The organism is Pseudonocardia yuanmonensis, assembly GCF_039542425.1.
Taxonomy (GTDB): domain Bacteria; phylum Actinomycetota; class Actinomycetes; order Mycobacteriales; family Pseudonocardiaceae; genus Pseudonocardia; species Pseudonocardia yuanmonensis.
Genome location: NZ_BAABIC010000006.1, coordinates 1 through 372,182, shown reverse-complemented (window position 1 = coordinate 372,182; position 372,182 = coordinate 1). Strand labels below are relative to the sequence as shown.

At 74.7% G+C, this 372,182-nt stretch carries 341 protein-coding genes, 1 tRNA gene and 4 pseudogenes; 201 read left to right on the top strand and 145 right to left on the bottom strand.

What is annotated here, in order from left to right; genetic code table 11:
• The 3 genes from ABD990_RS11915 to ABD990_RS11905 form a co-directional block, all read right to left on the bottom strand.
• The coding region (locus tag ABD990_RS11915) for a hybrid sensor histidine kinase/response regulator (RefSeq protein ID WP_345380475.1) at window positions 1-3,068 on the bottom strand (3,068 nt) is incomplete at its 3' end.
• Window positions 3,065-4,366 carry a BTAD domain-containing putative transcriptional regulator gene (locus tag ABD990_RS11910; RefSeq protein ID WP_345380474.1) on the bottom strand — a complete coding sequence of 434 codons (1,302 nt, stop codon included), beginning with the start codon at window positions 4,364-4,366 and terminating at the stop codon, window positions 3,065-3,067. The genes ABD990_RS11910 and ABD990_RS11915, both read right to left, overlap by 4 nt.
• Window positions 4,367-4,431: 65 nt before the next feature.
• On the bottom strand, window positions 4,432-4,845 hold the full coding sequence (locus tag ABD990_RS11905) for a hypothetical protein (protein WP_345380473.1): 414 nt from the start codon (window positions 4,843-4,845) through the stop codon (window positions 4,432-4,434).
• Between the two features lie 106 nt (window positions 4,846-4,951).
• On the opposite strand from ABD990_RS11905, the gene ABD990_RS11900 reads away from it, so the two are divergent.
• A complete protein-coding gene (locus ABD990_RS11900; protein ID WP_345380472.1) occupies window positions 4,952-5,512 on the top strand; it encodes a DUF6069 family protein in 561 nt (186 codons plus the stop codon).
• A 119-nt stretch (window positions 5,513-5,631) separates the two neighbouring features.
• Window positions 5,632-6,834 carry an MFS transporter gene (locus tag ABD990_RS11895; protein WP_345380471.1) on the top strand — a complete coding sequence of 401 codons (1,203 nt, stop codon included), beginning with the start codon at window positions 5,632-5,634 and terminating at the stop codon, window positions 6,832-6,834.
• Window positions 6,835-6,856: 22 nt separating this feature from the next.
• Here ABD990_RS11895 and ABD990_RS11890 read toward each other — a convergent pair whose 3' ends face one another.
• Genes ABD990_RS11890 through ABD990_RS11880 form a run of 3 tightly spaced genes read right to left on the bottom strand, consistent with a single transcriptional unit; the run spans window position 6,857 to window position 9,690 of the window.
• Complete coding sequence (locus ABD990_RS11890) at window positions 6,857-7,726, bottom strand: TIM barrel protein (RefSeq protein WP_345380470.1); 870 nt, start codon at window positions 7,724-7,726, stop codon at window positions 6,857-6,859.
• 20 nt (window positions 7,727-7,746) lie between these two features.
• Window positions 7,747-8,517: an SDR family oxidoreductase gene (locus tag ABD990_RS11885; protein ID WP_345380469.1), complete on the bottom strand. Its 771-nt coding sequence runs from the start codon at window positions 8,515-8,517 to the stop codon at window positions 7,747-7,749.
• The gene (locus tag ABD990_RS11880) at window positions 8,518-9,690 is read right to left on the bottom strand and encodes a phytanoyl-CoA dioxygenase family protein (protein ID WP_345380468.1); all 1,173 of its coding nucleotides are present in this window, start codon (window positions 9,688-9,690) and stop codon (window positions 8,518-8,520) included.
• Window positions 9,691-9,953: 263 nt separating this feature from the next.
• Between ABD990_RS11880 and ABD990_RS11875 the strand changes: the two genes are divergently transcribed.
• Entirely contained in the window at window positions 9,954-10,997 is a 1,044-nt protein-coding gene (locus ABD990_RS11875; protein ID WP_345380467.1) for a LacI family DNA-binding transcriptional regulator, read from the top strand.
• A gap of 76 nt (window positions 10,998-11,073) precedes the next feature.
• On the opposite strand, the gene ABD990_RS11870 is transcribed toward ABD990_RS11875, so the two are convergent.
• The 6 genes from ABD990_RS11870 to ABD990_RS11845 form a co-directional block, all read right to left on the bottom strand.
• Entirely contained in the window at window positions 11,074-12,081 is a 1,008-nt protein-coding gene (locus tag ABD990_RS11870) for a Gfo/Idh/MocA family protein (protein WP_345380466.1), read from the bottom strand.
• Window positions 12,078-13,118, bottom strand: coding sequence for a Gfo/Idh/MocA family protein (locus ABD990_RS11865; RefSeq protein ID WP_345380465.1), 1,041 nt, complete (start codon window positions 13,116-13,118; stop codon window positions 12,078-12,080). The genes ABD990_RS11870 and ABD990_RS11865 overlap by 4 nt, the downstream gene beginning before the upstream one ends.
• Window positions 13,119-13,194: 76 nt before the next feature.
• Window positions 13,195-14,010 carry an ATP-binding cassette domain-containing protein gene (locus ABD990_RS11860; protein WP_345380464.1) on the bottom strand — a complete coding sequence of 272 codons (816 nt, stop codon included), beginning with the start codon at window positions 14,008-14,010 and terminating at the stop codon, window positions 13,195-13,197.
• Window positions 14,011-14,023: 13 nt separating this feature from the next.
• Window positions 14,024-15,094, bottom strand: coding sequence for an ABC transporter permease (locus ABD990_RS11855; RefSeq protein ID WP_345380463.1), 1,071 nt, complete (start codon window positions 15,092-15,094; stop codon window positions 14,024-14,026).
• Window positions 15,095-15,164: 70 nt separating this feature from the next.
• Window positions 15,165-16,142, bottom strand: a complete 978-nt coding sequence (locus ABD990_RS11850; RefSeq protein ID WP_345380462.1) for a substrate-binding domain-containing protein — start codon at window positions 16,140-16,142, stop codon at window positions 15,165-15,167.
• 49 nt (window positions 16,143-16,191) lie between these two features.
• Window positions 16,192-17,079 carry a Cgl0159 family (beta/alpha)8-fold protein gene (locus tag ABD990_RS11845; protein ID WP_345380461.1) on the bottom strand — a complete coding sequence of 296 codons (888 nt, stop codon included), beginning with the start codon at window positions 17,077-17,079 and terminating at the stop codon, window positions 16,192-16,194.
• A 181-nt stretch (window positions 17,080-17,260) separates the two neighbouring features.
• Between ABD990_RS11845 and ABD990_RS11840 the strand changes: the two genes are divergently transcribed.
• The 4 genes from ABD990_RS11840 (at window position 17,261) to ABD990_RS11825 (ending at window position 20,297) form a co-directional block, all read left to right on the top strand.
• Window positions 17,261-18,016 carry a GntR family transcriptional regulator gene (locus ABD990_RS11840; RefSeq protein WP_345380460.1) on the top strand — a complete coding sequence of 252 codons (756 nt, stop codon included), beginning with the start codon at window positions 17,261-17,263 and terminating at the stop codon, window positions 18,014-18,016.
• Between the two features lie 39 nt (window positions 18,017-18,055).
• Window positions 18,056-19,105, top strand: coding sequence for an LLM class flavin-dependent oxidoreductase (locus tag ABD990_RS11835; protein ID WP_345380459.1), 1,050 nt, complete (start codon window positions 18,056-18,058; stop codon window positions 19,103-19,105).
• A 79-nt stretch (window positions 19,106-19,184) separates the two neighbouring features.
• Window positions 19,185-19,358: a hypothetical protein gene (locus tag ABD990_RS11830; RefSeq protein ID WP_345380458.1), complete on the top strand. Its 174-nt coding sequence runs from the start codon at window positions 19,185-19,187 to the stop codon at window positions 19,356-19,358.
• Between the two features lie 96 nt (window positions 19,359-19,454).
• Window positions 19,455-20,297, top strand: coding sequence for a DUF3152 domain-containing protein (locus ABD990_RS11825; protein ID WP_345380457.1), 843 nt, complete (start codon window positions 19,455-19,457; stop codon window positions 20,295-20,297).
• Between the two features lie 60 nt (window positions 20,298-20,357).
• Here the strand turns inward: ABD990_RS11825 and ABD990_RS11820 are convergent, their stop codons facing one another.
• Genes ABD990_RS11820 through ABD990_RS11800 form a run of 5 tightly spaced genes read right to left on the bottom strand, consistent with a single transcriptional unit; the run spans window position 20,358 to window position 25,295 of the window.
• Window positions 20,358-21,692, bottom strand: coding sequence for an ABC transporter substrate-binding protein (locus ABD990_RS11820; protein WP_345380456.1), 1,335 nt, complete (start codon window positions 21,690-21,692; stop codon window positions 20,358-20,360).
• Complete coding sequence (locus tag ABD990_RS11815; protein WP_345380455.1) at window positions 21,692-22,831, bottom strand: branched-chain amino acid ABC transporter permease; 1,140 nt, start codon at window positions 22,829-22,831, stop codon at window positions 21,692-21,694. Before ABD990_RS11815 ends, ABD990_RS11820 begins: the two co-directional genes overlap by 1 nt.
• Entirely contained in the window at window positions 22,831-23,709 is an 879-nt protein-coding gene (locus ABD990_RS11810; protein WP_345380454.1) for a branched-chain amino acid ABC transporter permease, read from the bottom strand. The genes ABD990_RS11815 and ABD990_RS11810 overlap by 1 nt, the downstream gene beginning before the upstream one ends.
• Before the next feature lie 36 nt (window positions 23,710-23,745).
• Window positions 23,746-24,477: an ABC transporter ATP-binding protein gene (locus ABD990_RS11805; protein WP_345380453.1), complete on the bottom strand. Its 732-nt coding sequence runs from the start codon at window positions 24,475-24,477 to the stop codon at window positions 23,746-23,748.
• On the bottom strand, window positions 24,474-25,295 hold the full coding sequence (locus ABD990_RS11800; protein WP_425569579.1) for an ABC transporter ATP-binding protein: 822 nt from the start codon (window positions 25,293-25,295) through the stop codon (window positions 24,474-24,476). The genes ABD990_RS11805 and ABD990_RS11800 overlap by 4 nt, the downstream gene beginning before the upstream one ends.
• Before the next feature lie 228 nt (window positions 25,296-25,523).
• Here ABD990_RS11800 and ABD990_RS11795 point away from each other — a divergent pair, with 228 nt between their 5' ends.
• Both ABD990_RS11795 and ABD990_RS11790 read left to right on the top strand, forming a co-directional pair.
• Window positions 25,524-26,843: a PucR family transcriptional regulator gene (locus ABD990_RS11795; protein WP_345380452.1), complete on the top strand. Its 1,320-nt coding sequence runs from the start codon at window positions 25,524-25,526 to the stop codon at window positions 26,841-26,843.
• A 64-nt stretch (window positions 26,844-26,907) separates the two neighbouring features.
• Window positions 26,908-27,654 (top strand): HAD family hydrolase, encoded by a 747-nt coding sequence (locus ABD990_RS11790; RefSeq protein ID WP_345380450.1) that lies wholly within the window; start codon window positions 26,908-26,910, stop codon window positions 27,652-27,654.
• Here ABD990_RS11790 and ABD990_RS11785 read toward each other — a convergent pair.
• The 3 genes from ABD990_RS11785 to ABD990_RS11775 form a co-directional block, all read right to left on the bottom strand.
• Complete coding sequence (locus ABD990_RS11785; RefSeq protein WP_345380449.1) at window positions 27,606-28,133, bottom strand: flavin reductase family protein; 528 nt, start codon at window positions 28,131-28,133, stop codon at window positions 27,606-27,608. The two genes, ABD990_RS11790 and ABD990_RS11785, sit on opposite strands and share 49 nt — an antisense overlap.
• Window positions 28,134-28,400: 267 nt before the next feature.
• Window positions 28,401-29,387 carry a sigma-70 family RNA polymerase sigma factor gene (locus ABD990_RS11780; RefSeq protein ID WP_345380489.1) on the bottom strand — a complete coding sequence of 329 codons (987 nt, stop codon included), beginning with the start codon at window positions 29,385-29,387 and terminating at the stop codon, window positions 28,401-28,403.
• A 411-nt stretch (window positions 29,388-29,798) separates the two neighbouring features.
• Window positions 29,799-31,064, bottom strand: coding sequence for an alpha/beta fold hydrolase (locus ABD990_RS11775; protein ID WP_345380448.1), 1,266 nt, complete (start codon window positions 31,062-31,064; stop codon window positions 29,799-29,801).
• 259 nt (window positions 31,065-31,323) lie between these two features.
• Here ABD990_RS11775 and ABD990_RS11770 point away from each other — a divergent pair, with 259 nt between their 5' ends.
• The 3 genes from ABD990_RS11770 (at window position 31,324) to ABD990_RS11760 (ending at window position 34,093) form a co-directional block, all read left to right on the top strand.
• A complete protein-coding gene (locus ABD990_RS11770; RefSeq protein WP_345380447.1) occupies window positions 31,324-33,129 on the top strand; it encodes a PHA/PHB synthase family protein in 1,806 nt (601 codons plus the stop codon).
• Window positions 33,130-33,214: 85 nt separating this feature from the next.
• Window positions 33,215-33,646 (top strand): helix-turn-helix domain-containing protein, encoded by a 432-nt coding sequence (locus ABD990_RS11765; protein ID WP_345380446.1) that lies wholly within the window; start codon window positions 33,215-33,217, stop codon window positions 33,644-33,646.
• 144 nt (window positions 33,647-33,790) lie between these two features.
• Window positions 33,791-34,093: a hypothetical protein gene (locus ABD990_RS11760; protein WP_345380445.1), complete on the top strand. Its 303-nt coding sequence runs from the start codon at window positions 33,791-33,793 to the stop codon at window positions 34,091-34,093.
• A gap of 11 nt (window positions 34,094-34,104) precedes the next feature.
• Here ABD990_RS11760 and dtd read toward each other — a convergent pair whose 3' ends face one another.
• Window positions 34,105-34,530 carry a D-aminoacyl-tRNA deacylase gene (dtd, locus tag ABD990_RS11755; protein ID WP_345380444.1) on the bottom strand — a complete coding sequence of 142 codons (426 nt, stop codon included), beginning with the start codon at window positions 34,528-34,530 and terminating at the stop codon, window positions 34,105-34,107.
• Window positions 34,527-36,059 (bottom strand): DUF7782 domain-containing protein, encoded by a 1,533-nt coding sequence (locus tag ABD990_RS11750; protein WP_345380443.1) that lies wholly within the window; start codon window positions 36,057-36,059, stop codon window positions 34,527-34,529. The genes dtd and ABD990_RS11750 overlap by 4 nt, the downstream gene beginning before the upstream one ends.
• Before the next feature lie 53 nt (window positions 36,060-36,112).
• Here ABD990_RS11750 and ABD990_RS11745 point away from each other — a divergent pair, with 53 nt between their 5' ends.
• From ABD990_RS11745 to ABD990_RS11735, 3 genes are all read left to right on the top strand, one after another.
• Window positions 36,113-36,685, top strand: a complete 573-nt coding sequence (locus ABD990_RS11745) for an HhH-GPD-type base excision DNA repair protein (protein ID WP_345380442.1) — start codon at window positions 36,113-36,115, stop codon at window positions 36,683-36,685.
• A 77-nt stretch (window positions 36,686-36,762) separates the two neighbouring features.
• Entirely contained in the window at window positions 36,763-37,197 is a 435-nt protein-coding gene (locus tag ABD990_RS11740; protein WP_345380441.1) for an ArsR/SmtB family transcription factor, read from the top strand.
• A gap of 110 nt (window positions 37,198-37,307) precedes the next feature.
• Window positions 37,308-37,649 carry a DUF3099 domain-containing protein gene (locus tag ABD990_RS11735; protein WP_345380440.1) on the top strand — a complete coding sequence of 114 codons (342 nt, stop codon included), beginning with the start codon at window positions 37,308-37,310 and terminating at the stop codon, window positions 37,647-37,649.
• Between the two features lie 136 nt (window positions 37,650-37,785).
• On the opposite strand, the gene ABD990_RS11730 is transcribed toward ABD990_RS11735, so the two are convergent.
• The gene (locus ABD990_RS11730; protein ID WP_345380488.1) at window positions 37,786-38,697 is read right to left on the bottom strand and encodes a pseudouridine-5'-phosphate glycosidase; all 912 of its coding nucleotides are present in this window, start codon (window positions 38,695-38,697) and stop codon (window positions 37,786-37,788) included.
• A gap of 10 nt (window positions 38,698-38,707) precedes the next feature.
• Here ABD990_RS11730 and ABD990_RS11725 point away from each other — a divergent pair, with 10 nt between their 5' ends.
• Window positions 38,708-38,962, top strand: coding sequence for a DUF3039 domain-containing protein (locus tag ABD990_RS11725; protein ID WP_345380439.1), 255 nt, complete (start codon window positions 38,708-38,710; stop codon window positions 38,960-38,962).
• Between the two features lie 15 nt (window positions 38,963-38,977).
• On the opposite strand, the gene hrpB is transcribed toward ABD990_RS11725, so the two are convergent.
• Window positions 38,978-41,461 (bottom strand): ATP-dependent helicase HrpB, encoded by a 2,484-nt coding sequence (gene hrpB / locus ABD990_RS11720; RefSeq protein WP_345380438.1) that lies wholly within the window; start codon window positions 41,459-41,461, stop codon window positions 38,978-38,980.
• A 160-nt stretch (window positions 41,462-41,621) separates the two neighbouring features.
• The gene (locus ABD990_RS11715; protein WP_345380437.1) at window positions 41,622-41,984 is read right to left on the bottom strand and encodes a DUF3040 domain-containing protein; all 363 of its coding nucleotides are present in this window, start codon (window positions 41,982-41,984) and stop codon (window positions 41,622-41,624) included.
• A gap of 151 nt (window positions 41,985-42,135) precedes the next feature.
• Between ABD990_RS11715 and ABD990_RS11710 the strand changes: the two genes are divergently transcribed.
• Together ABD990_RS11710 and ABD990_RS11705 are read left to right on the top strand one after the other, a co-directional pair.
• Window positions 42,136-43,329, top strand: a complete 1,194-nt coding sequence (locus ABD990_RS11710; RefSeq protein ID WP_345380436.1) for an acyl-CoA dehydrogenase family protein — start codon at window positions 42,136-42,138, stop codon at window positions 43,327-43,329.
• Window positions 43,322-44,497, top strand: a complete 1,176-nt coding sequence (locus ABD990_RS11705; RefSeq protein ID WP_345380435.1) for an acyl-CoA dehydrogenase family protein — start codon at window positions 43,322-43,324, stop codon at window positions 44,495-44,497. Before ABD990_RS11710 ends, ABD990_RS11705 begins: the two co-directional genes overlap by 8 nt.
• A 73-nt stretch (window positions 44,498-44,570) precedes the next feature.
• On the opposite strand, the gene ABD990_RS11700 is transcribed toward ABD990_RS11705, so the two are convergent.
• Together ABD990_RS11700 and ABD990_RS11695 are read right to left on the bottom strand one after the other, a co-directional pair.
• The gene (locus ABD990_RS11700) at window positions 44,571-44,801 is read right to left on the bottom strand and encodes a hypothetical protein (protein WP_345380434.1); all 231 of its coding nucleotides are present in this window, start codon (window positions 44,799-44,801) and stop codon (window positions 44,571-44,573) included.
• A gap of 11 nt (window positions 44,802-44,812) precedes the next feature.
• Entirely contained in the window at window positions 44,813-45,952 is a 1,140-nt protein-coding gene (locus ABD990_RS11695) for an inorganic phosphate transporter (RefSeq protein ID WP_345380433.1), read from the bottom strand.
• A 281-nt stretch (window positions 45,953-46,233) separates the two neighbouring features.
• Between ABD990_RS11695 and ABD990_RS11690 the strand changes: the two genes are divergently transcribed.
• Both ABD990_RS11690 and ABD990_RS11685 read left to right on the top strand, forming a co-directional pair.
• Entirely contained in the window at window positions 46,234-46,701 is a 468-nt protein-coding gene (locus ABD990_RS11690; protein ID WP_345380432.1) for a DUF1059 domain-containing protein, read from the top strand.
• Window positions 46,702-46,793: 92 nt separating this feature from the next.
• On the top strand, window positions 46,794-47,402 hold the full coding sequence (locus tag ABD990_RS11685) for a TetR/AcrR family transcriptional regulator (RefSeq protein WP_345380431.1): 609 nt from the start codon (window positions 46,794-46,796) through the stop codon (window positions 47,400-47,402).
• Here the strand turns inward: ABD990_RS11685 and ABD990_RS11680 are convergent.
• The 4 genes from ABD990_RS11680 to ABD990_RS11665 are packed head-to-tail and all read right to left on the bottom strand — an operon-like array spanning window position 47,372 to window position 51,910.
• Window positions 47,372-48,373, bottom strand: coding sequence for a TIGR03842 family LLM class F420-dependent oxidoreductase (locus tag ABD990_RS11680; RefSeq protein WP_345380487.1), 1,002 nt, complete (start codon window positions 48,371-48,373; stop codon window positions 47,372-47,374). The two genes, ABD990_RS11685 and ABD990_RS11680, sit on opposite strands and share 31 nt — an antisense overlap.
• Before the next feature lie 14 nt (window positions 48,374-48,387).
• Window positions 48,388-49,779: a dihydropyrimidinase gene (hydA, locus tag ABD990_RS11675; protein ID WP_345380429.1), complete on the bottom strand. Its 1,392-nt coding sequence runs from the start codon at window positions 49,777-49,779 to the stop codon at window positions 48,388-48,390.
• Window positions 49,776-51,071 (bottom strand): aspartate aminotransferase family protein, encoded by a 1,296-nt coding sequence (locus ABD990_RS11670; protein WP_345380427.1) that lies wholly within the window; start codon window positions 51,069-51,071, stop codon window positions 49,776-49,778. The genes hydA and ABD990_RS11670 overlap by 4 nt, the downstream gene beginning before the upstream one ends.
• A complete protein-coding gene (locus ABD990_RS11665; RefSeq protein WP_345380426.1) occupies window positions 51,068-51,910 on the bottom strand; it encodes a nitrilase-related carbon-nitrogen hydrolase in 843 nt (280 codons plus the stop codon). The genes ABD990_RS11670 and ABD990_RS11665 overlap by 4 nt, the downstream gene beginning before the upstream one ends.
• A gap of 255 nt (window positions 51,911-52,165) precedes the next feature.
• Here ABD990_RS11665 and ABD990_RS11660 point away from each other — a divergent pair, with 255 nt between their 5' ends.
• The 10 genes and pseudogenes from ABD990_RS11660 to ABD990_RS11615 form a co-directional block, all read left to right on the top strand.
• A complete protein-coding gene (locus tag ABD990_RS11660; protein WP_345380424.1) occupies window positions 52,166-53,041 on the top strand; it encodes an ABC transporter permease in 876 nt (291 codons plus the stop codon).
• A complete protein-coding gene (locus ABD990_RS11655) occupies window positions 53,038-53,877 on the top strand; it encodes an ABC transporter ATP-binding protein (protein WP_345380423.1) in 840 nt (279 codons plus the stop codon). Before ABD990_RS11660 ends, ABD990_RS11655 begins: the two co-directional genes overlap by 4 nt.
• Window positions 53,874-54,734, top strand: a complete 861-nt coding sequence (locus tag ABD990_RS11650; RefSeq protein ID WP_345380422.1) for an ABC transporter permease — start codon at window positions 53,874-53,876, stop codon at window positions 54,732-54,734. The genes ABD990_RS11655 and ABD990_RS11650 overlap by 4 nt, the downstream gene beginning before the upstream one ends.
• Window positions 54,731-55,891 (top strand): ABC transporter substrate-binding protein, encoded by a 1,161-nt coding sequence (locus tag ABD990_RS11645; protein ID WP_345380420.1) that lies wholly within the window; start codon window positions 54,731-54,733, stop codon window positions 55,889-55,891. The genes ABD990_RS11650 and ABD990_RS11645 overlap by 4 nt, the downstream gene beginning before the upstream one ends.
• Before the next feature lie 810 nt (window positions 55,892-56,701).
• The gene (locus tag ABD990_RS11640) at window positions 56,702-57,847 is read left to right on the top strand and encodes a thiolase family protein (RefSeq protein WP_345380417.1); all 1,146 of its coding nucleotides are present in this window, start codon (window positions 56,702-56,704) and stop codon (window positions 57,845-57,847) included.
• 80 nt (window positions 57,848-57,927) lie between these two features.
• Window positions 57,928-58,689, top strand: coding sequence for a 3-hydroxyacyl-CoA dehydrogenase (locus tag ABD990_RS11635; protein WP_345380416.1), 762 nt, complete (start codon window positions 57,928-57,930; stop codon window positions 58,687-58,689).
• Between the two features lie 12 nt (window positions 58,690-58,701).
• Window positions 58,702-59,853 carry an acyl-CoA dehydrogenase family protein gene (locus tag ABD990_RS11630; RefSeq protein WP_345380414.1) on the top strand — a complete coding sequence of 384 codons (1,152 nt, stop codon included), beginning with the start codon at window positions 58,702-58,704 and terminating at the stop codon, window positions 59,851-59,853.
• A gap of 7 nt (window positions 59,854-59,860) precedes the next feature.
• Window positions 59,861-60,484, top strand: a complete 624-nt coding sequence (locus ABD990_RS11625) for a TetR/AcrR family transcriptional regulator (RefSeq protein ID WP_345380413.1) — start codon at window positions 59,861-59,863, stop codon at window positions 60,482-60,484.
• Window positions 60,485-60,546: 62 nt separating this feature from the next.
• The gene (locus ABD990_RS11620; RefSeq protein WP_345380411.1) at window positions 60,547-61,125 is read left to right on the top strand and encodes a hypothetical protein; all 579 of its coding nucleotides are present in this window, start codon (window positions 60,547-60,549) and stop codon (window positions 61,123-61,125) included.
• A gap of 203 nt (window positions 61,126-61,328) precedes the next feature.
• Window positions 61,329-62,483, top strand: a pseudogene (locus ABD990_RS11615) (lysine N(6)-hydroxylase/L-ornithine N(5)-oxygenase family protein); the annotation flags it as partial.
• Window positions 62,484-62,498: 15 nt separating this feature from the next.
• Here the strand turns inward: ABD990_RS11615 and ABD990_RS11610 are convergent.
• The 3 genes from ABD990_RS11610 to ABD990_RS11600 all read right to left on the bottom strand — a co-directional run bounded on the left by ABD990_RS11610 (window position 62,499) and on the right by ABD990_RS11600 (window position 67,005).
• Window positions 62,499-63,491, bottom strand: a complete 993-nt coding sequence (locus tag ABD990_RS11610) for an ABC transporter substrate-binding protein (protein ID WP_345380410.1) — start codon at window positions 63,489-63,491, stop codon at window positions 62,499-62,501.
• Between the two features lie 62 nt (window positions 63,492-63,553).
• Window positions 63,554-65,323 carry an ABC transporter ATP-binding protein gene (locus tag ABD990_RS11605; RefSeq protein ID WP_345380409.1) on the bottom strand — a complete coding sequence of 590 codons (1,770 nt, stop codon included), beginning with the start codon at window positions 65,321-65,323 and terminating at the stop codon, window positions 63,554-63,556.
• Window positions 65,320-67,005 carry an ABC transporter ATP-binding protein gene (locus ABD990_RS11600; protein WP_345380407.1) on the bottom strand — a complete coding sequence of 562 codons (1,686 nt, stop codon included), beginning with the start codon at window positions 67,003-67,005 and terminating at the stop codon, window positions 65,320-65,322. Before ABD990_RS11600 ends, ABD990_RS11605 begins: the two co-directional genes overlap by 4 nt.
• A gap of 158 nt (window positions 67,006-67,163) precedes the next feature.
• Here ABD990_RS11600 and ABD990_RS11595 point away from each other — a divergent pair, with 158 nt between their 5' ends.
• Window positions 67,164-67,766: a cysteine hydrolase family protein gene (locus ABD990_RS11595; RefSeq protein WP_345380405.1), complete on the top strand. Its 603-nt coding sequence runs from the start codon at window positions 67,164-67,166 to the stop codon at window positions 67,764-67,766.
• Window positions 67,767-67,990: 224 nt separating this feature from the next.
• Entirely contained in the window at window positions 67,991-68,920 is a 930-nt protein-coding gene (locus tag ABD990_RS11590) for a M28 family peptidase (RefSeq protein ID WP_345380402.1), read from the top strand.
• Window positions 68,921-68,990: 70 nt separating this feature from the next.
• Here the strand turns inward: ABD990_RS11590 and ABD990_RS11585 are convergent, their stop codons facing one another.
• From ABD990_RS11585 to ABD990_RS11555, 7 genes are all read right to left on the bottom strand, one after another.
• On the bottom strand, window positions 68,991-70,409 hold the full coding sequence (locus tag ABD990_RS11585; RefSeq protein WP_345380400.1) for a pyridoxal phosphate-dependent decarboxylase family protein: 1,419 nt from the start codon (window positions 70,407-70,409) through the stop codon (window positions 68,991-68,993).
• A gap of 61 nt (window positions 70,410-70,470) precedes the next feature.
• Entirely contained in the window at window positions 70,471-72,048 is a 1,578-nt protein-coding gene (locus ABD990_RS11580; RefSeq protein WP_345380399.1) for a long-chain-fatty-acid--CoA ligase, read from the bottom strand.
• Between the two features lie 116 nt (window positions 72,049-72,164).
• The gene (locus ABD990_RS11575) at window positions 72,165-73,703 is read right to left on the bottom strand and encodes an acyl-CoA synthetase (RefSeq protein WP_345380397.1); all 1,539 of its coding nucleotides are present in this window, start codon (window positions 73,701-73,703) and stop codon (window positions 72,165-72,167) included.
• Window positions 73,704-73,866: 163 nt separating this feature from the next.
• Entirely contained in the window at window positions 73,867-74,058 is a 192-nt protein-coding gene (locus ABD990_RS11570; RefSeq protein ID WP_345380396.1) for a hypothetical protein, read from the bottom strand.
• A gap of 269 nt (window positions 74,059-74,327) precedes the next feature.
• Entirely contained in the window at window positions 74,328-74,666 is a 339-nt protein-coding gene (locus tag ABD990_RS11565) for a histone-like nucleoid-structuring protein Lsr2 (RefSeq protein WP_345380394.1), read from the bottom strand.
• A gap of 297 nt (window positions 74,667-74,963) precedes the next feature.
• Window positions 74,964-76,115, bottom strand: a complete 1,152-nt coding sequence (locus ABD990_RS11560) for an MBL fold metallo-hydrolase (protein WP_345380393.1) — start codon at window positions 76,113-76,115, stop codon at window positions 74,964-74,966.
• 231 nt (window positions 76,116-76,346) lie between these two features.
• The gene (locus ABD990_RS11555) at window positions 76,347-77,240 is read right to left on the bottom strand and encodes a TIGR03620 family F420-dependent LLM class oxidoreductase (RefSeq protein ID WP_345380391.1); all 894 of its coding nucleotides are present in this window, start codon (window positions 77,238-77,240) and stop codon (window positions 76,347-76,349) included.
• Window positions 77,241-77,293: 53 nt separating this feature from the next.
• On the opposite strand from ABD990_RS11555, the gene ABD990_RS11550 reads away from it, so the two are divergent.
• The 3 genes from ABD990_RS11550 to ABD990_RS11540 all read left to right on the top strand — a co-directional run bounded on the left by ABD990_RS11550 (window position 77,294) and on the right by ABD990_RS11540 (window position 80,218).
• Window positions 77,294-78,067 (top strand): enoyl-CoA hydratase-related protein, encoded by a 774-nt coding sequence (locus ABD990_RS11550; protein WP_345380389.1) that lies wholly within the window; start codon window positions 77,294-77,296, stop codon window positions 78,065-78,067.
• Between the two features lie 10 nt (window positions 78,068-78,077).
• Window positions 78,078-78,554 (top strand): MarR family transcriptional regulator, encoded by a 477-nt coding sequence (locus ABD990_RS11545; RefSeq protein WP_345380388.1) that lies wholly within the window; start codon window positions 78,078-78,080, stop codon window positions 78,552-78,554.
• Window positions 78,555-78,658: 104 nt separating this feature from the next.
• Window positions 78,659-80,218 (top strand): acyl--CoA ligase family protein, encoded by a 1,560-nt coding sequence (locus ABD990_RS11540; RefSeq protein WP_345380486.1) that lies wholly within the window; start codon window positions 78,659-78,661, stop codon window positions 80,216-80,218.
• Between the two features lie 57 nt (window positions 80,219-80,275).
• On the opposite strand, the gene ABD990_RS11535 is transcribed toward ABD990_RS11540, so the two are convergent.
• Window positions 80,276-81,496, bottom strand: coding sequence for a L,D-transpeptidase (locus tag ABD990_RS11535; protein WP_345380387.1), 1,221 nt, complete (start codon window positions 81,494-81,496; stop codon window positions 80,276-80,278).
• A 294-nt stretch (window positions 81,497-81,790) separates the two neighbouring features.
• Entirely contained in the window at window positions 81,791-83,290 is a 1,500-nt protein-coding gene (locus tag ABD990_RS11530) for a carboxyl transferase domain-containing protein (protein WP_345380385.1), read from the bottom strand.
• Between the two features lie 422 nt (window positions 83,291-83,712).
• Here ABD990_RS11530 and ABD990_RS11525 point away from each other — a divergent pair, with 422 nt between their 5' ends.
• Together ABD990_RS11525 and ABD990_RS11520 are read left to right on the top strand one after the other, a co-directional pair.
• Window positions 83,713-84,993, top strand: coding sequence for an MFS transporter (locus ABD990_RS11525; protein WP_345380384.1), 1,281 nt, complete (start codon window positions 83,713-83,715; stop codon window positions 84,991-84,993).
• A 50-nt stretch (window positions 84,994-85,043) separates the two neighbouring features.
• Complete coding sequence (locus ABD990_RS11520; RefSeq protein WP_345380382.1) at window positions 85,044-86,258, top strand: cysteine desulfurase-like protein; 1,215 nt, start codon at window positions 85,044-85,046, stop codon at window positions 86,256-86,258.
• 116 nt (window positions 86,259-86,374) lie between these two features.
• Here ABD990_RS11520 and ABD990_RS11515 read toward each other — a convergent pair whose 3' ends face one another.
• A complete protein-coding gene (locus tag ABD990_RS11515; protein WP_345380380.1) occupies window positions 86,375-87,040 on the bottom strand; it encodes a response regulator transcription factor in 666 nt (221 codons plus the stop codon).
• Window positions 87,037-88,221: a sensor histidine kinase gene (locus tag ABD990_RS11510; protein ID WP_345380378.1), complete on the bottom strand. Its 1,185-nt coding sequence runs from the start codon at window positions 88,219-88,221 to the stop codon at window positions 87,037-87,039. Before ABD990_RS11510 ends, ABD990_RS11515 begins: the two co-directional genes overlap by 4 nt.
• 192 nt (window positions 88,222-88,413) lie before the next feature.
• On the opposite strand from ABD990_RS11510, the gene ABD990_RS11505 reads away from it, so the two are divergent.
• Window positions 88,414-88,839: a DUF1707 SHOCT-like domain-containing protein gene (locus ABD990_RS11505; protein WP_345380377.1), complete on the top strand. Its 426-nt coding sequence runs from the start codon at window positions 88,414-88,416 to the stop codon at window positions 88,837-88,839.
• 39 nt (window positions 88,840-88,878) lie between these two features.
• Here the strand turns inward: ABD990_RS11505 and ABD990_RS11500 are convergent, their stop codons facing one another.
• Complete coding sequence (locus tag ABD990_RS11500; RefSeq protein ID WP_345380375.1) at window positions 88,879-89,514, bottom strand: class II aldolase/adducin family protein; 636 nt, start codon at window positions 89,512-89,514, stop codon at window positions 88,879-88,881.
• A 269-nt stretch (window positions 89,515-89,783) separates the two neighbouring features.
• Here ABD990_RS11500 and ABD990_RS11495 point away from each other — a divergent pair, with 269 nt between their 5' ends.
• A complete protein-coding gene (locus tag ABD990_RS11495; RefSeq protein WP_345380373.1) occupies window positions 89,784-90,650 on the top strand; it encodes a L,D-transpeptidase in 867 nt (288 codons plus the stop codon).
• Between the two features lie 20 nt (window positions 90,651-90,670).
• A complete protein-coding gene (locus ABD990_RS11490) occupies window positions 90,671-91,513 on the top strand; it encodes a choice-of-anchor P family protein (RefSeq protein ID WP_345380371.1) in 843 nt (280 codons plus the stop codon).
• A gap of 98 nt (window positions 91,514-91,611) precedes the next feature.
• On the opposite strand, the gene ABD990_RS11485 is transcribed toward ABD990_RS11490, so the two are convergent.
• On the bottom strand, window positions 91,612-92,556 hold the full coding sequence (locus ABD990_RS11485) for a DNA polymerase domain-containing protein (protein WP_345380370.1): 945 nt from the start codon (window positions 92,554-92,556) through the stop codon (window positions 91,612-91,614).
• 59 nt (window positions 92,557-92,615) lie between these two features.
• Window positions 92,616-93,191: a type 1 glutamine amidotransferase domain-containing protein gene (locus ABD990_RS11480; RefSeq protein WP_345380368.1), complete on the bottom strand. Its 576-nt coding sequence runs from the start codon at window positions 93,189-93,191 to the stop codon at window positions 92,616-92,618.
• 149 nt (window positions 93,192-93,340) lie between these two features.
• Between ABD990_RS11480 and ABD990_RS11475 the strand changes: the two genes are divergently transcribed.
• A complete protein-coding gene (locus ABD990_RS11475; RefSeq protein ID WP_345380367.1) occupies window positions 93,341-93,769 on the top strand; it encodes a hypothetical protein in 429 nt (142 codons plus the stop codon).
• Between the two features lie 51 nt (window positions 93,770-93,820).
• Here the strand turns inward: ABD990_RS11475 and ABD990_RS11470 are convergent, their stop codons facing one another.
• From ABD990_RS11470 to ABD990_RS11450, 5 genes are all read right to left on the bottom strand, one after another.
• On the bottom strand, window positions 93,821-95,173 hold the full coding sequence (locus ABD990_RS11470; protein ID WP_345380366.1) for a sodium/calcium exchanger protein: 1,353 nt from the start codon (window positions 95,171-95,173) through the stop codon (window positions 93,821-93,823).
• Between the two features lie 3 nt (window positions 95,174-95,176).
• Window positions 95,177-95,689: a universal stress protein gene (locus ABD990_RS11465; protein ID WP_345380365.1), complete on the bottom strand. Its 513-nt coding sequence runs from the start codon at window positions 95,687-95,689 to the stop codon at window positions 95,177-95,179.
• A gap of 163 nt (window positions 95,690-95,852) precedes the next feature.
• Window positions 95,853-96,050 carry a hypothetical protein gene (locus ABD990_RS11460; protein WP_345380364.1) on the bottom strand — a complete coding sequence of 66 codons (198 nt, stop codon included), beginning with the start codon at window positions 96,048-96,050 and terminating at the stop codon, window positions 95,853-95,855.
• Entirely contained in the window at window positions 96,047-96,553 is a 507-nt protein-coding gene (locus ABD990_RS11455) for a DUF5313 family protein (protein ID WP_345380363.1), read from the bottom strand. Before ABD990_RS11455 ends, ABD990_RS11460 begins: the two co-directional genes overlap by 4 nt.
• Window positions 96,554-96,595: 42 nt before the next feature.
• Complete coding sequence (locus tag ABD990_RS11450) at window positions 96,596-97,021, bottom strand: ATP-binding protein (RefSeq protein ID WP_345380361.1); 426 nt, start codon at window positions 97,019-97,021, stop codon at window positions 96,596-96,598.
• A gap of 591 nt (window positions 97,022-97,612) precedes the next feature.
• On the opposite strand from ABD990_RS11450, the gene ABD990_RS11445 reads away from it, so the two are divergent.
• The 3 genes from ABD990_RS11445 (at window position 97,613) to ABD990_RS11435 (ending at window position 99,134) form a co-directional block, all read left to right on the top strand.
• Entirely contained in the window at window positions 97,613-98,149 is a 537-nt protein-coding gene (locus ABD990_RS11445) for a DUF6328 family protein (protein WP_345380360.1), read from the top strand.
• Between the two features lie 64 nt (window positions 98,150-98,213).
• The gene (locus ABD990_RS11440; RefSeq protein ID WP_345380359.1) at window positions 98,214-98,705 is read left to right on the top strand and encodes an SRPBCC family protein; all 492 of its coding nucleotides are present in this window, start codon (window positions 98,214-98,216) and stop codon (window positions 98,703-98,705) included.
• Window positions 98,706-98,804: 99 nt separating this feature from the next.
• Window positions 98,805-99,134: a DUF4235 domain-containing protein gene (locus ABD990_RS11435; protein ID WP_345380358.1), complete on the top strand. Its 330-nt coding sequence runs from the start codon at window positions 98,805-98,807 to the stop codon at window positions 99,132-99,134.
• Window positions 99,135-99,168: 34 nt separating this feature from the next.
• On the opposite strand, the gene ABD990_RS11430 is transcribed toward ABD990_RS11435, so the two are convergent.
• Window positions 99,169-100,446 carry a cation:proton antiporter domain-containing protein gene (locus ABD990_RS11430; RefSeq protein ID WP_345380357.1) on the bottom strand — a complete coding sequence of 426 codons (1,278 nt, stop codon included), beginning with the start codon at window positions 100,444-100,446 and terminating at the stop codon, window positions 99,169-99,171.
• A gap of 196 nt (window positions 100,447-100,642) precedes the next feature.
• Here ABD990_RS11430 and ABD990_RS11425 point away from each other — a divergent pair, with 196 nt between their 5' ends.
• From ABD990_RS11425 to ABD990_RS11410, 4 genes are read left to right on the top strand one after another with little or no spacing between them, the layout of a single operon-like run.
• Window positions 100,643-100,954: a hypothetical protein gene (locus tag ABD990_RS11425; RefSeq protein ID WP_345380356.1), complete on the top strand. Its 312-nt coding sequence runs from the start codon at window positions 100,643-100,645 to the stop codon at window positions 100,952-100,954.
• A gap of 7 nt (window positions 100,955-100,961) precedes the next feature.
• Window positions 100,962-102,473, top strand: a complete 1,512-nt coding sequence (locus ABD990_RS11420; protein WP_345380354.1) for a class I adenylate-forming enzyme family protein — start codon at window positions 100,962-100,964, stop codon at window positions 102,471-102,473.
• Between the two features lie 22 nt (window positions 102,474-102,495).
• The gene (locus tag ABD990_RS11415) at window positions 102,496-103,524 is read left to right on the top strand and encodes a TIGR03617 family F420-dependent LLM class oxidoreductase (RefSeq protein ID WP_345380353.1); all 1,029 of its coding nucleotides are present in this window, start codon (window positions 102,496-102,498) and stop codon (window positions 103,522-103,524) included.
• Window positions 103,521-104,303 carry an enoyl-CoA hydratase gene (locus ABD990_RS11410; RefSeq protein ID WP_345380352.1) on the top strand — a complete coding sequence of 261 codons (783 nt, stop codon included), beginning with the start codon at window positions 103,521-103,523 and terminating at the stop codon, window positions 104,301-104,303. The genes ABD990_RS11415 and ABD990_RS11410 overlap by 4 nt, the downstream gene beginning before the upstream one ends.
• Window positions 104,304-104,310: 7 nt before the next feature.
• Here the strand turns inward: ABD990_RS11410 and ABD990_RS11405 are convergent, their stop codons facing one another.
• Complete coding sequence (locus tag ABD990_RS11405; protein ID WP_345380351.1) at window positions 104,311-104,688, bottom strand: VOC family protein; 378 nt, start codon at window positions 104,686-104,688, stop codon at window positions 104,311-104,313.
• Window positions 104,689-104,758: 70 nt separating this feature from the next.
• On the opposite strand from ABD990_RS11405, the gene ABD990_RS11400 reads away from it, so the two are divergent.
• The 5 genes from ABD990_RS11400 to ABD990_RS11380 all read left to right on the top strand — a co-directional run bounded on the left by ABD990_RS11400 (window position 104,759) and on the right by ABD990_RS11380 (window position 110,776).
• A complete protein-coding gene (locus ABD990_RS11400; RefSeq protein ID WP_345380349.1) occupies window positions 104,759-106,069 on the top strand; it encodes an alpha-amylase family glycosyl hydrolase in 1,311 nt (436 codons plus the stop codon).
• An 82-nt stretch (window positions 106,070-106,151) separates the two neighbouring features.
• Window positions 106,152-107,012 (top strand): NAD(P)-dependent oxidoreductase, encoded by an 861-nt coding sequence (locus ABD990_RS11395; protein WP_345380348.1) that lies wholly within the window; start codon window positions 106,152-106,154, stop codon window positions 107,010-107,012.
• Window positions 107,013-107,452: 440 nt separating this feature from the next.
• Entirely contained in the window at window positions 107,453-108,964 is a 1,512-nt protein-coding gene (locus tag ABD990_RS11390) for an ammonium transporter (RefSeq protein ID WP_345380347.1), read from the top strand.
• 412 nt (window positions 108,965-109,376) lie between these two features.
• Window positions 109,377-109,961, top strand: coding sequence for a MarR family winged helix-turn-helix transcriptional regulator (locus tag ABD990_RS11385; RefSeq protein WP_345380346.1), 585 nt, complete (start codon window positions 109,377-109,379; stop codon window positions 109,959-109,961).
• A 74-nt stretch (window positions 109,962-110,035) separates the two neighbouring features.
• Window positions 110,036-110,776: a dienelactone hydrolase family protein gene (locus ABD990_RS11380; protein WP_345380345.1), complete on the top strand. Its 741-nt coding sequence runs from the start codon at window positions 110,036-110,038 to the stop codon at window positions 110,774-110,776.
• A 46-nt stretch (window positions 110,777-110,822) separates the two neighbouring features.
• On the opposite strand, the gene ABD990_RS11375 is transcribed toward ABD990_RS11380, so the two are convergent.
• From ABD990_RS11375 to ABD990_RS11355, 5 genes are all read right to left on the bottom strand, one after another.
• The gene (locus tag ABD990_RS11375; protein ID WP_345380344.1) at window positions 110,823-112,094 is read right to left on the bottom strand and encodes a geranylgeranyl reductase family protein; all 1,272 of its coding nucleotides are present in this window, start codon (window positions 112,092-112,094) and stop codon (window positions 110,823-110,825) included.
• A gap of 118 nt (window positions 112,095-112,212) precedes the next feature.
• A complete protein-coding gene (locus tag ABD990_RS11370) occupies window positions 112,213-112,761 on the bottom strand; it encodes a DUF6069 family protein (protein ID WP_345380342.1) in 549 nt (182 codons plus the stop codon).
• Window positions 112,762-112,913: 152 nt separating this feature from the next.
• A complete protein-coding gene (locus tag ABD990_RS11365) occupies window positions 112,914-113,168 on the bottom strand; it encodes a hypothetical protein (RefSeq protein WP_345380341.1) in 255 nt (84 codons plus the stop codon).
• A gap of 296 nt (window positions 113,169-113,464) precedes the next feature.
• Entirely contained in the window at window positions 113,465-113,842 is a 378-nt protein-coding gene (locus ABD990_RS11360) for a hypothetical protein (RefSeq protein WP_345380339.1), read from the bottom strand.
• 140 nt (window positions 113,843-113,982) lie between these two features.
• On the bottom strand, window positions 113,983-115,395 hold the full coding sequence (locus tag ABD990_RS11355) for an FAD-binding oxidoreductase (RefSeq protein ID WP_345380336.1): 1,413 nt from the start codon (window positions 115,393-115,395) through the stop codon (window positions 113,983-113,985).
• A 157-nt stretch (window positions 115,396-115,552) separates the two neighbouring features.
• On the opposite strand from ABD990_RS11355, the gene ABD990_RS11350 reads away from it, so the two are divergent.
• On the top strand, window positions 115,553-117,001 hold the full coding sequence (locus tag ABD990_RS11350; RefSeq protein ID WP_345380335.1) for a chloride channel protein: 1,449 nt from the start codon (window positions 115,553-115,555) through the stop codon (window positions 116,999-117,001).
• Here the strand turns inward: ABD990_RS11350 and ABD990_RS11345 are convergent.
• Entirely contained in the window at window positions 116,954-117,544 is a 591-nt protein-coding gene (locus ABD990_RS11345; RefSeq protein WP_345380334.1) for a TetR/AcrR family transcriptional regulator, read from the bottom strand. The two genes, ABD990_RS11350 and ABD990_RS11345, sit on opposite strands and share 48 nt — an antisense overlap.
• 113 nt (window positions 117,545-117,657) lie before the next feature.
• Between ABD990_RS11345 and ABD990_RS11340 the strand changes: the two genes are divergently transcribed.
• The 7 genes from ABD990_RS11340 to ABD990_RS11310 all read left to right on the top strand — a co-directional run bounded on the left by ABD990_RS11340 (window position 117,658) and on the right by ABD990_RS11310 (window position 126,309).
• A complete protein-coding gene (locus tag ABD990_RS11340) occupies window positions 117,658-118,968 on the top strand; it encodes an MFS transporter (protein WP_345380333.1) in 1,311 nt (436 codons plus the stop codon).
• A 110-nt stretch (window positions 118,969-119,078) separates the two neighbouring features.
• Window positions 119,079-119,483 (top strand): VOC family protein, encoded by a 405-nt coding sequence (locus ABD990_RS11335; protein WP_345380331.1) that lies wholly within the window; start codon window positions 119,079-119,081, stop codon window positions 119,481-119,483.
• 71 nt (window positions 119,484-119,554) lie between these two features.
• On the top strand, window positions 119,555-120,043 hold the full coding sequence (locus tag ABD990_RS11330; RefSeq protein ID WP_345380330.1) for a MarR family winged helix-turn-helix transcriptional regulator: 489 nt from the start codon (window positions 119,555-119,557) through the stop codon (window positions 120,041-120,043).
• Entirely contained in the window at window positions 120,040-121,287 is a 1,248-nt protein-coding gene (locus ABD990_RS11325) for an MFS transporter (RefSeq protein ID WP_345380329.1), read from the top strand. Before ABD990_RS11330 ends, ABD990_RS11325 begins: the two co-directional genes overlap by 4 nt.
• 62 nt (window positions 121,288-121,349) lie before the next feature.
• Entirely contained in the window at window positions 121,350-123,383 is a 2,034-nt protein-coding gene (locus ABD990_RS11320) for an alpha-amylase family protein (RefSeq protein ID WP_345380327.1), read from the top strand.
• 175 nt (window positions 123,384-123,558) lie between these two features.
• A complete protein-coding gene (locus tag ABD990_RS11315) occupies window positions 123,559-124,827 on the top strand; it encodes a hypothetical protein (RefSeq protein WP_345380326.1) in 1,269 nt (422 codons plus the stop codon).
• A 78-nt stretch (window positions 124,828-124,905) separates the two neighbouring features.
• Window positions 124,906-126,309, top strand: a complete 1,404-nt coding sequence (locus ABD990_RS11310) for an alanine--tRNA ligase-related protein (RefSeq protein WP_345380323.1) — start codon at window positions 124,906-124,908, stop codon at window positions 126,307-126,309.
• 87 nt (window positions 126,310-126,396) lie between these two features.
• Here ABD990_RS11310 and ABD990_RS11305 read toward each other — a convergent pair whose 3' ends face one another.
• The 3 genes from ABD990_RS11305 to ABD990_RS11295 all read right to left on the bottom strand — a co-directional run bounded on the left by ABD990_RS11305 (window position 126,397) and on the right by ABD990_RS11295 (window position 131,781).
• Complete coding sequence (locus tag ABD990_RS11305) at window positions 126,397-127,959, bottom strand: bifunctional aspartate transaminase/aspartate 4-decarboxylase (RefSeq protein ID WP_345380321.1); 1,563 nt, start codon at window positions 127,957-127,959, stop codon at window positions 126,397-126,399.
• 217 nt (window positions 127,960-128,176) lie between these two features.
• A complete protein-coding gene (locus ABD990_RS11300) occupies window positions 128,177-130,495 on the bottom strand; it encodes a bifunctional lysylphosphatidylglycerol flippase/synthetase MprF (RefSeq protein ID WP_345380319.1) in 2,319 nt (772 codons plus the stop codon).
• Window positions 130,492-131,781: an alpha/beta hydrolase gene (locus tag ABD990_RS11295; protein WP_345380318.1), complete on the bottom strand. Its 1,290-nt coding sequence runs from the start codon at window positions 131,779-131,781 to the stop codon at window positions 130,492-130,494. The genes ABD990_RS11300 and ABD990_RS11295 overlap by 4 nt, the downstream gene beginning before the upstream one ends.
• A gap of 317 nt (window positions 131,782-132,098) precedes the next feature.
• On the opposite strand from ABD990_RS11295, the gene ABD990_RS11290 reads away from it, so the two are divergent.
• Entirely contained in the window at window positions 132,099-133,298 is a 1,200-nt protein-coding gene (locus ABD990_RS11290; RefSeq protein ID WP_345380317.1) for a baeRF2 domain-containing protein, read from the top strand.
• A 76-nt stretch (window positions 133,299-133,374) separates the two neighbouring features.
• Here ABD990_RS11290 and ABD990_RS11285 read toward each other — a convergent pair whose 3' ends face one another.
• Complete coding sequence (locus ABD990_RS11285; protein ID WP_345380316.1) at window positions 133,375-133,707, bottom strand: GYD domain-containing protein; 333 nt, start codon at window positions 133,705-133,707, stop codon at window positions 133,375-133,377.
• A gap of 225 nt (window positions 133,708-133,932) precedes the next feature.
• Between ABD990_RS11285 and ABD990_RS11280 the strand changes: the two genes are divergently transcribed.
• On the top strand, window positions 133,933-134,325 hold the full coding sequence (locus ABD990_RS11280) for a hypothetical protein (RefSeq protein ID WP_345380315.1): 393 nt from the start codon (window positions 133,933-133,935) through the stop codon (window positions 134,323-134,325).
• 17 nt (window positions 134,326-134,342) lie between these two features.
• On the opposite strand, the gene nrfD is transcribed toward ABD990_RS11280, so the two are convergent.
• Genes nrfD through fdh form a run of 3 tightly spaced genes read right to left on the bottom strand, consistent with a single transcriptional unit; the run spans window position 134,343 to window position 139,492 of the window.
• Window positions 134,343-135,356: an NrfD/PsrC family molybdoenzyme membrane anchor subunit gene (nrfD, locus tag ABD990_RS11275; RefSeq protein ID WP_345380313.1), complete on the bottom strand. Its 1,014-nt coding sequence runs from the start codon at window positions 135,354-135,356 to the stop codon at window positions 134,343-134,345.
• The gene (locus ABD990_RS11270; RefSeq protein WP_345380312.1) at window positions 135,353-136,291 is read right to left on the bottom strand and encodes a 4Fe-4S dicluster domain-containing protein; all 939 of its coding nucleotides are present in this window, start codon (window positions 136,289-136,291) and stop codon (window positions 135,353-135,355) included. The genes nrfD and ABD990_RS11270 overlap by 4 nt, the downstream gene beginning before the upstream one ends.
• Window positions 136,292-139,492 (bottom strand): formate dehydrogenase, encoded by a 3,201-nt coding sequence (gene fdh, locus ABD990_RS11265; protein WP_345380311.1) that lies wholly within the window; start codon window positions 139,490-139,492, stop codon window positions 136,292-136,294.
• A 141-nt stretch (window positions 139,493-139,633) separates the two neighbouring features.
• On the opposite strand from fdh, the gene ABD990_RS11260 reads away from it, so the two are divergent.
• Window positions 139,634-140,173 carry a PRC-barrel domain-containing protein gene (locus ABD990_RS11260; RefSeq protein WP_345380309.1) on the top strand — a complete coding sequence of 180 codons (540 nt, stop codon included), beginning with the start codon at window positions 139,634-139,636 and terminating at the stop codon, window positions 140,171-140,173.
• Window positions 140,174-140,326: 153 nt separating this feature from the next.
• Entirely contained in the window at window positions 140,327-141,586 is a 1,260-nt protein-coding gene (locus ABD990_RS11255) for a glycosyltransferase (RefSeq protein ID WP_345380307.1), read from the top strand.
• A 43-nt stretch (window positions 141,587-141,629) separates the two neighbouring features.
• Here the strand turns inward: ABD990_RS11255 and ABD990_RS11250 are convergent, their stop codons facing one another.
• A complete protein-coding gene (locus ABD990_RS11250) occupies window positions 141,630-143,117 on the bottom strand; it encodes an ATP-binding protein (RefSeq protein WP_345380305.1) in 1,488 nt (495 codons plus the stop codon).
• A gap of 119 nt (window positions 143,118-143,236) precedes the next feature.
• Window positions 143,237-143,566 carry a hypothetical protein gene (locus ABD990_RS11245; protein WP_345380304.1) on the bottom strand — a complete coding sequence of 110 codons (330 nt, stop codon included), beginning with the start codon at window positions 143,564-143,566 and terminating at the stop codon, window positions 143,237-143,239.
• Window positions 143,567-143,812: 246 nt separating this feature from the next.
• On the opposite strand from ABD990_RS11245, the gene ABD990_RS11240 reads away from it, so the two are divergent.
• Together ABD990_RS11240 and ABD990_RS11235 are read left to right on the top strand one after the other, a co-directional pair.
• On the top strand, window positions 143,813-144,673 hold the full coding sequence (locus ABD990_RS11240; RefSeq protein ID WP_345380303.1) for a SigB/SigF/SigG family RNA polymerase sigma factor: 861 nt from the start codon (window positions 143,813-143,815) through the stop codon (window positions 144,671-144,673).
• Window positions 144,670-145,731 carry an NAD-dependent epimerase/dehydratase family protein gene (locus ABD990_RS11235; RefSeq protein ID WP_345380302.1) on the top strand — a complete coding sequence of 354 codons (1,062 nt, stop codon included), beginning with the start codon at window positions 144,670-144,672 and terminating at the stop codon, window positions 145,729-145,731. The genes ABD990_RS11240 and ABD990_RS11235 overlap by 4 nt, the downstream gene beginning before the upstream one ends.
• Here ABD990_RS11235 and ABD990_RS11230 read toward each other — a convergent pair.
• The 3 genes from ABD990_RS11230 to ABD990_RS11220 are packed head-to-tail and all read right to left on the bottom strand — an operon-like array spanning window position 145,700 to window position 149,360.
• Entirely contained in the window at window positions 145,700-147,805 is a 2,106-nt protein-coding gene (locus tag ABD990_RS11230) for a xanthine dehydrogenase family protein molybdopterin-binding subunit (RefSeq protein ID WP_345380301.1), read from the bottom strand. The two genes, ABD990_RS11235 and ABD990_RS11230, sit on opposite strands and share 32 nt — an antisense overlap.
• Window positions 147,802-148,809, bottom strand: a complete 1,008-nt coding sequence (locus tag ABD990_RS11225) for an FAD binding domain-containing protein (RefSeq protein ID WP_345380300.1) — start codon at window positions 148,807-148,809, stop codon at window positions 147,802-147,804. Before ABD990_RS11225 ends, ABD990_RS11230 begins: the two co-directional genes overlap by 4 nt.
• Window positions 148,806-149,360: a 2Fe-2S iron-sulfur cluster-binding protein gene (locus ABD990_RS11220; protein WP_345380299.1), complete on the bottom strand. Its 555-nt coding sequence runs from the start codon at window positions 149,358-149,360 to the stop codon at window positions 148,806-148,808. The genes ABD990_RS11225 and ABD990_RS11220 overlap by 4 nt, the downstream gene beginning before the upstream one ends.
• A gap of 68 nt (window positions 149,361-149,428) precedes the next feature.
• Between ABD990_RS11220 and ABD990_RS11215 the strand changes: the two genes are divergently transcribed.
• The 8 genes from ABD990_RS11215 to ABD990_RS11180 all read left to right on the top strand — a co-directional run bounded on the left by ABD990_RS11215 (window position 149,429) and on the right by ABD990_RS11180 (window position 154,124).
• Entirely contained in the window at window positions 149,429-149,695 is a 267-nt protein-coding gene (locus ABD990_RS11215; RefSeq protein WP_345380485.1) for an aldehyde dehydrogenase family protein, read from the top strand.
• Window positions 149,696-149,779: 84 nt separating this feature from the next.
• Window positions 149,780-149,935 carry a hypothetical protein gene (locus ABD990_RS11210; RefSeq protein WP_345380297.1) on the top strand — a complete coding sequence of 52 codons (156 nt, stop codon included), beginning with the start codon at window positions 149,780-149,782 and terminating at the stop codon, window positions 149,933-149,935.
• 80 nt (window positions 149,936-150,015) lie between these two features.
• Window positions 150,016-150,609, top strand: coding sequence for a hypothetical protein (locus ABD990_RS11205; protein WP_345380294.1), 594 nt, complete (start codon window positions 150,016-150,018; stop codon window positions 150,607-150,609).
• The gene (locus ABD990_RS11200; RefSeq protein ID WP_345380293.1) at window positions 150,606-151,355 is read left to right on the top strand and encodes a metallophosphoesterase family protein; all 750 of its coding nucleotides are present in this window, start codon (window positions 150,606-150,608) and stop codon (window positions 151,353-151,355) included. Before ABD990_RS11205 ends, ABD990_RS11200 begins: the two co-directional genes overlap by 4 nt.
• The gene (locus ABD990_RS11195) at window positions 151,352-152,683 is read left to right on the top strand and encodes an erythromycin esterase family protein (protein WP_345380290.1); all 1,332 of its coding nucleotides are present in this window, start codon (window positions 151,352-151,354) and stop codon (window positions 152,681-152,683) included. Before ABD990_RS11200 ends, ABD990_RS11195 begins: the two co-directional genes overlap by 4 nt.
• A 52-nt stretch (window positions 152,684-152,735) precedes the next feature.
• Window positions 152,736-153,083 carry a DUF8129 domain-containing protein gene (locus ABD990_RS11190; RefSeq protein ID WP_345380289.1) on the top strand — a complete coding sequence of 116 codons (348 nt, stop codon included), beginning with the start codon at window positions 152,736-152,738 and terminating at the stop codon, window positions 153,081-153,083.
• A 65-nt stretch (window positions 153,084-153,148) separates the two neighbouring features.
• Window positions 153,149-153,682, top strand: coding sequence for a DUF1360 domain-containing protein (locus tag ABD990_RS11185; RefSeq protein WP_345380288.1), 534 nt, complete (start codon window positions 153,149-153,151; stop codon window positions 153,680-153,682).
• A 10-nt stretch (window positions 153,683-153,692) separates the two neighbouring features.
• Window positions 153,693-154,124, top strand: a complete 432-nt coding sequence (locus ABD990_RS11180; RefSeq protein ID WP_345380286.1) for an SRPBCC family protein — start codon at window positions 153,693-153,695, stop codon at window positions 154,122-154,124.
• On the opposite strand, the gene ABD990_RS11175 is transcribed toward ABD990_RS11180, so the two are convergent.
• The 4 genes from ABD990_RS11175 to ABD990_RS11160 form a co-directional block, all read right to left on the bottom strand.
• Window positions 154,070-154,747, bottom strand: coding sequence for a hypothetical protein (locus ABD990_RS11175; protein WP_345380285.1), 678 nt, complete (start codon window positions 154,745-154,747; stop codon window positions 154,070-154,072). The genes ABD990_RS11180 and ABD990_RS11175 overlap by 55 nt on opposite strands.
• 13 nt (window positions 154,748-154,760) lie before the next feature.
• Complete coding sequence (locus ABD990_RS11170; RefSeq protein WP_345380283.1) at window positions 154,761-155,909, bottom strand: zinc-dependent alcohol dehydrogenase; 1,149 nt, start codon at window positions 155,907-155,909, stop codon at window positions 154,761-154,763.
• Window positions 155,910-156,075: 166 nt separating this feature from the next.
• Window positions 156,076-156,855 carry an isocitrate lyase/PEP mutase family protein gene (locus ABD990_RS11165; protein WP_345380281.1) on the bottom strand — a complete coding sequence of 260 codons (780 nt, stop codon included), beginning with the start codon at window positions 156,853-156,855 and terminating at the stop codon, window positions 156,076-156,078.
• A gap of 213 nt (window positions 156,856-157,068) precedes the next feature.
• Window positions 157,069-160,089 carry an ATP-binding protein gene (locus tag ABD990_RS11160; protein WP_345380280.1) on the bottom strand — a complete coding sequence of 1,007 codons (3,021 nt, stop codon included), beginning with the start codon at window positions 160,087-160,089 and terminating at the stop codon, window positions 157,069-157,071.
• Between the two features lie 145 nt (window positions 160,090-160,234).
• Here ABD990_RS11160 and ABD990_RS11155 point away from each other — a divergent pair, with 145 nt between their 5' ends.
• Complete coding sequence (locus tag ABD990_RS11155; protein WP_345380279.1) at window positions 160,235-161,332, top strand: class I SAM-dependent methyltransferase; 1,098 nt, start codon at window positions 160,235-160,237, stop codon at window positions 161,330-161,332.
• Window positions 161,333-161,383: 51 nt separating this feature from the next.
• Here the strand turns inward: ABD990_RS11155 and ABD990_RS11150 are convergent, their stop codons facing one another.
• Window positions 161,384-163,642 carry a DEAD/DEAH box helicase gene (locus tag ABD990_RS11150; RefSeq protein WP_345380277.1) on the bottom strand — a complete coding sequence of 753 codons (2,259 nt, stop codon included), beginning with the start codon at window positions 163,640-163,642 and terminating at the stop codon, window positions 161,384-161,386.
• A 250-nt stretch (window positions 163,643-163,892) separates the two neighbouring features.
• A tRNA-Leu gene (locus ABD990_RS11145) sits at window positions 163,893-163,966 on the bottom strand.
• Between the two features lie 151 nt (window positions 163,967-164,117).
• Here ABD990_RS11145 and ABD990_RS11140 point away from each other — a divergent pair.
• The 6 genes from ABD990_RS11140 to ABD990_RS11115 all read left to right on the top strand — a co-directional run bounded on the left by ABD990_RS11140 (window position 164,118) and on the right by ABD990_RS11115 (window position 170,985).
• A complete protein-coding gene (locus ABD990_RS11140) occupies window positions 164,118-164,747 on the top strand; it encodes an ANTAR domain-containing response regulator (protein ID WP_345380276.1) in 630 nt (209 codons plus the stop codon).
• Window positions 164,748-165,184: 437 nt separating this feature from the next.
• A complete protein-coding gene (locus tag ABD990_RS11135) occupies window positions 165,185-166,417 on the top strand; it encodes a branched-chain amino acid ABC transporter substrate-binding protein (RefSeq protein ID WP_345380275.1) in 1,233 nt (410 codons plus the stop codon).
• Between the two features lie 101 nt (window positions 166,418-166,518).
• On the top strand, window positions 166,519-167,445 hold the full coding sequence (locus ABD990_RS11130; protein ID WP_345380273.1) for a branched-chain amino acid ABC transporter permease: 927 nt from the start codon (window positions 166,519-166,521) through the stop codon (window positions 167,443-167,445).
• A complete protein-coding gene (locus tag ABD990_RS11125) occupies window positions 167,442-169,223 on the top strand; it encodes a branched-chain amino acid ABC transporter permease (protein ID WP_345380271.1) in 1,782 nt (593 codons plus the stop codon). The genes ABD990_RS11130 and ABD990_RS11125 overlap by 4 nt, the downstream gene beginning before the upstream one ends.
• A complete protein-coding gene (locus ABD990_RS11120) occupies window positions 169,220-170,263 on the top strand; it encodes an ABC transporter ATP-binding protein (protein ID WP_345380270.1) in 1,044 nt (347 codons plus the stop codon). Before ABD990_RS11125 ends, ABD990_RS11120 begins: the two co-directional genes overlap by 4 nt.
• Window positions 170,263-170,985: an ABC transporter ATP-binding protein gene (locus tag ABD990_RS11115; RefSeq protein ID WP_345380269.1), complete on the top strand. Its 723-nt coding sequence runs from the start codon at window positions 170,263-170,265 to the stop codon at window positions 170,983-170,985. Before ABD990_RS11120 ends, ABD990_RS11115 begins: the two co-directional genes overlap by 1 nt.
• A 71-nt stretch (window positions 170,986-171,056) precedes the next feature.
• On the opposite strand, the gene ABD990_RS11110 is transcribed toward ABD990_RS11115, so the two are convergent.
• The 3 genes from ABD990_RS11110 to ABD990_RS11100 all read right to left on the bottom strand — a co-directional run bounded on the left by ABD990_RS11110 (window position 171,057) and on the right by ABD990_RS11100 (window position 173,716).
• Window positions 171,057-171,482 carry a hotdog fold thioesterase gene (locus ABD990_RS11110; protein WP_345380267.1) on the bottom strand — a complete coding sequence of 142 codons (426 nt, stop codon included), beginning with the start codon at window positions 171,480-171,482 and terminating at the stop codon, window positions 171,057-171,059.
• Between the two features lie 327 nt (window positions 171,483-171,809).
• A complete protein-coding gene (locus tag ABD990_RS11105) occupies window positions 171,810-172,901 on the bottom strand; it encodes a DNA glycosylase AlkZ-like family protein (protein ID WP_345380266.1) in 1,092 nt (363 codons plus the stop codon).
• Window positions 172,898-173,716, bottom strand: a complete 819-nt coding sequence (locus tag ABD990_RS11100; RefSeq protein WP_345380265.1) for a class I SAM-dependent methyltransferase — start codon at window positions 173,714-173,716, stop codon at window positions 172,898-172,900. The genes ABD990_RS11105 and ABD990_RS11100 overlap by 4 nt, the downstream gene beginning before the upstream one ends.
• Before the next feature lie 319 nt (window positions 173,717-174,035).
• Here ABD990_RS11100 and rpsA point away from each other — a divergent pair, with 319 nt between their 5' ends.
• The 5 genes from rpsA to ABD990_RS11075 all read left to right on the top strand — a co-directional run bounded on the left by rpsA (window position 174,036) and on the right by ABD990_RS11075 (window position 179,377).
• Window positions 174,036-175,505: a 30S ribosomal protein S1 gene (rpsA, locus tag ABD990_RS11095; protein ID WP_345380264.1), complete on the top strand. Its 1,470-nt coding sequence runs from the start codon at window positions 174,036-174,038 to the stop codon at window positions 175,503-175,505.
• A gap of 177 nt (window positions 175,506-175,682) precedes the next feature.
• Entirely contained in the window at window positions 175,683-176,420 is a 738-nt protein-coding gene (locus ABD990_RS11090) for a hypothetical protein (protein WP_345380263.1), read from the top strand.
• A complete protein-coding gene (gene coaE, locus ABD990_RS11085; protein WP_345380262.1) occupies window positions 176,402-177,601 on the top strand; it encodes a dephospho-CoA kinase in 1,200 nt (399 codons plus the stop codon). Before ABD990_RS11090 ends, coaE begins: the two co-directional genes overlap by 19 nt.
• A 148-nt stretch (window positions 177,602-177,749) precedes the next feature.
• The gene (locus tag ABD990_RS11080) at window positions 177,750-178,724 is read left to right on the top strand and encodes an RNA polymerase sigma factor (protein ID WP_345380261.1); all 975 of its coding nucleotides are present in this window, start codon (window positions 177,750-177,752) and stop codon (window positions 178,722-178,724) included.
• Window positions 178,721-179,377, top strand: coding sequence for a hypothetical protein (locus ABD990_RS11075; protein WP_345380260.1), 657 nt, complete (start codon window positions 178,721-178,723; stop codon window positions 179,375-179,377). The genes ABD990_RS11080 and ABD990_RS11075 overlap by 4 nt, the downstream gene beginning before the upstream one ends.
• Before the next feature lie 87 nt (window positions 179,378-179,464).
• On the opposite strand, the gene ABD990_RS11070 is transcribed toward ABD990_RS11075, so the two are convergent.
• Window positions 179,465-179,995, bottom strand: coding sequence for a ribonuclease FAU-1 family protein (locus ABD990_RS11070; protein WP_425569578.1), 531 nt, complete (start codon window positions 179,993-179,995; stop codon window positions 179,465-179,467).
• Window positions 179,996-180,077: 82 nt separating this feature from the next.
• Between ABD990_RS11070 and uvrB the strand changes: the two genes are divergently transcribed.
• From uvrB to ABD990_RS11055, 3 genes are all read left to right on the top strand, one after another.
• On the top strand, window positions 180,078-182,273 hold the full coding sequence (gene uvrB, locus ABD990_RS11065) for an excinuclease ABC subunit UvrB (RefSeq protein WP_345380258.1): 2,196 nt from the start codon (window positions 180,078-180,080) through the stop codon (window positions 182,271-182,273).
• Window positions 182,274-182,406: 133 nt separating this feature from the next.
• Window positions 182,407-183,639 carry a glycosyltransferase 87 family protein gene (locus ABD990_RS11060; RefSeq protein ID WP_345380256.1) on the top strand — a complete coding sequence of 411 codons (1,233 nt, stop codon included), beginning with the start codon at window positions 182,407-182,409 and terminating at the stop codon, window positions 183,637-183,639.
• A complete protein-coding gene (locus tag ABD990_RS11055; RefSeq protein WP_345380255.1) occupies window positions 183,636-183,971 on the top strand; it encodes an MmcQ/YjbR family DNA-binding protein in 336 nt (111 codons plus the stop codon). Before ABD990_RS11060 ends, ABD990_RS11055 begins: the two co-directional genes overlap by 4 nt.
• Here the strand turns inward: ABD990_RS11055 and ABD990_RS11050 are convergent.
• The gene (locus tag ABD990_RS11050; RefSeq protein ID WP_345380253.1) at window positions 183,968-184,882 is read right to left on the bottom strand and encodes a LysR family transcriptional regulator; all 915 of its coding nucleotides are present in this window, start codon (window positions 184,880-184,882) and stop codon (window positions 183,968-183,970) included. The two genes, ABD990_RS11055 and ABD990_RS11050, sit on opposite strands and share 4 nt — an antisense overlap.
• 72 nt (window positions 184,883-184,954) lie before the next feature.
• On the opposite strand from ABD990_RS11050, the gene ABD990_RS11045 reads away from it, so the two are divergent.
• Window positions 184,955-185,890 carry an EamA family transporter gene (locus ABD990_RS11045; RefSeq protein WP_345380251.1) on the top strand — a complete coding sequence of 312 codons (936 nt, stop codon included), beginning with the start codon at window positions 184,955-184,957 and terminating at the stop codon, window positions 185,888-185,890.
• Between the two features lie 117 nt (window positions 185,891-186,007).
• On the top strand, window positions 186,008-187,312 hold the full coding sequence (locus ABD990_RS11040) for a GAF domain-containing protein (RefSeq protein ID WP_345380249.1): 1,305 nt from the start codon (window positions 186,008-186,010) through the stop codon (window positions 187,310-187,312).
• Window position 187,313: 1 nt separating this feature from the next.
• On the opposite strand, the gene ABD990_RS11035 is transcribed toward ABD990_RS11040, so the two are convergent.
• On the bottom strand, window positions 187,314-188,261 hold the full coding sequence (locus tag ABD990_RS11035; protein WP_345380248.1) for an ABC transporter permease: 948 nt from the start codon (window positions 188,259-188,261) through the stop codon (window positions 187,314-187,316).
• On the bottom strand, window positions 188,258-191,479 hold the full coding sequence (locus ABD990_RS11030) for an alpha/beta fold hydrolase (RefSeq protein ID WP_345380247.1): 3,222 nt from the start codon (window positions 191,477-191,479) through the stop codon (window positions 188,258-188,260). The genes ABD990_RS11035 and ABD990_RS11030 overlap by 4 nt, the downstream gene beginning before the upstream one ends.
• 435 nt (window positions 191,480-191,914) lie before the next feature.
• Between ABD990_RS11030 and ABD990_RS11025 the strand changes: the two genes are divergently transcribed.
• Both ABD990_RS11025 and ABD990_RS11020 read left to right on the top strand, forming a co-directional pair.
• Entirely contained in the window at window positions 191,915-193,660 is a 1,746-nt protein-coding gene (locus tag ABD990_RS11025) for a metallophosphoesterase (protein ID WP_345380246.1), read from the top strand.
• Window positions 193,661-193,892: 232 nt separating this feature from the next.
• Complete coding sequence (locus ABD990_RS11020; RefSeq protein ID WP_345380244.1) at window positions 193,893-194,993, top strand: TerC family protein; 1,101 nt, start codon at window positions 193,893-193,895, stop codon at window positions 194,991-194,993.
• 75 nt (window positions 194,994-195,068) lie between these two features.
• Here the strand turns inward: ABD990_RS11020 and ABD990_RS11015 are convergent, their stop codons facing one another.
• The gene (locus ABD990_RS11015; protein WP_345380243.1) at window positions 195,069-195,581 is read right to left on the bottom strand and encodes a metallophosphoesterase family protein; all 513 of its coding nucleotides are present in this window, start codon (window positions 195,579-195,581) and stop codon (window positions 195,069-195,071) included.
• Between the two features lie 8 nt (window positions 195,582-195,589).
• A complete protein-coding gene (locus ABD990_RS11010) occupies window positions 195,590-195,964 on the bottom strand; it encodes an FKBP-type peptidyl-prolyl cis-trans isomerase (RefSeq protein ID WP_345380241.1) in 375 nt (124 codons plus the stop codon).
• 112 nt (window positions 195,965-196,076) lie between these two features.
• On the opposite strand from ABD990_RS11010, the gene ABD990_RS11005 reads away from it, so the two are divergent.
• A complete protein-coding gene (locus tag ABD990_RS11005) occupies window positions 196,077-196,973 on the top strand; it encodes an MOSC domain-containing protein (RefSeq protein ID WP_345380239.1) in 897 nt (298 codons plus the stop codon).
• Window positions 196,974-197,111: 138 nt separating this feature from the next.
• The gene (locus ABD990_RS11000) at window positions 197,112-198,647 is read left to right on the top strand and encodes an MFS transporter (protein ID WP_345380238.1); all 1,536 of its coding nucleotides are present in this window, start codon (window positions 197,112-197,114) and stop codon (window positions 198,645-198,647) included.
• 51 nt (window positions 198,648-198,698) lie between these two features.
• Here the strand turns inward: ABD990_RS11000 and ABD990_RS10995 are convergent, their stop codons facing one another.
• Entirely contained in the window at window positions 198,699-200,816 is a 2,118-nt protein-coding gene (locus tag ABD990_RS10995) for a S9 family peptidase (protein ID WP_345380237.1), read from the bottom strand.
• Between the two features lie 169 nt (window positions 200,817-200,985).
• Here ABD990_RS10995 and ABD990_RS10990 point away from each other — a divergent pair, with 169 nt between their 5' ends.
• Complete coding sequence (locus ABD990_RS10990) at window positions 200,986-201,174, top strand: hypothetical protein (protein WP_345380236.1); 189 nt, start codon at window positions 200,986-200,988, stop codon at window positions 201,172-201,174.
• A 41-nt stretch (window positions 201,175-201,215) separates the two neighbouring features.
• Here the strand turns inward: ABD990_RS10990 and ABD990_RS10985 are convergent, their stop codons facing one another.
• A complete protein-coding gene (locus tag ABD990_RS10985) occupies window positions 201,216-202,598 on the bottom strand; it encodes an LCP family protein (protein ID WP_345380234.1) in 1,383 nt (460 codons plus the stop codon).
• Window positions 202,599-202,848: 250 nt separating this feature from the next.
• Here ABD990_RS10985 and ABD990_RS10980 point away from each other — a divergent pair, with 250 nt between their 5' ends.
• The 10 genes from ABD990_RS10980 (at window position 202,849) to ABD990_RS10935 (ending at window position 214,599) form a co-directional block, all read left to right on the top strand.
• Window positions 202,849-203,133, top strand: coding sequence for a hypothetical protein (locus tag ABD990_RS10980; RefSeq protein ID WP_345380232.1), 285 nt, complete (start codon window positions 202,849-202,851; stop codon window positions 203,131-203,133).
• An 83-nt stretch (window positions 203,134-203,216) separates the two neighbouring features.
• Window positions 203,217-204,506: an AI-2E family transporter gene (locus tag ABD990_RS10975; protein ID WP_425569577.1), complete on the top strand. Its 1,290-nt coding sequence runs from the start codon at window positions 203,217-203,219 to the stop codon at window positions 204,504-204,506.
• A 198-nt stretch (window positions 204,507-204,704) separates the two neighbouring features.
• A complete protein-coding gene (locus ABD990_RS10970; RefSeq protein ID WP_345380231.1) occupies window positions 204,705-205,385 on the top strand; it encodes a GAP family protein in 681 nt (226 codons plus the stop codon).
• Window positions 205,386-205,536: 151 nt separating this feature from the next.
• Window positions 205,537-205,905, top strand: coding sequence for a hypothetical protein (locus ABD990_RS10965; RefSeq protein ID WP_345380229.1), 369 nt, complete (start codon window positions 205,537-205,539; stop codon window positions 205,903-205,905).
• Between the two features lie 50 nt (window positions 205,906-205,955).
• Window positions 205,956-206,630, top strand: a complete 675-nt coding sequence (locus ABD990_RS10960) for an MBL fold metallo-hydrolase (RefSeq protein ID WP_345380227.1) — start codon at window positions 205,956-205,958, stop codon at window positions 206,628-206,630.
• A 966-nt stretch (window positions 206,631-207,596) separates the two neighbouring features.
• Window positions 207,597-210,527: an excinuclease ABC subunit UvrA gene (gene uvrA, locus ABD990_RS10955; protein WP_345380226.1), complete on the top strand. Its 2,931-nt coding sequence runs from the start codon at window positions 207,597-207,599 to the stop codon at window positions 210,525-210,527.
• 293 nt (window positions 210,528-210,820) lie between these two features.
• Window positions 210,821-211,942, top strand: a complete 1,122-nt coding sequence (locus tag ABD990_RS10950) for an ABC transporter substrate-binding protein (RefSeq protein WP_345380225.1) — start codon at window positions 210,821-210,823, stop codon at window positions 211,940-211,942.
• Between the two features lie 37 nt (window positions 211,943-211,979).
• On the top strand, window positions 211,980-212,831 hold the full coding sequence (locus tag ABD990_RS10945; protein WP_345380223.1) for an ABC transporter ATP-binding protein: 852 nt from the start codon (window positions 211,980-211,982) through the stop codon (window positions 212,829-212,831).
• A complete protein-coding gene (locus ABD990_RS10940; RefSeq protein ID WP_345380221.1) occupies window positions 212,831-213,691 on the top strand; it encodes an ABC transporter permease in 861 nt (286 codons plus the stop codon). The genes ABD990_RS10945 and ABD990_RS10940 overlap by 1 nt, the downstream gene beginning before the upstream one ends.
• Window positions 213,688-214,599 carry an ABC transporter permease gene (locus ABD990_RS10935; protein WP_345380219.1) on the top strand — a complete coding sequence of 304 codons (912 nt, stop codon included), beginning with the start codon at window positions 213,688-213,690 and terminating at the stop codon, window positions 214,597-214,599. Before ABD990_RS10940 ends, ABD990_RS10935 begins: the two co-directional genes overlap by 4 nt.
• Here the strand turns inward: ABD990_RS10935 and ABD990_RS10930 are convergent, their stop codons facing one another.
• From ABD990_RS10930 to ABD990_RS10915, 4 genes are read right to left on the bottom strand one after another with little or no spacing between them, the layout of a single operon-like run.
• Window positions 214,600-215,424, bottom strand: a complete 825-nt coding sequence (locus ABD990_RS10930) for an SWIM zinc finger family protein (protein WP_345380218.1) — start codon at window positions 215,422-215,424, stop codon at window positions 214,600-214,602.
• Window positions 215,421-218,510, bottom strand: coding sequence for an SNF2-related protein (locus ABD990_RS10925; RefSeq protein ID WP_345380217.1), 3,090 nt, complete (start codon window positions 218,508-218,510; stop codon window positions 215,421-215,423). Before ABD990_RS10925 ends, ABD990_RS10930 begins: the two co-directional genes overlap by 4 nt.
• A gap of 9 nt (window positions 218,511-218,519) precedes the next feature.
• Window positions 218,520-218,852: a GNAT family N-acetyltransferase gene (locus tag ABD990_RS10920; RefSeq protein ID WP_345380216.1), complete on the bottom strand. Its 333-nt coding sequence runs from the start codon at window positions 218,850-218,852 to the stop codon at window positions 218,520-218,522.
• Window positions 218,849-219,835, bottom strand: a complete 987-nt coding sequence (locus tag ABD990_RS10915; RefSeq protein ID WP_345380215.1) for a pirin family protein — start codon at window positions 219,833-219,835, stop codon at window positions 218,849-218,851. Before ABD990_RS10915 ends, ABD990_RS10920 begins: the two co-directional genes overlap by 4 nt.
• A 108-nt stretch (window positions 219,836-219,943) precedes the next feature.
• On the opposite strand from ABD990_RS10915, the gene ABD990_RS10910 reads away from it, so the two are divergent.
• The 3 genes from ABD990_RS10910 (at window position 219,944) to ABD990_RS10900 (ending at window position 221,868) form a co-directional block, all read left to right on the top strand.
• Window positions 219,944-220,459 carry a GNAT family N-acetyltransferase gene (locus ABD990_RS10910; RefSeq protein ID WP_345380214.1) on the top strand — a complete coding sequence of 172 codons (516 nt, stop codon included), beginning with the start codon at window positions 219,944-219,946 and terminating at the stop codon, window positions 220,457-220,459.
• Between the two features lie 89 nt (window positions 220,460-220,548).
• The gene (locus ABD990_RS10905) at window positions 220,549-221,436 is read left to right on the top strand and encodes an SMP-30/gluconolactonase/LRE family protein (RefSeq protein ID WP_345380212.1); all 888 of its coding nucleotides are present in this window, start codon (window positions 220,549-220,551) and stop codon (window positions 221,434-221,436) included.
• Between the two features lie 9 nt (window positions 221,437-221,445).
• Window positions 221,446-221,868, top strand: coding sequence for a TIGR03668 family PPOX class F420-dependent oxidoreductase (locus tag ABD990_RS10900; protein ID WP_345380211.1), 423 nt, complete (start codon window positions 221,446-221,448; stop codon window positions 221,866-221,868).
• On the opposite strand, the gene ABD990_RS10895 is transcribed toward ABD990_RS10900, so the two are convergent.
• Entirely contained in the window at window positions 221,846-222,358 is a 513-nt protein-coding gene (locus ABD990_RS10895) for an ester cyclase (RefSeq protein ID WP_345380210.1), read from the bottom strand. The genes ABD990_RS10900 and ABD990_RS10895 overlap by 23 nt on opposite strands.
• An 86-nt stretch (window positions 222,359-222,444) precedes the next feature.
• On the opposite strand from ABD990_RS10895, the gene ABD990_RS10890 reads away from it, so the two are divergent.
• Window positions 222,445-223,494: a LuxR C-terminal-related transcriptional regulator gene (locus ABD990_RS10890; RefSeq protein ID WP_345380209.1), complete on the top strand. Its 1,050-nt coding sequence runs from the start codon at window positions 222,445-222,447 to the stop codon at window positions 223,492-223,494.
• 7 nt (window positions 223,495-223,501) lie between these two features.
• On the opposite strand, the gene ABD990_RS10885 is transcribed toward ABD990_RS10890, so the two are convergent.
• Genes ABD990_RS10885 through ABD990_RS10870 form a run of 4 tightly spaced genes read right to left on the bottom strand, consistent with a single transcriptional unit; the run spans window position 223,502 to window position 225,837 of the window.
• Window positions 223,502-224,260 carry an alpha/beta fold hydrolase gene (locus ABD990_RS10885; protein WP_345380207.1) on the bottom strand — a complete coding sequence of 253 codons (759 nt, stop codon included), beginning with the start codon at window positions 224,258-224,260 and terminating at the stop codon, window positions 223,502-223,504.
• Entirely contained in the window at window positions 224,257-224,616 is a 360-nt protein-coding gene (locus ABD990_RS10880; protein ID WP_345380206.1) for an MmcQ/YjbR family DNA-binding protein, read from the bottom strand. Before ABD990_RS10880 ends, ABD990_RS10885 begins: the two co-directional genes overlap by 4 nt.
• Window positions 224,613-224,990: a VOC family protein gene (locus ABD990_RS10875; protein ID WP_345380205.1), complete on the bottom strand. Its 378-nt coding sequence runs from the start codon at window positions 224,988-224,990 to the stop codon at window positions 224,613-224,615. Before ABD990_RS10875 ends, ABD990_RS10880 begins: the two co-directional genes overlap by 4 nt.
• 10 nt (window positions 224,991-225,000) lie before the next feature.
• A complete protein-coding gene (locus ABD990_RS10870; protein ID WP_345380204.1) occupies window positions 225,001-225,837 on the bottom strand; it encodes a helix-turn-helix domain-containing protein in 837 nt (278 codons plus the stop codon).
• A 53-nt stretch (window positions 225,838-225,890) separates the two neighbouring features.
• On the opposite strand from ABD990_RS10870, the gene ABD990_RS10865 reads away from it, so the two are divergent.
• Together ABD990_RS10865 and ABD990_RS10860 are read left to right on the top strand one after the other, a co-directional pair.
• On the top strand, window positions 225,891-228,305 hold the full coding sequence (locus tag ABD990_RS10865) for a SpoIIE family protein phosphatase (protein WP_345380203.1): 2,415 nt from the start codon (window positions 225,891-225,893) through the stop codon (window positions 228,303-228,305).
• A 35-nt stretch (window positions 228,306-228,340) separates the two neighbouring features.
• Window positions 228,341-228,964: a nucleoside/nucleotide kinase family protein gene (locus ABD990_RS10860; RefSeq protein WP_345380202.1), complete on the top strand. Its 624-nt coding sequence runs from the start codon at window positions 228,341-228,343 to the stop codon at window positions 228,962-228,964.
• An 85-nt stretch (window positions 228,965-229,049) separates the two neighbouring features.
• Here ABD990_RS10860 and ABD990_RS10855 read toward each other — a convergent pair whose 3' ends face one another.
• Together ABD990_RS10855 and ABD990_RS10850 are read right to left on the bottom strand one after the other, a co-directional pair.
• On the bottom strand, window positions 229,050-229,268 hold the full coding sequence (locus ABD990_RS10855) for a hypothetical protein (RefSeq protein WP_345380200.1): 219 nt from the start codon (window positions 229,266-229,268) through the stop codon (window positions 229,050-229,052).
• A gap of 161 nt (window positions 229,269-229,429) precedes the next feature.
• A complete protein-coding gene (locus ABD990_RS10850; protein ID WP_345380199.1) occupies window positions 229,430-232,138 on the bottom strand; it encodes a transglycosylase domain-containing protein in 2,709 nt (902 codons plus the stop codon).
• A 354-nt stretch (window positions 232,139-232,492) separates the two neighbouring features.
• On the opposite strand from ABD990_RS10850, the gene ABD990_RS10845 reads away from it, so the two are divergent.
• Entirely contained in the window at window positions 232,493-233,719 is a 1,227-nt protein-coding gene (locus ABD990_RS10845) for an alpha/beta hydrolase fold domain-containing protein (protein ID WP_345380197.1), read from the top strand.
• A 9-nt stretch (window positions 233,720-233,728) separates the two neighbouring features.
• On the opposite strand, the gene ABD990_RS10840 is transcribed toward ABD990_RS10845, so the two are convergent.
• Window positions 233,729-234,094 carry a nuclear transport factor 2 family protein gene (locus ABD990_RS10840; protein WP_345380196.1) on the bottom strand — a complete coding sequence of 122 codons (366 nt, stop codon included), beginning with the start codon at window positions 234,092-234,094 and terminating at the stop codon, window positions 233,729-233,731.
• A 1,103-nt stretch (window positions 234,095-235,197) separates the two neighbouring features.
• Here ABD990_RS10840 and ABD990_RS10835 point away from each other — a divergent pair.
• The 10 genes from ABD990_RS10835 to pdxS all read left to right on the top strand — a co-directional run bounded on the left by ABD990_RS10835 (window position 235,198) and on the right by pdxS (window position 245,121).
• A complete protein-coding gene (locus ABD990_RS10835) occupies window positions 235,198-235,905 on the top strand; it encodes a hypothetical protein (protein ID WP_345380194.1) in 708 nt (235 codons plus the stop codon).
• A gap of 179 nt (window positions 235,906-236,084) precedes the next feature.
• Window positions 236,085-236,525, top strand: a complete 441-nt coding sequence (locus tag ABD990_RS10830) for a hypothetical protein (protein WP_345380193.1) — start codon at window positions 236,085-236,087, stop codon at window positions 236,523-236,525.
• 35 nt (window positions 236,526-236,560) lie between these two features.
• On the top strand, window positions 236,561-237,898 hold the full coding sequence (locus tag ABD990_RS10825; RefSeq protein WP_345380192.1) for a hypothetical protein: 1,338 nt from the start codon (window positions 236,561-236,563) through the stop codon (window positions 237,896-237,898).
• Between the two features lie 130 nt (window positions 237,899-238,028).
• Window positions 238,029-240,083 (top strand): threonine--tRNA ligase, encoded by a 2,055-nt coding sequence (thrS, locus tag ABD990_RS10820; RefSeq protein ID WP_345380191.1) that lies wholly within the window; start codon window positions 238,029-238,031, stop codon window positions 240,081-240,083.
• Between the two features lie 85 nt (window positions 240,084-240,168).
• The gene (locus ABD990_RS10815) at window positions 240,169-240,750 is read left to right on the top strand and encodes an HIT family protein (RefSeq protein ID WP_345380482.1); all 582 of its coding nucleotides are present in this window, start codon (window positions 240,169-240,171) and stop codon (window positions 240,748-240,750) included.
• Window positions 240,751-240,817: 67 nt separating this feature from the next.
• The gene (gene pgsA, locus ABD990_RS10810) at window positions 240,818-241,450 is read left to right on the top strand and encodes a phosphatidylinositol phosphate synthase (protein WP_345380190.1); all 633 of its coding nucleotides are present in this window, start codon (window positions 240,818-240,820) and stop codon (window positions 241,448-241,450) included.
• Complete coding sequence (locus ABD990_RS10805) at window positions 241,447-242,331, top strand: phosphatidylinositol mannoside acyltransferase (protein WP_345380189.1); 885 nt, start codon at window positions 241,447-241,449, stop codon at window positions 242,329-242,331. Before pgsA ends, ABD990_RS10805 begins: the two co-directional genes overlap by 4 nt.
• Complete coding sequence (locus ABD990_RS10800) at window positions 242,328-243,464, top strand: glycosyltransferase family 4 protein (protein ID WP_345380187.1); 1,137 nt, start codon at window positions 242,328-242,330, stop codon at window positions 243,462-243,464. The genes ABD990_RS10805 and ABD990_RS10800 overlap by 4 nt, the downstream gene beginning before the upstream one ends.
• Entirely contained in the window at window positions 243,461-244,057 is a 597-nt protein-coding gene (locus ABD990_RS10795; protein WP_345380185.1) for a LemA family protein, read from the top strand. Before ABD990_RS10800 ends, ABD990_RS10795 begins: the two co-directional genes overlap by 4 nt.
• A 134-nt stretch (window positions 244,058-244,191) precedes the next feature.
• Window positions 244,192-245,121 (top strand): pyridoxal 5'-phosphate synthase lyase subunit PdxS, encoded by a 930-nt coding sequence (gene pdxS / locus ABD990_RS10790; RefSeq protein WP_345380183.1) that lies wholly within the window; start codon window positions 244,192-244,194, stop codon window positions 245,119-245,121.
• A 216-nt stretch (window positions 245,122-245,337) separates the two neighbouring features.
• On the opposite strand, the gene ABD990_RS10785 is transcribed toward pdxS, so the two are convergent.
• Complete coding sequence (locus ABD990_RS10785) at window positions 245,338-245,898, bottom strand: helix-turn-helix domain-containing protein (protein ID WP_345380182.1); 561 nt, start codon at window positions 245,896-245,898, stop codon at window positions 245,338-245,340.
• Window positions 245,899-245,951: 53 nt separating this feature from the next.
• Here ABD990_RS10785 and ABD990_RS10780 point away from each other — a divergent pair, with 53 nt between their 5' ends.
• The 4 genes from ABD990_RS10780 to ABD990_RS10765 are packed head-to-tail and all read left to right on the top strand — an operon-like array spanning window position 245,952 to window position 249,164.
• The gene (locus ABD990_RS10780) at window positions 245,952-246,632 is read left to right on the top strand and encodes an AzlC family ABC transporter permease (protein ID WP_345380181.1); all 681 of its coding nucleotides are present in this window, start codon (window positions 245,952-245,954) and stop codon (window positions 246,630-246,632) included.
• Complete coding sequence (locus tag ABD990_RS10775; RefSeq protein WP_345380180.1) at window positions 246,629-246,937, top strand: AzlD domain-containing protein; 309 nt, start codon at window positions 246,629-246,631, stop codon at window positions 246,935-246,937. The genes ABD990_RS10780 and ABD990_RS10775 overlap by 4 nt, the downstream gene beginning before the upstream one ends.
• 17 nt (window positions 246,938-246,954) lie before the next feature.
• Window positions 246,955-249,003 (top strand): M20/M25/M40 family metallo-hydrolase, encoded by a 2,049-nt coding sequence (locus ABD990_RS10770; RefSeq protein ID WP_345380179.1) that lies wholly within the window; start codon window positions 246,955-246,957, stop codon window positions 249,001-249,003.
• Window positions 248,931-249,164, top strand: coding sequence for a hypothetical protein (locus ABD990_RS10765; protein ID WP_345380178.1), 234 nt, complete (start codon window positions 248,931-248,933; stop codon window positions 249,162-249,164). The genes ABD990_RS10770 and ABD990_RS10765 overlap by 73 nt, the downstream gene beginning before the upstream one ends.
• Before the next feature lie 15 nt (window positions 249,165-249,179).
• Here the strand turns inward: ABD990_RS10765 and ABD990_RS10760 are convergent, their stop codons facing one another.
• Window positions 249,180-249,827, bottom strand: coding sequence for a superoxide dismutase family protein (locus ABD990_RS10760; protein ID WP_345380176.1), 648 nt, complete (start codon window positions 249,825-249,827; stop codon window positions 249,180-249,182).
• 125 nt (window positions 249,828-249,952) lie between these two features.
• On the opposite strand from ABD990_RS10760, the gene ABD990_RS10755 reads away from it, so the two are divergent.
• A complete protein-coding gene (locus tag ABD990_RS10755) occupies window positions 249,953-251,428 on the top strand; it encodes an SDR family oxidoreductase (protein ID WP_345380175.1) in 1,476 nt (491 codons plus the stop codon).
• Window positions 251,429-251,647: 219 nt separating this feature from the next.
• Here ABD990_RS10755 and ABD990_RS10750 read toward each other — a convergent pair whose 3' ends face one another.
• Window positions 251,648-253,771: an elongation factor G-like protein EF-G2 gene (locus ABD990_RS10750; protein ID WP_345380173.1), complete on the bottom strand. Its 2,124-nt coding sequence runs from the start codon at window positions 253,769-253,771 to the stop codon at window positions 251,648-251,650.
• Window positions 253,772-253,939: 168 nt separating this feature from the next.
• On the opposite strand from ABD990_RS10750, the gene ABD990_RS10745 reads away from it, so the two are divergent.
• Together ABD990_RS10745 and pdxT are read left to right on the top strand one after the other, a co-directional pair.
• Window positions 253,940-255,349 (top strand): NAD-dependent malic enzyme, encoded by a 1,410-nt coding sequence (locus tag ABD990_RS10745; RefSeq protein ID WP_345380172.1) that lies wholly within the window; start codon window positions 253,940-253,942, stop codon window positions 255,347-255,349.
• A gap of 178 nt (window positions 255,350-255,527) precedes the next feature.
• Window positions 255,528-256,160 carry a pyridoxal 5'-phosphate synthase glutaminase subunit PdxT gene (pdxT, locus tag ABD990_RS10740; protein ID WP_345380171.1) on the top strand — a complete coding sequence of 211 codons (633 nt, stop codon included), beginning with the start codon at window positions 255,528-255,530 and terminating at the stop codon, window positions 256,158-256,160.
• Between the two features lie 3 nt (window positions 256,161-256,163).
• Here pdxT and ABD990_RS10735 read toward each other — a convergent pair whose 3' ends face one another.
• Complete coding sequence (locus tag ABD990_RS10735; RefSeq protein WP_345380169.1) at window positions 256,164-256,772, bottom strand: hypothetical protein; 609 nt, start codon at window positions 256,770-256,772, stop codon at window positions 256,164-256,166.
• Between the two features lie 130 nt (window positions 256,773-256,902).
• Here ABD990_RS10735 and ABD990_RS10730 point away from each other — a divergent pair, with 130 nt between their 5' ends.
• From ABD990_RS10730 to ABD990_RS10710, 5 genes are read left to right on the top strand one after another with little or no spacing between them, the layout of a single operon-like run.
• Window positions 256,903-258,570, top strand: a complete 1,668-nt coding sequence (locus tag ABD990_RS10730; protein ID WP_345380168.1) for a glutamate synthase-related protein — start codon at window positions 256,903-256,905, stop codon at window positions 258,568-258,570.
• Window positions 258,567-260,486: a thiamine pyrophosphate-binding protein gene (locus ABD990_RS10725; RefSeq protein ID WP_345380166.1), complete on the top strand. Its 1,920-nt coding sequence runs from the start codon at window positions 258,567-258,569 to the stop codon at window positions 260,484-260,486. Before ABD990_RS10730 ends, ABD990_RS10725 begins: the two co-directional genes overlap by 4 nt.
• A gap of 10 nt (window positions 260,487-260,496) precedes the next feature.
• A complete protein-coding gene (locus ABD990_RS10720) occupies window positions 260,497-261,672 on the top strand; it encodes a cation:proton antiporter (protein ID WP_345380165.1) in 1,176 nt (391 codons plus the stop codon).
• 18 nt (window positions 261,673-261,690) lie between these two features.
• Window positions 261,691-262,290 carry an RNA polymerase sigma factor gene (locus tag ABD990_RS10715; protein WP_345380163.1) on the top strand — a complete coding sequence of 200 codons (600 nt, stop codon included), beginning with the start codon at window positions 261,691-261,693 and terminating at the stop codon, window positions 262,288-262,290.
• A complete protein-coding gene (locus ABD990_RS10710; RefSeq protein ID WP_345380162.1) occupies window positions 262,287-262,574 on the top strand; it encodes a zf-HC2 domain-containing protein in 288 nt (95 codons plus the stop codon). The genes ABD990_RS10715 and ABD990_RS10710 overlap by 4 nt, the downstream gene beginning before the upstream one ends.
• Here the strand turns inward: ABD990_RS10710 and ABD990_RS10705 are convergent.
• Complete coding sequence (locus ABD990_RS10705) at window positions 262,571-262,900, bottom strand: hypothetical protein (protein ID WP_345380161.1); 330 nt, start codon at window positions 262,898-262,900, stop codon at window positions 262,571-262,573. The genes ABD990_RS10710 and ABD990_RS10705 overlap by 4 nt on opposite strands.
• A 279-nt stretch (window positions 262,901-263,179) precedes the next feature.
• On the opposite strand from ABD990_RS10705, the gene ABD990_RS10700 reads away from it, so the two are divergent.
• The 5 genes from ABD990_RS10700 (at window position 263,180) to ABD990_RS10680 (ending at window position 270,500) form a co-directional block, all read left to right on the top strand.
• Entirely contained in the window at window positions 263,180-263,932 is a 753-nt protein-coding gene (locus tag ABD990_RS10700; RefSeq protein ID WP_345380159.1) for a YebC/PmpR family DNA-binding transcriptional regulator, read from the top strand.
• A gap of 259 nt (window positions 263,933-264,191) precedes the next feature.
• Window positions 264,192-264,425, top strand: coding sequence for a hypothetical protein (locus ABD990_RS10695; RefSeq protein WP_345380157.1), 234 nt, complete (start codon window positions 264,192-264,194; stop codon window positions 264,423-264,425).
• A gap of 153 nt (window positions 264,426-264,578) precedes the next feature.
• Window positions 264,579-266,954, top strand: coding sequence for a galactose oxidase-like domain-containing protein (locus ABD990_RS10690; protein ID WP_345380155.1), 2,376 nt, complete (start codon window positions 264,579-264,581; stop codon window positions 266,952-266,954).
• Window positions 266,955-267,036: 82 nt separating this feature from the next.
• On the top strand, window positions 267,037-269,850 hold the full coding sequence (gene polA, locus ABD990_RS10685) for a DNA polymerase I (protein WP_345380154.1): 2,814 nt from the start codon (window positions 267,037-267,039) through the stop codon (window positions 269,848-269,850).
• A 47-nt stretch (window positions 269,851-269,897) separates the two neighbouring features.
• Window positions 269,898-270,500, top strand: a complete 603-nt coding sequence (locus tag ABD990_RS10680) for a P-loop NTPase family protein (protein WP_345380153.1) — start codon at window positions 269,898-269,900, stop codon at window positions 270,498-270,500.
• An 84-nt stretch (window positions 270,501-270,584) separates the two neighbouring features.
• Here ABD990_RS10680 and ABD990_RS10675 read toward each other — a convergent pair whose 3' ends face one another.
• Window positions 270,585-271,613, bottom strand: a complete 1,029-nt coding sequence (locus tag ABD990_RS10675; protein ID WP_345380152.1) for an NAD(P)-dependent alcohol dehydrogenase — start codon at window positions 271,611-271,613, stop codon at window positions 270,585-270,587.
• 85 nt (window positions 271,614-271,698) lie between these two features.
• Window positions 271,699-272,274, bottom strand: coding sequence for a molybdenum cofactor biosysynthesis protein (locus ABD990_RS10670; RefSeq protein WP_345380150.1), 576 nt, complete (start codon window positions 272,272-272,274; stop codon window positions 271,699-271,701).
• Between the two features lie 47 nt (window positions 272,275-272,321).
• On the opposite strand from ABD990_RS10670, the gene ABD990_RS10665 reads away from it, so the two are divergent.
• The 10 genes from ABD990_RS10665 to ABD990_RS10620 all read left to right on the top strand — a co-directional run bounded on the left by ABD990_RS10665 (window position 272,322) and on the right by ABD990_RS10620 (window position 282,645).
• Complete coding sequence (locus ABD990_RS10665) at window positions 272,322-272,822, top strand: helix-turn-helix transcriptional regulator (RefSeq protein ID WP_345380149.1); 501 nt, start codon at window positions 272,322-272,324, stop codon at window positions 272,820-272,822.
• Window positions 272,819-273,241, top strand: coding sequence for a VOC family protein (locus tag ABD990_RS10660; RefSeq protein WP_345380148.1), 423 nt, complete (start codon window positions 272,819-272,821; stop codon window positions 273,239-273,241). The genes ABD990_RS10665 and ABD990_RS10660 overlap by 4 nt, the downstream gene beginning before the upstream one ends.
• A 139-nt stretch (window positions 273,242-273,380) precedes the next feature.
• Entirely contained in the window at window positions 273,381-273,983 is a 603-nt protein-coding gene (gene ruvC, locus ABD990_RS10655; RefSeq protein ID WP_345380147.1) for a crossover junction endodeoxyribonuclease RuvC, read from the top strand.
• A 243-nt stretch (window positions 273,984-274,226) separates the two neighbouring features.
• Entirely contained in the window at window positions 274,227-274,844 is a 618-nt protein-coding gene (gene ruvA, locus ABD990_RS10650; RefSeq protein ID WP_345380146.1) for a Holliday junction branch migration protein RuvA, read from the top strand.
• A 35-nt stretch (window positions 274,845-274,879) separates the two neighbouring features.
• Window positions 274,880-275,896 carry a Holliday junction branch migration DNA helicase RuvB gene (gene ruvB / locus ABD990_RS10645; RefSeq protein ID WP_345380481.1) on the top strand — a complete coding sequence of 339 codons (1,017 nt, stop codon included), beginning with the start codon at window positions 274,880-274,882 and terminating at the stop codon, window positions 275,894-275,896.
• A 169-nt stretch (window positions 275,897-276,065) separates the two neighbouring features.
• A complete protein-coding gene (gene yajC / locus ABD990_RS10640) occupies window positions 276,066-276,506 on the top strand; it encodes a preprotein translocase subunit YajC (RefSeq protein WP_345380144.1) in 441 nt (146 codons plus the stop codon).
• 151 nt (window positions 276,507-276,657) lie between these two features.
• Window positions 276,658-278,406 (top strand): protein translocase subunit SecD, encoded by a 1,749-nt coding sequence (secD, locus tag ABD990_RS10635; protein ID WP_345380142.1) that lies wholly within the window; start codon window positions 276,658-276,660, stop codon window positions 278,404-278,406.
• 3 nt (window positions 278,407-278,409) lie between these two features.
• A complete protein-coding gene (gene secF / locus ABD990_RS10630; RefSeq protein ID WP_345380140.1) occupies window positions 278,410-279,645 on the top strand; it encodes a protein translocase subunit SecF in 1,236 nt (411 codons plus the stop codon).
• A 56-nt stretch (window positions 279,646-279,701) separates the two neighbouring features.
• The gene (locus ABD990_RS10625; RefSeq protein WP_345380480.1) at window positions 279,702-280,217 is read left to right on the top strand and encodes an adenine phosphoribosyltransferase; all 516 of its coding nucleotides are present in this window, start codon (window positions 279,702-279,704) and stop codon (window positions 280,215-280,217) included.
• 70 nt (window positions 280,218-280,287) lie between these two features.
• Window positions 280,288-282,645: a RelA/SpoT family protein gene (locus tag ABD990_RS10620; RefSeq protein ID WP_345380139.1), complete on the top strand. Its 2,358-nt coding sequence runs from the start codon at window positions 280,288-280,290 to the stop codon at window positions 282,643-282,645.
• Between the two features lie 57 nt (window positions 282,646-282,702).
• Here ABD990_RS10620 and ABD990_RS10615 read toward each other — a convergent pair whose 3' ends face one another.
• Window positions 282,703-283,515, bottom strand: a complete 813-nt coding sequence (locus ABD990_RS10615) for a peptidylprolyl isomerase (RefSeq protein ID WP_345380138.1) — start codon at window positions 283,513-283,515, stop codon at window positions 282,703-282,705.
• Between the two features lie 92 nt (window positions 283,516-283,607).
• Here ABD990_RS10615 and ABD990_RS10610 point away from each other — a divergent pair, with 92 nt between their 5' ends.
• The 3 genes from ABD990_RS10610 (at window position 283,608) to ABD990_RS10600 (ending at window position 286,355) form a co-directional block, all read left to right on the top strand.
• Entirely contained in the window at window positions 283,608-284,330 is a 723-nt protein-coding gene (locus tag ABD990_RS10610; RefSeq protein WP_345380137.1) for an MBL fold metallo-hydrolase, read from the top strand.
• A 5-nt stretch (window positions 284,331-284,335) separates the two neighbouring features.
• The gene (hisS, locus tag ABD990_RS10605; protein ID WP_345380479.1) at window positions 284,336-285,616 is read left to right on the top strand and encodes a histidine--tRNA ligase; all 1,281 of its coding nucleotides are present in this window, start codon (window positions 284,336-284,338) and stop codon (window positions 285,614-285,616) included.
• Window positions 285,617-285,785: 169 nt separating this feature from the next.
• Window positions 285,786-286,355, top strand: coding sequence for a class I SAM-dependent methyltransferase (locus ABD990_RS10600; RefSeq protein ID WP_345380136.1), 570 nt, complete (start codon window positions 285,786-285,788; stop codon window positions 286,353-286,355).
• A gap of 37 nt (window positions 286,356-286,392) precedes the next feature.
• Here the strand turns inward: ABD990_RS10600 and ABD990_RS10595 are convergent, their stop codons facing one another.
• The 3 genes and pseudogenes from ABD990_RS10595 to ABD990_RS10585 form a co-directional block, all read right to left on the bottom strand.
• A complete protein-coding gene (locus tag ABD990_RS10595) occupies window positions 286,393-287,781 on the bottom strand; it encodes a YibE/F family protein (protein WP_345380135.1) in 1,389 nt (462 codons plus the stop codon).
• Between the two features lie 215 nt (window positions 287,782-287,996).
• Window positions 287,997-288,137 (bottom strand): annotated as a pseudogene (locus tag ABD990_RS10590) (GntT/GntP/DsdX family permease); the annotation flags it as partial.
• A gap of 76 nt (window positions 288,138-288,213) precedes the next feature.
• A complete protein-coding gene (locus tag ABD990_RS10585; protein ID WP_345380133.1) occupies window positions 288,214-288,738 on the bottom strand; it encodes a gluconokinase in 525 nt (174 codons plus the stop codon).
• A 336-nt stretch (window positions 288,739-289,074) separates the two neighbouring features.
• Between ABD990_RS10585 and ABD990_RS10580 the strand changes: the two genes are divergently transcribed.
• A complete protein-coding gene (locus ABD990_RS10580) occupies window positions 289,075-290,532 on the top strand; it encodes a recombinase family protein (RefSeq protein ID WP_345380131.1) in 1,458 nt (485 codons plus the stop codon).
• Window positions 290,533-290,645: 113 nt separating this feature from the next.
• Here the strand turns inward: ABD990_RS10580 and ABD990_RS10575 are convergent, their stop codons facing one another.
• Together ABD990_RS10575 and ABD990_RS10570 are read right to left on the bottom strand one after the other, a co-directional pair.
• Window positions 290,646-291,656: a collagen-like domain-containing protein gene (locus ABD990_RS10575; RefSeq protein WP_345380130.1), complete on the bottom strand. Its 1,011-nt coding sequence runs from the start codon at window positions 291,654-291,656 to the stop codon at window positions 290,646-290,648.
• 153 nt (window positions 291,657-291,809) lie between these two features.
• Entirely contained in the window at window positions 291,810-292,100 is a 291-nt protein-coding gene (locus ABD990_RS10570; protein WP_345380129.1) for a hypothetical protein, read from the bottom strand.
• A gap of 137 nt (window positions 292,101-292,237) precedes the next feature.
• Between ABD990_RS10570 and ABD990_RS10565 the strand changes: the two genes are divergently transcribed.
• Both ABD990_RS10565 and dcd read left to right on the top strand, forming a co-directional pair.
• A complete protein-coding gene (locus tag ABD990_RS10565; RefSeq protein ID WP_345380127.1) occupies window positions 292,238-292,966 on the top strand; it encodes a TetR/AcrR family transcriptional regulator in 729 nt (242 codons plus the stop codon).
• 102 nt (window positions 292,967-293,068) lie between these two features.
• Window positions 293,069-293,422 (top strand): annotated as a pseudogene (gene dcd, locus ABD990_RS10560) (dCTP deaminase); the annotation flags it as partial.
• Between the two features lie 49 nt (window positions 293,423-293,471).
• Here the strand turns inward: dcd and ABD990_RS10555 are convergent.
• Window positions 293,472-293,918 (bottom strand): hypothetical protein, encoded by a 447-nt coding sequence (locus tag ABD990_RS10555; RefSeq protein ID WP_345380126.1) that lies wholly within the window; start codon window positions 293,916-293,918, stop codon window positions 293,472-293,474.
• A gap of 768 nt (window positions 293,919-294,686) precedes the next feature.
• Between ABD990_RS10555 and ABD990_RS10550 the strand changes: the two genes are divergently transcribed.
• The 3 genes from ABD990_RS10550 to ABD990_RS10540 are packed head-to-tail and all read left to right on the top strand — an operon-like array spanning window position 294,687 to window position 295,610.
• Window positions 294,687-295,118 (top strand): hypothetical protein, encoded by a 432-nt coding sequence (locus ABD990_RS10550; protein WP_345380125.1) that lies wholly within the window; start codon window positions 294,687-294,689, stop codon window positions 295,116-295,118.
• A 25-nt stretch (window positions 295,119-295,143) separates the two neighbouring features.
• Window positions 295,144-295,371, top strand: coding sequence for a hypothetical protein (locus ABD990_RS10545; protein WP_345380124.1), 228 nt, complete (start codon window positions 295,144-295,146; stop codon window positions 295,369-295,371).
• Entirely contained in the window at window positions 295,368-295,610 is a 243-nt protein-coding gene (locus tag ABD990_RS10540) for a MerR family transcriptional regulator (protein ID WP_345380123.1), read from the top strand. Before ABD990_RS10545 ends, ABD990_RS10540 begins: the two co-directional genes overlap by 4 nt.
• 57 nt (window positions 295,611-295,667) lie before the next feature.
• Here the strand turns inward: ABD990_RS10540 and ABD990_RS10535 are convergent, their stop codons facing one another.
• Together ABD990_RS10535 and ABD990_RS10530 are read right to left on the bottom strand one after the other, a co-directional pair.
• Window positions 295,668-295,973 carry a muconolactone Delta-isomerase family protein gene (locus ABD990_RS10535; protein ID WP_345380121.1) on the bottom strand — a complete coding sequence of 102 codons (306 nt, stop codon included), beginning with the start codon at window positions 295,971-295,973 and terminating at the stop codon, window positions 295,668-295,670.
• A gap of 121 nt (window positions 295,974-296,094) precedes the next feature.
• Entirely contained in the window at window positions 296,095-296,394 is a 300-nt protein-coding gene (locus ABD990_RS10530; protein WP_345380120.1) for a hypothetical protein, read from the bottom strand.
• A 253-nt stretch (window positions 296,395-296,647) separates the two neighbouring features.
• Here ABD990_RS10530 and ABD990_RS10525 point away from each other — a divergent pair, with 253 nt between their 5' ends.
• The 6 genes and pseudogenes from ABD990_RS10525 to ABD990_RS10505 all read left to right on the top strand — a co-directional run bounded on the left by ABD990_RS10525 (window position 296,648) and on the right by ABD990_RS10505 (window position 301,751).
• Window positions 296,648-297,232, top strand: a complete 585-nt coding sequence (locus ABD990_RS10525) for a CAP domain-containing protein (RefSeq protein ID WP_345380118.1) — start codon at window positions 296,648-296,650, stop codon at window positions 297,230-297,232.
• Between the two features lie 197 nt (window positions 297,233-297,429).
• Window positions 297,430-297,729 carry an HNH endonuclease gene (locus ABD990_RS10520; protein ID WP_345380117.1) on the top strand — a complete coding sequence of 100 codons (300 nt, stop codon included), beginning with the start codon at window positions 297,430-297,432 and terminating at the stop codon, window positions 297,727-297,729.
• A 38-nt stretch (window positions 297,730-297,767) separates the two neighbouring features.
• Window positions 297,768-297,893: pseudogene (locus tag ABD990_RS34365) on the top strand (DUF7302 family protein); the annotation flags it as partial.
• Between the two features lie 496 nt (window positions 297,894-298,389).
• Window positions 298,390-299,244: an MBL fold metallo-hydrolase gene (locus ABD990_RS10515; protein WP_345380115.1), complete on the top strand. Its 855-nt coding sequence runs from the start codon at window positions 298,390-298,392 to the stop codon at window positions 299,242-299,244.
• 362 nt (window positions 299,245-299,606) lie between these two features.
• Window positions 299,607-300,026: a phage terminase small subunit gene (locus tag ABD990_RS10510; RefSeq protein ID WP_345380114.1), complete on the top strand. Its 420-nt coding sequence runs from the start codon at window positions 299,607-299,609 to the stop codon at window positions 300,024-300,026.
• 237 nt (window positions 300,027-300,263) lie between these two features.
• The gene (locus ABD990_RS10505) at window positions 300,264-301,751 is read left to right on the top strand and encodes a hypothetical protein (protein ID WP_345380113.1); all 1,488 of its coding nucleotides are present in this window, start codon (window positions 300,264-300,266) and stop codon (window positions 301,749-301,751) included.
• Between the two features lie 13 nt (window positions 301,752-301,764).
• Here the strand turns inward: ABD990_RS10505 and ABD990_RS10500 are convergent, their stop codons facing one another.
• A complete protein-coding gene (locus ABD990_RS10500) occupies window positions 301,765-302,100 on the bottom strand; it encodes a hypothetical protein (protein ID WP_345380112.1) in 336 nt (111 codons plus the stop codon).
• 587 nt (window positions 302,101-302,687) lie between these two features.
• Between ABD990_RS10500 and ABD990_RS10495 the strand changes: the two genes are divergently transcribed.
• The 7 genes from ABD990_RS10495 to ABD990_RS10465 all read left to right on the top strand — a co-directional run bounded on the left by ABD990_RS10495 (window position 302,688) and on the right by ABD990_RS10465 (window position 311,294).
• Window positions 302,688-303,446: a phage portal protein gene (locus ABD990_RS10495; RefSeq protein WP_345380111.1), complete on the top strand. Its 759-nt coding sequence runs from the start codon at window positions 302,688-302,690 to the stop codon at window positions 303,444-303,446.
• Window positions 303,447-303,572: 126 nt separating this feature from the next.
• Window positions 303,573-304,238, top strand: coding sequence for a hypothetical protein (locus tag ABD990_RS10490; RefSeq protein WP_345380110.1), 666 nt, complete (start codon window positions 303,573-303,575; stop codon window positions 304,236-304,238).
• Window positions 304,239-304,784: 546 nt separating this feature from the next.
• Window positions 304,785-305,498, top strand: coding sequence for a radical SAM family protein (locus ABD990_RS10485; protein WP_345380109.1), 714 nt, complete (start codon window positions 304,785-304,787; stop codon window positions 305,496-305,498).
• 79 nt (window positions 305,499-305,577) lie between these two features.
• Entirely contained in the window at window positions 305,578-307,410 is a 1,833-nt protein-coding gene (gene aspS, locus ABD990_RS10480; protein ID WP_345380108.1) for an aspartate--tRNA ligase, read from the top strand.
• A gap of 13 nt (window positions 307,411-307,423) precedes the next feature.
• Window positions 307,424-308,365, top strand: a complete 942-nt coding sequence (locus ABD990_RS10475) for a DUF389 domain-containing protein (protein ID WP_345380107.1) — start codon at window positions 307,424-307,426, stop codon at window positions 308,363-308,365.
• A gap of 11 nt (window positions 308,366-308,376) precedes the next feature.
• Window positions 308,377-309,582, top strand: a complete 1,206-nt coding sequence (locus ABD990_RS10470) for a hypothetical protein (protein ID WP_345380105.1) — start codon at window positions 308,377-308,379, stop codon at window positions 309,580-309,582.
• A 572-nt stretch (window positions 309,583-310,154) separates the two neighbouring features.
• Window positions 310,155-311,294, top strand: a complete 1,140-nt coding sequence (locus ABD990_RS10465; RefSeq protein WP_345380104.1) for a GDSL-type esterase/lipase family protein — start codon at window positions 310,155-310,157, stop codon at window positions 311,292-311,294.
• 52 nt (window positions 311,295-311,346) lie between these two features.
• On the opposite strand, the gene ABD990_RS10460 is transcribed toward ABD990_RS10465, so the two are convergent.
• The 3 genes from ABD990_RS10460 to ABD990_RS10450 are packed head-to-tail and all read right to left on the bottom strand — an operon-like array spanning window position 311,347 to window position 314,246.
• A complete protein-coding gene (locus tag ABD990_RS10460) occupies window positions 311,347-312,504 on the bottom strand; it encodes an aminotransferase class I/II-fold pyridoxal phosphate-dependent enzyme (RefSeq protein WP_345380103.1) in 1,158 nt (385 codons plus the stop codon).
• A 10-nt stretch (window positions 312,505-312,514) separates the two neighbouring features.
• Window positions 312,515-313,003: an Lrp/AsnC family transcriptional regulator gene (locus tag ABD990_RS10455; RefSeq protein ID WP_345380102.1), complete on the bottom strand. Its 489-nt coding sequence runs from the start codon at window positions 313,001-313,003 to the stop codon at window positions 312,515-312,517.
• A gap of 13 nt (window positions 313,004-313,016) precedes the next feature.
• A complete protein-coding gene (locus ABD990_RS10450) occupies window positions 313,017-314,246 on the bottom strand; it encodes an aminotransferase-like domain-containing protein (protein ID WP_345380100.1) in 1,230 nt (409 codons plus the stop codon).
• A gap of 259 nt (window positions 314,247-314,505) precedes the next feature.
• Here ABD990_RS10450 and ABD990_RS10445 point away from each other — a divergent pair, with 259 nt between their 5' ends.
• Window positions 314,506-315,747 (top strand): hypothetical protein, encoded by a 1,242-nt coding sequence (locus ABD990_RS10445; RefSeq protein WP_345380099.1) that lies wholly within the window; start codon window positions 314,506-314,508, stop codon window positions 315,745-315,747.
• Window positions 315,748-315,802: 55 nt separating this feature from the next.
• Window positions 315,803-317,167: a replication-associated recombination protein A gene (locus tag ABD990_RS10440; protein ID WP_345380097.1), complete on the top strand. Its 1,365-nt coding sequence runs from the start codon at window positions 315,803-315,805 to the stop codon at window positions 317,165-317,167.
• A 22-nt stretch (window positions 317,168-317,189) separates the two neighbouring features.
• On the opposite strand, the gene ABD990_RS10435 is transcribed toward ABD990_RS10440, so the two are convergent.
• Both ABD990_RS10435 and ABD990_RS10430 read right to left on the bottom strand, forming a co-directional pair.
• Window positions 317,190-318,092, bottom strand: a complete 903-nt coding sequence (locus ABD990_RS10435) for a S1 family peptidase (RefSeq protein ID WP_345380096.1) — start codon at window positions 318,090-318,092, stop codon at window positions 317,190-317,192.
• Window positions 318,093-318,183: 91 nt separating this feature from the next.
• Window positions 318,184-319,455 carry an arginine deiminase gene (locus ABD990_RS10430; RefSeq protein ID WP_345380094.1) on the bottom strand — a complete coding sequence of 424 codons (1,272 nt, stop codon included), beginning with the start codon at window positions 319,453-319,455 and terminating at the stop codon, window positions 318,184-318,186.
• 10 nt (window positions 319,456-319,465) lie between these two features.
• Between ABD990_RS10430 and ABD990_RS10425 the strand changes: the two genes are divergently transcribed.
• The 3 genes from ABD990_RS10425 (at window position 319,466) to rocD (ending at window position 322,139) form a co-directional block, all read left to right on the top strand.
• On the top strand, window positions 319,466-319,936 hold the full coding sequence (locus tag ABD990_RS10425; RefSeq protein WP_345380092.1) for an Lrp/AsnC family transcriptional regulator: 471 nt from the start codon (window positions 319,466-319,468) through the stop codon (window positions 319,934-319,936).
• A 137-nt stretch (window positions 319,937-320,073) separates the two neighbouring features.
• Window positions 320,074-320,910, top strand: a complete 837-nt coding sequence (gene ddaH / locus ABD990_RS10420) for a dimethylargininase (protein ID WP_345380091.1) — start codon at window positions 320,074-320,076, stop codon at window positions 320,908-320,910.
• Window positions 320,907-322,139: an ornithine--oxo-acid transaminase gene (gene rocD, locus ABD990_RS10415; protein WP_425569573.1), complete on the top strand. Its 1,233-nt coding sequence runs from the start codon at window positions 320,907-320,909 to the stop codon at window positions 322,137-322,139. The genes ddaH and rocD overlap by 4 nt, the downstream gene beginning before the upstream one ends.
• On the opposite strand, the gene ABD990_RS10410 is transcribed toward rocD, so the two are convergent.
• The gene (locus tag ABD990_RS10410) at window positions 322,126-323,238 is read right to left on the bottom strand and encodes a DNRLRE domain-containing protein (protein WP_345380090.1); all 1,113 of its coding nucleotides are present in this window, start codon (window positions 323,236-323,238) and stop codon (window positions 322,126-322,128) included. The genes rocD and ABD990_RS10410 overlap by 14 nt on opposite strands.
• Window positions 323,239-323,374: 136 nt before the next feature.
• Window positions 323,375-324,070, bottom strand: a complete 696-nt coding sequence (locus tag ABD990_RS10405; RefSeq protein ID WP_345380088.1) for a TetR/AcrR family transcriptional regulator — start codon at window positions 324,068-324,070, stop codon at window positions 323,375-323,377.
• A 379-nt stretch (window positions 324,071-324,449) separates the two neighbouring features.
• Here ABD990_RS10405 and shbA point away from each other — a divergent pair, with 379 nt between their 5' ends.
• The 6 genes from shbA to ABD990_RS10375 all read left to right on the top strand — a co-directional run bounded on the left by shbA (window position 324,450) and on the right by ABD990_RS10375 (window position 330,528).
• Entirely contained in the window at window positions 324,450-325,253 is an 804-nt protein-coding gene (gene shbA, locus ABD990_RS10400; RefSeq protein WP_425569572.1) for an RNA polymerase sigma factor ShbA, read from the top strand.
• 102 nt (window positions 325,254-325,355) lie between these two features.
• The gene (locus ABD990_RS10395; RefSeq protein WP_037044369.1) at window positions 325,356-325,757 is read left to right on the top strand and encodes a DUF948 domain-containing protein; all 402 of its coding nucleotides are present in this window, start codon (window positions 325,356-325,358) and stop codon (window positions 325,755-325,757) included.
• Window positions 325,754-326,062 carry a hypothetical protein gene (locus tag ABD990_RS10390; RefSeq protein ID WP_345380087.1) on the top strand — a complete coding sequence of 103 codons (309 nt, stop codon included), beginning with the start codon at window positions 325,754-325,756 and terminating at the stop codon, window positions 326,060-326,062. Before ABD990_RS10395 ends, ABD990_RS10390 begins: the two co-directional genes overlap by 4 nt.
• A gap of 56 nt (window positions 326,063-326,118) precedes the next feature.
• Window positions 326,119-328,779: an alanine--tRNA ligase gene (gene alaS, locus ABD990_RS10385; RefSeq protein ID WP_345380086.1), complete on the top strand. Its 2,661-nt coding sequence runs from the start codon at window positions 326,119-326,121 to the stop codon at window positions 328,777-328,779.
• Window positions 328,780-328,795: 16 nt separating this feature from the next.
• Window positions 328,796-329,209, top strand: coding sequence for a Holliday junction resolvase RuvX (ruvX, locus tag ABD990_RS10380; protein ID WP_345380084.1), 414 nt, complete (start codon window positions 328,796-328,798; stop codon window positions 329,207-329,209).
• 119 nt (window positions 329,210-329,328) lie between these two features.
• Window positions 329,329-330,528 carry an endolytic transglycosylase MltG gene (locus ABD990_RS10375; RefSeq protein ID WP_345380082.1) on the top strand — a complete coding sequence of 400 codons (1,200 nt, stop codon included), beginning with the start codon at window positions 329,329-329,331 and terminating at the stop codon, window positions 330,526-330,528.
• Between the two features lie 11 nt (window positions 330,529-330,539).
• Here the strand turns inward: ABD990_RS10375 and ABD990_RS10370 are convergent, their stop codons facing one another.
• Window positions 330,540-331,406 carry a spermidine synthase gene (locus ABD990_RS10370; RefSeq protein ID WP_345380080.1) on the bottom strand — a complete coding sequence of 289 codons (867 nt, stop codon included), beginning with the start codon at window positions 331,404-331,406 and terminating at the stop codon, window positions 330,540-330,542.
• Between the two features lie 188 nt (window positions 331,407-331,594).
• On the opposite strand from ABD990_RS10370, the gene ABD990_RS10365 reads away from it, so the two are divergent.
• From ABD990_RS10365 to aroQ, 5 genes are all read left to right on the top strand, one after another.
• Entirely contained in the window at window positions 331,595-332,596 is a 1,002-nt protein-coding gene (locus tag ABD990_RS10365) for a prepilin peptidase (protein WP_345380079.1), read from the top strand.
• Window positions 332,597-332,608: 12 nt separating this feature from the next.
• Window positions 332,609-333,796, top strand: a complete 1,188-nt coding sequence (gene aroC / locus ABD990_RS10360) for a chorismate synthase (RefSeq protein ID WP_345380077.1) — start codon at window positions 332,609-332,611, stop codon at window positions 333,794-333,796.
• Window positions 333,797-333,937: 141 nt separating this feature from the next.
• On the top strand, window positions 333,938-334,561 hold the full coding sequence (locus ABD990_RS10355; RefSeq protein WP_345380076.1) for a shikimate kinase: 624 nt from the start codon (window positions 333,938-333,940) through the stop codon (window positions 334,559-334,561).
• A gap of 69 nt (window positions 334,562-334,630) precedes the next feature.
• A complete protein-coding gene (aroB, locus tag ABD990_RS10350) occupies window positions 334,631-335,785 on the top strand; it encodes a 3-dehydroquinate synthase (RefSeq protein WP_345380074.1) in 1,155 nt (384 codons plus the stop codon).
• A 23-nt stretch (window positions 335,786-335,808) separates the two neighbouring features.
• Window positions 335,809-336,258, top strand: coding sequence for a type II 3-dehydroquinate dehydratase (aroQ, locus tag ABD990_RS10345; protein WP_345380477.1), 450 nt, complete (start codon window positions 335,809-335,811; stop codon window positions 336,256-336,258).
• A gap of 27 nt (window positions 336,259-336,285) precedes the next feature.
• Here aroQ and ABD990_RS10340 read toward each other — a convergent pair whose 3' ends face one another.
• Window positions 336,286-336,996: an MBL fold metallo-hydrolase gene (locus ABD990_RS10340; RefSeq protein ID WP_345380073.1), complete on the bottom strand. Its 711-nt coding sequence runs from the start codon at window positions 336,994-336,996 to the stop codon at window positions 336,286-336,288.
• A gap of 24 nt (window positions 336,997-337,020) precedes the next feature.
• On the opposite strand from ABD990_RS10340, the gene ABD990_RS10335 reads away from it, so the two are divergent.
• From ABD990_RS10335 to nusB, 3 genes are all read left to right on the top strand, one after another.
• Window positions 337,021-338,157: a M24 family metallopeptidase gene (locus ABD990_RS10335; RefSeq protein WP_345380072.1), complete on the top strand. Its 1,137-nt coding sequence runs from the start codon at window positions 337,021-337,023 to the stop codon at window positions 338,155-338,157.
• A 302-nt stretch (window positions 338,158-338,459) separates the two neighbouring features.
• Window positions 338,460-339,023, top strand: coding sequence for an elongation factor P (efp, locus tag ABD990_RS10330; protein WP_345380070.1), 564 nt, complete (start codon window positions 338,460-338,462; stop codon window positions 339,021-339,023).
• 1 nt (window position 339,024) lies between these two features.
• Entirely contained in the window at window positions 339,025-339,444 is a 420-nt protein-coding gene (gene nusB, locus ABD990_RS10325; RefSeq protein WP_345380069.1) for a transcription antitermination factor NusB, read from the top strand.
• Window positions 339,445-339,503: 59 nt separating this feature from the next.
• On the opposite strand, the gene ABD990_RS10320 is transcribed toward nusB, so the two are convergent.
• The 3 genes from ABD990_RS10320 to ABD990_RS10310 form a co-directional block, all read right to left on the bottom strand.
• On the bottom strand, window positions 339,504-340,229 hold the full coding sequence (locus tag ABD990_RS10320; RefSeq protein WP_345380068.1) for an SDR family NAD(P)-dependent oxidoreductase: 726 nt from the start codon (window positions 340,227-340,229) through the stop codon (window positions 339,504-339,506).
• Window positions 340,230-340,344: 115 nt separating this feature from the next.
• Complete coding sequence (locus tag ABD990_RS10315) at window positions 340,345-341,256, bottom strand: DMT family transporter (RefSeq protein WP_345380067.1); 912 nt, start codon at window positions 341,254-341,256, stop codon at window positions 340,345-340,347.
• Window positions 341,257-341,335: 79 nt separating this feature from the next.
• The gene (locus ABD990_RS10310; protein WP_345380065.1) at window positions 341,336-343,699 is read right to left on the bottom strand and encodes a wax ester/triacylglycerol synthase domain-containing protein; all 2,364 of its coding nucleotides are present in this window, start codon (window positions 343,697-343,699) and stop codon (window positions 341,336-341,338) included.
• A 59-nt stretch (window positions 343,700-343,758) separates the two neighbouring features.
• Between ABD990_RS10310 and ABD990_RS10305 the strand changes: the two genes are divergently transcribed.
• Entirely contained in the window at window positions 343,759-344,889 is a 1,131-nt protein-coding gene (locus ABD990_RS10305; protein WP_345380064.1) for an MGDG synthase family glycosyltransferase, read from the top strand.
• 59 nt (window positions 344,890-344,948) lie between these two features.
• Here ABD990_RS10305 and ABD990_RS10300 read toward each other — a convergent pair whose 3' ends face one another.
• The 8 genes from ABD990_RS10300 to hpnC all read right to left on the bottom strand — a co-directional run bounded on the left by ABD990_RS10300 (window position 344,949) and on the right by hpnC (window position 355,009).
• Entirely contained in the window at window positions 344,949-345,608 is a 660-nt protein-coding gene (locus ABD990_RS10300) for a VC0807 family protein (protein WP_345380062.1), read from the bottom strand.
• 201 nt (window positions 345,609-345,809) lie between these two features.
• Window positions 345,810-346,814: an adenosyl-hopene transferase HpnH gene (gene hpnH / locus ABD990_RS10295; protein ID WP_345380060.1), complete on the bottom strand. Its 1,005-nt coding sequence runs from the start codon at window positions 346,812-346,814 to the stop codon at window positions 345,810-345,812.
• Between the two features lie 80 nt (window positions 346,815-346,894).
• Window positions 346,895-348,433, bottom strand: coding sequence for a 4-hydroxy-3-methylbut-2-enyl diphosphate reductase (gene ispH, locus ABD990_RS10290; protein ID WP_345380059.1), 1,539 nt, complete (start codon window positions 348,431-348,433; stop codon window positions 346,895-346,897).
• Window positions 348,430-350,340 (bottom strand): squalene--hopene cyclase, encoded by a 1,911-nt coding sequence (gene shc, locus ABD990_RS10285; RefSeq protein ID WP_345380058.1) that lies wholly within the window; start codon window positions 350,338-350,340, stop codon window positions 348,430-348,432. The genes ispH and shc overlap by 4 nt, the downstream gene beginning before the upstream one ends.
• 28 nt (window positions 350,341-350,368) lie before the next feature.
• Window positions 350,369-351,418 carry a polyprenyl synthetase family protein gene (locus ABD990_RS10280; protein WP_345380056.1) on the bottom strand — a complete coding sequence of 350 codons (1,050 nt, stop codon included), beginning with the start codon at window positions 351,416-351,418 and terminating at the stop codon, window positions 350,369-350,371.
• Entirely contained in the window at window positions 351,415-352,830 is a 1,416-nt protein-coding gene (hpnE, locus tag ABD990_RS10275) for a hydroxysqualene dehydroxylase HpnE (protein WP_345380055.1), read from the bottom strand. The genes ABD990_RS10280 and hpnE overlap by 4 nt, the downstream gene beginning before the upstream one ends.
• The gene (locus ABD990_RS10270; RefSeq protein ID WP_345380054.1) at window positions 352,827-353,849 is read right to left on the bottom strand and encodes a squalene/phytoene synthase family protein; all 1,023 of its coding nucleotides are present in this window, start codon (window positions 353,847-353,849) and stop codon (window positions 352,827-352,829) included. Before ABD990_RS10270 ends, hpnE begins: the two co-directional genes overlap by 4 nt.
• The gene (gene hpnC / locus ABD990_RS10265) at window positions 353,846-355,009 is read right to left on the bottom strand and encodes a squalene synthase HpnC (protein WP_345380053.1); all 1,164 of its coding nucleotides are present in this window, start codon (window positions 355,007-355,009) and stop codon (window positions 353,846-353,848) included. Before hpnC ends, ABD990_RS10270 begins: the two co-directional genes overlap by 4 nt.
• Window positions 355,010-355,135: 126 nt before the next feature.
• On the opposite strand from hpnC, the gene ABD990_RS10260 reads away from it, so the two are divergent.
• Both ABD990_RS10260 and ABD990_RS10255 read left to right on the top strand, forming a co-directional pair.
• Window positions 355,136-356,347 carry a PucR family transcriptional regulator gene (locus ABD990_RS10260; protein WP_345380052.1) on the top strand — a complete coding sequence of 404 codons (1,212 nt, stop codon included), beginning with the start codon at window positions 355,136-355,138 and terminating at the stop codon, window positions 356,345-356,347.
• Window positions 356,348-356,557: 210 nt separating this feature from the next.
• Window positions 356,558-357,085 (top strand): Rv1733c family protein, encoded by a 528-nt coding sequence (locus ABD990_RS10255; RefSeq protein WP_345380051.1) that lies wholly within the window; start codon window positions 356,558-356,560, stop codon window positions 357,083-357,085.
• A gap of 21 nt (window positions 357,086-357,106) precedes the next feature.
• Here the strand turns inward: ABD990_RS10255 and ABD990_RS10250 are convergent, their stop codons facing one another.
• The 3 genes from ABD990_RS10250 to galT are packed head-to-tail and all read right to left on the bottom strand — an operon-like array spanning window position 357,107 to window position 359,669.
• Window positions 357,107-357,475 carry a YchJ family protein gene (locus ABD990_RS10250; RefSeq protein WP_345380050.1) on the bottom strand — a complete coding sequence of 123 codons (369 nt, stop codon included), beginning with the start codon at window positions 357,473-357,475 and terminating at the stop codon, window positions 357,107-357,109.
• A complete protein-coding gene (gene galK / locus ABD990_RS10245) occupies window positions 357,472-358,596 on the bottom strand; it encodes a galactokinase (protein ID WP_345380048.1) in 1,125 nt (374 codons plus the stop codon). Before galK ends, ABD990_RS10250 begins: the two co-directional genes overlap by 4 nt.
• Window positions 358,593-359,669, bottom strand: a complete 1,077-nt coding sequence (galT, locus tag ABD990_RS10240; protein WP_345380476.1) for a galactose-1-phosphate uridylyltransferase — start codon at window positions 359,667-359,669, stop codon at window positions 358,593-358,595. Before galT ends, galK begins: the two co-directional genes overlap by 4 nt.
• Before the next feature lie 133 nt (window positions 359,670-359,802).
• Between galT and ABD990_RS10235 the strand changes: the two genes are divergently transcribed.
• Complete coding sequence (locus tag ABD990_RS10235) at window positions 359,803-360,519, top strand: GNAT family N-acetyltransferase (RefSeq protein WP_345380047.1); 717 nt, start codon at window positions 359,803-359,805, stop codon at window positions 360,517-360,519.
• Here the strand turns inward: ABD990_RS10235 and ABD990_RS10230 are convergent.
• On the bottom strand, window positions 360,503-361,726 hold the full coding sequence (locus ABD990_RS10230) for an ROK family transcriptional regulator (protein WP_345380045.1): 1,224 nt from the start codon (window positions 361,724-361,726) through the stop codon (window positions 360,503-360,505). The genes ABD990_RS10235 and ABD990_RS10230 overlap by 17 nt on opposite strands.
• A gap of 142 nt (window positions 361,727-361,868) precedes the next feature.
• On the opposite strand from ABD990_RS10230, the gene nhaA reads away from it, so the two are divergent.
• The 3 genes from nhaA (at window position 361,869) to ABD990_RS10215 (ending at window position 367,768) form a co-directional block, all read left to right on the top strand.
• Entirely contained in the window at window positions 361,869-363,152 is a 1,284-nt protein-coding gene (gene nhaA / locus ABD990_RS10225; protein ID WP_345380044.1) for a Na+/H+ antiporter NhaA, read from the top strand.
• A gap of 122 nt (window positions 363,153-363,274) precedes the next feature.
• Window positions 363,275-364,495 (top strand): MFS transporter, encoded by a 1,221-nt coding sequence (locus tag ABD990_RS10220; RefSeq protein ID WP_345380043.1) that lies wholly within the window; start codon window positions 363,275-363,277, stop codon window positions 364,493-364,495.
• 219 nt (window positions 364,496-364,714) lie between these two features.
• Window positions 364,715-367,768, top strand: coding sequence for a helix-turn-helix transcriptional regulator (locus ABD990_RS10215; protein ID WP_345380042.1), 3,054 nt, complete (start codon window positions 364,715-364,717; stop codon window positions 367,766-367,768).
• A gap of 184 nt (window positions 367,769-367,952) precedes the next feature.
• On the opposite strand, the gene ABD990_RS10210 is transcribed toward ABD990_RS10215, so the two are convergent.
• Together ABD990_RS10210 and ABD990_RS10205 are read right to left on the bottom strand one after the other, a co-directional pair.
• On the bottom strand, window positions 367,953-368,618 hold the full coding sequence (locus ABD990_RS10210) for an RNA polymerase sigma factor (protein WP_345380041.1): 666 nt from the start codon (window positions 368,616-368,618) through the stop codon (window positions 367,953-367,955).
• Window positions 368,619-368,830: 212 nt separating this feature from the next.
• Window positions 368,831-369,112 carry a hypothetical protein gene (locus ABD990_RS10205; RefSeq protein WP_345380040.1) on the bottom strand — a complete coding sequence of 94 codons (282 nt, stop codon included), beginning with the start codon at window positions 369,110-369,112 and terminating at the stop codon, window positions 368,831-368,833.
• A 212-nt stretch (window positions 369,113-369,324) separates the two neighbouring features.
• On the opposite strand from ABD990_RS10205, the gene ABD990_RS10200 reads away from it, so the two are divergent.
• Both ABD990_RS10200 and ABD990_RS10195 read left to right on the top strand, forming a co-directional pair.
• The gene (locus ABD990_RS10200) at window positions 369,325-370,593 is read left to right on the top strand and encodes a metallophosphoesterase (protein WP_345380038.1); all 1,269 of its coding nucleotides are present in this window, start codon (window positions 369,325-369,327) and stop codon (window positions 370,591-370,593) included.
• 3 nt (window positions 370,594-370,596) lie between these two features.
• Window positions 370,597-372,182: AAA family ATPase (locus tag ABD990_RS10195; RefSeq protein ID WP_345380037.1), on the top strand; the 1,586-nt coding region annotated here is incomplete at its 3' end.

The window sequence follows — 372,182 nt, the reverse complement described above, 5'->3', positions numbered from 1 at the left end:
TCGAGCGCCGCCGGGTCGAGCGCCGCCGGGTCGAGCGCCGCCGGGTCGAGCGCCGCCGGGTCGAGCGCCGCCGGGTCGAGCGCCGCCGGGTCGAGCGCCGCCGGGTCGAGCGCCGCCGGGTCGAGCGGGGCGCGGTCGAGCGGGGCGCGGTCGAGCGGGGCGCGGTCGAGCGGGGCGCGGTCGGACGGGGCGGGTTCGAGCGGGGTGGGTGCCGCCGCGTCGGGAGCGTCGGCCGCCGGAGCGAGCGCCGGTGTGCAGGGCGCGCACGCCCGGGCCAGCGCCTCGGCGAGCTCCACCGCGACCAGCGGCTTCGTCAGGTGGTCGTCCATCCCGGCGGCCAGGCACGCCGCCCGGCCGCCGGGCTCCGCGGTCACCGCGACGATCCACGGCTGCCGGACCCCGGGTTCGGCGCGGATCCGGCGGGTGGCGCCCAGCCCGTCGAGCTCGGGCATCCGGACGTCCATCAGCACGACGTCGTAGTGCCGGTCCCGGACCGCCGCCACCGCCTCGAGCCCGTTGCTGACCACGTCCGCGCGGTGGCCGAGCCGGGTGAGCAGCAGGGACACGAGCCGTTGGTTGACCGGGTGGTCCTCGGCGACCAGGATCCGCGGCGCGACGCCACCCGGTGCGGCGGCGACCGGGTCCGCGGGTGCGTCGGCGAGGGCCCGGAACAGCGCGGCGGGCCGTACCGGCTTGGTCACGACGGCGGCGACGCCCGTGCCGTCGACCTGCGGTAGCCGGCCGAGCGAGGTCAGCAGGACCAGCGGCAGGCCCGCCCCGGCGGGCCGGGCGTGGATCGCGGCGGCGAGGCCGAGACCGTCGAGCCCGGGCATGCACTCGTCGAGCACGGCGACGTCGAACCGCTGCCCCTCGTCGAGCCAGTGCAGCGCGGTCGCCGGCGACGTCGTGTCCCTGACCTGCATGCCCCACCCGCCGAGCCGCCGGCGCACCAGCCGGAGGCTGCCCGGGTGGTCGTCGACGACGAGGGCGCGCAGGCCGGACAGCGCGCGGCCGCCGTCCGGCACGGGGTCGCGGCGCACCCCCCGCGTGGCCTCGGCGTGGACCCTGACGGTGACCGAGGTCCCGGCACCCGGGGTGCTCTCCGCGGTGACCGACCCGCCCATCAGCTCGGCCAGGCGCCGGCAGATGGCCAGGCCGAGGCCGGTGCCGCCGTAGCGCCGGGCGGTCGAGGCGTCGACCTGGGTGAAGGCCTCGAAGATCGAGTCGAGCCGGTCGGGCGGGATGCCGACGCCGGTGTCCCGCACCGTGAAGCGCCACTCGTGCCGGCCGTCGTCGTGCGGACGGGCGGCCACGGTGACGGTGACCTCGCCGTGGTCGGTGAACTTCACGGCGTTGGTCAGCAGGTTCAGCAGCACCTGCCGCACCCGCGTCACGTCGCCGACCAGCCCCGACGGCGTCCCGGGCTCGACGACGCAGAGCAGCTCGAGGTCCTTCGCGGCGGCGTCCGCGGCCACCAGCTCCAGGGCGCCCTCGATGCACTCGGCGACGTGGAAGGGCCGGCGCTCCAGCTCGAGCCGGTCCGCCTCGATCTTCGAGTAGTCCAGGATGTCGTTGATCATCAGCAGCAACGCGTGGGCGCTGTCGCGGACGATCTCGGCGAACCGCCGCTGCTCGGGGGCGAGGTCGGTGTCCAGCAGCAGCCCGGACATGCCGATCACGGCGTTCATCGGGGTGCGGATCTCGTGGCTCATGGTCGCCAGGAACGCGCTCTTCGCCCGGTTCGCGCTCTCCGCGGCGGTGGCCGCCGCGCGCAGCGCGTCGGCGGTACGGACCCGGTCCACGACCTGGCCGAGCTGGGCGGCGACGTCCGACAGCAGGGCGAGCAGCGCGGCATCGCGCTCGGCGGGCGCCGCAGCGACGAACTCCAGCACCGCGACGATCTCGTCCCCGGCCCGGACCGGGAGGGCGACGGCGACGCCCCCGGGCCCCGGCACCCAGACCGGCTCGCCCGTGGCGAGCACCCGCTCGCGCGGGACGGGATCGGTGGGCGGGTCGCCGTGCCGGGCCAGCGGAATGCCGTCGGCGGACGAGGCCCGGGCCCGCGACCAGCCGGTGTGTGCGCAGACCAGGGCGAGGACCTCGCGTGTCGCCGTCGGGAGGTCGGTGGCGCGATGCGCGGTGGCCGCCACGCGGTGCAGCAGCCGCAGCTCGGCGGTTCGGGCGCGGACGTGCTCGGCCATCCCGTTGAAGCGGCGGGCCAGCGCGCTGACCTCGCCGACCCCGGCCACCCGGGCGCGCACGTCCGCGTCGCCCGCGGCGATCCGGGCCGTGGCGGCGTCGAGCTCCGCGACCGGTCGCAGCACGTCGCGCCGGGTCACCACGACGAGCACCGCCATGCCCGCCAACAGCAGGACGGCCGTCGTGATCGCCATCGCGGACCAGCCGCGGGCCCGGGCCGCGGCCTGTGCGGTCTCCTGGGCCGTCCGGGTGTCGACGAGCGTGAGCACCTGACCGATCGGTCCCATGATCTCGGCCTTGGCGTGCAGGTACGTCGGGTCGTGGAGCATCGCCGTGGCCCGCGCGCGGTCGGCGTCGGTGGTCGCCGCCCCCGCCGAGACCAGCGTGAACGCCTGCTCCTCGATCCGGGCCAGCGCGTCGGAGCGGGCCTGGGCGGTGGCGAGGAGCTCCTGCTCCTGCGCGCTGAAGCCGGCCCGGGCGGCGAGGGTGGCGAAGGCCGCCGGGTGTGCGGAGGGCGTCGGCCGCGTCCCGGTGTCGCTGACGACGTCCCAGTAGATGCCGTCGTAGTCCACGGGCCGCGGCGCGGTGCCGGCCCTGATGGCCAGGATCTCGCGGAACCAGTCGAGGTAGCGCGGCTCGCCGGTGGCCACGTAGGAGCGGGCCATCCGCGTCAGGTCGTCGGAGGTCTGGCGCAGCTCGTAGGCCAGCCGCAGCGACTCCGAGCGTCGGGCCTCCGCCGCGGTGGCCGCCTGCATGCTCTGCTCGGCGGCCAGGCTGACCAGCAGCAGCACCGCGAGGAGCGCCCCGCCGATCCCGAGACCGACGGTCAGCAGCCGGGTCAGCGTCCGCCGCCCGCCCCGGCGCCTCACCGCCGCTCGGCCAGGGCCCGGGCGCGGTCGACCTCGCTGCGCAGGGCCGCGATCTCCGCCCGCTCGCCGTCCCGCATCCGCTTGAGCGCCAGCGACGACCGCATCCGGGCCCGCAGCATCGCGGCGCTGAACGGCTTCGGCAGGTAGTCCGTGGCCCCCAGCTCGATGCAGCGCACCACGCTCGCCAGGTCCGCCACCGCGGAGACCATGATCACCGGGAGGTGGTCGAGCGCGGGGTCGGCCTTGATCGCGGCGAGTGTGGTGCAGCCGTCGAGCACCGGCATCAGCAGGTCGAGCAGCACGACGTCGAACCCGCCGTCCCGGGTCAGCAGCTCGAGCGCCCGCCGGCCGTTCTCGACGGCGTGCACCTCGTGGCCGAGCTCGGTCAGCGCGGCGACCAGGACCCGGCGGTTGACCGCGCTGTCGTCGACGACGAGGACGCGGCCCGGCTCGTCGGCGGCGGGCCGGCCGGACGGCTCGGGCAAGATCACCGGCGGCGGGGGCGCCCATGCCAGCTCCGGGTCGTGCCGCAGCACGGCCTGCTCCAGCCGGCGCAGCCCGGTACCGGGGTCGAGGCCCAGCTCCTCGCGCAGGACCGCGCGGCCCTGCCGGTAGGTCTCCAGGGCGTCGGCCTGCCGCCCGCAGCGGTAGAGCGCGAGCATCAGCTGGGCCCGCGAGCGCTCCCGTAGCGGATGGGTGCGCACCCGGCGGTCCAGCTCGGCCACCAGCCCGGCGTGCCGGCCCAGCGCCAGTTCGGCGTCCGCCCGGTCCTCGGCGGCGCCGAGCCGCAGCTCCTCCAGGCGGGCGGCCTCGGTGCGGACGAAGGGGGCGTCGGGCAGGTCGGCGAGCGCGGGGCCGCGCCACAGCTCCGCGGCCCGGTCCAGCAGCTCGGCCGCGCGCTCGGGGTCGTCGCCCGCGAGGGCGGAGCGGCCCTGCTCGACGAGCCGGGCGAACGCGTGCGCGTCGACCGCGCCCGGGTCGACGGCCAACCGGTACCCGGGTGAGGCCGTGACCAGCACCCGGGCGGGTGCGCCCCGCGGCCGGTCGGGCTCCAGTGCGCGGCGCAGGTTCGACACGAACACCTGCACCGTGGCCGCGGCGCGGGCCGGCGGGTCCGCCGGCCACAGGTCGTCGATCAGCTGCTCGAGCGGGACGACCCGGTCCGCGCGCAGCAGGAGGGAGGCCAGCGCCGCCCGTTGCTTGGGGCCGCCGAGCTCCACCCGCCGCCCCGCGATCCGGGCCTCCACGCCGCCGAGCACCCGGAACTCGATCAGCGGACCCTCCGCAGCGCCGACCATGGATCGAGGATGCGCAGCCGGTGTGCTCGCCGGGTAACCGACGTGTGACGTTCGGGTCGCAGGTGTCAGCGCGTCCTGCGGGCCGCGTTCTCCGAGCGGCGCAGCACCGCGGCGGCGATCCGCACCACGGAGGAGTCCGCGATCACCGCGGCGATGCCCCACGGCCCGATCCAGCCGGACACCGGCGGCCCGCCGGTGGCGAGGGCCGCACCGAGCACGCCGAGGAAACTGGCGACGCCGAGCATGCCCAGGACCGCCGTGCCGAGCACGACGTGCGGCACCGGCCGCGCGACGAGGAACGCGACGGCGACCAGCCCGGCCGCGCAGAGGACCGCGGAGAGCACCTGCGCCCACACCGCGCCGCCGACCACGGCGAGCCCGCCGTGCGCGACGGCCGCCGCGGCGACCAGCCCGAGGAGGAGCTTCGGCGGCTGCAGGGTGTCGCCGGGGAGAGCGGGGTCGGGCGGGGTGGCGGGCACCGGCCCAGGGTAGGCCCACCCGGTCGTGACGCCGTGGCGGCTTGGCCGCCGGAGCCCCCGCCGACACACTCACCCCGACGACGTGCGGCGCGGCGAGGGGAACGGGATGTCCGGCGGGTACGGATCGGGCGGCGGGTACGGCACCTGGGACCGCGGGGACGAGACCCGCCGGTTGCCCGGGTACGACGAGCAGCAGCAGTACGAGCACCAGCAGTACGGGGAGGGGTACGAGCCGCCGCGGGAGCCGCGGCCCTCGGTCGACGCGGGCCGGCTCTGGGCGGCGGGCGTGGCGACGGCGATCGTCGCGGCGCTGATCGCGCTGGTCGGAACGCTGATCGTGCGCGCGGTCCTGCGCATCGCCTTCAACGGCCCGGCCAGCTCGGGCGCGCTCGGCGACTCCCGCACGATCCTGCTCTGCGTCCTCTCCGCGGTGGCCGCGCTGGCCGCGACGGGCCTGGCGCACCTGCTGCTCCTGTCCACGCCGCGGCCGATGACCTACCTGTCGTGGATCGTCGGCCTGGTGACGGTGGTCGCGGCCCTGCTCCCGCTGCTCGGCTCGGCGCCGATCGGCGAGCGGGTGGCCAACTCCGTGATCCACCTGGTGATCGGCCTGGTGATCAGCAGCCTGGTGGCGGGCGCCGGAGCCTCGGCGCGCCGGATCCGCTGACGGCACGGGGAGCACGGGGAGCACGAGGAGCACCGGGCGGACTGACGCCCCGCTGACGGTCGCGGTCGCCCACGACCCGGCTCCTGCGCATCCGGGCCGGACGCGGCAGGGTGGCGAGGGTGGACAGGGCGGCGGAGCTCGGGCACGGGGGACTGCGCCGGGTGCTCGCCGTGTTGTGCGTGACCGAGGTGACCAGCTGGGGCGTCCTCTACTACGCCTTTCCCGTCCTCGCACCGACGCTCTCCCGGGACACCGGCTGGTCCACCGGCGCGGTCACCGGGGCCTTCTCGGCCGGGCTGGTCACCTCGGCGCTGGTCGGGATCCCGGTGGGCCGTGCCCTCGACCGGTGGGGACCGCGGTGGATCATGACGGCGGCGTCCGTGGTCGGCGTGCCCGCGGTCGCCGGGATCGCGCTCGCCCGCTCCTACCCGGCCTTCCTCGGTGCCTGGCTGCTGGCCGGGGTCGCGATGGCCGGCACGCTCTACCCGCCCGCCTTCGCCGCCCTCACGCGCTGGTGGGGGCCGCGGCGGGTCACCGCACTCACGGCGCTCACGCTGCTCGCGGGGCTGTCCAGCACCGTGTTCGCCCCGCTCACCGCGACGCTGCTCGGGCACCTCGGCTGGCGGGACACCTATCTCGTGCTGGCCGGGGTGCTGCTGGTCGTGACCGTGCCGGCCCACCTGATCGGGCTGCGCGGCCCGTGGCCCGACGCGCCCGCGCCCGCCGACGGGGTGCAGGCGGACCCCGGGCCCATCGCCCGCAGCCGCCCCTTCGTGCTGGTCACGATCGCGATCGGGCTCGGCGCCTTCACGGCCTTCGCGGTCGTGGTCAACCAGGTGCCGCTGCTGCTGGAGCGCGGGCTCTCCACCGGCACCGCCGCCTGGGCACTGGGGCTCGGCGGCCTCGGCCAGGTGCTCGGCCGGCTGGGCTACGGCCGGCTCACCGCGCTGCCCGCACGCGGCCGGTCGGTGCTGGTGCTGGGCGCGCTCGGCGCGACCACCCTGCTCCTCGGCGTGCTGCCGGGCCCGGTCCCGCTGCTCGTCGCGCTGGCGATGCTGACGGGGGCGGCGCGCGGGATCTTCACCCTGCTCCAGGCGACCGCGGTGAGCGACCGCTGGGGCGCGGCGCACTACGGGCGGTTGAGCGGGATCCTGTCCGCCCCGGCCATGACGGCGACCGCGATCTCCCCGTGGGCGGGCGCCGCGCTGGCCGGCCCGCTCGGCGGCTATCCCGAGCTGTTCGTCCTGCTCGCGGCGGCCGGCGGGGTCGCCGCCCTCCTCGCCGTCGGGACCCGGGTCGCGTCCGGCACCTTCGCACGGTGAGGGGCCCCGGACGCGGCGCCCGTCAGCCGAGGAGGGCGCGCAGCGCCTCCACGCTGGTGTGCACGTCGCCCGCGGGGCCGACCCCGGTGGGGGCCTCGGTGAGGATCGTGTCCTGCTCCAGCACGTACCAGCCCTGGTAGTCGCGCCCGCGCAGGCTCGCGACGATCGTGCCGAAGTCGACGTCGCCGGTGCCGAGCGGGCGGTACATGCCCTCCCGGACGGCCTCGGTGTAGGTCCGGCGGCCGTCCTGCACCTGGCGGGCCAGGCCGAGGTCGACGTCCTTGAAGTGGGTGTGCGCCACCCGCTCCGGGGCCTGGCGGGTCAGCTCGGCCGGGTCGGTGCCGCCGATGAGCAGGTGCCCCGTGTCCAGGCACAGGGCGATCGACGAGCCCTCGAGCACGCGCCGGACGTCGTCGCCGGTCTCGACCATGGTCCCGACGTGCGGGTGCAGCACGGTCTCGACGCCCGCCGCGGCGGCGACCGCGGTGATCCGGTCGAGGTTGACCAGGAGGGTCTTCCACCCGGCGTCGTCGAGCTCGGGCCGGGAGTCGTACCCGGTCAGCCCGGTGTCGGCGGAGAGCACGAGCGTGCCCGCGTCGGCGGCCGCGTAGCTGGGCAGCAGCGCCTCGACGCCGGGGACCGGGTCGTGGTCGGGCCGGTGCAGCAGGGTCGGGGTGAACCCGCCGACCGCGGTCAGGTGGTGCGCGGCCAGCGTCGCGGCCTTCGCGGCCGGGTCGTCGGGCAGGAAGCCGTCCGGGCCGAACTCGGTGGCGACGAGCCCCACCTCGGCCATCTCGGCGAGCACGCGCTCGGGCGCGAGCTGGAAACCCCAGCCCGGGACCTCGCACACGCCCCAGGAGATGGGAGCGCCGGCGATCTTGGGTGCGGACATGGTGTGCCTCTCGGGTGGGGTCAGTCGTGGGCGCCGACGACGGCCTGGTCCCAGTCCAGGACGGACCCGGTCACCACGCCGCTGCGGTCGGAGAGCAGGAGGACGACCATCTCGGCGATCTCGTCCGGGTCGGCGAGCCGGCCGGCGGGCAGCCGCTCGGCGGCGCGCTCGCGCCAGTCGTCGCCGGCCCCGTGGAACCGGCGCTGGGTGAGGTCCTCGCCCTCGGTGTCCGTCCAGCCGATGTCCAGCTGGTTGATCCGGATCCGGTCGAACCGGTGGGCGTGCGCGGCGTTCTTCGTCAGGCCGGCGAGACCCGCCTTCGCCGCGGCGTAGGCGGCGAGGACGGGCGCGCCGCCGTGGGCCTGCTCCGACCCGATGTTGACGATCGAGCCGGGCGCGCCGCGCCGCAGCATGTCCTGGACGACGGCCTGCATCGCGAAGAACGGGCCCCTGAGGGTGATCGCGATCTGCCGGTCGAACAGCTCGGGCGTGGTGTCGACCAGGGTGCCGCGGTCGGTGAGGCCGGCGGCGTTGACCAGCCCGTCCACCCGGCCGAACTCGGCGACGACGGAGTCGACGGCGGCGCGGATCTGCGCGGGGTCGGCCACGTCGCACTGCCGGTAGAGGGCGGCCGCGCCCAGCTCGCGCAGCTCGGCGGCCACCTTCTCGCCCGGTTCCCGGCGTCGCCCGGTGACGGCGACCGCGGCGCCGGTCCGCGCGGCGGCCCGGGCGACGGCGGCGCCGACCCCCGACGTCCCGCCGCTGACCAGCACCACCTTGCCGTCCAGCATCTAGGAGCCCCGCTTCGCGGAGTGCGCCGTGAGGGTCGCGGCGAAGGTGTCGTCGTCGTGGCCGAGCAGGACCGCCTCGGTGAGCAGGTCGGCCTGCGACGGCGGGGCCAGCCCGTCGACCGGCGGGTCGCGGTCCAGGTCGGTGGGGAACGCGTAGCCCTCGGCGGAGGCCGCGATGACCCGGCGGAGCTGTGCCTCGTCCGCGCCCGCGGCCCGCATGCGGCGCAGCGCGGGAAGCACCGCCCGGCACACCCGGGCCCGGTCGACGTACTCCATGGCCCGCCCGAAGGCCGACGAGACCTGCAGCAGGTTGGCGATCCGCCGGACGTCGGCCGAGCGGTTGGTGCCGGCCCCGTGCAGCAGCGCCGGGTTGAAGAAGGCGGCGTCGCCGGTCGCGAGCGGCAGCTGCACGTGGTGCTCGGCGAAGTAGGCCCGGAACTCCTCGTGCTCGGCCACCAGGTAGCCGTGCGCGTACTTCTGCGAGTGCGGCAGATAGAGCGTCGGGCCCGTCTCGACCGGCATGTCGCAGTGCGCGACGGCGCCCTGCAGCGTCAGCGCGGGGGTGAGTGCGTGCTGGTGGGCGGGGTAGCGCGCCGCGCCGGCGGGGCTCATGAAGCCGAGGTGGTAGTCGCGGTGCGGGCTCTGCGCGGCACCGCCGGGGTTCACGACGTTGACCTGGGAGGTGACCTGGTAGGCCGGGCCGAGCCAGGCCTCGGAGACCAGGGCGAGGAGGTCGTTGGCGTAGTAGGCGGCGAAGGTGTCCGGGTCGGCGACCGCGAGCTTCTCCAGCGCGTTCCAGATCCGGTCGTTGCTGCCCGGTCTGGCGAAGTGGTCGCCGACCGAGGCGCCGGCGGCCTTCTGCTGCTCGATCAGGGCGAAGAACGCGTCCGTGGCGCGGTCGACGACGGCGCGGTCCGGGTAGGCGCCGGTGACCACGACGATCCCGGGGCCGTCGAGGAGCGCGCGCACCAGCTCGGCCTGGACCGCGCGGCGGTCGTCCGCGGCCTCGCGGCGCAGCCGCTCGCCGTCGAAGACGGCGACGCCCGAGACGATCTCGGCGCGGGGGAAGGCCGCCGGATCGGTGCCCTGCTCGACGACCGCGCGGAGGTCGTCGAGCCGGGCCTCGGCGGGGTCAGACCACACGGGTGCGTGCGGGCGGACGGAGCTCGTCATCGAAGGTCCTCCGGGATCGGGGCGGCCTGTCGTGCTCGCCGGGAGCGCGGGGTTTTAAAGCGCTTCAACCAGGAGTATCGTCCAGGCCACCGCGGGGCCCTGTCAAGCCCCACCGCGTCGTCCCCGATGAGCGAGCGGCACCCTCGCTCAGTAGGTGTGAGCGAGCGCGCCGTTCGCTCATCCGGGGAGCCGGCGGGACGGCGTGATTCGATACGGGCACACGGGCCTGCGCGGGGTCGCGTGCGGTCCTTCGAGGAGGTGGGATGGCGGGCAACGGCGGTCGCCGGGTCCGGCTGGACGACGTCGCCGCGGCGGTCGGCGTCTCGCCCGCCTCGGTGTCCCTCGTGCTGCGCGGCGCGCCCGGCCCCAGCGCGGAGACCCGCGCCCGGGTCCTCGAGGCGGCGCAGAGGCTCGGCTACCGCCCCGACCGCGCCGCCAGCCTGCTCGCCCGCCGACGCAGCCGGCTGATCGGCCTGCTGATCGACGTCCGCAGCCCCTTCCATGCCGACGTCGCCGAGCACCTCCAGGACGCCGCCGAGGCCCGGGGCTACGACCTCGTGCTCTCCACCATCACCCGCAGCCGCGGCGAGGACCGGGCGGTCGAGACGCTGCTCGACTCCCGCTGCGAGGCACTCGTCCTCATCGGTCCGGACGCGCCGGTCGCCCGGCTGAGCGAGCTCGCCGCGACGGTCCCGCTGGTCCTGCTGTGCCGGCGCCTGGACCCGCCGCCCGCCCCGGACCGTCCCCGGCCCGACGTCGTCCGGACCGCGGACGAGTCCGGCACCGCGCTGGCGGTCGACCACCTGCACGGCCTGGGCCACACCGCGATCGCGTACGTCGACGGCGGCCCGGGCACGGTCGCCCAGGACCGCCGGGACGGTTACCTGCGGGCCATGACGGCGCGCGGCCTGGAGCCGCGGGTGCTGCCCGGGCACGGCACGCCGCCGGGCACCGAGATCATCGGCATCCGCGCCGCCGAGGCCCTGCTCGCGGAGGGCGAGCTGCCCACCGCCGTCGTGGCGTTCAACGACCGGGTCGCCGTCGGCCTGCTCGACGCGCTGGCCCGCAACGGGGTCGACGTCCCCGGCCGGGTCTCCGTGGTCGGCTACGACGACGACCCGCTCGCCCGCATGGCCCACGTCGGCCTGACGACGGTCGGGCAGGACACCGCGGGCCTCGCCGGTCGCGCCGTGGAGGCCGTGGTCGCGCGGTTGGACGGCGATCGCGCCGGGGCGGGACCCGAGCAGGTGCTCGAGCCCTACCTCACGGTGCGCCGCACCACCGCTCCGCCCCGCCCTTCCGGCTGAACGCAGCACGGACCCATAACGCGATCTCGGCCTCGGTCTCGGCGCTTCGTGGTCCCGTACTGCGGCGGACGACCGCTCAGCGGGCCGGTACCGCCGCGGGGCGCAGGGGCAGGCCGGTGGCGAGGTAGATCGCGTCGAGCTGCTCCGCGATCTCCACGCTGAGGTCCGCGTCCGCGCCGCGGGAGAGGGGCGCGCTGCCGCCGAGGTACGCCCGGAGCGCGGCGAGCTGGAAGTCGTAGGTGGGTGTGGTGCCGAGCCGCTCCACCCGCTCGACGCCCCCGACCCGGACGATCAGCCGGTCGTCGCGATGCGGCAGCGCGTACATCGGCGCCACGACCTCGCCGCGGGTCCCGACGATCCGGTGCGCCATCTCCCAGCCGGGCGCGGCGATGTGGCAGTGGATCCGGCCCTCCGCGCCGCCGGGGAAGCGGTACGTGGCCTCGGCCCACTCGTCGACGCCGGGTGAGCGCTCGCCGGCCCGCGCGTCCACCAGCCACGGCGAGCCGCCCAGCGCCGGCGCGAGCATCAGCAGCGTGTGCACCGCGTAGCAGCCGAGGTCCATCAGGGCGCCGCCGGCGAGCGCGAGGGACCACCGGACGTCGTCCGGCGGGGGAGCGGGCATCCGCATCCGCGTCCCGACGGTCGTGACCTCGCCGATCTCGCCGGCCGCCACCACGTCAACCAGCCGCCGGTAGAGCGGGTGGTGGAAGTAGTGGTAGCCGACGAACACCGGCACCCCCGCCGCCGCGGCCGCGTCCCGCACCTCGCGACACTCGGCCGCCGTCCCGGCGAAGGGCTTCTCGGCGAACAGCGCCTTGCCCGCGCCGATCACCGCGAGGTTCCACGGCGCGTGCAGGGCGTTGGGGAGCGCGTTGTAGACGACGTCGACCTCGGGATCGGCGAGCAGGGCCGCGTAGTCCTCGACGACCCGCTCCACGCCGGAGCGGCGCGCGAACTCCTCGGCCCGCGCCCGGTCCCGCGCCGCGACGGCGACGAGCCGGTCGTCCGTGCCCGCGGCGGGCCGGACGACGGCCTCGTCGGCGATCCGGGACGCGCCGAGCAGCCCGATCCGCAGCCCGCTCACGCGCTCACCTCGGAGGCCCGCGCGTAGCCGGTGCCGGTGTAGCGGACGGCGACGGTGCGCCCGGTCCGCCAGGACTCGTCGGCGGCCTCGGCGAGGTCGAAGGCGGCGAGGGCGTCCTCGCCGGACACGCGCACGGGGGAGCGGTCCAGCACGGCGCGGGCGAACGCGTCGAGCTCGGCGGCGTAGGCCAGCGGGTAGCGCTCCTGGAAGTCGGCGACGAGGTCGCGGCTGGTCAGGCCCGGGGTGCGCCACTCGTAGCCGCGGCGGTACGGATTGTCGATCCGCGCGGTGGCCCGGCTGCCCATCACCTCGGTGGAGCACTCGTAGCCGTAGCCGGAGGCCCGGCTGTTGTCGATCACGCCGAGCGCGCCCGAGGCGAACCGCAGCACCACGACGGCGGTGTCGACGTCCCCGACGGCGGCGAAGCCCTCGGGATCGGAGACCGCGGCGCCGTGCGCGGTCACCTCGACGACCTCGCCGACGAGCCAGCGCGCGACGTCGAGGTCGTGCACCGTGACGTCCCGGAAGAACCCGCCCGACCCGGCCAGGAAGGACGCGGGCGGCGAGGCCATGTCCCGCAGCGAGCTGCGGAAGAGCGCGACCTCGCCCAGCTCGCCCGCCCGGATCCGCTCCGCCACGGCTGCCCAGTCCGGGTCGAAGCGCCGGTGGAAGCCGACCTGGAGCAGCATCCCGGCCCGGCGCACCTCCTCGACGGTCTCCACGGTCGTCGCCCGGTCCAGGGCGATCGGCTTCTCGCAGAACACGTCCCGGCCCGCCCGCGCCGCGGCGACGGTCATCGGGGCGTGCGCGCCGGTCGGTGTCGCGACGGCGACGGCCTCGGTCGCGGGGTGGGCGAGCAGCTCCTCGTAGCTCACCGTCCACGGCACGCCGTAGCGCTCGCCGGCCTCCCGGGCGACGGCGGGATCGGCGTCGAACACCACGCCGAGGCGTGCGGTGGAGCACCGCCCGGCGAGGTTGTCGGCGTGGATGCGGCCCATGCGGCCGAGACCGGCGAGGCCGATGCGGAGCGTGCTCATGAAGTCCTTCCGGGGCGGGGGGTGGGCACGCGCGTGCGGCCGGTCCCCTCTCGGGGACCGGCCGCGGACGCGCGGGTCAGCGCTTGAGCTCGTGGGCGAGCTCGGCGAGCTCCTGGCCGCCGGCCATCTCGGCGGTCAGCTCCTCGAGGGAGACCTCGGAGCGCTTCTTGTCCAGCACCCGGCGGCCGAGCTTCAGGATGATGAAGTGGTCGCCGACCATGTAGGCGTGGTGCGGGTTGTGGGTGATGAACACGACGCCCAGGCCCGCGTCCCGGGCGGCGGCGGTGTACTTGAGCACCACGCCGGACTGCTTGACGCCGAGGGCGGCGGTGGGCTCGTCGAGGATCAGCACCCGGGCGCCGAAGTACACGGCGCGGGCGATCGCCACGCACTGGCGCTGGCCGCCGGACAGGGTGCCGATGGGCTGGTTGATGTCCTTGACGAAGATGCCCATCTTCTTCAGCTCGGTGTCGGCGATCTCGCGCATCGCCGCGATGTCGAGCGGGGCGCCCGGGAACTTGCCCTTGCGGATCTCGGAGCCGAGGAAGAAGTTGCGCCACACCTCCATCAGCCCGACCACGGCGAGGTCCTGGTAGACGGTGGCGATGCCGTGGTCGAGCGACTCGCGCGGGCTGCCGAAGTGCACCTCGGCGCCGTCGACCTTGACCGTGCCCTCGGTGTGCGGGTGCAGCCCGGAGATGATCTTGATGAGGGTGGACTTGCCAGCGCCGTTGTCGCCGAGGACGCAGGTGACCTCGCCGGCGTTGACGGTCAGGTTGACGCCCTCGAGCGCGCGGATGGCGCCGTAGGTCTTGCCGACGCCCTCCATCTCGACCAGGGGGGTGCCGACCTCGAGATCACGGGCGGCGTGTTCGGCGATGGTGTCGGTCATCGGGGTCACATCCCTACTTGCGCCGCGAGGCGGAGTTCTTGACGTACAGGTTGAGGAGGACGGCCAGCAGGAGCATGACGCCGAGGAAGGTCTTGAACCAGTTGGGGTCCCAGCCGGCGTAGACGATGCCCTGGGTGGTCATGCCGAAGATGAACGCGCCGATCGCGGCGCCGATCGCCGAGCCGTAGCCGCCGGTGAGCAGCGCGCCGCCGACGACCGCGGCGACGATGTAGATCAGCTCGTTGCCGACGCCGAGGCCGGCCTGCACGGTCGAGAAGTTGAACAGCAGGTGCTGGCCGAGGAACCAGGCGCAGAAGGCCACGCCCATGAACAGGCCGATCTTGACCCGGGCGACCGGGACACCGACGGCGCGGGCGGAGTCCTGGTTGCCGCCCACCGCGAAGATCCAGTTGCCGGTCTTGGTGCGCAGCAGGATCCAGGTGGCGACCAGGGTGAACAGGATCCACCAGAACACGGAGATCTTGACGTTGGCGAACCCGAGGTTGACGTCCGAGGCGAAGATGGCCTTGGCGGAGGCGAAGCCGTCGAGGTCGGAGATGTTCTGGGTGGCCACGGCGCCGGTCAGCAGCTTGGTGACGCCGAGGTTGATGCCCTGGAGCATGAAGAAGGTCGACAGGGTGATCAGGAAGCTGGGGAGCTTCGTCTTGATCAGCAGCCAGCCGTTGGCGAAGCCGATGGCCAGGGCGATGAGCAGCGAGACGAGCGTGCCCACCCAGGCGTTGAGCGAGAACTGGTAGCTGATCATCGACGAGGCCAGCGCGGCCGTGGTGACCTGGACGCCGGACGACAGGTCGAACTCGCCGCCGATCATCAGCAGCGCCACGCCGAGGGCGACGATGCCGATGGTCGAGGCGGAGTACAGGACGGTGGAGAGGGCCTCCGCGGTGCGGAAGGGCGGGGCGATCGCGAAGAAGAACACGAAGATCGCGATCGCCGCGGCGAGGGAGCCGACCTCGGGCCGGGAGAGGATGCGCGCGCCGAGGGAACGCTGCACGCGCACGGGCTCGGTGCCGGTGGAGGGCGTGGACGGGGGCGACGGCGGGGTCGCGACTGGTGAGCTCATCGCTGGACGCTCCTGGGTCGGGTCCCGTCCGTGGGGGCCACCGGGCGGCGGCCCCCACGGACGGGTCGGGTCAGCGGGTGTTCTTCGCCGCGTACTCGGCGATCTGGTTGATGTTGGTGTTGTCGACGAAGGACGGGCCGGTGAGCACCGGCTTGCCGCCGCCGAGGTCGTTGCCGTTGGTCAGGTTGAGCCACAGCGACTGCACGGCCATGTAGCCCTGGACGTAGGGCTGCTGGTCGATGGAGAACTGGATCTGGCCGCCCTGGATGGCCTTGGCCACGTCGGCGTTGAGGTCGAAGGTCACGACCTTGGCCTGGCTGCCGGCGTCGGTCTTGGCCTGCAGCGCGGCGAGCGCGATCGGCGCGCCGAGGGTGACGACGTCGGTGATCGACGGGTCCTGCTGCAGCTTCGCCCCGATGGTCTGCTGCACCGACGGCAGGTCGGCGCCGTTGACCTGCAGGTTCTCGGTGCTCGGGAAGCTCTTCTTCACGCCGGCGCAGCGCGCCTCCAGAGCCACCGAGCCCTGCTCCTGGACCACGCAGAGGGCCTTGCCGCCGCCGGCCTGGGCGATGCGCTGGCCGGCGGACTGGCCGGCGAGGTCCTCGTCGGAGCCGAAGTACATCGGGATGTCGTACTTCTGGTACTCGTTGATGCCCGAGTTGAACGCGACGGTCGGGATGCCGGCCTGCACGGCCTTCTCGGCCGCCGGGCCGACCTGGTCGGCGTACGCGAGGGTCACGGCGATGCCGTTGACCTTGGAGTCGATCGCGTTCTGGACGAGGGTGGCCTGCTGGCCGGCGTCCTGGTTGTTCGAGTACTTCAGGTCGACGTTGAGCTCGTTGGCGGCCTGCTGCGCACCCGCCCGGATCTTGTCCCAGAACGAGTCGCCCGGCTGCTCGTGCGTGATCATCGCGATCGTGTAGCGCTGCGCCGTCGCGTCCGTGTTGGTCTGCTGCGCGCCGCCCTGGCTGCTGCAGCCCGCCGCGACGAGCGCCGCTCCCGCGATGGCCGCCACGAGGGCGACGGCCCGCTTCCCTGATCGGAACATCCTTGTCCTTCCCGAACTGCTCGACGGTGAGTGGTGTGGTGCGGTGCTTCTACAGCAGCCGGACCGCGGCGTCGACGGCCCCCGAGACGTCGTCATCCGGTGGGTACAGCAGGGACCGGCCGACGACCAGCCCCTGCACGGTGGGCAGGGCGAGCGCCTTGCTCCAGGTGGCGAAGGTGGCCTCCTGGTCGGCGGCCACCTCCCCGCCGAGGATCACGGCCGGGAGGGTGGTCGCGGCCATCGCCCGCGCCATGTCCGCCCCGCCGTCCCCGAGGATCGGCACCTTCAGCCAGGTGTAGGCCGAGGTGGTGCCCAGACCCGCGGCGACGGTCATCGCCCGGGTCATCGCCGCCACGGTGAGCTCGTTGCGGACCCGGCCGTCGACGCGGCGGGACAGAAACGGCTCGACCATGGCCATCAGGCGGTGTGCGGCGAGACCCGACACCGCTCGCCCGCAGGACTCGAGCGTGGCGACGCTGGCCGCGTCGTCGGCGTCGATCCGCAGGAGCATCTTGCCGCCCTCGAACCCGGCGGCGGCGAGGCTCGCGGGGTCGTAGGCGGTGAACCGGTCGTCGAGCTCGAAGGCGGTGCCGGCGAGGCCCCCGCGGTTCATCGAGCCGACGACCACCTTGTCGTCGAGGGCGCCGAGCAGGAGCAGGTCCTCCAGCACGTCCGGCGTGCCGAGCACGCCGTTGACGCCGGGCCGGGACAGCGCGAGCGCCAGCCGGTCGAGCAGGTCGGCGCGGTCGGCCATCGCCATCGGGCGGTCGCCCGCGGCCAGCGCACCCCGCGCGGGGTGGTCGGCGGCGACCATCATCAGCCGGCCGTGCTCGCCGAACGGGGAGGCGGGCCTGCGGCGCGCGGCGGCGGCCTCGGCCACGGCGTCGGGTCGGTGCGCGCGGGTGCGCACGAGGTCCGTCAGCACGGCCTCACGCACCGAGACTCACGAGCGGCATCGCCACGCGTTCCCTCCACCAGGCAGGGCCCGGCAACCGTTGCCGGGCGGTGATCGGTTCGTTGTGACTCCGAACACCGCACTAGGTGTACGCTCGTCAGCGCTGCACGTCAATGGTTTGTCCTGACATAATTTGTCAGGACATAGAAAGGAGCAGTGGCGCGTGGACCGACAGGCGAGCGATGCGTTGGTCCCGGACGTCACCCTCGACCGCACGAGTCCGGTCCCGCTCTACTACCAGGTCGCGACGCGGCTGCAGCAGCAGATCGAGGAGGGCGACATCCCCGTCGGCTCCCGCCTGGAGAACGAGGTCGAGCTCGCCGACCGGCTCGGGGTCTCGCGGCCGACGATGCGTCGCGCCATCTCCTACCTGGTCGAGCGCGGAATGCTCGTGCGCAAGCGCGGCGTCGGCACGCAGGTCGTGCACCCCAAGGTCCGCCGCCCCGTCGAGCTGTCGAGCCTGTACGACGATCTGCTCAAGAGCGGGCAGGCGCCGCGCACCGAGATCCGGGAGTTCGAGGTCCGGCCGGCGCCGGACCAGATCGCCGAGGCCCTGGGGATCCCCTTCGGCGCCGAGGTCACCTGGATCGAGCGGCTGCGCTTCGCCGGCGACGAGCCGCTGGCGCTCATGCACAACGCCGTCCCCGTCGACGTGCTCCGGCTGCGCCGGGAGGACCTGGAGCGCAGCGGGCTCTACGACCTGCTCCGCGCGGCCGGGCACGTCCCGCGGATGGCGAACCAGGTCGTCGGCGCGCGGACGGCGAGCGCCGCGGAGGCGCGGATCCTCGACGAGGCCCGCGGCGCCCCGCTGCTCACCATGACCCGCACCGCGTGGGACGCCGCGGGCAAGGCCGTCGAGTACGGCTCGCACCTCTACCGCGCCAGCCGCTACTCGTTCGAGCTCAACCTCACCAGCTGACGCGGGAAGGTTGAACGCGCAACGAGCGTTGCCCGGGGCATGAGGAAGAAGATCGGGTTCCTGTCCTTCGGGCACTGGCAGGACGCGCCGGGGTCACGGACGCGGTCGGCCGCCGACGCCCTGTTGCAGACGGTCGAGCTGGCCGAGGCGGCCGAGGAGCTCGGCGTCGACGGCGCCTACGTCCGGGTGCACCACTTCGAGCGGCAGCTGGCCTCGCCGTTCCCGCTGCTGTCCGCGATCGCCGCGCGCACGGACCGCATCGAGATCGGCACCGGTGTGATCGACATGCGCTACGAGAACCCGCTGTACATGGCGGAGGAGGCCGCGGCCACGGACCTGATCGCCGGCGGACGGCTGCAGCTCGGCGTCAGCCGGGGCTCGCCCGAGACCGCGCTGAACGGCGCGGAGTCCTTCGGCTACCGGGCCGGCGAGGGGCAGACCGCCGCCGACCTCGCCCGCGCGAAGACGGAGCTGTTCCTCGCGGCGATCGACGGCGCGGCCGTCGCCACCATGGACCCGCAGCGGGCGGGCGTGCGCGCCGGGCTCGCGGTCCAGCCCCAGTCGCCGGGCCTGCGCGACCGCATCTGGTGGGGCTCGGGCACCCGGGCCACCGCGGTCTGGGCGGCGGAGCAGGGCATGAACCTGCAGAGCTCCACGCTCCTCTCCGAGGACACCGGTGAGCCGTTCGACCGGCTCCAGGCCGAGCAGATCCGCGCCTACCGCGCCGCGTGGGCCGAGCACGGGCACGGGCGCATGCCGCGGATCTCCGTGTCCCGCAGCGTGCTGCCGGTGACCACCGAGCTGGACCGCCGGTACTTCGGGACCCGGGGCGAGGGCGACCAGGTCGGCCTGCTCGAGGGCGTCCGCGCCCGCTTCGGGCGGACCTACGTCGGCGAACCCGATGTGATCGCCGCCGAGCTGGCGGCCGACGAGGCCGTCCGCGAGGCCGACACCGTGCTGTTCACGGTGCCGAACCAGCTGGGCGTGGAGTACAACGCACGGATCCTCGAGACGATCACACGGCACATCGCGCCGGCCGTCGGCTGGGAGCCGGGGGTCGTGGCCGCATCGTCAGAACTGACGATGTGAGCTGCGCCGGATCCGGAAACAGCCCGTGCACCTCGCCCGTTATGAGAACTGGAACGTTCAAGAAGCGCGAGGAGAGACGATGAGCGAGCAGGTGCGCACGCGGCTGCGGCTGCTGCACGACGAGTACGTGGCGGCGGTGAACTCCGCCGTCGAGGAGGGTCGCGAGGACCTGGTGGAGCGGCTGGCGGCCGACTACCCGGACGCCGCACTGCGGGTGATGACCGAGTACGAGGGCGTCCGCGGCGCTGCCTGAGCGGCACCGTCCCCGGGACCGCCCGCCGGTCACGATCACGTGTCCGCGCGGCGGTGCGTGCGGCGCCGCGGGCCTCCTGGTGGCAGGCTCGCCGCCGTGCCCTCACCCCAGGCGGCGCCGCCCCCCGCCGGCCGCCGCGCACGGACCGGACGGGTGCTCGCCGGCCTGTGCCTCCCGCTCTGCCTGCTCCTGGCCTGTGCCCGGCCGGGCGTGAACCAGCTGGCCCCGGACCCCGCGGACCGGACCCCGACCCCCTCGGCCGCACCGCCGCCGGCCTCGGCGCCGCCTCCCTCGGCCGCCCTGGCCGCGCAGAGCTCGCCGCTGCCGAGCGCCCCGAGCTCGACCCCGAGCCCCACCCCCAGCCCCACCCCGACGCTCCCGCCGGAGGACGTCCTGGCCGGCCTGACCCGGCGTGAGGTGCCCCCGGACGGCGCCGGGGCCCTCGCCGTGGTCCCCGGCTCGACGCCCGCGCCGGGCCCGGGGCCGGTCCGCGCGCTGAGCGTGGCGGTCGAGGCGGGCCTGCCCGTGGACGCCGAGGAGTTCGCGAGCTTCGTGATGACCACGCTGAACGACCCGCGGGGCTGGGGCGCGGGGGGCGCGATGTCCTTCGCCCGCACGGACGGCGAGGCCGCCATCCACCTGGTCCTCGCCACTCCGGGCACCACGAACCGGCTGTGCGCGCCGCTGGACACGGCGGGCGAGGTGTCCTGCCGCAACCAGGAGATGGTCGTGCTGAACTTCCGGCGGTGGGTCGAGGCCACCCCCGAGTACACCGGCAACCCGACGGGCTACCGGCAGTACCTGGTCAACCACGAGGTGGGGCACGCGCTGGGCCACGGTCACGAGGCCTGCCCGGGGCCGGGCCGGCCCGCGCCCGTGATGCAGCAGCAGACCCTCGGCCTGCACGGCTGCACGCAGAACAGCTGGCCGCACCCGTGAGGGCCGGCCGGGGGACGCGCCCCGGCCGGCCCTCACGTTCCCGCGGTCACGGTGCTGTCGTCAGGCTCCCGGGTTCGTCGGGATCCCGTTCGGCGGCACCGGTGTCTCGCCGCCGGTCTCGTCCTGGATCGGGGCGTCGCCGTTGCTCGTCGTGCGCACCGGCGTGAGCGCCTTGGTGGTCTGGCCGGTGACCTGCACGACCTTCACCCCGGACATCCCGCTGTGCTTGTCGGCGGTGAACCGGTAGGGCGCGGCCCACGGGCCCTGGAACTGCGTGCCGCCCTTCTCGACCGCGTCGACCAGGCCCTGCCGGGTCGGGTTCGGCCCGGCCGCGAGCAGCGCCTGCACGAACGCGTAACCCTGCGACATGCCGAAGATCCGGAAGTTGGTCAGCGGGCCGCCGTCCCCGTGGGCCTTCCAGATCGCGTCGAACTGCGCGGTCCACGGGTCGGCCGGGTTGTCCGCGCGCGGCAGGTACTCGTCCGTGATGATCCCGTTCAGCAGCGAGCTGTCGGTGATCTGGCCCTGCGAGAACCGGCCCAGCAGCGACCCGACCAGCACCGGGTCGGCGCCGATGTTGCTGTAGACCCACTGCGGCTTGTAGTTCAGCTTCAGGCCCTGCAGCTGGGTCAGCGCGGTGTAGGAGGGCACGTTGAAGCCGATCACGAGGTCGGCGTTCGCGGCCTGCAGCGCCGACATCTGCGGGCCGATGTCGGTGTTGCCCGGGGTGTAGCGCTGCACCGACACGATCTGCTTGTCCAGGTAGCGGCGGATGCCCCGCTCCGCGTCCGTGCCGACGTCGTCGTTCTGCAGGAAGAGGCCGACCCGCGCCTGCGGGAAGGTCTTGGCGACGTGGTCGGCGAGGATCTTCGCCTCGACCTCGTAGTCCGGCTGCCAGCCGAAGGTCATGGGGTGCTTCTGCGGCTGGTCCCACAGCAGCGAGCCGGAGGAGACGAAGAGGTCGGGCACGCCCTCGGTGTTGAGGAAGTCCACCACGGCGCCGTGGGTCGGGGTGCCGAGGCCGCCGAGGATCGCGAAGACCTGGTCCTGCAGCACCAGCTCGTTGACGACCTGGCTGGTCTGGGTGGGGTTGTAGGCGTCGTCGCGGAAGACGTAGTCGATCTTCCGGCCGTTGACGCCGCCGTTCGCGTTGACCCAGTCGAAGTAGGCCTTGGTGCCGGTCGGGATCTCGCTGTAGCCCGGCGCGGCGACGCCGGTGAGCGGGAAGTGCGAGCCCACCTTGATCGAGTCGGCGGTGATGCCGACGGTCGAGCCCTCGCTCTGTCCGCCACCCGACCCGGAGTCGGGTCGCCCGCCCGCCCCGCACCCCGCGAGCGCCAGGACGGCGCCGAGGGCGAGGGCCGCCAGCGCCCGCACCCGCCTTGACCTGCGCATCAGGACCTCCCTGTCCTCTCCTCCGGCGCCTCGGCCGGAGCGGTCGTGCGTGCGTGCCACCGGGCGCGCACGGTCCCCACCACGCCGCCGGGCGCGAGCAGGATGACGAGGATGAGCACCGCGCCGTAGACGAAGGGCGCCAGCTGCGCGGACTGCACGTCGGTGAGTCCGGCCGAGGCGCCGAGGTTGGTCACCGCGGGCGGCAGGAACACCAGCAGCGCGCTGCCCAGCACGGCGCCGAACAGGCTGCCGAGCCCGCCGAGGACCACCGCCGTGAGCAGCGAGATCGACAGCACGATCGTGAAGCCGGTCGGCGCCGCCAACCGGACCACGACGCCGAGCACGCCGCCCGCGAGCCCCGCGCACGCCGCGCTCACCGTGAACGCCAGCACCCGCACCCGGCTGAGCCGGATGCCGGCCAGCTCGGCCGCGACCTCGTCGTCGCGCACCGCGCGCCAGATCCGGCCGATCCGGCTCGCCGCCAGGTTGGCCAGCAGCAGGAACGCCACGATCGCGACGGTCCAGCCCACGTAGGCCAGGAACTTGGCGCTGCTGGTCTCGTTGGCGGACAGGAAGTAGACGGCGTCGGCGAACCACCCCGGGGCGCGCGGCGACGGGACCGCCAGGCCCTGCTCGCCGCCGAGCGCCTCGTCGAAGTGGATCGCCAGGCCGGGCAGCGCCACCGCGAACGCCAGGGTGGCACCGGCCAGGTAGGGGCCCTTGAGCCGGGACGCGGCCGCCCCGACGATCACGCCGACGACCGCCGTGATGCCCGCGGCGATCACCAGCATCACCAGCAGCGGGATCCCGGCCGGCAGCAGCAGGCCGGCCGTGTACGCCCCGACGGCCATCAGGGCGCCGTGCCCGAGCGAGATCTGCCCGTTGAGCCCGGTCAGGACGGTCAGGCCCGCGGCGGCGATCGCGTAGTACGACATGGTCGCGAACTGGGAGTTGCGGAACGGACCGGTGAGCTCCAGCAGGAGCACCACGACGACCAGCGCGACGAGGGCGAGCAGGGCGTGCCGGGCGAAGGTGGCCCGGGGCCGCAGGCGGGCGGCGAGCGCCGCCCAGCGTCCCGGCTCCCGGCCGGAGCGGGGTGCCGAGCCGGCCTTCTCCGTCGGCCGCACCGGGGTGGCCATCAGACCCTCCGCGCCGCGGTGCGGGCGAACAGGCCCTGCGGCCGGACCAGCAGCACCGCCACCAGCACCGCCAGTGCGGCCAGCGGCACGAGGTCGGCGCCCACGTAGCCCGTCACCAGCGCGAGGATCACGCCCATCGCCAGCCCGCCGACGACGGCGCCGCCGGGGGAGTCCAGGCCGCCCAGCACCGCCGCGACGAAGCCGTTGACGATCACGGTGTCCATGTAGGCCGGCCAGACGAGGCTGCCGCTCGCGATCAGCACGCCCGCCAGCGAGCCGACCAGGGCCGCCAGCGCCCAGCCCAGGGTCAACATCCGGCCGACCGGGACGCCGAGCAGCCGGGCCACCTCGCCGTCGAACGCCGAGGCGCGCATCCGCAGGCCCACGTCCGTGAAGCGGAAGAGGGCGACCAGGCCCAGCAGCACCACGGCCACGGCGCCGATCGTGATGAGCATGCTGGGGGTGAGCGCGATCGTCACGTCCCCGATCGGGAAGCCCTCCAGCCCGGCGGGCGCCGGGAAGGACCGGAACTGGGCGCTGAAGAGGATCGACGCGAGGGCCTGCAGGGCGACGAACAGGCCGAGGGTCACGATCACCGCGCCCAGCTCGTTGTGCGGGCCGACCCGGCGCACCACCACGCGCTCGACGCCCGCGCCGAGCACCAGGCCGGAGGCGAGCGCGACGAGCAGCCCGACCCACCAGCTCCCGGTCGACTCGACGACCAGCAGCGCCAGGTAGGTGGTGAAGGCGGCCATCGCGCCCTGGGCGAAGTTCACCACCCGCGTGGAGCGCCAGATCAGCACCAGGGCCAGGGCGAACGCGGCGTACACCGCGCCCTGGCCGAGGCCGGTGAGCAGGGTGTTCACGAACTGCAGCACGGGTCTCCTCCCGTCGTGCGGGTCTCGCGGGATGGGTCAGAAGCCCAGGTAGGCGTGCCGGAGGGCGTCGTCGGCGGCGAGCTCCGCGGCCGGGGCGCTCGCCACCACCCGGCCCACGTTCAGCACCACGCCCTCGTCGGCCACGGACAGCGCGCTGCGCGCGTTCTGCTCGACGAGCAGCACCGCGAGGCGCGACCCCTCGACCCGTTCCCGGAGCAGCTCGAAGATCTGCGCGACGACCCGCGGGGCGAGGCCGAGGGAGGGCTCGTCGAGCAGCAGGACGTCCGGTCCGCACGCCAGCGCCCGGCCGATCACCAGCATCTGCCGCTCGCCGCCGGAGAGGGTGTGCGCGTCCCGGCGGCGGCGCTCGGCCAGCGGCGGGAACATCTCGTACACGTCGTCGATCGCGGTGTCGGTGCGCCCGCGCGCCTTCCCGAGCAGCGCGCCGAGCCGCAGGTTCTCCTCCACGGTGAGCTCCGTGATCACCCCACGGCCTTCGGGGACGTGCGCGATCCCGGCGCGAGCGATCTTCTCCGGCGCCGCCCCGGTGAGGTCGACGTCGCCGGCGTGCACGCTCCCGGCGCGCGCGGGCACCAGGCCGGAGACGGTGCGCAGCAACGTGGTCTTGCCGGCCCCGTTGGCGCCCAGCACGGCGGTGATCCGCCCGGGCTCGGCGTGGACGTCGACGCCGTCGAGGGCGGTGACCGGGCCGTAGCCCGCGGTCAGCCCGGTGACCCGCAGGGCGGTGGTGGTGGCGGGCGCGCTCACCGGTGGGCCTCCTCGCCGAGGTAGGCCGCGACGACGGCGGGATCGTCGCGGACGGCGTCGGGCGGGCCCTCCGCGACCACCTTCCCGAAGTCCAGCACGGTGATCCGGTCGCAGACGCTCATCACCAGGTCCATGTGGTGCTCGACCAGCACGACCGCCATCCGGTCGGCCAGGCCGCGCAGCAGCGCGCCCAGCTCGTCCATCTCGTCGCCGCCCAGGCCGCTCGCCGGCTCGTCGAGCAGTAGCATCTCGGGCTCGGCGACCAGCGCGCGGGCCAGCGCGACCCGCTTCTGCACGGGGTACGGCAGGCTGCCCGGCAGCTGGTCGGCGTGGTGCGCGGCGCCCAGCTCGTCGAGCGCGGCGAGGGCACGTTCGCGCAGCGCCCGCTCGTCGCGGTCGGAGCGGCGCAGGGCCAGCAGCCCGGACAGGAAGCCGGCGCGACGGTGCCGGTCGGCCCCGACCATGACGTTCTCGGCGACGGTGAGGCCGCGGAAGAGGCCGACACCCTGCAGCGTGCGCGCGATCCCCATGCCCGCCAGCTGGTGCGGGTGCAGCCGGCGCAGGGGCGTGCCGTGCCAGCGCAGGTTCCCGGAGTCGGGCCGGACGAAGCCGCAGCAGACGTTGAACAGGGTGGTCTTGCCCGCGCCGTTGGGGCCGATCACGCCGTGCACGCCCCGCGGCGGCACCGCGAGCGAGACCTGGTCCAGCGCGACCAGGCCGCCGAACCGCACCGAGACCTCGTCGACGGCGAAGAGGACGTCCCCACCGGTGGCGGGGGAGCCGGAGGCAGGGGCGGGATCGGCGGGGGGTGCGGTCACGGGCGGGCCTCCCGGGCTGCGACGGCGGTGTCGGGCGGGGTGCGTACGGCATGCGGCTGCGGCGGGAATCCGGTACCCGCCGGTGAGCGAGATCACTCGGACGGGGAACAGATTGGGCGCAGCGACCAGCGAAGGCCATGGGCGCAGCGCCCAGGAATCGTGCCCGGATCCTGGGCGGAACGCCCGAATGAGTGGACGGCTCGTTGTGACCTGCTGCACAGTGACCGGGTGCGTCCCGTCGACGAGGAGAGGCGCGCCCCGGAGCCGGGCCGGACCGACCGCAAGCTGGACGCGGCTGCGGACGAGGCGCTGCGGGTGCTGGGCGCCGCGCTCTTCGACGAGCTCGACGCCCTGGCGGACCGCCTGGCCCTGAGCGTCCTGCGGCACGAGCGCTGCTACCTGGAGCTGGACCTGGTCGACGAGCTGCGCCAGGCCTGCCGGGTGAACCTGCTGCGCGGCATCGAGGTGCTGGCCGACGTGGTGCCGGAGGGGATCGACCCGGGGGACACCACCCGGGAGACCGGGCGCCGGCGGGCGCGGCAGGGCGTCCCGCTCGAGGCCGTGCTGCACGCCTACCGGCTCGGGTGCCGGATCCTGTGGGACGCGCTGCGCACCGCCTCGCGGACCCGCTTCAACGGCGCCCACGACGCCGGGCTGCTCGACGCCGCCGGATACGTCCTGCGCACCAACGACGGCAGCTCCGCCGCGCTCGTCGACGCCTACCGGCACGAGGAGCAGCGGATGCGGGGCCAGGACCTCGGCCGCCGGCGGGCGACGCTCGACGCGCTGCTGGCCGGGCGCGGCCGCGATCCCGGCTTCGCGCGGGACGCCGCCGCGGTCCTGGGCCTGCCGTCCGGCGGCCCGGTCCTGTGCGTGGTCGGCGGGATCGAGCGGGCCGGGCAGGACCCGCTGCGGGACCCGCACGAGACCCTGGCGGCGCACCGGATCGCCTCGTTCTGGATGCTGCGCGAGGACGAGCTGGTGGGCCTCGTCGCGCCGACGCCGCGGCGCGCGGCGGAGGTGCCCGGGATCCTGGAGCCGCAGGTCGTGGGGCGGGTGGGGCTGTCCGCGGCGGTGGCGGACCTCGGCGCGGCCGACGCGGCGTACCGGATGGCCCGCACCGCACTGCGCACCCTGGTCGGGCCGGGGCTGGCGGTGCTCGACGACCGATTGCCCGAGGCCCTGCTCGCCGACAGCCCCGAGCTGCTCCCGCGGGTCCTGGACGCGGGGCTCGGCGGGCTCCCCGCCCTGCCCGAGGCGGACCGCGCCGTCCTGCTCGAGACGCTGGAGGCGCTGCTCGCGCACGGTGGCTCGCCCACGCACGCGGCACAGGCGCTGTTCTGCCACCGCAACACCGTGATCTACCGGATGCGGCGGATCGAGGCGGTGACCGGGCGGCGGATCTCCGAGCCGCGCGACCGGCTGCTGCTGAGCCTGGGCGTGATGGCCGCGCGCACCGCCGCGGGCGGCGGGACGGGTGCGAAGGTCGTCTCGGAGTCGAGCGGGGCGGGCCGGCCCGACCGGGACGGGGACACCCGGGAGCGGTGAGCCGTTCACCCGGACGCCGCCCGCCGGCCGCCCGCCGCTCACCCGGGCGCGATGGAGTGCTCCGATGCGCCTGGCGGTCCTCGACCTCGTCGGCACCACGGTCGCCGACGGCGGCCTGGTCCTCGACGCGGTGCGCCGCGGCCTGACGTCGGTCGGCGTGCCGGTGGCCGGGCCGCGGTTCCCGGCGTTGCAGCGGCAGGCCCGGGCGACCACCGACCGGCCGGTGCTGCGGGTCTTCGCGGACCTGCTCGACGGCGACCTGCGCCGGGCGCGGCTCGCGGCCGAGGCCTACGAGGCCCACCTGCGGCAGGCGGCGGAGCGGGGCCGGGTGCGGGGGGTGCCCGGGGCGGGCGCGGCGATCGCCGCGCTGCGCGAGGCCGGGACGGCGGTGGCGCTCGTCGGCGGGGTCGGCGCGGAGACGCGGGACGTGCTGGTCACCCGTGCGGGACTGGCGGCGGACCTCCTGCTCGCGCCCGCGGACGTCGGCGGGCGCGGCTGGCCGGAGCCGGACCTGGTGCTGGCCGCGGCACGGGCGGTCGACGCCGAGCCCGCCGACTGCGTGGTCGTGGCGGACTCGACCGCCGGGATGGCCGCCGCGGCGCGCTCGGGCGCCGGGCTGGCGCTGGGGGTGCAGAGCGGGGCGCACTCAGCCGCGCGGCTGCGGGCGGCGGGCGCCCACGACGTGCTGGAGTCGGTCGTGGAGCTGCCGGCGCGGCTGGGCCTGCCCCAGCCGCCGGTGGTCCCGCGGCCGGCGGCGCAGGGTCAGCTGGTCTCCTCGGACTCGCTGGCCACCGGCGGGGTCAGCCCGTAGTTGCCCCGATAGAACAGCAGGGGCAGCCGGCTGGGGTCGGCGCCGAGGTCGGAGACCCGGCCGAGCACGACGGTGTGGTCGCCGCCGTCGTACTCGTTCCAGAGTGTGCAGTCGATCCAGGCGCTGACACCCTCGAGCACCGGCGAGCCCGACGGCGCGGGCTGCCAGGTGACCCCGGCGAACTTGTCCGTGCCCGAGCGCGCGAACCCGTTGCTGTACTCCTGGTGGTCCTCGGCGAGCACGTTCACGCAGAAGGAGCCCACCTCCCGGATCCGGGGCCAGGTGGAGGAGGTGCGTGCGGGGGAGAAGGAGATCAGCGGTGGGTCCAGCGACAGCGAGGCGAACGACTGGCAGGTGAAGCCCAGCGGCCCGTCCGGTCCCTTCGCGGTGATCACGACGACGCCCGACACGAAGTGACCCAGGACGTCCCGCATCGCCTCGGGGGTCACCGGCTGGGGAGTCTCCGTCGTACTCGGCATGTCCCGAGCCTAGGCAGCGGGCGGCCGGATCACCATGCCCCGCGTGCGGTGTGACACACCCGGCCCGGCGCCCGGCGGGACATCCACCGATCGGGCCCGCCTGTCGCTCCGGCCCGACGGCGGCCCGCCCCGAGAATGATCACCGGCCGACGGCGCCCCCGTCTCGTGGGGAGCCCGGTGGGGCGGCGTCGGCCCCGCGACGCGCGAGAACGCCGCGGCCCCGCACCCGGGTGGGGTGCGGGGCCGCGGCGCTCGGATCGTGAACGCTCAGCTCGCGTAGGCGCGCAGGCGATCCGCCCGCTCGCCGACCCGCAGCTTCGCCATGACCTCGCGCTCGATCTGGCGCACCCGCTCGCGGGAGAGCCCGAAGCGGCGGCCGATCTGGTCCAGCGTGCGCGGCTGGCCGTCGTCGAGGCCGTAGCGCATCCGGATCACCGCCTGCTCGCGCTCCTCCAGCGTGCCGAGCACGCGGCGCAGGTCGTCGTGCAGCAGGTGCGAGATCACCGTGTTCTCGGCGTCCGCCGCCTGGTCGTCCTCGATGAAGTCCCCGAGCGGGGCCTCCTCGTCGCTGCCGACCGGCATGTCGAGGCTCACCGGGTCCCGCGCGTGGTCGAGCAGGTCGGCGATCTTCTCCTCGGGCAGGCCGGACTCGGCGGCCAGCTCCTCGTGGGTGGCCTCGCGGCCGAGGCGCTGGTGCATGTCCCGCTTGATCCGGGCCAGCTTGTTGACCTGCTCCACCAGGTGCACGGGCAGCCGGATGGTGCGGGCCTGGTCGGCCATGCCGCGGGTGATCGCCTGCCGGATCCACCAGGTGGCGTAGGTCGAGAACTTGAAGCCCTTCGCGTAGTCGAACTTCTCGACCGCGCGGATCAGGCCCAGGTTGCCCTCCTGGATGAGGTCGAGCAGCGGCATGCCGCGGCCCGTGTAGCGCTTGGCCAGCGAGACGACCAGGCGCAGGTTTGCCTCGAGCAGGTGGTTGCGCGCCCGCTCGCCGTCCCGCACCACGGCCCGCAGGTCCCGGGCGTAGGCGGGGTCGAGCTCGCGGCCCTCGACGCGCGCGCTGTCGAGCACGTGCGAGGCGAAGACGCCGGCCTCGATCCGCTTGGCGAGGTCGACCTCCTCCGCCGCGGTGAGCAGCGCGGTCTTGCCGATGCCGTTCAGGTAGACCCGGACCAGGTCGGCGGCCGGGCTCTGCGCGTCGAGATCCTCGGCGGTCAGCTCCGGCCGGCCGGTCTCCTGCACCTCGTCGGTCACCTCGTCGGTCGTCTCGTCAGTCACCGTCGCCCCGGTGACCTCCTCGGGCGCCTCGGGGGACGCCGTGGCGGACGTGCCCTGCGCGCGGGCCGACTTCTTCACGGCGCCGGAGCGCGAGGACGAGGTACGCTGTCCGGGAACGCGAGCCGGCGCGCGGCGCCGGGTGGGCGCGGGCGCGGTGTCGCTACCGGTGCTCCGGCGTGCGGATCCGGCGTGTGCAGGGTCCAGTGCGGGATCCACCGTCGGTGCCACTGTCATGGACGTTCCTCCCCTAACGCGACCCGGGCGGTTCGCCAGTGGGACCAGGCCCTCCGCCGGGGTTCTACAGGGTTGAACGCACAGGTGCGGATAAACGTTCCCGGCTCCGCGCATCCGCCGTGCGGGTGACGGAGCCGGGAACGTGTCCGCCCGTCAGGCGACGCCGGAGATGCCGCTCGTGGAGAGCGACCGGACCTCCGCCATGAGCGCCGGCCAGTCCCTGTGCAGGGCGTTTCGCCCGGTGAACAGGCCCAGGTGCCCGCCGGCGGCGATCCGCTTCGTGATCAGTTCCGCCGGCGTGGACACGTGGTCGGCGATCGCGAACAGCTGCGCCGGCGGCGTGATGTGATCCGTGGCACCCGCGAGCAGGAACAGCGGGCAGGAGATCGCGTCGAGCCGGGCCGGGCGGCCCTCGACCTCGAGCTCGCCGCGCACCAGACGGTTGCGCCAGAACAGGTTCTCCACCAGCCAGAGGTAGAACGCCCCCGGGACGTCCTGGGTGTGCTTGAACCAGTCCTCGAACACCCGGTAGCGCTCGACGTGCGCCGGGTCGTCGACGTCGGCCAGCAGGCGCAGCTGGCGGCCGACCTCCGCCTGCGGCTGGATCATCACGAAGTTCGCCAGCACCGCGGCGCCGGCCATGTTCCCGCCGTTGGCCGCGACCAGGGCGCGGTAGGGCGCGAGGCCGAACCGGCCGGCGAGGGCCTGCGTCGACGCCGTGATGACCGAGTCGCCCGCGTGGAAGTCGATCGGGGCGCCCGCGAGGGTCAGGGTGTGGACCCGCTCGGGGTGCAGCGTCGCGTAGATGGTGGCGAGCCAGCCGCCCTGGCAGTCGCCGACGAGGTTGGCCCGCCCGCCCATGCGGCGGATCGAGCGGTCGATCACGTCGATGTAGTCGGTGATGGTGACCCGCGTGGTGGCGGGCGTGGCCGGCCGCCAGTCCAGCGAGTACAGCCGGGTCAGGCCGGACTCGCGCAGCGCCGTGAGCTGGCTCTGCCCCGGCGCGAAGTCGACGACGGTCGAGCTGTGCCCGGCCTGCGGCGGCAGCAGCAGCGTCGGGACGACCGGATCGGCGCGGTGCCCGTCCGCGGTGAAGTCGCGCAGCACCGCGAAGTCCGTCTCGAGCGTGATCCGGTGCGGGAGGTGCCAGCGCGGCTCGGCCCGGTCGAGCACCGTGGTCCACCACGACGCGGCGCGCGCGGGCGCGGCCCACGGGCGGCGGGCGAGCGACCACCAGGCGGCGCCGGCGGCCCGGCCGGCCTCGGCCAGCGTGCGCGCGGTCGTCTCGGTGCCGTAGCGGAGGAGGAAGCGGTAGGGGTGGTCGGCGGCGGGGCCGCCGACCGGGGTGCCCGCGAGATCCTCGGTGGCGTCCCGCTCGAGCGTGCTCTCGCCGGGGTCGCCCGTCAGCGCGGTGGTCATGGTCGTCTCCCATCGCCGGTGATGCTCGACCTTCGTGTGTGCTACTCGACGGTAGGTCGTGGTGTGTATCCCGAGCAACCGGAGACCTACCCGGCAGTAGTGCTTGCTATGCCAAGCGCAGGTGACGGGGCTTACGGAGTGACCTGGATCCTCCGCCACCACCTACCGTCGAGTACCCCCCACCATGGGGCGGCCGCCCGCCGGAGAGCCCGATCGGCCCGGGGCGGGCACACGTCGCACATGGGGGAGGCCACGGCCGATGACGTCCAGGAACACACTCGCTGCAGTCCCGCCGACTGCGGGCGACGCCCGGGGAGAGGGCGCGTCCGAGCAGGTGCGGGCCGAGGAGCGTGCCCGCCGGCTGGTCGGCTCGGTTGCCGACGCGGTGAAGGACCGGCTCGACCCGCGCACCGTCGCCGCGCGCGTGGACCCGATCGGCTTCGTGCCCGCGCTCGCCGGTGCCGCCAAGGCGGTCGCCACCCACCCGGCCACCGCCGCGAAGGTCGGCCTGGGCTGGGGTCTCGACGCGTCCCGCGCGGGCGCCGTCTCCGCGCTGCGGGCGCTCGGCGCCACGACCGAGGGTCCGGCCGTGCTGGCCGAGCGCGACCCGCGCTACAAGGACCCGGTCTGGGAGGAGAACGCCTGGTACTGGCTCTGCCGTCAGGAGTACGGCCTCTTCGCGGCCCGGCTGCGCGAGCTGGCCGCGTCCGTCGAGCTCGAGCCGATCACCCGCCGCAAGATCGACTTCCTGGTCGACCAGCTCATCGAGGCCGCGGCGCCGCCGAACTGGCCGGCCGGCAGCCCCGGCATGGTCCAGAGGGCCTTCGAGACCGGCGGGCGCAGCCTGGTCCGCGGCGCCCGCAACGCGCTGCGCGACCTCGTGCAGAACCGCGGGCTGCCGCAGCAGCACACGCCGGGCGAGTTCGTGGTGGGGGAGCACCTCGCCACCACTCCCGGCAAGGTGGTCTACCGCAACCGGCTGATCGAGCTGATCCAGTACGCCCCGCAGACCCCGCAGGTCCACGAGATCCCGCTGCTCATGAGCCCGCCGTGGATCAACAAGTTCTACATCATGGACCTCGCCCCGGGGCGCAGCCTCGTGGAGTGGGCGGTGCAGCACGGGCACACCGTGTTCATGATCAGCTACCGGGACCCGGACTCGTCGTTGCGCGACCTGACGGTGAGCGACTACCTCCTCGAGGGCCCGCTGGCCGCGCTCGACGTCGTCCAGGAGATCACCGGGGCGCCCAAGGTCAACGTGGCCGGGCTGTGCCTCGGCGGCACGATCGCGGCCTCGATGCTGGCCTGGCTCGCGGCCCGTGGCGACGACCGGGTCAACAGCCTCACCCTGATGAACACCCTGCTGGACTTCACGGGGCCGGGCATCCTCGGCGTGTTCACCGACGAGGCGACCGTCAAGCGGCTCGAGCACACCATGCGCAAGGACGGGTACCTGCCGGCGTCGAGCATGAAGATGACCTTCGACCTGCTCCGCGCCACGGACCTGCTGTGGCGCTACGTCGAGGCCAACTGGCTGCAGGGCCGCGACCCCGAGCCGTTCGACATGCTCACCTGGAACGCCGACTCCACCCGGATGCCGGCCGAGATGCAGGCCGAGTACCTGCGCACCTGCTACATCCGAAACGAGCTGGCCGAGGGCAAGCTCGAGCTCGCCGGGGAGCGGCTGGACCTGCAGAACGTCCGCCAGGACGCGTACGTCATCACCGCCGAGCGGGACCACATCGCGCCGTGGGAGTCGGTGTATCTCGGTGCCCGGCGGCTCGGCGGCACCGTGCGGTTCGTGCTGTCGAACTCCGGCCACATCGCCGGCGTCGTCAACCCGCCCTCACCGAAGTCGCGGCACTGGTTCACCGAGTCGTCCGAGCTGCCGGAGAGCTCGCAGGAGTGGCGCGACGACGCCACCGAGCAGCGGGCGAGCTGGTGGGAGGACTGGGCGAACTGGGCCGAGGAGCACGGGGGCGACAAGATCACGCCGCCGTCGCTGGGCTCGGACGCCCACCCGCCGCTCGGCGACGCGCCGGGCACCTACGTGCTGCGGAGCTGAGCCCGTCGACACCGCCCGACCCCCCTTCGGTACGTCCCGATCCGGGGCCGCGACACCGCGGCCCCGGATCGGGGAGACTGGGGGCATGACGACGGGTGGTGGTGCCGGTCCGACGGAGGGTCGGGTCCGGGACGGGGGCTGGTCCGATCAGGTCAACGCGCTGGGCGGGTTCATCCGTGCCCAGCGGCAGATGGCCAAGCTGTCGCTGCGCGAGATGGCCTCGATGACCCGCGTCTCCAACGCCTACCTGAGCCAGGTCGAGCGCGGGCTGCACCAGCCGTCGCTCAAGGTCCTGCACTCCATCGCCGACGCGCTGCACCTCAACGCCGAGCAGTTGCTGCAGCAGGCGGGCTGGAGCGCCGGCGCCGCCGGGGCGAACGGCCGCACGGAGCCGGCCGCGGAGGAGCCCGCGGCCGGCCCGTGCTCGGTCGAGGAGGCCGTGCGGGCGGAGTCGCGGCTGACCGAGGAGCAGAAGACGGCGCTGCTCGGGGTCTACCGGAGCTTCCTCGACTCCTGACGGGGCGGGGGCGTGCCGTGACGGGGCCCACGAGCAGCGCTGATTGACATACTTAACGCTGGTGCGTAGTTTAGGTAGCGCGCCGCCGATCGGCGTGCGCCACCGACATCGGGCCCCGACCGGGGTCGAGGAAAGGAGGCCGTCATGGCCGGCACCAGCGAGAAGCTCACCGACTTCGCCAAGCGCGGCCAGGAGGCCGTCAGCTCCGCGTTCGACGCCTGGACGGACGCCGTCGGCTCGCTCGCCTCGTTCCGCCCGTCCGCGGCGGAGGCGCAGAGCCTGCTCGACAGCTCCTACGGCGCCGCGGAGAAGGTCCTCGCCAGCCAGCGCGACTTCGCCAAGAGCGTGCTCGAGGCGGGCGTGCAGGTCGTCGAGACCGTGGGCGAGCAGGCGGACAAGGTCTCCGCGAAGGCCCGCACCACCGCGACCCGCACGCCGTCGGTCTGACCCCGGCCGGGTCAGGTCTCGACCAGCACCGTGAAGGGGCCGTCGTTCACCGAGGCGACGGCCATCTCGGCGCCGAACACCCCCGTCTCGACGTGCGCGCCCCGCGCGCGCAGGGCGGCCACCACGGCGTCGATCACCGGCTCGGCCACCTCGGGCCGGGCCGCGGCGGACCACGAGGGCCTGCGGCCCTTGCGGGTGTCGCCGTAGAGGGTGAACTGGCTGATCACCAGGAGCGGGGCGCCCGCGTCGGCGCACGACCGCTCACCCCCGAGCAGCCGCAGCTCCCAGAGCTTGCGTGCCATCCGCTCGACGTCCTCGGCGCCGTCGGCGTGGGTCACGCCCAGCAGCACGAGCAGGCCCTCGCCCTCGAACGCGCCGACGGTCCGGCCGTCGACGGCGACCGAGGCGCCGCGGACCCGGGAGGCGACCGCCCTCATGCGGCGCTCCTGGTCGGCCCGGCCGCGGGCAGCAGCACGCCGTGCCGCACGAACTCCCGCACGGCGGGCAGCGCGGCCCGCACCAGGGCGTCGACCGGCCGGTCGTGGGCGAAGGACAGCAGGGCGAACAGCTCCGCCAGGGGCAGCGCGCCCGAGCAGCCCGCGAGCAGCGCGGCGGCGGGCTCGTCGACCTCGTGCCGCCACTGCGGCCCGTCGGCGAGCACGACCGCCGCGCCCGCGTCGGACCAGCCCTCGTCGCCGGCCACGGCATAACGCTCCAGGGTCGCGCTCGGGGAGAGCATGAGCCGGGCGCCCAGCAGCGCCTCGTCGTCCGCGTGGTCCCGCAGCCAGTCGACGCGATCCAGCCAGCCCGCCATCTCGGCGTTCAGCGGGTCGGCGAGCTCGCCGGGCAGGTCCTCGACGACGATCTCGGGGGCCCGCCCGTCGGGCACCGTGCGCAGCAGCAGGAACCCGAAGCCGACGGCCTCGACGCGCTCGGCCTCCAGCCAGTCCAGCCACGCCGCCGCCTGCGCGCGGGTGGCGGGCGCGGACAGGTCCAGCCCGGCGTCGCGCTGCCAGGTGCCCACGTGCAGCGCCGGATCGGTCACCTCGCGCTGCACGATCCACGCGTCGCAGCCCTCGGGGACCCACGACCGCACCCGGTCCGGCCAGTCCTCGCCGCGCACGTGCAGCCAGGACCCGAGCAGCTGGGCCCGTCCGCCGGGCCGCAGCCGGTCGGGGAGGTCGCGCAGCAGCCCGGCCAGCGCCGCGTCGCCGGCCTTCCCGGAGTCGCGGTAGACGTACTCGACCCGCGCGGGACCGGGCACGAACGGCGGGTTGGACACGACGGCGTCGAACCGCCGGTCGGCGACGGGCTCCAGCCACGGCCCCTCGACGAGGTCGACGTTGTGCACGCCGGACAGCGCGAGCGTGGCCCGGGCCGTCGCGAGGGCGCGCGGCGCCACGTCCGTGGCGGTGACCCGTCCGGAGAACCGGCTGGCGTGCAGGGCCTGGACCCCGCACCCGGTGCCGAGATCGAGAGTGTCCCGCACCGGCGTGCGCACCAGCGACGACGCGAGCGTCAGCGACGCCCCGCCGACGCCGGTCACGTGGTCGCGGTCCTGCCGGGCGGCCGGGGTGTCGAGGTCGGAGAGGACGTACCAGAGCGCCTCGCCCCCGGCGTCCTCCTCGCCGTAGGGGCGCAGGTCCATGGCCGCACGCACGCCGTCCGCGGTCCGGCTGAGCAGGCCGCCCTCGACGAGCGCGTCGACCTCGGGCAGCGGCGGCGCGGCCTCGGTGCCCCCCAGCAGGAACAGGCGGACGAGCGCGCCCAGGCCGCCGGCCTCGCGGGTGGCCCGGGCGGCAGCCTCGGGCTCGCCACGGGTCAGGGCCGCGTGGGCGCCCGCACCGAGCAGGTCGCGCACCCCGGTCGTGGTGAACCCCTGCTCCAGCAGGCTGTCCCGGAGCCGGGCGCAGAGATCGTCGGACAGGGTCGGGTCGGGGGCCGGGGTGGGCGCGGGGGCGTTCACCGGCCCATCCTCACCGATGCCGGTTCGCGCAGGTCACCGGGTACCGTGGGCCCGTGCTGAGCCTCTCCCAGGACGCCGCCGCCGACGCGCTGCTCGACCGCGACCCGCTCGCCCTGCTCACCGGCATGCTGCTCGACCAGCAGATCCCGATGGAGCGCGCGTTCGCCGCGCCCGCGGAGCTGGCCCGGCGCCTGGGCACGGAGACCCTCGACGCCCGGCAGATCGCCGGCTACGACCCGGAGAAGCTGGTCGAGGTCTTCGCGGAGAAGCCCGCTCTGCACCGCTACCCGCGCTCGATGGCGGGCCGCGTGCAGGCGCTGCACCAGGCGATCGTGGAGCGGTACGACGGCGACGTCACCGGCCTCTGGTCGGACGCGGCGGACGGCAGGGAGCTGTTCCGTCGCCTCTCGGCGCTGCCCGGGTTCGGCACCCAGAAGGCGCAGATCTTCGTGGCGCTCCTCGGCAAGCAGCGCGGGGTCACGCCCGAGGGCTGGCGCGAGGCCGCCGGGAACTACGGCGAGGAGGGCTCGTTCCGGTCGGTGGCCGACGTGGTCGACCCCGGGTCGCTGGAGAAGGTCCGCGAGTTCAAGCAGGCTGCCAAGGCGGCGAAGAAGGCGGCGACGTAGGGAGCGGCCGGGTCGGCGGCGTGACGCGGTGCGGGACGTGCCCCGCGCCGTGATCGCCCCGCAGTAGCATCGGCGACGTGCACAAGGTCCCGACCGACCGCCGCGAGATGCGGGTCATCGACCCGGATCAGGTGTGCGACGCGACCGCCGTGCTCGCCGACACCGAACAGGTCCAGCACGCGGCCACCGTCCTCGACGCGCTCGGCGAGGTGAACCGGCTGTCGATCCTGCTGGCGCTGCAGCACGCCGGCGATCTCTGCGTGTCCGATCTCGCGGTCGCCGTCGGGATGAGCGACAGCGCCGTGTCGCACGCGCTGCGGCTGCTGCGGGCGCACGGCATGGTCACCGCGCACCGCGAGGGCAGACTGGTGCGCTACCGCATCTCCGGGGGCCTGGCGAAGCGGCTGCTCGAGGTCGTCTCGGAGGAGGCCGTCGGGCCGGTGCGGCTGCACGCGCACGGCGCGCACGACGAGTCCGAGGGCGGCGCCCCGGAGCCCGGACGGGCGGGCTGATCACCGCTCCTGCGCAGGTGCTTCCCGGACGTGTGGCGGGACGCAGACCGTTCTCGGGTCGACGCGCGTACCGTCGAGGCGAGTGACACGATGGGGAAGGAGGTGGTCCGGTGACGACCGAACCCAGTCGCTCGACGGGACGGGGCGCCGATCCCGTTCTCATCACGGACGCGCAGCGCTCCTACGAGGAGGAGCTCGCCACCCGGAAGCGACGCTACAAGATCATGATGGGGATGCGCATCCCCTTCATGATCCTCGCCGCCGTCTTCTACCAGATCCCGTGGCTCGCGGTCACGCTCCTGGTCATCTCGATCCCGCTCCCGTGGATCGCGGTGCTCATCGCCAACGACCGCCTGCCGCTGAAGACGGAGAAGGTCAACCGGTACCGGGGCGAGCGGCTCGAGCTGGAGTCGAAGGAACACCCGGTCATCGAGAGCGGCAACAACCCCTGAGCGCCGGCCCGCGAGTCGGGGTGTGGGCTTCCGCGAGTCGGGCTCTGCGCTTCCGCGAGTCGGGCTCTGCGCTTCCGCGAGTCGGGGTCTGGGCTTCCGCGAGTCGGGCTCTGTGCTTCTGCGGGGTGGTGACCGGTCACGACGCGAGCTCCACCGCGACCCGGGCGGCGAGGCGGGCGTTGGCCCGGACCAGGGCGACGTTGGTGGCGAGGCTGGCCCCGTCGCTGGCGGAGTGGAAGTGCTCGAGCAGCGCGGGCGTGACGTCCTTGCCCGTGATCCCGCGGTCGGCGACGAGCCGCAGCCCCTCGGTGAGCAGGCGCTCGTGGAGGGCCGCGTCGAGCTCGTCGGCCTCGGGCACGGGCCGGGCCAGCACCATCCCGGACCCCGGCCCCAGCACGGCGTGCGCCCGCCAGGCCGCCGCGGCGTCCTCGGGCGAGTCGACCCGCCAGGGCACGGGGAAGCCGGCGTCGCGCCGGTAGAAGCCGGGGAAGCGGTCGGTGCGGTAGCCGAGCACCGGCACGGACGAGGTCTCGAGGACCTCCAGGGTCGCGCCGACGTCGAGGATCGACTTCACGCCCGCGCACACGACCAGCACCGGTGTCGCGGCGAGGGCGGGCAGGTCGGCGGAGACGTCCCAGGTCTCTCGGGCGTCGCGGTGCACGCCCCCGAGCCCGCCGGTGGCGAAGACCCGGATCCCCGCGAGGGCGGCGAGCCGGGCGGTGGCGGCGACCGTCGTCGCGCCGGAGCGCCCCAGCCCGGCGGCGGCGCCCAGGTCCCGCACCGACAGCTTCTCCAGCCCGGCCGCGCACACCCGGTCGAGCTCGGCGGCCGCGAGTCCGACGTGCGGACGCCCGTCGAGCACCGCGATCGTGGCGGGCACCGCGCCCGCCGCACGGACCTCCTCCTCCAGCTCGTCGGCCACCTCACGGTTGCGCGGCGCGGGCAGCCCGTGCGCGAGCAGCGTGCTCTCCAGCGCGACGACGGCACCCCCGGACCCGAGTGCGGCGCGGACGGCGGGTGAGAGCACGAGATCGGGCACGTGGGGCATCATGGAGCACATGCCGACCCAGACGCTGCCCGACGTCGACACCCGGCCCCAGGGGACCGACTCGACCGGCTCGGACGAGCCGAAGATGTTCCACTACGTGAAGAAGTCCAAGATCGCCGAGAGCGCGGTCCTGGGCAACATGGTGGAGGCGCTGTGCGGGGAGCGGTTCCCGGTCACCCGCTCGCCCAAGCCCGGCTCGCCGGTGTGCCCGGACTGCAAGAAGATCTACGAGGGCCTGCCCTCCGGCGGGGACGGGGGCGAGTGACCTCCTGCTGAGCTCCTAGTCCTGGGGCCGGTGGCGCCCGGTCCGCCGCGTCGGCGTGGCGGACCGCGGGTCCTCCGGCCAGTGGTGCTTCGGGTAGCGGCCGCGCAGCTCCGCGCGGACCTGCGGGTACCCGGTGTCCCAGAAGGACTCCAGGTCGTCCGTCACGGCGGCGGGCCTGCCCGCGGGTGAGAGCAGGTGCAGCAGGACCGGGACCCCGGCGATCCGCGGCGTGGCCGTCCACCCGAACGCCTCCTGCACACGGACCGGCAGCACCGGCCGGTCGCCGGAGTAGTCCACCGCGACCCGTGAACCGCTCGGCACCGTGATCCGCTCCGGGGCGAGCCCGTCGATCCGGCCCGCGAGCGGCCAGCCGACCAGCCCGCGCAGCGCGGCCCCGGCGTCGACGGCGGCGAGGTCGGCCCGGCGCCGCGCGGAGGCGAGCGGGGCGGCGAGCCAGCCCGCCGGGTCGGCGGCCCCCGCCACCAGGTCCTCCTCGTCGACCGGCGGCCACTCCCCGCCGAGCGTGCGGTGCAGGAAGGCGAGCCGCGCGCGCAACGCCCGGTCCGCGGCCGACCAGCGCAGCAGGCCGGTGCCCTCGGCACGCAGCCCGGCGACCAGCGCCTCCCGCACGAGTGCGGGGTCGGGATCGCGCAGCGGCCGCTCCTCCAGCACGATCGCGCCGAGCCGGCGCACCCGCCGCGCGCGGACGTCACCGTCGGCCCAGGCGACCTCCTCGGCGTCGCCGACCAGCGCGGCGGCCACCTCCTCGGCCAGCGCCCGGTCGGCCGCCGCCGCCAGCCGCACCCGACCGTGCGCCGCCCCGGGCGCGCGGTCGGCGACCGCGACGGCGAGCCACTCCTGGGCCCCGAGCGCGGGATCGGGCACCTCGACGGCCGTGCCACCGGCCATCAGGAACACCGGCGCCTCCCCGGACCGCCGCCGCGCCAGGCGCTCCGGGTGGGCCAGCCCCGCCACCAGCGCGGCCGGTGCGCGCCCGTCGTCGTCCCGGGTGCCGCGCGCCTCGGGAACGAGCCGCGCGAGCCGGGTCACCTCCGCCCGCCAGCGCCCGGTGGCGGGATGGGCGCCGCCGCGGAGCCGCCCCAGCTCGGCGGCGAGGTCCGGGCCGGCGGCGAGGGTGTCGTCGTCGAGCAGGGCGACGATCTCGGCGGCCGTGCGCGAGCCGACGGCCGCGGCGCCGTCGAGCAGGGCGCGGGCCAGCCGCGGGTGCAGCCCGAGACCGGCCATCCGCTCGCCGCGCGGCGTGACGGCGCCGTCGGCGTCGACCGCCCCGAGCGCCCGCAGCACCTCGCGCCCGGCCGCCAGCGGGCCCTCCGGCGGGGCGTCCCACCAGCGCAGACCCGAGCCGTCCGGCGTGCCCCAGACGGCGAGGTCGAGGGCGAGCCGGGTGAGATCGGCGGTGCGGATCTCCGGCTCGGGGAACGGGGCCAGCACCTGCCCCTCCGCCCAGCAGCGGTACGCCTCGCCCGGCGCCTCCCGCCCCGCCCGTCCCGCCCGCTGGTCGGCGACGGCCGCGGACTCCGGGATCGTGACCAGCCCGGCGAGCCCGCGGCGGTGGTCGACCCGGGGCACCCGCGCGAGCCCCGAGTCGACGACGGCGCGCACCCCCGGGACGGTCAGGCTCGACTCGGCGATCGAGGTCGCCAGCACCACCCGACGCCCGTCACCGCGCAGGGCGGCGTCCTGCTCGGCGGGCCGCAGCCGACCGTGCAGCGGCAGCACCGGCACCCCGAGCCCGTCGAGCTGCCCGGCCAGTGCGGACCCGGTCCGGCGGATCTCGGGCACGCCGGGCAGGAACGCGAGCACCGCCCCGTCCGTCCGGTCGAGCGCCACGCGGATCGCGCGCGCCACGCACGCCTCGATCCGCTCGCCCCGCTGCGGCGGCAGGTGCCGGACGGCGACCGGGTGGGTCCGCGCCTCGACCTCCACCACCGGCGCGGGCGACGCGCCGCCGAGCAGTGCCGCGAGCCGGCCGGCCGCGACGGTGGCCGACGCGGCCAGCACCGGCAGGTCCGGCCGGAGCCCCTCCCGCGCGTCGAGCAGCAGGGTGAGCAGCAGGTCCGCGTCGAGGTGCCGCTCGTGGCACTCGTCGAGCACGACCGCCCCGACGGCCGGGAGCTCGGGGTCGCGCGCCAGCCTGCGCAGCAGCAGCCCGGAGGTCACCACCTCGATGCGTGTGCCGGCCGAGGTGCGGGAGTCGCCGCGGACCGAGTAGCCGACGCGGCCGCCGACCTCCTCGCCCAGCAGTGCGGCCATCCGCCGGGCGGCTGCCCGGGTCGCGACACGCCGGGGTTCCGCGACCACGACCCGTCCGTCGACGGCGTCGGCCAGGGCCAGCGGGACGAGCGTGGTCTTGCCGGTGCCCGGCGGCGCGACGAGGACGGCGGTGCCGTGTGCGGTGAGCGTGCCGGTGACCGCGGCGAGCGCCGCCCGGACGGGCAGGTCGGGGAGCGCGCCGGGATCGGCGACGAGGGCGGGCACGTCCGCAGTGTGCCCGCCGGACCGGTGAGCGACGGCGGTGGGCACAGCAGGGGACACGAGCGGAAGGTCCGGCCGGGGGCGCGCACCGCGGGGCAGGGGCGGGCGCGGGCGCCGGGTGGTGCAGCGGCGGGCCGGGGCCCGCCGGTCCGGGTGGGTCTTGTCAGACCTCGGTGCCGCTGTCGGCGCGGCGCCGCGTCGTGGCATCGACCGCGGCGCGGGCGCGCGCGAGGTTGCGGCCGACCAGGGCGAGGATGCCGACGGTGCCGCCGACGCTCAGCAGCACGGCGAGCGCTCCGCCCGCACCGCCGACGGCGGCCGCCACGATCACCATGACCAGGGCGATCACGGCGAAGACGGCGCGGGCGGTGCGGACCTCGGCGGGGGCGGCGCGACCGGCGCCGGCGGTGTTGCGGAAGCGGTGGTCGAGATCGGGGAACTGACCCACCAGGCGGCGCTCGAGCTCCTCGAGCTGCTGGCGTTCGGCATCGGTCAGGCGCGGGGGGCGGGACTCCGGGACGCTCACCCCTCCTGCATACCCCTGACGTGCGGATCCCGACACTCTTGGGGCCTCGGGACCGTCACCCGGTCGGTGAACAGCCCTCCGTGCGGGGCGAGCGGCCACACCCTGGGGGAGGGCCCTATCTTAACGAGCGTTCATCACATATCGTCGCGGCATGAGCACCGCTGCCGACTCGTCCCGGGTCGCGGACGCCGCGCGGAAGGTCGTGCAGGAGCACGACCCGACGAGCGTCCCGACGCGGGAGTTCCTCGCCGCCTGTTTCGACGCCGGCCTCTCCTGGGTCCACTTCCCCGAGGGCCTCGGCGGCCTCGGCGTCTCCCGCGGCCTGCAGGCCGTGGCCGACGGGATCCTGCAGGACGCCGGCGGTCCCGTCCCGTTCGCCCTGAACCCCATCGGCTACGGCATGGCCGCGCCGACCCTGCGTGAGCACGCCCAGACGGACGAGCTCAAGCGCGAGTGGCTGCGCCCGCTCGCGACCACCGAGCACATCTGGTGCCAGCTGTTCTCCGAGCCCGGTGCCGGCTCCGACCTGGCCGGGCTGGCCACCTCCGCCGTCCGCGACGGCGACGACTGGGTGGTCAACGGGCAGAAGGTGTGGACCTCGCTGGCACACCGGGCCCGGTGGGCGCTGCTGCTGGCCCGCACCGACCCGGACGCGCCCAAGCACAAGGGCCTGAGCTACTTCGTCGTCGACATGAAGGGGCCGGGTGTGGAGACCCGGCCGCTGCGGCAGATGACCGGCCAGGCCGAGTTCAACGAGGTCTACCTGAACGACGCCCGCATCCCGGACGCCCACCGGCTCGGCGCGGTCGGCGACGGCTGGCGGGTCGCCATGACCACGCTGATGAACGAGCGCAGCTCCATCGGGGCCAGCGGCAGCCGCCGCGGCACCGGCACGATCGCCGATGCGGTCGCGCTCTGGGCCTCCCGGCCCGACCTGCACACCCCGGTGCTCGAGGACCGGCTGACGAAGCTGTGGCTGCGGGCCGAGGCCCAGCGGCTGACCTCCGAGCGCTCCCGCGCGACGGCGACGGTCGGCGGCCCGGGCCCCGAGGGCTCGGTGGGCAAGCTCGTCGGCGCCGAGCTGAACCAGCAGGTCTACGAGTTCTGCATGGACCTCCTCGGACCCGAGGGCATCCTGTACGACGACTACACGATGCGGGACATGGAGCGCACGGACGACTGGCGCGGGCCGCTGCAGCAGCGCTTCCTGCGCAGCCGCGCCAACACCATCGAGGGCGGCACCTCCGAGGTGCTGCGCAACATCCTCGGCGAGCGGGTGCTGGGCCTGCCCGGTGACCTGCGCGCCGACGCCGGCAAGCCCTGGAAGGAGATCCCCCGTGGCTGACCAGCAGGAGGCCCGCCCCTTCGTGTTCTCGGAGGAGCAGCGGGAGCTGCGCGCCGCGGTCCGCCGGTTCGCGGCCGACAACGCCGACGAGCAGACGGTCCGGCGGCTGATGGAGTCCGAGCCCGGGTTCGACCCCAAGGCGTGGACCCGGCTGGGCTCCGAGCTCGGCGTGCTGGGGCTGTCGGTGCCGGAGGAGCAGGGCGGGGTCGGCGGCACGCTCGTCGACCAGGCCGTCGCCGTGGAGGAGCTGGGCGCCGCGCTGTACCCGGGGCCGGTGTTCGGCACCGTCTTCCTGGCGATCCCCGCGCTCGTCGCGGTCTCGGACGGCCCGGTGCGGTCCGAGCTGCTCGGCCCGCTCGTGGAGGGCGCCCGGACCGCCGCGGTGGCCGTGGCCGACCGGGCGGGCGCGTTCGACCCGGCCGCGGTGACGGTGCAGGCCACCCGCGCCGGCGACGACTGGACGCTCTCGGGCACCGTCGAGCGCGTGGTCGACGCGGCCGCGGCGGACGACCTGCTGGTCGCCGCCACCGGTCCGGAGGGCGTGGCCCTGTTCGCCGTCGACGCGGCGGCGGGCGGGGTGGAGCGCACCGCGCTCACCACCCTGGACCTGACCCGCCGCCAGGCCACCGTGCGCCTCACGGACGCCCCGGCCCGGCTGCTCGCCGGCCCGGACGAGGCGGAGCGGGTGATCGGGCACGCACTCGTCGTGGGCTCGGCGCTGCTCGCCGTGGAGCAGGTCGGCGCGTCGCAGCACCTGCTCGACCTCACCGTGGAGTACGCGAAGGGGCGGCTGCAGTTCGGCCGGCCGATCGGCTCGTTCCAGGCCGTGAAGCACCGCCTGGCGGACATGCTCGTCGACCTCGAGCACGCCCGGTCGGCGGCCTACCACGCGGTGTGGGCGCTCGGCGACGGCTCGGACGACCCGGCGCTGGCGGCCAGCATCGCGCAGGGCACCGCGTCGGAGGCCTTCGCGCGGATCGCCGCAGACACCATCCAGCTGCACGGCGGCATCGGCTTCACCTGGGAGTACCAGGCGCAGCTGTACTACAAGCGGGCGATCACCGACGCCGCCCTGCTGGGCAGCGCGGAGCAGCACCGGGCGCGGATCGCGCGGCTCGTGCTGGACACCGCCTCGGGCGAGGGCGCCCCGTCCATCGCCACCGGCTGACCCCGCACGCACGAACGGCGCTCTCGCTCACTTGATGTGAGCGAGAGCGCCGTTCGTCTGTTCCGGGCGCGGGTCAGGACACGATGACGTACAGCCCGTATCCCACGATCAGGGCGCCGGCGGCCAGGCACAGCCCGGCGACGGCGGTGCCCGCGGCGGGGCTCAGCCCGCGCTTCCCGGCCGTGGCCGGCTGGCTCCGGGCCGACAGCCCGACCAGGGCGAACGAGACCAGCGCGATCAGCGCGACCCCGATGACCAGCGACGCGATCACGACGGTGCCGAGGGCACCCCAGGCGATGCTCATGCGTTCCTCCCTCAGGCCGCGATCCGGACCGGCGGCTCGGCCGGCTGCGGGGCGGGGACGTCGTTGACGTTCTCGGCGGTGACCGGCTTGCGCTTCGACGCCGCGTAGATCCCGGCGGCCACGGCGACGCCGGCGACCGCCACGACGATCGTGCCGACGGTGCCGCTCGACGCGACCCACGCCGCGGCGGCGCCGACGATGCCGGCCGCCGGCAGGGTCAGGATCCAGGCGATCGCCATCTGCCCGGCGACGCCCCAGCGCACCCCGGCGAGCCGCCGGCCGGCGCCGGCCCCGAAGATCGCGCCGGTGGCGACCTGCGTGGTGGACAGCGCGAAGCCCAGGTGCGACGAGCTGAGGATGACCGCCGTCGCCGCCGTCTCGGCCGCGAAGCCCTGCGGCGACTCGATGTGGCTGACCCGCTTGCCCAGCGTCCGGATGATCCGCCAGCCGCCCAGGTAGGTGCCGAGCGCGATCGCGATCCCGGCCGAGGCGATCACCCAGAACGGCGGGCCCGAGTTCGGGGCCAGCACGCCGGCGGTGATCAGCGTCAGCGTGATCACGCCCATGGTCTTCTGCGCGTCGTTGGTGCCGTGCGCCAGCGCGACCATGGACGCGGACACGATCTGCCCGGCGCGGAAGCCCTTCGTCACCGTGCCGCGGTCGGCGCGGGCGGTGGCGCGGTAGCCGATGTAGGTCCCGATCAGCGCGACGAGCCCCGCGAGGACGGGGGAGATCAGCGCGGGGATGACGACCTTGGTGACGACGGTGCCGAAGTGCACGGCGCCGACGCCGGCGGCCACCAGCGACGCGCCGATCAGCCCGCCGAACAGCGCGTGCGAGGAGCTCGACGGCATCCCCAGCAGCCAGGTCAGCAGGTTCCACACGATCGCGCCGACGAGCCCGGCGAAGATGACCACGGGCGTGATCCGGGACTCGTCGATCATGCCGCTGGAGATGGTCTTCGCGACCTCCACCGAGAGGAAGGCGCCGATCAGGTTGAGCACGCCCGCCACGGCGACGGCGACCTTGGGCCGCAGGGCCCCGGTGGCGATGGACGTGGCCATCGCGTTCGCGGTGTCGTGGAAGCCGTTGGTGAAGTCGAAGATCAACGCGGTCACCACGACCACGATGACGATGAGGGTCAGATCCATGACGCCGCCGCTTCTCCCGAGGTATTGCCGGATGAAACGGTAGGTTCACGCAGTGAACGGAAGGTGAACACACGGCGAAACCGAGATGCGGCGCGTGCGCCGTGCATCACGCGGGGCGCTCGGCCGGCCCGCCGTCCGGCTCACTGCCGTTGGCCCGGACGGTCGTGTCCTGAACTACGTATGGACGGCTCCGGATGGCGGGTGTGCAGTGAGGCCCCCGCGCGTCGCGCGGCCCGGACCCGGAGGTCCCCATGGCGAGGATGATGGTCGACTGTCGCACCATGCCGAGCGAGTCGAACTGCAGCCTGACGATCGCCGGCGAGCCCGACGAGGTGCTCCGCGCCGCCGTCGCGCACGCGGTGGACGTGCACGGTCACACGGACGACGAGGAGCTGCGGGACGGCATCCGCGCGGGGATGACCCCGGCCGCCGAGCAGCTGGAGGTCGCCGAGGGTGGGTTCGTGCAGGTCATCGAGTTCGAGGCGGACGATCTCGGGCGCTTCCGCGAGATCGAGGCGGAGTGGCTGGAGGGGATCGGCGACGCGCGGACGGCGATGTGGTCCGTCATGACCGTGGACCGGGAGCGGCCGGGCCACTACGTCCAGTTCGTCGGCTTCCCGGACTACGAGGCCGCGATGCGCAACTCGAAGCACCCCGCCACCCAGCGGATCGCCGAGCAGCTGGCGGGCCTGACCCGCGGCGGCCCGACCTTCCGCAACCTCGACGTCAGCCAGGTCATGGCGCCCTGAGCGCACGACCGGTGGCACCGGCCGGACAGCCGTGACCGTACCGCGATCAAGCCGGTGATCCGTCCCGGCGACTGAGCTGCGAGAATGCGATCGTGGACGTGCGCACGCGGATCCTCGACGCCGCGGTGGAGTGCCTCGCCGCCACGGGGTTCGACGGCACGTCGCTGAGCGCCGTGGCCGGGCGGGCCGGGGTGTCCCGGCCCACGGTGTACCGGCACTTCGGCTCCCGCGAGCAGCTCGTGGAGTCGGCCCTGCTGCGGCTCTCCGAGCAGATCGTGGAGCGGATCTGGGACAGCGCGCGCGGGGCGGGCTCGGCGGCCGAGCTCGTCGTCGAGACCACGCTGCGCGCCCGCTACGAGTTCCGCACGCAGCCGGCGCTCGCCCCGGTCGCCTTCCCGGACCGCTCGACGTTCGCGCTGGCCAGGGCCAGTCTCTCGGCCGAGGCGCTGACCATGACGAAGCGGTTCCTCAGCCCGGTGCTCCGGTTCCAGCCCGAGCTGGAGGCCGAGCTCGACGAGATCGCCGAGACCGTCATCCGGTTCCTGCTGTCCCTGGTGTGGTTCGACGGCGACGCGGCGGACGAGGACGCGTTGCGCGGCTACCTGCACCGCCGGCTGGTCCCGGCGCTCGGCATCCGGCCGGCCCCGGCGGCCCGGGCGGGACGCCGCGCTCACACCCGGCCGATGACCTCCGCCCCGTAGGCCTCGATCGTCGCCTCCCGGTCGTCGTGCATCGCGTAGATCGCGAACTGGTCCACGCCGAGCGCGGCCAGCTCGGCGAGCCGCTCCCGCTGCGCCGCGGGCGGCCCGAGCAGGCAGAACCGGTCGACGACCTCGTCGGGCACGAAGTCGGTGGAGCGGTTCCCGGCCCGGCCGTGGTGGCTGTAGTCGTAGCCGGCACGGCCCTTGATGTAGCCGGTCAGCTCGGCCGGGACCGCCGCGGAGGTCTCGCCGTAGCGGGTCACCAGGTCGGCCACGTGGTTACCGACCATGCCACCGAACCAGCGCGTCTGGTCCCGGGCGTGGGCGAGATCGTCGGTCACGTACGCGGGCGCGGCGACGCACATGGTGATCGCGTCGGGGTCGCGGCCCGCGTCCGCGGCGGCGGCGCGCACGGTCTTGATCGTCCACTCCACCAGGTAGGGGTCGGCGAGCTGGAGCACGAACCCGTCCGCACACCGCCCGGCCAGCGCGAGCGCCTTGGGCCCGTACCCGGCGACCCAGACCGGGACGGCCTGCGCGCCCTCACGGACCCACGGGATCCGGACCTCGGTGCCGCCGAGGTCCACGGCCCGCCCGGCCGTCAGCCCGCGGATCACCTCGATCGACGCCTCGAGCCGGGCCAGGGTGGTCGGCGGGCGGCCCTGCACCCGCATCGCCGAGTCGCCGCGCCCGATCCCGCAGATCGTGCGCGGGCCGAACATGTCGTCGAGCGTGGCGAAGAGCGAGGCGAGCACGGTCCAGTCCCGGGTGCCCGGGTTGGTCACCATCGGCCCGACGACGAGCCGCGAGGTCCGCTCGAGGATCCGGCTGTAGATCACGAACGGCTCCTGCCAGAGCACGTGCGAGTCGAAGGTCCAGCCGTACCCGAACCCGAGCCCCTCCGCCCGCACCATGAGGTCGACGACCGTCGACGCCGGCGGGTCCGTCTGCAGCACCAGGCCGATGTCCATCGCCCTCACTCCGATCAGCGCAGGTACTGGCAGGTGTCGCGGGGCAGGAAGGTGCCGTGCCCGGGCGAGCCGAGGTACTCGCCGCCGGCGATGATCACCTTGCCGCGGGAGAGCACCGTCTCGACCTTCCCCGTCGTGGTCCGGCCCTCGTAGCAGGAGTAGTCGACGGCCATGTGGTGTGTGGCCGCCGAGTGCGTGTGCTCCGCGGTGGGGTCGTAGATCACGATGTCCGCGTCGGACCCGGGCGCGATCGTGCCCTTGCGCGGGTACAGGCCGAACATCCGCGCCGGGGTGGCGCACGCGAGCTCGATCCACCGCCGCCGCGAGATGTGCCCGTCGACGACGCCCTGGTGCAGCAGGTCCATCCGGGTCTCGACGCCCGGCAGCCCGTTCGGGATCTTCGTGAAGTCCCCGCGCCCCAGCTCCTTCTGTCCCTTGAAGCAGAAGGGGCAGTGGTCGGTGGAGACCACGGAGAGGTCGTCGTTGCGCAGCCCCCGCCACAGCGCGGCCTGGTGCTCGACCGGGCGCAGCGGCGTCGAGCAGACGTACTTGGCGCCCTCGAAGTCCGGCCGGGCCAGGTCGTCCGTGGACAGGAACAGGTACTGCGGGCAGGTCTCGGCGAAGGCGTTGACGCCGCTCTCGCGGGCGTGCGCGATCTCCGCGAGCGCCTGCTGGGCGGACAGGTGCACGACGTACAGCGGCGCCCCGGCGACCCGGGCGAGCTGGATCGCGCGGTAGGTCGCCTCGGCCTCGAGCAGCGCGTGCCGGACGTCGCCGTGGTAGCGCGGGTCGGTCTGCCCGCGGGCCAGCGCCTGCTCGGCGAGCACGTCGATGGCGATGCCGTTCTCCGCGTGCATCATGATCAGGCCGCCGGTCTCGCCGGCCTTCTGCATGGCGCGCAGGATCCTCCCGTCGTCGGAGTAGAAGACGCCGGGATAGGCCATGAACAGCTTGAAGCTGGTCACGCCCTCGCCGACGAGCACCTCCATCTCCTTGAGCGAGGACTCGGTGACGTCGGCCAGGATCATGTGGAAGCCGTAGTCGATCGCGCACTTCCCGGCCGCCTTCTCGTGCCAGGCGTCCAGGCCCTCGCGCAGCGAGCGGCCGACCGACTGGATCGGGAAGTCGATGATCGTGGTCGTGCCGCCCCAGGCCGCCGCGCGGGTGCCGGTCTCGAAGGTGTCCGCGGCGAAGGTCCCGCCGAAGGGCATCTCCATGTGCGTGTGCGCGTCGACGCCGCCCGGGATCACGTACCGGCCGCTCGCGTCGAGCTCGGTGTCGGCGCGGAAGTCCAGCGCACCGGGCGCGGCCAGCGCGACGACCTTCTCGCCGTCGACCAGGACGTCGGCGACCACCTCGTCGGCGGCGGTGAGCACGGTGCCGCCGCGGATCGCCAGGGTGCTCACGGCGCCTCCTCCGGGGTCGCGGCCGACAGGGCGTCGACCAGGATCGCCAGCCCCTCCTCGGCCTCCTCGGCCGTGAGCGACAGCGGGGGAGCGATGCGCAGGACGTTGCCGTGCAGGCCGCCCTTGCCGACCAGCAGCCCGCGCTCCCGGCAGCCCTCCAGCACCGCGACGGCGAGCGCGGGCGCGGGCCGGCCCGGTGTGCCGGAGCCCGGCTCGACCAGCTCGACGCCGACCATCAGGCCCTTGCCCCGGACGTCGCCGACGATCGGCGACGGCTGCGCCCTCAGCCCGTCGAGCAGGATCGGGCCGACCTTGGCCGCGTTGGCCTGCAGGTCGTGCTCCCGCAGGTGCCGCAGGTTCGCGAGCGCGCCCGCGGAGGTGATCGGGCTGCCGCCGAAGGTGGAGATCGAGTTCGCGGGCAGACCGTCCATGATCGACGCGGGCGCGATCACCCCGCCCATCGACAGCCCGTTCCCCACCCCCTTGGCGAAGGTGACGATGTCGGGGGTGCCCCCGTGGGCCTGCCAGCCCCAGAAGTGCTCGCCGGTCCGGCCCCAGCCGGTCTGCACCTCGTCGGAGATCCAGAGGATGTCCCGGGCCCGCAGCACCTCGGCGAAGGCGCCGAGCACGCCGTCGGGCCCGGAGGTGAAGCCGCCGACGCCCTGGATCGGCTCGGCGATCAGCGCGGCCACCCGCCCGTCCGTCTGGTCGAGCACGTCCTCGAGGTCGGCCACGCACGCCCTCACGAAGTCCTCGTCGGACAGATGTGCGAAGGGCGACCGGTACCGCTGTCCACCGTGGACGTAGTAGACCTGGAAGGGGGAGAGCGAGGTCGGCGACCAGGCGCTGTTGCCGGTGATCCCGATCGTCGAGAAGGACCGGCCGTGGTAGCTGTTGCGCAGCGCCAGGATCTGGTTGGCGCCGTTGCGGGCGCTGGCCAGCAGCAACGCGGCGTCGTTGGCCTCGGTGCCGCTGGTGGTGAGGAAGACCTTCGCGTCGGGGATGCCGGAGAGCTCGGCGATCTCCTCGCAGAGCTCCACCATCGGCCGGTTCAGGTAGAGCGTCGACGAATGGACGATCTTCGCGGCCTGCGCGGCGACGGCCTCGGTGACCGCCGGCAGCGCGTGCTCGGTCATCGTGGTGAGGATGCCGCCGAAGAAGTCCAGGTAGCGGTTCCCGTCGGCGTCCCAGACGTGCCGGCCGGAACCGTGGTCGAGCTCGATCGGGTCGGCGTAGTAGAGCGCCAGCCAACTGGGCAGGACCGCGCGGGTCCGGTCGTACAGCTCGCTCATGACTCGACCAGCGGGCCGTACGCGTCGGGCCGGCGGTCGCGGTAGAAGGCCCAGAGCTGCCGGACCTCCTCGATCATGTCCAGGTCCAGGTCACGCACGATCAGCTCCTCGTCCGTGCCGGAGCCGACGTCGCCGACGAACTGCCCGCGCGGGTCGACGAAGTAGCTGGTGCCGTAGAAGTCGTTGTCCCCGTACTCCTCCACGCCGACCCGGTTGATCGCCGCGACGAAGTACTCGTTGGCCACCGCGGCCGCCGGCTGCTCGAGCTGCCAGAGGTAGGCCGAGAGCCCGCGGCTGGTCGCGCTGGGGTTGAACACGATCTCCGCGCCGGCCAGGCCGAGCGCCCGCCAGCCCTCGGGGAAGTGCCGGTCGTAGCAGATGTACACGCCGACCCGGCCGACTGCGGTGTCGAACACCGGCCAGCCGAGGTTGCCCGGCTTGAAGTAGTACTTCTCCCAGAAGCCCTTGACCTGCGGGATGTGGTGCTTGCGGTACTTGCCCAGCACGGTGCCGTCGGCGTCGATCACCGCGGCGGTGTTGTAGTAGTTGCCGGCGCTCTCGACCTCGAAGACCGGCACCACCAGCACCATGCCGGTCTCCCGCGCCAGCGCCTGCATGCGCTGCACGGTCGGCCCGTCGGGCACCGGCTCGGCCCAGCGGTAGTGCTCGGCCTCCTGGACCTGGCAGAAGTACGGGGCGTTGAAGACCTCCTGGAAGCCCATGACCTGGGCGCCCTGCTCGGCGGCGGCGCGGGCGTAGGACTCGTGCACGTCGATCATGGACGCGGTGTCGCCGGTCCACTTGGCCTGCAGGATCGCGGCCCGGACAGTACGTGCCATCGAAGCCCCCCTTCGCACGGAACGTGAGGCGGTCACCTTGCTGCCGGGACGGCCCGCCGCGCAAGGGGCATCGGCACCGCGACCCGTGATCGTCACGTGCGGTGCGCGGCCCGTGCCCGTCCCGTGATCCCGTTGCCGAGTCGTGACCGCACCGGGCCGGATGGGGGCACTGGGAACCTGTCGGTAACGCCGCCGTCATGCCAACCTCTCAGGATTCGCCTTCGTCCGGATCACCGGGGCGAGCGAGGGGGTGCGATGCGGAGCAGGGGTTGGCTGCGCAGCGGGGCGTGGGCCGTGGCCGCCTTCGTCCTGCTCGTCGCGCTGTGGGAGCTGGCCAAGCTCGTGCTCCCGGCCGACGGGGTCACGGTCGGCGGCACCCGGGTCCTGCCCCGGACGGACGACGCCGCGATGCCGCACGTGTGGACCGTGCTCGCGAGGCTCGGCGCCCCGGAGGTCGCGGGGGCCGCGGACCCGCGGTCGGTCGGGGCGGCGATCGCCTCGGGCGCGCTGTTCACGCTCGGGCTGGCGCTGGGCGGGCTGGTGCTCGGCGGGATCGCCGGGGTGCTGCTCGCCCTGCTCATGCAGCGTTTCGCCGTGGCCGAGAAGGCGGTGCTGCCCTACGTGATCGCCTCGCAGACCGTCCCGCTCATCGCGATCGCGCCGCTGGTCGTCGGGTGGGGCGGCAAGATCGCCATCGCCGGCTGGGCCTGGGAACCCTGGGCCAGCGTCATGGTGATCTCCTCCTACCTGGCCTTCTTCCCGATCTCGGTCGGCATGCTGCGCGGGCTCACCTCGCCGCGGAAGGCGGACGTCGAGATGTTCCGCAGCCTGGCCGCGGGCTGGTGGACCACGCTGCTGCGGCTGCGGCTGCCGGCGTCCGTGCCCCACGTCGTCCCGGCCGTGCGCCTGGCGGCGGCCGCCGCGGTCGTCGGCGCGATCGTCGCGGAGATCTCCACCGGCACCCGCGGCGGGATCGGACGGTTGATCATCGAGTACGCCCAGTCCGCCACCGGCGACCCCTCGCAGATGTACGCCGCCATCCTCGGCGCGGCCGTCCTGGGCCTGGTGGCCGCCGGCGCGGTCGGGCTGCTGGAGCTGGGGCTGCGCCGCTACCGGGGGAGTGTCGCGTGAGCACGGAGGCCACCGCGGAGACGAACGGGACACACGGGACGCAGGCCGTCGAGCTGCAGGGCGTCGACAAGAGCTTCGGCTCCGTGCGGGCGCTCTCGGGCGTCGACCTGACCGTCGGCGCGGGCGAGTTCGTCTCGCTGATCGGCCCGTCCGGCTGCGGGAAGTCGACGCTCCTGCGGGTTGTCGCGGACCTCGAGGAACCGACGACCGGGACGGTCGCGGTCACCGGTCTCACGGCTCGGCAGGCGCGGCTCGCCCAGCGCTACGGCATCGCGTTCCAGCAGGCCGGCCTGCTGGACTGGCGGACGGTCGCCGAGAACGTCGAGCTGCCGCTGCAGGTCCACGGGGTCGGGAAGGCGGAGCGCCGGCGCCGGGCGGTGGAGCTGCTCGAGCTCGTCGGGCTCGCCGAGTTCGCCGGGTCCCGGCCGGCCGAACTCTCGGGCGGCATGCAGCAGCGGGTGGCGATCGCCCGCGCGCTCGCGCCGAGCCCCCGGCTGCTGCTGATGGACGAGCCGTTCGGCGCCCTCGACGAGATGACGCGCGAGCGGATGCAGGCCGAGCTGCTGCGGATCGCGGGGGAGACCGGCGCCGCGGTGCTGTTCGTGACGCACTCGATCCCCGAGGCGGTCGTGCTGTCGGACCGGGTCGTGGTGATGTCGCCGCGGCCGGGCCGGATCACCGAGATCGTGTCCGGCAGGCGCCCGCCGGTGGCCGGCGACGACCTCGTGCCCGACGCCGTCGAGGACGTCCGCGAGACGGGCGCGTTCTTCGAGGCCGTCACCGCGGTGCGGGAGGCGCTGCGCAAGGGCGCGGCAACGGAGGGGCACGCGGGATGAGCGCGCCGGTCGAGGGGACGACCGCCGCGACCGCCGCGCCGGCCGCGACCGCCGCGGGCGGGGTCGGTGCGGTCGCGGGGCCGGGTCGCCGGTTCCGCGGCGCCTCGGTCGTGATCGCGCCGGTGGTCTTCGGCATCGCGGTCCTGGTGGTGTGGCAGCTGGTCGTGACGGTCGGCGGGCTGCCGGCCTTCCTCCTCCCGGCACCGACGGCGATCGCCGCGCAGATCGGCGCGCAGCTCCCGGTGATCCTCGAGACCGCGGCGGTCACCGGGGGGAACGCCCTGGTCGGGCTGGTCCTCGGGTTCGTCCTCGGGGTGCTGCTCGCGATCCTCGCGGCGGGTGTGCGGGTGGTGTCGGACCTGCTCACCCCGGTGGTGCTGGCCGCGAGCGCGATCCCGATCGTCGCGCTGGCGCCGGTGTTCACCACCATGTTCGGCTCCACCACGGAGATCCCGCGCCGGCTCGTCGTGATGGTCGTGGTCGTGGTGCCCGTCTACGTCTCGACGGCCCGCGGGCTCCGCCAGGTCCGCCCGGTGCACGACGAGCTGATGGTCGCCCTGGCCGCCACCCGCCGTCAGTACACCCGGTTCGTCCGGCTGCCCGGCGCGATCCCGTACGTGATGACCGGGCTGCGGCTCGCCGCGCCCGCCGCGGTGATCGCCGCGATCGTCGCCGAGTACTTCGGCGGGCTGCAGAACGGGCTCGGCAGCCGGATCTCCTCGGCCGCCGCCAACACCGCCTACGCCCGCGCGTGGGCCTTCGTCGCCGCCTCGATCGTCCTGGGGCTGCTGTTCTTCCTCGCCGGGCTGCTCGCCGAGCGGCTCGTGACACGCAACCGCCCCGGAGGTGGCTCGTGAGAACGTCCCGATCCCTTCGGACGGCCCTGGCGGCGGTCGGCGCCGCCGCTGCCGTCGTGCTCGCCGCCTGCTCCACCACACCCGCGGGACAGCAGGCCTCGGGTGGTGCCACGACCGCGGCCGGCGGCCTGCAGCCGGTGACCCTGCAGTTGCAGTGGTTCACCCAGGGCCAGTTCGCCGGCTACCTCGCCGCGATCGACCAGGGCTACTACCGGGAGAAGGGGCTCGACGTCCGGATCAAGGAGGGCGGCGTCGACATCGTCCCGCAGACGGTGCTGGCGCAGGGCCAGGCGGACTACGCGATCGCCTGGGTGCCCAAGGCCCTGGCCTCGCGCGAGCAGGGCGCCGCGATCACCGACGTCGCGCAGATCTTCCAGCGCTCCGGCACCCGGCAGGTGGCGTTCGCCGAGAAGGGGATCACCCAGCCCGCGCAGTTCGCCGGCAAGAAGATCGGCAACTGGGGCTTCGGCAACGAGTTCGAGCTGTTCGCCGGCATGACCAAGGCCGGGCTCAAGCCCTCCGACGTCACGCTCGTGCAGCAGCAGTTCGACATGCAGGCGCTGCTCTCCGGCGAGATCGACGCGGCGCAGGCCATGTCGTACAACGAGTACGCGCAGGTCCTGGAGGCGCAGAACCCGGCGACGGGGCAGCTCTACCAGCCGTCGGACTTCACCGTCGTCGACTGGAACACCGACGGCACCGCGATGCTGCAGGACGCGATCTGGGCGAGCACCGACAAGCTCTCCGACCCCGCCTACCAGGACCAGACGGTGCGGTTCATCGCCGCGTCGATCAAGGGCTGGGCGTACTGCCGGGACAACGTCACCGCCTGCCGCGACATCGTGGTCAAGGCCGGCTCCAAGCTCGGGGCCAGCCACCAGCTGTGGCAGGTCAACGAGGTCAACAAGCTGATCTGGCCGTCGCCCGCCGCGGGCGCCGGCACGATCGACCCGGCGGCCTGGGCGCAGACGGTGAACGTCGCCCGGACCGCGGTCAACGCCGACGGCCAGACGGTCCTGACCAAGGACCCCGACCCCGAGGCCTACACCAACGACTACGTCACCAGGGCGATCGACCTGCTCAAGAGCGAGGGGGTGGACGTGGTGGGTGCGAACTACCAGCCCGAGACCGTCACCCTGAACCCCGGCGGGAACTAGACCGCCACCCTGACGGGACGAGGCGCCCGGGCCAGCGCCCGGGCGCCTCGTCGTCCTCCGGGCGTCCCGCGAGTCGTGCCGTGGGCTTCCGCGAGTCGCGCCCTGGGCTTCCGGCGAGTCGCGCGCTGGGCTTCCGCGAGTCGCGCCGCTCGCGAGCCGGGCCCTGGGTTCCTGTGAGTCGCGAGTTCCGGCAGCGGGGGCGGGGAGTTCGAGTTCGTCATCGGGCTAGGGCGTGGCCCAGGGCGGGCAGACCGCGGCGCTGATCGCGCAGCAGCCGGCGACACCGGCTCCGTCGCTTCGAAGCATGATCGCTGTCTCGGACCGCTTCACCGCCAGATTCACGGTCAGAAATGGCGATCATGCTCGGGGGCAGGCGGCCGAGGGGAGAGCGCGACCGAGCGAGCCCGAGTCACCGCAGCCCAGGGCGCGACTCGCGGAAGCCCAGGGCGCGACTCGCGGAAGCCCACGGCGCGACTCGCGGAAGCCCACGGCGCGACTCGCGGAAGCCCACAGCGCGACTCGCGGAAGCTCACAGCGCGACTCGCGGAAGCTCAGAGCGCGACTCGCGGGAGCCCACAGCGCGACTCGCGGAGATGGGGACCGTGATGTGGGATCTCACGGCGGGCTCGATGCCTTCGGCGGACGGTGTCTGACCAGGTGATCTGAACGAGTGTTCTGTACGCCACACCCTCGGGACGGTCAGAACTGACTGTTTCGCTGCTACCGTTCCCTCAAGGCGACGGCGCTCCCGCGCGGGCACCGTCGGCAGCAGTCCGCTGCGACCACACCCGCGAGAGAAGGAGCTCGACCGTGCGTGATGCAGTCATCGTCGAAGCCGTGCGCACCCCCGTCGGCAAGCGCAACGGAGGCCTGTCCGGGGTCCACCCGGCGGACCTGTCGGCGCACGTCCTCACGTCGCTCGTCGAGCGGGCGGGCGTCGACCCGGCCGTCCTCGAGGACGTGATCTGGGGCTGCGTGTCGCAGGTCGGCGAGCAGACCCTGGACATCGCCCGCACCGCGGCGCTGGCGGCGGGCTTCCCGGAGACCGTCACCGGCGTGACCGTCGACCGGCAGTGCGGCTCCTCGCAGCAGTCCGTGCACTTCGCCGCCGCCGGCCTGATCGCGGGCCAGTACGACGTCGTCGTCGCCGGCGGCGTCGAGTCGATGTCCCGCGTCCCGATGGGCTCCTCGTCCAACGGCCAGAACCCGTTCGGCGAGAAGTTCCTGGCCCGCTACAACGGGGTGTTCCCCAACCAGGGCATCGGCGCCGAGATGATCGCCGAGCAGTGGGGCTTCTCCCGCACCGAGCTCGACGAGTTCTCCATCGCCAGCCACGAGAAGGCCGCGGCGGCGCAGAACGAGGGCCGCTTCGACGCCCAGATCGCCCCGGTCACGCTGCCGGACGGCACCGTCGTCAGCAAGGACGAGGGCATCCGCCCCGGCGGCACCGTCGAGGGCCTGGCCAAGCTGAAGACCGTCTTCAAGGAGGACGGCGTCATCCACGCGGGCAACGCCTCGCAGATCTCGGACGGCTCGGCCGCGCTGCTGATGACCACCTCGGAGAAGGCCGCCGAGCTGGGCCTGGCCCCGATCGCCCGCGTGCACACGGCGGTCCTGGCCGGCGCCGACCCGGTGATCATGCTGACCGCGCCCATCCCGGCCACCCGGAAGGCCCTGCAGAAGTCCGGCCTGAAGCTGGACGAGATCGGCACCTTCGAGGTCAACGAGGCCTTCGCCCCGGTGCCCCTGGCGTGGCTGAAGGACATCGGCGCCGACGTCAAGGCGCTCAACCCCAACGGCGGCGCGATCGCCCTCGGCCACCCGCTGGGCGGCTCCGGCGCGCGGATCATGACCACGATGGTCCACCACATGCGCGACAACGGGATCCGCTACGGCCTGCAGACGATGTGCGAGGGCGGCGGCCAGGCCAACGCCACCATCCTCGAGCTGCTCTGACCCCATCCGAACGAGGGCGCGGCGCCCGACCGGCGCCGCGCCCTCGGCACTTCCCCCACCGAGCTGGAGGTTCCTCCCCCATGGACATCACCGGACAGGTCGCGCTCGTCACCGGCGGCGCCTCCGGTCTCGGCCTGGCCACCGCCGAGACCCTGCTCGACGCCGGCGCGTCGGTCGTGATCGTCGACCTGCCGTCGTCGCAGGGCGCCGAGATCGCCGAGAAGCTGGGCGACAAGGCGCGCTTCGCCGCCGCCGACGTGACCGACGAGGCCCAGGTCACCGCGGCGCTCGACGTCGCCGCCGAGCTGGGCACGCTTCGCGTCGCGGTCAACTGCGCCGGCATCGGCAACGCGATCAAGACCGTCGGCAAGCAGGGCGCGTTCCCGCTCCACGCGTTCACCAAGGTCGTCACGGTCAACCTGATCGGCACGTTCAACGTGATCCGGCTGGCCGCTGAGCGGATGGTGCAGAACGAGCCGGTCGACGGCGAGCGCGGCGTCATCATCAACACGGCGTCCGTCGCGGCCTTCGAGGGCCAGATCGGGCAGGCGGCCTACTCGGCGTCGAAGGGCGGTGTCGTCGGCATGACCCTGCCGATCGCGCGCGACCTGGCGAGCGCGCAGATCCGGGTCAACACCATCGCGCCCGGCCTGTTCGAGACCCCGCTGCTGGGCGGCCTGCCCGAGGAGGCCAAGGAGTCGCTGGGCAAGCAGGTTCCGCACCCGGCCCGACTGGGCAAGCCGAGCGAGTACGGTCTGCTCGCCGCCCACATCGTCGCCAACCCGATGCTGAACGGCGAGGTCATCCGCCTCGACGGCGCCATCCGCATGGCGCCCCGCTAGGAGATCCGCATCATGAAGCGCACCCTCTACGAGAGCGACCACGAGGCCTTCCGGGAGTCGTTCCGGAAGTTCGTCGAGGTCGAGATCGCCCCGCACGACGAGCAGTGGAACCGGGACAGCATCGTCCCGCGCGAGGTGTTCGCGAAGGCCGGCAAGAACGGCTTCCTCGGTATGGACGTGCCCGAGGAGTACGGCGGCGGCGGGGTCAAGGACTTCCGCTTCAACGCCGTGATCATCGAGGAGCTCATGCGCGCCGGGTGCGGCGGCTCGGGCCTCGGCCTGACGCTGCACAACGACATCTGCATGCCCTACTTCCTCACCTACGCGAACGAGGAGCAGAAGAAGCGCTGGCTGCCCGGCATCGTCTCGGGCGACCTGATCACCGCGATCGCGATGACCGAGCCGGGCATCGGCTCGGACCTGGCCTCCATGTCGACGACGGCGCGTCGCGAGGGCGACCACTACGTCGTCAACGGGGCGAAGACCTTCATCACCAACGGGATCAACGCGGACGTCGTGATCACCGCGGTGAAGACCGACCCCACGCAGAAGCACAAGGGCATGTCCCTGCTCGTGCTCGAACGGGGCATGGAGGGCTTCGAGCGCGGCCGCAACCTCGACAAGCTCGGCCAGCACGCACAGGACACCGCCGAGCTGTCGTTCACCGACGTCCGGGTGCCGGTCGCGAACCGGCTGGGGGAGTCGGAGGGCCAGGGCTTCACCCAGCTGGTCACCAAGCTCCCGCAGGAGCGGCTCTCGATCGCCGTCGCCGGTGTCGCGGCCGCGGAGGCCGCGCTGACCTGGACGCTGGAGTACGTCAAGGAGCGCAAGGCCTTCGGCCAGCCGATCGGCTCGTTCCAGAACTCCAAGTTCGTGCTCGCCGAGATCGCCACCGAGATCGACCTGGCCTGGCACTACGTCGACGACTGCATCCGCGCGCTCAACGCGGACGAGCTCACCGCCGTCGACGCGAGCAAGGCCAAGTACTGGTGCACCGAGCTGCAGGGCCGGGTCGTCGACCGCTGCCTGCAGCTGCACGGCGGGTACGGGTACATGAACGAGTACCCGATCGCGAAGGCCTACGCCGACGCCCGGATCACCCGCATCTACGGCGGGACCACCGAGATCATGAAGGAGGTCATCGGCCGCTCGCTCGGCCTGTGACCCCTCCATGACCGGAACCGAACCCAGGACCCGGGCGCAGCGGACCAGCGACAGCCGCGCCCGGATCCTGGACGCCGCGGTGGCCGCCCTCGTCGAGGGCGGCTACTCCGGCGCCACCACCCTCACCATCCAGGCCGGCGCGAACGTGTCCCGCGGCCGCCTGCTGCACCACTTCCCCTCGCGCGACCTCCTGCTGGTCGCCGCCGCCGGGCACCTCGCCGCCAAGCGCGTGCAGGACACCGAGGACCGGCTCACCCGGCTGCTCGACGGGGAGGGCACCCGCGACGTCCGCGCGCGGGCCGACCGCGTCGTCGAGCTGTTGTGGGAGAGCTTCTCCGAGCCCCACTTCTGGGCCGCGATCGAGCTCTGGACGGCCGCGCGGTCCAATCCGGACATCGCCGAGGCGCTGCGCCCCACCGAGCGCGGTCTGGGCGCGGCCATCCGGGAGTCCATGGCGCGCATGTTCGGCGACGAGCTCGCCGGCCACCCGCGCTTCCGCCAGCTCCGCGACGTCCTGCTCACCAGCATGCGCGGGGCGGCCCTGACCTACGCCTTCGACCCGCGCGACCACGCCACCGATCCGCTGGTGGCACAGTGGAAGGACCTGGTCAGGACGCTGTTGGCGCTCTGACCGGATCCGGCGCCGAACACGGCGACGCCTCGTCACCCGTCCGGGTTCGAGGGGAGACATCCATGCAGATGCGCACTGCCGCACGCAGGGCCGCGACGGTCGGGGCCCTCGCCGTCCCGCTCGCCCTGGCGGCGTCCGGGATGGCGTTCGCGGGCGGGTCGGGCGGGCACGGACACGGTCACGGCCACGACTGCGACGGCGCCGGCCCGGTCGCGACCCAGGACGGCGGCCTGCTCGGGCTCGACGCCGACTTCAGCCCGGGGCTGAACGTCGGCGGCGTGCTCGGCAACGGGCCGACCGTCCAGCCGGTCCTGCAGGCGGACCTGTCCAACTCGGGGATCGTGCAGTCAGGCGGTGGCTGCACGGAGCCCGGTGTGGCGCTCCAGAGCCAGGACCTCGTGAACACGCCGCTCGACGTCAGCCCGGGCGTCAACGTCGGCGGTATCGGCGGCGGCCCGGTGAGCCAGTCGATCAGCCAGGTCGACCGGTCCGACTCCGGGACCCTGCAGGACGGCCCCGGGGCGGGCGGGTTCGCCTCGCAGCAGGGCGGCCTGCTCGGGCTCGACCTGGACGTGAGCCCGGCGATCAACCTCGGCGGCATCCTGTCCGGCCCGACGCAGCAGTCGATCACGCAGGCGTAAGGCGCGATCCGGATCACCCACCCGGAGCCGTGAGTCCGGAGGGAGGAAGGTTAGCCTGCCCTCAGTATAGAGCCTCGCCGACCGTGCCCGACGCCCGGGCACCGAGAGGACACGATGACCGTCGCGCCCACGCACTCCCCCGACCACCGGCGCGCCGAGCGGGCGGCCGATGGTGTGGAGGTGGTTAGGAGCGGTTCGGCTGTCACCGCGGGATGCTCCTCGAGGACGCGACGATGCAGATCTCCTACCTCAAGGACCTGGTCACGTTGCGGAACCCGACCAGCCCCTTCACCTTCCTCGCCTACCTGCACGACAAGGAACGGCTGGTCGACTTCATCAACTACGGCAGCGCCTTCCCGACCCGGCTGGAGTTCCACGACTACCTGGAGTGGGCCGCGGAGCGTTTCGCGGGTGTGGTCGAGTACGGCGCCGAGGTCACCGAGGTCGTCCCGGTCGAGGGTGACGGGACCGTCGGGCTCGCCGAGGTGGTCGGCTTCCACGGCGACTCCGGCCCGGTGCGGATCCGGGCGCGCAACGTCGTACTGGCCACCGGGCTCACCCCGAACGTGCCGCGCGGGGTCACGCTGGGCCCGCGGGTCTGGCGCAACCGCGACCTGCTGCACCGGGCGCCCCAGCTGCGGACCGCCGCGCGCTGCGCCGTGATCGGCGCCGGGCAGAGCGCCGCCGAGACCGTGGACTACCTGCACCGGACCTACCCGGACGCGGAGGTCCATGCGGTGTTCGCCCGCTACGGCTACAGCCCGGCGGACGACAGCTCCTTCGCCAACCGGATCTTCGACCCGGCCGTCGACGACTTCTACGCCGCGCCGGACCCCGTGAAGAAGATGATCACGGGGTACCACGCGAACACCAACTACTCCGTGGTCGACCCGGACCTGATCACCGAGCTCTACCGGCGGCACTACCACGAGCGGGTCGCCGGGCGGGAGCGGCTGCGCTTCCACAACGTCTCCCGGGTGGCCGACGTCGTCGACGTCGGCGACCGGGTCGAGCTGGCCGTGGAGTCGCTGATCGACGCCGCGCGGGACGTGCTGACCGCGGACGTCGTCGTCTACGCGACGGGCTACCGGCCGACGGACCCGCTCTGGCTGCTCGACCCGGCGTGCACCCGTGACGACGCCGGGCGCCCCGAGGTCCGCCGCGACTACCGGCTGTCGACGGGCGCGACCCCGCAGGGCCGGCCCGTCGAGGTCGGGTTGTTCGTGCAGGGCGCGACCGAGCACACCCACGGCATCACCTCGACCCTGCTTTCCACGGTCGCGGTACGGGCGGGGGAGATCGCCGCGGCGCTGGCCGGCACGACCGCCCCCGCCCCCACGCGGGTGCTCACGGCCTGATCGGCACGGCTCGGCCTAGCCGAGCGCCTCGGCGAGCTTCGGGGAGACCTCCTCCGCCGCGTACGGCAGGCTCAGCGGGCTGGAGTAGCCCAGCGCGCCGGCGAACGGCGTCGTGTAGCCGCCCATGTTCACGACCCGACCCTGCTCCACGGCCGTGAGGTTCTGGAACACGGGGGAGTCGTACTGCTCCTGCGTGCGGCCCATCGACACGATCACGTCCTGGTCGAGCGGGGCCAGCGTCTCGGGGCTGAGCGTCTCGGTGGCGGCCGGGACGTCGAAGCCGAGCCCGGTGAACAGCTGGGCCCGCAGGTCGTCCGTGCCGAGCTTGTACGGGGTGCCGTCGACCATGAAGTCCATCGCCAGGGTCCTGCCGGCGAACGACGCCGCCGCCGTGTCCCTGAGCTTCTGCTCGGTCTCGGCGATCACCTGCTCGGCCCGGTCGCTGCGGCCCAGCGCCTGCCCGGTGATCCGGGTCTGCTCCTGCCAGGTCGCGGCGGCACCCTCGCCGGCGGGTGTCGGCGGGGCGATGGTCGGGGCGATCGAGGACAGCCGCTCGTAGGTCGGCTGGTCGATGTAGGAGTACACGCCGAGGATCAGGTCCGGTCTCAGCCCGGCGATCGTCTCCAGCGGCAGCTCGCTCGACGCCAGCGGGACCGGCTGCGCGCCGTTCTTGGCCGCGGCGGCCCACGGCCGGTTCTGCCAGTCGAACCCGCCGAAGAACTCGCGCTCGGCCAGCGGCACCACACCGAGAGCCAGCGCGAAGTCGCCCTCGTTGAAGCCGATGGTGACGACGCGGGTCGGCTCGGCCGGGATCGTCGTCTCGCCGTAGGCGTGGCGGATCGTCACCGGGAAGGCGTTCTGCGCGGCCGGGGACCCGGGCGCCGCGGTCGAGGGGGCCTGGGAGGGGCTGGAACACGCGGCGGCCACGAGCGCGGTCAGGGCGGCCGCGGCGAGCGCCCGCAGAGCGGTACGCCCGGCACGGCGGCCGGGACGGGGGACGTGCGACATGCGGGGTCCTTCCGGGACGACGATCACGATCCCGGTGAGGTTTGCCTAACCAATGGATGGTGTCAATTCGGCCCCCGCTCCGCCCAGGCCGCCCACAGCCGCGCGTACACCCCGTCCGTCGCGACGAGGGCCTCGTGCGTGCCCTGCTCGACGATCCGCCCCGCGTCGAGCACCACGACGTGGTCCGCGGCGGCGGCCTGGGTCAGCCGGTGCGCCACGGTGATCGCCGTGCGCCCCGCCAGCGCCCGCTCGGCCGCGGCCTCGAGCACCCGCGACCCGGCGCTGCCGGCCTCGGCGGTGGCCTCGTCGAGGATCGCGACCGGCGGATCGGCCAGCACGAGCCGGGCCAGGGCGAGCTGCTGCGCCTGCACCGCGGTGAGCGGGTGCGCCCCGGCCCCGACGACGGTGTCGAGGCCCTCGGGCAGCGCCTCCGCCCAGACCAGCGCGTCGACCGTGGCCAGCGCGGCGCGCAGGTCGGCGTCCGTGGCCGCCGGCCGGGCGAGCCGGAGGTCCTCGGCGAGCGACCCGGCGAACACGTGCACCTCCTGCGTGATCAGCGCGACCGTGCGCCGGATCCCGGCCGGGCCCAGCTCGGCCAGCGGGACCCCGCCCAGGTCGACGGCGCCGCGGGTCGGCTCGTGCACCCCGGCGAGGATGGAGGCCAGCGTGGTCTTGCCCGCGCCCGAGGCCCCGACGAGCGCGACCCGGGTGCCGGCCGGGACGTCGAGGTCCAGGCCGTGCAGCACCGGATGGCCCTCGACGTACGCGTGCTCGAGCTCCTTGGCGCGCACCCCGCCGTCGACCGGGACGCCCGGTTGTCCGGGCTCGGCCTCCGGGGGCAGCGACGCGACGCCGACGACCCGGGCCAGGCTCGCCGCCGCGGACTGGGCGACGTCGAGCAGGAAGAGCACCTGGTTGACCGGGCCGAACAGGTTGATGAAGTAGAGCGCGGCCGCACTCGCCGCGCCGACCGTCGCCCCGCCGGAGCGGACCAGCAGGAAGCCGGCCCCCAGCACGCCCGCGACCCCGACGAACTCGGCGGCGTTGAGCCGGCCGAAGAACCGGGTCTGGAGGACGACCACCTGCCGGTTGAGCTCGACGACCTCGCCCGCGCGCTCCCGGATCCGCTCGGCCCGCCGGGTGTGCAGCCGGAAGGCGCGCACGGTCCCGATCCCGCCCACGGTGTCCAGCAGCTCCTGCTGCTGCGCGCCGGCGGCGATCCGCTCGGCCGCGTAGACCGCCTGCGAGCGGCCGAGGTACCAGCGTGCGGTCCACGCCTGGACGGGCACGGCGAGCAGCGCGCCGACCAGGAACCGCCAGTCCAGCGCGGCCAGGCCGACCAGGGTCAGCAGGATGACCAGGGCCGCCCGCGCGAACTCCGGCACGGCCTCGCGGACCGCCTCGCCGACCGTCGTCACGTCCGTGGTGACCCGGGCGGTGAGGTCGCCGGAACCCGCCTCCTCGAGCCGCGCGAGCGGCAGCTCCAGGGCCCGCGCGACGAACCGCTCGCGCAGGGTGGCCAGCACGGTCTCGCCGACCCGGGCGAGCAGCCGCAGCCCGAGCACGGCCAGCACGCCCTGCGCGACCGCGACGGCGACCAGCAGCAGCACCGGGGCGGTGAGCGCCTCCGCGGAGCCGCCGGTCGAGTCCCGGCCCACCACGAGGTCGACGATCCGGCCCAGCAGGGGAGCGGTGACCAGGCTCGCCGCCGCCCCGCCCACCAGCGCGAACACCGCGGCGACCGCGCGCCCCCGGTGCGGCCGGACCAGCTCCGCCAGGGCGGCCCGGACGGCGGGGGCGTCGGCGACCGGGAGCAGCCGGCGCGCGCTCACGCGAGCACCAGGGCGCGGTAGTCGGCGTCGGCGGCGAGGAGGTCGGCGTGCGTGCCCTCGGTGCGCACCCGCCCCGCCTCCGCGACGACGACCCGGTCGGCCACCGCGAGCAGTGTCGGGCTGGTGGTGAGCAGCAGGGTGGTGCGGCCGGCGCGCAGCAGCCGCAGCCCCTCGGCGATCCGCGCCTCGGTGACGGTGTCGACGGCGGTCGTCGGGTCGTGCAGGACGAGCACCGGGGCGTCGGCGACCAGCGCGCGGGCGAGCGCGACCCGCTGGCGCTGCCCGCCGGACAGCGACCGGCCCTGTTCGGTGACGGCGGTGGCCTCGCCCTCCGGCAGGCTCGCGACGACCTGGTCGGCGCCCGCGGCCACGAGCGCGGCGGCGGGGTCCCCCGGCCCACCGGCCCGGACGTTCTCGGCGACGGTCCCGGCGAACAGGGCCGCCTCGTGCGCGGCGACGAGCACCGCGGCCCGGGCCTGCTCGGGCGGGTAGGCGGTGAGCGGGACCCGGTCGAGCTCGACCGTGCCCTCGTCCGGATCGGTCTCGCGCGCCAGCGCCGCGAGCAGGGCGGTCGCGGTGGCGGGCTCGGCCACGACGCCGACCAGCTCGCCCGCCCGGACCTCGAGGTCCAGCCCGGTCACCGGGCCGGTCCGCAGGCCGCGGACGGTCAGCGCGCCTGGGGAGTGCGCGGGCGGCTCGCGATCGCCCGCACCCACCGCGGGCGGGGCGGACAGCACGTCGGCGATCCGCTCCGACGAGGCGCGGGCCTGCGCCAGCCGGGCGTTGACGAAGCCGATCGCCCGCAGCGGGCCGATCAGGAACTGCGCGAGCCCGACGGCCGCGACGAGCCCGCCCACGCTGAGCTCGCCGGCCAGCGCCAGGCGCCCGCCGACGAGCGCGACCAGGGCGAGGAACAGGCCGTCGAGCAGCAGGACCGCGCCCTGGTACCAGGCCTGGGAGCCGCTGGCCCGCAGCGTCGCGCGCAGGGCCGCCCGGCTGGTGCCGGTGTAGCGGTCCACGGCGGCCGGGCTCGCGCCGATGCCCTTGAGCACCCGCACGCCCGTGACCAGGTCCGCGGCGATCCCCGACGCCTGGGCCGCGCGCTCCTGCTCCGGCCCGCTGCGGCGCTCCAGCGGCCGGCCGAGCAGGTGCAGCAGGAGGAGCAGGGGCGGAGTGCCCAGCACTATCAGCAGCCCGAGCGGCAGCGAGATCCGCAGCAGGGCGACGGCGGCGACCAGGAGGGCGGTGCCCTGGGCGAGCAGCAGCGGCAGGCCGAAGCCCAGGCCGGCGACCCGCTGGGTGTCCGCGGTGGCGATGCTGGCCAGCGCGCCCGGCAGCCGCCCGGCCTCGGCACCGCCGCGCGGGTCCAGCACCCGGTCGGCGATCCGCAGCCGGAGCGCGCGGTCGACTTGCCGCTCCGCGTGCCGGGCGCGGCGCGCCCCGAACCGGTAGCAGTGGGACAGGAACAGGAGGTCCACGCCGAGGACGAGGAGCCACAGCAGCATCGTCCGCAGGTCGCCGGACGCGACCCCCTCGTCGATCACCACGCCGACCAGCACGGGGACCAGCGCCTCCCCGGCCTGGTGCCCGCAGAGCAGCAGCACGGCGGCGAGGACGTGTCCCCGCTGGGGCCGCAACGACCCCCACCGGACGGACCGTCCGGTGATCTCCCCCCTCGACATGTGGGGAAGGCTAACCTCACCCCCTGACGGTCCCGGGTGCGGTTCCGCGCCGCGGCCGGCGACCTCCGGCGACGGGTCCTTCTCCGTTCGGGTCTTCTGCGGCTGCGCCCGCCGTCGGTAGCGTCGGTGCTCCTGCCCGTCGACGTGCGAGGAGTGCCATGTCCGACCTCACGACCCTGCGTGCGGTGAGCGGCCTGCCCGCCGAGCCGCCGGCGCTGTCCGCGTCCACGCTGGTCCTCATTGACTGCCAGAACACCTACACGCGCGGGCTGATGGAGCTCGAGGGCGTGCAGGCGGCCCTCGACCAGGCCGAGGAGCTGCTCGACCGGGCGCGCGGCGCCGGTATCCCGATCGTGCACGTCCAGCACGACGCCGGTCCCGGCTCGCCCTACGACGTCCGGGAGGAGATCGGCGCGATCGTCGACCGGGTCGCCCCGCGGGCCGGCGAGGCGACCGTCGTGAAGCACTACCCGAACTCGTTCACGGGCACGGAGCTGGACACGCTGCTCAGGCAGCACCCGGGGCGCCCGCTGCTGCTCGCCGGCTTCATGACCCACATGTGCGTCAACTCCACCGCCCGCGGCGCGTTCAGCCTGGGCTACGCGCCGACGGTGGTCGGGGGCGCCACCGCCACCCGCGCGCTGCCGGGCACCGGGGGCGGGCCCGAGGTCCCGGCGGCGGCGCTGCAGGCCGCGAGCCTCGCCTCCCTCGCCGACCTGTTCGGCGTGGTCGTGGCGGACCAGCGGGAGATCCCGGAGTGATCCGGACCGGACCGGGGGAACGATCCCGGGACCGGCGCCGAGTCCCTGCACGCAGGCACCTCCGCTCCCGGAGCGGGCCTGTCGGACGCCCTCGGCGAGGAGGATTCCTGCCGGCTCGGTCCCGCACCCGGACGCGCCTGCGGTGGGCGTTCCTGGCCGTCGCCCTGGTGGCGCTGTCCGCGTGCGGCTCCGGCTCCCCGGCGCCGACCCCCACGGCCCCGGCCGTGGACGGTCAGCTGGGACGGCAGCTCAAGGACGCCGTGACGGACGCCGGGGCCCTCGTGCACCTCCAGGAGCTGCAGACCATCGCGGACTCGAACGGGGGGAACCGCGCCTCGCCGAGCCCCGGGTACCTGGCGAGCGTGGAGTACGTCAGCGGCGTCCTGCGCGCCGCGGGCTTCGAGGTCGAGACCCCGGAGTACCAGCTGTCCCGGCGGCACGTCGGCGCCGACGGCCGGACGACCCTGCCGAACGTCGTCACGCAGACCCGCACGGGCGATCCCGCCCACGTCGTGGTGATCGGCGCCCACCTGGACTCCGTGGAGGAGGGGCCCGGCATCGTCGACGACGGTTCGGGCGTGGCGACGCTGCTGGAGATCGCGACGCGCCTCGGCCCGTCGCCGGCGGTGCGCAACGCCGTCCGCTTCGGGTTCTGGGGTTCCGAGGAGACCGGCGCGCAGGGCTCCACGGGCTACGTGACGAGCCTGTCGGACGAGGCCCGCGGGGCGATCATGCTCTACCTGAACGTCGACATGGTCGCCTCGCCCGGCGGCGGCTACTTCGTGCAGGGAGGCACGGGGGACGACGCGTCGTCGGCCGGTCCGCCCGGCTCGGCGGCGGTGGGTGACGTCCTCGCCGCCCAGCTCGCCGGCACGGGGGTGACCCCGGAGCGCATCAAGTTCGTCGGGGACGACGAGACGCCGTTCGTGGAGGCGGGCATCCCGTCGGCCGGCGCGGAGAACGGGGACAGCGGGAGGCGGACCGAGGAACAGGCGCAGGCCTGGGGCGGGCACGCCGGGGAGGTCTACGACCCCTGCTACCACTCGGCGTGCGACACGATCCGGAACGTCAACCCGGTGGTGCTCGACCGCTACCTGCACGCCATCGCCGGCACCGTCGCCCACTTCGCCACGACCACGGAGCCGCTTCCCTGATCGTCGGTCGTGGACGGGAGGGGGCGGAGATCACCGTCCCGGTCCACGACCCGACGATCACGCCGCCCGCTCAGCGGGTCAGCTCGGCCCACAGCACGTCGAGGTGCTCCGGGCCGGTGCCGAGGGCGCCGACGGCCACCCGGATCGCGTGGCGGCCGTCGACCGTGGTGTGGGTGAGGTAGGCCCGCCCGCCGGCGTTGACCCGCTCGAGCAGGGCGCGCCCGGCGGCGTCGTCCGGCTCGCCGTCCGGGCCGAGGACGTGCAGGCAGACCAGCGCGAGCGAGGGCGGCGCGGCCAGGGCGAACCGCGGGTGGGCCGCGACCCGGTCCGCGAGGTCGCGGGCCAGGGCCACGTGCCCGCGGATCCCGTCGCGCAGTCCCTCGAGCCCCGCGCCCTGCACGACCGACCACAGCTTGAGCGCGCGGAACCGGCGGCCGAGCGGGACCTGCCAGTCCCGGTAGTCGACGACCTCGCCGGACTCGGACGCGGCGTTGCGCAGGTACTCCGGCGTGATCGACAGCGCGGCGGGCAGGGCGGTGCCGTCCCGGACCCAGAGGAAGGACGCGTCGAACGCCGTGGCCAGCCACTTGTGCGCGTCCGTGCAGACCGAGTCGGCGAGCTCGGCGCCGTCGAGCACGTGCCGGAACTCCGGGCAGAGCGCCGCCACGCCGGCCCAGGCGGCGTCGACGTGCACCCACGCGTCCCCGGACACCTCGCAGACCTGGCGGACGGGGTCGATCGCCCCGGTGCCGGTGGTCCCGACCGTCGGACACACGAGCACCGGCCGCAGCCCGGCGGCCCGGTCGTCGGCGAGCATCGCGGCCAGCGCCTCGGCGGACATCGCCCGGGTGCCGGGGGCGAACGGCACGGTGCGCAGGGCCCGCGCGCCGAGCCCGGCGACCCGCACCGCCTTGGCCAGCGACGAGTGCGTCTCGGCGGTGACGTAGACGCGCTCGGTGCCCTCGACGCCCGTCTCCCGCCACTCCGGCGACGCGCGGTGCAGCGCGGCGAGCAGCGCCACCAGCGCCGCCGACGAGGCGGAGTCCTGCAGCGACCCGCCCCCGCCGCCGGCGAAGGTGAACCCCTCGCCGAGGCCGAGCGCGCGGGCGAACCCGTCGACGAGCACCTGCTCGACCTCGGTGCCGGCGGGCGAGGTGGACCAGAGCATCCCCTGCGCGCCGAGCCCGCCCGAGGCGAGGTCGCCGAGCAGCGAGAGCAGCGAGGCCTGGGCGGGGAAGTAGCCGTAGAACCCCGGGTGCTGCCAGTGCAGCGAGCCGGGGACGACGACGTCGTCGAGCAGGCCGGTCAGGGCGGCGCCGAGGTCGTCGGCGGGCTTGTCGGGCAGGTCCGCGGGCAGGGCCGCGCGGACCTCGCCGGGCTGCACGGCGGGCCGGACGGGCAGCTCCGCCAGCCCGGCGCGGTGCGCGGCGACCCAGTCGACCAGGGCATGGCCGAGCCGGCGGAACTCCTCGGGATCGAGATCGGGCACCCCGGCAACCTAGGTCGTGGGTGGCGATCGCCGCCACGGCGACGATCGCCACCCACGCTCGTCACACGGCGGGCTGCGAGACCAGCGAGCCGGCCTGGTTCTGCTCGCGCAGCGCGGTCTTGAGCACCTTGCCCGACGGGTTGCGGGGCAGGGCCTCGACGATCGCGACGCGGCGGGGCCGCTTGTAGCCGGCGAGGTGCTCCTTGCAGTACGCCTCGATCGACTCGATGGTCGGCGGGTCCGCCGGGTCCGCGGGCACGACGACCGCGAGCGGGGTCTCGCCCCACTTGGTGTCCGGCACCCCGATCAGGGCGACGTCGCCGATGCCCGGGTGCGCGGCCAGCACGTTCTCCACCTCGGCGCAGTAGATGTTCTCGCCACCCGAGATGATCATGTCCTTCTTGCGGTCGACCACGTAGTAGTAGCCGTCCTCGTCCTGCCGGACGAGGTCGCCGGAGTGGAACCAGCCGCCGCGGAAGGCCTCGGCGGTCTCCTCGGGCTTGTTCCAGTAGCCGCTCATGATCAGCGGGCCGCGGTAGACGATCTCGCCGATCTCGCCCGGCGCGACGTCGTTCATCTCGTCGTCGACGACCCGGACCTCGACGTTCGCCATCGGGGTGCCGACCGAGCCGATCTTGCGGATCGAGTCCTCGCCGCGCAGCAGGGTGGTGACCGGGCTGCACTCGGTCTGCCCGAAGGAGGTGGTGACCTGGGCCTGCGGGAAGGTGTCGATCATCGTCTGCAGCAGGGTGGTGGACGCGGGCGCCGCGCCCCAGGAGATCCGGGTCAGCGCCGAGAGGTCGCGCTCGGCGATCCCCGGCACCGCGCAGATCGCCGCCCACTGCGCCGGGACGCAGAAGCACGAGGTGACCTTCTCGCGTTCGAGGATGTCCAGGGTCTCGACCGGGTCGAAGTTCCCGGACCGCGGGATGACGACCGTGCCGCCCGCCGTGATCGCGATGTGCGCCCCCGCGACCCCGGCGATGTGGAACAGCGGCGCGGCGGACATCGACACGCCGTGCCCGCTCGTGCCGCCCAGCGTGGCGATGTTCGAGTAGGAGTGCAGGTAGAGGTTGCGGTGGCTGAGCATCGCGCCCTTGGGTCGCCCGGTGGTGCCGGACGTGTACATGATGAACGCGGTGTCGTCGTCCGAGTTCGGCAGCTCGACGTAGTCCGGCGACGCCGCCGCGAGCACCTCCTCCAGGTCCCCGCCGATCGTGATCACCTGCCGGACGCCCGGCGCCTTCTCCAGCGCCTTCTCCAGGGTGGGGGCCAGGCCCGCGTCGACGATCACGGAGACGGCGCCGGAGTCCGTGAGGGCGTAGGCGACCTCGTCGGCGACGAGCCGGAAGTTGATCGGCACGCAGATCGCGCCCGCGCGGACCGGCGCGATGTAGGCCTCGAGCAGGTCCGCGCTGTTCAGGCCCAGCACCGCGACCCGGTCGCCCGGGGTCACGCCACCGGCCGTGAGGGCGTTCGCGAGCCGGGTGATCCGGGCGTCCGACTCGGCGTAGGTCCGTCGGACGCCGGACCCGGCGTCGACGAACAGCAGGGTCTCGGGGGTCACGCGCGCCCAGCGCGCGACGATGTCGCTGAAGCTCATGCCACGGCCGACGATGGCGCCTGACTGCGTCGTCATGGCGCACAGCCTGCCCACTTGAGCGAACGTTCGGCAAGGTCCGTTCGGGCCGGAGCCGGACCGTTCAGGTCAGCGGCGCGCGGGCTGCAGGACCTGGGCGCCGCCGACCGGAGCGATCAGTGTGCGTAGCGGTCCCGCAGCTCCTGCTTGACGAGCTTGCCGGTGGGCGTCCGGGGCAGGAAGTCGGTGAAGTCGACGCTGCGCGGCGCCTTGTAGTGCGCGATCCGCTCGCGCACGAAGGCGATCAGCTCGCGCTCGAGCCCGGGGCCGGCGTCGACGCCCGGCGAGGGCTGCACGACCGCCTTCACCGACTCGCCCATCTCCGGGTCCGGCACGCCGATCACCGCGGCGTCGAGCACGGCGGGGTGGGTGACCAGGACGTCCTCGACCTCGCGCGGGTAGATGTTCACGCCACCCGAGATGATCATGAACGCCTTGCGGTCGGTGAGGAACAGGTAGCCGTCCTCGTCGAGGTAGCCCAGGTCGCCGGTGGTGGTCCAGGTCGGGTGGTCGGGGTGCGTGGCACCGGCCGTCTTCTCCGGGTCGTTGTGGTACTCGAACGGCCGGTCGTCCCGCTCGAAGTAGATGGTGCCGACCTCGTGGGGTGCGAGGACCTTGCCGTCGTCGGCGCAGATCCGCACCACGCCCAGGCCCGCCCGGCCGACCGTGCCCGGCCGCTCCAGCCACTCCTGGGAGTTGACGAAGGTGATGCCGTTGGCCTCGGTGGCGGCGTAGTACTCGTAGAGCACCGGGCCCCACCAGTCGATCATCGCCTGCTTGACCTCGGGCGGGCACGGCGCGGCGGCGTGGATCGCCACCCGAAGCGAGGAGTGGTCGTACTCGCGGCGGGTCTCCTCGGGCAGCTTGAGCAGGCGCACGAACATCGTCGGCACCCACTGGCTGTGCGTGACGCGGAAGCGCTCGATCGCGGCGAGCGCGGCCTCGGGGTCGAACCGCTCCATGACGACGACCGTGCCGCCGATCGCCTGGACCGTGGCGCAGAAGCGCAGCGGGGCGGCGTGGTAGAGCGGCGCGGGGGAGAGGTAGACGGTTTCGGTGTCGAAGCCGTACATCGGGCCGAACAGGTCGATGTAGGTGTCGCCCGGCTCGTCGACCGCCGAGTCCGGCAGCGTCGGCTTGATGCCCTTGGGCCGGCCGGTGGTGCCGGAGGAGTAGAGCATGTCCGCGCCGCGGGGCTGCTCGGGCAGCGGCTCGGCGGGCACGCCCGCGAGCGCCTCGTCGTAGCCGGCGTAGGCGTCCGAACCCGGGATCGGCCCGCCGAACGCGAGGCGGATGCCGACCTCGACGTGCTCGCCCACGGCCGCGGCGAGCCCGGCCACGCCCGCCGACACGATCAGGGCCTTGGCGCCGCAGTCCGTGACGATGTAGGCCGCCTCCGGCGCGGACAGATGGTGGTTGACCATCGTGATGTAGAGGCCGGAGCGGCGGGCCGCCCAGTAGATCTCGAAGACCCGCGGCGTGTTCTCGGTGACGACGGCGATCACGTCGCCGCGGCGCAGGCCCGCCTCGTGCAGGAACCGGGCCAGGCGTGCGGAGCCCTCCTCGAGCTGGCGGAAGGTCAGCGTCTCGCCGCTGCCCGCCATCACCACCGCGGGCTTGTCGGGGGTCGTGGCGGCGTGCGTGCCCGGGTACATGTCCGTCCTCTTCCTCGATCGACGTCCGGATGTCGGAGGGTCCGATCCTGGCAGACGATCGGCGGCGGCGGACGCAGGTGAGGCGGATCTCGCGGTCGGGCGGCGGGGGGAACGAGGGGGAGCGCCGGGGTGCCGCCCGGACGCGGTGGAGGGCCTCGCGGTGCTAGGCGGACGCGGCCGACCGCGCGCCGCTCTCGACGGACGGTGCTCCGGAACCGGCGCAGCGCTGCGCGGACACCACGGTGCCGCGTGCGGAGAACCGGTTGTGCAGGCGCAGGGTGGACTCGGGGGTGACGTGCTTCAACCGTGCGCAGACGGGACAGGTCCCGTAGCCGTCGGTGACCTTCGCGTTCACGTCTCGTGCCTCTCGTCGGGGCCGCTCACCGGATCGGGGTACCGGGGCGGGTCGGACGAGTCTACCGGTCGACGGAGCGTGGCGGGATCACCGCGACGAGTGGAATGCGCCGAACGGGCGGACGAGATGCGTCGGCGAGCGCAACGGACGAGCGTTCCGGGCCGGGCGGGAACGGGCCCGTGGTGCGCGGAAAATGGCGGCGCCGTCACGGTTCGGTGACGAAAGGCGCCGCCTTGTCACCGAACCGTGACGCGTGTTCCGCCGTGGGGTCAGTGTGCCGCGTGGTACGCCTCGAGAACATTGGACGGGATCCGCCCGCGCTCCGAGATCTTCATCCCCTGGGCAGCCGCCCATTCGCGAATCGCCTGGTTCTGCTGACGATCGGAAACGGGTCGGGAGGCGGGCGCGGACGAGCCCCCGGAGGCCCGCCGGCCGGAGCCACGGCGGGCCGCCGCAATGTACGGCGCCAGCGCCTCGCGCAGCTTCTCGGAATTCTTCGCCGACAGATCGATCTCGTAGGACTTACCGTCGACGGAGAACTCGACCTGCTCGTCCGCCTCGCTGCCGTCCAGGTCGTCGATCAGCGTGACCGTGGTCTGCTTCGCCACGTCCCCTCAGCCCTTCTGCTCTCCGGACTCCTGCCCTGGACCGGGCTCCACGCGGGCAGGAAGCATCGCCCGGCGGGTGTCCGGGTGCTTTCCGGGAGCGGAGTGGATCGGCGTGCGGAACAGGAGAATGCGTCGGTACAGACGATAAAGGAAGGCGCCGTGGAAAGTCGATTCGGGTCCCGTGTTCCGCGGCCGCGCGTCGCGCGGATCACTCCTTCGGAGGCATCCGCCGGATAGCACCGCCGCGCGCCGGGAACCGAAGGCGCCGGCGACGCGGAACGGCCCGAATGGCGTGGCTCAGGCCACCGGCGTCCACCAGTCCGCGGTCGGCGGCGGGCCCGTCAGATCGATTCGGCGGCCCGGAACGGGGAGGGCGAGCGGGATTCCGGCCGTTTTCGCGGCGGCCCGCAACCGGGTCACGGGCTCCGACCAGGGATGGAGGCCGAGATTGAAGGTCGCCCAGTGCACGGGCAGCAGCACCCCGCCGCGGAGGTCGCGGTGGGCGGCCACGCATTCCTCGGGATTCATGTGGATGTCCGGCCACAGATCCGCGTAGGCGCCGATCGGCAGCATCGTGAGGGCGAACGGCCCCCAGCGCTCGCCCGCCCGGGCGAACGCGGTGGTGTAGCCGGTGTCGCCCCCGAAGTAGGCCCGGTGCCGCGGGCCGGCGACGGCCCACGAGGACCAGAGGGTGGTGTCGCGCTGCAGCCCGCGACCCGAGAAGTGCCGTGCCTCCGCGCAGGTGAGGGTCAGCCCGGCGACCTCGACGGTGCCGTCCCAGTCCAGCTCGACGATCCGGTCCTCCGGCACGCCCCAGGCCCGCAGGTGCGCCCCGATGCCGAGGGGCACCACGAACGGGGCGGCGCGGTGCCGCGGGTCGGCGACCAGCGCCCGGACGGTGGGCAGGTCGAGGTGGTCGTAGTGGTCGTGCGAGATCAGCACCGCGTCGACCGGCGGCAGCGCGGTGAGCGGGACGGGGGCCGGGTGCAGCCGCCGCGGCCCCACCAGCCGGGAGGGCGAGACGCGCTCACCCCACACCGGGTCGGCGAGCACCCGCCGCCCGTCGATCTCGAGCAGGACGCTGGAGTGCCCGAACCAGGTCACGGCCAGCTCGCCGGCCTCCGTGGCCCCGGCGGCGGCCGGACCCTCCTCCGGGCCCGCGAGCGGGACGGGCCGGCTCGGCCGCCCCGCCCGCCTCCCGACGACGGCGCGCAGGGCGGCCGGCACGGTGCCCGACGGCAGCCCGGTGCCGGGCTCGGTGTTGCGGAAACGGCCCTCGCGGGCGTGCGGCGACCCGTCGGCGGCCCGGCGCAGCTCCTCCGGTGGTGCCCCCATCGCGTGCGGGATGCCCCATGCAGCCGCGCCGGCCGCGGCGAGGCCACCGGTGGCGGCGAGGGCGAGAGCGGTCAGCACCCCGGTGCGGAGGGGGAGCGGCGTAGGGCGGGCCACGCACTCCAGGTTACGAGTGCGGCGGACGGGAGATCGCCGGACGGTCTCAGCCGCCTCCCAGCCGGGCGCCGGGTACGGCCCGGCCGTCCGACGCCGAGATAGCGACCGTTCCGCCGGAACACCGCCGCAGCCCCGATCAGCACGCCGACGCCGCCGGCAGCCGCACCGGCCGCCGGGCTCCGCGGGCCGACCTGCTCACCGGCCCTGCTCACCGAGGCGGCCGGGAGGCCGTCAGCCCGCCCGCAGCGCGGTGAGCGGGGCCGCCAGCTCGCGCCACTGGTCCTCCGGCACGCCGCGCTTCTCGCTCGGCAGCGCCTGCACGGCGACGTGGTCGGCGCCGGCGTCGAGGTGCGCCTGCACCCGGCGCACCACGGTCTCGACGTCGCCCCAGGCCACCAGGGCGTCGACGAAGGCGTCGGACCCACCGTCGGCGAGGTCGGACTCGTCGAAGCCGAGGGTCTTGATGTTGTTGACGTAGTTCGGCTGGGCCAGGTAGGTGGCGGTGTAGCGGCGGCCGATCTCGCGGGCCCTGCCCGGGTCCGTCTCCAGCAGGACGGCCTGCTCGGGGCAGAGCAGCGGCTCCGCGCCGAGGGTCTTCCGCGCCCGGGCGGTGTGTTCCGGGGTGACGAAGTAGGGGTGGGCGCCGTCCGTCCGCTCGCCGGAGAGCTCGAGCATCCGCGGGCGCAGCGCGGCGAGGACGTACCGAACGGGGGTCGTCGGGCGCTCCGCGGTGTACGGGGCCTTCTCGATGCCGTCGAGGTACTCGCGCATCGCCGTGAGCGGCTTGTCGTAGTTGTGCCCGCGCAGGCCGCTCACCAGGTTCTGGTGGCTGACCCCGAGCCCGATCAGCACACGCTCGGGATGGGCCTCGGTGAGCGCCTTCGTCGCGCACGAGGTGGCCACCGCGTCCCGGGCCCAGATGTTCGCGATGCCGGTCGCCCCGATCAGCCGGTCGGTGGCCGACAGCAGCATCGCCAGGTGGACGAAGGGATCCCGGCCGGCGACCTCCGGGATCCACAGGGCGCCGTAGCCGAGGGACTCCAGCTCGGCCGCGAGCTCCCGGGCGCGGGCCGCGGGGACGACGTCGAGGGCGCCGGTCCAGAGGCCGACGGCGGGGAGCGCCAAACGTGATCTCGTGTCCGTCACCCTCCGGACTCTAGGTCTCCTAAGGTCGGGGTGTGAGCACCTCCACCGCGACGGAGCACCGGGTCTCGACCGAGCGGCACGGCCGCGTCCTGCTGATCAGGATGGAGCGGGCGGCCAAGCGCAACGCCGTCGACGCGGCGATGACCGCCGCGCTCGACGCCGCGCTCAACGAGCTCGAGGACGACCCGGACCTGTGGTGCGGCGTGCTCACCGGCGGTCCGACGGTGTTCTGCGCCGGCACGGACCTGGCCGGCGGGGCGGGCGAGCCGACCCCGCGCGGCGGCAACTACGGGGTGGTGAAGCGCGAGCGGTCCACCCCTGTGATCGCCGCCGTCGAGGGCGTCGCGTACGGCGGCGGGTTCGAGATCGTGCTGGCCTGCGACCTGGTGGTGGCGGGCCGGTCGGCGCGGTTCGGGCTGCCGGAGGTGGCCCGCGGGCTGGTCGCGAACTGCGGGGCGCTGTTCCGGGCACCGCGGCCGCTGCCGCTCAACGTCGCCAAGCAGATGCTGCTCACCGGCCGGCCCCTGGGCGCGGACCGGGCGTACGAGCTGGGCCTGGTCGCCGACGTCGTCGACGACGGGGGCGCCGAGGCCGCGGCGCTCGCCCTCGCCCAGCAGGTGTGCGCCAACGCCCCGGTCGCGGTGCGGGCCACGCTGCGGGCGGTGGAGACGGTGGCCGGCGAGTCCGACGAGCGCGGCTGGGCGGCCACCCGGGAGGCGACCGAGGCCGTGCTCGCCTCGGCGGACCGGCAGGAGGGCGTGGCCGCGTTCCTGGAGAAGCGCGAGCCGCGGTGGAGCGGTCGGTAACCTGGCGATCATGACGGACGGGGCGCGGCGGGACGAGCTGGTCCGGCTGCTCCAGGGCTACGCGACCGAGTCCGCACGGCTCGCGCAGGCCTTCTCCGAGCAGCACGGGCTGCACACCACCGACCTGCACGCGCTCATCGCCGTGCTCAACGCCGACCGGGTCGGCGAGCCGCTCACCGCGGGCCGGCTCGGCGCCCACCTCGGCCTGTCCTCCGGGGCGACGACCGCGCTCGTGGACCGGCTGGAGCGGCACGACTACGTCCGCCGGGACCGGGACGCGCGCGACCGCCGCCGGGTCGTGCTGCGCTACGGCGCCGCCGCCGCCGGGATCGGCCAGGCCTTCTTCGGGCCGCTGGGCACCGGCATGGACGCGATGCTGGAGGGCTACACGGAGGCCGAGCTGGCCGCCGTCGCCCGGTTCCTGTCCGGCGTGACGGAGCTGGTGGCGCAGCGGCGCCGGGAGGTCCGTCCGCTCGCCCCCTCCTGACGGATCGGCTGTGTGCGCCTTCCCGTTGCGCACGGGCGGCACGCCGGGTGAGGCTCACCGTCGTGAGCAACGCCGCCGACACCGCCGCCCCCGATCCCGCCCTCCTGGACGCCCTGTCGTTCGAGCCGCTGACCCCCACCGCCTACCTGGACCGCGCCGCCGCCGCGCACGGCGACCGGATCGGGGTCGTCGACGGGGACCGGCGGTGGACCTACGCCGAGCTGCACGAGCGGTGCACCCGGCTGGCGGGTGGGCTGGCGCCCCTGACGGACGGACGGCCGGTGGCGGTGCTGGCGCCGAACACCCACGTGCTGCTGGAGGCGAACTTCGGGGTGCCGTGGGCGGGGGTGCCGCTGGTCGCGGTGAACACCCGCCTCTCGGCCGGCGAGGTGGCGTACATCCTGCAGCACTCGAAGTCCGCCGTGCTGATCCACGATCCCTCGTTCGAGACCCTGGTCGACGACGTGTTCGCGCAGCTCGACGACCCGCCACGGCGGATCCGGGCCGGGCAGGAGTACGAGGACCTGCTGGCGGGGGCGGAGCCGCTGCACCGCACGCCCGCGGACGAGCGGTCGCTGTTGTCGATCAACTACACGTCCGGGACGACGGGCCGGCCCAAGGGCGTGATGTACCACCACCGGGGCGCCTACCTGCAGGCCGTGTCGATGGTGGGGCACACCGGGCTGTCGCCGAGCGCGGTGCACCTGTGGACGTTGCCGATGTTCCACTGCAACGGCTGGTGCTTCCCGTGGGCGGTGACCGCGGCGGCGGCCACCCACGTGTGCCTGCCGAAGGTGGACCCGGCCGAGGTGTGGCGGCTGATCCGCGAGGAGGGCGTGACGCACCTCAACGGGGCGCCGACGGTGCTGTCGATGATCGCGTACGCGAAGGACGCGGCGCCGCTGCCGGAGGGGCACACGGTGCGGATCGCGACGGGCGGGGCGCCGCCGTCGCCGGCGATCCTGCGGCGGATGGGGGAGCTGGGCTTCGAGGTCACCCACCTGTACGGGCTGACCGAGACCTACGGCCCGGCGATGCTCTGCGACTGGCGCCCGGAGTGGAACTCCCTCGACGCCGAGGCGCAGGCGCGGCTCAAGGCACGCCAGGGCGTCGGGAACATGATCTCGTGCGCGGTCCGGGTGATCGGCGAGAACGGGGCCGACGTCCCGGCCGACGGCACGACCACGGGGCAGATCGCGTTGCGCGGCAACAACCTGATGCTCGGCTACCTCGACGACCCCGAGGCGACGGCCGCGGCCGCGCCGGACGGCTGGTTCCGGACCGGCGACATCGGCGTGGTGCACCCCGACGGCTACGTGGAGCTGCGGGACCGGTCGAAGGACGTGATCATCTCGGGCGGGGAGAACATCGCGTCCGTCGAGGTCGAGCAGGCGATCATGGACCACCCTGCGGTGCTGGAGGTGGCGGTGATCGCGGTGCCGGACGAGCGGTGGGGCGAGGTGCCGGCGGCGTACGTGACCCTGCAGGAGGGCGCGTCCGCCACCGAGGAGGAGATCGTCGAGCACGTGCGGGGCCGGCTGGCGCGGTTCAAGGCGCCCAAGTCCGTGATCTTCGGCGAGCTTCCCAAGACCTCCACCGGGAAGATCCAGAAGTTCGTGCTGCGCGAGAAGGCGTGGGCGGGGGTGGAACGCCGCATCCAGTGAGCGAACGGCGCTCTCGCTCACACCTACTGAGCGAGAGCGCCGCTCGTCCGGGCACGGTCAGGCGCTGAGCTTGCTCATCGCCTTCCACTCGTCCCACGGCACGGCCCAGTCGTAGATGTCCCCGTCCTGCGCCGAGAGCGGGACGCTGCTGCCCGTGACCTCGACCGGGTCGCCGTAGATGGCGGTGTCGAAGTAGGCCTTGGCGTTGACCATCGACAGGTTGATGCAGCCGTGCGAGATGTTCCGCCTGCCCTGGGCGGACTGCGAGGCCGGGTTGGCGTGGATGAACTCGCCGTTGTTGGAGATCCGCACCGCCCAGTACTCCGGCATGTTGACGTAGCCGTAGTCCGGGTTGGACATGAGGACCTTCTCCGACTTCGCCATCACGATGTGGATGCCGCTGCGGGTGACGCGGCGCGGGTCGCTCTCCAGGCCGTAGCTGGCCGGCAGGTCCAGGACCTGCTGCCCGTCCCGGATGACGACGATGCGATGGCTGTCCTCGTCCGCCTTCACGATCTGACTCCGGCCGATGGTGAAGTGGGTGGTGAGGTCGGCGGAGCCGTAGCCGGCGGTGCCGAGGTCCTTGCCGTACAGCGGGACGACGACCGACACCTGCGTGCCGACCGGCCAGTACTCCCTGGGCCGCCAGTGCACCCGCGAGCCGCCCCAGTCGTCGGGCAGCCAGGCCCAGGCGCCCTCGACCGGGGTCGACGTCGTGACCTTGAGTCCGCGCTCGACCTCGGCCTTCGCCTCGTCGGACAGGTTCCGGTCGAAGCGGATCGCGATCGGCGCCGCGATGCCGACCGTCGCGCCGTCGCCGATGTTGGTCGAGGCCTTGACCAGGCGCTTCGGCGCGACCGTGGTGAAGGAGCCGGCGAGCGGGGTGACGGTGCCGTCGACGGCGACCATCGAGCCGCTCCAGGTGTAGGTCTCGTGGTAGGCCAGCGGGGCGGTGGCGGTCCACTGCGCCTGGTCGCCCGAGTACGAGCCGGGCAGGGCCTCGCCGTCCGAGTCGGTGAGCGCGACGTCCCGGAGGGTGCCGGCGGTGGCGGAGGCGCGGGCGGCGCCGAGGGGGTGAACATCGGTGGTGCCGGCCGCGGGCTGCAGAGCGAGCGTCGGGACGATCGTCGCCGGGGCCCGGGGCGCCGCCGCGACCTGGCCGGTGTGCCGGGCGTCGGCGTTGGCGCTGGCGCAGGCCGCCACGAGCCCGGCGGAGACCCCGAGCGCGACCGCTCCGGCCAGGATCCGCCGCACGGCCCGCCATCGCACGGACTTCACGCTTCCCCCTCCCGTCACACCCACCCCACGATCATCATGCCGACCGACGGTGAGGATTCGGAGCGCAGAGTGATTGCGATTCGATTGCGGGACACGAATCACCCGAATGGCCCACGGAATGGCGAGGCGCCATTTCGTCCGGCCCGTCCGGATCGGAATCACCCGCCGGCGGCGGCCGTGACCAGCACTCGAGCCCGGAGGGGTGGGGCCGGCCGGCGTCGTCGCCGGGAGTGAGGTCGCCTTCCCGCAGGCGCGGCCTGCGCGATCACGGGCGAGCGGGGCGGGAGCGGCGGGTCAGCGGAGGCCGAGGGTGCGGTAGCGGCGGCGCCGCCGCACGAGGCGGTCGACGGGGGAGAGGGGGAGCAGCGCCCGCAGCTCGGACTCCACGGCGTCGGCGACCCGGCGGGCGAAGGCCTCGGGCTCGTCGGCCGCGTCGGGCCGCTCGTCGACGATCGTGTCGACCGCACCGGCCCGCAGCAGGTCCACCGCGCGGACGTGCTGCTGCGCCGCCACTTCCGCCGCCTTCTCCGGGGTGCCGTGCACGATCGTGCTGGCGCCCTCGGGCGGCAGCGGGGTGAGCCAGCCGTGCCGCGCGGCCAGCACCCGGTCCGTGGGCAGGAGGGCGAGCGCGGCGCCGCCCGTGCCCTGCCCGAGCAACACCGAGACCGTCGGCACCGGCAGCTCGGTCAGCTCGCCCAGGCACCGCGCGATCTCCCCGGCCAACCCGCCCTCCTCGGCCTCCACCGACAGCGCGGCCCCGGTGGTGTCGATCACCGAGACCACCGGCAGCCCCAGCTCGGCGGCCAGCCGCATCCCGCGCCGCGCGGTCCGCAGCGCCCCCGGCCCGAGCGGTTCCGCCGCCTGCGCCCGACGGTCCTGCCCGAGCAGCACGCACGCCACGCTGCCGAACCGCACCAGCGCCAGCAGCAGACCGCGCCCGGCCTCGCCCTCCCCGGTCCCCGCCAGCGGGACGACGTCCGTGGCCGCCAGCCGCAGCACGTCCCGCACCCCGGGCCGCTCCGGCCGCCGGGACCGCCGGATGGAGGTCCAGGCGTCCTCGTCCTGGCCCGCGGGCTCGCCCCGTGCGGGAGCCGCGGGCGGCAGGTGCATCGGGTCGACGGGATCGAGCATCGCCAGCACCCGGGCCGCGACCCCGGCCAGCCGCTCCGGCGGCAGCACCGCGTCGACGATCCCGTGCCGGTGCAGGTTCTCGGCCTTCTGCACCCCGTCGGGGAACTGGTCGCCGTACAGCGCCGAGTACACCTTCGGCCCCAGGAACCCGACGAGCGCGCCGGGCTCGGCCACGGTCACGTTGCCCAACGAGCCCCACGAGGCGAACACCCCGCCCGTCGTCGGATGCCGCAGGTAGACGAGGTACGGCAGGCCCGCCGCCTTGTGCGCGGTGACCGCCGCGGAGATCGCCGCCATGCGCAGGAACGCGATGGCGCCCTCCTGCATCCGGGTCCCGCCCGACGCCGTGGCGGCCAGCAGCGGCAGGCGCTCGTCCGTCGCCCGCTCGATCGCGCGGATCAGCCGTTCGGCCGTGGCCACGCCGATCGACCCGGCGAGGAACGCGAACTCGCTGCACACCACCGCGACCCGGCGCCCCGCGATCCGGCCCTCCCCGGTGACCACGGCCTCGTCGACGCCGCTGCGCTCGTGCGCCGCCGCGAGCTCCCCCCGGTACTCCGGGGTGTCGGCGACCTCGGGCACGGGGGCGGGGGTGGTGTCCCAGGACCGGAAGGTCCCGTCGTCGAGCACGGTCTCGAGCAGCTGGCGCGAACGGGGCGTCACGCGCCGAGCGTGCCATCCCGGACCGGCGCGGGCGGGCCGATCGCCACCCTCGGGTGACGGCTGACAGCGGTGCACAGGAAGTGCCCACGGACGGCACACGCCGCGACCGGACAGTGGGCGCATGGCTCGCCAACGCCGCCCGTGCGCACACCCCGGCCGGCACGGAGGTGACGGTGGGCCTGCGGACGCCGGCGGACGCCACCGCCCCGGTCGAGGGGGCCGTGCTGCTCACGGTCACCGACACCGGCCCGGGGATCCCGCCCGACCTCCCCGTCTCGACGGGCCGACGATCCCGCTGCCCGCCCTCGCCGGCTCCTGAGCGTGACGCCAGACCCTGCAGGGGTCACCCGGCCGACGTACCCTTCGCGCACATCGTGCCCGGCTGTACTGATCACCTGCGGCGGATCACAGGAGTAGCAGCGATGACCGAGACCGGCCAGCAGACCACCACCGGCACCCGCCATCGACTGCCGGTCAGAACACTCGTCGCGGCGTCCATAGGCAACGCGATCGAGTGGTACGACTGGACGATCTACGCAACGTTCTCGATCTACTTCGCGACCCAGATCTTCCCGCCCGGCAACGAGGCGCTGGCCCTGGTCAGCACGCTCGCCACCTACGCGCTGGCCTTCTTCTTCCGGCCGCTCGGCGGGTTCCTGCTCGGCCGTTTCGCGGACGTCCACGGCCGCCGCACGGCGATGATGCTGACCATCCTGCTGATGGCGGGCGGCTCGCTGGTGATCGCGATCCTGCCGACCTTCGCGATGGTCGGCTGGCTCGCCCCGGCCCTACTGCTGCTCGCCCGCATCGCCCAGGGCATGTCGCTGGGCGGCGAGGTGTCCAACGCGTCGGCGTACCTCGGCGAGATCGCCCCGGTGCGCCACCGCGGGCGCTACTCGTCCTTCTTCTACATCTCCACGGGCGGGGCGGTCCTGATCGCCAGCGTGCTGGGCGTGATCCTCTCCGGCACGCTCGCCGAGGACCAGATCGCCTCGTGGGGCTGGCGCATCCCGTTCCTGATCGGCGGCGTGCTCGGGTTCGTCGGCCTCTGGCTGCGCCGGGCGATGCCGGAGACCGAGCAGTACGAGACGAACAAGTCGAAGGCCCGGACGATCAAGAACCCGCTGCTGCTGACGCTGCGCGAGCACCCGAAGGCCGTCGGCCAGCTCGTCGGCTTCACCCTGCTCTCGACGCTCTGCTACTACACCTTCTTCTCCGCGCTGACCCCGTACGCCACGAAGTCCCGCGGCGCCGACCCGTTCGACGTCTTCCTCGCGCTGTCGATCGCGACGCTGCTGTTCTGCCTGCTGCAGTACCCGATGGGCGCGCTGTCGGACCGGTTCGGGCGCAAGCCGCAGCTGCTGACCTGGTCGGCGGCCATCGCGATCCTCATCGTGCCGCTGTCCGCCCTGGTGGGGCCGGGGTTCTGGGGCCTGCTCGTGGTGTTCTGCGTCGGCCTCGGCTTCTACACGATGATGACCTCCATCGCGCCGGCGGTCATGAGCGAGCTGTTCCCGACGGAGGTGCGCGGGCTGGGCATCGGCGCCTGGTACAACCTCACGGTCGCGCTCTTCGGCGGCACCGCCCCGCTGATGATCCAGTGGCTGGGCGGGGCGTTCTTCTGGTACGTCGCCGCCGGCGCGGTGATCGCGTTCCTGACGATCCTGACGCTGCCCGAGACCAGGGGCACTGTCCTGCGTTAGCCGTCCCGCGCCAGCCGTCGAGCGGCACCGGCCGTGCCAGGGTGGGAGCCGTGAGCCAACCCGCGAGATACGACGTCGCCGCACTCCGCAGCCAGTTCCCGGCACTCAAGGCGGGGGCGGCCCACTTCGACGGGCCGGGCGGCTCGCAGACGCCGGAGCCGGTGGCCCGGGCGGTGTACGACGCGCTGACGTGCCCGATCGCGAACCGCGGCACCGTCACCAAGGCCGAGCGGCACGCGGACGGGATCGTGCTGCGGGCCCGGGCGGCGATGGGGGACCTGCTCGACGCCGATCCGCGCGGGATCGTGTTCGGGCGCAGCATGACCCAGCTGACCTTCGACCTCGCCCGCACACTGTCGGCGACCTGGCGGCCGGGGGACGAGGTCGTCGTCACGCGCCTGGACCACGACGCCAACATCCGGCCGTGGGTGCTCGCCGCCGAGGCGGCCGGTGCCGTCGTGCGCTGGGCGGACTTCGACCCGGAGACCGCCGAGCTCACCGCCGCCGACGTGGCGGCCGTGCTCTCCCGGCGCACCCGGCTCGTCGCGGTGACGGGGGCGTCGAACCTGGTCGGCACGATCCCGCCGGTCCACGAGATCGCCGCGCTGGCCCACGAGGCCGGGGCGCTGACGATGGTCGACGGCGTGCACCTCACCGCGCACGCCGCCGTCGACGTCTCCGAGCTCGGCGCGGACTTCTTCGCCTGCTCGCCCTACAAGTTCCTCGGGCCGCACTGCGGCGTGCTCGCCGCCCGGCCCGAGCTGCTCGAGGAGCTGCGCCCGGCCAAGCTCGACCCGTCCACGGACGTCGTCCCCGAGCGGTTCGAGCTCGGCACCCTGCCCTACGAGCTGCTCGCCGGCACCACCGCGGCCGTCGACTTCCTCGCCGGGCTGACGGGCTCGCCCGCGGACCGGCGCACCGCGCTGCTCGACGCGATGGCGGCGATCCGGGCGCACGAGGAGCCGCTGCGGGTGCGGATCGAGCAGGCCCTCGCCGAGCTGCCCGGGGTGCGCGTGCGGTCGCGGGCGGCGCACCGCACACCGACCCTGCTCGTCGAGTTCACCGACAAGAAGCCGGCGGACGCCTACCGCTACCTCGCCCAGCGCAAGATCAACGCCCCGGCCAGCTCCTTCTACGCGCTCGAGGCCAGCCGCCGGCTCGGGCTGGGCGACACGGGGTCGCTGCGCATCGGGCTGTCGCCCTACACGGACGACACGGACGTCGACCGCCTCCTCGACGGCCTGACCTCGTTCGTGGCGCTCTGACGCGTGCCGTGGCGCTCTGACGCGTGCCGTGGGCCGGACGTGAGGCGGCACGCCAGGGCCGAGGGTGCACGAGCGGCACCCTCGCTCAGTAGGTGTGAGCGAGAGGGCCGTTCACCTCAGGCGAGCCAGCCCGGTCGCACCAGGCCGGTCTCGTAGCCGAGGACGACGAGCTGGGCGCGGTCCCGCACGCCCAGCTTGACCATGGACCGGCTGACGTGGGTCTTCGCCGTGGCCGGGCTGACCACGAGCTTCTCGGCGATCTCGTCGTTGGACAGCCCGGCGGCGACCAGCGCGAGCACCTCGCGCTCGCGCCCGGTCAGCGCGTCGAGCCGGCGGTCGGGAGCGGGCGGTCGGGACCGCGCCGCGAACTCCTCGACGAGCCGACGGGTCACGCCGGGGGAGAGCAGCGCCTCCCCGGCGTGCACCACCCGCACCGCGTGGAGCAGCTCGGCCGGCTCGGTGTCCTTGACCAGGAACCCGCTGGCCCCGGACCGCAGCGCCTCGAAGATGTAGGCGTCCTCGGCGAAGGTCGTCAGCACGACGACCCGGACGCCGGACAGGCGCGGATCGGCCACGATGTCGCGGGTCGCGGCCAGCCCGTCCCGCCCCGGCATCCGGATGTCCATGAGCACGACGTCCGGCGCGGTGTCGCGGCAGACCCGCAGCGCCGCCTCCCCGTCCTCGGCCTCGCCGACGACCTCGAGGTCGGGCGCCGAGTCCAGGAGCGCCCGGAACCCGGCCCGGACCAGCGCCTGGTCGTCCGCCAGCACGACCCTGATCACCCTGCCTCCTCCGTCCCCGCGCCGCCGACCGCGGCGCGGCCGCCCGTCAGCGGCAGCCGCGCCTCCACCCGGAACCCGCCGCGGGGCGCGCGCCCGTGGGTCAGCGTGCCGCCCAGCGCGGCGGCGCGCTCGCGCATCCCGACCAGCCCGGTGCCGCCCGCCCCGGGCCGCGCCGGCGGGCCCGTGCCGTCGTCGTCGACGACGATCCGCAGGGCGCCCTCCTCCTCGCTCACCCGGACGAGCGCGCGGCCGGCCCCGGCGTGCTTGCGCACGTTGGTCAGCGCCTCCTGCACGATCCGGTAGGCGGCGAGGTCGACGCTCGGCGGCAGGTCCGGCGCCGACACCGCCGTCTCGACGGCCAGCCCGGCGGCCTCGTTGTCCGCGACGAGCCGGTCGAGCATCCCGAGCCCGGCGGTCGGCGCGCGCGGCGGTTCCTCGTCGATCCCGCGCAGGACGCCGAGGGTCGAGCGCATCTCGCGGAGCAGGTCCCGGCTGGCGTCCTTGATCGTGGCCAGTGCGCGCCGGGCCTGCTCGGGATCGTCGTCGAGCAGGTAGAGGGCGACGCCGGCCTGCACGTTGATCAGCGAGACGTGGTGGCCGAGCACGTCGTGCAGCTCGCGGGCGATCCGCAGCCGCTCCTCGCCGGCCTGCCGCCGCGCCGTCTCCTCGCGGGCCGCGCGGGCCTGGGCGCGGCGCTCGGCCCGGGCCCGCCAGAGCTCGCACCCGGCGACGAACGCGGCCAACCACGCGAGCCAGCCGAGCCGGCCCTCGAGCCCGGCGAACCCGCCGCGGAACGCGATCTGGATCCCGAGCCCGGCCAGCACGGCGACGACGGTGGTGACGTAGGCGATCCACCGGTGGCCCCGCAGGATCGCCTCGGCCAGCGCGACCAGCGACGGCACCACGACCGGCCCGAACGGGTAGCCGAGGCCGAGGTAGACGAGCAGCACGACCACACAGCCGACCAGCACCGCGGGCGGATGGGCCCGGCGCACCACGAGCAGCAGCGGACCGAGCACGAGCAGGGCGACGCCGAGGGCGTCGACCGGGCGGGCGGTCGGCACGAAGCGGGACGCGTTGAACGCGGCGACCAGGCCGACGACCAGCCACGCGGCCGGGGTCAGCACGGTGTGCGGCACGCTCTGCCACGAGCGCCGCACCAGCCCGCCCACCCAGGACACACCCGAACCCTAGAACGGGCCCGGTCCGGGGCGCGTCGGTCCACGGGGGACGCGCGGCGTACTCCCCGGGGCGTACGTCCCCGTCCCGCCGCCCGCCCGCCGGCGCAGCGCAGGTCCCGCCCGCGGTGCGACGCGCGCGGTGCACCGTCCCGGCACGGTGGTGGCACACCACGAGAGACGTTGGGGGAGATCATGAGCGAGCACACCGTGCCCACCCGGTCCGCGTCGCCGGGCCTGCGGCTGTCGGATGCCGACCGCGAGGCCGTCGCCGACCGGATCCGCGCAGCCGCGGCCGAGGGCCGGCTGACCCTCGAGGAGGCCGACGAGCGCCAGCAGGCGGCCTACGCGGCGAAGGTCGAGGCCGACCTGGTCCCGCTGACCGCCGACCTGCCGGCGCCGCCGCCCGCCCCGCCGGGCCCGCGCACCCTGTCGCCGGACGCCCGTCGCCGGCTGATGATCCACGCCGGCCTCGGGCTCGCCCTGGTCCTGGTGGTCCTGGTCCGTTGGGTGGTCGGTCCGGTGTCCTTCTTCTGGCCGGGCGGGCCGATCTTCTGGATCGCGGTCAGCGTCGCGGCCCACTACTGGTACGCGACCCGCCGCCGGTCCCGCACCACCTGACCGCGCCAACGGCGATCGTCGTCCGGCGACGATCGCCGCTCACGGGCGTTGCCCGTAGGTCCGCAGCTGCTCCCCGACGGCGGCGAGCTCGTCGTCGGGGAGGAGCGCGGGCTCCCCGAGCAGCCGGGCCTGGTGGTAGAGCCGGCACAGCCACTCCAGCGTGACGGCCCGGTCATAGGCCCGCGGGAGCGTGTCGCCGCACGTCGTGGCGCCGTGGTTGCGCAGCAGGACCGCGCTGCGCCCCGCCATGGCCCGCACGCTCGCCTCGGCCAGCTCGGCCGACCCGTACCGCGCGTACGGCGCGACCCGCACCGGCCCGCCCAGCTGCATGACCAGGTAGTGGATGCCGGGCAGCTCGTCGACCAGCGTGGACAGCGCCGTCGCGTAGAGCGGGTGCGTGTGCACGACGGCCCGCGCCCCGGTCCCGGCGTAGACGGCCAGGTGCATGGGCAGCTCGGAGGAGGGGAGCGGGCCCTCCTCGACCGCGCGGCCCTGGAGGTCGACCACGCACACCCCCGCCGGCGTGAGCTCGCCGTAGTCGACGCCGGTCGGCGTGATCGCGACGAGGTCGCCGCGCCGCTCGCTCACGTTGCCCGAGGTGCCCACCGTCAGCCCCGCGGCGGCCATCCGCCGGCAGCACTCCACGATCCGCACCCGCTCGTCCGCCAGCAGCACACCGTCTCCTCGTCACGCTCCGTCATTCCGGCCGGAGCGATCGTAACCGTGAGTGGTACGGTGGGTGGACCGTTCGGCGCGGCGGGTACCGGGCGAACGGCGGGTCACGACCGTCCGCCGCGTGATCGACTCCGTCCGTCCGAACGCGAGCAATCACGAGGAGGCGCGGCGTCACCTGATCGTGGAGCCGTCGTTCATCCGAACGTGCACAGCGCGTCGGACGTCTCCCCGGTCCCCGCCCCCGCCCGCAACCGGTCGTGGGGCGCGTGATGGCCAACCACACCCTCCCCCCACGGGCCCGGCGGCGCGCGGAGCGCGGCCCCTCGCGGTCCGGGCTCGTCCTCCGGGCCGGCTTCGGCGTCGTCGCCGTGCTGGCGATCGTGCTCGTCGTCGGGCTGCTGGTCGGCGGTGCGCCGTCGCCGGCCGCGCAGCAGGGCGGTTCCGGCGCGGGCTCCGCCCCCGTCGCCACGGCCGTCGACCCGGCCTCGCTGCAGGAGAGCACCACCTACACCACGCTGCAGGGCACCGTGCCCGACCCGGCGCCGCAGGGGATCACGGACGGCCGGGTCGCCCACCCGGTCCGCGAGACGCTGGTCCACGACGCCCCCGACGGCACCCCGATCGCCCGCATGCCCGTGACGCAGATCGGCGACACGTGGCTCCCGGTGATCGGCCAGCAGGGCGAGTGGGCGCAGGTCCTGCTGCCCTCGCGGCCCAGCTCGTCGACGGGCTGGCTGCCGCTGGCCGACCTCGACGTGAAGACCACGCCGTACCGCATCGCCGTGCACCTGGGCTCCAGGACGCTCGCCCTGTACGAGGGCGGCGCGAAGCTCGCGGAGTGGACGGTCGGCATCGGCAAGCCCTCCGCGCCGACCCCGACCGGCCGCACCTTCCTGCTCGGCGCGTTCAGCGACGACCAGCAGCAGTACTCGCCGGTGATCCTGCCGCTGGGCACGCACAGCCCCACGCACGACACCTTCGGCGGCGGCCCGGGGACCGTCGCCATCCACACCTGGCCGACCGACGACGTGCTCGGCACCGCCACCAGCGACGGTTGCATCCGCGTCCCCGCGGACGCGTTGCGCCAGCTCACCGAGGTGCCGCTCGGCACGCTCGTGACGATCGACGAAGCATGATCACGAAAGGGACCCGACGCGTGAAGACCTCCACGTTCGCCGGTGCCGGTGCGGCCGCCGTGGGTGCGGCCACCGCCGCGGCGGTGCTGCTGCTGGGCTCCACCGCCGCCTCCGCCGCGCCCCGCCCGGACTCGTCCGCCTACGTGTTCGAGACGGACGGCCTGCTGGCGATCAGCCCCACCCCGTACGCCGAGTCCCGGGACGGTGAACACGACCGGCAGAGCGTCGCGGACGTCTCCGCCCTCCCCCTGGACGGCAAGCCCGGGATCGGGCTGTCCGCGCTCGTCGCCGAGGCCGAGGGCCACCGGGCCGAGGCCACCGTGGCCGAGGTGAACCTGCTGGGGATCCTCCGCGCCGACACGATGCGGACCTGGTGCGACGGTGCGGACGGCGGCTCGGCCGGCGTCGACCTGCTCGACGCCGACATCCTCGGCACCCCGGTGAACGTGCCGCTGGAGGACCAGAAGTTCCCGCTCTCCCCGCTGCTGGAGATCACGCTCAACCAGCAGGACCGCGACGACGACTCCGTCACGGTCACCGGGTTCACCCTGACCCTGCTGCCCGGCCAGGACCGGGGACGGGAGCTGAACGACAAGGAGAAGCAGGTCGCGCCCGACCTGATCGGCCTGGTCCGGGGCCAGCTGCCGGACCTGCGGCAGACCCCGCTGCGGACCGTCGACGACCTGCTCAAGGCGCTGTCGCCGAAGGGTGACCTCCTGAGGATCACCGTCGGGTCGGCGACCTGCGCCCTCGAGGACGAGGAGGAGCAGGACGCCGAGCCCGTGGTGAAGAGGCACGAGCCGGAGGCGGGCGAGGCGCCGCGGCCCGAGGTCGTGCGGAAGAACCTGCCCGTGACCGGCTGACGGGGGCCGGACGGGAGGTCGGGGGCCCGGACGGGGGGTCGGGGCCCGCGCGTGGGGGACGCGCGGCCCCGGCCCTGTCCCGTCTCCGTCGGCCGGGGTCAGCCCTCGCGCGCCGCGCGCTTGCGCCGCTTGCCCTCGTGCATCGCCTGCACCCGCGCGACCGGGATCGCGTGGCCCTCCTCCAGGAGGTCGGCCGGCAGCTCCTGCGGGGCGGGCAGCGCCTCGGTCCAGCCGACCCGGTCCGCCAGCAGGCCCGGCGCGGTGAACAGGGTGAAGTCGGTGGGGGAGACGGTGTCGAGCTCCGCCCAGTCGAGGGGGAACGACACCGGAAGGCCGGGGCGGATGCGCGGGCTGTAGGCGGCGACGACGGTCGCGCCCCCCGCGCGGGTGGAGTCGACGAAGACCTTGCCCTCGCGCTCCTCGCGCAGGAACGCGGTGGTCGCGAGGCCGGGGTCGAGCTTCTCGGTCCGCGCGGCCAGGGCGCGGGTGGCGGCCGCGGCGTCGTCGAACGGGGTGGGGGCGAGCGGGACGACGATGTGGACGCCCTTGGACCCGCTGGTCTTGACCGCCCCGGTCAGCCCGGCCCCCGCGAGCGCCTCGCGCACCAGGTGGGCGACCGCGACGACGGCGGGGAAACCGGCGCCCTCGGGCGGGTCGAGGTCCAGCACGAGCTGGGAGGCCTGCGCCGCACCCACGGTGAACAGGGCCGGGTGGTACTCCACGGCCCGCTGGTTGGCCAGCCACAGCAGGGTGCGCCGGTCGTCGCAGAGCGCGTACCGGACCTCACGGCCGGTCTGCGAGCGCATGACCGTGCTGTGCACCCAGTCGGGGGTGTAGCGGGGGAGGTTCTTCTGCATGAAGGGTTCCTGGCCCGGCCGCACCCGGATCACCGAGAGCGGCCGGTCGGCCAGGACGGGGACCATCCGGTCGGCGACGGCGTCGAGGTAGTCGACGAGGTCCCGTTTGGTCGCGGGTTCCCCGTCGACGAGCGGGGAGTCCAGGCTCGAGAGCGCGACGCCCGCCCGTTCCTCGCCCGCCGTCACGTCGGCCCCCTCATGTGCCCACCGTCATGCAGGCATCATGGCCCGGCGCGCGGCCGGGGTCACGCGGTGGCGCCCTCCGGGTGGACGGAGTGCTCGCCCTCGGCGAACTCCTCGACGATCTTCGCGCAGAAGGCTTCGAGGTCCCCCGGGTTGCGGCTGCTGACCAGGCCCTGGTCGGTCACGACCTCCTCGTCGACCACGGTCCCGCCGGCGTTGCGGATGTCCGTCCGCAGGCTCGGGAACGACGTCAGCGTGCGGCCCTTCACCAGGTCCGCCTCGACCAGGGTCCACGGCCCGTGACAGATCACGCCCACCGGCTTGCCGGCGGCGAAGACGTCCTTCACGAACGTCAGGACGTCCTGGTCCATGCGCAGCCGGTCGGCGTTGACGGTGCCGCCCGGCATGATCACCGCGTCGTAGTCCGACGCCGAGACCTGCGAGGCCAGCTTGTCCACCGGGTAGGTCGCGCTCGGCGTGATGTCGGAGTTCATCGACTGGATGGCGCCCTCGGAGACCGACACGATCTCGGTGGTGGCCCCGGCGTCCTCGACCGCCTTGCGCGGTTGGGTCAGCTCGACCTCCTCGACGCCGTCGGTCGCGAGGATCGCGACGCGCTTGCCGTCCAGTGCACCCATCGTGGCTCTCCTCTCCCGGGCCGCGGGGTCGGCACGGCCCGTGATCGGCGATACCCGTGCGGTCCCCGGCTACACCCCGCACGGAGTGCCCCGATGTGCCATGGTGGGCGTCAGGCACGTTGAGCAGGCAGCGTCGCAGCCTCCCGCGCATGCGCGGGGCCACCGACGACGAAGGGGTCGACGTGCGCACGTCCACCGAACCCGTGATGGCGCTGCTGCGCGTGAAGGCGCCGGCCGACGTGGATCCGCACGTCCTCGAGGCCGCGCTCACCCGCGCGATCTGCACGAACGCCGAGCGTCCGCTCAGCGCGGAGCTGGAGTGGGTCCCGGCGTGGCGCGAACCCGCGGCCTCGGCCGCGAAGCGCCGGTTCGTGTTCGTCGCCGTGCTGCGCGGGCCGGCGCAGGCGGGGGCGGAGGAGCTGGCCGCGGCGGCCGAGCGCGCGGCGAAGCGCGCGTTGAAGCGGATGTTCGGCAAGGCCACCGCGGCGAAGGCGAAGGCACGCCCCGCGGAGGACCCGGAGGTCGCCACCTTCTGGTGCGCCTTCCGCGGCACCCCGCACAAGGTCGGTCACGCCTGACGTCACCGCCTGACCGTGACGGCCTGACCTGCCGGCGCCCGCTCCCGGGTCTCAGGCCGGCTCGTCGGCGAGCCGGTGCGGGTCGGTCCGCACGCCGTCGCGCAGGAGCTGCGGCAGCCGTCGCCGGTGCCGGACCAACTGCGCGACACCGAGCACCGCGTACACCCCGGACAGCACCAGCGAGACGCTGTGCACGATCTCGGTCGGCAGGGAGATCGACGTCGCGAACTGGACGGCGAACAGCACCACGAGCGCGAGCGCACCGCGCCAGCTCAACCCGAGCGTCACCAGGATGCTCACGGCGAAGAAGGACTGCGTGCCGGTCAGCAGCAGCTCGACCCGCTGCTGGTCGTCGAGCGGCAGGCCGTGCATCGAGCCGGACGCCAGCGCGAACACCAGCGGCAGCGTCCCGACCAGCAGCGTCCACTGGTTGACCTTGCTGGAGAGCAGCGTGCCCAGCGAGTCGCCGGCGCGCAGGCGCTTGGCGTAGAGGCAGGCGACGATCAGCTCGGGGGCCTCGCTCGCCAGCGGCGCCACCCACTGGACCAGCACGAACCGGTCGATGCCGAACTCGGAGCCGGTCTGCACCAGGCCGTCGGCGAAATGCTCGGCGGTGGCCAGGATGATCAGCGCGGCGACCGCGAAGAGCACCCCGTAGAGCCAGCGGCGCGAGGTCGCCGGCCGCTCGGCGACCCACTTCGCGCTGCCGTGCAGGTCGGGTTCCTCCGCCGGGCCCTGGGCGAGGCGGATCGCGTAGGCGACGAAGATCGCGACCAGGACCAGGGTGTCGACGAGGGTCAGCGTGCTGCGCAGGGGCAGGGTCAGCGAGTAGGCGGTCGCGGCGCCGAGGAACACCACCTCGGCGGAGAGGGTGCGGGGCAGCCGGACGCCGGCCCGGTCGCCCTCCCGGCCGCCGTCGCCGCCGGAGCGGTTGCGGCGGGCGGCGAGCACGGCCACCAGCACGACCAGCGGCCAGCCGACACCCACGAGCACCCGGTTCGCCCCGGTCATGTTGGCCAGGGCCAGTGAGCAGGGATTGGTGCCGCCGGGGTCCGGCACGCAGGCGCCCTGCTCGGCGAAGACCTCGCCGGCGCGCATCGTGAACACGAAGTCCACCGCGTACTCGGGCAGCACCGCGAGCAGGGCCAGGATCGCGAGTGCGAGGCCCGCGCTCATGTCGACCTGCGCGGCCTCGCCGGCCCAGGACAGCACGAACGCCGCCCCGACGATCGCCAGCCCGTACATGAGGACGGCGACGGGGGGCGGGAGCTCGGGGTGCGGGAGCCCGAGGAGGGTCGCGGCGCCCAGGTAGAGGCCGGGCAGGGCCACGACGATCGCGGCGGCCAGGGGGACCGGCGGTCGCCGGGAGGCGGTGCGGGTGGGGGCGTCGTCGGTGCGGGTCACGGATCAGCGCCCGGCCACCGGGACGAGCACGACCGGGCAGCGCGCGTGTTCGATGCACCGGCGCGCGACGTCGTCGAGCCGGCCGCCGACGTGCCCCAGCACCAGCAGCTGGGCCGCCGTGGCGTGCGCGAGCATCACCGTGGCGGGATCGCCGCGCTCGGCCACGGTCCGGATCTCGACGTCCGTGCCGGTGGCGCGCACGGCCTCGTCGAGCCAGCCGTCGCGGTCCTCGGCGAGCGGGACGACGTCGACGACGGCCCCGCGCGTCCGGGCCTCGCCCACCGCCCAGCGCACGGCGGCCCGGGACTGCGGCGACCCGTCCAACCCGACGACCAGGGCCGCGAAGGGCGTGTCCGGTGCGGGGGCCGCCAGGGTCTCCGGCGACGCGTCCAGGGTTTCCGGCGGCGCGTCGGGGCGCAGGGCGTCGTGCCGATCGCGGGGGTGCAGCCCGGTGTGGGGGTCGTGCTCCTCCCGGCGCCCCGGGACGTTGCCCGGGTCCGACAGGGTCGGGATCATCGCGCTCTCCTTAGGGACCGGACGGGCCGGGGGGTTCGGGCAGTCCTCGATCCGACGGACCCGAGCGGGCTCGGGCGGCTCGGTCGGGTCCGGGCTGCTCGGTCGGGCTCGGGCTGCCCGGGCGGGCTCGGGTCCGAGCTCGCCCGGGCGAGGACGGGTGCGCTCAGTCGGACGGCTCGGAGCCGGGTCCGTCCGTCGCCCCCGTCGACTCGGAGTCGGGCAGGAGGTCCTGGCCGTCGGCCGGGCGGGAGGCGTCGTCGCGGCCCTGGTCGACGCGGTGCCCGACCACCTTCTCCTCGAGCCGGTCGACGGCCTCCTCGGTCTGCGTGGGGTGGGTGTCGTTCCCGGGACGCTCCGTCATCGCGTGCCTCCGTTCGTCGTGGTGGGGATGCGTGAGGGGCCGGCCGGCCCGCCGTGACCGGTGCGGTGGTCGCTGCGGTGGTCGGCGTGGTGGTCGGCGCGGTGGTCGATGCGGGGGTCGCTGCCGTGGACGGTGCCGGGCCCGGGGCCGGGGCGGCCCCGGCGACGCCGCTCGCGCCGGGTCGCGGCCGCGGTGCCCTCGGGGTACCCGGCCTTGATCGCCCGGTGCTCCGCGGCGGGCTCGACGAACGCCAGCGAGTAGACGAGGCCGATCGCCGCGCCCATGACGACGGCGGTGACCCGGATCCCGGGCGAGCCCGGGACGAGCAGGTAGAGGGCGACGCCCACGGGCGCGATCTGCACGACGGCGCGGACCAGGTGCCGGAGCACCCAGGTGGGGACGGTGACGTCGTGCAGCACCCACTCCCGGTGCCGGGCGGGCAGACCCGCGCCGAAGGCGTAGGCCAGCCAGCGCAGCGGTCCGGGGCGCACGATTCCGGTCATCGCCCCGGGTACCCGGTGGGGCCGCCGCGAACCGCGACGGGCTCAGGCCGCGAGCTCGGCACGGACGGTCTTCCCAGGGGTGTCCGCATCGCCGTGCACCTCGTAGCCCCAGTCCCGGCACACCGCCTGCACGACGAGCAGGCCGCGGCCCCGGGAGGAACGCGGGTCCATGCCGCGCGGCTCGGGTGGCCTGGGGCACTCGTCCCGGACGAACACGCGCAGCACCCCGGGCTCCCGGTGCAGCGTGATCTCGAAGGGCGTGCCGGCGTGGTCGACCACGTTCGCCACCAGCTCGGTCACCACCAGCAGGACGTCCTCGGCGTTCTCGCCCTCCACGTGCCAGGCCTCGAGCACCGGTGCGAGCCTGCGGCGCACGCCCGCGGGCACGTCGGGAGCGGGCCGGTAACTCCAGCACACGTGACCGTCGGCGGTTCCGTCCTCGGACGTCGCCGTCCCGGTCGAGGTCATCCCGCACCCCCCTTCCGCCGTCCTCGTCGATCCGGGCGTACCCCCTCGGTCCCCGGCGCATACGCACCCGACGGGATCGACTCGTGACATTCCGTCGAGGTCGCCGGCGACGGCGTGCAACCGGGGGAGCGGGTTACTCGCGGGGCGAGGAACGTCGACCGTGTCCGCGGCACATCCGGTCAGACGCGGCCTCACACCAGACCGGTCCGCGGCACACCCGGTCGACGGCCCGCGTCGCGCGTCGTCGGGTGTGAGCGCCTTATGGACGGGCCCGCGGTGGCCCGGACCGCCACGCGACGGATCGCGAAGGCGGCGGAGCGCGTGCCGATCGCCGTCGGCGCGAGGTACCCGGGCGGTCGCACAACCCGTTGCGCGTCGGACATCCCGTCGACGGGGTGTGCGGCGCTCCGTGCGGGTGTGAGGCCGGGTCGGAGCGGGTGTGGGCGGCATCGCCGGGGTGGTGAGGCCGGGTGCTGCCACCGGCCCGCATGCTCCGCTGCACCCCCTTCCCGCTCACCCGATCGTGTGAAGCAGGAGAAATCGGGTACAGCAGTGCGGTCCGGGACGTGACGGGGGCGGAAGGAGCGGCGCATGTCCACCGCGACGACGGTCACCGACGAGACCGAGGACTGGAACACCCGGCATCGGGCCGAGGGGCCCCTGAACCGCGCGGACCGGAACTTCGCCGAGCTCCTGCAGGAGCTGCGCGTGGTGTTCACCGGCGTGCAGATCCTCTTCGGTTTCCTGCTCACCATGTCGGTCAGCGAGCGCTTCAAGGAGCTCGACGGGGTGCAGCACGGCCTGTTCGTCGCGACGCTCGCCGGCGCCGCGGCGACCTCCACGCTGCTGGTGGCGCCCGTCGCCGCGCACCGGGTCCTCTTCCAGCGCAACCGCAAGCGGGAGCTGGTGCGGGCCGGGCACCGGCTGGCGATGGCGGGGCTGGGCTTCCTGGCCCTGACGCTGGCGGCGGGCCTGATGCTGGTGCTGGACATCGCGGTCGGGCGGATCGGCGGGATCGTCGGGGTGGCGGTGCTGCTGAGCGCCACGCTGGTGCTGTGGGTACTGGTGCCGCTCCACCTGCGGCGCGACTCCCGCGCCGCCCCCGCACTGCCCGACCCGGAGACCTGATCCGCGCCGGAATCCCCCGATCGACGCACGTTTCGCGGTCGGCCGCAGGTGCAACCCGACAGACATGACCACCAACGTTCAGGACAGCATCGACGTCGAGGTCCCGGTCAGCACCGCCTACAACCAGTGGACGCAGTTCGAGTCGTTCCCGCGGTTCATGAGCGCGGTCGAGCGGATCGAGCAGATCGACGCGACCCGGACGCACTGGGTCACGAAGATCGCGGGCGTGCAGCGCGAGTTCGACGCCGAGATCACCGAGCAGCACCCGGACGAGCGGGTCGCCTGGAAGTCGGTGAGCGGCCCGAACCAGGGCGGCGTCGTCACCTTCCACCGGCTCGACGACACACACACCCGGGTGACCCTGCAGCTCGACTTCGAGCCCGAGGGCATCGTCGAGAAGGCCGGTGACGCGCTGGGCATCGTCAGCAAGCAGGCCAAGGGCGACCTCGGCCGGTTCAAGGAGTTCATCGAGTCGCGCGGCGTCGAGGAGGGCGGCTGGCGCGGCGACGTCGACCGCACGCCGCAGCCCGGGGAGGGCGCCACGCCGCCCGCGTGACCCGGCACCACCGCACCGACGTCGACGGCCCGTCCCCAGTGGACGGGCCGTCGGTGTGTCCGGCGTGTGGGCGGACGCGGCCCCGGGTACGTGCCGGGCATGAGCGGCACGAAGAACGAGAACCGCAAGCCCGCCGAGCTCGGTGACGACCTGCCCGGCCCGCTGAAGCTGGCGTACAAGCCGGTCGGCCTGCTGTCGGGCGTGCTCGGCGGGCTCATCGCGGGGCAGGTGTTCGCCCAGGTGTGGAAGCGGGTCTCGAACGAGCCGGAGACCCCGCAGCCGCTGTCGCGTGACTACGGCACCAAGGAGGTGCTCCTCGCCGCCACGCTGCAGGGCGCGATCTTCGGGCTGATCAAGACGGCGGTCGACCGGTACGGCATGAAGGCCTACCACCGGTTCGTCGACAAGCCGCGCCCGGCCACGCGCTGACCCGCGGCGGGGCGGGGGCCGGAGCGGCGTCGGCTCATCGGCGCCGCCACCGGCCCCGCCGCCCGGCCGGCGCGACCGCCGGGCCGGGCCCGCCGGGGGAGGCCGGCTCGGGGACGTCGCCGGTCACGCCCGCCCGGCCGTAGCGGCGCGCCACCAGCCCGGTCGACAGCCCGTGGACGACGATGCTCGCGACGACCGTGACCACGGTGACCGCGAGCGCGAGGTCCTTCTGCGGGCTCGCCAGGTCGATGAACGCGAGCATGCCGAACACCAGGGTCGCGACGCCCCGGGGCCCGGCCCAGCCGAGGACGAGCCGGTCCCGGGCGGGGACGTCCGTGCGGATCAGCGACACGGCGACGGGCAGCATCCGGGCGATCGTCAGCGCGACCAGGGCGAACACCACGACCTGCCACGTGATCGCCCCACCGGCCAGGGTCTGGTTGACGATCGCGCCGAAGATGAACCACAGCGCCAGCGAGAGCAGCGTGCCGACGTCCTCGACCAGGTGCAGCGTGCCCGCGGGCAGCCGGCGCGCCTCCGGCTCGAAGAACACCCCGGCGACGAACGCCGCCACGAACCCGTTCGCGCCGAACACGGCCGCCCCGCCGTAGGCCAGCAGGGGCAGGGCGAGCACGCCGATCCGCAGCGCCGACGGCTGGGTCCACCCGGCGTCGAGCACCAGGCGGAGCAGGCGGGCGGCCACCGCGCCGACGAGTGCGCCGACGGCGATCGCGATCACCAGGGCCGGGACGGCGTTGAGGGCGGCCTCGGTCAGCCCCTCGCCGCCGGCCGCGGTCGCGCCGGCCAGGGCGATCAGGAAGACCGGGGCGACCAGGCCGTCGTTGAGCCCGCTCTCCGCGTTGACGACCTGCCGCAGCCGTTCGGGGATCCGGCGGTCGCGGACGAAGGCGATCGCGGGTGCGAGGTCGACCGGCATCACGACCGTGGCGAGCACCAGGAGCAGCCAGGCCCCGATGCCGCCGAACAGGAGGGCGCCCGCGAGCCAGGCGACCGCGAGGGACAGCGGGAGGGCGACGAGGAGGAGCCGGAGGGTGAGGCGCGGCTCGCGGCCGAGCATCCCGCCCGGCACCTCGGTCGCGTCGGTGAACAGCAGGATCGCCAGGATGCCCTCGACGACGTGCTCCGCGGACTCGAACTCGATGTCGAAGACGAACACCGGATCGGGTCCCGCGGTGAGCAGCATCCCCGCCGCGAGCATCGCGAGCGGCATCGTGACGCTGAACCGCGCGAGCCGGCCGGCCACCAGGCCCCACGCGAGCAGGATCAGCATGATGACGACGAGCGCGAGCATCCGTACCCCCTCCCGTCGGATCCGCCGGCGTTCGCCGCACCCTTGCACTCGGCGCGTGGCACTTCCACGTTTCGGCCGGGCGATCCGCGGCGGTCTTCCGCGCGCGGGCTCCGGATGGCATTGTGACGCTGACGTCACACTCTCATTCGGGGCCGTCCGCTCGGCCGGCCCGCTCGTCGACACGGAGGGCGCCGCGATGAAGCCGCGCATCGGCACGACCCTGGCCAGCACCACCGACGCCACGACCGTGGTCGTGGTGCGGTGGGGGGACGCGGACGTGGAGGTGACCTGCGGGGGCGTGCCGATGGTGGACGCGAAGGGCCCGGAGGCGGGCTCCACCCACCCGGCCGACCCGGACCAGCAGGCCGGGACGCAGATCGGCAAGCGCTACGCCGACCCCGACCTCGGCATCGAGCTGCTCTGCACGAAGGCGGGCACCGGCACGCTCGCGGCGGGTGGGGTGGCGCTGCCGCTCAAGGACGCCAAGCCGCTGCCGGCGTCGGACTGAGGCCGCCGTGAACCTGTCGGTGCTGCTGGACATGGCGGCCGAGGGCTTCGGCGACCGGGTGGTCGTCGGGACCCGGGCGGAGGGGCTGACGGCCGCCCGGCTCCGCGGGCTGGCGGCCGGCGGCGCGTCCCTGGTCGCCGACGCCGGCGCGGACGCGGTGCTGTACCTGGCGGTGAACGGGCCGGCGTTCCCGGTCGCGCTGTTCGGGGCCGCGCGGGCGGGGGTGCCGCTGGTGCCGGTGAACTACCGCCTGGGGGCCGCGCAGCTCGACCACCTGCTCGCTCAGCATCCCAAGGCGCTCGTGGTGGCCGACGCCGCGCAGGCCGGCGCCGCGGAGCGGGTCGGGCTCGGCGTCCGCACCCCGGCGGAGTTCCTCCGCGACGCGGCGGCGGCCGCCGGCACGGTCTCTACGGAGGAGGGGTTCGTCGACCCGGACTCGGCGGCGGTGGTCATCTACACCTCGGGCACGACCTCGGCGCCCAAGGGCGTGGTGCTGCGCCACGCCAACCTGGTCTCCTACGTGCTGGGCACGGTGGAGTTCGCTTCCGCCGAGGAGGCCGAGGCGGCGGTGATGAGCGTGCCGCCGTACCACGTCGCGGCGGTGTCCAACGCGTTGACGAACCTCTACGCGGGCCGCCGGGTGCTGGTCCTGGAGGCGTTCACCCCGGCCGGCTGGATCGAGCTGGTGCGTGGCGAGGAGGTCACGCACGCGATGGTCGTGCCCACGATGCTGGCCCGGATCATGGACGAGCCGGGGCTGGACCGGGCGGTGCCGTCGCTGCGGTCGCTGGCCTACGGCGGGGCGGCGATGCCGCGCCGGATCGTCGAGCAGGCGTTGCGCGAGTGGCCGCACGTCGGGTTCGTCAACGCCTACGGGCTCACCGAGACCTCCTCGACGATCACCGTGCTCGGCCCGGACGAGCACCGGGCCGCGCTCTCGTCCTCGGACGAGGCGGTGCGGGCCCGGTTGTCCTCGGCCGGCCGCGCGGTGCCCGGGATCGAGATCGAGGTCCGCGACGACGCCGGCGCCCCGGTGCCGGCGGGCACCTCGGGACAGATCTGGGTGCGCGGCGAGCAGGTGTCCACCGAGTACGCCGGGCGCGGCTCGTCCGTCGACGGCGCGGGCTGGTTCCACACCCGCGACCAGGGCCGGCTCGACGACGAGGGGTACCTGTTCGTCGAGGGCCGGGTCGACGACACGATCATCCGCGGGGCGGAGAACATCGCCCCGGCCGAGATCGAGGACGTGCTGCTGCGCCACCCGGACGTCGCCGACGCCGTGGTCGTGGGGGTGCCGGACGAGGAGTGGGGGCAGCGGATCGAGGCCGTCGTGGTCGCCCGCCCCGGCACCGAGCTCGACGAGGCGGCCCTCGACGGACTGCGCGAGTCCGTGCGGGCCACCCTGCGCAGCTCCAAGACCCCCGACCGGATCCAGGCCTGGCCCGAGATCCCCCGCACCCCGACCGGCAAACTGCTCCGCAGGGACGTCGTCGCCGGGCTCGCGCCGGCGACCGGCTGAGCCCCCGACCCGGAGGTCAGAAGTGAAGATCGACACCAGCCTGCCCCTGGCCGGGTCGGCCGACCCGCGCGAGGCCGCCCGCCGCGCGGAGGAGGCCGGGTACGACGGCCTGTGGGCCGCCGAGGTCACGCACGACCCGTTCGTCGCGCTGACCCTGGCCGCCGCCGTGACCGAGCGGGCCGAGCTCGGCACGTCCATCGCGGTCGCCTTCGCGCGCAACCCGATGACGCTCGCCGGCACCGCGAACGACCTGCAGGTCCTCAGCGGCGGACGGCTGCTGCTCGGGCTCGGTACCCAGGTCCGGGCGCACATGACCCGGCGCTTCTCCATGCCCTGGTCGCAGCCCGCCGCGCGGATGCGCGAGTTCGTGCTGGCCATGCGCGCGATCTGGGACTGCTGGGCCGACGGCACCCGGCTCGACTTCCGGGGCGAGTTCTACTCCCACACCCTGATGACGCCGATGTTCGTGCCCGAGCCGCACGGGTTCGGCGCGCCGAAGGTGCTGCTCGCCGGGGTCGGCCCGGCGATGACGGAGACCGCCGGCGAGGTCGCCGACGGCTTCCTGTGCCACGGCTTCACCACCCAGCGGTACGTCCGCGAGGTCACCCTGCCCGCCCTGCAGCGGGCCCGCGGGGGCGAGCTGGGCGACTTCCAGCTCGTCGGGCTGCCGATGATCGCGACCGGGCGGACGGAGGAGGAGCTGGCGAAGGCCGTCGAGGGCGTGCGCGCGCAGATCGCCTTCTACGGCTCCACCCCGGCCTACCGCGGGGTGCTCGAGCTGCACGGCTGGGGCGCGCTCGGCGAGGAGCTGCACGCGCTGTCGACACAGGGGGAGTGGGAACGGATGGGTACCTTGATCGACGACGACGTGCTGAGCGCGGTCGCCGTCGTCGGCGAGCCCGACGCGATCCCCCCGGAGCTGGTCCGCCGCTACGGCGACCTGTTCTCCCGCTGCTCGCTCTACACCCCCTGGGACGCCGACCCCGGGCTCGTCGCGGAGATCGCGGCCGGGGTGCGCAAGGGCGCGGCGGAGGCGGGGCGGTCGGCGTGAGCGCGGCGAACGGGACCGTCGTCCGCACCGAGGACCGGGGTGCGGTCCGCGTCGTCACGATCGACCGGCCGGAGGCGCGCAACGCCTTCAGCGGCGAGGTGATCTCGCAGCTGTACCGGGCGCTGGTGGAGGCCGACGAGGATCCCGGCGTGCTCGCCGTCGTGCTGACCGGCGCGGACCCGGCGTTCTGCGCCGGCGTCGACCTCAAGCAGGCCGCGGCCGAGGGTGAGGCCTACTTCCGGCGGCACCGCGACGAGCCGGTGATCGCGCAGGCCGGCCTGATGCGCACGCCGATCGTCGGGGCGGTCAACGGCGCCTGCTTCACCGGCGGGCTGGAGCTCGCGCTGGGCTGCGACTTCCTCGTCGCCTCCGAGCGGGCCGTCTTCGCCGACACCCACGCCCGGGTCGGGGTCCGCCCCGGCGGCGGGATGACCGCCCGGCTCCCGAGCGTGGTCGGGATGGCGTGGGCGCGGCGGATGTCGTTCACCGGCGAGGTGGTCGACGCCGACCTGGCCCTGCGGATCGGGCTGGTCACCGAGGTCGTCCCGCACGAGCGGCTGCTCGACCGGGCCGTCGAGCTCGCGACGGCGGCCACCGAGCCGCCCGCGGACGTGCTGCAGGCGGTCAAGCGGATGTACGTCGAGGGCTCGGGGGCGCCGGTGCAGGCGGCCCTGGAGACCGAGCGGGCGATCGCGGCGGCCGGGACCACGGACATGGCGGCGCTGGAGGAGCGGCGCCGGGCGGTGACGGCGCGGAACCGGGCGCAGCTGGCGCGGTGAACCCCCGTCAGTGCTCCAGGACCAGGCAGAAGGGGTGCCCGGCGGGGTCGAGGTAGACCCGGAAGTCCGTGCCGGGCTGCACCTCGTGCTTGCGCGCGCCGATCGCGAGGACCCGGGTCTCGCCCTCGTCGAGATCCGGGACGTCGAAGTCGAGGTGGGCCTGCTGGGGGTGCGCGTCGCCCGGCCAGTCCGGCGGGGTGTGCCCGGGCGCGAGCTGGAAGGCGAGCGTGGCCCCGCGGCCGGAGACGAGCTCCACCCAGTCGGTGCCGGGCGCCTCGTCGCCGGCGCGGATCGGCCAGCCGGTGAGCGCGGAGTAGAAGCGGGCGAGACCCAGCGGGTCCCGGGTGTCGAGGGCCGCCACGGAGAAGGTCGCGAAGCCGGTCATGGTCGAGAACCTAGGCCGCCGCGGCCGCCCGGCCCAGCGGATTCCGCCTCCGTGGGGAAGGGTGGCCCGCATGCACGACCGGTGGACCGACCACGCGATCTGGTGGCACGCCTACCCCCTCGGGTTCGTCGGCGCCGAGCGCGAGGCGCTGGCGCCCCCCAGCCCGCCCGCGCACCGGCTCGGCCGGTTCGAACCGTGGCTCGACCATCTCCTCGAGCTCGGCTGCTCCGGGCTGGCGCTGGGGCCGGTCTTCGCCTCGGAGACCCACGGCTACGACACCGTCGACCCCTTCCGGATCGACCCCCGGCTCGGCGACGACGCGGACTTCGACGCCCTCGTCGCCGCGGCGCGCTCGCGCGGGACCCGGCTGCTGCTCGACGGCGTGTTCAACCACGTCGGACGGGGGTTCGAGAGGTTCCGGGCCGCCGAGGCCGGCGACGCCGGGGCCCGCCGCTGGTTCCGGTGGGAGGGCGAGCGGCCCGCGACCTTCGAGGGGCACGGCCGGCTGGTCGCGCTGAACCACGACGAGCCCGCCGTCCAGGAGCACGTCGCCGAGGTGATGCGGCACTGGCTGGACCGCGGGGCGGACGGCTGGCGCCTCGACGCCGCCTACCAGGTGCCGACGACCTTCTGGCGGGCCGTGCTGCCGGGCGTGCGCAAGGAGTTCCCCGACGCCTGGTTCGTCGGCGAGGTGATCCACGGCGACTACGCCGCGATCGTCGAGGAGTCCGGGATGGACTCGGTCACCCAGTACGAGCTGTGGAAGGCGGTGTGGAGCGCACTGAACGACCGGAACCTCTTCGAGCTCGCCCACGCCCTGGACCGGCACTCGGCGATGGTGGGGTCCTTCGCGCCGCTGACCTTCCTCGGGAACCACGACGTCACCCGGCTGGCCAGCCGGCTGGACCGCACCGACCACATCGGGCACGCGGTGGCCGTGCTCATGACGGTCGGCGGGGTGCCGTCGATCTACGCGGGGGACGAGCAGGCCTTCACCGGCGTGAAGGAGGAGCGCGAGTTCGGCGACGACGCCGTGCGCCCACCGTTCCCGGACACCCCGGCCGAGCTCGCCCCGTTCGGTGCCCCGGTGCAGGAGCTGCACCAGCGGCTGATCGGGCTGCGGCGCCGCCACCCGTGGCTCGTCCGCGCCCGCACGACCGTCGAACACCTCACGAACACCACCCTCGCGCTGCGCTCGACCGGCTCCCCGGCCGGCTCCGGGGACGAGCTGGTGACGCTCCTCTCGGTCGACGACGAGCCCCGGCGTTTCCCGGCGGAGCTGGCGGGGGAGACACTGGCGGACGCGCAGGGCGGCACGCCCGGGGACGCGCTCCTGCTCCCGCCGCACTCGTGGCGCGTGCTCGCCCCGCAGCGCCGCTGAGCCGACCCGATCGGACCCGTCGGGACCCGCGGCGACCCGTGAGGGCGCGTCGGGACACCCGCCGACCCCTGCTGGAGGAACGATGACCGCCGTGACCGTGCTCGGCACCGGGATCATGGGCGCCGGGATGGCCGCCAACCTGGCGAAGGCCGGGCTGGACACCACGGTGTGGAACCGCACCCCGGAGAAGGCCCGCCCGCTCGCCGACGCGGGGGCCCGGGTGGCGGAGGACGCCGCGGACGCGGTGTCCGGCGCGGACGTGGTCGTCACGATGCTGTTCGACGCGGACTCGGTCGCCGAGGTGATGGAGCGCGCGCTGCCGGCGGCGAAGGAGGGCGTGCTCTGGGTGCAGACCGCCACCGTCGGACTCGAGGGCACCGACCGGCTGGCCGCGCTGGCCGGCGAGCACGGCGTCGCGTTCGTCGACGCGCCCGTGCTCGGCACCCGCCAGCCCGCCGAGGCCGGACAGCTGGTGGTCCTGGCCAGCGGCCCGGAGGAGGTGCGCGAGGCGGTCGCGCCGGTCTTCGACGCGATCGGCTCCCGCACCGTCTGGGTCGGCGACCGGCCGGGCGAGGGGCACCGGCTCAAGCTGGTCGCCAACTCGTGGGTGCTGTCGATCGTCACGGCGACCGCGCAGGCCGTCGCGCTCGCGCAGGCGCTGGGCGTGGACCCGCAGCAGTGGCTCGACTCGATCTCGGGCGGCCCGCTGGACTGCGGGTACGCGCAGGTCAAGGGCAAGACGATGCTGGCCGGCGACTTCCCGCCCGCCTTCGCACTCGACGGTGCCGTCAAGGACTCCGGACTGATCGCGGACGCGCTCGCCTCCGCCGGGGTCGCCGACTCCGTCATGCGCGCCTTCCACGACCGGTTCGCCGCGGCCGCCGCGCAGGGGCACGCCGAGGAGGACATGGCGGCCGTCGTCCACGGCTTCCGGGAGACGTAACCCGAGACCCCTGCCCCCTGACCCCTGAGCGAACGGCGCTCTCGCTCACACCTACTGAGCGAGAGCGCCGCTCGTTCACGTCCCGACCGGGTGTGCCGCTGCCGAGGCCGACCCGGCCGCCGCGCCGTCCCGGCGGGGAACGGCCGTCGGAAGGCGCGCGGAAGGGCCGGAACGGCGTGTCGTGATCGGCCGGACACGGAGCGTGGAAATCGCGCCCGGAATCGTGTGATCGATCATTCCCGAGGGGGTTACCGGTTCGTTAACATCCCTGCGGCCGTCCGGAACCCGGAGGCGCGGGTCCTAGGCTGGCCGCGCCGGCGCGGGTGCCGGAGTGGACGGAAGGGCACGGGGAAAGCGGTGGTGGACAGCATGATCGGTGACCGGCCTGGTCCGCGGCGCCGTCCACTCCGGGATCCCGTGGTCGCGCGCGGTGCGGCCGCGTGAGCGCGAATACCGGCGACACCGCATGGGTTCTCGCGAGCGCCGCGCTGGTCATGCTGATGACCCCGGGGCTCGCATTCTTCTACGCCGGAATGGTGCGGGCGAAGAGCGTCCTGACCATGCTGATGGCCAACGTCGTCTGCCTGGTGGTGGTCGGCCCGGTCTGGGCCGTCGTCGGCTTCGACCTCACCTTCGGCGACGACGGGATCGGCGGGCTCATCGGCTCGATCGGCTCCGCGGGTGACCACTGGTCGGTCATGCAGCTGGCCGGGTTCGCCGGCGACGGGGCGCCCTGGCCCGGCGAGCACGCGGTCCCGGTGCTCGCCTTCGCGATGTTCCAGCTGATGTTCGCCGTGATCACGCCCGCGCTCATCTCCGGTGCGGTCGCGGAGCGGACCCGGTTCTGGTCGTGGGTCGTGTTCGTGGCGCTGTGGAGCGTGCTGGTCTACGCCCCGGTCGGGCACTGGGTGTTCGCGTTCGACGGCTTCCTCGCCCCCGACGCGGTCGGCGGGTGGATCGCCAACCGGCTGCAGGCCGTCGACTTCGCCGGGGGCACCGTCGTCCACATGAACGCCGGGGCCGCGGCGCTCGCGCTCGCGATCGTGCTGGGCCGGCGCCGGGGCTGGCCCGAGGTCGTCGCGCGGCCGCACAACCTGCCCTTCACCGTGCTCGGCGCCGCGCTGTTGTGGTTCGGCTGGTACGGGTTCAACGCCGGGTCGGCGCTGTCCGCGAACGGCCTGGCCGCGATGGCCTTCGCCAACACCACCGTGGCGACCTGTGCCGCCGTGCTGGCCTGGCTGCTCGTCGAGCAGCTGCGGACCGGGCGTCCGACGACCCTGGGCGCCGCGTCCGGGGCGGTCGCCGGGCTCGTCGCAATCACTCCGGCCTGCGGGTTCGTCGACCTGTGGGGCGCGATCGCGATCGGGCTCGCCGCCGGTGTGATCTGCCCGCTGGCCTGCGCGCTCAAGTGGCGGCTGCGGCTGGACGACTCGCTCGACGTCGTCGCGATCCACCTGGTCGGCGGGCTCGTCGGCACCCTGCTCGTCGGGGTGTTCGGGACGACCGCGGTCAACGCCGCCCTGCCCGCCGAGGGCCTGGTGCACGGCGGCGGGTTCACCCAGCTCGGCCGGCAGGCCGTCGCGGCCGGGGTGGTCGCCGGGTACTCCTTCCTCGCCACGCTCGTGCTCGGCTACCTGATCCGGTTCACCATCGGCTTCCGCGCGTCGGCCGAGGCCGAGACGGGCGGGCTGGACCTGCACGAGCACGCCGAGACCGGCTACGACGTCACCGCCACCCGCAGCGGCATCGGGCCCGAGGGCCCGGGGCAGGGCGGCGGGACCGTCGGCCCGCCCGTGACACCGATGCCCGCCCCGCGGCACGCCTCCGACCCCACCCGCATCCCGGTGCAGACCCGGCCGCCGATCCGCTTCGAGCGGGGCCGCGATCCGCGCCACCTGCGGGAGGTCGACGCCCCGTACGACGTGCCCGCGCCACGCCGCGAGCAGCACTGACCGCACCGATCCGGAGCGTTTCGCCGTCGACCGTGACCACTGTCACGTCCTGTGAATTCGCGGTGGGGCGCCATTGTCGTGCGGCGGGGAATTGTGCGATGCGCCTTCGCGGTACGCCGAGCGCGATCGCCCTGGTACACGGCGGGAATTGCGCCCGGGACCGCCGGGGGGCCGCGTCGGCGACCTGCGCGGATCGTGCCCGACCGGCTGCGCTGGGCGCACGACCTGGCTCACCAGTCGTGATCACCCTGCTCCGTATCGTGGCGAAACGATGTGGTCACGGATTCGCGGAAAGCGTGGGCGCGCTCTTCTCCGGAGGCTGTGTGAGGATGCCCTAAGACGGCCGGACGCAGCCGCGAGGAGGACAGGAAATGCGAGACGACGCCGGTTCGCGGGTGGACGGCGGAGGCCCGTGAGCGACACGTCCTGTGCCCACCTCGCCCGGGAGGCCCCGGACGGCGCCGGTGAGAACCGGGCGGCGCGGATGGTGCATGCCCACGACCATGCGTCGGCGCTCCCGGTGCCCGACGACGCGGTCGCCGCCCTCGGCACCCGGGTGCACCTGCTCGGCGCCGGCGTGGAGCGGGTGGTCGAGGTGATCGCGCGGCGGCGGGGGATGCGCGCCACCGAGGTCCACGCGCTCGTCGTCATCGCGGCCGCCGAGCCCGGCGGCGTCCCCGCCACCCCCGGCGACCTCGCGCAGACCCTGCGGCTGACCACCGGCGCCATCACCGGCATCGTCGACCGGCTCGTCGGCTCGGGGCACGTCCGCCGCGACCCCGACCGTGCCGACCGGCGCCGCATCCGCCTGGGCTGCCGCGAGGCCGGTCGCACCGTCGCCGCCGAGCTCCTGTCCACCCTCGGCGACCGTGCGTCGGGCGTGGTGGGCGCCCTGACCCCCGCCGAGTTGGCGGTGGTCGACCGGGTCCTCGGCGAGCTCGCCACCGCCCTCACCGCCTACCTGCTCTCGCCCGAGGCCCGCGCCGACCGGTCCTGAACGACGGACGCACGATCGAGGAGCACGGGGGCGTCCTAGGCTCGGCCCCCCCACCGCCGACCCACGGAGGCCGCATGCCCCGCACCGCGCTGACCATCGAGGCCCCGGACGGCACGTGCGCGGCCACGCTGCACACCCCGGCGGGGGAGGGGCCGTGGCGCGGGGTGCTGATGTACCCCGACGCGGGCGGGGTGCGGGAGACGTTCCTCGGAATGGCGGACCACCTCGCCGATCTCGGCTACGCGGTGCTGCTGCCGGACGTCTACTACCGCGCCGGCGGGTTCGCGCCGTTCGACGTCGCGACACTGTTCGGCGACCCGGCCGAGCTCGCGCGGATGGGGGAGCTGGCCCGGCCGCTGACCGCGGAGGCGATCGGGGCCGACGCCGCCGCGTACGTCGACTCCCTGCTCGCCCGGCCCGAGGTGCGCGGCGACGCCGTCGGGACCACGGGGTACTGCATGGGCGGCCGGGCCTCGCTGATCGCGGCGGCGGCGCTGGGCGGCCGGGTGGCGGCCGCGGCGTCGTTCCACGGCGGGCGGCTGGCCGTGGGCGACGACCCGGACAGCCCGCACCACCGCGCCGCGGACCTCCGGGCCACGGTGTACGTCGCCGCCGGGCAGGACGACGCGTCGTTCGGGCCGGACCAGTACGCGCTGCTCGAGGAGGTCCTCACCGCCGCCGACGTCCGGCACACCCTGGAGACCTATCCCGCCGGGCACGGCTTCGCGGTCCCGGACAACCCGACGCACGACGCCGACGCCGAGAAGCGGCACTGGGCCGCCCTCGCCGACCTCTACGCCGCGACGCTCCCCTGAGCCGACGGATCCCGGAGACCCCGGACGCCTCCGCGGCGTCGCCGGACTAGCCCCGGAGATCGGCGGCGGGGAACGGCCGGCGCTCGTCCAACCGCAGGGACAGCCGGCCCGCCGCGCGCCAGGCCCGGGCGACCAGGTCCGTGTCCTCGTCGGTCACCAGGTTGCCCATGACCCGCAGCGCGACCCGCATCAGCGGCGTCGACCGCATGCCGACGGGCCCGGCGAGCGGTAGCAGCCGGGGGATCGTCAGCAGCCCGGCGAGCCGGCGCGCGATGGAGAAGGCCCGGCCGTAGTGCCCGCGCAGGGTGGCGGGCCAGGCCCGGTCCAGGTCCTTCTCGGTGGCCATCAGCTCGGCGACGAGCCGGCCGGTCTCCAGGCCGTAGTCGATGCCTTCGCCGTTGAGCGGGTTGACGCAGCCCGCGGCGTCACCGACCAGCGCCCAGTTCGGCCCGGCCACGCCGGACACCGCCCCGCCCATCGGCAGCAGCGCGGAGCGGACCAGCCGCACCGGTCCGTCGAGCTGCCAGTCCTCCCGGCGCAGCGTCGCGTAGTGCTCGATCAGCGACCTCAGCTGGACGCCCGCGGGCCGCTTGTCCGTCGCGAGCGTGCCGACGCCGATGTTGACCTCGCCGGTGTGCAGCGGGAAGACCCACCCGTACCCGGCCAGGACCTCGTTCCCGGTGCCCCGCAGCTCCAGGTGCGAGGAGATCCACGGGTCGTCGTGCCGGCCCGACCGGATGTAGCCGCGGGCGGCGACGCCGTAGGCGGTGTCCTTGTGCCACTCCCGCCCGAGGACCCGCCCGAGCGTCGAGCGGGCGCCGTCGGCCACGACCAGCCGCTCGCAGCGGATCGTGGCGCTCCCGCCCTCGGCCAGCGCGAACGTGACACCGGAGATCCGTTCGCCGTCGCGCTCCACGCCGACCGCCTTCGCCCCCTGCACCGGCACGGCACCCGCCTCGAGGGCGACCTCACGGATCCGGGCGTCGAGCTCGGTGCGGGCGACCGCGCTGCCCTCGGACGGCAGGGACCCGCCCGGCCACTCCAGCAGCAGCTCCTGCCCGAAGCCCGCCGCCCGCAGGCCGCGGTTCGCCCCGTGCCCCCGCACCCACTCGCCCAGCCCGAGGCGGTCCAGCTCCGCGATCGCGCGCGGGGTGAGCCCGTCGCCGCAGGTCTTGTCCCGGGGGAAGACGGCGGCGTCGGCCAGGACGACGTCCAGTCCCTGCCGGGCGGCCCAGGCGGCGGCCGCGGACCCCGCCGGCCCGGCCCCGACGACGAGCAGGTCGGTGGACCCGGGGACGGGGCTGGGATCAGGCGCCATGCCTCCAGTGTGACAAGGCGAGATCGCCGACCGGGGCGAGGGCGGCCGCGGTCACACCCGCGCACGGGACGACGCCCGGGCACCCCACCGGCCCGGGCGTCGCCCCCGACTCGCGCGCTCACACCTCCCGGGCGCGGGCGGCGACCCGCATCGAGGCCGCGGCCGCGTTCCCGGTGAGGGTGGCGACGGCGAGTCCGATCACCAGGTGCACCGCGGCGAGGGCGAGGGCCCCGCCGAGCGACGCCGTGGTGACGAAGGGCAGGACGACCGCGGTCGCGGTGCCCAGCCCCACGATCCAGCCCAGGTACTCCAGCGGCCGCGGGGTCGAGAGCAGCAGGAGGTGGGCGATGCCGGTCGCGACGAGGGCGGCAGTCGCGGCGAGGGTGCACAGCACGACCACCCCGGCCGTCCCGAAGGTGCTGGTGCCGAGGGCGTGCGTCGCCGGCACGAGCCCGGTCACGACGCGCACGACGAGCGCGCCGACCAGGCCGGCGAGCGCCGCGACCAGCGCGGTGGCCAGGCCGCCCGACCACAGCCGGCCCGCGTCGACGACGCGGCGCGGCTGCTGCGGCAGCGGCCCCGAAATCGGCGCGGGGATCTGCGCCGGGATCGGCGCGGGGATCCGCACGGTCGGGTCGGTGAGCGGGGGGACGGGGGCGGTGGTCATGGCGAGCCTTCTTCCGGCCTTGCGCGGGTGGCTCCCGCGGCATGGGAGAAGGGTCGCGCCCGGGAGGCACCGGCACCGTCGGGCGGCCGGCGGGTGCGACGGGGGATCCGGACGTCGGGCGATCGGGGGACGACCGGATCGGCCGGTCCGGCTCAGGCCCGCGCCGGTACCGCCGGGGCCGCGGGCAGCAGGGAGCGCATGGCCAGCGCCCCGAGCACCGGGCCCGGGAGCAGGACGAGCAGCGCGACGGCCCACCCGCCGACGGCCGCGACCAGCGGGACCACCTGGATGCTCACCGCGGTGAGCAGGAAGCCGAGCGCGGTCTGGGTGGTCAACGCGGTGCCGACGTACCGGCGATCGGCGACGTCGCTCAGCGCGCCCGTGAACACCGCGGAGTCCGCGACCACGGACGCCCCCACACGGCGCAGAACGCGACCAGCCCGGGTACCCCCGCTCCGACCACCACCGGCGAGAGCAGGCAGCACGTGCCACTCACGGCCAGCGCCGCGATCGCCGTGGCCTCGCCGATGCCCCACTCGGCGCGCAGCCGCGGTACCACCGCCGAGGCCGAGAACCACACCGCCAGCCCGAGGACCTGGACGAGCGCGATCGCGGTGCGTGGTCCGTCCGTGCGGGCGCGCGGTGGCGGGCGACCCGCATCGGTCCTCCCCGGGGCGTCGACGACGTCGACGGGGAGTATCGGTCAGGTCACGTAGGGTTCCCGACCCGGGTCGTGGGTGCCCGTGGCCCGGCGCAGCTGCACGCTGGTCCAGCCGAAGATGCCGACGCAGGCCAACGCCACCACGGCGAAGACGATCGCCCAGACGACCGCGTGGTCCATCAGGAACACCACGGTGACCAGCACGCAGAGCAGGAACGCGAGCACCGAGATGCCGCGGTGCAGCTTGAGGGCGCTCTGCCCGTCGTGCGAGCCGGTCCCGGAGTTCGGGCCGCCGATGCCGAGGACCGGCCGGCCCTTGATGGGGGTCGCCGCGGCGCGGACGTCCGGCGGGGATGCCGACTCGGGGTCGCCGCCGTGGGTCCGGTGACCGGCGGCGCGTTCGTCGCTCGGAGTGGCCATGCGCCACTGTACCCACTTCCGGGGTGGTTGATTCACGTCTCGCCGCAGCTCACGCGCCGTCCACATGATCCGCGTCCACCTGCGCGACACGCCGTCGGGCCGGAGGGACGACGCGTCCCTCCGGCCCGTGATCGACGTGCTCAGCCGATCACGACGTTGGTGGCGAAGACCCCGGCGGGATCGAACCGGCGGGCGATGGCGAGGAGCCGGGCGCGGTCGTCGTCGGACCACAGGGCGCCGACACGGGCCGGGCCGGCCTGGCCCAGGAAGTTGACGAGCGAGCCGCAGGACCACGGCCCGACGCACCCGACGACGGCGGCGGCGGATGCGGCGACCACCTCGGCGGGCGGCCCGGCGAGCACCCCGACGGTGAAGACGCTGAAGGCGGCGTCGCGGCCGGCGACGGCGTTGGGCACCTCGGGCCGGCGGGCGACGGCGCCGCCGAGCAGCCGCACCTCGACCATCGCCAGCGGTACCTCGGCCTGCGGCCCGGCGACCGCGAGCAGCGCGTCGACGGCCTCGGCGGGCAGCGCGCCGAGCGCGGTGCCGCGGTCCCACACCGGCATCGGCTCGGTCGGGTCCATGTGCACCGCGTCGATCGCCGGGTAGGGCAGGTCGGCGATCGTGTCGAGCACCGGCCCGGCCACGGCCCGCAGCGGCGCGAGCAGCGCGGTGCCCTCCTCGGCCGGGCCGAGGTGGGTGAACCGCACGGCGACGACGAACCGCCCGCGCACCGGCTCGGGCAGGGCCGGGTCCGGCGGGGTGCGCAGCAGGGCGACGGAGGTGGTGGCGTCCTCGGGCAGGCCGGGCGCCCACTCCCGCCACGCATGCAGGACGGCCGCGGCGTCGTCGGCGGCGAAGAACAGGGCGCCGCCGAAGAACCGGCTGACCGGGACCAGGTCGAACTCCATCTCGGTGACGATCCCGAAGTTGCCCTTGCCGCCGCGGACGGCCCAGAACAGGTCCGCGTCGGCGCCCTGGCTGTTCTCCGACACCTCGCGGACGGACCCGTCCGCGGTGACGAGCGTGAACCGCCGGACGTGGTCGGCGGCGAAGCCGTAGCGGCGGGCGAGCGGGCCGAGGCCGCCGCCCGTGGTGTAGCCGACCACTCCGACCGCCGACGACGAGCCGTTGAGCGGGGCGAGGCCGTGCGGCGCGGCGGCGTCGATCACCGCGCGCCAGCGCACCCCGGCGCCGACGACCGCGCGGCGGTTGAGCGGGTCGATCCGTACCGCGTCCATCCGCCGCGTGGTGACCAGGACCGTGCCGAACAGCTCGCCCGTGAGGCCGTGGCCGGTGGCCTGCACGGCGACCCGCAGCCCCGCTGCGGCGGCGAAGCGGACGGCCGCCGCGACGTCGGCCGTGCTCGTCGCACCCACGACCACCGCGGCGGCCGGGGTGTAGGCCACGTTGTAGCCGGCGACCTCCTCCGCGAACCCGGGGTCGCCGGGCTGCAGGACGGGTCCGGCGACGGCGGCGGCGAGGGCCGCGACGTCGGCGGGGCGCAGGGCGTCGACCAGGGCCGTCGGGGTGGTCGGGGTCGAGATGGTCATCGGGGTCTCCCGGGGATCGGGCCGCGGGGAGCGGCGTCGGTGATCGAAGACTCCCGTCCGGCGAGGGTCCGCCACGACCGCGCCACCGGGCCTCCCCGGGGTGTGGGCAGCACCCCGTCTCGCGGTGCGGCTGCCCGTCCGGGCAGGATCGTCCGCCGTGGGGATCCGCAGGTCCGGGCGCGGCGCGGGGCGGCCCAGCGAGCGCCTCCGCCAGCCGCAGCCGCTGCTGCGCCGCCGGATCGCCTCCGGGCGGGGGGCGACGGACCAGCCCAACGTCACCGGGGACGGCGACGTCCCGCTCACGGCCCGCTTCTGGCTGACGGTGGTGCTGACCGGGGTGGGCGCGGGTCTGTTCGGGATCGTGCTGATGCTGCTCCTCGGCGCGGTCGCCCGCCTCGCGTTCGGGCCCGGGGCGGTCGAGGACTTCCAGGGCGCCGTCGAGCGGGCGTCCTGGCCCGGCCGGGTGATCCCCTTGCTGGTCGCCGCGGTGGTCGCCGGGGTGGGTTGGTTCCTGCTGCGCCGGTACGTCTCCGGCCGCTCGGACGCCGACGACGCCGTGTGGACCGGCGACGGCCGGCTCGGCTTCCGCCGCAGCGCGGGGACGTCGGTGCTCTCGGTGACCGTGGTCGGGCTCGGCGCGTCGCTGGGCCGCGAGGCCGCGCCGAAGCTGATGGGCGCGGTGTGCGGGTCGGTGCTCGCCGGCCGGGCCGGGCTGACGACGCCGCAGCGCCGCCTGCTCGTGGCCTGCGGGGCGGGCGCGGGGCTGGCCTGCGTGTACAACGTGCCGCTCGGCGGCGCGCTCTTCACCGCCGAGGTGCTGATCGGGGCGGTGCGGCTGCCCGTGATGCTGCCCGCGCTCGCCTGCTCGGCGGTCGCCACGCTCACCGCCTGGATCGGGCTGCCCTCCGGCCCGGTCTACGCCGATCTCCCGGACTTCGCGTTCTCCGCGTCGGCGCTGGTGTGGGCGGTTCCCGCCGGGGTGCTGACGGGCCTGGTCGCCGTGGTGTTCGTCCGCCTGATCGCCTGGGCCTCGCACCGCGTGCCACGGGGCCGGGGGATGCTGGTCGCCCCGCTCGCCGCGTTCGCGGTGCTCGCCGCGCTCGGGCTCGCGTTCCCCCAGCTCTACGGGAACGGGCAGGACATCGCCGAGCAGGCCTTCGCGGGGATCGGCGCGCTCTGGCTGTTCGCGGCGCTGTTCGCGCTCAAGCCGCTGGTCACGGTGCTGTGCCTGGGCAGCGGCGCCTCCGGCGGGTTGTTCACCCCGACGCTCGCCTGCGGTGCCGCCCTCGGCGCCTGCCTGGGCGGGCTGTGGTCGCTGCTCTGGCCCGGCACACCCGTCGGCGCCTACGCGATGATCGGCGCCGCCGCGATGATCGGGGCGGGGATGCAGGCGCCGCTGGCCGGCCTGGCCCTCGTGCTGGAGCTGACCCACACCGGGTTCGGGCTGATGGTGCCGATGATGGTCGCGACGCTCCTCGCGACGGCCATGTCGCGGTGGGTGGACGGCTACTCGATCTACTCCGCGCGGCTGCCCGAGCGGGCCGCCGCCGGGCGGGCGTCAGGCGGGCAGCAGCAGGTCGACGAGCCCCCGGGCCCACTCCGGTGAGCCCGGCTCGCCGGTGAAGATCGCCCGGTAGTAGAGCGGCCCGAGCAGCGCGTCCGCCGCGCGCTCGACGGTCGGGACCGCCCCGCCGCGCGCCCGCTCGCGCTCGATCATCGCCGCGAGCTGGTCCTCCCGGTCGCCGCGACAGGCGCAGGCGCCCTGCTCGCCCCCGGCGCCGAGGGTGGCGCGCATCAGCGCGAGGACGTCCGGGTCCGCGAGGTCGGTGGCGACGTCGGCCGCCCACCGCTGCAGGTCCCCGCGCAGCGAGCCGGTGTCGGGGACGACGACGTCCCCGGAGAAGCGGCTCGTCGCGACGTCGGCCAGCAGCTCGCCGACCGAGCCCCAGCGGCGGTAGAGGGTGGTGGCGTGCACGCCCGCCCGGGCGGCGACGACGGGGATCGTCAGCGCGTCGCCCACCTCCTCGGCGAGCAGCTCCTCGACGGCCCGGTGCACGGCCGCCCGCACCCGGGCCGAGCGTCCGCCGGGGCGGGACCCGGTGGCCGCGCCCGGGGTCCGGGGGCGCGTGACCGGCGTGGATGCAGCCATGCGGGCGAGTATGGCACCGATCGCTGCGACAAGCTAACGCAACGATCTGTGCGTTCGTGCTACCTTCGTCGAAGTTAACGCACAGATCGCTGCACGAACTTGCGAGGCGAAGCATGTCCGTCACGACCGGTGGGACCGCGGAGAGCGCCCCGGGCAGCACTACCGGCAGCACTCCGGGCAGCACTCCGGGCAGCACTCCGGGCACTGCCGCGAGCGGCCCGGCGGCGGGGGGCGTCCGGCGCCGGGCGGCGTACTTCGCGGCGGCGGCCGCGATCGTCGGGCTGTTCCTGGCGGCGTCGAGCGCACCGTCCCCGCTCTATGTCGTCTACCAGCAGCTGTGGGGCTTCACCCCGACCGTGCTCACGGTGGTCTTCGCCGTGTACGTCGTGGGGCTGCTGGCCTCGCTGCTGGTGGTGGGCGGGCTGTCCGACCACGTCGGCCGGCGCCCGGTGCTGTTCGGCGCGATCCTGCTGGAGATCCTCGCACTGGTGCTGTTCGTGCTGGCCGGGGACGTCGTCGTGCTCGCGGTCGCACGGCTGCTGCAGGGCGTGGCCACGGGCGTCGCGATGACGACCCTGGGCGCGGCCCTGGTCGACCTCGAGTCCCCGGCCGCGCCGGGGCGGGCCGGTGTCGTCAACTCCGTGGTCCCGACGAGCGGGCTCGCCCTGGGTGCGCTGGGCTGCGGCGCGCTGGTCGAGTTCGGGCCCTCGCCGACGAAGTTCGTGTACGCCCTGCTGCTGGTCGGGATGGGGCTGGCGGCGGCGGTCGTGGCGCTCATGCCCGAGACCGCCGCGCGTCGTCCGGGCGCGCTGGCCTCGCTGCGCCCCAAGGTCGGCGTCCCGCCCCGGCTGCGCGCCGAGGTCGTGCCGGTGGTGCCGGTGATGATCGCCAGCTGGGCGCTCGGGGGCCTCTACCTCTCGCTCGGGCCCTCGGTGGCGGCCGGGCTGTTCGACCTGCGCAACCACCTGGTCGGCGGCTTCGTCGTGACGCTGCTGTGCGGCATCGGCTCGATCACCGCGTTCCTGCTGCGCCGGCGGCCGGCGGTGCGGCTGTTGGCCCCCGCCGCCGCCCTGCTGGGCCTCGGCACCCTCGTGACGCTCCTCGGCGTGACGACCGGGCTCGTCGCCGTCGCGGCGCTCGGCACCGTGATCGCGGGCGTGGGGTTCGGGGCCGCCGCGCTCGCGACCTTCGGGACCTTCGCGCGCATCGCCGCGCCCCACGAGCGCGGGGCGCTGTTCGCCGTGGCGTACGTGATCTCCTACCTCGCCTTCAGCCTCCCGGCCGTGGCCGCCGGGTTCGCCGGCACCGCGTTCGGGCTGCGGATCACCGCCGAGGTCTACGCGCTGGTGATCGTGACGCTCACCGCCGCGGCGCTGGTCCTGCGACTGGCGCTGGCCCGCCGCGCCGCCTCGGTCCGCTCCTGATCCCGGCCGGACCCGCAGGGGGAACCCTCCGAACAGAGGGCGCCGCCGGTCAGGACGGCTGGGATGCTCGGGGTGATCACCGTCGATCAGTGTTCCCCAGGGAGGCAGACATGGCCCCGTTCCCGCCGCTCGCCCACGCCGCGGTCACGGTGACCGACCTCGAGCGCAGCACCCGCTGGTACGCGGCCCTCTTCGGGGCGGACCCGGTGCTCGACGAGGACGAGACCACCGGCGGCTTCCACCACACCGTCTTCGCGCTCGGTGACGGGCACCTGTTCGGGCTGCACACCCACCCCGGCGGCGCGCCGGACGGCCCGTTCGACGAGCGCCGGACCGGGCTGGACCACGTCGCCTTCGCCTGCGCCGACCGTGCCGAGCTGGAGGACTGGGCGACGCGGCTCGACGAGCTGGGCATCGCCCACGGCGGGATCGTCGACGCGCACTACGGCTCGGGCGTCTCCTTCCGGGACCCGGACAACATCGCGCTGGAGTTCTTCGCGCCGCCCGCCTCGTAGGCGCCTGCCGGATGGAGGCGCAGTAGCGGCCGCGCTGACCGGAAAACCGACAGGCCTGTTATATTAGCGCTGTGACATCGCCCGACCCCACCCTCGAGAGCTGGCTGCGGCCCCTCAAGGACCTCCTCGACACCATGGACTCCGCGATAGCGGAGCTCTACGCCGAGCGGGGGGTCAGGGGAGTTCGGACCCGGTTCAGCATGGCGCTGATCCGGCTGCACCACCGCGGGCCGATGTCGATCAAGCAGCTGGCGGCGCAGATCGACGTCACGCACTCGGCGATGAGCCAGACCGTGACCGAGATGCGCAAGGAGGGGCTGGTCGCGACCGCGCCCGGTGCCGACGCACGCACCCGCGAGGTCGCGCTCACCGAGAAGGGCCGCGCGCTCGTGCCCTTCCTCGAGGCGGAGTGGCGCGCCACCGAGGCCGCCTTCGCCGAGCTCGACGCCGCCCTGCCGTACCCGATGACCCGGGTGATCGACGACGTCGCCGCAGCCCTGCGCGAGCGGCCCTTCCTCGACCGCATCCGGGCCCACCTGCCCGGGTCGGAGCACGCGTGAGCGCGGTCGACCGGGTCCTGGACACCCGACCCCTGCGCGGGCACGCCGGCTTCCGCCGGCTCTGGATCGGGTCGACGGCGTCGGCCTTCAGCGGGCAGGTCGCGGTGGTGGCCGTGCTCGCCCAGGTCTGGGAGCTGACGGCGAGCCCGGCGCTGGTCGGCGTGGTGGGGCTCGCGACCGGCGTGCCCATCGCCGTGTTCGCCACGCTCGGCGGCACCCTGGCCGACGCGCTGGACCGGCGGCGCCTGGTCCTGCTCACCAGCGCCGCGGCGGCCGTCGTCGCGGGGCTGCTGGCGCTGCAGGCCGCGGTGGGCGTGCGGTCGTGGGCGCTGGTCCTGGCCCTGGTCGCGGCGCAGACGGGCTGCACCGCGCTCGGCTCCTCCGCCCGGCGAACCTTCGTACCGCGGCTGCTCCCACGGGACCAGGTCGCCCCCGCGCTCGCGCTGAACCACGTGTCCTTCCAGGGCGCGATGCTCGTCGGGCCCGCCCTCGCCGGCGTGGTGATCGCGGGCTGGGGGACCACGGCCGCGTACGCCCTCGACGCCGCCGCCACGGCCCTCTCGCTCTACGGCGTCGCCCGGCTCCCGGCGATGCGCCCCGACCGGGCCGACGTCCGGCGCGGGCTCGCGGCGGGCGTGCGCGACACCGTCGAGGGCTGGGAGATCCTGCTGCGCACCCCGGCCCTGCGCGCCGCGCTGGCCGTCGACCTCACGCAGACGCTCCTCGCGATGCCGGTCGCGCTCTTCCCGGCGCTCAACGCCGAGCGGTTCGGCGACGACCCGCGCACGCTCGGGCTGTTCCTCTCCGCGATCGCGGCCGGCGGGATCGGCGCCGGCCTGTTGTCGGGGCCGGTCACGCGGGCGCGCCGGCCGGGGCTCGTCATGGTGTGGGCGGCCGGGACGTGGGGCGTCGGACTCGCGGTCTTCGGGCTGGTCGACGGCCTGGTGGCCGGCCTGGCCTGCCTCGCCGTGGCCGGCGCGGCGGACACCGTCTCGGTGATCTCCCGCGGCACGCTCGTCCAGCTCGCGACGCCGGACTCGCACCTCGGCCGGGTCAGCGCCGCGGAGTACGTGGTCGGGGCGGCCGGGCCGGGAATCGGGAACGCCCGCGCGGGTCTTGTGGCGGGCCTGGTCGGTCCCGGGCCGGCCGCGGCGACGGGCGGGGCGGCGTGCGTGGTCTGCGTCGCGGCGATCGGGGCGCTGGGCCGGGAGCTCCGCCGCTGGACGGTCGACGACCGGGGCTGAGAGAGCCCCGCGCCGAGGCGCGCGATCCGGCGGCCGCGGCCGGGGCGCGGCAGGATGAGTGGATGATCGACCGCGAGGGGCCGGTGCCGTCCCGTCCCGGTGCCGCGCCGGACCCCGACGCGCGTCGCCGTCGTCCCGACGCCGAGCGGCGCCGCGCGGCCGCCGCCTGCCTGCGCACCCTCGTGCCCATACTGCGGCCCGAGGCCGAGGAGGCGCTCGGCCGGGCCGAGGCCGTCGCCTTCCTCGCCCGGCTCGAGCTGTGGTTCCCGGACCTGCACCTGCCGCTCGACGCGCTCTACGGCGACCGCCACGACACCGACGCCCTCGCCGCCCGGCTGGTTCGCGCGGCCCTCGCCGCCGCGGCCGCCCGCCCGGCGCCCATGCGTGAGCTCGACCGCCGCCGCGAGGTGCATCCCCGCTGGTACCAGGACCCGCGGATGGTCGGGTACGTCGCGTACACCGACCGCTTCGCCGGCACCCTGCGCGGCCTGCAGGCCCGCCTCGACCACCTCGCCGAGCTGGGCGTGACCTACCTGCACCTGATGCCGCTGCTGCGCCCACGCGAGGGGGAGAACGACGGCGGCTACGCCGTGGCCGACTACGGCAGCGTCGACCCGCGGCTCGGCACCCTCGGCGACCTCGAGGAACTGGCTGCGGCGCTGCGGGCGCGGGGGATGAGCCTCTGTGTGGACCTGGTGCTCAACCACACCGCGCGGGAGCACCCGTGGGCGCGCGGCTGGCTCGCCGGCGACGAGCGGTACGCGGGCTTCTACACCGCCTTCCCCGACCGCACCCTGCCCGACGCCTACGAGGCCGCCATCCCGGACGTCTTCCCCGACCGGGCGCCCGGCTCCTTCACCTGGGTCCCGGAGGCCCGCGGCGGCGCCGGCGGCTGGGTGTGGACGACCTTCTGGGACTACCAGTGGGACCTCGACTACACCAACCCGGAGGTCTTCGCGGCCGTGCTGGGGACGATCCTCGCGCTGGCCGACCGGGGCGTCGAGATCTTCCGGATGGACGCCGTGCCGTTCATGGGCAAGCGGCTGGGCACGACCTGCCAGAACCAGCCGGAGGTGCACGACATCCTGCAGGCCCTGCACAGCGCGGTGAAGCTCGCGGCACCGGCGACGGTGTTCAAGGCCGAGGCGATCGTGGCGCCGGAGGACCTCGTGCCCTACCTGGGCGGGCACCCACGGCACCGCCCCGAGTGCGAGCTGGCCTACCACAACCAGCTCATGGTGCTGCTCTGGTCCTGCCTGGCCACCAAGGATGCACGGCTCGCGGTGCAGGCGCTGCGGCGCATGGACCCGATCCCGCTCGACGCCTCCTGGGCCACCTACGTCCGCTGCCACGACGACATCGGGTGGGCGGTCAGCGACGTCGACGCCGCCGCCGTCGGCTGGACCGGCCCGGCCCACAGGCGCTTCCTGAACGACTTCTACTCCGGGCGGTTCCCGGGCTCCTTCGCCCGCGGCGCGCTGTTCCAGGAGAACCCGGAGACCGGCGACGCCCGCATCTCCGGCAGCGCGGCCGCGCTCTGCGGCATCGAGCAGGCCCTCGCGGTCGGCGACGGCGCCGGGCTGGAGGCCGGAATCCGGCGGCTGGTGCTGCTCTACGCGATCGCCTACGCCTACGGCGGCGTGCCCCTGCTGTACATGGGCGACGAGCTCGCGCTGCGCAACGACCGCTCCTACCTCGAGCACCCCGCGCTCGCCGCGGACAACCGCTGGATGCACCGGCCCTGGCTCGACGACGGCGCCTTCGCACGCCGGCACGACCCCACCTCGGTCGAGGGCCGGGTCTTCGCCTGGATGCGCCGGCTCGCCGCGGTCCGCGCGGAGCAGCTTGCCCTGCACGCCGGCGCGCCCGCCGACGTGCTCGTGCTCGACGACCCGCACGTCCTGGCCTGGCGCCGCCGCCACCCCCGCAGCGGCTCCTTCCTCGGGCTGGCGAACTTCGCCGAGCACCCGGCCTCGGTCGACGCCGGTCTGGTCATCGGGCTGGACACGGTGCTGTCCTCCGACGGGCCGGTCGAGGTCCGGGAGGGCCGCGCCCACCTGCCCGCGCTGGGTGTCGTCTGGCTCGCCGAACCCTGATCCGCGCTCCATGATCGTCGTCTCAGGACCGGCAGGGTCGGATTCCGACGCTCGCGGTCCACGTTCGACGATCATGCGCCGGTCCGGGCCCTTCCGGCGGGCACGGGGCTGTCGCGCCCGGCGCCCGATCGCTACCGTCGTCCGCCACACGGCCGCATGGCCCGGGGGAGGTGCGATGACGGCGACGGCACAGCCCGGGGAGCCCGGGCCGGAACGCGCCCGTCCGACGTCGACCGCCCGCGACGGCGGCACGGTCACGGAGGCCGCCACCACACCCACCGCTGCGGCTCCTGCTGATCCGGGATCGGACGGCGCGACGGCGACGGATGCCGCTGCTCCCGGACCCGCTCCTCCCACCACCCCGGCGATCCCGACCGCGCCCACCACCCGCCTCCGCGGTCCCGTGGTGCGTGACGACGCGGTGCAGACCGTGCGGCTGCTGGCCGTGGCGTTCGGCGTGACGGTGGTGGTGACCCGGCTCTACCTCGCGCTGACCGGCTATCCGCAGATCGGCGGCGGCGAGTACCACCTCGCGCACGCGTTGTGGGGCGGGCTGCTCCTGCTGGCCGGGGGCGTCGTGGCGCTGCTCTGGAGCAACCGTTGGGTGCAGCCGGCCACGGCGGTCTGCGTCGGCGTGGGTTCGGGGCTGTTCGTCGACGAGGTCGGCAAGTTCATCACCCGCCGCAACGACTACTTCACCCCGCTCGCCGCGCCGATCATCTACAGCACCTTCCTGGCGGTGCTCGGCGTCGTGGTCCTGGCCCGCCGCGTGCCGCGCGGCCGGCCGCGCGAGCTGACGTACGCCGTCGTCGTCCGGCTGAAGGACCTGGCCGACGGGCCGCTGCGGCCCGCCGACCGCAGCGGGCTGCTGCGCGACCTCGACGCGCTGCGGGCCCAACGGGAACGCCCCGACCTGGCGGCGCTCGCCGGTGCCGTGCAGCCGGAGGTCGACGCCGCGCCCGTCGAGGCGCCCCGCGACCGGCTCGGGACGGTGCGCGGCGCGCTCGCCCGGGCCGAACGCGTGCTGCTGCCGCGCTGGGTCCATCGCCTGCTGCTCGCGATCTGCTCGGCCGTGCTCGGCCTGCTCTCGCTGGTCGGTCTCGCCGTGTTGATCGCGCTGCTCAGCGCCGCGCCGGACGTGCAGATCGTGCTCGACGACCGGGCCGTCGCACCGGGCACCCGGCCACCGGCGCTCGTCCTCGCGTCGGCCGGGGAGGCGGTGGTCGGCATCCTCCTCGTCCTGGCCGCCGTCGCGCTGCTGGTCGGCCGCGACCGCGCCGGCACCGCGCTGTGCCGGGCCGGGCTGGTGATCGCCCTGGCCGGGGTGAACGTGGCCCTCGGGTACCTCGACGCCGAGCTCGTGGTGGTCGCGGTGGTCGTGGAACTGCTCCTGCTGCTGGTCGCGATCCGTTACCGCACGCGATTCCTGCACGACCGGGCGTGACGAATGGTGCAATTCCGGCCGGGCTGTACCCCGTTCTGACCTTATGGTCCGGGTGATCGCGCTGGCAGGGTCGGGAGAATGGACGCACAGGAGATCCGCCGGGCGTTCCTGGACGTACTCGCCCGGGACCGCCACGCCATCGTGACGCGCGCGCCGATCGTCCTGCGCGACGATCCCACCACCCTGTTCACCGGTTCCGGGATGCAGCCGCTGCTGCCGTATCTGCTGGGTGCGGACCACCCGCAGGGCGCCCGGCTCGCCGACGTCCAGCCCTGCCTGCGGGCCCAGGACATGGACGAGGTCGGCGACAACCGGCACACCACCTTCTTCGAGATGCTCGGGAACTGGAGCCTCGGCGACTACGAGAAGGCCGAGCAGATCCCCCGCGTGTTCCATTTCCTGGTCGACGTCGTGGGGCTGGATCCGAACCGGCTCTACGTGACCTGTTTCCTCGGCGATCCCGTGCACGGGATCCCGCGCGACGAGGAGAGCGCCGAGATCTGGGAGCGGCTGTTCGCCGAGCGCGGCATCGAGTGCCGGCGCATCGACCTCGGCACCGAGGAGTACGGCAACGAGCACGGCAACCAGGGCGCCCGGATCGCGTTCTACGGGGACAAGAACTGGTGGAGCCGGTTCGGCGGCCCGGACGAGATGCCCGTCGGCGACCCGGGCGGCCCGGACTCCGAGGTCTTCTACTACTTCCCGCAGGTGGAGCACGACACCCGGTACGGCCGCCACCCGCACCAGAACTCCGACGGCGGGCAGTACATGGAGATCGGCAACTCGGTCTTCATGACCTACCGGCGAACCGCGTCGGGCGTCGCCGAACTGCCCCGGCACAACGTGGACTTCGGCGGCGGGCTGGAGCGCATCGCCGCGGCCGCGATCGACAGCCCGGACGTCTACCGGGTCAGCCTGCTGTGGCCGATCGTCGAGAAGCTGCAGGAGATCTCCGGCAAGTCCTACGACGGCGGCGCCCCCGAGGTCGTGCACGCGATGCGGGTCGTGGCCGACCACCTCCGCGGCGCGACGTTCCTCGCCGCGGACGGGGTGAAGCCGGGGAACACGAAGCAGGGCTACGTCATGCGCCGGCTGGTCCGCCGCGCGCTGCGCTTCGGCCTGGACCTCGAGCTCACCGCGGGCGTGGCGGCGGACGTGGTCCCGATCATCGGGAAGCTCTTCGCCGACGTCTACCCGGAGGTGGCCGAGCAGGAGGCGCAGATCGTCGCGGTGCTGCAGAAGGAGGAGAAGCAGTTCGCGCGGACCCTGCGCAAGGGTCTGTCGATGCTGCGCCGGCTCAACCGGCAGGGCGAGGTCGTGACGGGCGAGCACCTGTTCGAGCTGCACGACACCTTCGGCATGCCGATCGAGCTCAGCCTGGAGGAGGCGACGCGCAGGGGCTACCCGCTGGCCGAGGACTGGCGGATCGTGTTCGACGGCCTGATGGACGCCCAGCGCGACCGCTCCCGCGCGGCCGTCTGACCGCGACCCGGCGGCCGGGTCGGTCGGGTCGGTCGGTCGGGTCGGCCGGCCCGGTCGGCCGGCCCGGTCGGTCCGGTCGGATCGCGGTCAGCCCACGAGCTCGTCGACGACCCGGGTGATCGCCTCGCCGACCCGGACCAGCGACTCGCCCGGCAGCGCGGCCAGACACACCCGGACGTCCCACGTCAGGGCCCCGTACCCGGCGCCCGGCAGCACGACGACGCCGTGGTCGTGCGCCAGCAGCTCGGGCACCCGGCGAGGGTCCGCCGCCCGCAGCCGCTCCGCGCCGGCCTCGCCGTGCCGCACGCGTGCGACCGCGGTGAGGTCGATCAGCGCGTAGTAGAGCGTGTCCTGTCCGCCGGGCGCCTCGACCGCCAGTGGGCCGAGCAGGGCGGCCAGCCGGTCCCGCAGCTCCGCCCGCAGCGACGACGCGTGCGCGGCGCCCTCCGGCATGACGTGCCCGAGCGCGAACAGGGCCATCTGCACCTGGTCGGGCGTCGCGAGCCCGGCGATGTTGTGCAGCGCGACCTCGCGGCTGTCGGCCACCATGCGGGCCAGGAAGGGCAGGGTCCCGGAGTCCGGGGTGAGCGAGGAGTACCGGCGGTCCGCCGCCGCCCGCGCCGGACCGGTGCGGCCGGCGAGGATGTCGTCGAGCACGGTGTCCGCGGCGACCGCGGCGAACCCGAGCCGGTTGCCCGTCGCGCCGAAGTTCTTCGAGAAGGAGTGCAGGCAGATCACGTTGCGCGGCACCTCGGCGAGCATCCCGCGGAAGTCCTCGACGAAGGTCGCGTACACCGTGTCGGCCACGATCACCAGGTCCGGGCGGTGGTGGTGGACGAGGTCGCGGACCTCGCGCAGCCGCTCGGGCCGGATCGCGCGGGTGTCGGGATTGCCCGGGTTGATCACCACGAAGGCCTTGATCGCCGGGTCCCGCAGCGCCTGCAGGACGCCCTCGTCGAACCGGTACGGCTTGTTCGCCGCGGCCCGGATCTCCACGATCTCGAAGCCGAAGTCCGCGAGCGCCGGGATCTGCAGGTAGGGGGTGAACACCGGGGCCGCGATCGCGATCTTGTCGCCCGGCGAGACCAGGCCGTTCTCCTTCAGCGAGCGGAAGGTGTAGGCCATCGCCGCGGCGCCACCCTCGGTGCCGAAGACGTGGAACCGCCCGGGCGGCCCGGGCTCCACGCCGGTGACCTCGACGAGGTAGCGCTCCAGCACCAGCTCGCAGTGCCGGAGCATCCGCGTGGGGGAGGGGTAGCCGTCGCCGAGCACCGCCCGGACCAGCTCGGTGACCAGCGCGTCGGGGTCGGCGCCGAGCTCGCGGACCACCCAGCCGACGGCCGCGGACAGGAACCGCGCGCCCTCCGACGGGTCGCCGGCGAGCGCGGCCGCGAGGCGGTCGGCGATGCCGGCGGTGGGTGGCGTGCTGCCCCAGAACGGGTCGCCGGCCGCCGCGGAGCCCGCCGCGCCCGCCTCCTCGACGGCGAAGGAGCCGAGCCGGAAGAACGCGGCCCGCGGGGTCGTGGCGATCCAGTTGGGCTGGCCCCGGCCGGCGTCGAGCACCGGGCGGCCCGAGTGCCGGGCCGAGGCGGTGAGGGCGGGCTGGGCGGCGGGCCGGGAGTCGGGGGACGCCGGAACGAGCTCGGTCATGACGCGCCTCTCGACGACGGGCCCCACTACGCGACCGGGGGCCGATCGCGCCTGGCGATCGGCCCCCGGCCGGACGTTGGTGGAGGACACAGGAATTGAACCTGACAGGGCGCCCCAAGTGCGCATCCCCCGTGCAGGAGGAAAACTAGCGCACCCCATTCCCGCACCACAAGGGCCCACTTCCGGAATCATCAGATTCAAGGAGGGAAAGGCCCGGTCAGTGGCCCGCGGGCTCCTTGCCGGCCCCGGAGAAACCCGCCGCGATCAGCTGCCGGGGCGTGGCGTCGGGCAGATACGCGCGGGTCAGGGCGATTCCGATACGCGGGAGGTCCGCCTCGTCACGGAATGCGAGGTGCACCGGTTCGTAGCGCGGCGAGAACTTGGCCTTGAACGCGTGCAGGGAACGGAATCCGTAGAAGGGTTCCAGCGCCCCGCCCAGCTTGTCCAGCAGCCGGTCGGTGCGGTCGAGCTGCACCGGGTCGTCGCCCCGGGCGAGCGGGGCGCCGGACAGGGACACGAACTCGTAGCCCTCCTTGCCGAACGCGAGGCACGCGGACGCGATCATGAACTCCATCGCCGAGCGGAACCCGTCCGTCCGCCGCCGCATGACGTCGAGGGTCCAGCCGCGGACCCGGCCGCCCTCGGCGTAGACCGGCAGCCAGGAGGTCACGCCGTGGACGCTGCCGCCGGCGTCGATCGCCAGCCCGACCTTCACGGCCGGATCCAGCGCCTCGTCGACCCCACCGAGGGTGAAGCCCATCTCCGGCAGGCCCTTGTCGCCCACCCACTCCTCCGAGATCGCCCGCACCTGCGCGAGGACCGCGAAGGACTGCTCGGCCAGCGTGACCACCCGGAACTCGATGCCCTCGCGCCTGGCCTTGTTCAGCGCGGTGCGGATGTCCTGCCACTTCTTGCCCTTGAAGGCGATTCCGGGCAGGTCGATGAGGGTGTCCTCGGCGATCTGCACCGTCCGCCAGCCCGCGGCCCGGGCGGCCTCGGCGGCGGTGTCGGTCACCGAGAACAGGCAGGGCGTGAGCCCGCCCCGCTCGGCGTCCTCGGTGAACTCGGTGACCGCCGCGGCGATGGTGCCCTGCGGGGCCACCGGGTCGGCGAGGGCGAGCGCGATCCCCGCGTGCCGCTGGTAACCGACGTAGCCGCGGCCGTCCCGCAGGAAGTAGAAGCGCATCTCCGGCCACAGCGTCATCCAGGACATCGTCGAGCCGCCCACCGAGGTGAGCAGGGCGCGGGCGCGCACGAGCGCGTCGCCCTCGTCCGCGGCGACCCCGCCCGGCACCCGGCGTCGGATCGGGACCCGGAAGGCCCGCCGGTTGAACAGCAGCACGACCAGCACGGCGAGCCAGAGCACCCCGGTGCCGAGGGTGATCGCCTCGTCGGTCACCACGCCGCCCACCAGGAGGATGACGACGGCGGCCACCGCGACCAGCACGTTCAGCGTGCCGAGCACGACGGTGACCCACCACGCCCAGCGCTTGCCGAGCCGCAGCGCGTTCGCGACGATCCCGACGATCACGAGGTCGATCAGGACGTCGAGCAGCGAGGTCGCCCGCCCGGCAGTCTCGCCGAACGGGCCGCGGCCGGGGAACAGCAGCACGACGAGCTCGGTCAGCGCGATGGCGAGGAGTCCGGCGAAGGCCAGCAGCCGCGTCTCCCGCCGGGTGCGCGGCCCGAAGCCGGGCTCCACCGCGAACAGCCGCTGGCCCACCCCGAACCCGACGCCGACGGCGATGAGGTGCGCGACGTCGGACAGCGTGCCCTCGAACAGGAACCCGACCAGGACGTAGAAGCCGAGCAGCGCCCGGATCCGCAGCCGCCAGGGCGAGCGGAGCGCGGCCGTGGTGACCGCGAGGACGGTCAGCGCGCCGGTGGTGAACCCGGCGTCGCGCACGGTCGCGAGGTGCACCGCCCAGGGCCACGACGTGTGCGACAGCGCCCAGACCAGCAGCGACGCCAGCAGCACGCCGCCGATCTCGCCGGCCAGGGCGGTGACCGCCACGACCCGGGTGCCCATCCGGATCTCGCACGCGCCCACGACCACCGCGAACAGCAGCAGCCCGGTCACGTACTGGCCGGGCGTGATCGCGAAGAACCAGCCGGTGAACAGCGTCCAGACCCGGCCCTCCTGCAGCGCCGGCACGCCGTAGGCGACCTGCGGGAACCAGCCCTCCTGCCAGAGCGGGCGCCAGATCGTGCGCCCCACCAGGCCGAGGAGCAGGGTCAGCGCGATCACCGTGATCGTGAACGGCATCCGTCGCCAGGCCTGCGGAAGGGCGGCGGTCAGCCGGGAGGCCCAGACCTCGAAGGGGGCCGTGCGGCCGGCGGCCGCGGGCAGCGGCGCCGACGCCGGCGGTGCGGCCTCCGCGGTCACCGGGGCGGTGGGCGGCGGACCCGGTGCCTTGTCCGCCGGTGCCTTCTCCGCGGCTGTCGTGGCCGCGGGTGTCGTGTCCGTGCCCGCCGGCGGCGTGTTCGGCGGCGTCGCACCGGGGGCGGCAGGGGTGGTCTCCTCCGCCCCGCTCACCCCCCGGTCGGGGCCGTCAGGCCCAGTCGCGGCCCCAGGAAGTCCATCGCCGGCGGGAGCGACGCGTGCGGCACCGCCCACGAGTGCCCCTGACCCGGCACGACCTGCGTCCGCACCGTCATCCCGGCCCGTTGCGCGGCCGTCGAGACCTCGGTCTGCCATGCCCCCACCTCCTGTTCGTCCCCGCCGCAGGCGAAGTAGCCCCACACCTCGGGGTACCTCCGCTCCGCGAGCAGGGTCAGCGGCGTGAGCGCGTCGAACGCCGCGGTGTCGCCGTGGAACGCCCTCTGGATCGTCTGCGTCCGGTCGGCGCTGATCGCGGGCTCGCGCTCGCCCGCCATGTCGACGAAGTTCGGGTAGAGGTCCGGGTGCCGGGTCGCCATCTGCACGGCGCAGGTGCCGCCGAAGGACCAGCCGCCGAAGGCCCAGTGCGCGTGGTTCGAGTCGATCCCGAGGTTGGCCTCGATCCACCGCGGCACGTCGACCGACAGATAGGTGTCGGCCTTCGCGATGTCCGAGTCCATGCACATCGTGTTGTTCCCGTCCGCCCCGTTCGGGTCGACGACGACGGTGACCGGCGCGAGGCCGCCGTGCCGCTGCGCCACGTCGTCCATCAACGCCTGAAGGGTGCCCCCGACGACCCAGTCCTGGGGACCCCCCGGCTGGCCGGCGACCAGGACGAGCACCGGCAGCAGCGGCGCGTTCGGCGAGTTGTAGGCGGCGGGGAGGTACAGCTGGGCGTCCCGCGCGGTGAACCCGCTGACGGTCCCGGGGATCGGCGCGCTCTCGATGCTCGACGGCACCGTCGCCGGACCCGTCCACCGTGAGGCGACCGGCGTGGTCATGGGGCGGGACGCGGCGTCGTGCCCGCCCGCGAAGGAGCGCTCGTCGCCCGTGCCGGCCAGGGCGGAGACGGTGGGGTACTGCTCGAAGTAGACGTTGACCTGGGAGGCCGCGCTCACGAGCACCAGCAGCCCGCAGACGAGCGCGAGGACCTTCCGGCCCGGGCTGGTGCCGAACAGCGACCCCACCGCGAGCGCGATCCCGCCGACACCGAGCGCGAGCCAGATCAGCACCTGCCGGGGGAGCGGCTCGGGAAGGAGGTCCAGCCCGTCGACCACGAGCGGGTTCAGCCCCGCGAAGACCAGTGCCGCGACCAGCACGGCCAGGACCACGGAGACGACCGCGCCGCGGCCCCACCGCGTCAGCAACGCGAACAGCGCGACCCCGCCGACGGCCAGCAGCACCACCGGCAGCCACCCGTCGACGAGCGAGAGTCCGCCCACCCCGCTCCTCCCACCGCCCCGACGATCACCCCCGCGTGATCACCGTCGGGTTCGTCACGTTGCGGTGCACCGTTACGGTCCAGGATGGAGCGGGCACGCTGCGGGACCGGAAATCACCCGCGCGGGTGAAGTTCCCGCCGTGCGGCCGCGCTGCGGCCGCCGTGCCGCCGCTGTGCAGCCGCCGTGCCGCCCACCGTTCCACCGGCCGCCGCCGGGGTCCGCGCCGTTTCGCCCCAGGCCCACCGGGTACCGCCGCCTCCGACCGTGTCCGCTCGACAGGGCCCGCCCGGCGCGGCGCCCGGAACGGGAGGAACCCCGTGCGACTCGACTGGCTGCGCGACGCCTGCGCCGCCCCCGGCCCCTTCGCCACCGTGCTGCTCGACGTCACCCACGACACCGAGGACGCGGGGCGCCAGGACGAGCTCCGGCGCCGCGGCGTCCGGGAGGAGCTGGCGGGGCAGGGCGCGCCGGAGACCGTCGTCGACGCCGTCGACGCCGCGCTGGCCGACGCGCCACCGCCGGAGGGCACCGGCGGCCGGATCCTGGTGGCCGCGGAGAAGGGCATCCTGGTCGACGCGACCACCCCGGCCCCGCCGCGGACCTCCGTGACCACGTGGTCACCGCTGCCCGAGCTGGCCGCCGTGACCGAGTCCTTCCGCGAGGAGGTCCCGGTCGTGGTCGTCCGGATCCACGACTCCGGCGGTGAGGTGCTCGCCCCGGGCGACGCCGCGCCGGAGGAGGTCAAGGGCCGCAGCAGGCCGGTGCACAAGGTGCGCGGCGGCGGCCTCGCGCACCTGAACATGCAGGAGCACGTGGAGGAGACCTGGCGGGAGAACACCGCCGACGTCGCGGCCCGGGTGGACGAGCGCGTCCGGGCGTGCGGCGCCCAGGTCCTGGTGGTGCTCGGGGACTCGCCGGCGCGCTCCCGCCTGGTCGACGCGCTGCCCGAGCGGTCCGCGCGGATCGTCGCGGAGGTCGAGCACACGGCGGGCGCCTCGCCCGACGAGGTGCCGGACACCGTGGCCGCGGCCGTCGAGGACCTGCTCGACGCCCGGCGCCGCGAGTCCTACGCGCACTACCGCCAGCTCGCCGGGCGGCCGGACGGGCAGGCCGTGACCGGCCTGGCGGACGTCGTGGCCGCGGTGCGGGCCGAGGCCGTCGACACCCTGTTCCTCGATCCCGCGATCCTCACGGACGCCGAGCTGTGGGCCGGGAACGAGCCCACGCACCTCGGCGTGCAGCGCGAGGAGCTGGAGGCGCTGAACGTCACCGAGACGCACCAGGTCCCCGCCGTGTCCGCGATCATCCGCGCGGTCGCGTGCCAGAGCGGGCAGCTCGTGCGGCTCGACGACCCGGACGTCGTCCGCGGCCGGGACCGGCTCGACGACGCGCGGCAGGCGGAGGAGCAGGCCCGGGAGGCCGCGGACGCCGCGGGCGAGGAAGCCCCGGAGACCGGGCTCCTCGCGAACGGGGAGCTGGCCGACGGCCTGGCCGCCACCCTGCGTTTCCCGATCTGACCTCCGGAACGACCGCACGACGGCACGACGCATGCCGGCAGGGCGTGCGTCGTGCCGTCGCGTCCGGGCCCGGGCTTCAGTCCCCGGGCCGGACGTACGACTGGGCCGTCGCCCCCGCCTTCTCCAGGACCTCGACCAGCTCGGCGGGCGTGATCAGCTCCCGGGTCTCGTGGTGGGTGAAGGCCCCGGACGAGGTCACCGCGAGCGAGAGCGCGGCGGCCGACCGGGAGTCGGGGGCATCGAAGATCACCATGCCGTCCTGGCCGCCGAACATGTAGTACAGCGCCTCGAGCCGCCCGCCGTGCTGCTCGAGCGCGTTGCGGACGACCGAGGTGCGGTCCTGGGGCTTCATCACCAACCGGTTCCAGGCGTCGGGGCTGTAGCTGAAGAAGAACACGAACTTCGCCATCTCGACCTCCTCGTCCGTCCGACCGACCAGGATGCCCCCGCCGACGGCCTGCTGTCGCTGCGTAGAGGTACGTACGGGCCCGGGCGTCGGGTGATCGGGGGACGGCGGGATCAGGCGGTACGTCCACCGTCGGCGGGACGGGACGGGGGCCGGAGCGGGAGCAGGGTCAGGGGCATCGGGGGCGCACCGGCCCGGCCCGCCCCACCCGCCTGGAGGAGGACCGCCGTGAGCACGACCGTCACCGACCCCACCCCACAGGGTCCCGAGGAGCCCCGGAACGGGAGGCCCCAGGAAGGGCCGGCTCCGGCGGGCACACGCCCCGGGAGCTGGGCCTACGCCCTCGCCGGCATGGACTGCTACGGCTACGGCCTCGGCTACGACTACTGGACGGCTCTCCACGGGGCGGGGCGGGAGGGTGACCCGCACCGCGCCGAGGTCCGCCGCTCCGGCGAGGCGGCCGCGCCGCGCTCCCACACCGGCCGGACCGTCGCCCTCGCCATCGGCGGGCTCGTCGCCGCCGCGGCCGTCGGGGCCGGGCTGGTCCTCGGGCTGGGCGGGCACTCCGCGACCCCGGCCGCGACGCCCGTCGCCGCGGCGACCACCGGCACCAGGACATGAGCGAGCGGCGCTCTCGCTCACCAGGTATGAGCGAGAGCGCCGTTCGCCGGGTCTTCCCGACGGGCCTCGAGGCGCTCGCGTTGCGGGCGGACCGTGTACTCGGGGTCCCGGGCCGAGGTCATGCCGGCCTCGAAGATCCCGTAGCGAGTGGCGGCCGAGGCGGCGTTGAGCAGCAGGCCCGAGACCGCGCCGAGCGCGCGACCGCGCCGGCCGCGCAGGAAACCGGAGGCCAGCGCACCCAGGGCGCCCGCGACCGTGCCCGCCCGGGCGGCGGTGAGCACGGCGCCCGCGCGGCCGGTCCGGTAGGCCTTCGCCGCGAACCCGATCCGGCGCTCCAGCACCGCGGTGGACGCGAGCTCCAGCACGGCCCCGGCGACGGCGATCCGGCGCGCGGGCGTGACGTCCCCGGACGCGAGCAGCCCCGCCCCGCCGCCCGACGCGAGCGCGCTCCCGGCGAAGACGAACGGCAGCTCCCGGAACCCCTCGTGCCAGGCCGGCACGGCGGTGTCGGCGACCAGCACCGCGGTGTAGGTCGTCAGCGCCGGACCGAGCGCGCCGGCGGCCAGGCCGGAGAGCCGCGCCGGCCGCGGCGCGACCCCGAGGACCTCGGCCGCCGCGGTCGCCCCGGCGAGCGCCCCGAACGGCGCGAGGATCCACGACCCGACCGACAGCGGCGAGGTCACCTTCAGCACCCGCAGCATGTGCGGGAACCGTTCGGGCCGGCCCAGGTCGTGGACGAGGAATCCGACGCTCACGGTGGCACCGCCCGCGGCGGCGAGCCGCCCGAGCCGGCGCAGCCCCGGCCATCCGGTCAGGTCGGCGAGGGCCGCGAGCGGGGCCGACACCCCGGCCAGCCCGCCGAGGTAGAGGTAGGCGGGCACGTCCGGGACCTTCCACACCGGCGGCTTGAGGATCGGCCGGCCGTAGTACGAGGTGAACTCGGCCTCCGGCACCATCAGCCGCTCGCCGCCCCCCTTGCCGCGCCGCCGCCGGGGGGTCCCGGCCGCGGTCCGGTGCTCCGGTGCGCTCATCGCCGGCCGCCCAGGAACGCGGCTGCGACGACCCCCGCGACGGCCAGGGCCGCACCCGCGGCGTGCCGCCACATCGACGGCAGGTCCCGCGTGGTGACGACCGGGTCCGGCGGCAGCCCGTACACCTCCGGCTCGTCGAGCAGCAGGAAGAAGGCCCCGTCGCCGCCGACCCCGTCGTCCGGGTCCCGGCCGTAGAGCCGGGCCTCGCCCACGCCCCGCCCGTGCAGCTCGGCCAGCCGGGCGTCGGCGCGTTCGCGCAGCTCGTCGAGCGGGCCGAACTGGATGGACTCGGTGGGGCACGCAGTGGCGCAGGCCGGGGCGAGGCCCGCGCCGAGCCGGTCCTGGCACATCGTGCACTTGAACGCCCGGCCGTCGCCCTCTCGCTGGTCGATCACGCCGTAGGGGCAGGCCGGGATGCAGTAGCCGCAGCCGTTGCAGATGTCCTCCTGCACCAGCACCGTGCCGTGCTCGGTGCGGATCAGCGCGCCGGTGGGGCAGACGTCCAGGCAGGCGGCGTGCGTGCAGTGCTTGCAGACGTCCGAGGACATCAGCCAGCGGACCTCGGTGGCGTCCTCCCTGCCCGCACCGGGCTGCACCGCGCCCGGCAGCTGGGCCGACGGCATCCCGAGGTCCACCGGGGAGGAGTCGCGCGCCGGCACCCGCTGCTCCACGAACGCGACGTGCCGGTAGGTGCTCGCGCCCAGGCCGCCGGTGTTGTCGTAGCTCATCCCGGTCAGCCCGAGGACGTCGCCGGCGGCGCCGTGGTCGCCCACGCCGTCCGCGGGCAGCGCGTTCCACTCCTTGCAGGCGACCTCGCAGGCCTTGCAGCCGATGCACACGCTGGTGTCGGTGAAGAACCCGACGCGCGGCGGGTGGCCGTCGGCGTAACCGGCGTCGGCCGAGGGATCGGCGAGGGGGCCGGACAGGGACGCCATCTACTCCTCCAGGCCGGCCCGGCGCCGGCGGTCGGCGAGGTACGCGACCAGCTCCGGCCCGTGCGGGCGCCGGCCGGGGCGGATGTCGCAGGTCGCGGCCTTGGTCTCCATGATGTGCACGTTCGGGTCCAGGGACACGGCGAGCAGCTCGTTGGCCGCGTCGCCGGTCGACAGCCCGTTCGGGCCCCAGTGCCACGGCACGCCGATCTGATGGATCACCGTGTCGCCGTACCGCAGCGGCTTGGCCCGCTCCGTCACCAGCACCCGCCCCTCGATCGCCGACCGGGCCGTGACGACGTGGGCCCAGTCCCCGTGCGTCAGCCCGCGCTCGGCGGCGAGCGCGGGGGAGACCTCGAGGAACATCTCGGGCTGCAGCTCGTTCAGGTGCGGCGTCCAGCGGCTCATGCCGCCCGCGGTGTGGTGCTCGGTGACCCGGAAGGTCGTGAAGACGTACGGGTAGACCTCGGCACCCGGTGTCCCGGGTTCGGGGTGGTAGCGGTTGTCCGCGCGCTCGAACCGCTGCCGGGCCGGGTTGGCCCGCTGCCGGTACAGCGCGTTGCCCACCGGGGACTCCTCCGGCTCGTAGTGCGTGGGCATCGGGCCGTCGGCGAGCCCCGCGGGGGCGTGCAGCCAGGCCCGCCCGTCGGACTGCATGACGAACGGCTCGGCGCCGCCGACGGCCTCCGCGGCGCGGGCGTCCGGCGGCGGCACGTAGTCCGGCGCGGTGCCCGCGGGGAAGTCCGGGACGTCCGGGCCGGCCCACTTCCCGCCGTCCCACCACATGAGCTTCTTGCGCTCGCTCCACGGCCTGCCGTCGGGGTCGGCCGAGGCCCGGTTGTAGAGGACCCGCCGGTTCATCGGCCAGGCCCAGCCCCACTCGGCGGCGATCAGGTCCTGCTCTGCGCCGGGCCTGCGCCGCGCAGCCTGGTTGACCTCGTCGGCGTACACGCCGCAGTAGATCCAGCAGCCCGAGCTCGTCGACCCGTCCGCCCTGAGCGCGGTGTAGCCGGGCACGGCCCTGCCGTCGGCGTCGACGCCGTTGATCTCCCGCAGGACGGCCTCGGCGCTGGGCTCGCCGGTCGCGTCGACCGGGTAGTCCCAGGTCAGGTCCTGCAGCGGGCGGTCCCGCGGGTCGTCCGAGCCGGCGACCTTCGCCTTCAGCCGCCTGCCCAGTTCGTAGTAGAACCACAGGTCGCTGCGGCAGTCGCCGGGCGGCTCGACGGCCTTGTGGTGCCACTGCAGGAGGCGCTGGGTGTTGGTGAAGGTGCCGTCCTTCTCGGTGTGCGCGGCGGCCGGCAGGAAGAAGACCTCGGTGCCGATGTCCTCGGTCCGCATCTCGCCGGTCTCGATCTCCGGCCCGTCCTTCCAGTAGGTGGCCGTCTCGATCATGTTCAGGTCGCGGACGACCAGCCACTCCAGCGTCGCGAGCCCGTGCCGTTGCATGCGGGAGTTCGCGGTGCCGACGGCCGGGTTCTCGCCGATCACGAAGTAGCCCGGGACCTTCCCCTCGGCCTGGTCCATGACCGTGCGGAACGACGAGTGGTCGCCGGTCAGCCGGGGGAGGTGGTCGAAGCAGAAGTCGTTGTCCGCGGTGGCGGCGTCGCCGAACCAGGCCTTGAGCAGGCTGACGATGTACGCGTCGAGGTCACCCCAGAAACCCTTGGTGCCGGCGTTGGACTCGATGAAGTGCCGCAGGCCCTCGTCGCGGTGGGCGTGCGGCATCGGGATGTAGCCGGGCAGCAGGTCGAACAGGGTCGGGATGTCCGTGGAGCCCTGGATGCTCGCGTGCCCGCGCAGGGCGAGGATCCCGCCGCCGGGGCGCCCGATGTTGCCCAGCAGCGCCTGCAGCACCGAGGCCGCACGGATGTACTGCACGCCCACGGTGTGATGGGTCCAGCCCACGGCGTAGGCGAAGGCGCTGGTCCGTTCCCGGCCGGAGTTCCGGACGAGCGCGTCGGCCACCCGCCGGAAGGTCGTGACCGGGATGCCGCAGATCTCGTGCACCTTCTCCGGGGTGTACCGGGCGTAGTGGCGGCGCAGCACCTGCAGCACGCAGCGCGGGTCCTGCATGGTGTCGTCGCGCTCCGGGTCGGCCGAGATCGGCGCGCCGCCCGACCCGGGCATCTCGCCGCGTTCGGTCTCGTGGACGTCGAGGTCCCGGTCGCCGGCGGCCGAGGGCGCCGTCATGCCCTGGTACTGCCAGGTCTCGGTGTCGTAGGTGCCGCTACCCGGGTCGTAGCCGGAGAACAGGCCGTCGAGGTCCTCGGTGTCCCGGAAGTCCTCGCGCAGGAGCATCGGCCCGTTGGTGTACGCCCGCACGTAGTCCTCGAAGTACGCGCCCGTCTCCAGCACGTGCCGGATCAGCCCGCCGAGGAACGCGATGTCCGTGCCCGCCCGGATCGGGACGTGCAGGTCCGCCAGCGCCGAGGTCCGGGTGAAGCGCGGGTCCACGTGGATCACGGTCGCGCCGCGCCGCTTCGCCTCCACGACCCACTGGAAGCCCACCGGATGGGCCTCGGCCATGTTCGAGCCCTGGATGACGATGCAGTCCGAGTTCGCCAGGTCCTGCTGGTAGTTCGTCGCGCCGCCACGGCCGAAGGAGGTCCCCAGACCGGGAACCGTGGAGGAGTGTCAAATACGGGCCTGGTTCTCGATCTGCACCGCGCCCAGCGCGGTGTAGAGCTTCTTCATGAGGTAGTTCTCCTCGTTGTCGAGGGTCGCTCCTCCGAGGCTCGCGATGCCCATGGTCCGGCGCAGGTACCGGCCCTCGTCGTCCCGGTCCTCCCAGGTACGGCGGCGCGTGTCCAGGACCCGGTCGGCGATCATGTCGAGGGCGGTGTCGAGGTCCAGGTCCTCCCAGTCGGTCCCGTGCGGGCGCCGGTAGCGGACGCCGGTGACCCGGGTGGGCGCGGTGACCAGCGAGAGCGTCGAAGCCCCCTTGGGGCACAGCCGGCCCCGGCTGATCGGCGAGTCGGGATCGCCCTCGACCTGGGTGACCTCGCCGCCACGGGTGAAGACCCGCTGGCCGCAGCCCACGGCGCAGAAGGGGCAGATGGACCGGGTGACGCGGTCGGCGTCCTCGGTCCGCGCGCGCAGGGCCTCCGTCCCGCCCGACCGCGAGGCCGTGCCGCGGCCGAGCCGGTCCGGGCCCGTCAGCTGCCGGTAGACCGGCCAGGCCTCGATCCACGTGCGTACGCCCACACGGAGTGTTTCCCGATCAAGGGGCGTCCCAACCCCCGACCCGTGTGAGGCCCGCACGGGGTGTGTGCGGCGGCGGCGGGCGGGCATCCGGTGTCCGTGCCGCCCGGGAGGCCCGGACGGCCCGGACCCGAGGAGGAACTCATGGCGGACCTCGACGACCCCGCCCGCGTGCAGGGACTGACCGTGCGGGACCGGGACGGTGCCGAGCTCGGCACGGTGGACGCCGTCTACGTCGACGATGCGACGCAGCGGCCGGAGTGGGTCGTGCTGACCGGCGGCCTGTCGCGCTCGCGGCACGCCGCGCTGCCGCTGGCCGGCGCGATGATCGAGGAGGGCGAGGTGCACGTGCCCTACGGCGCCGAGCAGCTGCGCACCGCACCCGAGGTGCCCGAGGGGAAGCTGAGCCCCGAGACCGAGGCGGCGCTGTTCGACCACTACGGAGTGCCGCACGGCGGCGAGACCGAGACCGCGCTGGTCGACGAGCCGCGCCCGCGGCCGTCGGGCCGGCACGGCGACGGGCGCCACGAGCGGATCGAGGACGACCGCGTCGAGCGCGACCACGTGGCCGCGGGCGCCGACGGCTTCGACGACCCGGGCGCCCCCGACATCGCCTCCGACACCGGCACGGGCACCGGCACCGGATCGGGCGGCGACGCCGTCCCCGGTGTCCGGACGGGCTGAGACCGGGCGGTTCCGCCGTCCGGCCGCACGAGGGCCTTCCCACTCCCGCCCACCGACCAGCGTTGGCGTAGGCGGCTCCGGGTCCGTACGGTCCGAGGAGTACTCACCGGTGCGGCCCGACGCGGCGGCCGCACGTGAACGAGGGGAGCCGCGGTGCGCGTCGCGATCGTGTGTGACCGGTGCAGCCCGGTCGCCGCGCCCGGTCGAACGGGTCACGGCGGGCTGAGCGAGCACCTGGCGGGGCTGGGCAGGGGCCTGGCCGCCGCCGGGCACGAGGTGACCCTCGTGGCCCGGCGGGACTCGCCCGACGAGGAGGCGGTCGTCCGCCCGGCCGAGGGGCTGGAGGTCCGGCACCTCGACGCCGGACCGGCCGCGCCGCTGACCGAGGACCGGCTGGTCACGCAGGTGCCGGTGCTGGCCGAGGAGCTGGAGCGCCGCTGGCGGGCCGACCGGCCGGACGTCGTGCACGCCCATTCCTGGACCGCCGGGCTGGCCGCCGCGGCCGCCGCCCGCGAGCTGGGCCTGCCGCTGGTCGTGACCCTGCCCGGGGTCGGGGAGCGGCCGGTCGACCCTTCCGTCGACAGCCGGGGCCGCGCGTCGGCCGAGCACGTGCTGGTCGCGCGCGCGGACCGGGTGCTCGCCACGGGGGAGGACGACGTCTTCGCCCTCGTCCGGCTCGGCGCCCGCCGCTCGGCGATCCACGTGGTGCCCTACGGCGTCGACACCGAGACCTTCCACCCCGACGGGCCGACCCTGCGCCGCGGGGAGCACCCGCGGCTGCTGGCGGTCGCCGGGCTCGATCCCGAGGCGGGCGTGCAGGACGTGATCCGGGCACTACGCTCGGTCCCGGATGCCGAGCTCCTCGTCGCGGGCGGCCCACCCACGGACGATCCGGGGATCGACCCGGCCGAGGACCGCGACCTGGCGCGGCTGCACGCCGTGGCCCGCGAGGCGGGCGTCGAGCGCCGCGTCCGGTTCCTCGGCGCGGTGCGCCGCGACATCCTGCCGGCGCTGCTGCGCTCCGCCGACGCGCTGGTCCACGTGCCGCACCGGACGGGCTTCGGGATGGTCGCGCTGGAGGCGATGGCCTGCGGCCGCGCGGTCGTCGCGTCGGCGGTCGGTGCGCTGGCGGAGACCGTGGTCGACCAGGTCACCGGCGTACTGGTGCCGCCCGCCCGGCCGGACGTGCTGGCCCACGCCCTGCGTGCGCTGCTGCGCGAGGGCGCGGTGCCGCTGGCCTTCGGCATCGCGGGCCGGGACCGGGCGGTGTCCCGGTACGGCCGCGACCGGCTCGTCGGCGCCGTCGAGCAGGTGTACGCCGAGGCCGTCGAGGCCCGCCGGGAACGCGCCGCAGCCGGGACCGCGGCCGGAATCGGGGTCGAGGTCGAGGGTGGGGAGGCCGGCGCGGGCTGAACCACCAGCGGCCCGGTCGGCGACGACCGGGCCGTCCGGCCCGTCAGGCGCTCTCGGCCCGGTCGCTGAGCAGGTGTCCCAGCCCGGTCAGCTCCAGGACCGGCCGCGCCACGCTGCCGGGGGGCGCGACGACCTGCAGGTCGGTGCCCGGGTCGAGCTGGTGCAGCAACCGCACCCCGGCACTGGCGAAGAGCGTGGTGCCGGTCAGGTCGAGCACGCAGCGCACCCCGCCCGCGGCCGCGGCGAGCAGCGCTGCTCGTAGGGCGGTCACGGCGGGCAGGTCCACGTCGCCCTGCACGTACAGCACGCCCGCGTCGCCGGTGTGGACGGTGAAGGCCTCGGGCGCGGCCGCCGGGCCCGGGCGCGGGGTCTCACCGACGGCCACCGGTCGGTCGACCGCCAGCAGAGCGGTCACCGTGGTGCCCTGCGGGCCGGGCTCCACGACCAGCTCGTCGCACAGGTCCCGGACCACCGCCAGTCCGAAGCCGGACCGCTCGTCGGCGGGGTCCGGGATCCCGTCCGGCCCCTCCGCCTCGGGGGTCCGCCAGGTGCCGTCGTCCGCGACGCTGATCCTCAGGCCGGCGACCGTCAGCGCCACGTCCACCCGGATCTCGCCGGTGGCGCCCTCGGGGTAGGCGTGCTGGATGACGTTCGCGGCGAGCTCGGAGACGACCATCGGCGCCGCGACCACCGTCCGCGGCGCCACCCCCGCCGCCTCCAGCCAGCGGGTCACGCTCTCCCGCAGCGGGCTCAGGGCGAAGGGGTCCACCGGCAGCACCAGGTGCAGCGGTCGGACCGGCACGAGGGGGCGGTGCGCGGCCAGCACCGCGACGCCGCCGCGGGGCGCCCGCGCGGCGAGCAGGGCACACAGGGCGGCGGGGTCGTCCTCGGGGACGTCCGGCGCCGGCCGCAGGCCCTGCCCGACCCCGCGCCCGCGGCCCTCCACCACGTCGTCCGAGTACAGCAGGAGCGTCTCGCCGGGGGCCAGGTGCGCGGTCTCCGGCACCGGTGGCGCGGCGCCGACGCCCAGCGGGCCGTAGGCCTGGCCGGGCACCGGGGCGATCCCGCCCGGCCCGCTGACGAGGGCCGGGGGATGGGCGCCGCGGGCGTGCTCGAGCCGGCCGTCCGGCCCGACGACGACGATCGTGAGCGACGCGCCGTGCAGCGCCTCGTCGGCGCTCGCGGCCCGTTCGACCTGCTCGAGGGCGGCGGTGAGGCTCGACGCGGTGTACAGGGCCTGGCGCAGCACGGTGCGCAGCCCGGTGACCGCACCCGGCCGGGGTTCGGGGCCCACGAGGTCGCCGACGGCGAGCGCGAGCCGCCCGCCGGGCAGGGGCACCACGTCCAGCCAGTCGCCGGCGGGCGCCGCGCCGTCCGACTGGGGCAGGGCCGCGGGTCCGAGCGGCGCGGGGGGCACCCACAGTGCGGCCAGCCGGAGGTCGGGCAGGAGAGGCAGCGCGGCCGGCAGGTGCGCGGGGGTCCCGGCACCGGGTCCGGCGGCGCCCCGCTCCGCTCCGGACTCCGGGTTCACGGGGCTCCTCTCCGGTCGTCGCCGACCGCCCACGGCCCGGTCACGGACGACCGGACCTGCCGACAATAGAGGCGGCGGCCCGGGACCGCGCGGCTCGCCCACCGCAGCGCACCTCCCCGTCAGTCGTCCAGGTCGGGGGCTATGGCGAGGATGCGGCGGTGCTCGGCGAGCCGGTCGAGCGCCGCCGCCATGGCCTGCCCCTCCGCGGTGCCGGCGAGCCCGGCCTCGGCCTCGTAGCGCTCGCGCCGCGTCCGGGGGTCGCCCCGGTCGGCGGCAGCCCACGCCAGGAAGCGTTCGACCACCCGCACGTAGCGCCTGCGCAGGCCCTCGTGCGGCTCACGGGTCACAAGCCACGCGACGAACGGGCCGAGCACGTCGGCCACGGCGGTCGGGCCCGGCCGGGTGAGGGCCGGGCGGCGAGCGGTGGTCGGGACGGGTCCGACGGGCATCGGGGCTCCCTGGAGTGGGTCGTGTGCGATCCGTTGGGTGGGCTCACGCGGAACGGTGTGTTGCGCGTCATACCCCGGTGGGCGCGGGCCATGCCTCCGGCGCTGCCGACTCGACGCGCGACGCCCGGCGGGCGCTTGTACGGTCGAGGAGCGACCGACGCAGAACCGACGCCCGAGCGCGTCCGCACGCGCTCCACCGAGGTACAGCCAACTGCCTCTGACGTCCCGCGACGTGAAGGAGGCCCGATGAACGCCGTCCCCGACGCCCGTACCGTGCCCGCTCGGCCGCACGACCGGGGTCCCAGCGAGTACGCCGACCAGATGCCGGTGCTGGAGCGGTTCGCCGCTCTGCCCACCGACCACCCGGACCGCGAGCGGTTGCGCTCCGACCTCGTCCTGGCGTTCCTGCCGGTGGTCCGGCACCTCGCGCAGCGGCACGGCGCGGGCTACCGCGCCGGGATCGAGGACCTCGTGCAGGTGGGCACCATCGGGCTCCTCTCGGCGATCGACCGCTGGGACCCCGACCGCGCCGGCGGGGACTTCCTCGGCTACCTCATCCCCTGCGTACGCGGGGAGATGCTGCGGTACTTCCGCGACCGCACCTGGTCCATGCGGGTGCCGCGGCGGCTCAAGGAGCTGAGCGTCGCGATCGGCAGGGCCTCGGGTCCGCTCGCCCATACGCTCGGGCGGGCGCCGAAACCCAGTGAGCTGGCCCGGCACCTCGGCGTGGACCGGGAGGAGGTCCTCGAGGCCCTCGCGGCCAAGGCCAACCAGCACGCCGGCTCGCTCACCGCCGTCGACGACGCGGACGACCAACCGGTGGCCGACACCCTCGGCGAGGTCGACAAGGCGCTCGAGCACGTGGAGTACCGCGAGTCGCTGCGGCCGCTGATCGCGGAGCTGCCCGACCGGGAGCGGCTCATCCTCACCCTGCGCTTCTTCGGCGACATGACCCAGACGCAGATCGCCGAGCGCGTCGGCATCTCCCAGATGCACGTGTCCCGGCTGCTCGCGCGCACCCTCGTCCGGCTGCGCGAGGGCCTGGACGGGAACACCGAGCAGACCGAACCGGCCAGGCGGTCCGGACCGACCGAGCGGACCGCATGACGGGTCCCGCACGCACGGTCGTGGTCGTCGGCGCCTCCGGCACCGTCGGCTCCGGGCTGCTCGACGCCCTGCGGGAGCGCCCGGACGTGACCGTCCGGGCCGTGTGCCGGCACCCTCCCGAGGACGCGCCGGACGATCCGCGGCTCACCTGGCACCCGGTCGACCTGCTGACCGCGGACGCCGCCGACCGGCTCGCGGAGGTCCTGCGCGGCGCCGCGGCCGTCGTGCACCTGGCGTGGGCCATCCAGCCCGTGGGCGACGCCGGTACCCCGCGGGACGTGGACCTCGACGGCACCGCCGCGGTGCTCGACGCGACGGACCGGGCCGGCGTCGGCCACCTCGTCTTCCTGTCCTCGCAGGCGGTGTACGGGCCGCACGCGCCCGGTGAGCCGGCGCGCCCGGTCGACGAGTCGTGGCCGGTCAGGGCGCATCGTGGGTCGGCCTACAGCCGGGACAAGGTCGCGGCGGAGGCGATGCTCGACGAGTTCGAGCGCGCGCACCCCGCGGTCGTGGTCACCCGGGTCCGGGCCGCGCTGGTGATCCGGTCGGACTCCGCGGCGCGGATGCGCCGGCTGTTCCTCGGCCCGGCCGTGCCGTCGGTGCTGCTGCGCGCGCTGCAGGCGGGCCGGGTCCCGGTGTTGCCGCTGCCGGCCGGGCTGGTCCTGCAGCTCGTGCACGCCGACGACCTGGGACGGGCCGTGGCCGCCGTGCTCGACCGACGGCCCGCCGGCGCGGTCAACGTGGCCGCCGACGCGCTCGACGCCCGCGCGCTGGCCGCCGTCGCCGGCGCCCGGCCGGTGCCGGTGCCGCGGCCCGTGGTGCGGGCCGTGCTGGCCCTGCTGAACCGCCTGCACGTCCTCGGCGCGACGACGGGCTGGTTCGACCTGGCCGTCGACACCCCGGTCATGGACACCGGCCGGGCCCGCCGCGAGCTGGACTGGTCGCCCGCGGTGGACACGGCCGGCGCCGCCCGGATCCTGCTCGACGCGCTGGCCGGCACGGACCCGGACGGCACCCCGGAACCGGTCAGCGCCCCGGCAGCACCCGGTCGAGGGTGACGGGCAGGTCCCGCACCCGCACGCCCGTGGCGTGCCAGGCGGCGTTGGCCACCGCGGCCGCCGTGCCGACGATCCCGATCTCGCCGATCCCCTTCGACCCCATGGCGTTGACGTGCGGGTCGTGCTCGTCGAGCCAGTGCGCCTGCAGGTCGTCGACGTCGGCGTTCGCGGGCACGTGGTACTCGGCCAGGTCGTGGTTGACGACGTGGCCGGTGCGCGGGTCGAGCAGGCTCTGCTCGTGCAGGGCCATGCCCAGGCCCATCGTCATCCCGCCGAGGAGCTGCGAGCGGGCCGTGCGCGGGTTGACGATCCGCCCCGCCGCGAACACCCCGTACAGCCGGGGCACCCGGATCTCGCCGGTGTCGGCGTGCACCCGCACCTCGGCGAACTGGGCGCCGAACGCGGACATCTCGTAGTCCTCCCCGGCCGCGTTCGGGTTCACCGACCCCTCGGCGGCGTCCCCGTCCTGCGGGTCGGCGCCGTACTTGTCCCGGAACTCGCGGGCGGCCTCGACCAGCGCCGAGCCCCAGGTCGTGGTGCCGGACGACCCACCGGCCACGGACGCCTCGGGGTGGTCGGTGTCGCCGATCAGCACGTCGACGTCCTCGACCGGGACGCCGAGCGCGTCGGCGGCGATCTGCGGCAGCACCGTCCAGGCGCCGGTCCCGAGGTCGGCCGCGCCGATCCGCCCGATGTAGCGCCCGCCGTCGTAGGTCAGCGTGGCGGTGGACTTCGGCATCCGCATGGTCGGGTACACCGAGGCGGCGACGCCGGTGCCGACCCACCAGCCCGCCTCCCGCCGCAGGCCGGGACGGTGGTCGCGCCCCGCCCAACCGAACCGCTCGGCGCCCTCGCGCAGGCAGGCCACCAGGTTGCGCGAGGAGTAGGGCTTGCCGCTCTCCGGCGCGACCTCCGGCTCGTTGCGGATCCGCAGCTCCACCGGGTCCAGGCCCAGTTCGGCGGCGAGCTCGTCCATCGCGACCTCGGGCCCGAACATGCCCGGGCACTCGCCGGGCGCCCGCATCCAGGACGGCACCGGGACGTCGAGCGCCGCCAGCCGGTGCGTGGTGCGCCGGTTCGGGGCGGCGTACATGTTGCGGGTGGGCACGCCCGTCTGCTCGGCGAACTCCTTGATCCGGGAGGTCTGCTCGACGACGTCGATCGCGATGCCGCGCAGCCGGCCGTCCCGGTCGGCCGCGAGCTGCATCCGCTGGATCGTGGGCGTGCGGTAGCCGGCCAGGGAGAACAGCTGCTGCCGGGTGAGCGCGAGCCGGACCGGCCGTCCGGGCACCGTCCGGGCCGCCATCGCCGCCATGATCACGTTCGGGTGCGGGTTGCCCTTCGAGCCGAAGCCGCCGCCGACGTACGGGCACACGACCCGCACCTGCGCGGCCTCCAGCCCGAAGATCTGCGTGACCGTCTGCCGGACCGGGTGCACGCCCTGCGTGGAGTCCCACAGCGTCAGGTGCCCGTCCTGCCCGTCCGGGCCCGGCTCCCACAGGGCCGTCGTGGCGTGCGGCTCCATCGGGTTGTTGTGCAGCATCGGCGTGGTGTAGGTCTGCTCGACCGTCACCGGCGCCTCGGCCATCGCCGCCGCCATGTCGCCGTCGTGGGTGTCCGACGGGTAGCTCGGGTTGACCGACTCGGGCGTGTAGAGGTCGTCGCGGTCGGGCGAGAGCACCGCGTCCGTCTCCTCGGCGTCGTACTCCACCCGCACGAGGTCGGCGGCCTCGCGGGCCACCTCGTCCGTCGCCGCGAGCACGCCCGCCACGATCTGGCCGCGGAAGCCGACCTCGTCGCCCTGCAGCACGGCGAGCTCGGCGTCGTCGGTGGAGGCCAGGCGCTCGGCGTCGCCGCTGGTGAGCACGGCGACCACACCCTCGAGCGCGGCCGCCTCGGCAGTGTCGACACCGGTGACGCGCCCGCGCGCGACGGTGGCCTGCACGATCCGGCAGAAGAACGGGTCGGCGACCGGCGTCTCGTCGGCGTACACGGCGGTGCCGCGCACCTTCGCCCCGCCGTCGCGGCGGGGCAGGTCGCGCCCGATCGCCCTCGGCTCCAGGGTCGCGGTCATGCGCGGGCCTCCTCTCCGGCCAACTCCCGCAACGTGCTCACCAGCGTCCCGGTGAGCAGCGGAATCTTGAACGCGTTGCCGCCGTCGAAGCCCTCCTGCGGGCGGGCGTCGGCCAGCTCGGCCTCGGCGGCGGCGCGGAACGACCCGTCGGTGGCCGGCGTCCCGCGCAGCGCCTCCTCGGCCCGGTGGGCGCGCCAGGGCTTGTGCGCCACCCCGCCGAACGCGAGGCGCACGTCCCGGATCCCGCCGTCGGCGACGTCGAGGCACGCCGCCACGGAGACCAGCGCGAACGCGTAGGACGCCCGGTCGCGCACCTTCCGATAGCGGGAGCGGCGGGCGATCGGGGCCGCCGGCAGGTCGATCGCGGTGATCAGCTCGCCGTGCCCGAGCACGGTGTCCCGCTCGGGGTGGTCGCCGGGCAGCGTGTGCAGGTCGGTGAACGGGATCGTGCGCTCCCCGTCCGGTCCCAGCACCTGCACCTGCGCGGCGAGGGCCGCGAGCGCCACGGCCATGTCCGACGGGTGCGTGGCGATGCAGTGCTCGGACGCGCCGAGGATCGCGTGCTGGCGGGTGGCGCCGCCGAGCGCCGCGCAGCCGGAGCCGGGCTCGCGCTTGTTGCACGGGGTCGTGACGTCCTGGAAGTACACGCAGCGGGTGCGCTGCAGCGGGTTCCCGCCGGTGGTCGCCATGTTGCGCAGCTGCCCGGAGGCGCCGGCGAGCAGGGATTCGGCCAACACGGGGTAGCGCTCGCGCACCCGCCGGTCGGCCGCGAGGTCGGAGTTGCGGACCCCGGCGCCGATCCGCAGTCCGCCGTCCGGGAGGTCCTCCACGTCGGCGGAGGTCAGCGCGGCGACGTCCACGAGCAGGCCGGGCCGGGCCACGCCGAGCCGCAGGTGGTCGACGAGGTTCGTGCCGCCGCCGAGGAACGCGGCGTCGGGCCGCCCGGCCACGGCGAGGACGGCCTCGCGGGCGTCGGGCGGGGTGGCGTAGGCGAAGGGCCTCATCGACGCACCCCGTCCGTGCCGCCGCCCGCGAACCCGCCGGCCTGGGCGACCGCGGCGCGGATGCCCTTGTAGGCGCCGCACCGGCACAGGTTGCCGCTCATCCGCTCGGCGATCTCCCGGTCGAGCACCCCGGGATCGCCGAGGTCCGGCCCGGCGGCGACGTCCGCGCCCGCGGCACTGGGCCAGCCGCGGTCGAGCTCGTCGAGCACGCCGACGGCCGAGCACACCTGGCCGGGCGTGCAGTAGCCGCACTGGAAGGCGTCGTTGTCCACGAAGGCGCGGTACACGGGGTGGTCCTCGTCGAGCCCGGGGGCGAGCCCGGCCGCGGTGGTCACCTCGGCGCCGTCGTACGCCACGGCCAGGGCGAGACAGGCGAGGATGCGGCGGCCGCCGACGAGCACGGTGCACGCGCCGCACTGCCCGTGGTCGCACCCCTTCTTCGGGCTGATGGCCCCGAGCCGCTGCCGCAGCGCGTCGAGCAGGGAGGTCCGCGTGTCGACGCGGAGGTGGTGGGTGGCGCCGTCGACCCGCAGGGTCAGTTCGGTCTCCATCGGGCGTGGTTTCCCCGTCGGCCACGGTCTACCCGGGACGCGCGGCATGATCCCGGACCGGGCGCGGTATCGACCAGCAGGTCCGCGACACCGTCGCGGCGGGCGCCAGGACCACGAACGCCGAGGAACAGCAGCGGCTGGTCCGCGAGATCGAGACCGGGATGATCCATGTCGACCGGCCCATCGAGGCGACCCCCGAGGTCCCCTTCGGCGGCACCAAGAACTCCGGCTTCGGACGGGAGCCGGCACGGGTCGGCCCGCGGACCTTCGTCAACGCCGAGACGGTGTGGATCGAGGGCGGCCGACGCTCCGTGCACGTCGTCTCCGGATCGTGACCTTGGGACGCATTTTCGATCACGCGTCCGGGTACAAGCGATCACCACGGGCGCACGGTGCGCCCGACCGTCGAAGGAGACTTCGTGATCATTCTGGGGCTCGTCCTGCTCCTCATCGGATTCCTCACCGGACTGTCGCTGCTGTACTACATCGGCGCGATCCTGCTCATCCTGGGCGTGATCTTCCTGGTCCTCGGGCGCACGGGCCGCCCGGTCGGCGGCCGGAAGGTCTGGTTCTAGCCGCGGCCGGGTCCCGGGCGACCGGGACCCGGCCCTCACCGACGCCGGTTGAGCCGACCGTGGGCGGGTAGTCGACCACCGTGAGCGACCGCACCGACCGGGCGATGCGCGAGGCCCTCAAGCGCGTCGGCATCACCCTGAAGGCGGCCGGCGTGCCCTTCGCGCTCACCGGCGGGTACGCGTCCTGGGCGCGCGGCGGCCCCGAGCCGGTGCACGACGTGGACTTCGTGCTGACCCCCGGGGACGTGCCCGACGCGCTGCGCGTGCTCGCCGCCGCCGGTCTCCGGGTGCTCCAACCGCCCGAGGACTGGCTGGTCAAGGCGTTCGTCGACGAGGGCGACGGCGAGGTCCTCGTCGACCTGATCTTCCGTCCCGCGGACCGCGAGGTCACCCGCGAGCAGCTGGCCCGCGCCGAGGAGCTGCGGGTCGACTCCGTGCTGCTGCCGGTCGAGTCCGCCACCGACATCCTGCTGTCCAAGGCCCTCGCGCTGAGCGAGCACTTCTGCGACCTGGCGCGGCTCTTCCCGCACGCCCGCGCCCTGCGCGAGCAGGTCGACTGGGACCGGCTGCGCACCGAGGCGGCCGTCTCGCCCTTCGCCCGCGCCTTCCTGTCCGTCTGCGACGACCTCGGCATCGCGCCCGAGGAGAACCGGTTGTCGGAGGTGGCCGGATGATCACGATCGCCGCCGTCGGGGACATCCACCTCGGCGAGGGGATGGCCGGCAGCTACGCCGCGGACGTCGCCGCGGCGGCCCGCGAGGCCGACGTGCTGCTGCTCGCGGGCGACCTGACCCGGCACGGCACGGCCCCGGAGGCGCGGGTGGTCGCGGGGGAGTTCGCCGACAGCCCGGTGCCGGTGGTCGCCGTGCTCGGCAACCACGACCTGCACGGCGACGACGAGAAGGGCGTCACCGCCGCCCTCGAGGAGGGCGGCATCCAGGTGCTGGAGGGCTCGCACACGGTCGTCGAGATCGGGGGCAGGCGGCTGGGCGTCGCCGGCACGGTCGGCTTCGGCGGCGGCTTCCCACCCGCCACGGCGTCGGACTTCGGCGAGCCGGAGATGAAGGCCTTCGCCGCCCGCAACCGCACCCTCGCCGCCTGCCTCGGCGAGGCGCTGTGCGGGCTCGACGCCTGCGACGTCCGCGTCGCCCTCACCCACTACGCACCCGTGCGGGAGACGCTCGAGGGCGAGCCGGCCGAGATCCACGCCTTCCTCGGCAGCCACCTCCTGGGCGAGGCGATCGACGGCTCCGCCGTCGCCTGCGGATCGCCCGTCGCGCTGGCCCTGCACGGCCACGCGCACGCGGGGTCCCCCGACGGCCGCACGAGCGCCGGTGTGCCGGTCCACAACGTCGCCCGCCCGGTGATCGGCCGCCCGTTCCGCCTGTTCGCCCTCGACCCGGACGGGAGGCCCGCATGACCGGCTCCGGGACCCGCACCGTCCGCGCGGACGACGTCACCGGCGTCCGCGCCCTCGCCCGCCCGCTCGCCTCGGACGGGGACCTCGACGAACTCGTCGCGCGCGCCGGCCGGGCCCGGCTGGTGCTGATCGGCGAGGCCTCGCACGGCACCCACGAGTTCTACGCGTGGCGGGACCGGCTGACCCGGCGGCTGGTGGCCGAGCAGGGCTTCCGGTTCGTGGCGGTGGAGGGGGACTGGCCGGACTGCCGGCGCCTGCACCGGTACGTCGTCGGCGACCCGTCGGGCCCGGCCACGGCCGACGACGCCCTGGCCGGCTACGACCGCTGGCCCACCTGGATGTGGGCCAACACCGCGGTGCGCGAGGCGGTGGAGTGGTTGCACGACCACAACGCCGGGCGTCCGGAGGCCGAGCGCGTCGGCTTCCACGGCCTCGACGTCTACAGCCTGCACCGGTCGATGCGGGCGGTGGTCGACTGGCTCGCCGAGCACGAACCGGTGCTCGCCGAGACCGCCCGTGCCGCCTACGCGTGCTTCGAGCCCTTCGGGCCCGATCCCTTCGACTACGCCCGCATGACGCGCTGGGTGCCGGATCACTGCGAGCAGCCCGTCGTCGAGGTGTTGCGGGAGCTGTGCGCGGAGCACAGCCGGGCCGAGCCGGGCTCGGCGGACGAGCGCTTCGTGGCCGAGCAGAACGCCGCCGTCGTCGCCGGTGCGGAGCGGTACTACCGGGCGGCCGTCGGGGGCGGCCCGGAGTCCTGGAACGTCCGGGACGTCCACATGGCCGACACCCTCGACCGGCTGCTCGAGCACACCGGGCCGGACTCCAGGGGCGTGGTGTGGGCGCACAACACGCACATCGGCGACGCCCGCGCCACCGACATGGAGGAGCAGGGCATGACCAACCTGGGCGAGCTCGCCCGGGAGCGGCACGGCGCGGAGGGTGTGCTGCTGGTCGGGCAGGCGGGGCACCGCGGGACGGTGCTCGCCGGCCGCTCCTGGGGCGCCCCTGCGGAGCAGATGGAGGTGCCGGTCGCGCGCTCGGGCAGCGCGGAGGAACTGCTGCACGAGGCCGTGGGGGACGGCCCGTCCGTGCTGTGCTTCCCGCCCTCGTTCGAGCAGCCGCGCTGGTTGCGCACCTCGCTGGACCACCGGGCGATCGGCGTGGTCTACCACCCGGACCGCGAGCGGTGGGGCAACTACGTGCCGTCGACCCTCGGCGACCGCTACGACGCGCTCCTCTGGTGCGGCGACACCGCGGCGCTCGAGCCGGTCCGCCCGGAGCCGCCGGACGACCCGGAGCCGGAGGCCGCCCCGACCGGGCTCTGACGCGTGCACCGGTGGCGTGCATGGGACGGCTGATCCGCGGTATCCGCCGCCCATGAGCAACCAGACCGAGCTGCCCATCCCGGACTACGACCAACTCCCCGAGGGCAGCCTCGTGCACCGCATCCGCACCCTCGACGAGCAGGGTCTCGACTCGCTGCTCGAGCACGAGCGCGGGCACGCGAACCGGCCGTCCGTGCTGCAGGCGCTGACGCACCGCCGGGACGCGCTCGCGAGCGGCGAGGCCGAGCCGTCCGGGGGCGACCCGGCGGCGGCCCGGCCGGAGGTCGTCCCGACGCCGGAGGCCGGGGCCGGCGCCCCCGTCGACCAGACCGACAACAACCAGCCGCTGCGGCACGGCGTGGCCGGACAGACCCCGAACCGGAACCCGCGCACGCGGTGACCGACCCGGTGAGCGACCCGGCGAAACCGGGCACACGGCGACCCGCACGGCGACGAGGAGGACCGATGGCGAGCACGGCACACACGGTCGCGGCGGTGGCCGACGACAGAGCCCGGTCGGAGGCCGACGAGTACCGGCAGGGGGAGGACCGGCCGCTGGCCGGCTACGTGGTGGTCATGGGCGTCTTCGCCGCCCTGGTCGCGAGCGTCGCGGGGATCCTCGCGGCGACCCGGCGGACGGTGCCCACGGTGTCGGTCAAGGACCTCGTCCTGCTGACCGTGGCCACCCACAAGCTGTCCCGCACGATCACCAAGGACGCCGTGACCAGCCCGCTGCGCGCGCCGTTCGCGAGGTACAGCGACACCGCCGGGCCCTCCGAGGTGATGGAGGAGCCGCGCACGGAGTCGTCCCTGCGGCACAGCATCGGCGAGCTGCTCACCTGCCCGTTCTGCCTCGACCTGTGGATCGCCACGGGCCTCACGATCGGGCTGGTGTTCGCGCCGCGGGTGACCCGGCTGCTCACCGGCACCTTCACCGCCCTCACCGGCGCGGACTTCCTGCAGCTGGCCTACTCGGCGGCGCAGCAGGCCGCGGAGTGAGGGTCGACGGGTGCGCAGCACGATCGACGCCACCGGACCCGTGGCCGCCGCCGAGGCGTGGGACCGCTACGCCCACCCGCAGCGGTGGCCCGAGTGGGCGCCCTACCTGCTCGGGGTCGAGGCGTCCGCGGACCGGCTGGTCCCGGGCATGACCGGGCGGGTCCGCGGGCCGCTGCGGCTGGCGGTGCCGTTCACGGTCACGGAGGTCCACGAGCCGGAGGACGCCGGGCCGGGCGGCACCCCCGCCGCCCGGCCCGGTACCGGCTCGTGGGCCTGGGACGTCCGGTTCGGGCCGATCCGGTTGTCGCTCGACCACGGCGTCGAACCGAGGGGGAGCGGCACCCGGACCTGGCTGACCGTCGACGGCCCGTGGCCCGTCCTCACGCTCTACCTGCCGCTCGCGCGCCTGTCGCTGGAGATGCTGGTCCGCCGCAGGACCTGACCGGCGATCCGGCCCGCGGCCCGGGCCGCGCCGGATCCCGCCGCGGCCAGCGCCGCCCGGTTGCGGACGAGCCCCCGCCCGCCCTTCACCGCCAGCGCGCCCGCGGCCACCCACGGCCCCGCGACCACCACGGGGTCGAGCCACTGGTGGGCCAGGTCCGTGCGGCCACGGCCGAACCGGGACCGCACGGGGTGACGCGAGAACTCGCCGAGCACCCCGGTCTCGGTGACCGGGTTGTCCGGGCGCAGGGTGGCGAAGGAGCGCACGTGATGCTCCCACGCGTCGATCCGGTCGCCGACGATCAGCAGCAGCCAGTGCGCCGCACGGCCCTCGCTGTAGCGGCGGTAGGCGAGTCCGCGCACCGCGCCCGAGAGCCCGCGGCGGGGGCAGGTGGTCCCGTAGACGGGCGTGAGGAACTCGTGCTCGACGGACCGCTCGCGGCGATCGTCGTCCGGCTGCCGGTCGGGGAAGCGCCAGTGCGCATCGGTGAGGTCCGGGAGGAACCGCAACTTCGGGTCGGACGGCCGGTCCGCCGGGTCCAGGTCGGCGCCCCAGCCCGGGATGCGGGCCCGCAGCTCGTCGAGCGACTCCTTCAGCGGCGGCTTGTCCGGTGTGTAGGTCATCGGGTCTCCTCCCTCAGGCCGCGCTCGGCAGGACCAGGGTCTTGATGCAGTCGTCCAGCTTCGCGGAGAACATGTGGTAGGCCTCCGCGATGTGCTCGAGCGGCACCCGATGGGTGACGATGTCGGCGGGCCGGATGTAGCCCTGCCGGACGTGCTCGAAGAGCCGCGGCCACTGCCGCTTCACCGGGCACTGGTTCATGCGCAGGGTCAGGCCCTTGTTCATCGCGTCGCCGAACTTGACCGCGCTGAACAGCGGCCCGTATGCACCCATCACCGAGATCGTGCCGCCCTTGCGCACCGAGTCGATGGCCCAGTTGAGCGCGACCGGGGAGCCGCCCTGCAGCTTGAACTTGGCCGAGGTGACGTGCTGGAGGAAGTTGCCGTCGGCCTCCGCGCCCACGGCGTCGATCGCGACGTCCGCGCCGAGGAAGCCGGTGTCGCGCTTGAGGTGCAGCACGATGTCGCCGACCTCGGTGAAGTTGAGGGTCTCGGCGTGGGCGAAGGTGCGGGCCTTCTCCAGCCGGTAGTCGAGGTGGTCGACCACGATGACCCGGCCCGCGCCCATCAGCCAGGAGGACAGCGCGGCGTAGAGGCCGACCGGCCCGGCACCGAACACGACCACCACGTCGCCCTCGGCGATCTCGCCGAGCTGGGCGCCGAAGTAGCCGGTGGCCAGCGCGTCCGTGAGCAGGACCGCGTCGTCGTCGTCCAGCCAGTCCGGGATCGTCGCCGGCCCGACGTCCGCGAGCGGCACCCGCACGAACTCGGCCTGCCCGCCGTCGTAGCCGCCGCAGGTGTGCGAGTAGCCGTAGATCCCGCCGACCGCCGTGGCGTTCGGGTTCACGTTGTGGCAGTTGGAGTACAGCCCGCGCGCGCAGTACCAGCAGGAGCCGCAGAAGATGTTGAAGGGCACCATGACCCGGTCGCCGGCCTGCAGGTTCTGCACGGTCGGGCCGACCTCGTCGACCACGCCCACGAACTCGTGGCCGAAGGTGTGCCCGACCCGGGTGTCCGGCATGAGCCCGTGGTAGAGGTGCAGGTCGGAGCCGCAGATGGCGGCGCGGGTCACCCGCACGATCGCGTCGTTCGGGTGCTCGATCCGCGGTCTGTCCTTCTCCTCCACCCGGATCTTGTAGGGGCCTCGGTAGACCATCGCGCGCATCGCCGCCTCCTCCGCGGGGCCGGCAGCGTCCCTCCCGCCCCCGGTCGGGGGCTCGGCCGGCCAGGGCGAGTGCTACCCGCCCGCGCGGGACTCATCCCGACGGGCCCCGCCGGACCGGCCGGCCGGGGGGCCGGGCCCGGCGATCACGGGCGCCGGGGCCCGTCGGTCAGTTCAGTCGGCGGGTGCCCTCGGGCAGGCCGCCGCCGGCGTAGACCGCCTCGGCGAGCTCCGCGAGCGCGGTGAGCGCGACGTTCTGGCTCCACGGGCCGTAGGACACCCGGGCCACGCCGAGCTTCTGCGCGGTCCCGAGCGGGATGGATCCCGGCACGCCGATGAGGGTGACCTTGCGCTCGCCGAGCGCCTCGACCAGGCGGCCGACCGTCGTCTCGTCGAGCCTGCCCGGCACGAAGAAGGTGGTGGCCCCGGCCTCCAGGTACGCGCGGCCGCGCTCGATCGCGTCCGCCAGGACCTCCTCCGGGTCCCGGTCCCCGGCCCTGAGGAAGGCGTCCGTGCGGGCGTTGAGGACGAACGGGACACCCGCCTTCTCGCCGGCCGCGACCGCGGCCTCGACCGCCTTCACCGAGTCCGCCAGCGGCTTCATCTGGTCCTCGAGGTTCGCGCCGACCACGCCGACGTCGATCGCGCGGGCGATGGTGCCGCCCGGGTCGCCGTAGCCGGCCTCCAGGTCGGCGGTCACGGGCAGGTCGCCCGCGACCCGCGCGATCAGCCCGACCTCGGCGATCATCTCGTCGCGGGGGATGTTCTCGCCGTCCTCGTAGCCGCGGGAGGCCGCGATGCCGTGGCTGGCGGTGGCCAGGGCCTTCGTGCCGGGGGTCCGCGCGACGACCTGGGCGGTGATCGCGTCCCAGACGTTGACGACGAGCAGCAGCTCGGGTGCCTCGTGCAGCCGGCGCAGCTCGGTGGCCTTCTCGACGATGGTGCTCATCGTCGGACCGTAACCAGCGGGGCGCCGGCGCGCGCGGGGCTCACCCGCGCGAACCCGGCACACGCGAGCGGGCTCGGCCGGCGTGCCCTCCGGCCGAGCCCACGCGGCACCGGGTCCGGGGTCGGGGCCGAACCGGTCCCGATCGCCGACCGTGCGTCCCCCTCCCGCCGCGGACACCGAGCCTGGCCCAGACGCAGAACGGGTTCTAGGGACTTAAGTCCCGAGCGGCGGACCCGGGGTGTCCCCGCCGGTGAGCCGCAGGGCGAGCGCGAACGCCGCCGCGTCGCCGAGGGCCGCGCCCTCGGCGAGCGCGGCGTCGAGCCCCGGGCCCAGCGCGGCGCGGGCGGCCGCCTCCACCCGCCGCTCCCGGTCCAGGTCCGGGCCGAACGCGCGGGTGGCGCGCGGGCTGGCGCGCAGCGCGCCGAGCAGGGTGGCGGCCTCGGCGTGGCGGCCCAGCCCGGACAGCGCCTCGACGAGCGCCCGGACCGCGACCCAGATGTGGTTCCAGGACCCCGAACGGTGCCAGTGCTCCAGCAGCGGCCGCAGCTCGGCGAGCGGTGCCCCGCCGTTCCGCACCGCCGAGGTGAGCAGGGTGTGCCGGGCGATCCCGGCGACGAACGCGGAGTCGGCCTCCTCGGCCAGCGCCACCGCGCGGCGCAGGTGCGCGGCGGCCGCGGGGTCGCCCTGCTCGGCCCGGTGCTCGCCCCACGCGTACTCCGCCCAGGCCCGCACGGTCGACGAGCCGGACCGGGCCGCCACCTCGGCGATCTCGGCCTCCACCGCGGCGACCTCCCCGGCCGTGTCGCCGGGGGCGTCCCCGCCCGGTCCGCCGTCGCCGGCGTAGGTCGTGCAGAACAGCCGGTCGACCAGGGCGGAGATCAGCACCTCGGGATCGGGGCCGTCGTCGGGGTCGTCGTGGAGGACACCGTCGAGCCCGCCGTCGAGGTCGGCGTCGAGGTCGGCGGCGCCGGCCGGGGAGCGGCTGTCGCGCCCGGCCCCGAGCAACGCGGCCCGGGCCGCCTCGGCCGCCTCCCGCGCCTCGGCCAGCCTGCCGAGGAAGGTGTGGAGGTTCGCGCGGAGCTCGTGGCCGTAGGCCGGGAATCCCAGCGCGACCAGCGCGTCCGCGTGCGCACCGGCCAGGTCGAGGTCCCCGCGCTGCCAGCAGGCGCAGGCCACGAAGTACAGCGTCCGCGCCGCGGCGGGGGAGAGCCGCCGGGCCACCACGCGCCCGTCGGCACCGACCACCCCGGCCGCGCGCAGCGCCTCCTCGGCCGGGTCGACCAGGTCGATCCGGCACCGCAGGTACCCGAGGTCGGCGAACAGCGCGGCGAGGCGCAGCAGGTCGTCCTGCGGCCCGTTCTCGACCAGCCAGGTGTGCGCGCGGCGGAGGTCCGCCAGGTGGGCGTCGAAGCGGCGCACGGCGTCCGCCTCGCCGGGCCCGCGCTTCGCGCGCCCGACCTCGGCCGCGAGGCCGGCGGCCCACGCGGCGTGCCGGGCCCGCAGCGCCGGCCCCTCCGCCCGCTCGGCGAGCCGGCTCCGGCCGAAGGCACGCAGGGTCTCCAGCATCGTGAACCGGGACCCGCGCCGGACGACCAGGGACCGGTCCACCAGGTCCGGCAGCGTCGCCGCGTCCCCGCACACCGCCGCGACCGCGGCGGGCTCGACCGGCCCGGCGAACACGGCCATCCGGTCGAAGAGCGCGCGCTGGTCCTCGTCGAGCAGGCCGTAGGACCAGGCGACGACGTCGCGCAGCGAGCGGTGCCGCGCGGCGGCGGTGCGCCGGCCGCCCCGCAGCACGTCCAACGGCCGGTCGAGGGCCTCCACCAGGCCGGCCAGGCCCAGGGGCAGGGCACGCGCGGCCGCGAGCTCGAGGGCGAGCGGCAGCCCGTCGAGCCGAGCGCAGATCTCCTCGACGAGCGCCCCGTCGACCTCCCCGTCCAGCACGACGCCCGGGTCGCCCGCGCGGATCCGGTCCGCGAGCAGCCGCGCCGCGGCCGGCGGGTCGAGCGGCGCGACGGGCAGGCACTGCTCGGCGTCGATCCGCAGCGCCTCCCGGCTCGTCGCCAGGACGTCGACCCCCGGCGCGCCCGCCACCACGGCCTCCGCCAGGGCCGCCGCCCGCTCGATCACGTGCTCGCAGTTGTCCAGCACGAGGAGCAGCCGGCGCGGGGCGAGCACCTCGACGATCCGCTCCCGCAGCGCCCCGGACTCGGCGTCGGTGATGCGCAGGCGTCCGGCGAGGCCGGGCTCGACGTCGTCCGGGCCGCCGTCGCCGAGCTCCACGAGGAGGACGCCGTCCGCATGGTCCGCGCCCACCCGGGCGGCCACGTGCCGGGCCAGTCGGGTCTTCCCGACGCCGCCGGGGCCGGTGAGCGTGACGACCCGGGAGCGGCCGAGCAGCTCGGCGGCGAGGGCGAGCTCCGCCTCCCGGCCGACGAAGGAGTTGGCCGGCGGGGGAGGGGACGCCGGACCCGCGGGCGCCGGCGCCGGCGCGGGCGGGACCGGCGGCGGGAGCTCCTGCCGAAGCACCCGGCCCTCGAGCTCGCGCAGCTCCGGCGACGGGTCCAGGCCCAGCTCCTCGGCCAGCCGGCTGCGCAGCGCGGCGTAGGCGTCGAGGGCCTCGGCCTGGCGGCCGGCGGCGACGAGCGCCCGCATCAGCACCCCGACGGCCCGCTCGCGCAGCGGTTCGGCGCGCACCAGCGGCTCCAGCGCCGCGACCGCGTCGGCGGGGCGTCCGGCCTCCACCAGGGCGGCGGCCCGCTCCTCGACCGCGTACCGGTGCAGCTCGTCGAGCCGCGCGACCTCGGGGTCGACGGCCGGGTGGTCGAGATCGGCGAAGGGCCGGCCGCGCCACAGCGCCAGGGCGGCGTCGAGCACGGCGAGCCGGGCCGGCGGGTCGTGCCCGTCCCCGTCGGCGCCGTTGAGGCCCTCGAGCAGGTCGGTGAACGCGGCCGCGTCGACCGCGGTCCGCGCGGCGCGCAGCCGGTAGCCGCGCGGGGTCGTCTCGACGGCGAGGCCCGGCGGCAGCAGCCGGCGGAGCCGCGCGACGTTGGTCTGCACCGCGCCCGCCGGATCGGCCGGCGGGGCGGGGCCCCACACCAGCTCGGCGAGCAGGTCCACGGGCACCGGCTCGTCCAGGCGCAGCGCCAGGGCGGCCAGCAGGCGCCGCTGCCGCGCCGACCCGACCGCCCCGTCGGCCAGGGCGAGCGGCCCGAGCACCCGGAGGACCGCCATCGCGCCATCGTGACGCATCCCGGCCTCCTGTGGGAGTGCCATTCGTGCCTGTCCGTCCCCGTCCGCCCGGATCGGCCTGACAGCGCGCCGACAGGGGTCCGACAGCGCGCCTCCCCATGCTCGGGCCACCGACGAAGGGGGAACCATGACCGCCACCGACACCGCGCCCGCGACCGACGCCACGACCGACACCGCCGGGTCCCTGACCGAGCGGCTCTTCGGCGCCGTGCTCGCCACCATGGACGTGCACGCCGTGTACCTCGGCGACCGGCTCGGCTACTACCGCGCGCTCGCCGAGGGCGCGGCACTCACCCCGAGCGAGCTGGCCGGGCGCACCGGCACCGCGGAGCGCTACACCCGCGAGTGGTGCGAGCAGCAGGCCGTCACCGGCATCCTGCGGGCCGACGACGAGCCCGACGGCACCGCCCGCCGCTACACGCTGCCCGCGGAGCACCGTGCCGCGCTGGTCGAGGTCCTGTCCCTGGACCACGTCGTGCCGCTCGCCCGGTTCGCGATGGGCTGCGCCAAGCAGGCGGACCTGCTCGCGGAGGCCTTCCGCACCGGCGGTGGGGTGTCGTGGGCGCAGCACGGTGCCGACGCCCGGGAGGCCCAGGCCGCCGCGAACCGGCCGATGTTCCTCGGGCCGCTCGGCCACGAGTACCTGCCCTCGGTCCCCGACGTCGACGCCACGCTGCGGGCCGGGGCCCGGGTCGCCGACGTCGGCTGCGGGCACGGCTGGTCCGCGATCGGGATCGCCCTGGCCTACCCGGAGGTCACGGTCGACGGGTTCGACCTCGACGCGCCGTCGATCGAGGCCGCTCGGCGCAACGCCCGGGAGGCCGGCGTGGCCGACCGTGTCCGCTTCCACCTGGCCGATGCCGGGTCGCCGGACACCGCGGCCGGCACCTACGACGTCGTCTTCGCCTTCGAGTGCATCCACGACCTGCCCGACCCCGTCGCGGTCCTGCGCGCCATGCACCGGATCGGCGGGACCGTCGTGGTGATGGACGAGCGGGTGGCGGAGACGTTCGCGGCGCCCGGCGACGAGATCGAGCGCCTCATGTACGGCTACAGCCTGCTGTGCTGCCTGGCCGACGGGATGGCCCACGAGCAGTCGGTCGCCACCGGCACCGTCATGCGGCCGGACACCCTGCGCGGCTACGCCCGCGAGGCCGGGTTCGCGGACCTGGAGGTCCTCGGGATCGACGACGACTTCTTCCGCTTCTACCGGCTGGTGCGCTGAACCGCGCGGACCCCGACCCCGGCGCCACGCCGCGGCGCCCGGGTCGCCGCGTCAGCTCCCGAGGTGCGCCGGGGCCTCCGACCGCGCCTCCGGGTAGGCCTCGGACAGCGCCGCGGACAGGGCGTCCGGCCCGGCCTCGGACCGGGCCCCCGCCGCGGTCCCGGGCAGGGACCCCGGCAGGGACTCGGTCAGGGCCTCGGTCAGGAGCGCGACGAGCGCCGCGTGCTGGACGTCGGCGGAGGAGCCGACCTCCTCGTCGGAGCCGTCGAGGGCCTGGGCGGCGAGGCCCGCCTTGTCGTCGATCAGCTCGGCGATCCGCGCGTCGACGGTCTGCGCCGCGATGATGCGCCAGGCGGTGACCGGCTCGGTCTGGCCGATGCGGTGGCTGCGGTCGATGGCCTGCGTCTGCTCCGCCGCGGTCCAGGAGAGCTCCGCGAGCACGAGGTTGGACGCCACCTGGAGGTTCAGCCCGACGCCGGCCGCCGTCAGCGAGCAGACCGCCACGGCGACCTCCGGGTCGTTCACGAAGGCGTCGATGTTCCGCTGCCGCACCGCCGACGTCTGGTCGCCGCGGATCGAGGAGAACCGGATGCCCTGCCGGGCGAACGTCTCCTCGGCGGCGTCCATGACGTCGACGTGCTTGGCGAAGAACACCACCTTGCCCGCGCTCCTCGCGAGCTGGGCGGCGTAGTCGGCGGCGAGGGCGGCCTTAGCCTGGCCGATCCGCCGCATCATGGTGAAGACGTTGTCCCCGGTCTCCGCCCCGGCGGCGTCCTTCTGCTCCCAGGTCGCCACCCGGCGCACGAGGTCGTGGTCGATCCCCTCGACCACGGCGCCGGACCGGCGGGTGGCGAGGGCCTCCTCGTAGCGCGCCACCATGCGGCGGGCGAGGTCGCGCTCCGCCGCGCGGATGGAGCGGCCCGTCGGCCCGTCCAGCTCGACGGGCAGGTCCGCGATCCGCCGCGCGGGGATGTCGGCGGCCACGTCGACCTTGCGCCGCCGCACGATCCCGAGGTCCACCACCGCCCGGCGGGCGGCGGGGTAGAAGCCCGGGTCGGCGGGGGTCAGGCCGGTGGCGGTGAGGGCGTCCATCAGCTCGGCGCGCGGCTTGGCGCCGTCGATCCAGCCGAGGAACTGCCAGATGGCGAGGAAGTCCTCGATGTCGTTGATCAGCGGCGTGCCGGTCAGGGCCATCATCAGCGGGCGCGGGGTGCGTGCCCGGATGCGGTCGGAGATCTCCAGGACGTGCTGCGAACGCTGGGAGGACTTGTTCTTGATGAAGTGCGCCTCGTCGACCACCATCCCGCGGAAGCCGAAGTCGCCGAGCCACCCCACGTGCCGGTCCAGCACCTCGTAGTTGACGACCACGATGTCGGCGAAGCCGTCGAGGGAGTCGCCGTTGCCGTGGACCGCGGTGGCGGTGCGGCGGGGCGTCCACAGCCCTGCCTCACGGACCCAGTTCGTCTTGACGACGTTGGGCACGACGACGAGCAACGGGTAGGCGTTCGCGGCCTCGGCGGCGAGCAGCGCCTGGGCCGTCTTGCCCAGCCCCGGCTCGTCGGCGAGCAGGAAGGTGCGCCGACCGGCGGCGGCCGCGGCGACGAGCCGGGCCTGGTGCGGCATCAGTTCCTGACCTCCCTGCGCCCTGCGGGAGGCCGGCTCGGGGAGGTCCATGCAGGCCGGGGCCCCGGCGCCGGCCCGCTCGAACGAGCGCAGCAGCGGGCCGAGCAGCTCCCAGCCGGCCAGCGGGGTCGGCCGCGGCGCGCTCGGCCGGGCGGCCGAGAAGTCGGGGGCCAGGAAGGGGTTGGCCAGCTGCCGCGAGACGACCGACTGCGGCACCACCTGGGGCTTGGCGGGAGCGGCCGGGACCTCGACCGGTGGGGCCTCCTCGGGGCCCGCGTCGAGGCCCGCGGTCCGGAGCACCTCGCGCTTCAGCGACCTCACCTCGTTCGAGACGACGGCGTCCTCGGACAGGAGCGCCAGCAGCCCCTGGTCGCGGACGGCGGCCAGCGCGAGGGTCTTCGCGATGCCGTCGAGGCGCTTCAGCTTCTCGGTCCGGCGTGCCTCGCCGAGCGCGCCGTCCGCCCGCACCCGGGCGCGCTCCTCGCGGAGCAGCAGGGCGACCGCCTGGAACTTCGCGCGCGTCGCGGGCGTCACCCGGCCGCTGCGCAGGGCGGTCTCGACCTCCCGGACACCGCGGGCCAGCACCGACAGGACGTCCTGGACGTCCTCGGTGCGGCCACGGCCGGCACGCCGGTCCCGCGGGGTGTCACGGCGAGCCCTGCTCTGGGGCCTGCCTCGTCGAGCCAAGAACTCCTCCTCGATGCGCGTGGCCGACCGCCCGTGCGGCCGTGCCGCGCACGGCGCAGCGGTCGGGTGACGGGCGCCGCGCGTCCGATCGCCCCCGGGCACACCGCGGGGGGATCACGCCGCGGCGGAGAACCGGTGGACGATCACTGCCGCCGTCACCACGCCGGGCCGTACCGAACGACACAACGCCCGGAACGGCCGGATCTGTTCCGCAGGATATCGGCCGGGACGGGAAGCGACATGCCGACGGTGCCCCCGGTGAGACTCGAACTCACACTGGGCGGATTTTGAGTCCGCTGCCTCTGCCGATTGGGCTACGGGGGCCGGCGGGTCGCCCGGCGCGCCCCCGGGCCGGGGGCACTGTGTTCTCGCTCGCGTCGCACGGGATCACAGGGGCAGGGCAACCTCGGCGCAACCCTATCGCCGCTACCCTGGGGCCTTGCGTTCGACCCGCATGCCTAAGGAGAACCCACCCGTGAGCCAGCCAGTGTCCGAGGACAAGACGACCGACGACGGACCCGCCGTCGGCTGGCGCGTCCTCGTGGTGGAGGACGAGGCGCTGATCCGCCTCGACCTGACCGAGATGCTCGGGGAAGAGGGATACCAGATCGCGGGCGAGGCCCCCGACGGTGAGGCGGCCATCGAGATGGCCCGCGACCTCAAGCCCGACCTCGTGATCATGGACGTCAAGATGCCGAAGAAGGACGGCATCGAGGCGGCCGCCACGATCGTCGAGGAGAAGATCGCGCCCGTCGTCATGCTGACCGCCTTCAGCCAGCGCGACCTGATCGAGCGTGCGCGCGACGCCGGCGCCATGGCCTACCTGGTCAAGCCGTTCGCCCGGCACGAGCTGGTGCCCGCGATCGAGCTCGCGGTCTCCCGCTTCGCCGAGAAGCGCGCCCTCGAGGACGAGGTCGCCACGCTGCACGACCGCTTCGAGACCCGCAAGGTCGTCGACCGCGCCAAGGGCCTGCTGATGGCCAAGCAGAACATGACCGAGCCCGAGGCCTTCCGGTGGATCCAGCGCACCGCGATGGACCGCCGCACCACGATGAAGGCGGTCGCCGAGGCCGTCATCGAGGGGCTCGCGCCCGCGAAGGGCTGAGCGGAGCTCGCGGAGCGGGCATCGGCGCTGAGCGGAGCTCGCGGAGCGGGCATCAGCACTGATCCGCTCCCGCACGTGTCCGTGCGAGGCCGTCCCGGCAGAACGCCGGGGCGGCCTCGTCGTGTTCTCCGGGTCCCGCACATGATCGTCATGCCGCGGTAACGACCCCGGCGGAAGCGCGAGCTTCACCACGTGCTAACGGCGTCTGTGCTGGTCAGCGCGCTGCCGCTTGATAACGATCTGATAACTCACCACACCAGGTGAGCGAATCGTGACTCTCCGCGAAATCCGATTGCGGTCTGGTAAAGCTGCCCCCGCTCGGGATGACGCCGCACCCGCCGGTGACCTAACGTCCGCGGCGCTTCCGGCGTCTGTCCGGGGGCCCGGCGGGTGCTCGGGGGACCGCCGTCGACGTGGTTGGCACGGAAGGACAGAACATGAGTCGGACGCGGAAGGTCGCAGCGACCGCCGCCCTGCTCGCGGGCGCCCTCGCGCTCACCGCGTGCAGCACCAACCGGGAAGAGGCCACGGGCGGGGGCGGAGGTTCCTGCGACACGAGCAAGGGCACCCTCGTCGTCGGGTTCATCGCCCCGCTGTCCGGCAGCCTCTCGGCGCTGGGCCTGGGCATGAAGAACTCCACCGACCTCGCGGTCAACCAGGCCAACCAGAACTGCACCGTGCCCGGCTACCGGCTCGCGCTGCAGGCGGAGGACGACCAGGCGACGGCCCAGATCGCCGGCCAGGCCGCCACCAAGCTGGCCTCGGACCCGAACGTCGTCGGCGTCATCGGGACCCTGAACTCCTCGACCGCCCAGTCGGCGGCGCCGATCCTGGCCAACAAGAAGATCGTCGAGATCTCGCCGGCCAACACCAACCCGGCGCTGACCCAGGGCGACAACTACCAGTCGGCCCCGGCGCGGCCGAACGCCACCTACTTCCGCACCGCCACCACGGACGCCATCCAGGGTCCGTTCGCGGCGCAGTACCTGGTGCAGAAGGCCGGCAAGAAGAACATCGCGGTCATCGACGACGGCAAGACCTACGGCGCGGGCCTCGCGTCGCAGTTCGCCGCCGAGGCGGAGAAGCTGGGCGCGACCGTGGTCGCCCGCGAGAAGGTCGGCGAGAAGGACACCGACTTCTCCGGCGTGATCGCCAAGATCCGCCCGTCGAACCCGGACGCGGTCTACTACGGCGGCGAGTACCCGGTCGCCGGCCCGCTGTCGAAGCAGCTGGCCGACGCAGGCCTCAACATCCCGCTGATGGGCGGCGACGGCATCGTCGACGCGACCTACGTCTCGCTCGGGGGCAAGGAGGGCGACCTGGCCACCAACGTCGGGGCCCCGCCGGAGCAGCTGCCCAGCGCGAAGGCCTTCATCGACGCGTACGGCCAGGCCGGCTACTCCGAGCCGTACAGCGCCTACGGCGCGCTGACCTACGACGCCGCCAACGTCCTCATCCAGGGCCTGGCGAAGGCGGTCGGCAACGGCACCTTCTCCGACGCCACCCGGGACGGCCTGATCTCCGCGGTCCAGGCCACCAACCTCCAGGGGGCGACGGGCGCCATCTCCTTCGACCAGTACGGCGACACCACGAACAAGGTGCTGACCGTGTACTCGGTCCAGGGTGGCGAGTTCAAGCCGCTGGAGACGGGCACCTACCCGGCCAGCTGACGCGAGTCCCCGACCCCGGGGGCACGCGACGAGGATGCACGTGAGCGGGGACGGGACACCACCCGTCCCCGCTCGTGCACGCGGTGGAGGAGACCCCTCGTTTGTCCACGTTCCTGTCCCAGATCGCGAACGGGCTGGTGCTCGGTTCGCTGATCGCGCTGATCGCGCTCGGCTACACGATGGTCTACGGGATCATCCAGCTGATCAACTTCGCGCACGGTGAGATCTTCATGGTCGGCGCCTACGGCGGCCTGGCCACCCTGACCTACGTCCTGCCCACGGCGATCGCCACGACCTGGTACTTCGCGCTGCCGATCGCGCTGGTGGCCGGCGCGCTCGTCGCGATGCTCATCGCCGTGGCCATGGAGCGCTTCGCCTACCGGCCGCTGCGGAACGCACCCCGCCTCGCGCCGCTGATCACCGCCCTGGGCGTGTCGGTCGCGCTGCAGGAGGCGATGCGCGTCTTCTACCCGGGGGCCACCGCGGCCATCCCGTTCCCGAACCTCTTCATCGAGGGCACGCTGGTGATCCCGATCGGCGACGGCGTGCCGATCCGGTACGTCGGCATCCTGTTGATCGTCATGTCGCTGGTGCTGGCCTTCGGCCTCGAGCGGTTCGTCGAGCGGACCCGGCTGGGCCGCGCGATGCGCGCCACCTCGCAGGACCGGGACGTGGCTCGGCTGATGGGCATCGACCCCGACCGCGTCATCGTGCTGACGTTCGCGATCGGCGGCGCGCTCGCCGGCGTCGCGGGCGTGCTGTACGGCAGCTACCTGAACAACATCAACATCGACATGGGTTTCCAGAACGGCATCTTCGCCTTCACGGCGGCCGTGCTCGGCGGCATCGGCAACATCCGCGGGGCGGTGGTCGGCGGGCTGGTGATCGGGCTGGTCAAGGCCCTCGGCGGGCAGTACCTTCCCGGTGGCACGGCCTACGACTACGTCTGGATCTTCGTCGTCCTGATCATCGTCCTGGTGTTCCGGCCCCAGGGCTTCTTCGGCGAGTCCGAGCGGGTGCGCGCATGACCACCACCGCGACCCCCGACGCGCCGGCCGCCGCCGCGGCGCGACCGCGGCACACCGGCCGGCTCGCCGGGCTGCTCAACGCCGCGGCCCCGCGGTCGAAGATCCTCATGATCGTCGGCGGCGTGCTGACGATCGTCGGCGCCTATCTGCCCTGGGTCACCTTCGTGCTCAACGAGGGGGCCTACCCGGAGAAGGCCACGCTCAACTTCTTCGTCGACCCCTTCGGCGTCACCGGGTTCCGGCTGCACCTGGTGATCCTGGGGCTGGCCGCGATCGTCGTGGCGGCGCTGCGGCGGATCCCGGCGCGGCACCACATCGTGCGCGGGCTGGGGCTCGGCATCACCGTCGTCGCCCTGATCAACGGGCTGTGGATCACCGTCGAGGGCGGCGGGCTCGGTGCGATCACCGCCGCCGAGGGGGCGGTCGCGTTCGGCTCGATCGTCGCCCTGGTCGGCGGGCTGGTCACCACGCTGGGCGCCGACGCCGGCGGCATCGAGCCGAAGCCGGTCTGGACCTGGCGGCTGCCCTGGTGGGTGGAGTGGATCCTGCTGGTCGTGCTGTTCGTGATCGTGCTGCTGCTCGTCGCGGCGGTGCTGACGAGCGGCGGGCAGGGCGGGGTCGTGAACCCCTACGCCGGCGTCGTGTTCCTGTCGCTGCTGGCGGCCCTGGGCGGCGCGTTCGCCGCGCTCAACGCCTCGGGTCTCCTGACCTGGGTCTCGGCGGTGTCCGAGCGGCACCGGACGTTCAGCGTGATCGTGCTGCTGATCGTGGCCCTGCTGCTGCCGCTGACCAGCGCGGGCACCGAGTACTGGATGACGGTGGCGTCGAACATCGGCGTCTACGCGGCGACGGCGATCGGGCTCAACATCGTGGTCGGCCTCGCCGGCCTGCTCGACCTCGGGTACGTCGCGTTCCTGGGCATCGGCGCCTTCGTGGCGGCGAACCTGTCCGGGGCGGCCGCCTCGCAGATCGGCATCCACCTGCCGTTCGTGCTGGTCATGATCATCTCGGCCGTGGTGGCCGGGTTGTTCGGCGCGATCGTCGGCTCGCCCACCCTGCGGGTGCGCGGCGACTACCTGGCGATCGTCACGCTGGCCTTCGGTGAGATCTTCGTGCGCAGCGCGCAGAACAACATCGGCGGGCTGACCGGCGGCGCCAACGCCATCCCGAACATCCCGGCGGTGGCCGTCGGCGACTTCCGGTTCTCCGACTCGATCACGGTCGGGGGCCTGCGGCTGCCGTCGGGCGTCCTGTACTACGTCCTCATCGTGCTGCTGGTCGCGGCCGTGATGCTCGTGTTCGCGCACCTCAAGAACTCCCGGCTCGGCCGGGCGTGGATCGCGATCCGCGAGGACGAGGACGCGGCCGCCGCCATGGGCATCCGGACCGGACCGATCAAGATCCTGGCCTTCCTCATCGGCGCGATGCTCGCCGGCCTGGCGGGCGCGTTCTTCGCACACAAGACGGCCGTCGTCGCCTACGACTCCTTCCGCTTCCTGGAGTCGGTCACCCTGCTCGCCGCGGTCATCCTCGGCGGCATGGGCACGATCCCCGGCGCCGTGCTCGGCGCCTCGATCCTGTTCGTGCTGCCGGAGAAGCTGCGCGAGTTCTCCGACTACCGGCTGCTGCTGTTCGGCCTGGCCCTGGTGCTGATCATGCGGTTCCGGCCGCAGGGCATCGTGCCGGACCGGCACCGCAAGGCGGAGCTGACCGACCCCGACGTCGAGGACGTCGCCAAGGAGGGCCCCGGGCCCCTTCCGACGAGGGTGGAGCCGTGAGCGAGAACCCCCTGAGCACCGCCGGTGCCGCCGACGGTCCTGCCGCCGGCGCTACCGCCGCCGGCGCCGCGGCCGCCGAGCCGGTGGTGGAGGCGGAGGCCCCTCCCGAGGAGGTCACCGCCGAGCTCGCCGAGGACATGCACATCGCCACCGGCACCCGGGAGCCGATCCTGGTGTCCTCCGGCGTGACCATGCAGTTCGGCGGCCTACGGGCCCTGAGCGACGTGAACCTCTCCCTGCACGAGAGCGAGATCATCGGCCTGATCGGGCCCAACGGGGCGGGGAAGACGACCTTCTTCAACTGCCTCACCGGGCTGTACACGCCGACGTCGGGCCAGGTCACGCTGCGCGGCCGGCCGATGCCGCAGGACCCGGCCCGGGTCACCGAGGCCGGCGTGGCCCGGACGTTCCAGAACATCCGGCTCTTCCCGTCCATGACGGCCACGGAGAACGTCCTGGTCGGCCGGCACGTGCGGATGAAGCAGGGGCCGATCTCCTCGCTGCTGCACGGGCCGCGGTTCCGGCGCAGCGAGGCCGAGGCGGCGGAGCGGGCGGAGAAGCTGCTCGCGTTCGTGGGGCTGACCCGGTTCGCGGACGAGCTGGCCCGCAACCTGCCCTACGGCGACCAGCGGCGGCTCGAGATCGCCCGCGCGCTCGCCACGGACCCGTCGGTGCTGCTGCTCGACGAGCCCACGGCGGGCATGAACGCGCAGGAGACCGAGGCGACCCGGCAGCTGATCTTCGCGATCCGCGACCTGGGCGTGTCGGTGGTCGTGATCGAGCACGACACCAAGTTCATCTTCACGCTGTGCGACCGGGTGCTGGTGCTGGTCCAGGGCGAGCTGCTGGTCGAGGGCTCGCCGGACGAGGTGCGCGGCGACCCCCGGGTCGTGGAGGCCTACCTGGGCGCCCCGCCCGAGGAGGTCGAGGCGCAGCTGTCGACCGGTGCCCCCACGGACGGGGCGGGCAGCGGAACGGGCGGCGAGGCCGGCACCGCTGCGGGCACGGCCCCGGGCACGGCAGAGGGGAAGTCCGAGTAATGGCGTTCCTGTCCGTCCGCGACCTCGTGGTCGCCTACGGCGCCATCCAGGCCGTGCGCGGCGTGACGTTCGACGTCGAGCAGGGCCAGATCGTGTCCCTGATCGGCTCGAACGGCGCCGGCAAGACGACCACGCTGCGCACCCTCTCCGGGCTGCTCCGGCCCGTCTCCGGGACGATCGAGTTCGACGGCAAGCCCATCCAGAAGATGCCGGCGCACGAGATCCTGTCCCGCGGCGTCGCGCACAGCCCGGAGGGCCGGCGGCTCTTCGCCCGCATGTCGGTCGAGGAGAACCTGCGGCTCGGCGCCTACACCCGCAAGGACGAGGCCGGCATCGCGCAGGACATGCAGCGGGTGTTCGACCTGTTCCCGGTGCTGGGGGAGCGGCGCACCAACAAGGCGGGCCTGTTCTCCGGCGGCGAGCAGCAGATGCTGGCGATCGGCCGGGCGCTGATGTCCCGGCCGAAGCTGCTCATGCTGGACGAGCCGTCCATGGGGCTGTCGCCGATCATGACGCAGCGGATCTTCGACACCGTCCGGGAACTGCGCGACGAGGGCACCACGGTGCTCCTGGTCGAGCAGAACGCGCTGGCGGCGCTCGCGTTGTCGGACAAGGCCTACGTGATCGACCTGGGCCGCACCACGCTGTCCGGCACGGGGGCCGAGCTCCTGGCCGACCCGCGGGTGCAGGAGGCCTACCTCGGGGAGAACGTCGGCACCTGACCGGCCCCGACGGCTGTTGCACGAACGGCGCTCTCGCTCACTAGATGTGAGCGAGAGCGCCGTTCGCCGTGTCAGACGCGGGGTTCGGTGTCCCGGTGCAGACAGGTGAGCTTCGCGGTGCACGTGCGCCGGCCCTGCTCGTCCGTCAGCACGATCTCGTGGGTCGAGGTGCTCCGGCCGACGTGGAGGGGCCGTGCCACGCCCGTCACGTACCCCTCGGTGGCCGCCCGGTGGTGCGTGCACGCCAGCTCGAGCCCGACCGGGAAGCGCTCCGGGAGGGCGTGCATCGCCGCCAGCACCGAGCCCAGCGTCTCGGCCAGCACCCCGCTCGCCCCGCCGTGCAGCAGGCCGTAGGGCTGCCGGTTGCCCTCGACCGGCATCCGGCCGCGCACCTCCTCCAGCGACGCGGAGAGGATCTCGATCCCCATCCGGTCGTTCAGCTGGCCCGCCTTCGTGGGGCCGTGCAGGGAGGGGAGCTGGGAGGCGTCGATCGGCACCGTCGGACCCTAACCCGTGCGCCTCGACCAGCTGAGGGGGCAGGAGGCACACGACGGGGAGCCCGGGCCTCGGGCCCTGATCACCGTTCGTGGACGGGGACGGTCGAGATTCGACTGCATGCGTCCACGAAAGATGATCAATGCCTGGTCGTCCGGCCTCCCTTCGACGACGCCGCCCGGATCCGGACCGCCTCGACCCGGGGCGGCGGGGCGCCGTCGTCTCCGACCGTCTGTGGCGAGGCGGGGGCCTGGTGGACGGCGCACGACGCATCGCTGCCCGCTGCGCGTCCAGCCCGGTGCGGCCTCGCGCCCGGGCTGACCTGGCCTTCACGCCCAGACGAGATCGGCGCCGGCGCGCTCGGCCACGGCCTTCCGGGTCGCGGCGGGGAGCGGGCCGAAGGCGCGCACGGTGACCGGGCCGCAGTCCGTGCGCTCCCACACCCCGGCCACCCGCCCGTCGACGACGAGGACCGGCGAGATCCATCCGGCGGTGCGGCTGACCTCGCGTTCCCGGCCCTCCGGGACCGCCCGTTCGCGATGGCTGCGCGGCGCGATCACCCACGGGTCGAAGCCGGGGAGCAGGAAGGGGCCGTCGCCGGGGTGCTCCCCGGCGGCCGGCACGGCGGCCAGCTCGTCGGCGTCCTCCGCCCGGACCACGAACCCGGGCTCGCCCTCCACCTCGACCGGGAGGACCGGGGCCGCCTTGATCCAGCGCTTCGCCGGCGCGGGCTGCTCGCCCCACCAGCGCGCGACGTCCGCCGCGGTCGCGGGGCCGTTGGCGGCGAGGAAGCGGAGCAGGACCGCCTCGTTCGCCTCGGCGGCCGGCCACTCGTCGAGCGGGCGGCCGAGCCAGCCGGCGGGGGAGACGAAGGTGCCGTCCGGGCCCGAGCAGAGCAGCCCGCGGGCGGCCGCCGGCTTGAGCAGCGCGCCCCAGCTCACGGCCATCGGCCCGGCCACCTCCGGCCGGCCGAGGTCCGCGCACACCCGCTCGACGAGCTCCGCGCGGACGACCGGCTCCGCGCCCAGCACCCGGCCGATCGCCGCCGTGATCGCGTGCAGCGTCTCGCCGGACACGCCGTGCTCGCGCTCCCACGAGGGCGGGAAGCGGCGCCGGGACTCGCGGTCGGTCAGCGCGGCGGTCCACAGCCCCAGCTCGTCGGCGGGCAGGAGGTGCAGCGTGCCGCGCATGGCCCAGGTCCGGACCAGGGTCCGGTCGGTCCAGAGCGGCCCGTCGAGGGCCGAGCCGCCGCCGGCCCCGCCGCGCACCGCCGCGATCGCCACGCTGCTCGACGCGACCTGCGCGTGGATCCCGGTCAGCCGCCGGGCGATCTCGACGGGGTCGGGCTCGGGCCGGGTCAGCAGCTGCCGCCCGGCCCGCCAGCGCGTGACCTGGCGCCACGTGACCCGCACGGCGGTCATGCCGGCCGGTGGGTCACGAAGATCGCGGTGCCCGGGAAGAGCTCGCCCCGCAGCGGCGACCACTGCCCCCACACCCGGTCGAACCCGTCGGGCCACTCCGGCTCGACGAGGTCGTCGAGCACCAGCCCGGCCGCGACGACGTCGCGCACCCGGTCGCCGAGCGTCCGGTGGTGCTCCACGTACGTCGCCCGGCCCTCGCCGTCGACCTCCAGGTACGGGGTCCGGTCGAAGTACGACTGGGTCACGGTCAGCCCGTCCGGCCCGGGGTCGTCGGAGAACATCCAGCGCATGGGGTGGTTGACCGCGAACACCCAGCGCCCGCCCGGCCGCAGCACCCGGTGCACCTCGCGCATGACCTGCACCGGCTCGGCGACGAACGGCACCGCGCCGAAGGCCGAGCAGGCGAGGTCGAAGGAGCCGTCGGCGAAGGGCAGGTGCTCGGCGCCGGCCTGGACGAGCGGCACGTCGATCCCGGTGCGGGCGTTGAGCGCGGCGGCGGCCCGGAGCATGCCACGGGACAGGTCCAGCGCCACGGGGTTCGCTCCCTGCGCCCGCAGCCAGCGCGAGCACGGCGCCGAGCCGCACCCGACCTCCAGCACCCGGCGGCCGGCGACCTCCCCGAGCAGGCCGGCCTCCGCCTCGTGCAGGCCCTCGGGGCACCACACGAACTCGGCCTCGCCGATGTCCGCGCCGTGCTCGGCGAGGTAGTCCGCGGCGTCGGCGTCCCACCAGGCGCGGCTGGCCCGTTCGGACTCCGCGGCACCCACCGCGCGCCGCGCGATCCCGGCCGTGCCGAGGACCTCCTCGGCGCTCATCGCCGGCCCCGGCGGGCCGCCGGCGCGTTCATGATCGATCCACCCGACACGTGCAGCTCACGCCCCGGATCGTCCCAGTTCCGCACCGGGGACCCGCATTGCCCCGCTGATCGGGTGCCGCGTAGCATGGTCCGTACCCGTGGTCAACGTGTGCGGTACCGACTCGAGCTGGTGCGCGAGGGGGTCCGGCGCGGACGTGGCCCGGGGAATCGACGATCGAAGGTGACTGTTCCACGCATCATCCAGTCACGGCTACATCCACGACCGGCCGCCCGTGACGCGGCCACTACCGAAGACATCCACCGGAGCACCCCACTACATGTCCACCGACACCACCGCCGCCCCGACCACGCCGCAGGTCGCCGTCAACGACATCGGGTCGGAGGAGGACTTCCTCGCCGCCATCGACCAGACGATCAAGTACTTCAACGATGGCGACATCGTCGAGGGCACCATCGTCAAGGTCGACCGTGACGAGGTCCTGCTCGACATCGGCTACAAGACCGAGGGCGTCATCCCCTCGCGGGAGCTGTCGATCAAGCACGACGTCGACCCCGCCGAGGTCGTCGAGGTCGGCGAGTTCGTCGAGGCCCTCGTCCTCCAGAAGGAGGACAAGGAGGGCCGGCTGATCCTGTCCAAGAAGCGCGCCCAGTACGAGCGCGCCTGGGGCACGATCGAGGCCCTCAAGGAGGCCGACGAGCCGGTCGAGGGCACCGTCATCGAGGTCGTCAAGGGCGGCCTGATCCTGGACATCGGGCTCCGCGGCTTCCTGCCGGCCTCGCTGGTCGAGATGCGCCGCGTGCGCGACCTCCAGCCGTACGTCGGCCGCAAGATCGAGGCCAAGATCATCGAGCTGGACAAGAACCGCAACAACGTGGTCCTGTCCCGCCGCGCCTGGCTGGAGCAGACCCAGTCCGAGGTCCGCAGCGAGTTCCTCAACCAGCTGGCCCGTGGCCAGGTGCGCAAGGGCGTCGTCTCCTCGGTGGTCAACTTCGGCGCGTTCGTCGACCTCGGCGGCGTCGACGGCCTGGTGCACGTCTCCGAGCTGTCCTGGAAGCACATCGACCACCCGTCCGAGGTCGTCGAGGTGGGCCAGGAGGTCACGGTCGAGGTCCTCGACGTCGACCTGGACCGCGAGCGGGTCTCGCTGTCGCTCAAGGCGACGCAGGAGGACCCGTGGCGCCTGTACGCCCGGACCCACGCGATCGGCCAGATCGTCCCCGGCAAGGTCACCAAGCTGGTGCCGTTCGGCGCGTTCGTCCGCGTCGAGGAGGGCATCGAGGGCCTGGTCCACATCTCCGAGCTGGCCGAGCGCCACGTGGAGATCCCGGAGCAGGTCGTCCAGGTGGGCGACGACGCGATGGTCAAGGTGATCGACATCGACCTCGACCGGCGCCGCATCTCGCTCTCGCTGAAGCAGGCCAACGAGGGCATGACGGTCGACACCGAGTTCGACCCCACCCGCTACGGCATGGCGGCGGAGTACGACGACCAGGGGAACTACATCTACCCCGAGGGCTTCGACGTCGAGACCGGCGAGTGGAAGGAAGGCTACGAGGAGGCCCGGGCGGCCTGGGAGAAGCAGTACGCCGAGGCCCACGAGCGCTACGAGCAGCACATGACGCAGATCCGCAAGGCCGCCGAGGCCGAGGAGGAGGCCGGCGCCGACACCGGTGCCGCCAACTACTCCTCCGGCGGCGGGCCCTCGCAGGAGGCGCAGAGCGGCGGGTCGCTGGCCAGCGACGAGCAGCTCGCGGCCCTGCGGGAGAAGCTCTCCGGCGGTGCGTGATCCCGGCCTGAGCGCCTGAGGCACGGCTCGACGAACGGCCCCGGTCCCCTGGACCGGGGCCGTTCGGCGTCTCCGGGTACTCCCACGGGTGACGCCGGGATCACGATCGGGCTGCGTTCCGTGACGGGCCGGGCGCGCCACGTGTAACGATCTTGGATCCGGCCTAGGTTCGATCTCATGCGTTCCGGGGGGCGTTTCGTGGCGGTGCTCGCCCTCGGGTTGGGCGTGCTGACCGGCTGTTCGACCGCCACCGGCGAGGAGGCCCTGCCGGTCCCGACCTTCACCGAGTCGGCGGCGGCCGGGTCGGGTTCGTCCCCGACGAAGATCGCCCTTCCGGAGGACTGCGGCACGCTGCTCGCGCCGGACGACCTGGGGGCCCTCTTCGCCCGCCCCATCGGGTCCACGGCGCTGCGCACCATCCGCGGGGTCCCGGAGCCGTCGGTCGGCCGGACCGAGCGCATCGGCTGCCGGTACTCCGCCAGCGGCCCGGGCGGCGGGAACACGTTGCTGGACATCAACATCGGGCGCTACACGGACGCCGCGGCCGCCAAGCGGCAGTGGCAGCTCAACACCAACGCCGAGCGGTCGGACGGGCAGTCGCGCGACCTGTCGATCGGGGCCGCGCCGGCCGTCGCGGTCGAGCGGGGCACGGAGACGGTGCTCGCCGTCGTCTACGGGGTGGACACCCTGACCTTCGTGCTGCCGGCCGCCGCGCGGGCCCCGGGTGCGCCGGTCGACCGGCTCGTCGACCTCGCGCTGCGCGTCCTGCCCAAGGACGGCGCCACCCAGCCGGCCCCGCCGGAGACGAGCACGCCGCCGGCCCCGGCCGTCGCACCCTCCACCACCACCGCGCCGACCTCCGTGGCCCCGGTCGCCGCCGCCGGTACGGTCACCCCGTGCTGCAGATCGGGCTGACGGGCGGGATCGGGGCGGGCAAGTCGACGGTCTCGCGGCGGCTGGTGGAGCTGGGTGCGGTCCTGGTCGACGCCGACCTCATCGCGCGCGAGGTGGTCGCGAAGGGGTCGGAGGGGCTCGAGCGCGTCGCCGAGGCGTTCGGCCCCGAGGTCGTGGGACCGGACGGTGAGATGGACCGGCCGCGGGTCGCCTCGATCGTCTTCGGCGACGACGCCAAGCTCGCCGTGCTGAACGGCATCACCCACCCCCTGATCGCCCGCCGGCAGGCCGAGCTGGTCGCGGCCGCCGGGCCGGGGGCCGTCGTGGTGCACGACGCCGCGCTCCTGGTCGAGATGGGCAACGCGACCCGGTTCCCGCTGGTCGTGGTCGTGCACACGGACGCCGAGCTGCGCGTGCGTCGGCTCGTGGAGAGCCGCGGGATGACCGAGGAGGACGCCCGGGCACGGATCGCCACGCAGTCGTCGGACGCCGAGCGGCTCGCGGTCGCCGACGCGGTGCTGGACAACGACGGCTCCGAGGAGGAGCTGCGCGCCCGGGTCGACCGGCTCTGGCACGAGCGCCTGGTGCCCTTCGAGGAGAACGTGCGGCTCGGGCGGGCGGTCCGCGGGGGCACCCCCGTCCTCGTCGAGCCGCAGCCGGGCTGGGCCGACCGGGGGGCGCGGCTGGCCGCCCGGGTCGCCCGGGTGGCGGGGGAGCGCGGCCTGGGCGTGGAGCACATCGGGTCGACCGCCGTGCCCGGGCTGCCCGCCAAGGACATCACGGACCTGCAGCTCGCGGTCACCTCGCTCGACGACGCCGACGCGCTCGACGAGCCGCTCCGCGCGATCGCGCTGATCCGGCTCCCGGAGATCACCCGGGACAACCCGAAGCCTGCCGACCCCGAACCCGATCACTGGCGGAAGCGGTACTACGCCGGCGCCGACCCGGAGCAGCGGGTGCATCTGCACGTGCGGGTCCGGGACTCTCCCGGGTGGCGCCTCGCGCTGCTGTTCCGGGACTGGCTGCGGGCCGACGACGCGGCGCGCGAGGAGTACCTGCAGGTCAAGCGGGCGGCGGCGGCCGAGTGCGCCGGCGACCCGGACGCGTCGCGGTACGTCGAGCGCAAGGAACCGTGGTTCGACGCGGCGGCGTCGCGTGCCGAGCGGTGGGCCGCGTCGTCCGGATGGTCGCCGCCGTACTAGGCTGATCGGGCGTAAATCGGGCGGGGGTTCGCTGTAACGGGGGACAGAGTCCGCGCGATACGCGATCAGGACCGCGAGGGCGGGTGACGCTGCGCGCGGTCGAGCGCACGTGCAGTGACGGCAGGCCCGGGCGACGAAGGGGCGGAGGGTGAGCGCACAGGTCGACCAGGAGCCCGCTCCGGCCGGTCCGGAGGGCGCGGCGGAGAGCGCGGGCGCCAGTACCGCCGCGGACGGCTCCGTCGTCGAGCGTGATCTCGCCCAGGCCGCGCCGAGCGGGCTGCGCGCGGACTTCGGCGCGCATCTCGAGGCCCACTACCCGCGGCTCGTCGGTCAGCTGTTCGCCATCACCCTGGACGCCGGGACCGCCCACGACCTGGTGCAGGACGCCTACTCGCGCGCCTGGCGGCGCTGGTCGGAGATCCGCGAGGGGGACGCGGAGGCGTGGGTGCGCCGGGTGGCGGTGCGCTCCTCGGCGAGCACCTGGCGGCGGCTGGCCGCGCGGCTCGGGCTGCGCGGCGCCCCGGTGCAGGAGCAGGCGGGCCTCGACCCGCGCACCGCGGCCGTGCTGCGCACCCTCGCCCGGGTCCCGGTCGACGAGCGCCGCACCGCGGTGCTGGTGCACATGGCCGGGATGAGCGTGCGGGAGGTCGCGGCCCTGGAGCGGGTCGCGCCGGGCACGGTGCAGGCACGGCTCAACCGGGTCGGGAGCCTGCTCGAGGAGGGCCTCGCCGGGCTGGGGGCCGTCCCGCTGCTGCCGCCGGATCCGGCGGACTCCGTTCCGTCGCCGGAGTACGCGGCCCCCGTGTCCGGGCCGGTGCCCGACGACGGCGCCGCGCTGCGCGGGGCGGGATCGGACGCGCGCGAGTTCGAGCGCGCGGAGTGGGCCACGGGGTCCGACGGCGACCCGGACGCCGGAGCGATCACGCGCACCGACGACAGCGCCGACGACAGCACCGACGACAGCACCGACGACAGCGCCGACGACAGCGCCGACGACAGCGCCGACGACAGCGCCGACGCCAGGGCGGACGAGGGCCGCACGAGCGACAGCACGGGCACCCGCACGGACCCGAGCACGAGCAGCAGCAGGCAGGACGGCACGGACGAGGAGGAGGCCCGGTGACCAACCCGGTGCAGTACGCCCGGTCGGAGGGGCGCGGCGCGGACGAGCTCCGCCGGCTGGACGACGAGCTGGCCGCGGGCGTCACCCTGCCCGCGATCGAGGACGTGATCCGGCGGGCCGGTGCGGCCAACCGGGCCAGCGGCGCCGCCGCGGCCGCCGTGCTGACCGTGGGTGCCCTCGGCGGGGTCACCGCCATCGGGACCGCGGCCGCCCAGCCCGCGCCCGTCGTCGTCGCCCCGGTCGCCCAGGTGCCCACCACGACGCCGCCGCCCGTGACCACCACCACGGTGGCCCCGGCCCCCGTGGTCGCACCCCAGGCCGTCGCGGAGCCGGACCCGACCACGACGACGAAGCGCGCGACCACGCCGCGCACCCGCACCACCACGCCGCAGCCGGTCGCCCCCGCCCCGGCCCCGTCGGTGGTCGTGGTCCCGCCGCCGGTCACCACCACGACGACCACGCCGAAGCCGACCACGACGACTCCGAGGCCGACGACGACCAGGCCGACGCGCGAGGGCGACCCGGACCCCACGGAGACGGCCACGGCGGCCCCGACGTCGACGACGAGCACGACCACGCGCACGACCACCACGTCGCCCACCTCGACGACGACCGCCGAGCAGCAGGGCCTGCTGGCCGCCCTGATCGCCTGACCTCGCGCCGCCCGGACCCGCGCGCCGCCCGACGCCGCCCCGCCCGACCCCGGGCCCGCGGCGTCGCCGGGCGGCGGCGGGCCCCGGTCAGCCCGCGGGCCGGACCGCCTCGTCCGGCCCCTGCCAGGTGAGGGCGATGCCGTGCTCGGCGAGCCAGGCGTCGAGGTCGTGGCCGTGCGCGGCCAGCGCGGCCACCGTCTCGTGGCACCGGTGCAGCGCCCACTGCGCGGTCGCGGTGTCGATCAGCCCGGCCGCGACGGCCTCGACGAACTCGTCGACGTCGAGCACCTCGGTCGACCGGCCCCGCCGGACGACGAGGTCGAGGTAGAGGTCCGTGGTCCGCCACGTGGTCTCGCCCGGCTCGATCCGGGCGACGTCGAGGTAGAAGTCCTGGTCCCGCTCGTGCCCCGGGTTCCACCGCCAGTCGGTGACCACGAGCCCCAGCCCGGGCAGCAGCCACGACTCGATCCAGTACGCCGACGCCCGGCCCACGACCTCGCGGCTCATGTAGAGGCCGAAGGGGGTGCGGCGGTACTCCGCCACCGCCCGGCGGAAGCCCTTGTTGTCGACGTTGACGGCGGCGGGCACGTCGAAGGTCTGGATCTTCGGCGGGTGCACGCCGCCGATCCTGCCCGACGAACGGTCCCCGCGGGGGGTTCGGCGGCGGGAAACTGTCGGGGGTCGCTCGTACCCTGGGACCGTGGCATTCGCGACAGAGGTTCCCGGCAGCGCACGCGAGGGCGGCGAGGCGGAGGTCCCGCTCGCGCACTCGGAGTACCGCCCCGTGGGCGAGATCGAGCGCACCGGCGGGCACTTCGAGGTCGTCAGCGAGTACGAGCCCGCGGGCGACCAGCCGGCGGCGATCGACGAGCTGGAGAAGCGGCTCAAGCGCGGCGAGCAGGACGTGGTGCTGCTCGGCGCCACCGGTACCGGCAAGTCGGCCACCACGGCGTGGCTCATCGAGCGGGTGCAGCGGCCCACCCTGGTGATGGCCCCGAACAAGACGCTCGCGGCGCAGCTGGCCAACGAGCTGCGGGAGATGCTCCCGAACAACGCGGTCGAGTACTTCGTCTCGTACTACGACTACTACCAGCCCGAGGCGTACATCGCGCAGACGGACACGTACATCGAGAAGGACTCCTCGATCAACGACGACGTGGAGCGCCTGCGGCACTCCGCCACGCAGAACCTGTTGTCGCGCAGGGACGTCGTGGTCGTCGCGTCGGTGTCCTGCATCTACGGCCTGGGCACCCCGCAGTCGTACCTCGACCGCTCGGTGAAGCTCGACGTCGGCGGCGAGATCGACCGGGACGCGTTCCTGCGCCTGCTGGTCGACGTGCAGTACACGCGCAACGACCTGAGCTTCGCCCGCGGCACCTTCCGGGTGCGCGGCGACACCGTGGAGATCATCCCGGCGTACGAGGAGCTCGCGATCCGGATCGAGTTCTTCGGGGACGAGATCGAGGCGCTCTACTACCTGCACCCGCTGACCGGGGACGTGGTCAAGCAGGTCGACACCGTGCGGATCTTCCCGGCCACGCACTACGTCGCCGGGCCCGAGCGGATGGAGCGCGCGGTCCGGGACATCGAGAAGGAGCTGGAGGAGCGGCTCGCCGAGCTGGAGAACCAGGGCAAGCTGCTCGAGGCCCAGCGGCTGCGCATGCGCACCCAGTACGACCTGGAGATGATCCGCCAGGTCGGGTTCTGCTCCGGCATCGAGAACTACTCGCGGCACATCGACGGTCGCGGCCCGGGCACCGCACCGGCCACCCTGATCGACTACTTCCCGGACGACTTCCTGCTGGTCATCGACGAGTCGCACGTCACCGTGCCGCAGATCGGCGGCATGTACGAGGGCGACATGTCCCGCAAGCGGAACCTGGTGGAGTTCGGTTTCCGGCTGCCGTCGGCGGTCGACAACCGTCCGCTGACGTGGGAGGAGTTCGCGGACCGGATCGGGCAGACGGTCTACCTGTCGGCCACCCCGGGCCCGTACGAGCTGTCCCGCACCGGCGGCGAGTTCGTCGAGCAGGTCATCCGCCCGACGGGCCTGGTCGACCCCGAGATCGTCGTGAAGCCCACCAAGGGCCAGATCGACGACCTGGTGGGCGAGATCCGCGAGCGCGCCGAGCGGGACGAGCGGGTCCTGGTCACCACGCTGACCAAGAAGATGGCCGAGGACCTCACCGACTACCTGCTCGAGCTGGGCATCCGGGTGCGGTACCTGCACTCGGAGGTCGACACGCTCCGCCGGGTCGAGCTGCTCCGCCAGCTCCGGCTCGGGGAGTACGACGTGCTGGTCGGCATCAACCTGCTCCGCGAGGGCCTGGACCTGCCCGAGGTGTCGCTCGTCGCGATCCTCGACGCGGACAAGGAGGGCTTCCTCCGCTCCGGCACCTCGCTGATCCAGACGATCGGCCGCGCGGCACGTAACGTGTCCGGGCAGGTGCACATGTACGCGGACACGGTCACCGAGTCGATGCAGCACGCGATCGACGAGACCGAACGCCGCCGGGCCAAGCAGATCGCCTACAACAAGGAGAAGGGGATCGACCCGCAGCCGCTGCGGAAGAAGATCGCCGACATCCTGGACCAGGTCTACCGCGAGGCGGAGGACTCCGAGGTGCCCGTCGGCGGGTCCGGGCGCAACGCCTCCCGCGGCAAGCGCGCGGCGGGGGAGCCGGGCCGCACGTCCGGGGGCAGCTCGGGGATCGTCGCGGGCCGCGACACGACGGCGATGCCGCGCGCGGAGCTGGCGGACCTCATCCAGCAGATGAACGACCAGATGCTGGCCGCGGCCCGGGACCTGCAGTTCGAGCTGGCCGCCCGGCTGCGGGACGAGATCCAGGACCTGAAGAAGGAGCTGCGGGGGATGGACGCGGCCGGGATCAGCTGAGCCGCGGCGCGGTGCGGCCGGTCCCGGCGGGTCCCGACGGCGGGGGCGTGCCTCGGAGATCCGGCGCGTTGCCGGGGCGATCCGGCGCGTTGCTACGGTGGGCGCCGTTTCGACGCACGAGCCGGAGGACCGCGTGACCCTCTCCCACACCCACCCTGGCGCCGCCGGGAAGTTGGGCGAGGTGGTCCGGCGGATCCGGCCGCGTGTGGCGTCGCCGCGCACCCTGAAGCTGAGCCTGCCGCTGCTGGCGATCTCCGTCGCGGGCATGCTCGTGCACACGCACGGCTACCACATCGACCTCGAGGTGTACCGGCTCGGCGTGCGCACCTGGCTCGAGGGCGGCGACATGTACGGCCCGCTGCCGCCCACGATCTCCGGGCTGGCGCTGCCGTTCATCTACCCGGTGTTCGCGGCGATGGTGCTCACCCCGCTGGCGCTGCTGCCGTGGACGCCGGCGTGGGTGCTGCTCTTCGCGCTCTCACTGGCCTCGCTCGCGGTCACGCTCTACCTCGCGGCGCTGCGGGCCTGGCCCGCCGGCGGCCGGAGCGGGGCGGTGTCCGTCGCCTTCCTGGCGCTGCCGGTGCTGCTGTGGATCGAGCCGGTGCTCGAGACGTTCGAGTTCGGGCAGGTCAACCTCGTCCTCATGGCGCTGGTGGCGATCGACTGCCTGGCCCCGCGCACCCGCTGGCCGCGCGGGCTGCTCGTCGGGCTGGCCGCGGCGATCAAGCTGACCCCGGCCGCGTTCGTGCTGTTCTTCCTCCTGCGCCGGGACCTACGGGCCGCCGTGGTCACGGTCGTCACCGCCGCGGCCGCGACCGCGCTCGGCTTCCTGGTCGACGCCCACTCGTCGGCCGCCTACTGGTTCGGCGGCCCGGCGGCCGGCGTCAGCGGCTCGGTGTTCTACACGAACGAGACGATCCAGGCGGTGGTGGCGCGGTGGGGGGTCGACGGCCCGCTGCTGACCGGGATCTGGGTCGTCGTCTCCGTGGTCCTGCTGGTCCTGCTGGTCCCGACCGTCCGGCGGGCCGACCCGGCGATCGCGCTGTCCGCCATGGCCGCGTTCATGCTCCTGGTGTCGCCGACCTCCTGGTCGCACCACTGGGTGTGGATCGCGCCGGCGGTCGTCGCGGTGGGCGCGCACGCCGCCCGGACCCGGCGCACCGGCTGGATCGCCGTCGAGCTGGTGCTGCTGGTCGCGTTCTTCGTCGCGCCCTTCCGCTGGCTGCCCGGCAACAACCAGGTCGAGCTGGGGTGGAACGCCGCACAGCAGGTCGTCGGGGCCACGTACGTGATCGTCGCGATCGCGCTGCTGGCCGTCGCCTGGCGGTACTACTCGCGGCGGCCCGCCGAGGTCGACCGGGCGTGAACCACGACGAGATCGCCGCCTACGCCCTGGGCAAGCCCGGCGCGGAGCCCGACGAGCCGTGGGAGGGCGATCTCGTGGCCAAGGTCGGCGGCAAGATCTTCGCGTTCCTGGGCGGCGAGGGCGTCGGGCTGAAGTGCGGGCGGGACGCGGACGAGGCCGCGGAGCTGCGGGAGCGCTACCCGGGGGCGGTCACGGTGTCGCCGTACATCGGCCGCTACGGCTGGAACGTCGTCCCCCTCGACGGCACGGTGCCGGACGAGGAGCTCCGCGAGCTGGTCGACGAGTCGTACGAGGCCGTCGTCGCCAGGCTGCCGAAGAGCAAGCGCCCCTAGGGGTTCCCCGCGCCGGTCGTCTCGGCGATCGTCGCGTGGAGCGCGTCGACCACCGTGCGCACGGCCGACCGCTCGGCCACGCTCTCCCGCATCACGACCTCGATCAGCCGGGCGGCCCGGACCCCGGCGAGCGGGCGGCGCAGGAACCGCCGGCCGCCCCGGTCGTCGGTCGACCAGCGGGGCAGCAGGGCAACGCCGACCCCGGCGGCGACCAGCTCCTCGGTCACCGCGAAGTCGTTGATCCGCTGCACGACCCGCGGCCGGGTGCCGGTACGGGTGGTGAGCGAGCGCAGCACGTCGTCGACCGGCCAGCCGACGTTGACGCTGATCCACGGCTCGCCGGCCAGCTGGTCGAGTCGGAGCCGGCGGTGCCGGCCGAGCGGGTGCCCGGGCGGCAGCACGACGTCGAGGGGCTCCCGGACCAGCGGCACCACGCGGTGCCGCCCGCTCGCGAGCGGATCGGCGTGCTCGTCCCGGTGGGCGACGACGAGATCGTGGTCAGCGGCGAGGACGGGCACCTCGGGCGGGGTCATGTCGACGTCGCGGACCTGCAGGTCGATACCGGTGCCCGCGACCCGGCGCAGCAGCCCGGCCAGCATCATCCGGGCGCCGGAGGGGAACACGGCCATCCGCACCCCGCCGTGCGGCGTGGTGCGCAGCGCCTGGACCGTCGCCTCGGCCCGGGCGAGCGCGGCGAGGACGTGCTCGGCCTCGGCGACGAGGGCCTGCCCGGCCGCGGTGAGTCGCAGGCCTCGACCCTCGGGCTCGGTCAGCGGGACGCCGACCTCGTCCGCCAGCGCCTTGAGCTGCTGCGAGATGGCCGACGGGGTGAAGCGCAGGGCCCGGGCCACGGCGGTGACCGAGCCGCGGTCGGCGAGCTCGCGGAGCACCCGGAGGCGCTGCACGTCCATGAAGCCACGCTACACGATCTCTTCAGAACATATCGCTGGTCTTCCAGGTCACCGGACCGCAGGCTGGGAACCGTGACCGCCCGCCACCGCCTGCTCGCCGTCCTCGTCGCCGCTCTGTGGGGCGGGAACTTCCTGGCCATCCACGTCGGTCTCGACCATTTCCCGCCGCTGTTCCTGGCGGGCCTGCGGATGCTGGTCATCGCGGTCCCGGCGCTGCTGTTCGTGCCGCGCCCGCAGGTCCCGCTGCGCTGGCTGTTCGGCTACGGGCTCGGCTTCGGGACCGTGCAGTTCCTCTTCCTGTTCGTGGCGATGGACGTCGGCATGCCCACGGGGCTCGCATCGCTGGTCCTGCAGGCCTCGGCGCCGTTCACGGTGCTGCTCGGGGCGCTGTTCCTGCGGGAGCGGCTCTCGGTGCGGCAGGCGGTCGGGATCGGTCTGGCGGTGCTCGGGCTGGCGGCGATCGCGGTCTCCCGCGCCCAGGCCGCCGCCCTGGTCCCGGTCCTGCTGACCCTGTGCGGGGCGCTGGGCTGGGCCTTCGGCAACCTCTGCAGCCGGCTCGCGGCGCCGCCCAGGCCGATGCACCTGACCCTGTGGATGTGCGTGGTCCCGCCGATCCCGCTGTTCGCGGCGTCGATGCTGACGGAGGGGCCGGGGGCGGGCTGGTCGGCGCTGGGCGCGGCCTTCTCGGTCGAGGGCCTGCCCGGCCTCGCCGCCCTCGTCTACCTCTCGGTGATGGCGACGGTCGTGGGCTCGGGCATCTGGACCTGGCTGATGCGCCGCTACCCGGCGGGCGTGGTCGCGCCGTACTCGCTGCTGGTGCCCGTCGTCGGGATCGCGCTGGCGGCCGTGGTGCTGGGGGAGCGGCCGAGCGTGACCGAGCTGGTGGCGGCCGTCGTCATCGTCGGCGGGGTGCTGCTGGGCACGCCGCGGCCCGCCCGGACCACGCCGGACGAGGTCGTGGGCACCGAGGACGAGCCGCTCGTCGGCGATCGGCGCACCGCGGCCTGACCTGTCGGACGGCGCGTCCCGCAGCACGCTCAACTATGGTGGGAACACGTCCCGTCGCCGTGCCGCGTCGCCCCGCGGCCGCGCACCGGAGTCGTGCCGGGGCGGGGCGGAGGTGACGTGGCGGGCGCGGAGATCAAGCCGGGGAGCAACGGGCAGCCGGGGGGTCGCGGCGTGTGCGCGGTGCGCCCGGGCACGGACGTCGGCCGGCACGCGAAGGTCCTCGCGCACCTGCACGACGCCGTCCTGGCCGGGGCGACGCCGTCGCCCGAGATCCGGTCCCTGGTCGCCCGGTCCTGGCAGCGCGTGCGCGCCCAGGGCGTCGATCCCGAGCACGGCGAGCCGGCCGGTCCGCTCGCCGCCGACGAGGTCGAGCGGCGTCGGTCCGGCTCCCCGCTGCAACGCGTCCTGCCGGAGCTGCGTGCGGCGCTGACCTCGGTGGCCGAGGACGCGCGGCACGTCATGGTGGTCACGGACGCGGACGGGATCCTGCTGTGGCGGGAGGGCGCCAACCGCGTGCGGCACCGGGCGGACGGGCTCGGGTTCACCGAGGGCGCCGACTGGTCCGAGGCCTCCGTCGGCACCAACGCGATCGGGACCGCCCTGGCCGAGGGAGCGCCCGTCCAGCTCTTCGCGGCCGAACACTTCGTGCGCTCCCACCACGTGTGGACGTGCACCGCCTGCCCCGTGCACGACCCGCGCACGGGCGAGCTGCTCGGTGTCGTGGACGTCAGCGGGCCGGCCGAGACGATCCACCCGACGACCGTGGCCCTGGTCGGGACGGCGGTGAAGCTGGCCGAGGCGAGCCTGTGGCGCCAGCACGAGGTCCGGCTCGACGCGCTGCGCGGCGTCGCGGCCCCGCTGCTGTCCGCGGTACCCGGGGCCGGACTGGTCGTCGACGACCACGGCTGGGTCGCCGCCGTCACCGGGATGCCCAGCATCGAGCGGGTCGCCGCCCCGCGCGCCGACCGGCCGCTGGCGGTGCACGGGGTCGGCCTGTGCCTGCCCGAGCCGGTGCCCGGCGGGTGGCTGCTGCGGTCGGCCGACGCCGGCTCGGCGGCGTCCGGCGGCCTCACGCTGACCCTGGACCTCGCGGGCCGGCCGCGGGCGGTCGTCGACGGCGCGGCGCGCTGGGTGCACCCGCTCTCGACCCGGCACGCCGAGCTGCTGGTGCTGCTCGCGAGGGCCGGGGCGCGGGGGCTCGACGCGGGCGCGCTGTCCGCCGCCCTCTACGGCGACCGGGACCACCTGGTCACGGTCCGGGCCGAGATGAGCAGGCTGCGGCGGGGGCTGGGCGGGCTGCTGCTCGCCCGGCCCTACCGGATCGCCGACGAGGTCGCGGTGCACGTCCCGCCGCTGGCCGGGACGGTGCTCGCCGGGTCGGCGGCACCGGGCATCCGCGGCCTGCTGGAGGCGGAACGCTGACTCAGCTGGTGATGTCCTTGCGGTGGAAGCGCCAGGCCGCCAGTGCGAACAGCACCGCGGCCCAGGTGATGCTGCCGAAGGCGCCGCGGGTCATGTCGCCCCAGTCGACCCGGCTCGCGAGCAGGTCGGACCAGGCGTTGGCGTAGTGCGTCGGCAGGTAGTTCCGCAGGCCCTCGAGCGCGGTGATCTGGTCGAGGATCTGCGAGACGATGGACGTCATCACCGCGCCGCCGACCGCGCCCAGCGGGGCGTCCGTGCTCACCGACAGCAGCAGCGCCAGGCCGGCGACCCACAGCAGGTTCACCGCCACGTACACGCCGCCGAGCAGCGCCCGCCCGGTCGCGGCCCAGTAGCCCAGTGACTCGCCGGTGGGGCTGACCAGGTCGCCGGTGCCGTAGGCGAGCGTGCCGACCACGAGCGCCACCACCGGGAGCAGCAGCAGCGCCGCGAAGGACAGCACCCCGGCCACGATCGCCTTCTGCCGCAGCAGCCGCGCGCGGGGCACGGGGGCGGCGAGCAGGTACCTCAGCGAGGACCACGAGGCCTCGGACGCCACGGTGTCGCCGAAGAACAGCGCCACCACCACGACCAGCAGGAACCCGGCCGTCGCGAACAGGGCGAACACGGCGAAGTTGGTGCCGCTGCCCTTGGCCAGGTCGACCAGGTTGACCGAGGTGCCCGCGCCGTCGTCGCTGGTCAGCGAGAAGGCGATCCACAGAATCACCGGCAGCAGCGCGACCAGCGCGAACGTCACCTGCGTGCGGCGCCGCCTGAGCTGGCGGACCAGCTCGACCCGCAGCGGGAGCGTCCGGCCCGCCCGGTACGACGACGCGGGCGAGCCCTCCGCCCTCAGCAGGCCGACGTGGCCCTTCCGGGTCGACGGGTCGGCGTACTTCGCGTCCCGGTGCAGCCAGTCGCCCCGCGACTCGTGCTCGCTCGGCTGCGTCATGGTGCCGTGTCCTCTCCGACGAGCTGGAGGAACGCGTCCTCCAGGCGGCGGCGCGGGCCGGCGGACTCCACCGAGATCCCGGCCGCGACCAGGGCCTGCACCGCCGACGCGCGCGGGGTGCCGTTGAGCTCCGCGTGCACCAGGCGGCCCTCGGCGGCCACGTCGCGGACGCCGTCGAGCGCCACGAGGACCTCGACCGCGCGGTCCGGCGCGTCGACGCCGAAGCTGGCCGCGCCGCCGCCGGCGATGATGTCGTCGACCGTGCCGTCCGCGACGACCCGGCCGTGGTGCATGACGACGACGTGCGTGCACGTCTGCTCGACCTCCGCCAGCAGGTGGCTGGAGACCAGCACGGTCCGCCCGCCCTCGGCGTAGCGGCGCAGCAGCTCCCGCATCGCGTGGATCTGGGGCGGGTCGAGCCCGTTGGTCGGTTCGTCGAGCACGAGCAGCTCCGGCAGGCCGAGCATGGCCTGCGCGATGGCGAGCCGCTGCCGCATGCCCTGGGAGTAGGTGCCCACGCGGCGGTGCACCGACTCGCCGAGCCCGGCGACCTCCAGGGCCTCCTCGAGGTGCGCCTCCTCGGTCGGCCGGCCGGTGGCCGCCCAGTAGAGCCGCAGGTTGTCGGCGCCGGAGAGGTGCGGCAGGAAGCCGGGACCCTCGACGAACGCGCCGATCCGGGCCAGCACCGGGGCGCCGGGCCCGACGGGCTCGCCGAACGCCCGGATCGAGCCGGCGGTGGGCGAGATCAGGCCCATCAGCATGCGCAGCACGGTCGTCTTGCCGGCGCCGTTCGGCCCGAGCAGGCCCAGGACCATGCCGGGCCGGACGGTGAACGACACGTCCTTCACCGCGCTGAACCCGCCCTTGTAGGTCTTGGCGAGGCCGCTGATCTGCAGCGGCGGGGCGTCCGCGGCGCCGGCCGGGGGGACCTCGCGCCGGCGGCGCAGCGCCTTCGCGAGCACCCAGCCCACGAGCGACAGCAGCAGGACGACGCCGATCCCGATCAGCGGCCACACCGGCACCGTGCTGGTGGTCACCGCCCGGCCGGGCACCACCGGGACGTCGAGCGCGGCGCCCTCGGCGAGCCCGATCCGCCAGACGGCCGGCTGCGCGGGGGAGGCGAAGCCCTGGTCGGTGGTGCTGACCGAGACGACCAGGCGGTTGCCGACCTCGATCGGCGCGACGACCCCGGGCAGTGTGATGGACACCCGGGCGGGGCTGCCGTCGGCGGGGACGGCGACCCGGACCGGGGCGACGGCGTTGCCCAGCAGCTGGCGCAGCCCGTCCTGGCCGACCTCGTAGGCCTTGGCGAACAGGACGGCCTCGTCGGCGGCGGGTTGGCCGGGCATCCGCGAGACGGTGACGTCGACGCGCGGCGCGCCCGCGACGTCCGTCTGCGCGGTGAGGGCCGGCCCGGTGAAGAGCGCGGACTGGCCCGGCAGGTCGGCGGTGAACGCCGAGAGCCGGCTGCCGAGCGAGCCGAGCGCACCGCCGAGGCCGGGCAGCGAGGTGATCGCGGCCGGGTTCCCGCCCGCGGGGTTGGCGACGACCTGGGGCTCGCCCTGCAGCGGCAGCGCCTGGGTGGTGACGGGCGCGGCGCCGGAGAGGCCGGGGTAGGCGTCGGCGACGACGGTGCGGCTCGTCGTGGTGGTCCGGCCGGCGCGAATCCCGCTCTCCACCTCGTAGGAGAAGGAGGTGCCGGGGTCCTCACCGGTGCCGCGCAGGTGGAAGTCGAACCACTCGCCGATCCGGTCGCGGACGGCCTGGCCCGGGGAGCCGCCGTCGTGCCCGCCCGCGTACCAGGCGAGCGTCACCGGCGTGCCGTGCGCGGCGATCTGGCGGGCGTTGGCGTCGGCCTGGTCGAGCCCGAAGAGGGTGTCCTGCTCGCCCTGCACGAGCAGGGTCGGCGCGGTGATGCGGTCGGTCACCGAGACCGGGGAGGAGCGCCGCAGCAGCGCCTCCGTGGCGGGGGAGAGGCGGCCCGTGGTCGCGGCTTCGGTGTAGGCCGCGCAGATCTCGGCGGTGAAGCGGCCGCAGGTCACGGGCGGGGCGTTCGGCGGGACGGCCGCCGCGGGCAGGCCGCCCCCGGCCCGGGCGCCCAGGGCGGCGGCGAGAGAGCCGGCGGTGGGGGTGGTGCCGCCGTCGCCCGTGGCACCGCCCTCGCCGGTGCTGCCGCCACTGGTGCCGGTGTCGCCGTCGGTGCCGGTGCCGCCGGCCGAGCCGGTGGACCCGTCGGTGCCGGCCGCGCTGGACGCCGAGCCGTTGCCGTCGGCCGGGGCCGTGCCGTCCGTCGAGTCGGTGCCGTCCGTCGAGTCGGTGCCGTTCGTCGAGTCGGTGCCGTCGTCGGTGCCGTCGTCGGTGCCGGTCGCGTCGCCCGCGCCGCTCGTGGCTCCACCGGCCCCTCCCGTGCCGCTCGAGCCGGAGGAGAAGAACACGCCGGCCCAGCCGCGCTTGAACACGCCGTCGCCGCCGAAGGTCCCGCGGGCCGGGGTGTCCTCCGGCAGGTCCGTCGGGCCGCCGGCGTTGGGGAAGAGCGCCTGGGAGAGGTCGTTCCAGGTGATCACGGGGGCGAGGGCGTCGACCCGCCGGTCGTACCCGGCGAGCAGCAGCGACAGCGCCCCGCCGTACGACCCGCCGGTCACGCCGACGCGCGGGTCGCCCGGCCCGTCCTGCTGCACCTCGGGGCGCTGCGCCAGCCAGTCGACGAGCTGCTGGGCGTCGGCGACCTCGTGGTCGGGGGAGTCCAGTGCGATCTGGCCGCCGCTCGCGCCGAACCCGCGCGCCGACCAGGTCAGGACGACGTACCCGCGGTCGGCGAGCTGCCGGGCGTCGGTGTCGACCGACCGCTTGCTCCCGCCGAACCCGTGCGCGACGAGCACCGCGGGTGCCGGCGTGGTCCCGGGCAGGTAGAGCGTGGTGTCGAGGGAGACGGTGCCGGGCACGCCCGGTCCGCCGCGCACGTCGATCCGCTGGTCGCTGGTGCGGATGTCCGCGGACGTGGGCGTGGGGGTCGGCGTGGTGCTGGCCGCGGCGGCGTCCGGCGTGAGGAGGAGCAGCGCGACCGTCGCGGCCGCGGCGGTGCCGAGGGCGGAGGCGCGACGAACCTGCCGCCCCCCGAGGACCGAGCGCTTCCGGGGGTGCTCGGGCCGGCGCTCGTCGCGGCGCGCGACCCGGCGCACGACGGCACGCGCGCCGACGGCGCGGAACAGGCGGGACACCCGGGAACCGTATCCGCGTGGAGCGGTCCACCGCGCGTGGCGCCTCAGGACGCTCTCAGTCGGAGGTGTCCGTCTCGCCCGATCCGATCGGTCCCGGCAGCGTGGCAGGCCATCGGCCCTGGTCACGTACCCGGTCATGGGGTGACGAGGCGCACCGCGCCCTTCGCGGGTTCACCTCGTGATCGTCGTGTCGGGAGCGGGAAGGTCGCTCAGCGACCCTCACGCTCCACGACAGGTGATCATGGCCCGGTGGACCAGGGGTTGCGGTGCATGCGCCACCCGCGCAGCGGGTCCCGCCCCCCAGCGGCTCCCGCACCACGATCGAGTCGGACCGGCGGTCAGTACCCCGACCGGCGGTCACCCGGTCGTCGGCCTTTCCCGACGCGCCGGGCCCGCCGCCCACCCGCCTCGTGATCTCGGGGCGACAGTCGGGGCGTGCCCCTGAACCCGGAGGGTGAGACGCCCGACCTCGGCATCCCGCGCCGGCTGGCCCGCGACATGACGATCGCGGACCAGCACGAGTGGATCCGCGCGGAGCTCCGGCGGCGACCGGTGACAAGGCGGGCCGCGCTGCGGGGCGGGATCGGGGCGCTCGCGGGGCTCGCGCTCGCCACCGGGCCGTGGACGGGCGTCGCGCACGCGGCGGAGGCGGGGATCGTCGGGCGGCACCTCGCGTTCGGCGACGACCCGCGGACCTCCATGGCGGTCGCCGGGGAGCTGACCGGCAAGCCCGCCGGCGACGTCCTGCTCGACCTCGGCCTCGACACCGGCTACGGCGCGACCGTGCCCGTCGAGCTGCGCGAGCTGGTCAGCCAGGTGCCGCGGGGCGAGGACGTCCGGGGCGGGCAGCAGCTCTTCGCGCACGCCCGGGCCGAGCGGCTCACCGCCGGCACCACCTACCACTACCGCTTCCGCCTGCCCGACGGCTCGACCACCCCGGACGCCACCTTCCGGACCGCCCCGGCGAAGGGCGATCGCACGCCGTTCACGTTCACCGCGTTCGCCGACCAGGGCGTCGCGTCCGACGACGGCGGGGGGAAGGGCGGCCGGACCGCACCCCCGAACGCCCTGACCGCGCTCGTCGCGAAGGACGCCCCCGCGTTCCACCTGCTCGCGGGCGACATCTGCTACGCCGAGCGGGCCGGGCGCGGCGAGCGCGACGGCTCGTTCGACCCGGGCCTCTGGACCAGGTACTTCGCCGCGATCGAGAAGAGCGCCGCCACCACGCCGTGGATGTTCGCCACGGGCAACCACGACATGGAGGCCGTGTACGACGACGGCGACTCCGGTCACGGCTACGGCGGGCACGCCGCCCGGCTGGACCTGCCGCGGACGGGGCCGTCGGGCTGCCCGTCGGTCTACGCGTTCACCCACGGCTGTGTGGGCGTGGTGAGCGTCGACGCCAACGAGCTCTCCACCGAGATCCGCGCGAACACCGGGTACAGCCGCGGCGCCCAGGTCCGCTGGCTCACCGACACCCTCGCGGCCTTCCGCGCCGACCCCGCCGTCACGTTCGTGGTGGTGTTCTTCCACCACTGCGCCTACTCGACGAGCGACTCGCACGCCTCCGACGGCGGCGTCCGCTCGGCCCTGACGCCGCTGTTCGACCGCTTCTCCGTCGACCTGGCCGTCCAGGGCCACAACCACCAGTACGAGCGCACGGACCCGATCCGCGACGGCGACGCCACCCGGGAGGCGGCGGACCGGGCGACGGTCCGTCCCGCGACGGACGGCACGACCTACATCTGCGTGGGCTCCGGCGGGCGGAGGAGCAACGGCTGGCTCGACGGCGGGGGCGACCGGTACCGGGGCCGGACCGGCGAGGACCGGAAGATCCGCAGCCGCGTGATCGGCAAGGACGGCGAGCGGTCGGAGACCGTCGGGTGGTCCCGGGTGCGCTACGCCGGCTACGCCTACCTGCGCGTGGAGGTGCAGCCGGAGGCGCCCGGGCGGATCGCGACGATGCGGGTCCACGCCGTCACGGCCGACGGCGAGGAGATCGACCGGGTCGACCTCGCCCGGCCCGTGCCGGGCGTCGCCGGCGTGTCGTCGGTGCCCGCCCTGCGGCCGGCCACCCCACCGGCCCTGCCGCCCACGGTCCCCGCCGGCTGGTCGCGTACTCCGACCGGGTTGTCGGTACCTGCCGGTTCGTCCGTTTCGTCCCCCGGTCGGCGGCTCTGACCGGTGTGGTCGGTCACCCCCGCTGGCGGTCGGTGGGACGCGGCGTGCAGACTGGTGCCGCACCGCAGGGGAGTATCCCGGTCACGGTGGCGTCGTCAGCACGGAGACGGGCCCGCAGCCCAGGACCGACAATCATGCGGATCCCGAACCCGGCGCCACTGATCCGCAGCAGAGCGGAGGGGAGAGACCTCGGGGCAGTCCCGTGCTGCCCGAGACCCCTGGAGCTCTCCACGTGAACGTGCCCGTCTGGCTCTGGTTCGCCACCATCGGCGGCCTGGTGGCCATCATCCTGGCCGACCTGTTCCTGGTCGACCACAAGCCGCACGCCGTGACGATCAAGGAAGCCACCCGCTGGGTGCTCTTCTACATCGCCCTCGCCGTGCTGTTCGGCCTCGGTGTCTGGTACTTCGCGGGCGGCCAGTACGCCGGCGAGTTCTTCGCCGGCTACATCACCGAGTACTCGCTCTCGGTGGACAACCTCTTCGTCTTCGTGATCATCATGGCGTCGTTCGCGGTGCCGGCGATCCACCAGCACCGCGTGCTGCTGGTCGGGATCGTGATCGCGCTGGTGATGCGCGGCCTGTTCATCGCCGTCGGCGCCGCCGCCATCAACGCCCTGAGCTGGATCTTCTACCTCTTCGCCGCGTTCCTGATCTACACCGCCGTGAACATGGTCCGGCAGGGCATGGGCGGCGACGAGGAGGAGTGGAAGGAACCGCGCGTCGTCTCGCTGGTCCGCCGGGTGCTGCCGGTGACCGACCAGTTCCACGGCTCCAAGACCACCGTCAAGCTCGACGGCAAGCGCTGGGTCACCCCGATGCTGATCGTCATGATCGCGATCGGGCTCACGGACCTGCTGTTCGCGCTCGACTCCATCCCGGCGATCTTCGGGCTCACCCAGGAGCCCTACCTGGTCTTCACGGCCAACGCCTTCGCCCTGATGGGCCTGCGCCAGCTCTACTTCCTGCTCGGCGGGCTGCTCAAGAAGCTGGTCTACCTGTCCTACGGGCTGGCCGTCATCCTGGCGTTCATCGGCGTCAAGCTGGTGCTGCACGCCCTGCACGAGAACGAGCTGCCCTTCCTCAACGGCGGCCAGCCGATCCCGGTCCCGGAGGTCAGCATCGCCGTGTCGCTGCTGGTCATCGTGGGTGTCCTGGCGATCACGACGGTGGCCAGCCTGGTCGCGGTGCGCCGCCGGCCCGAGCTGGCCGAGGGCCACGGCTCCTCCGTCGCGGTGCCGGTCGCGCACAGCCGCGAGGAGGCCGAGGCGATGGACCGGCACGACCGGGAGATCGACGAGGAGATGGCCCGCTACGACCGCGAGCACTCCTGAGACCCCGCCGTGCGCGGCGGGTGGTGCCGGTGCACCGCTCGCCGCGCACGGGCGCGTCGGCGCAGCGCGTGCCGGTCAGCGCAGGTTCTCGAGGTGGACCAGCTCCACCCGGCGCAGCTCGCCCTCCTGCACCGTCGCGGTCATCCACGTGTGCGTGGGCTGACGGCGGCGGTCGGTGGGGGAGCCGGGGTTGAGCAGCCGCAGGCCCGTGGGAGCCGTCGAATCCCACGGGACGTGGCTGTGCCCGAACACGAGCACGTCGACGTCGGGGAACCGGGTGGCCATCCGCCGCTCCCGGCCCTGGGCGGCGCCGGTCTCGTGGGTCACGGCGAACCGCAGGCCGCCCAGCTCGAACCGGGCGACCTCGGGGAGGCGTTCGCGCAGCTCCGGGCCGTCGTTGTTGCCCCAGACACCGACGACCCGGGGTGCCCGCGCCTCGAGGGCCGTGAGCAGTCCCGGGTCCATCCAGTCGCCGGCGTGGACGACGAGGTCGTCCGCGTCGAGCGACTCCACCGCCTCCCACAGCGGCGCGGGCAGGTCCTTCGCCCGCACCGGCACGTGGGTGTCGGAGACGATGAGCAGATCCACCGCCGGCGTCACTGCACCGCGAGCAGGTCCACCACGAAGATCAGGGTCTCGCCGCCCTTGATGACGCCGCCGGCGCCGCGGTCGCCGTAGCCCAGGTGCGGCGGGATGACCAGCCGGCGGCGTCCGCCGACCCGCATGCCCTGCACGCCCCGGTCCCAGCCCTGGATGACCTGGCCGGCGCCGAGGCCGAACTGCAGCGGCTGGCCGCGGTTGTAGGAGGCGTCGAACTCCTCCCCGGTCGAGTGCGCCACGCCCACGTAGTGCACGGCCACCCGCCGGCCGGCCTTCGCCTCCTCGCCCTCGCCGACGGTGATGTCGGTGATCTCGAGGTCGGACGGGGCCGGGCCCTCGATCGGGTCGACGTCGGGCTTCTGCGGTGCCATCGTCGGGTTCCTCCTGGGTCTCGCGTCGGTCGCCGCCACCCTGCCAGACCCCCGGCGGGCCCCGCCGTCCGGAGGGTGGCGCGCGGCCCGCCCGGCCCGCTACGAAGGGATCATGCCCGCACCCTCGTCACAGGCGACGATCACCGCGCTCCACCGCTTCCCCGTCAAGTCGATGCAGGGGGAGCGGGTCGACGTGCTCGCCCTGCTCCCCGGCGGCGCCCTCGGCGACCGCGCCTACGCCGTGGTCGACGCCGAGGACGGCACGGTGGCCAGCGCCAAGTACCCGCGCAAGTGGGGTGCGCTGCTCGGCTGCCACGCCACCTTCCTCGCCGAGCCCGAGCCGGACGCCGCCCCGCCGCCCGTCGCCGTCACCCTGCCCGACGGTCGCACCCTGCGCAGCGACGAGGGCGGGCTCGACGCCGCCCTGTCCGACCTGCTCGGCCGGGCCGTCGTGCTGTCCTCCGACCCGACCGCCGGCGCCGAGTTCGAGGAGCAGTGGCCGCAGATCGAGGGCCTCGCCCCGCAGTCCTTCATCGACGACACCACCGTCGAGCACAGCGACGAGGGCGAGCCGGTCAGCCGGATCGGCACCGCCGGGCTCACCCCGACCGACTCCTTCCTCGACCTCGGCGTGCTGCACCTGATGACCGGGTCGACGCTGGCGGCGCTGGCCGAGGCCGCCCCCGGCTCGGTGTTCGACGCCCGCCGCTACCGGCCGAACCTGCTGCTGGACACGGGAGAGGGCCCCGGCTTCGTCGAGGACGGCTGGGTGGGCGAGACCCTCGCCGTCGGCGACGTCCGGATCACGGTGACCATGCCGACCATGCGCTGCGTGATGACGACCCTGGCGCAGGAGGGCCTGCCCGAGGACCGGGACACCCTGCGCACGATCGCGAAGGTCAACCGGCGGCGCATCCCCGGGATGGGGACCTGGGCGTGCGCGGGTGCCTACGCGGACGTCGTCACCGGCGGCACGGTCCGGGTCGGGGACGTGGTCGGCCCGAGCTGACCGCACCCGACCACCGGGGCTCCGCGGGCCCGGTCGCAGGGCCCGTTCGCCGGGCGGGACGGCCGGGCCGCGCGTAGCGTCGGACGCCGTGCCCGACCGCTCCCGTCCCGCCCGTCCGCACGCCCCGGGCTCGCCCTCATGACCTCCGCTCCCGCCCGCAGCGGGACCGAGGAGGACTACACCCCCGATCCGCGCCGCTGGCGGGCCCTGTCCGTCACGCTCGCCGCGGGGTTCATGACCCTGCTCGACGTCAGCATCGTCTCGGTGGCGCTGCCGTCCATCCAGCAGGGGCTCGCCACGAACCCGGCGGGTGCGCAGTGGGTGGTCTCGGGCTACGCGCTGACCTTCGGCCTCGCACTGGTGCCGGCGGGGCGGCTGGGCGACGCGTTCGGGCGCCGCCGGATGTTCCTCATCGCCCTCACCGCGTTCGTCGCGTTCAGCGTGCTCTGCGGCGCGGCACCCACGATCGAGCTGCTCGTGGTCGCCCGGCTGCTGCAGGGCTTCGCGGCCGGCTCGCTCGCGCCGCAGAACTCCGGCCTGATCCAGAGCCTGTTCCGCGGCGCGGAGCGCGGGCGGGCGTTCGGCTTCTTCGGCGCCACGGTCGGGATCTCGACGGCGGCGGGCCCGATCGTCGGGGGGCTGCTGCTCGCGGCCTTCGGCCAGCCCGACGGCTGGCGGTGGATCTTCTACGTCAACGTCCCGATCGGCGTGCTCGCCGTGGTCCTCGCGGCGCGGCTCCTCCCCGGGGCCGAGACCCGCGAGCGGCCGCACATCGACTGGACCGGGGCGCTGCTGCTCGGCGGGGCGGTGCTCGCGCTGCTGCTGCCGCTGGTGCAGGCGGAGTCGGGCGGGCTCGCGCGGCTGTGGTGGCTGTTCCCGGCCGGTGCGGTGCTGGTGGCGGTGTTCCTGTGGTGGGAGCGCCGGGAGGTCGGGCGCGGCGCCGAGCCGCTGTTCGACATCCGCCTCGTCACCGAGACCTCCGGGTACGCCCCGGGCGCCCTGCTCGGGCTCGTCTACTTCACCGGCTTCTCCGGCGTCTGGATCGTGTTCGCGCAGTTCTTCCAGGCCGGCCTCGGCTACACGCCGCTGCAGTCCGGGCTCTCGGTCACGGCGTTCGCCGTCGGCTCCGCGGGCTCGGCGGTGGTGGCCGGGCGGCTCGTCGAGCGCTTCGGGCGCCGGCTCACGGTGTTCGGGCTGTCGCTGGTGGCGGTGGGCATCGGCGCGACCGCGGTGATCCTCGCGCTGGTCCCGGGCGGGATCGCCGGGTTCGCGGCGGCCCCGGCCCTGCTCGTCGGCGGCATCGGCGGCGGGTTCGTGATCTCGCCGAACATCACCATGACGCTGCGCAACGTGCCGGTGCGGATGGCGGGGTCGGCGGGTGGCGCCCTGCAGACCGGCCAACGCGTGGGCGCGGCGGTCGGCACCGCCGTCGTCGCCGGGGTGTTCTACGGCGTGCTGGGCGCCGCGGGCAGGTCCTACCAGGCCGCGATCGCCGGCGCGCTCGGCGTGGCCGTGCTGACCACGCTCGTCGCGCTCGGGGTGGGCATCCACGACCTGCGCACCGAGCGCCGCCGGGCGGACGGCGTGGGTGCCCCGGAGCCCGACGCCCCGGACACCCGGGGCGACGGGGTCACCGCCGACGACGACACTCCCCACCACATCTCGCACGACTGAGCTCGCACGACCGAGCTCGCACGACTGAGCGGGCGACACGCGGGACGGGCCTCAGGCCGGCGGCGCGGGCACCCCCAGGGCGTCGCGGAGGAACCGCACCTGCAGGAGCAGCAGGTTCTCGGCGACGACCTCCTGCGGCGTCATGTGCGTGACGCCGGACAGCGGCAGCACCTGGTGCGGGCGCCCGGCGGCCAGTAGCGCCGACGACAGCCGCAGGGTGTGCGCGGCGACGACGTTGTCGTCGGCGAGCCCGTGGATGATCATCAGCGGGCGGTTCGGCCGGTCCTCCGTCGCCGGGGCGGCGGCGTCGGCCAGCAGCGAGGACCGCTCGTAGGCGGCCTTCTCGACGTCCGGGTGGCCGAGGTAGCGCTCGGTGTAGTGGGTGTCGTAGAGCTCCCAGTCCGTGACCGGCGCGCCCGCGACCGCGGCGTGGAAGACGTCCGGGCGGCGCAGCACCGCGAGGGCCGCCAGGAACCCGCCGAAGGACCAGCCGCGGATGCCGACCCGGGTGAGGTCGAGGTCGGGGTTCTCGACGGCGAGGGAGCGGAGGGCGTCGACCTGGTCGTCGAGCACGGGCCCGGCGAGGTCGAGGTGCACGGCCCGCTCGAACTCCGGGCCGCGCCCGGGCATCCCGCGCCCGTCGACGACGACCACGGCGAAGCCCTGCTCGGCGAACCACTGGCTGGTCAGGTGCGGGTTGCGGGCGGCGTAGACGCGCTGGCCGTGCGGCCCGCCGTAGGGGTCCATCAGCACGGGCAGCGGCGTGCCCGGCTCCCACCAGGAGGGCAGCAGCAGCGCGGTCTGCAGCCGCCGCTCCCCGGCGCGGTGCAGGGAGATCCGCAGGCCGAGGCCGGGATCGGCGGCGTACGACGCGATCTCCCGTCCGACGCCGGCGGCCTCGACGGTCGTCACCGCCGCCGACGCGAGGTCGGTCGAGGTCCGGACGAGGGCGCCACCGACCAGGCGCCCGGAGTGCACCCCCTCCTCGGGCGACGCCGGCAGCAGGCCGTCCTCCGCGCTCCACGTCCACAGCCGGACCGAGGCGGGCGTGGTCGAGCCGCTGATCAGCAGCGTGTCGCCGTCGACGTCGAGCAGGCTCCGCACCTGGATCTCCGGCGGGGTGACCGGCTCGCCGTCGACCAGCACCCGGTGCGCCCCGTCCCGGTGCGCCAGCTTCACGAGCGCGCCCGAGGCGGTGTGCACCCGCAGCCCGGGCGTGGCGTCGACCCACACCGGGTCGGTCTCCTCGTCGGCGAGCGAGGTCGCGCCCGTGTCCGGGTCCACGGCGAGCATCCGCAGCGCCTTCTGGTCCCGCGGCTGCACGACCACGAACAGGCCCCGGTCGTCCCACACGACGTCGACCACGTACTCGTCCCGCTCGACGTCCCGGACGATCGGTGTGCGGCCGCCGTCGAGCCCGACGACCTCGAGCGACACCGAGGGGTTCGTGGTGCCGGCCGCCGGATAGCGGACGGCCGCGGGGGTGCGGTCGGGGTTGGCCGGGTCCGCGATGTGCCACACCGGCACCGCGGACTCGTCGACCCGCGCGACGACGAGGCGGTCGCCGTCGGGCGACCACCAGAAGCCGCGCATCCGGTCGATCTCCTCGGCGGCGACGAAGTCCGCGAGGCCGTAGGTGACGTCCGCGTCCTCGGGGGCCAGCAGCGTCTCGGTGGTGCGGGCGGCGACCAGGTGCACGTGCAGCGCGCCGCCGGAGACGAAGGCGATCCGCGCGCCCGTCGGATCCAGCCGCGGGTCGATCACGGCCCCGTCCGTGTCGATCAGCCGCGGGGTGAGCCCGCCCGCGAACTCGGCGAGGTAGAGCTTGCCGGACAGCGGGAACACCGCCCGGGTCACGGCGCGGTCCGTCGCGTACCCGACCACGCCGCCGGCCTGCTCGCGCGCGCGCTCGCGCCGGGCCCGCTCCTCGGCCGGCAGGTCCTCGACGTCCGTGTCGTCGAGCTCCTGCGGGTCGGCGACCAGCCGCTCCTCGCCCGTCTCCAGCTCCAGGCTCCACAGGCAGGTCACGGGATCGGTGCCGCCGCGGCTGCGCAGGAAGACCACCCGCCCGCCGTCGGGCGAGACGGTGACGCCGCGCGGGGCACCGAGGGTGAACCGGCGGGTGCGCGCGTGCAGGCGGGGGAAGGACTCGGTGCTCGGCTGGCTCACGGGGGCAGTCTGCCGGACCCCGCGGCGGACGACCGCGCGACCGGCACGGTCGACGTCAGGGCGCGGGCCCGGTCCGCTCGACCCGCCCGGAGGACCGCTCGGCCCTGGGCCCGTCTCCGTTTCCCGGCGCGAGCGTTGGGAACTGCATCACCACCAACGGAGGTGACCGATGATCAACGTGTACCTCTCGGCCCGCGCCCTGGCGGCGGCGCGGTCGGTCGACCCCGGCGTCTCGCCGGCCGCCGTGCACGCCGCCGTCGAGATCGCCCTGGTCGAGCAGCTGCGCGAGGTCGCGTCGTGGTCCCCGGACCGGATCCGGGACCGCGCGGCGCGAATAGAGCAGGACGCCACGGGCTGACCGCCCGGGCCACCCGCCGCTGTCAGTTCACGCAGGGCCTGTCAGTTCACGCAGGGCACCGCGGCGGCGTCGATCACGGGGCGGTGCTGCCATGGGTCGTCCAGCGGCGCGACCGCCGTGGTCGGGGCGCCGGCCGGGGGGACCGGTGAGGTCGCCGGGACGGCGGTCGGGGTGGTGGCGGGCGGCCCGGTCGCCGTCATCGTCGTCGTCGGTGGCGCCGTCGTCGTCGCCGCTCTCGCCGTCGTCGCGTCGGCCCGGGTCCGCGCGTCGTCGGCGGCCGGCGCGGCGGTCCCCGGCGTGCCGGCCTCCGGTGCGGTCCCGTCGGCGCGGGCGTCCGTGAACAGCACGGTGTGCACGAAGTCCCGCACCTGGTCGTCGTCGATCTCGACCGCCACGCCGTCGACGGGGGTCCACAGGTCCGGCCGGATCGTGGGAACGGTCCGGAACACGACGTCGCCGCCCGCGAGTCCGCCCAGCCGGCCCACGACCTGCCGCAGGTCCCATCCCGAGTCGACGACGACGTGCCGGCTGACGACCCCGAGCAGGTCGGACACCGTGGCGGGGTCGGCGAGGGTGCCGGCGGCGAGGACCCGGTGGGCCAGGCCGGCCAGGAACGCCTGCTGACGGGTGATCCGGTCGAGGTCGCCGCCCTCGAGCCCGTGCCGCTGGCGCACGAACGCCAGCGCCGCGGCGCCGCTCACCGTCTGCGGGCCGGCGGGCAGGTCCACCCCGGAGTAGGCCCGGTCGTCGACGGGCTGGTTGAGGCAGACGTCGACCCCGCCGAGCGTGCTGGTGAGCTCGACGAACCCGGCGAGGTTGAGCTCCGCGTAGTGGTCGACCGTGGTGGCCGAGACGGCCTCGACGGTCGCGACCAGGTTCGCGCGGCCCGCCTCCCGGCTGCGCCGGTCCAGCTCGGCGCCGGTGACGCCCTGCGCCTCGAGCCGCTCCTCCTCGGCGCGGTAGGCGCGGCCGTACGCGGAGTTGATCTTGTGTCGGCCGCTGCCGTCGGCGAGCGGGACGTAGGAGTCCCGCGGGAAGGACACGGTGACGACGGGGGAGCGCGGGTCCGCCGGCACGCGGACCAGCATGATCGTGTCGGTGTGCAGCTCGCCGCCGTCGTCCCCGGCGTGGATCCGGGCGAGCAGGTCCGGCGGGAGCGGCTCGCCCTGCGCGTCCGTGCGGCTGTCGAGCCCGACCAGCAGCGCGGTGTAGCTGCGCGCGGCCGGGGACGGTGCGGTTGCCGGGGTACCGGGGCGGGACGCCAGGACCGAGCTGGTCGTGAGGCCGGCGGCGAAGGTCCGGGACACGGACCAGACGTAGCCGGTACCGGCCAGGACCGCGAGGGCGAGCAGCGCGACGCCGGTCCGGCCGGCCCCCAGCAGGACGCGGCGGAGCGTGCGGGACCGCTGCGGGCGCTTCTCCATCCGTTCCTCTCACGCACAGGAGCCCACTGCACGTCCCGACGCTGCGACCGTCCAGAGGAGACGCGGCCACGACGGGCCGTCGGCCGAGCGTACGGGCCGTGTCCGTGGACGGGGCGGACGAGTGATCACCTCCACCCGACCGGCCCAACGCGGGCGGTACCGGGGTCACTCCCGCCGGGTGAGGTGTCGGGCGCGCCGGCGGCGCCACCCTGCCGACACCGGGAAGACCGCGACAGACGAGGAGAGCGGGATGAGTGATCGTCGGACGGACCCGTCGTGGGACGACCTCGACCAGGGACTGCTGATCGGTGCGGTGATCCTGCTGAGTGTGGGTGCCCTGGCGGGCATGAGCGGCTCCGTGCTGGTCGGGGCCGCCGTGCTCAAGGCGACCCGCCGCTGGATGCGCCGTGCGGACCTGCCGCCCGCCGACCTCGCCAGGCTCAAGTGGGCCCAGGCCCGGGCGGCGGCCGGTGCGGGTGCCGGTGCCTGGCGCGCCTCCGAGCCCGCGGCCCGTCCCGCCGTGCCCGTGCCCTGACCGGAGGAACACCTGCCGACATGCGGACCGTTCGCCCGCGGCGGGTGAGGCCGGCCGCGTCCGGCCGGACCTAGCGTCGCCGCGTGACGACTCAGGTGCCACAACCCGCCCCGACCCCGGACGACCTGCCGGCGAACGGGTCGCGCCTGCGAGACCGGGGGCTGCCCCGCGCACTGGTCGTGCTGCTCGGGGCCGCGGCCGTCGTCGTCGTGGTGGCGGGCATCCAGGCGGTCGCCTGGTTGATCGGCCCGGCGTTCATGGCGCTGATCATCGTGATCGCCGTCGCACCCGTGCAGGGCCGGCTGCAGCGCCGGGGCTGGCCGGCCTGGGCCACGACGCTGGTCCTCGTCGTGCTGGTCTACGCGGTCCTGGTCGTGCTCGCCCTCGGGATCATCGTCTCGATCGCGCGGCTGGCGACGGAGGTGCCGAAGTACGCCGCGCAGGCCGACGGGCTGGTCTCGGGGCTGACCGCGAAGCTCGCCCAGCTCGGCGTCGGGCCCGAGCAGCTCAGGCAGGCGGCGAGCTCGCTCGACATCGGCAAGCTGGCCGGGCTCCTCGGCTCGCTGCTGGACAGCGTCGCCGGGCTCGCCTCGAACCTGGTGTTCCTGCTCGCGCTGCTGCTGTTCCTGACCGTGGAGGCGGGCGGCGTCCGGCACCGGCTGGCGTCGATCGCCGCCGACCGGCCGCGCATCATCGGCGCGCTGGACCACTTCGCCTGGGGGACCCGGCAGTATCTGCTGGTCACGACCGTCTTCGGGCTCATCGTCGCGGTGCTCGACACGATCGCGCTCGCGCTGATGGGCATCCCGCTCGCGTTCACCTGGGGCCTGCTGGCCTTCATCACCAACTACATCCCCAACATCGGGTTCGTCATCGGCGTGATCCCGCCGGCCCTGCTGGGGCTGTTCGTGGGCGGGCCGGGCCTCGCGGTCGCCGTGGTGGTCGTCTACTGCGTGCTCAACTTCGTGGTGCAGTCGTTGATCCAGCCGCGGTTCATCGGCGACGCGGTGGGCCTGTCGGTCACGGTGACGTTCGTGGCGCTGTTCTTCTGGGCCTGGCTGCTCGGTCCGCTCGGCGCGATCCTCGCGATCCCGCTGACGCTGCTGGTCAAGGCCCTGCTCGTGGACATCGACCCCAAGGCGCGATGGGCGGACGCGCTGCTGCGGTCCACGCCGAAGGAGGCGGACCAGGTCGCCGCCGACGAGGCCGAGAAGGCTGCGCGCAAGGCGGCCCGCAAGGCCGAGCGGGCCGAGCGCAGGGGCCATCGGCACCCCCAGCCCGCCGTGGCCGGGGGACCGGCGTCCGCGGAACCCCCCGCGCCGCCGGACCCGCCCGTCCCGCCGGAGCGCACCGACCCGAGGGTCACGCCGTGAGCCGCGGGGCCGGCCGCCCCTGAGCGCCCGGCACCGAGCGCCGTGTCGTGGGCACCCGGTCGAAGCCCTGTCGTGAGCCCTGTCGTGAGCCCTGTCGTGAGCCCTGTCGTGAGCCCTGTCGTGAGCCCTGTCGTGAGCACCGAGTCGTGAGCCCTGTCGTGAGCCCTGTCGTGAGCACCGAGTCGTGAGCACCGAGTCGTGAGCACCGAGGCGCTGCTGCTCGCGTGCTCCGCGATCGTCCGGCCCACCGCGCTCGCCGCGCTGTTCGCGATCCTGGCCACCCGGGACCCACGGCGGCTGCTCACGGCCTACCTGGTGACCGGGCTGGTGTTCGCCCTCGCCGTCGGTGCCCTGGTCGTCGTGCTGCTGCAGGGTCTCAACGCCCGCACCTCGACGACGACGAGCCGGCCGGTCCTCGACCTCGTCCTCGGCGTGGCGGCGCTCGCCTACGCGGGGGCGGCCTGGGCGCGGCTGCCCTCGCCGTGGCCGGTGAGCCGGCAGAGCGAGCGGCGGCCCGACGAGCCGAGCTGGATGCAGCGACGGCTGCAGGCGCTCACGCTGACCGGTGCCGCCGGGGCCGGCGTCCTCACCCACCTGCCCGGCCTGACGTACCTGGCCGCGCTCAACGCGATCGTCGCCTCGGCGTCGGACGTCGTCGACGGCCTCTTCCAGGTCGTCGTCTACAACGCGATCTGGTTCAGCACCGCGATCGTCGCGCTCGTGCTCGCGGTGCACCGCCCGCACCTCGCGCGGGAGCTCCTCGAGCGGCTCGTCGGCTGGATCCGCGCCCGCCGCCGGCCGATCACCGTCCTCTTCTTCGGCGGGCTCGGCTGCTACCTGCTCGTGACGGGGATCGTGGAGCTGGTCGCACGCCCTTGAGCTCCCGCCCCCGCGTCGTCCACGCAGCGCTCGCGTCGGTCGCGCGTGGTGTCGCACGAACGGGTGGACGGACTCGGGCAAGGTGACCAACCGTGGTTCCACCGACCACACTGGCCGGGCAGACCGGCGAGGCGGGCAGGGGGTTCGACGGGTGAGCACGCACAGGGCGTCGGGCAGCGGGAGCGGCGGTTTCCGGGCCGCCGGGCAGAAGCCCCCTGTCCCGTACCAGCGGGGCGCCTCCGGCGCGTCGGCCCCGGCCGGTCCGCCGGCGACCGTCGGCGAGCAGGCGGCGCGCGCCGGGTGGGCGCCCGCACCGCGGCCGTCGCCCGCGCACACCCCGCCGCGCGGCCAGCGCCTCCCCACGGCCGGTGACGGCCGGGCGCTCACCGTGCTGCGGATCGTCACCTACGTGCTGACCTCGCTCGCGAGCCTGCTGTTCATCGCGCTCGTGGTGTACGGGTACCTGGTCGTCCAGGACGTGGTCACGACCTTCCCGCGGATCTTCGCGCCGGGAAGCTGACGGGCCGCCGGGCCGGGACGCGCGGGCGCCCGCGGCACTAGGCTGCGCGCGTGGACGTCCTGGACGAGTACAGCGGGCACACCGACCCCGGCGGCGCGGCGATCCGGCGGAGCCTGGGCCCGCTCACGATCAGCAAGGTGTCCGTCGGCCCGATGGACAACAACGCCTACCTGCTGACCTGCACCGCCACCAACGAGGCCCTGCTCGTCGACGCGGCGAACGAGCCGGAGCGGATCGCCGACCTGGTCGGGGCGGAGGACGGCAGGCCGGAGCTGCGGCACCTGGTCACGACGCACCGCCACCACGACCACTGGCAGGCGCTGGGCGCGGTGGCGGGGATGTTCCAGACCCGGCAGATCGCCCACCCCCTCGACGCGCCGGAGCTGCCGATCCCGATGGACGAGCTCGTGTCGCAGGGCGACACCGTGGAGTTCGGCGAGATCTCCCTCGAGGTCATCCACCTGCGGGGGCACACGCCTGGCTCGATCGCGCTGCTCTACCGGGGCCCCGACCGTCCGCACCTGTTCACCGGGGACTCCCTGTTCCCGGGCGGGCCGGGCAAGACCTGGTCGGCCGAGGACTTCACCTCGCTGATGAACGACCTGGAGTCCCGGGTGTTCGGCGAGCTGCCGGACGACACCTGGGTCTACCCGGGCCACGGCGACGACACCACCCTGGGCAGGGAGCGCCCCTCGCTCAAGGAGTGGCGCGAGCGGGGCTGGTAGCCCGGCCTCGGTTGCTCAAGCGCTCGTTCGAGCGCGATCCTCGAGACACTGCTCGTGCCGGTGCTGCCGGAGCAGTGGCTCCACGGCCCGACATCGAGCGTCGAGCGGATGTGCGCGCCGAGCGGCGACCACACCCCGCCCGGTCCTCGCACACCCGTCCCGGCCCGGTGTCGCATCCGGAACGATCGCCGCACATCCCGTCGACCAGGTGTGCGGCGCTCCTCGGGGTGTGCTGGCGGGTGCTGCTGATGGCGCTCGTGAGCGGCGCCGCCGCGTCGCTACTGACCGCCGGCACACCGGCTCGGGCCTCGCACACCCGTCCCGGCCCGGTGTCGCATCCGGAACGATCGCCGCACATCCCGTCGACCAGGTGTGCGGCGCTCCTCGGGATGTGTCAGCGGGCCTCGGCCGATCCCCGCTGTGAATTCCCGGCCGACCCGAGCGGATCCGCGTGCAGTGCGGCGCCACACCCGCTCGGTCGTCCCACGGGCCGTCGACCGGGTGTGCGCCGGACTCTCCGGGTGTGGCGCGGTGCAGGAGCGGGTGTGTCGGGCGCGGCCGGGTGTGGGAGGCGCTCGGCCGAGCCGCCTCCCTCCCACACCCGCAAGCCCTCTCGTCCGGTTCAGCGGTGGCCTGGGCGCCTGGGCGGGGGCCGGCGCACCGCCGTCGAACATGTGTGCGACAGTGGTCACCTGGTCCGGCGGACGCCGCCGGGAAGCACCGGGCGGTCCGTGGCGTTGAGCCGGGTGGCCGAACGGGGTCCCGACGGCGGCTGCGGCGCCGGTGAGCGTGCCGGCGGCCCGTGGTCGCCCGGCGCTCGCCGGTGCGCACCCGCCGACCGGGACCCCCGGGCCGGACGGGGGGCGCGGTTTTCTGTCGGGCCCCCGGCCTAGCATCGATCGCGGGTCCCCGGTCTGCCGCGGACCGGGCCCGCCGATCCCCGGTGACCCGATAGGAGGCGCCCTCGTGGCACAGGTCCGCACCCCGCACGACGCTCCCCGGCTGGTCGTGCGCGGCGCGCGCGAGCACAACCTGCGCGGGGTCGATCTCGACCTGCCCCGGGACAGCCTCGTCGTCTTCACCGGCCTGTCCGGGTCCGGCAAGTCGAGCCTCGCGTTCGACACGATCTTCGCCGAGGGCCAGCGCCGGTACGTCGAGTCGCTGTCGGCGTACGCCCGGCAGTTCCTCGGTCAGATGGACAAGCCGGACGTCGACTTCATCGAGGGCCTGTCCCCGGCGGTGTCGATCGACCAGAAGTCCACGAACCGCAACCCGCGCTCCACGGTCGGCACGATCACCGAGGTCTACGACTACCTGCGGCTGCTCTACGCCCGGGCCGGCGTGCCGCACTGCCCGGTCTGCGGCGAGGTCATCGAGAAGCAGACTCCGCAGCAGATCGTCGACCAGGTGCTGGCGATGGAGGAGGGCAGCCGCTTCCAGGTGCTGGCCCCGGTCGTCCGCACCCGCAAGGGCGAGTTCGTCGACCTCTTCACCACCCTGCAGGGCCAGGGCTACTCGCGTGTTCTGGTCGACGGCACGGTGCACCAGCTGAGCAACCCGCCGAAGCTGAAGAAGCAGGAGAAGCACGACATCGCGGTCGTCGTCGACCGGCTGTCGGTCAAGCCGAGCGCCAAGCAGCGGCTCACCGACTCGGTGGAGACTGCACTGCGCCTGGCGGACGGGCTCGTGGTGCTGGACTTCGTCGACCTCGGGGACGAGCACCCGCACCGCGAGCGCCGCTTCTCCGAGCGGATGGCCTGCCCCAACGGGCACCCCCTCTCGCTCGACGACCTCGAGCCCCGCACCTTCTCCTTCAACTCGCCCTACGGCGCGTGCCCCGAGTGCTCCGGGATCGGCGTCAAGAAGGAGGTCGACCCGGAGCTCGTCATCCCGGACCCCGAGCTCAGCCTGGCCGACGGTGCCGTGGCGCCGTGGAACACCGGGCACACCGCCGAGTACTTCGGCCGGCTGCTGTCCGGCCTCGCGAAGAGCGTCGGGTTCCGGATGGACACGCCGTGGCGCATGCTGCCCGCCGAGGCGCAGAAGGCCGTGCTCCATGGCAGCGAGGACCAGGTGCACGTCCGGTACCGGAACCGGTACGGCCGCGAGCGCGCCTATTACGCGAACTTCGAGGGCGTGATCCCGTTCCTCGAGCGCCGGCTGGACCAGACCGAGTCCGAGTCGCAGCGCGAGCGCTACGAGGGCTACATGCGGGACGTGCCGTGCCCGGCGTGCAAGGGGGCGCGGCTCAAGCCGGAAGTCCTGGCGGTCACGCTGGCGCACCGCGAGCAGGGGGACCGGTCGATCGCCGAGGTGTCGGCGATGTCGGTGGCCGAGTGCGCCGAGTTCCTCGGCGGGATGGTGCTGGACCAGCGGCAGGCGATGATCGCCGGCCGGGTGCTCAAGGAGATCCAGGCCCGGCTGGGCTTCCTGCTCGACGTCGGGCTGGACTACCTGTCGCTCGACCGCGCCGCGGGCACGCTGTCCGGCGGCGAGGCGCAGCGCATCCGGCTGGCCACCCAGATCGGGTCCGGCCTGGTCGGCGTGCTCTACGTGCTGGACGAGCCGTCGATCGGCCTGCACCAACGGGACAACCGCCGGCTGATCGACACGCTGACCCGGCTCAAGGGGCTGGGCAACACGCTGATCGTCGTGGAGCACGACGAGGACACCATCCGCGCCGCGGACTGGGCCGTCGACATCGGTCCGGGCGCGGGCGAGCACGGCGGCCAGGTCGTGCACTCCGGGCCGGTGGCCGAGCTCGAGGCGCACGACACCTCGCTGACCGGGGCGTACCTGTCGGGCCGGCGCAGCATCCCGGTGCCGGACGTGCGGCGCACGCTGGACCCGGAGCGCAGGCTCACGATCGTCGGCGCGCGCGAGCACAACCTGCGGGGGATCGACGTCGACATCCCGCTGGGCGGGCTCGTCTCGATCACCGGCGTGTCCGGGTCGGGCAAGTCCACGCTGATCAACGACATCCTGGCCACCGTGCTGGCGAACAAGCTCAACGGCGCCCGCCAGGTGCCCGGCCGGCACACCCGGATCACCGGGATCGAGCAGCTGGACAAGCTGGTGCGGGTCGACCAGTCGCCGATCGGGCGCACGCCGCGGTCCAACCCGGCCACGTACACCGGTGTGTGGGACAAGATCCGCACGCTGTTCGCGTCGACCACCGAGGCGAAGGTGCGCGGCTACCAGGCCGGCCGCTTCTCGTTCAACGTCAAGGGCGGGCGCTGCGAGGCGTGCTCCGGCGACGGCACGATCAAGATCGAGATGAACTTCCTGCCGGACGTGTACGTCCCCTGCGAGGTCTGCAAGGGCGCCCGGTACAACCGGGAGACCCTCGAGGTCCACTACAAGGGCAAGACCGTGGCGGACGTGCTGGACATGCCGATCGAGGAGGCGGCGGAGTTCTTCGCGCCGATCACCTCGATCAGCCGGTACCTGACCACGCTGGTCGACGTCGGGCTGGGCTACGTCCGGCTCGGGCAGCCGGCGCCGACGCTGTCCGGTGGCGAGGCGCAGCGGGTGAAGCTGGCCAGCGAGCTGCAGAAGCGGTCCAACGGCCGCACGATCTACATCCTCGACGAGCCGACGACCGGCCTGCACTTCGAGGACATCCGCAAGCTGCTGATGGTGATCAACGGCCTGGTCGACAAGGGCAACACGGTCGTCGTCATCGAGCACAACCTCGACGTGATCAAGACGTCGGACTGGGTCATCGACATGGGGCCCGAGGGCGGGTCCGGTGGCGGCACGGTCGTCGCGCAGGGCACGCCCGAGGAGGTCGCGGGCACCGAGGGCAGCTACACCGGCCTGTTCCTCAAGGACCTGGTCGTGCCGGCGGCACCGGTCCGGCGACCGCGTCGGAAGAAGGCCGTCGCGGCGAGCTGAGCCCTGCCCCAGCCGGGCCGCGTGCCCGGAACCGCTCCGGCGGTCCCGGGCACGCTGCGTTCTCAGGTGTCAGCGCAGGGTGAGCGGCTGTGTCGTCACCCACCCGTGTTGCACAAGCGCGACCGACCGGCATCACCGCCGTAACACCTGCGAAACCGCGACGAACCGGGATCTTCCTAGATTCGGTGGGTCGGCGCGTCGGGGCCAGAGCGTCGACCACCGACAGAGGCACCGGTGCGCCCGCAGACCGTCCCTCCCCAGGACGGCGACCGTACGTCGTAGGAGAACGCCACATGACGCTGCTCGTCCCGCCGCCCCACCAGCGCCCCACCGGCCCGAGCACCAGCCGGCGCGGCTTCCTGCGCCTCGCCGGCCTGGGCGTCGGCGTCGGTGCCGCCGGGGTGGCCCTCGCCGCCTGCGGTGGCGGCGGCTCCGGGAGCGCCCCGGCCTCCGGCGCGGCCTCCGCCGCCCCGGGCCAGTACGGCACGCTGGCCCTGCAGCTGTCCTGGATCAAGAACATCGAGTTCGGCGGCGAGTTCTTCGCCGACTCGAAGGGCTACTACAAGGAGGCCGGCTTCGACTCGGTCGACCTGGTGACCGGCCCGGTGGACAGCGCCGACGCGCTGGTCCTGGCCAAGAACGTCGACGTCGGCCTCTCCGCGCCGGACGCCACCGCCCGCTTCATCACCGAGCAGGGCGCGCCACTGAAGATCATCGGCAGCACGTTCCAGAAGAACCCGTTCTGCATCCTGTCGATGGAGCAGGGCACCCCGATCCGCACCCCGCAGGACCTGATCGGCAAGCGGCTGGGTATCCAGGCCGGCACCAACCAGCAGATCTTCGCCGGGTTCCTCAAGGCCAACGACATCGACCCCGGGCAGGTCCAGCAGGTCGTCGTCCAGTACGAGCCGACCCCGCTGACCGAGAAGAGCGTCGACGGGTTCATGGCCTACACGACCAACGAGCCGTTCCTGATCAAGGCCAAGGGGTTCACCCCGGTCACGCTGCCCTTCGCCGACAACGGCCTCCCGCTCACGGCCGAGACCTTCGTGGTCCTGCAGGAGACGATCGACAACGAGCGCGACAAGCTCAAGGCGTTCCTGACCGCCGAGATCAAGGGCTGGAACGACGCGGTGGCCGACCCGGCCGGCGCGGCGAACCTCGCCGTGAACACCTACGGCAAGGACCTCGGCCTGGACGTCGCCGGCCAGACCGAGCAGGCGCAGGCGCAGAACGAGCTCGTCGTCAGCGAGGACACCAAGGCCAACGGGCTGTTCACGCTCACCCCCGCGCTGCAGGACAACATCGTCAAGGCGCTGGGCAACATCGGCATCACGATCACCGCCGCCGAGCTGTTCGACATGACGCTGCTCGACGAGATCTACAAGTCGGACCCGGGCCTGATCACGGCCTGACCGGACCGGCACGAGCGAGCAGCGGGAGGAGGCGGCTGTGACGGGGACACCCCTCGACCAGCACGCGGGCAGGCTGTCCACCACGGATCCGAAGGCGGATCCGCGCGCGGCGACCGGCATCAACATCCAGGGCCTGGAGAAGGTCTTCACGATGGGGCGCCGGTCCGTGCAGGCGCTCGCGTCGACGAGCCTGGGGACCACGCAGAACTCGTTCCTCTCGCTGCTCGGCCCCTCGGGCTGCGGCAAGTCGACGATCCTGCGGATCCTGGCCGGGCTGGAGACGCCGACGGAGGGCACCGCGCTGATCAACGGCCGGTCCACCCGGGAGATCCAGCGCGACCACCAGCTGGGCATCGCCTTCCAGGAGGCCGCCCTGCTGCCGTGGCGCAGCGTCGCGAGCAACATCCGGCTGCCGCTGGAGGTCGCCGGCATGACCCCGGAGCCGGGGCTGATCGACGACCTCGTCCGGCTGGTGGGGCTGTCCGGTTTCGAGAAGGCCAAGCCGGCGCAGCTCTCGGGCGGCATGCGGCAGCGCGTGGCGATCGCGCGCTGCCTGGCCGTGCAGCCCACGGTGATGCTGCTCGACGAGCCCTTCGGCGCGCTCGACGACATGACCCGCCAGCGGCTGAACGTCGAGCTGCTGCGGATCTGGACCGAGCGCCCGGCGACCACGCTCATGGTCACCCACGGCATCTCGGAGGCGGTCTTCCTGTCCGACGTCGTGGCCGTCATGAGCCCGCGGCCGGGGCGGATCGCCGAGGTGGTCGAGATCGACCTGCCGCGGCCGCGGCTGCCCGAGCTGCAGCGCACCCCCGAGTTCCACGAGTACGTGGACCGGCTCTCCGAGATCCTGTTCGGCCGCGGCGGGGCCCCCGTCGACGCGCACTGATGGCGGCGCCCACCGTCTCGCCCGTCACGCCCGCGGCGGCACCGGAGGAGGGCGGGCGGTTCGCCGCCCTCCGCGGAGCACCGCCGTGGGTGGGCGGGATCGTCGGCGTGGTCGTGATCATCGCGGCGTGGTGGGTGGCGTCGCTGACCCTGTACCAGGGCAGCGGGGCGATTCCGACCCCGCCGTCCGTCGTCGCGAAGTTCTTCGACGGTGCGCAGTGGTCGGCCACGCTGAGCAACGCCGGCGGGACGGTCGGCTCGGCCGCCCTCGGCTACCTGTGGGGCAACCTCGCGGCGATCGTGCTGGCCGTGATCGTGCTGCTGGTGCCGCCGCTGGAGGCGCTGGCCAACCAGATCGCGGTGGTCAGCTACTGCATCCCGCTGGTGGCGATCGGCCCGGTGATCGTCATCGTGGCCGGGCGGGACGCGCCGTCCGGCGCCTCGGTCGTGCTGGCCGCGATGAGCTGCTTCTTCACGACGACGGTCGGCTGCCTGCTCGGGCTGCGCGCGGCGCCGCGCACGAGCATCGACCTGATCAGGGCCTACGGCGGCAGCACCTGGACCGCGCTGCGCAAGGTCCAGCTGATCTCCGCGCTGCCCAGCCTCTTCGCCGCGCTGAAGATCGCGGCGCCGGCCGCGTTCCTCGGCGCGATCCTCGCCGAGTACCTCGGCAGCGGCGGCGACTCCACGCTCGGCCGGGCCATCATCGCCGCGCAGTCCCAGTCCGACGCGCCCCAGCTCTGGTACCTCGCGCTGGTCAGCGGGATCATCTCCGGCCTCGGCTTCGTCGTGGTCGGGCTGGTCGCGAAGCTGGTCACGCCGTGGACCACGGGCGCCGACGTCCCGGCAGGAGCGAAATGACCGCCACGCCGACGACCACGCCGCGCACCGCACCCACGGGTCGGGCGGCCACGACGGCGGGGGGCGCCGCGACCACCCGTGCCCTGCTGCGGCGCGCCGGGCGCGCCGGGGTCACGATCGTGATCGCGCTGCTGGTGCTCGGCCTGCTGTGGCAGGTGCTGCTGACGGTGTTCGACGTGTCGTCGTTCGTCGGGAAGTCGCCGCTGAACGTCGTGCAGTACCTGTTCTCCGACAACCCGCCCCGCGGGGTGCGGCCGGCTTCGATGAGCGCGGAGCAGGCGCGGGCGGACAGCTTCGGCGCCCTCGGCACCACGCTGCTGAACGCGCTCATCGGGTTCGCCGCCGGCATGGTCGTCGCCACGCTCGTCGCGATCGGGTTCGTCCTGTGGAAGCCCGTCGAGTTCGCGTTCATGCCGATCGCGATGCTGCTGCGCTCCGTGCCGCTGGTCGCGATGGCGCCGGTGCTGCTGCTCATCTTCGGGCAGGGCAAGGTCGGGATCGCCGTGATCGCCGCGATCGTGGTGCTGTTCCCGGTGCTGGTGAACATCGTCGTCGGGCTGAACTCGGCCTCGCCGCAGTCGCTCGACCTGATCACGGTCAACGGCGGGTCGGCACTGACCGCGCTGGTCAAGGTCCGGATCCCGTCGGCGCTGCCCGAGTTCCTGGCGTCCATGCGGATCTCCGTGCCGGGCGCGATCGTCGGCTCCATGCTGGCCGAGTGGCTGGTGGGCTTCGCGGGCATGGGCGGGGTGCTGTCCGGCTACAAGGGCTCGGGCAACTACGGCGGCGTCTGGACCATCGTCGCGCTCGCCGTGATCGCCTCCATCGTGCTCTACGAGCTGGCGACCATCCTCGAGGCGGCCGTGCTGGCCCGCTGGGGCCCGAACGCCGGCGTCAGCCCGGGCTGATCACTCCGCCAGCTGCCGGTACGCGGGCCGGAGCAGGTCCCGGACCTTGTGCCGGCGCACCTCGATCGGCAGCTCCGGCACCTGGTCGAGCAGCGCGCCCGGCTCGGGCTCGGCCGGGGCGAACCGGGTGAGGTCGAGCTCGCCCGCGGCGTAGAACGCGTCGAGCAGCTCGCCGAGGGGACGCGCGGTCTCCTCGGGGACGGGCTCGGGCGCCGCCGTGCTCCCGCGGCGGCGGCGCAGGTTCGCGAGCAGGGTCTCCCGGTCCCGCCCGCGCAGGGCCAGGACCTCGAACGGGTCCGCGTCGAACCGCTCCGCGAGCAGGTAGAACACCGCCGCGAGGTGCTTGCACGGGACCGTGCCGTCCGGGCAGGTGCAGTCCATCGACAGGTCGCGCTGCGAGGTGGGGAAGAGGGCCAGGCCGAGGCCGGCGAACAGCTCCTCGATCTCCGGGGGCATCCCGCCGGCGAGCAGCGTGGCCGTGTACCACGCGTCGTCCGCCAGGGCCTGCTCCGCCCGCGCCCAGTCCTGCTTGCCCCACGCGGGGATGCCGATGCGCACCTTGTACGGCGTGGGCCGGGTGCCCTGCACCAGCGCGACGACGGCGCCCGCGTCGACCTCGCAGGACACGATCTGCCCGGAGCGGGCGTAGTTCCGCCCGCGTGCCATGCGCCCGCCGACCCCGAGGGACTCCAGCACGGCGATGAAACGGGCCGACCACCAGGTGCGGGCGACGGTGCCGCGGGTGGAGTGGATCTGGATGCCGCCCTCGACGCGCAGCGGTCGCCGCGGCACGTCCTCCTGGGCCCAGAACGGCTGGTCGCTCACTCGTCCGCCACCGCCTCCGCGCCCAGGGCGAAGACCGACCGCAGCTCGCCGGTGGACAGCTCGGTGAGCCACCCCTCGCCGTCGCTGATCACCATGTCCGACAACGCCTTCTTCGACTCGATCAGCGCGTCGATCCGCTCCTCGACGGTGCCCGGGCACACGAACTTCCGCACCTGGACCGTGCGCCCCTGGCCGATGCGGAACGCCCGGTCCGTGGCCTGCTCCTCCACCGCCGGGTTCCACCAGCGGTCCAGGTGCACGACGTGGTTGGCCGCGGTGAGCGTGAGCCCGGTGCCGCCGGCCTTGAGGGACAGCAGGAAGATCGACGGGCCGTCCCCGGACTGGAAGCGCTCGACCATCGCGTCCCGCTGCTTCTTCGGGGTGCCGCCGTGCAGGTGCAGCACCTCCTGGTCGAAGCGGGCGGTCAGGTGCGGCACGAGCATGGACGCGAACTCGGTGAACTGGGAGAACAGCAGCACCTTGTCGCCCTCGGCGAGGATCTCGGCCAGCAGCTCCTCGAGCCGCGCGACCTTGCCGGAGCGCCTGCCGATGGGCGAGCCGTCGTGCAGCAGCTGGGCCGGGTGGTTGCAGACCTGCTTGAGCTTGGCCATCGCGGCCAGGACGTTGCCCCGCCGCTGGATGCCGACCGAGTCCTCGATCTTCTCCATCATGTCGTCGACGATCGTGCGGTAGAGCGAGGCCTGCTCCCGCGTGAGGTGGTACTCCTGCCTGATCTCGATCTTCTCCGGCAGGTCGTCGATCACCGTGGGGTCGGTCTTGAGCCGGCGCAGCAGGTAGGGCCGGGTGATGCTGCGCAGCGTCTCCGCGGCCTCCGGGGAGCCGTGCCGCTCGATCGGCACGGAGAACCGCTGGCGGAAACGCTCCGGGGTGCCCAGCATGCCGGGGTTCAGGAAGTCCATGACGGACCACAGCTCGGCCAGCCGGTTCTCCATCGGCGTGCCGGTGAGCGCGATCCGGTGCCCGGCCGTGATCCGGCGTGCCGCCTTGGACGGGGCCGCGTTGCTGTTCTTGATCGCCTGCGCCTCGTCGAGCACCAGGCGGTGCCAGGGCAGCGACTCGAGCTCCTCGATGTCCCGGGACGCCGTGCCGTAGGTGGTGACCACGATGTCCGTGTCCGCCAGCCGCTCCCGCAGCGCCTCGCCGCGCGGACGGGTGGGGCCGTGGTGGGCGTGCACCCGCAGGTCCGGGGCGAACCGGGCCGCCTCGCGCTGCCAGGTGCCGATCAGCGACATGGGGCAGAGGATCAGCGTGGGGCCGGGTACTCCGCCGAGGGCCGGGTCCGCACGCTCCCCCTCCCCGTCCACGCGTTCCCGGGCCTCGAGGGCCAGCAGCTGGATCGTCTTGCCCAGGCCCATGTCGTCCGCCAGGCAGGCGCCGAGACCCAGCGACGACAGGAACGCGAGCCAGGACAGTCCGCGCTTCTGGTAGGGCCGCAGCTCCGCCCGGAACCCCGGCGGCGGGTCGAGCGGCTCCAGCGTCCGGTCCGCCGTGCCGCCGAGCAGGTCCCCGATCCAGCCCTCGGCGGCGACCGAGGTGATCGGGAGCGGGGTGTCGACGGTGCCGTGGGCCAGGCCCAGCGCGTCCGCCACGGTGCCGGCGCCGCGGCGGGCGTTCTGCCGGCGCAGGAACTCCAGGCCGCGGGCCAGCGCGTCGGCGTCGACGCTGACCCACTGCCCGCGGATCCGCACGAGCTTGGCCTTGGCCGCGACCAGCGCGGCGATCTCCTCCTCGTCGAGCTCCTCGTCCCCGGCGGCGAGGGTCCAGCGGAACCGCGCGAGCTCCTCCCGGCCGAGCCCCCCGCGGGTGACGACGCCCGGGGCCGGCGGCGAGGACACCGACAGCCGCAGCCCCAGCGGGCGCCGCCCGTTCCACCCGGCCGGGAGCTGCACGCCGAACCCGGCGGCGAGCAGCCGCGCGGCGTCCTCGGTGAGGAAGCGGTGGGTCTCGTCGAGCTCGAGGTCGAGCTCCTCGGGGCGCGCCTGCCGCAGCGCGCCGGTGAGCGGCGGGTAGACGAGCGCCGCCCGGCCCAGCTCGGCCAGCAGCAGCTCCTGCGCGGAGGTGATCAGCCGGTCGGCGTGGCCCGCCCACACGTCCCCGGCCGGGACGACGAGGCTCGGGTCCTCGGTCGACTGCAGCTGGAACTCCAGGACCCAGCGCGTGCCGTCGCCGGTCTGGTCGAGCGGGTCCTCCCCGGGATCGGCGGGATCGTGCAGCGTGCCGACCTCGGCCAGGCGGAAGGTGGCGCGCGCGGGACCGGTCTCCTCGGTGGTGACCGCGTCCCACGGGCCGAGTGCGTCGGCCAGCGTGGCGAGCTCGCGCTCGGCCGCCTCGAACCGCGGGTCCGGTCCGGCCAGGGAGGCGAGCCAGGCCTCGGTGGCCGGAAGCGCCTTCGGCACGCGGCCGCGGCGCGGGGGCACGAGGGCGACGGGCGCGTCGGCGCGGGCGAGGCGTTCGCGGACCGCGGCGTCGACGAGGGTGTCCAGCGCGGCGTCGACCAGCAGCTCGGGGGAGTGGCCCGCGGTGTCCCCGGACCGCCGCTGCTCGGCCCGGGCGATCGGGGGCAGCGCCTCGACGAGGGCGCGACGGGCCACCGCGTCGAGACCCTGGACGACGGGCCGCCAGCGGGCCTCGGGTCCCGGGCGCAGGGTGGGCAGGACGCGCCCGCGGGCGGTGAGATCGTCCGCGAACGCCGCGAGGGCACGCAGGTGGCCGACGGAGGCGCCGTAGCGGACGTCCTCCGCCGGGTCGGTGAGCTCGGTGGGCTCGACGACGACGGCCGGGACCGTCCACGGGGTCAGCGACAGCTCGGCCGACCTCCGCCCGGGCGGTGTCCGGCGCACCAGCTCGGGCGACTCCACCGGCCCGCTCGACCGCGAGGGGAGCAGCAGCGTGATCGAGGTCTGCTTGCCCGGGTGGATCCCGGCCAGCTGGGACGCCGGTACCGCGAAGGGGTGCGGCCGCGCGCTCCGCAGCGACCGGCGCGAGGTGGTCGCCGGGCGCTCACCGTCCTCCGCCCAGAGCACGACGCCCCGGGCGGGGGACCAGAGCGCGTGGACGACCAGCACGGGACCAGGCTACGAGCCGCCCCCGACACTTTCCCGGAGTCCGTACCGGGGGCGGGCCTCGGCGGGGACGAGGTCGACGTAGTCGGGGTGCTTCTCGATCCAGCCCCGGACGAACGGGCAGTCCGGGTACACGGCCAGGCCGCGCTTCCGGGCGTCGTCCAGCGCGAACCGGGCCAGCTTGCCGCCCAGACCCTGGCCCTCGTACATCGAGTCGACCTCGGTGTGGGTGAAGGTGATCCGGCCCGGCTCGGCGCGGTAGTTCGCGAACCCCGCGAGCCTCCCGTCGACGTGGATCTCGAACCTGGACCACTCGGCGACGTCCAGGACCATGGGCTCCGTCATGCCGACGATCCTCCCAGGCTCCCGTGCGGCACGTACGAGGCGGGGATCACGCCGAGCTTCCCCTTCTGGTAGTCCTCGAAGGCCTGCAGCACCTCGGCCCGGGTGTTCATCACGAACGGCCCGCCCCACGCGACCGGCTCGCGGATCGGCCGCCCGCCGAGGAGCACGACGTCGAGCGCCGGGGTGCGCGAGTCCTGCCCGCGGTTCCCGGACACGGTGACGAGGTCGCCGGGCCCGAACACCGCCAGCTGTCCCTCGCGGATCGGCCGGTCGTCCTTCCCGACGGTACCGGCGCCGGAGAGCACGTAGACCAGGGCGTTGAAGTCCCGCCGCCACGGCAGCCGCATGCGGGCGCCCGGCGAGACCGTCGCGTGCATCATCGCCATCGGCGTGTACGTCGACCCCGGGCCCTCGTGCCCGGCGAGCGAGCCCGCGATCACCCGGATCAGGGCGCCCCCGTCCGGCGTGGTGAGCAGCGCGGCCTCGCGGGCCCGCAGGTCCTGGTACTTCGGCTCGAGCCACTTGTCGGCCTTCGGCAGGTTGACCCACAGCTGCAGGCCGTGGAACAGCCCGCCGCTCGCGACCAGGGCCTCCGGCGGCCGCTCGATGTGCAGCAGACCGCCGCCCGCCGTCATCCACTGCGTGTCGCCGTTGGTGATGCTCCCGCCGCCGCCGTGGCTGTCCTGGTGCTCGAACTCGCCGTCGATGATGTAGGTGACGGTCTCGAAGCCCCGGTGCGGGTGCCAGGACGTGCCCTTCGGCTCGCCCGGCGCGTACTCGACCTCGCCCATCTGGTCCATGTGCAGGAAGGGGTCGAGATCGCGCAGGTCGACGCCGGCGAAGGCGCGCCGGACGGGGAAGCCCTCGCCCTCGTACCCGCGGGGCGCGGTGGTGACGGACCGGACACCGCGGTCGAGGTCGGTGGGTCCGGGCTCGGGGACGCGCGGCAGCGCGGCGACGTCGGCGACGGTGACGGCGGGCATCGGGACCTCCCGGGTCGGCGGGCATCTGGTTGAGCCCGCAAGTACCGGGCTCAACCGTACCGTGCCGCCGCCTGTTCCCGGGCGTTCCACCGACCGGATGATGGGGCCGTGGATCGACCCGTCCGGCCCGCCACCCTCGACGACCTGCCCGCCGTCGCGGCGCTCTACGCCCCGTACGTCGAGCGGACCGTCACGACGTTCGACGAGGACGTCCCCGACCTGGACACCTGGCGGGCCAAGCTGGCCGCGCTCACCGCCGGCGCGCTGCCCTTCCTCGTCGCCGAGCTCGACGGCCGGGTGGCCGGGTTCGCGTACGCCTCGCCCTGGCGCGGGGCCAAGCCGGCCTACCGGCGCACCGTCGAGAACAGCGTCTACCTCGAGGAGGGCGCCGGGGGACAGGGCCTGGGCGGGGCGCTGCTCGGCCGGCTGCTCGAGGAGTGCCGCGCGGCCGGGTTCGAGCAGGTCGTCGCGGTGATCGCGGATCCGCGGGGCAACCCGGCCTCGGTCGCGCTGCACCGGCGGGCCGGGTTCCGGGAGGTCGGGGTGCTGCGCGGGGTCGGGTACAAGCACGGGCGGGTCCTCGACACCGCGCTCTGGCAGCGGTCGCTCACCGACGCGGAGTGATCGTCGGACGGTCTCGACGGGCCGCGCCCGCCGGACCAGACTGACCCGGTCGCCCCGCACCGGCGCGGGGCCGGACCGGAGGGGGCCGCGTGGCCGAGCCGACCGTCGTGCTGGAGAAGCTGTCGTTCCTGGAGGGCCCGCGCTGGCGCGGGGGCCGGATCTGGGTGAGCGACTTCTACACCCACCGGGTGCTCAGCGCCGAGCCGGACGGCAGCGACCTGCGGGTCGAGGCCACCGTGCCGGCCCAGCCGTCCGGGACCGGGCTGCTGCCGGACGGCCGGGTGCTCGTCGTGTCGATGCGGGACCAGAAGATCCTGCGCCGTGAGCACGACGGCACGCTCGTCACCCATGCCGACCTGAGCGGGCTCGCCCGCGGGGTGCTCAACGACATGGCGGTCGACCGGGAGGGGCGCTGCTGGGTCGGGTGCTTCGGGTTCGACCTGATGGCGGGCGGCGACCTGGAGACCGCGGTCCTCGTCCGGGTCGACCCGGACGGCTCGGCCGAGGTCGTGGCCGACGGGGTGTACTTCCCGAACGGCACGGTGGTCCGGGACGACACGCTGATCGTCGCCGAGAGCTTCGGCAACCGCATGTCGGCCTTCGACATCCGCCCGGACGGTTCGCTGGGCGGTCGGCGGGACTGGGCCCGGTTCGGCGACCTGCCCACCTCGCGGAACATCGGCGAGATGCTGCCGGGGCTCGCCGTGGTGCCGGACGGCATCGCCGAGCCGGACGCCGAGGGCGCGATCTGGGTGGCCGACGCCGACCACCACCGCGCGATCCGGGTCCGCGAGGGCGGGGAGATCCTCGACCAGATCACGCTCGACGAGCTGCAGACCTACGCCGTGGCGCTGGGCGGCGAGGACGGCCGCACGCTCTTCCTGGCCGCCGCCCCGAGCTTCCTCGAGCACGAGCGCCGGGACACCCGGGACGCGGTGCTGCTGTCGACGCGGGTCGAGGTGCCGCTCGCGCAGTAGGTTCGCGGCGTGCCGTCCCTCGACGAGCGCGCGTGCCGGGAGCGGCTCGCGGCGCACCCGGTCGCCCGGCTCGCGACGCTGCGCGCGGACGGCACGCCCCGGCTCGTCCCCGTCACCTACGCCCTCGTGGACGGCCTGGTCTGCTCGGCCGTCGACGAGGTGAAGCCCAAGCGCGGCCCGCGGCTGGCCCGGCTCGCCGACGTCGCGCGGGACCCGCGGGCCGCCGTCGTCGTCGACGAGTACGCGGACGACTGGACGCGGCTGTGGTGGGTCCGGGTCGACGGCACCGCGGCCGTCCACGAGACCGGTGAGTTCCGGGAACGGGCGCTCGACGCCCTGCAGGCGAAGTACCCGCCCTACCGGGACGCCCGGCCGCGGGGCCCGCTGCTGGTCCTGACCCCGACGGCGATCACCGGCTGGTCGGCGCGCTGACCCGGCCCGTGCTCGCGGCCGGGACCAGTCCCAGGCGGCGGAGCAGGCCCAGCTCGTCCAGCCGGCCCCAGCGCTCGACGATGCGGTCGCCCTCGAGCCGGAAGACGTTGATCCCCGCCAGCTCGACGGTCTCGCCGGTCGGCGGGACGCCCAGGAACTCGCCCCGGTGCGTGCCGCGGGCGGTGAACCGCTCGACCACGACGTCGCCCTCGGCCACCAGCTGCTCGACATCGCTGTGCCAGTCCGGGAAGGCGGTCCGGAACAGCGCCGCCGCCCTGCGCAGGGCCTCGCGGCCGGAGGGCGCGTCCGGGACGGGTGGGTCGTGGTCGACGTAGTGCGGGGCGAGGTAGCGGTCCACGGCGTCGAGCTCGCCGCGCGTGAAGAGTGCCTGGATGAACTCGTCCACGAGCTGCTTGGTGCGGGCGAGCCGTTCGCCGGTGGTGTCGGTGGCGGTTCCAGTGGTGGTGTCTGTGCTGGTGTCTGTGCTCATGGCGGGAGGGTCCGCTCGTTCCCGGCCGGGGACCATCCCAGGGAAGTGGGGTGGCGTCCGGTTGCGGTGGGGTCGACACTGCCCCGATGGCCGGGTCGGTGCACCACGGGCAGGCCGAACGCGACCTCGTCCGGCACTGCCACGCGGGCCTTCCGCTGCCGGACCTGCGGGAGCGGGTGCTGCGGTCGTTGCGCCGGGTGGTGCCGGTCGACGCCGCGTTCGTCGCCACCGCGGACCCGGCGACGTTGCTGTTCACCGGCGCCCACGCGGAGGAGCCGCTGGCGGGCTCGACCGCCCGGTTCCTGGAGAACGAGTTCTCCGGGGCGGACGTCAACCGGTTCGCCGGGCTCGCGACCGCGCGCCGGCACGTGTCCTCGCTCGATCTCGCCACCCGCGGCGACCGCTGCGCGAGCCCGCGGTACGGCGAGATCATGCGGCCGCTCGGGCTGGGCGACGAGCTCCGGGCCGCGCTGGTGGCCGGCTCCGAGTGCTGGGGTTACCTCTGCCTGCACCGCGCGGACGGCGGGCGGGGCTTCACCGCCCGCGAGCTCGAGCTGGTCGCCCGGATCGGGCCGCACGTCGCGGCCGGGATGCGGGACGCGACGGCCCGGGCGGCCGCTCTGGCCGGGCCGCAGCGACCGGGCGTCCTGATCGTGTCCGACGACCTCGCGCTCGTGGCGAGCACCCCGGAGGCGGACGTCCTGGTGGAGGTGATCGACGACGGGCCGGGGGAGCTGCCGGTGGCGGTGCAGGCGCTGGTCTCCGCGCTGCTGGCGGCGGAGCGTGGCCACGGACCGATGCCTCTGGGCTCCACCGTGCGCACCCGGACCGGGGAGTGGCTGCACCTCAGCGCCTCCCGCCTGACCGGTGCGGCCGGCCGGTCCGTCTCGGTGGTGCTCGACCCGACGCGTCCCGGTGCGGGTGCGGCGGCACGGCTGGCCGGGCTCGCCCTCACCCCACGCGAGGCGGAGATCGCGACGCTGGTGCTTCGCGGACGGTCGACCCGGGAGATCTCGGCGACGCTCTACATCTCCCCGCACACCGTCCAGGACCACCTCAAGTCCGTCTTCGACAAGACCGGCGTCCGCAGCCGGCGCGAGCTCGTCGGGCTGCTCCTCGCCGGACCCGACCACTGACCGGCGGCTACAGGTCGCGCAGCCAGCCCGCGACGGCGGCGTCGACCAGCGCCGGGCGCTCGAGGTGCGGGGCGTGGCCGCCGTGGACCAGGAGCAGGTCGGTGGTGCCGCGGGCGGCGTCGCGGACCGCCTCGACGTGCACAGCGGTGCCGTACGGGTCGGCGTCGCCCTGGATCCCCAGGACCGGACAGGTGATCCCGGCGAGCTCGCGGCGCAGGTCCCAGTCCCGGAACGCCGGCTCGAGCCAGACGTCGTTCCAGTTGCGGAAGCACACCTCGGCGTCCCGGTGGTGCCGCGCCATCCGCCGGGCCAGGTCGCCGGACTCGAAGGCGCGCTTGGCCTCCTCGATCGCCCGCAGCCCGATGTCCTCGACGATCACGTGCGGGGCGAGCACGACGAGCCCGGACACCGGCAGGGCCGCCGCGGCCAGCAGCGCGATCGACGCGCCGTCGCTGTGCCCCACCAGGACCGGCTCGCCGAGGTCCAGGGCCTCGACCAGGGCCGGGACGACGGTCGCCGCCTCCTCGTGCGCGAAGCGGACCGTGCGCTTGGCGGGCGGCAGGTCGGAGAAGCCGTGCCCGAGCCGGGAGTAGGCGACCGCCCGCCGTCCCGTCGCGTCGGCGACGCGGCGGTGGAAGCCGCGCCAGAGCCCCGCCGAGCCCAGCCCCTCGTGCAGGAACAGCAGCGGCGCGCCCGGGCCCGTCGCCGGCACGTCCTCGTACTCGTAGGCGGCGCCGTCGATCTCGACCCGGGGGAGCTCGCTCACCCCCGCGAGTCTAGGAGCGTGATCAGCCTGTGCGGGGCCACGGTGCGGTAGGCGTCCGTGACGAGCTCGGCGATCTCGTCCCAGTCGACCTCGACGTCCAGCCGCACGCCCACCCACCCGCGGGTGCCCACGTAGGGCGGCCGGAAGAACCGCTCCGGGTCCGCCGCGACCAGCTCCTCCTGCACCCCGGGCGGCGCGGCGCACCAGAAGGCGAGCCGGTCGTCGTGGTGGTGGTCGGCGAAGGTCACGAAGGTCCTCCGCACGAACCAGGTCGGCTCGCCGTGGCTGATCTTCTCGGTGACCTCGGGCAGGGCGAGGCAGAGCGACCGGAGCCGGTCGAGCGGGCTCCCGCTCACGGCGCCGCCGGGCGGTAGGTCCCGAAGCACCAGACGTTGCCCTCCGGGTCGGCGACGGCGAACTCCCGGGACCCGTAGGACTGGTCGGTCAGCCCGTACACCAGCTCCGCGCCGGCGCCGACGGCCTTGTCGTGCAGGGCGTCCGGCGTGTCCGTGGTGAGGTACAGGACGGCCCGGCCGGTGTCGAAGCGGTCGTCACCGGAGCCGGACCGGGTGCCGATCATGACCGCGGTGTCCTCCCAGAACACCTCGGCGTGCGCCACCGACCCGTCGTCGGCGGTCGCGACGTGGCCGGGGGCCAGCCCGAGGGTGCCGGTGAGGAAGTCGAGCGCGGCGCGGGGGTCGTCGTAGCGCAGTGTCACGTGGATGCCCATGCCGGAGAACCTAGGAGCCCGGGACCGGCGCGGCTTGAAGGAATGCGCGGCGGTAGGCGATCGGCGTGACCCCGGCGAGCGCGCGGAACTCCCTGGTCAGGTGGGCCTGGTCGGAGTACCCGCACTCGGCGGCGACCGCCGCGAGGTCCGAGCGCGGACCGGGACTCCCGAACGGGCCGCCGCCGACCACCAGCCCCGCCGCCCGCTCGAAGCGCAGGACCCGGGCGGCGGTCTTCGGGGCGAGGCCGACCTGGGCACGGAACCGGTCGAGCAGGTGCCGACGGCTCCAGCCCGTCTCCGCGGCCAGCTCGGCGATCCCCAGGTCGCCCGCGCGGCGGACCAGCGCCCGCCACGCCCAGGCCACCTCCGGGTCCGGCCGGCGCACGGTGTCGTCGAGCAGGCGCCCGGCGAGGAACGCCTCGAGTCGGGCGAACCGCCGCGGCCAGTCCGGGTCGGCGCCCAGCCGCTCCGGCAGGGCCTCGAGCGCGGGGGCGTCGAGCTCCCCGAGCGCCGGGACCGCGCCGGTGAGCTCGATCGTCGGGCGCCGGAGCAGCACGAAGACCCCGAGCGGGGTGAGGTCGACCTGCATCCCGTGCTGGTGGCCGCGGAACTCGGTGTGCACGGCCGCGGTCTGCATCCCGGCCAGGAACGACCGGGGTGCGCTCGGGCCGGCCGGCCCGTGCAGCCGCAGCGGTTCCCCGAACCCGAGGATCAGCGCACACGACCCGACGGGCGCCTGCAGCCGTCGCAGCGGCGCCGCGCTGTACTCCCGGTAACCCTGCAGCCGGCGGACGTAGCGGCGCAGCGCGGGGTGCGCCGCCCTGGTCACGTACTCGGCCGCCTCCACCGCCCGAGTGTGGCCCGTATCGCACGACGGACGCGAGCCCCCATAATGCGCGGATGCACGGCCCGCAGGCAGAGCTCGCGGCGGACGTCGTCGCCGATCTGCCCGTCGGGCTGTTCGCGCTCGACGCCCGCGGCTCCGTGCTCCTGTGGAGCGCCGAGGCCGCCCGGCTCACGGGCTGGTCCGCCGACACCGTCCTGGGGCGCAACGGCATCGACCCGGTCCGGCCGCCCGTCGACCTGGCCGCCGCCCGGGACATGCTCGCCCGCGCCCGGTTCGGGCGGGTGAGCGACGCGCTGCCCGCCGTGGTGCCCACCGGACGCCTCCTCTACGTGCACGCCGCGCCCGGGTCCGGCGAGGTCGCCGTCGTCGGGGTGCTGCAGGACGCCACGGACGCCCGGGCGGGCGTCGAGGCCTTCTCGCTGCTCGACGCGCTGTGGCAGAACGCGCCGGTCGGGTTGGCGTACTTCGACCGCGACCTGCGGTACCGGCGGGTGAACTCCGCGGTGACCACGATCGACGGCGGCACGGCCGACGACCGGATCGGCCGCACCCTCGAGGACGTGCACGGCGAGACGGGCGCCCGGATCGCGGTGCTGCTGCGCCGGGTGCTCGACGAGGAGCGACCGCTGACCGAGACGCCGTTCACCGGGCGGCTGTGGCACGGCCGCGGCCCGGAGCAGTCCTGGATGGTGAACTGCTACCCGGTCCGCGACCGCGACGGCTCCGTGCTCGGCGTCGGGCTGGTCGTCGTCGACATCACCGAGACCGAGCGCACCCGCCGGGAGCTCGCCGAACTGGCGGCGGCCCGCGAGTCGCTGCTGCGGCGCTACCGCAGCCTGATCGACGCCACCTCCGCGGCGGTGTGGATCCGCGAGCCGGACGGGAGCGCGCGCGAGGACTCGCCGAGCTACCGGGCCGTCACCGGGCAGGCCCCGCACGAGTACGCGGGCTGGGGTTTCCTCGAGGCCCTCCACCCGGAGGACCGCCACAGCAAGCGCGGGGCCTGGGAGGCCGCCGTCGTGCGCGCCCGGGCAGGCCACGACGCGGGCTTCGAGCACGTGCACCGGCTGCGGGCGACCGGCGGGAGGTACCGGTGGTTCCGGTCGCGGGCCGTCCCGGTGCGCGAGGGCGGGCGGCTCGTCGAGTGGGTCGGCACCGAGACCGACATCGACGACGAGTTCCGCTCCCGACACCGGCTGGACGTCCTGGCCGGGGCCACCCTGGCCGTGAACAGGGCGCTGGACCCGGAGACCGAGCTGCTGGCCCTGGCCGATGCCGTGGTGCCGGAGTTCGCCGACCTCTGCCGGGTCTACCTGGTCGACGAGGCCCAGCCGCTCGAGCCCGGCCGCCCGGTGCACGGGCGCCGGTCGGTCACCCGGGCCGCGCCCGGCCTGCCCCCGGTCCCCGGCGACATCGGCGGCGACGGCGCCGCTCGGTTCGTCTTCGGCGCCGACCACCCGCTGGCCCGGTCCGTGCGGACCGGGCGCCCGGAGCTGGAGCTGGACCCGCTCGAGGTGGAGCACTGGGCCGGCACCCCGGAGATGTACACCTGGGCCCGCGAGGTCCGGATGAACTCGCGGCTGGTCGCGCCCGTGATCTCCGGGGGCCGGGTGATCGCGGGCCTGCTCTTCGCGAGCTGCGGCGAACGCTTGCCCTACACCGCAGACGACCTGGCGCTGGTCACCGAGCTGGCGGCGCGGGCGTCCGCCGCCGTCGAGCACGGGCGGCGGTTCCAGCAGACCCGGCAGGTGTCGCTCGCGCTGCAGGAGTCGATGCTCACCGAGCCGCCGGTGATGGCCGAGATCGGCATCGGCGGCATCGAGGTCGCCGCCCGGTACCGGCCCGCCGCGGCGGAGCTGGAGGTCGGCGGCGACTGGTACGACGTGTTCCGGCTGCCCTTCGGGGACCTCGCGCTGGCCGTCGGCGACGTCGCCGGGCACGACCTGGCGGCCGCCGCGACGATGGGGCAGCTGCGCAGCATGCTCCGCGCGCTGGCCTTCGACAGCGACGGCGCCCCGTCGGACGTGCTGCGCCGGCTCGACCGGGTGGCCTCGCGGCTCGACGTCACCCGCTTCACCACACTGCTGCACGGGCGCGTCCTGCTGCGCGGCGACCAGCGCGTCTTCCGCTGGTCCAGCGCGGGGCACCCGCTCCCGCTACTGGTCGGGCCCGGCCGGACCGCCCGGTACGCGAGCGGTGCCGTCGACGTCGTGCTGGGGGTCGATCCGGACCGGCTGCGGCACGACCAGGAGGTCGAGCTGGCCCCGGGGGAGACCCTCGTGCTCTACACGGACGGGCTCGCCGAGCGCCGCGACGACGTCGACGACCGCGGCGCCCGCGAGCTGCTCGCCCTCGCCGGGGCGGGGGCGCACCTGGACCTGGAGGCCTTCTGCGACCACCTGGTGTCGGGCTCCCCGGCCGACACCGGCGACGACGTCGTCGTGCTGGCGGTGCGGTGCCGGGCCTGATCCGTACCCGACCCGGTCGGACGTAGGCTCGGCGCGTGATCGATCCGGTCGCGCGGGCGTCGGCCCTCGCCGCCCGTGGGCGGGCCCTGCTCGGGATCGCCGGCGCGCCCGGCTCGGGCAAGACGACGCTGGCGGCCCACCTGGTCGCGGCCGTGCCCGGCGCGGTGCACGTGCCGATGGACGGCTTCCACCTGGCCGACGTCGCGCTCGACGAGCTCGGCCGGCGGGACCGCAAGGGCGCCCCGGACACCTTCGACGCCGCCGGGTACCTCGCGCTGCTGCGCCGGCTGCGGGCGGGGGAGCCCTGGCCCGTGTACGCGCCGATGTTCGAACGCGACCTGGAGCAGCCGCTGGCGGGCGCGATCGCGGTCCCGCCCGACGCCCCGCTGGTCGTGACCGAGGGCAACTACCTGCTGCTGCCCGACGAGCCGTGGCCCGCGGTGGCGGCCGAGCTCACCGAGACCTGGTTCTGCGACCTGCGCGAGGACCTGCGGCTGCGCCGGCTGGTGGACCGGCACGTCCGGTTCGGCAAGGCCCCGGCCGCCGCGCAGGAGTGGGTGCGGCGGGTCGACGGGCCCAACGCCGAGCGGGTCGCCGCGACCCGGGACCGGGCGGACCTGGTGGTGCCGAGCGCGGTGCTGGAGACCCTGGGCCCCTGACCGGGGCTCGGCCGACCGCGGCCCTGATGAACGCGCGCCCTGTTGATGGCGGCTCGGCTCGGTTGATCTGCTCGGCGGGACGCGCTCAGCGCCAGGGGGCGACGCGGGCGCGGCGGGAGAGCCGCACCTCGCACTCGATCCCGGCGGGGTCCAGCCCGGTGAGCACCGCGATCAGCTCCCGGGCGGCCGCCTCGGCGTCCCGGAGGTCCCGGACCGAGGTGGCGGCCTCGATCTCCGGCACGTAGAGCACCAGGCTGCGGTCCGCCGGCCAGGCGTCGACCGCGAACCGTCGTGAGGTGCTCACGCGTTCCACGGTAGCCGCGCCCGGGCGGGCCCGGGATCGTCCGGACCGGTGCGGACGACAGGAACCAACCCCGGACCAACCCCAGACGGGCCCCGGACGGGCCCCGGACGACTGCGACCACCCCCCGACCACCGGGTCGGCTCCGGACGACCCCGGATCGCTCAGCCGCAGGGCGTGATCGAGCAGTCCTGACGCTGGGCCGTCGGCGGGGCGCCGGGTGCGGGGGTGGCCGCGCCGTCCTCGCCCGGGAACAGCGGGTCCTCCCCGTCGGGCAGGGCGGCGCTGCCGGGTTGCGGCTCCGTCGTCGGGGCCACCGGCGTCGGCGGGGGCGGCGGGACCTCGGAGGACTCGGAGGACGGGCTCGGCGGCGCGCTCGAGGTCGGGGTCGGGGTCGGCGTCTCGTTGGGCGGCAGGTCCGAGGGGGGCTCGCCGATCGGTTTGTAGGTGCCGAAGCCCTCGGTCTGCGGCTCCTCCTCCACCGCCTGCTTCATGAACGTCTGCCACACCTCGCCCGGCAGGGTCTTGCCCTCCACCGGGGTGCCCGAGGCCGTGCGGATCGGCGAGTTCATGTCCGTGCCGATCCACACCGCGGTGGCGAGGTCCGGGGTGAAGCCGGAGAACCAGGCGTCGTTGTTCTCACCCTCGAACCGGGACTGCACGGTGCCGGTCTTGCCCGCGACCGGTCGGCCGATGCCGAGGCCGTCGTTCGGGACCACGCCGAGCATGGCCTCGATCGTGTTGCGCGCGACCTGCTCGCTGAACCGGCGCTCGCCCTGGGACTCCGGCGCCTCGTAGAGCACCCGGTCGTCCGCGGTGACGACCTTGGAGATGAAGTGCGGGGCGTGCCAGACACCGCCGTCGGCGATGGTGGCGTAGGCCGACGCCAGCTCCAGCGGCGTGACCTCCTTGTTGCCGAGGGCGAGCCGGGCGTCGGGGTTGTCCAGCGGGGAGGTGATGCCGGCGGCCCGCGCGGCGGCGGCGACGTTCTCCGGCCCGACCTTCGCGGCCAGCTTGGTGAAGATGACGTTGTTGGAGATCGTCATGGCCTGCTTGAGGTCGCAGCGCGGGCAGTCGGCGCCGTCGGCGTTGCGCAGGCCGGTCTGCTCGCTGCCGTCGAACACCGTGCCGATCCCGATCGGCGGGTCGTGGCTGAGCGCGGCGAGCACCACGAACGGCTTGAACGTCGAGCCCGGCTGCTTGCTCACCCGTGCGTAGTCGAGCCCGACGCCGTTCTCCCCGCCGTAGTAGGCGCTCACCCCGCCGGTCCTCGGGTCGATGGCGACGACGGCCGAGCGCAGGTTGTCGGGCTGCCCGGCGAGGGTCTTCTGCGCGCTCTCGACCGCCCGTCGTTGCTGCTCCGGGTCGATCGTGGTCGTGATCCGCAGGCCGTCCTGGGCCATCTCCTGGTCGGTGATGCCCAGCGAGTCCAGCTCCGCCTTCACCGCGTTGACGACGTGCCCGCGGCTGTCCGAGTAGGAGCCGCTGCCCGGTGCCGCCTTGCGCTGCTGCGTGGCGGGGAAGGTGGCGGCGGCACGGTCGCCGGGCGCGAGCCAGCCCTGGCCGACCATGCCGTCCATCACGAAGTCCCAGCGCTGCACGGCCTTCTGCGGATCGATCGCCGGGTCCCAGCGCGACGGCGACTGGATGACGCCGGCCAGCAGCGCGCCCTCCGCCACGGTCAGCCGCCCGACGTCCTTGCCGAAGTAGGCCTGGCTCGCCGACTGGATGCCGTAGGCGCCGCGGCCGAAGTAGATCGTGTTCAGGTAGTCGGTGAGGATCTCGTCCTTCGACTTCTCCTGGTTGACCTTCAGCGACACGATCAGCTCCTTGTACTTGCGCCACAAGGAGACCTGGTCGCCGACCAGGGCGTTCTTCACGTACTGCTGGGTGATCGTGGACCCGCCGCCGACGCCGCCCTGCAGCTGGTTCCACACCGCCCGCAGGATGCCGCTGAAGTCGAAGCCCGGGTTGGAGTAGAAGCTTCGGTCCTCGGCGGCCAGCACGGCCTCGCGGACGTGCACCGGGATCTGGTCGACCGTGACCTTGGTCCGGTTGCCCTGCTCGGGGACGAGCCGGGTCAGGTCGGTGCCGTCGGCGTAGGAGATGGTCGCGACCTGGTTGTTGACGGCGTCGTCCGCGGTCGGCACGGAGAAGGCGACCCAGCCGATCCCCAGCGCCAGCAGGGGCAGCAGGACGAGCGCGCCGAGGCCGCCGAGGACGCCCCACTTCACGTGCCTGCGCCGCCGGGCGGCGCGCTGGGCCGGGGTGAGCGGCCTGCGGTGCGCGGACCCCCCGACGAGCCGGCGGCGCAGCAGCTCCAGCGGGCCCTGCGGGCCGGTCTGACCGGTGTCCTCGCCGGCGCGGGTCAGGCCCGTCGCGGTCGCCGTGGCCTTCCGCGGGTCCGGGGTCTGCCACCAGCCGACGGCGGAGCGCGAGCGGGACCGGCGGCTACGGGAGCGGGGGACCGCGGAGCGCCGGGTCCCGTCGGTGCCGTCGGTCCGCTCGGCTCCGTCGGTGCGGGCTCCGTCGGTGCGGGCGGTGTCGGTGCGGGCGGTGTCGGTGCGGGTGGCGGCGGTCCGGTCGGTCCGGGGGCTCTGCTGCGCGCTGCGCGAGCGGTCGGCGGCCGGGGGCTGCGCCTGCCCGCGCGAGGGGACCGACCGGGAGGGACCCGGTTCGCCCGCGCGGCGGGGCGGGGGCGGCAGGGGCCGGCCGGAGCCGGGGGTGCCGGCGAGTGGTTGCGGGCGGCCCGGGGCGGTCGGCCGCGCGGGCGGGACGGAGCGGACCGGCGGGGCGGTCCGGGGACGCGGGTGCTGCGGCGGCGGGCCCTGCCGGCCCGCGCGCGGCGCCGGTCCGTGACCTCCTCCGGGCACTCGCACGTCCCTCCCCGTCGTCCGCCGTCCGTTCCCCGGCCCGGTGGCCGTGGCGGGACGGGCGGCCGGGCCGGCCTCGGCCGTGCGGAGCACCCGTCACGACCGTTCGGGCCCGCGCGACCGTTCTGGGAGGTCAACGGGCCACCCCGGGGGCACGGTGCGGCCGGAGATCGAACTCACCCGAATGACGGCATCCCGACCGCGTGCCGTCGGGCCTGTCGGCGACGGTGTGTGACGATCTCGCGCGTGGACTGGGCCGGACGGATGTGAGCGAGGCGGCGGGGGAGATCCGCAGGCTCCGGCAGGCGAGGATCACGGGGGATCGACGGCGATCACGGGAGCGAGGGAGCTCGGATGGGGCGCACCGGCACGGTGTCGGGGATCATGGGCGTTCTGGCGGCGACGGGCGCGCGCCGGCCGGTGCTACGGCGCTGGCCGACGTCCGTGGCCCAGATGGCCGCCTGCACGCCGGCCTCGGAGATGCCGGTGGCGGACGCCCTGGCGCACGCCGCGCTGGCGGCCGGCGGGGTCGCGGAGCTGGTACACGGTCCGCGCGACGCCCGGTCGGTCGCGTCCGCCCTCGCGACCGTCGGCACCAACGCTGCCGCCGTGGCGGCGCTCGTCGGGCTCGTCGCCGACGCCCGCCGCTCGGCCCTCGTCCTGCAGGAGGCGCTGGCTCCGCTCGGCGTCACGGGGCTGGACCGGCCGATCCCCCGCGCGCTCCGGCGCGTGCGCGAGTGGCGGCAGGGCGCGGGCCGGTACGTCGTGGCGCAGGACGTGGCGTACGGGCCCGAACCCGAGCACCGGCTGGACGTCTGGGCGCGGCGTGACCTGCACCTGCTGCGCGACGGCGGGCCGGCCCCGGTCCTGCTGCAGGTGCACGGTGGGGCGTGGACGCTCGGCTCGCGCACGAAGGAGGCGGTACCGCTGATGGCCCACCTCGCGGCCCGCGGCTGGGTCTGCGTGACCGTCGACTACCGACTCGCGCCCGCGGCGCGGTGGCCGGCGATGATCGTCGACGTCAAGCGCGCCCTCGCCTGGGTCCGCGAGCACGTCGCCGGGTTCGGCGGCGATCCCGGGTTCGTGGCGGTGACCGGCGGGTCCGCCGGCGGGCACCTGGCCGCGCTCACCGCGCTGACCCCGAACGACCCGGCCTACCAGCCGGGTTTCGAGGAGGCGGACACCTCCGTGCAGGCGGCTGTGCCCTTCTACGGCGTGCACGACTTCACGGCCGACGACCAGGGCCTGTGGACGCTGCTCGAGGGCAAGGTCATCGGGACCAGCTACACCGCCGACGAGGCCACCTACCGTGCGGCCTCGCCGGTGCACCGCGCCGGGCCCGAGGCGCCGCCCTTCCTCGTGGTGCACGGCGACACGGACACGGTGGCGGGGGTGGGGCAGTCGCGGCGGCTGGTCGCCCGGCTGCGGGCGGTGTCCCGCGAGCCGGTCTGCTACGCCGAGCTGCCGCACGCCCAGCACGGCTTCGACGGGCTCCCGACCGCGCGCACCGCGTACACGGTGCGCGCCGTGCACCGCTTCCTCACCGCCGTGCACACGCGGGCCACCGCGACCACCGGCTGACGGGGCGGGTCAGGGGGTGAGGAGGGCAGCCATCCGCTCGCGCAGCAGGGTGGCGGCCGAGTAGGGCCGGACCATGACGGTGAGCTCGGCGACACCGTCGGGTCCCTCGCGCAGGATGTCGACGCCCTCCAGCTCCCGGTCGCCCACCCGGGCCCGGAAGACCAGCACGTGCCCCGCGTCGCCGGTGAACTCGTCCGTGTAGCGGAAGTCCTCGAACACCTGCACGACCGCCCGCAGGATCGCCCGCAGCGCCTCCCGCCCCTCGTACGGCCGGTGGACGATCGGGGAGTGGAACACGGCGTCCGCGGAGAAGAGGTCGGTGGCCGCGTCGGCGTCGCCCCGCTCGACCGCGGCCCGGAAGGCAGCTGCGCTCACGCACCCATCCGACCACTCCGGACGGGACCGGCGCCAGCCGGCCGCCCACGCCCGACCGCGCAGGCGTGTGCAGCGTCACGCGGATCAGGTGGGGTCCGGACGGGTGCGATGCGGGGGCCGATCGCCGGGTGATCGGCGGCCGTCCGCTCCTCGCCGGGACGGCTGCACCGGCGACGCCCGAGCGGCCGGCCCCGGCGATTTCCACGGGGAGAGCGCCGACGGCTCGCCGGCACTCAGCCGGACGGCCGTGCGTGGCTCGTGCCCCCGGTCGTGCGGGAATGGGCCGGAAAGGTGGGTCCCCGGGCTTCGCTCAGGTTGTGAGAGAGTTTCGCGTGCCCGTTCCGGACAGTGTGATCGACACCCTGGGAAAATTGCCCGGGGTGTCGTACGCCTGCGTTCTGGAGCGCGATTCGCGGACAATTCTCACCGCCGCCGGGAATGACGATCCCGGCCTTTCGCCGGACGAGATCGTCGACGCGTTCGACGGTGCCGCCGGGGTCGGCGGCCCGCGTGGCGGCGCGCTGCACACGGTCGTCGTGACCGGCGCCCGGATCGTGCAGGTCCTCGCCCCGCTGCCGCTCGCGGACGACTCGGCGGGCGTGCTGTACCTCCGGCTGGTGCGGGCCCGCGCCACCCTCGCCTCCGTGCTCCGCGAGGTGGAGCGCGCGACCCGGGGCCGCACCCCGCGTCCGGTGGGACAGGCGCCGGGGGGCCTGACCGCCATGCCCGCCGCGAGCCGACCCACGGCGAGCCGGGGCGCCGCGCCGTCCGCGATCCCCGGCGTGTCCCCCGTGCCGCCCGCCGCGGGGGGTCCCTCGACCCGGTCGGACCGGCGTCCCTCCGCTCCGCCACCCGGCGCGCGACCGATCCCCGTGGCCCGCGTCTCGGGTCCCGGCCGTCCGGTCGTCCCGAGCGCGCCGCCGCCTCCGACACCGCCGTCACCGCGTTCGGCCCCGCGGTCGGCGCCGATGCCGCCTCCGGCCCCGTCATCGACGACGCCATCACCGGCGCCGTCGCCGGCTCCGTCGCCGGCTCCGTCGCCGCCGGCGACGCCGGCCGCGCTCCCGTCGGCCGCCGTGCTGGCCGCCCCTCGGGTGGCGACGGTGACGAACACGGCCGACGCTGCGGCGACGGCGCCCCTCGGGCCCGATGACGATCTCTCCTTCGGGACCGGCGCGGCGGAGGCGCACGTACCGATCGCCGTCCCGCCGGCGCCTCGCGTCCGGGTCGAGGAGCGGGCCGAGCCGTTCGCGAGGAACCGCACGCCCTTGCTCGCGGCGGAGTTCTTCGCGGCGGCACACCGGGCCCGCCCGCCGCTGCCACCCGAGTCCGTGCGCGGGGTCCGGGGTGTCGAGCGGGCCGCGGGGTGGGACGTCGCCCCCGAGAACCGGACCCCGCGCGACCCGCGGCCGGGTCCCCCGACCGAACGGCTGTCGGCGGCACCCGGGGTCGCCCGGCGCGCCGCCCCGGGGTCGGGACCCGCGCCGGTCGAGGACGACGACCCGAGCACGGCGCGGGCGGCCGACGCCGCCCCTGCCACCGATGCCGCCCCTCCCACCGATCCCGCTGCTGCTGCCACCGGCCCCGCCGCTGTCACCGACGCCGCTGCTGCCACCGACGCCGCTGCTGCCACCGACGCCGCCGCTCCCGCCGACACCGCCCCTCCCGCCGGCGCGCTGCCGCGGCGCCGGGGCGACACGGTGATCCCGCCCCCACGTGGGCCCGACGACATCGACCAGGAGCGGCGGTGGGCCACGGACCTGCTCACGCTGCGCCGGTTGGCCGACGGTCTGCGGAGGCGATTGCGCTGATTTCCGGCCGTCGGGTGCACGCCCTGCGCCGCGCCCGCGATCCACCGTTTTCCCACGGCCCCGGGAATCCACCCCCCGGCGCTCGCCGCAACGATTCTGCGATACCCTTCAGGTTCCCCCGTCCCACCATTTCGAGACCGCCGGAAGCCGTTCCCCCGACCGGCGGTCGGAGGCAGACAATGAGCTCCATCGAGCATTCCCTGGACATGGCCGCCAACATCAAGGGCGCGTTCGCCGTCGCCGTCGTCGACTACGAGAGCGGCATGATGCTCGGCTCCCGCGGCGGCAGCGCCGAGTTCGACCTCGAGGTCGCGGCCCCCGGCAACAGCGACGTCGTCCGGACCAAGATCGAGGTCTCCCAGAAGCTGGGTCTGCGCGAGCAGATCGAGGACATCCTGATCACGCTGGACAACCAGTACCACCTGATCCGGCTGATCCGCGGCCTGCCGGACGAGAAGCTCTTCTTCTACCTCGTGCTGAACCGGGCGCAGGCCAACCTGGCCATGGCGCGGCGTGACCTGCGCGTCATCGAGCAGGAGTTCTACATGTCGCACCCGAACGCGGGCGCCCGCGCGCCGCAGGGCGACAACCAGTACTTCCAGACCAACGCCCACCGCTGATCGCGCTCCGCGACGGTCCCGATACAAATTCAGGTGTGCTGAGCATCCCCGGCAGTCCCGGAGTCCTGCGCGTCGCGGCGAAGGAGGTCCTGCGCCAGCCCTGCGTGCTGGCCTGCGCCCTCGTCGACGTCGAGAGCGGGTTGACGCTCGACGCCGAGACGGCGGACCGCGCCCGCCTCGAGACGGAGGCGGTGGCCGCCGCGCAGGCCGAGGTCATGCGCGCCGCGCAGGCGCTGGCCCAGGTCGTGCGGGGCGCGCCGGCCGAGGTCGTCGTGCGGCAGGGGTCCGCGGTGCTGCACCTCATCCGGCTCCTGCCGGATCCGCTGAGCGCCGGCCTGGTGCTCTCGGTGCTGGTCGTCACGCCGGAGCGCAACCTGCGCAAGGTCCGCCGCGTGCTGGACCGGGTCGACCCCGCGGCCTTCGTGCCGCGGCGTCCGCGGGCAACGACGCCCGCCGCACCGTCCGCCGCACCGTCCGCACCGTCGGTGCCGGACGCGGCGCCGGCGGTCCGGTCGTTCGAGGAGGCCGCGGGGCAGGCCGGCCTCGGTCCGGTGGCTCCCGCGCCTCCCGCGTCGCCCGTGCCGGGCACCGCCTCTCCGATCCCGGCCGCGCTCCCGGGTGTGCCGGCGACCCCGGCCTTCGCGTCCGCCGGTGCGGGCGCGGCGCCCGCCCGCCCCACCCGGTGCCCGGTCCTCGTCGGGACGGCCGCGGCCCCGGCCCGGGGCCGGTTCGCACCACCGCCGGTGCCGGCCTGGGCGGTCCGCCCGGCCGGCGTCGGTGCGGTCCACGGCGCCACCGGGTCGGTGCCGGCCGCGCTCGGCCCGAACGGCTCCGTGCCCGGCGCCCACGTCCCCCACGGCTCTGTTCCGGGGGCGCACGTGCCGAACGGCTCGGCGCACGGCTCGCGGCCCGGGCCGCACGGCCCCCATAGCTCCCCGCCCGCCGGCCTCGGCCCGAACGGGTCGACGATCGCCTCTCTCGCCCACGGCTTCGCATCGCAGGGTCCGAACGGGTCCGGATCCGACGGCCCGCACGGAGTCGAGCCTCAGGGCCCGATCGGATCCGGAACGGCGGCCCCGGCCGACCACGCCGACGCGGCCGCCCACTCCCGTCCGGGGACCTCCGACTCCGACGGTCCGGCGGCCGCCCGGCGGCCCGCCCCCGCGTCGTCGGGCGGAACCGAGGCCGCCCCTGCACCGCAGCCGGCGGGCGAGTCCGACCCCGCCGACCGCGGCGACCCCGCCGACCAGGCCGGGCTCAGCCAGGTGGACTGGTTCACCCCGGCCACCCCCGGGAGCCCGCCCCCGCTCCGCCGCGTCGTGGCCGAGCCGGAGCACCCGCACGCGCACGTCGGGCTGCCGCACCGCACCTGAGCGCGGCCCGACCGCACCCCGAACCGCGCCCGGACCGGGCCGGTGGCCCGCGGATGCCAGCGGATACCCGTCGGACCCGACCTCTAGCATCGGGGGCACAACCCGCACCTCACTTCCCTGGAGGCACCTCGTGTCCGCTGTACCCGCCCCGCCCGCGTCCGCGCCGATCCTGGTGCCGGCCGGGACGACGGCCGGGGCCCGCGTCCGCGAGGGGGGCCTGCCGACCAGCGGGCCGCAGGCGGTCGTCGTCGTGAAGGACGCCGAGGGCGCGCTGCGCGACCTGGCCTGGGCCCCGGAGGCCGACGCCGAGGTCGTGCCGGTCACCGCGGACTCGGACGAGGGCCGCAGCGTCATCCGGCACTCCGCGGCGCACGTCCTCGCGCAGGCCGTCCAGCAGCTGTACCCGGAGGCCAAGCTCGGCATCGGGCCGCCGGTCACGGACGGCTTCTACTACGACTTCGACGTGGAGAAGCCCTTCACGCCGGAGGACCTGAAGAAGCTCGAGTCGGCGATGAAGAAGATCATCAAGTCCGGCCAGCGCTTCTCCCGCCGCCGCTTCGACTCGCTCGAGGAGGCGCGCAAGGAGCTCACCGACGAGCCGTACAAGCTCGAGCTGATCGACCTCAAGGGCACGGGCACCGAGGCCGACGGCGAGGTCATGGAGGTCGACGCCAGCGGCGAGCTGACCATCTACGACAACGTCCACGCCCACACGGGCGAGACGGTCTGGTCGGACCTCTGCCGCGGCCCGCACCTGCCCACCACGAAGTACATCCCGGCGTTCAGCCTCACCCGCACCGCCGCCGCGTACTGGCGGGGCAGCGAGAAGAACCCGCAGCTCCAGCGCATCTACGGCACGGCGTGGGAGTCCCAGGAGGCGCTCGACGCCTACCTGGAGCGCGTCGCCGAGGCCGAGCGCCGCGACCACCGCCGGCTGGGCGCCGAGCTGGACCTGTTCTCCTTCCCGGACCAGATCGGCTCCGGCCTCGCGGTCTTCCACCCCAAGGGCGGCGTGATCCGCAAGGAGCTGGAGGACTACTCCCGGCGCAGGCACGAGGAGGCGGGGTACGAGTTCGTCAACACCCCGCACATCACCAAGGGGCAGCTGTTCCGTACCTCGGGCCACCTCGAGTGGTACGAGGAGGGCATGTACCCGGGCATGATCCTCGACGAGGAGCTCAACGCCGACGGGACGGTCCGAAAGCCCGGCCAGGACTACTACCTGAAGCCGATGAACTGCCCGATGCACAACCTGATCTTCGACGCGCGCGGGCGCAGCTACCGCGAGCTGCCGCTGCGGCTGTTCGAGTTCGGGACCGTGTACCGGTACGAGAAGTCCGGCGTGGTGCACGGCCTGACCCGGGCCCGCGGCTTCACCCAGGACGACGCGCACATCTACTGCACCGAGGAGCAGATGGAGGGCGAGATCGCCTCCCTGCTCGACTTCGTGCTGGGCCTGCTGCGGGACTACGGCCTCGACGACTTCTACCTCGAGCTCTCCACCCGCAACCCGGAGAAGTCCATCGGCAGCGACGAGGACTGGGAGCGCGCGACCAACGTGCTGCGCAAGGTCGCCGAGGACACCGGGCTGACCCTGGTGGACGACCCGGGCGGCGCCGCGTTCTACGCGCCGAAGATCAGCGTGCAGACCAAGGACGCGATCGGCCGCAGCTGGCAGATGTCGACCATCCAGGTGGACCTCATGCTGCCGGACCGGTTCGACCTCGAGTACACGGCGTCCGACGGCTCGCGCAAGCGCCCGGTGATGATCCACCGTGCGCTGTTCGGCTCGATCGAGCGCTTCTTCGGCGTGCTGCTCGAGCACTACGCCGGCGCCTTCCCGGCGTGGCTGGCCCCGACCCAGGTCGTCGCGATCCCGGTCACGGACGAGCAGGTGCCGGCCGTGCAGGAGGTCGTCGCGCAGCTGCGGGCCAAGGGCGTGCGGGTCGAGCTCGACGCCGGGGACGACCGGATGCAGAAGAAGATCCGCACCCACACGCTGCAGAAGGTGCCGTTCCTGCTGCTCGCGGGCGCGCGGGACGTCGAGGCGGGCGCGGTGAGCTTCCGCTTCCGGGACGGCTCGCAGACCAACGGCGTGCCGGTGGCGCAGGCGGTGGAGGCCGTCACGAGGTGGATCGCGGGTCGCTCCAACGTCAACCCGACCGCGGAGACCTTCACCCCGTGACCGGCGGTGCCAGGTCGGGCGGGGGCGCGTGACTAGGATCGACGGCGTGTCCGAGCCCGAGCGGGAAGCCCCGGAGATCGAGGGCATGGCGGGGGTCGGCACGCCGGACGGGTTCCGCAGGCTGTGGACCCCGCACCGGCTGGCCTACATCAAGGAGGCCGGCGAGGGCGGGTGCCCGTTCTGCCGCATCCCGTCCCTGCCCGACGCGGAGGGGCTGGTCGTGGCGCGGGGGCGGAGCGTGTTCGCGCTGCTCAACCTGCACCCGTACAACCCGGGCCACCTGATGGTGCTGCCGTACCGGCACGTCGCCGACCTCGAGGACCTCACGGCCGCCGAGTCCGCCGAGCTCACGCTGTTCACCCAGCGCGCGATCCGGGCGATGAAGAAGGTCGCCGCGCCGCACGCGTTCAACACCGGCCTCAACCTGGGCACGGTCGCGGGCGGCTCGCTGGCCGAGCACCTGCACCAGCATGTGGTGCCCCGGTGGGGCGGCGACGCGAACTTCATCGCCGTCGTCGGGCAGACGAAGGTGATCCCGCAGCTGTTGTCCGAGACCCGCGAGCTGCTCGCCGGGGCCTGGGAGCCGGACTGGGAGCCCGCCGGCGGCGCGGCGGCCACGGACGGCGCCGGCGAGCCCGACACGGGGAGTGACCGGCCGCGGGACTAGGCTGGTCATCCGCACCGCCGGCCGCGGCGGGGCGCCGCACGAGACCGGCAGGAGTCGGCCCCACCCGATGCTGAACGTTGTCGCCCGAGTCCACGTCAACCGGGTCACCGACCCGATCGGTCGCGCGCTGGTCGGGCGTGGGATCACGCCGGACGCCGTCACGGTCGTCGGCACGGTCGGCGCGTCGGCGGCGGCGCTGTGGTTCCTGCCCCGCGGCGAGCTGGTCGTGGCGCCCTTCGTGATCACGCTGTTCGTGCTGCTCGACCTGATCGACGGGGCGATGGCCCGGGCCCGGGGGAGGGGCACCCCGTTCGGCGCGGTGCTCGACTCCACCTGCGACCGGATCGCCGACGGCGCGCTCTTCGCGGGCGTCGTGTGGTGGTGCCTCGGCGTCGGCGAGGAGCGGGTGCTCGGGATCGCCGCCCTGATCTGCCTGGTGTCCGCGCAGCTGATCTCCTACGTGAAGGCGCGGGCCGAGGGTGCCGGTCTGAACGCCGACGGCGGACTGGTCGAGCGGGCCGAGCGGCTGATCGTCGTCCTGGTCGGCGTCTTCCTGCAGGGGGTCGGCGTGCCCTACGCGCTGCACGTGCTGCTGTGGGGGCTCGCGGCGGCGTCCGTCCTGACGGTCGTCCAGCGGATCGTGCTGGTGTACCGCAGCGCGCAGGCGCTGTCGGCCCGGACGCAGGAGCCTCCGTCGTGAACCTCGCGGAGCTCGGCTACACCGCGGCCTGGCGGCTGCTGCGGCACGTGCCGGCTCCCCTCGCCGAGGCCGGGTTCCGGGCCGGGGCCGACCTGGCGTGGCGACGCGGCGGCGCGGGCGTCGAGCGGCTGCGCCGCAACCTGCGGCGCGTGCGGCCCGAGGCCTCCGGACCCGAGCTCGACCGGCTCGTCCGCACGGCCCTGCGCAGCTACGCCCGCTACTGGGGCGAGGCCTTCCGGCTCCCGGCGCTCGACCGCGACACGATCCACGCCCGGCACGCGCCCGTCCCCGGCCTCGACGTCGCCATCGCGGCGATGCGGGAGGGGCGTGGGGTGGTCCTCGCGCTGCCGCACGCGGGGAACTGGGACGTCGCCGGCGTCTACGTGATCGAGGAGCTGCGCCGGCACGGTCTCCCGGCGGAGATGACCACGGTCGTCGAGCGGCTGCGGCCGGAGTCGCTGTACCGGCGGTTCGTGGGGTACCGCGAGTCGCTCGGCTTCGAGATCGTCGCGCAGGACGCGGGGCGGCAGGCCCACCTCGCGCTGACCCGGCGGCTCCGGGCGGGCGGCCTGGTCTGTCTGATCGCGGACCGGGACCTGGCCGGCACCGGCGTCGACGTACCGTTCTTCGGCGACACGATCAGGCTCCCGTCGGGTCCGGCGTCGCTCTGCGCCCTCACCGGCGCCCAGCTGCACGCCGCCGTGACCTACTTCCGGCCCGGCGGCTGGGGCGCCACCGTCTCGCCGGCGATCGCGGTGCCGGACCGCGCCGCGGTGCCGAAGGCCACCCTCGAGCTGGCCCGCGCGTTCGAGGAGCACATCGCGGCGCACCTGGAGGACTGGCACATGCTCCAGGAGCTGACACCGGGGGACCGCCGGTGAGGATCGGCATCGTGTGTCCCTACTCGCTCGACGTACCGGGCGGGGTGCAGACGCACGTCGTCGAGCTCGCCCGGGCGTTGCGCGAGCTGGGGCACGCGGTCTCCGTCCTCGCACCCGCCGACGAGGACACCCCGGTCCCGGACTTCGTCACCTCCGCAGGGAAGGCCCTCGGCGTCCCGTACAACGGCTCGGTCGCCCGCGTGACCTTCGGCCCCGTGACCTACGCCCGGGCCCGGCGCTGGCTGGAGAAGAACGCCTTCGACGTCCTCCACCTGCACGAACCCACCACCTTCTCGATCTCCGTGCTGGCCCTGCTCGCCGCCGAGGGCCCGATCGTCGCCACCTTCCACACCTCGACCGAGCGCTCCCGCACCCTGCACGCCTTCGGCGGGGTGCTGCGCCCGCTGATGGAGAAGGTCACCGCGCGGATCGCGGTGTCGTCACTGGCCCGGCGGGTGCAGGTCGAGCACCTGGGCGGCGACGCGATCGAGATCCCCAACGGCGTCGATGTCGCCCGGTTCGCCGCCGGCCCGATGCTCCCGGGCTATCCCCGGACGCCCACCGTGGGGTTCGTCGGGCGGTTCACCGAGCAGCGCAAGGGCATGCCGGTCCTGCTCGAGGCGCTGCGCGCGCTCGACGCGCGACTGCTCGTCGTCGGGCGGGGGGACCCGGCCGACCTGCGGCGCGAGGCCGGGCCCGTCGCCGACCGGCTCGACGTGCTCGGGGCCGTCGACGAGGACACCAAGGCCGCCGCGCTCCGCTCGGTCGACGTCTTCTGCGCGCCCAACCTGGGCGGCGAGAGCTTCGGCATGGTGCTCACCGAGGCCATGGCCGCGGGCGCGCCGGTGGTGGCGAGCGATCTGGAGTCCTTCCGCCGCGTGCTGGGCGAGCCGGACCCGGCCGGCGTGCTGGTGCCCACCGGGGACGCCGGGGCGCTCGCCGCGGCCCTGGGCGGGCTGCTGAGCGATCCGGCGCGTCGGGCGATGCTCTCCGCGGCCGGGCGGGTGCGGGCGGCCGCCTTCGACTGGCCGGTCGTCGCGGCGCAGGTCCTGCAGGTCTACCAGGCGGCGGTCGCGGCCGACCCGCGCCAGGTCGTCGCCGGTCGGGACGCCTTCCCCGGCGGTGCGGCGTGACCTGGCCGCTGGTGGTCCTCCTGGTCGTCCTGGTGACCGTCGTCGTGGCGGTGACCGTGCTCTGCGTGGCCCGCAGCCGTCGTCTCGACCGGCTGCACCAGCGCACGGACGCGGCACGCGTCGGGCTCGAACGGTCCCTGGCCCGGCGCGCGGAGGTCGCGGTCCGGGTCGCCGGGGTGCTCGGGGATCGCGAGGCCGGACCGGGCAGCGTGCCCGCGGCCCTCGACGAGGCCGCGCGCGCCGCCGGCGCGGGCACCGTCCGCGGGCTGCCCCGGCGCAGCGAGGACGGCATCGAGGCCCGCGAGATCGTCGAGAACGCCCTGTCCCGGGCCCTCGGCGCCGTCGACCGGACGCGGCTCGACCCGGACCTGCGCGTGGAGCTCGCCGACGCGGAGCGGCTCGTCGTCCTCGCGCGGCGGGTGCACAACGACGCGGTCCGGGACACCCTCGACCTCCGGTCGCGGCGGCTCGTCCGCTGGCTGCGGCTGCACGGCACGGCCCCGCTGCCCGGCTACTTCGAGATCGCCGAGTCGGTTCCGGGGCCCGCGGGCGTGGTGCCGAGGGCGCTGCGCCCCACCGACCCGGTCGGCTGACGGCGGGCTGAGGGGTGCGACACCTGAGGGCGTGACCGGCCCCGGGCGACGCGTACCATCGGTGCACGGGCCGCCGACCAGCGGCGGCAGCATGCCCGGGGTCCCGGGGACCGTACCGAGAAGGAGCACCGAAAGTGTCGTCCGAGCAGGCCCAGACCGACAACGCCGCCGGCACCGCCAGCACCGAGCTCGGCACGGCCCGCGTGAAGCGCGGCATGGCCGAGATGCTCAAGGGCGGCGTGATCATGGACGTCGTCACGCCGGAGCAGGCGAAGATCGCCGAGGACGCCGGCGCCGTCGCCGTCATGGCCCTCGAGCGGGTGCCCGCGGACATCCGTGCGCAGGGTGGCGTGGCGCGCATGAGCGACCCCGACATGATCCAGGGGATCATCGAGTCGGTCTCGATCCCGGTGATGGCCAAGGCGCGCATCGGGCACTTCGTCGAGGCCCAGGTGCTGCAGTCCCTCGGCGTGGACTACGTCGACGAGTCCGAGGTGCTCACCCCGGCCGACGAGGCGCACCACATCGACAAGTGGGCGTTCACCGTGCCGTTCGTGTGCGGCGCGACCAACCTGGGCGAGGCGCTGCGCCGGATCTCCGAGGGCGCGGCGATGATCCGCTCCAAGGGCGAGGCCGGCACCGGCAACGTCGTCGAGGCGACCCGGCACATGCGCCAGATCCGGGCGGACATCCGCCGGCTCGGCACCATGGACGAGGCGGAGCTGTTCATCGCGGCCAAGGAGCTGCGGGCGCCGGTGCAGCTGGTGGCCGAGGTGGCCAGGGCCGGGAAGCTGCCGGTCACGCTGTTCACCGCGGGCGGGATCGCGACCCCGGCGGACGCGGCGATGATGATGCAGCTCGGCGCCGAGGGCGTGTTCGTGGGCTCGGGCATCTTCAAGTCCGGCGACCCGGCCCAGCGTGCGGCGGCGATCGTCAAGGCCACCACGTTCTACGACGACCCGGACGTGATCGCGAAGGTCTCGCGCGGGCTGGGCGAGGCGATGGTCGGGATCAACATCCCGGACCTGCCCTCCGAGCAGCGCTACGCCGCCCGCGGTTGGTGAGCTGAGCCCCCGGACGCCCCGCCTCGTGCGGGGCGTTCGACGTTCTCGAGGACTGTCGCCTTGTTCCTGCCCGCACGGAGCATGGTCGTGGGCCGTTCCGCCGGACATTTCGGTAGAGGCGCTGACCTCGCTCTCTCAACTCGCGCTGCCGGATCTCGCGACTCGCGGGAGCTCAGGGCGCGACTCGCGGGAGCTCAGGGCCCGACTCGCGGGGGGTTACACGTACTCCATCACCAGCACCGCGGCGGCGCCGGGTTCGAGGGCCTGGTAGGCGTGGGGGCGGTCGCCGGGGAAGCAGGCGTAGTCCCCGAGGCCGAGCTCGACCTCCTCGCCCTCCGGCCCGGCCAGCCACCGCCCCGCCGTGACGACCATGTGCTCCGTGGTGCCCGGGATGTGGGCGTGGGCGCTGCGGGCGGGGCCCGGTTCGGCGGTGATCACGTGCAGGTCCCGCCGGGCCCCGGGCGGGCAGGCGGCCAGCAGCGTGCCGGTGAAGGGGGAGTGCTCGCTCGGGATGACCACGCCCTCCCCGGCCCGCACCACGCGCACGGCCCGGGCGGGCGGGTCGACCAGCCGGGAGAACGGGACCTCCAGCACGACGGCGATCGCCCACAGCGTCTCGACGCTCGGGTTTCCCGTCCCCGCCTCGAGCTGCGAGAGCGTGGACTTGGCGATCCCGGCGCGCCGTGCGAGCTCACCGAGCGACAGCTCGCGCCGGGTCCGTTCACGGCGTACGGCGGAGGCGATCGCCGCGAGCGGCGTCCCGTCCGTTCGGTTCATCGGTCTCCCTATTCGGTTTGACGAACGCCTCGGTGGTGTTCATCCTAACGTCCATGTGTTCGGCGAGGCGAACGGCGCTCGATCGCGGCGACCTCCGCGACGCGCTGGCGCTCGGGGCGGCGATCACGGTCGTCGGGATGTCCTTCGGTGCGCTGGCGGCGGCCGCGGGGGTTCCGCCGCTGCTCACCGTCGCCATGTCCGTGCTGGTCTTCGCGGGCGGGTCGCAGTTCCTGGCGGTCGCGGTGGTGGCCGCCGGTGGGGCGCCGATCGCAGCGGTGGCGGCCGGGCTGCTGCTCAACCTGCGGCACCTGCCGTTCGGCCTGGCCGTCGGCGACCTCGCGGGCCGGACGCTGCCGGCCCGCCTGCTCGGCGCGCACCTCATGATCGACGAGAACGTCGCCTTCACCCGTGCGCGGGGGACCGGTCCGCGGGCCAGGGCGGCGTACCGGACGTGCGGAGCACTGCTGTTCGTCGGCTGGAACGCCGGCACCGTCGTCGGCCTGCTGGCCGGGTCCGCGGTACCGGACCCGGCGTCGTTCGGGGTCGACGCCGCGTTCCCGGCCGCGTTGCTGGCGCTCCTGCTGCCCTCGCTGCGCGCGCCGGACGCCCGGCGCGTGGGCCTCGGCGCCGCCGTCGTCGCGCTCGCGGCCACGCCCTTCCTCCCCCCGGGGCTGCCCGTCCTCGTGGCGCTGGTCGCGCTCGTGCTGGCCGGGCGGCCGGAGGAGGCGGCATGACCTGGGCCGCCGTGCTCGCCCTCGCCGCCGGCACCTACCTCGTCCGGCTCGCCGGCGTCCTGTTGCGGGACAGGGTCACGCTCCCGCCGCGCGCCTCCCGGCTCGCCGACCTCGGGGCGACCGCCCTGCTGGTGGCCCTGGTCGCGTCCGCGGCGCTCACCGAGGACGGTGGGTTCGCCGGGTGGGCGCGTCCCGCCGGCGTCGTCGTCGGCGGCGTGGCGGCGTGGCTGAAGGTGCCGTTCGTGCTGGTCGTCGTCCTCGCCGCCGGCACGACGGCCGGCCTGCGCGCGCTGGGCGTGCCGTAGCCCGTCAGACTGCCCGCGTGCCGCGCCCGCTCGCCCCGCTCCTCGCCTGGCTCCTGGTCCTCGCGGCCGGCGTCGTCGCGGTCGTCACGATCCTGCCGCCCGCCCCCGAGCAGGACCCGAGGGCCGCCGGGCCGTCGGCCGCCCGGGCCTTCGCGGACGTCGAGCGGATCGCCGTGACCCCGCACGTCACCGGCTCGCCCGCCAACGACGCCGTCCGCGAGTACGTGCTGACCTCCTTGCGGGACATGGGGTTCGCGCCCCGGGTCCAGGACACGATCGGGGTGAACGCCGGGTCCCCGGGCGCCGGCACGGCGGCTGCGGCGCGCGTCGGCAACGTGATCACGACGGTGCCCGGGACCGCGCCGACCGGCCGGGTGTTCGTCGTGGCGCACCACGACTCCGTGCAGTCCGGCCCCGGCGCGAACGACGACGGCGCGGGCACGGCCACCCTGCTCGAGGCGGCGCGGTGGCTCCGCACCCACCCGCCGCGCAACGACGTCGTCCTCGTCTCGACGGACGCGGAGGAGGCCTGCCTGTGCGGGGCGGAGGCGTTCGTCGCGGAGGCACCGGAGGCCGCCGACGGCGGGGTCGTGCTCAACGTCGAGGCCCGCGGCACCTCCGGCCCGGTGACCATGTTCGAGACCACGCCGGGCAACGGCGCGGTGGTGCGGGAGTTCGCGGCGGCGGCCCCGCACCCCGTCGCGACGAGCTTCGCCGTCGAGGTCTACCGGATCCTGCCCAACGACACCGACTTCAGCCCCTTCCGCGATGCCGGCCGCTTCACCGGGCTGAACAGCGCGTACATCGACGGCAGCGCGGCCTACCACGGGCCGCTGGACGTCCCGGCACGGATGGACCTCGGGTCGCTGCAGATGCACCTGGACAACACGACCGCGCTGGTGTCGCGCCTCGGCGCCGCGGACCTCGCCGGCGTCCGCGCCCCGTCCGCGGACGCCACGTACTTCCCGGTCGCGGGCCTGCTCGTCCGCTATCCGGACGGGCTCGTCCTGCCGCTCGCGGTGCTCGCCGTCCTCGTGGTCGGCGCCGCCGCGGTGACGGCGCTGCGCCGCGGCGCGACGACCGGGCGCCGGCTCCTCGCCGGGACGGCCGCCGCGCTGGTCCCGCTCGTCGCGGCGGCCGCCCTCGCGCAGCTCGCGTGGCTGGGCCTCACCGCGCTGCGACCCGGGTACGCGGGCCTGCGCGACCCGTGGGAGCCGCAGTGGGACCGCGCCGCCCTCGCCTGCCTCGTCGCCGCCGTGGCCCTGGCCTGGTTCGCGCTGCTCCGCCGGCGGGTCGGGACGACTGCGCTCGCGATCGGCGGGCTGGTCTGGCTCGCCGTGCTGGGCGTGGTCCTGGCGGTCGCCGCACCGGGCGGGTCGTATCTGACGGCGCTGCCGGCGCTGGCCGGGGGAGTGGCCGGGATCGTCGGCGGGCGCCTCGCCACGGCGGCCGCGGGCGCGGTCGCGGCCCTGGTCCTGGTGCCGACGGCGGTGCTGTTCCTCCCGGCCCTGGGCCTGTCCGTCGCCGCCGTGCCGGCCTTCGTGATGGCGCTGCTCGGCCTCGCGCTCGTGCCGCTCCTGGACCTGCTACCCCCGCGGCGCCTCGTCCCGGCCGTCGCGCTCTCCGCGGCGCTCGTCCTCGGCGTGGCCGGCTTCGCGCGCAACGCGTTCGACGCCGCCCGGCCCGCCCCGAGCCAGCTCATGTACCTGCTCGACGCCGACGCGCACACCGCCCGCTGGCTGAGCGCCGAGCCACCCCCCGGGCCCTGGACCGCCGGCTACGTGGACGGCCGCGAGGAGCTCGATCTCGCCGGCTTCGACGGCACCTACACGACCGGGCCCGCCGCGCCGGCGGACCTGCCGCCCACGACCGTCGCCGCGGTCCGCGAGGGGCGGACGGTCACGGCGCGCCTCACCCCGCAGCGGCCGGTCCGCTTCGTCGCCCTGCGCACGCAGGGTGCCATCGTGACGCGGCCGACGTCGCGGGCAGGCCGGTGCCGGTCCGCGACGGGCGCCTCGACCTGCTCTTCCACGCCCCGCCGGCCGAGGGCCTGGAGCTCCGGCTGACCCTGGCCGACGAGGCCGCCGCTGACCTGCGGCTGCAGGTCACCGACGGCTCGGACGGGCTCGACGGGCTGCCCGGCTTCCGGCCCCGGCCCCCGGACGTCGGCGTGGCGGGCAGCCACACGAGCGAGCTGGTCGCGGTGACCGGCTCGCACGCGCTGTGAGCCCGGGCCCCGGACTCAGGCGAAGTCGACGGTCACGCAGCCCACGCGGTCGCCCGCGGTCCCGGCCTTGCCCGGCTCGGTCGCCGTCTTCATCGCGTGGATCACGACGGACTGCGGTGCGGCCTGGTCGGTGAAGGCCCACTCGGTCTGGGTGGCCGTGACCGACGCGGCCCCCTGCGCGTCGGTGGTGAAGTCCAGCCACACCTCGTTGCGCGGGTTGGCGTAGGCCGGGTCGACGCTCGGGCTCACCGGGTCGGCGACGTGCTGGAAGTGCGGGCCGGAGTCCGCCGCGGCCGGGCCGCAGGGCTTCTGGTGGGCGTGCGACCCGTAGGCGCGGTTCGGCACGAGCCCCGTGACGGCGAGGGTGACGGTGGAGCTGGTGCCCTCGGTCGACGACGTGACCTTCGCGGTGGCGCCGGGCGGGACCAGCTCGGGCTGGTAGGTGATCGCGTCGCCGGTGGTGGCGAAGGTCGCCTCGACGTCGACGTCCTCCTCGGCGCCGGCCGGCGCGCCGGAGGCCGGGGCGGCCTGCGCGGTGGTGGCGGCGGGCGTGCCGGTCTCGGCCGACGGCGCCTGGGACGGGGACGAACAGCCGACGAGCGCCAGGGACAGCGCGGCGAGCGCCGGGAGGACGAGGCGGTGGAGGGTGCGTGGTGGGACCATGAAGCAGACATACCCCATGGGGGTGTGATCAACGAGGTGCGCCGCGCCCGGTAGCCCGATCGTGGCGCCGGGGGCCCGGCACGCGGCGACGAGCGGTCCGGGCGGTCGTCGGGGACGATCGGGCGGTGCGAGTTCTGGTGATCGGAGCGACCGGCTACGTCGGCACGCGGCTCGTGCCGCGACTGCTCGAGGAGGACCACGCGGTCCGGTGTCTCGTCCGCTCCCCCGAGCGGCTGGCCCGCACCGGCTTCGCCGACCGCGTGGAGGTCGTGCGGGGGAGCGTGCCCGATCCCGTCGCGACCGGCGCGGCGTGCCGTGGCGCCGACGCCGTCGTCCACCTGGTGCACTCCATGGACGGGCCGGACTTCGCCGACCGCGACCGGGCCGCCGCCCGGGCCGTGGCGACGGCGGCCGCCGCCGGCGGGGTGCGGCGAATCGTCTACCTGGGCGGGCTGCAGCCGGCCGGGGCGGCGGACGGGGGCGACACCTCCGCGCACCTCGGTTCGCGGCACGAGGTCGGTGAGATCCTGCTGGCCGGCCCGGTGCCGACGGCGGTGCTGCAGGCCGGGATCGTCGTCGGGCGGGGGTCGGCGAGCTTCGAGATGATCCGCCACCTCGCCGAGACCGTGTTCGGCGGTCCGCCCGTGCTCCCGCTGCCGGACCAGGCCTGGAACCGGGTGCAGCCGATCGCGGTCGACGACGTCCTGCACTGGATCACCGCGTGCCTGGGATTGGCGCCGGAGGTGGACCGGGCGTTCGACGTCGGCGGGCCCGAGGCCCTCAGCTACGTCGAGCTGCTGCGCGGGTACGCCCGCGAGGCCGGGCTCGCCCGCGCCCTCACCGTGCCCGTGCCGGTCGCGGCGCCGCGGCTCGGCGCCCGGGCGGTCGAGGCGCTGACCCCGGTCGACCGGGCGCTCGCCGGGCCGCTGCTGGAGTCGATGGCCTACGACCTGGTCTGCCGCGAGTCGGACCTGTCCTCGCTGGTCGGGGATCCGCCGGGCGGTCCGACCCCGTACCGGGAGGCGGTGCGCCGGGCGCTCGCCGAGGACGGTTCCGCGGGACCGGCGGCCACCGATCCGGCGGGCTCGGGCCCGCCCGCGCTGACGGGCCGGCACGTCGAGGAGGTCGAGGCGCCCGCGGAGGTGCTCTGGTCCGTCGTCGCCGGGCTCGGCGGTGACGAGGGCTGGCACACCGTCCCGGGGGCGTGGGAGCTGCGGCAGCGGCTCGACGGCCTGGTCGGCGGCGTCGGGCTGCGCCGCGGCCGCCCGGCCCGGCTCGAACCGGGCGCGCCGCTGGACTGGTGGCGGGTCGAGGAGGTCGAGCCGGGGAGCGCCCTCGCGCTGCGCGCCGAGACGCGGCTGCCGGGCGTCGCGCGGCTGCGGATGACGGTGGAGCCCACGGGGACGGGCACGAGCCGCTACACCCAGACCGTCACGTTCCGTCCCCGCGGGCTCGCGGGACGTGTCTACTGGTACGCGCAGAAGCCCGGGCACGATCTCGTCTTCGGCGTGATGGCCCGGATGATCGCCTTCGCGGCGGAGCGCCGGGCGACGCAGCCGACACGGCCGAACGGCGCAGCGCAGCCCGCAGGAACAAGGTGACCGCACCGAGATCGTTACGCGCACACCGATCGTTACCGGTGCGTAGCGTGAGATTTCCCGGGTTGACCGGCCCGCGCCGTCACCGAGAGCATTCGCGCAGCCGTCCGCTCCCCGCAACGGCTGCGCCCGGCCGGCCCGGCCCCTGACGGTCCCGCCTGGTCCGCCCCGAGCCGTCGCGAGCGGCGCCCGCCGGCACCGCTCGCGACGGCCGCGAGTCGCCTAGCGCTCCCCGTACCGCGCGAAGGCGCGGGTGAAGGTGGCCGTTCCCGAGGTCATCGCCCGCAGGTCGACCGCGTAGCGCAGCAGCTCCTCGGCCGGCACCTCGGCGCGGACCACGGTGCGCCCCGGCGTGCCGGTCGGCTCGGTGCCCAGCACCCGCCCGCGGCGCGACGACAGGTCGCCGAGGACGACGCCCAGGTGGTCGTCGAGGATCGTGACGGCGACCTCGTCGACCTGCTCCAGCAGCGTCACCCCACAGGCCTCGGCGGCCTCGCGGAGCGCGAGCGCGCCGGCGGTCTGGAAGGCCGCGTCGGACGAGTCGACGCTGTGCGCCTTGCCGTCGACCAGCGTGGCCCGGACGTCGACGACCGGGTGCGGCGGCGCGTCCGGGCCCTCCGACGGCGCCGTGAGGCCCCGCTCGAGCTGCGCCCGGATCCCCTTCTCCACGCTCGGGACGTACTGCGTCGGCACCGACCCGCCCACCACGGCGGACCTGAACTCGAAGCCGGACCCGCGGGGGAGCGGCTCGAACTCGACGTGGCAGATCGCGTACTGGCCGTGCCCGCCGGACTGCTTGACGTGCCGGCCGGTCACCTTCGCCTTGTGGTCGAGCGTGACCCGCATCGGCACCCGGACCGGCTCGGTCTCGACGTTCGCGCCGGCCTCCCGCAGCCGGGACAGCACGACGTCGGCGTGGGCCTCACCGGTGCACCACAGCACCGTCTGGTGCGTCTCCGGGTTGCGCTCGAGGATCAGCCCGGGGTCGGCCGCGACCAGCTTGCCCAGCGTGCGGGCGAGCGCGTCCTCGTCGCTGCGGTCCTTCGCCACCACGGCGATCGGCAGCAGCGGCTCGGGCAGGTCCCAGGCGCGCAGCAGGAGCGGATGGTCCGCGTCGGACACGGTGTCCCCGGTCTCGGCGCCGGACAGCTTGGTCAGCGCGCAGATGTCCCCGGCCACGCACGCCTCGGTCTCCTGCAGGCTGGAGCCGAGCGGGGTGTAGAGGTGGCTCAGCCGGTCGTCGGAGTCGTGCCCGGGCGGGAACGCGCCGGCGTCCTCGGGGCTGGTGCGCGGCGCGGGGACGTGCCCGCTCACGTGCACCGACGTGTCCGGCCGCAGCGTCCCGGAGAAGACCCGGACCAGCGACACCCGCCCGACGTAGGCGTCGGCCGAGGTGCGCACGACCTCGGCGGCGAGCGGGCCCTCCGGGTCGGCGGTGAGCGGGTCGTGCGGGCCGCCGTCGATCGTCGAGACCGCGGGCAGCGGGCGCTCCAGCGGCGACGGGAAACCCCCGGAGAGCAGCTCGAGCAGGGCGTCGAGCCCCACCCCGCTGGCCGCGCACACCGGGACGACGGGGTGGAAGGCCCCGCGCGCGACGGCCGTCTCCAGGTCGTCGACCAGCACCGCGGTGTCGATGTCCTCGCCGCCGAGGTAGCGCTCCATGAGCGACTCGTCCTCGGACTGCTCGATGATCCCCTCGATCAGCGTGGCCCGGGCCTCCTCGGCCCCGGGCGGCGCCGCGCCCTCGGGGCTCTGGCTGAGCAGGCCGTAGAGGTCGCCCTCGATCGGCAGGTACAGCGGCGACACCCCGCCGAAGGCCTCCTGGCAGGCGACCTGGGTCGCCTCGACGTCGGCCCGCGCCTGGTCGCACCGCGCGACGACCAGCGCCCGGGGCATCCCGACGGCGGCGCACTCCTGCCAGAGCGCGATCGTGCCGGGGTCGATGCCCTCGCCGTCGGCGCCCGCGATGGCGGGGACGACGAAGAGCGCGGCGTCCGCGGCCCGCAGGCCGGCGCGCAGCTCCCCGACGAAGTCCCCGTACCCGGGGGTGTCGATGAGATTGATCTTGAGGCCGCCGTGCCGGATCGGCGCGACGGCGAGCGTGACGGACCGGTGCTGGCGGACGGCGGCCGGGTCGTGGTCGCACACCGTCGTCCCGTCGAGCACGCTGCCCTGCCGGGGGATCACGCCGGTGTGCGCGAGCAGCGCCTCCACCAGCGTCGTCTTCCCCGACCCGGACGGTCCGACGAGCGCGACGTTCCGGATCAGCGCGGGATCGGTGACCGGTACCCCGATCCCGTCGGATGCTCTGCGCTGGCCGGTCTTGGGGTCCGATCTGACGGTCACTGCGACCACCTCCGCGGGGGTGCACCTCGATGTGCTGCGGGTCACAGGCGATTCCACTCCCCTCCGGGCGCGGGCACAACCCCGCGCACAGGGTCCACCTCAAGCCTTGCCCAATCCGGTGGCGACGCGAGCGTGGTCACGCGACGGCCCCGAGTAGGGTCGGAGGCCGTGCCCATACCCGGTCCCGGATACGCCATCACCGTCCGCGTCGAGGCCCCGGCCTCCGCGAGCGCCGCCGGTGATCTGGCCGTCGCGGTCGGCAACGTCGGCGGGGTCGTGACGGCCTTCGACGTCGTCGAAGCCCGGACGGCCACGATCGTCGTCGACATCTCCTGCAACGCCCTCAACCAGGACCACGCCGAGGAGATCACCGCCGCGCTCGGCGCGGTGCCCGGCGTGCACGTGCGCAAGGTGTCCGACCGGACCTTCCTGATCCACCTCGGCGGCAAGCTCGAGGTGCAGTCGAAGGTCGCGCTGCGCAACCGGGACGACCTCTCGCGCGCCTACACCCCCGGCGTCGCCCGGGTCTGCCAGGCGATCGCGGCCAACCCGTCCGACGCGCGCCGGCTCACCATCAAGCGCAACACCGTCGCCGTGGTCACCGACGGGTCGGCGGTGCTGGGCCTGGGCAACCTGGGCGCGGCCGCGGCGATGCCGGTGATGGAGGGCAAGGCGGCGCTGTTCAAGCGGTTCGCCGGCGTCGACGCCTGGCCCGTCGCGTTGGACACCCAGGACACCGAGGAGATCATCCGCACGGTGCAGGTGATCGCCCCGGCCTACGGCGGGATCAACCTGGAGGACATCGCCGCGCCGCGCTGCTTCGAGATCGAGCGCCGGCTGCGCGAGATGCTCGACATCCCGGTCTTCCACGACGACCAGCACGGCACCGCGGTCGTCGTGCTCGGGGCGCTGCGCAACGCGCTGCGCGTGGTGGGCAAGAAGATCACCGACTGCACGATCGTGGTGTGCGGGGTGGGTGCCGCGGGGTCGGCGATCATCCGGCTGCTGCAGTCCGAGAAGCCCGGCGACGTGCTCGCCGTGGACATCGACGGGATCGTGCACCCCGACCGTCCGGGCCTCGACGAGAACCTGGCCTCGATCGCCGCGCAGACCAACCACCAGGGCAAGCAGGGCTCGCTGGCCGACGCGCTGGTGGGCGCGGACGTGTTCATCGGCGTCTCCGCGCCGAACCTGTTCGGGGCCGAGGAGGCCGCCACGATGGCCGACGACGCCATCGTGTTCGCGTTGGCCAACCCGGACCCGGAGATCGACCCGACGGTCGCGATGCACCACGCCGCCGTCGTCGCCACGGGCCGCTCGGACTACCCGAACCAGATCAACAACGTGCTGGCCTTCCCCGGGGTGTTCCGCGGCCTGCTCGACGCGCACGCCCACGAGATCACCGACCGCATGCTGCTCGCGGCCGCGGCGGCGATCGCGGACGTGGTGACCGAGCCCAACGCGTCGTTCATCGTGCCCAGCGTGTTCGATCCCTCCGTCGCGCCCGCCGTCGCCGAGGCCGTCCGGCACGCCGCCCAGGAGGCCGCCCGGGCGGGCGAGGTCGCCGCCGGCCAGTAGCCGCGAGTCGCGCTGTGGGCTCCCGCGAGTCGCGCTGTGGGCTCCCGCGGGTCGGGAGTTCCGGCCGCGCGAGTCGGGAGTTCCGGGGGCCGCGGGCCGTGAGTCGCGGCACCTCCGGGCCCGGGCGACGGAGGTCCGGCGTCTCACCGTCTACCCTGGTAGACGTGGTGATCGAGCAGTGACCGGAGCCTCCCCGACCATCGGCGTCCTGGCCCTCCAGGGCGACGTCCGCGAGCACGCCGCCGCCCTCGGCGCGACCGGCGCGAAGGCCGTCCCGGTCCGCCGCCCGGCCGAGCTGGCCGCCGTCGACGGGCTGGTGATCCCGGGCGGCGAGTCGACCACGATGAGCCGGCTCCTCGAGGTCTTCGAGCTGCTCGACCCGCTGCGGGAGCGCATCGCCGACGGGATGCCCGCCTACGGCTCCTGCGCCGGCATGATCCTGCTCGCCGGCGAGGTGCTCGACGGCCGGCCGGACCAGAAGCAGCTCGGCGGCCTCGACGTCGTGGTGCGCCGCAACGCCTTCGGCCGCCAGGTCGACTCGTTCGAGACCGACCTGCCCTTCACCGGTGTCGAGGGCGGCCCGGTCCGCGCCGTGTTCATCCGCGCGCCCTGGGTCGAGAAGACCGGCGACGACGTCGAGGTGCTGGCCGAGGTCCCCGCCGTCACCAGCTCCGGTGAGGACGCGGGGGCGGCCGCGGGGCGCCCGGTCGCGGTGCGGCAGGGCGCGGTGATCGCCACCGCCTTCCACCCCGAGCTCACCGGCGACGGCCGGGTGCACGCCCTCTTCGCGGACATCGTCCGGCAGGGCTGAGTCTCACCCGGTCGCGACCGGATCCCGCTCCGCCGCCGCGCGCCCCTCGGCGAGGAAGGCACCGAGCGCGTCGGCGTCCGGCAGCTCGGCGGCCGGCCGCAGCGCCCCGAACGGCGCGTTCCAGAACGGCCCGCGCCGCGGTTCCCAGGGCCCCACGTAGGCGTACGGGGCCGGGTGCGCGGCGTCGCCGGGGGAGATCCCGTAGTTGACCCGGTCGGCCGCGACCCCGAGGTCGAAGTGCTCCGGCCAGAGCACCGGGTCGCCGAACCAGCGCAACGCCTGCTCGCCCCGGGCGAACCAGTCGGCCAGGTCGGCGGCCATGTCGGCGTCGACGACGACCGGCTCGTCCGGGCCCACCCCGGACCCGTCGGCGTAGAGGCCCTCCGGCGGGCCGACCGGCACCCCGGCGGCGTCGGCGAGCTGCCGGCAGGTCCCTGCCAGCGGCACGCGCCCGTCCGGCCAGACCAGCTCCGCGCCCTCCACCCGCAGCGGCGCGACGAGTCCGCCGAACCCGCCGGGTGTCACCCGCAGCCGGATGGTGCCCGCGGTCCGGTACTGCGGTCCCGCGATCACCGACTCGGCCACCGCGTGCAGTGCCCGTCGCGTCGCCATCCACCGCTCGTCCCTGCTGCCCCTGTTGTTCATGCCGCCGGCCTCCCGCCCGTCCCGCCGATCGTGTAACGCCGGCCGCCCCGGCGCGCTCTGTGCTGCCACCAGTGTCGGACGGAGGCGGGAGCGTTACATGCACACGGACACGCAGACGGCCACGGGCAGCACCACGGTCGCGGCCGCACACCCCGTCCCGGACGCCCTGCCGATCATCCGCTGGGACCGGCTGGTCGACGACCGGCCCGCGCACGCCGAGGCCGACGGGATCGACCTCGTCGTGGTGCGGCGCGGCGGCCGGGCGCACGTCTTCGAGGGCCGCTGCCCGCACCGCGGCGCGCTGCTCGCCGACGGCCGGGTCGACGGCGGCAACCTGGTCTGCGGGGTGCACGGCTGGGACTACCGGCTCGACACCGGCGTCTCGGCGTACAACCCGGCGGAGCGGCTCTACAAGTTCACCTCCCACGTCGCCGGCGGCGAGGTCCTGGTGGACGCGGCCGAGCTCGCCGACTACCGGGCGCGGCGGCCCGGGCGGCGCGTCGCGTCGACCTACGACCGGCTGTTCGACGACCCGCACCAGGACACGCCGGAGGAGCCCTACGTCGCCGAGATCCACCGGCTGGCGAAGAACGGTCTCTCCGGGGCGCACGGGCAGGTGGCCGCGATGGGCGTGCCGCGCCCGGACCTGCCCAGCTGGGACGACCTGCAGATCCTCACCGCGCAGCTGCACCGCTTCCCGATGCTCGACCACGAGCCGGTCGACACCGCCGTGACCCTCGGCCCCGCCGCGGCGCGTCCGCTGCGCCTGGAGATCCCCGTGTTCGTGTCGGACATGAGCTTCGGCGCGATCTCGGCGGAGGCGAAGACCGCGCTGGCCCGCGGCGCGGAGGGCGCGGGGACCGCGATCTGCTCCGGCGAGGGCGGGATGCTGCCCGAGGAGCAGGCCGAGTGCTCGCGCTACCTCTACGAGCTGGCCTCGGGCCGCTTCGGCTGGGACGAGGCCTGCCTCGACCGGGTGCAGGCCCTGCACCTCAAGCTCGGCCAGGGCGCCAAGACCGGCACCGGCGGGCACCTGCCCGGGCACAAGGTCGTCGGGCGGATCGCCGAGGTCCGCGGCCTGCCCGAGGGCACCTCGGCCGTCTCCCCGGCCCGGTTCACGGACTGGACCACGCTGCTCGACGCCCGCGCCCTCGTCGACCGGGTCCGGGAGCGCTCCGGCGGGATCCCGGTCGGGGTGAAGATGTCCGCCCAGCACGTCGAGGCCGATCTGGACGCCGCGCTCGACCTGGGCGTGGACTACGTGATCCTCGACGGCCGCGGCGGCGGGACCGGCGCCGCGCCGACGATCTTCCGCGACACGATCAGCGTGCCGACCATGGCCGCGCTGGCCCGCGCCCGGCGGCACCTCGACCTGGCGGGTGCCCGGGAGGTCACGCTCGTCGCGACCGGCGGGTTCCGGCGGGCCCAGGACATGGTGAAGGCCCTGGCGTTGGGGGCGGACGCGATCGCGGTGTCGAACGTGGCGCTGCAGGCCATCGGCTGCGTCGGCATGCGCGCCTGTCACACCGACAACTGCCCGATGGGCATCGCCATGCAGAAGCCGCACCTGCGCGCCCGGCTCCCGGTGCAGCGGGCGGCCGAGCAGCTGACCCGCTACCTGGGCGCGCTGACCGAGCTGATGGTGGTGCTGGCCCGGGCCTGCGGGCACGACTCGCTGTCGCACTTCACGCCGAAGGACCTCACGAGCTGGAAACGCGACGTCGCCGAGCTGGTCGGCGTCCACTACGCGGGGGTGACCCGATGACGCTCTGGCACAGGCTCGACGAGCTCCCGGACGAGGGCCGGGTGCGGACCGCCGTCGTCGACGGGCGGACCGTGGCGCTGTCACGCTGCGGCGGGCGGATCGGTGCGCTGGACAACCACTGCCCGCACCAGGGCGGGCCCTTGGGGGAGGGGTCGATCGAGAACGGCCTGCTCCGTTGCCCCTGGCACGGCTACGACTACGACCCGACGACCGGGCGCCCGCCGGAGGGCTTCTCCGACGCGCCGCTCGCCTACCCCGTCGAGCACCGCACGGACGGGGTGTGGGTGGCGCTGCCCGAGCCTGCCGAGCGGCCCCGCAGCGTCTCCGACGTGCTGGTCGAGACCCTCGTCGCCTGGGGCGTCGACACCGTGTTCGGCATGGTCGGGCACTCCAACCTCGGGTTCGCGGAGGCGCTGCGGCGGGCCGAGGCCCGCGGGGAGCTGCGGTACGTCGGCATCCGGCACGAGGGCGCGGCCGCCTTCGCCGCCTCCGCCTACGGCAAGCTGACCGGCCGCCCCGCCGCCTGCCTCGCCATCGCCGGCCCGGGCTCGACGAACCTGCTCACCGGCCTCTACGACGCGAAGCTCGACGGGGCCCCGGTGCTCGCGATCTCCGGCCAGGTCCCGTCGTCCGTGCTGGGCCGCGGCGCCTTCCAGGACCTCGACCTCTCCGCGGCCTTCCGGGACGTCGCCGTGTCCACGGTGACCGTGCACGCAGGGTCGGACCACGCCGAGCTGGCCGCCACGGCCGTCAAGCACGCGGTGGACGCCCGGGGGGTCGCCCACCTCGTGCTGCCGGACGAGGTGCAGGACCTGCCCTCGGACGCGCCGGCCGGGGTCCCGGCCGGCCGGCGCGCCGGTCTTGCCGTGACCCCGCCGGAGGCCGAGCTCGACGCGGCGGCCGTCCGGCTGCGCACCGCCCGCCGCCCCGTGGTCGTCGCCGGTCAGGGGGCCCGGGGAGCCGCCGCCGACCTGCGGGCCCTGGCCGAGCGGCTGGGCGCGCCGGTGCTCACCACCTTCCGCGCCAAGGGCCTGGTGCCCGACACGCATCCGCTCGGAGCCGGGGTGCTCGGCCGGTCCGGCACCCCCGTCGCGTCCTGGCTGATGAACGAGGCCGATCTGCTGCTCGTCGTCGGGGCGTCGTTCGCCAACCACACGGGGATCGCGTCGTACAAGCCGATCGTGCAGGTCGACGACGTGCCGTCGGCGATCGGGCGGTTCCACGGCGTCGAGGTCGGGTTGCTCGGCGACGCGGCCGTCACCGTCCGGGCACTGGCCGACCGGCTCGGGGAGCCCGTCGCCGTCGACCAACGCCCGGACGTCGCCGCCCGGTGGCGGATCTGGCGCGCGGAGAAGGCGCGCCGGGCGGCCGACGACCGCGGGCGCGGGGTCGCGTCGGCGGCGGTGTTCGCGGCGCTCTCGGCGCACTGCCCGCCCGACGCGGTGATCGCCGTCGACGTCGGCAACCACGCCTACAGCTTCGGCCGGTACTTCGAGAGCGCCGGGCAGCCGGTGCTGATGTCGGGCTACCTGGGATCGATCGGGTTCGGCTACCCGGCCGCGCTGGGCGCCTGGACCGCGGAGCCCGGGCGGCCGGTCGTCGCGGTGACCGGCGACGGCGGCTTCGGCCAGTACCTCGCCGAGCTGACCACGGCCGTCCGGTACGGCATCCCCGTGAAGCACGTCCTGCTGGACAACGGCGCGCTCGGCAAGATCAGCAAGGAGCAGCTCGCGGGCGACCTCCCGGTCTGGCAGACCTCCCTGGTCAACCCGGACTTCGCCGGCTACGCGCGGCTGTGCGGCGCCGTCGGCATCCCGGTGTACCGGGCGGACGAGCTCGACGCCGGGATGAAGGAGCTGTTCGCCGCCGACGGCCCGGCCCTGCTGCACGTCCACGCGGACGGCGAGCTGGTGTGAGGGCCGCGTGATGTCGGGGAACCTGGTGCTCGTGCTCGCCGTCGCGGCGGGCGTGCCGCTGCTGCTCGGCCTCGTCCCCGGGCTGCCGCTGCCCGGGCCGCTGGTGGAGATCGTCGCGGGGATCGTGCTCGGCCCGGCGGTGCTCGGCTGGATCGAACCCGACGCGACCGTGCGGGCGTTCGCGGTCTTCGGGCTCGCCTTCCTGCTGTTCCTCGCCGGGTTCGAGGTCGACCTGCGGCGGTTCCGCGGGACCCTCGGCCGGCGCGTCGGGCTCTCGCTCGGGGTCTCCGTCGTCGCCGCCGTCGCGGTGGCCGCGGTGCTGCAGGCCGCCGGGGTCCGGGGCGCCCCGCTCGTCGGCGTCGCCCTGCTGGCCACCTCGCTGGGGCTCGTGGTCCCGGTCCTCGGGGACGCCGGGGTGCGCGACCGGCCCGTCGGGCGGCTGGCGATCGCGGGCGCCTCGGCGGGGGAGGTCGCGGCGGTGGTCCTGCTGTCCGTCGGCCTCTCCGGCGGGGACACCCCGCTCGCCGGCCGGCTGCTGCTCCTCGCGCTGCTGCTGGCGGGTCTCGGGGCCGTGGCCCTGGTCGTCGTCGGGGTGGAGCACTCCGCACGTGTGTCGGCCCTGGTCACGCGGCTCGCCGACACCAGCGCGCAGCTGCGCGTCCGGCTGACCGTGCTGCTGGTGGCCGGGCTGACGCTCGCGGCCGAGGCGCTCGGGTTCGAGGCCATCCTCGGCGCCTTCCTCGCCGGGCTCCTCGTCCGCGCGCTCGACCCGGACCCGGAGCGGAGCCACCCGCGGTACCCGGTGAAGCTGGAGGCGGTCGGCTTCGGCCTGCTCGTGCCCGTCTTCTTCGTGACGAGCGGGCTCACCCTGGACCTGCGCGGGCTCCTCGCGCACCCCGCGGCCCTGGCGGCGGTGCCGCTGTTCCTGGCCGCCCTGCTGGTGGTGCGGGGCCTGCCGGCGCTTGTGTTCCGCCGGGAGCTCGGGCGGCGGGAGGTCGTGGCGGTCGGCCTGCTCCAGGCCACGTCGCTGCCGTTCCTGCTCGCCACGGCGCAGATCGGCGAGGAGATGGGGCTGCTGGACCCCGCGACCGGGGCGGCGCTCGTCGCGGCCGGTCTCGTGTCGGTGCTGGTCCTGCCCGCGGTCGCGCTCGCGCTGCTGCCGCGGCCGGTTCCCGCCCCGGTCTGAGGCGGCTACGGTGCCCCGGTGCCGGTCGCGGACCCGGAGCTGGTCGAGCGCCTGCGCGAGGGCGACGAGCAGGCCTTCGCGGAGGTCGTCCGCACCTGGTCGCCGTCGATGCTGCGGCTGGCCCGGGTGCACGTCCGTACGCACGCCTCGGCGGAGGAGGTCGTGCAGGAGGCCTGGCTGGCCGTGGTGCGCGGGCTCGACGGCTTCGCGGCCCGGTCGTCGTTGCGGACCTGGGTGTTCACGATCCTCGTGAACACCGCGCGCCGCCGCGGCCGGGCGGAGGCCGGCCAGGTCGTCGAGCTCGCCCGGCCGAGCGTCGACCCCGACCGGTTCCGCGGCGAGGACGACGAGTACCCCGGGCACTGGCGGCCCGAGGCCGCCCCCGTGGAGTGGGGCCCGGAGCCCGAGGTGCTCGCCGCCGAGTTCCGTGGTCTCCTGGACCGCGCGCTCGCCGAGCTGCCCCACCGCCAGCGTGCGGTCGTGGAGCTGCGGGACGTGCACGGCCTCGACGCCGAGGAGGTGTGCGCACTGCTCGACCTCACCCCCGCCAACCAGCGGGTGCTGCTGCACCGCGCGCGGTCGCGGCTGCGCGGGCTGCTGGAGGAGGCGATCGCGTGAGCGGCCCCGACGACCCCCGGTCCTCGCCCGAGGCGCTCCGCGCCGCCGCCGTCGCGCTCGCCTGCGCCGACCTCGTCGAACTCCTCACGGACTACCTGGAGGGGGCCCTGCCGGCCGCGGACGCCGCCGTCGTCGACGCGCACCTGGCGCTGTGCCCGGGTTGCGCGGCGTACCTCGCCCAGATGCGGGCCACGATCGGCGCACTGGGACACGTGCCCGTCGAGACCCTGTCGCCCGAGGCGACCGCGACCCTGCTGGCGGCCTTCCGGGACCGGCGGGGTTAGCGCCCCTCGGCGTCGAGCAGCTGGCCGTCGATCCAGGGGTCGAACGACCGCTGCCGGCCCTGGTCGTCGGTGTACCCGCAGGCCCGGTTGGTGATCTCGTCCGGGTGGGCGGGGTCGCCGAACTCCGGCGGGGACTGCAGGTCGCAGGTGTAGAGCGGCGCGGACGTGCCGGTGATCGTGACCGTGAGCGGGGTGTCGGCGGTGGCGGTGCCGGTGAACAGCGTCCCGACGGCGGTGCCTCCGGTGGCGAACACGGCGGCGCCCGCCGCGGCCCACCCCAGCCGCGCCGCGGACCGCTCACGGCCCCGCATGCTGTGCTTCCCCATCTCGCACCCCCTCGGCGTCCTTCACCGGTGACATCGCACGAGCCGCCGCGAACGTGAACGCGCGGCCCGGACTTTCACCGACGCCGGTGAGTTACCCGGTCGGCGAGTAACGAACCGGGCCGCGCATGTGATGAACACGGGCCGCAGCGGGGTGTCCGTGCCGGTGACGGGCCCGCCGGTACCATCGGGAGGATCCGGCAGGAGCCCCGCGCGGGCCCTGCGTGCCCGCCTGACCGCGTCGCGGGCACACGCGCGAGTTCAGGAAGGACGGGGCAGCCGATGAGTGGCCACTCCAAATGGGCGACGACGAAGCACAAGAAGGCCGTCATCGACGCCCGCCGCGGCAAGATGTTCGCCAAGCTGATCAAGAACATCGAGGTCGCGGCCAGGACCGGCGGCGGTGACCCCGACGGCAACCCGACGCTCTACGACGCCATCCAGAAGGCGAAGAAGAGCTCGGTGCCCAACGACAACATCGACCGCGCGGTCAAGCGCGGCTCGGGTGCCGACGCCGGCGGCGCGGACTACCAGACGATCACGTACGAGGGCTACGGCCCGAACGGCGTCGCGCTGCTGATCGAGTGCCTCACGGACAACCGCAACCGCGCGGCCACCGAGGTGCGCACCGCGATGACCCGCAACGGCGGGACCATGGCCGACCCGGGCTCCGTCGCGTACCTGTTCACCCGCAAGGGCGTCGTCGTGCTGCCCAAGGGCGAGCTGAGCGAGGACGACGTGCTCATGGCGGTCCTCGAGGCCGGCGCCGAGGAGGTCAACGACCTGGGCGACAGCTACGAGGTCGTCTCCGAGGCCACCGACCTGATCGCGGTGCGCACGGCGCTGCAGGAGGCCGGCATCGACTACGACTCGGCCGACCCGACCTTCCTGCCCTCGATGCAGGTCGAGCTCGACGCCGAGGCCGCCAAGAAGGTCTTCCGGCTGATCGAGGCCCTCGAGGACTCGGACGAGGTCCAGAACGTCTACGCGAACTTCGACGTCTCCGACGCGGTCCTCGAGGAAGTGAACGCCTGAGCGGAGACGTCGGAGTCCGCTTCGGCGGCCGCGCCGAACGTCCACGTCTCCGACGAGGTCACGGCCGAGGTCGGCCGACCCGCGCCCCCGTTCGACGGCGCCGTCCCCATCGGGGCGGCGCCGTCGTCGTTCTCGGGCCCCGAGCCCGGCCGTGCCGCCGGCTCGAGGAACTCGGGTGGGTGACGGAGCCCGGGCGGGTTATCCGGTCGGGTGACGAGCGCCGGGGACGTGGCGGCGCACGGCGGAACCGGAGGCACGGATGATCAAGCGGATGCGGGAGCTGGCCGACGAGCTGGACGCGTCTTTCAACGAGGTCAAGGAGGCGGTCAACGCTCTCGCGGCCCAGCACGGGCCCGACCGGATCGTCGTGCACGAGGACGAGCCGGTGGAGTTCAAGATCCTCCGCGAGCAGTACGTCGACCAGCTGATCACCGAGGAGGGCTGCGAGGCCGTGCGCGAGATGCTGGGGCCACCGCCGGAGGACCTGGCGTGAGCCTCGGCGGGGCGCCGTCACCGTCCGGGCACGGGTGGTCGCCGCGGTCCACCGGGCGAGCGCCTCTGGCCAGCGGGGTCGAGGTCGCGGTATCACCTAGGGTGACCGGCTCCTCCGGAGTCGTGACGCCTCGGCGCGGCCTCGGGAGGGCACGTGGACACGGACTTCACCGCGGTCCCGGACTGGTTCGCGGGTCCCGCGGCGGGCGCCGGGGTCGCCGTCGGCGACCTCGCCCGCGACGGCGGACGCTCGGTCGTCGTCCTCGTGGTCGACGCGCCGCCCGGCGCGAACGCCGGCTGGTACCGGGTCGGCCACGGGCTCGACGACGAGGGCCGGGTGCGCGGCCCGTGGAGCCCCTGGCAGGCGGTGCCGGACTGGGGGTTCTGGGAGAACCAGGGCGCGGGGATCGCGCTCGCGGACGTCACCGGCACCGGCATGCTCGACCTGGTCGTGTTCACCGTCGACGCGCCGGACGGGCCGAACGGCGGCTTCTACCGGATCGGCCGGGACCTCGACGCCGACGGCGCGGTGACCGGCGGGTGGACGGGCTGGACGGCGGTGCCGGACTGGCCCTCCTGGGAGAACACGGGCGCGGACATCGCGGTGGCCGACGTCGACGGGGACGGCAGACCCGACCTCGTCGTGCTGTGCGTCGACGCGCCGGAGGGGCAGAACCACGGCTTCTACAGCAGCGGCCCGCTGGGGCCGGACGGCGTCGTCACGGGGTGGCGGGACTGGGCCGAGGTCCCGGCCTGGTGGGGCTGGGAGAACCAGGGCGCCGGGGTGGCCGTGGCCGACCTCGACGGGGACGGCAGGCCGGAGCTGATCGTCCTCGCCGTCGACAACCCCGCGGGGGAGAACGTGGGGTACGTCAGCGTCGGCTGGCGGCTCGAGGCGGGGCGCAGCGTCGACGGCTGGGGGCCGTGGGAGCGGCTGCCCGGCTGGGGGTTCTGGGAGAACTCCGACGCCGCGCTGGCCCTCGTGCCGCTCGGGGCGCGGGGCATGCCGCACCTGGTCACGCTGGCCGTCGACGCGCCCGTGGGCGCGAGCAGCGGCTGGTACCGGGTGTCCGACCTGATGACGGACCGGGACATGGGCGCCGAGATGGGCGTCTGGCGGCTGCTCGAGCGGGACTCCGGGGTGCTCGCGGTGCACGCCGCGCTGCTGCACACCGGCTCCGTCGCCTTCTTCGCCGGGTCGAGCAACGACCCGGACAACGCGGCCGCGGGCCGGTTCGGCACGGCGATCTGGCACTACCCGTCGAACGCGATGAGCAGGCCGGCCACGCCGATCGACCTGTTCTGCTGCGGGCACGCCTTCCTGGCCGACGGCCGGCTGCTCGCCGCCGGCGGGACCGAGCGGTACGACCCGTTCCTGGGCCTGCGCCAGGCCGTCGTGTTCGAGCCGGACGAGGGCCCGCCCGACCCGGACTCGCCGACCGGGACGACCGGGGCGTGGGTGGCGGTGCCGGGCATGGCCGGCGGCCGCTGGTACCCGACCCTCGTGACGCTCGCGGACGGGCGGGTCCTCGCCGTGTCGGGGCTCGACGGCACCTCCCAGCTCAACACCCACCCCGAGATCTACCGGGACGGAGCGGGCTGGACCACGCTCGCACCGTCGCCGAACTGGCCGATGTACGCGCACCTGTTCCTGCTCGACGACGGCCGGGTCTTCTACTCGGGGGGCCAGTACGGCCCGAACAACGGCGAGCGGCCGGCGGCCTGGGACCTCGCGACGAACGCGACGGTGCCGGTCGAGGGCCTGCCGGTGCCGCAGGCCCGCAACCAGGCCGCGAGCGTGCTGCTGCCGCCCGCGCAGGACCAGCGGGTGCTGATCGTCGGCGGCGGCCCGTGGGACATGCACGACATGACCGGTGCGACGGGCTCCGCCGCGGTGGTCGACCTGAAGGCGGCCGCGCCCCGCTACGTCGCCACCGGCTCGCTCGCCATGCCCCGGATGCACCTCTGCGCGACCCTGCTGCCGGACCGGACGGTGCTGGTCAACGGCGGGTCGATGATGGAGGAGTCGGCCGCCGACGCCGCGCTCGAGGCCGAGCTCTACGACCCCGGGACCGGGACCTGGGCGATGGGCGCGGCCTCGCGGGTGCCGCGGCTCTACCACTCGGTGGCGTTGCTGATGCCCGACGGCCGGGTGGTCACCGCGGGTTCGAACCCCGCGCGCAAGACCGAGGAGCTGCGGATCGAGGTCTACTGGCCGCCGTACCTGTTCCGCGGCACGCCGCCGGGCTGCGTGCCCACCGAGACGGAGGTCGGGTTCGGGGAGACGCTGGACGTCGCCACCGGGGACCCCGGCGCCATCGCCTCCGCGGCCCTGCTGCGCCCCGGCGCGACCACCCACTCCGCGGAGGCCGAGCAGCGGCTCGTCGACCTGCCGGTCCTCGCCCGGGGCACGGTCCGGCTGACCGTGCGGCTGCCGGAGCGCCGGCACGCGCCGCCGGGCTGGTACCTGCTGTTCCTCCTGTCCGAGGCGGGCGTCCCCTCGCGGGGCGAGTGGGTGCGGCTGGGGTGAGATCCGCCCGATCGGGGACGGCGCCGGGTGGAGCCGGAGGCTCGCCGGGAACTGTCGGTGCCCGGTCCTAGACTCGCCCCCGATGAGCCCCGCCACGAAGTCACCCGCCACGCCGGCCGCCGGGAAGTCCGCCGCGAGCACCGGGAAGTCCGGCGCGCCCGGCCGCCCCGAGGGCAAGCGCCTGCTGCTGCTCGACGGTCACTCCCTGGCCTACCGGGCCTTCTTCGCCCTGCCCGCGGAGAACTTCCGCACGGGCACGGGGCAGACCACGAACGCGGTCTACGGCTTCACGTCGATGCTCATCAACCAGCTGCGCGACGAGCAGCCCACGCACCTGGCCGTGGCGTTCGACGTCTCGCGCAAGACCTTCCGCGCGGAGCGGTACGCGGACTACAAGGCCAACCGCACCACCACGCCGGACGACTTCCGCGGCCAGGTCGACCTCATCAAGGAGGTCCTGCGCGCGCTGAACATCCCCGTGTTCGCCGTCGAGGGCTTCGAGGCGGACGACATCATCGCCACCCTGGCCACGCAGGCGGAGGCGCAGGGGTTCGAGGTGCTCATCACCACCGGGGACCGGGACGCGTTCCAGCTGGTCACCGACAACGTCACCGTGCTCTACCCGAAGCGCGGCGTGTCGGACCTGGGGCGGATCGACCCGGCGGAGGTCGACAACCGCTACGGGCTCACCCCGACCCAGTACCCGGACTTCGCGGCGCTGCGCGGCGACCCCAGCGACAATCTGCCGAACATCCCGGGCGTGGGGGAGAAGACGGCGGCGAAGTGGGTCCGCGAGTTCGGCTCGCTCGGCGAGCTGACCGACCGGGTGGACGAGGTGAAGGGCAAGGCGGGGGACGCGCTGCGCGCCAACCTGGCCAACGTGCTGATGAACCGCCAGCTCACGGAGCTGGTGCGGGACGTGCCGCTCGACACCGCGCCCGCCGAGCTCGAGGTGCGGCCCTGGGACCGGGACGCGGTGCACCGGCTGTTCGACGAGCTGGAGTTCCGGGTGCTCCGCGAGCGGCTGTTCGCCACGCTGCAGAGCGCCGAGCCGGAGGCCGAGTCGGGCTTCGACGTGCAGGGCGGGACCGTCGCGCCCGGCACCGTGCGGACCTGGCTGGCCGAGCACGCGCGGGACGGGCGGCGGGTCGGCGTCGCGTTCTCCGGGGTCACCGGCGGGATCACGGAGCGGGACTTCACCGGGATCGCGCTGGCCACCGGCGAGCCGACGCTGGAGGACCGGGCCGAAGGCGCCGAGGCCGGCGTCCCGGTGGCCGGGTACCTCGACGTGCGGCAGCTGGAGCCGGACGACGAGGCCGCCCTGGGCGAGTGGCTGGCGGACCCGTCCGTGCCCAAGGCCTCGCACGACGTCAAGGCGGTGCTGCACGCGCTGCGCGCCCGCGGCTGGACCCTCGCGGGGCTGACCAGCGACACCGCGCTCGCCGCGTACCTCGCCCGGCCCGGGCAGCGCAGCTTCGACCTCGCCGACCTGGCCCTGCGCTACCTCCGGCGGGAGCTCGCCATGGAGGGCGGCGAGGGCGACGGCCAGCTGTCCCTGCTCGGCGGCGAGGAGGAGGCCGACGCGCAGCACGCCGAGGCCGAGATGGTGTCGGCGTCGGCGGTCGCCGAGCTGGCCGACGCGCTGGGCGCGGAGCTGGCCGAGAAGGAGCAGACCCGGCTGCTGCTCGAGCTGGAGCAGCCGCTGGCGTTCGTGCTCGCCGACCTCGAGTACGCCGGCATCGCCGTGGACCGGGACCACCTCGCGTCGCTCGAGGCCGAGTTCTCCGCGCAGGTCAAGGACGCGGCGCAGGCCGCCTACCAGGTGATCGGCAAGGAGATCAACCTCGGTTCGCCGAAGCAGCTGCAGGTCGTGCTGTTCGACGAGCTGAGCATGCCGAAGACCAAGCGCACCAAGACCGGCTACACCACGGACGCGGACGCGCTGCAGAGCCTGTACGAGCAGACCGAGCACCCGTTCCTGATGCACCTGCTGCAGCACCGGGACGCGACGCGGCTGAAGGTCACGGTCGACGGGCTGCTCAAGTCGATCGCGGCGGACGGGCGGATCCACACCACCTACAGCCAGACGATCGCGGCGACCGGCCGGCTGTCGTCGACCGACCCGAACCTGCAGAACGTGCCGATCCGCACCGCGGCCGGGCGCCGGATCCGCGAGACCTTCGTGGTCGGCGCGGGCTACGGCGAGCTGATGACCGCCGACTACAGCCAGATCGAGATGCGGATCATGGCGCACCTGTCGGAGGACGAGGCGCTGATCGAGGCGTTCAACTCGAAGCGGGACTTCCACTCGGAGACCGCGTCGAAGGTGTTCGGCGTGGCGGCGGACGAGGTCACCCCGGAGCAGCGCGCCAAGATCAAGGCGATGAACTACGGGCTGGCCTACGGGCTCTCGGCGTTCGGCCTCTCCGGTCAGCTGCGGATCTCCACCGAGGAGGCCCGGGCGCTGATGGAGGACTACTTCGAGACCTTCGGCGGGGTGCGGGACTACCTGCGCTCGATCGTCGACGTGGCCCGCAAGGAGGGCTACACGGCGACCATGCTGGGCCGCCGCCGGTACCTGCCCGACCTGACCAGTGACAACCGCCAGCGCCGGGAGATGGCCGAGCGCATGGCACTCAACGCCCCGATCCAGGGCAGCGCGGCGGACATCATCAAGGTCGCGATGCTCAACGTGCACGGCGCGCTGTCCGCGGGCTCGCTGCGCAGCCGGATGCTGCTCCAGGTGCACGACGAGCTGGTGCTCGAGGTGGCCGAGGGGGAGCGCGAGGCGGTCGAGGAGCTGGTGCGCCGCGAGATGGGCGCGGCCGAGACGCTGTCCGTGCCGCTCGAGGTGTCGGTGGGCTACGGCCGCAGCTGGGACGACGCGGCGCACTGACCCGGAACCCGGGTGCGGCAGCGGGCGGGGCGCAGCAGGATGGCGCGGTGCTGCTCGGCCCGTCGGACCCCGTGCCCGTGCGGCCCCGCCGCATCCTCGTCACCGGATGCTCCGGCTCCGGCAAGTCGACCCTGGGCCGTGCGCTCGAGGCGCGGCTGGGCCTGCCGTACACCGAACTCGACGGCCTGTACCACGGGCCGGACTGGGTGCCGCGGCCCGAGTTCGCCGCAGACGTCGCCGCGCTGGCCGCGGGCGAGGAGTGGATCACCGAGTACGGCTACTCGCTCGCCCGGCCGCTCGTGCTGCCGCGGGCGGAGCTGCTGGTGTGGCTCGACCTGCCACGCGCGGCGGTGATGCGGCAGATCGTGCCGCGGACCGTCGCGCGGCGGGTGCGCCGGCAGGTGCTGTGGAACGGCAACGTCGAGCCGTCCTTCCGGACCTTCCTCACCGACCCGGACCACATCGTCCGCTGGGCGTGGCGGACCCACGCCGAGGCCGCCGTCCGAGTGGCGCAGGCGCAGGAGCGCCGGCCCGAGCTGCCGGTCGTGCGGCTGCGGTCGCGCCGCGAGGTGGCGTACTGGCTCGCCGGCCCCGTCGCCGCCCTCACCACGGACGACCCCCGCACCGCCGGGAGCACCGGCACCCCCTGACCCCGAGCCGGGCGTCCCCGCCGCGCGAGTCGCGCTGTGGGCTTCGGCGAGTCGCGCTGTGGGCTTCGGCGAGTCGCGCCCGGGTCAGGGCACCAGGACCCCGCGGCCGTGCATCCGGCCGTGCTCCAGGTCCGCGAAGGCGTCGGCGAAGGCGTCCAGCGGGTACCGGCGGGCCCGCACCGTGACCCCGCCCGCCGCCGCGAGCGCGACGAGCTCGCGCAGGTCGTCGAACGTCCCGACGGCGTTGCCCACCACGCTGATCTCGGGCAGGACCAGGGCGAACGTCGGCACCCGCAGCTCGCCGCCGTAGCCGACGACGAAGTAGGTGCCGCGCGGCCGCACCATCGACAGCGCGGTGCCGACGGCCTCGCCCTCGCCCACGAAGTCGATCACGGCCTGGGCGCCCGACCCGTCCGTCAGGTCGCGGACCGCATCGACCTCGCGGCCGTCGACCGGGAGGACGTGGTGCGCCCCGGACTCGGTGGCGAGGGCGCGGGCGTCGGGATCGGGGTCGACCGCCACGACCGTGGCGGCCGTCAGGGCCCGCAGGCACTGGATGCCGATGTGACCGAGCCCGCCGACGCCGACCACCGCGACCGTGGTGCCCGGCCCCAGCAGGGGCACGGCCTTGCGCGTGACGTGCATGGCGGTGAGACCGGCGTCGGCGTGCGGGGCGAGGTCGACGGGATCCAGACCCTCCGGCAGCGGGAGCACGCCGCGATCGGTGGTGAGCAGCAGGTCCGCGAACCCGCCCGCTCGCGTGAGGCCGGTGAAGGACAGGCCCCGGGCGCAACGCATGTCGTCGCCGATGCGGCAGGCCCCGCAGGTGCCGCAGCTCTGCTGCGGGTGGCAGATCACGGTGTCGCCCGGCGCGACCGCCTGCACCTCCGGCCCGACCGCCTCGACCACGCCGGTGTTCTCGTGGCCCAGCGTGAGCGGCAGCTCCGTCGGCACGGCCGGGGCGAACCAGCCGTCCCGGATGTGCAGGTCGGTCCGGCAGAGGCCGGCGCCGGCGATCCGGACCAGGACGTCGTGGGCGCCGGCGACCTCCGGCTCCGGCACCTGGTCGAGCTGGGGTGGCTTGTCGTAGGAGTGCAGCCGCACGGCCCGCATCGGGACCTCCCTGACGTCGGAGTGCGTCGAGGGTCACACCGCGTGTCGGGGTGCGGTAGTACGCAATTCGACGTACTCCGGGCTCTCAGACCTGCGCGGCCGGGGCGACGAGATCGGCCAGATCGGCCGGCACGGTGAGGATGGCGGCGCCGCGGCGGAGCACGCCGTCGGACAGGGGTTCGCAGCGCACCCCGCCGTGCCCACGGAGCGCCTTGAAGGCGCCGGGTGCCAGCACGACGTCCATCCACCGGCACGGGTGCGCCGCACGGTGCGCACGGAAGCGGACGGGACCGTCGCCGGAGTCGAGCGTGAACTCGGCGCCGGACCCGGCCAGGGCGTCGACCGCGGCGCCGCGCAGGACCACCGTCCGCCGGGCCAGCACGGGGTCGAACGGCGGGGCCCCGAGCTCGGCCGCGACGGCGTCGAGCGCCTCCCCCGACAGCAGGGTGACCGACGCCCGACGGTGCGCCGCATGCTGGAAGTACCGGTCGCCGACCACGCCGAGCCCTGCCCGCACCTCGACGCGGTCCTTCCGCGGGTCCTCGGGATCGGCGCGCGGCCCGTCGGCCGGGCGGCCCTCGTACGCGTGCACCGGCGAGGCGACCAGCTCGACGATCTCGACGGGGATCCGCCCGGGCGCGTCCGCCGTCGTCTCCTCCACCCCACGGTGATGCCCACCCGCCGGGCCCGTGATGCCACCATGGCGCCATGACCCGCGGCACGTCCCGGCCCCCGGTCGCGTACGTCCGGCGCGCCCGTGACCTGATCGACCGCGACTACGCCGAGCCGCTGGACCTGGACGCCATGGCCGCGGCGGCGGGGTTCTCGCGCTTCCACTTCGCCCGCGCCTTCCGCGCCGCCTACGGGGAGACGCCCGCGGCCTACCTGACCCGGCGGCGGGTCGAACGGGCCAAGGACCTGCTGCGCTCGGCGAACCTCACGGTCACCGAGATCTGCCACCTCGTCGGGTTCACCAGCCTCGGCTCCTTCAGCAGCCGCTTCACCGAGCTCGTCGGACTGAGCCCCAGCGCGTACCGCGAGGAGCACGTGCGCCGCGGTGGACCGCCCCCGATCCCCGGGTGTTTCCTCATGAGCTGGGCCCGCCCGCCGACGCCGTCCGCGCCGGACACCGCAAGCACGGAGAAGCCCACGGACGGCGCCCGGTCCTACGGTTCCCCCGAACCACTCGCCGAGGAGGGAACACCGTGATCGACCGCATGTCGCACACCACCGTCTGGGTCCTCGACCAGGACTCGGCCAGGACCTTCTACACCGAGAAGCTGGGCTTCGAGGTGCGCACGGACGTCGTGATGGGCCCGGAGTCCGAGGGCGGCATCCGCTGGCTGACGGTCGGCCCGCCGGACCGTCCCGAGCAGGAGCTGATCCTCGCCGACCCCGCCATGGGGCACGACCCGTCGACGGCCGGCCAGATCCGCGAGCTCGTCGCGAAGGGGGCGCTCGGCACGGGCGTGATGGCGACCGACGACTGCCACGCCACCCACGCCGAGCTGGTCGCCCGCGGCGTCGAGTTCCTGCAGCCGCCGGCCGATCGGCCGTACGGGATCGAGGCGGTCTTCGTCGACGACTCGGGCAACTGGTTCAGCCTCTGTCAGCGGCGTTCGGACTGACCCGGCCCCAGGAGCACCACGGCTGTCCCATCGGGGGTGGACGGCCGTGGTGCTCGTCTCGTGCGCGGGCGGCGCGCCACCGACCGGGGCCGGGGCCCGCGCCGGTAGCGTGCGGCGCGAGCCGGTGAGGGGAGCGCGTGTGCGGGTGCTCGGAGTCGACCCGGGGCTGACCCGGTGCGGCCTCGGCGTGGTCGACGGCGACGGCGGGCGTCAGGTGGCGTGCGTGGACGTCGGCGTGGTGCGCAGCGACGTCGACCTGCCGGTGGACCGGCGGCTCCTCGTGGTCGCGGACGAGGTGGAGCGCTGGATCGCGCGGCACCGGCCGGACGTGGTGGCGGTCGAGCGGGTGTTCAGCCAGCACAACGTCCGCACCGTCATGGGGACCGCGCAGGCCAGCGGCGTGGTCGCGCTCGTCGCCGCGCGGGCCGGGCTGCCGGTCGCCTTCCACACCCCGAGCGAGGTCAAGGCCGCCGTGACGGGCGCCGGCCGCGCGGACAAGGCGCAGGTCACCACGATGGTGACCCGCGTGCTCGGGCTGGCCGAGGCACCGCGTCCCGCCGATGCCGCGGACGCGCTCGCCCTCGCCATCTGCCACTGCTGGCGTGCCCCGATGATGACGCGGATGGCGGAGGCGGAACGGCGGGCCGCCGAGATCGCCAAGGCGCACAAGGCCCGCCTCGCCGCCGCCCAGAAGGAGCGGCAGAAGCGGGAGCGCCTCGCCGAGGTCACCCGCCGCCGCTGACCCGCGGGTCGGCTGTCCCGGGTGACTGAATGGGCGATCCCGGGAGACGACGGACAGGTGCGACTCGAGACCCCGAGACCGCCGACTCGCGGAAGCTCAGAGCGCGACTCGCGGAAGCTCAGGGCCCGACTCGCGGAAGCGGCTCCTGCGGACACGCCGAGGGGCGGGGGAGCGGACGGGGGTGTCGGTGGGCCCCGGTAGCCTCCGTCCTCGAACGACTGTTCGTAGGAGCGGGGGAATGCCGTGATCGCGTCCGTGCGCGGGCCCGTGCTGGAGATCGGGCTGGACCACGCCGTGGTCGAGGTCGGCGGCGTCGGGTTGGCGGTGTTCTGCACCCCGGCCACGCTCGCGGGGCTGCGGCGCGGCACCGAGACCCGGCTGGCCACCACGCTGATCGTGCGCGAGGAGTCGCTGACCCTGTTCGGCTTCGCCGACGCGGACGAGCGCGAGCTGTTCCTCCTGCTCCAGACGGTCAGCGGGATCGGCCCGCGGCTCGCCCTCGCCACCATCGCCGTCCTCGAGCCGGACGTGCTGCGCCGCGCCCTGCACGACGGGGACCTGGCCACCCTGACCCGGATCCCGGGCGTCGGCAGGAAGAGCGCCGAGCGACTCGTGGTGGAGCTGCGGGACAAGGTCGTCGTGTCGCCGGCCGCCGCGGCGACCGCGAACCCGGCCGCGCCGGCGGCCGCGGGCAACGGTGCCTCGCCCGTACGGGAGCAGGTCGTCGAGGCCCTGGTCGGCCTCGGGTTCACGCTCAAGCCCGCCGAGCAGGCCGTCGACGCCGTGCTGGCGGGCAAGCCCGAGGCCGAGCCCTCGCAGCTGCTCCGCGCGGCCCTCGCGAGTCTCGGCCGGAGCCGGTGAGCGAGCCGGTGGGCGCCGAGGAGGAGTTCCGCGGGATCGCCGCCGAGGCGGTTCCCGAGGACCTCGACGTCGAGAACTCCCTGCGCCCCCGCCGGCTGAGCGAGTTCATCGGCCAGGCCCGGGTGCGCGAGCAGCTGGAGCTGGTGCTGGAGGGCGCGCGCCGGCGCGGCGACCCGCCCGACCACATCCTGCTCTCCGGCCCGCCCGGGCTGGGCAAGACGAGCCTGTCGATGATCGTCGCGGCCGAGCTGGGCGCCGCGATCCGGCTGACGAGCGGCCCCGCGCTGGAGCGCGCCGGGGACCTCGCGGCGATGCTGTCGAACCTCGTCCCCGGGGACGTGCTGTTCATCGACGAGATCCACCGGATCGCCCGCCCCGCCGAGGAGATGCTCTACCTCGCGATGGAGGACTTCCGGGTGGACGTCGTGGTCGGCAAGGGACCCGGCGCCACGTCCATCCCGCTCGACATCGCCCCGTTCACGCTGGTCGGGGCCACGACCCGGGCCGGCGCGCTCACCGGCCCGCTGCGGGACCGCTTCGGCTTCACGGCGCACATGGAGTTCTACGAGCCCGAGGAGCTCGAGCTGGTGGTGCGCCGCGCCGCCCAGATCCTCGACGTGGACCTCCGGCCGGACGGGGCCGCCGAGATCGCCCGCCGCTCGCGCGGCACACCCCGCATCGCGAACCGGCTGCTGCGCCGCGTCCGGGACTTCGCCGAGGTCCGCGCCGACGGCGCCGTGACCCGGACCGTGGCGCGGGACGCGCTCGCGGTCTACGACGTCGACGAGCTCGGCCTGGACCGCCTCGACCGGGCCGTGCTGGGGGCACTCGTACGGACGTTCGGGGGAGGCCCGGTCGGTGTGTCCACGCTGGCTGTGGCGGTGGGCGAGGAACCCGGTACCGTCGAGGAGGTCTGCGAGCCCTACCTGGTGCGGGCCGGGATGCTGGCCCGGACGCCGCGCGGCCGTGTCGCCACGCCCGCGGCCTGGAGCCATCTCGGCCTGCGGCATCCGGCGGAGTCCGGCGGCGAGGGGCCGCCGGCACTGTTCTGAACGCGATCTCGATCGGGGGCGGAGCGGTACCGGGGGCGCATCCGGCCGGGCCCCGCACGAAACCGCACGTCACGGGCCCGTCACGACGCCGGGTCGACCGACCGGGTGTCGGACCCGACTGGCAGACTCGGCCGTCCGACCTGCCCGAGAAACGGAGAAACACGACATCATGGACCTGAGCCTGCTGTTCCCGATCCTCATCCTGCTGCTCTTCATCCCGATCTTCCTGTCGGGTCGCAAGCAGAAGCGCCAGATGGCGGAGACCCAGGCGATGCAGAACGCGCTCACCGAGGGCGACGTCGTGACCACCACCTCGGGGCTGCGCGGCACGGTCGTCGACGCCTCCTACGAGGACACGATCGACCTCGAGATCGCCGACGGCGTCGTCACCACCTGGCTGCGCGCCGCGGTCCGGGACAAGGTCGCGCAGGACGACCACGCCGACCACACCGCCGGCGCCGACGAGGCTCCGGCCGCGACCGGCACCACCGGCACCGCGACCACCGGCGAGCTCCCGGCGACCGGCGCCACCAGGGCGAACGGGACGCCGAGCGCCAACGGGACGGTCTCGGACACCCCCGCGGACTCCACCGCCGAGGAGAAGAAGTAACCGGACCGCCCGCGGCGGGGCCGCCGTCGGCCCGCTGCGCCGGATGGTGCAGCATCGTGCGGGAACACCGGCCGCGGTCACGCCGCGGACGGGACTGGACAGGCCGTCCGCCGACGCGTGACCGGGCCGTGACGCCGGGAGAGAAGAGAGAGTGGCAACGACCCCGGGGCGGATCCGCCCCTGGCGGTACCTCGCGGGGTTCGCGGGCATCGTCGTGGTGCTGTACGCACTGGTCGCCTTCACCGGCGACCGGTCCTTCGCCCCGAAGCTGGGCATCGACCTGCAGGGCGGCACCCGGGTCACCCTGACCGCGCGCACGGAGTCGGGCCAGGTCCCGCCGCGCGACCAGCTGGTCCAGGCGCAGTCGATCATCGAGCAGCGCGTCAACGGGCTGGGCGTGAGCGGCGCCGAGGTGGTGCTCGACGGGAACAACATCACCATCACGGTGCCGGGCGAGCAGGGCGAGCAGGCGCGCTCGCTCGGCCAGACCGCGCAGCTGCGCATCCGCCCGGTCGTCGGCCAGCCGATCGCCGCCACCCCGGCCGCTCCGCCCGCCGGGCAGGACACCGGCGGCGCCACCGCCCCGCCCGCCGGGCAGGACACCGGCGGCGCCACCCCGCCGGCCGAGAGCACCGCCCCGGCCCCGTCCGGCGGCGGCGCGCAGCCGCAGGGGATGGGGAGCGCCCCCGTCGTCGACGGCGCGGTGGCCCCGGTCGCCTACTCGACCTCCCTCGCACCGGCCCAGCAGCCGCCGCCCGGCGGCGACCAGGACCCGGAGAAGGCCGCCGCGATCGCCGAGGCCAAGGCCACCCGGCAGAGCACCGACCCGGCGGTCCAGCAGCAGGCGCTCCTCGCGCTCGACTGCGCCGCCCCGGACCCCCTGCGCGGGTACGACGACTCGTCGCTGCCCCTGGTGACCTGTGACCAGGACCGGACCGCGAAGTACATCCTCGGGCCCACCGTCGTCGAGGGCACCCAGATCGCGTCGGCGCAGGCCTCGCAGAACCAGCAGGGCGTCGGGTACGTCGTCGACCTCAGCTTCAAGGCGGACGGTTCGAGGGCGTGGGGGGACTACACCGCCGCGCACATCGGCGAGCAGGCCGCCTTCGTGCTCGACGGCGAGGTCGTCTCGGCCCCGACGATCCAGGGCGCGCTGTACGGGAACACCCAGGTCAGCGGCAACTTCAACCAGCAGCAGGCCCAGGACCTCGCGGGGATCCTGCGGTACGGCTCGCTGCCGCTGTCCTTCGAGGCGTCGGACGCGCAGACGGTGTCCGCCACGCTCGGGCTCGCCTCGCTGGAGGCCGGCCTGATCGCGGGCGCGATCGGCCTGGCGCTGGTCTTCGTCTACTGCCTCTTCTACTACCGGGTCCTCGGCGTGCTCACGATCCTGTCCCTGGTGCTGTCCGGTCTCGTGGTCTACGCGGTGCTGGTGCTGCTCGGGCGGTGGATCGGGTTCACCCTCGACCTCGCGGGCGTCGCCGGGTTCATCGTGGCCATCGGCATCACGGCGGACTCGTTCGTGATCTTCTTCGAGCGGCTGAAGGACGAGGTCCGCGAGGGCCGGTCCTTCCGCTCGGCCGTCCCGCGGGCCTGGGTGCGGGCCCGGCGCACGATCCTCACCGCCGACGCGGTGAGCTTCCTCGCGGCCGCGGTGCTCTACGTCCTCGCCGTCGGCCAGGTGAAGGGCTTCGCGTTCACCCTCGGCATGTCGACCGTCCTCGACCTGGTCGTGGTCTTCCTGGTCACGCACCCGCTGGTGGCGCTGGCGTCGAACTCCAAGATCTTCGGCAGCCCGGCGCTGTCCGGGCTGGGGGCCGTGGCGAAGATCGGCGCGCAACGACGGCGGCAACCGCGGGAGACCGCCGGCAGCGGGTCCGGCACGAGCAGGGGGGCCTGAGGCATGGGCGACACGGTGAACGGGACCTCCGCACCGAAGCGGGGCGTGTTCAGCCGGCTCTACACCGGCACGGGCGCGTTCGACGTCGTCGGCAGGCGCAAGATCTGGTACGCCGGCTTCGGCGTGCTGCTCCTGGTGTGCGTGCTGTCGATCCTGATCCGCGGGTTCAACCTCGGCATCGACTTCACCGGCGGCTCGCAGTTCCAGATGCCCGCCGCGGGCGCGAACGGCACCATCACCACCCAGCAGGTCGAGGACGTCTTCCGCTCCTCGGTCGGCGAGGAGCCGGCGTCGACGCAGTCGGCGGGTGCCGGCGGCTCGGCCACGATCCTCGTGCGCTCGGAGCCGCTGAACCCGGCGCAGATCGCCGCGTTCAAGGACGCGGTGTTCCAGCAGCTCCAGCCGCTCGACGCGAACGGGCAGCCGTCCGAGCAGGTGATCAGCGACAGCGCGGTGAGCGGTACCTGGGGCGGGGAGATCACCCGTCAGGCGCTGATCGCGCTCGCCGTGTTCCTGGTGCTGGTGACGCTCTTCCTGGCCTTCTACTTCGAGCGGGCCATGGCGATCGCGGCGCTCGTGGCGCTGGTGCACGACGTCGTGGTCACCGCGGGCATCTACTCGCTGATCGGCTTCGAGGTCTCGCCGGCCACGGTCATCGGCCTGCTGACGATCCTCGGCTTCTCGCTCTACGACACGGTCGTGGTGTTCGACAAGGTCAAGGAGAACGCCCGCGGGCTGCTCAACCTGAGCCGCCGGACCTACCCCGAGGTCGCGAACCTCGCCGTCAACCAGACGCTGATGCGCTCGATCAACACCTCGCTGATCGCCGTGCTACCGGTCATCGGGCTGATGGTGATCGGCGTCTGGCTGCTCGGCGTCGGAACGCTCGCCGACCTGGCGCTGGTCCAGCTCGTCGGCATCATCGCCGGCTCGCTGTCCTCGCTGCTGCTGGCCACGCCGATCCTGGTCGACCTCAAGATGCGCGACCCGCGGTTCCGCAAGCAGGCCGAGCGGGTCGCCGCCCGCCGGGCCCGCGCCGCCGCGTCGCACTCCGGTCAGGTCGCCGAGGAGGACCTCGACACCGCGGACGACGAGGCGCTCGCCCGCGAGCTGCGCCGCGAGCGCGCGCTCGCCGCTGCGGCCAGCGCACCCGACCGGGTGCGGCCGGGCCGCCCGCAGGGCAAGGCGGGGCAGAACAGGAGCGCCGCGGGGCGCCCGAGCGGGAAGCGGCGCCGGTGAGCGCGGCGTCGGAGGGGCCCGCGGGCTCCGAGCCGCTCGAGGTCGACGAGTCGGTCCTGCAGCTCGAGAAGGTCCGCGAGCTGATCCGCGCGGTGCCGGACTATCCGGAACCGGGTGTGCTGTTCCGCGACCTCACGCCGGCGCTGGCCGACGCCGAGGCCTTCGCCATCCTCACCACGGAGCTCGCGGCCTCCGCGGGTGCGGCCGACCTGATCGCCGGTGTCGAGGCCCGCGGGTTCCTCATCGGTGCCGCGGTCGCCCTGGTGGCGGGAACCGGCGTCGTACCGGTGCGCAAGGCCGGCAAGCTCCCCGCCGTCGCCGGCTCGCGGACCTACGCACTCGAGTACGGCACGGCCACGCTGGAGCTGCCCGCGGGCACCGTCGAGCCCGGGACCAGGGTGTTCGTGGTCGACGACGTGCTGGCCACGGGGGGCACCGCGGCCGCGGCCTGCGGGTTGCTCGCGGACGTCGGGGCCGAGATCACCGGCTTCGGCACCGTCGTCGAGCTGGCGGCGCTGCGGGGCCGGGAGAAGCTGACCGGCATCGACGTCCACGCACTGCTGACCTACTAGAGGTGGACATCCCGGAGACCTACCGGAGGGTTATCCTTCGATAGGTGGTGACAGGAGCGGAGCAGGCCCGGTGACGGACGTCCAGCAGAACGCGCCCGCACCCGCGGAGGCGCCCGCCGGCCCCGCGGGGACCACCGTCCAGAATCCGGCCCAGGACCCGGCCCGCCCCTCGGCCACGCGCCGGGTCCGGGCCCGGATCGCCCGGCGGATGACCCCGCAGCGGGTGGCCATCGTCAAGCCCGTCCTGGAGCCGCTCGCGAGCGTGCACCGGGCGCTGCATCCGAAGGCCGACCTGGTGCTGCTGCAGCGCGCGTACGACGTCGCGGAGCAGAAGCACGCCGGGCAGAAGCGCAAGTCCGGGGACCCGTACATCACGCACCCGCTGGCCGTGGCCACGATCCTCGCCGAGCTCGGCATGGACACCACCACACTGGTGGCGGCGCTGCTGCACGACACCGTCGAGGACACCGACTACTCGCTCGAGCGGCTCAGCACGGACTTCGGCGAGGAGGTCGCGCACCTCGTCGACGGCGTCACCAAGCTGGACAAGGTCGAGTTCGGCACGGCCGCGGAGGCCGAGACCATCCGCAAGATGGTCGTCGCCATGGCGCGCGACCCCCGCGTGCTGGTCATCAAGCTGTCGGACCGGCTGCACAACATGCGTACGATGCGCTTCCTGCCGCCGGAGAAGCAGGCGAAGAAGGCACGGGAGACCCTCGAGGTCATGGCGCCGCTGGCGCACCGCCTGGGCATGGCGACGATCAAGTGGGAGCTGGAGGACCTGTCCTTCGCGATCCTGCATCCGAAGAAGTACGAGGAGATCGTCCGGCTCGTCGCCACCCGCGCCCCGTCCCGGGACACCTACCTCAAGCAGGTCATCGACGAGGTGTCGCGGCAGCTGGAGGCCGCGCGGGTCAACGGCACGGTCGAGGGCAGGCCGAAGCACTACTACTCGATCTACCGCAAGATGATCGTCAAGGGCCGCGAGTTCGACGACATCCACGACCTGGTCGGCGTGCGCGTGCTGGTCGACGAGGTGCGGGACTGCTACGCGGCGATGGGTATGGTCCACGCGCTGTGGCAGCCGATGCCCGGCCGCTTCAAGGACTACATCGCGCAGCCCCGGTTCGGCGTGTACCAGTCGTTGCACACCACCGTGATCGGGCCGGACGGCAAGCCGCTCGAGGTGCAGATCCGCACCCACGAGATGCACCGCACGGCGGAGTACGGCATCGCGGCGCACTGGCGCTACAAGGAGACCCGGGGGCACAACACCGGCTCCACCGTCGAGATCGACGAGATGTCCTGGATGCGGCAACTGCTCGACTGGCAGCGCGAGGCCGCGGACCCCGGGGACTTCCTGGAGTCGCTGCGCTACGACCTCGCCGCCAAGGAGCTGTTCGTCTTCACGCCGAAGGGCGACGTCGTCACGCTGCCGGTCGGGTCCACGCCCGTCGACTTCGCCTACGCCGTGCACACCGAGGTCGGCAACCGCTGCATCGGCTCGCGGGTCAACGGCCGGCTGGTGGCGCTGGAGCGCACGCTGGAGTCCGGCGACGTCGTCGAGATCTTCACGTCCAAGGCCGAGGGCGCCGGGCCGAGCCGGGACTGGCTGGGCTTCGTCAAGTCGCCGCGGGCCAAGAACAAGATCAAGCAGTGGTTCGCCAAGGAGCGCCGCGAGGAGGCCATCGAGGAGGGCAAGGAGGCGATCACGCGGGAGGCCCGGCGCACGGGCATGCCGCTGCAGCGCCTCGTGTCCGCGGACGCGATGGCCGCGCTGTCCCGGGAGATGCACTACTCCGAGATCTCCGCGCTGTACGCGGCGATCGGGGAGGGGCAGGCCAGCGCCCGGCACGTCGTGCAGCGGCTGGTCGCGCTGCTCGGCGGGATGGAGGACGCCGAGGAGGAGCTCGCCGAGCGGGCCACCCCGTCGACGGTGCGGGTGCGGCGGCCCTCGGGCGACGCCGGTGTGGTGCTGACCGGCGAGAACGGCGTCGAGATGGGGGACGTCTACTGCAAGCTCGCCCGCTGCTGCACGCCCGTTCCGGGGGACGAGATCCTCGGGTTCGTGACTCGCGGCGGCGCCGTCTCGGTGCACCGCACGGACTGCACCAACGCCGCGGACCTCAAGGCCCGCAGCGAGCGGCTGGTCGACGTCGCGTGGTCGGTGTCGCCGGCGTCGGTGTTCCTGGTGGCGATCCAGGTCGAGGCGCTGGACCGGCACCGCCTGCTGTCGGACGTGACGAAGGTGTTGGCGGACGAGAAGGTCAACATCCTCTCCGCGTCGGTGACCACCTCGCGGGACCGGGTGGCCGTCTCGCGCTTCTCCTTCGAGATGGGCGACCCCAAGCACCTGGGACACGTGCTGCACGCCGTCCGCAACGTCGAGGGCGTCTACGACGTCTACCGCGTCACCAGCGCGAGCTGACCACACGCAACGAGGGCCCCGCCAGAGATCCGGCGGGGCCCTCGGTGTCCGGTCGGATCAGGCCGCGACGGTGGCGGTCTGGATGGTGACGGCGGTCTTCGGCCTGCCGTCGCCCGGGCCGTTGCTGTCGTCCGTGCCCTCCGCGGCGACCGTGTCGACGGTGGCCAGGCCGGCCTCGTCGATCGTGCCGAACACGGTGTAGTCCGGCGGGAGCGTCGAGTCGGCGTAGACCAGGAAGAACTGGCTGCCACCGGAGTTCGGGGCCGAGGTCTTGGCCATCGCGATCGTGCCGCGCGGATAGATCACGGCGCCGGACTGGCCAGCGGGCGCGAGCGTCGTCGGCGGCTCGTCGGCGACCGTGTAGCCGGGGCCGCCGGTGCCCTGGCCGCTCGGGTCGCCGCACTGCAGCACCTTCAGGCCCTCGCTCGTGGTGAGCCGGTGGCACGGGGTGTCGTTGAAGTACCCCTGGCTCGCCAGCGAGGTGAAGCTGTTCACGGTGCAGGGCGCCTCGGCCCGGTTCAGCGTGAGTCCGATCGGGCCGGCCGACGTGGCGAGGGAGACCGGGACGGTGCCCTGGGCGCTCACCGCGTCCGCCTGCGGCGGGTTCGCGGGCTTCGCCGCGGTGCCGTCGGCCGGGTACTGGCAGTTCACGGTCCCGGGCGGGGCGGCGGCCTGGGCCGCGGGCTGCGCCGGGTCGGACTTCCACGGGGCGGTGGTGAGCAGCACCACGGCGACGACCACGACCACCACGGCCGCGGCGGAGCTGATCACGGCGACCCGCTTCTGCCTGCGGGCCCGTTCGGCCCGCCGCGCCTGCTGATTGGCCAGCTTGCGCTTGGCCGCCTCCCGCCGCATCTGGTTCGTGGCCACGGTGTGCGTCGTCCTCCCGGTCGTGTCCGATCGCGGGGAGGGTATCGACCGTTCCTGAGAGGGCCGTGTGCAGGCACGTCTAGGCTGGTCGCGTGCTCGTCGCAGGATTCCCCGCAGGAGCGTTCCAGACCAACTGCTACGTCGTCGCCCGGGAGGCGGGCGAGGCGTGCGTCGTCGTCGACCCCGGGCAGGACGCCGTCGAACCGCTCGAGGCCGTGCTCGCCGAGCACCGGCTGACCCCGGTCGCGGTGCTGGTGACCCATGGCCACTTCGACCACACCTTCAGCGTGCAGCCCGTGTGCGACGGCGCGGACATCCCCGCGTGGATCCACCCCGACGACCGGGAGCTGCTCGCCGACCCGATGAAAGGCATCTCGTCGGAGTCCGCCGCCTTCTTCGGCGGGCGGCTCGAGCTGCGGGAGCCGCGCGAGGTGCGGACGCTGACGGACCGCGGCGACCTGGAGCTCGCGGGAATGCGGCTGCGGGTCGACCACACCCCCGGCCACACTCCCGGGTCGGTGGTGTTCACGACGGAGACGGAGGACGGGACCGAGGTGATCCTCGCGGGCGACACGCTCTTCGCGGGCTCGATCGGGCGGACGGACCTGCCCGGCGGCTCCCACCGCCGGCTGCTGGAGAGCATCCGGGACCGGCTGCTCGTCCGTCCCGACACCGGGGTCGTCCTGCCCGGGCACGGCCCGACGACGACGGTGGGCCGGGAGCGGGTGTCCAACCCGTTCCTCCAGGGCCTCACCGACGCCACCGCCGACGTGGCGGCGGACACGGCCGCCCCGGCCCGGGGGCGTGGCCTGTGAGCGCGGTGCAGGACGGTGTCCGGCGCGCCACCGCCTTCGCGGCGCCCAAGGGCATCCCGGAGTACTACCCGCCGGAGTCCGCCGGGTTCGTGCACGTCCGCGACACGCTCGCCGGCGCGGCGGAGCGGGCCGGCTACGGGTACGTCGAGCTGCCGATCTTCGAGGACACCGGGCTGTTCGCCCGCGGGGTCGGCGAGTCCACGGACGTGGTCAGCAAGGAGATGTACACCTTCGCCGACCGCGGGGACCGGTCCGTCACGCTCCGCCCGGAGGGCACCGCGGGTGTGGTGCGATCGGTGATCGAGCACAACCTCGATCGCGCCGGGCTGCCGGTGAAGCTGCGCTACGCCGGCCCGTTCTTCCGCTACGAGCGGCCGCAGGCCGGGCGGTACCGGCAGCTGCAGCAGGTCGGCGTGGAGGCCGTCGGGGTGGACGACCCGGCGCTCGACGCCGAGGTCATCGCCGTCGCGGACGAGGGGTTCAAGGCGCTCGGGCTCACCGGGTACCGGCTGGAGCTGACCTCGCTGGGGGACGCGGAGTGCCGGCCCGCCTACCGGGAGCGGCTGCAGGAGTTCCTGGCCGGGCTGGACCTCGACGAGCCGACCCGGGACCGGGCCCGGATCAACCCGCTGCGGGTGCTCGACGACAAGCGGCCCGAGGTGCGGAGGCAGCTCGAGGGCGCGCCGCTGCTGCTCGACCACCTGTCGGCGGCCTCGGCCGAGCACCACGCCGCCGTGCTGGCCCACCTCGACGACCTCGGCGTGGCCTACACGATCAACCCGCGGATGGTGCGCGGGCTGGACTACTACACCAAGACGACCTTCGAGTTCGTGCACGATGGCCTGGGCGCGCAGTCCGGGATCGGCGGCGGCGGCCGGTACGACGGCCTGATGGAGACCCTGGGCGGGCAGCCGCTGTCCGGCGTCGGGTTCGGCATCGGGGTGGACCGCACGCTGCTGGCCTGCCGCGCCGAGGGCGTCCAGCCGTGGTCGGAGGCCCGGGCCGAGGTGTTCGGGGTGCCGCTGGGCGAGGCGGCGAAGCGACGGCTCGTCGTGATCGCCGCGGAGCTGCGCCGCGCCGGCGTGCGGGTGGACCTGGCCTACGGCGGGCGCGGGCTCAAGGGCGCGATGAAGTCCGCGGACCGCTCGGGCGCCCGGTACGCGCTGGTGCTGGGGGAGCGGGATCTCGAGGCCGGCACGGTGGGGGTGAAGGACCTCGCCTCCGGCGACCAGCGCGCGGTGCCGCTCGACTCCGTCGTCACGGAGCTCGTCGCGAAGCTCGCCTGATGCATGCACGAACGGAGCTCTCGCTCACTAGCTGTGAGCGAGGGTGCCGTTCGCTCAGTGGGGGGCGCGGGTGGTCGCGAGTGCAGGATCGCCCGGTGTCGGGTGAGCGAGCGGCGCGTTCGCTCAGTAGGTGTGAGCGAGGGTGCCGTTCGCTCATCGGGGGGTGGGGGTGAGCGGGGCGGATCGAGAGCGGTGGGACGCCCGGCACGCCGCGGTGGGGCCGGGTGCGCCGATGCCGCCGGACGGGTTGCGGGGCCGGCTCGAGCTGCTCCCGGGCGGTGCCTCGCCGACCGACCGCGGCGGGCTCCCCGGCGGCGGGCGGGCGCTCGACGTCGCCTGCGGGCGTGGCGCGGTCGCGGTGTGGCTGGCGCAGCGGCGCTTCGCGGTCGACGCCGTCGACGTCTCGGCCACGGGCCTCGCGGCGGCCCGGACGCTCGCGGAGTCGGAACGGGTCGCCGTGCGGTTCCTCGAGGCCGACCTCGACGCCGGGCTGCCGGTCGCGGGCCCCTACGACCTCGTGGTCTGCCAGCGCTACCGGGACCCCACGCTCTACCCGGCGCTCGCCGCCGCGCTTGCGCCCGGCGGGCTGCTCGTGCTCACCGTGCTGTCCGAGGTCGGCGACGAGGGCGGCCGCTTCCGCGCGCCCGCGGGTGAGCTCGCGGGGGCGTTCCCGCAGCTCGAGACGCTCGACCACCGCGAGGGCGGGGGCGAGGCGACCCTGCTGGCCCGTCGCCCCTGACGATCCGGGGCCCCGGCTGGCTGACGCTACCGACGCCTCAGTGCCGCCGGCGGCCGAGCGGCAGGCCCGGCTCCTCCCGGCTCGCGACGAGGGCGGCGAGGCCGGTCGTGATCGGCACGGACGCGATCAGGCCGATGCTGCCGACGAGCGTCCGGACGATCTCGGTCGCCACGTCCTGCGAGGTCAGCACTTCGCCCGGCCCGCGACCGGCCACCGTGAACAGCAGCATCAGCGGCAGCGAGGCGCCCGCGTAGGCGAGCACCAGGGTGTTGACCGCCGACGACACGTGGTCCCGTCCGATCCGCATCCCGGCCGCGAACAGCGCGCGAGCGCCCAGGGCCGGGTTCGCCGCCCGCAGCTCCCATACGGCGCTGGTCTGGGTGACCGTGACGTCGTCGAGCACGCCGAGCGCGCCGATCACGATCCCGGCGAGCAGCAGGCCCCGGGCGTCGACCGGCGCCCCGAGCGTGGCGATGAGGCTGGCGGTGGTGTCGTCGAGCCCGGTGAGCCGGGCGAGCGCCGAGAAGAGCCCGCTGAGCAGCGCGATCAGCGCGAGCGACGCCAGCGTGCCGAGCACCGCGGTCGAGGTCCGGGCCGAGAGCCCGTGGGTGAGGTAGAGGACCACGAACATGATCAGGCAGGCGCCGACGACCGCGACCCAGACCGGGCTCGCCCCGCCCAGGATCGCCGGCAGCACGAACAGCACGAGCACGACCAGGCTCATCCCGAGCGCCACCAGCGCGGCGAGCCCGCGCCACCGGCCCAGCAGCAGCACGGCCAGCGCGAAGGCGACTGCCAGGGCGATCAACGGGCCGGACCGCTGGAAGTCGACGACCTGGTAGGAGCCGGGGTCGGTCGCCTCGCCGCCCGAGTACGCGACCCGGACCCGGTCGCCCACCGCGAACCGCGGCGTCGAGGGCTCGACCGGCACGATCTGCACCAGGTCGCGGCCGGGCAGCGGCCCGCCGTCCATGTGCAGCGTCAGCCCCGCGCACGCCCCGTCGCCCGAGCCGGGCGTGCAGTCGGTGGCCCGGGCCGCGGTGACCTCGGCGTCGAACACCTCCTGGCCGGGCTGGGTGCTGCCGGGCAGCGAGCCGCCGGGCCACAGCAGCCCCAGCCCGACGAGGGTCGCCAGCGCGCAGGGCACCAGCAGGCCGACGAGGAGCAGGCGGACGCGGCGGCCGGCGGGGGTGGCGGGCCCGTGGCCGTGCCCATGCCCGTGACCGTGCCCGTGACCCGGCGCCTGGACATTCCCGTGTGTGTCGTCCTGCTCCCGGTGTTCCCCACCGTGCCCGTCGCCGGGCCCGGGGGCGCGGCCCTGGCCTCGCTCGACGTCCGGGGCGCGGTCCGGGGGCGCCGCAGCGGCGGGCTCGGCCGGCACCGGCGCGAGCGGGGTGGTGCGCTCCGCGTCCGTCTCCGGCGGCACCGGCGCCCGGCTCGGTGTCCGGCTCGGTGTCCGGCTCGGTGTCCGGCTCGGTGTCCGGCTCGGTGTCCGGCTCGGTGTCCCGACCGGGGCACGGACGGGGGCACGGTGCCGCCCGCTGTCGGACGTCCGGTCGCGGGGAGCCACCCCGGCATCCTCGCCCGTCGGCACGCGGGCCCTGCACCCGCCCCGCGACCGCCGTGGACGCCCCGGAGGCCCTACACGAACACGGAGATCAGCAGCACCAGCAGCAGCCCGACGACGGAGACAATCGTCTCCATCACCGACCAGCTCTTGACGGTCTGCCCGACCGTAAGCCCGAAGTACTCCTTGACCAGCCAGAACCCGGCGTCGTTGAGACGACGACGACGAGCTGCGTCGCCTCGGCGGCCGGAGCCGTCTCCTGGGCCTGGGCGAGCCGGAGCGCGAGCGCGGTCATGCGGCACCTCCGGTGGGGGCCAGCTCAGCGAGCACCCGGTCGACGACGGCGCCCGGGTCGCCCTCGCCACTCACCGAGATGCCCGGTTCGTCGGGTTCGAGGGGTTCGAGCGCGTCGAGCTGGCTCTGCAGCAGCGAGGTCGGCATGTAGTGGCCGCGGCGCGTCGCCAGCCGGGACGCCAGGGCGTCGGGCGCGGCCTGCAGGTGCACGAACCGGACCGACGGGTGCCCGTCGACCAGCACGTCCCGGTATCGGCGGCGCAGCGCCGAACAGGTGACCACCGCGTCGCGGCCCGCCGCCTCCTGCTCGCCGATCCACCCGGCGACCAGGCGCAGCCACGGCCACCGGTCGTCGTCCGTCAGCGGTTGGCCGGCGGCCATCCTGCGCCGGTTCTCCTCGGGGTGCAGGTCGTCGCCCTCGGCGAACGCCCAGCCGGTGCGCCGGACGAGCTCGGCGGCGACGGTCGACTTGCCGACCCCCGACACCCCCATCACCACCAACGTCGTCGTCTCGCCCTCCATGGGGGCAGCGTCGCCGACGCCGACGGATCCTGCCGGATGGGCGCGAGAACTTGCGCGTTGCTCGAACATGTGTTCGACTAGCTGGGTGCGGTGGAGCGGGCAGCAGGTGCTGGCGGACGGGGTGGGCGAGGCGCGGCCCTGCCCGGCCTGCGGGCTGTTGCGGTCGGTGCGCACCCCGGAGTTCGCCGGAACGGTGCTCCACGAGGTGGAGGCCAGGTCCGCGCTGAACCGGGTGCCGGGCACCTCGCCGATGCCCTTCCGCTGGACGGTGAACCCCTACCGGGGCTGCTCGCACGCCTGTAGTTACGGCATCTGGGGGTCCGTTAGCATCCCCAGGTGGCAAGACGCGTCGGTCTGTACCTCCGGATCAGCAAGGACTGGAAGGGCGATCAGGCCGGAGTCGACCGGCAGCGCGAGGACGGCCTGCGACTGATTGAGTCCCGTGGCTGGGAGCTCCACAAGATCTACACCGACAACGACATCAGCGCGGCCGGACGCAAGCGGCGGCCTGACTACACGCGCCTGCTGGCCGATCTCGAGGACGGCACGATCAGCGCCGTCGTGGCCCGGTCCTTCGAGCGGCTGTGCAAGACCCGGCGGGAGCAGCTGACCTTCGTCGAGCTCGGCCAGGAGAAGCGGACCGCCATCGCCTTCACCCACGCGCCCGACCTCGACCTCACGACAGCCATCGGCCGCGGTATGGCCGACCCGATGGCCGCTTTCGCGCGCGTCGAGATGGAGCAGAAGTCCGAGCGGCACATCTCGCAGATCGCGCAGGCCGCCGCGCAGGGCCGCATGGTCGGCGGCCGGCGAGCCTTCGGCTACGCCAACAACGGTCTCGAGCTTGACCCCATCGAGGCCAGCGTCGTGCGCCAGATGTACGACCGCTTCCTCACCGGCGAGTCCATGAGCAGTCTCGCCCGCTGGCTCAACGCGCACGGGCTCACCACGCCCATGGGGAAGCCGTTCCGCTTCCAGACCGTGCGCGAGATCCTCGCCAATCCGCGCAACGCCGCCCTGCGCGGGATGCGCGACGTCGTCGACCACAAGAGCGGAACGCGCGCCCAGTGGCACCGCATCATCGGCCCTGCCGTCTGGCCGCCGATCGTCTCCGAAGAGACCTGGCGGGCCGCCCTCGAGCGGATGAAGGACCCGCACCGCCCCGGCGCACATGTCGGCACCTCGGCGCAGCGGTACCTGCTGACCGGCATCGCGCTGTGCGGCGCTGAGGTCGAGCCGGGGAAGATGTGCGAGCGGCCACTGATCACGGGCGGCAGTCGGGCCGAGCGTCGCCTGCGCTGCCCGACCCTGCGGCACGTGGCGCGCCGGGCGGACTACATCGAGGCCGTCGTCGAAGAGGTGCTGCTCGAGTGGTTCCGCCGCGACGACACCCCGAAGCTGGCGGCCGAGCAGCGGGTGCAGAACGATCTCGACCTCTCGGCGGTGCGGTCGGAGTCGATCGAGCTGCGCTCGAGGCTCGAGGGGCTCGCGCGCGACTACGCCGACGGCGTGCTCGACCGCGCGCAGGTGAGATCGGCGGGGGATCGGATGCGCGCGCGGCTGGCCGAGCTCGACGAGATGGTCGCGCAGGCCGGCGAGGTCGACGTGCTCGCGCCGCTGCGGGCCGCCGAGGACCCGGCGACGGTCTGGGACGAGGAGTACTCGATGCCGACGCGGCGCGAGGTGGTCCGACGCGTGATGCCGCAGCATGACCCGCACGTGCGCCTGCGGGTGCGGCCGGGTCCCGCCTACAGCCACCCGGACTCGAACGCACCGCGGATATTGGCAGGGTGAGCCGTCCACTGCTGTTGGGTCTGGCGACTGGCGGGTGGATTGTGCCAGCACGCACGGCGAGGGCGCCTCGTTCCGCCGTAGCGGGACGAGGCGCCCTCGGGTCCTTGCGCTTGTCAGGCGATGGAGCGCACGTTGGACAGGCCGTCCGGCCGGCTGTTGGCCGCAGCGTCAGTGTCGACGATGGCGTGCAGGATGAGCCCGCCCTGCAACTTCACCAGCCGCGAGGTCAGCGTGGTGAGGTAGCGGACGCCCTCCCGCGGATCGAGCACGGTGCGCGGGCGGATGTTCAGCGCCGCATCCTTCACCTTGGTCGCGAGCTCGACCGGGCTGGGCTGGTGCAGCCAGGCCGGTCCGGCCGGGCCCTGTGGGCCCTGGACCCCCGGCAGCCCGGCCGGGCCGGACGGCCCCTGCTCGCCCTGCGGACCCTGCGGTCCACGGACCCCGGGGACGCCCTTCTCGCCGCGCTCGCCCTGAACGCCCTGGAGCCCGCGCGGTCCCTTCTCGCCGGCCTCGCCGATCACACCTCGCGGGCCTTCGGCGCCGGGCAGGCCCTGCTGGCCCCGCCGCCCCTGCTCCCCCTTCTCACCGGGCAGGCCGGCCGGGCCGGCTAGGCCCTTCTCGCCCTGCGGCCCGCGCGGGCCCCGCTCGCCCTGTTCGCCGGGCAGGCCGGTGGAGCCGGGGATGCCCTTCTCGCCCTGGGGACCGGTCTCCCCCTCCGGGCCCTTCTCGCCCTGGGGACCAGTCTCCCCCTCCGGGCCCTTCTCGCCCTTGGGACCGGTCTCCCCCTCCGGGCCCTGCTCGCCGCGGGGGCCCACCGGGCCCTCGGGCCCCTTGTCCCCGCGCTCACCAACCGGGCCGACCGGACCGGTCGGGCCCTTCGGGCCGCGGTCGCCCTGCTCTCCGGGCGGGCCGGTCGGGCCCTGGGGGCCCTTGTCGCCGCGCTCACCGTCCGGGCCGACCGGACCGGTCCGGCCCTTGTCGCCCTTGTCGCCGCGCGCACCGTCCGGACCGACCGGGCCGTTCAGGCCCTTGTCGCCCTCCTTGACGGTGACGTCGACCGGAACCGGGACGGTCTCGGTGCGCCCGGTGGTGCGCCCGGTGGTCGGCTGTTCTGACTGAGTCATGTCTGGAAGTACCTCTCGTAACCGGCGGGCAGCGAAAGAAGATCAGCCACCTGCGGTCTCTGGATTGGGTCCCGGCCCTTGTCGGGGCTGGGTTGATGCTGTTGGAGCGGGTCCGGCTGCCGCCGACTGCGGGGCGTCCGGACCGAAGCGCGGTCAGGTGTCGTAGCGCTCGCGGCTACCGGCCTTGGCCAACCCACGGCTGATGATGTAGCCGATCGTGAGCAGCGTGACGTAGAACCAGGCCTTGTCGGCCAGGAAGACATCGCCGCGTCCGTCGCCGTCTCCGACGAGGTAGGAGGCGATCAGAACCCCGGCAACGGCGACGAGGTAGACGACGAACTCGGTCGTCTTGAACGCGGCCTTCGACTCGGTGGTCCGGCGAGGGGACCCAGCCGTGGCGGCCCCGTCGGGCAGGGCGGTCTGGCTGGGCGTGTTGACGGGCATGAGTCTCCGTAATCAGGGTCGGATTGAGGTTCGTAGCAGACGAACGGACCTCGCTACGGCCCAGGGCTACGGTGTAGACGTTAGACGTCGACCGACGGCCTAGCCATCATTGGAGACTTTGCCCCTAAGGAGGTTTAATGACCGACGCCAGCGCTAAGCCGGGGTCCCTCGGTCCGCAGTCGTCCGGGCGCCGACCTGCGTTGACCCGGGAACAGGTCCTGACCGCCGCGTTGAAGATCGTTGACGAGAGCGGTGTCGAGGCCTTGACGATGCGCCGGCTCGGGCAGGCCCTCGATCGCAATCCGATGGCGATCTACCGGCACGCCTCGGACAAGGAGGACTTGCTCGACGGGATCGTCGAGCAGGTCGCCGCGGAGCTCGTCACACCCAGCCCGCCTGAGCATGACCGGGACGGTGGCGGAGACGACGGCTGGGAGAACGCTCTGCGCCGTACCGCACACACGTTCCGCCGGGTTGCGCTGGCTCACTCCAACCTGGTGCCGCTGTTGGTGACTCGACCGCTGTCCGGCCCGCTGGCCCTGCGTCCCCTGGGCACGCTCCTGCCTTTCGAAGAGCTACTTGAGGTGTTCATCAACGCCGGGTTCGACAACCATGGTGCGCTGCACGCGGCGCGCCTGTTCACCGGCTTCCTCTACGGCCACGTCATCCACGAACTGCAGGAGAGGGTGCACGCCCCTGACGAGACCGACGACCTGCTCCGCCTCGGACTGCACCGGCTACCGGTCACCCAGTTCCCCCGGCTGCGTTCGCTGGCCGCCGAGCTCGCCGCCTACGACGGCGCCGCCGAACTGGACGAGGGACTCACCATCCTGCTCGCCGGCCTCCGCAGCCAGCTGCTCACCTGACTGAACCGACAACGCTGGACGTCGCCTCCCCGAGGTGTTCCCGACGGGAGCCCTCGCCCGTCGAACGGCCTCATCGACCAGCTGCTGACTAGAACGGCCGCCGAGCGGGTGCGCCTGCCTGCCGACGTCGCCGCGCGGCTCGAGGGCAAGTCGACGCTCGGCCGGCTCGGGCTGCTCGTCCACGTGACCGCCGGGCTGATCGACCCGGGCTTCGACGGCCACATCACGCTCGAGGTGACCAACGTCGGCGAGCTGGTCATCATGCTCGAGCCCGGCATGCGGATCGGCCAGCTCACCTTCGAGAGGACCTCGTCGCGCTGCCTGCGGCCCTACGGGCATCCCGGGCTCGGTTCGCACTACCAGGGGCAGGCCGGGCCGACCGCGCCGCGGTCGGTGCCGCCGGGCGAGCCAAGCGTCGCGCCGGTCGTAGCGCTGCGGTCGGTCGAGAGCACATGAGTGGGCCGCGCATCTCTGCAGGCCGACCGCGAAGCTACGCGGGCGTCCCTTACGTCCTGACGTCGGCAGTTCTGGGGAAGCATGCCCGGAAGTCTTCGCCGCCATACAGCGATTCGTAGACGATCTCGATCCTCAGACGGTGCTCAAGCAGGTTTGTGAACTCGGCGTTCTTCTTCTTGTCGTAGCCGGGCAGGCTCAGCAGAGCGTGGCTCGACTCCCTCGGGCACGCTTCTCCGGGCACAAAGGTGGTCGCGTGGGGTCGCGTCTCCAGCTGCGCTCGGAGACGGTTGACTGAGTCCCGGTCTAGGCCACCGAGGGGCTTGCCATCGAGGAGCAGCCGAGAGGACACAATCACGGCTGGGCCCAAGCCGATGCTGTTCAGCACGAGTTCGGCGGTGCCGCCTTGCGGAAGGCTGTAACGCAGCTGAAGCAGCGGACGTACGGAACGTCGGTTGTGAACCTGTGTCCTCCACGCCTGGAAGACCGTCAGCAGCACCCCGGCGATTGCCACTACAAACCCGCCCCAAGCGATGACTGGTGGCGTGGTACCCACAGCTCGGACCTCCGACGATGACGGGCTACGCGCGGTAGCCGCGCCAGAGGTACTCGCTCACACTCCGCCCGCTGTCTCAAACCCTGTGTGAGCTGTTGATCCCAACGTCGGCGAGCTGGTCACAGGACGAGGCGGCTCGTCAGGATGCCGGGTAGACCCACTCCCAGCCGCCGACCCGGGAGAAGCCCGGGTTGTAGATCAGCGTCCCATTCGGACTGCTGACGTCGAGCACCACCGCGCCTCGGTACTTCGATCCCGGGGCGAATGTGTTCGGGAGCTGCTCGTTCTGGTTGAGGCACGAGAAACTCGCCGGAGACTCTGCCCTGGGCTGTGTCACCCCGTTCGGCCCGATCGCCGAGAAGTCGAACGGGTTGATCGAGTAGCCCCGTCTGTCGGCATCTGTGGCGTCGTCTCGATCCGCACGTCCATCCGCACCAGGTGCCCGTTCTCGGGCTCGCTTGCGAACCGGTTAGGGCATACGGGGTCCACGGTGATCTTGTCGACGATGAATTTCACGGAGATGTTGGCGTTGGCGACCCCCACCCAGCGGCGTCACCAACCTTCTTCACCAGGTTCCCGCGCGGCGACGTCTCGCCCTGGGGCGCCGCTGATGACGGGGCGGCAGCCGTCGTCGTCGGCGCAGCGGTCGGCACGTCGACTGTCAGAGACGAGTTGGACGGCTAGCCGCTGTTCGAGCAAGCGCTGAGCGCGATGGCCGCGGCGGCACCGAACGCGGCCAAAAGGGCAGAGGTACGCACGCTGTCCACCTGTTCGGGCTGCCTCGACCTGCTCCGTGAGCGGCTGCGGCAGGTGGGCGAGCGGTACGCCCGGCTCGACCCGACGCCCGGCGCGTCGGGGGAGACGGGTCGCGGCGCACCAGGATTCGGCTCGCGCAGCCCGGCCAGCGACCACGTCATCGCCCTGACCGACTCGCGCAGCAGCCAGGTCGCGAAGGCGTGGGTCGCCGGCGACGGCCGCGTGCACTGCGAGGCCGAGCACCCGGTCATCTCGGTGCGCGGCGAGCTCGACACGCTCGCCTGGTCGATCGCCGACGAGCGCGGCATCGCCGGCCCCGACGACCGGGCCGACGTGCCGACCCTGCTGCGCTGGATCGACAGCCAGCGACTACGCCACCCGCTGTGAACTGTGCTCACAGGTCGCCGCGACCGTGCGCACCCTCCTGCTCGCGCTCAAGCCCGTAACCGGCGACCCGGCGCCGGCCGTCATCAGCACCTGCCCCAACGTCGTCGACGAGGGCGAGACGACCCGCGAGTGCGGGGCGAAGCTGCGGGCCCCGCTGCGCGACGACATGATCCACTGCCGCGCCTGCGGCCGTCGCTGGCCGCGCAACGAGTGGGAGCACCTCGGGCAGCTGCTGCAGGCGGCCGCCGCATGACGCTCGCGCTCGCACCGCACTGGGACGACCTCGACGACCAGGCCGACGACCTCGAGCCGCGTGTGCGGCACCTGTTCTCCGCGGCCGAGGCCGAGCGCGTGCTCGGCATCAAGGCCGGCACCGTGCGGCAGTGGGCGCACCGCGGCCAACTGCACCCGGTAGGGCTCGACGAGCGGGACAGGCCGCTGTACGACCGGGAGCACCTGCAGCGTCTGGAGGGCCGGTCCACCTCTTCATAGGTCACACGGAGTACGTGGGCGCCTACCGGTGCCGCGTCTCGATGTTCTGGCCCGCGTTCATTGCTGCCACCGCTTACGTACGTCGTCTGCGAAGTCAGTGTACTCGCGTACCGGGAGGATCTCTTCGAACTCCAACATGTGGGCCATCGGAAGCGCCGCCATGAAGATGCGATCGAGCTCATCATGCGAGTCCGCGTCGATGACTCCGACTACCCGCCGCTGACCACTGATCTTGTAGAGGTTCTTGATCTTGCCAGCGGAGATGGCACCCTGCGCCGCGTCGACTTCCTTCTCCCACTCGTCCCACAGCTCATCGAAGGACACATCGCTGTGGTCGACGCGCACGCTGAAGTAGAACAACATCGAGAACCACTCCTTTGGGGGTCATCGAGCTGGCCGGACGTCAATCGTGGCCTCGAGGCAAGTCGTTGACAACCATCGCGTGCTGCGCATCTGGCTCGACCCCGCACGGTCCCACATATCGCTATAGCTGCGGCGGCCGCTCGTCGTGATTCCATCCGTCGAGCAGCCCGAGCGGGTCGTGCCCCTCGATCCCGGCGAGGACGGTCATCAGCTCGGCGTTGTCGGCGCCCAGCACAGCGATGGCATCCCGAAGCCCGCGGCTGCCGTGCTGCTGCTCGACCCACGCGGCGATCCGCTCCGCTTGCTCGGCACCGACTGGCTCGTCTGCGCCGAGCAGGGCGCGGACGATATCGCTCGCCGCCTGGTCGATCGTGGCGTGGTAGGGATCTTCAGCCGGGAGCACGGGGTGATCTTCGCCCATCCGGCAAGGTTAGCTGCGCAGGCGCACCGGGCAGTTTCAGTTCTGCGAAGGCGCGCCTGCTCGGAAAGCAACAGCAGTAGCTCGAGCACCAGGGAATTTTCCCACCGAGATGTCGGGTATTCCCCCGACACGGCATAGGGTCCGCACTCGCGCACCCTCGGGACAACCCCATTTTTTCTCTGCTGCCCTGGCCCCACTCTGGTCGCCCTTCGCCCCGGCGAAAGGCCGGTAGCGAAATGGACCAAGGAGGGCCATGCTCACTACCATTCTCCGGAGATCCGCCCGCGTCTCGGTCGGCGTACTTGCCGCCGGGATGCTCGTCGGGCTGGCTGCACCTGCGGTTGCCGAGACCCCGGTGACACGTACCGCTGCGGAAGCGCAGCTGCCCGCAGGTGCCGAGGCCTCCGCTACGACCGACGCGGCGGCATCACTGCTGCCCGCCGACAGCCGCTCCGAGAGGCGTAAGGAGCGGCTCCACAACCGTGTAGGCCTGAGGCTGATCAACGAGGAGCGCGCGAAGGCCGGGTGCGCGCCCTTGCAGCAGGCCGACAATCTGGTGGCCGCCGCCAGTCAGCAGAGCGATGTGCAAGCCAGGCGCGACAAGATGGGTCACGACGGACCCAACGGCGACATTAAGGGTCGGCTGGGGGGGTTGGGTTACTCGCAGTACGCCGAGAACGTGGCGCAGTACCAATCGGCGCAGGAAGCTGTCAATGCCTGGATGAACAGCTCCGGTCACCGGGCCAACATCCTCAACTGCGCGTACACAAAGACGGGCTTCGACACCGAGAAGAGCGCGTCCGGCAAGTGGTACTGGACGCAGACCTTCGGCGCCTGATCGAGCGCTTGACGGGGTAGACGATCCCGTGTAACGCGATCACTGATCTTGGGATCGTCTACCCACTGGCCAGCCCCGACCCGCACCGGGCCGGGGCTGTCGCATGCCCGGGGGTAGATCGACCACTCCCACCCGGGAGCACAGCCGGGGGCAGGGCACATGGCCCGGCGGAGGGGCAGGACCGGCAGGGGGCGCCGATGGCGGGGCAGCGGCAGGGCAGCGACCGCAAGGCCAGGCTGCCAGCGAACTGGCCAGCCATCCGGCGCCGCATCCTCACCCGCGACCGGCACCGCTGCCAGCTCGGCTACGACGGCTGCCTCCGCAAGGCCACTCAGGTCGACCACAAGCAAGCGGGCGACGACCACTCCGACGCGAACCTGCAGGGCGCGTGCGAGGACTGCCACGCCAAGAAGAGCGCAGCCGAAGGTGTCGACGCCCGCGGCCGCATCACATCGCTGCGCCGACGTCCGGCCACGCAACATCCTGGACTTAGGTGACGACGATGAAGGTGTAGCGCAACCGCGACGGCAGGACCGTCGAGGTCAGCCGCAGCGAGGGTGAGTGGCTGATCGGCCACGGCTACGCCACGGCGGTCGAGGACGAGGCACCGGCGAAGCCGAAGCGCTCGTCCCGCAAGTCGAAGGTCACGACGGCAGAGTGACAGCACGGACAGCGACGGGGCGTCGAGCCCGTCGGAGCTCGGCGACTTTGAGTGATGGGTGGGGGGTACCCCCCTCCGCCCCCGGCTGGGCCCTCGGTCGGCATAGGGCTTGCCTGTGCGTACGAAACAGAACCGGTCTCGGGCGGCGCAACGCGCGCTTGGCGAGCACCTCCTGGTCGCGTTCCGCGGCGATCAGTGCGTCGAGCATGGCTCTGCCGGACTTGCCGAAGATGTCGGTGGCGACGCAGGAACAGCTCGCCGTCGGTGAAGCGGAGCACGGGCTCGTAGGTCCGGAGGAGCGCGAGCTCTGCGCACGGGTCGCCCGGGCGGCTCATGCGACCGACAGCGAACGGGCGGCGGGCCTCCCGGTCAGGGACCCGATATGGGAAGCCCCGAGATCGGGTTCCCATGGTTGTTTCACACAACCATCATTGGCATTCAATCCCCGGCTACTTCCTCATTGTCTGAACCTCAGTCCTGCGAGTAGAAGAGGCGGATGCCTGCACAACCAGCAACCCTCCAGTCCGTCGCGATCGGTGACATCCGCCTGACGTACCTGCCCGACGGCGATGGCCGTCTCGGCGCGACCGCGGTGTTTCCCGCCTCCGACGACGCCTTGTGGGAGGCTCACCAAGAGTTCCTCGACGCCGACGGCATGCTGGTCGCGTCGATCGGGGCATTCTTGATCGAGACGGGCGAGCGGAAGGTCGTCGTCGACCTCGGCTTCGGCGACGCCGAAGTGCCGTTCCCTGGGGTGGGCGTCTTCAAGGGCGGCCAGCTCATGGACAGCCTGAGGCAGTACGGCGTGGCACCCGACGACGTCGACACGGTCGTCTACACGCACCTCCATCTCGACCATGTCGGTTGGACCGCAGGTGCGGGCGGTGCCCTGACGTTCCCCAACGCCTCCCACCTGGCTGGTACCGGCGAATGGGACTTCTGGCGCGCCGCGACCGACGAGTCGCTCGTCGCCGTGGGGCCGCACCCCGAGGCCGTCCAGCCCGCGCTGGAGTCCCGTATCGAGGCAGTCGGCGATGGAGCGTCGGTGGCGCCCGGCATCACCGCCATCGCCACTCCAGGACACACCCCGGGGCACATCTCGCTCGTCGTCTCGTCGGGGACGGACCGGGCTCTGATCATGGGCGACGCCATCCACTGTCCACTGCAGTTCGACGAGCGCGACCTGAGCGTCATCTTCGACGTCGACGCCGACCTGGCGAAGCGCACCCGGGAGCGGATCGCCGCAGAACTCGAACAGCCGCAGACGATCGGCATCAATGGCCACTTCGCCGACTCGGTCTTCGGCCGGGTCCTCCCCGGGCAGGGCAAGACCTGGCACACGATGCCGTGACACCGCCGGCCGGCGGGGACCGTCCGGGCGAGACGATGCATCACCGGGGGAAGAGCTCCAGGTGCCTTCCCCGGGCGGCGTTGTCTGCGCCGGTCTCGAGGAGCTCGCGGGCGGGTCCTGGCTGGTTGTTCATCCAGTAGGTGAGGCCGAGTGCGGCGGTGCTTCGTGCTGGCCAAAGGGCTGACCGAGAAACGCCACCCTCGTCCTTGACCCGCTGGTCGGGCTGCGCGAACGCGGGCTGGCCAGTCTGGGGACAGTGCCGGGCCAGGGGATCCAGGGCCACGGGGTAGCAAGATGGCGACTTTGAGCACGGACAGTAGCGAGTCGCGCAAGGCGCTCGTGTAGCAGAGAGTGACGACCCCATGGGCGTGACAGGGCGGAAGCCGAAGCCCCCTGGGCAGGCGGTCAACCGCAACAAGCCGACGCACGACTGGACCGAGGTCCCCCGCATCCCCTTCGAGGGCGGGCCCGACCTGCCTGAGGGCGGCGTCGCCTGGCCAGCCGCGACGGTCAGATGGTGGGACTCGGTGCGGCGCATGCCGCACGCCGTGCTGTGGGACGAGAGTGACTGGCGCTTCGCGCTCGACACCGCGCTGATCCACGCCGCCATGCACGCCGGCGACGTTCGGGTCGCGACCGAGTTGCGTAACCGCGAGAAGGTGCTCGGCACGACAATGGACTTCCGCCGCGACCTGCGAATCCGCTACGTCGACCCGGAGCCCGAGGCGGCGCCGGCCGCGCCGGTGACGAAGCTCGATGACTACCGCGGCCTCTACGGCTGACGCCGTCGAGCTGCCGCCCGGCTACTACGTCGACCTCGACGACGGGGCCTGGCGACCCTGCCGTGGCCCGGCGACCCGTCGCTGCCCTACGGCCACCCCGACCGGCTCGCGCTGCTGCCGCCCAGCCTCGGCCCGCAGTGCATCCGGTGGTGCGAGGAATGGCTCGTCCACCGCCTCACCGGCGAGCCCTGGCGCTTCACCGCCGGGCAGCGCCGCTTCCTGCACCTCTGGTACGCCGTGAGCCCCGACGGGCGCTGGCTCTACCGCTCGGGCGTCAAGCGCGGGGCGAAGGGCACCGGGAAAGACCCGATGGGCGGCGCCATCGCCAACCTCGAGCTCTGCGGGCCGGTCCACCTCGCCGACTGGATCGGCGGCCAGCCCGTCGGCGAGCCGCACCGGCTGCCGCTCGTCCAGGTCGCCGCGAACAGCGAGGCGCAGGCGGCCGGCCTACTGCGCGTGGCCAACGCGATGCAGTCGCAGGCGCTGCGCGCCGAGTACGGCATCGACGCCGGTCGCACCCGGACCACGATCGAAGGCGGCGGCCGGATCGAGCTACTGACCGCGTCGGAGGCCTCGAGCGAGGGCGACCCGGCCACGGCGATCCTGCTCAACGAGTCGCACCACATGACCGCCAGCAACGGCGGGCACGCGATGGCTGCGACCGCTCGGCGCAACGTCGGCAAGTCGCCGGCCTACATCCAGGCCCGGCTGCTCGAGCTGACCAACGCCCATCAGCAGGGCGCCGACGCGGTCGCCGAGCGCAGCTTCGAGGCCTGGCAGCTGCAGGCGGCGGGCAAGACCAAACGCGTCGACATCCTCTACGACTCGCGCGAGGCGCCGCCGAGCACGCGCCTCGACGACGACTCGCTGATGGCGGGCCTGCGGGCCGCCTACGGCGACGCGCCGTGGGCCGATCTCGAGCGGCTCCGCGACGAGGCGCAGGACCCGCGGACGAGCGTCGCCGACTCGATCCGGTACTACCTCAACGGCTTGGCGGCTGCCGAGGATGCCTGGATCGACCCCGGCGCGTTCGACCGCGGCGCCCGGCCCGACGAGGTCGTCGCCGACGGCGAGGCCATCGCGATGTTCCTGGACTGCTCGAAGAGCGAGGACGCGACTGGCCTGGTCGCCGCCCGCCTGTCCGACGGGCACGTGATGACCCTCGGTGCCTGGCAGCGGCCGCACGGCGAGCGCGGCAAGGGCTGGCTCGCGCCGCGGCCCGAGGTCGACGCCACGGTGCGCGCGGCGATGGCCCGCTATCAGGTGGTGTGGTTCGGCGTCGACCCGTCGCCGGCGAAGGACGACGAGACCGAGGCGCTCTACTGGATGCCGCTGGTCGACGAGTGGCACCGCGACTTCCGCGAGGCGCTGCCGCTGTGGGCCACGCCCGGGCAGCAGGGGCACGCGGTCAAGTTCGACATGCGGCTCTCCCAGCCGGGCGGCGTGCAGCGCAACCGCGCCTTCACCGAGGCGGCCGAGCAGGTCGCCCACGAGATCGACGAAGAGGGCTCGCTGACCCACGACGGCGACGCGCGGCTGCGGATCCATGTGCACAACGCGCGTCGCCGGCCCAACAAGTGGGGCGTGAGCCTCGGCAAGGTCAACCGGGATTCGCACAAGCTCGTCGACCTGGCCGTCTGCATGGTCGGCGCCCGGATGGGCCGCCGGCTTGCCCTCAACAGCGGGATCACCTCGAAGCGCAAGCGCAGCGGGCGCGTCTGGTGACCATCGCCTGCCGCTAGCCGCTGCCCTCGCGGCGCATCCGATCCAGCACCTCGTCGAGATAGCGCCGCACGTGCTCATCGGCGCGGCCCTCGTCTGTGGGTTCGACGAAGTCGCGGATGACCAGCAGGAGGGTCATTCTCCGGCGCGCCTGCTCGAGGTCGACATCGGAGGCCTCGGCTGGCACCTCGAGCATGCGGGCCAGTTCCACCACCGCCGCGAGCGCATCGTCACGACGGGTCGCTCCGGTGCCCGCTGCCGCGGCGCCCGCATGGGGCTCGCGGATGACTAGCTGCTCTATGAGCCCGTACAGATCGACGGCCCCTAGATCCACCCGTCGGTCTTCGCCCATGGGACACCCCCTCGCTCCGAGATACGCCTACTCGGTCCGGGCTACCCGGCCCTGTCAGGTGCACCCGCCTCGACGTCGAGTCCTGAGCCTCCGTTTGGCTACGTCCGGTTGGGCGCCGCCGTGTCCAGGCATGTAGCGACGACCGTGAGTGTCACTGGCGGCGTGTTTGCGCCAACCACGGCCTGATAGCCCGTCGGAGTGGTTCCCGTAACACCGAGGGAATACCACACCGCGGGGTTGCCCGCGATCGGCGTGCCGTTCGCGAGTGCGTAGCCGTCTGCCACAGCGTCGCCCGGATCACAATTGGCGACGATCGTGCGCATAGCACGGTCGGTCAGAGTTTCGACTGTCGTCACTGTGTAGACGAGTGACGGCGCCGGGCCGCCAGCCTTGCACCGGAACTTGTCGGCCTTCGTCAGCTTTGCGCACGACGAGGGGCCATTATCCTGGGGCGCTGCCGAGGCGGCACCTACGACTCCCAGGCTCATTCCTGTCGCAGCCACCCAAATCGATGATTCGTCCGCCCGCCGCAGCTCGAACCATTCAATCGACGACGACAGCACCGAGCGGGAAGGTCGGGTGAGCACGTGCTGAGCGAGTCGGACCTCAAGGCGCTGATCAAGGACGAGCTGTGGGACGGGTGGAAGGCCGAGCGCGAGCGGCTCGACATCATCGACGCCTGGTCGCGCTGGCAGCAGCAGCCGCTCACCCTGCCGCGCAAGGCGACCAGCGAGCACAAGCGGCTCGAGGAGATCAGCCGCACGCCGTGGCTCGGGCTCGTCGTCAACACCGTCGCGCACTGCATGTACGTCGACAACTACCTGTCGGCCGTCGGCACCGACGAGCCGGTCGACGCCGGCCCCGACGGCGTGCCGCAGATCGCCGAGATCGACGGCCCCTGGCGGACCTGGCAGGCCAACCGCTTCGACGCCCGGCAGATCGCCGTGCACCGCGCGACGCTGACCTACGGGCAGTCCTTCGTCACCGTGCTGCCCGGCGAGTTCGGCGGCCGGCCGACCAGCGTGATGCGCGGCGTGAGCCCGCGGAAGATGTTCACGCTGTGGGACGACCCGGCCGCCGACGACTGGCCGCTCTACGCGATGCAGGTCGTGCGCGAGGGCAAGGTCTACCGGGTCCGGGTCTTCGACGAGGAGACCGTGCACGTGCTCGACGTCGAGCCGGACACCGAGGACGGCATCAAGATCCTTGAGCAGTTCGGGCACGACTCGGGCGTCTGCCTGCGAGGCCATCTCAGACCCCCGTCAGCGGGCCGGAGGGGCGCCATCCTCGAGCCGGGCCCGTCGGCCAGCTCGATCCGGTCGGTCGAGCGGATGTCGACGTCGTAGGGGCCGTACAGCGTGATGCCGGTCGTGACTGTTAGGTCAAGGCCCGGGCCCGGCAGCGCATGGCCGGGTCCGCGCGCTACTGGCGGTGGTTCGGCATCGCGCAGGACGGCCGGCGAGCGTGTGCAGGTGCAGCAGCGTCCAGACGCCAGCCCGCCAGGCCGCGCGGGCGTGCCAGCGGGCGGACCGGGCGAGCTCGGCGGGCGACTGCTCGAGCAGCGGGTGATCGGCCCACCTGGCGGCGAACCGGTCGGGCGCCCGGTCGGGCTGGCGATCGCCGGCGGGCGTCGCCAGCTGCGCCGCCAGCTCGCCAGGTCGCAGCGGGACGATCTCGGCCTCGCCCTGGCTGGCGGGCTGGCGACGGGGCTGGCGGTCCTCGGGCTGCGCGGTCACGCGTTCACCACCAGACGCACCGGGCTCTCGTCGATCTCTTCGAGCACCGCCCGGGCGATGGCGGTCGTTGTGCCGAGAGCCTCCGCCATCTTCGCCCGCCCGAGCGGGCGCTCGCCCTCGGCGCGGCGGGCGGCCTGGATCTCCCGCGCCCGCTCGACCAAGGCGGCCCGGTCGTCGTCGCTCGCCTGCTCGCTGGCGACGGGCTCGGGCTCGGTCTCGGGCGTCGGCTCGGCGGGCGGCGGGCTGGCGGTGCGCGACTCGGCACCCTTCCGCGCGGGGCTGCGCCTCGCGGCCGCCCGATGGCGATGGAGCGCCAGGGTTGCGCAGTCCGGCAAGACCGTCCGACGACAGCGGAGCGAGGATCGCGAGGATCCAGGGCTCGCCCGCATGCAGGACGAGTGAATAGGTGTGCCAGTAGGACACGGCGAGCGCCGGACCGGCGACCGCCAGCGTCGCCAGCTCGCGCAGGAACCACTCGAGCGACCACCGATCGGCGGTGAAGGTCGTCCGGATGTAGACACGACCGGCAGGACGAGCGGCACGACGACGCCCACGCCGACGACGACCGCGCCGCGGGGGACCGCGTCGGTCAGGTTGGCGGCCAGGGCGATGACCAGGCCGAGCCCGAGCGCGCCTATGGCAGTCCAGCGGGGGATCGATCCGGATACAGCTCTGCTGCGAAGATGACTCACAGCCGGCCTCCCTCTTGGCAGGGATGTCGGTTAGGCACGGCCGGAAGCGCCAACTTCCCGTCGTGCCGCTAGGTATCTCTAACGCGCGTTGCGTTGATGTTCGTTTGCGTCTACTGCTTCGCCCGCAACACCCACACCTACCTCGACCTGGACGCGGGGGCGGACTTCGACTCGCAGATCGTGGTGAAGGTGAACGTCGGGCGGGTGCTGGCCCGCGAGGTCGCCCGCGCCGCGCTGGGCCCGCGAGCCGGTGGCGATGGGGACCAACACCGATCCCTACCAGCGTGCGGAGGGCCGGTACCGGCTGATGCCGGAGATCATCCGGGTGCTGGCGGGCTCCGGCACGCCGTTCTCGGTCCTCACCAAGGGCACCGTGCTCGGCCGCGACCTGCCCGACCTCGCCGCCGCGGCGCGCGAGGTCCCCGTCGGCCTGGGGGTGTCGCTCGCGCTCGCCGACCGTGAGCTGCAGGCCCGGCTCGAGCCCGGCACGCCGTCGCCGAAGGCCCGGCTCGACCTGGTGCGGCGGATCGCCGACGCGGGCCTGGACTGCGGCGTGATGGTCGCGCCGGTGCTCCCGCTGCTCACCGACTCGGCCGAGGCGCTCGACGCGGTGCTGGCGCGGGTGCGGGCGGCGGGCGCGTCCGGGGTGAGCGTGCTGGCCCTGCACCTGCGGCCCGGCACGAAGGAGTGGTTCATGGGCTGGCTCGCGCGGGAGTACCCGGCGCTCGTGCCGGCCTACGAGCGGCTCTACCGGCGCGGGGCGTACGTGGACCCCGACTACCGGCGGGCGCTGGCCGAGCGGGTCGGCCCGCTGCTGCCCCGGCGCGGGCTGGACCGCAGCTCCGGGGTGCGCCGGACGGGCGGCGACGGCTTCCCGCACGGCTCCGCGGAGGAGACGGGCCGGGCCCGGGCGGCGCCGCCTGCCGAGCAGCTCGCCGCGCCCGTCGCCGAGCAGCTCACCCTGTTGTAGGTGGCCCCGCGCGGCGGTCGTCCCGGTGGCGGAAACCTGCTGGCCGGGCCCCGGGACGGGGCGGATAGCCTTGGCCCCCGTGATGCGAACCCACCCCGTCGGCACCCTGCGTGCCGAGCACGCCGGCCAGACCGTGACCCTCGCCGGATGGGTGGCCCGTCGCCGCGATCACGGCGGCGTGATCTTCGTCGACCTGCGGGACCGCTCGGGCACCGCCCAGATCGTGTTCCGCGAGGGCGAGATGGCCGAGCGCGCCCACCGGCTGCGCGCCGAGTTCTGCCTGCAGGTGACCGGTGAGGTCGTCGCGCGGCCCGCGGGCAACGAGAACCCGGAGCTGCCGACCGGTGCCATCGAGGTCACGGTCACCGACCTCGTGGTGCTGTCCGAGTCCGCGCCGCTGCCCTTCCCGATCGACGAGCACACCGGCGTCGGCGAGGAGGTCCGGCTCCGGTACCGGTACCTCGACCTGCGCCGTCCGGACCCGGCTGCGGCGATCGCGCTGCGCAGCCGGGTGAACCGGGCCGCGCGGACGGTGCTCGAGGCGCACGACTTCCTCGAGATCGAGACGCCCACGCTGACCCGTTCCACGCCCGAGGGCGCCCGGGACTTTCTCGTGCCGGCGCGGCTCAAGCCCGGCTCCTGGTACGCGCTGCCGCAGAGCCCGCAGCTGTTCAAGCAGCTGCTCATGGTCGGCGGGATGGAGCGCTACTACCAGATCGCGCGCTGCTACCGGGACGAGGACTTCCGCGCCGACCGGCAGCCCGAGTTCACCCAGCTCGACATCGAGATGAGCTTCGTCGAGCAGGACGACGTGATCGCCCTGTCCGAGGAGATCCTCGCCGCGCTGTGGGCGCTGGTCGGCTACGAGCTGCCGCGCCCGATCCGGCGGATCAGCTACGCCGAGGCCATGAGCCGCTACGGCTCGGACAAGCCGGACCTGCGCTTCGACATCGAGCTCACCGAGCTCACCGAGTACTTCGCGAACACCGGCTTCCGGGTCTTCCAGAACCCGTACGTCGGCGCGGTCGTGATGCCCGGCGGCGCGAGCCAGCCCCGCAAGCAGCTCGACGCCTGGCAGGAGTGGGCCAAGCAGCGCGGCGCCCGCGGCCTCGCCTACGTCCTGGTCGACGAGGACGGCACGGTCAGCGAGAAGGGCCCGGTCGTCAAGAACCTGTCGGACGAGGAGCGGGCCGGCCTGCCCTCGGCCGTCGGCGCGCAGCCCGGCGACTGCATCTTCTTCGCCGCCGGCCGCCCGAACGAGGCCCGGGCGCTGCTCGGTGCCGCCCGGGGGGAGATCGCCCGCCGCATCGGGGCGATCGACGAGAACGCCTGGTCCTTCGTCTGGGTCGTCGACTTCCCGCTGTTCGAGGCGGCCGACGAGACGGACGACGTCGCCGTCGGGCACGGCAAGTGGACCGCCCTGCACCACGCCTTCACCTCGCCGACCCCGGACTGGATCGACAAGTTCGAGTCCGACCCGGGCAACGCGCTGGCGTACGCCTACGACATCGTCTGCAACGGCAACGAGATCGGCGGCGGGTCCATCCGTATCCACCGGGCGGACGTGCAGAAGCGGGTCTTCGAGATCATGGGCCTGTCCGAGGAGGAGGCGCAGGAGAAGTTCGGGTTCCTGCTCGACGCCTTCGCCTACGGCCCGCCCCCGCACGGCGGCATCGCGTTCGGCTGGGACCGGATCACCGCGCTGCTCGCCGGCGAGGACTCGATCCGCGAGGTCATCGCCTTCCCGAAGACCGGCGGCGGCTACGACCCGCTCACCGCGGCGCCCGCCCCGATCACCCCGGAGCAGCGCAAGGAGGCCGGGGTCGACGCCGTCCCGCCGAAGCCGGCCCCCGCCGCCGCGACCTCCGACCGGAAGGCCGCGGCCCGAGACGCCGAGGGCGGCGGGGCCTGACCCGGGCCGGGTCGTGCTCCACCTGCGCGTCGTCAGCCCGCCGGACCGGACGGCCGAGGTCCGGGCGGTGCTGGCGGCGGATCGGGGCGTCGCCCACCTGATCGTCCTGCCGGGCGCCGCGGTGCGCCCGGCGGGCGACGTGGTCGAGGCCGACGTGGCCCGCGAGTCCGTCGACACCCTCCTCGGCCGGCTGCGCGACCTGAGGCTGGACCACGACGGGGGCGTGACCCTCGAGGTCCTCGACACCGTCCTGTCCGACGCCGCGGACCGGGCGGAGGCGGCCGTCCCGGGCGAGGGCTCGGACGTCGTCGTCTGGGACGAGCTGATCGCCCGGACCGGCGAGGAGTCCCGGCTGAGCTTCTCCTTCCAGGCCTTCCTCACGATCGCCTGCCTGCTCGCGGCGATCGGCGCGATCACGGACTCGCCGGTGCTGGTGGTCGGCGCGATGGTGCTGGGGCCGGAGTTCGGCCCGCTGGCCGCCGTGTCGGTGGGGCTGGTGCTGCGCCGGGGCGACCTCGTCCGGCGCGGCGGACTGGCCCTGCTCGTCGGCTTCCCGCTCGGCATGGCCATCACCGCGCTGGCGACCCTGCTCTTCGACGCCACCGGGCTGCTGTCCAGCAGCACGCTGGACCACCTCGACCAGGTCGGGTTCATCTACGAGGTCGGTCCGTTCTCCCTGATCGTGGCCGTGCTGGCGGGACTCGCCGGGATCCTCGCGCTCACCTCGGCCAAGGCCGCGAGCCTGGTCGGCGTGTTCATCTCGGTCACCACGGTGCCCGCGGCGGCGTTCGCGTCCGTGGCGGCCGTCGAAGGGCGCTGGCGGGAGGCGGGGCTGTCGGCGCTGCAGCTCCTGGTGAACCTGATCGGGATCGTGGTCGCGGCCTCCCTCGCCCTGCTCGTGGCGCGACGTGCCCGGCGCCGCGGTGACCGGGGCCGGGCGCTGTCGTCGGGGTAGGGTCGACCCCGATGTCACGTGACCTGGCCGATTTCCCCAGGCCCGTGCTCACCGCGTTGGCCGCGGCGGAACGCCTGCTCACCCGGCGGGCCGGGGCCACCGTGGTCCTCGCCGATCCCGAGGACCTCGGCGGCAGCGAACGGTCGGTGGTGGCGCGCGCCCGGGTGGCGCGCAACCCGTTCTCGTTGCCGCGCACCCTCGTCGTGAAGCAGTACGTGGGGGAGCCGGACCCGGCGCGGCCCGATCCCTTCCACTTCGAGGTCGCGAGCTGCCAGCTGTTCACCGCGCTCCCGGCCGACACCCGGCCCAGCCCGGTGCTCATCGCGCACGACCCGGCGTCCCGGCTGCTCGTGCTCGAGGACCTCGGCCGCAGCTCCACGCTGGCCGACATGCTCTTCGCGCCGGACCCCGTGGCCGCGCAGCGCTGCCTGCTGAGCTGGGCGCGGGCGCTCGGCCGGATGCAGGCCGCCACCGCGGGCCGGGAGAACGACTTCGGCGCGCTGCTCCGCCGGCTGGGGGAGAAGGCCCGCCGCGACCCGATCGCGGACGAGGCGCGCGCCGCCTTCGCGGGCGTGCCCGAGATGGTGGCCGGGGTGCTGGGCGTGAGCGTCGGCGCGGCCGCCGAGACCGAGGCCAGGGAGACCGCGCGCCTGCTGGGCGGCACCCGCTACCGGGCCTTCAGCCCGTCGGACACCTGCCCGGACAACAACCTGGTGACCGGCCGCGGGGTGCGGTTCGTCGACTTCGAGTGGGGCTGCTTCCGGGACGTCGCGCTCGACGCCGCCTACTTCCGGGTGCCCTTCCCGGCCTGCGAGTCCAGCTTCGCGCTGCCCGACGGGATGGCCGACGCCATGCTCGAGGCCTGGCGCAACGAGATCGCCACGGTGTGGCCGGATCTCGACGACCCGGCGCTGCTGCGGGCCCGCCTGCTCGACGCCCAGCTCCTGTGGGTCTGGCTGTGCACCTGGTGGCTGCTGCCGCGGGCCGTCGCCGGCGACACGCGCATCGGCGTCGACCCGGGGCGGTCGCCGCGGATCAGCGCCGCGCTGGCCGACTACTGGCGGCGCCTCGCGAGCGCGGCCGCGGCCGGCGGGCGGCCGGCCACGGTCGACCTCGCGGACGAGATGGCGGCCGCCCTGCGCCGCCGGTTCGACGACGCCTCGGACAACGGATCGGGCACGCTGCCGCTGTACCCCGCCTTCCGCGGCCTGGTCTGAGGGCGGTACCTGCGGGTGCGGGACGCCCGTCCGGATGTGCCGCCGCCAGCCGTGATGCGCTGGCCCTCGGCCGCGGACCGCCGGTGCCTGCGAGCGGATCCGAGGGCATTGCGGGTCGGCACACCCCGCGAGACCTCCTACAGGCCGTCGACGGGTTGTGGGGGGCACTCGTCGGGTGTGGCAGCAGGGCGGAGCGGATGTGTCGCACCCCGCCGGATGTGTCGCCGCGGGACGGCCGGGAGTCGAGGCGGGACGGCCGGGAGTCGAGGCGGCGCCGCGCGGGGAATGGGGCCGCTGTCCGGCCGCACACCCACGCCGACCCGGCACACCCACACCGACCCGGCACCCCCTCACCGTCCCGGCACACCCACACCGTCCCGGCACACCCGCCCGAACCGGGTCTCACACCCGCCGGATCCGTCGCACAAGCCATCGCCCAGGTGTGCGGCTCCGTTCCGGGTGTGCCGCCGCTGCCGACGGAGGGGAGCTCGGCGCGGGGTGTTCGCGGAGCCGTCGGCGACCCGTCACCACGCGCACACCGCCCCGGAGCCTCGCGACCCGATCATGCGCTGGTGTCCGTGCAGAGCGTGCGCCCCGTCCGTGCCCTCCCGACTCCCGCGAGCCTCCCGCCCCGGACCGTCACCACCCTGGCCACCCTCGGCGACTCGACGGCCGTCGGGCTGGGGGACCCGCTGCCCGGCGGCGGCTGGCGCGGCTTCCCGGTCCTGCTCCGCGACGCCCTCGGCCCCGGCACCCGGCTGCTGAACCCCGCCAGGACCGGCGCCCGGATGGCCGACGTCCGCCACACCCAGCTCCCCGCCGTCCTGCCCGCGCGGCCGGACGCGGCGGTGATCTGCGCGGGCATGAACGACACCCTGCGCTCGGACTTCGACCCGGCCGGCATCTGCACCGACCTCGCCGCCACCCTGGGCGGGCTCGCCGCGGCCGGGACCTTCCCGGTGGTGCTGCGCTACCACGACCACACCCGCGTCTTCCGGCTGCCGGGGCGGCTCCGGGCCGCGCTGCGGACCCGGGTGACCGCCCTGAACGCGGCGATCGACACGGCGATCGCGGAGACGACCGCGGGCGGCCCGGACGTGGGGGTGCTCGACCTGCACCTGCTGCCCGGCGGCTACGAGCGCGAGGCGTGGAGCGTCGACCGGCTGCACCCCTCCGAGCTGGGGCACCGGCTGCTGGCCCGGGCCGCGGGCGAGCTGCTCGCGGGCTCGGGCTACGCGGTGCCCGCGCCCGTGCCGATCGCCTGCGGCGGCGGGCGCGAGATCACCGCGTTGCACCGGGCCGCGTGGATCATGGTCCGCGGGACGCCCTGGCTGGTGCGCCGCGGCCGCGACCTCGGCCCGGTGATCCTGCACGGCCTGCTCACGGGCGGGCGGGCGCGGGCCCCCCGGCCCCCGCGGCAGGACCCGGTCCGGGCCGCCCGGGGTGGGCCCGGTCTAGGCGGACCGGGGGAGGGCGACCGGGGCGACGATGCGCTGCCCCGTCTCGATCTCGAAGAGGTGGGCGCGGGTGCAGGGCCCGCAGACCCAGCTGATCACCCCGTCGACGTGGTGGCTGCTCCACGCGAGACCGCGGACGTCGCTCGGCGTCCGGGGGCAGGCGCAGACGGTGCAGGAGTGGAGGGGGCGGGCGGTGACAGGTTTGCCGTCGTCCATGCCCCCGGAGGATGCACCGACCGCGTTGCGATGCTGTGAACGCCACGCCGCACAGTGTTGCGATCCGGCGACGGTTGTGATCCCGGTCCCGCTACCGCAGCGAGCCCAGGAACCGGTCGATCCGCACGAGCGCCTCCTCCAGCTGCGGCAACGCCGTCGCGTAGGAGCACCGGATGTGTCCTTCCCCGGAGGGCCCGAAGACGTCGCCGGGCACCACGGCCACGCTCTCCGCCTTCAGCAGCCGCTCGGCGAAGGTCTCCGAGTCCAGCCCGGAGGACCGGATGGACGGGAACGCGTAGAACGCGCCGCCCGGCTCCGGGCACTCCAGCCCGATCTCGCGCAGGCCCTTCACGAACACCCGGCGCCGGCGGTCGTAGTCGGCGACCATCTCCCGGACGTCGCCGTCGGCCTCCTTCAGCGCCTCCACCGCGGCGACCTGGGAGACGTGCGGGGCGCACAGCATCGTGTACTGGTGCACCCGCACGCACAGCTCGGCGACGGCCTGCGGCGCGCAGATCCAGCCGACCCGCCAGCCCGTCATCGCCTGGGCCTTGGAGAACCCGCCGAGCACGACGGTCCGCTCGCGAGCCCCCGGGACGGCGCCCAGGCAGACGTGGGTGTCGTCGTAGGTGAGCCGGTCGTAGATCTCGTCCGAGATCAGGTACAGGTCGTGCTTCTCGGCCAGCCGGACCAGGCCCTCCAGCGCCGCCCGCGGCTGCACGGCGCCCGTCGGGTTGGCCGGGGAGCCGATCAGGATCGCCTTGGTGCGCGGCGTGATCGCGGCCTCGACGGCGGCGGGGTCGATCGCGAAGTCCGCCTCCCAGCGCGTGGCGACCCGGACCGGGGTGCCGCCGGCGAACGACACGCACGGCTCGTACGCCACGTAGCAGGGCTCGGGCACGACCACCTCGTCGCCGGGGTTGAGCAGCACCCGCAGTGCGAGGTCCAGCCCCTCGGACACCCCGGTCGTGATCAGGCACTCGGTGTCCCAGGCGTACTGCGCCGAGTACCGCCGCTCCAGCTCGCCGCAGATCAGCCGGCGCAGCTCCGGCAGACCGGCGTTGGAGGTGTAGGTCGTGTAGCCGTGCTCGAGGGCGTAGATGCCGGCCTCACGGATCCGCCACGGCGTGACGAAGTCCGGCTCACCGACGCCCAGGGAGATCACGTCGTCCATCTCGGCGGCGATGTCGAAGAACCGCCGGATACCGGACGGCGGGCAGGCGGCGATGACGTCGTTGAGCGGCTTCATCGGGCGGTCCTCACGGGGTCACCCGCAGCCGGTGGTCCGGCTCGGGCTCGAAGAAGGTGTCGCCGTCCCGCTTGTGCGTGCGGAGCACGAAGTGCGTGGCGGTGGCCGTGACCCGGTCGATGGTGGAGAGCTTGCGGCTCACGAAGTCGCTGACCGCCCGGATGTTCGACCCGACGACGGTGCACCGCAGGTCGTGCCCCCCGGAGACGAGGTAGCAGCTGCGGACCTCGTCGAACCGGGAGATCCGCTCGGCGACGTCGTCGAACCCGACGCCACGGGCCGGCGCCACCGCGACGTCGATGAACGCCGTGACCTCGGTGGCCTCCGAGCCGTCGGCCTTCTCCCAGTCGACCACCGCCTTGTACCGGCGGATCACGCCGGCCTTCTCCCACGCCGCGATCTGCGCCGACACCTCGGCGACGGGCCGACCGGTCATGGTGGCCAGGGTGTCGTGGCTCAGCGACGCGTCCCGTTCCAGCAGCTCCAGGATCTCGCGCACGGTCCGACCCTACTCAGGAGTTCGACCGGCGGGCGGCGCGGGCGAGCCGCCGGACGGCCTCGGTCAGCACATCGGGCGGGTAGGTGGCGAAACAGAGCCGGGCGGCCGAGCGGAGGTCGGTGCCCGCCGTGTCCACCGCGAAGGCGCTGCCGGGCACGAACCCCACCCCGTGCTCCAGCGCCCGGGGCAGGAGCTCCGCGGTGTCGGTGCCGTCGGCGAACTCCAGCCAGCAGAACATGCCGCCCGTCGGGGTGGACCGGGTCACCGAGTCACCGAACTCGGTGTCGACGGCGGCGGTCAGCGCCGCGGCACGGCCCCGGTTCTCCCGCCGGACACCGTCGACGTGCGCGGCGAACCAGGCCTCGTCGGCCAGCAGCTCCGCCGTGATCATCTGCGTCAGGGAGGAGCCGCAGAGGTCGGTCGACTGCTTGAGCCGCTCGACGGCTGCGGCCAGCACCGGCGGTGCGACCAGCCAGCCGACCCGCAGCGACGGGGCCAGCACCTTCGACGCGCTGCCCAGCCGGACCACGTGGTCGCCGTGCGCGGCCAGCGGGCGCGGCGGCTCGCCGTCGAACGCCAGCAGGCCGTACGGGTCGTCCTCCACGACGAGGAAGCCGTACCGCTCGGCGAGCCCGGCCAGCGCGCGGCGGCGCTCCTGGCCCATCGTGACGCCGCGCGGGTTGTGGAAGCTCGACACGGTGTGCACCAGGCGGGGCCGGAACCCGGCCTCGAGCCGCGCGGCCAGGAGGTCCACGCGCATCCCGTCCGCGTCGAGCGGGACCGGGTGGACGGCGGCGCCCGCGGCCTGCAGTACCTGCAGTGCCCCGACGTACACCGGGTCCTCGACCGCGACAGCGTCCCCCGGGTCGAGCAGGGCGCGGGCGACCAGGTCCAGGGCCTGCTGCGACCCGCTCGTCACGACGACGTCGGCGGCCCCGACCGGCCGCCCGGTCCGGCCCGTCTCGTGCGCGGCCACGACCTCGCGCAGGCGGGCGAGCCCGGCGGTCTCGGAGTACTGCACCGCGGCAGGCGAGCGCAGGGCCCGCTCGGCGGCCGCGGCGATGCGCTCGCGCGGCATGAGGTCGGCGGCGGGCAGCCCGCCGGCCAGGCTCAGGACGTCCGCGTGTGCGGTGAGGGTGAGCAGGTCCCGGATCGCGGAGCCGCGGATCCCGCCGAGGCGGGCGGCGAGCGCGATCGGGGGCGTCCCGGGGGCCGTGGGGGGACGGAGGTCGGTGCTGGTCATGAGGGCCTCGCGGAGAGGTGGGCAGGGGCGGGGACCGAGCACTCCCGGGTGGTGGCCGGGAGGCCGGGCCGTCCCGCGGGGGTCGTCCGCGGAGCACGGGTGCGGCATGGGGTGGACCGCGCCCACCTCGATGGTGCGCCCTTCGTCCTGCGATCCGGAACCGACTTCTCATTTGTTGGGACGGAGGCGCACGTTGCGAATCGATCACGGGACTTCCGGCCCGGTGACCGAGGTGCACAAACCCTCTACCTTGCCCGGTATGAGCAACCCGCCGGGTGACGACCGCCACCAGCACGGCGAGCAGGGCGCGCCGCAGCCCGGCTCGGCCCCGCCCCAGCAGGGCGGGCAGGAGCCGCCCGCCACCGGGCAGGGCAGCCCGCCGCCGGGGTACGGCCAGGGCGGCTACGGGCAGGGCTACGGGCAGGGCGGGTACGGGCAGGGCGGGGCCGGCCAGCCGGGCCAGGCCCCGCCGCCGGGGTACGGGCCCGGGCAGTACGGACAGGCGCCCGGTCAGCCGCCGTACGGCCAGGGCTATCCACCGCCGGCCGGCTACGGCCAGCCGGGGCAGGGGCAGCCAGGCCCCGGCCAGTACGGCCAGCAGGGGTACGGCCAGCAGGGATACGGGCAGCAGGGATACGGGCAGCAGGGATACGGGCAGCAGGGATACGGGCAGGGCTACGGACCGGAGGGGTACGGGCAACAGCCCTACGGCTACGGGCCCGGCCAGCCGGCCCAGTACCCGGGCGGGGCGCCCGCCCCGCTCGCGGACCCGCTCGTCGCCGCCGACTTCTCGGACTGGTGGACGAAGGTCCTCGCGGTGCTGAAGCGGAGCTGGCAGCCGCTGCTGCTGATCCAGCTCGCCACGGCGCTGCCGGCGCTGATCCTCGCGGCGATCCTCGGGGTCGTCCTCGCCGCCGGTGGCGGGCTGGTCGGTCTCGCGGTCGGTGGCGGGATCTTCCTGATCCTCGTGGTGGCCGCGTCGCTGCTGGCGCAGGGCGCGTCGGTGTACGTGGTCACCCGCCAGGCGGCGGAGCAGCCCGTCGGCGCCGGCGAGGCGCTGTCCTTCGCGGCCCGCCGTGCCCTCCCGCTGCTGGGCTGGGGGATCCTCGCCGGCATCCTCGTGTTCATCGGTTTCCTGCTGCTGATCATCCCCGGCATCTACCTCAGCGTCGTGTTCGTCGCCGCGCTGACCGGCGTGATCATGTTCGAGCGCGCCGGGATCGGGCGGACGTTCGAGCTGGTCAACCGCGAGTTCTGGGGCACCTTCGGGCGCCTGATCACCTTCGCGATCGCGGCGGGGATCTACAGCGGCGTCATCACCGCGATCGTCAGCACCTTCACCCAGCCGGACAGCGTCGCGCGGTCGCTGATCATCAACATCCTCACGCTCCCGGTGACCCTGGCGGCGGCGGGCGTCGCCGTCGTCACCTACGCCTCGCTGCGCAACAAGGAGAACGCCCAGGTCGGCACGCCGACGCTGGTGCAGGAGCTGCAGTCCTAGATCCTGCCCCGGCTCGTGCCGGAACCGTCGGTGCCGGGTGGCACCCTGGACACCGATGAGCGCTGCATCCGACGGTCTGTTCGACATCGGCGAGCCCCCCGGATCCCCCGGGGCCGCCGCGGAGGAGGCGCGCCCGGCCCCGGGCGCGCCCCTCGCCGTGCGGATGCGGCCGCGCTCGCTCGACGAGGTCGTGGGGCAGCGGCACCTGCTCAAGCCCGGCGCCCCGCTGCGCCGGCTGCTCGAGGGCGGCGCACCGGCGTCCGTGCTGCTCTACGGCCCGCCCGGCACCGGCAAGACCACGCTCGCGCGGCTGATGGCCCGGGCGGGGGAGCGGCACTTCGTCGCGCTGTCCGCCCTGTCCGCCGGGGTGAAGGAGCTGCGCGCGGTGATCGACGACGCGCGGCGCCGCCGGGACTACCACGGCGGCTCCACCGTCCTGTTCATCGACGAGGTGCACCGCTTCTCCAAGACGCAGCAGGACGCGCTGCTCGGCGCCGTCGAGGACCGGGTGGTGCTGCTGGTCGCCGCGACGACGGAGAACCCGTCCTTCTCGGTGGTCTCGCCGCTGCTGTCCCGCTCGCTCGTCCTGCAGTTGCAGTCGCTCGACGAGGACGAGGTCCGCGAGGTGCTCCGCCGCGCCGTCGCCGCCCCGCAGGGCCTGAACGGCGCGGTCACGTTGGCGGAGGACGGCGAGGCCGCGCTGGTCCGGCTGTCGGCGGGGGACGCCCGCCGGGCCCTCACCGCACTGGAGGCGGCTGCCGACGGCGTGCTGGCGGACGGCACGGGTGTGGTCGACCTGGCGGCCGTGGAGCGGGCCGTCACCGAGGTCGCGGTCCGCTACGACCGCGCCGGCGACCAGCACTACGACGTCATCAGCGCCTTCATCAAGTCCGTCCGCGGCTCCGACCCGGACGCGGCGCTGCACTACCTGGCCCGCATGATCGTGGCGGGGGAGGACCCGCGGTTCATCGCGCGGCGGCTGATGGTGCACGCCAGCGAGGACATCGGGCTCGCCGACCCCACCGCGCTGCAGGCGGCCACGGCGGCCGCGCAGGTGGTGCAGCTCGTCGGCATGCCCGAGGCCCGGCTGGCCCTGGCCCAGGCCACGGTGCACCTGGCCACGGCCCCGAAGTCCAACGCCGTCATCACCGCGATCGACGCCGCGATGGCGGACGTGAAGGCCGGCGCGGTCGGCGCGGTGCCCCCGCACCTGCGGGACGGGCACTACGCGGGCGCGCAGAAGCTGGGCAACGCCGTGGGCTACCGCTACCCGCACAGCACACCGGACGGGGTGCTGGCGCAGCAGTACCCGCCGGACGAGCTCGTCGGCAAGGACTACTACGAGCCCACCACGCACGGCGCGGAGCGGGTCCTGGCCGAGCGCCTGCCGAAGCTCCGCCGCGCGGTCCGGGGCCGCTGACCCCGGACCCCCGACGCTGCCGTCAGGTGGTGCGCAGGGTCAGGCCCAGTGAGCTCAGCGCCTGGTCGATCGGGGTGAAGTAGGCGGTGCAGCCGTCGCCCGCGCCGCTGTGCACGCCCTGCGCCTGCCCGTCGGCGGTGATGTACGGGCCGCCCGAGTCGCCCTGGGCCGTGCAGATGGAGGCCACGACCATTCCGCGCTGCTGCTGGCCGTCGAAGTTCACCGTGCGGTCGCGGGCGCTCACCGTCCCGCAGACCTCCCCGCTGGTGCTGCCGTAGAGGCACACGGCGGAGCCGAGCGGGGCGGGCACGGTGCCGCGGACCGGCACCGAGGCCACCTCGGGCAGCGCCGCCGAGTCCGACGTGACGGGCACGGCCCCGACGTCGACGCCGTTGCTCGCGGTCCTCGCCCCGTCCCCGATGGGCCGGCCGCGGTCGTCGAGCCACGCGTCGGACTCCCGCGTGCAGTGGCCCGCGGTGATGATCCAGTCCTGGGCGCCGGCACCCGCGGAGAAGCCGAGGGTGCAGCGGGTGTTGCCGCCGGTGATCCGCTGGCCGCCGCGCAGGTCCTGGTGGTGCGGCACGGCGGCCCCGGTCCGCACCCGCAGCAGGCCGGGGTCGATGCCCGCGAGCAGCGCGGTCACCTCCGGCGACGGGTCGCCCACCAGCCGGACGTCGACGACGTCGCCCTCGATCCCGTAGTCCGCGAGCCCCGCCGGCATGCCGGCCGCGGTCCGCGCGTCGAGCAGGGCCATCACGGCGGCGGGCGCGGCGAGCGGGGCGGCCGCCTTGGGCTCGGGCGGCGACGCGGCGGCCACCCCGGCACCCGTGAGGGCCGCGACGGCCGCGAGGACCAGGAGGGCGCGGAGCACGGTCCGGAATCCGGGGAGGCGCAGCGCGGTGCGCTGTCCGTCGAGGGCGGCCACGCCTCGCCAACGAGGCCGGCGTTGCCTCCGGACCGGCGGTCCACCCGCGCGCGCGTCACCCGGACGGAGTAGTTACACGCTGCGTATTCGTCTACGCCGGGTCGCGCAGGATCGGGCAGCTCATGCACCGCGGCCCGCCCCGCCCGCGCCCGAGCTCGCCGCCGGGGATGTCGAGCACCTCGATGCCCTGCTTGCGCAGGTAGGTGTTGGTGGTGACGTTGCGCTCATAGGTCACGACCACGCCCGGGGACACGGCGAGCAGGTTGCAGCCGTCGTCCCACTGCTCGCGCTCGGCGGCGTGGACGTCCTGCTCCGCGGTGAGCACCCGGATCGAGTCCAGCCCGAGGACGGCGGCGACGGCGGCGTGCATGTCCTCCGGCGGGTGGTCGGTCACGACCATCTCCTTGTCGGAGTCGCCCGGCCGGACCGTGTAGGAGGGCAGCATGCCGAGCCCCGCGTACTTCACGAAGGTGCCGCGGTCGACCATCGTCAGCACGGTGTCCAGGTGCATCAGCGCGCGGCCGTGCGGCATCCGCAGCGCGACGATCCGGTCCACCTCTCCGCCGGCGAACAACGCCCGCGCCAGCCGCTCGACGCCCGCCGGCCGGGTCCGCTCGCTCATCCCGATCAGCACCGCGCCGTCGCCGAGGACCAGGATGTCGCCACCCTCGACGGTGGCGGGCCCGTTGACCGAGCCGGAGGACCAGACGTCGAAGCCTGCCCCGGCGAACAGCGGGTGCCAGCGGTAGACGGCCTCGTAGTGCACGGTCTCGCGCATCCGCGCCTGCTTGCGCATGCTGTTGATCGCGACGCCGCCGTGGATCCAGGCCGTGGTGTCGCGCGTGTAGAGGTGGTTCGGCAACGGCTCCAGCACGAAGTCGTCCGGGCCGAGGATGTGGAAGGCGATCGACCGCGGCTCCTCGATCAGGTCGAGCACCTCGCGCTTGGTGACGCCGCCGATCATGTACTCGGTCAGCGTATCGACGTCCATCGCGTCGAAGAGGTTGCGCAGGGCGTCGACGGCCAGCGGGCCGTACATCCGGTCGTCGAAGATCCGGTCGAGCGCGTACGCCTTGGCCTCCGGCAGTCGGAAGGTCTCGCGCAGCAGCCGGTCGAAGAGGTGGACCTCGATCCCGCGCGCACGCAGCAGGGCGGCGAAACCGTCGTGCTCCTCCTGCGCGCGCTGGACCCACAGCACGTCGTCGAACAGCAGCTGGTCCTTGTTGCCCGGGGTGAGCCGCTTGAGCTCCAGGCCCGGGCGGTGCAGCAGGGCCTGCCGCAGCAGCCCGACCTCCGAGTCGACCCGGTAGGCGGGGCGGTCGCCGCGCTCCTCCGGGTCGGCCGGCGAGTCCGTGGGATGCATGGTCGCCATCGTGGCCGAAGATGGGCGCGTGCGCTGGGACCCGCTCGACGAGAAGATCGTGACGCTGCTCGTCGCCGACTCGCGCCGCAGCTTCGCGGAGCTGGGCACGGAGGTCGGGCTGTCCGCGTCCGCGGTCAAGCGGCGGGTGGACCGGCTGCGGGCCGACGGCGTGATCACCGCCTTCACCGTGCGCCTCGACCCGGCGGCGCTGGGCTGGACGGTGGAGGGCTACGTCGAGCTGTACTGCCGGCCGTCGACCCCGCCGGCGGCGATCCGCCGCGCGTGCGCCGGGCTGGCCGAGGTCGTCGACGCGAGCACCGTCTCCGGCGACGCGGACGCGCTGGTCCGCATCCTCGCCGCCGACATGCGGCACTTCGAGCAGGTGCTCGAGCAGATCGGCGCCGAGGGGTTCGTCGAGCGGACCAAGTCCGTGCTGGTGCTCTCGCCGCTCATCCGCAGGCCACCCCCGACCATGCACTGAAACATCGTTTCTGCCGCAGAACGCGCAAGGATCGTGCGCGCACGGGCAACGCACGGCGATTGTCGACGTGACCCACGCCTCTTTACCGTGGCAGCGAGTCCCGAGGACGTGACTCCCGCCGCGCCGAGGGAGGCTCAGTGACCAGCGTTCTCACCCGTCCCGACCGAGTTCCGGACCGCACACCCACCCGGCGGCACTACGTGATGTGCCCGCCCACCCACTTCGCCGTCGAGTACGCGATCAACCCCTGGATGCGGCCGGGCACGCCGGTCGACCGCGACCTGGCCCTCGCGCAGTGGGACGCCCTGCGCCGCACCTACCTCGGGCTGGGCCACGAGGTGACCGTCGTGGAACCCGACCCCGGGCTCCCGGACATGGTCTACGCCGCCAACGCCGCGACGGTTGTCGACGGCCGGATCTACGGAGCCCGCTTCCGTTACCCGCAGCGGGCGCCGGAGGCCGAGCTGTTCCGCAAGGCCCTGGTCGAGGTCGGCCCGTACACCGAGCCGGCGTTCGTCAACGAGGGCGAGGGCGACTTCCTCGTGGCCGGCGACGTCGTGCTGGCCGGAACCGGCTTCCGCACCGACCCGCGGGCGCATGCCGAGGCGGCCCGGGTGCTGCGCCGGCCCGTGATCGGCCTCGAGCTCGTCGACCCCCGCTACTACCACCTGGACACCGCGGTCGCCGTGCTGTCCGGGCAGGACATCGCCTACCTGCCCGAGGCCTTCACGCCGCGCTCCCGCGGGGTCCTGGCCGGCCGCTATCCCGACGCGGTGCTCGCCTCGCCGGTCGACGCGGCGGTCCTCGGGCTCAACGCCGTGTCGGACGGTCGGCACGTCGTCCTCCCCGCCGCGGCGGCCGGGCTCGCCGCCGCCCTGCGCGACCGCGGGTACGAGCCCGTGGGCGTCGACCTGTCCGAGCTGCTCAAGGGCGGCGGCGGACCCAAGTGCTGCACGTTGGAGGTGCGCGCATGACCCTTCTGGACCAGCCCACCACGGCCCTCTCGGCGACCGCGCACCACGAGCGGATGCTCGCCGAGCACTCCGCCCACAACTACGCCCCGCTGCCGGTGGTGCTGTCCTCCGGCGAGGGCGCCTGGGTGACTGACGTCGAGGGCCGCCGCTACCTCGACTTCCTCGCCGGCTACTCCGCCCTGAACTTCGGGCACGGCAACCCGGTCCTGCGGGCCGCCGCGCACGCCCAGCTCGACCGGATGACGCTGACCAGCCGGGCCTTCGGCAACGACCAGCTCGGCCCGTTCTGCACCGAGCTCGCCGCGCTGCTGGGCAAGGACATGGTGCTGCCGATGAACACGGGCGCCGAGGCCGTCGAGTCCGGGCTGAAGGTCGCCCGCAAGTGGGGCTACGAGGTCAAGGGCGTGCCCGCGGACCGCGCGCGGGTGGTCGTGGCGGCCGGTGCCTTCCACGGGCGCACGATCTCGATCGTGTCCTTCTCCACCGATCCCGAGGCGCGCGGCGGGTTCGGCCCGTTCACGCCGGGCTTCGACGTCGTCCCGTACGGGGACGCCGAGGCCCTGCGCGCCGCGATCACCCCGGAGACCGTGGCGGTGCTGCTGGAGCCGGTGCAGGGCGAGGCCGGCGTGATCGTCCCGCCGGAGGGCTACCTGCGTGCCGTGCGGGAGATCTGCACGGACGCCGGGGTGCTCTGGATCTCCGACGAGGTGCAGTCCGGACTGGGCCGCACCGGCCACGTGCTGGCGACCCGCGGGCTCGGCGGTGTGCAGGCGGACGTCTACCTGCTCGGCAAGGCGCTCGGCGGCGGCGTGGTGCCGGTGTCGGCCGTGGTGGCCGACGCCGACGTCCTCGGCGTGCTCCGCCCCGGCCAGCACGGCTCCACCTTCGGCGGCAACCCCCTGGCCTGCGCGGTCGGCCGCGCGGTGATCGGGATCCTGCGCGACGCGTCGGTCCTCCACCACACCCGCGTGCTCGGCGGGATCCTGCAGGCCCGGCTGCGCACGATGCCGGGCCTGACCGCCGTGCGCGGGGTGGGGCTCTGGGCGGGGATCGACGTCGACCCGGCCCTCGGGACCGGCCGCGAGCTGGGGGAGCGGCTCGCGCGGGCCGGGGTGCTCAGCAAGGACACCCACGGCCCGACGCTGCGCCTCTCGCCCCCGCTCGTCGTCGAGGAGCAGGACCTGCACCTGGCCCTCGACACCCTGGAGGGGGTCCTCAGCCGAGCGTGACGGTGAGGTGCGGGACCGTCGCCGTCTCCGCCGAGGCGAACCGCTTCCAGGACAGCGGGTCGCTCTCGTCGGCCGCCTTGAGCATCACGGTGCCGGCGGTCGCGCCGGCGGCGGTCCACTCCCGCACGAGCTCGGTGACGTCGACGCTGCTCCAGCCGGGCGCGCACCTGGCGGCGTTGCCGCGCGTGTCCGTGCTGGTCGCGCGGGGGCGCTCGCCCTGCGGCTGGTTCGCCCACCGGAGCTCCGGCCCGACCGTGGTGCCCGCGGGGAGCGTCCAGACCTCCCACGCGCGCGGCCGGCAGGAGGCGGACCAGGTCTGGTAGAGGTCCAGCGTCGCGGTCCGCACGGTCCCGGACCTCGCCCCGGTGAGATCGAAGGTCAGATAGCTGCGGGCGGCCTCCGTGCCGTCGTAGCTGCCGAGCCGCAGGTCCGGGTCGCCCGAGGTGTCGGTGTTCCGGACCGTCGTCTGGGTCGTGGTGTCGAAGGGGACCGGCGCCTCGGCGGTGACCGGGGCGGCCGCGACGACCCGGCTGACGGCGGACTCGGCCTCGGTGAGCGGGCCGGGCGCCTCGGGCAGGGCCTCGGCGTTGCCGGTGAGCCGCAGCTCCGGAGCGGGGCCGGTCGGCGTGCCGTCCTTGCGCACCGAGGCGGCGAAGCCCGCGCGGGTCGCCTCGACCTCGAGGTCGTAGCCGGGCCGGACCTGCCGGTAGACGGCCTTCGGGCCGTCGAGCCGCGGGGCGGGCAGCGGCTCCGGCCACACGACCGCGGCGGAGCCGCCGTCGGCGTACCGCACCGACGGGCCCGTCGGGGTCAGCGTGAGGTCGTGGGGCGAGGCGACCGGTCGCACGACGCCGTCGGGCCCGGCCCGCAGGGTGAGGTCCACCGGCAGCCACTCGGCGCCGCGCTGGACCCGGACCGGGCCGGAGTAGAGCGTGACGGTCCGGGCGCCGTCGGGCCGGACGGCGGACTCGGAGGTGGCGTTGGTGCTGCTGCCGGCCTCGGTGGAGCCGACGGGGGCGGCTGCGGCCGGGGCGGCCGCGAGGACGGCGGCCGTGCCGAGGGACAGTGCGAGGGAGAGCAGGGTGGCGATGCGGGACACCGCGCGACGTTCCATGATCGGTACAGGTACGACCACCGGTGGGGTACGGCAAGGAACCCGCCCGCAGCGGGGGACCGGATACACCCGTTCGGGACCGCTCGTCGCGTCCCGACGGCCGTCCGTCCCGTGGGGCCGTTCAGTGGCCGCTCGCGAACGGCCGCTCGTCGGCGGTGGCGGCGCACAGCACCTCCGGCTTGAGTGTCCCGAAGAGCACGGTGAGTAACAACTCGGCCGTGTGCTCCGGTGGTTCGTGGGGCCGGTTGACCGCCCGGATGAGCAGGATGTTCACGATCATCCCGCTCACCTCGAGGGCCGGCGGGTAGGGGCGCAGCTCACCCGACGCCTGCCCGTCCTGGAGGATGCCGAGGATCGTGTCCGGCACCGGCGCGAGGGTGCGCGGGTCCCCCAGGTCGGCGGGGTCCGGCGGGCCCCCGACCCGCGTCGCGATGTAGTCCTGGGCGGCGTACCAGAACGCGGCCGTGAGACCGCGGTAGCGCCAACTCGTCCTGGTCAGGGCATGGATCTGGTCGCGCAGTGCGTCCTCCACCGGCCGTCCGGCTGCGCGGTCCTGCTCCGCCTGCCGGACGAGTGAATGGACCAGCGGCGCGTAGACGTGACCGATGAGGGCGTGTTTGCTCGGGAAGTGGTTGTAGGCGGTCGCCGGGCTCACGCCGGCGGTCGCCGCGATGTCCTCCATGCGCGTGCGGTTCCAGCCGCGGGCGCCGAAGTTGGCCTCGGCGGCGTCCAGCAGGGCGCGGCGGGTGCGGTCGCGCTTGGTCTGCGCCGCCCTCGCCCGAGCATCGCTCGAACGGCGGCTTTCGCCGGAGGTCATATCGACGGACGGTAGCCGAAACGCGCCGAGTTGGGCTTGACTCCATTTCGAGGATCACCCAAGATGGTGACCACGTACTTGAATCTCGAACGGTCTCGCGAGGCAGGGCACGGCCCCGCGACCCACCGCCGGGAGACAGTACGGGCACCGGCCCGTCGGGGGTCGCCTCGAGCGGCCGGGCGGGTGTCGCACGGTCGCTCCGTCCGGAGCACGCGGCCAGGGTCCGACGGGCACATCGGGCCCCGGCCGCTCACTACCGCGCACGGCGCGGAGGGGCACCGTCCGCCTTGCGGGCACGTCCCCTGCGCCGCAGGGGAGGGGAACCCATGCACGCCCACGCGTACGTCCGTGCTGCCCGCGCCGCCTCGGAACCGGTCCGATGACCGCCGCGGCCGCCTTCGAGCCCCCGGATCCGTTCGGCGCCGCGTTCGCCGAGCCGGAGGAGCTCACCGCCCGCCCGGAGCCCGCAGGCGCCCAGGCCCCGCACCTCACCGTCGTCGGCGGACCGACGGGCCGGCGGGCCCGGTCGGTCCCCGCACCGTCGGTGCTCGAGCAGTACGTGGCCGCCGCCGTCGACGGCGACCCGCGGGCCCGCGAGCGGCTCCTCGAGGAGATCCGCCCACTGGTGCTGCGCTACTGCCGCGCCCGGCTCGGTCGCCAGGAGACGGTGATCGGCTCGGCCGAGGACGTCGCGCAGGACGTCTGTGTCGCCGTCCTCGCCGCCCTGCCCGGCTACACCGTCAAGGGCCTGTCGTTCCGCGCCTTCGTGTACGGCATCGCCGCGCACAAGGTCACCGACACCTTCCGGGCCATCGGCCGCAACCGCTCCGAGCCCGTGGCCGACGTGCCGGACACGGGCGTCGTGCTCGACGGGCCGGAGCACCTGGCCCTCACCGCCGAGCTCAACCATCGCCTGGGCGGGCTGCTCGGCGTGCTGACCGAGCGGCAGCGCGAGGTGCTCGTGCTGCGCGTGGTCGTCGGGCTCAGCGCCGAGGAGACCGCGCAGACCGTCGGCTCCACCCCCGGCGCCGTGCGCGTCACCCAGCACCGGGCGCTCGCCCGGCTGCGCCAGCTCGTCACCGGCGGCCTGCCCCGTGAGGTCGCCGAGGCCGTGGTGGGGGCCGTCGAGGCCGACGTCGTCGGCGACGACGGCGATGCGGAGGCACGGGACACCACCGGCTGATCCGGACTGATCCGGACGTGGGGACCGGCGGCCGGGGGAGTAGCCTGACCGCCGATCTCCACGCTCGTGGCGGTCGCAGTTCGAAGATCGCTGGAGGGGTCCGTGTCGGCTGGTCAGATCGCCGCGCTCATCGCGGCGATCGCGTTCGTGGTGCTCGTCGTGCTGCTCGCGATCCCGCTGTTGAAGCTCGGCCGGACGCTCGACGAGGCGACCGTCGCGATCCGCAAGGCCCACGAGGGCAGCGCCCCGCTGCTGGTCGACGCGCACACCACGCTGAACAGCGTGAACACCCAGCTCGAGCGGGTCGACGGGATCACCTCGAACGCCAAGACCGTCACCAGCAACGTGTCGGTGCTGACCTCGCTGTTCACCGCCACCCTCGGCGGACCGCTCGTGCGCGCCGCCGCCTTCTCCTACGGCCTCAACAAGGCGATCAAGGCCCGCCGCGCCGGGCGGGACGGCGGCGCCCACTCCCGCGGCCGTCGCCGGGGGAGGAAGAAGTGAGGCGGCTGTTCTGGATGGGCGTCGGCGCGGCCGCCGGTGCCTACGTCACCCGCCGGCTCACCGAGACCAGGCAGCGGCTGACCCCGCAGGGCATCGGTGCGGACCTGGCCGACGGGCTCCGTGAGCTCGGCGCCGGCCTCGGGGCCTTCGGCGCCGAGGTGCGCGCCGGCATGGCCACCCGCGAGCAGGAGCTCACCGACCTCGTGGAACGGCGGACGGGCGGGCACGTCCCGTCCTACAGTGAGGCGGTGGCCGAGGACGAGCCGGCCCGCCCTCGGGGGCGAGCGCGCCGGGCAGGGGCCTGAGCGGTCCCTGCCGCACCGAGCCGTCGTCCCACCGTTTCCCCTGAGAGAGACACCCCGTGCAGACCCACGAGATCGTCCGCCGTTTCACCGAGCACTTCGTCAAGGCCGGGCACACCTCCGTGCCGAGCGCGTCGCTCATCCTCGACGACCCCAACCTGCTGTTCGTCAACGCCGGGATGGTGCAGTTCAAGCCGTACTTCCTCGGCGACGTCCCGGCGCCGTACCCGCGTGCGACGTCGATCCAGAAGTGCGTGCGCACCGGCGACATCGACGAGGTCGGCCGCACCACCCGCCACAACACGTTCTTCCAGATGGCGGGCAACTTCAGCTTCGGCGACTACTTCAAGGCCGGGGCCATCGAGCACGCCTGGAACCTGGTGACGGGTGACCTCGCGTCGGGCGGGTTCGGGTTCGACCCCGACCGCATCTGGGTCACCGTCTACCAGGACGACGACGAGGCGACCGCGCTCTGGAAGAAGATCGCCGGGCTGCCCGAGGAGCGGATCCAGCGCCGCGGCGGCAAGGACAACTACTGGGACATGGGCGTGCCCGGTCCCGGCGGGCCCTGCTCGGAGATCTACTACGACCGCGGCCCGGAGTACGGGCGCGAGGGCGGCCCCGAGGCGGACGAGGACCGGTACCTCGAGATCTGGAACCTCGTCTTCATGCAGGACGAGCGCGGCGAGCTGAGCCCGAAGCTCGGCCACCCGCCGATCGGCACCCTGCCCAGCAAGAACATCGACACCGGCATGGGTGTCGAGCGCGTCGCCTACCTGCTGCAGGGCGTGGCCAACGTGTACGAGACCGACCTGGTCCGGCCGGTCATCGCGCAGGCCGAGGCCCTGTCGGGGCGCAAGTACGGCGTGACCCCCGAGGACGACACCCGCTTCCGGGTCATCGCCGACCACGCCCGGTCCGGCGTGATGATCATCGGCGACGGCGTCACGCCGTCGAACGAGGGCCGCGGCTACGTGCTGCGCCGGCTGCTGCGCCGGATCGTCCGCTCGGCCCGGCTGCTCGGTGTGACCCAGCCGGTGCTGCGCGCCTTCGCCGAGGTGGTGCGGGACGAGATGTCGCCGACCTACCCCGAGCTGGTCACCGACTTCGAGCGCATCTCGGCCGTCGTCGAGGCGGAGGAGGAGGCCTTCCTCTCCACCCTGACCGCCGGCTCGCGGATCTTCGACACCGCCGTCGCGGAGACCAGGAAGGCCGGCGGGCTCGTGCTGCCCGGGGACCGTGCCTTCCAGCTGCACGACACCTACGGCTTCCCGATCGACCTGACCCTGGAGATGGCCGCCGAGCAGGGGCTCGAGGTCGACCAGGACCGGTTCACCGCGCTCATGCAGGAGCAGCGCAGCCGGGCGAAGGCCGACGCCGCCTCCCGCAAGGTCGGACACGGCGACGCCTCGGTCTACCGGGCGGTGCTGGACAACCACGGCACCACCGAGTTCCTCGGCTACACCGACCTGGCCGCCGAGGGCACGATCGTCGGGCTGCTCGCCGGCGGGCAGCCGGTCCCGGCCGCCTCCGAGGGCTCGTCGGTCGAGGTCGTCCTCGACCGCACGCCGTTCTACGCCGAGGCCGGCGGCCAGCAGGCCGACACCGGCGAGCTGCGCTCGGGTTCGTTCACCATCCGGGTGGACGACGTGCAGTCGCCGGTCGCGGGCCTGCGGGTGCACCGCGGGGTCGTCACGAACGGCACGGCCACGGTCGACTCCCCGGTCATCGCCGAGATCGACGTCGCCCGGCGGGCCTCGATCTCCCGCGCCCACACCGGCACGCACCTGGTGCACGCCGGGGTCCGCGGCGCGCTCGGCACCTCGGCCGCGCAGGCCGGCTCGCTCAACGCCCCCGGGCGGCTGCGGTTCGACTTCACCTCGCCCTCCGGCGCGGTCACGCCGACCCAGCTCGCCGAGGTCGAGAGCGAGATCAACGCGGTGCTGCAGCAGAACCGCGAGGTCGAGGCCTACGAGACGTCCATGGACGAGGCCAAGCGGCTCGGCGCGATGATGCTCTTCGGCGAGAAGTACGGCGACCGCGTCCGCGTGGTCGACATGGGCGACTACTCGCGCGAGCTGTGCGGTGGCACCCACGTCGGCCGGACCGGCGAGATCGGCCTGATCAAGGTGCTGTCCGAGGGGTCGATCGGGTCCGGGGTCCGGCGCGTGGAGGCCCTCGTCGGGCTCGACGCGTTCGACCACATGTCCAAGGAGCACCTGCTCGTCTCGCAGCTGGCCGAGCAGCTCAAGGCCAAGCCGGAGGACCTGCCGGAGCGGATCAACGGCCTGGTCGAGCGGCTGCGGGACGCGGAGCGGGACCTGGAGAAGCACCGCGCCGAGGCCGTGCTGGCCTCCGCCGGGACCCTCGCGTCGCAGGCCGAGGACCTGGACGGGGTGTCCGTGGTCGCCGTCGAGGCGCCCGCCGGGCTGGGCGGCAACGACCTGCGCAACCTGGCCTCGGACGTCCGCGGCCGGCTCGGGTCCACGCCGGGCGTCGTGGCGCTGTTCTCGACGGACGGCGGCAAGGTCGCGTTCGTCGTGGCCACCACGGCCGCGGCGCGGGACAAGGGGCTGGCCGCCGGCAAGCTGATCCCGGCCTTCGCGCCGGCCGTCGGCGGGCGGGGCGGTGGCAAGCCGGACCTCGCCCAGGGCGGCGGCACCGACCCGTCGGGCGTGGCCGCGGCGATCCAGATGCTGCGCGAGGCGGTCCGGGGTTGATCCCCGGGGTCCCGCGGTGAGCGCCCCGCGCGGGCGCCGGCTCGGCGTCGACGTGGGCTCGGTGCGCGTCGGGGTCGCCCTGTGCGACCCCGACGGCCTGGTCGCGACGCCGTTGGAGACCGTCCCCCGCGAGGGGGCGGCCCGCCGGATCGCCGAGCTGGTCGAGGAACACCTGGTCGTCGAGGTGGTGCTCGGGCTGCCACGTACCCTCGCGGGCCGGGAGGGGCCGGCGGCGGAGGCCGCGCAGGCGTTCAAGGTCGAGCTCGAGGCCGTCCTGACCGTGCCGGTCGTGCTGCACGACGAGCGGCTCACCACCGTCGTCGCGACCCAGCAGCTGCGGGGCCGGGTGAAGGGGCGCAAGCAGCGTGCCGTGATCGACCAGGCGGCCGCCGTCGCCATCCTGCAGGGGTACCTCGACACCCGGCGGTGAGCGCCGGCGCCCGGTCGGGCGTGCTCGGTGCCGGGCCGATCCGGCGACCCGTTACCCTCCGGAGCTGTGAACGGGATGTGCCGCTGCCTCCGGAACCGCCGTCGGGCGGGCCGCGCCGCGTGAGCACCCCGCCCGGTCCCTTCCTGACCCGTCGTGAGGAGCTCGCGGCGCGGCGGGCCGAGCTCCGCGAGATCGCCCGCAGACGCCGCCGGCGTGGCCTGTTCGTGCTGCTCGCCGCGCTGGTCCTGCTCGGGGCGGTGTTCGGCGGCGGTGCCTACCTCGTGGGGTCGGCCTTCTTCACGGACGACTTCGACGGCGAGGGCCAGGGCGACGCCGTGGTCCGGGTCCTCGACGGGGACTCCACGCGGCAGATCGGCACGATGCTGGCCCGCCGCGGCGTCGTCGCCAGCCCGGAGGCGTTCACCGAGGCCGCCGCCGAGGAGAAGAAGGTTCTCGGGATCCAGCCGGGCTACTACCAGATGCGGCTGCAGATGTCCGGCGAGGCGGCGGTGGCCGCGATGATCGACCCGTCCTCGCGGGTGGGGCGGTTGGAGATCCGCGGCGGTACCCAGCTCGACGACACCCGGTCGCCGGACGGGACCGTGGCACCCGGCGTGATCAGCCTGATCTCGCAGGCCAGCTGCGCGCGGATCGACGGCCAGCGGCGCTGTGTCAGCCCCGAGGAGCTGCGGCAGGTCATGGCGACGGCCGACCCGGCCTCGCTCGGCGTGCCGCAGTGGGCGGTCGAGGATGTCGCGCGGGCCGAGCCGAACCGGAGGTTCGAGGGCCTGATCGTGCCGGGTCTGTACGACGTCGCCCCGGGCACCTCCGCCACGGACGTCTGGAAGTCCCTGTTCGCGGTGTCGGTCGCGCAGCTCGAGGCGAGCGGGCTCACCTCCGACGCGAGCCACGACGGCCTCGCCACCTACGAGCTCCTGGTGCTCGCCTCGCTGGCCGAGAAGGAGGCGATCACCCCGGACATGGGCAAGGTCGCCCGGGTGATCACCAACCGGCTCGACATCAACCAGCGGCTCGAGCTGGACTCCACGGTCAACTACCCGCTGGACCTGCAGGCCCTCCGCACGACGGCCGAGGCGCGGGGCACGGCGGGGCCGTACAACTCGTACCAGAACACCGGGCTCCCGCCGACCCCGATCGCGGCGCCGGGCAAGGACGCGATCGCCGCCGCGCTGGCCCCGGAGGCGGGGCCGTGGACCTTCTTCGTGCGTTGCCAGAAGGACGGCACCTCCTGCTTCGCGACGTCGCTGGCCGAGCACCAGGCCAACGTCGGCCAGGCGGTCCGGAACGGCGCGTTCTAGCGGGCGCCGGCCTACTGCCCGAAGAACCCGGGCGGCGGGACCGGCGACGGCGTCGTGGACCGGTCGTGCCGCACGGCGGCACCCTTCGCCAGCTCCGCGACCGCCGGACCGGCCAGGACGCGTGCGCGGAAGGGGTCCGCGGCGGTCCGCCGGGCGAGATCGGCGACGGGCAGCGGTCGGGCGGAGGCGACCAGCACGAGGTTGCCGAACCGGCGGCCGGCGAGCAGGTCCGACGCGGCGATCACCGCGAGCTCGGGGAACAGCGCCGCGACCGTGGCGACCTGGCCGCGGGCGAACTCGAGCGTGCCGCCGTCGGCCACGTTGGCGACGTAGACGCCGTCGGGTGCGAGGACCCGCCGGACGTCGGCGACGAACTCGGCCGAGGTCAGGTGCGCAGGGGTGCGCGCCCCGGCGAAGACGTCGAGGACCAGGAGGTCGGCGGAGGCGTCCGGGCGTGTGGCCAGCAGGGCGCGGGCGTCCCCGCTGACCACCTCGATGCCCGTGCCGTCGGCCGGCAGCCGCGCGGCGACCAGGTCGATCAGGGCCGCGTCGAGCTCGACGACGAGCTGGGGCGAAGCGGGACGGGTGGCGGCGACGTACCGGGGCAGGGTCCAGGCCCCGCCGCCGAGGTGGACGGTGCGCAGCGGCTGCAGGGCCGGCGCGATCGTGTCGACCACGTGCCCCATCCGCCGGACGTACTCGAACTCCAGGTGCTCGGGGTCGGCGAGATCGACGTGGGACTGCGCGGTGCCGTCGACCAGCAGCGTCCAGGCCAGGGGACGCTCCGGGTCGCCGACGAGCTCGGCCCGGCCGTGGTCGATCTCCGCGTGCACCACGGCGGGTGCGAGGGGTCGTTCGGGGCGGGCGCGGTCGGGCACCCCACGATCCTTCCCCACCGGCGGCCCAGGGCGCCGTCGAACGCGCGGTGAGGCGCACTACCAGGGTGGCCCGACATCGTCGCCCGACCGGCGGTCCACCGGCCCGATCGATCCACTGTGCGGCGCGCCTGTGCACAACTTGCCGCTCCCGTCCGTGCGGGTCGGCGGGCCGGGCGAGCATCGGCGGCATGACGAGCGCGGTGCTGACGGCGGTGGTGACGGCGAGGGGAGTGCCCGGGGAGTGGGTGGCGGCCTCGGGGATCCTGCCGGGCGGACTCTCGCCGGGCGGACTCCTGCCGAGCGGTCCGGGTGTCGGGTGGGCGGTCCTGGGGTTCGGGCTCGGCATGCTGGGCGGGGCCGCCGGGCGCGTGCTGCTACGGCGGTTGCGCCGCGGCACGCGGGTGCCGCCGCCCTGGCCGGACGTGGCGGTCGGGGTGCCGTGGGCGGGCGTCGGGGGCGCAGCCGGAGCCGGGGTACTGCCGTGGTCGTGGGCTCCGCTGCTCCTCGGTGCCGCGTGGCTCGCCGTCGTGGCGAGCATCGTGGACCTGCGACACCACCGGCTGCCCGACGCGCTCACCCTGCCCGCGTTGCCCGCCGCGCTGCTCCTCGCCGTGCCGCTCGGGGTCGCGTCGGTCGGCCGGGCGGCGGCCGGCGCGGCCGTGCTCGCGGGGTCGTACCTGCTGGTCCACGCGGTGTCGCCGCGGTCGCTCGGCCTGGGCGACGTGAAGCTCGCGGCACCGGTCGGTGCCCTGCTCGCCGCGGCGTCCTGGCCGGCCCTGCTGCTCGGGTGCGCTCTGACGGCCGTAGTCAGCGCCGTCATGGCCGGCTTCGTCGTGGCCCGTGCCGTCCGGGATCAGCGGGAGCGCGAGCCGGGTGTGCCGGTTGCCTTGCCCGGCGCCGCTCGGTCCGGGACGGCGGAACCGGGGGCGCCCGGCGGCTCGTCCGGTGCAGCGGGGCGGCGTGGTGGCTCGCCGGGTGCAGCGGGGCGGCGTGGTGGCTCGCCGGATGCAGCGGGGCGGCCCGGTGGCTCGCCGGATGCAGCGGTGTGGCGCCGCGGCGGAGGGTCCCCGGGGCCGCCGGCGGAGCTGCCGCTCGGCCCACCCATGCTCGGGTCGGCCTGGCTGGTGGTGTTCGCCGCGGCCCTGACGAGCGGCGTGAGCGGTGCCGTCGGGGCGGTGGGTGGGGGGTGAGAGAATCAGACCGTGCTGCGTTGGATCACCGCCGGGGAGTCGCACGGTCCCGCGCTGGTCGCCGTGCTGGAAGGTATGGTCGCCGGTGTCGAGATCACGACCAAGGAGTTGCAGGCCGAGCTCGGCCGCCGCAAGCTGGGCCATGGGCGCAGCCCGCGGATGGCGTTCGAGGCGGACGAGCTCGAGGTGATCGGCGGGATCAGGCACGGCGTGACCCAGGGCGGCCCGGTGGCCGTCCGGATCGGCAACACCGAGTGGCCCAAGTGGGAGACGGTCATGGCGGCCGATCCCGTCGACCCGGAGCTGATCGCGAACCGGGCCCGCAACGCGCCGCTCACCCGGCCGCGGCCCGGGCACGCGGACCTCGCCGGCATGACGAAGTTCGGCTTCGACGAGGCCCGCCCGGTCCTCGAGCGCGCCAGCGCCCGGGAGACCGCCGCCAAGGTCGTGCTCGGGACGGTGGCGAAGGCCTTCCTCAAGCAGGCGTTCGGGGTCGACGTCGTGTCCCACGTCGTCGCGATCGGAGCGGTCGACGCCCCCGAGGACGACCCGGTCCCGGGGCCGGGCGACCTCGACCGCGTCGACGCCAGTCCGGTGCGCGCCTTCTCCGAGGCCACGGCCGAGCGGATGATGGCCGAGATCGACGCCGCGCACGAGGACGGGGACACCCTCGGCGGGGTCATCGAGGTGCTCGCCTACGGCATGCCGGTGGGCGTGGGCTCGTACGTCCAGTCGGACCGCCGGCTCGATGCCAAGCTCGCCGCCGCCCTCATGGGCATCCAGGCGATGAAGGGCGTGGAGATCGGCGACGGCTTCCGCACCGCGCACCGCCGCGGCTCGGCGGCGCACGACGAGATGATCCCGGGCGACCCGGTGAAGCGGTTGTCCAACCGCGCGGGAGGCATCGAGGGCGGCATGACGAACGGCGAGCCCGTGCGGGTGCGGGTGGCCATGAAGCCGATCTCCACGGTGCCGCGGGCGCTCCGCACGATCGACACCACGACCGGCGAGGAGGCCACCGCGATCCATCAGCGGTCGGACGCGTGCGCCGTCCCGCGCGCCGGCGTGGTCGCCGAGTCGATGGTGGCGCTCGTGCTGGCCGAGGCGGCGCTGGAGAAGTTCGGCGGGGACTCGCTGGCCGAGACCCGGCGCAACGCGGCCGCCTACCGGGAGGACGTGGCGCGCCGCTTCGCGCACTGAGCGGGCACGACCCGACCGCGCGGCGCGGCGACGACGCTGCGTCCCGCCGCACGGCGCCGGACGGGACGCTGCCCGACCGGACACCGTTCCGGCGGCCGGGCGGTCGGTGGATGCCGGGCGAACGGTCGATACCATCGCGCCGTGAGCGACGCGACGCGGCCGGTGCTGGTGCTGGTGGGGCCTCCCGGGGCGGGCAAGAGCACGGTCGGGCGGGTCCTCGGACGCCGGCTGGCCGTCCCGTTCACGGACGTCGACAGCGAGATCGAGGCGCGGGTCGGCACCACCATCGCGGAGATGTTCACCTCGCAGGGCGAGGAGGCCTTCCGTGCGGTGGAGCGCGAGGTCGTCGCCGAGCTGCTGGCCACGGACTGCGGCGTGCTCGCGCTCGGCGGTGGCTCGGTGCTGGCCGAGTCGACGCGGGCGCGGCTGGCAGGGCACCGCGTGGTCTACCTCAAGGTCGGGCTGGCCGACGGCATCCGCCGCACCGGCATGTCCACGGCGCGGCCGTTGCTGGCCGGGGTGAACCCGCGGGCCACCTTCCGCGCGCTGCTCGAGGCGCGCGCGCCGCTCTACGAGGCGGTCGCCACGGTGCAGATCGACACGGTCAAGCGCAGCGCGAACCAGGTCGCCGCCGCGGTGCTCGCGGCCCTGGGCCTCGACGCCGACGCGGCCCCGGAACCCCGTCCCGGCGACCCGGACGACGAGATCACCCCGGCCGACGACGCCCCGCTCCCCGACCCCGTCTTCGGTCGCCCCGGTTCCTGACCGCCCGGCCACGATCTCCGGGGCGACGGGCCCGGCGGCTCGTCCGACCGGGGCCGTTAGGGTCGACCCATGACCCAGCCCGGCTCCTCCGACCCGAGCCCGACCGCGGCCACGCCCGCCGCCCCGAGCGGTGCGGCGCCGACCGGCGCGCCCACCACGATCCGCGTGGCGGCGGAGCGGCCCTACGAGGTGATCGTCGGACGCGGGGTGCGGGCAGGGCTGCCGGGTGTCGTGCGGGAGCTGGGGTCGCGGACCGCGCTGCTGGTGCACCAGCCCGCGCTCGCCGAGGCGGCCGAGGCGGTGCGGCAGGAGCTCGAGGAGTCCGGTGTCGACGCGCACCGGGTGGAGGTGCCCGACGCGGAGGAGGGCAAGTCGCTCGCCGTCGCCGGCTTCTGCTGGGAGGTGTGCGGGCAGATCGGCCTGACCCGGCAGGACGCCGTGATCGGGTTCGGCGGGGGAGCGGCCACCGATCTCGCCGGCTTCGTCGCCGCGACCTGGATGCGCGGGGTCAAGGTCGTGCACGTACCGACCACCCTGCTCGCGATGGTCGACGCGGCCGTCGGCGGCAAGACCGGCATCAACACCGCCGCCGGGAAGAACCTGGTCGGCGCGTTCTACGAGCCCTCCGCGGTGCTCGTGGACCTGGCCACGCTGGAGACCCTGCCCGAGCCGGAGCTGGTCGCGGGCATGGCCGAGGTGATCAAGGCCGGGTTCATCGCGGACCCGGTGATCCTCGAACTCGTGGAGCGGGACCCGAAGGCGGCGCTCGACCCGGCCGGCGAGGTCCTGCCGGAGCTCGTGCGCCGGTCGATCCAGGTGAAGGCGGACGTGGTCGGCGCGGACCTGCGCGAGTCCCACCTGCGCGAGATCCTCAACTACGGCCACACCCTCGGCCACGCCATCGAGCGCCGCGAGGACTACACCTGGCGGCACGGCGCGGCGGTGAGCGTCGGGCTCGTGTTCGCCGCCGAGCTCGCCCGGGCCGCCGGGCGCCTCGACGACGCCACCGCCGAGCGGCACCGCCGGATCCTCGAGTCGATCGGGCTGCCCACCCGGTACACGCCGGGTGTGCTGCCGGAGCTGGTGGAGACCATGAAGGGGGACAAGAAGTCCCGCGCCGGGATGCTCCGGTTCGTGGTGCTCGACGGGCTCGCGAAGCCGGGCCGCCTCGAGGGCCCGGCCCCGGAGCTGCTGGAGACGGCGTATGCGACGGTGAGCGCGTGAGCGACACCGCCGCCGACCCCGCCATAGCCGCCGACGCTCCCGGCACCACCCGGGTCCTGGTCCTCAACGGCCCGAACCTGAACCGGCTCGGCCTGCGCGAGCCGGGCATCTACGGCCACACGACCTACGCCGACCTCGTCGCGCTGTGCGAGAAGACCGGCACCGAGCTGGGCCTGGAGGTCGAGGTCCGGCAGACCAACACCGAGGGCGAGCTGATCGGCTGGCTGCACGACGCCGCCGACACCGGCACCCCGGTCGTGCTCAACCCGGCTGCCTGGACGCACACCAGCGTGGCCGTGCGGGACGCCTGCGCCATGCTCACCGGCGGGCTGGTCGAGGTGCACATCAGCAACGTGCACCAGCGCGAGGAGTTCCGGCACCACAGCTACGTCAGCCCGGTCGCCACCGGCACCATCGTGGGCCTGGGCGTGCAGGGCTACGTGCTCGCCCTGCGCTACCTCGCGAGCCGGTAGCGCCGGACCCGCCCGAGCGGCCGGACCTCAGCCGAACGCCAGCACGAACTCCTCCGCCGACCGCGGCCGGAACACGACGTTGGAGCGCCGGACGTCGAGCAGCGGGGAGTGCGGCTGCTCGGAGTAGCGGTGCCCCGGGTAGACCACCGGGTTGCCCGCGAGCGACCCGAGCCGCTGGATGCTGTGGTACATCGCCTCGACGTCGCCGCCCGGGAAGTCCGTGCGCCCGCAGCCCTGCAGGAACAGGGTGTCACCGGCGACGAGCCGCCCGTCGACCAGGAAGCACTGGCTGCCGGGCGTGTGGCCGGGCGTGTGCAGCAGCCGGATGGGGATGTCGCCGACCTGCACGACGTCGTCGTTCTCGTGGAGCGTGAGGTCCGCGGCGGAGAGCCCGGTGACCTTGGCGACCCAGTCGGCCTCGGCCTTCTGCACGTGCACCGGGACCGGGGTGCGGGCGAGCAGCCCGGTGAGTCCCGCGAGGTCGAAGCCCATCATCGTGCCGCCGACGTGGTCGGGGTGGTGGTGCGTGGCCAGCACGCCGGTCAGCCGCATGCCGTCCGCCTCGAGCACGTCGAGCAGGTCGTCGGGGGCGTACGCCGGGTCGACGACGACGGCTTCCCGGGTCTCCTCGTCACCGATCAGGTAGGCGAAGTTGACCATCTGCGTGGCGACCCGGTCACCGACCGCGAAGTCCTGTCCGGACAGCAGCTGCCTGAAGTACAGCCCCGACCCACTCATGCGCCCAAGCCTAGGCTGAACCGCATGACCGGTGGCCCCTCGACCAGCGCCCGTTCCCTCGCCCGGCCGCAGGCCGCGCGCCGTGAGGCACTCCGCGCGCGGGTGCGCGACGCAGGGCTCGACGGGCTGCTGGTCACCGACCTGGTCAACGTCCGCTACCTGACCGGGTTCACCGGTTCGAACGGGGCGCTGCTGCTCGCCGCCACGGACCACGACGGCGACGGGGCCAGCCGGTTCGGCACGGACGGCCGCTACACGACCCAGGCCGCGGCCGAGGTGCCGGACCTGCCGCCGGTGATCGAGCGGTCGACGGCGCTGGCCCTGGCCGCGCGGGCGCCGGCGCTGGGGATCCGGCGGCTGGGCTTCGAGTCGGACGCCGTGACCGTCGACGCGCACGCCGCCCTCGCGGCGGCCGAGGGCGTGACCCTCGTTCGGGCGCCCGGGCTGGTCGCCCAGCTGCGGGTGATCAAGGACGACGTCGAGGTCGAGGCGCTCCGATGGGCCTGCGCCATCGCGGACACGGCCCTGACGGACCTGGTCGACGCCGGGGGCGTGCGGGCCGGCCGGACCGAGCGAGAGATCGCCCTGGACCTGGAGTTCCGGATGCGCGCGCTCGGCGCGGACGGGCCGTCGTTCGACTCGATCGTCGCCGTCGGCCCGAACTCGGCGATCCCGCACCACACCCCGACCGACGCCGCGCTCCGCCCGGGCGACCTGCTCAAGCTCGACTTCGGCGCCCTGGTCGCGGGCTATCACTCGGACATGACCCGCACGCTGGTGCTCGGCCGAGCGGCGGACTGGCAGCGCGAGCTGTACGCCCTGGTCCACGGCGCGCAGGCCGCGGGGTGTGCCGCGGTCGAGGCAGGGGCGCCCGCGGCGGAGGTCGACGCCGCCTCCCGGGAGCCGATCACCGCTGCGGGGCGGGGACCGGAGTTCCTGCACGGGCTGGGCCACGGCGTCGGGCTGCAGATCCACGAGGCGCCTGCGCTGTCGGCCGCGTCGAAGGACGTCCTGGAGGCCGGGATGGTGATCACGGTCGAGCCCGGCGTCTACCTGGCGGGCCGCGGCGGCGTCCGTATCGAGGACACACTGGTCGTGCCGGGCTCCGGGCCGGCCGAGACCCTCACCGGGTTCACCAAGGACCTCGTGGAGATCGGCTGAGGCGGTCCGGGATCGGCCGAGATCGTCTCGAGATCGTGTCGTGGTCGTCGATCACGGGAGGTCACCCCGGGGGCGCGCTCGCGCGCGGGGGCGCGGCGGTATCCTCGACGGCGGTTCGGCGGGGCCCGACCTCGCGACGAAGTCCGGGCACCGCCGTCGAGAGCGACATCCGCCGCGTGCGGTCGTACCGGTTCGTCATCCGTCGTCACGGTCGGCACGCGCGCCCCTCGAGCACGACCCGCACCACCCGACGACCGCAGTACCGACGACCGCAGTACCGACGAACCAGGAGAGACCCGAACGTGGCCACCACGAACGACCTGAAGAACGGCTTGGTGCTCAACCTGGAGGGCCAGCTGTGGTCGGTCCAGGCGTTCCAGCACGTCAAGCCGGGCAAGGGCGGCGCGTTCGTCCGCACCACCCTCAAGAACGTCATGACCGGGAAGGTCGTCGACAAGACCTTCAACGCCGGCACGAAGGTCGAGACCGCGACGGTCGACCGCCGCGACATGACCTACCTCTACCGCGACGGCGCGGACTTCGTCTTCATGGACGGCGACACCTACGACCAGCTCCCGATCCCGGAGAACGTGGTCGGCGACGCGGCGAACTACCTGCTGGAGAACCAGGTCGCGCAGATCAGCTTCCACGAGGACGCCCCGCTGTTCGTCGAGCTGCCCACCTCGGTCGAGCTGGTCATCGCGCACACCGACCCCGGCCTGCAGGGCGACCGCTCCACCGGTGGCACCAAGCCGGCCACGCTGGAGACCGGTGCGGAGATCCAGGTCCCGCTGTTCCTCGAGACCGGCACCAAGGTGAAGGTCGACACCCGCGACGGCCGGTACCTCGGCCGCGTCAGCAGCTGACGTGCGGGCCAGGACCAAGGCCCGCAAGCGCGCCCTCGACATCCTCTTCGAGTCCGAGGCGCGCAGCGCGGACCCGCTCGAGGTGCTGACCCAGCGCCGCGAGACGGACGACGCGCCGCCCGTCTCGGACTACGCCGCGCTGCTGGTGCGCGGCGTCGTGGACAACCGGGAGCGGATCGACCAGCTCCTCGCGGAGCACGCCGAGGGCTGGACCGTCGCCCGGATGCCGGCCGTCGACCGCACGCTGCTGCGGATCGGCGTCTACGAGCTCCTGTGGGTCGACGAGATCGACGACCCGGTGGCGATCACCGAGGCCGTCGAGCTCGCCCGCACCCTGTCGACGGACGACTCGCCACGCTTCCTCAACGGCGTGCTCGGCCGCATCGCGGACATCGCCGAGCACCTCCGCGCCACTCTCTGACCAGGGGCGAACGGCACTCTCGCTCACTAGGTATGAGCGAGAGTGGCGTTCGCTCGGTCTCAGCCGAAGCGGCGGGAGGCCCGGGCGAAGAGGGCGGGGGCGGCCCCGTGCACTTTCGCGCCCAGGGCGAGCCACCGCGGCACGACGACCTCGACGGACCCGCGCCGGATCCCGCGGACGATCTCCTCGGCCACCCGGTCGGCACGGATCGGCCGGGGGAACCGCCGGTCGTACTCCCGGCCCCGATGCCCGAAGTAGGGCGTGTCGACCGCGCCGGGCAGCACCGTCGTCACGCCGATCTCGGGTGCCTCGATCCGGACTGCGTCGGCGAAGCCCCGCAGGCCGGCCTTCGTGGCCGAGTACACCGCCTCGCCGGCCACCCCGAGGGCCGCGATCGAGGCCACGAACACCAGGTGCCCGCGCTCGGCGCGCAGACCGGGCAGCAGGGCGCGGGTCAGCTGGACCGGCGCCCGCAGGTTCAGGTCGATCAGCTCGTCGACCCGGGCGGGGGGAAGAAGCTCGAGCGGTCCGGCGGCCCCGACGCCCGCGCAGTGGACGACGAGCGCGGGCCGGGCGGGCAGCGCGTCGAGCAGGCCCTCGGCCCCCGCCGAGAGATCGGCGACGATCGCCTTGGCCCCGGTCCGCTCGGCGACCTGCTGCAGCCGCTCCGGGTCCCGCCCCGTGAGCACGAGCCGCGCGCCGTCGCCCGCGAGCCGCAGCGCCACCGCGGCACCGATCCCCGACGACGCTCCCGTCACGAGCGCCACCCGGTCCGCCACCCTCACCGCGCCCCCCACACCATGGCTCCACGACGCGCGTGGACCGACCGGAAACTCGCGTCATGGAGCCATGACGCGAGAAGAAGGCGCCGAGATCGGCGATACGGTTCCATGATGCGGCTCATCCCGGCGCGACGTCCGGGCGGGCCCGGCCCGCGGCGGCGTGCTCCGCGTCGAGCTCGTGGAGCAGATGGCTGCCGCGCAGGCTGATGAAGGCGATCCCGGCGATCACCACCGCGGCGGCCACGCACTGCCCCACGAGGAGCGCCGGTGTGCTGTCGAGCCGCTCGCCCAGCCACCACACGCCGATGAGCACCGCGACCACCGGGTCCACGCTCGTGATCACGGCGACGGCCGGCGACACCATCCGCCCCTGCTGGAAGGTGTTCTGGCTCAACAGGAAGCCGATCGGGCCGATCACGCACACCGCGTACAGCGTGGCGTGCTGGAAGGGCTCGAGCAGCCCGATCCGCAGCTGCCCCGTGACCACCTTCATCAGCCCGGCCGTGACGCCGTACATGATCCCGGTCGCGAGGGCGAGCGCCAGCACGCGCGTGGGGTGCTGCACCAGGGACGAGTACACGATGGAGCCGACGACCGCGGCGGCCAGCCCGATCGCGAGCGGCAGCCCGCCCCAGACGTCGACGTGCTCCTGCTCCGCCGGTACCGGGCGGGCGAGCAGCAGGAACGCCGAGATCCCGGCGGCGCAGAGCAGCGCGCCGAGCAGGATCAGCGGGTCGGGCCGGCGGCGCGACATCAGCGAGGAGAACGCCGCCGCGAACACCACACCGGTGACCAGCAGCGGCTGGACGACCGCGATCGCCCCGAAGGCCAGCGCGATGAGCTGCAGCACCAGCGCCACGACCGTCGCCACCAGCCCCAGCAGCCACATGGGCCGGCGGAGCAGCGTGGTGATCAGCCGCGGGCTCAGCGTCGGTGCCGTCTCCACCTCGTGCGTCGCGCGCTGCTGGGCCGCGGTGGCGAGCCCGAACCCGGCGGCCCCGAGCACGGCAGCAGGGACCGCGATCAGCATGTCGCCGTCCATACCCACCCCCCGGTGCGCACGTCCCCAACCGTGCGATCGGTGCCGATCTTCGCTCGGCACGCTCCGCTCACTGTTCGGGTAGCTGCATACTCCCCAACGACCGCCTCAGGCCAGCAGGTATTCCCTCGATCACGGGAACCACCGCGGGGTCGGCGGTGATCCCGATGCAGGTGAACCGGCCCCAGTGCAACGCCCCGACGGCCAGCCCGACGCCGTCGGCGAGCGGCAGCACCGGCTGCACGGTGACGATCAGCCCGCCGCGCACGTGCAGCGGGCGGCGGGCGCCCGGCATGACCGACGCGAGCAGGTGGAAGAAGCGCCGGCCGTAGACCAGCCGGACCAGCGGCGCCTGCACCCGTCCGGGCAGCATGCCCAGCGCGGCCAGCACGGCGGCAGCGCCCTCCGGCTGGCCCGCGGACGAGCCCGCGGCCAGCGCCCGGTCCAGCCGCGCGATGCGCTCGGCCGGGCCCATCGGACCGGTCGGCAGGTCCACCGACACCGCGGCCGTCCGGTTCCCGCCGGCCCGGCTGCCGACGCCGGCGCGCGTCCGGGTCGTCATCGGCACCATTGTCCGGATCCGCGGCGGCACGTCGAGCTCCTCGTGCAGCGTCTGCGCGAGGGCGGCCAGGACCAGCACCGTGGTGCCGACGCCGTGGGCGCGGGCCGCGCGGCGCACCGCGGCCCCGTCGAGGTCGACCGAGAGCCGCTGCGGACCCGGTGCCGAGCGTCCGACCAGCGGCGAGCGCCCCGCGGGCCCGGCGGTGGCGAGGCTCGCGATCCCCCGGACGACGGTCAGGGCGTGCCGGAGCCGGTCCCCGCGGCCGGCCGGGGCGTCGGTGAGCCGCGCGGCCGGGGTGCCGGCGTGCTCGTCGGTGAGCAGCCGGATCAGCCCGTCCGTGACCGCCAGCCCGTCGCCGAGGGAGTGGTGGACCCGGGCCAGCACGGCGGCCTGACCGGTGTCCGCGCAGGCGGCCTGCAGCTCCCACCCCCGTTCCGGGTCGAGCGCGTCGGCGAAGAAGGCCGTGACGGCGGCGTCCCAGCTCGGGTGGTCGCCGCCCGGCCCGATCCGCCAGACCTGCCGTCGGACGTGTGCCGCCGGATCGGGCGCGGGATCGTGCACCCAGCGCAGCGGCCGGCCCGGTCGGGGCGGGGCCAGCCGCCGGTTCAGCAGGTCGAGGCCGGGCGCACGCTCGCGGACCAGGGCGTCGAGGTGCTCCACCCAGCCCTCGGTGGGCGCGCCCTCCACCGTGATCCTCGCCCCGACCTGTTGCGGCACCTCGCGGGTGGCGGCGTGCACGAACAGGGCGTCCTGCGGGCGCAGCCGCTCCTCGACGGGCGGTGTGCCGAGGCCGGCGAGGGACGCGACGTCCCGGTCGAGGTCGTGCGCCTCGAGCCGGCGCCGCAGGTCCTTGACCGCGACGGCCCGGGCCCAGGGATCGCGCAGCTCGGCGACGGCCTCCGCCACGCCGGCCCGGCCGCGGCAGATCCGGGCGAGACCGGCGGCGGCCAGCACCTCGGCGTTGGCCCGCCCGTGCCCGGGGATCGGGTCGGCCAGCAGCAGCGGGCGGGCGCAGGCCAGGGCCTCGAGCGCGGTCGCGCCGCCGCCGTTGGTGATCACCAGGTCGGTCTCCCGGGTGGCCGCCGCCGGGTCGTCGATCCAGTCGACGACGGTGAGCCGTGCCCCGGCCGGGTGCGTGCCGGCCAGCCGCTGCAGCCGGCGGCGCAGCGCGGGCAGCCGGCCCGCGGTGACGAGGACGTCGGCGCCGGCGTCGAGCGCGCCCGCGCAGGCCGCGGCGACGTCGCCGAAGGCGAGCGAGCCGCAGGAGACGAGGACGCGGGGCCGCTCGCGAGGTGCCTCCTCGGGCGGGGCGAACGCCGAGACCACCGGCAGGGCGGCGACCCGGACCGGCGCGCCGGGCGCGGCCCGGCGCAGCAGCGCCGCACCCTCCTCGGTGCTCACGAGGTGCAGGTCCAGGACGGGGGAGGCCCACAGGGGATGCGGGGCGGGATCGTTCACCAGGGCGACCGCCGGCACCGACAGCCGCCCGCGGCGACGCAGCCACGCCAGGCCCGTGATGCCCTCCGGGAAGGTCGCCACGACCAGGTCCGGGCGGTGCGCGCGGAGGACCGGCTGGAGGCCGCGGCCGCTCCACCGTCCGACGACGGCGCGGGTGCCGGCCCGGAAGAAGGGCACGTGCCACAGCAGCCGGAAGTACAGCTCGTACAGCCGGGGCAGGTACCGGATGCACCCGGCGTAGACGGCGCGGAACACCGGCCCGGTGCCGCGGCCCATGCCGTCGAGCGTCTCGGTCCAGGTCACCTCGATGCCCGGCCAGAGCCGCCGGGCGCGTTCCTCGACCGCCCGGGCCGCCGCGTGGTGGCCCGCGCCCATGCTGCCGGTGACCAGCAGCAACCGTTGCGGAGTCGTCATGGGGGTCCTTGCCGCCGGGGAGTGGTTCGGGGAGCGGGAACGTGGGTATCGTGTCCTGTATGGACGGTGGAGGGCCGCGCCGGGTCCTGCTGCTGTCGGCCCCGGTGGGGGAGGGCCACGTGGCGGCGGCCCGCGCCCTGGCGGCGCGGATGCGTGAGCTGTGGCCGGCCGCCGAGGTCCACGAGGTGGAGAGCGCGAGCGGCGGGCGGCGCGACGGCCTGCGGGACGCGGTGCTCCGTCGCTCCTACGCCGTGACCATGCGCTGGGCGCCCGGGCTGTACGGCCTGGGCTACGACCTGCTGGTCCGCCATCCGCGGTTCGCCGCGCTGTGCAAGCGGGTCGCGGCGGCCCGGCTCGGCCGGTCGCTGGCCCCGCTGCTGCGCGAGGAGCGCCCGGACCTCGTGGTCTCCACCTACCCGATGATCAGCGGCGGGCTCTCCTGGCTGCGCCGGCGGGGAGAGCTGCCCGCCCGCAGCGTCGCGGTGGTCACGGACGTCGCGGTGCACCCGTTCTGGGTGTGGGCGGACGTCGACGAGACCTGGACCCTCCTGCCCGCCAGCCGGGAGCAGGCCGCGGGCCTGGTCCCGCAGGCCGAGGTGCGGGTGGCGCCGGCCGCCGTCGACAAGCGCTTCCACCCCGGGGACCGGGCCGCCACCCGGGCCGCGCTCGGCCTGCCGGCAGACGCGTTCGTGGTCCTGGTGACCGGCGGCTCGCTGGCCTTCGGGGGCATGGCGGGCGTGGTCGACGCCGTGCTGGCGGGCGGGGCGGGGGAGGGGCCGCCCGTCGAGGCCGTGGTGCTGTGCGGGCGCAACGCGCGGTTGCGGGCCCGGCTGGCCGCCCGCTCGCGCCCGGGGCTGACGCCCCTGGGCTGGACGGACCGGGTGCCCGAGCTGATCACGGCGGCGGACCTGGTGCTCACCACCGCGGGCGGCATGATCGCCAGCGAGTCGTTGACCGTCGGCACGCCCGTGCTGTTCGCGAACCCCGTGCCGGGGCACGGCCGCGCCGGGGCCCGGATGACCGAGGAGGCCGGGCTGGCGCTGGTCTGCCCGCGGCCCGCGGACGTCACCGCCGCGGTGCGCCGGCTGCGCGCCGATCCCGCGGGCCGGGAGGAGCTGAGCCGGCGGGCGCGGGAGTTCTCGCGCCGCACCCTCGACGCCGAGCTCGAGGACCTCGCCCGCCGCCTCTGAGCCCGCCGCCCCCGAGCCGGCCCCCGAGCCCGCCGCCGAGCCCGGCGGGCGCCGGAAGGTCAGCCCACGCGCAGCTTCGGCTGCGGCACACCGATCCGCAGCCGGATGCCCTCGCCGGCCAGCGAGCGGTGGAACCACCACAGCGAGAGCCCGATGCCCACCGCCACCAGCGAGTACGAGCCGGCGGTCGAGACCATGAGGAAGTCGCCGACGGTCTGCGTGGCCAGCACGGCGAGCGTGGTCGCCCCGTTGACCAGGAAGACCGCCGCCCACAGCAGCGAGACCTTCTTGAAGAAGCTCTTCATGCGCGGGTGCTGGGTGAGCGCGTCGGGGAAGGCGCAGAAGTCGTCCGCCAGCTTGGCCAGCAGCGGCCGCTCCAGCCCGATGGTGACCAGCAGCAGCCCCGCGAACACGAAGTTCTGCACGGTGGGCTGCAGGAAGTAGAGGAAGGCGGACCCGGTCCACAGCCCGACCACGGTGCGGGCCACGAGCAGGACGGTGCTCAGCCAGAGGATCGCGGGGATCTTCCGCCGGGTGACGACCCGCCGGCCGATGGCCAGCGCCGACCAGGTGAGCGCGCCGATGATCCCCGCGTCGAATCCCGAGTGCGTGAACAGGATCCAGAACAGCGCGAGGGGGATGAGCGTCGACTCGAGGAGCGGACGGCCGGCGTGCCGAAGCAGGGCTCCGATCGGGGGGAGGTGGATCAGAGTCGTCATCCGGTGCTCCGGCATGCAGGTCCTTGTCGGCTCGGGGTACCAGGCGGCGCTTGCTGCGAAACGCGTGTGCCGGAGTGTAGCGGGCGGGGTCACGGGGAGATAACGGGCCGGTTGCCCGTTGTGACCTACCCGTCAGCCCGCGCCGCGACACCCTGCCGACCTGCCTGCCGACCTGCCTGCCGACCTGCTCCGCGGCCCCGCTCAGGCGCCCGCGGCGGTGCGGATGGTGTCCCGCAGCGACCCGAGGGTGGCGAACACCGCCGAGGGTTCGTAGCCGCAGTGCGCCATGCAGTTGGCGCAGCGCTCGTCCCTGCCGCGCCCGTAGGCCTCCCAGTCGGTGTCCTCGATCAGCTCCTCGTAGGTCTTCACGTACCCGTCGTCGAGCAGGTAGCAGGGCTTCTGCCAGCCGAGCAGCGAGTACGAGGGGATGGCCCACGCCGTGCAGTCGAGGTCCCGGCGCCCCTCGAGGAAGTCCAGGAAGACCGACGAGTGGTTGAGCCGCCACCTCCGCCGGCGTCCGTTGTCGAAGGCCTTCTTGAACAGCTCGCGCGTCTGCTGGACGCCCAGGAAGTGCTCCTGGTCCGGGGCCTTCTCGTAGGCGTACCCCGGCGAGATCTGCATGTTGTCGACCTTGAGCTCGTCGTTGAGGTAGTCGAGCACGTCGATGACGTCCTGCGGGGTGTCGGTGTCGAAGAACGTGGTGTTGGTGTTGACCCGGAACCCGGCCTCCTGCGCCATCCTGATCGCGGCCACGGCCTGGTCGAACACGCCCTCCTTGGCCACCGACTCGTCGTGCCGCTCGCGCAGCCCGTCGATGTGCACCATCCAGGCGAAGTTCTTGTGCGGGGTGAACCGGTGCAGGTGCTTGGGCAGCAGCACGGCGTTCGTACACAGGAAGACGATCTTGCCGAGGTCCAGCAGCCGCCGGACGATGACGTCGATCTCCTTGTGCATCAGGGGCTCGCCGCCGGCGATGGAGACCATCGGGGCGCCGCTCTCCAGGACCGCGTTCACGGCCTGCTCGACCGGCATCCGCTGCTTGAGCAGGTGCGCGGGCTGCTGGATCTTGCCGCACCCGTTGCACTTGAGGTTGCAGGCGAACAGCGGTTCGAGCTCGACCAGGATCGGGAACTTCTCGGCCCCCTTGATCTTCTGCTTCAGCAGGTACGAACCGAGACGGATCGACTGGCGCAGTGGCATGGCCATGAGATCACTGTCCTTCGAGGTGAGCGCGATGGGAGGGGTGTGCCGGCGCAGATGGTTCGCTCGCAAGCTCGCTCACGTGGTCAGCTCACCTCCTTGGGAAGGGTGAAGACGACGTCCTCGGTCCCGGTCGTGGTCGTCGAGACCGCGACCGGGCCGAGGCCGGACAGACAGGACACGACCTCGTCGACGAGCTCCGGGGGCGCCGACGCCCCCGCGCTGACCCCGATCCGCCGGGCCCCGCGGAGCCAGGTCAGGTCGATCCCGCCGACGTCGTCGACGAGGTGGGCCGGGGTGCCCGCGCGGGCGGCCACCTCGGCCAGCCGGCGGGAGTTCGACGAGTTCTCCGAGCCGACGACGAGCACGAGGTCGGTCCCGGCGGCCACCGCGCGGATCGCGCGCTGGCGGTTCGTGGTGGCGTAGCAGATGTCGTCCCGGCGGGGCGCGGAGATCGCCGGGAACCGGCCACGGAGCACCGCGGCGATCCGCTCGGCCTCGTCCACCGCGAGGGTGGTCTGCATCGCGTAGGCGACGCGGCCCGGGTCGGGCGCGGTCACCGTGTGGGCCATGGCCTCGTCCTCGACCACGACGATGTCGGCGGGCGCCTCGCCGACGGTGCCCTCGACCTCCTCGTGGTCGGAGTGGCCGATGAGGAAGACCGTCTCGCCGCGGCCGGTGTGCCGCTTGACCTCGGCGTGCACCTTGGCCACGAGCGGGCAGGTCGCGTCGATGACGGCGAGGTCGCGGGCCTCCGCCTGCGCGCGGACCGCGGGGGAGACGCCGTGCGCGGCGAGCACGCAGGTCGCGCCGCGCGGCACCTCCTCGACCTCCTGGACGAAGACCGCGCCGCGCTCGGTCAGCCGCCGCACGACGTGGGCGTTGTGCACGATCTGCCGGCGGACGTAGACGGGGGCGCCGTAGCGGTCGAGCGCCCGGTCGACGATGTCGATCGCCCGCTCCACCCCGGCGCAGAAGCTGCGCGGCTCGGCGAGCACCACCTCGCGGGTGGCGGGCCCGCTCCACACCGCGGCGATCCACTCACGCAGCGCGGGCGCGGCGCGGCGCAGCGACCGCAGGGCGGCGAAGCCGCGGATCGGGGTGCCCGGCCGCGCCAAAGGTGCCTCCGGGGTGTCGACGATAGCGCGGACCACGGCGAACGGACCGTCCGCCGAGGCCTCGGCGAGCCACCCGGACTCCATGTCGACGGCCAGCGCGCCCTCCCGGCCGAGTCCCGCCCGTCGCGCCCCCTCGACCACCGTCGGCGAGGACACGATCGGCCCGAGGTGCACGCGCAGGCCGAGCCGGCGCATCGCCGCGGCGAGCGGGGCGCCGGTCGGGACGGGCACCGGCGCCCGGAAGTCGGTGAAGCGGATCTCGTCGGCCACGACGAGGTCGCCGGTCCGGACCGCCGCGTCGAGCGCCCCGGCCACGCCCGTGACCAGGACCGGACGCGGGCCGCCCGAGGCGATCCAGGCGGCCGACGCCTGCGCGCGGGCCGGGCCCATCCCGGTCCGCACGACGGTCGCGCCGCCGAGCACGCCGCGCAGGGCCGCGCGCTCCACGCCCAGCGGGGCGCAGACGACCGGCGGACCCAGGGCCGGGACGACTCGCGGGGTACTCACACGCCCACCTCCTGGCACCAGCGCCCGAGGGCGGAGACGGGGAAGACAATCCGGTAGAGGCGGTAGCGGATGTAGAAGGCGCCGGGGAAGCCGGTGCCCGTGTACATCTCCTCCTCCCAGCTGCCGTCGGGCAGCTGGGTGTCGGCGAGGAACGCGACGGCCCGCCGGGCGGTCGCGGAGCGCGCCTCGCCGGCCGCGACCAGCGCGAGCAGCCCCCACGCCGTCTGCGAGGCCGTGGACTCGCCGCGGCCGATCCAGCTCGGGTCGACGTAGGAGCGGAGATCCTCGCCCCAGCCGCCGTCGGCGTTCTGGTGGCGCTCCAGCCAGGCGACCGCCCGCCGGATCGCCGGGTCGGCGGCCGGGATCCCGGCCGCGACCAGCGCCGGGACGACCCCGCCGGTGCCGTAGACGTGGTTGGCGCCCCACCGGCCGAACCACGAGCCGTCGGACTCCTGGTGGTCGAGGAGCCAGCGGACGCCGCGCCGGCAGGCCCGTCCGTCCGCCAGGCCCTCGTGGGCGAGCATCTCGACCATGTGTGCGGTGACGTCCGCCGACGGCGGGTCGATCACCGCGCCGAAGTCGCAGAAGGGGAGCTTGGTGATGAGCTCGCGGGTGTTGTCGGCGTCGAACGCGCCCCAGCCGCCGTCCGAGGACTGCATCCCGACGCTCCATGCGACGCCGCGGTCCACGGCCGCCCGCAGCCGCTGCGGGTCGGGGTGCGCCACGCGCCGCAGGGCCAGCACGACCTCGGCGGTGTCGTCCGTGTCGGGGTAGCCGTCGTTGTCGAACTCGAAGGCCCAGCCGCCGACCGGGAGGTCGGGGCGCCGGACCGCCCAGTCCCCGCGGACGCCCCGGATCTCCTCGTCGAGCATCCAGGTCGAGGCCCGGACGAGCGCCGGGTCGTCGGCCGGGACGCCGGCGTCGAGCAGCGCGGTGACGGCCAGGCAGGTGTCCCAGACGGGGGACTGGCAGGCCTCGAGCATGCGGATCGGGCCGTCCGGGGTGTCCGTGCGGACCAGGAACCGCTCGAAGCCCTCGAGGCCGGCCCTCATCGCCGGGTGGTCGAGCGGGTAGCCGAGCAGGTGCAGCGCGAGCAGCGAGTACACCCACGGCGGCTGGATGCCGCCCCAGCCGCCGTCGGCCTCCTGGCGGGCCAGGATCCACTCCGCGCCGCGCCGCATCGCGAGCCGGCGCAGGGGCCCGACGGGCCGCCGCGCGTAGGCGTGCAGGCCGACGTCGAGCCACTGGAAGGCCCCCGCCCAGGTCCACGGCGGGTCGAAGGGCTTCGGCGCGGCCCCGGACCGCAGCTCGTCCACGTCGAAGGGCAGCGGCCTGGTGGGACGCAGGGTGGCGACGATCGTCAGCGGCACGACGGTCTGGCGGGCCCAGCAGGCCCAGTCGTAGACGTTGAGCGGGAACCACTTCGGCAGGAAGATCAGCTCCGGGGGCATGTTCGGCAGGTCGTCCCACGACCACAGCCCGAACAGGGCCAGCCAGATCCGGGTGAAGACCCGGGAGCGCTCGATCCCGCCCTCGGCCTGCACGAACTTCTCCGCCGCGCGCATGTGCTCCGCGGCGGGGTCGTCGCCGGCCAGGCGCAGCGCGACCCAGGCCTCCACGGTGGTGGAGAGGTCGCCGGGGCCGCCCGCGAAGGTCGCCCAGGTACCGTCCGAGCGCTGCTGGGAGCGGATCCAGCGCGCCGCCTCCTCGGTCTCCCGCGCCGTGCGGATGCCCAGGAACTCCCGCATCAGCAGGTCCTCGGCGTCCATCGTCACGTTGGTCTCGAGGTCGCCCTGCCACCAGCCGCGCTCGTGCTGGATCGACCTGAGGAACCCGACGGCCGCGTCGAGCGTCCGCCGGGCGTCACCCGCCTCGGTCGTGCGGTTCTCCGGTGCGGTGAGGGTCACCAGTTCTCCCTGCTCAGAGGTCACGGGGTCAGAAGTCGCGGGTCGTGAGGTGGCGCCCGAGCGCGACGAGCTCCGCGCGCGGGCCGTCGGCGAGCCCGGCACCGGTGAGGGCCCGTTCGGCGAGGTCCATCTGCCGCCGCGCCTCGGCGGCGGCCCACTCGCGCCCGCCGCCGCGTTCGACGAGGTCGGCGGCCGCGTGCAGCTCCTGTTCGGTCTGCTCGCCGGACCGGGCGAGCCACGCCGCCAGCTCCCGCCCGGCCTCCCCGCCGCGGTGCACGGCGAACGTCACCGGCAGGGACTTCTTGCGCGAGCGCAGGTCCGACAGCACGGGCTTGCCGGTGACGGCCGGGTCGCCCCAGATCCCGAGCAGGTCGTCGACCAGCTGGAAGGCCAGCCCGATCGCCGTGCCGTAGTCCCGCAGGCCGGCGACCGTCGTCGAGGGGGCGCCGACCAGGACCGCGCCGATCGCGGCGCTGGTGGCCAGCAGGGACCCGGTCTTCCCCGCGGCCATCGACAGGCACTCGTCGACGCCCACGTCCGTCCGGTCCTCGAAGGCGACGTCCTCGGCCTGCCCGCGGACCAGCTCCCGGGTGGTGGTGGCGATCAGCCGCGCGGCCTCGGCCGCGTGCGGCGACGGGTCCTCGAGCAGCACCTCGGTGGCCAGCGCCAGCAGGGCGTCGCCGCAGAGGATCGCCGAGGCCGCGCCCCAGCGGGCCCAGACGGTCGGCCGGTGGCGGCGTTCGGTGTCGCCGTCCATCAGGTCGTCGTGCAGCAGGGAGAAGTTGTGCACCAGCTCCACGGCCACGGCGCCTGCGAGCCCGGTCGCGGCGGGCGCGCCCGCGGCCCGGGCGGAGAGCAGCGCCAGCGCGGGACGCACGGCCTTGCCGCCCCCGCGGCCCGGCGAGCCGTCGAGCTCCACCCAGCCCAGGTGGTACTCGGCCTGCTCGCGGCTCGCGGTGTCCAGCCGGGCGACGGCGGCCTTCAGCGCCGGGGTGACGGTGTCCCGGCAGCCGGCGAGCAGGGCGGGGACGTCCGGCCCGGCGGGGGCCGTGTCGTGGCGGCCGAGGACGGCGGTCATGCGGCCACCTCCGCGGGGACGGCCGCGCGGTCGGCCAGGAGGGCCTCGGCCGCGGCCTCGCCGCTGCGCACCGCACCCTCCATCGTCGCGGGCCAGCCGGTGTCGGTCCACGCGCCGGCCACGTAGAGCCCGGGCAGGGCGGTGCGGGGACCGGGCCGGAGCGCGGCCTGGCCGGGCGCGCCGCGGAAGGTGGCGTGCGGCTCCCGGGTCACGAAGGACTCGAGGACCACGGCGTCCCGCGCGGCCGGCAGCAGCGCCTCCAGCGCCGGGAGGAACCGCTCCCGCAGCGTGGCCGCGGGCAGCCCGACGAGGTCGTCGGCCGCGGAGACCGAGACGGCGAGGTACTGGGCCCGCGGCCCGTACACCGTCGCGGCGCCGGACTGGTCGGTCCGGTCGAAGACCCACTGGACGGGGGTGTAGACGCCCGCCGCGAACGGGGCGTCGAGCACCCGGCGGTCGTAGACGACGTGCACGTTGACGATGGGGGTGCTGCCCAGGCGGGCGGCCCAGTCCCCGGGCAGCGGCAGCGCTCCCGGAGGCAGCAGCCGCTCCGCCGGGCCCGGTGGCACGGCGGAGACGATCCGGTCGGTCACGAGCTCCTCCTCTCCGTCGGTCGTTCCCACGAGGACCCGCCACCGGCCCCCCGGGTCGGTCCCGTCCTGCACGAGAGCCCGCACCTTCGCGGACCGCCTCACCTCCACACCGGCCGACGCGAGGGCGCGGCGGGCGGCGTCGTCGTGGATCGCGCCGAGCGGCGCGGTGGCCCAGCCGATGTCACCCGCGGCGGCGTCGGTGAGCAGGCCGAGCTGGAAGACCGTGGCGGCGAGCGCGAGGGAGGCGTCGCCGGCGCGGGCGTTCAGGGTGGCGATGCCGACCACGTCCCAGAGGGCGTCGACGGCCCGGGGCCCCTGCCCGTGCGCGGCCAGCCAGTCGCCGAAGGACCGGGCGTCCGTGGCCGGGTCCGCGCGGTCGACGCGGCCGAGCGCGAGTGCGGCCCGGGCCAGCCGGAACCGGTCGGCGACGGGCAGGTGCCGGTAGCGCAGCAGGGCGGCTCCCAGGTGCAGGGGGGCGGGCAGGCCGGTGCGGCGCAGGCGGGCCGGAGCGGCGCCGGGCGCCAGCACCGGGATGTCCAGCCGCTCCTGGAGCAGGATCAGGTCTGTGGCGCCCAGCCGCGCGACGAGATCCCGGTAGGCCGTGCAGCAGCGGAGGAGGACGTGTTGGCCGGTGTCCACGGCGAGCTCGCCCTCGGCGGAGTCGGACTGCACGGAACGGGTGAACGAGCCGGCCACCCCGCCGAGCCGGGCGCGCGACTCCAGCAGCGTGACGGCGAGCCCCGCGTCGGCGCACCGGAGCGCGGCGGCGACGCCGGCGAGCCCCCCGCCGACGACCGCGACCCGCGCCCCGCCGGTCATGCGGTCCGCCCTGCCAGGGCCCGCAGCGCTACACCGATCTTCTGTGCGCCGGACAGCGACCGCCGTTGCGCGTACACCGAGCGTGGGTCGGCGGCGATGTCCTCGAGCAGCCGCCGGTAGATCCCCGCCATGGCCCCGGCGCAGGCGGCGCTGCGCCGGTCGAGCAGGGGGAGGAGCTTCAGGCCCTCGGCGTACCAGTTGCGGGCCCGGTCCGCCGCGAAGCGGATGTAGGCCGCGAGCGCGCCGTCGGGGTCGGCCAGGGCGCCCGCCGCGTCGAGCCGCAGCTCGGCGCCGAACCGGGCGAGCTCGTCCGTGGGCAGGTAGACGCGGCCGTTGCGCAGGTCCTCGCGGATGTCCCGGAGGATGTTGGTCTGCTGCAGCGCGATCCCCAGCCGGTCGGCGTACTCCGAGGCGTGCGCGTCCGGGCGGGAGCCGAAGATGCCCAGGCAGAGCCGGCCCACCGAGCCGGCGACCTGGCGGCAGTAGACCGTCATGTCGTCGAACGTGGCGTGCGGGCGGGCGGGCTCGCCGCGACGGATCGCCTCGTCGTCCATCCGCGCATCGGCCTCGACGCCGTCGATCAGCTCCTCGAAGGCGCCGAGCGGGATCGGGTACCGGCGGGCCGCGTCGGCGACGCCGACCAGCACCGGGTCGGACCGGTCCGGTGCCTGCTCGCGCATGGCCTGCACGGACGCCCGGACCCCGGCGAGCGCGGCGGTCTTCTCCTCGAACGAGACCACGCCGATCCCGCCGGGCGGGTCGAAGTCGCCGTCGCCGATGTCGTCGATCCGGCGGGCGAGGGCGTAGACGGCCGAGAGCGCGGCGCGCTTCGGGCCCGGCAGCAGGCGGATCCCGTAGGAGAAGTTGCGGGCCTCGCGGCGGGTGATCTCCTCGCAGGCGGCGTAGGCGGCCGGGAGGTCGGTCGTGTAGTCGACGGGTGTCGGGTCGGTGGGGCGGTCGGCGTGCGGGGAGCGCGCCGTCGCGGCGGTGGTGACGGTCGGCCGGGAGGGGTCGGTCATCGGCAGCTCCGGGAGGTCGGGCGCGGGAGGTCCGGTCGGGGCCGGTCCCGGCGCGCCGTGGACGTCCGGCGGTGGCCGGACGCCGACTCGGGTGGTCGTGCGCGAGGTGCTCGTCCGTGGGGTGATCGTCCGTGCAGGAGTACCGCGGGCAGGTGTCGCAGCACATCCCGTTTCCGGCTGTGCGCGGCCTCCGCGGCGCGGCCGAGGACCTCGCCGTCGACCCGGCGCAGCGCGTCGGCCGCCGCCCGGCCGCCGGCCACGTACCCGGCCACCGCGAGGCGTGCCCAGCCGTGCAGGGCACCGACGATCGGCGTGCCGGCGTCGAGCAGCTGCTCCGCGCGCTCCGCCTCGTGCCGGACGAGCGCACGCAGGGCGTCCGTGGCGACGGGGCGGTCGAGGTCGGCCTCGGTGACCCCGAACGCGGCGCGGTCCTCGGCGGGCAGGTAGATCCGGCCCCGGCCGCGGTCCTCGCGGACGTCCTGCAGGTGCTCGAGGAGCTGCAGCGCGGTGCAGACCGCGTCCGAGGCGTGCTCGATCTCGCCGTCCGCGGGCACCTCGAAGACGGCCAGCACCAGCCGCCCGATGGGGTCCGCGGACAGCGCGCAGTAGCCGAGGAGCTGGTCCCAGGTGTCGTAGGTCGCCGTCCGCTGGTCCTGCACGTTCGCGTCGAGGAGCCGGTCGAACGGGTCGGCGGGGAGGTCCGGCGCGACCACCGCCAGCCGACGGAGCGCGGGCCGGACGGGCGCGGCCGCGTGCAGGTCCGCGCGGAAGGCCTCGAGCGCGGCGATCCGCTCGGCAGGGCTCCCGGCTCCCTCGTCGCCCAGGTCGTCGATCGTCCGGACGACGTCGTACACCGCCCGCAACCTGCGGCGGTGCCGCGCGGGGAGGATCCGCATCGCGACCGGGAAGTTCTCCGCGGACTCGGCCCGGCGCAGCCGATCGGCGGCGACGGCACCGGCCGTGTCGGCGGCCGCGTGGAGGGCAGGGTCGACGGCGGGGTCGACGGCAGGGTCGACGGCAGCGTCGACGCCGGGATCGCCGGCAGGGCCGACGGCGGTGACCGCCGTCGACGGACCCGGCGCCGCCTCGCGACCGGCCTCCGCCGAACCGGCGCGCGCGCCTCCCGACGCCCCGCCGGGCGTCCCGTTCCCCCGTCCCACGGCGCTGATCGTGTCGCAGGACGGCGGCGGGTCTCTCCTCAACGCGTGTTAATTCTTCCGGTCGAGAATTGTCACGCACGTACAAAAGTGGTGCGGTCTTCGCCCCTCCGGGCGTACAACTCCCGTGTGGACACGCCGGGGACCGGGACGGACGGGCTCGTCGAGGCCCTGCTCGCACGCGTCCCCGCCGTGCTCGAGGAGGTCAGCGCGGCATTGCTGACCGAATGGCCGGACTACGCCCGGTTCGTCGACGCGAATCGCGTGGAGGTGGCCGCGGCCGCGCACCACGCGTTGCACCACCTCGTCGCCACCAGCAACGAGGTCGACGCGACCGGGGACCTCGTCGGGGAGTACCCGTCCGGGTTCGGGGAGCAGGAGCTGTTCGAGGAGATCGGCCGGACCCAGTGGCGCGAGGGCCGGGACGTCTCGACCCTGCTGTCGGCCTTCCAGCTCGGGGCGCGGGTGTTCTGGCGGCACGTCGCGCTGGTCGCGGTGGAGCTGAACCTGGAACCGGCGGTGCTGGCCGGGCTGGCCGAGGGCGTCTTCGCGTTCGTGGACCGGCTGTCGTCGTCGGCGGCCCACGGGTTCGTGCTGGAGCAGTCGGAGGCGGCGGTCGCCCGCGAGCGGCTGCGCGAGGAGCTGGTGGAGCTGCTGCTGTCCGACCGGGCGACGGAGGGCGCGGTGCAGGCCGCCGCGGCGCGCGCGGGCTGGCAGGTGCCGCAGGAGGTCGCCGTCGTCCTGGTGCAGGACGACAGCCTGCTCGGGCACGGGGTGCTGTCCCGCTTCGACCCCGCCTCGCTCCTGATCAACCGGGCGCGGCTGTCCGGGGCGATCGTGCCGGACCCGGCGCAGAGCGGGCGGCGGCAGCGGCTGGCGGGGATGCTGCGCGGCACCCGAGCGGTCGTCGGGCCGACGGTGACCCCGGACCGGTTGCCCGCCAGCCTGCACATCGCCGAGGTGGCCGCCCGGCTGCAGCGCACCGGCGTGCTGCCCGAGGATCCCGTCTTCGCCGAGGAGCACCTGGACGCGATCATCGTGCACCGCGACGCCCGGCTGCTCGAGGTGTTGCGCGCGCAGGTGCTGCGCCCGCTGGAGGCCTCGGCGCCCGCCTCGCGGGAGCGGCTGTGCGAGACGCTCTCCGCCTACCTGCGCCACCTGGGTGACCGGCAGGCCATGGCCGCCGAGCTGCACGTCCACCCGCAGACCGTGCGCTACCGCCTGGCGAGACTCCACGAGCTGTTCGGGCCCCAGCTCGACGACCCGGAGAACCGGGCGCGGCTCCTGCTCGCGCTCGCGTGGGGCGCCCCGCGGCCGCCGGAGGCCGAGGACGTGCGGTGAACGGTCGGTGACGGGCTGCTTCCCCGGCGTGACGGATCCCACGGTCAACTGGGTCTCACTCACGTTGCCGGACTCCGCCGCCCGGCGCACCGTGGAGGGACCGACGTGGAGAGGACCCCCGACGTGCAACCCCACCGGCCAGGGAATCCGGATCATTCGGACCGCCCGCACCCGTACTCCGCGGTCGGGACCGACCGGAGCCCCCGGCGGGTGACGGATCGCATCGAGTCCGCGGCCTCCTGGGTGCTGGGCGTCCTGGGCCTGGTGCTCGTCGCCGCGGCGGTGCTGACCGGGCTGCAGCTGCACGGCAACGGGATCGACCAGGCCCGGGCGGACGCCGTGAACCGGATCTCCGTCGGGGCCACGCTCCTCCAGCCGGTCGAGAGCGCCGTCGGGGCCGACGCCGCGGCCGGCGCCATGCAGGTCACCGCACCGGCCGCCTGGGTCGCGCCGGACGGCACGCCGCGCACCGGGACCGTGCCGGTCCTGGGCTCACAGCCCGCCGGGTCCACGGTGCCGGTCTGGGTGGACCGCACGAGCGGGGCGATCGCCCCGCCGCCGGTCGACGAGCTGCAGGCGGCGGTCACCGCCGTCGTCGGCGCGCTGCTGGTGCTGATGGTCGGGATCCTGGCGCTGCTCGGGCTCCGCGCCCTCGTCCGCGCCCGGTGTGCCGCCCGCAACCACACCGAGTGGGCGCGCGAGTGGGCGCTCTACGAGCCGCTGTGGTCCGGCCGCTGACCGTGCTCACTCGGCCCGTGCTCACTCGGCCGTGACGTAGAGCCAGGCCCCGTCCTCGCGCACGAAACGGCTCCGCTCGGCCTGCACGCCCGTCCGCCCGCCGACCCGGTGGTGCGCCCGGAACTCGACGATCCCGTCGGTGTCGAGCGGGCCGCCCGCCACCCGGTCGACGATCTCGAGCCGCGTCCACTCGACGGCGGGGTCCAGGACCAGCCGCCGCGGCCGGGTCGACCGGTGCCAGGTCCGCCGCAGGTACGCCTCGTCGCCCACGGCGAAGGCCGAGAACCGGCTGCGCATCAGCTGCTCGGCGGTCGCCGCCCGCTCCCCGGCGTGCAGGCGCCCGCAGCAGGCCCCGTAGGGCTCGCCCGAACCGCACGGACAGGGCTTCACGCGCGGCCCGCGCCGTCCGCGGCCACGGCGTCGAAGACGACCGGCGCGTCCCACCCGCGCTCGGCGTAGGCCGCCGCCACGGCGTCGGCCACCCGGTCGCCGGCCTCGGTGTCGACCAGCGCGATCACGCAGCCGCCGAACCCGCCGCCGGTCATCCGCGCCCCGTGCGCACCGGCCTCCTCGGCCACCGCGGCGGCCACGTCGACGTGCGGGACGGTGATCTCGAAGTCCTCCCGCATCGACGTGTGCGAGGCCGAGAGCAGTGGCCCGATCGCCCGCGGGTCCTTACCCGCCCGCAGCCGCTCGACGACCCCCAGCACCCGGTCGTCCTCGGTCACCACGTGCCGGGCCCGGCGGCGCAGGCGCTCGTCGGTGAGGGTCTCCACGTCGGCCGCGGTCGCGTCGCGCAGCGCCGGCACACCGAGCAGCTCGGCCGCCTTCGCGCAGTCCGCCCGGCGGGCCCCGTACTGGCCGTCGACGAGCTGGTGGGGTGCCCGGGTGTCGATCACCAGCAGCCGCAGCCCGTGCCTGGCCAGCGCGAACGGGATCAGCTCGACGTGCTCGGTGCGGGTGTCGAGGAAGACGAGCCGGTCGGCGACGCCGTGCATCGCGGCCATCTGGTCCATCCCGCCCGTGGGCGCGCCGACGAACTCGTTCTCCGCCCGGCGGGCGAGGTGGGCGACCTCGGTGAGGTCGAGGGCCGTGCCGGTCAGCTCGGCGAGCGCCACCGCCACCGCGCACTCCAGCGACGCCGACGACGACAGCCCGGCCCCCACCGGCACGTCGCCCTCCACCAGCAGGTCGAGGTCGGCCACGGGCAGCCCGGCCGCGCGGAAGGCCCAGACCACCCCGGCCACGTAGGCCGCCCAGCCGGTGACCTCGCCCGGGACCACCGTGTCCGCCTCGAACACGACGGCGTCGGGCTCGCGCGAGGAGCGCACCGTGGTGACGCCCTCGGCGATCTCGGCGCCGACCAGGGTGCGCCGGTCCAGCGCCAGGGGCAGGACGAAGCCGTCGTTGTAGTCGGTGTGCTCGCCGATCAGGTTGACCCGGCCCGGCGCCGCCCACACCCCGGCGGGCGGGTGGCCGTAGGCCTCGGCGAAGCGCGCGGCGAGGCTCACGCGCCCGCCCCGCCCGTGCCCGCCCCGTCGGACCCCGTGCTGCCCGGGCCCAGGTCGCGCAGCCTCGCGGCCACGTCCTCCGGCGTCGTGTCGTTGATGAACACGCCCATGCCCGACTCGGACCCGGCCAGGTACTTGAGCTTGGTCGGCGACCGCAGGATGGAGAAGAGCTCCAGGTGCAGCCACGCGAGGTCGCGGTCGGTGCGCACCGGGGCCTGGTGCCAGGCGGCGATGTAGGGGAGCGGCCGGCCGTGGAACAGCTCCAGCCGCCCGAGCACGTCCAGCCAGATCGTGGCGAGGTCGGTCCGCTCGGCGTCCGTGAGCTCGGACAGGTCCTTGGCGTCCCGGTGCGGGTAGAGGTGCACCTCGACGGGCCACCGCGCCGCCTTCGGCACGAACGCGGTCCAGTGCTCGGAGGAGGTGACCACCCGGACGGCCTCGGTGCGCTCCCGCTCGAGGATGTCGGCGTAGAGGTTGCCGCGGGTGCGGGTGCGGTACCGGCGGGCGGACTCCAGCTGCTGCCGGGTCCGCGGGGTGACGAACGGGTAGCCGTAGATCTGCCCGTGCGGGTGGGCGAGGGTGACCCCGATCTCCGGCCCGCGGTTCTCGAAGGGGAAGACCTGCTCGACGTCCGGGCGCCCGGACAGCTCGGCGGTGCGGTCGGCGAGGGTGTCGATCACGAGCCGGACCCGGTCGGGGGGCAGGGCGCCGAACCGGCCGTCGTGGTCGCTGGTGAAGCAGACGACCTCGGCCCGGCCCACGCCGCCGGAGAAGGACGGGAAGCGGTTCTCGAACACCACCGTCTCGTAGTCCGGGGTGGGCACCTCGGTGACGCGCCCGGGGACCGTCGGGCACAGCGGGCACTGGTCGGCCGTGCCCGCGGGCTGGAAGGTCCGGGTCTGCCGGTGGCTGGCGATGGCCACCCACTCGTCGAGCAGCTCGTCGTAGCGGATCTGCGAGACGGTGTGGACCTCGGGCAGGCCGCGCTCGTCCTCGCCGGGCACCCGGCCGGGCTCGGTGTCGTACCAGAGGATGTCCCGGCCGTCGGAGAGTCTGCCGCGGGTGCGGTGCACGGTCGTGCCGCCGACGACGGCGGGGGTCGATGCCTGCGTCACGGGGGATGCTCCAACCTGGTCGTGCCGGTCCGTGCGCGTCGGGCGCAGCCGTCGGCACGCTACTCCCCGCGGGCGGGGCAGGATGGATCTCGTGGCTCTCCCGTTCCCCGACCCCGTCCCGGACCCGCTCGCCAACCCCGTCCTCTCCGCCCTCACCGGGCGGCACCGCGGGTTCGCGGACCTCCGCGGCCGCGCGGCGCGCTACCAGCCGGACGTCACGCCGTTCGCCGGGCTGCCCCTCGACCCCGCGGCCCGGGACTGGGCCGACCTCGCCGCGCTGAGCGGGCCCGGCGGGTCCGCGGTGCTGGCGGGCCCGCGCCGGACGGCGCCCGCGGGCTGGGAGACCGGCCTGGACCTGCCGGGCGTGCAGATGACCGGGGACGCGCTGGACGTCGCCCCGGACCCGGAGGCCGTGCGGCTCGGGGTGGGGGACGTGCCGGAGATGCTGGACCTCGTCGCGCGGACGAAGCCCGGTCCCTTCCTGCCGCGCACGATCCACCTGGGCACCTACCTCGGCATCCGGCGGGACGGGGCGCTGGTCGCCATGGCGGGGGAGCGGATGCGGGTGCCCGGCGCGACCGAGATCTCCGCGGTGTGCACCGATCCCGCCGCGCGCGGGCAGGGCCTGGCGGCCCGCCTGGTCCGGGCCGTGGGCGCGGTGATCCGCGAGCGCGGCGAGCGGCCCTTCCTGCACGCGGCCGCGACCAACACGACCGCGATCGGGCTCTACGAGCGCCTGGGCTTCACGGTCTCGCGCGAGCTCGAGTTCGTCGGCTACCGGGCCCCGGCGGTCAGTCCGGCGGGGTGAGGTCGTGCAGGGCCAGGACGTCGTCCACCGCCGAGGGGGACAGCACCCGGTCCAGCACGAGGATCGCGCAGCCGGTCACGCCGCTGCGCCCGGCCAGCGCGCCCGGCTCCACCCGCAACGTCTGGGTGGCGGTGGCGACGGACCGCTTGAACACCGACTCGCGGATGCCCGCGACCAGCGGCTCGTAGGCGCCGACCAGGTCGCCGCCCACGGTGATCACCGCGGGGTTCAGCAGGTTCACCGCCGAGGCCAGCACCTCGCCGATGCGCCGGCCGGCGGTCCGGACCAGCCGGACGGCCTCGGCGTCGCCGCTGCGGACCAGGTCCACGACCCCGGACACGGTGTCGACGGTGCGCCCGCGCGCGGTGAGGTCGCGGATGAGGGCGCTGCCGCTGGCCAGGATCTCCAGGCAGTCGACGTTCCCGCAGTGGCAGGGCGTGCCCGGCCCGTCGGAGACCTGGGTGTGGCCGATCTCGCCGGCCGAGCCGCGGGCGCCGCGCTGCAGCGCGCCGCCGCTCACGACGGCCGCGCCGATCCCCGTCGACACCTTGACCACGAGCAGGTCGTCGATGCCGGGGTGGGCGTGCTGCTCGGCGATGGCCATGACGTTGACGTCGTTGTCCACCCGCACCGGCACCGGGAAGCGGTCGGTGAGCAACGGCGGCAGCTTGACCTCGGCCCAGCCCGGCAGCACCGGGACACCGATGCTGCACCCCGCGACCGAGTCCACCGTGCCGGGGATCGACAGCCCGATGCCGCGGACCTGGGCCGGGTCGGTGCCGGTCTCCTCGATCAGCCGGGTGAGCCGCTCGCCGACCGCCTCCAGCACGGCGTGCGGCCCGCTCCGGACCCGCATCCGGACCGAGTCCTGGGCCAGCACGGTGCCGGCGAGGTCGCAGACGGCGAGCGAGGTCCGGCTGACGCCGACGGACGCGGCCAGCACCGTGCCGCCTGCCGTGTGGAAGGCGAGCCGGGCGGCGGGCCGGCCGCCGGTCGCCGCGCCGCCCTGCACCTCGGTGACCAGGCCCTCCTTGAGCAACCGGTCCACCCGGGCCGCCACCGCGGTCCGGGACAGACCGGTCGCGCGGCCGATCTCGGTGCGGGTGGCGACGGCACCCTGCCGGATGAGCGCGAAGATCTCGCCCGCGGTGGCCGGGGCGGACGTGGGCCTGCGGCCGCGGACGGATCCCATACCGGCACCGGTCATGACGTGGCCTCCTCACCTGCGTCGATACCGAAGATGCCACATTTTCGCTTTTCGTGTGCGCAAGGCGTGCCGTAGGGTGAACCCCGGTGTGCCGGGAAGTCTGGTCGGCGTCTGCTCTGCCGTGCCCGCACACCGAAAGGCCTTGTCCGTGAGCCGTCCCTCCCCCCTCTTCGCCCGTGGCAGCTGGCCCGAGGTCCGCCGTATCGGCGACCTGCTCCGGACCGAGACGGTGGGCGGGCTCCTGCTGGTCGGAGCCGCCGTCGTCGCGCTGGCCTGGGCGAACTCCCCCTGGCGCGACGCCTACGCCGCGCTGGGCGCGATCCGGGTCGGCCCCGCCGCGCTGCACCTGGACCTCACGCTGGCCACCTGGGCGGCCGACGGGCTGCTCGCGATCTTCTTCTTCGTGGCCGGGCTGGAGCTCAAGCGCGAGTTCGTGGCGGGCGACCTGCGCGATCCCCGCCGTGCTGCACTGCCCGTGGCCGCGGCCGTCGGCGGGATGATCGTGCCGGCGGTGATCTTCACCGCGTTGAACGTCGGCGGCGGGACGGCCGTCGGCTGGGCCATCCCCACCGCGACGGACATCGCCTTCGCCCTCGCCGTGCTGGCGGTGATCTCCACCCACCTGCCCTCGGCACTGCGCACCTTCCTGCTCACCCTCGCCGTGGTCGACGACCTGCTGGCCATCACGATCATCGCGATCTTCTACACGGACGAGCTGCACCCGGTGCCGCTGCTGCTCGCGCTGGTCCCGCTCGCCCTGTTCACCGTCCTGGTGCAGCGCCGGGTCCGGTCGTGGTGGCTGCTGCTCCCGCTCGCCGCCCTGACCTGGGGGCTCGTGCACGCCTCCGGGGTGCACGCCACCGTCGCCGGCGTGCTGCTCGGGTTCGCGGTGCCGGTGGTGCGGCGCGCCGAGGGCCCCGGCCCCGGTCTCGCCGAGCACTTCGAGCACCGGTTCCGGCCGCTGTCCGCCGGGGTCGCGGTGCCGGTGTTCGCCTTCTTCGCCGCCGGCGTGTCCGTCGTCGACGCCGGGGCGGAGGCGTTCCTGCACCCGGTGGCCCTCGGCACGATCCTCGGCCTGTTCGTGGGCAAGACCGTGGGCGTGCTCGGTGCGACGTGGGCGGTCCAGCGGTTCACCCGGGCGCAGCTCGCCGAGGGGCTGAGCTGGTGGGACGTGCTCGGCCTTTCCGTGCTGGCCGGCATCGGGTTCACGGTGTCGCTGCTGATCGGCGAGCTGGCCTTCGGGACGGGCTCGGCGATCGACGGCGAGGTCAAGATCGGCGTGCTCACCGGCTCGCTGCTCTCGGCGCTCGTCGCGAGCGTGATCCTGCGCATCCGCAACGTCCGCTACCGGCGGATGGAGCTGGAGGAGGCGGTGGACTCCGACGCCGACGGGATTCCGGACGTCTACCAGCGGCGCGAGGACTGAGGGGCTGCAGCTGGGCTGCAGCGGGCTGCAGAGTGGCCGCAGCGGGACCACCAGGGCACGCACGCAGTTCCCTTGCTCACGACCGCGTGAGATCCCGGTTTCGCACCTGGAAGATGGAACCAGTGACCGCCACGCACGAAACCGCCTCGCCCGCGCCCCTCCAGAGCCCGCCCCGCGCCGTCGCCCCCGCCCTCCTCGTCGCCGCGATCCTGCTGCTCGCGCTGAACCTGCGCGGCCCGATCGTCGCCGTCTCGCCGGTCACCGAGGCGATCCGCGCCGACCTGGGGATCGACGCCGGGACCGCCGGGCTGCTCACCAGCCTGCCGGTGCTCTGCTTCGGCCTGGCCACGCCGCTGGCGTCGGCCCTGCTGGCCCGCACGGGGCCCGGCCGCGGGGTGCTGGTCGCGCTGGGTGTGCTGCTCGCCGGGACGGTGGTGCGGTCCCTCGACGGGCTCCCGGCCGCGGTCGCCGGCACCCTGCTGATCGGCGCGGCGATCACCGTCGGCAACGTGGCGGTGCCGGTGGTCATCGGTCGCGACCTGCCGCGGCAGGCGGGCGCCGTGCTCGGCATGTACACCGCGGCGCTCAACGTCGGCTCGATGATCACGCTGTCGCTGACCGTGCCGATCGCCGGCGCCACGGACTGGCGGTTCGCGCTGGCGTCGTGGGGCGTGCTGGTGCTGGTCGCGGCCGCGGTGTGGTGGTGGGCGACCCGGTCGCTGCACGAGACCGCGCCGGACGGGTCCACCGCGGCCGGGACCGCGGTCGTCGCCGGCCCGGTCTGGTGGCGCCGCCCGGTCGTCTGGGGCCTCACCATCGCCTTCGCCGGGCAGGCCTTCGCCTACTACGGCGTGACGGCCTGGCTGCCGCTGCTGCTCGGCGACGAGCTCGGGATGACGGACTCCGCGGCCGGGGTCAGCTCGTCGATCTTCCAGATCGCCGCGATCGTCGGCGCCTTCGGCGTGCCCGTGCTGCTCCGCCTCTGCCCCTCGCCGCGGATCGTCGTCACCGTCGTCTGCGTGGCGTGGGCGGCGCTGCCGCTCGGCCTGCTGCTCGCCCCGGAGAGCTGGGCCGTGTGGTGCGCGCTGGGCGGGGCCGCGCAGGGCGGCGGCATCACGGTGATCTTCTCGCTCGTCGTGCGGCGGGCGCGTGACCTGGTGGAGAACCGCCGCATGTCCGCGCTGGTCCAGGGCGGCGGCTACACCGTCGCGGCCACCGGCCCCTCCGTGGTGGGCGCGGTGCACGAGGCGACCGGCGCCTGGTCCGCGCCGCTGCTCGTGGTGCTCGCCGCCGTGCTCGTGCTGTTCACCGGCGGCCTCGCCGCGGCCGGACGCACCGGCTGACTTCCTTTTCCGGCTCCGTGTATCCGGGGACCGTCCGCCGCGCTCTGTTCCGGCGTGGGGGAGGGTGCCGCCGGGCCGGGGCCAAGGGGGTGGCGCAGTCACGGGCCGGGGGTCCCGTGCCTGCGGTCGTCCCGGCCCGTCGGGCTCCCACGGCCCGGCCGCGTCACGGGCGGGTCGACCTGCTGGACCAGGAGGCCCGGGCTGAATACCGTGCGCAGAGTGACCGCCCCGGCCCGTCCGCCCCTGATCGGACGTACCGACGAGCTGCGGTCCCTCGGGGAGATGTTCGAGGCGGCCCGTGCCGGCACGCCGGGGGTCGCGCTCGTCTGCGGCGAGGCGGGCGTCGGCAAGTCGCGGCTGGTCGCCGAGCTGGCCGCCCTGGCCGGCCGATCCGGAGCCGTCGTGCTCGCCGGCGCCGCGGTCGACGTGGGGGAGAGCCCGCCGCTGCTGCCGCTCACCCTCGCCGTGCGCGCGCTGGCCCGCGAGCCCGCCGGCAAGGCGGTCGTCGAGCCCTGGCGGGGCGAGCTGGAGGCCCTCGGGCTGCTGCCGCCGTCGCCGGGCGGGGCGCCACAGGTCGTCCCGCACCCGCTCGACGCGGCCGGCCGGGTCCTGCTCGGCCTCGCCGCCGACCGGCCCGTCCTGCTGGTCGTCGAGGACGTCCAGTGGGCGGACCGCGCCACCAGGGACCTGCTCTCCTACCTCACGGCGATCATGATGGACGCCCGGCTGCTCGTCGTCGTCACGCACCGCGAGGGCGGGGGCTCGCCCGGGCTGGACGAGCTGGGGCTCGGGGGGTTGCGCCGGCACCCGCGGGTGCGCGCGGTCCCGCTCGGCCCGCTCGACCGGCCGGGGATCGCCGAGCTGGTGACCCGCGAGCCGCTGCCGGCCACCGAGGTCGAGGACCCGGTCGAGCTGGTCTGGCAACGCTCCCGCGGCAACGCCTTCATCGCCGAGGAGACCGTCCGGGCCCTGCGGGACCGCGACCCGATGGCGGTGTCCGGCACCCTGCGCGACCTCGTCCTCGGCCGGGTGCGGGCGCTGCCGGAGGACGCGCGCACCGTCGTCCGGGCCCTGTCGGTCGCCGAGGGCCCCGTCTCCCACGAGCTCGCGCAGCTGGTCACCGGGCTGCCGCCGGACCGCCTGCTCACCGCCGTCCGGTACGTCGTCGAGGAGGGGTCGGTCGTCCTCGACGGCCCCGGCGCCGAGGGCGGCGACGACGGCTACCGGCTGCGGCACGGGCTGGCCGTCGACGTCGTGGCCGCGGACCTGCTGCCCGCCGAGCGTCGCGACCTGCACCGGCGGTACGCCGCCGCGCTCGCCGAGCTCACCGCGGGCGCCGACCGGTCGGCGGTCGCCGCGCTCCTCGCCCACCACTGGGACCGGGCGGGGGACGACGCGCGGGCGCTCACCGCCGCCGCCGACGCCGCCAGCGCCGCCGAGCGAGTGCACGGCTACGCAGACGCCTACCGGCACTGGCGCCGGGTCGCCGACCTGGTCGCCGGGCGGTCCGCGCCGGCCCGGCCGCGGCCCGAGCGGCCGCCCGAACCGGTCGTCACGGTCGGCCTGGACCGGCCCGCCAGCCTGGAACGGGCCGCCGAGGCCGCCCACCTGGCGGGCGAGCACGACGCCGCGGTGAGCGTGCTGCAGGAACGGATCGGGCTGACCGACCCCGCCGACCCCCGGCGGGCCACGCTCGTCGCCAGGCTGGGGGACTACCTGCTCGCCGCGGGGCGCGGCGTCGAGGCGGAGGGCGCGTACCGGGAGGCGCTGCGGCTGGGCGGGGAGGCGCACGTCGGGCTGCTCGCCGGGCACGCCGAGGCGCTGCAGGCCGCGGGCCGGTTCGCCGACGCCCGCGCCGAGGCCACCCGCGCCCTCGAGGCCGCCCGGCGCTCGGGCAGCCTCGACGAGCAGGCGCGCGTGCTCGTGACGCTCGGGTTCAGCCTGGCCTACCTGGAGGACACGCAGGCCGGCGCGGCCGCGCTCGCGGAGGGACTCCGCGTGGCCGAGGCGAGCGGCTCACCCGCCGTGCTCGGCAGCGCCTACCACCGGCGGGCCGAGCTCCTCTCCGGGCCGCTCAACGCGCTGTCCGAAGGCATAGACCTCGCCCTGGCCGGGGCCGAACGCCTCACCGAGCTGGGGCTGGGCCGCACCCACGGCGTGCGGCTGCTCGCACTCGCCGCCAACGGGCAGTTCCGCTGCGGGCGCTGGGACGAGGCCGTCGAGGTGATCGACCAGGCCTTCCGCGCCCGGCCGTCCGGCAGCGAGGCGCTGGACATCCGGCTCTCGCGCGGGCGCATGCGGGTCGGGCGCGGAGACCTCACCGGCGCCGCCGAGGACCTCGACGCCGTCGCGATGCTGGCCCACGACACGGTCGGGGCCCGGTACCGCGTCCCGCTGCTCACCCTGCGCGCCGGGCTGGACATGTACCAGGGCCGGCCGGAGCGGGCGGTCGGGCACACGATCGCCGGGCTGGACGTGGTCGAGGGCGGGCACGACGACGTCTGGCTGGAGGCCCCGCTCATCTGGCACGGGATGCGCGCCCATGCCGAGACGGTCCGGCTGGACCGGCCCCCTCCGCCCGACGACGTCGTCGACCGGCTCCGGGCGTCCTTGGCCGGCCTGCACGACCGGGCCCGGCGGGCCGTGCCCATGGTCGCCGGGCTGGTCGGGGTGTTCGCGCAGATGTGCGACGCCGAGGTGACCCGCGCGGACGGCGACTCCGACCCCGACCTCTGGGGTGAGGTGGCGGCGCAGTGGCGGCGCCGGGACCAGCCCTACAACGTGGCCTACGCGCAGCTGCGCCGCGCCGAGGCGTTGCTGGCGCGGCGCACGCGCAGCCGCGCGGCCGCCGACGCGCTCACCGAGGCGCACACCATCGCGGGACAGCTGCGGGCGGTGCCGTTCCTGGAGGAGGTCCGCGACCTCGGCAGACGGGCGCGGATCCCACTGCCGGACCCGGAGCGCGTCGTCGTGTCCGGGGAGGTCGCCGCGGCGTCGGGTGCGCCGGGGTCGGCCGGGGCGCGGGTCCCGACACCCCGCACGCCGAGCAAGCGGGACGTCCTGGCGTCCCTGACCCCTCGCGAGGTCGAGGTGCTCGGCGAGATCGCGGTCGGGCACACCAACCGGGAGATCGCGCAGCGGCTGTTCATCAGCGAGAAGACGGTGGGCATCCACGTCACCCATCTGCTGGCCAAGCTCGGGGTGCGGAGCCGGGTGCAGGCGGGGGCGGTCTACCTCCGCGCCGCCCCGACCGAGACCCGTCCCACGCCCTGACCGGCGAGTCGGGAGTTCCTGCAGCGCGAGTCGCGCTCCTGGCTTCCGCGAGTCGCGCTCCGGGTTCCCGCGAGTCGCGCTCCGGGTTCCCGCGAGTCGCGCTGTGGGTTCCCGCGAGTCGGGAGCTCCTGCACCGGGTGGCTCGCGAAGCAGCTCGGACGGGCACCGTCCGGGCTGCTCCCGCTCAGCCCGCCGCGGAACCGGCGGTGGGGGCGAGCCCCCGCAGGGCCGGGTGGGCGGAGCCGAGGCCCCGCTCCACCGCGAGCCGGCGGAGCTGGTCGAGGGCGCGGGCGCGGGTGGGCCCGATGGAGCCGGTGGGGATGCCGGTGACCCGGCTGATCCGCTCGTAGCTCCAGGAGTCCTCGCCGAAGAGTGCCGCGATGAGCAGCCGCCGCCGGCGCGGCAGGTCCGCGACCAGTGCCCGCAGCTCCCGGGCGATGTCGGCGTCGACGGCGCGCTGCTCGGGGCCGGGCGTCGGCTCGGCGACGGCCACGCCGGCGTCCTCGACGGGGACCCCGGCGTGCGCCGCGCGGTCCAGGATCCGCAGACACTCGCGGCCCGCGACGGTCGAGAGCCAGCCCGGGAGCCGGTCGACGTCGTTGATCCGGTCGGCGTTCTGGGCCAGCCGCAGCCAGGTGGCGGCCACGGCGTCGTCCGCGTCGGCGGGCTGCAGCCGGAAGCCGCGGACCCGGGACCGGACGAGCCGCTCGTACCGGGTGACGACGTCGCGCCACGCGACCGGGTCGCCCGCGGCCAGCCTGACCAGCAGGTCCGGCTCGGACGGCGGGGCGGCGGCGGTCGGCGGGACGGGCGCACCGGTGCCGGACGGGGGTGTGACGGGCGTGCGCATGGATACCTCCGAGGGGGTCCTGCGCGGCCGGGGCACCGGCTCGCTGATGACCCCTCAGAGACTTCCGTCCGGAGGGCCTCCCGCGCGTCTGGACAACCCCCTAGGAGGGTCGCGGGGACCCCCCTATTTCCGCGGGGGACCACCCCCGCCGCCCGTGGGTGCACCGCTCCGCGGCCGGGGGTGGACCCCCGCCGGCCGTGGTCGGCCCGAGGTCAGCGTGAGGTGCGCACGTCCGTCGGCCCGGCCCGGCGGGCCGCGTGCTCCGCGGCGGCCGGGGAGTGCCCGCGGCGGGCCGGGTCCCACTCACCGGTGTCCGGGGGCTCGGCGGCGGACCGCTCACGCGCCGGCTCGCCGCACGCCTCGGTGTGCAACGCGGAGTGGACCCACCGGATGGTGCCGTCGGGCAGCACGCGGTCGATGTGGGCCAGGGTGGTGTAGCGCTCGCGAGCGGTGTCGATGGGCGCGTAGCACCGCTCGCACAGGTGGACCTGCAACTCGCCTCCCACGGCTCGGGGCAGGGGCCCCGGTTCGGCGCTGAGACGAGGCTGGATCGGACGTCGAGTTGCCCGATTCTCGCACGCGAAACCTCCTTCCCCCAGGTCGCACGGGGTGGCGTCGCGCACGTCCCGGGATTGTCGGAGGGCGGTTGTACGCTCGCCGCAGCACGAATCGCACGCATGTAGTTCGCCCGTCAGGAGGTTCGCGAGTGCGTCTGGTCCACGCCGCCGACCTGCACCTCGACAGCCCGTTGCTCGGGCTGTCCCGGCTCGAGGACTCCGACCTGGCGGACACCCTGCGCCGCGCCACCCGCCGGGCGTGCGAGAACCTCGTCGACCTCACCGTGGCCGGACGGGCGGACGCGCTGCTCCTCGCGGGGGACGTGTACGACGGCGACTGGCGGGACTACGCCACCGGCGCCTTCTTCGTCCGGCAGATGTCCCGGCTGCACGACGAGGGGATCCCGGTCTTCCTGATCAACGGCAACCACGACGCGGAGAGCGAGATCACCCGCTCGCTCCGGCTGCCGCCGAACGTGCACCGGCTGGCCACGGACCGCCCCGAGACCGTGGTGCTCGACGATCTCGGGCTGGCGGTGCACGGGCAGGGCTTCGCCACCCGCGCCGTGCTGGAGAACCTGGTCCCGGCCTACCCGGACCGGATCCCCGGCCTGGTCAACGTGGGCCTGCTGCACACCTCCGTGCTGGGGGCGGAGGGACACGACTCGTACGCCCCCTGCACCCCGGAGGACCTCGTCCGCTGCCGCTACGAGTACTTCGCCCTCGGGCACGTGCACGAGCGCCGCGTGGTGAACGACGGCGAGCACGTCGCCGCGTTCAGCGGGAACCTGCAGGGCCGCCACCCCCGCGAGCCCGGGGCGAAGGGCGCGACGGTGGTCGAGGTCGAGCCCGGCGGCCGGGCCGAGCTGCGGCACGAGGTGTGCGACGTGGCCCGCTGGACCCATGTCCGGCTCGACGCGAGCCCGTGCGCGGACGCGGAGGAGGTCCTCGAGGCGCTCGACGCCGAGCTGCGCGGGATCGGGCTGGCCGCCGGTTCCCGGCCGGTCGCCGCCCGGGTGACGCTCGACGGGCCCACCCCCGCGGCGCCCGCCCTGCTCGACGCGGACTGGCTGCGCGCGGAGATCGACATCGTGGCCGAGAAGTCCGGCGCCGTGGTCGAGATGGTGCGCAACCGCACCCGGAGCCCGCGTCCGGAGGACCTGCCGGCGGAGGCCGTCGCGGCGGTCGACGAGGAGCTGGCCGGGGCGGTCGCGGTGGCCGCGTCGCGGCTGGTGGCGGAGCCGGAGCGGGCCGGGGAGCTCGTGGCCGTGCTCGAGCGCGAGGCGGGGCGACGGCTGCGCGGGGCCGGGCTGGACCTGCGGGACCCGGCCGGGCTGGCCGAGCTGGCCCGGCGGGCGGAGGAGGAGCTGCGGGCCCGCCTCGCCGGCACGGACCCGGCACGCGGATCGGCGGCCTGACGGGTGCGGATCACCGGGCTCACCCTCGAGCGCTACGGCACCCACGAGGGCCGGGTGCTCACGCTCGGCCGTGGGCTCACCCTGGTCACCGGGCCGAACGAGGCGGGCAAGTCGACGCTGCTCGACGCCGTCTCGGACCTGTTGTGGGGTTTCCCGCGCCCGGTCCGACACGCCTACGCCGCCTCGCCCGCCCGGCTCGCCCTCACCGCCGAGGTCGCGCTGCCCGGCGCCGATCTCGTGGTCCGGCGCACCACGCGCGGGCTCTTCGGCCCCGGTGAGGAACCGCTGGAGGCACCCTGGGGCCCGGGCGGCGCGCAGGCCCGCCGCACCTGGCAGCAGAGCTTCGGCCTCGGGCACGAGGCGCTGCGCGAGGGCGGCGCGCGGCTGTGCCAGGGCGGCGGGGAGCTGGCCGAGCTGGTCTTCACCGCGCGGAGCGGCCGGGACGTGCGGGCGATCCTCGCGGAGCTCGACGAGGAGGCGGACCGCCTCTACAAGGAACACCGGAACGCGCAGAAGGTCGAGCTGCGCCGCGCGCTGTCCGCCTACGAGCACGCGGACGCCGCCGCGGCCGAGCAGATGTCCCGGGCGGGCGACGTCGCGGCCCTGGCCGAGGAGATCGGCCGGCTGGAGCGGCGGTCGGCCGCGCTGGCCCGGGACCGGGAGAGCGCGGGGCGGGCCGGCGCCGAGGCGCAGCAGCGGGTGCGGGCCTATCCGGCGGCGCGGGACGTGGCGCGGCTGCGCGCGGACCTCGCCGCCCTCGCGGCCTCCGGGGTGGTGCTCGACGCCACCCGACTCGCGGAGTTCGACACCGCGCGGGAGGCCCGGGACCGGGCGGAGGAGACGCTCGCCGAGCTCGACGACCGGCTGCGGGAGCTGCGCGCCGAGCGGGCCGAGATCCGCGTCGACGACGCCGTGACGGCGGACGCCGAGCAGATCCACCGGCTGGACGGCGAGCGCCAGGCCCGGCAGGCCGAGGCCGAGCGGCTGGGCACGCTGCGGACCGACGCGGCGGATCGCACCCGGCGCGCCGAGGAGCTGCTCGAGCGGATCGAGCCGGGCGTCGAGCCCCGCGCCGTGCGCCGCCGCCTGGAGGCGCTCACGGTGCCCGCCGACCGGGCCGCCGATCTCGACGTGCTGGCGGCCGCGGTGGAGCGGGCGGCCGCCGCGGCGGACCGGGCCGACGAACAGCACCGCGAGGCCCGCCGCACGGCCCGGGAGGCCGCGGAGGGCGCCGCCGGTCCCGACTCCGCCGCGGTCGCACGGGTGGCCGAGGCGCGCCGCTCGGTCCTGGCCGAGGGCTCCGCCTGCGCCCTGCGGAGGGCGGCGCTGCGCGAGGCCGCCCACGCCGTCCTCCGTGCCCGCACCGCGCTGGAGGGCACCGGACTGGGTGCGCGGCCGGCCGTCCCGGGGGATCCGACGGCGGCCGACGCCGGCGCCGCACCGGCTGAGGCCCTCTCGACCGCCCCGGTCGGCGGGGACCCGCTCCCGCCGGTCCCCGAACCCCCGGCCGCGGCGCGGATCGCCGCGCACCGGACCGCGCTGCGGCAGGCCGCGGAGGCGGACGGGCAGGCCCGGCGCGAGGTCCACCG

Coding starts and splice junctions, on each gene's coding strand:
- ABD990_RS11600 (WP_345380407.1), bottom strand. CDS start 67,005: ATGTCGAGGGGGGAGATCACCGGACGGTCCGTCCGGTGGGGGTCGTTG.
- ABD990_RS11910 (WP_345380474.1), bottom strand. CDS start 4,366: ATGGTCGGCGCTGCGGAGGGTCCGCTGATCGAGTTCCGGGTGCTCGGC.
- ABD990_RS11160 (WP_345380280.1), bottom strand. CDS start 160,089: ATGGCGGTCCTCCGGGTGCTCGGGCCGCTCGCCCTGGCCGACGGGGCG.
- ABD990_RS11700 (WP_345380434.1), bottom strand. CDS start 44,801: ATGAGCATCGCCTGGGGTGCCCTCGGCACCGTCGTGATCGCGTCGCTG.
- pgsA (WP_345380190.1), top strand. CDS start 240,818: ATGCTGAACGTTGTCGCCCGAGTCCACGTCAACCGGGTCACCGACCCG.
- ABD990_RS10940 (WP_345380221.1), top strand. CDS start 212,831: ATGGCGGCGCCCACCGTCTCGCCCGTCACGCCCGCGGCGGCACCGGAG.
- ABD990_RS10365 (WP_345380079.1), top strand. CDS start 331,595: ATGACGAGCGCGGTGCTGACGGCGGTGGTGACGGCGAGGGGAGTGCCC.
- ABD990_RS11610 (WP_345380410.1), bottom strand. CDS start 63,491: ATGTCGCACGTCCCCCGTCCCGGCCGCCGTGCCGGGCGTACCGCTCTG.
- ABD990_RS11875 (WP_345380467.1), top strand. CDS start 9,954: ATGGCGGGCAACGGCGGTCGCCGGGTCCGGCTGGACGACGTCGCCGCG.
- ABD990_RS10440 (WP_345380097.1), top strand. CDS start 315,803: ATGAGCGCTGCATCCGACGGTCTGTTCGACATCGGCGAGCCCCCCGGA.
- ABD990_RS10520 (WP_345380117.1), top strand. CDS start 297,430: ATGGCGGGGCAGCGGCAGGGCAGCGACCGCAAGGCCAGGCTGCCAGCG.
- shbA (WP_425569572.1), top strand. CDS start 324,450: ATGACCGCCGCGGCCGCCTTCGAGCCCCCGGATCCGTTCGGCGCCGCG.
- ABD990_RS11580 (WP_345380399.1), bottom strand. CDS start 72,048: ATGACGACGCAGTCAGGCGCCATCGTCGGCCGTGGCATGAGCTTCAGC.
- ABD990_RS11115 (WP_345380269.1), top strand. CDS start 170,263: ATGGCGTTCCTGTCCGTCCGCGACCTCGTGGTCGCCTACGGCGCCATC.
- ABD990_RS10315 (WP_345380067.1), bottom strand. CDS start 341,256: ATGCTGATCGCGGTCCCTGCTGCCGTGCTCGGGGCCGCCGGGTTCGGG.
- ABD990_RS11650 (WP_345380422.1), top strand. CDS start 53,874: ATGAGCGCGCCGGTCGAGGGGACGACCGCCGCGACCGCCGCGCCGGCC.
- ABD990_RS10865 (WP_345380203.1), top strand. CDS start 225,891: ATGCACGGCCCGCAGGCAGAGCTCGCGGCGGACGTCGTCGCCGATCTG.
- ABD990_RS10895 (WP_345380210.1), bottom strand. CDS start 222,358: ATGAGCACAGACACCAGCACAGACACCACCACTGGAACCGCCACCGAC.
- ABD990_RS10430 (WP_345380094.1), bottom strand. CDS start 319,455: ATGCATCCCACGGACTCGCCGGCCGACCCGGAGGAGCGCGGCGACCGC.
- polA (WP_345380154.1), top strand. CDS start 267,037: ATGAGCCCCGCCACGAAGTCACCCGCCACGCCGGCCGCCGGGAAGTCC.
- ABD990_RS10915 (WP_345380215.1), bottom strand. CDS start 219,835: ATGCCCGCCGTCACCGTCGCCGACGTCGCCGCGCTGCCGCGCGTCCCC.
- ABD990_RS10725 (WP_345380166.1), top strand. CDS start 258,567: ATGACGCTCTGGCACAGGCTCGACGAGCTCCCGGACGAGGGCCGGGTG.
- ABD990_RS10780 (WP_345380181.1), top strand. CDS start 245,952: ATGTGTTCGGCGAGGCGAACGGCGCTCGATCGCGGCGACCTCCGCGAC.
- ABD990_RS11100 (WP_345380265.1), bottom strand. CDS start 173,716: ATGAGCGCCGAGGAGGTCCTCGGCACGGCCGGGATCGCGCGGCGCGCG.
- ABD990_RS10785 (WP_345380182.1), bottom strand. CDS start 245,898: ATGAACCGAACGGACGGGACGCCGCTCGCGGCGATCGCCTCCGCCGTA.
- ABD990_RS10500 (WP_345380112.1), bottom strand. CDS start 302,100: ATGGGCGAAGACCGACGGGTGGATCTAGGGGCCGTCGATCTGTACGGG.
- ABD990_RS11005 (WP_345380239.1), top strand. CDS start 196,077: ATGCCCGCACCCTCGTCACAGGCGACGATCACCGCGCTCCACCGCTTC.
- ABD990_RS11335 (WP_345380331.1), top strand. CDS start 119,079: ATGGCCCCGTTCCCGCCGCTCGCCCACGCCGCGGTCACGGTGACCGAC.
- ABD990_RS10890 (WP_345380209.1), top strand. CDS start 222,445: ATGGCCGGGTCGGTGCACCACGGGCAGGCCGAACGCGACCTCGTCCGG.
- ABD990_RS10575 (WP_345380130.1), bottom strand. CDS start 291,656: ATGACTCAGTCAGAACAGCCGACCACCGGGCGCACCACCGGGCGCACC.
- ABD990_RS11455 (WP_345380363.1), bottom strand. CDS start 96,553: ATGACCGGAATCGTGCGCCCCGGACCGCTGCGCTGGCTGGCCTACGCC.
- ABD990_RS11880 (WP_345380468.1), bottom strand. CDS start 9,690: ATGACGAGCTCCGTCCGCCCGCACGCACCCGTGTGGTCTGACCCCGCC.
- ABD990_RS11830 (WP_345380458.1), top strand. CDS start 19,185: ATGAGCGAGCAGGTGCGCACGCGGCTGCGGCTGCTGCACGACGAGTAC.
- ABD990_RS11370 (WP_345380342.1), bottom strand. CDS start 112,761: ATGACCACCGCCCCCGTCCCCCCGCTCACCGACCCGACCGTGCGGATC.
- ABD990_RS11050 (WP_345380253.1), bottom strand. CDS start 184,882: ATGGACGTGCAGCGCCTCCGGGTGCTCCGCGAGCTCGCCGACCGCGGC.
- ABD990_RS10270 (WP_345380054.1), bottom strand. CDS start 353,849: ATGACCGACCCCTCCCGGCCGACCGTCACCACCGCCGCGACGGCGCGC.
- ABD990_RS11400 (WP_345380349.1), top strand. CDS start 104,759: ATGCACGACCGGTGGACCGACCACGCGATCTGGTGGCACGCCTACCCC.
- ABD990_RS11355 (WP_345380336.1), bottom strand. CDS start 115,395: ATGACCATCTCGACCCCGACCACCCCGACGGCCCTGGTCGACGCCCTG.
- ABD990_RS10280 (WP_345380056.1), bottom strand. CDS start 351,418: ATGACCGCCGTCCTCGGCCGCCACGACACGGCCCCCGCCGGGCCGGAC.
- ABD990_RS11850 (WP_345380462.1), bottom strand. CDS start 16,142: ATGTTCCGATCAGGGAAGCGGGCCGTCGCCCTCGTGGCGGCCATCGCG.
- ABD990_RS10720 (WP_345380165.1), top strand. CDS start 260,497: ATGTCGGGGAACCTGGTGCTCGTGCTCGCCGTCGCGGCGGGCGTGCCG.
- ABD990_RS10300 (WP_345380062.1), bottom strand. CDS start 345,608: ATGACGACTCTGATCCACCTCCCCCCGATCGGAGCCCTGCTTCGGCAC.
- hpnH (WP_345380060.1), bottom strand. CDS start 346,814: ATGGCCATGCCACTGCGCCAGTCGATCCGTCTCGGTTCGTACCTGCTG.
- ABD990_RS11670 (WP_345380427.1), bottom strand. CDS start 51,071: ATGAGCGAGCTGTACGACCGGACCCGCGCGGTCCTGCCCAGTTGGCTG.
- ABD990_RS11185 (WP_345380288.1), top strand. CDS start 153,149: ATGGCGAGCACGGCACACACGGTCGCGGCGGTGGCCGACGACAGAGCC.
- ABD990_RS11890 (WP_345380470.1), bottom strand. CDS start 7,726: ATGTCCGCACCCAAGATCGCCGGCGCTCCCATCTCCTGGGGCGTGTGC.
- ABD990_RS11435 (WP_345380358.1), top strand. CDS start 98,805: ATGAGCGGCACGAAGAACGAGAACCGCAAGCCCGCCGAGCTCGGTGAC.
- dtd (WP_345380444.1), bottom strand. CDS start 34,530: ATGAGGGCGGTCGCCTCCCGGGTCCGCGGCGCCTCGGTCGCCGTCGAC.
- ABD990_RS10950 (WP_345380225.1), top strand. CDS start 210,821: ATGACGCTGCTCGTCCCGCCGCCCCACCAGCGCCCCACCGGCCCGAGC.
- ABD990_RS11270 (WP_345380312.1), bottom strand. CDS start 136,291: ATGGCGTCCCTGTCCGGCCCCCTCGCCGATCCCTCGGCCGACGCCGGT.
- ABD990_RS10585 (WP_345380133.1), bottom strand. CDS start 288,738: ATGGAGGGCGAGACGACGACGTTGGTGGTGATGGGGGTGTCGGGGGTC.
- ABD990_RS11865 (WP_345380465.1), bottom strand. CDS start 13,118: ATGAGCACGCTCCGCATCGGCCTCGCCGGTCTCGGCCGCATGGGCCGC.
- ABD990_RS11235 (WP_345380302.1), top strand. CDS start 144,670: ATGACGGGTCCCGCACGCACGGTCGTGGTCGTCGGCGCCTCCGGCACC.
- ABD990_RS11170 (WP_345380283.1), bottom strand. CDS start 155,909: ATGCGCGCGATGGTCTACCGAGGCCCCTACAAGATCCGGGTGGAGGAG.
- ABD990_RS11035 (WP_345380248.1), bottom strand. CDS start 188,261: ATGACGCAGCCGAGCGAGCACGAGTCGCGGGGCGACTGGCTGCACCGG.
- ABD990_RS11230 (WP_345380301.1), bottom strand. CDS start 147,805: ATGACCGCGACCCTGGAGCCGAGGGCGATCGGGCGCGACCTGCCCCGC.
- ABD990_RS10540 (WP_345380123.1), top strand. CDS start 295,368: ATGACGCTCGCGCTCGCACCGCACTGGGACGACCTCGACGACCAGGCC.
- ABD990_RS10460 (WP_345380103.1), bottom strand. CDS start 312,504: ATGAAGCCGCTCAACGACGTCATCGCCGCCTGCCCGCCGTCCGGTATC.
- ABD990_RS11505 (WP_345380377.1), top strand. CDS start 88,414: ATGAGCGAGCACACCGTGCCCACCCGGTCCGCGTCGCCGGGCCTGCGG.
- ABD990_RS11860 (WP_345380464.1), bottom strand. CDS start 14,010: ATGACCGACACCATCGCCGAACACGCCGCCCGTGATCTCGAGGTCGGC.
- ABD990_RS11340 (WP_345380333.1), top strand. CDS start 117,658: ATGTCCGTCACGACCGGTGGGACCGCGGAGAGCGCCCCGGGCAGCACT.
- ABD990_RS11625 (WP_345380413.1), top strand. CDS start 59,861: ATGACCGGAACCGAACCCAGGACCCGGGCGCAGCGGACCAGCGACAGC.
- ABD990_RS11405 (WP_345380351.1), bottom strand. CDS start 104,688: ATGACCGGCTTCGCGACCTTCTCCGTGGCGGCCCTCGACACCCGGGAC.
- ABD990_RS11395 (WP_345380348.1), top strand. CDS start 106,152: ATGACCGCCGTGACCGTGCTCGGCACCGGGATCATGGGCGCCGGGATG.
- ABD990_RS11525 (WP_345380384.1), top strand. CDS start 83,713: ATGACCGAGACCGGCCAGCAGACCACCACCGGCACCCGCCATCGACTG.
- ABD990_RS11885 (WP_345380469.1), bottom strand. CDS start 8,517: ATGCTGGACGGCAAGGTGGTGCTGGTCAGCGGCGGGACGTCGGGGGTC.
- ABD990_RS10525 (WP_345380118.1), top strand. CDS start 296,648: ATGCTCACTACCATTCTCCGGAGATCCGCCCGCGTCTCGGTCGGCGTA.
- ABD990_RS10210 (WP_345380041.1), bottom strand. CDS start 368,618: ATGCGCACGCCCGTCACACCCCCGTCCGGCACCGGTGCGCCCGTCCCG.
- ABD990_RS10335 (WP_345380072.1), top strand. CDS start 337,021: ATGACCGGTGGCCCCTCGACCAGCGCCCGTTCCCTCGCCCGGCCGCAG.
- ABD990_RS11090 (WP_345380263.1), top strand. CDS start 175,683: ATGCGTTCCGGGGGGCGTTTCGTGGCGGTGCTCGCCCTCGGGTTGGGC.
- ABD990_RS11000 (WP_345380238.1), top strand. CDS start 197,112: ATGACCTCCGCTCCCGCCCGCAGCGGGACCGAGGAGGACTACACCCCC.
- ABD990_RS11815 (WP_345380455.1), bottom strand. CDS start 22,831: ATGGCCACCCCGGTGCGGCCGACGGAGAAGGCCGGCTCGGCACCCCGC.
- ABD990_RS11155 (WP_345380279.1), top strand. CDS start 160,235: ATGACCGCCACCGACACCGCGCCCGCGACCGACGCCACGACCGACACC.
- ABD990_RS11635 (WP_345380416.1), top strand. CDS start 57,928: ATGGACATCACCGGACAGGTCGCGCTCGTCACCGGCGGCGCCTCCGGT.
- ABD990_RS11315 (WP_345380326.1), top strand. CDS start 123,559: ATGACGGCGACGGCACAGCCCGGGGAGCCCGGGCCGGAACGCGCCCGT.
- ABD990_RS11125 (WP_345380271.1), top strand. CDS start 167,442: ATGACCACCACCGCGACCCCCGACGCGCCGGCCGCCGCCGCGGCGCGA.
- ABD990_RS10450 (WP_345380100.1), bottom strand. CDS start 314,246: ATGACCAGCACCGACCTCCGTCCCCCCACGGCCCCCGGGACGCCCCCG.
- ABD990_RS11465 (WP_345380365.1), bottom strand. CDS start 95,689: ATGATCCCGACCCTGTCGGACCCGGGCAACGTCCCGGGGCGCCGGGAG.
- yajC (WP_345380144.1), top strand. CDS start 276,066: ATGGACCTGAGCCTGCTGTTCCCGATCCTCATCCTGCTGCTCTTCATC.
- ABD990_RS10875 (WP_345380205.1), bottom strand. CDS start 224,990: ATGGGCATCCACGTGACACTGCGCTACGACGACCCCCGCGCCGCGCTC.
- ABD990_RS11495 (WP_345380373.1), top strand. CDS start 89,784: ATGGCCAACCACACCCTCCCCCCACGGGCCCGGCGGCGCGCGGAGCGC.
- ABD990_RS11760 (WP_345380445.1), top strand. CDS start 33,791: ATGGCCGGCACCAGCGAGAAGCTCACCGACTTCGCCAAGCGCGGCCAG.
- aroB (WP_345380074.1), top strand. CDS start 334,631: ATGACCCAGCCCGGCTCCTCCGACCCGAGCCCGACCGCGGCCACGCCC.
- ABD990_RS11680 (WP_345380487.1), bottom strand. CDS start 48,373: ATGGACATCGGCCTGGTGCTGCAGACGGACCCGCCGGCGTCGACGGTC.
- ABD990_RS11225 (WP_345380300.1), bottom strand. CDS start 148,809: ATGAGGCCCTTCGCCTACGCCACCCCGCCCGACGCCCGCGAGGCCGTC.
- ABD990_RS10230 (WP_345380045.1), bottom strand. CDS start 361,726: ATGACCGGTGCCGGTATGGGATCCGTCCGCGGCCGCAGGCCCACGTCC.
- ABD990_RS11820 (WP_345380456.1), bottom strand. CDS start 21,692: ATGCGCAGGTCAAGGCGGGTGCGGGCGCTGGCGGCCCTCGCCCTCGGC.
- ABD990_RS11785 (WP_345380449.1), bottom strand. CDS start 28,133: ATGCCGAGTACGACGGAGACTCCCCAGCCGGTGACCCCCGAGGCGATG.
- ABD990_RS11460 (WP_345380364.1), bottom strand. CDS start 96,050: ATGACGGAGCGTCCCGGGAACGACACCCACCCCACGCAGACCGAGGAG.
- ABD990_RS10530 (WP_345380120.1), bottom strand. CDS start 296,394: ATGGGCGAAGATCACCCCGTGCTCCCGGCTGAAGATCCCTACCACGCC.
- ABD990_RS11595 (WP_345380405.1), top strand. CDS start 67,164: ATGTCCGACCTCACGACCCTGCGTGCGGTGAGCGGCCTGCCCGCCGAG.
- ABD990_RS11135 (WP_345380275.1), top strand. CDS start 165,185: ATGAGTCGGACGCGGAAGGTCGCAGCGACCGCCGCCCTGCTCGCGGGC.
- ABD990_RS11305 (WP_345380321.1), bottom strand. CDS start 127,959: ATGACCGAGCTCGTTCCGGCGTCCCCCGACTCCCGGCCCGCCGCCCAG.
- ABD990_RS10665 (WP_345380149.1), top strand. CDS start 272,322: ATGACCCGCGGCACGTCCCGGCCCCCGGTCGCGTACGTCCGGCGCGCC.
- ABD990_RS10565 (WP_345380127.1), top strand. CDS start 292,238: ATGACCGACGCCAGCGCTAAGCCGGGGTCCCTCGGTCCGCAGTCGTCC.
- ABD990_RS10405 (WP_345380088.1), bottom strand. CDS start 324,070: ATGACCTCCGGCGAAAGCCGCCGTTCGAGCGATGCTCGGGCGAGGGCG.
- ABD990_RS10695 (WP_345380157.1), top strand. CDS start 264,192: ATGATCAAGCGGATGCGGGAGCTGGCCGACGAGCTGGACGCGTCTTTC.
- nrfD (WP_345380313.1), bottom strand. CDS start 135,356: ATGAGCGCACCGGAGCACCGGACCGCGGCCGGGACCCCCCGGCGGCGG.
- ABD990_RS10310 (WP_345380065.1), bottom strand. CDS start 343,699: ATGACGACTCCGCAACGGTTGCTGCTGGTCACCGGCAGCATGGGCGCG.
- ABD990_RS10990 (WP_345380236.1), top strand. CDS start 200,986: ATGATCAACGTGTACCTCTCGGCCCGCGCCCTGGCGGCGGCGCGGTCG.
- rpsA (WP_345380264.1), top strand. CDS start 174,036: ATGTCCACCGACACCACCGCCGCCCCGACCACGCCGCAGGTCGCCGTC.
- ABD990_RS11620 (WP_345380411.1), top strand. CDS start 60,547: ATGCAGATGCGCACTGCCGCACGCAGGGCCGCGACGGTCGGGGCCCTC.
- hpnE (WP_345380055.1), bottom strand. CDS start 352,830: ATGACCGGCGGGGCGCGGGTCGCGGTCGTCGGCGGGGGGCTCGCCGGC.
- ABD990_RS11480 (WP_345380368.1), bottom strand. CDS start 93,191: ATGGGTGCACTGGACGGCAAGCGCGTCGCGATCCTCGCGACCGACGGC.
- ABD990_RS11770 (WP_345380447.1), top strand. CDS start 31,324: ATGACGTCCAGGAACACACTCGCTGCAGTCCCGCCGACTGCGGGCGAC.
- ABD990_RS11730 (WP_345380488.1), bottom strand. CDS start 38,697: ATGCCCCACGTGCCCGATCTCGTGCTCTCACCCGCCGTCCGCGCCGCA.
- ABD990_RS11630 (WP_345380414.1), top strand. CDS start 58,702: ATGAAGCGCACCCTCTACGAGAGCGACCACGAGGCCTTCCGGGAGTCG.
- ABD990_RS11220 (WP_345380299.1), bottom strand. CDS start 149,360: ATGGAGACCGAACTGACCCTGCGGGTCGACGGCGCCACCCACCACCTC.
- ABD990_RS11725 (WP_345380439.1), top strand. CDS start 38,708: ATGCCGACCCAGACGCTGCCCGACGTCGACACCCGGCCCCAGGGGACC.
- ABD990_RS10515 (WP_345380115.1), top strand. CDS start 298,390: ATGCCTGCACAACCAGCAACCCTCCAGTCCGTCGCGATCGGTGACATC.
- ABD990_RS10760 (WP_345380176.1), bottom strand. CDS start 249,827: ATGGTCCCACCACGCACCCTCCACCGCCTCGTCCTCCCGGCGCTCGCC.
- ABD990_RS10830 (WP_345380193.1), top strand. CDS start 236,085: ATGAGCTCCATCGAGCATTCCCTGGACATGGCCGCCAACATCAAGGGC.
- ABD990_RS11710 (WP_345380436.1), top strand. CDS start 42,136: ATGAGCACCGCTGCCGACTCGTCCCGGGTCGCGGACGCCGCGCGGAAG.
- ABD990_RS10775 (WP_345380180.1), top strand. CDS start 246,629: ATGACCTGGGCCGCCGTGCTCGCCCTCGCCGCCGGCACCTACCTCGTC.
- ABD990_RS11380 (WP_345380345.1), top strand. CDS start 110,036: ATGCCCCGCACCGCGCTGACCATCGAGGCCCCGGACGGCACGTGCGCG.
- ABD990_RS10675 (WP_345380152.1), bottom strand. CDS start 271,613: ATGCGGGCCGTGCGGCTGCACTCCTACGACAAGCCACCCCAGCTCGAC.
- ABD990_RS11790 (WP_345380450.1), top strand. CDS start 26,908: ATGCGCCTGGCGGTCCTCGACCTCGTCGGCACCACGGTCGCCGACGGC.
- ABD990_RS10445 (WP_345380099.1), top strand. CDS start 314,506: ATGAGCAACCCGCCGGGTGACGACCGCCACCAGCACGGCGAGCAGGGC.
- ABD990_RS11835 (WP_345380459.1), top strand. CDS start 18,056: ATGAGGAAGAAGATCGGGTTCCTGTCCTTCGGGCACTGGCAGGACGCG.
- ABD990_RS11345 (WP_345380334.1), bottom strand. CDS start 117,544: ATGGCTGCATCCACGCCGGTCACGCGCCCCCGGACCCCGGGCGCGGCC.
- ABD990_RS10485 (WP_345380109.1), top strand. CDS start 304,785: ATGGGGACCAACACCGATCCCTACCAGCGTGCGGAGGGCCGGTACCGG.
- ABD990_RS11010 (WP_345380241.1), bottom strand. CDS start 195,964: ATGGCACCGCAGAAGCCCGACGTCGACCCGATCGAGGGCCCGGCCCCG.
- ABD990_RS11195 (WP_345380290.1), top strand. CDS start 151,352: ATGACCGGCTCCGGGACCCGCACCGTCCGCGCGGACGACGTCACCGGC.
- ABD990_RS11425 (WP_345380356.1), top strand. CDS start 100,643: ATGAAGCCGCGCATCGGCACGACCCTGGCCAGCACCACCGACGCCACG.
- ABD990_RS11175 (WP_345380285.1), bottom strand. CDS start 154,747: ATGACCTACACACCGGACAAGCCGCCGCTGAAGGAGTCGCTCGACGAG.
- ABD990_RS11855 (WP_345380463.1), bottom strand. CDS start 15,094: ATGAGCTCACCAGTCGCGACCCCGCCGTCGCCCCCGTCCACGCCCTCC.
- ABD990_RS10935 (WP_345380219.1), top strand. CDS start 213,688: ATGACCGCCACGCCGACGACCACGCCGCGCACCGCACCCACGGGTCGG.
- ABD990_RS11240 (WP_345380303.1), top strand. CDS start 143,813: ATGAACGCCGTCCCCGACGCCCGTACCGTGCCCGCTCGGCCGCACGAC.
- ABD990_RS10340 (WP_345380073.1), bottom strand. CDS start 336,996: ATGAGTGGGTCGGGGCTGTACTTCAGGCAGCTGCTGTCCGGACAGGAC.
- ABD990_RS11200 (WP_345380293.1), top strand. CDS start 150,606: ATGATCACGATCGCCGCCGTCGGGGACATCCACCTCGGCGAGGGGATG.
- ABD990_RS11320 (WP_345380327.1), top strand. CDS start 121,350: ATGATCGACCGCGAGGGGCCGGTGCCGTCCCGTCCCGGTGCCGCGCCG.
- ABD990_RS10510 (WP_345380114.1), top strand. CDS start 299,607: ATGGGCGTGACAGGGCGGAAGCCGAAGCCCCCTGGGCAGGCGGTCAAC.
- ABD990_RS10730 (WP_345380168.1), top strand. CDS start 256,903: ATGCACACGGACACGCAGACGGCCACGGGCAGCACCACGGTCGCGGCC.
- ABD990_RS11360 (WP_345380339.1), bottom strand. CDS start 113,842: ATGGCCACTCCGAGCGACGAACGCGCCGCCGGTCACCGGACCCACGGC.
- ABD990_RS11430 (WP_345380357.1), bottom strand. CDS start 100,446: ATGCTCGCGCTCGTCGTCATCATGCTGATCCTGCTCGCGTGGGGCCTG.
- rocD (WP_425569573.1), top strand. CDS start 320,907: ATGACCCTTCTGGACCAGCCCACCACGGCCCTCTCGGCGACCGCGCAC.
- ABD990_RS11765 (WP_345380446.1), top strand. CDS start 33,215: ATGACGACGGGTGGTGGTGCCGGTCCGACGGAGGGTCGGGTCCGGGAC.
- ABD990_RS11575 (WP_345380397.1), bottom strand. CDS start 73,703: ATGTACCCGGGCACGCACGCCGCCACGACCCCCGACAAGCCCGCGGTG.
- ABD990_RS10700 (WP_345380159.1), top strand. CDS start 263,180: ATGAGTGGCCACTCCAAATGGGCGACGACGAAGCACAAGAAGGCCGTC.
- ABD990_RS10305 (WP_345380064.1), top strand. CDS start 343,759: ATGGACGGTGGAGGGCCGCGCCGGGTCCTGCTGCTGTCGGCCCCGGTG.
- ABD990_RS11545 (WP_345380388.1), top strand. CDS start 78,078: ATGACGGACGGGGCGCGGCGGGACGAGCTGGTCCGGCTGCTCCAGGGC.
- ABD990_RS10570 (WP_345380129.1), bottom strand. CDS start 292,100: ATGCCCGTCAACACGCCCAGCCAGACCGCCCTGCCCGACGGGGCCGCC.
- ABD990_RS11690 (WP_345380432.1), top strand. CDS start 46,234: ATGCCGAGCGAGTCGAACTGCAGCCTGACGATCGCCGGCGAGCCCGAC.
- ABD990_RS11695 (WP_345380433.1), bottom strand. CDS start 45,952: ATGGATCTGACCCTCATCGTCATCGTGGTCGTGGTGACCGCGTTGATC.
- ABD990_RS10920 (WP_345380216.1), bottom strand. CDS start 218,852: ATGACGGAGCCCATGGTCCTGGACGTCGCCGAGTGGTCCAGGTTCGAG.
- ABD990_RS10980 (WP_345380232.1), top strand. CDS start 202,849: ATGAGTGATCGTCGGACGGACCCGTCGTGGGACGACCTCGACCAGGGA.
- ABD990_RS11660 (WP_345380424.1), top strand. CDS start 52,166: ATGCGGAGCAGGGGTTGGCTGCGCAGCGGGGCGTGGGCCGTGGCCGCC.
- ABD990_RS11445 (WP_345380360.1), top strand. CDS start 97,613: ATGTCCACCGCGACGACGGTCACCGACGAGACCGAGGACTGGAACACC.
- ABD990_RS10985 (WP_345380234.1), bottom strand. CDS start 202,598: ATGGAGAAGCGCCCGCAGCGGTCCCGCACGCTCCGCCGCGTCCTGCTG.
- ABD990_RS11260 (WP_345380309.1), top strand. CDS start 139,634: ATGGCGGACCTCGACGACCCCGCCCGCGTGCAGGGACTGACCGTGCGG.
- ABD990_RS11375 (WP_345380344.1), bottom strand. CDS start 112,094: ATGGCGCCTGATCCCAGCCCCGTCCCCGGGTCCACCGACCTGCTCGTC.
- ABD990_RS10470 (WP_345380105.1), top strand. CDS start 308,377: ATGTCACGTGACCTGGCCGATTTCCCCAGGCCCGTGCTCACCGCGTTG.
- ABD990_RS10735 (WP_345380169.1), bottom strand. CDS start 256,772: ATGGCGACGCGACGGGCACTGCACGCGGTGGCCGAGTCGGTGATCGCG.
- ABD990_RS11310 (WP_345380323.1), top strand. CDS start 124,906: ATGGACGCACAGGAGATCCGCCGGGCGTTCCTGGACGTACTCGCCCGG.
- ABD990_RS11900 (WP_345380472.1), top strand. CDS start 4,952: ATGTCCGGCGGGTACGGATCGGGCGGCGGGTACGGCACCTGGGACCGC.
- ABD990_RS11775 (WP_345380448.1), bottom strand. CDS start 31,064: ATGACCACCGCGCTGACGGGCGACCCCGGCGAGAGCACGCTCGAGCGG.
- secF (WP_345380140.1), top strand. CDS start 278,410: ATGGGCGACACGGTGAACGGGACCTCCGCACCGAAGCGGGGCGTGTTC.
- ABD990_RS11105 (WP_345380266.1), bottom strand. CDS start 172,901: ATGACCGCCGTGCGGGTCACGTGGCGCCAGGTCACGCGCTGGCGGGCC.
- ABD990_RS10815 (WP_345380482.1), top strand. CDS start 240,169: ATGGCGGGGGTCGGCACGCCGGACGGGTTCCGCAGGCTGTGGACCCCG.
- ABD990_RS11285 (WP_345380316.1), bottom strand. CDS start 133,707: ATGGCGAAGTTCGTGTTCTTCTTCAGCTACAGCCCCGACGCCTGGAAC.
- ABD990_RS10705 (WP_345380161.1), bottom strand. CDS start 262,900: ATGGGGAAGCACAGCATGCGGGGCCGTGAGCGGTCCGCGGCGCGGCTG.
- ABD990_RS11665 (WP_345380426.1), bottom strand. CDS start 51,910: ATGGCACGTACTGTCCGGGCCGCGATCCTGCAGGCCAAGTGGACCGGC.
- ABD990_RS10535 (WP_345380121.1), bottom strand. CDS start 295,973: ATGTTGTTCTACTTCAGCGTGCGCGTCGACCACAGCGATGTGTCCTTC.
- ABD990_RS11245 (WP_345380304.1), bottom strand. CDS start 143,566: ATGCCCGTCGGACCCGTCCCGACCACCGCTCGCCGCCCGGCCCTCACC.
- ABD990_RS11165 (WP_345380281.1), bottom strand. CDS start 156,855: ATGAGCACCATCGTCGAGAAGGCCACCGAGCTGCGCCGGCTGCACGAG.
- ABD990_RS11190 (WP_345380289.1), top strand. CDS start 152,736: ATGAGCAACCAGACCGAGCTGCCCATCCCGGACTACGACCAACTCCCC.
- ABD990_RS10845 (WP_345380197.1), top strand. CDS start 232,493: ATGGGGCGCACCGGCACGGTGTCGGGGATCATGGGCGTTCTGGCGGCG.
- ABD990_RS11450 (WP_345380361.1), bottom strand. CDS start 97,021: ATGACCTCGACCGGGACGGCGACGTCCGAGGACGGAACCGCCGACGGT.
- ABD990_RS11440 (WP_345380359.1), top strand. CDS start 98,214: ATGACCACCAACGTTCAGGACAGCATCGACGTCGAGGTCCCGGTCAGC.
- ABD990_RS11475 (WP_345380367.1), top strand. CDS start 93,341: ATGCGCGGGGCCACCGACGACGAAGGGGTCGACGTGCGCACGTCCACC.
- ABD990_RS10550 (WP_345380125.1), top strand. CDS start 294,687: ATGGCCGCGGCGGCACCGAACGCGGCCAAAAGGGCAGAGGTACGCACG.